Annotated in this window: 402 protein-coding genes and 13 pseudogenes (2 of these 415 only partly in view); 219 read left to right on the forward strand and 196 right to left on the reverse strand. The window is 69.0% G+C overall.

All coding sequences use genetic code 11. The features are described from left to right. A protein-coding gene (locus MJQ72_RS06220; protein ID WP_240598169.1) for a S9 family peptidase crosses the window boundary here: on the forward strand, window positions 1-682 show its 3' portion. The gene continues 644 nt to the left of window position 1, outside the view; only the last 682 of its 1,326 coding nucleotides appear in the window; the start codon falls outside the window, past its left edge; it ends in the stop codon at window positions 680-682. A gap of 106 nt (window positions 683-788) precedes the next feature. Here MJQ72_RS06220 and MJQ72_RS06225 read toward each other — a convergent pair whose 3' ends face one another. Further along, window positions 789-1,589, reverse strand: coding sequence for a carbon-nitrogen hydrolase family protein (locus MJQ72_RS06225; protein ID WP_240598170.1), 801 nt, complete (start codon window positions 1,587-1,589; stop codon window positions 789-791). A gap of 103 nt (window positions 1,590-1,692) precedes the next feature. Between MJQ72_RS06225 and MJQ72_RS06230 the strand changes: the two genes are divergently transcribed. Continuing rightward, window positions 1,693-2,352, forward strand: a complete 660-nt coding sequence (locus MJQ72_RS06230) for a GntR family transcriptional regulator (RefSeq protein ID WP_240598171.1) — start codon at window positions 1,693-1,695, stop codon at window positions 2,350-2,352. Here the strand turns inward: MJQ72_RS06230 and MJQ72_RS06235 are convergent. Further along, window positions 2,340-3,485, reverse strand: a complete 1,146-nt coding sequence (locus tag MJQ72_RS06235) for an agmatine/peptidylarginine deiminase (RefSeq protein WP_240598172.1) — start codon at window positions 3,483-3,485, stop codon at window positions 2,340-2,342. The genes MJQ72_RS06230 and MJQ72_RS06235 overlap by 13 nt on opposite strands. Before the next feature lie 86 nt (window positions 3,486-3,571). On the opposite strand from MJQ72_RS06235, the gene MJQ72_RS06240 reads away from it, so the two are divergent. Beyond that, window positions 3,572-4,132 (forward strand): TetR/AcrR family transcriptional regulator, encoded by a 561-nt coding sequence (locus tag MJQ72_RS06240; RefSeq protein WP_240598173.1) that lies wholly within the window; start codon window positions 3,572-3,574, stop codon window positions 4,130-4,132. Next, entirely contained in the window at window positions 4,132-4,461 is a 330-nt protein-coding gene (locus MJQ72_RS06245; protein WP_240598174.1) for a sporulation protein, read from the forward strand. Before MJQ72_RS06240 ends, MJQ72_RS06245 begins: the two co-directional genes overlap by 1 nt. Here the strand turns inward: MJQ72_RS06245 and MJQ72_RS06250 are convergent. Then, window positions 4,406-5,080, reverse strand: a complete 675-nt coding sequence (locus MJQ72_RS06250; protein WP_240598175.1) for a TetR/AcrR family transcriptional regulator — start codon at window positions 5,078-5,080, stop codon at window positions 4,406-4,408. The genes MJQ72_RS06245 and MJQ72_RS06250 overlap by 56 nt on opposite strands. Window positions 5,081-5,132: 52 nt before the next feature. Between MJQ72_RS06250 and ligD the strand changes: the two genes are divergently transcribed. Continuing rightward, window positions 5,133-6,071 (forward strand): non-homologous end-joining DNA ligase, encoded by a 939-nt coding sequence (ligD, locus tag MJQ72_RS06255; protein WP_240598176.1) that lies wholly within the window; start codon window positions 5,133-5,135, stop codon window positions 6,069-6,071. A 50-nt stretch (window positions 6,072-6,121) separates the two neighbouring features. Here the strand turns inward: ligD and MJQ72_RS06260 are convergent, their stop codons facing one another. From MJQ72_RS06260 to MJQ72_RS06270, 3 genes are all read right to left on the reverse strand, one after another. Continuing rightward, on the reverse strand, window positions 6,122-8,503 hold the full coding sequence (locus tag MJQ72_RS06260) for an excinuclease ABC subunit UvrA (protein WP_240598177.1): 2,382 nt from the start codon (window positions 8,501-8,503) through the stop codon (window positions 6,122-6,124). 98 nt (window positions 8,504-8,601) lie between these two features. Further along, complete coding sequence (locus MJQ72_RS06265) at window positions 8,602-9,165, reverse strand: alpha/beta hydrolase (RefSeq protein ID WP_240598178.1); 564 nt, start codon at window positions 9,163-9,165, stop codon at window positions 8,602-8,604. An 11-nt stretch (window positions 9,166-9,176) separates the two neighbouring features. Continuing rightward, entirely contained in the window at window positions 9,177-9,680 is a 504-nt protein-coding gene (locus tag MJQ72_RS06270; RefSeq protein ID WP_037338807.1) for an Lrp/AsnC family transcriptional regulator, read from the reverse strand. Between the two features lie 93 nt (window positions 9,681-9,773). Between MJQ72_RS06270 and MJQ72_RS06275 the strand changes: the two genes are divergently transcribed. From MJQ72_RS06275 to MJQ72_RS06305, 7 genes are all read left to right on the forward strand, one after another. After that, window positions 9,774-10,958 (forward strand): MFS transporter, encoded by a 1,185-nt coding sequence (locus MJQ72_RS06275; protein WP_240598179.1) that lies wholly within the window; start codon window positions 9,774-9,776, stop codon window positions 10,956-10,958. Between the two features lie 138 nt (window positions 10,959-11,096). Further along, window positions 11,097-11,285 (forward strand): hypothetical protein, encoded by a 189-nt coding sequence (locus MJQ72_RS06280; RefSeq protein WP_240598180.1) that lies wholly within the window; start codon window positions 11,097-11,099, stop codon window positions 11,283-11,285. A gap of 45 nt (window positions 11,286-11,330) precedes the next feature. Beyond that, complete coding sequence (locus tag MJQ72_RS06285) at window positions 11,331-12,473, forward strand: type III PLP-dependent enzyme (protein ID WP_240598181.1); 1,143 nt, start codon at window positions 11,331-11,333, stop codon at window positions 12,471-12,473. Further along, complete coding sequence (gene speD, locus MJQ72_RS06290; RefSeq protein ID WP_240598182.1) at window positions 12,463-12,834, forward strand: adenosylmethionine decarboxylase; 372 nt, start codon at window positions 12,463-12,465, stop codon at window positions 12,832-12,834. Before MJQ72_RS06285 ends, speD begins: the two co-directional genes overlap by 11 nt. Next, the gene (locus tag MJQ72_RS06295; protein WP_240598183.1) at window positions 12,834-13,694 is read left to right on the forward strand and encodes a spermidine synthase; all 861 of its coding nucleotides are present in this window, start codon (window positions 12,834-12,836) and stop codon (window positions 13,692-13,694) included. The genes speD and MJQ72_RS06295 overlap by 1 nt, the downstream gene beginning before the upstream one ends. Window positions 13,695-13,811: 117 nt before the next feature. Next, window positions 13,812-14,531 carry a GAF and ANTAR domain-containing protein gene (locus MJQ72_RS06300; RefSeq protein ID WP_240598184.1) on the forward strand — a complete coding sequence of 240 codons (720 nt, stop codon included), beginning with the start codon at window positions 13,812-13,814 and terminating at the stop codon, window positions 14,529-14,531. Between the two features lie 127 nt (window positions 14,532-14,658). Continuing rightward, a complete protein-coding gene (locus MJQ72_RS06305) occupies window positions 14,659-15,216 on the forward strand; it encodes a PspA-associated protein PspAB (RefSeq protein ID WP_240598185.1) in 558 nt (185 codons plus the stop codon). Window positions 15,217-15,324: 108 nt separating this feature from the next. On the opposite strand, the gene MJQ72_RS06310 is transcribed toward MJQ72_RS06305, so the two are convergent. Next, entirely contained in the window at window positions 15,325-15,582 is a 258-nt protein-coding gene (locus MJQ72_RS06310) for a hypothetical protein (RefSeq protein WP_240598186.1), read from the reverse strand. Window positions 15,583-15,887: 305 nt separating this feature from the next. Between MJQ72_RS06310 and MJQ72_RS06315 the strand changes: the two genes are divergently transcribed. From MJQ72_RS06315 to MJQ72_RS06325, 3 genes are read left to right on the forward strand one after another with little or no spacing between them, the layout of a single operon-like run. Continuing rightward, window positions 15,888-16,568 (forward strand): response regulator transcription factor, encoded by a 681-nt coding sequence (locus MJQ72_RS06315; protein WP_240598187.1) that lies wholly within the window; start codon window positions 15,888-15,890, stop codon window positions 16,566-16,568. A 32-nt stretch (window positions 16,569-16,600) separates the two neighbouring features. Beyond that, window positions 16,601-17,680: a PAS domain S-box protein gene (locus MJQ72_RS06320; protein WP_396426933.1), complete on the forward strand. Its 1,080-nt coding sequence runs from the start codon at window positions 16,601-16,603 to the stop codon at window positions 17,678-17,680. Window positions 17,681-17,697: 17 nt separating this feature from the next. Beyond that, complete coding sequence (locus MJQ72_RS06325; RefSeq protein ID WP_240598189.1) at window positions 17,698-22,185, forward strand: HAMP domain-containing protein; 4,488 nt, start codon at window positions 17,698-17,700, stop codon at window positions 22,183-22,185. Between the two features lie 8 nt (window positions 22,186-22,193). Here MJQ72_RS06325 and MJQ72_RS06330 read toward each other — a convergent pair whose 3' ends face one another. Together MJQ72_RS06330 and MJQ72_RS06335 are read right to left on the reverse strand one after the other, a co-directional pair. Then, window positions 22,194-22,601 (reverse strand): response regulator transcription factor, encoded by a 408-nt coding sequence (locus tag MJQ72_RS06330; RefSeq protein ID WP_396426934.1) that lies wholly within the window; start codon window positions 22,599-22,601, stop codon window positions 22,194-22,196. Between the two features lie 71 nt (window positions 22,602-22,672). Next, window positions 22,673-22,978, reverse strand: a complete 306-nt coding sequence (locus MJQ72_RS06335) for an ANTAR domain-containing protein (protein WP_240598191.1) — start codon at window positions 22,976-22,978, stop codon at window positions 22,673-22,675. A gap of 187 nt (window positions 22,979-23,165) precedes the next feature. Between MJQ72_RS06335 and MJQ72_RS06340 the strand changes: the two genes are divergently transcribed. Further along, window positions 23,166-23,798 (forward strand): response regulator transcription factor, encoded by a 633-nt coding sequence (locus MJQ72_RS06340; RefSeq protein WP_240598192.1) that lies wholly within the window; start codon window positions 23,166-23,168, stop codon window positions 23,796-23,798. A gap of 199 nt (window positions 23,799-23,997) precedes the next feature. Here MJQ72_RS06340 and MJQ72_RS06345 read toward each other — a convergent pair whose 3' ends face one another. Next, window positions 23,998-24,975, reverse strand: a complete 978-nt coding sequence (locus MJQ72_RS06345) for an Acg family FMN-binding oxidoreductase (RefSeq protein WP_240598193.1) — start codon at window positions 24,973-24,975, stop codon at window positions 23,998-24,000. A 130-nt stretch (window positions 24,976-25,105) separates the two neighbouring features. On the opposite strand from MJQ72_RS06345, the gene MJQ72_RS06350 reads away from it, so the two are divergent. Beyond that, the gene (locus tag MJQ72_RS06350) at window positions 25,106-26,848 is read left to right on the forward strand and encodes a GAF domain-containing sensor histidine kinase (RefSeq protein WP_240598194.1); all 1,743 of its coding nucleotides are present in this window, start codon (window positions 25,106-25,108) and stop codon (window positions 26,846-26,848) included. 7 nt (window positions 26,849-26,855) lie between these two features. Here the strand turns inward: MJQ72_RS06350 and MJQ72_RS06355 are convergent, their stop codons facing one another. Continuing rightward, a complete protein-coding gene (locus MJQ72_RS06355; RefSeq protein ID WP_240598195.1) occupies window positions 26,856-27,152 on the reverse strand; it encodes a dsRBD fold-containing protein in 297 nt (98 codons plus the stop codon). 156 nt (window positions 27,153-27,308) lie between these two features. On the opposite strand from MJQ72_RS06355, the gene MJQ72_RS06360 reads away from it, so the two are divergent. Continuing rightward, window positions 27,309-28,265 (forward strand): Acg family FMN-binding oxidoreductase, encoded by a 957-nt coding sequence (locus MJQ72_RS06360; RefSeq protein WP_240598196.1) that lies wholly within the window; start codon window positions 27,309-27,311, stop codon window positions 28,263-28,265. 77 nt (window positions 28,266-28,342) lie between these two features. Beyond that, window positions 28,343-29,308: a DUF6528 family protein gene (locus tag MJQ72_RS06365; protein ID WP_240598197.1), complete on the forward strand. Its 966-nt coding sequence runs from the start codon at window positions 28,343-28,345 to the stop codon at window positions 29,306-29,308. Window positions 29,309-29,476: 168 nt separating this feature from the next. Here the strand turns inward: MJQ72_RS06365 and MJQ72_RS06370 are convergent, their stop codons facing one another. Both MJQ72_RS06370 and MJQ72_RS06375 read right to left on the reverse strand, forming a co-directional pair. After that, entirely contained in the window at window positions 29,477-30,463 is a 987-nt protein-coding gene (locus tag MJQ72_RS06370) for an alpha/beta fold hydrolase (RefSeq protein ID WP_240598198.1), read from the reverse strand. Window positions 30,464-30,527: 64 nt separating this feature from the next. After that, complete coding sequence (locus MJQ72_RS06375; protein ID WP_240598199.1) at window positions 30,528-31,505, reverse strand: GlxA family transcriptional regulator; 978 nt, start codon at window positions 31,503-31,505, stop codon at window positions 30,528-30,530. Window positions 31,506-31,643: 138 nt separating this feature from the next. Between MJQ72_RS06375 and MJQ72_RS06380 the strand changes: the two genes are divergently transcribed. Then, a complete protein-coding gene (locus MJQ72_RS06380) occupies window positions 31,644-32,156 on the forward strand; it encodes a hypothetical protein (protein WP_240598200.1) in 513 nt (170 codons plus the stop codon). Window position 32,157: 1 nt separating this feature from the next. On the opposite strand, the gene MJQ72_RS06385 is transcribed toward MJQ72_RS06380, so the two are convergent. Further along, entirely contained in the window at window positions 32,158-32,685 is a 528-nt protein-coding gene (locus tag MJQ72_RS06385; protein ID WP_240598201.1) for a helix-turn-helix transcriptional regulator, read from the reverse strand. 59 nt (window positions 32,686-32,744) lie between these two features. On the opposite strand from MJQ72_RS06385, the gene MJQ72_RS06390 reads away from it, so the two are divergent. Both MJQ72_RS06390 and MJQ72_RS06395 read left to right on the forward strand, forming a co-directional pair. Further along, on the forward strand, window positions 32,745-33,023 hold the full coding sequence (locus tag MJQ72_RS06390; RefSeq protein ID WP_240598202.1) for a hypothetical protein: 279 nt from the start codon (window positions 32,745-32,747) through the stop codon (window positions 33,021-33,023). 57 nt (window positions 33,024-33,080) lie between these two features. After that, window positions 33,081-34,697 (forward strand): AMP-binding protein, encoded by a 1,617-nt coding sequence (locus tag MJQ72_RS06395; protein WP_240598203.1) that lies wholly within the window; start codon window positions 33,081-33,083, stop codon window positions 34,695-34,697. A gap of 107 nt (window positions 34,698-34,804) precedes the next feature. Here the strand turns inward: MJQ72_RS06395 and MJQ72_RS06400 are convergent. After that, window positions 34,805-36,873, reverse strand: a pseudogene (locus MJQ72_RS06400) (AMP-binding protein). A gap of 256 nt (window positions 36,874-37,129) precedes the next feature. On the opposite strand from MJQ72_RS06400, the gene MJQ72_RS06405 reads away from it, so the two are divergent. Next, on the forward strand, window positions 37,130-37,855 hold the full coding sequence (locus MJQ72_RS06405; protein WP_240598204.1) for a flavin reductase family protein: 726 nt from the start codon (window positions 37,130-37,132) through the stop codon (window positions 37,853-37,855). Here MJQ72_RS06405 and MJQ72_RS06410 read toward each other — a convergent pair. After that, window positions 37,786-40,341 (reverse strand): P-loop NTPase fold protein, encoded by a 2,556-nt coding sequence (locus tag MJQ72_RS06410; RefSeq protein ID WP_240598205.1) that lies wholly within the window; start codon window positions 40,339-40,341, stop codon window positions 37,786-37,788. The genes MJQ72_RS06405 and MJQ72_RS06410 overlap by 70 nt on opposite strands. A 106-nt stretch (window positions 40,342-40,447) precedes the next feature. Between MJQ72_RS06410 and MJQ72_RS06415 the strand changes: the two genes are divergently transcribed. After that, on the forward strand, window positions 40,448-41,698 hold the full coding sequence (locus tag MJQ72_RS06415; protein ID WP_240598206.1) for an MFS transporter: 1,251 nt from the start codon (window positions 40,448-40,450) through the stop codon (window positions 41,696-41,698). Here MJQ72_RS06415 and folE read toward each other — a convergent pair. After that, window positions 41,688-42,284, reverse strand: a complete 597-nt coding sequence (folE, locus tag MJQ72_RS06420; RefSeq protein WP_240598207.1) for a GTP cyclohydrolase I FolE — start codon at window positions 42,282-42,284, stop codon at window positions 41,688-41,690. The two genes, MJQ72_RS06415 and folE, sit on opposite strands and share 11 nt — an antisense overlap. Before the next feature lie 136 nt (window positions 42,285-42,420). Here folE and MJQ72_RS06425 point away from each other — a divergent pair, with 136 nt between their 5' ends. Beyond that, a complete protein-coding gene (locus tag MJQ72_RS06425; protein WP_240601266.1) occupies window positions 42,421-43,137 on the forward strand; it encodes a metalloregulator ArsR/SmtB family transcription factor in 717 nt (238 codons plus the stop codon). Window positions 43,138-43,142: 5 nt separating this feature from the next. Here the strand turns inward: MJQ72_RS06425 and MJQ72_RS06430 are convergent, their stop codons facing one another. Further along, on the reverse strand, window positions 43,143-43,595 hold the full coding sequence (locus tag MJQ72_RS06430) for a carboxymuconolactone decarboxylase family protein (protein ID WP_240598208.1): 453 nt from the start codon (window positions 43,593-43,595) through the stop codon (window positions 43,143-43,145). A 67-nt stretch (window positions 43,596-43,662) separates the two neighbouring features. Continuing rightward, window positions 43,663-44,358, reverse strand: a complete 696-nt coding sequence (locus tag MJQ72_RS06435; protein WP_240598209.1) for an SDR family NAD(P)-dependent oxidoreductase — start codon at window positions 44,356-44,358, stop codon at window positions 43,663-43,665. 73 nt (window positions 44,359-44,431) lie between these two features. Here MJQ72_RS06435 and MJQ72_RS06440 point away from each other — a divergent pair, with 73 nt between their 5' ends. Then, the gene (locus tag MJQ72_RS06440; protein ID WP_240598210.1) at window positions 44,432-45,016 is read left to right on the forward strand and encodes a TetR/AcrR family transcriptional regulator; all 585 of its coding nucleotides are present in this window, start codon (window positions 44,432-44,434) and stop codon (window positions 45,014-45,016) included. Here the strand turns inward: MJQ72_RS06440 and MJQ72_RS06445 are convergent. Further along, window positions 45,013-46,341, reverse strand: coding sequence for a cytochrome P450 (locus tag MJQ72_RS06445; protein WP_240598211.1), 1,329 nt, complete (start codon window positions 46,339-46,341; stop codon window positions 45,013-45,015). The genes MJQ72_RS06440 and MJQ72_RS06445 overlap by 4 nt on opposite strands. Window positions 46,342-46,482: 141 nt before the next feature. On the opposite strand from MJQ72_RS06445, the gene MJQ72_RS06450 reads away from it, so the two are divergent. Continuing rightward, on the forward strand, window positions 46,483-47,079 hold the full coding sequence (locus tag MJQ72_RS06450) for a TetR/AcrR family transcriptional regulator (RefSeq protein ID WP_125695689.1): 597 nt from the start codon (window positions 46,483-46,485) through the stop codon (window positions 47,077-47,079). Here the strand turns inward: MJQ72_RS06450 and MJQ72_RS06455 are convergent. Together MJQ72_RS06455 and MJQ72_RS06460 are read right to left on the reverse strand one after the other, a co-directional pair. Further along, window positions 46,997-47,791, reverse strand: a complete 795-nt coding sequence (locus tag MJQ72_RS06455; protein ID WP_240598212.1) for a glycosyltransferase — start codon at window positions 47,789-47,791, stop codon at window positions 46,997-46,999. The two genes, MJQ72_RS06450 and MJQ72_RS06455, sit on opposite strands and share 83 nt — an antisense overlap. Before the next feature lie 2 nt (window positions 47,792-47,793). Beyond that, entirely contained in the window at window positions 47,794-48,423 is a 630-nt protein-coding gene (locus tag MJQ72_RS06460) for a class I SAM-dependent methyltransferase (protein WP_240598213.1), read from the reverse strand. Window positions 48,424-48,554: 131 nt separating this feature from the next. Between MJQ72_RS06460 and MJQ72_RS06465 the strand changes: the two genes are divergently transcribed. Beyond that, window positions 48,555-48,899, forward strand: coding sequence for an MmcQ/YjbR family DNA-binding protein (locus MJQ72_RS06465; protein WP_038512763.1), 345 nt, complete (start codon window positions 48,555-48,557; stop codon window positions 48,897-48,899). A gap of 1,123 nt (window positions 48,900-50,022) precedes the next feature. Here MJQ72_RS06465 and MJQ72_RS06470 read toward each other — a convergent pair. Both MJQ72_RS06470 and abc-f read right to left on the reverse strand, forming a co-directional pair. Further along, window positions 50,023-51,276 (reverse strand): HNH endonuclease signature motif containing protein, encoded by a 1,254-nt coding sequence (locus MJQ72_RS06470; protein ID WP_240598214.1) that lies wholly within the window; start codon window positions 51,274-51,276, stop codon window positions 50,023-50,025. A gap of 398 nt (window positions 51,277-51,674) precedes the next feature. Further along, the gene (gene abc-f, locus MJQ72_RS06475; RefSeq protein WP_240598215.1) at window positions 51,675-53,294 is read right to left on the reverse strand and encodes a ribosomal protection-like ABC-F family protein; all 1,620 of its coding nucleotides are present in this window, start codon (window positions 53,292-53,294) and stop codon (window positions 51,675-51,677) included. A gap of 427 nt (window positions 53,295-53,721) precedes the next feature. Between abc-f and MJQ72_RS06480 the strand changes: the two genes are divergently transcribed. Continuing rightward, on the forward strand, window positions 53,722-55,026 hold the full coding sequence (locus tag MJQ72_RS06480) for a hypothetical protein (RefSeq protein ID WP_240598216.1): 1,305 nt from the start codon (window positions 53,722-53,724) through the stop codon (window positions 55,024-55,026). Window positions 55,027-55,078: 52 nt separating this feature from the next. Here the strand turns inward: MJQ72_RS06480 and MJQ72_RS06485 are convergent, their stop codons facing one another. From MJQ72_RS06485 to MJQ72_RS06500, 4 genes and pseudogenes are all read right to left on the reverse strand, one after another. Then, window positions 55,079-56,482: a GH1 family beta-glucosidase gene (locus MJQ72_RS06485; RefSeq protein WP_240601267.1), complete on the reverse strand. Its 1,404-nt coding sequence runs from the start codon at window positions 56,480-56,482 to the stop codon at window positions 55,079-55,081. A gap of 2 nt (window positions 56,483-56,484) precedes the next feature. Next, entirely contained in the window at window positions 56,485-57,342 is an 858-nt protein-coding gene (locus MJQ72_RS06490) for a carbohydrate ABC transporter permease (RefSeq protein WP_240598217.1), read from the reverse strand. After that, window positions 57,339-58,319, reverse strand: coding sequence for a carbohydrate ABC transporter permease (locus MJQ72_RS06495; RefSeq protein ID WP_240598218.1), 981 nt, complete (start codon window positions 58,317-58,319; stop codon window positions 57,339-57,341). Before MJQ72_RS06495 ends, MJQ72_RS06490 begins: the two co-directional genes overlap by 4 nt. Before the next feature lie 3 nt (window positions 58,320-58,322). Further along, window positions 58,323-59,623: pseudogene (locus MJQ72_RS06500) on the reverse strand (ABC transporter substrate-binding protein). 182 nt (window positions 59,624-59,805) lie between these two features. Here MJQ72_RS06500 and MJQ72_RS06505 point away from each other — a divergent pair. The 15 genes and pseudogenes from MJQ72_RS06505 (at window position 59,806) to MJQ72_RS06575 (ending at window position 82,501) form a co-directional block, all read left to right on the forward strand. Then, window positions 59,806-60,852 (forward strand): LacI family DNA-binding transcriptional regulator, encoded by a 1,047-nt coding sequence (locus MJQ72_RS06505; protein WP_240598219.1) that lies wholly within the window; start codon window positions 59,806-59,808, stop codon window positions 60,850-60,852. Between the two features lie 225 nt (window positions 60,853-61,077). After that, window positions 61,078-62,091: a LacI family DNA-binding transcriptional regulator gene (locus MJQ72_RS06510; RefSeq protein WP_240598220.1), complete on the forward strand. Its 1,014-nt coding sequence runs from the start codon at window positions 61,078-61,080 to the stop codon at window positions 62,089-62,091. Window positions 62,092-62,170: 79 nt separating this feature from the next. Next, window positions 62,171-63,142 carry an ABC transporter substrate-binding protein gene (locus MJQ72_RS06515; protein ID WP_240598221.1) on the forward strand — a complete coding sequence of 324 codons (972 nt, stop codon included), beginning with the start codon at window positions 62,171-62,173 and terminating at the stop codon, window positions 63,140-63,142. Between the two features lie 22 nt (window positions 63,143-63,164). Further along, window positions 63,165-64,667 (forward strand): sugar ABC transporter ATP-binding protein, encoded by a 1,503-nt coding sequence (locus MJQ72_RS06520; RefSeq protein WP_240601268.1) that lies wholly within the window; start codon window positions 63,165-63,167, stop codon window positions 64,665-64,667. Then, window positions 64,664-65,701: an ABC transporter permease gene (locus MJQ72_RS06525; protein WP_240598222.1), complete on the forward strand. Its 1,038-nt coding sequence runs from the start codon at window positions 64,664-64,666 to the stop codon at window positions 65,699-65,701. The genes MJQ72_RS06520 and MJQ72_RS06525 overlap by 4 nt, the downstream gene beginning before the upstream one ends. Beyond that, complete coding sequence (gene yjfF / locus MJQ72_RS06530; RefSeq protein WP_240598223.1) at window positions 65,698-66,681, forward strand: galactofuranose ABC transporter, permease protein YjfF; 984 nt, start codon at window positions 65,698-65,700, stop codon at window positions 66,679-66,681. The genes MJQ72_RS06525 and yjfF overlap by 4 nt, the downstream gene beginning before the upstream one ends. A 151-nt stretch (window positions 66,682-66,832) precedes the next feature. Further along, a pseudogene (gene araB / locus MJQ72_RS06535) lies at window positions 66,833-68,504 on the forward strand (ribulokinase). Beyond that, complete coding sequence (locus tag MJQ72_RS06540; RefSeq protein WP_125782774.1) at window positions 68,501-69,187, forward strand: L-ribulose-5-phosphate 4-epimerase; 687 nt, start codon at window positions 68,501-68,503, stop codon at window positions 69,185-69,187. Before araB ends, MJQ72_RS06540 begins: the two are co-directional and overlap by 4 nt. Further along, window positions 69,184-70,689, forward strand: coding sequence for an L-arabinose isomerase (gene araA / locus MJQ72_RS06545; RefSeq protein ID WP_240598224.1), 1,506 nt, complete (start codon window positions 69,184-69,186; stop codon window positions 70,687-70,689). Before MJQ72_RS06540 ends, araA begins: the two co-directional genes overlap by 4 nt. Window positions 70,690-70,715: 26 nt before the next feature. Beyond that, complete coding sequence (chvE, locus tag MJQ72_RS06550) at window positions 70,716-71,843, forward strand: multiple monosaccharide ABC transporter substrate-binding protein (protein WP_240598225.1); 1,128 nt, start codon at window positions 70,716-70,718, stop codon at window positions 71,841-71,843. Window positions 71,844-71,847: 4 nt separating this feature from the next. Next, on the forward strand, window positions 71,848-73,371 hold the full coding sequence (gene mmsA / locus MJQ72_RS06555; RefSeq protein ID WP_240598226.1) for a multiple monosaccharide ABC transporter ATP-binding protein: 1,524 nt from the start codon (window positions 71,848-71,850) through the stop codon (window positions 73,369-73,371). 3 nt (window positions 73,372-73,374) lie between these two features. Beyond that, the gene (gene mmsB / locus MJQ72_RS06560; protein WP_240598227.1) at window positions 73,375-74,622 is read left to right on the forward strand and encodes a multiple monosaccharide ABC transporter permease; all 1,248 of its coding nucleotides are present in this window, start codon (window positions 73,375-73,377) and stop codon (window positions 74,620-74,622) included. Window positions 74,623-74,749: 127 nt separating this feature from the next. Continuing rightward, window positions 74,750-77,284 carry an alpha-L-arabinofuranosidase C-terminal domain-containing protein gene (locus MJQ72_RS06565; RefSeq protein WP_240598228.1) on the forward strand — a complete coding sequence of 845 codons (2,535 nt, stop codon included), beginning with the start codon at window positions 74,750-74,752 and terminating at the stop codon, window positions 77,282-77,284. Between the two features lie 2 nt (window positions 77,285-77,286). Further along, window positions 77,287-78,744 carry a family 43 glycosylhydrolase gene (locus MJQ72_RS06570; RefSeq protein WP_240598229.1) on the forward strand — a complete coding sequence of 486 codons (1,458 nt, stop codon included), beginning with the start codon at window positions 77,287-77,289 and terminating at the stop codon, window positions 78,742-78,744. A gap of 22 nt (window positions 78,745-78,766) precedes the next feature. Then, window positions 78,767-82,501 carry a glycoside hydrolase family 2 TIM barrel-domain containing protein gene (locus MJQ72_RS06575; protein ID WP_240598230.1) on the forward strand — a complete coding sequence of 1,245 codons (3,735 nt, stop codon included), beginning with the start codon at window positions 78,767-78,769 and terminating at the stop codon, window positions 82,499-82,501. 121 nt (window positions 82,502-82,622) lie between these two features. Here MJQ72_RS06575 and MJQ72_RS06580 read toward each other — a convergent pair whose 3' ends face one another. After that, entirely contained in the window at window positions 82,623-83,258 is a 636-nt protein-coding gene (locus tag MJQ72_RS06580; RefSeq protein ID WP_240598231.1) for a hypothetical protein, read from the reverse strand. A 272-nt stretch (window positions 83,259-83,530) separates the two neighbouring features. Here MJQ72_RS06580 and MJQ72_RS06585 point away from each other — a divergent pair, with 272 nt between their 5' ends. Then, window positions 83,531-83,935 carry a hypothetical protein gene (locus MJQ72_RS06585; RefSeq protein WP_240598232.1) on the forward strand — a complete coding sequence of 135 codons (405 nt, stop codon included), beginning with the start codon at window positions 83,531-83,533 and terminating at the stop codon, window positions 83,933-83,935. Here the strand turns inward: MJQ72_RS06585 and MJQ72_RS06590 are convergent. Beyond that, the gene (locus tag MJQ72_RS06590; protein ID WP_240598233.1) at window positions 83,913-84,467 is read right to left on the reverse strand and encodes a hypothetical protein; all 555 of its coding nucleotides are present in this window, start codon (window positions 84,465-84,467) and stop codon (window positions 83,913-83,915) included. The two genes, MJQ72_RS06585 and MJQ72_RS06590, sit on opposite strands and share 23 nt — an antisense overlap. 157 nt (window positions 84,468-84,624) lie before the next feature. On the opposite strand from MJQ72_RS06590, the gene MJQ72_RS06595 reads away from it, so the two are divergent. Further along, the gene (locus tag MJQ72_RS06595) at window positions 84,625-85,980 is read left to right on the forward strand and encodes an MFS transporter (RefSeq protein WP_396426978.1); all 1,356 of its coding nucleotides are present in this window, start codon (window positions 84,625-84,627) and stop codon (window positions 85,978-85,980) included. A 192-nt stretch (window positions 85,981-86,172) separates the two neighbouring features. Continuing rightward, window positions 86,173-87,426 carry an HNH endonuclease signature motif containing protein gene (locus tag MJQ72_RS06600; RefSeq protein ID WP_240598235.1) on the forward strand — a complete coding sequence of 418 codons (1,254 nt, stop codon included), beginning with the start codon at window positions 86,173-86,175 and terminating at the stop codon, window positions 87,424-87,426. 111 nt (window positions 87,427-87,537) lie between these two features. Here MJQ72_RS06600 and MJQ72_RS06605 read toward each other — a convergent pair whose 3' ends face one another. The 7 genes and pseudogenes from MJQ72_RS06605 to MJQ72_RS06635 form a co-directional block, all read right to left on the reverse strand. After that, window positions 87,538-88,476 (reverse strand): squalene cyclase, encoded by a 939-nt coding sequence (locus MJQ72_RS06605; RefSeq protein WP_240598236.1) that lies wholly within the window; start codon window positions 88,474-88,476, stop codon window positions 87,538-87,540. Window positions 88,477-88,486: 10 nt separating this feature from the next. Next, window positions 88,487-89,254, reverse strand: a complete 768-nt coding sequence (locus tag MJQ72_RS06610; protein ID WP_240598237.1) for an HpcH/HpaI aldolase/citrate lyase family protein — start codon at window positions 89,252-89,254, stop codon at window positions 88,487-88,489. Further along, window positions 89,239-90,024: a 2-oxo-hept-4-ene-1,7-dioate hydratase gene (gene hpaH / locus MJQ72_RS06615; RefSeq protein ID WP_240598238.1), complete on the reverse strand. Its 786-nt coding sequence runs from the start codon at window positions 90,022-90,024 to the stop codon at window positions 89,239-89,241. The genes MJQ72_RS06610 and hpaH overlap by 16 nt, the downstream gene beginning before the upstream one ends. A 9-nt stretch (window positions 90,025-90,033) precedes the next feature. Then, a pseudogene (gene hpaD / locus MJQ72_RS06620) lies at window positions 90,034-91,127 on the reverse strand (3,4-dihydroxyphenylacetate 2,3-dioxygenase). 24 nt (window positions 91,128-91,151) lie between these two features. Next, window positions 91,152-92,657, reverse strand: coding sequence for a 5-carboxymethyl-2-hydroxymuconate semialdehyde dehydrogenase (gene hpaE, locus MJQ72_RS06625; protein WP_240598239.1), 1,506 nt, complete (start codon window positions 92,655-92,657; stop codon window positions 91,152-91,154). 16 nt (window positions 92,658-92,673) lie between these two features. Continuing rightward, on the reverse strand, window positions 92,674-93,345 hold the full coding sequence (locus MJQ72_RS06630) for a GntR family transcriptional regulator (RefSeq protein WP_240598240.1): 672 nt from the start codon (window positions 93,343-93,345) through the stop codon (window positions 92,674-92,676). Further along, complete coding sequence (locus MJQ72_RS06635; protein WP_240598241.1) at window positions 93,327-94,811, reverse strand: fumarylacetoacetate hydrolase family protein; 1,485 nt, start codon at window positions 94,809-94,811, stop codon at window positions 93,327-93,329. Before MJQ72_RS06635 ends, MJQ72_RS06630 begins: the two co-directional genes overlap by 19 nt. A gap of 149 nt (window positions 94,812-94,960) precedes the next feature. On the opposite strand from MJQ72_RS06635, the gene MJQ72_RS06640 reads away from it, so the two are divergent. After that, a complete protein-coding gene (locus tag MJQ72_RS06640; protein WP_240598242.1) occupies window positions 94,961-96,334 on the forward strand; it encodes an MFS transporter in 1,374 nt (457 codons plus the stop codon). 399 nt (window positions 96,335-96,733) lie between these two features. Here MJQ72_RS06640 and MJQ72_RS06645 read toward each other — a convergent pair whose 3' ends face one another. Continuing rightward, a complete protein-coding gene (locus MJQ72_RS06645; protein WP_240598243.1) occupies window positions 96,734-97,423 on the reverse strand; it encodes an IclR family transcriptional regulator in 690 nt (229 codons plus the stop codon). 59 nt (window positions 97,424-97,482) lie between these two features. Here MJQ72_RS06645 and MJQ72_RS06650 point away from each other — a divergent pair, with 59 nt between their 5' ends. From MJQ72_RS06650 to katG, 4 genes are all read left to right on the forward strand, one after another. Continuing rightward, complete coding sequence (locus MJQ72_RS06650; RefSeq protein ID WP_240598244.1) at window positions 97,483-98,016, forward strand: flavin reductase family protein; 534 nt, start codon at window positions 97,483-97,485, stop codon at window positions 98,014-98,016. 30 nt (window positions 98,017-98,046) lie between these two features. Continuing rightward, the gene (hpaB, locus tag MJQ72_RS06655; protein WP_240598245.1) at window positions 98,047-99,507 is read left to right on the forward strand and encodes a 4-hydroxyphenylacetate 3-monooxygenase, oxygenase component; all 1,461 of its coding nucleotides are present in this window, start codon (window positions 98,047-98,049) and stop codon (window positions 99,505-99,507) included. 357 nt (window positions 99,508-99,864) lie between these two features. Then, window positions 99,865-100,296 carry a Fur family transcriptional regulator gene (locus MJQ72_RS06660; RefSeq protein WP_240598246.1) on the forward strand — a complete coding sequence of 144 codons (432 nt, stop codon included), beginning with the start codon at window positions 99,865-99,867 and terminating at the stop codon, window positions 100,294-100,296. A 32-nt stretch (window positions 100,297-100,328) separates the two neighbouring features. Further along, complete coding sequence (gene katG, locus MJQ72_RS06665) at window positions 100,329-102,563, forward strand: catalase/peroxidase HPI (protein ID WP_240598247.1); 2,235 nt, start codon at window positions 100,329-100,331, stop codon at window positions 102,561-102,563. 52 nt (window positions 102,564-102,615) lie between these two features. On the opposite strand, the gene MJQ72_RS06670 is transcribed toward katG, so the two are convergent. Genes MJQ72_RS06670 through MJQ72_RS06680 form a run of 3 tightly spaced genes read right to left on the reverse strand, consistent with a single transcriptional unit; the run spans window position 102,616 to window position 104,987 of the window. Beyond that, window positions 102,616-103,071, reverse strand: coding sequence for an ester cyclase (locus tag MJQ72_RS06670; protein WP_073843530.1), 456 nt, complete (start codon window positions 103,069-103,071; stop codon window positions 102,616-102,618). After that, window positions 103,068-103,964, reverse strand: a complete 897-nt coding sequence (locus tag MJQ72_RS06675) for a hypothetical protein (RefSeq protein WP_240598248.1) — start codon at window positions 103,962-103,964, stop codon at window positions 103,068-103,070. Before MJQ72_RS06675 ends, MJQ72_RS06670 begins: the two co-directional genes overlap by 4 nt. A 12-nt stretch (window positions 103,965-103,976) precedes the next feature. Then, the gene (locus tag MJQ72_RS06680) at window positions 103,977-104,987 is read right to left on the reverse strand and encodes a hypothetical protein (RefSeq protein WP_240598249.1); all 1,011 of its coding nucleotides are present in this window, start codon (window positions 104,985-104,987) and stop codon (window positions 103,977-103,979) included. Window positions 104,988-105,178: 191 nt separating this feature from the next. On the opposite strand from MJQ72_RS06680, the gene MJQ72_RS44775 reads away from it, so the two are divergent. From MJQ72_RS44775 to MJQ72_RS06700, 4 genes are all read left to right on the forward strand, one after another. Next, window positions 105,179-106,579, forward strand: a complete 1,401-nt coding sequence (locus tag MJQ72_RS44775; RefSeq protein ID WP_240598250.1) for a fatty acid desaturase — start codon at window positions 105,179-105,181, stop codon at window positions 106,577-106,579. Beyond that, entirely contained in the window at window positions 106,576-106,770 is a 195-nt protein-coding gene (locus MJQ72_RS06690) for a ferredoxin (RefSeq protein ID WP_007029462.1), read from the forward strand. The genes MJQ72_RS44775 and MJQ72_RS06690 overlap by 4 nt, the downstream gene beginning before the upstream one ends. Before the next feature lie 2 nt (window positions 106,771-106,772). Continuing rightward, complete coding sequence (locus tag MJQ72_RS06695; RefSeq protein ID WP_240598251.1) at window positions 106,773-107,981, forward strand: NAD(P)/FAD-dependent oxidoreductase; 1,209 nt, start codon at window positions 106,773-106,775, stop codon at window positions 107,979-107,981. 145 nt (window positions 107,982-108,126) lie between these two features. Next, entirely contained in the window at window positions 108,127-108,753 is a 627-nt protein-coding gene (locus tag MJQ72_RS06700; RefSeq protein ID WP_240598252.1) for a TetR/AcrR family transcriptional regulator, read from the forward strand. On the opposite strand, the gene MJQ72_RS06705 is transcribed toward MJQ72_RS06700, so the two are convergent. Next, window positions 108,727-109,116, reverse strand: coding sequence for a hypothetical protein (locus tag MJQ72_RS06705; RefSeq protein WP_240598253.1), 390 nt, complete (start codon window positions 109,114-109,116; stop codon window positions 108,727-108,729). The two genes, MJQ72_RS06700 and MJQ72_RS06705, sit on opposite strands and share 27 nt — an antisense overlap. 188 nt (window positions 109,117-109,304) lie before the next feature. Between MJQ72_RS06705 and MJQ72_RS06710 the strand changes: the two genes are divergently transcribed. Then, window positions 109,305-109,607 (forward strand): DUF1905 domain-containing protein, encoded by a 303-nt coding sequence (locus tag MJQ72_RS06710; protein WP_240598254.1) that lies wholly within the window; start codon window positions 109,305-109,307, stop codon window positions 109,605-109,607. A gap of 3 nt (window positions 109,608-109,610) precedes the next feature. On the opposite strand, the gene MJQ72_RS06715 is transcribed toward MJQ72_RS06710, so the two are convergent. Beyond that, a complete protein-coding gene (locus MJQ72_RS06715) occupies window positions 109,611-110,591 on the reverse strand; it encodes a DUF5937 family protein (protein WP_240598255.1) in 981 nt (326 codons plus the stop codon). A 66-nt stretch (window positions 110,592-110,657) separates the two neighbouring features. Between MJQ72_RS06715 and MJQ72_RS06720 the strand changes: the two genes are divergently transcribed. After that, window positions 110,658-111,842, forward strand: a complete 1,185-nt coding sequence (locus tag MJQ72_RS06720; protein ID WP_240598256.1) for an MFS transporter — start codon at window positions 110,658-110,660, stop codon at window positions 111,840-111,842. Here the strand turns inward: MJQ72_RS06720 and MJQ72_RS06725 are convergent. From MJQ72_RS06725 to MJQ72_RS06750, 6 genes are read right to left on the reverse strand one after another with little or no spacing between them, the layout of a single operon-like run. Beyond that, on the reverse strand, window positions 111,829-112,050 hold the full coding sequence (locus tag MJQ72_RS06725) for a hypothetical protein (RefSeq protein ID WP_240598257.1): 222 nt from the start codon (window positions 112,048-112,050) through the stop codon (window positions 111,829-111,831). The genes MJQ72_RS06720 and MJQ72_RS06725 overlap by 14 nt on opposite strands. 2 nt (window positions 112,051-112,052) lie before the next feature. Then, window positions 112,053-113,243, reverse strand: coding sequence for a cytochrome P450 (locus MJQ72_RS06730; protein WP_240598258.1), 1,191 nt, complete (start codon window positions 113,241-113,243; stop codon window positions 112,053-112,055). After that, window positions 113,240-114,400, reverse strand: coding sequence for an NAD(P)/FAD-dependent oxidoreductase (locus MJQ72_RS06735; RefSeq protein WP_240598259.1), 1,161 nt, complete (start codon window positions 114,398-114,400; stop codon window positions 113,240-113,242). The genes MJQ72_RS06730 and MJQ72_RS06735 overlap by 4 nt, the downstream gene beginning before the upstream one ends. After that, window positions 114,397-114,591, reverse strand: coding sequence for a ferredoxin (locus tag MJQ72_RS06740; RefSeq protein WP_240598260.1), 195 nt, complete (start codon window positions 114,589-114,591; stop codon window positions 114,397-114,399). Before MJQ72_RS06740 ends, MJQ72_RS06735 begins: the two co-directional genes overlap by 4 nt. Further along, complete coding sequence (locus MJQ72_RS06745; protein ID WP_240598261.1) at window positions 114,588-115,262, reverse strand: TetR/AcrR family transcriptional regulator; 675 nt, start codon at window positions 115,260-115,262, stop codon at window positions 114,588-114,590. The genes MJQ72_RS06740 and MJQ72_RS06745 overlap by 4 nt, the downstream gene beginning before the upstream one ends. A gap of 5 nt (window positions 115,263-115,267) precedes the next feature. Beyond that, the gene (locus tag MJQ72_RS06750; protein ID WP_240598262.1) at window positions 115,268-116,476 is read right to left on the reverse strand and encodes a cytochrome P450; all 1,209 of its coding nucleotides are present in this window, start codon (window positions 116,474-116,476) and stop codon (window positions 115,268-115,270) included. Between the two features lie 118 nt (window positions 116,477-116,594). On the opposite strand from MJQ72_RS06750, the pseudogene MJQ72_RS06755 reads away from it, so the two are divergent. Next, window positions 116,595-118,045: pseudogene (locus tag MJQ72_RS06755) on the forward strand (MFS transporter); the annotation flags it as partial. Here the strand turns inward: MJQ72_RS06755 and MJQ72_RS06760 are convergent. Beyond that, window positions 117,957-119,987 carry an MMPL family transporter gene (locus MJQ72_RS06760; protein ID WP_240598263.1) on the reverse strand — a complete coding sequence of 677 codons (2,031 nt, stop codon included), beginning with the start codon at window positions 119,985-119,987 and terminating at the stop codon, window positions 117,957-117,959. The pseudogene MJQ72_RS06755 and the gene MJQ72_RS06760 sit on opposite strands and share 89 nt — an antisense overlap. A 106-nt stretch (window positions 119,988-120,093) precedes the next feature. Between MJQ72_RS06760 and MJQ72_RS06765 the strand changes: the two genes are divergently transcribed. Both MJQ72_RS06765 and MJQ72_RS06770 read left to right on the forward strand, forming a co-directional pair. Beyond that, window positions 120,094-120,567, forward strand: coding sequence for a MarR family winged helix-turn-helix transcriptional regulator (locus MJQ72_RS06765; protein WP_240598264.1), 474 nt, complete (start codon window positions 120,094-120,096; stop codon window positions 120,565-120,567). A 12-nt stretch (window positions 120,568-120,579) separates the two neighbouring features. After that, complete coding sequence (locus MJQ72_RS06770; protein ID WP_240598265.1) at window positions 120,580-122,043, forward strand: SDR family oxidoreductase; 1,464 nt, start codon at window positions 120,580-120,582, stop codon at window positions 122,041-122,043. Between the two features lie 69 nt (window positions 122,044-122,112). Here the strand turns inward: MJQ72_RS06770 and MJQ72_RS06775 are convergent, their stop codons facing one another. Then, window positions 122,113-123,105: a LacI family DNA-binding transcriptional regulator gene (locus MJQ72_RS06775; protein WP_240601269.1), complete on the reverse strand. Its 993-nt coding sequence runs from the start codon at window positions 123,103-123,105 to the stop codon at window positions 122,113-122,115. A gap of 117 nt (window positions 123,106-123,222) precedes the next feature. Between MJQ72_RS06775 and MJQ72_RS06780 the strand changes: the two genes are divergently transcribed. The 5 genes from MJQ72_RS06780 to MJQ72_RS06800 are packed head-to-tail and all read left to right on the forward strand — an operon-like array spanning window position 123,223 to window position 129,671. Continuing rightward, window positions 123,223-124,152, forward strand: coding sequence for a carbohydrate ABC transporter permease (locus MJQ72_RS06780; protein WP_240598266.1), 930 nt, complete (start codon window positions 123,223-123,225; stop codon window positions 124,150-124,152). After that, the gene (locus tag MJQ72_RS06785; RefSeq protein ID WP_240598267.1) at window positions 124,152-125,015 is read left to right on the forward strand and encodes a carbohydrate ABC transporter permease; all 864 of its coding nucleotides are present in this window, start codon (window positions 124,152-124,154) and stop codon (window positions 125,013-125,015) included. The genes MJQ72_RS06780 and MJQ72_RS06785 overlap by 1 nt, the downstream gene beginning before the upstream one ends. Window positions 125,016-125,038: 23 nt before the next feature. Next, a complete protein-coding gene (locus tag MJQ72_RS06790; protein WP_240598268.1) occupies window positions 125,039-126,367 on the forward strand; it encodes a sugar ABC transporter substrate-binding protein in 1,329 nt (442 codons plus the stop codon). A 3-nt stretch (window positions 126,368-126,370) separates the two neighbouring features. Next, entirely contained in the window at window positions 126,371-127,915 is a 1,545-nt protein-coding gene (locus MJQ72_RS06795) for an alpha-N-arabinofuranosidase (RefSeq protein ID WP_240598269.1), read from the forward strand. Next, window positions 127,908-129,671: a beta-galactosidase family protein gene (locus MJQ72_RS06800; RefSeq protein ID WP_240598270.1), complete on the forward strand. Its 1,764-nt coding sequence runs from the start codon at window positions 127,908-127,910 to the stop codon at window positions 129,669-129,671. Before MJQ72_RS06795 ends, MJQ72_RS06800 begins: the two co-directional genes overlap by 8 nt. A gap of 147 nt (window positions 129,672-129,818) precedes the next feature. Here MJQ72_RS06800 and MJQ72_RS06805 read toward each other — a convergent pair whose 3' ends face one another. Beyond that, the gene (locus MJQ72_RS06805; protein WP_315860837.1) at window positions 129,819-131,549 is read right to left on the reverse strand and encodes a glycoside hydrolase family 6 protein; all 1,731 of its coding nucleotides are present in this window, start codon (window positions 131,547-131,549) and stop codon (window positions 129,819-129,821) included. A 231-nt stretch (window positions 131,550-131,780) separates the two neighbouring features. Here MJQ72_RS06805 and MJQ72_RS06810 point away from each other — a divergent pair, with 231 nt between their 5' ends. From MJQ72_RS06810 to MJQ72_RS06820, 3 genes and pseudogenes are all read left to right on the forward strand, one after another. Next, window positions 131,781-132,458: a response regulator transcription factor gene (locus tag MJQ72_RS06810; RefSeq protein WP_240598271.1), complete on the forward strand. Its 678-nt coding sequence runs from the start codon at window positions 131,781-131,783 to the stop codon at window positions 132,456-132,458. Continuing rightward, the gene (locus MJQ72_RS06815) at window positions 132,451-133,845 is read left to right on the forward strand and encodes an ATP-binding protein (protein ID WP_240598272.1); all 1,395 of its coding nucleotides are present in this window, start codon (window positions 132,451-132,453) and stop codon (window positions 133,843-133,845) included. The genes MJQ72_RS06810 and MJQ72_RS06815 overlap by 8 nt, the downstream gene beginning before the upstream one ends. 239 nt (window positions 133,846-134,084) lie before the next feature. Continuing rightward, window positions 134,085-134,867 (forward strand): annotated as a pseudogene (locus MJQ72_RS06820) (acyltransferase family protein); the annotation flags it as partial. 171 nt (window positions 134,868-135,038) lie between these two features. On the opposite strand, the gene MJQ72_RS06825 reads toward MJQ72_RS06820, so the two are convergent. Next, complete coding sequence (locus MJQ72_RS06825; protein ID WP_240598273.1) at window positions 135,039-136,487, reverse strand: DHA2 family efflux MFS transporter permease subunit; 1,449 nt, start codon at window positions 136,485-136,487, stop codon at window positions 135,039-135,041. 297 nt (window positions 136,488-136,784) lie between these two features. Between MJQ72_RS06825 and MJQ72_RS06830 the strand changes: the two genes are divergently transcribed. Together MJQ72_RS06830 and MJQ72_RS06835 are read left to right on the forward strand one after the other, a co-directional pair. After that, complete coding sequence (locus tag MJQ72_RS06830; protein ID WP_240601271.1) at window positions 136,785-137,558, forward strand: maleylpyruvate isomerase N-terminal domain-containing protein; 774 nt, start codon at window positions 136,785-136,787, stop codon at window positions 137,556-137,558. Window positions 137,559-137,586: 28 nt separating this feature from the next. Further along, window positions 137,587-138,081, forward strand: coding sequence for a MarR family winged helix-turn-helix transcriptional regulator (locus MJQ72_RS06835; RefSeq protein ID WP_240598274.1), 495 nt, complete (start codon window positions 137,587-137,589; stop codon window positions 138,079-138,081). Here MJQ72_RS06835 and MJQ72_RS06840 read toward each other — a convergent pair. After that, window positions 138,078-138,677: a DUF6506 family protein gene (locus MJQ72_RS06840; RefSeq protein ID WP_240598275.1), complete on the reverse strand. Its 600-nt coding sequence runs from the start codon at window positions 138,675-138,677 to the stop codon at window positions 138,078-138,080. The genes MJQ72_RS06835 and MJQ72_RS06840 overlap by 4 nt on opposite strands. 80 nt (window positions 138,678-138,757) lie before the next feature. After that, a complete protein-coding gene (locus MJQ72_RS06845; protein WP_240598276.1) occupies window positions 138,758-139,141 on the reverse strand; it encodes a helix-turn-helix domain-containing protein in 384 nt (127 codons plus the stop codon). A gap of 97 nt (window positions 139,142-139,238) precedes the next feature. Between MJQ72_RS06845 and MJQ72_RS06850 the strand changes: the two genes are divergently transcribed. Beyond that, the gene (locus MJQ72_RS06850) at window positions 139,239-139,646 is read left to right on the forward strand and encodes a RidA family protein (protein WP_240598277.1); all 408 of its coding nucleotides are present in this window, start codon (window positions 139,239-139,241) and stop codon (window positions 139,644-139,646) included. Between the two features lie 3 nt (window positions 139,647-139,649). Here MJQ72_RS06850 and MJQ72_RS06855 read toward each other — a convergent pair whose 3' ends face one another. Beyond that, window positions 139,650-140,129, reverse strand: coding sequence for a cupin domain-containing protein (locus MJQ72_RS06855; RefSeq protein ID WP_240598278.1), 480 nt, complete (start codon window positions 140,127-140,129; stop codon window positions 139,650-139,652). A 221-nt stretch (window positions 140,130-140,350) separates the two neighbouring features. Continuing rightward, the gene (locus tag MJQ72_RS06860) at window positions 140,351-140,782 is read right to left on the reverse strand and encodes a VOC family protein (RefSeq protein WP_240598279.1); all 432 of its coding nucleotides are present in this window, start codon (window positions 140,780-140,782) and stop codon (window positions 140,351-140,353) included. A 102-nt stretch (window positions 140,783-140,884) separates the two neighbouring features. Between MJQ72_RS06860 and MJQ72_RS06865 the strand changes: the two genes are divergently transcribed. The 20 genes from MJQ72_RS06865 (at window position 140,885) to MJQ72_RS06960 (ending at window position 166,782) form a co-directional block, all read left to right on the forward strand. Then, window positions 140,885-141,541: a GntR family transcriptional regulator gene (locus MJQ72_RS06865; RefSeq protein WP_240598280.1), complete on the forward strand. Its 657-nt coding sequence runs from the start codon at window positions 140,885-140,887 to the stop codon at window positions 141,539-141,541. A 2-nt stretch (window positions 141,542-141,543) separates the two neighbouring features. Further along, on the forward strand, window positions 141,544-142,065 hold the full coding sequence (locus MJQ72_RS06870) for a hypothetical protein (RefSeq protein WP_240598281.1): 522 nt from the start codon (window positions 141,544-141,546) through the stop codon (window positions 142,063-142,065). Between the two features lie 143 nt (window positions 142,066-142,208). After that, window positions 142,209-143,522 carry a sugar ABC transporter substrate-binding protein gene (locus MJQ72_RS06875; RefSeq protein WP_240598282.1) on the forward strand — a complete coding sequence of 438 codons (1,314 nt, stop codon included), beginning with the start codon at window positions 142,209-142,211 and terminating at the stop codon, window positions 143,520-143,522. After that, window positions 143,522-144,478 carry a carbohydrate ABC transporter permease gene (locus MJQ72_RS06880; RefSeq protein ID WP_240598283.1) on the forward strand — a complete coding sequence of 319 codons (957 nt, stop codon included), beginning with the start codon at window positions 143,522-143,524 and terminating at the stop codon, window positions 144,476-144,478. Before MJQ72_RS06875 ends, MJQ72_RS06880 begins: the two co-directional genes overlap by 1 nt. Next, window positions 144,471-145,310, forward strand: coding sequence for a carbohydrate ABC transporter permease (locus tag MJQ72_RS06885; RefSeq protein ID WP_240598284.1), 840 nt, complete (start codon window positions 144,471-144,473; stop codon window positions 145,308-145,310). The genes MJQ72_RS06880 and MJQ72_RS06885 overlap by 8 nt, the downstream gene beginning before the upstream one ends. Before the next feature lie 32 nt (window positions 145,311-145,342). Further along, window positions 145,343-146,674, forward strand: coding sequence for a GH1 family beta-glucosidase (locus MJQ72_RS06890; protein ID WP_240598285.1), 1,332 nt, complete (start codon window positions 145,343-145,345; stop codon window positions 146,672-146,674). Window positions 146,675-146,838: 164 nt separating this feature from the next. Continuing rightward, window positions 146,839-148,314 carry an amidohydrolase family protein gene (locus tag MJQ72_RS06895; RefSeq protein ID WP_240598286.1) on the forward strand — a complete coding sequence of 492 codons (1,476 nt, stop codon included), beginning with the start codon at window positions 146,839-146,841 and terminating at the stop codon, window positions 148,312-148,314. Continuing rightward, complete coding sequence (locus MJQ72_RS06900) at window positions 148,311-149,453, forward strand: M20 family metallopeptidase (protein ID WP_240598287.1); 1,143 nt, start codon at window positions 148,311-148,313, stop codon at window positions 149,451-149,453. Before MJQ72_RS06895 ends, MJQ72_RS06900 begins: the two co-directional genes overlap by 4 nt. 31 nt (window positions 149,454-149,484) lie before the next feature. Beyond that, window positions 149,485-150,369 (forward strand): GNAT family N-acetyltransferase, encoded by an 885-nt coding sequence (locus MJQ72_RS06905; protein WP_240598288.1) that lies wholly within the window; start codon window positions 149,485-149,487, stop codon window positions 150,367-150,369. Beyond that, window positions 150,366-151,472 carry an o-succinylbenzoate synthase gene (gene menC, locus MJQ72_RS06910; RefSeq protein WP_240598289.1) on the forward strand — a complete coding sequence of 369 codons (1,107 nt, stop codon included), beginning with the start codon at window positions 150,366-150,368 and terminating at the stop codon, window positions 151,470-151,472. Before MJQ72_RS06905 ends, menC begins: the two co-directional genes overlap by 4 nt. Before the next feature lie 76 nt (window positions 151,473-151,548). Beyond that, window positions 151,549-153,219, forward strand: a complete 1,671-nt coding sequence (locus tag MJQ72_RS06915) for a CdaR family transcriptional regulator (protein ID WP_240598290.1) — start codon at window positions 151,549-151,551, stop codon at window positions 153,217-153,219. A 139-nt stretch (window positions 153,220-153,358) separates the two neighbouring features. Further along, on the forward strand, window positions 153,359-154,627 hold the full coding sequence (locus MJQ72_RS06920; protein WP_240598291.1) for an MFS transporter: 1,269 nt from the start codon (window positions 153,359-153,361) through the stop codon (window positions 154,625-154,627). A 60-nt stretch (window positions 154,628-154,687) separates the two neighbouring features. After that, window positions 154,688-155,599 (forward strand): serine hydrolase, encoded by a 912-nt coding sequence (locus MJQ72_RS06925; protein ID WP_240598292.1) that lies wholly within the window; start codon window positions 154,688-154,690, stop codon window positions 155,597-155,599. A gap of 121 nt (window positions 155,600-155,720) precedes the next feature. Further along, window positions 155,721-157,109, forward strand: a complete 1,389-nt coding sequence (locus MJQ72_RS06930) for a serine hydrolase (protein WP_240598293.1) — start codon at window positions 155,721-155,723, stop codon at window positions 157,107-157,109. After that, window positions 157,106-158,008, forward strand: coding sequence for a serine hydrolase (locus MJQ72_RS06935; RefSeq protein WP_240598294.1), 903 nt, complete (start codon window positions 157,106-157,108; stop codon window positions 158,006-158,008). The genes MJQ72_RS06930 and MJQ72_RS06935 overlap by 4 nt, the downstream gene beginning before the upstream one ends. A 10-nt stretch (window positions 158,009-158,018) precedes the next feature. Beyond that, window positions 158,019-159,617, forward strand: coding sequence for an ABC transporter substrate-binding protein (locus tag MJQ72_RS06940; protein WP_240598295.1), 1,599 nt, complete (start codon window positions 158,019-158,021; stop codon window positions 159,615-159,617). Then, entirely contained in the window at window positions 159,617-160,597 is a 981-nt protein-coding gene (locus MJQ72_RS06945; RefSeq protein ID WP_240598296.1) for an ABC transporter permease, read from the forward strand. The genes MJQ72_RS06940 and MJQ72_RS06945 overlap by 1 nt, the downstream gene beginning before the upstream one ends. 1 nt (window position 160,598) lies before the next feature. Continuing rightward, window positions 160,599-162,485 (forward strand): dipeptide/oligopeptide/nickel ABC transporter permease/ATP-binding protein, encoded by a 1,887-nt coding sequence (locus MJQ72_RS06950; RefSeq protein ID WP_240598297.1) that lies wholly within the window; start codon window positions 160,599-160,601, stop codon window positions 162,483-162,485. Beyond that, window positions 162,482-163,474, forward strand: a complete 993-nt coding sequence (locus MJQ72_RS06955) for an ABC transporter ATP-binding protein (RefSeq protein ID WP_240598298.1) — start codon at window positions 162,482-162,484, stop codon at window positions 163,472-163,474. Before MJQ72_RS06950 ends, MJQ72_RS06955 begins: the two co-directional genes overlap by 4 nt. Further along, on the forward strand, window positions 163,471-166,782 hold the full coding sequence (locus tag MJQ72_RS06960) for a serine hydrolase (protein WP_240598299.1): 3,312 nt from the start codon (window positions 163,471-163,473) through the stop codon (window positions 166,780-166,782). Before MJQ72_RS06955 ends, MJQ72_RS06960 begins: the two co-directional genes overlap by 4 nt. Window positions 166,783-166,823: 41 nt before the next feature. On the opposite strand, the gene MJQ72_RS06965 is transcribed toward MJQ72_RS06960, so the two are convergent. Next, entirely contained in the window at window positions 166,824-167,018 is a 195-nt protein-coding gene (locus MJQ72_RS06965) for a hypothetical protein (RefSeq protein ID WP_240598300.1), read from the reverse strand. A 109-nt stretch (window positions 167,019-167,127) separates the two neighbouring features. On the opposite strand from MJQ72_RS06965, the gene MJQ72_RS06970 reads away from it, so the two are divergent. Beyond that, the gene (locus MJQ72_RS06970) at window positions 167,128-167,568 is read left to right on the forward strand and encodes a VOC family protein (RefSeq protein WP_240598301.1); all 441 of its coding nucleotides are present in this window, start codon (window positions 167,128-167,130) and stop codon (window positions 167,566-167,568) included. Window positions 167,569-167,818: 250 nt separating this feature from the next. Here the strand turns inward: MJQ72_RS06970 and MJQ72_RS06975 are convergent, their stop codons facing one another. Both MJQ72_RS06975 and MJQ72_RS06980 read right to left on the reverse strand, forming a co-directional pair. Beyond that, window positions 167,819-168,466 carry a response regulator transcription factor gene (locus tag MJQ72_RS06975; protein WP_038512999.1) on the reverse strand — a complete coding sequence of 216 codons (648 nt, stop codon included), beginning with the start codon at window positions 168,464-168,466 and terminating at the stop codon, window positions 167,819-167,821. Next, window positions 168,454-169,653, reverse strand: coding sequence for a sensor histidine kinase (locus tag MJQ72_RS06980; RefSeq protein WP_240598302.1), 1,200 nt, complete (start codon window positions 169,651-169,653; stop codon window positions 168,454-168,456). The genes MJQ72_RS06975 and MJQ72_RS06980 overlap by 13 nt, the downstream gene beginning before the upstream one ends. 75 nt (window positions 169,654-169,728) lie before the next feature. Here MJQ72_RS06980 and MJQ72_RS06985 point away from each other — a divergent pair, with 75 nt between their 5' ends. After that, the gene (locus tag MJQ72_RS06985) at window positions 169,729-170,055 is read left to right on the forward strand and encodes a putative quinol monooxygenase (RefSeq protein WP_240598303.1); all 327 of its coding nucleotides are present in this window, start codon (window positions 169,729-169,731) and stop codon (window positions 170,053-170,055) included. On the opposite strand, the gene MJQ72_RS06990 is transcribed toward MJQ72_RS06985, so the two are convergent. Beyond that, on the reverse strand, window positions 170,039-170,902 hold the full coding sequence (locus MJQ72_RS06990; protein WP_240598304.1) for an alpha/beta fold hydrolase: 864 nt from the start codon (window positions 170,900-170,902) through the stop codon (window positions 170,039-170,041). The genes MJQ72_RS06985 and MJQ72_RS06990 overlap by 17 nt on opposite strands. A gap of 121 nt (window positions 170,903-171,023) precedes the next feature. On the opposite strand from MJQ72_RS06990, the gene MJQ72_RS06995 reads away from it, so the two are divergent. Continuing rightward, entirely contained in the window at window positions 171,024-171,932 is a 909-nt protein-coding gene (locus MJQ72_RS06995; protein WP_240598305.1) for a diiron oxygenase, read from the forward strand. A gap of 1 nt (window position 171,933) precedes the next feature. Further along, complete coding sequence (locus tag MJQ72_RS07000) at window positions 171,934-173,439, forward strand: FAD-dependent oxidoreductase (RefSeq protein ID WP_240598306.1); 1,506 nt, start codon at window positions 171,934-171,936, stop codon at window positions 173,437-173,439. Window positions 173,440-173,524: 85 nt separating this feature from the next. Here the strand turns inward: MJQ72_RS07000 and MJQ72_RS07005 are convergent, their stop codons facing one another. From MJQ72_RS07005 to MJQ72_RS07035, 7 genes are all read right to left on the reverse strand, one after another. Further along, window positions 173,525-174,745 (reverse strand): cytochrome P450, encoded by a 1,221-nt coding sequence (locus MJQ72_RS07005; RefSeq protein WP_240598307.1) that lies wholly within the window; start codon window positions 174,743-174,745, stop codon window positions 173,525-173,527. Window positions 174,746-174,831: 86 nt separating this feature from the next. After that, window positions 174,832-175,785 (reverse strand): PDR/VanB family oxidoreductase, encoded by a 954-nt coding sequence (locus tag MJQ72_RS07010; RefSeq protein ID WP_240598308.1) that lies wholly within the window; start codon window positions 175,783-175,785, stop codon window positions 174,832-174,834. A gap of 15 nt (window positions 175,786-175,800) precedes the next feature. Next, window positions 175,801-176,550, reverse strand: a complete 750-nt coding sequence (locus tag MJQ72_RS07015) for an SDR family NAD(P)-dependent oxidoreductase (RefSeq protein WP_240598309.1) — start codon at window positions 176,548-176,550, stop codon at window positions 175,801-175,803. Next, complete coding sequence (locus MJQ72_RS07020) at window positions 176,547-177,041, reverse strand: aromatic-ring-hydroxylating dioxygenase subunit beta (protein ID WP_240598310.1); 495 nt, start codon at window positions 177,039-177,041, stop codon at window positions 176,547-176,549. The genes MJQ72_RS07015 and MJQ72_RS07020 overlap by 4 nt, the downstream gene beginning before the upstream one ends. Next, complete coding sequence (locus MJQ72_RS07025; protein ID WP_240598311.1) at window positions 177,034-178,329, reverse strand: Rieske 2Fe-2S domain-containing protein; 1,296 nt, start codon at window positions 178,327-178,329, stop codon at window positions 177,034-177,036. Before MJQ72_RS07025 ends, MJQ72_RS07020 begins: the two co-directional genes overlap by 8 nt. 5 nt (window positions 178,330-178,334) lie before the next feature. Next, the gene (locus tag MJQ72_RS07030) at window positions 178,335-178,706 is read right to left on the reverse strand and encodes a hypothetical protein (RefSeq protein WP_240598312.1); all 372 of its coding nucleotides are present in this window, start codon (window positions 178,704-178,706) and stop codon (window positions 178,335-178,337) included. A 35-nt stretch (window positions 178,707-178,741) separates the two neighbouring features. After that, entirely contained in the window at window positions 178,742-179,881 is a 1,140-nt protein-coding gene (locus MJQ72_RS07035; RefSeq protein WP_240598313.1) for an acyl-CoA dehydrogenase family protein, read from the reverse strand. Window positions 179,882-180,040: 159 nt separating this feature from the next. On the opposite strand from MJQ72_RS07035, the gene MJQ72_RS07040 reads away from it, so the two are divergent. The 5 genes from MJQ72_RS07040 (at window position 180,041) to MJQ72_RS07060 (ending at window position 184,234) form a co-directional block, all read left to right on the forward strand. Next, window positions 180,041-181,528, forward strand: coding sequence for a PAS domain-containing sensor histidine kinase (locus tag MJQ72_RS07040; protein WP_240598314.1), 1,488 nt, complete (start codon window positions 180,041-180,043; stop codon window positions 181,526-181,528). Window positions 181,529-181,598: 70 nt separating this feature from the next. Further along, window positions 181,599-182,099: a flavin reductase gene (locus tag MJQ72_RS07045; protein WP_240598315.1), complete on the forward strand. Its 501-nt coding sequence runs from the start codon at window positions 181,599-181,601 to the stop codon at window positions 182,097-182,099. Continuing rightward, complete coding sequence (locus MJQ72_RS07050; RefSeq protein WP_240598316.1) at window positions 182,096-182,356, forward strand: hypothetical protein; 261 nt, start codon at window positions 182,096-182,098, stop codon at window positions 182,354-182,356. The genes MJQ72_RS07045 and MJQ72_RS07050 overlap by 4 nt, the downstream gene beginning before the upstream one ends. Continuing rightward, a complete protein-coding gene (locus MJQ72_RS07055) occupies window positions 182,353-183,582 on the forward strand; it encodes an amidase (protein WP_240598317.1) in 1,230 nt (409 codons plus the stop codon). Before MJQ72_RS07050 ends, MJQ72_RS07055 begins: the two co-directional genes overlap by 4 nt. 10 nt (window positions 183,583-183,592) lie before the next feature. After that, complete coding sequence (locus tag MJQ72_RS07060) at window positions 183,593-184,234, forward strand: response regulator transcription factor (protein ID WP_240598318.1); 642 nt, start codon at window positions 183,593-183,595, stop codon at window positions 184,232-184,234. 147 nt (window positions 184,235-184,381) lie between these two features. On the opposite strand, the gene MJQ72_RS07065 is transcribed toward MJQ72_RS07060, so the two are convergent. The 5 genes from MJQ72_RS07065 to MJQ72_RS07085 form a co-directional block, all read right to left on the reverse strand. Further along, entirely contained in the window at window positions 184,382-185,263 is an 882-nt protein-coding gene (locus tag MJQ72_RS07065; protein ID WP_240597362.1) for an IS3 family transposase, read from the reverse strand. Further along, complete coding sequence (locus tag MJQ72_RS07070) at window positions 185,260-185,547, reverse strand: transposase (protein ID WP_240597361.1); 288 nt, start codon at window positions 185,545-185,547, stop codon at window positions 185,260-185,262. Before MJQ72_RS07070 ends, MJQ72_RS07065 begins: the two co-directional genes overlap by 4 nt. A gap of 225 nt (window positions 185,548-185,772) precedes the next feature. Further along, window positions 185,773-186,342 (reverse strand): nuclear transport factor 2 family protein, encoded by a 570-nt coding sequence (locus tag MJQ72_RS07075; protein WP_240598319.1) that lies wholly within the window; start codon window positions 186,340-186,342, stop codon window positions 185,773-185,775. Next, a complete protein-coding gene (locus MJQ72_RS07080) occupies window positions 186,339-187,223 on the reverse strand; it encodes an MFS transporter (RefSeq protein ID WP_240598320.1) in 885 nt (294 codons plus the stop codon). Before MJQ72_RS07080 ends, MJQ72_RS07075 begins: the two co-directional genes overlap by 4 nt. Beyond that, on the reverse strand, window positions 187,124-187,660 hold the full coding sequence (locus tag MJQ72_RS07085; protein WP_240598321.1) for an MFS transporter: 537 nt from the start codon (window positions 187,658-187,660) through the stop codon (window positions 187,124-187,126). Before MJQ72_RS07085 ends, MJQ72_RS07080 begins: the two co-directional genes overlap by 100 nt. A 159-nt stretch (window positions 187,661-187,819) precedes the next feature. On the opposite strand from MJQ72_RS07085, the gene MJQ72_RS07090 reads away from it, so the two are divergent. The 3 genes from MJQ72_RS07090 to MJQ72_RS07100 all read left to right on the forward strand — a co-directional run bounded on the left by MJQ72_RS07090 (window position 187,820) and on the right by MJQ72_RS07100 (window position 192,668). Further along, the gene (locus tag MJQ72_RS07090) at window positions 187,820-189,238 is read left to right on the forward strand and encodes an amidase (RefSeq protein ID WP_240598322.1); all 1,419 of its coding nucleotides are present in this window, start codon (window positions 187,820-187,822) and stop codon (window positions 189,236-189,238) included. Window positions 189,239-189,352: 114 nt separating this feature from the next. After that, window positions 189,353-190,093: an ABC transporter ATP-binding protein gene (locus MJQ72_RS07095; protein WP_240601272.1), complete on the forward strand. Its 741-nt coding sequence runs from the start codon at window positions 189,353-189,355 to the stop codon at window positions 190,091-190,093. Between the two features lie 4 nt (window positions 190,094-190,097). Continuing rightward, entirely contained in the window at window positions 190,098-192,668 is a 2,571-nt protein-coding gene (locus MJQ72_RS07100) for an FtsX-like permease family protein (RefSeq protein WP_240598323.1), read from the forward strand. 18 nt (window positions 192,669-192,686) lie between these two features. On the opposite strand, the gene MJQ72_RS07105 is transcribed toward MJQ72_RS07100, so the two are convergent. Together MJQ72_RS07105 and MJQ72_RS07110 are read right to left on the reverse strand one after the other, a co-directional pair. Further along, window positions 192,687-194,036, reverse strand: a complete 1,350-nt coding sequence (locus MJQ72_RS07105; RefSeq protein ID WP_240598324.1) for a DUF2252 domain-containing protein — start codon at window positions 194,034-194,036, stop codon at window positions 192,687-192,689. 50 nt (window positions 194,037-194,086) lie between these two features. After that, entirely contained in the window at window positions 194,087-194,854 is a 768-nt protein-coding gene (locus MJQ72_RS07110) for a DUF1206 domain-containing protein (RefSeq protein ID WP_240598325.1), read from the reverse strand. A gap of 207 nt (window positions 194,855-195,061) precedes the next feature. Here MJQ72_RS07110 and MJQ72_RS07115 point away from each other — a divergent pair, with 207 nt between their 5' ends. Further along, on the forward strand, window positions 195,062-195,421 hold the full coding sequence (locus MJQ72_RS07115; protein ID WP_240598326.1) for an antibiotic biosynthesis monooxygenase: 360 nt from the start codon (window positions 195,062-195,064) through the stop codon (window positions 195,419-195,421). Here MJQ72_RS07115 and MJQ72_RS07120 read toward each other — a convergent pair. The 5 genes from MJQ72_RS07120 to MJQ72_RS07140 form a co-directional block, all read right to left on the reverse strand. Continuing rightward, entirely contained in the window at window positions 195,357-196,724 is a 1,368-nt protein-coding gene (locus tag MJQ72_RS07120) for a DJ-1/PfpI family protein (RefSeq protein ID WP_240598327.1), read from the reverse strand. The two genes, MJQ72_RS07115 and MJQ72_RS07120, sit on opposite strands and share 65 nt — an antisense overlap. A 2-nt stretch (window positions 196,725-196,726) precedes the next feature. Next, on the reverse strand, window positions 196,727-197,125 hold the full coding sequence (locus MJQ72_RS07125) for a hypothetical protein (RefSeq protein ID WP_240598328.1): 399 nt from the start codon (window positions 197,123-197,125) through the stop codon (window positions 196,727-196,729). 259 nt (window positions 197,126-197,384) lie between these two features. After that, entirely contained in the window at window positions 197,385-198,026 is a 642-nt protein-coding gene (locus MJQ72_RS07130) for a response regulator transcription factor (protein WP_240598329.1), read from the reverse strand. After that, entirely contained in the window at window positions 198,023-199,126 is a 1,104-nt protein-coding gene (locus MJQ72_RS07135) for a sensor histidine kinase (protein ID WP_240598330.1), read from the reverse strand. The genes MJQ72_RS07130 and MJQ72_RS07135 overlap by 4 nt, the downstream gene beginning before the upstream one ends. Before the next feature lie 90 nt (window positions 199,127-199,216). Beyond that, window positions 199,217-200,215, reverse strand: a complete 999-nt coding sequence (locus tag MJQ72_RS07140; RefSeq protein ID WP_240598331.1) for a LacI family DNA-binding transcriptional regulator — start codon at window positions 200,213-200,215, stop codon at window positions 199,217-199,219. 161 nt (window positions 200,216-200,376) lie between these two features. Here MJQ72_RS07140 and MJQ72_RS07145 point away from each other — a divergent pair, with 161 nt between their 5' ends. The 6 genes from MJQ72_RS07145 to MJQ72_RS07170 all read left to right on the forward strand — a co-directional run bounded on the left by MJQ72_RS07145 (window position 200,377) and on the right by MJQ72_RS07170 (window position 208,471). After that, window positions 200,377-201,444, forward strand: a complete 1,068-nt coding sequence (locus tag MJQ72_RS07145) for an ABC transporter substrate-binding protein (protein WP_240598332.1) — start codon at window positions 200,377-200,379, stop codon at window positions 201,442-201,444. A 2-nt stretch (window positions 201,445-201,446) separates the two neighbouring features. Continuing rightward, window positions 201,447-202,919 carry a sugar ABC transporter ATP-binding protein gene (locus MJQ72_RS07150; RefSeq protein ID WP_240598333.1) on the forward strand — a complete coding sequence of 491 codons (1,473 nt, stop codon included), beginning with the start codon at window positions 201,447-201,449 and terminating at the stop codon, window positions 202,917-202,919. 38 nt (window positions 202,920-202,957) lie between these two features. After that, window positions 202,958-203,914 (forward strand): ABC transporter permease, encoded by a 957-nt coding sequence (locus tag MJQ72_RS07155; protein ID WP_037338443.1) that lies wholly within the window; start codon window positions 202,958-202,960, stop codon window positions 203,912-203,914. After that, window positions 203,911-204,903 (forward strand): ABC transporter permease, encoded by a 993-nt coding sequence (locus MJQ72_RS07160; protein WP_038513096.1) that lies wholly within the window; start codon window positions 203,911-203,913, stop codon window positions 204,901-204,903. Before MJQ72_RS07155 ends, MJQ72_RS07160 begins: the two co-directional genes overlap by 4 nt. A gap of 9 nt (window positions 204,904-204,912) precedes the next feature. Next, window positions 204,913-207,636: an AbfB domain-containing protein gene (locus tag MJQ72_RS07165; protein WP_240598335.1), complete on the forward strand. Its 2,724-nt coding sequence runs from the start codon at window positions 204,913-204,915 to the stop codon at window positions 207,634-207,636. An 82-nt stretch (window positions 207,637-207,718) separates the two neighbouring features. Then, window positions 207,719-208,471, forward strand: a complete 753-nt coding sequence (locus MJQ72_RS07170; RefSeq protein ID WP_240598336.1) for a LysR family substrate-binding domain-containing protein — start codon at window positions 207,719-207,721, stop codon at window positions 208,469-208,471. Between the two features lie 113 nt (window positions 208,472-208,584). Here the strand turns inward: MJQ72_RS07170 and MJQ72_RS07175 are convergent, their stop codons facing one another. The 4 genes from MJQ72_RS07175 to MJQ72_RS07190 all read right to left on the reverse strand — a co-directional run bounded on the left by MJQ72_RS07175 (window position 208,585) and on the right by MJQ72_RS07190 (window position 210,716). After that, window positions 208,585-208,935, reverse strand: coding sequence for a DUF5997 family protein (locus tag MJQ72_RS07175; RefSeq protein WP_240601273.1), 351 nt, complete (start codon window positions 208,933-208,935; stop codon window positions 208,585-208,587). Window positions 208,936-209,010: 75 nt separating this feature from the next. After that, window positions 209,011-209,280 (reverse strand): PASTA domain-containing protein, encoded by a 270-nt coding sequence (locus MJQ72_RS07180; protein WP_240598337.1) that lies wholly within the window; start codon window positions 209,278-209,280, stop codon window positions 209,011-209,013. A gap of 27 nt (window positions 209,281-209,307) precedes the next feature. Beyond that, window positions 209,308-210,324 (reverse strand): DUF1648 domain-containing protein, encoded by a 1,017-nt coding sequence (locus MJQ72_RS07185; RefSeq protein WP_240598338.1) that lies wholly within the window; start codon window positions 210,322-210,324, stop codon window positions 209,308-209,310. Continuing rightward, window positions 210,321-210,716 (reverse strand): GntR family transcriptional regulator, encoded by a 396-nt coding sequence (locus tag MJQ72_RS07190; protein ID WP_240598339.1) that lies wholly within the window; start codon window positions 210,714-210,716, stop codon window positions 210,321-210,323. Before MJQ72_RS07190 ends, MJQ72_RS07185 begins: the two co-directional genes overlap by 4 nt. 71 nt (window positions 210,717-210,787) lie before the next feature. On the opposite strand from MJQ72_RS07190, the gene MJQ72_RS07195 reads away from it, so the two are divergent. Continuing rightward, window positions 210,788-211,138: a hypothetical protein gene (locus MJQ72_RS07195; RefSeq protein ID WP_240598340.1), complete on the forward strand. Its 351-nt coding sequence runs from the start codon at window positions 210,788-210,790 to the stop codon at window positions 211,136-211,138. Here the strand turns inward: MJQ72_RS07195 and MJQ72_RS07200 are convergent. Beyond that, complete coding sequence (locus tag MJQ72_RS07200; protein WP_240598341.1) at window positions 211,135-211,629, reverse strand: polyhydroxyalkanoic acid system family protein; 495 nt, start codon at window positions 211,627-211,629, stop codon at window positions 211,135-211,137. The two genes, MJQ72_RS07195 and MJQ72_RS07200, sit on opposite strands and share 4 nt — an antisense overlap. Window positions 211,630-211,840: 211 nt before the next feature. Between MJQ72_RS07200 and MJQ72_RS07205 the strand changes: the two genes are divergently transcribed. Further along, window positions 211,841-212,977, forward strand: a complete 1,137-nt coding sequence (locus MJQ72_RS07205) for a serine hydrolase (protein WP_240598342.1) — start codon at window positions 211,841-211,843, stop codon at window positions 212,975-212,977. A 56-nt stretch (window positions 212,978-213,033) separates the two neighbouring features. Here MJQ72_RS07205 and MJQ72_RS07210 read toward each other — a convergent pair whose 3' ends face one another. The 3 genes from MJQ72_RS07210 to MJQ72_RS07220 all read right to left on the reverse strand — a co-directional run bounded on the left by MJQ72_RS07210 (window position 213,034) and on the right by MJQ72_RS07220 (window position 216,262). Next, the gene (locus MJQ72_RS07210) at window positions 213,034-213,783 is read right to left on the reverse strand and encodes an isocitrate lyase/phosphoenolpyruvate mutase family protein (RefSeq protein WP_240598343.1); all 750 of its coding nucleotides are present in this window, start codon (window positions 213,781-213,783) and stop codon (window positions 213,034-213,036) included. After that, the gene (locus tag MJQ72_RS07215; RefSeq protein WP_240598344.1) at window positions 213,780-215,165 is read right to left on the reverse strand and encodes an MFS transporter; all 1,386 of its coding nucleotides are present in this window, start codon (window positions 215,163-215,165) and stop codon (window positions 213,780-213,782) included. Before MJQ72_RS07215 ends, MJQ72_RS07210 begins: the two co-directional genes overlap by 4 nt. 77 nt (window positions 215,166-215,242) lie before the next feature. Then, on the reverse strand, window positions 215,243-216,262 hold the full coding sequence (locus MJQ72_RS07220; protein WP_240598345.1) for a sigma-70 family RNA polymerase sigma factor: 1,020 nt from the start codon (window positions 216,260-216,262) through the stop codon (window positions 215,243-215,245). Between the two features lie 393 nt (window positions 216,263-216,655). Here MJQ72_RS07220 and fusA point away from each other — a divergent pair, with 393 nt between their 5' ends. Next, window positions 216,656-218,695 (forward strand): elongation factor G, encoded by a 2,040-nt coding sequence (gene fusA / locus MJQ72_RS07225; RefSeq protein ID WP_240598346.1) that lies wholly within the window; start codon window positions 216,656-216,658, stop codon window positions 218,693-218,695. A 469-nt stretch (window positions 218,696-219,164) separates the two neighbouring features. Here fusA and MJQ72_RS07230 read toward each other — a convergent pair whose 3' ends face one another. From MJQ72_RS07230 to pdhA, 6 genes and pseudogenes are all read right to left on the reverse strand, one after another. Next, complete coding sequence (locus MJQ72_RS07230; protein ID WP_240598347.1) at window positions 219,165-219,938, reverse strand: PE-PPE domain-containing protein; 774 nt, start codon at window positions 219,936-219,938, stop codon at window positions 219,165-219,167. Window positions 219,939-220,016: 78 nt separating this feature from the next. After that, window positions 220,017-220,292 (reverse strand): annotated as a pseudogene (locus MJQ72_RS07235) (VOC family protein); the annotation flags it as partial. After that, the gene (locus MJQ72_RS07240) at window positions 220,201-221,589 is read right to left on the reverse strand and encodes an MFS transporter (protein WP_240598348.1); all 1,389 of its coding nucleotides are present in this window, start codon (window positions 221,587-221,589) and stop codon (window positions 220,201-220,203) included. The pseudogene MJQ72_RS07235 and the gene MJQ72_RS07240, both read right to left, overlap by 92 nt. 81 nt (window positions 221,590-221,670) lie before the next feature. Continuing rightward, complete coding sequence (locus MJQ72_RS07245) at window positions 221,671-222,864, reverse strand: dihydrolipoamide acetyltransferase family protein (RefSeq protein ID WP_240598349.1); 1,194 nt, start codon at window positions 222,862-222,864, stop codon at window positions 221,671-221,673. After that, on the reverse strand, window positions 222,857-223,855 hold the full coding sequence (locus MJQ72_RS07250; protein ID WP_240598350.1) for an alpha-ketoacid dehydrogenase subunit beta: 999 nt from the start codon (window positions 223,853-223,855) through the stop codon (window positions 222,857-222,859). The genes MJQ72_RS07245 and MJQ72_RS07250 overlap by 8 nt, the downstream gene beginning before the upstream one ends. After that, window positions 223,855-224,943, reverse strand: a complete 1,089-nt coding sequence (gene pdhA, locus MJQ72_RS07255) for a pyruvate dehydrogenase (acetyl-transferring) E1 component subunit alpha (protein WP_240598351.1) — start codon at window positions 224,941-224,943, stop codon at window positions 223,855-223,857. The genes MJQ72_RS07250 and pdhA overlap by 1 nt, the downstream gene beginning before the upstream one ends. A 135-nt stretch (window positions 224,944-225,078) precedes the next feature. On the opposite strand from pdhA, the gene MJQ72_RS07260 reads away from it, so the two are divergent. Continuing rightward, window positions 225,079-225,561 carry an Lrp/AsnC family transcriptional regulator gene (locus tag MJQ72_RS07260; protein WP_240598352.1) on the forward strand — a complete coding sequence of 161 codons (483 nt, stop codon included), beginning with the start codon at window positions 225,079-225,081 and terminating at the stop codon, window positions 225,559-225,561. A gap of 25 nt (window positions 225,562-225,586) precedes the next feature. On the opposite strand, the gene MJQ72_RS07265 is transcribed toward MJQ72_RS07260, so the two are convergent. After that, window positions 225,587-226,048: an Lrp/AsnC family transcriptional regulator gene (locus tag MJQ72_RS07265; RefSeq protein WP_240598353.1), complete on the reverse strand. Its 462-nt coding sequence runs from the start codon at window positions 226,046-226,048 to the stop codon at window positions 225,587-225,589. Between the two features lie 82 nt (window positions 226,049-226,130). Between MJQ72_RS07265 and MJQ72_RS07270 the strand changes: the two genes are divergently transcribed. The 4 genes from MJQ72_RS07270 to MJQ72_RS07285 all read left to right on the forward strand — a co-directional run bounded on the left by MJQ72_RS07270 (window position 226,131) and on the right by MJQ72_RS07285 (window position 228,796). Further along, window positions 226,131-226,742, forward strand: a complete 612-nt coding sequence (locus MJQ72_RS07270) for a LysE family translocator (protein WP_240598354.1) — start codon at window positions 226,131-226,133, stop codon at window positions 226,740-226,742. A gap of 99 nt (window positions 226,743-226,841) precedes the next feature. Next, a complete protein-coding gene (locus tag MJQ72_RS07275; RefSeq protein ID WP_240598355.1) occupies window positions 226,842-227,759 on the forward strand; it encodes a lysyl endopeptidase in 918 nt (305 codons plus the stop codon). Window positions 227,760-227,826: 67 nt separating this feature from the next. Then, window positions 227,827-228,231 carry a hypothetical protein gene (locus MJQ72_RS07280; RefSeq protein WP_240598356.1) on the forward strand — a complete coding sequence of 135 codons (405 nt, stop codon included), beginning with the start codon at window positions 227,827-227,829 and terminating at the stop codon, window positions 228,229-228,231. 103 nt (window positions 228,232-228,334) lie between these two features. After that, the gene (locus MJQ72_RS07285; protein ID WP_240598357.1) at window positions 228,335-228,796 is read left to right on the forward strand and encodes a hypothetical protein; all 462 of its coding nucleotides are present in this window, start codon (window positions 228,335-228,337) and stop codon (window positions 228,794-228,796) included. Here the strand turns inward: MJQ72_RS07285 and MJQ72_RS07290 are convergent. Beyond that, window positions 228,753-229,928 carry an ROK family transcriptional regulator gene (locus MJQ72_RS07290; RefSeq protein ID WP_240598358.1) on the reverse strand — a complete coding sequence of 392 codons (1,176 nt, stop codon included), beginning with the start codon at window positions 229,926-229,928 and terminating at the stop codon, window positions 228,753-228,755. The two genes, MJQ72_RS07285 and MJQ72_RS07290, sit on opposite strands and share 44 nt — an antisense overlap. A gap of 93 nt (window positions 229,929-230,021) precedes the next feature. Here MJQ72_RS07290 and xylA point away from each other — a divergent pair, with 93 nt between their 5' ends. Next, window positions 230,022-231,191: a xylose isomerase gene (gene xylA / locus MJQ72_RS07295; protein ID WP_240598359.1), complete on the forward strand. Its 1,170-nt coding sequence runs from the start codon at window positions 230,022-230,024 to the stop codon at window positions 231,189-231,191. Here xylA and MJQ72_RS07300 read toward each other — a convergent pair. Both MJQ72_RS07300 and MJQ72_RS07305 read right to left on the reverse strand, forming a co-directional pair. After that, entirely contained in the window at window positions 231,188-232,204 is a 1,017-nt protein-coding gene (locus tag MJQ72_RS07300) for an alpha/beta fold hydrolase (RefSeq protein WP_240598360.1), read from the reverse strand. The two genes, xylA and MJQ72_RS07300, sit on opposite strands and share 4 nt — an antisense overlap. 96 nt (window positions 232,205-232,300) lie before the next feature. Beyond that, window positions 232,301-233,056, reverse strand: coding sequence for a thioesterase II family protein (locus MJQ72_RS07305; protein WP_240598361.1), 756 nt, complete (start codon window positions 233,054-233,056; stop codon window positions 232,301-232,303). Between the two features lie 161 nt (window positions 233,057-233,217). On the opposite strand from MJQ72_RS07305, the gene MJQ72_RS07310 reads away from it, so the two are divergent. Continuing rightward, entirely contained in the window at window positions 233,218-233,595 is a 378-nt protein-coding gene (locus MJQ72_RS07310; protein ID WP_240598362.1) for a hypothetical protein, read from the forward strand. On the opposite strand, the gene MJQ72_RS07315 is transcribed toward MJQ72_RS07310, so the two are convergent. After that, window positions 233,592-234,455 carry an alpha/beta fold hydrolase gene (locus MJQ72_RS07315; protein WP_240598363.1) on the reverse strand — a complete coding sequence of 288 codons (864 nt, stop codon included), beginning with the start codon at window positions 234,453-234,455 and terminating at the stop codon, window positions 233,592-233,594. The genes MJQ72_RS07310 and MJQ72_RS07315 overlap by 4 nt on opposite strands. A gap of 57 nt (window positions 234,456-234,512) precedes the next feature. Between MJQ72_RS07315 and MJQ72_RS07320 the strand changes: the two genes are divergently transcribed. Together MJQ72_RS07320 and MJQ72_RS07325 are read left to right on the forward strand one after the other, a co-directional pair. Further along, entirely contained in the window at window positions 234,513-235,346 is an 834-nt protein-coding gene (locus tag MJQ72_RS07320) for a helix-turn-helix domain-containing protein (protein ID WP_240598364.1), read from the forward strand. Window positions 235,347-235,375: 29 nt separating this feature from the next. Further along, entirely contained in the window at window positions 235,376-236,224 is an 849-nt protein-coding gene (locus tag MJQ72_RS07325; protein WP_240598365.1) for a fructosamine kinase family protein, read from the forward strand. 1 nt (window position 236,225) lies between these two features. Here MJQ72_RS07325 and MJQ72_RS07330 read toward each other — a convergent pair whose 3' ends face one another. Further along, window positions 236,226-236,900: a TetR/AcrR family transcriptional regulator gene (locus tag MJQ72_RS07330; protein WP_240598366.1), complete on the reverse strand. Its 675-nt coding sequence runs from the start codon at window positions 236,898-236,900 to the stop codon at window positions 236,226-236,228. A 92-nt stretch (window positions 236,901-236,992) separates the two neighbouring features. Between MJQ72_RS07330 and MJQ72_RS07335 the strand changes: the two genes are divergently transcribed. Beyond that, window positions 236,993-237,718 (forward strand): SDR family oxidoreductase, encoded by a 726-nt coding sequence (locus MJQ72_RS07335; protein ID WP_240598367.1) that lies wholly within the window; start codon window positions 236,993-236,995, stop codon window positions 237,716-237,718. A gap of 35 nt (window positions 237,719-237,753) precedes the next feature. Here the strand turns inward: MJQ72_RS07335 and MJQ72_RS07340 are convergent, their stop codons facing one another. The 4 genes from MJQ72_RS07340 to MJQ72_RS07355 form a co-directional block, all read right to left on the reverse strand. Beyond that, entirely contained in the window at window positions 237,754-238,245 is a 492-nt protein-coding gene (locus MJQ72_RS07340) for a hypothetical protein (protein WP_240598368.1), read from the reverse strand. Window positions 238,246-238,320: 75 nt separating this feature from the next. Then, on the reverse strand, window positions 238,321-238,584 hold the full coding sequence (locus MJQ72_RS07345; protein WP_016334492.1) for an amphi-Trp domain-containing protein: 264 nt from the start codon (window positions 238,582-238,584) through the stop codon (window positions 238,321-238,323). Between the two features lie 81 nt (window positions 238,585-238,665). Beyond that, the gene (locus MJQ72_RS07350) at window positions 238,666-239,262 is read right to left on the reverse strand and encodes an SUMF1/EgtB/PvdO family nonheme iron enzyme (protein WP_240601274.1); all 597 of its coding nucleotides are present in this window, start codon (window positions 239,260-239,262) and stop codon (window positions 238,666-238,668) included. Between the two features lie 2 nt (window positions 239,263-239,264). Continuing rightward, window positions 239,265-240,410, reverse strand: coding sequence for a Cmx/CmrA family chloramphenicol efflux MFS transporter (locus MJQ72_RS07355; protein WP_240598369.1), 1,146 nt, complete (start codon window positions 240,408-240,410; stop codon window positions 239,265-239,267). A gap of 376 nt (window positions 240,411-240,786) precedes the next feature. On the opposite strand from MJQ72_RS07355, the gene MJQ72_RS07360 reads away from it, so the two are divergent. Beyond that, window positions 240,787-241,866 carry a dihydrodipicolinate reductase gene (locus MJQ72_RS07360; RefSeq protein ID WP_240598370.1) on the forward strand — a complete coding sequence of 360 codons (1,080 nt, stop codon included), beginning with the start codon at window positions 240,787-240,789 and terminating at the stop codon, window positions 241,864-241,866. Next, window positions 241,863-242,342 (forward strand): carboxymuconolactone decarboxylase family protein, encoded by a 480-nt coding sequence (locus MJQ72_RS07365; RefSeq protein ID WP_240598371.1) that lies wholly within the window; start codon window positions 241,863-241,865, stop codon window positions 242,340-242,342. The genes MJQ72_RS07360 and MJQ72_RS07365 overlap by 4 nt, the downstream gene beginning before the upstream one ends. Before the next feature lie 43 nt (window positions 242,343-242,385). On the opposite strand, the gene MJQ72_RS07370 is transcribed toward MJQ72_RS07365, so the two are convergent. After that, a complete protein-coding gene (locus MJQ72_RS07370; protein WP_240598372.1) occupies window positions 242,386-243,927 on the reverse strand; it encodes a GMC oxidoreductase in 1,542 nt (513 codons plus the stop codon). Window positions 243,928-244,100: 173 nt separating this feature from the next. Here MJQ72_RS07370 and MJQ72_RS07375 point away from each other — a divergent pair, with 173 nt between their 5' ends. Beyond that, complete coding sequence (locus MJQ72_RS07375) at window positions 244,101-244,466, forward strand: RNA-binding S4 domain-containing protein (RefSeq protein ID WP_007029562.1); 366 nt, start codon at window positions 244,101-244,103, stop codon at window positions 244,464-244,466. Here MJQ72_RS07375 and MJQ72_RS07380 read toward each other — a convergent pair. Further along, on the reverse strand, window positions 244,452-245,441 hold the full coding sequence (locus MJQ72_RS07380) for a DUF5937 family protein (protein ID WP_240598373.1): 990 nt from the start codon (window positions 245,439-245,441) through the stop codon (window positions 244,452-244,454). The two genes, MJQ72_RS07375 and MJQ72_RS07380, sit on opposite strands and share 15 nt — an antisense overlap. A 48-nt stretch (window positions 245,442-245,489) precedes the next feature. Between MJQ72_RS07380 and MJQ72_RS07385 the strand changes: the two genes are divergently transcribed. The 4 genes from MJQ72_RS07385 to MJQ72_RS07400 all read left to right on the forward strand — a co-directional run bounded on the left by MJQ72_RS07385 (window position 245,490) and on the right by MJQ72_RS07400 (window position 251,150). Further along, window positions 245,490-246,677 (forward strand): MFS transporter, encoded by a 1,188-nt coding sequence (locus MJQ72_RS07385; RefSeq protein WP_240598374.1) that lies wholly within the window; start codon window positions 245,490-245,492, stop codon window positions 246,675-246,677. Between the two features lie 31 nt (window positions 246,678-246,708). Continuing rightward, a complete protein-coding gene (locus MJQ72_RS07390) occupies window positions 246,709-247,275 on the forward strand; it encodes an NADPH-dependent FMN reductase (protein ID WP_240598375.1) in 567 nt (188 codons plus the stop codon). A gap of 99 nt (window positions 247,276-247,374) precedes the next feature. Next, window positions 247,375-249,699: a cellulose binding domain-containing protein gene (locus MJQ72_RS07395; protein ID WP_240598376.1), complete on the forward strand. Its 2,325-nt coding sequence runs from the start codon at window positions 247,375-247,377 to the stop codon at window positions 249,697-249,699. After that, on the forward strand, window positions 249,696-251,150 hold the full coding sequence (locus MJQ72_RS07400) for a cellulose binding domain-containing protein (protein ID WP_240598377.1): 1,455 nt from the start codon (window positions 249,696-249,698) through the stop codon (window positions 251,148-251,150). Before MJQ72_RS07395 ends, MJQ72_RS07400 begins: the two co-directional genes overlap by 4 nt. Window positions 251,151-251,194: 44 nt before the next feature. On the opposite strand, the gene MJQ72_RS07405 is transcribed toward MJQ72_RS07400, so the two are convergent. Beyond that, complete coding sequence (locus MJQ72_RS07405; protein WP_240601275.1) at window positions 251,195-251,935, reverse strand: class I SAM-dependent methyltransferase; 741 nt, start codon at window positions 251,933-251,935, stop codon at window positions 251,195-251,197. A gap of 113 nt (window positions 251,936-252,048) precedes the next feature. On the opposite strand from MJQ72_RS07405, the gene MJQ72_RS07410 reads away from it, so the two are divergent. Next, window positions 252,049-252,621, forward strand: coding sequence for a TetR/AcrR family transcriptional regulator (locus MJQ72_RS07410; protein WP_240598378.1), 573 nt, complete (start codon window positions 252,049-252,051; stop codon window positions 252,619-252,621). A gap of 139 nt (window positions 252,622-252,760) precedes the next feature. On the opposite strand, the gene MJQ72_RS07415 is transcribed toward MJQ72_RS07410, so the two are convergent. The 3 genes from MJQ72_RS07415 to MJQ72_RS07425 all read right to left on the reverse strand — a co-directional run bounded on the left by MJQ72_RS07415 (window position 252,761) and on the right by MJQ72_RS07425 (window position 255,163). Beyond that, complete coding sequence (locus MJQ72_RS07415; RefSeq protein WP_240598379.1) at window positions 252,761-253,597, reverse strand: bifunctional 5,10-methylenetetrahydrofolate dehydrogenase/5,10-methenyltetrahydrofolate cyclohydrolase; 837 nt, start codon at window positions 253,595-253,597, stop codon at window positions 252,761-252,763. Continuing rightward, a complete protein-coding gene (locus tag MJQ72_RS07420) occupies window positions 253,594-254,217 on the reverse strand; it encodes a cyclodeaminase/cyclohydrolase family protein (protein WP_037338332.1) in 624 nt (207 codons plus the stop codon). The genes MJQ72_RS07415 and MJQ72_RS07420 overlap by 4 nt, the downstream gene beginning before the upstream one ends. A 121-nt stretch (window positions 254,218-254,338) precedes the next feature. Beyond that, on the reverse strand, window positions 254,339-255,163 hold the full coding sequence (locus tag MJQ72_RS07425) for a peptidoglycan-binding protein (RefSeq protein WP_240598380.1): 825 nt from the start codon (window positions 255,161-255,163) through the stop codon (window positions 254,339-254,341). A gap of 170 nt (window positions 255,164-255,333) precedes the next feature. Between MJQ72_RS07425 and MJQ72_RS07430 the strand changes: the two genes are divergently transcribed. The 3 genes from MJQ72_RS07430 (at window position 255,334) to MJQ72_RS07440 (ending at window position 259,738) form a co-directional block, all read left to right on the forward strand. Then, complete coding sequence (locus MJQ72_RS07430) at window positions 255,334-255,789, forward strand: hypothetical protein (RefSeq protein ID WP_240598381.1); 456 nt, start codon at window positions 255,334-255,336, stop codon at window positions 255,787-255,789. Window positions 255,790-255,978: 189 nt separating this feature from the next. Then, window positions 255,979-258,312 carry a chitobiase/beta-hexosaminidase C-terminal domain-containing protein gene (locus MJQ72_RS07435; protein ID WP_240598382.1) on the forward strand — a complete coding sequence of 778 codons (2,334 nt, stop codon included), beginning with the start codon at window positions 255,979-255,981 and terminating at the stop codon, window positions 258,310-258,312. A gap of 118 nt (window positions 258,313-258,430) precedes the next feature. Next, complete coding sequence (locus MJQ72_RS07440; protein ID WP_240598383.1) at window positions 258,431-259,738, forward strand: aldehyde dehydrogenase family protein; 1,308 nt, start codon at window positions 258,431-258,433, stop codon at window positions 259,736-259,738. 1 nt (window position 259,739) lies between these two features. Here the strand turns inward: MJQ72_RS07440 and MJQ72_RS07445 are convergent, their stop codons facing one another. After that, the gene (locus MJQ72_RS07445; protein ID WP_240598384.1) at window positions 259,740-260,396 is read right to left on the reverse strand and encodes a hypothetical protein; all 657 of its coding nucleotides are present in this window, start codon (window positions 260,394-260,396) and stop codon (window positions 259,740-259,742) included. 164 nt (window positions 260,397-260,560) lie between these two features. Here MJQ72_RS07445 and MJQ72_RS07450 point away from each other — a divergent pair, with 164 nt between their 5' ends. Next, window positions 260,561-261,016, forward strand: a complete 456-nt coding sequence (locus tag MJQ72_RS07450; RefSeq protein ID WP_240598385.1) for a DUF4383 domain-containing protein — start codon at window positions 260,561-260,563, stop codon at window positions 261,014-261,016. A gap of 34 nt (window positions 261,017-261,050) precedes the next feature. After that, window positions 261,051-261,932, forward strand: coding sequence for a manganese catalase family protein (locus MJQ72_RS07455; RefSeq protein ID WP_240598386.1), 882 nt, complete (start codon window positions 261,051-261,053; stop codon window positions 261,930-261,932). 48 nt (window positions 261,933-261,980) lie between these two features. On the opposite strand, the gene MJQ72_RS07460 is transcribed toward MJQ72_RS07455, so the two are convergent. From MJQ72_RS07460 to MJQ72_RS07480, 5 genes are all read right to left on the reverse strand, one after another. Further along, complete coding sequence (locus MJQ72_RS07460; protein WP_240598387.1) at window positions 261,981-262,196, reverse strand: ferrous iron transport protein A; 216 nt, start codon at window positions 262,194-262,196, stop codon at window positions 261,981-261,983. Next, window positions 262,193-262,432 carry a glutaredoxin domain-containing protein gene (locus MJQ72_RS07465; protein ID WP_240598388.1) on the reverse strand — a complete coding sequence of 80 codons (240 nt, stop codon included), beginning with the start codon at window positions 262,430-262,432 and terminating at the stop codon, window positions 262,193-262,195. The genes MJQ72_RS07460 and MJQ72_RS07465 overlap by 4 nt, the downstream gene beginning before the upstream one ends. A 3-nt stretch (window positions 262,433-262,435) precedes the next feature. Beyond that, a complete protein-coding gene (locus MJQ72_RS07470) occupies window positions 262,436-265,324 on the reverse strand; it encodes a LuxR family transcriptional regulator (RefSeq protein ID WP_240598389.1) in 2,889 nt (962 codons plus the stop codon). A gap of 101 nt (window positions 265,325-265,425) precedes the next feature. After that, window positions 265,426-265,620, reverse strand: coding sequence for a hypothetical protein (locus tag MJQ72_RS07475; protein ID WP_016334466.1), 195 nt, complete (start codon window positions 265,618-265,620; stop codon window positions 265,426-265,428). 13 nt (window positions 265,621-265,633) lie between these two features. After that, the gene (locus tag MJQ72_RS07480) at window positions 265,634-268,504 is read right to left on the reverse strand and encodes a type 2 lanthipeptide synthetase LanM family protein (protein ID WP_240598390.1); all 2,871 of its coding nucleotides are present in this window, start codon (window positions 268,502-268,504) and stop codon (window positions 265,634-265,636) included. 256 nt (window positions 268,505-268,760) lie between these two features. Between MJQ72_RS07480 and MJQ72_RS07485 the strand changes: the two genes are divergently transcribed. Next, on the forward strand, window positions 268,761-269,993 hold the full coding sequence (locus tag MJQ72_RS07485; protein ID WP_240598391.1) for an acetyl-CoA hydrolase/transferase family protein: 1,233 nt from the start codon (window positions 268,761-268,763) through the stop codon (window positions 269,991-269,993). Window positions 269,994-270,590: 597 nt separating this feature from the next. Here the strand turns inward: MJQ72_RS07485 and MJQ72_RS07490 are convergent. Both MJQ72_RS07490 and MJQ72_RS07495 read right to left on the reverse strand, forming a co-directional pair. Next, complete coding sequence (locus tag MJQ72_RS07490) at window positions 270,591-271,319, reverse strand: hypothetical protein (protein WP_240598392.1); 729 nt, start codon at window positions 271,317-271,319, stop codon at window positions 270,591-270,593. Then, entirely contained in the window at window positions 271,301-271,672 is a 372-nt protein-coding gene (locus MJQ72_RS07495) for a hypothetical protein (protein ID WP_240598393.1), read from the reverse strand. Before MJQ72_RS07495 ends, MJQ72_RS07490 begins: the two co-directional genes overlap by 19 nt. A 342-nt stretch (window positions 271,673-272,014) precedes the next feature. Between MJQ72_RS07495 and MJQ72_RS45020 the strand changes: the two are divergent. The 7 genes and pseudogenes from MJQ72_RS45020 to MJQ72_RS07525 all read left to right on the forward strand — a co-directional run. Further along, window positions 272,015-272,434: pseudogene (locus tag MJQ72_RS45020) on the forward strand (N-acetylmuramoyl-L-alanine amidase); the annotation flags it as partial. Window positions 272,435-272,469: 35 nt separating this feature from the next. Beyond that, window positions 272,470-273,594, forward strand: a complete 1,125-nt coding sequence (locus MJQ72_RS07500) for a hypothetical protein (protein ID WP_240598394.1) — start codon at window positions 272,470-272,472, stop codon at window positions 273,592-273,594. A 476-nt stretch (window positions 273,595-274,070) separates the two neighbouring features. Further along, window positions 274,071-274,775, forward strand: a complete 705-nt coding sequence (locus MJQ72_RS07505; protein ID WP_240598395.1) for a helix-turn-helix transcriptional regulator — start codon at window positions 274,071-274,073, stop codon at window positions 274,773-274,775. A gap of 126 nt (window positions 274,776-274,901) precedes the next feature. Then, entirely contained in the window at window positions 274,902-276,224 is a 1,323-nt protein-coding gene (locus MJQ72_RS07510; protein ID WP_037338283.1) for a M20/M25/M40 family metallo-hydrolase, read from the forward strand. Next, the gene (locus MJQ72_RS07515; RefSeq protein ID WP_240598396.1) at window positions 276,224-277,102 is read left to right on the forward strand and encodes an alpha/beta fold hydrolase; all 879 of its coding nucleotides are present in this window, start codon (window positions 276,224-276,226) and stop codon (window positions 277,100-277,102) included. Before MJQ72_RS07510 ends, MJQ72_RS07515 begins: the two co-directional genes overlap by 1 nt. A 40-nt stretch (window positions 277,103-277,142) precedes the next feature. After that, entirely contained in the window at window positions 277,143-277,739 is a 597-nt protein-coding gene (locus MJQ72_RS07520) for a helix-turn-helix domain-containing protein (RefSeq protein WP_037338277.1), read from the forward strand. Further along, window positions 277,740-278,486 (forward strand): SRPBCC domain-containing protein, encoded by a 747-nt coding sequence (locus MJQ72_RS07525; RefSeq protein WP_240598397.1) that lies wholly within the window; start codon window positions 277,740-277,742, stop codon window positions 278,484-278,486. Between the two features lie 193 nt (window positions 278,487-278,679). Here the strand turns inward: MJQ72_RS07525 and MJQ72_RS07530 are convergent, their stop codons facing one another. The 3 genes and pseudogenes from MJQ72_RS07530 to MJQ72_RS07540 form a co-directional block, all read right to left on the reverse strand. Beyond that, window positions 278,680-278,901: a DUF5703 family protein gene (locus tag MJQ72_RS07530; RefSeq protein ID WP_016334446.1), complete on the reverse strand. Its 222-nt coding sequence runs from the start codon at window positions 278,899-278,901 to the stop codon at window positions 278,680-278,682. Further along, window positions 278,898-279,911, reverse strand: coding sequence for a YncE family protein (locus MJQ72_RS07535; protein WP_240598398.1), 1,014 nt, complete (start codon window positions 279,909-279,911; stop codon window positions 278,898-278,900). The genes MJQ72_RS07530 and MJQ72_RS07535 overlap by 4 nt, the downstream gene beginning before the upstream one ends. A 113-nt stretch (window positions 279,912-280,024) precedes the next feature. Beyond that, window positions 280,025-280,988, reverse strand: a pseudogene (locus MJQ72_RS07540) (aldo/keto reductase). 136 nt (window positions 280,989-281,124) lie between these two features. Between MJQ72_RS07540 and MJQ72_RS07545 the strand changes: the two are divergent. The 4 genes from MJQ72_RS07545 (at window position 281,125) to MJQ72_RS07560 (ending at window position 285,962) form a co-directional block, all read left to right on the forward strand. Continuing rightward, on the forward strand, window positions 281,125-282,171 hold the full coding sequence (locus tag MJQ72_RS07545; RefSeq protein WP_240598400.1) for an LLM class F420-dependent oxidoreductase: 1,047 nt from the start codon (window positions 281,125-281,127) through the stop codon (window positions 282,169-282,171). Then, window positions 282,171-283,010, forward strand: a complete 840-nt coding sequence (locus MJQ72_RS07550) for an undecaprenyl-diphosphate phosphatase (RefSeq protein ID WP_240598402.1) — start codon at window positions 282,171-282,173, stop codon at window positions 283,008-283,010. The genes MJQ72_RS07545 and MJQ72_RS07550 overlap by 1 nt, the downstream gene beginning before the upstream one ends. Before the next feature lie 96 nt (window positions 283,011-283,106). Further along, the gene (locus tag MJQ72_RS07555; RefSeq protein ID WP_240598403.1) at window positions 283,107-283,817 is read left to right on the forward strand and encodes a histidine phosphatase family protein; all 711 of its coding nucleotides are present in this window, start codon (window positions 283,107-283,109) and stop codon (window positions 283,815-283,817) included. A 102-nt stretch (window positions 283,818-283,919) separates the two neighbouring features. Next, window positions 283,920-285,962 carry a M3 family metallopeptidase gene (locus MJQ72_RS07560; protein ID WP_240598404.1) on the forward strand — a complete coding sequence of 681 codons (2,043 nt, stop codon included), beginning with the start codon at window positions 283,920-283,922 and terminating at the stop codon, window positions 285,960-285,962. Window positions 285,963-286,019: 57 nt separating this feature from the next. Here the strand turns inward: MJQ72_RS07560 and MJQ72_RS07565 are convergent, their stop codons facing one another. Both MJQ72_RS07565 and MJQ72_RS07570 read right to left on the reverse strand, forming a co-directional pair. Further along, on the reverse strand, window positions 286,020-286,820 hold the full coding sequence (locus MJQ72_RS07565; protein WP_240598406.1) for an aminotransferase class V-fold PLP-dependent enzyme: 801 nt from the start codon (window positions 286,818-286,820) through the stop codon (window positions 286,020-286,022). Next, complete coding sequence (locus MJQ72_RS07570; protein ID WP_240598407.1) at window positions 286,763-287,242, reverse strand: hypothetical protein; 480 nt, start codon at window positions 287,240-287,242, stop codon at window positions 286,763-286,765. Before MJQ72_RS07570 ends, MJQ72_RS07565 begins: the two co-directional genes overlap by 58 nt. On the opposite strand from MJQ72_RS07570, the pseudogene MJQ72_RS07575 reads away from it, so the two are divergent. Together MJQ72_RS07575 and MJQ72_RS07580 are read left to right on the forward strand one after the other, a co-directional pair. Next, window positions 287,241-287,378 (forward strand): annotated as a pseudogene (locus tag MJQ72_RS07575) (hypothetical protein); the annotation flags it as partial. The gene MJQ72_RS07570 and the pseudogene MJQ72_RS07575 overlap by 2 nt on opposite strands. 316 nt (window positions 287,379-287,694) lie before the next feature. After that, complete coding sequence (locus MJQ72_RS07580; protein ID WP_240598409.1) at window positions 287,695-288,612, forward strand: PLP-dependent aminotransferase family protein; 918 nt, start codon at window positions 287,695-287,697, stop codon at window positions 288,610-288,612. Between the two features lie 26 nt (window positions 288,613-288,638). On the opposite strand, the gene MJQ72_RS07585 is transcribed toward MJQ72_RS07580, so the two are convergent. Together MJQ72_RS07585 and MJQ72_RS07590 are read right to left on the reverse strand one after the other, a co-directional pair. Then, window positions 288,639-289,268, reverse strand: a complete 630-nt coding sequence (locus tag MJQ72_RS07585) for a hypothetical protein (RefSeq protein ID WP_240598410.1) — start codon at window positions 289,266-289,268, stop codon at window positions 288,639-288,641. A gap of 70 nt (window positions 289,269-289,338) precedes the next feature. After that, window positions 289,339-291,138, reverse strand: coding sequence for a right-handed parallel beta-helix repeat-containing protein (locus tag MJQ72_RS07590; RefSeq protein ID WP_240598411.1), 1,800 nt, complete (start codon window positions 291,136-291,138; stop codon window positions 289,339-289,341). An 88-nt stretch (window positions 291,139-291,226) separates the two neighbouring features. Here MJQ72_RS07590 and MJQ72_RS07595 point away from each other — a divergent pair, with 88 nt between their 5' ends. Continuing rightward, a complete protein-coding gene (locus tag MJQ72_RS07595) occupies window positions 291,227-292,096 on the forward strand; it encodes a TetR/AcrR family transcriptional regulator C-terminal domain-containing protein (RefSeq protein WP_240598412.1) in 870 nt (289 codons plus the stop codon). Between the two features lie 104 nt (window positions 292,097-292,200). Continuing rightward, a complete protein-coding gene (locus tag MJQ72_RS07600) occupies window positions 292,201-293,334 on the forward strand; it encodes an SWIM zinc finger family protein (RefSeq protein ID WP_240598413.1) in 1,134 nt (377 codons plus the stop codon). Here the strand turns inward: MJQ72_RS07600 and MJQ72_RS07605 are convergent. From MJQ72_RS07605 to MJQ72_RS07620, 4 genes are all read right to left on the reverse strand, one after another. Then, window positions 293,317-295,764 (reverse strand): DUF6493 family protein, encoded by a 2,448-nt coding sequence (locus tag MJQ72_RS07605; RefSeq protein WP_240598415.1) that lies wholly within the window; start codon window positions 295,762-295,764, stop codon window positions 293,317-293,319. The genes MJQ72_RS07600 and MJQ72_RS07605 overlap by 18 nt on opposite strands. Window positions 295,765-295,825: 61 nt before the next feature. Beyond that, window positions 295,826-296,851, reverse strand: a complete 1,026-nt coding sequence (locus MJQ72_RS07610; protein WP_240598416.1) for an NAD(P)-dependent alcohol dehydrogenase — start codon at window positions 296,849-296,851, stop codon at window positions 295,826-295,828. Next, the gene (locus MJQ72_RS07615) at window positions 296,848-297,564 is read right to left on the reverse strand and encodes an iron-sulfur cluster assembly protein (protein WP_240598417.1); all 717 of its coding nucleotides are present in this window, start codon (window positions 297,562-297,564) and stop codon (window positions 296,848-296,850) included. Before MJQ72_RS07615 ends, MJQ72_RS07610 begins: the two co-directional genes overlap by 4 nt. A 1-nt stretch (window position 297,565) precedes the next feature. Beyond that, a complete protein-coding gene (locus MJQ72_RS07620) occupies window positions 297,566-298,579 on the reverse strand; it encodes an amidohydrolase family protein (protein ID WP_240598418.1) in 1,014 nt (337 codons plus the stop codon). 181 nt (window positions 298,580-298,760) lie between these two features. Between MJQ72_RS07620 and MJQ72_RS44780 the strand changes: the two genes are divergently transcribed. Beyond that, window positions 298,761-300,197 (forward strand): helix-turn-helix domain-containing protein, encoded by a 1,437-nt coding sequence (locus MJQ72_RS44780; protein WP_315860839.1) that lies wholly within the window; start codon window positions 298,761-298,763, stop codon window positions 300,195-300,197. Between the two features lie 65 nt (window positions 300,198-300,262). Here the strand turns inward: MJQ72_RS44780 and MJQ72_RS07635 are convergent, their stop codons facing one another. Beyond that, window positions 300,263-301,111 (reverse strand): NAD(P)-dependent oxidoreductase, encoded by an 849-nt coding sequence (locus tag MJQ72_RS07635; protein ID WP_240598419.1) that lies wholly within the window; start codon window positions 301,109-301,111, stop codon window positions 300,263-300,265. Window positions 301,112-301,163: 52 nt separating this feature from the next. Here MJQ72_RS07635 and MJQ72_RS07640 point away from each other — a divergent pair, with 52 nt between their 5' ends. Further along, window positions 301,164-301,547, forward strand: a complete 384-nt coding sequence (locus MJQ72_RS07640; protein WP_240598420.1) for a MerR family transcriptional regulator — start codon at window positions 301,164-301,166, stop codon at window positions 301,545-301,547. Window positions 301,548-301,559: 12 nt separating this feature from the next. Here the strand turns inward: MJQ72_RS07640 and MJQ72_RS07645 are convergent, their stop codons facing one another. Both MJQ72_RS07645 and MJQ72_RS07650 read right to left on the reverse strand, forming a co-directional pair. After that, the gene (locus tag MJQ72_RS07645; RefSeq protein WP_037338241.1) at window positions 301,560-302,549 is read right to left on the reverse strand and encodes a malate dehydrogenase; all 990 of its coding nucleotides are present in this window, start codon (window positions 302,547-302,549) and stop codon (window positions 301,560-301,562) included. 43 nt (window positions 302,550-302,592) lie between these two features. After that, window positions 302,593-303,081 carry a MarR family winged helix-turn-helix transcriptional regulator gene (locus MJQ72_RS07650; RefSeq protein ID WP_240598421.1) on the reverse strand — a complete coding sequence of 163 codons (489 nt, stop codon included), beginning with the start codon at window positions 303,079-303,081 and terminating at the stop codon, window positions 302,593-302,595. 91 nt (window positions 303,082-303,172) lie between these two features. On the opposite strand from MJQ72_RS07650, the gene MJQ72_RS07660 reads away from it, so the two are divergent. The 3 genes from MJQ72_RS07660 (at window position 303,173) to MJQ72_RS07670 (ending at window position 306,235) form a co-directional block, all read left to right on the forward strand. Continuing rightward, window positions 303,173-304,438 carry a TIGR03560 family F420-dependent LLM class oxidoreductase gene (locus MJQ72_RS07660; protein ID WP_315860840.1) on the forward strand — a complete coding sequence of 422 codons (1,266 nt, stop codon included), beginning with the start codon at window positions 303,173-303,175 and terminating at the stop codon, window positions 304,436-304,438. A 256-nt stretch (window positions 304,439-304,694) separates the two neighbouring features. Continuing rightward, window positions 304,695-305,336, forward strand: a complete 642-nt coding sequence (locus tag MJQ72_RS07665; protein WP_240598422.1) for a DUF4360 domain-containing protein — start codon at window positions 304,695-304,697, stop codon at window positions 305,334-305,336. 254 nt (window positions 305,337-305,590) lie between these two features. Next, entirely contained in the window at window positions 305,591-306,235 is a 645-nt protein-coding gene (locus MJQ72_RS07670; protein WP_240598423.1) for a DUF4360 domain-containing protein, read from the forward strand. 59 nt (window positions 306,236-306,294) lie between these two features. Here the strand turns inward: MJQ72_RS07670 and MJQ72_RS07675 are convergent, their stop codons facing one another. The 4 genes and pseudogenes from MJQ72_RS07675 to MJQ72_RS07690 all read right to left on the reverse strand — a co-directional run bounded on the left by MJQ72_RS07675 (window position 306,295) and on the right by MJQ72_RS07690 (window position 313,199). Continuing rightward, window positions 306,295-308,382, reverse strand: a complete 2,088-nt coding sequence (locus MJQ72_RS07675) for an FUSC family protein (RefSeq protein ID WP_240598425.1) — start codon at window positions 308,380-308,382, stop codon at window positions 306,295-306,297. Beyond that, window positions 308,379-311,458: pseudogene (locus MJQ72_RS07680) on the reverse strand (GH92 family glycosyl hydrolase). The gene MJQ72_RS07675 and the pseudogene MJQ72_RS07680 overlap by 4 nt, the downstream one beginning before the upstream one ends. A 55-nt stretch (window positions 311,459-311,513) precedes the next feature. Then, the gene (locus MJQ72_RS07685; protein WP_240598427.1) at window positions 311,514-312,272 is read right to left on the reverse strand and encodes an SDR family oxidoreductase; all 759 of its coding nucleotides are present in this window, start codon (window positions 312,270-312,272) and stop codon (window positions 311,514-311,516) included. 30 nt (window positions 312,273-312,302) lie between these two features. Further along, window positions 312,303-313,199 (reverse strand): RNA polymerase sigma-70 factor, encoded by an 897-nt coding sequence (locus MJQ72_RS07690; RefSeq protein ID WP_240598429.1) that lies wholly within the window; start codon window positions 313,197-313,199, stop codon window positions 312,303-312,305. A 265-nt stretch (window positions 313,200-313,464) separates the two neighbouring features. On the opposite strand from MJQ72_RS07690, the gene MJQ72_RS07695 reads away from it, so the two are divergent. Together MJQ72_RS07695 and MJQ72_RS07700 are read left to right on the forward strand one after the other, a co-directional pair. Next, window positions 313,465-316,137, forward strand: a complete 2,673-nt coding sequence (locus MJQ72_RS07695; RefSeq protein WP_240598430.1) for a M36 family metallopeptidase — start codon at window positions 313,465-313,467, stop codon at window positions 316,135-316,137. Between the two features lie 168 nt (window positions 316,138-316,305). Next, a complete protein-coding gene (locus tag MJQ72_RS07700; protein WP_240598431.1) occupies window positions 316,306-317,697 on the forward strand; it encodes an MFS transporter in 1,392 nt (463 codons plus the stop codon). A gap of 73 nt (window positions 317,698-317,770) precedes the next feature. Here MJQ72_RS07700 and MJQ72_RS07705 read toward each other — a convergent pair whose 3' ends face one another. After that, complete coding sequence (locus tag MJQ72_RS07705) at window positions 317,771-322,063, reverse strand: GH92 family glycosyl hydrolase (RefSeq protein ID WP_240598432.1); 4,293 nt, start codon at window positions 322,061-322,063, stop codon at window positions 317,771-317,773. 225 nt (window positions 322,064-322,288) lie between these two features. On the opposite strand from MJQ72_RS07705, the gene MJQ72_RS07710 reads away from it, so the two are divergent. Next, window positions 322,289-323,932, forward strand: a complete 1,644-nt coding sequence (locus tag MJQ72_RS07710) for a tannase/feruloyl esterase family alpha/beta hydrolase (RefSeq protein WP_240598433.1) — start codon at window positions 322,289-322,291, stop codon at window positions 323,930-323,932. 301 nt (window positions 323,933-324,233) lie between these two features. Here the strand turns inward: MJQ72_RS07710 and MJQ72_RS07715 are convergent, their stop codons facing one another. The 4 genes from MJQ72_RS07715 to MJQ72_RS07730 form a co-directional block, all read right to left on the reverse strand. Further along, a complete protein-coding gene (locus MJQ72_RS07715; protein WP_240598434.1) occupies window positions 324,234-324,899 on the reverse strand; it encodes an ABC transporter ATP-binding protein in 666 nt (221 codons plus the stop codon). Then, a complete protein-coding gene (locus MJQ72_RS07720; RefSeq protein WP_240598435.1) occupies window positions 324,896-325,588 on the reverse strand; it encodes an ABC transporter ATP-binding protein in 693 nt (230 codons plus the stop codon). The genes MJQ72_RS07715 and MJQ72_RS07720 overlap by 4 nt, the downstream gene beginning before the upstream one ends. After that, on the reverse strand, window positions 325,581-328,157 hold the full coding sequence (locus MJQ72_RS07725) for an FtsX-like permease family protein (RefSeq protein WP_240598436.1): 2,577 nt from the start codon (window positions 328,155-328,157) through the stop codon (window positions 325,581-325,583). Before MJQ72_RS07725 ends, MJQ72_RS07720 begins: the two co-directional genes overlap by 8 nt. Before the next feature lie 147 nt (window positions 328,158-328,304). Then, the gene (locus MJQ72_RS07730) at window positions 328,305-331,493 is read right to left on the reverse strand and encodes a BTAD domain-containing putative transcriptional regulator (RefSeq protein WP_240598437.1); all 3,189 of its coding nucleotides are present in this window, start codon (window positions 331,491-331,493) and stop codon (window positions 328,305-328,307) included. 83 nt (window positions 331,494-331,576) lie between these two features. Here MJQ72_RS07730 and MJQ72_RS07735 point away from each other — a divergent pair, with 83 nt between their 5' ends. Both MJQ72_RS07735 and MJQ72_RS44745 read left to right on the forward strand, forming a co-directional pair. Then, the gene (locus MJQ72_RS07735) at window positions 331,577-332,458 is read left to right on the forward strand and encodes an NAD(P)-dependent oxidoreductase (protein ID WP_240598438.1); all 882 of its coding nucleotides are present in this window, start codon (window positions 331,577-331,579) and stop codon (window positions 332,456-332,458) included. 11 nt (window positions 332,459-332,469) lie between these two features. Further along, window positions 332,470-333,330 carry an NAD(P)-dependent oxidoreductase gene (locus tag MJQ72_RS44745; protein WP_261367993.1) on the forward strand — a complete coding sequence of 287 codons (861 nt, stop codon included), beginning with the start codon at window positions 332,470-332,472 and terminating at the stop codon, window positions 333,328-333,330. Between the two features lie 108 nt (window positions 333,331-333,438). On the opposite strand, the gene MJQ72_RS07745 is transcribed toward MJQ72_RS44745, so the two are convergent. Beyond that, window positions 333,439-334,389, reverse strand: coding sequence for an NADP-dependent oxidoreductase (locus MJQ72_RS07745; RefSeq protein ID WP_240598439.1), 951 nt, complete (start codon window positions 334,387-334,389; stop codon window positions 333,439-333,441). An 83-nt stretch (window positions 334,390-334,472) separates the two neighbouring features. On the opposite strand from MJQ72_RS07745, the gene MJQ72_RS07750 reads away from it, so the two are divergent. After that, entirely contained in the window at window positions 334,473-335,045 is a 573-nt protein-coding gene (locus MJQ72_RS07750) for a TetR/AcrR family transcriptional regulator (protein WP_240598440.1), read from the forward strand. Between the two features lie 76 nt (window positions 335,046-335,121). On the opposite strand, the gene MJQ72_RS07755 is transcribed toward MJQ72_RS07750, so the two are convergent. After that, entirely contained in the window at window positions 335,122-335,997 is an 876-nt protein-coding gene (locus MJQ72_RS07755; protein ID WP_240598441.1) for a LysR family transcriptional regulator, read from the reverse strand. 79 nt (window positions 335,998-336,076) lie between these two features. On the opposite strand from MJQ72_RS07755, the gene MJQ72_RS07760 reads away from it, so the two are divergent. Beyond that, window positions 336,077-336,967 (forward strand): EamA family transporter, encoded by an 891-nt coding sequence (locus MJQ72_RS07760; protein WP_240598442.1) that lies wholly within the window; start codon window positions 336,077-336,079, stop codon window positions 336,965-336,967. Further along, window positions 336,964-337,584: an NAD(P)-dependent oxidoreductase gene (locus tag MJQ72_RS07765; protein ID WP_240598443.1), complete on the forward strand. Its 621-nt coding sequence runs from the start codon at window positions 336,964-336,966 to the stop codon at window positions 337,582-337,584. The genes MJQ72_RS07760 and MJQ72_RS07765 overlap by 4 nt, the downstream gene beginning before the upstream one ends. Here the strand turns inward: MJQ72_RS07765 and MJQ72_RS07770 are convergent. Further along, window positions 337,568-337,804 carry a hypothetical protein gene (locus MJQ72_RS07770; RefSeq protein ID WP_240598444.1) on the reverse strand — a complete coding sequence of 79 codons (237 nt, stop codon included), beginning with the start codon at window positions 337,802-337,804 and terminating at the stop codon, window positions 337,568-337,570. The two genes, MJQ72_RS07765 and MJQ72_RS07770, sit on opposite strands and share 17 nt — an antisense overlap. 60 nt (window positions 337,805-337,864) lie before the next feature. Here MJQ72_RS07770 and MJQ72_RS07775 point away from each other — a divergent pair, with 60 nt between their 5' ends. Together MJQ72_RS07775 and rraA are read left to right on the forward strand one after the other, a co-directional pair. Beyond that, entirely contained in the window at window positions 337,865-338,464 is a 600-nt protein-coding gene (locus MJQ72_RS07775) for a TetR/AcrR family transcriptional regulator (protein ID WP_240598445.1), read from the forward strand. A 95-nt stretch (window positions 338,465-338,559) separates the two neighbouring features. Then, on the forward strand, window positions 338,560-339,039 hold the full coding sequence (rraA, locus tag MJQ72_RS07780; RefSeq protein ID WP_240598446.1) for a ribonuclease E activity regulator RraA: 480 nt from the start codon (window positions 338,560-338,562) through the stop codon (window positions 339,037-339,039). A 6-nt stretch (window positions 339,040-339,045) separates the two neighbouring features. Here the strand turns inward: rraA and MJQ72_RS07785 are convergent, their stop codons facing one another. Then, the gene (locus MJQ72_RS07785) at window positions 339,046-339,939 is read right to left on the reverse strand and encodes an NADP-dependent oxidoreductase (RefSeq protein WP_240598447.1); all 894 of its coding nucleotides are present in this window, start codon (window positions 339,937-339,939) and stop codon (window positions 339,046-339,048) included. A gap of 70 nt (window positions 339,940-340,009) precedes the next feature. Between MJQ72_RS07785 and MJQ72_RS07790 the strand changes: the two genes are divergently transcribed. Then, complete coding sequence (locus MJQ72_RS07790) at window positions 340,010-340,588, forward strand: TetR/AcrR family transcriptional regulator (RefSeq protein ID WP_240598448.1); 579 nt, start codon at window positions 340,010-340,012, stop codon at window positions 340,586-340,588. Further along, the gene (locus MJQ72_RS07795) at window positions 340,582-341,409 is read left to right on the forward strand and encodes an MBL fold metallo-hydrolase (protein ID WP_240598449.1); all 828 of its coding nucleotides are present in this window, start codon (window positions 340,582-340,584) and stop codon (window positions 341,407-341,409) included. The genes MJQ72_RS07790 and MJQ72_RS07795 overlap by 7 nt, the downstream gene beginning before the upstream one ends. On the opposite strand, the gene MJQ72_RS07800 is transcribed toward MJQ72_RS07795, so the two are convergent. From MJQ72_RS07800 to MJQ72_RS07815, 4 genes are read right to left on the reverse strand one after another with little or no spacing between them, the layout of a single operon-like run. Further along, window positions 341,393-341,824 (reverse strand): hypothetical protein, encoded by a 432-nt coding sequence (locus tag MJQ72_RS07800; protein ID WP_240598450.1) that lies wholly within the window; start codon window positions 341,822-341,824, stop codon window positions 341,393-341,395. The two genes, MJQ72_RS07795 and MJQ72_RS07800, sit on opposite strands and share 17 nt — an antisense overlap. A gap of 43 nt (window positions 341,825-341,867) precedes the next feature. Further along, a complete protein-coding gene (locus tag MJQ72_RS07805; RefSeq protein ID WP_240598451.1) occupies window positions 341,868-342,479 on the reverse strand; it encodes a class I SAM-dependent methyltransferase in 612 nt (203 codons plus the stop codon). 10 nt (window positions 342,480-342,489) lie between these two features. Further along, window positions 342,490-343,143 carry a cation transporter gene (locus tag MJQ72_RS07810; RefSeq protein ID WP_240598452.1) on the reverse strand — a complete coding sequence of 218 codons (654 nt, stop codon included), beginning with the start codon at window positions 343,141-343,143 and terminating at the stop codon, window positions 342,490-342,492. Then, the gene (locus MJQ72_RS07815; RefSeq protein ID WP_240598453.1) at window positions 343,140-343,466 is read right to left on the reverse strand and encodes a helix-turn-helix transcriptional regulator; all 327 of its coding nucleotides are present in this window, start codon (window positions 343,464-343,466) and stop codon (window positions 343,140-343,142) included. Before MJQ72_RS07815 ends, MJQ72_RS07810 begins: the two co-directional genes overlap by 4 nt. A 454-nt stretch (window positions 343,467-343,920) precedes the next feature. Here MJQ72_RS07815 and MJQ72_RS07820 point away from each other — a divergent pair, with 454 nt between their 5' ends. From MJQ72_RS07820 to MJQ72_RS07835, 4 genes are read left to right on the forward strand one after another with little or no spacing between them, the layout of a single operon-like run. Next, a complete protein-coding gene (locus MJQ72_RS07820) occupies window positions 343,921-345,342 on the forward strand; it encodes a family 2B encapsulin nanocompartment shell protein (protein ID WP_240598454.1) in 1,422 nt (473 codons plus the stop codon). Then, on the forward strand, window positions 345,339-346,727 hold the full coding sequence (locus MJQ72_RS07825; RefSeq protein ID WP_240598455.1) for a family 2B encapsulin nanocompartment shell protein: 1,389 nt from the start codon (window positions 345,339-345,341) through the stop codon (window positions 346,725-346,727). The genes MJQ72_RS07820 and MJQ72_RS07825 overlap by 4 nt, the downstream gene beginning before the upstream one ends. Before the next feature lie 53 nt (window positions 346,728-346,780). Further along, window positions 346,781-347,644 carry a geranyl diphosphate 2-C-methyltransferase gene (locus MJQ72_RS07830; protein ID WP_240598456.1) on the forward strand — a complete coding sequence of 288 codons (864 nt, stop codon included), beginning with the start codon at window positions 346,781-346,783 and terminating at the stop codon, window positions 347,642-347,644. Between the two features lie 14 nt (window positions 347,645-347,658). Further along, entirely contained in the window at window positions 347,659-348,789 is a 1,131-nt protein-coding gene (locus MJQ72_RS07835) for a family 2 encapsulin nanocompartment cargo protein terpene cyclase (RefSeq protein WP_240598457.1), read from the forward strand. Between the two features lie 4 nt (window positions 348,790-348,793). Here MJQ72_RS07835 and MJQ72_RS07840 read toward each other — a convergent pair whose 3' ends face one another. Further along, on the reverse strand, window positions 348,794-349,351 hold the full coding sequence (locus MJQ72_RS07840) for an SLATT domain-containing protein (RefSeq protein WP_240598458.1): 558 nt from the start codon (window positions 349,349-349,351) through the stop codon (window positions 348,794-348,796). A gap of 113 nt (window positions 349,352-349,464) precedes the next feature. On the opposite strand from MJQ72_RS07840, the gene MJQ72_RS07845 reads away from it, so the two are divergent. Further along, window positions 349,465-349,908 (forward strand): hypothetical protein, encoded by a 444-nt coding sequence (locus MJQ72_RS07845; protein ID WP_240598459.1) that lies wholly within the window; start codon window positions 349,465-349,467, stop codon window positions 349,906-349,908. A gap of 481 nt (window positions 349,909-350,389) precedes the next feature. Here the strand turns inward: MJQ72_RS07845 and ligA are convergent, their stop codons facing one another. The 3 genes from ligA to MJQ72_RS07860 all read right to left on the reverse strand — a co-directional run bounded on the left by ligA (window position 350,390) and on the right by MJQ72_RS07860 (window position 354,187). Next, complete coding sequence (gene ligA, locus MJQ72_RS07850) at window positions 350,390-352,381, reverse strand: NAD-dependent DNA ligase LigA (RefSeq protein ID WP_240598460.1); 1,992 nt, start codon at window positions 352,379-352,381, stop codon at window positions 350,390-350,392. A gap of 52 nt (window positions 352,382-352,433) precedes the next feature. Continuing rightward, complete coding sequence (locus tag MJQ72_RS07855; protein ID WP_240598461.1) at window positions 352,434-353,531, reverse strand: calcium:proton antiporter; 1,098 nt, start codon at window positions 353,529-353,531, stop codon at window positions 352,434-352,436. Between the two features lie 119 nt (window positions 353,532-353,650). Continuing rightward, a complete protein-coding gene (locus MJQ72_RS07860; protein ID WP_240598462.1) occupies window positions 353,651-354,187 on the reverse strand; it encodes a TetR/AcrR family transcriptional regulator in 537 nt (178 codons plus the stop codon). Window positions 354,188-354,264: 77 nt separating this feature from the next. Between MJQ72_RS07860 and MJQ72_RS07865 the strand changes: the two are divergent. Then, window positions 354,265-355,724, forward strand: a pseudogene (locus MJQ72_RS07865) (aldehyde dehydrogenase). Here the strand turns inward: MJQ72_RS07865 and MJQ72_RS07870 are convergent. Further along, window positions 355,696-355,947 (reverse strand): hypothetical protein, encoded by a 252-nt coding sequence (locus tag MJQ72_RS07870; protein ID WP_063273976.1) that lies wholly within the window; start codon window positions 355,945-355,947, stop codon window positions 355,696-355,698. The pseudogene MJQ72_RS07865 and the gene MJQ72_RS07870 overlap by 29 nt on opposite strands. Before the next feature lie 125 nt (window positions 355,948-356,072). After that, on the reverse strand, window positions 356,073-356,600 hold the full coding sequence (locus tag MJQ72_RS07875) for a hypothetical protein (protein ID WP_240598463.1): 528 nt from the start codon (window positions 356,598-356,600) through the stop codon (window positions 356,073-356,075). 117 nt (window positions 356,601-356,717) lie between these two features. On the opposite strand from MJQ72_RS07875, the gene MJQ72_RS07880 reads away from it, so the two are divergent. Together MJQ72_RS07880 and MJQ72_RS07885 are read left to right on the forward strand one after the other, a co-directional pair. Further along, window positions 356,718-357,434 (forward strand): TetR/AcrR family transcriptional regulator, encoded by a 717-nt coding sequence (locus tag MJQ72_RS07880; RefSeq protein WP_240598464.1) that lies wholly within the window; start codon window positions 356,718-356,720, stop codon window positions 357,432-357,434. Between the two features lie 91 nt (window positions 357,435-357,525). Beyond that, complete coding sequence (locus MJQ72_RS07885) at window positions 357,526-358,059, forward strand: hypothetical protein (protein ID WP_240598465.1); 534 nt, start codon at window positions 357,526-357,528, stop codon at window positions 358,057-358,059. A gap of 55 nt (window positions 358,060-358,114) precedes the next feature. On the opposite strand, the gene MJQ72_RS07890 is transcribed toward MJQ72_RS07885, so the two are convergent. Further along, window positions 358,115-359,569, reverse strand: coding sequence for a trypsin-like serine protease (locus MJQ72_RS07890; protein WP_240598466.1), 1,455 nt, complete (start codon window positions 359,567-359,569; stop codon window positions 358,115-358,117). Between the two features lie 123 nt (window positions 359,570-359,692). Beyond that, on the reverse strand, window positions 359,693-359,998 hold the full coding sequence (locus tag MJQ72_RS07895; RefSeq protein ID WP_240598467.1) for a hypothetical protein: 306 nt from the start codon (window positions 359,996-359,998) through the stop codon (window positions 359,693-359,695). Between the two features lie 812 nt (window positions 359,999-360,810). Here MJQ72_RS07895 and MJQ72_RS07900 point away from each other — a divergent pair. Continuing rightward, the gene (locus MJQ72_RS07900) at window positions 360,811-361,494 is read left to right on the forward strand and encodes a class I SAM-dependent methyltransferase (protein ID WP_240598468.1); all 684 of its coding nucleotides are present in this window, start codon (window positions 360,811-360,813) and stop codon (window positions 361,492-361,494) included. Here MJQ72_RS07900 and MJQ72_RS07905 read toward each other — a convergent pair. Continuing rightward, window positions 361,491-361,952 carry a nuclear transport factor 2 family protein gene (locus MJQ72_RS07905; protein WP_240598469.1) on the reverse strand — a complete coding sequence of 154 codons (462 nt, stop codon included), beginning with the start codon at window positions 361,950-361,952 and terminating at the stop codon, window positions 361,491-361,493. The genes MJQ72_RS07900 and MJQ72_RS07905 overlap by 4 nt on opposite strands. A gap of 88 nt (window positions 361,953-362,040) precedes the next feature. On the opposite strand from MJQ72_RS07905, the gene MJQ72_RS07910 reads away from it, so the two are divergent. Continuing rightward, window positions 362,041-362,604 carry a TetR/AcrR family transcriptional regulator gene (locus MJQ72_RS07910; protein WP_240598470.1) on the forward strand — a complete coding sequence of 188 codons (564 nt, stop codon included), beginning with the start codon at window positions 362,041-362,043 and terminating at the stop codon, window positions 362,602-362,604. Here the strand turns inward: MJQ72_RS07910 and MJQ72_RS07915 are convergent. Both MJQ72_RS07915 and MJQ72_RS07920 read right to left on the reverse strand, forming a co-directional pair. Next, complete coding sequence (locus MJQ72_RS07915) at window positions 362,594-364,603, reverse strand: acyltransferase family protein (protein WP_240598471.1); 2,010 nt, start codon at window positions 364,601-364,603, stop codon at window positions 362,594-362,596. The two genes, MJQ72_RS07910 and MJQ72_RS07915, sit on opposite strands and share 11 nt — an antisense overlap. A 115-nt stretch (window positions 364,604-364,718) precedes the next feature. Further along, window positions 364,719-365,717: a hypothetical protein gene (locus MJQ72_RS07920; protein WP_240598472.1), complete on the reverse strand. Its 999-nt coding sequence runs from the start codon at window positions 365,715-365,717 to the stop codon at window positions 364,719-364,721. A 194-nt stretch (window positions 365,718-365,911) separates the two neighbouring features. Here MJQ72_RS07920 and MJQ72_RS07925 point away from each other — a divergent pair, with 194 nt between their 5' ends. From MJQ72_RS07925 to MJQ72_RS07950, 6 genes are read left to right on the forward strand one after another with little or no spacing between them, the layout of a single operon-like run. Further along, window positions 365,912-366,913 carry a LacI family DNA-binding transcriptional regulator gene (locus tag MJQ72_RS07925; RefSeq protein ID WP_240598473.1) on the forward strand — a complete coding sequence of 334 codons (1,002 nt, stop codon included), beginning with the start codon at window positions 365,912-365,914 and terminating at the stop codon, window positions 366,911-366,913. An 8-nt stretch (window positions 366,914-366,921) separates the two neighbouring features. After that, window positions 366,922-368,544 carry an FAD-dependent oxidoreductase gene (locus MJQ72_RS07930; RefSeq protein WP_240598474.1) on the forward strand — a complete coding sequence of 541 codons (1,623 nt, stop codon included), beginning with the start codon at window positions 366,922-366,924 and terminating at the stop codon, window positions 368,542-368,544. Between the two features lie 24 nt (window positions 368,545-368,568). Beyond that, complete coding sequence (locus MJQ72_RS07935) at window positions 368,569-370,707, forward strand: hydantoinase/oxoprolinase family protein (RefSeq protein WP_240598475.1); 2,139 nt, start codon at window positions 368,569-368,571, stop codon at window positions 370,705-370,707. After that, window positions 370,704-371,216 carry a hypothetical protein gene (locus tag MJQ72_RS07940; protein ID WP_240598476.1) on the forward strand — a complete coding sequence of 171 codons (513 nt, stop codon included), beginning with the start codon at window positions 370,704-370,706 and terminating at the stop codon, window positions 371,214-371,216. The genes MJQ72_RS07935 and MJQ72_RS07940 overlap by 4 nt, the downstream gene beginning before the upstream one ends. 2 nt (window positions 371,217-371,218) lie before the next feature. Then, window positions 371,219-372,490, forward strand: coding sequence for a transporter (locus MJQ72_RS07945; protein ID WP_240598477.1), 1,272 nt, complete (start codon window positions 371,219-371,221; stop codon window positions 372,488-372,490). Continuing rightward, window positions 372,487-373,275, forward strand: coding sequence for an alpha/beta fold hydrolase (locus MJQ72_RS07950; protein WP_240598478.1), 789 nt, complete (start codon window positions 372,487-372,489; stop codon window positions 373,273-373,275). Before MJQ72_RS07945 ends, MJQ72_RS07950 begins: the two co-directional genes overlap by 4 nt. Here the strand turns inward: MJQ72_RS07950 and MJQ72_RS07955 are convergent. From MJQ72_RS07955 to aztA, 3 genes are all read right to left on the reverse strand, one after another. Continuing rightward, window positions 373,202-373,678, reverse strand: a complete 477-nt coding sequence (locus MJQ72_RS07955; protein ID WP_240598479.1) for a hypothetical protein — start codon at window positions 373,676-373,678, stop codon at window positions 373,202-373,204. The genes MJQ72_RS07950 and MJQ72_RS07955 overlap by 74 nt on opposite strands. Window positions 373,679-373,697: 19 nt before the next feature. Beyond that, a complete protein-coding gene (locus MJQ72_RS07960; protein ID WP_240598480.1) occupies window positions 373,698-374,789 on the reverse strand; it encodes a WXG100 family type VII secretion target in 1,092 nt (363 codons plus the stop codon). A gap of 191 nt (window positions 374,790-374,980) precedes the next feature. After that, window positions 374,981-375,691 (reverse strand): zinc ABC transporter ATP-binding protein AztA, encoded by a 711-nt coding sequence (gene aztA, locus MJQ72_RS07965; RefSeq protein ID WP_240598481.1) that lies wholly within the window; start codon window positions 375,689-375,691, stop codon window positions 374,981-374,983. 47 nt (window positions 375,692-375,738) lie between these two features. Here aztA and aztB point away from each other — a divergent pair, with 47 nt between their 5' ends. Genes aztB through aztD form a run of 4 tightly spaced genes read left to right on the forward strand, consistent with a single transcriptional unit; the run spans window position 375,739 to window position 379,878 of the window. Then, window positions 375,739-376,590, forward strand: a complete 852-nt coding sequence (gene aztB / locus MJQ72_RS07970) for a zinc ABC transporter permease AztB (RefSeq protein ID WP_240598482.1) — start codon at window positions 375,739-375,741, stop codon at window positions 376,588-376,590. Beyond that, window positions 376,587-377,783: a hypothetical protein gene (locus tag MJQ72_RS07975; protein WP_240598483.1), complete on the forward strand. Its 1,197-nt coding sequence runs from the start codon at window positions 376,587-376,589 to the stop codon at window positions 377,781-377,783. The genes aztB and MJQ72_RS07975 overlap by 4 nt, the downstream gene beginning before the upstream one ends. Next, on the forward strand, window positions 377,780-378,679 hold the full coding sequence (gene aztC / locus MJQ72_RS07980) for a zinc ABC transporter substrate-binding protein AztC (protein ID WP_240598484.1): 900 nt from the start codon (window positions 377,780-377,782) through the stop codon (window positions 378,677-378,679). The genes MJQ72_RS07975 and aztC overlap by 4 nt, the downstream gene beginning before the upstream one ends. Before the next feature lie 26 nt (window positions 378,680-378,705). After that, window positions 378,706-379,878, forward strand: coding sequence for a zinc metallochaperone AztD (gene aztD / locus MJQ72_RS07985; protein ID WP_240598485.1), 1,173 nt, complete (start codon window positions 378,706-378,708; stop codon window positions 379,876-379,878). Between the two features lie 54 nt (window positions 379,879-379,932). Here the strand turns inward: aztD and MJQ72_RS07990 are convergent, their stop codons facing one another. Both MJQ72_RS07990 and MJQ72_RS07995 read right to left on the reverse strand, forming a co-directional pair. After that, a complete protein-coding gene (locus MJQ72_RS07990; protein WP_240598486.1) occupies window positions 379,933-380,568 on the reverse strand; it encodes a response regulator transcription factor in 636 nt (211 codons plus the stop codon). Next, a pseudogene (locus MJQ72_RS07995) lies at window positions 380,565-381,739 on the reverse strand (sensor histidine kinase). The gene MJQ72_RS07990 and the pseudogene MJQ72_RS07995 overlap by 4 nt, the downstream one beginning before the upstream one ends. Window positions 381,740-381,910: 171 nt before the next feature. On the opposite strand from MJQ72_RS07995, the gene MJQ72_RS08000 reads away from it, so the two are divergent. The 6 genes from MJQ72_RS08000 (at window position 381,911) to MJQ72_RS08025 (ending at window position 391,089) form a co-directional block, all read left to right on the forward strand. Further along, window positions 381,911-382,993 carry an ABC transporter permease gene (locus MJQ72_RS08000; RefSeq protein WP_240598488.1) on the forward strand — a complete coding sequence of 361 codons (1,083 nt, stop codon included), beginning with the start codon at window positions 381,911-381,913 and terminating at the stop codon, window positions 382,991-382,993. Further along, window positions 382,990-383,685, forward strand: a complete 696-nt coding sequence (locus MJQ72_RS08005) for an ABC transporter ATP-binding protein (protein WP_240598489.1) — start codon at window positions 382,990-382,992, stop codon at window positions 383,683-383,685. Before MJQ72_RS08000 ends, MJQ72_RS08005 begins: the two co-directional genes overlap by 4 nt. 425 nt (window positions 383,686-384,110) lie before the next feature. Next, complete coding sequence (locus MJQ72_RS08010) at window positions 384,111-385,376, forward strand: aspartate kinase (RefSeq protein ID WP_240598490.1); 1,266 nt, start codon at window positions 384,111-384,113, stop codon at window positions 385,374-385,376. After that, the gene (locus tag MJQ72_RS08015; RefSeq protein ID WP_240598491.1) at window positions 385,373-389,437 is read left to right on the forward strand and encodes a Pls/PosA family non-ribosomal peptide synthetase; all 4,065 of its coding nucleotides are present in this window, start codon (window positions 385,373-385,375) and stop codon (window positions 389,435-389,437) included. Before MJQ72_RS08010 ends, MJQ72_RS08015 begins: the two co-directional genes overlap by 4 nt. After that, window positions 389,434-390,798, forward strand: a complete 1,365-nt coding sequence (locus tag MJQ72_RS08020; protein WP_240598492.1) for an aspartate aminotransferase family protein — start codon at window positions 389,434-389,436, stop codon at window positions 390,796-390,798. Before MJQ72_RS08015 ends, MJQ72_RS08020 begins: the two co-directional genes overlap by 4 nt. A gap of 141 nt (window positions 390,799-390,939) precedes the next feature. Next, on the forward strand, window positions 390,940-391,089 hold the full coding sequence (locus MJQ72_RS08025; RefSeq protein WP_185927105.1) for a hypothetical protein: 150 nt from the start codon (window positions 390,940-390,942) through the stop codon (window positions 391,087-391,089). A 29-nt stretch (window positions 391,090-391,118) separates the two neighbouring features. Here the strand turns inward: MJQ72_RS08025 and MJQ72_RS08030 are convergent, their stop codons facing one another. Continuing rightward, complete coding sequence (locus MJQ72_RS08030) at window positions 391,119-391,769, reverse strand: hypothetical protein (RefSeq protein WP_240598493.1); 651 nt, start codon at window positions 391,767-391,769, stop codon at window positions 391,119-391,121. 262 nt (window positions 391,770-392,031) lie between these two features. Here MJQ72_RS08030 and MJQ72_RS08035 point away from each other — a divergent pair, with 262 nt between their 5' ends. After that, window positions 392,032-392,376 (forward strand): helix-turn-helix transcriptional regulator, encoded by a 345-nt coding sequence (locus MJQ72_RS08035; protein ID WP_240598494.1) that lies wholly within the window; start codon window positions 392,032-392,034, stop codon window positions 392,374-392,376. A 406-nt stretch (window positions 392,377-392,782) separates the two neighbouring features. Here MJQ72_RS08035 and MJQ72_RS08040 read toward each other — a convergent pair whose 3' ends face one another. Then, the gene (locus tag MJQ72_RS08040) at window positions 392,783-393,739 is read right to left on the reverse strand and encodes a helix-turn-helix domain-containing protein (protein ID WP_240598495.1); all 957 of its coding nucleotides are present in this window, start codon (window positions 393,737-393,739) and stop codon (window positions 392,783-392,785) included. A gap of 120 nt (window positions 393,740-393,859) precedes the next feature. Between MJQ72_RS08040 and MJQ72_RS08045 the strand changes: the two genes are divergently transcribed. Next, entirely contained in the window at window positions 393,860-394,450 is a 591-nt protein-coding gene (locus MJQ72_RS08045; protein ID WP_240598496.1) for an isochorismatase family protein, read from the forward strand. A 70-nt stretch (window positions 394,451-394,520) separates the two neighbouring features. Next, window positions 394,521-396,260 (forward strand): pyruvate dehydrogenase, encoded by a 1,740-nt coding sequence (locus tag MJQ72_RS08050; RefSeq protein ID WP_240598497.1) that lies wholly within the window; start codon window positions 394,521-394,523, stop codon window positions 396,258-396,260. Window positions 396,261-396,270: 10 nt separating this feature from the next. On the opposite strand, the gene MJQ72_RS08055 is transcribed toward MJQ72_RS08050, so the two are convergent. Together MJQ72_RS08055 and MJQ72_RS08060 are read right to left on the reverse strand one after the other, a co-directional pair. Continuing rightward, the gene (locus tag MJQ72_RS08055) at window positions 396,271-397,482 is read right to left on the reverse strand and encodes an epoxide hydrolase family protein (RefSeq protein ID WP_240598498.1); all 1,212 of its coding nucleotides are present in this window, start codon (window positions 397,480-397,482) and stop codon (window positions 396,271-396,273) included. Then, window positions 397,479-397,931, reverse strand: a complete 453-nt coding sequence (locus MJQ72_RS08060) for a nuclear transport factor 2 family protein (RefSeq protein ID WP_240598499.1) — start codon at window positions 397,929-397,931, stop codon at window positions 397,479-397,481. Before MJQ72_RS08060 ends, MJQ72_RS08055 begins: the two co-directional genes overlap by 4 nt. Window positions 397,932-398,058: 127 nt before the next feature. Here MJQ72_RS08060 and MJQ72_RS08065 point away from each other — a divergent pair, with 127 nt between their 5' ends. Continuing rightward, entirely contained in the window at window positions 398,059-399,021 is a 963-nt protein-coding gene (locus MJQ72_RS08065; protein WP_240598500.1) for a quinone oxidoreductase, read from the forward strand. A gap of 58 nt (window positions 399,022-399,079) precedes the next feature. Next, window positions 399,080-399,679: a TetR/AcrR family transcriptional regulator gene (locus MJQ72_RS08070; RefSeq protein ID WP_240598501.1), complete on the forward strand. Its 600-nt coding sequence runs from the start codon at window positions 399,080-399,082 to the stop codon at window positions 399,677-399,679. A 19-nt stretch (window positions 399,680-399,698) separates the two neighbouring features. On the opposite strand, the gene MJQ72_RS08075 is transcribed toward MJQ72_RS08070, so the two are convergent. Then, window positions 399,699-400,274, reverse strand: coding sequence for a TetR/AcrR family transcriptional regulator (locus MJQ72_RS08075; RefSeq protein ID WP_240598502.1), 576 nt, complete (start codon window positions 400,272-400,274; stop codon window positions 399,699-399,701). A 223-nt stretch (window positions 400,275-400,497) separates the two neighbouring features. Here MJQ72_RS08075 and MJQ72_RS08080 point away from each other — a divergent pair, with 223 nt between their 5' ends. The 5 genes from MJQ72_RS08080 (at window position 400,498) to MJQ72_RS08100 (ending at window position 407,032) form a co-directional block, all read left to right on the forward strand. Further along, on the forward strand, window positions 400,498-400,950 hold the full coding sequence (locus tag MJQ72_RS08080) for a (2Fe-2S)-binding protein (RefSeq protein WP_063275439.1): 453 nt from the start codon (window positions 400,498-400,500) through the stop codon (window positions 400,948-400,950). Then, the gene (locus MJQ72_RS08085; RefSeq protein WP_240598503.1) at window positions 400,937-401,899 is read left to right on the forward strand and encodes a xanthine dehydrogenase family protein subunit M; all 963 of its coding nucleotides are present in this window, start codon (window positions 400,937-400,939) and stop codon (window positions 401,897-401,899) included. Before MJQ72_RS08080 ends, MJQ72_RS08085 begins: the two co-directional genes overlap by 14 nt. Beyond that, window positions 401,896-404,070, forward strand: a complete 2,175-nt coding sequence (locus MJQ72_RS08090) for a xanthine dehydrogenase family protein molybdopterin-binding subunit (RefSeq protein WP_240598504.1) — start codon at window positions 401,896-401,898, stop codon at window positions 404,068-404,070. Before MJQ72_RS08085 ends, MJQ72_RS08090 begins: the two co-directional genes overlap by 4 nt. Window positions 404,071-404,343: 273 nt before the next feature. Next, window positions 404,344-406,647 carry a CHAT domain-containing protein gene (locus tag MJQ72_RS08095; protein ID WP_240598505.1) on the forward strand — a complete coding sequence of 768 codons (2,304 nt, stop codon included), beginning with the start codon at window positions 404,344-404,346 and terminating at the stop codon, window positions 406,645-406,647. 10 nt (window positions 406,648-406,657) lie between these two features. Further along, window positions 406,658-407,032 (forward strand): hypothetical protein, encoded by a 375-nt coding sequence (locus MJQ72_RS08100; protein WP_240598506.1) that lies wholly within the window; start codon window positions 406,658-406,660, stop codon window positions 407,030-407,032. A gap of 44 nt (window positions 407,033-407,076) precedes the next feature. Here MJQ72_RS08100 and MJQ72_RS08105 read toward each other — a convergent pair whose 3' ends face one another. Both MJQ72_RS08105 and MJQ72_RS08110 read right to left on the reverse strand, forming a co-directional pair. Next, the gene (locus MJQ72_RS08105) at window positions 407,077-408,003 is read right to left on the reverse strand and encodes an ornithine cyclodeaminase family protein (RefSeq protein WP_240598507.1); all 927 of its coding nucleotides are present in this window, start codon (window positions 408,001-408,003) and stop codon (window positions 407,077-407,079) included. 12 nt (window positions 408,004-408,015) lie between these two features. Continuing rightward, window positions 408,016-409,032 carry a proline racemase family protein gene (locus MJQ72_RS08110; RefSeq protein WP_240598508.1) on the reverse strand — a complete coding sequence of 339 codons (1,017 nt, stop codon included), beginning with the start codon at window positions 409,030-409,032 and terminating at the stop codon, window positions 408,016-408,018. 58 nt (window positions 409,033-409,090) lie between these two features. On the opposite strand from MJQ72_RS08110, the gene MJQ72_RS08115 reads away from it, so the two are divergent. After that, a complete protein-coding gene (locus MJQ72_RS08115; RefSeq protein ID WP_240598509.1) occupies window positions 409,091-409,765 on the forward strand; it encodes a GntR family transcriptional regulator in 675 nt (224 codons plus the stop codon). Here the strand turns inward: MJQ72_RS08115 and MJQ72_RS08120 are convergent. Together MJQ72_RS08120 and MJQ72_RS08125 are read right to left on the reverse strand one after the other, a co-directional pair. Continuing rightward, complete coding sequence (locus tag MJQ72_RS08120) at window positions 409,723-410,166, reverse strand: DUF6389 family protein (RefSeq protein ID WP_240598510.1); 444 nt, start codon at window positions 410,164-410,166, stop codon at window positions 409,723-409,725. The genes MJQ72_RS08115 and MJQ72_RS08120 overlap by 43 nt on opposite strands. Before the next feature lie 23 nt (window positions 410,167-410,189). Further along, on the reverse strand, window positions 410,190-411,707 hold the full coding sequence (locus MJQ72_RS08125) for a peptide deformylase (RefSeq protein ID WP_240598511.1): 1,518 nt from the start codon (window positions 411,705-411,707) through the stop codon (window positions 410,190-410,192). 123 nt (window positions 411,708-411,830) lie between these two features. Here MJQ72_RS08125 and tgmA point away from each other — a divergent pair, with 123 nt between their 5' ends. Genes tgmA through MJQ72_RS08140 form a run of 3 tightly spaced genes read left to right on the forward strand, consistent with a single transcriptional unit; the run spans window position 411,831 to window position 414,201 of the window. Further along, window positions 411,831-412,091, forward strand: coding sequence for a putative ATP-grasp-modified RiPP (gene tgmA, locus MJQ72_RS08130; protein WP_240598512.1), 261 nt, complete (start codon window positions 411,831-411,833; stop codon window positions 412,089-412,091). After that, window positions 412,091-413,047: an ATP-grasp ribosomal peptide maturase gene (gene tgmB, locus MJQ72_RS08135; RefSeq protein ID WP_240598513.1), complete on the forward strand. Its 957-nt coding sequence runs from the start codon at window positions 412,091-412,093 to the stop codon at window positions 413,045-413,047. The genes tgmA and tgmB overlap by 1 nt, the downstream gene beginning before the upstream one ends. Continuing rightward, window positions 413,044-414,201, forward strand: coding sequence for a methyltransferase domain-containing protein (locus tag MJQ72_RS08140; protein ID WP_240598514.1), 1,158 nt, complete (start codon window positions 413,044-413,046; stop codon window positions 414,199-414,201). The genes tgmB and MJQ72_RS08140 overlap by 4 nt, the downstream gene beginning before the upstream one ends. Here MJQ72_RS08140 and MJQ72_RS08145 read toward each other — a convergent pair. The 4 genes from MJQ72_RS08145 to MJQ72_RS08160 all read right to left on the reverse strand — a co-directional run bounded on the left by MJQ72_RS08145 (window position 414,195) and on the right by MJQ72_RS08160 (window position 417,812). Further along, entirely contained in the window at window positions 414,195-414,644 is a 450-nt protein-coding gene (locus tag MJQ72_RS08145; protein ID WP_240598515.1) for a GreA/GreB family elongation factor, read from the reverse strand. The genes MJQ72_RS08140 and MJQ72_RS08145 overlap by 7 nt on opposite strands. A 90-nt stretch (window positions 414,645-414,734) precedes the next feature. Beyond that, window positions 414,735-414,905, reverse strand: a complete 171-nt coding sequence (locus MJQ72_RS08150) for a hypothetical protein (protein ID WP_240598516.1) — start codon at window positions 414,903-414,905, stop codon at window positions 414,735-414,737. Beyond that, window positions 414,902-416,167, reverse strand: coding sequence for an FAD-binding oxidoreductase (locus MJQ72_RS08155; protein ID WP_240598517.1), 1,266 nt, complete (start codon window positions 416,165-416,167; stop codon window positions 414,902-414,904). Before MJQ72_RS08155 ends, MJQ72_RS08150 begins: the two co-directional genes overlap by 4 nt. Window positions 416,168-416,276: 109 nt before the next feature. Next, a complete protein-coding gene (locus MJQ72_RS08160; protein ID WP_240598518.1) occupies window positions 416,277-417,812 on the reverse strand; it encodes a CdaR family transcriptional regulator in 1,536 nt (511 codons plus the stop codon). 172 nt (window positions 417,813-417,984) lie between these two features. Between MJQ72_RS08160 and MJQ72_RS08165 the strand changes: the two genes are divergently transcribed. From MJQ72_RS08165 to MJQ72_RS08175, 3 genes are all read left to right on the forward strand, one after another. Beyond that, window positions 417,985-419,553 carry a discoidin domain-containing protein gene (locus tag MJQ72_RS08165; protein ID WP_240598519.1) on the forward strand — a complete coding sequence of 523 codons (1,569 nt, stop codon included), beginning with the start codon at window positions 417,985-417,987 and terminating at the stop codon, window positions 419,551-419,553. A gap of 87 nt (window positions 419,554-419,640) precedes the next feature. After that, complete coding sequence (locus tag MJQ72_RS08170) at window positions 419,641-421,200, forward strand: discoidin domain-containing protein (protein ID WP_240601278.1); 1,560 nt, start codon at window positions 419,641-419,643, stop codon at window positions 421,198-421,200. A gap of 15 nt (window positions 421,201-421,215) precedes the next feature. Beyond that, entirely contained in the window at window positions 421,216-422,640 is a 1,425-nt protein-coding gene (locus MJQ72_RS08175) for an RNA polymerase sigma factor (protein WP_240598520.1), read from the forward strand. Window positions 422,641-422,685: 45 nt separating this feature from the next. Here MJQ72_RS08175 and MJQ72_RS08180 read toward each other — a convergent pair whose 3' ends face one another. The 8 genes from MJQ72_RS08180 to MJQ72_RS08215 form a co-directional block, all read right to left on the reverse strand. Then, entirely contained in the window at window positions 422,686-423,723 is a 1,038-nt protein-coding gene (locus MJQ72_RS08180; RefSeq protein ID WP_240598521.1) for an ornithine cyclodeaminase, read from the reverse strand. Further along, complete coding sequence (locus MJQ72_RS08185; RefSeq protein ID WP_240598522.1) at window positions 423,720-424,646, reverse strand: ornithine carbamoyltransferase; 927 nt, start codon at window positions 424,644-424,646, stop codon at window positions 423,720-423,722. The genes MJQ72_RS08180 and MJQ72_RS08185 overlap by 4 nt, the downstream gene beginning before the upstream one ends. 10 nt (window positions 424,647-424,656) lie before the next feature. Next, entirely contained in the window at window positions 424,657-425,652 is a 996-nt protein-coding gene (gene sbnA, locus MJQ72_RS08190) for a 2,3-diaminopropionate biosynthesis protein SbnA (RefSeq protein ID WP_240598523.1), read from the reverse strand. After that, complete coding sequence (locus tag MJQ72_RS08195; protein ID WP_240598524.1) at window positions 425,639-426,583, reverse strand: threonine/serine dehydratase; 945 nt, start codon at window positions 426,581-426,583, stop codon at window positions 425,639-425,641. The genes sbnA and MJQ72_RS08195 overlap by 14 nt, the downstream gene beginning before the upstream one ends. Before the next feature lie 241 nt (window positions 426,584-426,824). Next, a complete protein-coding gene (catC, locus tag MJQ72_RS08200; protein ID WP_240598525.1) occupies window positions 426,825-427,106 on the reverse strand; it encodes a muconolactone Delta-isomerase in 282 nt (93 codons plus the stop codon). A 25-nt stretch (window positions 427,107-427,131) separates the two neighbouring features. Continuing rightward, on the reverse strand, window positions 427,132-427,983 hold the full coding sequence (gene catA, locus MJQ72_RS08205) for a catechol 1,2-dioxygenase (RefSeq protein WP_240598526.1): 852 nt from the start codon (window positions 427,981-427,983) through the stop codon (window positions 427,132-427,134). Between the two features lie 26 nt (window positions 427,984-428,009). Further along, the gene (locus MJQ72_RS08210; protein ID WP_240598527.1) at window positions 428,010-429,113 is read right to left on the reverse strand and encodes a mandelate racemase/muconate lactonizing enzyme family protein; all 1,104 of its coding nucleotides are present in this window, start codon (window positions 429,111-429,113) and stop codon (window positions 428,010-428,012) included. Then, entirely contained in the window at window positions 429,113-430,018 is a 906-nt protein-coding gene (locus MJQ72_RS08215) for a LysR substrate-binding domain-containing protein (protein WP_240598528.1), read from the reverse strand. Before MJQ72_RS08215 ends, MJQ72_RS08210 begins: the two co-directional genes overlap by 1 nt. A gap of 105 nt (window positions 430,019-430,123) precedes the next feature. On the opposite strand from MJQ72_RS08215, the gene MJQ72_RS08220 reads away from it, so the two are divergent. Next, window positions 430,124-430,318, forward strand: a complete 195-nt coding sequence (locus MJQ72_RS08220; RefSeq protein ID WP_240598529.1) for a hypothetical protein — start codon at window positions 430,124-430,126, stop codon at window positions 430,316-430,318. Window positions 430,319-430,349: 31 nt separating this feature from the next. Here the strand turns inward: MJQ72_RS08220 and MJQ72_RS08225 are convergent, their stop codons facing one another. After that, complete coding sequence (locus tag MJQ72_RS08225) at window positions 430,350-431,117, reverse strand: SDR family NAD(P)-dependent oxidoreductase (RefSeq protein ID WP_240598530.1); 768 nt, start codon at window positions 431,115-431,117, stop codon at window positions 430,350-430,352. A gap of 53 nt (window positions 431,118-431,170) precedes the next feature. Between MJQ72_RS08225 and MJQ72_RS08230 the strand changes: the two genes are divergently transcribed. The 4 genes from MJQ72_RS08230 to MJQ72_RS08245 all read left to right on the forward strand — a co-directional run bounded on the left by MJQ72_RS08230 (window position 431,171) and on the right by MJQ72_RS08245 (window position 444,008). Next, window positions 431,171-431,521, forward strand: a complete 351-nt coding sequence (locus MJQ72_RS08230) for a helix-turn-helix transcriptional regulator (RefSeq protein WP_240598531.1) — start codon at window positions 431,171-431,173, stop codon at window positions 431,519-431,521. An 88-nt stretch (window positions 431,522-431,609) separates the two neighbouring features. Next, window positions 431,610-432,167, forward strand: coding sequence for a YceI family protein (locus MJQ72_RS08235; RefSeq protein WP_240598532.1), 558 nt, complete (start codon window positions 431,610-431,612; stop codon window positions 432,165-432,167). A gap of 109 nt (window positions 432,168-432,276) precedes the next feature. Beyond that, entirely contained in the window at window positions 432,277-432,942 is a 666-nt protein-coding gene (locus MJQ72_RS08240; protein ID WP_240598533.1) for a helix-turn-helix domain-containing protein, read from the forward strand. Window positions 432,943-433,061: 119 nt separating this feature from the next. Continuing rightward, window positions 433,062-444,008 carry a calcium-binding protein gene (locus MJQ72_RS08245; protein ID WP_240598534.1) on the forward strand — a complete coding sequence of 3,649 codons (10,947 nt, stop codon included), beginning with the start codon at window positions 433,062-433,064 and terminating at the stop codon, window positions 444,006-444,008. A 352-nt stretch (window positions 444,009-444,360) separates the two neighbouring features. Here MJQ72_RS08245 and MJQ72_RS08250 read toward each other — a convergent pair whose 3' ends face one another. The 9 genes from MJQ72_RS08250 to MJQ72_RS08290 form a co-directional block, all read right to left on the reverse strand. Then, on the reverse strand, window positions 444,361-445,452 hold the full coding sequence (locus tag MJQ72_RS08250) for a zinc-binding dehydrogenase (RefSeq protein WP_240598535.1): 1,092 nt from the start codon (window positions 445,450-445,452) through the stop codon (window positions 444,361-444,363). Further along, window positions 445,449-445,739: a putative quinol monooxygenase gene (locus tag MJQ72_RS08255; RefSeq protein WP_240598536.1), complete on the reverse strand. Its 291-nt coding sequence runs from the start codon at window positions 445,737-445,739 to the stop codon at window positions 445,449-445,451. The genes MJQ72_RS08250 and MJQ72_RS08255 overlap by 4 nt, the downstream gene beginning before the upstream one ends. Beyond that, a complete protein-coding gene (locus MJQ72_RS08260) occupies window positions 445,736-446,329 on the reverse strand; it encodes a glycerol-3-phosphate responsive antiterminator (RefSeq protein ID WP_240598537.1) in 594 nt (197 codons plus the stop codon). Before MJQ72_RS08260 ends, MJQ72_RS08255 begins: the two co-directional genes overlap by 4 nt. A gap of 18 nt (window positions 446,330-446,347) precedes the next feature. Beyond that, the gene (locus MJQ72_RS08265; protein WP_240598538.1) at window positions 446,348-447,910 is read right to left on the reverse strand and encodes an FAD-binding oxidoreductase; all 1,563 of its coding nucleotides are present in this window, start codon (window positions 447,908-447,910) and stop codon (window positions 446,348-446,350) included. Next, window positions 447,907-449,577 carry a glycerol-3-phosphate dehydrogenase/oxidase gene (locus MJQ72_RS08270; protein ID WP_240598539.1) on the reverse strand — a complete coding sequence of 557 codons (1,671 nt, stop codon included), beginning with the start codon at window positions 449,575-449,577 and terminating at the stop codon, window positions 447,907-447,909. Before MJQ72_RS08270 ends, MJQ72_RS08265 begins: the two co-directional genes overlap by 4 nt. Window positions 449,578-449,610: 33 nt before the next feature. After that, complete coding sequence (locus tag MJQ72_RS08275) at window positions 449,611-451,086, reverse strand: FGGY family carbohydrate kinase (protein ID WP_240598540.1); 1,476 nt, start codon at window positions 451,084-451,086, stop codon at window positions 449,611-449,613. Continuing rightward, window positions 451,086-452,507: an MFS transporter gene (locus MJQ72_RS08280; RefSeq protein WP_240598541.1), complete on the reverse strand. Its 1,422-nt coding sequence runs from the start codon at window positions 452,505-452,507 to the stop codon at window positions 451,086-451,088. Before MJQ72_RS08280 ends, MJQ72_RS08275 begins: the two co-directional genes overlap by 1 nt. A 304-nt stretch (window positions 452,508-452,811) precedes the next feature. Next, window positions 452,812-453,285 carry a DUF1801 domain-containing protein gene (locus MJQ72_RS08285; RefSeq protein WP_240598542.1) on the reverse strand — a complete coding sequence of 158 codons (474 nt, stop codon included), beginning with the start codon at window positions 453,283-453,285 and terminating at the stop codon, window positions 452,812-452,814. 269 nt (window positions 453,286-453,554) lie between these two features. Next, a complete protein-coding gene (locus MJQ72_RS08290; RefSeq protein WP_240598543.1) occupies window positions 453,555-454,943 on the reverse strand; it encodes a KamA family radical SAM protein in 1,389 nt (462 codons plus the stop codon). Between the two features lie 266 nt (window positions 454,944-455,209). Here MJQ72_RS08290 and MJQ72_RS08295 point away from each other — a divergent pair, with 266 nt between their 5' ends. Then, a protein-coding gene (locus MJQ72_RS08295) for an amidohydrolase (RefSeq protein ID WP_240598544.1) crosses the window boundary here: on the forward strand, window positions 455,210-456,228 show its 5' portion. 592 nt of this gene lie beyond the right edge of the window; the window shows 1,019 of its 1,611 coding nt (coding positions 1-1,019); it begins with the start codon at window positions 455,210-455,212; its stop codon lies beyond the right edge, outside the window.

Genomic DNA, 456,228 nt, shown 5'->3' on the forward strand with positions numbered 1-456,228 from the left:
GTGGGGCGAACTGGACCGGCTCACCCCGCCCGGTGAGGCCGTCCGGATCTTCCGGGAAACACTGGACCGCGCGGGGAACCGGCACTACACGCTGAAGGTGTTCCCGCAGGCCCAGCACGGGCTCCGGCGGACCACCGACGGTTTCGACAAGCTCGACGGCTTCGCCCCCGGTTACCTCGAACTCGTGGCGAACTGGGTGAACGGAACGAAGGACGGGCGGTCGGCCGACCCGCCTCCGGTCCAGGCGAGCCAGAGCGTCGCCCTCGCACCGCTCGCCTGGTACGAGGCGCCGTGGGTGCAGATCGGGGTCTGGGCGCTGGCGTTGCTCGCGTTCGCGGGCTATCCGGTGACGGCGTTGTTCCGCCGCCGGGAGACCGTTCCGCTCGCCGGGCCCGCCCGGTGGCTGGCGGCGACCGGTTCGCTCGCCACGGCGGGGTTCCTCGTCTACTACATCGCCCTGTCGATGGGGGCGGCGATGGCGCCCGGTCCGGTCCTCTTCGGACGGACGGTGCCCTGGCTCGCGCTGCAGCTGATCGCCGTCGGTGTCGTCGCGGCCGGTGTGGTCACGGCGGTTTCGGGGTGGCGGAGCAAGGAACGCGGGGGAGTCCGGGTCGGCCTGCTGCTGGCGGGCGCGGCGTTGTTCGTCCCGTGGGCGGTCCACTGGGGACTGTTGGTGCCGTGAAACGAGCCTGGGTGCCGGGCGGCCACCCGGCACCCAGGCGTACGGAAGCCGCGTCACCACGCCCGAGGGCGTGTCTTCACGAACGGACCTCCGGGTCAGAAGATACTCAGGACTTCGGGGTGACGGCGAACCGGCGCAGTTCCAGCGCCGGGTTCTTCGCACGCACCTCGGAGATCCGCTCGGCGGAGACCTCGCCGGTCGCCGTCCCCGTGCGCTCCCCGAGCGAGGCGACGACCACGCCCATCGGGTCGACGATCATGCTGTGCCCCGAACCGGCGGGCGCGGCCTGCCCGGCCGCGACGAGGTAGATCGTGTTCTCGATCGCCCTGGCCCGGACCAGGGTGGTCCAGTGGTCCTCCTTGAGCGGACCGGGCATCCACTCCGCGGGCAGCAGTACCGCGTCGGCACCCGCGTCGACCAGGCGGCGGGTGACCTCCGGGAACCTGAGGTCGTAGCAGGTCTGGAGACCGAAGGTGATCCCGTCGACCTCGAACGTCTCCGGCGCTTCGATGTCGCCGGGCCGGACCAGCTCCGACTCGCGGAAACCGAAGGCGTCGTACAGGTGCAGCTTGCGGTAGAGCGCGGCGATGGCGCCATCGGGACCGGCCGCGACGAGGGTGTTCGAGATCCGCTCGCCGCCGGGGAGCGCTTCGTTGATGCCCGCGACGACGGTGATCTGCCGGTCCTTCGCCAGCCCGCGCAGCTCGGTGACGAACCGGCCGTCGAGTTCTTCGGCCGAGGTCACGAATTCCCGGCTCATCGTCGGTACGGTGAACAACGAGTACTCGGGCAGCACGACCACCCGCGCACCGCGGTCGGCCGCTTCGCCGGCGAGGGCGGCGACGCGGGCGAGGTTGGCCTCTTTGTCGTTGCCGGGCGCGAACTGCGCCACCGCGACGTGCACCATGGGACCCCTTCCAATAAGTGGAACTCTTGTATACATGATGGATACTTGGCTGGTCCAGGTGTAGGCTCAGTCGCGGAAAGTGACGGCATAGAGGGGGAACGAGATGACTGTGACCGCCGAAGGGGGCGGCCCGGCGCGCGAGCGGGTCTACACGTGGCTGCGCGACGGAATCATCTCGGGCGAGCTGGAAGGCGGCCGCTTCCTCGACGAGATGTGGGTCTCCGGTGTCGTTGGGGTGTCCCGGACACCGGTGCGCGAGGCGTTCCACCGGCTGGCCGCGGAGCGGTTCATCAGCCTATTGCCGCGCAAGGGCGCCCAGGTGCGCACGGTCACCGCCAGGGAGCTGGAAGAGGTCTACCAGAGCAGGCGGCTGATCGAAGGGCACGCCATCGCGACGCTGTGCGCGAACCGGGCGGGCGCGCCTGCCGAACTGCCGGAACTCATCGAGGCGATGGCGAGCGCCGGCGCCGAACGCGACTGGTTCGCCGTTTCGGGATTCGACCGCCGCTTCCATCGCGCCATCGTGAACGCGGCGGGCAACACCGTCCTGACCGAGCTGTACGACACCCTTCGTTCGCGGCAACAGCGGGTCACGGTCCGCGCGCTGGAGGCCCGGCCGGAACGGCTGACCGTGATCAACGAGGAGCACCGGGCACTGGTCGCCGCCCTGAACGACCACGACGCGAAAGAGGCGTCGCGGCTGCTGGAGGAGCATTTGCGCCCGGTGTCCGAAGTGATGTCGGTGCTGCCTCAGGAAGGCTGACCCGGCTGGTCGTGCGTCGAGCAGTGGATCCCGCCGCCGCCCGAGGCGATGGCCGGGATCTTCACCGGCACGATCTCGCGGCCGGGGAACTGTTCGCGCAAGACCTGCTGGGCGCGCTCGTCCGCTTCGGTGTCACCGAACCTCGGCACGAAGACCGACTTGTTCGCCACGTAGAAGTTGGCGTACGAGATCACGCTGTCTTCGCCGTAACCCTCGACCTTGTCCGGATCCGGCTGGACGAGGTCGATCACCTTGAAGGGTTCGCCGTCGGCGTCGGTGGCGCTCGCGAGCACCGACCTCGCCTGATCGGCCGCGCGGGACCAGGAATCGGGCGGGGTTCCGGGCGCCGCCCTGTCCAGGAGGACGACGCCGGGTGCGGTGAACCGGGCCAGGCAGTCGACGTGGGCGTCGGTGATGTCCTCGCCGCGTACGCCCGCGAACCAGATGACCTTCCGGACGCCGAGCAGCTTCTTCAGTTCGTCTTCGATCTCCTGGCGGCTCCTGCCCTTGTTGCGGTTGTCGTTGACGAGTGAGCTTTCGGTGACCATCACCGTGCCGGCGCCGTCGGTCTCGAACGAGCCGCCCTCGGCGGTGATCCAGGTTTCGGTGCGGGCCAGGCCGTATTTGCCCAGCACGGACCTCGCGACGGCGTTGTCCTTGTCGTGCGGCTTCTGTTTGTTCCCCCAGCCGTTGAAGTTGAAGTCGACCCCCGCGACCTTGCCCGCCTCCTCGACGAACACCGGGACGGTGTCGCGGGCCCACAGGTCGTCGACCGGGATCGGGACGACCTCGACGGTGTCGCCGCAAGCCTGCTGAGCGGCGTCGGCGTGCTCGGGCCGGGCGAGGAGCGCTACCGGTTCGTAGTCGGCGATCGCCTTGGCCAGACCGGCGATCTCCTCGCGGACCGCGGGCAGGTCCTCCGCCCAGATGGACCTCGACGCCGGCCACGACAGATAGGTGCGCGCGTGGCTCTCCCATTCGGCGCCCATCCGGCGAGCCGCCGCGGCGGGTGCGGGCGAACCCGGCTTCGGGGCAGGCGCGGCCGGGTTCGCCGAGCATCCCGCGCTCCCGACGGCGACGGCCGCTGTCAGCGCACGCAGGACCGTGCGACGGGGAAGGGACGAATCGAACACTCCGCACTCCTTGGTCGGGCCGGCGAGGACACGATAGCATCCTGACTGAAAATTCAGTCAGGACGAGACCGCTAGGGTGATCACCCGTGTCCGAACGCCAGCAGAAGATCTTGGAAGCGGCCGTGCGAGTGATCGCGCGCAGCGGGGTGCGGGGCCTGCGGGTCGAGAAGATCGCGGCCGAGGCAGGCATCTCGACGTCGCTGATCTACTACCACTTCACCAACCGCGCCGGGCTGCTCGAGAAGACACTGGAATTCGTCAGCGATCGCGCCGCGGCTTACACCGAAGAGGCCGCGGCCGAGGCGGCGGATCCCCGTGCCGAGCTGGAACTCCTGCTGTTCGGGGAGCTTCAGGACACGCAGGCCGTGCGGGAGAACAGCACCGCCTGGGGAGAGCTGCGAGCCAGTGCCGTGTTCACTCCGGAACTGCGCGAACCGCTGGCGCAGTCGACCCGGATCTGGGTGGACGAGGTCGCCGAGGTGATCCGGCGCGTCGAGGGCGCCGGGGCCGAGGACGCCGCCGAACGGCTCACCAGCCTCGTCGAAGGACTCAGCGAGCGGTGGCTTTCTGGTTCGATGGACTTGGACCGGGCGCGGGAGCTCCTGCGGGGCGCGATCGCGCTGGAACTGGACAGGGCGGGGACCTGATGGGACTCGAGAAGATCGTCGGTGTCATGCGGGACAACCTCACCGTCCGGCGCGTCTACGGCGAACCGGTGGAGAAGGACGGTGTCGTGATCATCCCGGCCGCGAGCGTCATCGGCGGTGGAGGCGGCGGGCACGGCAGCGAGCAGGGCAAGGAAGGCGAGGGCGGCGGTTTCCTCCTCGCCGCGCGGCCGGTCGGTGCCTACGTGGTCAAGGGCGGTGACGTGCGCTGGGTGCCGGCGGTGGACGTGACCTTCCTCGGTGCGGTGTTCGCGATCATGGTCGCCGCGATCCACCGGTCATCCCGACGAGGATCAGCTCGATCCCGGTGAGGAACTGCTCCCGGTCGTCGTGATCGCGGGCCTCGGCGGCGACGGCCCGGAGGAAGGGGAACTCTTCGGGGTCGAGTTCTTCCCAGGCGTCGGCGGCGGCGCGGAGGAATTCGGCGCGGTCGACCCCGGGCCCGAGCACGCGGGAGTTCGCCGCGTTCTGGCCTGCCGCGCCGAAGATGTAGTGCACCAGCGCCGAGGTCGCCGTGAACCAGGTGGCTTCGGGGACGCCCAGCGCGCTGACCCGCTGCCCGACGCTTTCGAAGATCCGCGGGGTCACCGAACCCCGAGGGCTGCGGGAAAGCTGAAGGGCGAGCTGCTGGCCGAGCCACGGGTGGCGCTCGATCGCCTCGAACAGACTCAGCCCGATGGCCCGGATCTCGTCCTGGGGCGAGCCCGCGGGCTCGACGGTCAGCGCGGTGGAGATGACGAACGCGGTGGCGGCATCGAGCAGGGCGCCCTTGTTCGGCACATGCCAATAGATCGCTCCGGGGCCGGTGGAGAGGCGTTCGGTCAACGTCCGGAAGGTGAGCCCGCGTTCGCCGTCCGCGTCGAGCAGCGCGACGGCGGCCTCGACGATGCGCTCACGGGACAGTGCCTCCGCGCGGGTCCGTGGTGCCATGCCGATCATCGTGGCAGAGCGCGGATCGGTGCTTTCGGGTTAGCTTCCCTGTATGGCGAAAAGCTCGGCGGTGGAGATCGAGGTCGGCGACCGGACGGTGCGCGTCTCGAACCCGGATCGCGTCTACTTCCCGGCGCGGGGTGAGACGAAGCTGGACCTCGTCGAGTACTACCTCGCGGTCGGCGACGGGATCGTGCGGGCACTGCGGGAACGGCCGTGCATGCTGCACCGGTTCCCGTCCGGGGTCTCGGGGGACAAGGTCCACCAGAAGCGGGTCCCGAACGGCGCCCCGGACTGGCTGCAGACCGTCCGCGTCGACTTCCCCTCCGGCAGGCACGCCTACGAACTGTGCGTCACCCATCCCGCCGACGTGATCTGGGCGGTGCAGATGTCGACCGTCGAGTTCCATCCGTGGAACTCCCGCCGCGCCGACACCGAACGCCCCGACGAGTGGCGGATCGACCTCGACCCGATGCCCGACTGCCCGTTCTCGACGGTGCGGAAGGTCGCCGGGACCGTCCGCGAGATCTTGGACGAACTCGGCATCGCCGGCTTCCCGAAGACCTCCGGCGGGCACGGCATGCACGTCTACGTCCGGATCGAACCGCGGTGGGGTTTCCAGGAGGTGCGCCGCGCGGCGCTCGCCTTCGCGCACGAGGTGGAGCGGCGGATGCCCGCCGAGGTCACCACGACCTGGTGGCGCAAGGATCGCGACCCGTCGAAGCTGTTCGTGGACTACAACCAGAACGCCCGCGACCACACCATCGCGAGCGCCTACTCGGTCCGCGGCGTGCCCGAAGCCGTCGTCTCGACCCCGATCCGCTGGGACGAGGTCGACGACGTCGATCCGCGCGACTTCACGATCGCCACCGTGCCCGCGCGCTTCGCCGAACTCGGCGACCTGCACGCGGACATCGACGACACGGCGTACTCGCTGGACACCCTGCTCGAATGGGCCGATCGCGACGGCCTCGACGCCGAAGGCGAGTGACGCCCCCTGCCCGCATTCAGAGGACTAAATGCGGGCAGGGAGCCAGAGCCTCACTTGCCGACGTAGGCCGCCAGGTGCTCACCGGTGAGCGTCGAGGCGCTCGCGACGAGGTCGGACGGCGTGCCCTCGAAGACGATCTTGCCGCCGTCGTGTCCCGCGCCCGGGCCGAGGTCGATGATCCAGTCGGCGTGCGCCATGACCGCTTGGTGGTGCTCGATCACGATCACCGACTTGCCCGCGTCGACGAGCCGGTCCAGCAGGCCGAGCAGGTTCTCGACGTCGGCGAGGTGCAGACCGGTGGTCGGCTCGTCGAGGAGGTAGACGCCGCCCTTGTCGCCCATGTGCGTCGCGAGCTTCAGCCGCTGCCGCTCGCCGCCGGAAAGGGTGGTGAGCGGCTGGCCGAGGCTGAGGTAGCCGAGCCCGACGTCGTCGAGCCTGCTGAGGATCGCGTGCGCGGCGGGGATGCGCCCTTCGCCCTCACCGAAGAACTTCACGGCCTCGGACACCGGCATCTCCAGTGCCTCGCTGATGTTCTTGCCGCCGAAGGTGTACTCCAGCACCGAAGCCTGGAATCGCTTGCCTTCGCATTCCTCGCAGGTGGTCGCGGTGCCCGCCATGATGCCGAGGTCGGTGTAGATGACACCCGCGCCGTTGCAGGTCGGGCAGGCGCCCTCGGAGTTCGCGCTGAACAGCGCCGGCTTCACGCCGTTGGCCTTGGCGAACGCCTTGCGGATCGGTTCGAGCAGACCGGTGTAGGTGGCGGGGTTGCTCCGCCGCGAGCCGCGGATGGGGGTCTGGTCGACCGAGACCACACCCTCGTCGGCCGGGATCGATCCGTGGAGCAGGGAGCTCTTGCCGGAGCCCGCGACACCGGTGACGACGCACAGCACGCCGAGCGGGACGTCGACGTCCACGTTCCGGAGGTTGTGCCGGTCCGCGCCGCGGATCTCCAGTTTGCCGGTGGGTTCGCGGACGCTGTCCTTGAGCGACGCCCGGTCGTCGAGGTGCCTGCCGGTGATGGTGTCGCTGGCGCGCAGGCCCTCGACGGTGCCCTCGAAGCAGATCGTCCCGCCCGCGGTCCCCGCGCCGGGGCCGAGGTCGACGACGTGGTCGGCGATGGCGATGGTCTCCGGCTTGTGTTCGACGACCAGCACGGTGTTGCCCTTGTCGCGCAGCTGCAGGAGCAGGTTGTTCATGCGCTGGATGTCGTGCGGGTGCAGCCCGATGGTGGGCTCGTCGAACACGTAGGTGACGTCGGTGAGCGAAGACCCGAGGTGCCGGATCATCTTCGTACGCTGCGCCTCGCCACCCGAAAGCGTGCCGGACGGCCGGTCGAGGGAGAGGTAGCCGAGTCCGATGTCGACGAAGGAGTCGAGCGTGTGCTGGAGCTTCTCCAGCAGCGGCGCCACCGACGGCTCCTTGAGCCCGCGGACCCAGTCGGCGAGGTCGCTGATCTGCATCCGGCAGGCGTCGGCGATGTTGATCCGCTTGATCTTCGAAGACCGCGCGAGTTCGCTGAGCCTGCTCCCGTCGCATTCCGGGCAGACCGCGAAGGTGACCGCCCGGTCCACGAACGTGCGGATATGCGGCTGCATCGCCTCGCGGTCCTTGGACAGGAACGACTTCTGGATCGTGGGGATCAGTCCCGAGTAGGTCAGGTTGATGCCCTCGATCTTGAGTTTGACCGGCTCCTTGTAGAGCAGATCGTCCAGCTGCCGCTTGGTGTACTTCTTGATCGGCTTGTCGGGGTCGAAGAAGCCGCAGCCGCGCAGGATGCGGCCGTACCAGCCGTCCATGGAGAAACCGGGGATCGTCAGCGCGCCCTCGTTGAGGGATTTGGTGTCGTCGTACAGCGCGGTGAGGTCGATGTCGTTGACCTTGCCCCGGCCTTCGCACCGGGCGCACATGCCGCCGGTGATGCTGAACTCGCGGCGCTCCTTGGTGGTCCGGCCGCCCTTCTCGACGGTCACGGCGCCCGCGCCGGAGATCGAGGCGACGTTGAACGAGAACGCCTGAGGCGAACCGATGTGCGGCTTGCCGATGCGGCTGAAGAGGATGCGCAGCATCGCGTACGCGTCGGTGGCGGTGCCGACCGTGGAGCGGGGGTCGGAACCCATCCGCTGCTGGTCGACGATGATCGCGGTGGTCAGGCCGTCGAGCACGTCGACCTCGGGCCGGGCCAGCGTCGGCATGAAGCCCTGCACGAACGTGCTGTACGTCTCGTTGATCAGCCGCTGCGACTCGGCCGCGATCGTGTCGAAGACCAAGGAGCTCTTGCCCGAGCCGGAGACGCCGGTGAACACCGTCAGGCGTCGCTTCGGCAGCTCGACCGCGACGTTCTTGAGGTTGTTCTCGTTCGCGCCCAGGACACGGATCAGGTCGTGGCTGTCGGCGGGGTGTCCCTCGGGCTGCGGCCGGGTGGTCTTGCGCATCGTTTCTCCATCCTCATGGGGGCCGCGTGTACGTTCCGTCAGCCGCACCGGGCTCGATCTAACCAGGTTCGAGCAGTTCGTCCTTGACGATGGTCACGCTAGGTGAGTTCGGGGGACTCGCGCTTCTCGATTCCTGATCCGTCTCCGCCGAGCAGGGGAGCGATGAGCTTCTCGCCTTCGGGCCACGGGCCGTGCGCTCCGGTGAGGTGCCCGACGAAACCGATGTCGGCGAATCCGGCACCCCAGACCCCGGCGAAGTACCGGGCGCGGGCCGGCGTCATCCAGCGGTCGTTCGCGCTCGCGGCCACGACGGCGGGGAAGGGGAGCCGGAGGCGGGGGATCGGGGCGAACCCGGCCAGCGCGGGCTCAGGGTTCTCCTCGACGTCAGGAGGGGTGACGAACAGGGCGCCGCGCACCGGCCGGTCGCCCCCGGCCGCGAGCCAGTGCAGCACGGTCAGGCAGCCGAGACTGTGCGCCACCAGCACCGGAGGGGCCGCCGCTTCCGCGAGCGCCTCGTCCAGCCTGGTCACCCAGTCCTCGCGGACGGGCGCGTCCCAGTCGTCCTGGACGAACCGTCGCGAACCCGGATACCGGTCGAGCCATTCCGACTGCCAGTCCGCCGGCTCGGGACCGAACCAGCCGTCGGCGAAGAGCAATGCCATGGCCCCAGTATTCAGACGCTCCAGCCCTCGCTCTTGGTCGCCTTCAGATAGTCCTCGACCGGCGGCCCGACGGGCCTGCCCTCGTACTGGGTCGACAGCACCACCGACGACCTGATCTCGCCGTGTTTGCCCAGCCGTTCGAAGAGGCCTTCGAGGTGTTCGAGCGATACGGCCCGCACCTTCAGCATGGTGCACCGATCGCCGCTGAGCCGGTGCAGTTCGACCACCTCGGGGTAGTCCTCCGACTTGCTGGTGCGCAGCAGGCAGCTGCCGAGCGAGCAGCGCATTTCGACGAACGCCTGCAGGCCGTACCCGGCACGGTGCGCGTCGACCTGGGCGCGATACCCGGTGATGACGCCCGCCTCCTCAAGCCGCCGGACGCGTTCGGCGACGGCGGGCGCGGAGAGGTTCACGCGGCGGCCCAGCTCCTTGAACGAGAGCCGCCCGTCGGCCTGGAGCGTTTCGAGGAGCCGCCAGTCGAGGTCGTCCAGCGCCCTTTCCGATCGTAAGGTCATCGCGCCCGGATTCCTTCCATGATGCGCCCCGCACCCCCGCGAGGCCTTCGACAGCCTATTCGCCGCGGCGCCCGGAATCCCTAGGTTTGAATCATGAAACCGATGTTCGCGCTCTTCATGGGCGTCGCCTGTCTCAGTACCGCGGTCGTCGGCCTGTCCACCACGGCCGCGTTGATCATGGTCGAGCACGCCGGCGCGGCCTGGAGCGGGTTGCCGAGCGCCGTGCTGGTACTCGGGTCAGCCCTGGGTTCGCTGTCGTCGGGCGCGCTGGCCGCGCGCTACGGCAGGCGGTTCGTCCTGGTGCTGATGTACGGGGCGGCGGTGACGGGCGCGCTGATCTCGTTCGCCGGTGTGCTCGGCGGATCCGTGCTCGCGCTGGTCGCGGGGATGCCCCTGATCGGCTTCGGCAACAGCGGGGCGCAGCTCTCCCGCTACACCGCGGCCGATCTGTCTCCCGAGCACCGCAAGGGTTTCGCACTGTCCACAATGGTCTGGGCGGGGACCGTCGGCGCGGTCGCCGGGCCCGCGCTGATCGCGCCGGCCGCCGCGAGGGCGGAAGCCGCCGAGCTCCCCGCCCTGTCCGGTCCGATCGCGGCGGGGGCGATCGTCGTGGCCATCGCCGTGGCCGCCGTCGCCACCCTGCCGCGTGGCCTCGCCGCCCCGGAAGAGGGCGTGCCCAAGCGGGAGCGGATGTCCGTGCGGAACCCGGTGATCCTCGGGCCGCTCGTGGCGATGGTCTGCGCGCAGCTGGCGATGGTGGCGGTGATGACGATGACCCCGGTCCAGCTGCACGAGCACGGTCAAGGTCTCGACGTGGTCGGCTGGGTGCTGAGCGCCCATCTGGTCGGGATGTTCGCGCTGGCACCGTTGTCCGGCTGGATCGCCGACCGCTGGGGCGGCCGCGCGACCATCTTCGGCGGGATCGGGACGATCACCGTCGCGGCGGTCACCGTGATCGGCGCCCCCGATTCGCATCACGTGGGCATCCCGATCGCGCTGTTCCTGCTGGGCTACGGGTGGAACCTGGTGTTCGTCGGCGGCAGCAGCATGCTCAGCCGCGACCTCCCGGCCGCCCAGCGGACGAGGGCACAAGGCACGGTCGACGCCTTCGTCTGGGGGACCTCGGCCGCGGCGAGCCTGCTCGCCGGGCAGCTGTTCGGCCTGGGTGGCTACGTTCTGGTCGGCGTCGCGGGTGGTCTGTGCGCCCTCGTCCCGCTCGCCGTACTCGGCCGCCGGAACCTCGTGCGGGAGCCCGGTGAAAAAGCCGGGCTCCGCTGATCTGCGAAACCCGGGCGCAGCCGTCATACTGCTTCACTCCGACGCGAACGAACCCGTGATGACGCAGATCACGTGGGTGACCGATTCGGAGGGTCCTAGGGTGAAAGCAGACAAGGTGCGGGAGATCGGGGGTGCACGATGAGCGAGTTCGCGGTGAATCTGCGGGACCGGGTACGGCAGGCGAGGGAGGACGTTCAGATCGCCAAGCAGGCCTCTGACGAGGACCGGGCCTCGGCCGTCGGCGCCGATCTGGCCAATCTGGAGCGACTGGCCGCCGAACACGGCGTGGAACTGCCGGAGCAGGCCTCGGGGGACACCCGGGCGTGACCCCGGGTTCCGGGCCCGTGATCGGCCTTTGACACCCTGGGGCGTGTGACCGAAAGCCTGAACCGGATCCGTGCCTTCCTGGCGGACCGCGAGCCGCCGACACCGTGCCTGGTCGTCGACACCGACCTTGTCGCGGAACGCGCGGCCGCGGTCTCGGCGGCTTTCCCGGGCGCGGTGATCCGCTACGCGGTCAAGGCGAATCCGGCTCCCGAGGTACTCGACGCGGTGGCGTCGACCGGCGCGGGATTCGACGTGGCCGGTACGGCGGAGATCGAGCTGTGCCTGTCCCGGGGCGCGCGGGCGGCGGAACTGGCCTACGGCAACACGATCAAGAAACCGGCGGACATCGCCTTCGCCTACGCGCGCGGAGTCCGTGAATACACCACGGATTCCGCCGGTGATCTGGCGAATCTGGCCGAGCACGCGCCCGGTTCGCTGGTCTCGGTCCGCCTGCTGACCGGCGGCCCGGACTCGGTCACGCCGTTCGGGCACAAGTTCGGCTGCGAACCGGCGGTGGCCGCGGTCCTGCTCCGTCAGGCCGTGGAAGTCGGGCTGCGTCCGGGAATCGCGTTCCACGTCGGCTCGCAGCAGCCGGATCCGGCGGCCTGGGAGATCGGGATCGCGACCGCGGCCAAGGTCGCCGCCGAGGCGGGGGTCGTACTGGAGCGGCTCAACATCGGCGGCGGGTTCGCCACCGAGCACCGGGAACCGGTGCCGTCGCTGACGGATTACGCGGCGGCGATCCACGCCGCCCTCGGCGAGCATCTGCCCGAGCCGGAGCTGTTGCTGGAGCCCGGCCGGGTGATCGTCGCCGACGCCGGGCTCATCAGGACCGAAGTCGTACTGGTGACCACTCGCGCCGCCGCCGACGAACGCCGCTGGGTCTACCTCGACGTCGGCAGGTACAACGGAATGGCGGAGTGCGAGAACGAAGCCGTCGCGTATCGGCTGGAGCCCGTCGGCGTTAAGGGACCGGAAGGACCGGTGGTCCTCGCGGGGCCGACCTGCGATGGTGACGACGTGTTGTACCAGCGGACGCCGTGCGCGCTGCCGAGGTCGTTGAAGGCGGGCGACCGGCTGGACATCCCGGGCACCGGGGCGTACACCGCCAGCTATTCTTCCGTCGCTTTCAACGGAATCGAGCCGTTGCGCACCTATTGTGTGGGGAGGTTCGCCGATGCCGGGTGAAGAACCACTCGTCGGCCGGTTCGCCGGCCGCCACGTACTCGCGGAGTTCGAGGGGATCGAGCCGTCGTTGCTCGACGACGCCCTCCTCCTCAAGAAGACCCTCGCCGAAGCGGTGACCGAGGCGGGGGCGACGGTCTGCGAAGTCGTGTCGCATTCCTTCGCCCCGCAAGGGGTCACGGTGCTCGCGCTGCTGGCCGAATCGCACGCTTCGGTGCACACCTATCCGGAGATCGGCTCGGTGTTCGTGGACGTGTTCACCTGCGGGGACCGCGCGGATCCGGAGCGCGCGGTCGCGCTGCTGGCGAAGATGCTGGGCGCGGGCACCGTCCGGATGTCCACTGTGGAACGAGGAGAGAACTGATGGCGCAGCGAGTGATCGTCGAGCCGATGGGCGCGGGGCTCACCCGGAACTGGGACGTCGAGGAGGTCCTGTTCGAGGGCCGCACCGCGTTCCAGAACGTCCTCATCGGACGGACCGCGCAGGGCATCTCGCTCTTCTGCGACGACGAGCGGCAGAGCACCGAGCTGAGCCAGCTCGTCTACCACGAGGCGCTGATGGTCCCGACACTGCTGCTCGCCGAACGCGTCGAGCGGGTGCTGATCATCGGGTCCAGCGAAGGCGTCGCCTCCGAGCTCGCCGTCGCGGCGGGGGCGGAGGTGGTCGACCACGTCGACATCGACGCCGAAGCGGTGCGGGCCTGCGCCGAGCACCTTCCCTACGGGTACACCCTCGACGATCTCGCCCGCGCCGAACGCGGCGAGGGGAAGGTCCGTGTCCACTACCGCGACGGCTGGGAGTTCCTCGCCGAAGCCCGGGAACGCGGCGATTCCTACGACGTGGTCGTGATCGACCTGCCGGACGAGAACGACGATCCGGCGGCGCAGCACAACCGGTTGTACGGAACCGATTTCCTTGCCCGGTGCACGGCGCTGCTCACCGACGGGGGAGTGGTCGGCTGCCAGGCCGGCTGCCCGACGCTGTGGCGCAACCAGACGCTGATCACGGCGTGGCGCCGGTTCACCGAGTCGTTCGGGACCGTGCTCTACTACGGTTCGGACGAGCACGAGTGGGCCTTCCTGACCGGCAGGGCCGACGCGCTCGCCGATCCCGGCGCTTTCGTCACGGAAAAGATCGGCAAGGCGGGGATCGGGGAGTCCACTATGGACGAAGACGCGCTGAGGGCGAACACGGTGCCGCCGTTTTCCTTGCGGAACCACTGAGAAGCCCGTAACCGTTACCCCGCCGAGATCAACGGTCGTCGCTGTGCGTGGCGATCGGTCACAGGATCCTCCATCTGGTCGTTGCCGGGTTTCGCCGTGCGGGCCAGAATCGCTCGGGTGGGCAGCCGGGACGCGGGGATCGCCGCAGGAGCGAACAGGGAACCCGCGGTCTGTGCCGCCTTCGCGAGTTTGACCGCGAGTGTCACGGAAGACCTGGGGCCGGATCGGGTCGTGGACACCCTGTCCAGCGCATGCGCCCGCCTTCTGCCGATCGATTCCACCGAAGTCTTCCTGCCGGGCGTGGAGCTCGAACGCCATCCCGCGGTGGCGGAGGACGGGCCCGCGCTCGAATCCTTCGAAACCGGGAAGGACATCGCCGTACACGACCTTTCCGCCGAGGTTTCGCGCTGGCCGGGTTACGTCGCCAGGATGGCGGGTAGGGGCTACGCCGCGGTTTCCGCGCTGCCGTTGCGCACGATGGAGGAAACCGTCGGTTCGATCGCCTTCCTCAGTGCCGAAACCGCGGCCCTGAGCGTCGAAGACCGGCGGCTGGGTCGCGCGCTGGCCGACGTCGCGACGCTGTGTCTGCTGCAGCAGCGGGAACTGCGTCACTACCGGACGCTCTCGGAGCAGCTGCAGAAAGCGCTCGACAGCCGGGTCGTCATCGAGCAGGCGAAGGGCATGCTCGCCGAGCGCGCCGGCGTCGACCTCGGCACCGCCTTCCACCGCATGCGCTCCTTCGCCCGCAGCTCGAACAAGAAGCTGTCGGACGTCGCGCGCGGCGTCGTCGAAGGCACGCTGGACACCCGGAAGCTCCTTCGGCCTCGGAGCCGGTGACCACGGTCGAAAGGGCCGTTGGTCACCGGAACCGGTGACTTGTCCCCGGCGACACGCGACCGTGCGGCCCTAGGGCGCGAGGACCTGATCGGAAAGGCTTCACCCAGGAGAAAGGTGCGGTGGAGTCATGGCATTGTTGGGAACCTTGCTCGGGAAGGGCCGGTCGGTGCGGCCGAGCCTGCTTCCGTTGCTGGACTTGAGGTCGGCGGTGCTGACGCTGCGGTCCGGTCACGCGCTCGCGCCGACCGGTGCGGGGACGGTCTGCTTCGTCGCGGAGGGACGCCCCGCCGCGGAGACGGAGGCGGAGATCATCGCGGGTCTCGCCGGGGATTCCGCTCGCCGCAACCTGGTCACCCACGACGCACAAGGGCGGACGATCGTCCGCTGCTGGCGGGAGAACGGGGACCTCGGCTGGCTGCTCGACGATCTCGTCGACGTCAACGAGAGGCTGGCGCAGGCCGGGTTCGGGTCGTGGCTGCTGCACACGACGGTCGACTTCGCCGAGTTGCGGGACCTGCGCCACCCGAGGCTGACGATGGTCTACCGCCGGGAACGCGGCACTTTCTACCCGTACGCGCCTCGCGGGACCCGAGGCCGGGACCGGGCGATGGAGCTGAAGATCCGCTCGTCGCTGACCCGGATCGTGCCGATGGAGTCCGACATCGGCCGGTGGCGCCCGGTATGAAAGGCGTAACTCGCGTGCCTGAAGGCGTCATTCGCGTGCTTGAAGCCGTAACACTCGAGTTCCGCCTTCAAGCACGCGAGTTACGGCCTTGGGCACGGGGGTGGCGGGTCAGCCGGGGACGCCGCTGAGCCAGCCGCGCAACCGCTGGACGCGCCGGTCCCGTGGGCTCCATCGCGGGAACCGGTGCCGCGGGGCCTCGCCGTCGAAATGGCGGATGGCGGTCAGGACGTCGTCCAGCAGGGAGGCGTGGGTCTCCGGTTTCGCCACCACCCTCGGCAGCCGTTCGAGTTCGGCGGCGAGTGGTACCCGGCGGGCGGAGGCGTGCGTGCCGGGACGGCGGCGGGTCTCGCAGATTCTCGTGGTCACGTCCCGGTCACCCCTTCCCGGCGAATTCCGTCACCTACGACGATGAGGTACCGAGGGCCGTTCCGGTCAGCGCCGAAGGTTGTGCCATCGAGGGCACAAAGACCCCACTCCGTCGCCGGACGGGCACGGCGGGTCACGGGTTGGCGTCGAAACGACGACCGGGCCGTCCGCGGTGGGACAATGCGCCGGCACATCCGGCGCCGATCGCGAATCCGCACGCGGGTGAATACGGCCGTGGGCCGGATTGATTTCCGGGAATCTGCCGGACAATGGTCCGGCGAGACCACGATCGACGGAGAAGGTGCATGGCGAACCCGACCTCCCCGCAGCCCATGCCCCCGGCCGCGGCCCCGATCCGGGTGCTGCTCGTCGAGGACCACAAGATGGTGGCCGAAGCCATGGGTGCGGCCTTCGAGGAGTTCCCGGAGATCGACCTGGTGGCGTCGGTGGAGTCCTTGGCGCACGGGATGATCGCGGCGGAGGAGCACCTGCCCGACATCGTGCTGCTCGATCGGCGGCTGCCCGACGGCGACGGGATCGAGGCCATCGCCGGGTTTCGCGCGGTCTCGCCGTCGAGCAGGGTGCTGGTGCTGACCGGCGACGCGAACAGTGCCATCGTCGCCAGGATCCTCGAGGTCGGCGGCGCCGGGCTGCTGCTGAAATCCGGTCTCCTCGACGAACTGATCACCGCGATCAGGGCCATCGCGGCGGGCGACATGGTCATCGACCCGGAGTTGCTCAGCGGCGCGCTGGCCATGCTGGGCGGCGGTTCGGGCCGGATCGGGCCGGTGCTGACCCTGCGGGAGCGGCAGGTGCTCGGGTTGATCGCCGAGGGCGCCGGGACCGACCGGATCGCCGAAGAACTGCGGCTGGCGCGGAATACCGTGCGGAATCACGTGCAGCGGATCCTGATGAAGACCGGCACCCATTCGAAACTCGAAGCCGTGGTGCACGCGCGCAAGAATGGCCTCCTCGAACGGCCGTAGCGGGGAGACGTATCCGAGTGCCAAGCTGCACTATGGCCATGCTGCCATCGGAACAGACGCCCGATCACCGCAGCGCTGTGCTCTTCGAGTTGTTCATGCACAGCGTCGTCGACTATGCCATTTACCTGCTGGACGTCGACGGCCGGGTGATCAGCTGGAACCCGGGGGCGGAACGGATCAAGGGGTACTCCGAGGAGGAGATACTCGGCCGCCATTTCTCCGTTTTCTACACCGAAGCCGACGTCGCGGACGGCAAACCCACGGCGGGCCTGCTGATCGCCGCCGAGATGGGCAGCCACGAGGACGAAGGCTGGCGCGTCCGCCGTGGCGGGTCACGGTTCTGGGCCAATACCGTGATCACCGCGTTGCGGGACGACCAGGGCGGCCTCGTCGGTTTCGGCAAAGTCACCCGTGATCTCACCGAACGCCGGAAAACGCTGGAGGAAAGGACCGAACGGCGACAGGCCTTCGCGCATTTGGTCCGGGCACAGGAAACCGAACGTCGCCGTATCGCGTGGGATGTTCACGACGATTCCATTCAGTCGATGATCGCGGTGAGCATGCGGTTGCAGATGCTCGCCGCACAACGGCGTGATCCGGCCTTGATGCAACTCGACGAAGCGATTCAAGGGGCGATCCGGCGATTGCGGATCCTCGTCGCCCAATTGCGCCCGCCGGCGCTCAACGACGAGGACCTGGTCGCTTCCGTCCGCGACTACCTCGACGAGGTCGTCGCCGGCTGGGGGCTCGACTGCACGCTGCGGCACGATCTCGCCGTCGAACCGCCGCCCGACCTCGTCGTCACGGCCTTCCGGATTCTTCAGGAGGCGTTGGTGAACGTGCGAAAGCACGCGAACGCCCGAACCGTCGTGGTCTCGCTGACGGGACAGGACGGCGGCCTGCTGGTGACGGTCGCCGACGACGGCGACGGGATGAAACCGGACGGCGACAACGCGCACGAGACCTTGTCGGGTGAGCACATCGGAATGGCGTCGATGCGTGAACGCGCGGAAGCGGCGCAAGGCTGGTTCCGGGTTGCCAGCAGGCCGGGCGAAGGTACGTCGGTGACCTTCTGGATTCCGCTCGGGCCTCCCGGACCCGCGCGGGGATGAACGAAGGAGGCACTCCGATGCCGGAACCGGGCAGCAAACGCGGATCGATCGACGACCAGGGCCTGCAGCGGCTGCTGGAGGGCCTGAAAGCCGTCCGCGATGGTGATTTCAGCACTCGTCTTCCCCAGGTGGACGACGTCCTGATGGACGAGATGGCGGCCGTCTTCAACGGGATGGTCGACCAGCTGGCGCTGTTCACTTCCGAGGTCACCCGGGTCGCGCGCGAGGTGGGGACCGACGGGAAGCTCGGCGGTCAGGCGGCGGTGCCCTCGGTTTCGGGGACCTGGAAGGACCTCACCGATTCGGTGAACGCGATGGCGGGCAACCTCACGGGCCAGGTCCGTGACATCGCCGAGGTCGCGACCGCGGTGGCGAAGGGTGATCTCTCGCAGAAGATCACCGTCGACGTCAAGGGCGAGATGCTCGAGCTGAAGAACACGATCAACACGATGGTGGATCAGCTGTCGTCGTTCGCCGACGAGGTCACCCGGGTCGCGCGCGAGGTCGGCAGCGAGGGGCGGCTGGGCGGCCAGGCGGAAGTGCCCGGGGTGGCGGGGACGTGGCGGGATCTGACGACGTCGGTGAACTTCATGGCGGGCAACCTGACCGATCAGGTGCGGTCCATCGCCGAGGTCACCACGGCGGTGGCGAAGGGTGACTTGTCGCAGAAGATCACGGTCGACGCGCGGGGCGAGATCCTGGAGTTGAAGAACACGATCAACACGATGGTGGATCAGTTGTCGTCGTTCGCCGACGAGGTCACCCGGGTGGCCCGCGAGGTCGGCACCGAGGGCGCGCTCGGCGGACAGGCCCAGGTGCCCGGCGTGGCGGGGACGTGGCGGGATCTGACGACGTCGGTGAACTTCATGGCGGGCAACCTCACCGCTCAGGTGCGCTCCATCGCCCAGGTGGCCACGGCGGTGGCGAAGGGTGATCTCTCGCAGAAGATCACGGTGGACGCGCGGGGCGAGATCCTGGAGTTGAAGAACACGATCAACACGATGGTGGATCAGCTGTCGTCGTTCGCCGACGAGGTCACGCGTGTGGCCCGTGAGGTGGGTACGGAGGGGCGGCTGGGTGGTCAGGCGGATGTCAAAGGCGTGTCGGGTACCTGGAAGGGGTTGACCGAGTCGGTGAACGTCATGGCCGACAACCTCACGGATCAGGTGCGGTCCATCGCCGAGGTCACCACCGCGGTCGCGAAGGGCGACCTCTCGCAGAAGATCCGTGTCGACGCGCGAGGCGAGATCCTGGAACTCAAGGACACCATCAACACGATGGTCGGCCAGTTGTCGTCGTTCGCCGACGAGGTCACGCGTGTGGCCCGTGAGGTGGGTACGGAGGGGCGGCTGGGTGGTCAGGCGGATGTCAAAGGCGTGTCGGGTACCTGGAAGGGGTTGACCGAGTCGGTCAACGTCATGGCCGACAACCTGACCGACCAGGTGCGCTCCATCGCCCAGGTGGCGACGGCGGTCGCCAGGGGCGACCTGTCCCAGAAGATCACCGTCGAGGCCAAGGGCGAGGTCGCCGCGCTCGCGCAGACGATCAACACGATGGTCGACACGCTGTCGGCCTTCGCGGACGAGGTCACCCGCGTGGCGCGGGAAGTCGGCACCGAAGGCATCCTCGGCGGACAGGCCAGGGTGCCGAACGTCGCCGGGACCTGGAAGGACCTCACCGACAACGTCAACTCGATGGCGAACAACCTCACCGGCCAGGTCCGCAACATCGCCCAGGTGACCACCGCGGTCGCGCAGGGTGACCTTTCCCGCAAGATCGACGTCGACGCGCGGGGCGAGATCCTGGAGCTCAAGACCACCATCAACACGATGGTCGACCAGCTTTCCGCGTTCGCCGCGGAGGTCACGCGCGTCGCCCGTGAGGTCGGCAGCGAAGGGCGGCTCGGCGGACAGGCCGAGGTCGAAGGCGTGTCGGGCACCTGGAAGCGGCTCACGGAGAACGTCAACGAGCTGGCGGGGAACCTGACCCGGCAGGTGCGGGCGATCGCCGAGGTGACCAGCGCGGTGGCCACCGGCGACCTCACGCGCTCGATCTCCGTCGAGGCGCAGGGCGAGGTCGCGGAGCTGAAGGACAACATCAACGCGATGGTCCAGTCGCTGCGCGAAACCACGCGGGCGAACGAGGAACAGGACTGGCTCAACACCAACCTGGCCCGGATCTCGGGCCTGATGCAGGGCCACCGGGACCTGCGGGTGGTGGCGACGCTCATCATGAACGAGCTGACCCCGCTGGTCGGCGCCCAGCACGGGACGTTGTTCCTCACCGAATCCGGGGAGAGCGGCACCCGGCTGCGGCTGATCACCAGCTACGGGCACAGCGAGGACCCGGACGCGCCCGCGGATTTCGCGATGGGGCAGTCGCTGATCGGGCAGGCCGCGCAGACCAAGAAACCGATCGTGGTCGACCGGACGCCGCCGGGGTTCGTGAAGATCTCGTCGAGCCTCGGCTCGGCTCCGCCGGTCACCCTGATCGTGCTGCCGATCGTCTTCGAGGATCAGGTGCTCGGCGTCATCGAACTGGCGTCGTTCGGCGAATTCACCGCCGTCCGCAAGGATTTCCTCGAACAGCTGATGGAGACCATCGGGGTCAACGTCAACACGATCATCGCCAACGCGCGGACCGACTCCCTGCTGGAGGAATCCCAGCGGCTCGCCGAGGAACTGCAGGCCCGTTCCGAGGAGCTTCAGGCACAGCAGGCGAAACTGCAGGTGTCCAACGCGGAACTGGAGGAGAAGGCCGAACTGCTCGCACGCCAGAACCGCGACATCGAGGTGAAGAACTTCGAAATCGAGCAGGCCCGCCAGGAGATCGAGGAACGCGCGCAGCAGCTCGCGCTGGCGTCGAAGTACAAGTCGGAGTTCCTGGCCAACATGTCGCACGAACTGCGGACGCCGTTGACCAGCCTGCTGATCCTCGCCGGGGTGCTCTCGCAGAACTCGACCCAGAACCTGACGCCCAAACAGGTCGAGTTCGCCAAGGTGATCCAGTCCGCGGGCACCGATCTGCTGCAGCTGATCAACGACATCCTCGACCTGTCGAAGGTCGAGGCGGGCAAGATGGACATCCACCACGAACCGTTCCCGCTGCGCCAGCTGCTCGACTACGTCGGTACGACCTTCCGTCCGCTGACCGCCGAGAAGGGGCTCGACTTCCAGGTCACCGTCGAACCCAACGTGCCGGAGCTGCTGTTCACCGACGAGCAGCGGCTGCGGCAGGTGCTGCGGAACCTGTTGTCGAACGCGGTCAAGTTCACCGAACACGGCAGTGTCGAGCTGCGGGTCAAACTGGTCGACACCATCGTTTCGCCGTCCGGAGGGTTCCCGCACGAATCCCTGGTGGCCTTCAGCGTCACCGACACCGGGATCGGGATCGCCGAGGAGAACCTCGATTCGATCTTCGGTGCCTTCCAGCAGGCCGACGGCACCACCAGCCGCAAGTACGGTGGCACCGGGCTCGGCCTGTCGATCAGCCGCGAGGTCGCGTACCTGCTCGGCGGCGAGATCCGCGCGGACAGCGTCCTGGGGACCGGCAGCACGTTCACCCTCTACCTGCCGGTGGCCAGGTTCACCACGCCCGCGAGCCTCGAAGAGTCCACTGTGGACAACGTCGCCACGGAACGACGGGTGCTGGTGGTGGAGAGTGAGCAGAACAGTCTGCTGACCCTGCTCGCCCGCGGTGTCGCGGCCGACATCGCGGACAGCCACGGCTCGGTCCAGGTCCGGGCGGTGTCGGATCCGGCGGAAGCGTTCGAGGAGCTGAAACGCGACAGCTACCGCTGCGTCGTGCTCGACACCAGCATCCCCGGGACGAGTGCCTTGACGTTCCTCAAACGGCTCGTCGACGGGCCGGATCCCGTCGAAGTCCCGGTGCTGGCGTACGCGACCCGCAAGCTCAGCGCCGCGCAGGAGCGCTTGCTGCACGGGCACGCGAGGGTGCATCCCGTCGAACTCCTGCCGTCGCTGGACATGCTGCGGGAGCGGATCATGCTGCACATCTCGGCCAGCGAACTCGAAGGCATCCTGCCGCTGATGCGCCAGCCCGAGGTGTCTCCGGAGGAGGCGGTGCCCGCCGCGGACCAGCGGTCCGATCCGCCCGCCGGACCGGCGAGACTCCAAGGGCGCAAGGTCCTGCTCGTCGACGACGACGCCCGCAACGTGTACGCCATCTCGGGAATGCTCGAACTGCACGGACTTTCGGTCGTGCACGCGCCGAACGGCCGCAAGGGCATCGAGGAACTGCTGTCCGACGACGGTATCGACCTGATCCTGATGGACGTGATGATGCCGGAGATGGACGGCCACGCGACGACGGCGGCGATCCGCGAGATGCCGAAGTTCGCCGGCCTGCCGATCATCACCGTGACGGCGAAGGCGATGGAAGGGGACCGCGAGAAGAGCCTCGCCGCCGGGGCGAGCGACTACGTCACCAAACCCGTGGACGCGGAGGAACTCCTGGCTTGTATGGAACGCTGGCTCACGGACTGACGTCCTGGCTACTCGGTCCCGTTGGCCCTGCTCGCGCAGACGCGGCGGATGGCCGCGACGATCTCGGTGTTGGGGCTGCCCTTCACGAGGTACTCGGTTACGCCCGCGGACGCCATCTGGGCGATGGATCGGGTGTCGCTGTGCGCGGAGAACGCCATCAACCGCGTACGGGGCACCCGTCGCCTGATCTCCCGCGCCATCCACGCGCCGCCACCACCGGGGATCCGGACGTCCAGCACGGCGACCTCGGGGGCCAGCAGTTCGGCGAGCGCGACCGCTTCGGCGGCGTTCAGCGCGACGGCGACCACTTCGATGTCGGGCTCGGAGTCCAGGAGAGCGCGCAGGGCGTCGCCGATGACCGGGTTGTCGTCCGCGACGAGCACCCGAAGTCTGGGGGGCGGCGGCGTTCGGTTCATCACCCAGTCCGTGCCCGCGCGGTCTGCGGCGCCGGTGGTGGTCGCGGGCCCCCCGCCGAACATGGCGTGGCTCAGCAGGAGATCCGGTGGTCGCCCTCGCTCGGCTGCTCGATGAGCGTCCTCGCGACGTCGTGGATCTTCATGTTGTTGTTGCGGCAGAACGAACGCAGCAGTTCGAACGCCGCGTCGATGTCGATCTGGTAACGCTCGGCGAGGATCCCTTTCGCCTGCTCGATGGGAAGCCGGTGATCCAGCGCGTACTGGAGTTGCTCGGCGCGGGTCCGGTAGAAGCGGATGCGGTCGCGCATGGCCACGAGGTCGTCGGCCGGGTCGGGAGATCCGGACGGCGGGGTAGGCGAAAGCGTGGTCTCGGACATGCAGTGATCGTCGCAGCGGCGGGCCTGGTCCGGGAAGAACAGAACGTCCTGACTCGAATGATGCAAATGAACCTGGTCCGGCCGGTGGCGGCCACCCGAACGGGCGCCGAACAGGGCCCTTTGGCCTGTCGCAGTGACCGGCCGTGCACCGTACGCTCATCGGGGAGGGGGAACCGTGGAGGTCGGAATGCTCCGGGTGTTTCTGGTCGACGACCACGAGGTGGTCCGTCGAGGGGTCGCGGACATGCTCGAGGAGGACCCCGTCCTGTGCGTCGTCGGACAGGCCGCGACCTTTTCCCAAGCGCTGGCGAGGATCCCGGCGCTGCGGCCGGACGTCGCGGTGCTCGACGTACGGCTGCCGGACGGCAACGGCGTCGAACTCGCGCGGGAACTGCGCTCCAAGATGCCGGAACTGAAATGCCTGATGCTCACGTCCTACACCGACGAGCAGGCGATGCTGGACGCGATCATGGCCGGCGCGAGCGGCTACGTCATCAAGGACATCCGCGGGATGGACCTGGTGGCCGCGGTCAAGGAGGTCGGCCTCGGCCGGTCGCTGCTCGACGCGAGGGCGGCCGCGACGCTGATGGCCAAGTTCCGCGACGACGCCGCCAAGAAGGGGCCGCTGGCCGGTCTTTCCGACCAGGAACGCACGCTGCTGGAACTGATCGGCGAAGGGCTGACCAACCGGCAGATCGCCGAACGGATGTTCCTCGCGGAGAAGACCGTGAAGAACTACGTCTCGCGGTTGCTGACGAAACTCGGGATGCAGCGGCGGACCCAGGCGGCGGTGCTGGCCACGGAACTGCGGCGGCAGTGATCCCGCGTGCCCCACACGTGATCAGATGGACGACACACGTGATCAGCCGGACGACACGCGTGTTTGACCGGACGACACAGTGCTCGCCCTCAGCCGACTCCGTGCCGTCCCGCTGAACACGCGTGTCGTCCATCCAGTCACGCGTGTCGTCCGTTCGATCACGCGAGATCGCCGATCGCGCGAGGTGACGGAGACCGGCTCAAGCCGAAATGAGCGTATCGAGCAGCACATCGCCGAGCGGCCGGCGCGGCGTCCACGGCAGCGGTGAGCCGTAGCCGACCCGCAGCAGCACCTGCGGCCACACGCCACAGCCGAGAATCCGGCGGAGTTCGGCACGCGCCTCGCGGACCATGATCGGCGGCGAGATGAACGACGCGTCGAGACCCGCGCCGGTCGCGGTGAGCAGCACTCGCTGCAGGGCCTGCCCGGCCTGCAGCCGGTCGAGCCGGTCGTCGGTCAGCGAGCCGATCGCCACCACGAGCGGGACCGGCCGCGTATCGCCCGCCGCTTCGCCGAATTCGTCGAGGAGCCAGCTTTCGTCGGCCGGGCTGCCTTCGGTCGCGTAGGACGGCACACCGTCGCGGGCGTTCGCGCCCAGTCCGGTCCATCGGGCGAGTTCGGCGAGGAAGGCGGGATCGGCGAGCTGCGCCCGGCGGGCACGGCCGGTGAGGTCGTGCAGCAGCCGGCACTGGTCGGTGTCGAGGTTCGACATCCACGCGTGCTCCAGTTCGGTGGCGTGGCGGAGCGCGGCGAGCGTCGGTTTCGGGACGACGCTGGACTGGAACGGCCGCCGGTTGGTCCGGCGGCGGGGGATGGCGCGGGCGAGCCGCACGACCTTCGGATCGGGCATGCGTTCGGCGAGCGGACGGACGACGGCCAGCAGATCGGGGTCGGCGCGGCTGGGCATCAGGGTCGTCGCCGGATGGAAGCCCAGTGCGTGAATCGCCGTCCGGAGCGTGAACAGGGCGGCGCCGCACGAAAGAACGAGTTCACGGCCGTCCGGATCCGTGACCGGCAAGATACGGCGCGGATCGGCGTGCAGCTCGATCCCGGTGCCGGTGCACCGGAAAAGCCACGGCTGGGTGTTGTGCGTCGACGGCGCCAGCATGGCCGACCGGAGCACCGAATTCACCTGTTCGGAGTTCAAACGCCCGACCCCGGTGACTTGTATGGTCATAATTTCCCCCGCCGCTGCGCCACGGGCAATACGGTTGTCTGATGAGACGGTCCCGCCAGCGCTGCGGGGCCGAAAGAGGAGAAAGTCACCACGGCGGGGGAGTCGTCCCGATCTTCGGAGGCGGAGCAGGATGTCGGCTCATGACCGGCTGGGCGGAAGCGACGACCGGATCACCGGCGCGCTTTCCCAGCTGAAGGTTCGTGAGGTGCTGCGGGATCTCCAGGACCGCATCGAACGGCTCATCGGCACGCGCGACAAGATGGACGGCCTGCTCGAAGCGGTGCTCGCGGTCGCGTCGGGCCTGGAGCTGGACACGACGCTGCACCGGATCGTGCAGGCGGCGATCGATCTGGGCGAAGCCACTTACGGCGCGCTCGGGGTGATCGCGGACGACGGTTCGCTCGCCGAATTCGTCTATCACGGAATCGACGGCGAAACGAAAGAACAGATCGGACATCTCCCGAAAGGCCACGGACTGCTGGGTTTCGTCATCGACGAGGCGAAACCGGTGCGCCTGGCCGACATCTCACGGCATCCCGCGTCGGTCGGGTTCCCGCCGTGCCATCCGCCGATGCGCTCGTTCCTCGGCGTGCCGATCCGGGTCCGTGACGAGGTGTTCGGGAATCTCTACCTCACCGAGAAACGCGGGGAAAGCTTCACCGACGACGACGAAGTGGTCGTCCAGGCTCTCGCCGCCGCGGCCGGGATCGCGATCGAGAACGCCCACCTGTACGAGCAGACACGGATCCGCCAGCGGTGGCAGGCGGCCACCAGCGAGGTGACCACGGAACTGCTGGGCGGCACCGACCCCGTCGACGCGCTCAACCTGATCGCCGGCCGGGCACTGGAACTCACCGGTTCCGACCTCACTTTGCTGGCCCTGCCCGGTCCCGGCAGGCTCGATGTCGGCCCGGACGGCGAGGACGAGGCCGACGAACTCACCATCGCCGTCTGCGCGGGCGCGCGGGCGGCGGAGCTGACCGGGGTGCGGATCAGCGTCGCCACGTCGCTGCCGGGGGCGGTCTACCGCGACCGGACCCCGCGCAGCGTGCCGGAACTGGTGCTCGGTCCCGACGGGGAGATCTGCCTCGGCCCGACGCTCGTCGTGCCGCTCCGCGCGCGGGAACGGACATCCGGCGTGCTGATGGCGGTGCGGAATCCGGGTGCGGTCCCGTTCGAGCTCGCCCAGCTGCCGGTGGTGGCCTCGTTCGCCGACCAGGCCGCGCTCGCGCTCCAGCTGGCCGCGCGGCAGCGCACCGCCCGGGAACTCGACGTGCTCGCCGATCGCGACCGGATCGCCAGGGATCTGCACGACCACGTCATCCAGCGGCTGTTCGCGGTCGGTCTCGCCATGCAGAGCACACACCGCCGTGCGGACTCGCCGGAGCTGCGGCGGCGGATCGGCGAAAGCATCGACCAGATGCACGAGATCGTGCACGAGATCCGCACGGCGATCTTCGATCTCCATGGTGGAGAGGCGGGCCAGCAGGGTGTGCGGCTGCGGCATCGCCTCTACGACTCGATCACCGAACTCACCGACGACACCCCCATCCAGCCGACGGTCAGCCTGTCCGGGCCGCTCGACTCGGTGCCGCTCCCGTTCGCCGAACACGCCGAGGCGGTGGTACGGGAGACGGTCGGCAACGTCGTACGGCACGCGCGGGCGAGCGGCGTTTCGGTGAGCGTCGCGGTGAAGGACGACGTCCTGCGGATCGTGGTCACCGACGACGGCACCGGGATCGACGGGGCGTCCGATGGTTTCGGCGGGCTGCGGAATCTGCGTGACCGCGCCGAAAAGGCGGGCGGCGCCTTCCACGTGGAGACACGGGAAGAGGGCGGAACCAGGATCGACTGGTCCGCCCCCTTGCGCTGACCGGCGTTCAGTTCGTCGACTGCGTGGCGAGGACGCCGTCGACTTCGACCGAGCGGGCGATGTCGGAGGCGACGGTCTCGAGCAGTTCCGCGGTGAGGTCCGAAAGCGCCCGCGTCACCGCGAGGTAGGAACCGATCTGGGAGGTCGCACCGTTTCTCAGCCCGGCCTCCGCGATTCCGACACCGACGAACTCGCCGCCGTCTTCGAGACGGAGCAATGCTTCCGCGCGTACCCGGTACGGCTCGTGCTGCAGGGACACGTCGATCGTCCAGTTGTCCGTCATCGTCGGCTCCGTTCCGGTCATCGAGACTCTCATCGTGGCCGTCCGTGGCACAGGGTCCTAAGTCCTCGCTCTCCGCGAATCGGGGGCGAAAGTCCTCGGAACTCGTGACCGGCGGCCGCTGCGGTCGCCGGATACCCCGGCCGATGGTGGGTCAACCCCTTTCGTTCGGAGCCCACGATGAAGATCCCGTTGCCGACCCATGTCGACCAGGCGGTGGCGGCCGCCGTCCGTGCGCCGTCCCCGCTCAACACCCAGCCGTGGCGGTTCGTCGTCGACCGCGGGCGGATCGAAGTGTGGCTCGATCGCGCCAGGGTGCTGCGGATAGCCGACCCGGACGCCCGCGAGGCGCGGCTTTCTTGCGGCGCGGCGTTGTTCAACCTGATCGTTTCGTTGCGGTCCAACGGCAAGACCCTCTCGCTGCGGGTGGTACCGAGGCAGGAGGAGCCGGACCTGCTCGCCGAGGTCGTGATCGGTGGCGACCGGTTCTCGTCGCCGGAAGAACGGAAGCTGGCGGAGGTCGTCTTCCGCCGTCACACGAACCGCCGTCCGTTTTCGGACCGGCCGGTCCCCGTCTGGGCGCGGACGACGTTGCGCGCGGCCGCGCTGGTGGAAGGCGGGCTGCTGGAACTGTTCGGCCGGGGTGACCGGGCGAACGCGGTCGCGCGCGTGCTGCACCGGGCCGAGGCCGCGCAGGCGCGCAACGGCGCGTTCCAGGCGGAGGTCGCGTTGTGGACGCGGCGGACGGCCCACGCGCCGGACGGCGTCCAGGCGCCGACCAGGCCGCCGTCGCCGCACGGCATTCCCGCGCAAGAATCCTTCATCGCCGCCGAACCCCAAGGCGGTGAGCCGGTGCTCGGCGCGGTCCTCACCGCCGACGGCGGGCCCGCCGCGGATCTGCGGGCGGGAATGGTGCTGCAGCGCGTACTGCTGACCGCGACCGCCGCCGGTCTCGCGACGTCGTTCGTCGGCAGGCCGTTCGAAACCCCGGAGACCCGGGCGGCGATGGACCGGGTCTTCGCCGACCTCGGCCGCCCGCACGCCTTGCTGCGCCTCGGATACGGCCACCCGGCTCCGATGACGGCACGCCGTCCGATCGGCGAAGTGCTGTTCCGGCGGTCCGAAGCGAGCCTCTGATCCCGGGTCATCTCGTCGACACCCATGTTTCCGATCGCCGCCATCCGTCCGTCATCCTGGGCGGGTTCGGTCTGGGTATGAAGATCATGCGGAAATCCTTGGTGGCGCTGGCCATCGCGGGCCTTTCGGTCGCGGCGTCCGCGCCTGCGGTGGCGGACGCGGACGCCGCCGGCCGCGATCGCGGCTCGATCGTCATCACCGAGCAGGCGTCCAAGCGGATCCTGGTCCTGCCCGCCGACCGGGCCTCCTGGCGGGAGCGGAAGGTGAGCTGGGCGTGGGCGCCGAACGCCGCCAACGGGCTGGCGGACCTGGCGGGCTCGTGGAGCAACCCGAGCGACGCGAAGCTCGCCGAACGAGGCGGCGAGAAGTACCTGCTGACGTCGGCGTCGGGCGGTTTCGCGGCCGTCGTGCCATACCCGGCGGGCGACCGGGCGTACTGGGCGGCGAACGTCGGCGGGCCCGCCAACCCGCACAGCATCGAACTGCTGCCGGACGGGAATGTCGCGGTGGCGGCCAGCACCGGCGGCTGGGTGCGGGTCTACACCGCCTCACAGGGGCAGCGCTCGACGACCTACGCCGAATACCGGCTGGTGGGGGCGCACGGCGTGGTGTGGGACGCCCGGCGGAACGTGTTGTGGGCGCTGGGCACCGACGCGCTCGTCGCGTTGAGCGTGGGCGGGACGCCCGCCGCTCCGGTGCTCACCGAGCAGCGGTCCGTCCCGGTGCCGACCAAGGGCGGGCACGACCTCCAGCCCGTTCCGGACCAGCCGGATCTGCTGTGGGTGACGACGGAGGCCGGGGTGTATCAGTTCTCGAAGACGAGTGGCGCGTTCAGCCGGCGCTACGCGGGCGCACGGGAGATCGACCGGCCGCATGTGAAGAGTGTGTCGACGAACCCGCGGACCGGGCAGATCCTGACGGCCTCGGTGCAGGAGGGGCATCTGTGCACCTGGTGCACGGACACCGTCCGGCTGGCCTTTCCACGCGCCGAGCTGGCGCTGCACGGCGCGTGGATCTACAAGGCCCGCTGGTGGATCGGTTGAGCTGAACTTCCATGTCGGTACCGGCCGTTCGGGGGGCTGCCCGGCCGGTACCGACACACCAGAGAAGAGGGACCCTCGCCGCGAGAATGACGTCTCGCCGCGTCTTTCACCTGACCGAGTGAATAGGTCCGTTCAGCGCGCGACATTGACCCATTCGGGGTATATGCCTCACCCGAGGAAGGACCGCAGCTCGTCGATCACCATTCGCGGTTGCTCCTCGGCGACGAAGTGCCCGGAACCGGAGACCTTCCGCACGCGGACGTCGGCCGCCTTGGACGGCAGGACCGCGGCGAGGTAGTCGTAGTTGAATTCCGAGCCCAGCCCCAGCATGGGCGCGGTGATCTTCCCGTACGCCTTCTGGTCCTCGATGTCCTGGCCGAACGCCTGGTACCAGCCGTTCCCGGCGCGGATGGCGTCCGGGCGGTCGTACGCGGCGGCGTAGATCGCCCGGTCGCGGCTCCCGATCGAGGCCGGGTCGGCCGCCAGGTGGTCGAACATCCAGTCGACGAGGAAGCGCGACCGGCCGGCCAGCAGCTGCTCGGGCAGCGTCGCGACCTGGTTGAAGGCGAACCACCAGACGTTCACCGGCTGCCCGGGCGGGGCCAGCATCGGGAGCTGATACAGGCTTTCGTCGGGGTGGGAGACGTCCATGAGCGTGACGGTCTTCGTCGCTTCGGCGTGGTTGGCGGCGAAGGAGAACGCGACCATGGCGCCGATGTCGTGCCCGGCGATATGAGCCCGGCGGTGACCCAGCGCGCGGACGAGTTCGAAGATGTCGCGGGCCATCGTCTTCTTGTCGTACCCGTCTTGGGGTTTGTCCGAGCCGCCCATGCCCCGCAGGTCGACGGCGATCACGCGATACCGCCTCGCCAGCTCCGGCATCACCTTGCGGTACTGCCACCAGGTCTCCGGCCAGCCCGGCAGCAGGATCAGCGGTTCACCCCGGCCGCCGGCGACGTAGTGCAGCCGGACCCCGTTGACCTGGGCGTACTCGCTGCGGAAACCGCCGGGCAATGACCGCGCGAGTTCCGCGTCGGGGATGGCCGGCCGGCTCGCTTCGGCGACTCCACCCGAGGCGACCAGCGCGGCCGCGGCCCCCGCGCCGAGGGTGAGCATGGACCGGCGGTTGAGGAAGGAACGGCTGTTTTCGGTCATGCCCTGATCGTGGCCGGGCCGAGGCGCCGGCCGTGAGCGGTGTTTTCGCCAACCGGGGTCAGTTTTAAGACAGGATGGGTTCCGGCACGCCCAGCCTGGTCCCGAACGTCTCCCGATAGGAAACCGGTGTGACACCGACCTGACGGCGGAAATGCGGCCGGAGCGCCGCGGACGAGGAGAACCCGCAGTATCTGGCGATCTCGTCGACCGGGAGATCGGTGGATTCGAGCAGCTGCTGCGCACGGATGACGCGCTGATGCGTGAGCCACGTGCCGGGCGCGGCGCCGGTGATCTCACGGAACCGGCGGTCGTAGTTGCGCCTGCTCATATGTGCCCGTCTGGCGAGTTCGTCGACCGGGAGCGCGGTGTCCAGCCGGGTCAGCGCCCAGGCCATCGTCTCGGACACCGGGTCGCCCTCGTCGAGTTCCGGCATCGGCGATTCGATGTACTGCGCCTGCCCACCCGGCCGGTGCGGCGGGACGACCATGCCCTTCGCCAGCCGGTTCGCCACCTCCGCACCGCACCAGGAGCGGATCAGATGCAGGCCGAGGTCCATGCCCGCCGCGCCGCCGCCCGCGGTCAGGATGTCGCCGTCGTCGATGTAGAGCACCGACTCGTCGAGGCGGACGGCGGGGAACCGGGCCGCGAGCAGCGGCGCCATCGCCCAGTGCGTGGTCGCGGGGCGCCCGTCGAGCAGTCCGGCGGCGGCCAGCACGAAGGCTCCGCTGCACAGTCCGGCCACCCGGGCACCGCGGTCGTGTGCCGAGCGGAGAGCCGCCAGCGCCGCTTCCGGCGGATCCTCCATCGGCGACCGCCAGTTGGGGACCAGAACCAAGTCCGCGTCCCGGACCGCGTCGAGGTCTTCGGGGACCGGGACGGTCAGGCCGCCGCCCCGCAACGCGGTGCCCGGTTCGCCGCCGACGACCTTGAGGTCGAGGCCGGGCAACTCGCCGAAGGCCGAAGCCATCTCGAACACGCCGAACGCGAAGGACATCGCGCCGAGCGACGCCCCGTTGAAGACCACCACGGCCAGCCGTCTCATGGGTCGATTCTAGGGAGACCCGACCTGTGGCGGAGCCGCTTTTCGACTGTCCGAAGGGGACGGTAGATTCCTCGCGCACCAGGTTGCCCGGGGGAAGGAAGCGCCGATGTCGTACCCACTGGGACCGCAAGGGCCGCAGTGGCATCCTCAGCAGGGCCCTCCCAGCAGCAGTACCCGCAGCAGCAGCCGCCCAAGAAGGGTAACGGCCTGCTGATCGGCTTGATCGCCGGCGGTGGCGCGCTCGTCGTGGTCGTCTTCGCGATCCTCGCGTTCGTGGCGCCGGGTTTCCTGCTGAGCGACAGCAAGTCTTCGAGCTCGACCGACGCGACGCAGACCCCGTTGCAGCTCAACTGGGGCCCGGTGCTGGCGGGCAAGTTCATCCTCGCGGTGTTCGGCGACGAGCCCGACAAGGCCGCCGAGTCGGCCTGTGCGGACGCCAAGGACAAGGTCCGTCAGGCCGCGAAGGAGTACGGCGACCGCAACGCGTCGCTCAGCGCGAAGGATCCTCGGGAGGTGAGCCCGGACCTGATCATGGTGACGATGACCGGCACCCTGGACCGGACTGAGCCCCACAACGGGACGATGGAGGTCCGGCGAGAGGCGGGCGACAAGTACTGCATCTCCTCGGTCTCGCCCGTTCCCGCGGGCTGAGTCAGGGGAGCAGACCGGCCCGGCGCGCGTTCGTGACGGCCTGCAACCGCGAGGTCGCGTCGAGTTTGCGCATGGCGTCCCGCAGGTAGCTCTTGACCGTCTCCGCGGTCAGGCCCAGCCGGTGCGCGATCTCGGCGTTCGTCAGCCCGAGAGCGACGAGCGAGACCGTGTCCAGTTCCCGCGGCGCCAGGCGCAGCGCCGGGGAAACGGCTCCGGTGAGGTTCTCGCACATCGCGTCGAGCCGGTCGCGGAGAACGTTGTCGCCGATCTGCCCGGAGAGCGCCCGTAGCTCCCCGTAGACCTCGCGAAGGCGCTCACGCGGCGCGGCCTCCTCGTGGTGTTCGGCCAGCGGTCGTGCCTCGGCCAGCCGCTTCTCGATCTCGTCCTCGACGGCCAGCGTCTGTTCGAGATCGCGCGCCGCGTGCAGGGCGGCGGTGATCGTCCGGTCGGAAAGGGTCGCCTCGTCGCGCAAGCCGCCGTAGAGCACGGCGCGGACGCGGCGGCGCACGACGACCGGGATGGCGACCACCGAGTGGATCCCTCGTCGCGGACCGGCTCGTCGTAGTCGTGACTGATCGTGGTGGCGCGGTGGTAGTCGTTGGCGACCACCGGCCGGGTCAGCGCGAGCGCCTTGCCGCCGAGGCCGCAGCCCGCGCGGACGGACAGGCCGTTCAGGGCGGTGCCCCGGTTGCCGAGGAACGCGGTCAGCCGCATCCGCGGCGAAGCGCCGGCGACCCCGGCGAAACCGACCGGCAGGCCGGTGTCCCGGCGCAGGTCCGAGACCGCGCCGAGGAGCTGGGCGTCGTCGACCGGCATCGGCTCACCCTCCTTGGTGATCCCCCTCGATCGGGGGTGGTGGGCGGGTAGGGCCCGCCCGCACGATTCCCGGAACTGTACGCCTTCGCCAACGTCCCGGGAGAAACGATGACCGAAGCTCACGTCCGGCGGTTGCTCGAGATCTACGATGACGAGCGGGCCGGCGCGGCCGCGCTGTTGTGCGACCGGCATCCGGCGGAGGCGGTCGCGTTCACCGTGGTCGAGGCGGATCTGACCAGCGTGGACCTCACCTACGGCGAGCTGCGTGAACGATCGGAACGGTTTGCCGGGGCGCTGCTCGGCCTCGGGGTCGGACCGGGGGACCGGGTGGCGACGCTGATGGGCAAATCGGCGGAGCTGGTCGTGGCGCTGCTCGCGATCTGGCGGCTGGGCGCGGTGCACGTCCCGCTGTTCACCGCGTTCGCGCCGCCCGCCATCGCGCTGCGCATCACCGGCAACGGCACGAAGGTCGTCATCGCCGACGCCGGTCAGCGCTCGAAGCTGACGCCGTCCGCCGATCTGCCCGCCGACCCGTCGCGACGGATCGTGGTGGTCGGCGACGGCGAGGACGGCGACCTGTCGTTCCGCGACATGCTGGCCGATGCCGTGCCGCTGCCGGGAGCCGCGGAGACCGGCGGGTCCGGGGTTCTGGTCGAGCTGTTCACCTCCGGGACCACGGGCACGCCCAAGGCCGTCCCGATTCCCCTTCGCGCGCTCGCGGGTTTCCAGGCGTACCAAGACTTCGCGCTCGACGTCCGCGCCGACGACGTGTTCTGGAACGCCGCCGACCCCGGCTGGGCCTACGGCCTGTACTACGCGATCATGACGCCGATGGCGACCGGCAGGCGGAGCCTGTTGCTGCACGCGGGTTTCTCGGCCGAACTGACCTGGGCGGTGCTGGAGAAGTTCGGCGTCACCAACTTCGCCGCCGCGCCGACGGTGTACCGCGCGCTCCGGAACTCGGCCGCCCCGGTGCCGGACGGTCTCCGGCTGCGGCACTGTTCGTCGGCGGGTGAACCGCTGACCCCGGACGTCCTGGAGTGGGCGTCGTCGAAGCTCGGCGTCGGCGTTTACGACCACTATGGACAGACGGAACTCGGCATGGTGGTCGGCAACGCGTGGCATCCGGACCTCCGCTCGGAGGTCAAACCCGGTTCGATGGGGCGGGTCCTGCCGGGCTTCGCCGTCGAGGTCCTCCGTGAAGACGCCGACGTGGTGGCCGAGCCGGGAGAACGTGGCCGCGTCGCCGTGGATCTCTCGGCGAGCCCGCTGGTGTGGTTCCGGGGCTACCGCGACGCACCCGAGCGCACCGCCGCCCGGTTCAGTCCCGACGGCCGCTGGTACTACACCGGCGACGTGGCCGCCAAGGACGCCTCCGGTTACCTGACCTTCGCGTCGCGGGACGACGACGTCATCCTGATGGCGGGCTACCGAATCGGCCCGTTCGACGTGGAAAGCGTTCTGCAGCAGCATTCCGCGGTGGCCGAATGCGCCGTGATCGGTGTCCCGGACGAGCTGCGCGGCGAGGTGGTGGTGGCGTACGTGGTCGCGCGAGACGGTGTTTCCGCCGATGCCGCACTGGTTTCCGAACTGCAGCAACTGGTGAAGACCCGGTTCGCCGCGCACGCCTACCCGCGCGAGGTGCTTTTCGTGCCGGAGCTGCCCAAGACACCCAGCGGGAAGATCCAGCGATTCCTCCTGCGGAAACGGCATTCGAGCGCGTAACTCGCGTGATCGGAGACGTAACTCGCGTGATGGGAGACGCAACACGCCGTGCCTTACGGCTCCAAGCACGCGAGTTACGCCTTCAAGCACGCGAGTTCCGGCTCTGGTCACTGACCGATCGGCCAGGTCTCGTCCCTCAGCAACCGCTTGAGCACCTTCCCGGTCGCGTTCCGGGGCAGCTCCTCGACGAAGTACACGTCCCGCGGAACCGCGAAGCGGGCCAGTCGGTGGTGGATGTAGGCGCGGACGTCGTCCGCGCTCATCCGCGCACCGCGTTTCGGGACGATGTACGCCGCGAACCGTTGCCCGAACTCGCGATCCGGTACGCCGATCACGGCGGCTTCGTGGACGCCGGGCAGGGCGACGATGGCCTCCTCGACCGGGCGCGGGGACACGTTCTCCCCACCGGACACGATCATCTCGTCCGCCCGGCCGGTGACGAAGAGACGGCCGGAGGCGTCCTGGTAACCGACGTCGCCGGTCGCCATCAGGTTCTCCGCGCGGGGCACGCTGGCGCCGTCGGTGTAGCCCTCGAACAGCATGTCGTTGCCGACGAAGATCTGACCCTCCCAGCCCGGCGGGACCCGGTTGTGGTCGTCGTCGAGGATGGCGACACGGGTGCCGGGCGGGCAGCGGCCGGCGGTCGTCGGCGCGGCCCGCAAATCCTCCGGTGTCGCGATGCTGGCCCACGAAACCTCTGTGGAGCCGTAGAAGTTGTAGAGCACGTCGCCGAAGGTGTCCATGAACTCGGTGACTATCGTGCCCGGCAGCGCGGATCCGCTGCTGGCGACGATCCGCAGCGAAGTGAGGTCGTAGCGGCTGCGGATCCGTTCGGGCAGGTCGAGAATGCGCTGCAACATGATGGGGACGGCGAACAGCACGCCGCACCGGTGCTCGGCGATGGTCCGCAGGATCTCTTCGGCGTCGAAACGGCGGATCAGCGACAGGGAAGCCCGCACGGCCATCCCGATCTGCATCCCGGCGAGCCCCCAGCTGTGGAACAGCGGCGCGGCCACGACGAAGCGGTCTCCGGAGTGGAGCGGAATGCGATCGAGCATGGCGGCCGACGTCGACAGTCCTTTCGGCGTCGGACGGCGTGCGCCTTTCGGGGTTCCCGTGGTGCCCGAGGTGAGGACGACGAGCCTGCCGATCCGGTCCACCGGTTTGAGTTTGGTGGCGGGCACCCCGGCGATCAGCTGATCGATCGTCGGGTAGCCGTTCTCGGTCTCCGGCCAGGTGGACAACCGCAGGAAATCGCCGGGGATGTCGGCGATGATCCGCGAGAACTCGTCGTCGGCGAGCACCGCGACCGGTTTGTGCAGCCCGATCACGTCCGCGACCGCGCCGGCGGACAGGCCGGTGTTGAGCAGGATCGCGTCCACGCCGAGTTTGCTGCACGCGATCAGCGACTCGACCATCGCGGCGTGATTGCGGCACAGCAAGGCGATCCGGTCACGGGCGCGCACGCCGCGGGCGGCCAGCGCGTTCGCGAGCTGATTGCTGCGGTCGGCCGTCTGCTTGAACGTCCGGACGTTGCGTTCGTCGTGCAGCGCGACTTCTTCGGGTACGCGCGCGGCGTTGGCCGAGTAGCCGCCTGCGACCGTGGCGCCCCATTGCGAAAGCGACGTGAGCTGCCGCGCGATCTTGTCCGGTCGCGCGGCGGCGAGCACGCCCGCCTTGATCAGCGTGCTCGCCGTGTGCAGCGTGGTGGCCTTGGTGTGCGCCGGTTCGTCCTGCGGTGACGCCGCCCGGCCCGAGAGGTGCAGATCGATCCGCCTGGTCGCGGCGCGGACGGTGCGTTTGAAGGAGGCGGCGGATACGAGAGAGGAGTGCGGCGCCGGAAGCATCAGCTGCGCGAGGAGTTCCGTGCCGCCGCCGGGAGCCTGCCGAAGCTCGACGGAGACCCAGATTCCGTCGTTCTCGACGCCGCACCACACGACGTGCTCGCCCGGCCGCCAGACCCGGGCCTCGATGTCGCCGACGACGAGCGTTCCCGGCCGCGGTTCCAGCCGGACAAGGCATTTCGGGCCGCGCCCGCGCTCGGCGGGGCGCTGGATCTCGCACCAGCTGATCTCCGCGACGAACCTCGAGTAGGACTCGGGATCGCCGATCACTTCCCAAACCTGGCCGGGGGATGCCCGAGAATCGAGCTCGCCTGGACCACATCGTCTCGCATGCGATTCGCCTCACCACGCGCGTTCGGGTGTTGACCGGGCCGCTGCCGGCGCCTCCTTCGTCGTTCAAGTCCGGCGAACCTACCAGCAATCGGCCGAACGCAATACTCCGAACGACCGCGGGTTCGCGTCCGCCCAAGGGAACCGTCTCGGAAAAGGGTAAGTGTTCGGGCGGCGGGACGCCGTCCGCCGACGGTGTTGATCGCGAAGTCCGATTCTCGCCAGCCTCCCGTGCGCGAGGCGGCGAAGCTGACGAACGTGACAGTTTCCACGACGGCGGCCGAGGCCGCGCACACCCGTATCGAGCCCGGAATCCTCTACTTCGGCACCCCGGTGGTGCTGCTCTCGACGGTCGACCAAGCGGGCACGCCGAACCTGGCTCCGATGTCGTCGGCGTTCTGGCTCGGCTGGCGGGGCATGCTCGGGCTGGGCGCGAAGTCCAAGACGGCGCAAAATCTCATGCGCAACCGTGAATGTGTTCTGAATCTCCCTTCCGACGCGCTGGCGGCCGCCGTCGACAGGCTGGCGTTGACCACCGGATCGGATCCGGTCCCGTCCCGCAAGTACGAACGCGGCTACCGGCACGAACCGGACAAGTTCACCCGCGCCGGGCTCACCCCGGTCGAATCGGAAACGGTCCGGCCGCCCCGCGTCGCGGAATGCCCGGTGACGATGGAGGCCGTCGTCGAGGCCGTTCACCCCCTCGCCGAGGACGATCCGAAACAACGCGGCGGCGTGCTCGTGTTCGAAGTGCGCGTACAGCGCGTCCACGTCCACGACGACATCCGGATGCCGGGCACCGAAGACCGGATCGACCCCGACCGGTGGCGGCCGCTGATCATGAGCTTCCAGAAGCTCTACGGTCTCGGCTCGCAGGTCCATCCGTCGACGCTGGCGAAAATCCCGGAGCGGCTCTACCGGGGGCCCGATATCGAGCGGTCGCGGGCGAACGAGAACCGGTTCACCAACGGCAGCCAGCGCTGATAGGACGCGGCCAGCCGCGGCCACGAGTCGCCGGACAGGCCGCGTTCGAGCTTCGGCCGCAGTTCGTGGTCGTTCATCGACGACACGATTTCAAGGGCGGTGTCTTCGGGGCCCGTCGCCTCGAGATCGTCGAACCATCGGATGGCGTCCGGATGCCCGACGTGGACCGCGAGCAGCACCAGCACCGCGCGGAACGGTGCCTCACGGTCGCCGTCGGCGAGGAAGCCGGCCAGTTCCTCTCCGGAGAAACGCGCTCGTAGCAGGCGATACAGATTCAGGAGTCGCTTCGCGGCCCGTGGGGACCTGATGAACGGGGCCAGCGTCGGCAGGAAATCCAGTTCCACCGGCGAGATCACCAGACGAGGAGGGCGGACGTCTATTGTGGACCGTTCGGACGACGGTGCCGGTTCTTCCGAGGGAAGCGGGAGAGCCGCCTCCACCGGAGCGCGGCCGCCGGTGGCCTGATCCTTCCCGGCGGGTACGGGCGCCGGGATGGAATCCTGGATCTCGGTTTCGGCGAGCCCGCGCACGAGCCCCGCGAACCCTGGATCGTCCATGGGGGACAACGTGAACGGCACCTGGAAGATCTTTTCCAGGTAGTTCTCGGCGAAGGTCTCCGGGTCGTCGCCGAGCATCTCCTCGTAGTGCTGCTCGACGGCCTTCTTGAGCCACCGGGAGTCGACCCCCACCACGACGACGAACACCGGCAGGGCCAGCAGGAGATGGATGGCTTCGAGGACCTGGACGACGACCTTGGGCGGGCAGCGGTCGAGGTCGTCGATGTAGAGCACGGTCCGCTCGATCTTGCCGGAACCGTGCGGCACCTCGGCGAGCATCGTCGCGAACGTTTCGAGATCCTTGCGCAGCAAGGAGACCACGCCCAGATGCTCGACGTAGTCCGAGACCCGGGATTCGGCGAACGACACGAGGTCCAGCCCCGGCGCGAGTTCGGCGACCGCCTTTTCGAGCCGGTCGGATTCCGCGTCCAGTTCGGCCAGGCGCCGCTCGGTCTCTTCGTCCTCTTCGGACGGACCGCCGAGTTTGCCGAGCGCCTGGTGGATCCGGCCGGCGCTGGCGCGCATCCGCAGGACGACGGTCAGCGCGGAGCTCACCACCGTGAGCCCGCCGAGCAGTCCGGAGACCTGTGACCGGCCGACGAGCAACGTGACGACCAGGACCGTCACCAGCCCGCCGATCAGGACCAGCAGCGGAACCGGATCCTGCCGCAGCCGTCGCCAGAATTCGGCGACGTCGGAACGCAGTCCGCCGGTTTCCCTGGCCAGCCGTTCGAGGTCTTCGGCGGTCGGCCGGTCGACACCGATCCTGGAGCCGATCCACGCCTTGTCCGCGTCGGTGAGGCTGTCGAAGACGGCGCGGACGTACTCGCGCGGCTTCCGCCGCCGGTTCGCCTGCTTCTGCCGCGCCGTCAACGTCCTGCGTTCGAGCCGGACCGCGCTGAGCCTGCCGAGCAGGGTCTTCTCGGTCTTGCGGCGCTCCGCGAGCAGGTCGGCCTGGCGCTGTAGGTCGTTCTCGGCGCCGCTCGCGGCGAGGTTGTCGAAGATATGCGTGGCGAGGCTGGCGAGAAGGTTCGCTTCGCTGTAATGCCAGGCGTTGAAGCTGATCTGGCGGACGCTCGAACAATAGGAGGACACCGACTTCCCGTGCGCACCCGCCCCGGTCTCGGCCGCCCGCGCGGAATCGGCGAGTGCGCGGACGCGCAGCCGCATCTGCCGCATGAAGAAACTCTTGCCCGAACCCCAGCTGCCGAACAGGCCGATCGACAGGGGAGGGGTGATCATCCGGGAGACCACCAGATCGGCGAGCATGCGCACGTCGGCGCCGATGCCGAGGCGGTCGACGCCGTCCTCGGTGTCGGGCCGGTAATCGGCGACGTGAGCGGCGAACGGGTCGGAGGGCTCGATGGGTTTCGGCGGCTGCGTTTCCGCGGAAAGTCCGGCGAGCTGCCCGGCCATCCGCAGCGGTGCGGCTTCGGGGAACATCTGATCGGCGACGAGGCGCTCGCCGCCGGAAAGGTCCGCGGCGAGTCTCACGATGGTCGGGCGAAGAGGATCGAGGACTCCTCGCAGCCTCGGATTCTCGTACCGGTCTTCCCGGATGACTCCCAGGGCCCGGCGAGCGGTGTGCCGTCCGAGCCAGGCCGTCAACGGGCGCGAGAGATCGATGAAGTTCTCGTCCAGCTCGCCGTCCAGCCAGACGACGGCGGTGGCCGCGCCCTTCTGGCGAGCGAGGTCGGTGCTCAACGGTTTGAGGATCAGTTCGTAGTCCGGGTACGACGCCAGCAACGCCTCGTAGGCGGTCCGACGGACTCCCGAGTTGTGCTCGTAGACGATCAGGGTGAACGGCGCCGCCGACAGCGCGGCCCGGACATCCTGATCGGCATCCCGCGGCAGGTACGGGCGCAGATCCCCGCCGATCGGCGAGTTCTTCAGCAGAATGGCCGGATCGACGTCGCGCACCAGCACCATCCGTGCTCCCTCCCAAGGACGAACGGAAGGGCAGTCTAGAGGGGCGAATACTCAGCTGTGAGTGAAACCCCGCATCCGCTGGGTCACCGCTCGCTACGTTGATCTCATGACTGGGGAGCGGCTCGACGGCAGGTACGCGAAGCTCTGGGCGGCGAGTACGACGTCCGCGCTGGGCAGTGGTCTCGCGACGGTGGCGGCACCGCTGCTGATCGCTTCCCGCACCGACGAACCGCTCGTGGTCTCGGGCGGTTTCGCGGTGGCGTGGCTGCCTTGGCTGCTCTTCTCACTGCCGGGCGGGGTGCTCGTCGACCGGGTGGACCGGCGGAAGCTGATGATCATCCTGGATTGGATCCGCGTCCCCGCCGTCGCGCTGCTGGCCGTCGCGATCACGGCGGGAAACGTCGACATCGCCTTGTTGTACGCGGTCCTCTTCGTGATCAACGCGAGCGAGGTCGTATTCCGGACGGCGAGCGGGGCGATGTTGCCCGCGATCGTCCCGAAGTCCTTGCTGGAGCGGGCGAACGGGCGGCTGTACGCCGGGACGACGCTGGCCCACGGCATGCTTTCCGGCCCGCTGAGCGGTTTCCTGTTCGGTGTCGCGGCGAGCATCCCGTTCTACGTCAACGCCGGCACGTACGCGGTCAGCGCACTGCTGCTCGGGCTCATCGCCGGTGCCTATCGATCGCGACCCGGCGACGATCCCGGCGAGCCCGTCGTGCGGCGCTCGATACGGGCGGAGGCGGCCGAGGGATTCCGGTGGCTGGCCGGTCAGCGCCTGCTGCGGACCATGGTCGGGCTGATCGGCATGCTGAACCTGACGCTCGTCGCGGCCACCTCCGTGCTGGTGTTGCTGGCGAAGGAGCGGCTCCAGCTGGGGTCCGTCGGCTACGGCCTGCTGTTCACCTGCATGGCGGTGGGCGGGCTGCTCGGCTCGGTCACCGGAGACCGGCTGATCAGGTGGTGCACGCCGACGTGGACCTTGCGGATCGGGCTGCTGATCGAGGCCGGGACCCATCTGGTGCTGGCGACGAGCACGAACGCGCCGGTGGTGGGGGTGACGCTGTTCCTGTTCGGGGTGCACGGCGCGCTGTGGGGCATCGTCGGCAGCTCCCTGCGTCAGCGGCTCACCCCGCCGGACATGCTCGGCAGGGTCGGCAGCACGAGCCTGTTCATCATCGCGGGCGGCAATTGCGTCGGCGCGTTGCTCGGCGGTGCGGTGGCGTCGAAGTTCGGGCTGACGACGCCGTACTGGGCCGGTTTCGTGGTGGCGGTGCTCGTTTCCGCGCTCACCTGGCGGGTGTTCGACCGCGCGATCGTCTCCGCGGCCTACGAGGACGAGCCCGCCGTCAGCCGTTGATGCCGGTGAGCGCGAAGAACTCCTGCCGGGAACGGGCGTCTTCGCGGAGCGTGCCGAGCAGGGTGGAGGTGACGGTGCTCGAACCGACGGCCTGGACGCCGCGCAACGTCATGCACGAGTGCTCGGCTTCGATCACCACGCCGACGCCGCGGGGTTCGAGCTGCTCCTCCAGCCAGTCGGCGACCTGCTTCGTCAGCCGCTCCTGGACCTGCGGACGACAGGCGAAGTGCTCGACGATCCTCGCCAGCTTGGAGAGGCCGAGGATGCGCTCGCCGGGCAGGTAACCCACGTGCGCGACGCCGACGAACGGCAGCAGGTGGTGTTCACAGACGGACCGGACCGGGATCCCCCTGGCGAGGACGAGTTCGTCGTAGCCCTCGTCGTTGGGGAACGTCGTCAGATCGAACGGCCGAGGGGTGAACAGCTCGGCGTACGCGCGCGCCATCCGGCCCGGCGTGCCGCGGAGACTCTCGGAGTCCAGTGGGATACCCAGCGCGGTGAGGAGATCGGCGGCCGCGGCTTCGGCGGCCGCCAGGTCCGGCCCCGGCCCGGTTTCGTGCACGACGCGCAAGGCGGGAGTGGACATTGGGCCTCCTAGGCTGGACGCGATCCCCAGTGGTTATTTAACCAAGACTTTTGGGTGTTTTGCCACCCGCGGGCTCATCGTACATGGTAGATCCGTGATCCAGGGTGTTCAGTCGGTTGAGATAGGCGATATCGTGGTGTACGTGACAGTGCCCGACCCGGACGGCCTCGACGCCCCCGCCATCGCCGCGGTGGCGGCTCTCGACGACGACCTTCGCCGGGGTATGTACGCCTACGCCCGGCGCGCGCGGCGCCCGGTCACGCGGGACGAGGCGGCGGCCGCGGTGGGGATCTCCCGCAAGCTCGCCGCCTTCCACCTCGACAAACTCGTGGATGCCGGGCTGCTCAGATTCGGTTTCGCGGCGGGCCCGGTGGTGAAGGTGGGGCGCAGGCCGAAGGTCTACGAACCCGTCGACGACACCATCCAGGTGCAGCTTCCGGCGCGGCGGCACGAGGTTCTCGCGGACATCCTCGCCGAGGCGGTGCTCGCCGAAGAGTCCGGTGAGACGGCGAGGGAAGCCGTGCGCCGGGTCGCGGGGGAGCGTGGCTTCGCGGCGGGCGAGGAGGAACGCGCGCGGACGCGGCCCGGCAGGCTCGGCGCGGAACGCGCACTCACCGTGGCCGAGGGGATGCTTCGCCGCTATGGCTTCGAACCGAGCCGGGACAGCAGGACCTGCGTCCGCCTGCGGAACTGCCCGTTCCACCCGCTGGCCGCGAAGGCCCCGGACCTGGTCTGCGGGATCAACCAGGCCTTCCTGGCCGGTTTCCTGAACGGCGTGCGCGCTGGGAACGTGGAAGCGGCCCTCGTTCCCGGCGTGGCCGAGTGCTGTGTGGAGCTACGGCAGGCCGAATAGCCCGATCAGGCGGCGCCGGCGATCTGCCGCGTCGCGACGTTGAGCCGGTTCCAGGTGTTGATGGCGGCGATGGACAGGACCAGGCTGGAGAGCTGCTTTTCGTCGTAGTGGCGAGCGGCCTCGTTCCAGACCGCGTCGTCGACCGGGTCGGCCCGGTCCGCGATCCGGGTGACGGCCTCGGCCAGCGCGAGCGCCGCGCGTTCGGCGTCGGTGTAGTAGGCCGTGTCACGCCACGCCGCCACGGTGAAGATCCGTTCGTCGGACTCGCCGGCCTTGCGCATTTCCTTGGTGTGCATCTCCAGGCAGCCGCTGCATCCGTTGATCTGGCTCGCACGGACGTGCATGAGGTAGTGCGTGGTCTTCGGGACACCGGTGTCGCCGGTCGACTCCGCCAGCGCGATCAGGGCCTTCAAAGTGGCCGGGTTCGCGATCGCGGGGTTGGGGATCCGGGTTTCCATGATGTTCTCCTCCAGGGTTTCCGTTTTGCTTTCACCGCACTGACGGATCCCGGAGCGGAGATGTGACCTACCAGGGCACGATTTCGCCGTGGAGATCGAGGAACTGCAGACCGGACGCGCCCGCCTGCGCTTCGAGGACGTCGACGACGGCCGGCATGCTCTCCTCGGCGGTGAGAGGAGCGCCGGGACCGCCGAGCGGTGTCCGGTTGTGGCCGGGGTGGATGAGGAGCTTGGTGTGCCCGTCGTCGGCGTACCGGGTGGAGTAGCTGCGCATCAACTGGTTGAGCGCGGCCTTGCTGGCCTTGTAGGCCTCGAATCCCGGCCTCGTGTTCAGCGAGATGCTGCCCTGCCTGGACGACATGACCGCGACGGTGCCACCCGGTACGACCAGATCGCGAAGGGCTTCCAGCGCGCGGAGCGGGCGCAACGCGTTGGTGATCATCACTTCGGCGAAGGTCTCCGTCGAGACCTCGGTGATCGGGAGATTCCCGCGGTCGATCGCGGCGTTGACGAAGAGCAGGTCGAGTTCGGTGCCGTCGAGCCGGTCGCGCAGGGCGGCGAGCTGATCGTCGCTGGTCATCTCCAGTGACTCGACCCGCAGTCGCCCGTCCGAGGCGTCGGCCTTCGCTTGGAGATCGCCTCCGCTCCGGCGCGTCGTGGCGACGACCTGCCAGTCGCGCCGGGTGAGCTCCTCGGCCAGGACCAGTCCCAGGCCGCGCGAGGCGCCGAGGACGAGAGCCTGGCGTTCGGTTGTTCGAGACATGAAAACTCCTTGATGAAGGGATTTTGTCTAGACGCTACGTCTCGTCTCGACAATAGCCCGGTATAGTGACCGCATGCCAGTCGTGAATTCGCGGCCCCGCAGGGCGCGCTCCGGCAACCAGCGCGACGAGGCGGCCCGCCTTGCCGTGCTCCATGCCGCGGACGACCTGCTCGTCGAGCACGGCTTCGCGCGGTTGACCATCGAGGCGATCGCGCGGCAGGCGGGAGTCGCCAAGCAGACGATCTACCGATGGTGGCCCTCGAAGGTCGAGATCCTGCTCGACACACTCGTCGAGGACAGCGAAAAGCGCTTCCCGGTCCCGGCGGACAAGCCGGCCGATCTCCGCGGCTACTTCCGTGGCTACGCGCGATTCGTCACCCGTGACCCGGCGGGGAAGGTCCTGCTCGCGCTCATCGCCGAAGCGCAGCACAGTCCCGAAACGGCCAAGAGCCTGCACGAACGCTATCTCGGCCCGCGCCGGGAACGGGAACGCGACCTCCTCGCGCGCGGGATCGAGGCAGGCGAGTTGTCGACCACGCTGGACCTCGACGCGGCGCTCGACGCCGTCGTCGGCCCGATCGTCTACCGGGCGCTCACGGGAGCGAGCGTTCCCCGCGCCCTGGTGGACGCCCTTTTCGACGGGCTGCTCAAGCCTTAGGCCGGCACCGACGCGCGATCGCGGAGCGAGACCTCCAGCTTGAAGCCCTCCGGTTTGAGGGTCAGCAGCTCCTGCACCTTCAGCCGATAGGACGGGTCGCTCCGCAGGTCGTACCGGCTCAGCAGCATGCCGAGCACCAGCGTCGCCTCGTGCAGGGCGAACTGCCGTCCGATGCAGGCACGTTCGCCGGTGCCGAAGGGTTTGTAGACGTGCGCGGGCCGGGCGCGGTTGCGTTCGGGGGAGAAGCGGTCCGGGTCGAACGACTCGGGATCGTCTCCCCAGACGGGATCGCGGTGCAGCGCCGGGATGAGGACCAGGGCCCACTGTCCCTTCCGCATCGCGTACTCGCCGCCGCCGACGACGGTGTCCACCTGGGCTTGGCGCGCGAACGCGGGCGCCGTCGGCCAGAGGCGGAGTGCTTCGTCGAGCACTCGCCGGACGTAGCGGAGCTTCGCGACCTCCTCGTACGACGGATCCGGGTTCTCGCCCCAGACCTTGTCCACTTCGGACTGCGCGCGGGCCAGGACGTCCGGGTTGCGGGCGAGGTAGTACAGGGCGAACGACAGCGCGCCCGACGTGGTTTCGTGCCCCGCCACCAGGAAGGTGATGATCTGGTGGCGGATGTTGTCCTCGTCCAGCGCCGCGCCGGTGCTCGGCTGTGTCGTGTTCAGCATGAGCCCGAGCAGGTCTTCGGTGCTCGGATCGTTCCGGCGTGCCTCGATGACGTCGGCGACGACGGAGTGCAGGAACGCGAGGTCGGCTTCGTTGCGCTGGTTCGCCTTGCGGCTGAGGAGCGGGCCGATGACCGGTGGCTGGATCGCCATGCGCTGCGCGTGCCGCAGCGTGCGGACCATCGCGGCGACGAACGGATGCGGTTCGGCGCGTTCGAACGACGAGAAGCTGTACCCGAAGCCCGTCCGGCCGATGGTCTCCAGCGTCAGCTTGGTCATGTCGTCCGCGACGTCGACCTCGCCGCCCCTGTCCCACGTGTCCAGCAGTTCGCGGGTGATCGCCAGCATCGTGGGGTGGTAGCGCTGCATGGCGTTGCGGCTGAACGCGGGCGCGAGGATCTCGTGCGCGCGCCGCCAGTTCGGCTCTTCGTTGTGTGCGGTGAACAGCCCGTCGCCGCCGAGCGGGCGGAGATTCGAGATCGCGGGGGTGACGTGCTTCGCGAACCGCTTCTCGTCGGAAAGGTCGGCGACCATCGCGGCGCCGTGGACGAACACGATGCTCCGGCCGAACACCTTGCGCTCGAAGACGGGGCCCAGCTCGGCCGCGTGCCGCATCGAGTCCTGGACCGGCGTCTTCGGTGAAACGCCGAGCACGTCGCCGATGAACGGAATCCGTCGCGGGGATGGGGGAGAGCGGTGGCCATCGAGCCCCTCCAGGGTGAGCGCTGTTGAACCGGCATCCAATAGCGAGCGTGGCCTGTTACTGAACCCGTGTCAAGTAAGTACGATGCCCGGATGGCGCCGAGTACTTCCGGGAAGCCCCGCAGCAGGCTGACCACCGCCGAGCGGCGGGAACAGCTGCTGCGGATCGGTGCGCGCCTGTTCGCGGAGCGGCCGTACGACGACGTGTGGATCGAGCAGGTCGCGGACATCGCCGAGGTGTCCCGAGGGCTGCTGTACCACTACTTCCCGACGAAACGGGACTTCGTCACCGAAGTCATCAGGTCACAGGGCGAACGCCTGCTCGAGATGACCAAGTCCGATCCGACGCTGCCGGTCGAGGAGCAGCTGACGGCCGGTCTCGACGCGTACCTCCGCTATGTCGAAGCCAACGAGGACGGATACCGGGCACTGCATTCGGGCACGTCCATCGCCGTCGACGGCGTCCGTGAGGTCCTGGACAACAACTTCGCCGAACAGGGCCGCCGGATCCTCGAAGTGCTGTGCCCGGACGGCGAGCCGCCGGAGGCGCTGCGGGTGCTCGTCCGCGGTTGGCTGGCCTTCGTCGTGGCGGTCTGCCTCGACTGGCTCAAGTACCGGAGGCTGACCCGGGAGGAGATCCGGGATCTGTGCGCGAAGGCGCTGCTCGACATCGTCGACCTGCCAACATGACCTCGGCGCGTTCCTCGATCAGCCGCATCCGCGCGAGCCGCTCGCCCTCGTCGTTGTGCGCCGCGGATCTGGTGACCTGCCCGGACCACTTCCGGTAGAACATGCCGCACGTGGCGATGAAGTAGCCGTCCGAGCAGGCGTTGGCGGCGAGGATGAGTCCGGTGTCCTCCGACGCGGGCAAAGCCATCCAGCCGCCCAGGTCGAGCAGCAATTCGCGGCGGATGCACAAGGTCCCGGCCACCACCGACGACACGTAGCCGTTGCGCTGCCAGTGCCGCAGGATCGCGCCCCGCTCGATCCGCCCCTCGTCGGGGTCGCTGTCGACGCCGGCCGTCGTCCCGTCCGGGAGGAGGTCGAGGACCCGGCAAGTGGTCCAGCCGATCGCGGGATCTTCGAGCGCGGCGATGTCCCGCGAGAGCGCGCCGGGCGCCAGGAGGTCGTCCGCGTCGAGAGCCTTGATCAGCTCCCCGGAAGCGCGGGACAGCGCCATCATCCGCGCGACCCCGGGACCGCCCCGGCGGCCCGAGCCGGGCAGCACTCGTTCGTCCGCGGGCAGGGCGCCGTCGAGCAGGCCGGTCTCGCCGTCTTCCTGCACCAGCCATTCCCAGGCCCAGCCCGGCGGGAGTTCCTGCGCGGCGAGGGATTCGTACGCCTCGGTCAAGTACGGCAGACTCGGCTGGTGGACCGGGGTGATCACGCTGATGGTCGGCATGATCAGGCCGGGCGCCGAGCGGTGATCAGGAGGTGTTCCTCCGGCGGGGTCCCCGGCTCGTCCGCGGTGAAGATCTCCGAGTGGGTGCCGGTGACCTCCAGACCGACCGCCTCGACCCGCCGGACGAGGTCGTCCGGCGCGAAACTGGTCACGAGGAAACTGCGGCCGAAGAACTCCGCCGACGCGTCCTCGACGTCCCTCGGAACGGTGGCCAGCGCGAAAAGACCACCCGGGACCAGCCAGCGCGCGATGTCGGCGAGCACGGCTTCGGTGTCCTCGCGCGGCATCTGGAGGAACGGGAAGAAGGCGCAGACGGCTTCCCAGCTCTCGGGCGGCGAGGTCCATTCGCGCACGTCGGCGTGGACGAAGGTGGCGGCCGGAACCTGCTCGCGCGCGATATCGATCATCACCGGCGACACATCGAGCCCGGTCACCCGATGGCCGGCCGACGACAGGTCCTCGGCGACCGGTTTGCCGGTACCGCTGCCGATGTCGAGCACCCTCGAAGACGGAGGCAGCGCGCCCAGAAGATGCCGCACCGCCCTGTCGACCACCGGAGCCCGCCCGAAGACCTCTTCGTAGTCGGAACCGATGGCGTCGAACAGCTCCGCCGCGGTGACGGGTCGGTCCATTTCGCAGCTCCCCGGATCGAGTGGATCTCCCTCGGCGAGGCTACCGTTCCCTCGGTTCGCCGTCTCGCGTCCTCAAAGGAGGGGGCCGTTTAGACTGGGGTGGACGGAGTTTCTTGGGGTTTGGGGTTCAGATGAGCGTGTCGAGTGACGAGTTCCACCGGATGCTGAAGACGCTCGCCGACGTCGAGCGCTCCGACGCGAAGGAGTGGGAGTCGTTCAGCGTGCGCGGGAAGCGGTTCGGCTACTACTGGCCGCGGACCCAGACCGTCGGACTGAAGCAGACCCTCTCGGAACAGGAAGCTCTCGTGGCCGAACGGCCCGACGTCTTCGAGGTGCAGTTCACCGCCGGGGGATTCGGCTGGGTGGTGGTGTACCTCGACGGCATCGAATCCGACGAGCTCACCGAATTGGTCTACGAGGCATGGCGGCTTTCCGCTCCCGAGGAACTCGTCGCCCAGGTTCCCCCGCCCTGCTGAGCGTTACCGCATTCGTGTGTTGACGCGCGTCACTTCTTTCGTGGGGAACGTTTTCCGGGGCGCGGCGTTGTAGAGGGTGTCGATACGGATGGTGCCCCCGGGCCTCACCCTTCGCCTTCATGGAATACCGGTTCGGCCGGAGCCATGTCGTGCCTTTCGCCGAGAGGCGGCCCACCGTATCGGCCTTGGCTCCCGCTTCCGCTCGCAGGCGACCCCCAGGCCTTCGCTGAGCGGGAGCGGGTCTTTCCTTTGATTTAGGTCACCCGTTTCCGGAGGAACATTTTCGTGCGGGGGCGCGTTATAGAGGGTGTTGGCTCCCGTTCCCGCTCGCAGGTAACCCCCAGGCCTTCGCTGAGCGGGAACGGGTCTTTTTCGTTCGAGTGTTGACGCGGGTCACAGCGATTCGGCCTCGTCGCCGGGGAACATTTCGGCCGGTGGTGCGTTGTAGAGAGTGTCGGTACGGATGGTGCCCCCGGGCCTCACCCTTCGCCTTCACGGAATACCGGTTCGGCCGGAGCCGTGTTGAGCCACTCGCCGAGAGGCGGCCCCCGTACCGGCCACAAACTCCCGCTTCCTGCTCGCAGGAACCCCCAGCCTTCGCTGAGCGGAAGCGGGACCTTTTCTTTGCTGTGTGGGGTCTTCGTGGATTTCGCGGTCAAATGAGTAGGGCTGCGTGATCGGGCTCGATTTCTTGCGTCGGGGTAGCGGGGCCGTCGGATTGCAATGGTGATGGAGGGCTTCGCTTGGCCGAGTGGTGATCGGTCCGTTGGCGGCGGGACCGTGTGGATTTTGGTGCGTTGGATGACCTGAAATCCACACGGTCGTGCGTGATCGGTCCGGTCGTGGTGATCAGCTTTGTGGCGCGCTCCTGAATCGTCGGTTCAGCGACGGAAGAGGTCGCCTTTGGGGCTGCGGAAGTGGTGTGCTGGCGTTGGTCTTGATCGACGGCGGATTGGGGCCGTTGAGTGTCCCGGATCCTCCGTCGATCAAGGTATGGGTTGGCGTCGTGGAGCGCGGTGGCGTGGTGGGCGGGTGCCGGGCCTTTGTCGGGATGGTCGCCTGATCGGGAGCTGCGGGTATGCCGAGGGGCCCGTCGCCTGGGTGGCTGGCGGGCTCCTCGGGCCTAGACGTGGTGCAGGGTGTTGCGGCGGGGTTTTCGGAGCGGATCCCGGTACTGGGGTGGGATGAACTCGGGTAACCCGTCGGCCGCCATGCGTACTTCCCAGTCCCCGTGATGGATCAGCCGATGGTGGAACCCGCAGAGCAGGACCAGGTTCCGGAGATCTGTGGGGCCTCCGTCTGCCCAGTGCTCAATGTGGTGGGCGTGGCAGTTCTTGGGTTTCCGATGACAGCCGGGGAAGGCGCAGCCACCGTCACGGATGTTCAGCGCGCGTCTCTGGCCGGGTGTGACGAATCGTCGCAGGCGTCCCATGTCGAGTGGCTCGCCCGAGGCGCTCATCACGACTGGCAGCATGAGGCAGTCGCAGGCGGCGAGTCTGGCTTCGCGCGCGGTCATCGTGCCCACGAAGTCGAGGCAGGCGGTCCCGAGACCGGATTTGAGTTCTTCGAGTCCGATGGTGACGTGCACGAGGGTGCGGTAGCCGCTGGTGCCGGGCTGGTCCGGGCAGGCGATCGCCAGGTCGAGGAGGTCGGCCCAGGCGTCTCCCATGCGCTCGCATTTCATCCGCAGATCCGCCTGCCCGAACTCGTCCACCGGCCGCGGCTGGGCATGCGCCTCCAATGCGGCCGCCGTCCGAGCCCCGGTCTCATCGTCCAGGAGGCCGGTCAGCTTCCAGAACCCGTCCTTCCGGCGTTCCAGGGTGATCTCGCGGCGTGGTTCCTTAGGTTCGGGGTCTTTGGGTTCCTTGCCGTCCGGGTCGAGCCAGCCCAGCAGGTTCGCCTCGGCCTTGGTGAGCTGTGCGGGTCCGGCATTCGGGGCCAGGTCGGCGAGGATCTTCTCCGCCTTCGCCCGATCCTCCGCAGAGGTATCGGCCGGGAGTCGTTTCAAAATCTCCAGAATCTGATCGATCCGCTCGTCCCCGATCAGTCCCGCGGCGGCGACCGCGGCGGTCGCGGGAGCAACGGCGGGAACTTCGGTGCCGTCCAGAGCCCGGGTGGGGTTCAACGCGACGGCCCGCTTCACCACCGCACTGGCCTCACCGCGCGACAATCCCGCCATATCCGCAAACCAGCTGGCCGCACTGCCATGGCCGTACAAGTCTTTGACGCCCCGAGACTCGATCTCCGCCAGAAACTGCCCCAGCGCGGCAGTCGCCATCCGAATCACCTGCAAGGACTGCTGCACGCCATGCGCAAGCTCCAGCTTGCCAGCACGCCACAACTCCTGCGGCAACTCGGGAAGGAAGGTCTCGGACACGACTCCATAATACCCGAAGAAATCGAACACGTGTTCGTAATTTTGAGCAACAATCAAAAGACGCGAACAACACTGAAGAGTGATACCGCCCCGCATGGATATCACGCAAGGAAACGGGATCGCAGTTAGCCGACTAAATGCGGAGCAAACGCCTTGTGAGCGGTAAGGAAGGCTAGAGCGGACCGGTACCGCGCCTGAGCTGGGCGGAACTGAAATGTCGAGTGTGGAGGATGTGGGACGTCCCAGATCCTCCACACTCGGCGCGCCGGGGTGCCGACGATGGGGGAACCGGGACACTCAACGTCCCAATTCCCCCATCGTGGAGGAGCCGCCCAAGGACGGAAGCGAGCGAAAAGGACGGTGCGCCGAAACCGTCCTGACCACTCCCGAGCACCGAATCAGGACTCCCGAAGCGCCCCGTCGGCCAACCGCACCCGCCGATCCACCTTGATCTCCTTCAGGAACCGTTCATCGTGGCTCACCACCACGAAGGCCCCCTGATAAGCCCCCAGCGCGCTCTCCAGCTGCCCGACGCTGACCAGGTCCAGATTGTTGGTCGGCTCGTCCAGCAGGAGCAGCTGCGGCGCGGGTTCGGCGAACAGGACGCAGGCCAAGGTGGCTCGCAGGCGTTCGCCGCCGGAGAGGACGCCGACGGGAAGCTGGCTTCGCGCGCCTCGGAACAGGAAGCGGGCGAGGAGGGTCATTCGCTGCGATTCGGGCAGGCTCGGGGCGAACGTGGCGAAGTTCTCGGCGATGGTCTTGTCGAGGTCCAGGAGGTCGAGTCGCTGCGAGAGGTACGCGATCCGGCCCTCCGCCCGCTTCAGCACGCCGCCGTCCGGCGTGAGGTCGTCGTTGAGCACTCGCAGGAGCGTCGACTTCCCGGTGCCGTTCCCGCCGGTCAGCGCGATCCGTTCGGGGCCGCGGATCGTCAGGTCGACGCCGTCGCCCGCGAAGACGTTCCGGTCGCCGTAGCGGACCTGGATGTGCTCGCCGTGGAACATCGTGCGCCCGGCGGGGACGTTGGTGCCCGGCAGGATCAGGGCGATCTTGTGATCGTCGCGCAGGGAGCGTTCGGCTTCGTCGAGCCGGTTCTTCGCATCGTTGACGCGGGCCGCGTGCGTCTCGTTCGCCTTGCCCGCGGATTCCTGGGCGTTGCGTTTCATGGTGCCGGCGAAGATCTTCGGCAGACCGGCGTTGCCGAGGTTGCGGGCGGCGTTGCCCGCGCGCCGCGCCGCCCGTTCGCGCGCCTGCTGCATCTCCCGCTTCTCGCGTTTGACCTCCTGCTCGGCACTGCGGACGTTGCGCTCGGCGACCTCCTGCTCGGCTTTGACCGCCGCTTCGTATTGGGTGAAGTTCCCGCCGTGGTAGCGGAGATCGCCGCGGTCGAGTTCGGCGATCCGGTCCATCCGGTCGAGCAGTTCCCGGTCGTGACTCACCAGCAGCAGACAGCCGGACCAGTCCTCGAGCACGCCGTAGAGCTTGCGGCGCGCGTCGAGGTCGAGGTTGTTGGTCGGTTCGTCCAGCAGCAGGATGTCGGGCCGTTTCAGCAGCTGGGCGGCCAGCCCGAGGGAGATGATCTGCCCGCCGCTCAGTGTTCGCAGGCTCCGGTCCAGCGCGATGCCGTCGAGACCGAGCCGGTCGAGCTGTGCCCGGGTGCGCTCCTCGATGTCCCAGTCGTTCCCGATGGTGGTGAAATGCTCGTCGCTCGCGTCACCCGACTCGATGGCGCTCAGCGCCGCGAGCTGCGGTGCGATGCCCAGCACCTCGGCCACGTTCAGCTCGGCGGTGAGCGGCAGCGACTGCGGCAGATAGCCGAGGACCCCCTGAGTGGAAACGGTCCCGGACACCGGCCGCAGCTCGCCGGCGATCAGTTTGAGAAGCGTGCTCTTGCCGGCTCCGTTCGGCGCGACCAGGCCGGTGCGGCCTCCCGGCACGGTGAAGGACAGGTCGTCGAAGACCGGGGTGTCGTCCGGCCAGGCGAACGACAGGGCGGAAACGACGACGAAGGCGTCTGACATGGAAATGACCTCGTGAAAGACAGCGGGCGCCACAGGGAGGCACCGCGGTGGACGTGGTTTCGAGGGGACGACAAAGTGGCCACGTCGGCGTCAGCGCCGGTGGCCTGCCAACTCCGGCTCACCCGGAGATGTCGTCTTCACCTGCCACGTCTGGTCTCCCTGTTCGTCGATCAGGTCCGCTCCACGATAACAAGACCTGCCGGGGCGCGGCCACCGCAATACCGCCGGGGTGACGGTGATCCGATACGGCTTCCGCTTCGTATCCGGCTTTTCGCGACGATTCCCGATAACCGGTAATCGTGTGATGCGGATCATATCCATTGATGAGTGCGGGTGGCACTTCTAATGTTCTCGGTGCGACGTTTTCGCGACTGGGGAATTCCGTGGAAATGTCGTCATTCCATTCCTCGACCTGAGAGGTTCTCCGATGATGCCGAGTGCCGGAACCCGAAGACGAATCGCGACCACGGCCACCGTGCTGGGGACGTTCGCCCTGGTCGCTCCATCGGCGCAAGCCGCCGAAACCACCGTTCCCTGTGCTCCCGCCGCGTTGGTCAAGGCCGTCGCCGACGCCAACGCGACTCCCGAGCCGGACGCGCTTTCGCTGGCGCCGAACTGCGTCTACACGCTCACGGAGGCCGCCGACGCCCGCTGGAATTCCGGGCTGCCCTCCGTCGAAGGAAAGCTCACCATCCACGGCAACCACGCCACGATCGAACGCGCGAAGGACGCCCCCCGATTCCGGATCATCACCAATTGGGGTGATCTGACCCTGAACGAGATCACCATCACCGGTGGCCACGCTCCCGACGGAGCCGGGACCAACTCCTATGGCGACGCGAACCCGGGTGGATCCGGCGGCGGCATCCAGAACTGGGGCCCGCTGACCATCACCGACAGCATCATCAGCGGTAACACCGCCGGCGCGGGTGCTCGTGGCGCGGACGCGACCGCCACCACCTATGCGGGCAGCGGCGGCAGCGGAGGATTCGGCGGCGGTATCTCCTCGTACTCTTCCTCACGGGCCACACTGACGATCACGCGTACCACGATCACCGGTAACGCCAGTGGCGCCGGCGGCCCCGGCGGAAACGGTGTGGCCGCCAAACCGGGCGGCCGAGGCGGGGCTGCCGGTTACGGTGGCGGTGTCGAGGTCATCAGCGGCACCGTCCTACGGATCATCGGTGGCAGCGTCACCGGAAACAGCGCCGGGAGCGGTGGCAAGGGTGGTACGGGCGGTGCCGAGGGCGGCGGAGCCGGGGACGGCGGCAGCGGCGGCGTGGCAGGCGGCGTGTTCCTGTCGTCGAGCCAGGGGCTGCTGAATCCCGCGTTCACCGGCGTCACCGTCTCGGGCAATCAGGCCGGCCGAGGCGGTGACGCCGGAATCGCGGGCCCGGGCGGGTACTCCGGGTACTCCGGCTACGGAGGCCGAGGCGGCGGAATCGGCGTGTTCGACGACAACCTCACGCTCGACGCCGTGAAGGTCGGCGACAACGCCGCGGGCGAGCCTGGGGCAGGTTCCTATCCGAGTCCGGCGTCCGGTGGTGGCATCCACACGCTGAACGCGCACGTCACGCTGGTGAACGGCGCCGTAGTGAGCGGCAACCTGCCTGACAACTGTGTTTATCCGGCGGACGTGCCCGGCTGCGTCAACGATTTCCGGACCGCCGAGGCCCAGGGCTCCGATCAGCGGGCCGTCGCCGAACGGGCCGCGGTCGTCAGCCGAGGCTAGCCGTCGGGCGGGGTCGTTCGGGACGAAGGACGTCCTGAACGACCCCTTGCCGTCAGCTCAGCCCGTTCAGCCCGATCGTCCGGGAGTACCAGAGCGCGCTTCGCTTCGGCGTCCGCTGCTGGGTGGCGTAGTCGACGTGCACGAGGCCGAACCGCTTGGCGTACCCCTCGGCCCACTCGAAGTTGTCGAGCAGCGACCAGTAGAAGTAGCCGCGCAGGTCGACACCCGCCTCGATCGCGTCGTACGCGGCGCGCAGATGCGAGTCGAGGAAGGCGATCCGGTCGGTGTCCGCGATGTCCCCGCCGACCAGCGCGTCGGGATACGACGCGCCGTTTTCGGTGATGTACAACGGGATCGGCCGATAGTCCCGGTGCACCTGCAGCAGGCATTCGGTGAGCCGCGACGGCTGGACCTCCCAGCCGGAGTCGGTACGCGGCGCCGCCTCGTCGGGGACGAAATGGACGTCGGGGGAGCCGAGCCAGTCGGCGCCCGCCGGTTCGCTGCCGGGCAGGGGAGTGCCCGCGACCTGGTAACCGCGGTAGTAGTTGATGCCCAGCCAATCGATCGGCGCGGCGATGGTCGCGAGATCGCCGTCCCGCACCAGGTCACCGATGCCGAGCGGCGCCAGGTCGGCCAGCAGGTCGTCGGGGTACGAGCCACGAAGCACCGGATCCAGGAACAAGCGGTTCTGCAGGCCGTCGATCCGGCGCGCGGCCTCGGCGTCCACAGTGGACGACGGGTCGACCGCCGACACCGGGTACAGGTTCAGCGTCACCCCCGACGCCGCGGCCGGCGCGTGCCGCCGCAGGACGTCCATCGCTAGCCCGTGCCCCAGCAGCAGGTGGTGCGCGGCCGCGACGGCGGCGCGGGGCTCCTGCCTCCCGGGCGCGTGGATCCCGCGCGCGTAGCCCAGCATCGCGGCGCACCAAGGCTCGTTCAGGGTGGACCAGCGCGGCACGCGGTCGCCCAGGCGCGCGACGACAGTTTCGGCGTACTCGGCGAACCGGAAGGCGGTCTCGCGTACCGCCCAGCCGCCCTGGTCTTCCAGCGACTGGGGGAGATCCCAGTGATACAGCGTCGCCCACGGCTCCACCCCGGCTTCGAGCAGCTTGTCGACGAGCCGGTCGTAGAACGCGAGCCCCCGGGGGTTCGGAGTGCCGCCGTCGGGCCGGATTCGCGGCCACGACAGGGAGAAACGGTACGCGCCGAGCCCGAGCCGCCGCATCAGGTCGACGTCTTCGGCGTAGCGCCGGTAATGATCGGCGCCCGGCTCCCCGGTGTCGCCGCCGACGACAGCGCCGGGCCGGCGGGCGAAGACGTCCCAGATCGAGTCGGTCCGGCCGTCGGCGGTCGTCGCCCCTTCGACCTGGAAGGCCGCGGTGGCGGCGCCCCACACGAATCCGGGCGGGAACAGTAGCGCGGTCTTCGCCCGGACACTGTCGGGATGAGCGGACATGGTCACCCTTTCACGGCACCTTGCATGATCCCGGCCACGATCTGACGGCCGAGGAGGAGGAAGACGATGAGGATCGGGATGGTGGCCAGGGTGGTTCCGGCCAGCACCAGCGAATAGTCGACGTAGTAGCCGCTCTGCAGCTTCTCCAGAGCCAGCTGGACGGTGGGGTTGCCGGCGTCCAGCACCACGAGCGGCCACAGGAAGTCGTTCCACGACGTCATGAATGTGAACATCGCCAGGATCGCCGCCGCCGGGCGCACCGCGGGCAGGCAGACGTTCCAGAAGATCCGGATCATGCTGCAGCCGTCGACCCGCGCCGCCTCGATCAGTTCGTACGGCACCGCGTCCAGCGTGTACTGCCGCATCCAGAAGACACCGAACGCGGTCACCAGGTTCGGCACGATCACCGACTGCAGCCCGCCCGCCCAGCCGAATTCCGACATGGCCATGAAGAGCGGGATGATGCCGAGCTGGGTCGGCACGGCGAGCGTGACGACGATGAACACGAACAACCCGTTCCGGCCGCGGAACCGCAGTTTGGCGAACGCGAACCCGGCCAGCGCCGAGAACAGCACCGTGGTGAGCGTGACCGTGCCGGACACGATCAGGCTGTTCGCGAGCGCCTTCCAGAACGGCACGGTGTCGAACACCCGCGCCGCGTTGGCGAAGAAGTTCCCGCCGGGCAGGAAGGGCGGCACCCGTTCGGTGAGCATCCCGCTGTCCCGGCTGGCCACCAGGAACGACCAGTAGAACGGGAAGAGCGAGCCCAGCACGAAGATCGTGAGCACGACATAGGTCGCCCTGCGTGGCTTGCCCAGCGCCGAAACGCTTCGCTTGAGTCCACTATGGATAACCGTCATTTCTTCTTCACCGCCGTGAGCCTGCCGGTGAGGAAGAAGTTCACCAGCGCGATCAGCACGATGATCACGAACAACACCCACGCGATCGCCGAGGCATAGCCGAGTTCGTAGTTCTCGAAGGCCGTTTGGTACAGGTAGAGCGTCACGGTCTGGAACTGGTTGGACGAGCCGCCGTTGTTCGAGCCCGGCAACGCGTCGAACAGCTTGGGCTCGGTGAAGATCTGCAGGCCGCCGATCGTCGAGGTGATCGTCACGAAGATCAGCGTCGGCTTCAGCAGGGGCAGCGTGATGCTGAAGAACCGGCGTACGGTGCCCGCGCCGTCGATGAGGGCGGCTTCGTGCAGTTCCTTCGGGATGGCCTGCATCGCCGCCAGCACGATCAGCGCGTTGTACCCGGTCCAGCGCCAGTTCACCATGATCGCGATCGCGACATGGCTGCTGAACCGGTCGGCCTGCCAGTCGACCGGGTCCAGTCCGATCGTCTGCAGCAGGCCGTTGACCAGCCCGTACTTCGGCCCGAACAGATTCGCGAAGATGATGCCGAGCGCCACCAGGCTGGCAGCGTAGGGGAGCAGGACGCCGACGCGCCAGCCGGTCGCCCCGCGGATCCTGGCGCTGAGCAGCGCCGCCAGGAGCACCGCGATGATCAGCTGCGGGACGCTGGAGAGCAGGAAGATGCTGACGGTGTTCTCGAGCGCGTTCCAGAACTGCGTGTCGGCGAACAGTTCCTTGAAGTTGTCCAGCCCGATGAAGGCCGGATCGTCGTCGCCGGCCTCCCAGCTGAACAACGACACGTACGCCGTGTAGAGCAGGGGGAACAACCCGACGATCCCGAACACCACGAAGAACGGGGCGATGTAGAGGTACGGCGAGACCTTGACGTCCCACCGGCTCAGCCGATGGCGGAGGGTGGGCCGGGGCGGCGTGCGCACCCCGGCCTTCTCCTTGTCCGGCGCGATCTTGTCGACGACGGTCATCGGTCAGCGCGTGATCTTCTTCGCGGCGTCGAGCAGTTGCGTCCAGCCGTCGGCCGCGGACTTGCCCTGTTCGACCGCCTGGAGCGCCGGGCTCGACGCGTTCTCCTGGATCTGGCCGTCACCGGGGCCCTTGTACTGCGGCTTCGCGACCTTCTTGGCCTGCTCGGCGAACAGCTGCCCGATCTTGGCGCCACCGAAGTAGGCGTCGGTCTCGCCCAGCAGCGCCTGGTCCTCCAGCGCCTTGACCTGGCTGGGGAACGTGCCCTTCGCCTTGAACGCCTTGATCTGCTGCTCCGGCGCGGTCAGCCAGGCGGCGAGTTCGGCCGCTTCCTTCGGGTGCTTCGACTGCGTGGGCACGGTGAGGTACGAGCCGCCCCAGTTCCCGCCGCCGCCGGGGAAGGCCGCGGTGACCGCCCATTTGCCGGCGTTCTCCGGGCCGGAATGCTCTTCGATCACGCCGAGCATCCACGCGGGCACACCTTCGTGGCGAAGGCGCCCTGCTTGAAGCCGGAGTTCCACTCGTTGCTGAACGCGGTCAGCTTGGCCGACTGTCCTTTCGCGACGGCGCCGGTCACCTTGGTCCAGGCGTCCTTGATGCCCTGGTTGGTTTCCACCGCGAGCTTGTCGTCGCTGCCGATGTAGCCGGTGGGAAGCTGGTTGACCATGGCGTTGAAGTTCTGCGCGGCCGAGTCGAACCACGCCTTCCCGCCCGACTTGGCGACGTACTGCTCGCCCGCCGCGAAGTAGCTGTCCCAGGTCGCGAACAGCGGTTTGACCGCTTCGGGGTCCGACGGCAGGCCCGCCGCTTCGAGCATGTCCTTGCGGTAGCACATGGCCAGCGGGCCGATGTCCGTCCCGTAGCCGATGACCTTGCCGTCCTTGGTCTTCGCCGCGTCGTACTTCCAGGCCAGCCAGCGGTCGGGGGACGCCTCCGCCGGGCCTATCTTGGTCAGGTCGTTGAACTTCGAGCCCTTGTCGAGGACGTTCGACAGATGCCCTTCCTCGACGGCGGTGACATCGGCGAGACCGGAACCCGCGGCCAGTTTCGTGATCAGGTCCTGGTGGTAGGGCCCGCCCTGACCGGTCTTGCGGTGGGTGATCTTGATGTTCGGATGCAGCCGTTCGTACTCGGGAATCAGCTCCTCGTAGCCGAACTCGGTGAACGTCGCCAGTGACAGTTCGACCTTCGCGTTCGGGTCGGACGCCGCGGGCGCGCCGCCGTCGTCACCGCCGCACGCCGCCAGGCCGAACGCCGTCATCGTGATACCCAGTGCCAGCACCAGGCCGTTCCGGATGCTTCTCACGTCATTGTGTCCCTTGCTGATGGGTTGAGGAGAAAATGGGAGCGCTCCCAGGATGCGCAGAGTCTGTCGCCAAGGTATGGCGGTGTCAAGGGCTTGTAATGAGAGTGTTTCCATCAGGGGAGCGCTCTCAGTGTCACCGCCCGCCGAGCACTAAGCTGTCGGTGTACGGATGGAGCTGAAGAGTGAAGGTGGCGCGGGTGGGGCCTCGACCAGGGGAAGACGGCAGGCCGACGCTGGAGGACGTCGCCGCGTCCGCCGGGGTCAGCCGGTCGACGGCGTCCCGGGCGCTGAACGACGACGGCTACGTCAGCGCGCGCTCCCGCGAGAAGGTCCAGGCCGCGGCCCGCGAACTCGGGTACTCCCCGAACCAAGCGGCCAGATCCCTGGTCACCAAGCGGACCGGCGCGGTCGCGGTCGTCCTGTCGGAGCCGGAGGCGCGGCTGCTCGACGACCCGTACCGCACCGCCGTAATGCGGGCGGGCTATCGCGAACTCGCCGACATCGGCTGTCAGATGGTCTTGATCTTCAGCGACACCCGCGAAGACCTTGACCGCACTGTCCGGTTCCTGGACGGCGGCCACGTCGACGGCGTGCTGGTGTTCGCGCCGCATCGCACCGACCCGTTGCCCAAGGCGTTGCGGCAGCTGAGGATCCCGGTCGTGTACGGCGGGCAGGCCGCCGGACTCAAACGCGGTGTCCACGTCGTCGACTTCGACAACGAGGGTGGCGCGAAACTCGCCGTCGCGCATCTGGTCGAGGCCGGCCACCGGCGGATCGCCACGATCGCGGGCCCGCAGGACCAGAGCGCGGCGATCGACCGGCTCTCCGGCTGGCGCAAGACCCTCCTGGACGCCGGGCTCGACCCGGCGGACCTGATGGAGGAAGGCGACTTCACCCTGACCGGCGGGGCGAAGGCGATGTCGAACCTGCTCGCGCGGCGCCCCGACCTCGACGCCGTTTTCGTGGCCAGCGACATGATGGCCCTCGGCGCGCTCCGCACGCTGCATTCCGCCGGACGGCGGATCCCCTCGGACGTCGCCGTCGTCAGCTTCGACGACAACGCGACCCTCGCGCCGGAGATGGACCCGCCGCTGACGTCGGTCCACCAGGACCCGCGGGAACAGGTCCACGCGATGGTGGAGACCCTGCTCGCGGTGATGGACGACCGGGATCTCAAGCCCCGCCAGCGGATCTTGCCGGTCTCGCTCACCCATCGCGCCTCCAGCTGAACCCTGTGAAGGCCTCTTTGAGGCACCGATCGGCGTCGCGAAAGCCACTTTCGGGACATTCAACGTCGCGAAAGTGGCTTTCGCGACACGCTCCGGCGTCGCACCACTGCCGCCCACGGACCGGGGCTGTGACCCGACTGTGACTCGGAGAGCGCTTGACCCGGCTCGTGTTATCGCTAACACTTGCGGCACTCGTCACACGGTACCGGGATTGGGAGACAGGCGATGGCACGCGAAACCACCGAGAGCAAGCAGGCCAGTCTCACCGACGTGGCCGCGCTCGCGGGTGTTTCGCATATGACGGTCTCGCGGGTCATCAACGGCACCGGCCCGGTCCGCGCCGAGACGCGCGTCCGCGTCAACGCCGCCATCGAGCAGCTGGACTACCGGCCGAACTCGGTCGCCCGCGCGCTGGTCACCGGCCGCTCGGGCACGCTCGGCGTGGTCGCGCTGGAGGCCAACCTCTACGGCCCGGCCAGCACCTTGAGCGGCATCGAGCACGCCGCTCGCGAGGCGGGCTACGCGACGACCATAACGAGCATCAGCCGTCCGGGCCGGTCTTCCATCACCGACGCGGTGGAGCGCCTGCGGCGCCAGGCCGTCGAGGGCATCGTCGTGATCGCGCCGCATGTCACCGCCGCCCGTGCGCTGGAGGCGGCCCCCAGCGACGTGCCGCTCGTCGCGGTCGGTGGTGGCGAGAAGGCGCCGGTCCCGGTGATCTCGGTCGACCAGTACGACGGCGCGCGCCGCGCCACCGAGCATCTCCTCGGCCTCGGGCACGAGACCGTCTGGCACGTGGCCGGGCCCGAAGACTGGCTGGAGGCGCTCGACCGCGAACGTGGCTGGCGCGAGACCCTGGAACGCCACGGCGCGCGGATCCCGCCCGTCATCCGCGGTGACTGGAGTGCGCGGTCCGGGTACGCGGCGGGGCGATCCCTCGTCGGCGAAAAGGGCCTGGACGCGGTGTTCGTGGCCAACGACCAGATGGCCCTCGGTTTCCTTCGCGCCTGCACCGAGGCCGGCGTGAACGTGCCGGGGGAGATGCGGATCGTCGGCTTCGACGACGTTCCCGAGGCGGCGTACTACACGCCGCCGCTGACGACGGTGCGCCAGGACTTCGTCGAAGTCGGCAGGCGCACGTTCGACCTGCTCCGCCGCCGCATGAACGGCGGTGAGGACCGAGACCGCGACCTGGTGGTCCCCGAACTGATCGTGCGGGAGAGCACCGGTCTTTCGTAGCTCCGAGAGCCGTTCCCGAGGCTCGAAGACACGAGTGTTAACGCTAACTCAATTGATCAGTGCGGATCTAGGAGTCGATGTGGCAAGAAAACCGTGGACGGCGATCGTGGCCGGAGTGGCCGGGCTGCTCCTGCTCTCCGCGTGCGGCGGAGGTGGCGGGACGGGTGGCGGCGGCGCCCTCACCCTCGGCTTCGCCCAGGTGGGCGCGGAAAGCGGCTGGCGTACGGCGAACACGAAGTCGATCCAGGAGTCCGCGAAGGCGGCCGGGATCGAGCTGAAGTTCTCCGACGCGCAGCAGAAGCAGGAGAACCAGATCGCCGCGATCCGGTCGTACATCCAGCAGAAGGTCAAGGTGATCGCCTTCTCGCCGGTCGTGGAATCCGGCTGGGACACCGTCCTGAAGGAGGCGAAGACGGCGAACATCCCGGTGATCCTCACCGACCGGGCCGTCGATTCGCCGGACAAGTCGCTGTACAAGACCTTCCTCGGCTCGGATTTCGTCACCGAGGGCAAGAAGGCGGGCGAATGGCTGGCCAAGGAGTTCGGCTCGGCGGCGGGCGACGTCAGCATCGTGGAACTGCAGGGCACCACCGGTTCCGCGCCGGCGAACGACCGCAAGAAGGGCTTCGCCGACGTCATCGCGTCGAACCCGAAGTTCAAGGTCGTCGCGTCGCAGACCGGTGAGTTCACCCGGGCGAAGGGCAAGGAGGTCATGGAGGCCTTCCTGAAGTCCCAGCCCAAGATCGACGTGCTGTACGCGCACAACGACGACATGGCCCTCGGCGCCATCGAAGCGATCGAGGCGGCGGGGAAGGTACCCGGCAAGGACATCAAGATCGTCTCGGTCGACGGTGTCCGCGACGCCCTGCAGGCGCTGGCCGACGGCAAGATCAACCACGTCGTCGAATGCAACCCGCTGCTCGGCCCGCAGCTGATGGACCTGGTGAAGAAGGTCGCCGCCGGTGAGCAGGTGCCCCCGCGCATCGAGACCACCGAGACCGAGTTCGACCAGGCCGCCGCCAAGGCCGCGCTGCCGCAACGCCAGTACTGAGCCGATGACGGAAACCCCTGCGATGCTGCGGATGAGCCATATCCGGAAGGAATTCCCCGGCGTGGTCGCCCTCGACGACGTCTCCTTCCGGATGTTCCCCGGCGAAGTGCACGCCCTGATGGGCGAGAACGGCGCCGGAAAGTCCACTCTGATCAAGGTGCTCACCGGCGTCTACGGGGTGGACGCCGGCACCATCGAGCTCGACGGTGCCCGGGTCGCCTTCAGCGGTCCCGGCGAGGCGCAGCGCTCCGGCGTGAGCACCGTCTACCAGGAAGTGAACCTCTGCCCGAACCTGTCGGTGGCGGAGAACATCTGCCTCGGCAAGGAGCCGCGACGGCGCGGCCGCATCGACTGGCGCGAGACGCGCCGCCGGGCGGCCGCGCTGCTGGCCAGGCTGGACGTCGAAGTGGACGTTTCGGCCGAGCTGGGCGGCTGCTCGATCGCGGTGCAGCAACTGGTCGCGATCGCGAGGGCGCTCGACGTCGAGGCACGGGTGCTCGTCCTCGACGAACCGACGTCCAGTTTGGACGCCGGCGAGGTCGAGCAACTGCTGAACGTGGTGCGTTCGCTGCGGGACCAAGGGATGGCGATCCTGTTCGTCTCGCATTTCATCGAGCAGGTCTTCGCCGTCGCGGACCGGATGACGGTGCTGCGCAACGGGAAGCTGATCGGGGAGTACCGCACCGAGGAGATCACCCCGGTCGACCTGGTGACCAGGATGATCGGCAAGGAACTCGCGGCGCTCGAAGACATCGAGGACGCGGGACACAGCCGGTCGGACGTCGCCGGGGCGCCCGTCTTCCTGGAAGCGGGCGACGTCGGCCGCAAAGGCGGTGTGGCGCCGTTCTCGCTCGACATCCGGTCCGGCGAGGTCGTCGGTCTCGCCGGGCTGCTCGGTTCGGGGCGCACCGAACTGGCGCGGCTGCTGTTCGGCGCCGATCACGCGGACAGCGGCTCGGTGCGGATCGACGGCGAGCCGGTGGCGTTGAAGACACCGCGGACCGGGCTCGACCACCGCATCGCGTTCTGCTCGGAGAACCGCAAGACCGAGGGGCTCGTCGAGGAACTCACCGTGCGCGAGAACATCGTGCTCGCGCTGCAGGCCTCGCGCGGCTGGGCGCGGCCGATCCCGCGGCGGCGGCAGGACGAGATCGCCGAGCGCTACATCAAGGCGCTCGACATCCGGCCCGCCAACGCCGAGGCGAAGGTCGGCGACCTGAGCGGCGGCAACCAGCAGAAGGTGCTGCTGGCGAGGTGGCTCATCACCGAACCGCGGCTGCTGATCCTCGACGAGCCGACGCGCGGCATCGACATCGGCGCCAAGACGGAGATCCAGCGGCTGGTCGCGCGGCTTTCGAGTGAGGGGATGGCCGTGGTGTTCATCTCCGCCGAACTCGAAGAAGTGCTCCGGCTGAGTCACCGGGTCGTCGTACTGCGCGACCGCGCGGTGGTCGCCGTGCTGGACAACGAAGCGCTGACCGCGGACCAGGTGATGGCGACGATGGCCGAAGGAGTCGCACGATGACCAAGCATCGGTTGTTCTGGCCGGTCGTCGCGCTGCTGGCGCTGCTGCTCGGTGACCTCATCGCCCATCCGGCGTTCTTCGCGATCGAATTCCGCGACGGGCATCTCTACGGGAACCTCATCGACATCCTCAAGAACGGCGCCCCGCTGATCCTCATCGCGATCGGCATGACGCTGGTGGTGGCGACCCGGGGGATCGACCTCTCCGTCGGCGCCGTCGTCGCGATCAGCGGCGCGCTCGCCTGTCTGCACATCAGCGGACTCGGTGACCAGAACAGTGTCGGCGGGACCCTCGCGGCGGTCGGGATGGCGCTCGGACTCGCTCTCGCGCTGGGGGTGTGGAACGGCTGGCTCGTGGCGGTGCTCGGGATCCAGCCGATCATCGCGACGCTGATCCTGATGGTCGCCGGCCGCGGTATCGCCCAGCTGATCACCGGCGGCCAGATCATCACCGTCAATTCGCATCCCTACGAGTGGATCGGCAGCGGGTTCACCTTCGGCCTGCCGAGCGCGATCCTGATCGCGCTGGCCGTGTTCGCCATCGCCGCCGTGCTGGTCCGCCGGTCGGCGCTGGGGCTGCTGGTCGAATCGGTGGGCGGCAACCCGGAGGCGGGCAGGCTCGCCGGGCTCCGCTCGGCCCGGCTGATCTGGCTCACCTACGTCTTCTGCGCGCTCTGCGCCGGTATCGCCGGTCTGATGATCAGCGCGAACGTGCACAGCGCCGACGGCAACAACGCCGGGCAGTTCATCGAACTCGACGCGATCCTCGCCGTCGTCATCGGCGGGACGCAGCTGACCGGTGGCCGGTTCTCGCTCACCGGCTCGGTGATCGGCGCGCTGCTCATCCAGACGTTGACGACCACCGTCTACGCGCTCGGCATCGCGCCGCAGGCGATCATGCTGTTCAAGGCCGTGGTCGTGCTGGCGGTCTGCCTGCTGCAGTCGCCGGTGTTCCGGAGGAAGCTCGCCCGGCGGCGGAGAACGGCCCCGCCGTCACCCGCCGTCCGGCCGGAGAAGGTGGAGGCCGGGGTATGACGACACTCGACCGCGTCAAGGGCTATCGGCCCCGGCAACGGCATCTGCCGATCCTGGCGACGATGGCGATGCTCATCGGCGCGTACGTCTACGGCGCTTCGAGCTACACGGCGTTCGGCTCCGGGCAGGTCGTGCTCGACCTGTTCATCAACAACGCCTTCCTGCTGGTGGTCGCCGTCGGGATGACGTTCGTGATCCTCACCGGCGGGATCGACCTGTCGGTGGGCTCGGTGGTGGCACTGTCCACTGTGGTCTCCGCCGACCTGCTGCAGAACCAGGGCTGGCCGGTGCTCGCGGTGATCCCCGCGGTGCTCGCGATCGGCGCGGCGCTCGGCTTCGGGATGGGCGTGCTGGTCCAGGTGTTCGAGATCCAGCCGTTCATCGCCACCTTGATCGGGATGTTCTTCGCCAGGGGGCTCTGTTACACGATCAGCACCCAGGCGTACTCGATCGACGATCCGACGGTCGCGAGCCTCGCGCAGACACAGATCCCGCTCGGCGGGGAGTTGCACATCTCTATCGGCGTGGTCGTCGCGCTCGTGGTGGTCGCCGCCGCCGCGTATGTCCTTTACGGCACGCGGTTCGGCCGGACGGTGTACGCGATCGGCGGGAACCCGAAGTCGGCGCTGCTGATGGGCCTCAACGTCGGCCGCACGCGGATCACCGTCTACACGCTCAGCGGGTTCTGCTCGGCGCTCGGCGGTCTGCTGCTGGTGCTGTACAAGTCCTCCGGCGATCCGCTCAACGGCGTCGGGCTGGAGCTCACCGCGATCGCGGCCGTCGTCATCGGTGGCACGCTGCTCACCGGAGGCTCCGGCTACGTCCTCGGGACGGTGCTCGGGATCATGGTGCTGGGCATCATCCAGACCCTGATCACCTTCGACGGCACGCTGAACTCCTGGTGGACCTCGATCATCACCGGTGCGCTGCTGTTCGCCTTCATCGTGCTGCAACGCCTCGTCAGCAGACGGACTACGTGACTCGCGTGATCGAAGGCGTAAGTCGCGTGCTTGGAGCCGTAACACGCGTGACGCGACATGATCCGGCTTCAAGCACGTGAGTTACGGCTCCAAGCACGCATGATCGTGGTTTTCGAGCAGAAATGTGAACGCTAACAGTTCGGGAGAAGAAGTGAGTACAAGGGAGCCGCTGGTCGTCGGCGTCGACTTCGGGACGCTGTCGGGCCGGGCCGTCGTGGTCCGCGTCCGCGACGGCGCGGAACTGGGCAGCGCGGTTTCGGAGTACCGGCACGGCGTGATCGACCGGATCCTGCCACAGACCGGCCACGGCCTGCCGCCGGACTGGGCGCTCCAGGTGCCGTCGGACTACGTCGACGTCCTCCGCACCGCCGTGCCGGAGGCCGTCCGTGCCGCCGGAGCGGACCCCGCCGACGTCGTCGGCATCGGCACCGACTTCACCGCGTGCACCATGGTGCCGACGACGGCCGACGGCACGCCGCTGTGCGAGCTGCCCGAGTTCGCGGGGGATCCGCACGCCTACGTGAAGCTGTGGCGGCACCATTCCGCCCAGCCGCAGGCGGACCGGATCAACGCGCTGGCGCGGAAGCGTGGCGAGTCGTGGCTCCCGCGTTACGGCGGGCTGATCTCGTCGGAGTGGGAGTTCGCCAAAGCGCTGGAGGTCTTCGAAGAGGCGCCCGAGGTCTACGACCGGATGCGGCACTGGGTCGAACTCGCCGACTGGATCGTCTGGCAGCTCACCGGGACCTACGTCCGCAACGCGTGCACCGCCGGGTACAAGGGCATTCTCCAGGACGGCCGCTACCCGAGCTCGGAGTTCCTGGAGGAGCTGGCGCCCGGCTTCGGGTCCTTTGTGGATGACAAGCTCGTGCACCCGCTGGGCGCCCTCGGCGCCAAGGCGGGGAGCCTGAGCGCTCAGGCCGCGGAATGGACCGGGCTGCCCGAGGGGATCGCGGTCGCCGTCGGCAACGTCGACGCGCATGTCACCGCGCCCGCGGTCCAGGCGGTGGAGCCGGGGCAGATGGTCGCGATCATGGGCACCTCCACCTGTCACGTGATGAACGGCGCCGAACTGCGTGAGGTGCCGGGGATGTGCGGCGTCGTCGACGGCGGGATCGTGTCCGGGAAGTGGGGTTACGAGGCCGGGCAGAGCGGCGTCGGCGACATCTTCGCGTGGTTCGTCGAACACGGCGTTCCCGCGTCCTATGTGGACGACGCCAGGGAGGCCGGGATCTCCGTCCACGAACTGCTCACGCGGCTCGCGTCGGTACAGGAGATCGGCGAGCACGGACTGGTCGCGCTCGACTGGCACAGCGGGAACCGGTCGGTGCTGGTCGACCACGAGCTGTCCGGCGTCGTCGTCGGGCAGACCCTCGCGACCCGCCGAGGACATCTATCGCGCGCTCCTGGAGGCGACCGCGTTCGGCACCCGCATGATCATCGAGACCTTCGACCGCGCCGGGGTGCCGGTCACCGAACTGATCGTCGCCGGTGGCCTGGTCAAGAACCCGCTCCTGATGCAGATCTACGCCGACGTCACGAACCTGCCGCTTTCCGTGGCGGGCTCGGCGCAGAGCCCTGCGCTGGGGTCGGCGATCCACGCCGCCGTCGCCGCCGGAGCGCACGCCGATGTCCCGTCCGCCGCGCTGGCGATGGGCTCGGTACGCCGGGCGGTCCACCAGCCGATCCCCGAGAACGTCAAGGCCTACAACGACCTTTACGCCGAATACGCCGCGCTGCACGACTACTTCGGCCGTGGGGCCAACGACGTCATGCACCGGCTCGCCGCCCGCCGCCGTTCCGTCCGGAAAGGACAGCACCGATGAGCCTCGCCGTGGAGATCACGGACACGTTCGAAGAACTGCGCGACACCGTCGCCCGGTTGCACAGTGAGCTGACCCGCTACGAACTGGTCATCTGGACCGCGGGCAACGTGTCGGCACGCGTCCCCGGGCACGACCTGATGGTGATCAAGCCGTCCGGGGTGTCCTACGGCGACCTGACCGCGGACACGATGGTCGTCACCGACTTGTACGGCGAGGTCGTCCACGGTGACCTGGCACCGTCTTCGGACACGGCCGCGCACGCCTACGTCTACCGGCACATGCCGGAGGTCGGCGGCGTCGTCCACACGCATTCGACCTACGCCACCGCGTGGGCGGCGCGCGGGGAACCGATCCCGTGCGTGCTCACCATGATCGCGGACGAGTTCGGCGGCGAGATCCCGGTCGGGCCGTTCGCGCTGATCGGTGACGACTCGATCGGCCGGGGCATCGTCGAGACGCTGCGGTCCAGCCGGTCGCCCGCGGTGCTGATGCGCAACCACGGGCCGTTCACCGTCGGCCGCACCGCACGGGACGCGGTCAAGGCCGCCGTGATGGTCGAGGACGTCGCCAAGACCGTCCACATCGCTTCCGCGCTGGGCACGCCGGAACCACTGTCCGAACAGGACGTGGACCGGCTCTACGCGCGCTACCAGAACGTCTACGGCCAGCAGGGAGAGAAGTGAGCACACAACGCAAGACCGAGGTCTGGTTCCTCACCGGGAGCCAGGCGCTGTACGGCGAGGAGACCCTCGAACAGGTCGCGGGCCAGTCGTTGCAGATCCAGCGGATGCTGGCCGACACCGGCCGGATCTCGGCGGAGATCGTCGCGAAGCCGGTGCTGACGGAGCCGTCGGCGATCCGGCGCGTGATGCTCGAAGCGAACGCGGACGACGCCTGTGTCGGGGTGATCGCGTGGATGCACACCTTCTCGCCGGCGAAAATGTGGATCACCGGCCTCGACGCGCTGCGGAAACCCCTGCTGCATCTGCACACCCAGCTCAACGAGGCGTTGCCGTGGCAGACCATCGACATGGACTTCATGAACCTGAACCAGGCCGCGCACGGCGACCGCGAGTTCGGCTACATCCAGACCCGGCTCGGGGTGCCGCGCAAGACCATCGCCGGGCACGCGGCGGATCCGTCGGTCGCCGACCGGATCGACGCTTGGGTCCGCGCGGCGGTCGGGCGTCAGACGATCGGCTCGCTCAAGCTCGCGCGGTTCGGTGACAACATGCGCGACGTCGCGGTCACCGACGGGGACAAGGTCGAGGCGGAGCTGAAGTTCGGCGTCTCGGTGAACACCTACGGCGTCAACGAACTCGTCGCCCTGGTCGACGCGGTGCCCGACGCCGAGGTCGACACGCTCGTCGAGGAGTACACCGAGACGTATGCGCTCGCGCCGGAGCTCGCCAAGGCGGGGGAGCGGCACGAATCGCTGCGCTACGCGGCCCGGATCGAGCAGGGCCTCCGCACGTTCCTGACGAGCGGCGGTTTCGGCGCGTTCACCACGAACTTCGAGGATCTCGGCGGCCTGCGACAGCTCCCGGGTCTCGCCGTGCAGCGCCTCATGGCCGACGGTTACGGCTTCGGCGGGGAGGGCGACTGGAAGACGTCCGCGCTGCTGACGGCGGTGAAGGCGATGGGCCGCGACTCCGAGCGCGGAACGTCCTTCATGGAGGACTACACCTATCACTTCGGCCCCGGCGAACCGAAGATCCTCGGCGCGCATATGCTCGAAGTCTGCCCGAGCATCGCCGCCGCCCGGCCGTCCTGCGAGATCCATCCGCTCGGTATCGGCGGCCGCGAGGATCCCGTCCGGCTGGTCTTCGACGCCGCCGCCGGTGACGCCGTGGTGATCGGCCTCGCCGACCTCGGCGACCGGTTCCGCCTGGTGGCCAACGAGGTCGAGGTCGTCGCGCCGGACGAGCCGCTGCCGAATCTGCCGGTGGCGCGCGCGGTGTGGAAGCCGGCGCCGTCGCTGGCGACCTCGGCCGAAGCGTGGATCACCGCGGGCGGCCCGCACCACACGGTGCTCACCCAGGCCGTCGGCGCCGAAACGATCCGGGATTTCGCCACCATGCTCGACGTCGAACTGCTGGTGATCGACCAGACCACGACCCCTGCCTCGATCGCCGACCGGATGCGCTGGAACCAGGCCTATTACCGGCTCGCACAAGGATTCTGATCGGTCCCCACCGGAGAGAAGGAACAATGAAGTTCACGAAACTGGCCACACTGGCCGTGGCGGTCGGCCTCGGTGCCGCGCTCACGGCCTGCGGTTCGAGTGAGAAGACCGTCGATCAGCAGGCGGCCGCGGGAGGCGCCGCGGGCGGCCTCGTCGGCGTCACCATGCCGACCAAGTCGTCGGAGCGCTGGATCCACGACGGCAACAACATCAAGGCGGCGCTGGAGAAGCTGGGCTACCAGGTCGACCTGCAGTACGCCGAGGACGACATCCCCACGCAGGTGAACCAGATCGAGAACCAGATCACCAAGGGCGCGAAGCTGCTCGTGATCGCCTCGATCGACGGCACCGCGATCACCACCCAGCTGCAGGAGGCCGCGGACAAGAAGATCCCGGTCATCGCCTACGACCGGCTGATCCGCAACACACCGAACGTCGACTACTACGCGACCTTCGACAACTTCAAGGTCGGTGTCCAGCAGGCGACGTCGCTGCTCACCGGGCTCAAGGTGCTCAAGGAGGACGGTTCTCCCGGCGAGGGCAAGGGACCGTTCAACGTCGAGCTCTTCGCGGGTTCGCCGGACGACAACAACGCGACGTTCTTCTTCAACGGCGCCATGTCGGTGCTGAAGCCGTACCTCGACAACGGGACGCTGGTCGTCAAGAGCGGCCAGACCGCGTTCAACGTCGCGGCGATCCTGCGCTGGCAGGCGGCGACCGCGCAGCGGCGGATGGAAGACCTGCTGACCAAGACCTACAGCTCCGGCGACAAGGTGCAGGGCGTGCTCTCGCCGTACGACGGGCTCTCCATCGGCATCCTGTCGGCGCTCAAGAGCAACGGCTACGGCACCCCGGGCCAGCCGTACCCCGTGGTCACCGGCCAGGACGCCGAGGTCGCGTCGGTGAAGTCGATCATCGCGAACGAGCAGTACTCGACGATCTTCAAGGACACCCGCAAACTCGCCGACACCACGGTCAAGATGGCCGACGCGGTGCTCAAGGGCGGGAAGGCCGAGACCAACAACACGACGGACTACAACAACGGCCAGAAGGTCGTCCCGGCGTTCCTGCTGGATTCGGTGATCCTCAACAAGGGGAACTACCAGAAGGAACTCATCGACTCGGGCTACTACAAAGCGGAACAGCTGAGGTAGCGACGTGACCGACGAAATCCTTCGGATGCGGGGGATCACCAAGACCTTCCCCGGCGTCAAGGCGCTGCAGGACGTCAACCTGTCGGTGCGCCGGGGAGAGATCCACGCGATCTGCGGCGAGAACGGCGCGGGCAAGTCCACGCTGATGAAGGTGCTCTCGGGCGTCTACGCGCACGGCTCGTACGACGGCGAGATCGTCTTCGACGGCGAGCCGTGCGCGTTCTCCGCGATCCGCGACAGTGAACGCCGCGGGATCGTGATCATCCACCAGGAACTCGCGCTGTGCCAGCAGCTGTCCATCGCGGAGAACATCTTCCTCGGCAACGAGAAGGCACGCGGCGGGCTGATCGACTGGAACCGGACCAACTCCGAGGCCGGCGAGCTGCTGCGGCGCGTCGGCCTGCGGGAGAACCCGGTGACGCCGGTGCTCGACATCGGTGTCGGCAAGCAACAGCTGGTGGAGATCGCCAAGGCACTGTCCAAAGAGGTCAAACTGCTGATCCTGGACGAGCCGACGGCGGCGTTGAACGACGACGATTCGGCGCATCTGCTCGACCTGCTGCGCGGCCTGCGCGACGACGGCGTCACCTGCGTCCTGATCTCGCACAAGCTCAACGAGATCGCCGCGATCGCCGACTCGATCACCATCCTGCGCGACGGCAGGACGATCGAGACGCTGGACGCGAGCACGGTGACCGAAGACCGGATCATCGCCGGGATGGTCGGCCGGAAACTGGAGAACCGGTTCCCGCCGAGGGAACCGCGGATCGGCGACGAGGTCCTCCGCATCGAGGACTGGACCGTGCACAGCCCCACGCAACACGGCCGGGTCGTCGTCGACGGCGCGAGCCTGACGTTGCGGCGTGGCGAGATCGTCGGGCTGGCGGGCCTGATGGGCGCCGGGCGGACCGAACTCGCGATGAGCGTGTTCGGCCGCTCGTACGGCAAGGACATCTCCGGCCGCCTGATCAAGGACGGCAAGGAGATCGAAGTGCGCACGGTCGGCGACGCCGTCGCGAACGGGATCGCCTACGCCACCGAAGACCGCAAACGCTACGGGCTGAACCTCATCGAGGACATCCAGCGCAACGTCTCCGGTGCCGCGCTGCGCAAACTCGCGCGCCGCGGCTGGGTTGACGAGAACGAAGAACACCGTGTCGCCGAAGAATTCCGCAAGAGCATGAACATCAAGGCACCGGACGTGCGCAGCGTGACCGGCACGCTTTCCGGCGGCAACCAGCAGAAGGTCGTGCTGTCCAAATGGATCCTCACCGATCCGGACGTGCTGATCCTCGACGAGCCGACGCGCGGTATCGACGTCGGCGCGAAGTACGAGATCTACACGATCGTCAACCGGCTCGCCGACGAGGGGAAGGCCGTGCTGGTCATCTCGTCCGAGCTGCCGGAACTGCTCGGTCTGTGCGATCGGATCTACACGTTGTCGGCGGGCCGGATCACCGGTGAGGTCGGCCGGGCCGAGGCCACCCAAGAGGTCCTCATGCGGGCGATGACCAGGGAACAGGAGTAAGACATGAGCACCGCCTCCGCCGACACCGTCACCGGTGTCGGTGACCAGCAGGGAGCCGCGCCGGCCAGGGCGCCGCGCCGGATCTCGTTCAACCCGCGCGAGAGCGGCATCTACGTCGCGTTCGCGCTGATCGTCGTGTTGTTCTCGATCCTCACCGGCGGCGCGCTGCTGGAACCGCAGAACATCTCGAACCTGATCGTGCAGAACTCGTATGTGCTGATCCTCGCGATCGGCATGATCCTGATCATCATCGCCGGGCACATCGACCTGTCGGTCGGCTCCGTGGTGGCCCTGACCGGCGCGATCTCGGCCGTGCTGATGGTGAACATGGGCATGGCGTGGCCGCTCGCGCTGCTGATCACGCTGGCCGTCGGCGCGGTGATCGGGGCGTGGCAAGGGTATTGGGTCGCCTACTTCGGGATCCCCGCGTTCATCGTGACGCTGGCCGGGATGCTGATCTTCCGCGCGCTGACGCTCACCGTGCTGGGGAACCAGGGGATCGGCCCGTTCCCGGACGAGGTGCGCACGCTGGCGAACGGGTTCACCGGCGGCTACCTCGGCAACATCGGGCTCGGCCCGCTCGGCGGCGCCGACGTGGTCAGCCTGCTCGTGGGCGCCCTGGCTATCGCGGGCGCGATCGTTTCGCGGTGGCGCAAGCGGACGGCCCGGCTGAACTACCTGCAGGAGGTGGACCCGCTGCCGATGTTCCTGCTGAAGATCGCCGCGGCGGCCGCCGTCGTGCTGTTCGTGGTGGTCCAGCTGGCGCGGTACAAGAACCTGCCGTGGGTGCTGATCCTGCTTTCGGTGCTGGTGATCGGCTACTCGGTGGTGACGACGCGCGCGGTCTTCGGCCGCCACATCTACGCCATCGGCGGGAACCTCCAGGCCGCGACGCTGTCCGGCGTGAAGGTCAAGTCCGTGACGTTCTGGATCTTCGTCAACATGGGCGTGCTTTCCGCGCTCGCGGGGATCATCGTGGCCGGACGGCTCAACCAGGCCGGGCCGACCGCGGGCAACATGTTCGAACTCGACGCGATCGCCGCGGCGTTCATCGGCGGCGCCGCGGTGCAGGGCGGCGTCGGCAAGGTGGTCGGCGCGATCACCGGCGGTCTCATCATGGGCGTGATCAACAACGGCATGTCCCTGATCGGCGCGCCGACGGAGAGCGTGAACCTGGTCAAGGGATTCGTGCTGCTCGCCGCGGTCGCCTACGACATCTGGACCAAGCGGCGGGCCCGGACCGCCGCCTGACGGCCGCGGTGGGCTGAAGGGGCCTTTCCCCTCATCTCACGCGGTGAAGGGCGCTTTCCCCGCGTCGCATGCGGGGAAAGCGTCCTTCAGCCCCCGCTTTCCTCGCAAAGAAGCGAAAGGAAGTGCTGTGCGCAGCAGGTCAACCCGGATCAGTGTGCTGTCCCTGACCATCGCCGCCGGTGTCCTCGTGCCCGTTCAGACCGCTTCGGGCCAGACACCGACGACCGACTACAGCCTCGCCGTGGACGCGGCGGGACGCGGTGCCACGATCGACCGTTCGATGTACGGCGTCTTCTTCGAGGACATCAACCGCGCCGCGGACGGCGGCCTGTACGCCGAACTCGTGCAGAACCGGTCGTTCGAGTACGACAAGGCCGACAATGCCTCGTACACCCCGCTGACGTCGTGGGCACCCACTTCGCTCAACGGGGGAACCGGCACGGCGACGGTGGCCGACGACGACCGGCGGCTCAACGAACGGAACCGGCGCTATCTCAAGCTCGACCTCACCCGTGGCGAATACGGCGTCGCGAACTCCGGCTACAACTCGGGGATCCGGGTCGAGAAGGGCAAGCAGTACGACTTCTCGGTGTTCGCGCGGACGGATCGCGCGGCGGGCACCCCGCTCACCGCCGCCGTCACCGATCCGGCGGGCAAGGCGCTCGCCGATCCGGTGCGGGTCCAGGTCCGCGGCGACGGCTGGGTGCGCTACACCGGCACCGTCCGGGCGCGGGAGTCGAGCGCGCTGGGCAGGCTCGCGCTGACCGCGTCCGGCGGTGGCACGCTGCGGCTGGACATGGTGTCGCTGTTCCCGCGCGACACCTACAAGAACCGGCCGAACGGCATGCGGGCCGATCTCGCCGAGAAGATCGCCGCGCTCAAGCCCGGCTTCGTGCGCTTCCCCGGCGGCTGCCTGGTCAACACCGGCAGCCACCAGGGCTACGAGGCGCCGAACTGGGAGCGGAAACGCTCGTACCAGTGGAAGGACACGATCGGGCCGGTCGAGCAGCGGGCCACGAACGCGAACTTCTGGGGTTACAACCAGTCCTACGGCATCGGCTACTACGAGTATTTCCAGTTCTCCGAGGACATCGGCGCGATGCCGCTGCCGGTGGTGCCGGCGCTGGTCACCGGCTGCGGGCAGAACAAGGCGACCGACGATCCGGCGCTGCTGCGGCGGCACATCCAGGACACGCTCGACCTGATCGAGTTCGCCAACGGCCCGGTCACCTCGACCTGGGGCAGGAAGCGGGCCGAGATGGGGCATCCGGCGCCGTTCAACCTGACGCACGTCGGCGTCGGCAACGAGGAGAACCTGCCCGACGAGTTCTTCGCCCGCTTCACCGAGTTCCGCAAGGCGATCGCGGCGAAGTACCCGGGCATCACGGTGATCAGCAACTCGGGACCGGACGACACCGGCGGGACGTTCGACCGGCTGTGGGAGCTGAACCGGAACGCGAAGGTCTCGATGGTCGACGAGCATTACTACAACAGTCCGCAGTGGTTCCTCCAGAACAACCAGCGGTACGACTCCTACGACCGCAACGGGCCGAAGGTGTTCCTCGGCGAGTACGCGTCGCTCGACAACAAGTTCGGCAACGCGCTGGCCGAAGCCGCGTACATGACCGGGCTGGAGCGGAACGCCGACGTCGTCAAGCTCGCGTCGTACGCGCCCCTGCTGGCGAACACCGACTACGTGCAGTGGAAGCCGGACATGATCTGGTTCGACAACCAGCGGTCCTGGGCTTCGGCCAGCTACGAGACACAGAAGCTGTTCATGACCAACGTCGGTGATCACGTCGTCCCGAGCAAGGCCTCCGGTACACCGTCCACGGTCGCGCCCATCTCGGGTGCGGTGGGACTGTCCACTTGGGCGACGAGCGCGGCGTACGACGACGTCAAGGTCACCTCGGCCGACGGCGCCCAACTGTTCTCGGACGACTTCTCCGGCGACGATTCGCGCTGGACGAAGGTCGCCGGGCGGGGGTCGTGGGCGGTGTCGAACGGGGCGTACGTCCAGTCCGACCAGGCCGCCGAGAACACCCTGGTGACCGCTGGTGATCCGTCGTGGAGCAACTACGACTTCTCGGTGAAGGCGACCAAGACCGGCGGCAAGGAAGGCTTCCTGGTCGCGTTCGGCGTCAAGGACACCGGCAACAACTACTGGTGGAACCTCGGTGGCTGGAACAACACCGTCTCGGCCGTCGAGAAGACCGAAGGCGGGGGCAAATCGACCCTGCTCCAGAACGACACCAAGATCGAGACCGGCAGGCAGTACGACCTGCGCGTCGAGGTCCGTGGCCGCCAGGTGACGCTGTTCCTCGACGGACAGAAATGGGGTTCGTTCACCGACGACAAGATCGCCGAACCGTTCCGCCAGGTCGTCACGCGCGACGTCAAGACCGGTGAACTGCTGGTCAAGGTGGTCAACGCGCAGGCCGCCGCGGCCCGGACCCGGGTCGACCTCGGCACCCGCGTCCAGCCTGGCGCGACCGCCCGCGTGACGACGTTGCAGGGCTCGCCGGACGACGTCAACACCGCCTTCACCACGCCGATCGCACCTCGCGAATCGCGGTTCTCCGGCGTGTCGAACACCTTCACCTACACCTTCCCACCGAACTCCGTGACCTTCCTGCGGTTCCCGGCCCGAGTGAGGGGATGACCATGACCATCGACCGACGTGACCTGTTCAGAGCGGGAGGCGGACTGCTTGCCGCCACCGCAGTCGGAAGCTTGACGCCGGGCACGGCGCAGGCCGCCGAAACCGCCCCCGTGCCGCTGACCACGCGGAACCCGCTGGTCGAGCAGCGGGCCGATCCGTTCATCACCCGGCTGGTGAACGGGATGTACTACCTGACCGGTTCGGTGCCCGAATACGACCGCATCGTCGTCCGCGGCGCCGCCACACTCGACGGCCTGGCCACCGCCAGGGAGACGACGATCTGGCGTCGTCCGCCGTCCGGGAAGATGGGCGGCCACATCTGGGCGCCGGAACTGCACCGGATCGACGGGCGCTGGTACGTCTACTTCGCCGCGGGCGACTCGGACGACGTGTTCCGCATCCGGACCTACGTGCTGGAGTCCACTTCGGACGATCCACGCGCGGGAACGTGGGTGCTGCGCGGGCAGATGGTGACGAAGTGGGACACCTTCACGCTGGACTCGACGACGTTCGAGCATCGAGGCAAGCGGTACTTCGCCTGGGCGCAGAGCGAACCCGGGATCGCGACCAACAGCAATCTGTACCTCGCCGAGATGGCCTCGCCGCTGGCGCTCAAGGGTGATCCCGTCCGGCTCGCGGTGCCGACGCTGCCTTGGGAGATCCAGGGGTTCAAGGTCAACGAAGGGCCGGCGGTGCTCGTCCGCAACGGCCGGGTGTTCATGACCTACTCGGCCAGTGCCACCGACGCCCGGTACTGCATGGGCTTGCTGACCGCGGACGAACGGTCGGATCTGCTCGACCCGCGTTCGTGGACGAAGTCGCCGCAGCCGGTGTTCACCACGAACGAGGCGACCCGGCAGTACGGTCCTGGGCACAACTCGTTCACCGTCGCCGAGGACGGCTCCGACGTCCTCGTGTACCACGCCCGCGACTACCGCGACATCACCGGAGACCCGCTGTACGACCCGAATCGGCACACCCGGGTGCAGCGGCTGTACTGGAACGCCGACGGGACGCCGAGTTTCGGTGTCCCGGTCGGCAAAGGCGGCCCTTGCGTGCGGCTGTCCCCGTTGGACGATCCCGCCTTGTACGTGCGGCATTACGAGTACCGGCTGACCGCGGACGGCAATGTCCGCGAACTGGCCGATTCCCAGTTCCGCGTCGTCGCCGGTTTCCGCGGCGCGGGCACTGTCGCACTGCAGTCGGTGAACTTCCCGGACCGGTACGTCCGGGTGGTGGACGCGACGACCGTGCGGATCGATCCGTACGACGAAAGCGACGCCTACGGCCGGGCGGCGAGTTTCACCCAGGTGCCGGGCCTTTCCGACCGGCTGGCGGTGTCGTTCCGCCTCCTGGGTGAACCTGCCACCTATTTGGCCCACGACAAGGGAAGGATCTTGGTCTTCCGTCCCGGTACCGCCGTGCGGGATCGTCAACGGGTCAGCTTCCGGCTCAGCTGAACTCTCTGGGAGGTTGAACGCAGTGCTGCGAACACGCCCCATGGTCCTGGTCCTGGCGATGCTCGCCGGGACCCTCGTCGCGGCCGCCACTCCGGCAGCCGCCGACGTCCAGTCCTATCTCGACGATCCACGAAAAGTCTCCGAAGGACAGGAACCACCGCACGCTTTCCTTAAGCCGTATGCGGACGTTTCCGCGGCGGCCCGTCGCGACGAACGGAGCCCGTACACGGTTTCGCTCGATGGCAAATGGCGGATCGCCATGGCGGACAACCCGTCCCAGGTCCCGGCGGGATTCCACGACGACGGTTACGACGCGTCCCGCTGGCGCGAGGTGTCCGTGCCGCACACGTGGCAGACGGACGGTCTGGACCACCCGATCTTCCGCAACATCGCCACCGAGATCCAGCCCGACGACCCGCCGCGCGTCCCCCGTGACGTCAATCCGACCGGCGCCTACGTCCGCGACTTCACCCTGCCCGCGAACTGGACGGAACGCGAGACCTTCCTGCGGTTCGAGGGCGTCACGTCGGCATACTTCGTCTGGGTGAACGGGAAGTACATCGGCTACGACCAGGGCGGCTACACGCCGGCGGAGTTCGCCATCTCGTCCGCGCTGCGGCCGGGACCGAACCGGATCGCCGTGCAGGTGCACCGCTGGAGCGCCGGCGCCTACCTGGAAGACGTCGACCAGTGGCGGTACTCGGGCATCTTCCGCTCGGTGACGCTGCATTCGACGCCGGGGACGTTCATCCAGGACGTCGGGCTGACGACCGACCTCGACGCGACCTACACCGACGCCACCCTCAAGGCCGCGGTCGAGGTCGCCGCCAAACCGGGCGGAACCACGGGCAGGCACCGCGTCGGGCTGAGCCTGCGCGACGCGGCGGGCAGGGAGGCCGGGACCACGAGCGGGGAGGTCGACGCGGGCGGCAAGACCACGCTGAGCCTGCCCGTCCGGAATCCGGCGAAGTGGACCGACGAGACACCGAACCTGTACACGGCCGTCCTCACGCTGACCGCGCCCGACGGCCGCGTCACGCACATCACCAGTGAGACGGTCGGGTTCCGCGAGATCGAGATCCGCGACAAGCAGCTGCTGGTCAACGGGAAACGGGTGCTGTTCAAGGGCGTCAACCGCGCCGAGACCGACCCCGACCACGGCAGGCACGTGCCCCGGCGCGCGCAGGAACGCGACGTCGCGCTGATGAAACAGCTCAACGTCAACGCGGTCCGCACCTCGCACTACCCGTCGGATCCCTATTTCTACGAGCTGGCCGACCGGCACGGGCTCTGGATCGACGACGAGATCGACATCGAGACCCACAACCACGAGAACTGCGCTCAGTACTGCCAGGCGAACGACCCGGCCTGGCGGGACGCGTTCTTCGACCGCATGATCGGCATGGTCGAACGGGACAAGAACCATCCGAGTGTCTTCCTGTGGGACACCGGTAACGAGGCCGGTCTCGGCGCGCATCACTTCGCGCTGGCGGAGTGGCTGGACGCGAACGAGCCGACCCGGCCGATCTACCACCAGTCGAACAGTCCGGACGGTGACGCGCCGTTCGCCGACGTGTGGGGACCGCGGTATCCGTCGCCGGAGAAGTTCGCCGAACAGGCGAAGAACACCACGAAACCGCTGATCTTCGGCGAGTACGCCCACGCGATGGGCAACAGTCTTGGCAACTTCCGGGAGTTCTGGGACACGATCCGGGCGAATCCGCAGACCCAGGGCGGGTTCATCTGGGACTGGGCGGAACAGAACATCCGGCAGCCGATCCGGATCACGCTCGATTCGTCGGGCAACGACATCTCGGCGCATGTCACCGGAAAGCCGGATCTGGTGGAAGGGCATCGAGGAAAGGCTCTGGGACTGTCCGGCCTCGACGATTTCGTCGAGGTCTACCGCGACCGGAAACTCGACATCACCGGGAAGGCGCTCACCTTGGACGCCTGGGTGAAACCGGGGAAGTGGACCGGCGACTTCCGCATCCTCGGCAAGGGCGACCATCAGTACGCGCTGAAGATGAAGACGCAGGACACACTGGAGTTCTTCATCCACAGTGGAACGTGGCAGGCGGTCCAGGCGAAGGTGCCCGCCGACTTCTACGGGAACTGGCACCGGGTGAGCGGAACCTACGACGGCACGGCCCTGCGGCTCTACCTCGACGGCAAGGAGATCGGGAGCAAACCGTTCACCGGCACGATCGACTCGTCTTCGGCGGAGGTGAACATCGGCCGGGACTTCGAGACGTCGTGGAACGACCCGTCGAGCATCGGCTGGATGGGCCGCGGTGCCGTCGACGACGTCCGTATCTACGACAAGCCGTTGTCCGCCACGGAGTTGTCCGGCACCACTCCGGTGGGCGGGGCCGTTCTGGCGCTGGACTTCGACAGTGTCACGGAGCTGGGGAGCCACCTGTCGTACGGGTCTAGTCTGTCCGGTGTGGACGGTCTGATCGGTTCGGACCGTTCGGTGCAGCCGGAAACCGCGCAGATGGCCTGGGCGCATCAGCCGCTCCGATTCGCCTACTCGGGCGGCACGGTTTCGGTGACCAACGAGCGGCAGTTCAAGGGCACCGACGAGCTGAACCTGCGGTGGCGGATCCAGGAAGGCTCCCGGGTGGTCGCCCGGGGCGAGCAGCCGTTGCGGGTCGGGGCCGGGTCGATCGGAAAGGTCACCGTCCCGGTGCCGCCGAATCCCGCGGACCGCGAGCGGTTCCTCACCGTCGAAGCGGTGACGACCCAGGGCGAGCCGATGCTGGCGCGAGGACATGTCCTGGCGCACGATCAGTTCTCTCTGGGCGGGAAGCGGGTTCCAGGCTTGGACAGGACTCCGCTCGACGGGAAGTCCGTCGGAGTCGTCGAGGACGCTGCTTCGGTGACGGCGTCGGCGGCAGGCGTCACGTACCGGGTGGACAAGGCCACCGGCACGCTGACGTCCATCCGGCACCAGGGCAAGGAACTGTTGAGCGGTGGGCCGAAGCTCGACGCGTGGCGGGCACCGATCAGCAACGAGACGTTCGCCTGGGGCAGGGCCGAGGGCGAGGACTGGCGGAAGGCCGGGCTCGACCGGTTGAAGACCACGGTCACCGGGGTGCGGGTCGAGAAGGACGGTTCGCGTGGCGTTCGGGTGATCGTCGACAGCCGGGTCGCGGCGCCGGACGTCGCCGGGGCTTGGTTCGACCAGACGATGACCTACGCCGTGGACCGGAGCGGGACTTTGAGTCTCGGCAACCGGGTGATTCCGCAGGGGAGTGTGCGCACCCTCCCGTATCTGCCGCGGATCGGTGTCTCACTGGCGGTGCCGGACCGATATGACCGGTTCGCCTGGTATGGACGGAAAGCCGAGAGCTACGTCGACCGCAAGGACGGGACGCCGATCGGTGTGCAGTCGAGCACGGTGGACGAACAGTACGTCGAGTACCACCGGCCGCAGGACCACGGCAACCACACCGACAGCCGGTGGGCGCTGCTCACCGACGGCCGGACCGGTGGCCTGCTGGTCTCGGGCGCGAACGACGTCAGCGTGACACCGTTCGACGATCTCGACCGGGCGGCGTACCCGTTCCAGCTGCAGCGCAACAAGGGCTGGTTCACGCTGCACGCGAGCCACGCGGTGACCGGGGTCGGGGACACGCCGAACCCGGTGCGGGAGCGCAGCCAGGTCCAGCCGGACAGCACGTACGAGTACACGCTGTCGGTGCGTCCGTTGACCGCGCAGGAAGCACGGGCAGGGTTGCCGGCCGGCGGCTGATCCTCGGGCGGTCTGTACGGGAGGTGGTGAAGGCCTCCTTGCCTACCCTGAAGGTAGGGAAGGGGGCCTTCACCACACCAACGGAATCCCGCTGCGTCCACATGGGCGTTTGCCTGCCCGGCTAGCGGAACAATTTGTAATTGAGGACGATATAGCCGGAATTCGCGGCGATCTTGACATCGTTCACGCTGAGCCATCCGACCGTTCCCCGGGATGTCCTCAGGCAATGTTGGCCACCGGTGAATATCACCTCGGGGCCGGGGACCGTTCCCTTTCCCTCGGAAACGATCTTCGGACACTGTGCCGTGGCTTCCTGCTCGGTTCCGTGGTAATAGAACAGACCCGATCGATTGGAGGCCAAAGTGCTTCCGTCGAAGTGGAGGTCCATGTCGCCATTGGGGCCTGGCGCGGATAGCGGGCTGGCGCCGGGCTCGTCAAGGTCGACCGCCGTGTCCGCGTCGAGCTTCACCTGTTCGGGGACGGCTTCGGCGGGCTTGCTCTCCTGGTGCTGTGTGCCGGCGGCACTTTGCGTCGACGACCGGGGTGGCGTGCCTCGGTCGTCGGCGCCTTTCGCCGGCTGTGCACTGGTGTTGATGAGTGCCACGAGCACCGCGCCCATCAGGCCCAGCACCGCGGTTATGACGGCCGCCAGAATTACTCCACGTCGGCTGACCAGTGCCGCGGTAACCGTCGGATCCGGAGTTTTCGCGTTTCTCGCCCGGTTGGTTTTCTCCCGGTCGTGATCGTTGTTCGTCAAATGGTCTCCCCTGCCAAAGATGCTGAAAGAGGCTACAACAAGATCAAGACGGGATAAGCGTTCTCGATCGCGAATTCGTCAAGGTTGGAACTTGTGAGACCCCGGGTGATCCGGTCGTAGGACCACATGGCGCGCGTTTCGTCTCGCAGCGCCGAAGTTCGGCGTCGGAACACGTATGGGCGGCCGCTGTCCGGGTGATGTCGGGACGGGGCCGGGCTCTTCGTCCCGGCGATCGCTAGTCTTGATCTTCGACTGCGAGGGAGATTGAATTCATGGCGGAATGGGCCGATCTGGTCGCGTTCGTACGGCACGAATATCGGGTGGTGAAGGACGAACCGGACGAAATTCGCATCCGATTGTCCTATGGTGACGACGACTACGAAGAGCGGGCCCAGACCGTGGTCATCGCGCGGGAGGTCTTCGACCGCCGCGAGGACTGGGTGCAGATCGCGACGCCCTTCGCTCGGGTCAACGAGGTCGACCTGGCGACCGTGCTGACCGAGATCGGCAACACCATCGTCGTCGGGGGACTGGTCGTGATGGGGGAGCACCTGGTGCTGCGCCATTCACTGCCGTTGGTGAACCTCGACATCAACGAGTTCACCGATCCGCTCGAACTCGTCGCGGGTTCGGCGGAGCTGCTGGAACAGCAGTTCACCGGTCGCGACGACTACTGATCCCCGGGATCTCCTCGAAGGAGGTCACGCGTTCGCATTCCTCTTCGGTGAGCTTGTCGATCGCTGCCCGGTACGCCTGCGCTTGAGCCGTGCCGGGCAGCTCGCCGTCGAGGAGAAGCGGAAGCCCGAGTTCGAAACCGCAGCGGGCCCGCGCCCCGTGGCGGTGCCGTGCGCGGGCGACCGCGGTGGCGACGCGGAGCCCGTGCTCGGTGCCCGGCGGTGTCGCGGGACGGTCGGTTTCGATGGCCGCGAACCGGAATCCATCGGCCTGGTCGCAGCTCGCGCAACCGGTGGGACCCGAGCCGAGGCGGCCACCGCAGTCGGCGCAGGTCAGCCTGTCGTAGGCGGCGTCGACCACCCGCCACTCGAACACGGAAGTGTCGGTGACGACCGCTTCGGCGAGGCCGGTCTCCTCGGGCGTCCCGGCGGTGACACCGTATTCCGCGAGGAACAGCCGCCAGCGGTCCTCGATGCTCGCCTCGACGGCCGTCAAGGCTTCGGCGGGGCGCCCGCCGCGGGGAAGAGCGGTCATGGGCGGGATTCTATTTCGGGCCGCAGCCGTCGCGGCGGGTGCGCGCCCGCGAGATATCGCTGATCAGCCGGGTCGCGAAAGTGATGCCGCTGCGAGGCCTTGTCGCGAGGGTGCCCTCCGTGGCCCTATCGTGATCGGTCTACGGGGTGGGGGGCGAATGGCATCTTCTCGATGGGGCGGCCTCGCGGCCCTGCTGGCGGGATTCTTCGTTCTCCTGCTCGACGCGACGATCGTCGCCGTGGCGAGCCCGAGCATCCAAGCCGACCTCGGCGGGGACGTCTCGGCGCTGTTCTGGGTGACGGCGGGCTACCTGCTCGCGTTCTCGGTCCCGTTGCTGGTCGCCGGAAGGCTCGGCGACCTCTTCGACCCGAAGCGGGTATATCTCGTCGGCATGGGAGGCTTCGCGGTCGCCTCCGCGCTGTGTGCGGTCGCGCCGTCGATCGGCTGGCTGATCGCCTTCCGGATCCTGCAAGGGCTGGCAGCCGCCGCGATGTCCCCTCAACCACTCACGTTGATCCGGCGGCTTTTCGCCGACGACGAGAGAGGTCGCGCTTTCGGTATCTGGGGTTCGGTGGCCGCCGCCGCCACCTTGCTCGGCCCCGTTCTGGGCGGACTGCTGACCGCGAGCCTGGATTGGCGCTGGATCTTCTGGGTCAACGTGCCGCTCTGTGCCGTGGCCGTCGTACTGGGCGTTCGCCTGATTCCGGGAAGCCGAGGAGGCGCCGCCCGCTTCGACCTGCTCGGTGCCGCGCTGAGCACGGCCGGCCTGAGCCTGCTGGTCTGGGCTCTGCTGTCCTGGAGCCTGCTCTCAGTGCCGGCCACCGCCCTCGCCGCGGTGCTCCTGGTTGGTTTTCGGCTTCAAGAACGCAGACAAGGCGCGGACGCGCTCGCGCCCTTGCACCTCTATCGCTCCACCGGGTACCTGTCCGCGAGCCTCGCGATGGCGTCGCTCGGCGCGACGGTCCTCGCGATGGCGCTTCCCGTCATGCTCTACATCCAAGACATGCGAGGCTTCGGGCCGATCGAGGCCGCGATGGTCCTCGCGCCGGACGCCGTCGTCGCGATCCTGTTGTCGCCACCGGCCGGCCGATGGGTGGACCGGGTGGGCGGACGCCGCCCGGCGATCCTCGGCATGAGCTTGCTCGCGACGAGCCTGCTGCTCATCGGGCTGGTGGTGGTGCTGAGCCTGAATCCTTGGTGGATCTCGGTGGGGGCCGCGCTTTTGGGTGCTGCGAACGCGATGGCGTGGTCGCCGTTGTCCGCCATCGCGATGGCGTCCGTGGCTCCGGAGGCCGCAGGTGGCGCCTCAGGTCTGTTCAACACGGTCAGGCAGGTGGGCGCGGTCGGCGGGGTCGCGGTGACCGGGGCGATTCTGGCGGGGCTGGAATCTCGGCCGGGGTTGGGTTTTGGTGTTGTCTTCGGATTTGTGGGGCTTGTTGCCGTGGGTGGGGTTGTGGCGGCGTTTCGGCTTCCTCGGGTCGTGAAGGTAAGTGAAACGGTTGAGGTCGGCTGATTTCGGGGCGCCGTTGTTTCGCTTCTGTTTATGGGGTACTGATGTCGCGTTCGAGCATCGGTGCCGGGGAAGGCGAGGGTGACAGAGCTGGGCGGGCGGACTGAATAACATCACCCTTCAGTGTTGTTAGCGTCTTTTGATTGTTGCTCAAATTACGAACACGTGTTCGATTTCTTCGGGTATGATGGAGGCGTGTCCGAGACCTTCCTCCCCGAACTGCCGCAGGAGTTGTGGCGCGCTGGCGCGCTGGAGCTTGCGCATGGCGTGCAGCAGTCCTTGCGGGTGATTCGGGTGGCGACTGCCGCGCTGGGGCAGTTCTTGGCGGAGATCGAGTCTCGGGGCGTCAAAGACTTGTACGGCCATGGCAGCACGGCCAGCTGGTTCGCGGAGATGGCGGGATTGTCCCGCGCCGAGGCCGGTGCGGTCGTGAAGCGGGCCATCGCCCTGAACCCCACCCGCGCTCTGGACGGCACCGAAGTCCCCGCCGTTGCTCCCGCCACCGCCGCGGTCGCCGCCGCGGGACTGATCGGGGACGAACGGATCGACCAGATCCTGGAGATCCTGAAACGGCTTCCCGCCGATACCTCTGCGGAGGATCGGGCGAAGGCGGAGAAGATCCTCGCCGACCTCGCTCCGAATGCCGGACCCGCACAGCTCACCAAGGCCGAAGCGAACCTGCTGGGCTGGCTGGACCCCGACGGCAAGGAACCCAAAGACCCCGAACCCAAGGAGCCACGCCGGGAAATCACCCTGGAACGCCGCAAAGACGGCTTCTGGAAACTCACCGGCCTCCTCGACGATGAAACCGGGGCTCGCACCGCCGCCGCGTTGGAAGCGCATGCGCAGCCACGGCCAGTCGACGAATTCGGCCAAGCCGACCTGCGGATGAAGTGCGAGCGCCTGGGAGACGCCTGGGCCGACCTGCTCGATCTGGCGATCGCCTGCCCGGACCAGCCCGGGACCAGCGGCTACCGCACCTTGGTGAACGTCACCATCGGACTTGAGGAACTGAAGTCCGGTCTCGGGACCGCCTGCCTCGACTTCGTCGGCACGATGACCGCCCGCGAAGCACGGCTCGCGGCCTGCGACTGCCTGATGTTGCCGGTGGTGATGAGCGCCTCGGGTGAGCCGCTGGATATGGGACGGCTACGACGATTCGTCACCCCAGGCCAACGCAGGGCGTTGAACATTCGCGACGGTGGCTGCGCCTTCCCCGGCTGTCATCGGAAACCGAAGAACTGCCACGCCCACCACATACATCACTGGGCAGACGGAGGCCCCACAGAGCTCCGGAACTTGGTGCTGCTGTGCGGTTTCCATCACCGGCTGATTCACCACGGTGACTGGGAAGTACGTATGGCCGCCGACGGCCTACCGGAGTTCATCCCACCCCAATACCGGGATCCGCTCCGAATACCCCGTCGTAACACCCTGCACCACGTATAGGCCCGAGGAGCCCGCCGGCCACCCAGCGACGGGCCCCTCGCCATGCCCGCCAGACAAAACCTGGGCAGCCAAACCCCGGCAGCTGCCTAATAAGACCCCGCGGCCGGCCACCTAAGCCGCCGAATCCCACCAGTTCAGCACCCGGGTGCCATACAGCGTCAGCCACTTCGAAGGCTCACCTGCCGCGACGTCGACCTCGAACCACACCCGCCCGGTGTGCCGGTGCGCCTGCAGCCAGGTGCCGTCCGGTTGCCGTGCGGCACGGATGCGTTCGACGGCTTCGGCCATTCGCGGATCCGGTGCCGTGCCGTCGTGCAGAGTGGCCTCGCGGAAGTAGTCGGCCGCGTTCAGTACGTCGTAGAACCAGCGGAACGGGTATGCGAACACCGTGGTCCACGGAGCGATGACCGAACCGGTCGACAGCCGCCGGAACAGGCCGCGCTCCAGCAGATACTCCTCGCCCGAGTGTCGCGCGGCCCGCGAATCGGGAGTCCCGCCGGTGGCGGTCTCGAAGGCGAGCAGGCCCTTGAGCGAATTCAACGTCGAGTGCACGGACGAACGTCGTGAACCCGAGACCCATTCGCAGTTCCAGCCGCCGTCGGGCTGCTGACGCTCCGAGAACCACGAGGCGAGCGGGGCGACGTCGGCGCCGAGCCACAGGCCGTTCGCGAGGGTCCACGCGTTGATGCAGCAATCGACCTCGCCGCCCCAGTACGGGAGATCGTCGTACTCCCACCGGCTGTTCCGCGCGAGGAGCTCGGCGGTCCCGGCAAGGACGGCGGCGTCCATGCCCCACTCCCGCAGGGTGTTCAGTGACCACGTCGTCGCCGTCCACGGCTGCCCGTCCTCCTGCCCGGTGAATCCGGCGGGGAAGAACGCGCCGCCCGCCCACTGACCATCCGGGTCCTGGTGGGCGAGCAGACGCGCGCCGAAGCCTTCGGTCGAGATCCGTGCCCGCGTCGCCTCCCAGACCTCGGGCGGTTCGTGCGCGAGGTCGCGTTCCACCTGCCAGCGCAGGGCGGGATCGGAGTCGAGCAGCCACGGGATCATGCCCAAGACCTTAGGCGTGATGCCGCCGCGCGAGCGCCTCCGAACCCTGGGCGAGCAGCGTGACATCGGCGCCGACCAGGACGAACGAGGCACCGGCGTCGAGGTAGCGCTGCGCCTGCGCCGGGTCGAACGCGTTGACACCGACCGGTTTCCCCTGCGCGCGGACGGCCTCGAACGTGCTCAGCACGGCCGAGGTGACATCGGGGTGCGTCTGCTTTCCGAGCAGGCCCATCGAGGCGGCCAGGTCGGACGGTCCGACGAACACCCCGTCGACGCCGTCGACAGCGGCGATCTCGGCGGCGGCCGTGACCCCCGCCGTCGACTCGATCTGGACGAACAGCGACGTGAACTCCTCGGCCTTCGCGAGGTAGTCCTCGACCCGGTTCCAGCGCGCGGACCTCGACAGAGCGCTGCCGACACCTCGCACGCCTCGCGGCGGATAGCGAACGGCCCGGACGACGGCTTCCGCCTGCTCCGCGCTGTCGACCATGGGCACCAACAGGTTCTGCGCGCCGAGGTCGAGCAGCTGTTTCAGCGCGACCGCGTCACCGGACGGAGCGCGCACTACGGGCGTGATCGGATAGGCGGCGATCGTCTGCAGCAGCGACTGCACGGTTTCGAGCCCAGCGGGGGAATGCTCGGTGTCGACGAGCAGCCAGTCGAGCCCGGAGCCCGCGCAGATCTCGGCGACTACCGGGCTGCCCGACGTGACCCACATGCCGATCCGCGGAGTCTCGGCCAGCTGATCCCGGAACGGCGGGTCTAGACGAAGCGGCACGTGATCGCCCCCAGATCCCGGTAGTCGGCGGTCACGGTGTCGCCGGGGTGCACCCACATCGGCCGCGTGAACGAACCGGCCAGCACGATGTCGCCCGGGTCGAGCTTGTCACCGTGCTGGGCGAGTTTGTTCGCCAGCCAGGCGACACCGTTCGCGGGATGGTTCAGCACCGCGGCCGCGACCCCGGACTCCTCGATGGTCTCGTTGCGGTACAACAGCGCCGAAACCCAGCGCAGGTCGACGGCGTCCACGGCGACCGGGGTGCCGCCGTAGACCATCCCGCCCATGGCCGCGTTGTCGCTGATCGTGTCCACGATGGTCCGCCCCGCCATCTCGATACGCGACGACAGGATCTCCAGCGCGGGCACGACGTACTCGGTCGCCCGCAGCACGTCGAACACCGTGGTGCCCGGTCCGGCGAGGGAGTCACGGAGCACGAAGGCCAGCTCGACCTCGATGCGCACGTTCGAGAACCGGCCGTGCTCGATCACGGAACCGTTCTCGAACACCATGTCCGCGAAGATGGCGCCGTAATCGGGTTCGGTGATCCCCGTCGCGGCCTGCATGACCTTCGAGGTGAGCCCGATCTTGCGGCCGACCGGCCGGCGCCCCGCCGCGATCCCTCGCCGCCGCCATTCGTTCTGCACGGCGTACGAGTCCTCGACGGTCATGTCCGGATAGCGCGCCGTCAGCAGTGGGATCGTCTCCCGTGCCTCCTCCGCGGCCGCCAGTTCGTCGGCGATCGCGGTGATCGTTTCCTGTTCGAGCATCTCTCCGCCTCAGAGCTGGTTGCCGAGTTTGTACTCGCCCTGTTTCCAGGCCGGCAGCTCGCCTTCGTCGTCGCCCTTGCGGGTGTAGGAGAAGCCGTCGGCGCCGATGGTGACCTCCAGCTCGCTGTCGTCGGTCCGCGCGACGACGGGTTGCGGCTTGCCGTCGAGGTCGAGCACCAGCGAGGCGTCGGTGTACCAGGACGGGACCACCGGCGTGCCCCACCAGTCGCGGCGCTGGTTGTCGTGCACGTCCCAGGTGACGACCGGGTTGTCCGGGTCGCCGGTGTAGTAGTCCTGCGTGTAGATCTCGACGCGGTGCCCGTCGGGGTCGCGCAGGTACAGGTAGAACGCGTTCGAGACGCCGTGCCTGCCCGGCCCGCGCTCGATGTGGTCCGACATCCGCAGCGAGCCGAGTTTGTCGCAAATGGACAGGATGTTGTGCTTCTCGTGCGTGGCGAAGGCGACGTGGTGCATCCGCGGCCCGTCACCGCCGGTCATCGCGGTGTCGTGTACGGTCGGCTTGCGGCGCATCCAGGCCGCGTAGGTGGTGCCTTGTTCGTCCTGGATGTCTTCGGTGACCCGGAAGTTGAGGTCTTCCATATGCTTCACCGCGAGCGGGACGTCCGGGGTGACCTGGTTGAAATGGTCGAGCCGCACCAGCGCGCCCGGAACATGCAGGTCGTAGCGCCAGCTGAGCCTGTCGACGTGCTGGACGTCGTGGAAGAACTCGAGCGGGAAGCCGAGCGGGTCCTGCACCCGCACCGAGTCCCCGATGCCCTTCGTGTAGCCGTCCGGACGGCGTTCGACCCGGCAGCCCAGCTCCGTGTAGAACGCGACGGCCTTGTCCAGATCCTCGGGGACCGGACGCGGTAGGAGAACGCCGCGACGGCGGCGACGGGGCCTTGGCGCAGGACGAGGTTGTGGTGGATGAACTCGTCGATCGTGCGGAGGCTGACCGTGGTCTCGTCCTCTTCGGTCACCGTCAAGCCCAGCACGTCGGCGTAGAACGCGCGCGAACGCGCCAGATCGGTGACGACGAGTTCCATGTACGCGCAGCGCAGGACGTCCGGCGGCGGCGATTTCGGGGTGGGGATCGGCTTCATTGCGTCATCCTTCGTGGAACGGGCTCAGCCCTTGCCGAAGGCGGGGTTGTGCACCTCGCCGAGATTGATGTGCACCGCCTGCTGGTCGGTGTAGAAGTCGATCGAGCGGTAGCCGCCCTCGTGCCCCAGCCCGGACGCCTTCACCCCGCCGAAGGGCGTGCGCAGATCGCGGACGTTGTTCGAGTTCAGCCACACCATGCCCGCCTCGACGGACTGCGCGAAGTTGTGCGCCCGCTTGAGATCGTTGGTCCAGACGTAGGCCGCGAGCCCGTACTTCGTGTTGTTCGCGAGCTCCAGCGCCTCTTCTTCGCTGTCGAACGGCGTGATCGCGACGACCGGGCCGAAGATCTCCTCCTGGAAGATCCGGGCGTCCGGTTTGACGTCGGCGAACACCGTCGGTGCCACGTAGTTCCCGGTCGGGAAACCGTCCGGACGGCCGCCGCCCGCGACGAGCCTGCCCTCGGTCTTGCCGATCTCGATGTACTTCATGACCTTGTCGTAGTGCTCGGGGTGCACCAGCGCGCCGACCTCGGTCGTTGGGTCGCTCGGGTCGCCCACCTTGACCCGCTTGGCCTGCGCGGCGTAGCGCTCGACGAACTCGTCGTAGATCGCGCGCTCGACCAGGATCCGGCTGCCCGCGGTGCAGCGTTCGCCGTTGAGGGAGAACACGCCGAAGATCGTCGCGTCGATCGCGGTCTCCAGATCGGCGTCGGCGAAGACGATGGCGGGGGACTTGCCGCCCAGCTCCATCGACAGTCCTTTGAGGAACGGCGCCGCGTTGCCGAAGATCAGGCTGCCGGTGCCGCTCTCGCCGGTGAACGAGATCAGCGGGACGTCCGGGTGCTTCACCAGCGCGTCGCCGGCGTCCTCACCGAAACCGTTGACGAGGTTGAACACGCCCGGCGGCAGCCCTGCCTCCTCGAAGATCTCGGCCCACAGCGACGCGGAGAGCGGGGTGAACTCCGCGGGCTTGAGCACGACGGTGTTGCCGGTCGCCAGCGCGGGCGCGAGCTTCCACGACTCCAGCATGAACGGCGTGTTCCACGGCGTGATCAGCCCGGCGACACCGATCGGCTTGCGGTTGACGTAGTTCACCTGGCGGCCGGGCACCTTGTAGGTGTCGTCGGCCTGCGCGACGATCAGGTCGGCGAAGAACCGGAAGTTCTCCGCCGCCCGGCGCGCCTGGCCCAGCGCCTGCGAGATCGGCAGCCCCGAGTCGAAGCTCTCCAGCGCGGCCAGCCGCTTGTCCCGCGACTCGACGAGATCGGCGATGCGGTTGAGCACACGGGAGCGCTCGCGCGGCAGCAGCTTCGGCCAAGGCCCCTCGGTGAACGCCTTCCGCGCGGCGGCGACGGCGCGGTCGATATCGGCCTTCTTTCCCGCGGCGGCCTGGACGTAGACGTCGTTGGTCACCGGGTCGAGCACGTCGAAGACGGCACCGTCGACCGAATCGGCGAGTTCGCCGCCGATGTAGTGCCGGATCCGCTCCGGGACACCGTCCGGGATCGGCCGGGGAGTGGTGGTGGTCAAGACTAGCCCTCCTCAGTCAGCGGTTCGCGCGCTCTCGAGCGTCCAAAAAGGCCTGCATGGTGGCCCAGCGGTGATTGCGCGCGGCGAATTCGATGTCGAGCGGGTCGGCCTTCTCGGTGATCAGCCGGAGGATCTCTTCGTGTTCCTCGACCGACCGGTGCGCGCGGTCGGGCACGAACGCGAACGTGGAGTCGCGCAGCCCGGACAGCCGGGTCCAGCCCTGGTGCACGAGGTCGAGGATCTGCGGGTTGGGGCAGCATGCGAAGAGCAGCGAGTGGAACTGCTGGTTCAGCGCGGTGAACTCGTGCGCGTCGAAGTGGTCCAGCAGCGCGATCATGCGCTCGTTCACCCGGCGCGCCCGCGCGATGTTCTCTTCGGGCAGCTGCGGTGCGGACAGCGCGGTGGCGACGCCTTCGACGACGCCGAGGGTCTGCATCGCGTGGACGTACTCGTTCTGGTCCACCATCGCCACCCGCGCGCCGACGTTGCGCTCGAAGGTCACCAGCCGTTCGGCCTCCAGCCGCCGGATCGCCTCGCGCACCGGGACGACGCTCATGTCGAGCGCGCCCGCGATCTCGGCGAGCACCAGCCGGTAGCCGGGTCCGTACTCGTGCCGGGCGATCCGCTCCCGCAGCCACTCGTAGGCGATTTCGGACTTGCTGGTCGTCTTCACTGCTTCTTCTGCCATGCCTCATACCTTTCCCGCCACAACGGGTTCAGCGGGAAGAGCCCCTCGATCGGGCGGCCCTGTCCGACCTGCTCGGCGATCCAGGAGTCTTCGTCCTCCTGGACGAGCGCCGCGTCGGCGATCTCATCGGCCAGTGACGGCGGGATGACGACCACGCCGTCGTCGTCGCCGACGATGATGTCGCCGGGCAGCACGGTGGCCCCGCCGCAGGCGACCGCGACGTCGGTGTCCCACGGCACGTGCTTGCGGCCGAGGACCGCCGGATGCGGGCCCTGCGAGAACACGGGAAGCCCGGTCGCGGCGACGGCGTCGAAGTCGCGGACCCCGCCGTCGGTGATCACGCCGGCGGCGCCGAGGTACCGCGCCCGCAAGGCCAGGATGTCGCCGAGCGTGCCGGATCCCTTGTCGCCGCGTGCTTCGATGACGATCACCTCGCCGGCGCCGACCGAGTCGAAGAGGCGTTTCTGGGCGTTGTAGCCGCCGCCGTGGGATTTGAAGAGGTCCTCGCGGTTCGGGACGAAACGCAGCGTCCGAGCCGTGCCGACGACCTTCGAGCCGGGCAGATTGGGACGCACGCCGTCGATCGCGACGTTGTTCAGCCCGCGCTTGCGCAGCTGGGCGGACAAACCCGCGACGGGCGCGCGAAGGAGCTTGGCCCGCAGTTCCTCGCTGAGCGCGGGAGCGCCCTCCTCGGCAGGTTCCTCGGCGGGCGTTCCCCAAGCTTCGGCGCGCTGCTTGTCGTCGACCTCGGGCAGGCCGCCGATGTCCGAAAAGGACCGGATTCCCTGGGTGACGGTGGTGTGGAGCCGTCCGCTGCTGACGGACGTGCCGGGAACGTCCACTTCGACCACGACGACGTCGCCGGGGGAGACCACGGTCGAGCCCGCCGGGGTCCCGGTGAGGATGACGTCGCCCGGTTCGAGCGTGAAGTGCTGGGAGAGATCGGAAACGAACTGCCGCAAGGGGAACAGCAGCCCGACCGTGGTGTCCTCCTGCGCCAGATCGCCGTTCACCCACGTGCGGACGCGCAGCGACGAGGGGTCGACGTCGCGCGCGTCGATGAGGCCGGGGCCGAGCGGGGTGTAGCCGTCGCCGCCCTTGGACCGGACGTTGGAGCCCTTGTCCGCGGTGCGCAGGTCGTAGAGGCCGAAGTCGTTCGCGGCGGTGACCGCCGCGACGTGGTCCCACGCCTGGTCCGGTTTGACCCACCGGGCCGCGGTGCCGATGACCAGCGCGATCTCGCCTTCGAAGGCCAGCAGTTCGGTCCCCGCCGGCCGTTCGACCGTGCCGCCGGACGTGCCGAGCGAGCTCGACGGCTTGAAGAAGTATGACGGGTTCGCCGGTCGCCGACCGCGCTGCTCCGCGCGCGACGCGTAGCTCAGATGGACGGCGATGATCTTGCCCGGCCGGGTGCCCAACGGACCGGACCCGCGGCCGGAAGGCGATGCTGCCTCGTAAGTGCCCATGTTCCCCTGAATCCTCGACCCTTGCTTCGTATCTAATAACGTATATGATTCCGTGCCACAGTGGCAAGACGGTCACCGAGTGGCTTTCGCCTCGCCCGGCTTCCCCTGCGGGCCGCCACTCGCGTCAGGCCTATGTCAAAGGAGTCAAGGTGTCGAATCCAACGCAGGATGAGCGCACGCCCGGCCGGACCGCCCCGCCGTCTTCCGACCGCCGCAGGGTCGCCTTCGCGACCGTCGTCGGTACCACCGTCGAGTGGTACGACTTCTTCGTTTACGCGTCCGCGGCAGGCCTCGTCTTCGGCAAGCTGTTCTTCTCCGGCCTCGGGGCGAACAGCACGCTCGTTTCCTTCGCCACGGTGGGCGTGAGCTTCCTGTTCCGCCCGCTCGGCGCGTTCCTCGCCGGGCACTTCGGCGACAAGTACGGCCGCCGGGTGGTCCTGGTGCTCACCCTGATCCTGATGGGCGCCGCGACCACCTTGATCGGTGTGCTCCCCACGTTCGACCAGATCGGTGTCCTCGCTCCGGTGCTGCTGATCCTGCTGCGGATCCTGCAAGGGGTTTCGGCGGGCGGGGAATGGGGTGGCGCGGTCCTGATGGCCGTCGAGCACGCGCCGTCGAAACGACGGGGGCTCTTCGGCGCCTCGCCGCAGATCGGTGTCCCGCTCGGGCTGCTGCTGGCCTCCGGTGTGCTGGCGCTGACCAGCCTGCTCGTCCCCGGGCAGGCGTTCCTCGACTGGGGCTGGCGGATCCCGTTCCTGCTCAGCGTCGGGCTGATCCTGGTCGGCCACTACGTGCGGCGCCGGGTCGAGGAGAGCCCGGTGTTCCGGGAGATCGCCGAACGCCGTGAGCGGACGCGGACCCCGATCATCCAGCTGTTCCGCAAGCACGCCGTGCTCGTCGTGGTGGCCGCGCTGGTGTTCGCGGGCAACAACGCCGTCGGCTACATGACCACCGGCGGCTACATCCAGAACTACGCGACCAACCCGAAGGGCCCGCTCGGCCTCGACCGCGGCCCGGTGCTGTGGGCGGTGACCGCGTCCGCGGCGACGTGGCTGCTCTCGACGTGGGCGGCGGGCACGGTCTCCGACCGCATCGGCAGGAGGCGCACCTACGTCGTCGGCTGGATCGCCCAGCTCGCCGGCATCGCGGTGCTCTTCCCCTTGGTGGACACCGGGAACATCTTGTTGCTGGCGCTGGGTTTGATCATTCTCAGCGTCGGGCTCGGGTTCACCTACGGCCAGCAGGCGGCGTTCTACGCGGAGCTGTTCCCCGCGTCCATCCGGTTCTCCGGCGTCTCGATCTCGTACGCGCTGGGCGCGATCCTCGGTGGCGCGTTCGCGCCGACGATCGCGACGGCGCTGGTCGACGCGACCGGCACTTCGGTGTCCGTCGCCGTCTACCTGGCCGGGATGACCGTCGTCGGTCTCATCGCCACCTTGCTGTTGCGTGACCGGTCGGGAATCCCGCTCGGGCCCGACCACGAGGCCGAGCAGGCGGTCAGCCCGCTGCGCTTCTCGAAGTGAGGTCAAGCCGAACATGGCCTGGTCGGTGCGGGTGGTCACGAGGGTTCAGCATCGGCGGTGTCCGTGATTGACCGGACGACACGGGTGATCCGGCGGACGACACGCGTGACTGGGTGGACGACACGAGCGCGGGCGGGGTTTCGCCGAGAGGCGTCCGTCCGAACACGCGTGTCGTCCGTCCAGTCACGCGAAACCGCCGTAAGGAACCGGTCCGCGGCCAATATTTTCGGGAACCAGTAGGTACCTAAAACACCCTTGGCCCTAACCCGAAACGGCACTCACGACCCACCCTTGACCAGGAATGAAGGCTCCTTTCACCGCATCAGACGCGGCGAAGGGAGCCTTCATCCCACCGTGAGCCCGCTGCGCTTCTCGAAGTGACCACGCCGTCCGTGACGCTCACCCGCCGAGAGCGTCACGGACGGCCTTCGCCGCCGCCTTGAGCCGCTCCGCGAGCTCGGCGGGGGTTCGCGTGCTGGACAGGTAGACGACCGCGAGCGCGGCGGGAGCCTGGCCGCGCAAGGGAAGCGGCACGGCCACCGAGCTGAGGTTCTCGATCACCTCGCCGTGGCTGTCCGCGTAGCCGCGGTCGGCGACTTCGGTGATTCCCGCGGGCCAGTCCTCTTCCGGGAGCTGGGAAAGAATCGCGCGGCCGGGAGCGCCCGCGGTGAACGGATGCCTGGACCCCGGGCGCTGTGCGACGGACGCGACGGCGTGCCGGGGTTCCACGCTGACCAGGGTCACGCATTCCTCGCGGTCCATCACCGCCACGAAACACGTCATGCCGAGTTCGTTCGCGACCGCGGTCAGTTCGGGCAGCGCCGCGGCCTGCAGATCGTGTTTGATCCCCGCCGCCAGCGCGGCCAGCCTCGCGCCGAGTTCGTATTTCCCGGCGGGTTCCCGGGTGAGGAGCCCGTGCTCTTCGAGGGTGCGGATGAGCCGGTACGCGATCGACCGGTGCACGCCGAGCCGGTCGGCGATCCCGTCGACGCTGAGCGGTTCTTGGGCGTCGGCAAGGACTTCGAGGACGCGGATGCCGCGGCTGAGCGTCTGGGACGTGCTCGCGGTCTTGCGGGAGTCCGAAACCATCGTATACGATCCATTTCGATAGTTGAACTGGCTGTTCGATTATAGAACAGGAACCGACGATGATGTCACGCGAAACCAGTTTCCCGCCGGGATCGAGCCTGTATCGGCCACCCGCGCAGTTCTTCCGAGGCTGTCTGGGCCGGTTCGCGACGGGTGTCGCGGTGGTGACCTTCGACGCCGCGACGAAACGGCACGGCCTGACGGTGAACTCCTTCACCGCGGTCTCGATGGATCCGCCGCTCGTACTCGTCTCGATCCAGCGCACGGTCAAAAGCCACGACCTGCTGACAGGCCGTCCGTTCGCGGTCAACGTCCTCGGCGCCGAGCAGGAGGCGCTCGCGATGAACTTCGCCGGCCGCCCCACTCCCGAAGGCGCGCCGACGTGGGTCGAGGGCGGGCACGCGCCAAGGCTCGCCGGTGTGCTGAGCTGGTTCGACTGCACGCCATGGGCCACCTACGACGGCGGCGATCACACCCTGTTCCTCGGTGAGGTGCGGGAGTTCGACTACCGCTCCGGTGACGCGCTCGGCTTCGTCGACGGGCGGTTCTCGACGATCCACGAATCCGCGCAAGGCCACGAATCCCTGTTCTGACAACGACGTCCACCCGAGAAGGAGCACGACATGGGAGCCCGTACCGGACAGCAGTACCTCGACAAGCTCAACGCGATGACACCGGAGTTGTACGTCGACGGCGAGAAGGTGACCTCGAAGGTCGCCGAGCATGCGGCGTTCCGCAACAACGCGCTGACCTACGCGAAGCTGTTCGACCTCCAGCACGACCCGGCGCACCGTGACGTCCTGACCTACGAATCGCCGACGACGGGGGAGCGGGTCGGCATGTCGTTCCTGGTGCCGCGCAGCGAAGAAGACCTCAAACGCCGTCGCGCCGCCTTCTCCGTCTGGGCGGAGTATTCGAACGGTTTCCTGGGGCGCACCGGCGACTACATGAACTCGTCGCTCACCGCGCTCTCGACCGCGAAGAAGTTCTTCTCCCAGGCCGATCCCGTCTACGGCGAGCGCATCGAGAAGTACTACGAGATGGCGCGCGAGAACGATCTGCTCGCGACGCACACCCTGATCCCGCCGCAGGTGAACCGCTCGGTTTCGGGCAGCCAGCAGGGTGGCGGCAACCTGTCGGCGAAGGTGGTCGAGGAACGGGAGGACGGCATCGTCGTCCGCGGCGCCCGCATGCTCGCCACCATCGCGCCGATCGCCGACGAACTCCTGGTCTTCCCGTCGACCGTCCTGCGCGGCACCCCCGAGGACGCCCCGTATTCCTACGCTTTCGCCGTCCCGAACGACGCGCCCGGGCTGAAGTACTTCTGCCGCGCCGGGCTCGACCACGGTCGCTCGCACTTCGACGAACCGCTCGCCTCCCGGTTCGAGGAGATGGACGCGGTCGTGGTGTTCGACGACGTCTTCGTCCCGAACGAGAGGGTCTTCCTGCTGGGACATCCGGAACTGTGCAACGCGTGGTACTCCCAGACCGGCGCCGGCGCGCTCATGACCCATCAGGTCGTCACCCGCACGCTGGCCAAGACGGAGTTCTACCTCGGGCTCGCCAGTGAGATCGCCGCCGCGATCGGCATCGGCGGCTTCCAGCACATCCAGCAGGACCTGTCGGAGCTGATCTCCTACGTCGAGATCGAGAAGGCCGTGCTGCGTGCGGCGGAGGCCGACGGCAAGCTCAGCGAGGACGGCGTTTTCCTGCCCAAGTGGGAGGTCCTGAACGCCGCACGGAACTGGTACCCCACGAAGGTCTCGCCGCGGCTGACCGAGATCATCCGCAAGTTCTCCGCTTCCGGCCTCATGGCGCTGCCGGGCGAGGCGGACTTCGACGCGGAGGGCCGTCCCGACATCGACACGTACCTCCAGTCGGCCACCCTGCCGGCCAAGGACCGTGCGCGGCTGTTCAAGCTGGCGTTCGACGCGTCGGTCTCGAGTTTCGCCGGACGGGAGTCGCTGTACGAGTACTTCTTCTTCGGCGACCCGGTGCGGATGGCCGGAGCCCAGGTGAACGCGTACCCGAGGGAGGCGTTGCAGGAACGGGTCCGGGAACTTTTGGCGCGCGAAGGCCGGTGAGTGCGGATTTCGCCGAACGGATAGCGACAGCCGGTTGTTGCGAACCGCTTGGCATGGTGTTTCACCCCGGCTTTTCGCGTCAAGGGTGACCGCCCGTCCCGAACTCGCGTGCTTGAAGGCGGAACTCGCGTGCTTGGGGCCGTAACTCACGGGCCGCGTGAGTTACGCCTCCAAGCACGCGAGTTACGGCCCCAAGCACGCGAGTTACGGCCCCAAGCACGCGAGTGTCGTGCGCAAGCACGCGGGGAAGGGTCCCGAGGTGGGCTCCGTGCAGGGCGGATCGCTGCGGGAGGGGGCGGGACACGCCCGGGATCCTGCGAACTTGATTCATTCCAGAAAATGGGCCAGACTGCGGCCGTGCCCACGACCCCGGAGTTCGAGCGGATGCTGCGCGGGGCCTCCCTGCGCGTGACGCGTCCGAGGGTGGCCGTGCTGACAGCGGTACGCGACCACCCTCATGCCGACACCGACTCGATCATCGGTGCCGTGCGCACGGAGCTCGGCGAGGTCTCTCACCAGGCCATTTACGACGTGTTGCGGGCACTGACCGCCGCGGGTCTCGTACGGCGGATCCAGCCGTCGGGGTCCGTGGCACGGTACGAGTCCCGGGTCGGGGACAACCACCACCACGTCGTGTGCCGAACCTGTGGTGCCATCGCCGACGTCGACTGCGCCGTCGGTCCCGCACCCTGTTTGACCGCGTCGAACGACCAAGGCTTCCTGATCGAAGAGGCCGAGGTCATCTACTGGGGCCTGTGTCCCGACTGTGCGATCGAACCCCGTTCCTGAGCCCTGCAGTTCTGATTCCCGGAAGGATTCCCGTGTCTGACAGCCCGGACGCCGTCGTCGGCGAAATGAACGAAGAGAGCGCGGGCGGCTGCCCCGTCTCGTCGGGCCGCCGCAACCACCCCACCGAAGGTGCGGGCAACCGCGACTGGTGGCCGAACCAGCTCAACCTGAAGATCCTCCGGAAGCACTCCGCCGCTTCCGACCCCATGGACGCCGGGTTCGACTACGCGGCCGAGTTCAAGACCCTCGACCTCGACGAGCTCGCCAAGGACGTCGACGCCGTCCTGACGACTTCGCAGGACTGGTGGCCCGCGGACTTCGGTCACTACGGCGGCTTCATGATCCGCATGGCGTGGCACAGCGCCGGCACCTACCGCATCGAGGACGGCCGCGGTGGCGCGGGCGCGGGCATGCAGCGCTTCGCCCCGCTCAACAGCTGGCCGGACAACGGCAACCTCGACAAGGCGCGCCGCCTGCTCTGGCCGGTCAAGAAGAAGTACGGCCGCAAGATCTCGTGGGCCGACCTGATGATCTTCACCGGCAACCGCGCGCTGGAGACCATGGGCTTCAAGACCTTCGGCTTCGCCGGTGGCCGCGCCGACGTCTGGGAGCCGGACGAGGACGTGTACTGGGGTCCCGAGCGCACGTGGCTCGGCGACGAGCGCTACAGCGGTGACCGCCAGCTCGAGGGCCCGCTGGCCGCCGTGCAGATGGGTCTCATCTACGTGAACCCGGAAGGCCCGAACGGCAACCCGGACCCGCTGGCCGCGGCCCGCGACATCCGCGAGACCTTCGGCCGCATGGCGATGAACGACGAGGAGACCGTCGCGCTGATCGCCGGTGGGCACAGCTTCGGCAAGACCCACGGCGCGGCCGACCCGGACAAGTACGTCGGGGCCGAGCCCGAGGGCGCTTCGATCGAGGAGCAGGGCCTCGGCTGGAAGAACAGCTTCGGCAGCGGCAAGGGGCGCGACGCGATCACCAGTGGCCTGGAGGTCACCTGGACGCCGACCCCGACCCAGTGGAGCAACTGGTTCTTCCACAACCTCTTCGAGTACGAGTGGGAGCTGACCAAGAGCCCGGCGGGCGCCCACCAGTGGGTCCCGAAGGACGGCAAGGCGAAGAACACCGTGCCGGACCCCGAGGACGGCAAGCTCAACCGCGCGCCCGGCATGCTCACCACCGACCTGGCGCTGCGTTTCGACCCGGTCTACGAGCAGATCTCGCGCCGGTTCTACGAGAACCCGGACCAGTTCGCGGACGCCTTCGCCCGTGCCTGGTTCAAGCTGACCCACCGCGACATGGGCCCGATCCAGCGCTACCTCGGCCCGCTGGTGCCGCAGGAGACGCTGATCTGGCAGGACCCGGTGCCCGCCGTCGACCACGAGCTGATCGACGACGCGGACATCGCCTCCCTCAAGGAGAAGCTGCTCGCTTCGGGCCTGTCGGTCTCGCAGCTGGTCTCCACCGCGTGGGCGTCGGCCTCGACGTTCCGTGGCAGCGACAAGCGCGGTGGCGCGAACGGTGCCCGCATCCGCCTCGAGCCGCAGCGTGACTGGGAGGTCAACGACCCGCAGACGCTGTCGCAGGTGCTGCGGACCCTCGAAGGTGTCCAGGAGGCGTTCAACAGCGCCCAGACCGGCGGCAAGAAGGTCTCGCTCGCCGACCTGATCGTGCTGGGTGGCGTCGCCGCCGTCGAGCGGGCCGCCAAGGACGGTGGCCACGAGATCACCGTGCCGTTCACGCCGGGCCGCACCGACGCGACGGCGGAGCAGACCGACGTCGAGTCGTTCGCGCCGCTCGAGCCGACCGTGGACGGGTTCCGCAACTACCGCGGCAAGGGGCACCGTCTCCCGACGGAATACCTGCTCATCGACCGCGCGAACCTGCTGAACCTGACCGCGCCCGAGATGACCGTCCTCGTCGGCGGCCTGCGTGTGCTCGGCGCCAACGCCCAGCAGTCCCAGCACGGCGTGTTCACCGAGAAGCCGGGGGCCCTGACCAACGACTTCTTCGCGAACCTGCTCGACATGGGCGTGCAGTGGACGGCCACGTCCGCCGAGGCGGAGGTCTTCGAAGGCCGGGACTCCGCGACCGGCGAGGTCAAGTGGACCGGTACCCGGGCCGACCTCGTGTTCGGGTCGAACTCCGAGCTTCGCGCGGTGGCTGAGGTCTACGCCAGCGACGACGCCAAGGAGAAGTTCGTGCGTGACTTCGTCTCCGCGTGGGACAAGGTCATGAACCTCGACCGCTACGACGTGGCGTGATCCAGGTCTGAAAGGTCCGGGCCCGTCGCTTCCGCGGCGGGCCCGGATTTTTTCAGACGTCGCCGGACGCCAGCAGGGTCAGCAGTTCGGCGTGCCCGGCCTGGGTGATCAGGCTGGCGGCGTCGAAGTAGATGCGCTCGTTGGTGATCCGGTCCTCGTCGAAGAAGAACACCGCGATGATCGGCACCCGGAACGCCTTGCCGGTCGGCGGACGGCCGTAGAACTCGCCGAGGTTGGTGCCGAGCAGGTCGAACTCGACGATGACCGACTCGTCGGCGAAGTGGTAGCGGACGTTGTCGTGCCGCTGGTCCGGGAACGCCGTGCGGGTCATGCGGTAGTACGCCATGACCTCTTCGTCGCCGTCGAAGATCTGCCCGGTCGCCATGATCTCGTAGTGCGGGTGCCCGTTGAAGGTGCCCAGTGTGCGGTCGAACTCGTGGGCCACCTCGGTGTCCATGTGCTCTTCGATGATCTTGTGGCGGCGCTCGCGCAGGTCTTCGCTGATCACTGATCCTCCGGCTCGTTCCTGGTCGCGATCCGGAGCCTACCGCCCGCGGCCTCGTCGTCGGTGCCGTAGAGCAGGCTGCCGCACGAGCGCGAAAGGCAGGTCATGGCCTCGATCTTGTGGCCGGGGAAGTCGCCGATCCGCACCGGGGCGGGGGAGAGCGCGATCGAACCGTCGGAGCGGAGCACACCCGCCGCGTACACGGCCGAATCGAACGGGCCTTCGTCGCCGGGATCGGAGGCGGCCGAGACCAGGACGCGGTCGTCCGCGGTGATCTCGACGTCCGAGGTGTGCCGGACGTCCGTGGCCGGATACGGGACCCGGAACGGGGTCGACTTCGGCTTCTTGAAGGACAGCTTCGATACGGAGAACTCGGCGGAGTAGAGCGTGGCCGGCCGGGCGTCCTGGCCGCGGTCCGCCCAGACCGCGAACAATCGGTCATTCACCTTTTTCAGTGCGAAACCCTCGTAATTGTCTTCCGGGTCGCCCTTGGGCACCTGGAAAGTGCCGAGCACTTTCAGATGCCGGTCCTTCAGGGTGAAGTGAAAGCCCTTGCCGCCGCTGGCCAGCGCGACGAATTCGCCGGACTTTCCCGGCACCGCTTCGGCCGCTTCCAGGTCGACCGGGAGCTCGCCAGGCCAGTCGATCGAGTCCACCTTGGACACTTTGCCGTGATCGAGCCGGACCCGGACCGCCCGGTTTTCGCCGGGCTTCTTGTTGTCTCGTAGGACAAGTGCGTCGATCCTGCCGTCGTCCCGGTCGAGGACGGCGATCCCGCTGGCGCCGGAGGTCATGCCCGTGCCGATGGATTCCCAGCCGTCGCCCGCGAGCGCGGCGGACGGAAGGAGCAGGGGCAAAAGCAGGGCCGGAAGAATTGCGATGGGGGCGAATTTCATGTCGAGCCCCCTTCAGCCGCAGGAGAGGGTGCCGGCGCGGAGCGCGTGGCCGCCGTCGTTCCCGTCGTCGGCCCAGACCACCTGCTTGGTCCCGGAGGTACACGTGGCCGAGATCGCGAAACCTTCGTTGTTGTAGTCCGGCATTCCGCCGGGACGGTCGTACGTGGCCGTGACGGCGAACTTGCCCTGCGCGTCGACGGCCAGCGTCGTCGAGTCGCCGCCGCAGTTGTCGTCGCAGACCGCCCACAGCTTGCCGGTCGAAGCCTCGTACTCGAGTTCCATGATCGAGGCGAGCCCGCTCGCGAAACTCGCGACCCGGGTGTACTTCCCGCCCGCCTGGTCGAGCGCGTAGGCGTAGATCATGCCGTTGCTTTCGAGGCCCACGAGGTAGAGGCCGGTGCCGTGGCCGGGGTAGCTGCTCGGGTTGTACGGCGCCTTCGTGCGCTGGTCCACGAACCCCTTGGCGGTGAGGGCGCTGTCCGGGATCCACGACACGGCTTCGAGGCCGTCGTTCGCCGATACCTTCGGCAGGTCCGCCGTCAGATCCCATTCGGCCTTCGCGGTGAGGGTCTTGGCCGTGCCGGCGACGTCGTACCGGAGCACCTTGAGCGCGCTCGTCTTGCTGTTGTCGCCGTCGCGCTCGGTGGCCGCGACCACGCCGTCCGGGGTGGCCACGACTGCTTCGGCGTCGGGGTCGCCCTTGCCGCTGCGGTAGCGCAGTTGCTTGCCCGACGACCAGCCGTTGGCGGTGTCCGGCTGCCATTTCGACCCGTTGCGCACGAGGCGGTACAGCGTGCCGGGGCCGTTCTTGACCGCCCAGAGGACGTCCGGGCCGCCGAACGACAGGCCGCTCATGTTGCCGCCGAGGACGTTCGAACCGTCGGCGTTCGCGACGTCCGAACCGCCCGGCCACGGGCTGTTCGCCGTCGTGGTCGCGGTGGCGGCGGTGGCGGGCAGGACCAGCAGGGCCGCGGCGACGGCGGCCACGGCGGCGGGTCGGATCCGGCGAGGTGATCGGGGCATTCGCGCTCCTTCGGGCGGACGAAGTGGGTCGCGGCGTGTCGTCATAAGTTAAGTAAGTTTCCTTACAAATACAAGATATCGCCAGATTCTCACGAAATGAAGCAACGTTGGATTTACAAAAGATGTCCTCTTGTCAAACTGGGTGTACAGGACCTATGGTTTTGTAAACCCAGCCAATGGAGGAGGGTGCGATGAGCGAGATGACGGGCACGATCCCGGCGGGCTCGACCGAACGCTGGACCGACGGCAAGCGGTATCTGTGGCTGATCGGCCTGGTGGTGCCTTCGCTCGCGTTCCTGGCCATCGGCCTGCACGCGGCCACCGGCTGGGGCGTGTGGTTCTGGATCGGGCCGATCGTGATCCTGGTGATCGTGCCGCTGATCGACCTGGTGGCCGGGCTGGACCGCAGCAATCCGCCCGACGACGTGATCGAACGGCTGGAGCAGGATCGCTACTACCGGTGGATCACCTTCGCGTTCCTGCCCATCCAGTACGCGGGTTTCGTGGTGGCGTTCTGGCTGATCGCCCGCGGCGACCTGTCGGTCATGGACAAGGTCGGCCTGGCGATCTCGATCGGCTGCATCGGCGGGATCGGCATCAACACCGCGCACGAACTCGGGCACAAGAAGGAGAGCCACGAGCGCTGGCTGTCGAAGATCGCGCTGGCACAGAGCTTCTACGGCCACTTCTACATCGAGCACAACCGCGGCCATCACGTCCGGGTGGCCACTCCCGAGGATCCGGCCAGCAGCCGGGTGGGGGAGAGCTTCTACCGGTTCTGGCCGCGCACCGTGTTCGGCTCGCTGAAATCCGCGTGGGGCCTGGAGCGCAAGCGCTACGCCCGGCGCGACCGGCATCCGTTCCGGATCGGCAACGACGTGCTCAACGCCTGGCTGATGTCGGCGGTGCTGTGGGCGGCGATGACCGTGTGGCTGGGGCCGGGGATCCTGCCGTACCTGGTGATCCAGGCGGTGGTCGGGTTCTCGTTGCTGGAGGTCGTGAACTACATGGAGCACTACGGGATGCGGCGGCAGATGGTCGGCCAGCCGAACCGCCGCCGGTACGAACGCGTGGACCCCAGCCACAGCTGGAACTCCAACAACATCGCCACCAACGTGCTGCTCTACCACCTGCAGCGGCATAGCGATCACCACGCCAACCCGACCCGCCGCTACCAGACGCTGCGCGATTTCGCGGAATCGCCGGTGCTCCCGACGGGCTACGCCGGGATGATCGTGCTGGCGCTGGTCCCACCGGTGTGGCGGCGCGTGATGGATCCGCGGGTGCTCGCGCATTTCGACGGCGACATCTCGCGCGCCAACATCCAGCCGTCGAAGCGGGCCAAGGTGCTGGCGCGGTACGGAACGCGGGTCACCGCGCCGTCCCGGCACGTCGCCGACACGCACGGCGACGCCACCGAGGGCGGGATGTGCCCCGGCTGCGGCTACGTGTACGACGAGAAACTCGGCGACCCGCGGGAGGGCTTCCCCGCCGGGACCCCGTGGTCGGCGATCCCGGATTCGTGGTGCTGCCCGGACTGCGGGGTGCGGGAGAAGGTCGATTTCGTGGCACCGGGAAGGGTCGGCGCATGATGAAGATCGAGGCGGACCGCGCGAAATGCGACGGCCTGGGCATGTGCGAAGCGATGGCGCCCGACTTCTTCGAGGTGGGGGACGACGGCACGGTCGTGGTGCTCGACGAGCGGCCCGGTGAGGAACATCGCCAGGACCTGTCGGCCGCCGTCGACGCCTGCCCTGTCCTCGCCCTGAAGCTGCGGGACTGAACATGACACTGGTCGTCGTGGGAGCGTCGCTGGCCGGGTTGCGCGCGGTCGAGGCGGCACGCCGAACCGGATACCGAGGGCGGATCGTGCTGATCGGCGCGGAGGAGCACCCGCCCTACGACCGGCTCCCGCTGTCGAAGTCGTTCCTCGACGCGGAAGGCGCAGGCAAGGTCGAGCCGTTCCACGGCGAGGACGCGTTGCGCGACGAGTTCGGCGTCGAGCTGATGCTCGGCGCCCCGGCGGACGGGCTCGACACCACCGCCCGCGAGGTGTCGGTGGCGGGGACGACGGTGCCTTACGAGGCGCTGGTGATCGCGACCGGCGCCACCGCGCGGCGGCTGCCCGGAAGCGAAGGGATCGCCGGGGTCCACACGTTGAGGACCGCCGAGGACGCGCTGGCGGTCCGCGCGGCGCTCGACGGCGGGGCGCGCACGGTCGTGGTCGGGGCGGGTTTCATCGGTTCCGAGGTCGCCGCCGCGGCACGGAAGCGCGGGCTGCCCGCGACGATCGTCGAGGCGCTCGACGTCCCGCTCGTCCGGTCCGTCGGCGCGGAGGCCGGTGCGGTGTGCGCCGCGCTGCACCGGGAGGCGGGTACGGAACTGAGGTTGTCCACCACGGTCACCGGCCTGGAGTCCGAAGGCGGTGTGGTGACCGGCGTCCGGCTTTCGACCGGCGAGGTGCTGCCCGCGGATCTGGTGGTCGCCGGCATCGGCGTCGTCCCGGCCACCGGGTGGCTGGCCGGGAGCGGGGTGCCTTTGCACGAGCTCGACGGCGGCGTGATGTGCGACGCCACGCTCGCGACCGGGGTCCCCGGCGTGTACGCCGCCGGGGACGTCGCCCATGCCGCGAACCCGTTGTTCGACGGCGAGCCGATGCGGCTGGAGCACTGGACGAACGCCGCGGAGCAGGGTGCCGCGGCCGCTCGTCACGCGCTCGCGCCGGAAGCGGCGAAGGCGCTGTCCCCGGTGCCGTATTTCTGGTCGGACTGGTACGACCACCGGATCCAGTTCGTCGGCACCCCGCGCGCCGACGAGGTGGTGGCCGCCGTCCCGGAGTCCGGTGGTTTCACCGCGCTGTACCGGCGCGGGGACCGGATCGTCGGGGCGCTGACCGTCGACCGGCCGCGCGAGATCATGAAGTACCGTCGGCATATCGCCGGGCGGGCGCCGTGGCCGGAGGCGCTGGCGTTCGCGGCGGGAACGGCGGCTTAGAAGGTGTCTTCCGAGCGAAGGCCGACGACGGCGGTGACGGCACGCGCGCGCGTCTTTTTCGGCCGGAGGCCTCGGATCGGCGGACGTTTGCCGCTGACATGGCTGGCTTAAAGCCGAAAGCGCGCTGGGAAAGGCACAGCTTAGAATGACGATCATGAGTGAGGCACCGGTCACGGGCGGTCCGTACCGTCAACCGATCGTCGCGTCGGCGATCGAGCTGACCGTGCGTTCCGGCTGGGCCTCGGTGACGATGAGCAAACTCGCGGAGATCGTCGGCGTCAGCCGCCAGACCGTCTACAACGAACTCGGCTCGAAGACCCAGCTGGCCGAAGCGATGATCTCGCACGAACTCGCCCGGTTCCTGTCGGTGGTCCGGGAAGCGTTCGAGCGGCACCCCGAAGATCTCGTCGAGGCGATCCACGACGCCGTCCGCGGTGTCCTCGAACTCGCCGACGACAACCTTCTGCTGCGCGCCATCGTCTCGGCCACGCACGGCGCCGACACCGAGCTGCTGCCGCTGCTGACGGTGCGGGCCGGGAGCCTGCTGAGCGAAGCGACCGTCATGCTGCGCGGCCGTGTCCGCGCCTACGGTCCGTCGCTGGACGCCGCGCAGCTGGATGTGGCGATCGACGTCGTGGTCCGGACCGTGCTGAGCCACATCATGCAGCCGTCGGACACCCCGGCGCGCACGGCCGACGCCCTGGCGTGGATGGCTTCACGCGTGCTCGGCGCGACGACGACCCGGTCACTGCGGCATCCTGCGGAGAATTAGGGCCGCGGTCTCCGCCGGGGTCGAGCGGGTGTTGTCGATACGCACGTGATCGTGGCGCTCGATCAGGTCCTCGGCGTGGGCGCGCCGCGCGCCGTCGGTGTTCATGACGTAGTCGCGGTTGAGTTCGAGCAGATTGGCACGGGAGAAGCCGAGGTCGCGCTTGCTGGGTTTGCGGTCGAGGCGGAGCTCGGTGGTGTTCCGTTCGAGGCGCTCGTCGAGATCGGCGTACAGCTCGACGAACCGCGTCCGAAGATCACGACGACGTCCACTCGGCCACGGTAGCGGGGCCGTGGTTTTGCCTACGGCACGTACCGAACCGAGGTGACCCAGTGCGGACCATGATCGACGGAGGATCGGGGACACTCAACGTCCCCGATCCTCCGTCGATCATGGTCAGGTCGCCCAAGCCTGGCGGCCGACACGTCGAGTGGGGAAGATTTCGGACAGTGAACGTCCGGAATCCTCCCCGCACAGCCGATGTCGGCGCCTCCGAGGCATCGAGGCGAGCCGGGCAGCCCGGAATTGTCGGTCCCGTATGCGACGCTTCACCGATGATCGTCGTGTTCGATGCCGAGCTCTGGGTCTGGGACGCCCGCCGAGGGGAGACCTGGACCTTCGTCAGCCTGCCGCAGGACATCTCCGAGGAGATCCGCGAGATCACCGACGGGCCGCGTCGCGGGTTCGGCGCGGTCCGGGTCCAGGTCGGTATCGGCGGCAGCAAGTGGAAGACGTCGATCTTCCCGGACGCCAAACAGGGTGCCTACGTGTTGCCGGTCAAGAAAGCGGTCCGCAAGGCCGAGGGAATCGAGGAAGGTGATGTGGCGAAAGTGACCGTCGAGCTGATCGACCTCTGACTGTCAGAGCAGGCGTTCACCGAGCGGCGTCGTCAGATAGAGGACGGTGCGGCCGGAGCGTTCGCGCGTGACGAGTCCGCTGTCCCGCAGGACCTTGAGGTGCTGGGAAACGGCGCTCGGTGTCACGCCCAAGACGCGCGCCAGGTCGGTCGTGGTCGCGGGGGAGGACAGCGCCGTCAGGAGAGTGGCTCGCATCCGGCCCAGCAGCCGTATTGTGGCGGACCCGGGTGCCCGGGTTCCGGCGGCCCACAGGGTGCCGGTTCCCCTTGCCGGATAGCGGATCGTGGTCTGGGTCGACGTGTTCTCCTTGACGAGGACATACGGCGACCCGAGGACGACCGGCATCAGCACGAGCCCACCCGGCCCCCGGGTGACGACGCGATGCTGATCGCGCCACCGCTCGCCGGCCAGGATCACCCGGTCGTCGTGCCAGCGCAGATCCGGATGCAGGTCCGCGAACAGCCGCTCGGCACCGCCCGCGGTCAGCGCCCGGGCGTGATACCCGACGTCCGCGTCCAGCACCGCCCGGATCCTCGGCCAATGCGGTGCGACAAGGCGGTCGTGGGCGGCACGCAGTTCGTCGGCGACCTCCCGCAGTCCGGACGCGGGGTCGGCGGCGAGGGCCACGACAGCGGGCGGAGGCGTCGCGCCGAAGATCCGGCCGAGGCTCGCCCTGACTCGGTCTTCAGGGGTCCGTTGCAGGGCATCGAGGTCGTTTTCGAGGGAGTCACCAGAGTTTCGCGGGGCCGGGACGAGGAACTCCGGCCAGCCGAGCCTGCCGGTCACGACCAACGGCCAGGTACGCGAAAGGTCGAGTGGCTCGCGATCGAGTTCTTCGCGCGCCCACCGCAGCCAGGGCAGGTTGACCGCGTTCCGGTCGATCCCGGCGAGTTGCTGCAGACCGGCCACGGTCTCGGACAGTGGCGAGATCGCGAACCGGGTCGCGGCCAGTTCGGCGACACCGACTTCGATGGTCATCGGCATCGCCCGAGTATGTAGGCACGAGCTAAATGGTGTCCCCGGAACGCCGGACCTCGCCACGATCCGATCATGCGCACTCTGCCTCGCGCCTATCGGCGGCTGTGGTGGGCCACCGGGATCGACAGCCTCGGCAACGGCGTCTTCACGGCGGCGCTGCCCTTGCTGGCGGTGACGGTGAGCCACGACCCCAGAGACGTCGCCCTGGTCTCCGCCGCGACCTATCTGCCGTGGCTTCTGCTGTCGCTCCCCGCCGGCTCCGTCGTCGACAGGGTCGACCGGACGACCCTCATGTGGCGAACGCAGGCGCTCCAGGCCCTGATCGTCGGCGTCCTCGCGGCGCTCGTGGCGGCGGGGATGATCAGTGCGCCCGTGCTCGTCCTGCTCGCGTTCGCGCTGGGCGCGTGCGACGTCTTCTACGACAACGCGGCGCAAACGGCGGTCCCTGATCTCGTCCCGAAGGGCTTGCTGCACCGCGCGAACGGCGGACAGCAGGTGGCGATGATCGTGGGCAGGCAGTTCCTGGGCCCGCCTCTCGGCAGCCTCTTCTTCGCACTCGCCTGGACGTTGCCGTTCGCCGTCGACGCCGCGTCGTTCGTCCTCGCCGCGGTACTTCTGGCGAAGCTGCCCGGACGACGCGGCCGGGCGGAAAGCGTGAAGGTCCTCGACGGGGTCCGGTGGCTGATGAGGCACCGCCTGCTTCGTGCTCTCGCGTTGCTGCTGGGCATCAACACCTTCTGCGGTCAGCTCGGGAACGCGACGCTCGTCCTGTTCGTGACCGACGTGCTGCATCTCGGCGCGGGGGTGTTCGGTCTGCTGCTCGCCGGTGCGGCGATCGGAGGCGTCGTGGGCGGGTTGGTGATCACGCGGCTGGTCGCCTGGCTCGGCGACCTCCGCGCGCTCCTCGTCTCGCTCGCCGTGAACGCCACCGTTTTCGTCGGAATGGGGTTCAGCCCGAACGTCGTCGTCCTCGGCGGGCTCTTCGCGGTGAGCAGTTTCGTGACGACCATCTGGAACGTCGTCACCGTCGGCGTCCGGCAACAGGAGGTGCCGTCGACTCTGCTCGGCCGGGTCAACAGCGTCTACCGGCTGCTCGGCTGGGGACTGATGCCGCTCGGCGCGCTGGCGGGCGGGCTGCTCGCGCACAGGTTCGGGCTTCGCGTTCCCTATCCCGTCGCGGGCCTCGTGCGCGGCGTCGCGCTCCTGGCCGCGCTTCCGGTGCTGATCCCGGCGATGCGGGACGCTACTCCTCGGTGAGTTCGGCCAGCTGATCCGCGGCGTCCTGGTTCCCAGCCGCGGCCAGCCGCCGCAGTTCGTCCAGCGCGCCCAGTTCGGTCGCCGTTTCGATCAGCTGGTCTGCTGCGTCGCTGCTGCCGCCGTCGGCCAGCCGCCGGAGTTCGGCCAGGTCACCGCTTTCGGCGGCCTCCTGGATCCGTTCGTCGATGGCGTCCTGCTCAGCGCTCATGGTCACCAGGTTACGGGCAGTGCGTACACCCCGTAGACGGAACCGTCGTGCTTGAAGTCGATCTCCGACAGGTCGGCCGCGAGCCGGAGCGTGGGGACGCGCCGGTACAGCGTGCCGTAGACGACCTGCAGTTCCATCCGGGCGAGCGGCTGGCCGAGGCATTGGTGCACGCCGAAACCGAAGGCCACGTGACGGCGGGAGTCGCGGCGGAGGTCGAGCCGGTCGGGGTCGGGGAAGACGTCGGGATCGCGGTTGCCGATGTCGTTGGCGAGGATGATGCCCTCGCCCGCCCGGATGACCTGGCCCGCGATCTCGATGTCCTCGAGCGCGACCCGGCGGCGTCCGTTGTGCGTGATGTGCAGGTAGCGCAGCAGTTCTTCGACGGCGGAGGCGACCAGCTTCGGGTCTTCGGTCTCGCGAAGGAGAGCGAGCTGATCCGGGTGTTCGAGCAACGCCAGCGTGCCGAGCGCGATCATGTTGGCCGTCGTCTCGTGCCCGGCGATCAGCATCAGAACGCCCATCTGGGCCGCTTCCTCCCGGGTCAGTTCACCGGCGCGGATGCGCTCGGTGAGGCCGGACAGGAGATCGTCGCCGGGCTTCCGGAGCTTTTCGCCGATCAGCTCGCCGAGGTACTCGCCCAGCGCGGCACCCGCGGCGGCTTTCGCCTCGGGGCCGGTCTCACGGTTGATCAGGACGTTGCTGTTGTCCTGGAAGAACTCGTGATCCGCGTAAGGGACACCCAGCAACTGACAGATCACCAGGGAGGGCACGGGAAGCGCGAACGCCGTGACGAGGTCGGCGGGGTTCGGCCCGGCCAGCATCTCGTCGATCAGGTCGTCCACGATCTTCTGCACGCCGGGCCGCATGGCCTCCACGCGTTTGATGGTGAACGGCGCGGTCACCATCCGGCGCAGCCGGGCGTGTTCGGGGTCGTCCATCAGGATGAAACTGATGGAGCCACCTCGCAGTGGTGTCGGGCTCGGATAGCCGGGCCGGGTGATGTCGGCGCTGATGCGGGGATCCGAGAGCAGTTTCCGCTGGTCGGCGTACCGGGTCGCGAGCCACGGCGTGCTGTCGTCCCACAGCCGGACCCGCGCGAGCGGGGTTTCCTCCTGCAGCGACCGGATGGCGGGCGGCGGGTCGAACGGGCAGCCAGTCGCCCTGGCGGCGGGAAAGGAAGGTGTGGTGGTCAAGGCTTTCCTCCAACGAGAACGCCCGGGCGGCGCAGGCGGGCTTGTTTGGGCATGTTCCAGCCGAGGACACCGGTCACCACGCCGTTTCGCCGGTATTCGGCGACGAAGCGGCGATCGGCGAGTGAGCCCTCCACAAAGGACACTTCGGCGTCCGGGAAAAGGGTTCCGTGCACGTGGATCTTGGTGTCGAACTGGTCGGTCCAGAAGTAGGGGACCGGGAGGTAGGGCCGGTCCTCGCCGAGGATGACCGTCGCGACGTGGGCGGCCTGCTCGGTGGCGTTGGTCCGGTTCTCCAGCCGCAAGGTCACGTCGAGTGCTTCGTGATGCCAGCGGGCCACGTCGCCCACGGCGTAGATCCCGTCCGCCGCGCGGCATCGGGAATCGCAGACGACGCCGTTCGCCGGCGCCAGCCCGCTGCCTTCGAGCCAGTCCGTCGCCGGGGCGGCGCCGAACGCCACCACGACGACGTCCGCGGGGAGCACCTCGCCGGTTTCCAGTCGTACACCGGTGACGCGCCCATCGAGCGAATCCAGTCCGGTGACCGCCGCGCCGAGCCGCAGGGACACGCCGCGGGATTCGTGCAGCTCCGCCAGCAGCCCGGCGACGGTCGGGCCGAACTGTGCGGCCAGTGGCGCCGGTTGCGGGCCCGCGAGGGTGACCGGGACGCCCATCCCGGCGGCGACGGCGGCGATTTCGGTACCGAGGACGCCGTCGCCGACGACGACCGCCCGCGAACAGGACAGCAGGTCCGCCCGCAAGGCCAGCGCGTCGTCGAGGGTGCGGAGAACGTGGACACCGTCGAGGCCGCTCTGGTCCGGGAAGGTGCGTGGTCGCAGTCCGGTGGCGAGCACGACGTCGTCGGCGGTCAGTGTGCGTCCCGAGGCGGTGTGCACGGTCCGTTCCCGGACGTCCAGCGCGACGGCCGAGTCGCCGAGCAGGAACTCGGTATCCAATGTGGACAAACGGTCGGCGGGGCGGAGCTGGGTTCGTGCCGGTTCCCACTGTCCGGAAAGGACCTGTTTGGACAGGGGAGGCCGGTCGTAGGGGAGATGCGGTTCGGCGCCCAACACCGTGATGCGGTCCGCGTAACCCTTGCGGCGCAAGGCCTCCACCGTGGCGAGGCCGCCGGCGGAGGCGCCGACCACGAGCAGGGTCACTCGCTCACCGTGATGGCGGCGCCGGGGCAGACGTCGGCGGCTTCGCGGACGATGTCGTGCGAGTCCTGGCCGGGCGACTCCTGGAGCAGAAGCACGATGCCGTCTTCCTCGCGCTGGTCGAAGACGTCGGGGGCGAGCAGCACGCAGGTTCCGGCGCCGCAGCATTTGTCCTGGTCGACGGTGATCTTCATGGTCCTTTTCCTTCGTCCGGGCCGGGAGTGACCGGTGCCAGCCAGATCCCGGCGAGTGCGTCGATGAGCCCGGTCGCGGCGTCCTGCCAGGTGGACCGGGGGGTGGGGGTGCCCTCGGCGAGGGCGCGTTCGCGTTCGGCGACCATGTGGACCAGCAGCTGGCGGGCCATGTCGCCGCGTTCGGCGCGGACGTCGGCGGGCAGATCGGGCAGGCAGCGATGGAGCCCTTCGACGATCCGCACCAGTGACGGCGAGGTCAGGGATTCCTCGACCATGATCGGGCGGAGCGCGGGGTCGGTCATCACCTGCGCGCCGAACCGCGCGAACCAGGTCGGGCTGCCGAGCGTGGCCAGATGCTCGGCCACCGGGGCGACCAGGCAGCCGATCCAGGCCCGCAGGTCCGTGCTGTCACCGACATCGGCGAGCATCCGGCGGCGGATCTCTTCGATCGGCCCCGCATGACGGCGGGCGATCGCGCGCACCAGATCGGCCTTGGTGCCGAAGTGGTAGCCGACCGCGGTGTTGTTGCCCTGTCCCGCCGCTTCGCTGACCTGGCGGTTGGACACGGCGAAGACGCCGTGTTCGGCGAACAGCCGCTCCGCCGCGGTCAGGATCAGTTCCCGCGTCGCTTGCGCCCGTTCGGCGCGGGCGCCGGTGATCTCACTCGTCATGGGCATCACCATCGCACGGGCAGTTCCCGCAGTCCGCCGACGGCGAGCCCTTCGACCTTGCGCAGCTCCGCCGCGGTGACGGCGAGCTCCAGGGCGGGCAGTTTGTCCAGCAGGACACCGAGGACGACCTGGAGTTCGGTCCGGGCGAGCGGCTGCCCCAGGCACGCGTGCGCGCCGGCGCCGAACGCCAGATGCGGGTTCGGGCTCCGGTCGAGCGTCATGTCGGCGGCGGCTTCGAACGCGCTCTCGTCGCGGTTCGCCGCGGCCATGCTGCACATCGCGGTGGTGCCCGCCGGCAGGGTCGTGCCGCCGACCTCGAAATCCTCCGTGAGGTAGCGCGACATGCCGATCCCCGCGTTGGCGTCCATGCGCAGGGACTCCTCGACGGCGGTGCGGATCAGCGACCTGTCCGCGAGCAGCGCTTCCCAGCGGCTCCGGTCCTCCAGCAGCATCGCGACCATCTTCGCGATCATGTTCGCGGTGGTCTCGTGCCCGGCGATGAGCAGCCCGATGCCGGTCGCGACGAGCAGCGCGTCGGACCAGCGCTCACCGTCGACATCGGTGTCGGTGATGAGCGCGCTGAGGATGTCTTCGCCGGGCTCGGCCCGCTTCGCCGCGATGTGCTCGCCCATGTACCGGCCGAATTCCGCCTGTGCGACGTCGAATTCGGCCTGGGTGTAACGGGTCATGCTGAGCATGACGTCGGACCAGTGGGCGAAGCGTTCCCGGTCGCTGTCCGGGACGCCGAGCATGTCGCAGATGACCCACACCGGGAGCGGGAAGGCCAAGCTCGCCTTGAGGTCCGCGGGCTCGCCCTTCGCGACCATTTCGTCGATCAGCTGGACGGCCATCGCCTCCATCCGCGGCCGCAGCGCGTTCATCCGCTTGGCGGTGAACCACTTCCCGAGCATCCGGCGCCACTTCAGGTGCGCCTCGCCGTGCTGCGGGATCACGCCCGCCATCTCGCTGTTGAAGACCCCGCCCGATTCGGTGTCCGCGACCCGCGCCGCGTTGTCGGCGGGGGTCGGCCTGGTGAACCGGGGGTCGGAAAGGACGCTTTTGACGTCCGCGTAGCGGGTGATCAGCGTCGCCTCGTCGCCGCTCGCGAGGGTGACCTTGGCGACCGGGCATTTCGCGCGGAACTCGGCCCATTCGGCGGGCGGCGCCAGGGCGGCCTCGGTCGGGAACGGGAAGCTCGGCGGACGCTCCGTCATCGAAAGCTCCTTCAGCGTGGCGGGGTTCGGTGATGCACACAGTGCCCGGGTTGTTGGCATAAGTCAATCAACTGACTTAAGTTGGTGTTCTTCGCCCGATCCCCCTCGGAGGCCTTGAATGACTCAGCCCGTGCCACGTCCTCAGCCGATCGTGGTGGTGTTAGCGCTGGGCGGGATCGTGGTCTCGCTGATGCAGACCCTGGTCATCCCCCTGATCCCGAAGCTGCCGGAACTCCTGGACGCGTCGCCCGCCGACGCGGTCTGGGTGATCACGGCGACGCTGCTGGCGAGCGCCGTCGCGACGCCGGTCGTCGGCAGGCTCGGCGACATGTACGGGAAGCGGCGGATGCTGCTGCTCAGCCTCGGCATGCTGATCGCCGGCTCGATCGTCGCCGGGCTCAGCGACACGCTGGCGCCGATGGTCGCCGGCCGGGTCCTGCAGGGTTTCGCGGCCGGGGTGATCCCGCTCGGGATCAGCATCATGCGCGACGAACTCCCGGCCGAAAGGCTCGCTTCGGCGACGGCGACGATGAGCGCCTCACTCGGCGTCGGCGGCGCGCTCGGCCTGCCCGCGGCGGCGCTGCTCGCCGAGAACGCCGACTGGCATCTGCTGTTCTGGACGGCGGCCGGGCTCGGTGTCGTCGTGACCGCGCTCGTGCCGGCGTTCGTCCCCGAATCGAACGTCCGCACCGGTGGCCGGTTCGACCTCGTCGGCGCGGTAGGGCTTTCGGCCGCGCTGGTCTGTCTTCTGCTGGCGATTTCCCAAGGGGCGCGGTGGGGCTGGGCGAGCGGGCGGACGCTGGGTCTGTTCGCGGCCGCCGCGCTCGTCCTGCTGCTGTGGGGTGGTTGGGAACTGCGCACGGCCCGTCCGCTGGTGGATCTGCGGACGACCGTCCGGCGGCAGGTCCTGCTGACGAACCTGACGTCGATCGTGTTCGCGTTCGCGATGTTCGCGCAGTCGCTGGTGCTGCCGCAGATCCTCCAGCTCCCGGCGGCGACCGGCTACGGGCTCGGGCAGACCATGCTGGTCACCGGGCTGGTGCTGGTGCCGTCCGGTGTGGTGATGATGCTGACCGCCCCGCTGTCCGCGCGGCTCACGAAGGCCCGCGGACCCAAGGCGACGCTGATGCTCGGCGCTCTCGTCGTCGCCGCGGGCTATGGCCTCGGCACCGTCCTGATGGCGAGCGTGTGGCATCTCGTGCTGGTGTCCGCCACGATCGGCGCCGGCATCGGGCTCGCCTACGGCGCGATGCCCGCGCTCATCATGGGCGCCGTCCCGGTGTCGGAGACGGCGGCCGCGAACAGCCTCAACACCCTGATGCGCGCGATCGGCACGTCGATCTCCAGCGCCGTCGCGGGGTGATCCTGGCGCAGCTGACCGTCTCTTTCGGGCCGGTGCAGGTCCCGTCCCAGGGCGGTTTCCGGCTGATCATGGGGCTCGGCTCGGCGACCGCGCTCTTCGCGCTGGCGATCGCCGCGTTCATTCCCGGCCGGTCTTCGCCAGTTTCGACGGCCACCAGATCTTCCGTCCGGCGTCCACCGCCAGCGCCGGTACCAGCAGCGAGCGCACCAGGAGCGTATCGAGCAGGACGCCGAACGCGACGATGAAAGCCAGCTGCGCCAGGAAAAGGATGGGCAGGACGGCGAGAGCGGCGAAGGTCGCGGCGAGCACGACACCCGCGGACGTGATCACGCCGCCGGTGACGCGCAGGCCGCGCAGGGTCCCGTCCCGCGTGCCGATCCTGCCCGCCTCTTCGCGGACCCTCGTCATCAGGAAGATGTTGTAGTCGATCCCCAGCGCGACGAGGAAGACGAAGCCGAACAGCGGGACGACCGGGTCGGCGCCGGGGAAGTCGAAGACGTGGTTGAACACCAGCGCCGAGACCCCCATCGTCGCGGCGAAGGACAGCACCACCGTGCCGATCAGCAGCAGCGGCGCCAGCAGTGACCGCAGGAGCAGCGCGAGCACGAGGAAGATCACGACCAGGACGATCGGGATGATCACCATCCGGTCGTGTTCGGAGGTCTCCCTCGTGTCGAGCAGGGTGGCCGTCGGCCCGCCGACCTTGGTGCCGTCGAAGGTGTGGACGGCGTCGCGGATCCGTTGCACCGTCGCGACGGCCGCGTCGGAGTCCGGGGGATCGGCGAGGACGGCGTCGATCTTCGCGAGTCCGCCCGCTTCGCCGCTTTGGCGGACGTCCGAGACGCCGGGGACACGCGCCAGCGCGGTGACGGCCGGAGCCTGACCGGCGGGGGTGATGATCACCGTGGGCGAGCCGGAGCCGCCGGGGAAGTAGCGCGAGAGGACTTCCTGTCCCGCGACGGAATCGACCGGCGTGAGGAAGACGTCGGACTGCGCGGTGCCGGAGGCCTTGAGCTGGGGGAGGAACGCGCCGCCCGCGAGCAGGACGACGGTCGTGACGATCCAGATCGTCCGCGGCGCGCGGGCGACCAGGCCCGACACGCGTGCCCAAAGCCCGCCGGTCTCCTCGCGGGGCGGGGCCACCGCCGGGCGGAAGGGCCAGAAGGCGTTGCGCCCGCACAAAGCCAGGACGGCGGGCAGGAACGTGATGGTGGTGAGGAAGGCTGCGCCGATGCCGATGGCGGCGACCGGGCCGAGCCCCTTGTTGGAGTTCAGATCGCTGAACAGCAGGCACAGCACGCCGAGGATCACGGTCCCGGCGGAGGCGGCGATCGGCTCGATGGTCGAGCGCCAGGCCGTGCGGAGCGCGGTGCGGGCGTCGTCGCTGGTCCGGAGCTCTTCGCGATGGCGCGAGATCATCAGGAGCGCGTAGTCGGTGGCGGCGCCGAAGACGAGGATGAACAGGATTCCCTGGCTCTGCCCGTTCAGGGCCAGCACGTCGTGATCCGCGAGCAGGTACACCGCGAGACTCGCCGTGCCCAGCGCGAACACCGCCGACAACAGGACGAGCAGGGGGAGGAGGGGGCTCCGGTAGACGATGATCAGGATGACCGCGACCACCGCGCCCGCGACCAGGAGCAGCAGCCCGTCGATCCCGCCGAACGCCTCCTTGAGGTCGGCGACCTGGGCGGCGGGGCCGGTCACGAGCACCTTCAACCCGTCCGGGGTGTCACGGGCGAGCGACTCTCGCAGAGCCTCGACACCGTCACCGGGGTCGCTCGTGGCGTCCAGGAGCACGACCACCTGCGCGCCCGCGTCGCTCTGCGGAGCCGGGACGAGCCGCGCGTTCGCCGTGCGGTCGGCGAGGAACCGCTTGTCGCTCTCGGTCAGGCCCGACGGCCGCTCGGCGACGACGATCGCCGGGATGACGGCGGCGCTGGAGAACTGTTTCTGGAGCTCGCCCACCTCGGTCGCTTCGGCCGACGCCGGCAGGAAACCGCTGCTGTCGTTCTCCGTGACCTCGCTGAGCTTGCCCGCGTACGGGCCGCTGAGACCACCGAAGATCAGCCAGGCGACCGCCACCAGGGCCGGGAGCAGCCATCGCAGACGTGACCGCGTGCGGGCGCGGCGTTCGACTTCCGAGATCATGGACCGATGGCTCCCGTGACAGCGCTACTTCGACGAGTGAATAGTTCGACCATCGAAATAGTAGAGTGGTCACCCGGACGGGGCAACGTGAGGGGAGTTACCCGACATGGCTGAGGACGTCGAGCCGGTCACGGACGATCTGCTCGTTCTCCTGTTGCGGCAGTTGACCGTCGAGTCGGACCGGTTCGCGGAAATGTTCGGAGAGGCACACGGCCTGCACCGGACCGACCTCAACGCGCTCGCGGTGATCATGGACGCCGCCAGGATGGGGACCCCGATGAGCCCGAGCGCGCTCGCGAACGCGTTGCACCTGAGCGCGTCGGCGACGACGGCGGTGCTGGACCGGCTGGAGCGGGCCGGGCATCTCCACCGGGACCGGAGCGCGACCGACCGGCGCAAGGTCGAGTTGCGGATGCACGAGAAGGCGCGCGAGATCGGCGCCGAGTTCTTCCTGCCCCTCGGCGAGCGCTACGCCGAGGCGTGGCGGGAGATGGAGGAGGACGAGCGGCGGACGGTCGTCCGGTTCCTCCGGAGCACGATCGCCGCCACCGTCGAAGTGCGCGGCCGCCTGGCACCGTGAACACTCGGGACCATGCGATGTGTGGTGCTCGGAGCGACGGGCTATGTCGGCGGACGGCTGGTTCCCCAGCTGCTCGAAGCGGGTCACGAGGTCCGCGTCGTGGCCCGTTCGCCGGAGAAGGTCGCCGAGGAGCCGTGGCGTGACCGTGTCGAGGTCGAACGCGGCGACGTCACGGATCCGTCCTCGATCGAGACGGCGCTGACCGGCTGCGAGGTCGTCTACTACCTCGTGCATTCGTTGTCGCGCAAGGACTTCGTCGACGTCGACCGCGAAGGGGCGAAGACGGTCGCCGAGGCGGCGAAGACTGCGGGCGCGCGGCGGCTGGTGTACCTGGGCGGCATCGTGCCGGACGACGAGGAGTTGTCGCCGCATCTGGCGTCGCGCGCCGAAGTGGGCCGGGTCCTGCTGGACTCCGGGGTGCCCGCGATCGTCCTGCAGGCCGCGGTGATCATCGGTTCCGGCTCGGCGAGTTTCGAGATGCTGCGCTACCTGACGGAGCGGCTGCCGGCGATGGTCACCCCGCGCTGGGTGCGCAACCGCATCCAGCCGGTCGCGATCCGGGACGTGCTGCACTACCTCGTGCACGCCGCGGAACTGCCGTCCGAAGTGAACGGTGCCTTCGACATCGGCGGGCCCGACGTGCTGACCTATCTGGACATGATGCGCCGCTATGCCGTCGTGGCGGGCCTGCCGCGGCGTGCCGTCGTACCCGTGCCCGTGCTGACGCCGTGGTTGTCCGCGCAGTGGGTCAACCTGGTCACGCCGGTGCCGAAGGCGATCGCGGTGCCGCTGATCGAATCGCTGGTGCACGAGGTCGTCTGTCACGACCACGCGATCGCCGAGCACATCCCCGACCCGGAGGCGGGGCTGACGCACTACGAGCACGCCGTCGAACTGGCGCTGTCCCGGATCCGCAACGCCGACGTGCCGACCCGCTGGTCGGACGCGTCGGTCGACGCGGCTCCCTCGGATCCGCTGCCGAGCGATCCGGACTGGGCGGGCGGGACCGTCTACGAGGACAAGCGCGAGCAGCGGACGGACGCCTCACCGGAGGCGCTGTGGGACGTCATCGAGTCCATCGGCGGGGAGCACGGGTGGTATTCGTTCCCGCTGGCCTGGTCGGTCCGCGGCTGGGCCGACCGGCTCGTCGGCGGCGTCGGGTTGCGGCGCGGCAGACGGGATCCGCGACGCCTGCATCTCGGCGAGGCGCTGGACTGGTGGCGCGTCGAATACCTCGACCGGCCGCGGCTGCTGCGGTTGCGGGCGGAGATGAAGCTGCCGGGGCGCGCCTGGCTCGAACTCGGTGTCGAGTCCGATGAGGACGGCCGGACGATCTACCGGCAGCGCGCGGTGTTCGAGCCGCACGGGCTTGCCGGGCACGCGTACTGGAAGGGGATCGCGCCGTTCCACGGTGTCGTCTTCGGCGGCATGGTCCGCAACATCACCGGTGCGGCGGCCGGTGCGCTCGAGAGCTGAAGGGGACTTTCCCCTCGTTACACGCGGCGAAGGGCGCTTTCCCCGCATCGCATGCGGGGAAGGGCCCTTTCAGCCCTGGCCGCGAGCCGGGGGCGCGGTGCTGGAGCGGACGACGAGTTCGGTCGGGACGCTGATCGCCTCCGCCGCCCCCTCCTCGGACATCCCGGCCAGAAGTGCCGCGACGGCCCGCTTCCCGACCTCGTCGAACGACTGCCGGACCGTGGTGAGCGGCGGCCAGAAGTGGGCGGCCTCGTCCATGTCGTCGAAGCCGACGACGCTCACCTCGCCCGGAACGGACCGGCCCTTCTCATGGAGCGCTCGCAGCAGCCCGAGCGCCATCTGGTCGTTGGCGACGAAGACGGCGGTGACCGTGGGATCGCCCGCCAGCCGGACGCCGTGTTCGTACCCGGAGCGCGAAGACCAGTCGCCGGTGAGCGGCGGCGGCACCTCCCGCCCCGCGTCTTCGAGCGTCTCCTGCCACGATTTCCGGCGGCGTTCGGCCGCGTAGGACTCGGGCGGCCCGGCCACGTGCCAGACGGTCTCGTGGCCGAGGTCGAGGAGATGCCTGGTCGCGGCGATGGCGCCGGAGGCCTGGTCGAAGTCGACCACGGGATGGTCGCGCCGCCCGCCCGCGTCGATGACGACGACCGGGAGCCCGTGGGGCAGTTCGATCTCGCTCTGGTCCAGTTCGTGTTGCTCGATCAGGATGATGACGCCGTCGACGGCCTGTTCGTCCAGCCTGCTGAAGGCCCCCGACACCTCGCCTTGGGACGGCCTGGACACCGGCATGAGGACGATCGAGAACCCTTCGCGGGCCGCGGCGGAGGCGACGGCGTCGAGGGTCCGGCTGTTGCCGAACGTCGAGAGCGCGGAGATGATCACGCCGATACTGCGGAAGCGGCCGTTGCGCAGCGCGCGGGCGGCGCTGTTGGGCCGGTAGCCCACCCGGCGCATGGCGGCGAGCACTCGCTCGCGCGTCGCCTCGTCGACGTTCGACCTGCCGTTCGCGACGCGGGAGACGGTCTGGCCGGACACGCCGGCTTCCCTGGCGACGTCGGCCATCGAGGGCCCGCGGCCGCTTCTGGATATGTTCACGTCAACACGATAGCCTCCGCCGGTCTGATGTTGACGTAAACATCTCGCGAGCCGTGCCTTTCGCTCGGAGAATCCGGAGGGACGATGACGTCCACAGCGGTCGCGCCCACGCCGGCGCCGCCCCGCCGTGCGGCCACCGCGCGCCGCGCCCGCCGCGACTGGCGAGGCTGGCTCTTCGTCGCCCCGTTCATGCTGGTGTTCGCGCTGACTTTCCTGGCCCCGATCGGCTACGCGTTCGTCCTGAGCCTGTTCCGCGAACAGGCCTTCTTCGGGGGCACGACGTTCGTCGGGGTGGACAACTACGCGCAGGTGCTCGCCGACCCGAAGTTCTGGGACTCCTTCCAGCGGGTGCTGGTGTTCCTCGCCGTGCAGGTGCCGATCATGCTGGTGCTCGCGCTGATCGCGGCGCTGGCGATCGACAGCGCCAGGCTGCACGCCGCCGGCTTCTTCCGGGTCGTGATCTTCCTGCCCTACGCCGTCCCCGCCGTGGTCGCCGCGCTGATGTGGGGCTTCCTCTACGGCGACCACTTCGGGCTGGCCGCCGACCTGAACCACCTGCTCGGTCGCGACGTGGTGAAACCGTTGTCGGACAACTGGATGCTCGCTTCCATCGGCAACGTCGTCACCTGGGAGTTCGCCGGGTACAACATGCTCATCTTCTATTCCGCGCTGAAGGTGATCCCCAAGGAACAGTTCGAGGCCGCGGCGATCGACGGCGCCGGCGCCTTCCGCACCATCCTGAGCGTGAAGCTGCCCGCCCTGCGCGGGGCGATCGTCATCGCCACGATCTTCTCGATCATCGGCAGTTTCCAGCTGTTCAACGAGCCGAACATCATGCGCACCCTGGCGCCCAACGTGATCGGCACCTTCTACACGCCGAACATGTACGCCTACAACCTTTCCTTCGGCGCACAGCAGTACAACTACTCCGCCACCGTGGCGATCGTGATGGGTGTCATCACCGCGATCATCGCCTATGTCGTGCAGCTGCGCGGATCCCGGAAGGGGATGTGATGGCGACGTTCTCGGTGACCCGGCCACGGAAGTCGCGTGTCCTCACCGCCGTCATGGCGCTGTACCTGATCTACACGCTCGTGCCGTTGGTGTGGCTGGTGATCAACGCGACCAAGACACAGCCCGCCCTGTTCACCACGTCGGGGCTGGCGTTCGGCGGGCCGTTCGCGTTGTTCGACAACATCGGCGAGACCTTCACCTACGACAACGGGATCTTCCTGCGCTGGCTGGGGAACACGCTGCTCTACGTCGTCGCGGGCGCCGGGGGAGCGACGATCCTCGCCACCGCGGCCGGGTACGGCCTGGCGAAGTACCGCTTTCCCGGCCGTCGTGCGGTGTTCGCGGTCGTGCTCGGCGCGGTCGCGGTCCCCGGCACGGCGCTCGCGGTGCCGACGTTCCTGATGTTCAGCGAACTCGGCCTCACCAACACGCCGCTGGCGATCATCATCCCGTCGCTCATCAGCCCGTTCGGCCTGTACCTGATCTGGGTGTACGCCTCGGACGCGATCCCCGACGAGCTGCTGGAGGCGGCGCGGATCGACGGCGCGGGGGAGATCCGGATCTTCCTCACCGTGACGCTGCGCCAGCTGGCGCCGGGGATCGTCACGGTGGCCTTGTTCACCGTGGTGTCCACTTGGAACAACTATTTCCTGCCGCTGATCATGCTCAGCGAGCCGAAGTGGTATCCGCTCACCGTCGGGCTCAACCAATGGAGCGCGCAGGCCTCCGGGGCCGGCGCCCAGCCGGTCTACCACCTGGTGCTGACCGGCTCACTGCTCACCATCGTCCCGCTCGTCATCGCCTTCCTGCTGATGCAGCGCTACTGGCAGTCCGGCCTGAGCGCGGGCAGCGTCAAGCAATGAACACCGTCCCGAAAGGACATTCGATGTCGCGAATCCACAGACGCGTCAAGGCCGCCGTCGCCGTCACATTGGCCGCGGCACTGGCCGTCGGCTGTTCGTCCGGCTCGGACGGCCCGGCCGCCGGGTCACAGGACTCGGTCGACGCCGCGCTCAAGGCCGGCGGCACGATCACCTACTGGAGCTGGACGCCGTCCGCGAAGGACCAGGTCGCCGCGTTCGAGAAGGAGTTCCCGAACGTCAAGGTCAACTACGTCAACGCCGGTACCAACAAGGAGCAGTACACCAAGCTGCAGAACGCCATCAAGGCGGGCTCCGGGGCGCCGGACGTCGCGCAGATCGAGTACTACGCGTTGCCACAGTTCGCGCTGACCGACTCGCTGGCCAATCTCGACCAGTACGGTTTCGGGGCCTTCGAAAAGGACTACGCGCCTTCGACCTGGTCCAGCGTCCGGGTGAATAACGGCCTATACGGCCTCCCGCAGGACTCCGGCCCGATGGCGCTGTTCTACAACAAAGAAGTCTTCGACGCCCACGGTATCGCCGTGCCGAAGACCTGGGACGAGTACGTCGCCGCGGCGAAGAAGCTGCACACGGCCGACCCCGGCAAGTACCTCACCTCCGACACCGGCGATCCCGGCTTCGCCACCAGCATGATCTGGCAGGCGGGCGGGAAACCGTTCACCTCCGACGGCCGGAACGTCAAGGTCGACCTGGCCGACGCGGGCACCAAGAAGTGGACCGCCACCTGGAACCAGCTGGTCGAAGGCAAACTCCTCGCCCCGATCAAGGAGTGGTCCGACGACTGGTTCCGCGCGCTCGGCGACGGCACCATCGCGTCGCTGGTCACCGGTGCCTGGATGCCGGGCAACTTCAAATCCTCGGTCCCCGGCGGCGCGGGCAAATGGGCGGTGGCGCCGATGCCCACCTACGACGGGCAGCCGGTCACCGCGGAGAACGGCGGCAGCACGCAGTCGGTGCTGAAGCAGAGCGGCAACCCGGCCCTGGCGGCGGCGTTCGTCCGCTGGCTCAACCACGGCAACGGGGTCAAGCCGTTCATCGCCAGCGGTGGGTTCCCGGCGACGACGGCCGACCTGAACTCGCCCGCCTTCCTCGATCAGGCCGATCCCTACTTCGGCGGCCAGAAGATCAACCAGGTGCTCAACGACGCGTCGAAGAACGTCGCGAAGGGCTGGAGCTACCTGCCGTATCAGACCTACGCCAACAGTGTTTTCAGTGACACCGTCGGCAAGGCCTACCTCGGCGGCACCTCGCTCGACGCCGGACTGAACGCCTGGCAACAGGCGATCGTCGACTACGGCAACCAGCAGGGCTTCACCGTCAGCGCGGGGTGAGGCGTGGGCATCGAGATCGAAACCGACGTTTCCGACGTGATCGGACCGGTGCCGCGGCGGCTGTTCGGCTCGTTCGTCGAGCATATGGGCCGGTCCGTGTACACCGGGATCTTCGAACCAGGACACTCCACTTCGGACGGCCAGGGCTTCCGCGGCGACGTCCTCGGGCTGGTCCGCGAGCTGGGCCCGTCCGTCGTCCGCTATCCCGGCGGGAACTTCGTTTCCGCGTACCGCTGGGAGGACGGCGTCGGGCCGGTGGAAGACCGGCCCGTCCGGCTGGAGCCCGCGTGGCACAGCATCGAGTCGAATCGCTTCGGGCTGCACGAGTTCGCGGCGTGGGCGGAGGCCGCGGACGTCGAGGTGATGTACGCGGTCAACCTCGGCACCCGCGGCGTCCAGGAGGCCGCCGACGTCCTCGAGTACTGCAACCATCCCGGCGGAACGGAACTGAGCGAGCGGCGGCGCGCGAACGGCGCCGACCGTCCGTTCGGCTTCCGCCTGTGGTGTCTCGGCAACGAGATGGACGGGCCGTGGCAGGTCGGCCACAAGACCGCGGACGAGTACGGCCGCCTGGCCGCCGAGACCGCGCGTCTCATGCGGATGATCGATCCCGGCGTCGAGCTCGTGGTCGCGGGGAGCTCGAACAGTGAGATGCCGACGTTCGGCGAGTGGGAGCGCACCGTCCTGAAGCACACGGCGGGGCTCGTGGACCACATCTCCCTGCACGCCTACTACCAGGAACACGATGGCGACGTCGCCAGCTATCTCGCCAGCGCCGCCGCACTGGACGGCTACATCCGGACCGCCGGCGGGATCATCGACGACGTCCTGGCGAAGGCCGGGCTGGACAAGAAGATCGGCATCAGCGTCGACGAATGGAACGTCTGGGACCAGCGCCGCTGGAACGACTTTGAGCAGCAAGAACTGATCGACGGCGGCTGGCGCGAACATCCCCGGATCATCGAGGAGGACTACACCGTCACCGACGCGGTCGTCGTCGGCTCGCTGCTCGGCTCCCTACTGCGCAACGTCGACCGCGTCACGATGGCCAACCAGGCGCAGCTGGTGAACGTCATCGCGCCGATCCGGACCGAACCCGGTGGCCGCGTGTGGCGGCAGTCGACGTTCCACCCGTTCAGCCTCACGTCGGCACTCGCCGGGGGGAACAGCCTCCGGCTCACCGTCACGGGCGACACCGTCCACACCGGACTCCACGGCCGCGTGGACGTCGTCGACGCGGCGGTGACCTTCGACGAAGACGGCCGCTGCGCCGTGTTCCTCACCAATCGCGCGACCGCGTCCGAGACCGGCGTGCGGTTGCGCATCCGCGGCGCGCGGCTGGCCCTCGCCGACACCTGGACCGTCGCGGTCCCCGACGGACACGACCGTCATCTCACGAATTCCGCCGACGCGGAACCGGTCCGGCCCGTCCCGCTACCCGGCGCGACCGCCGGGCACGACCCGGAAGGAACCACCATCACCGTCACCCTCCCACCCCTTTCCTGGACCGCGTTCCGGCTGACCTCGGAGGTGGTCGTGGATGCCTGAGTTCGTCATCGGGGAGACCGACTTCCTGCTCGACGGGAAACCGTTCCAGATCATTTCCGGGGCACTGCACTACTTCCGTGTGCATCCCGACCTCTGGGCCGATCGCATCGACAAGGCCCGCCGCATGGGGCTCAACACCATCGAGACCTATGTCGCCTGGAACGCGCACTCGCCGGAGCCGGGCGAGTTCGACATCTCCGGCGGCCTCGACCTCGACCGTTTCCTCCGGCTGATCGCCGAGGCCGGGATGTACGCGATCGTCCGGCCCGGGCCGTACATCTGCGCGGAATGGGACAACGGCGGCCTGCCGACCTGGCTGCTGCGGGACCCCGAACTCCGCGTCCGCGAGTTCGAACCGCGCTACCTCGCCGCCGTCCGCGGCTACCTGGACGACGTGTACCGCGTGGTGGCGCCGCACCAGATCGACCGGGGCGGGCCGGTGCTGCTCGTCCAGATCGAGAACGAGTACGGCGCCTTCGGTTCCGACAAGCGGTATCTGGCCGCGCTGACCCACTACACCCGCGCCGCCGGGATCACCGTCCCGCTGACCACGGTGGATCAGCCGACCCACGAGATGTTGGCGAACGGCGGCCTCGACGGGGTGCTTCACCGGACGGCGTCGTTCGGCTCGCAGAGCGCGGCGCGGCTGAAGACCCTGCGTGAGCATCAGCCGACGGGGCCCTTGATGTGCAGCGAGTTCTGGAACGGCTGGTTCGACCATTGGGGCGCGCACCACCACACCACGTCGGTCGACGGCTCGGCGGCGGATCTCGACACGCTGCTCGCGGCCGGTGCCTCGGTGAACCTCTACATGTTCCACGGCGGCACCAACTTCGGTCTCACCAACGGGGCCAACGACAAGGGCGTGTACCAGCCGCTGGTCACCTCCTACGACTACGACGCCCCGCTCGACGAAGCGGGCGACCCGACACCGAAGTACCACGCCTTCCGCGAGGTGATCGCGCGCTACCACAAGGTCCCCGACAGCGTTCCGCCCGAGGCCCGGCCTGCCCCCACACCGGTCGCGGCCCTGGGCGACCCCGCGTGGCTGCTCGACTCGCCGCGCCGCTGGGGGACCGCGCGGGAATACGAGAACCTGCCCACCTTCGACGAACTGACCCCGGCCCCGCGCCTGGCTTTCCTGCGGACCACCATCGACGCGGGGGAGCCGGGTGTGCTCACCTTCTGCGAGGTGCGGGACCGGGCGACGGTGTTCTTCGACGGGGACCGCCTCGGCACCCTCCTCCGCGAGCATCACGATCGCGCGATCCGGCTGCCCAGGGCCCGCGGCGAACTCCTGGTCCTGGTGGAAGACCAGGGAAGGGTGAACTACGGGGAGCGGATCGGCGAGGCCAAGGGGATCGTCGGCGGCGCGCGCCTGCACGGTGAACCGCTGACGGGCTGGGAGGTCATCCCCATCGACGTCCCCACGCTTCCGGATCTCCTGCCCGAGGTCTCCGCGGACGCACGCCCGGCGGGACCGTTGTCCGGACCGGTGGCCGTGCGGGGCGGATTCGCTCTCGACGAGCCCGCCGACCTCTTCCTGGACACCGGGCACTGGGGCAAGGGGATGGTCTGGATCAACGGGTTCCTGCTCGGCCGCTACTGGCGGCGCGGTCCACAAAGGACGCTGTACGTGCCGCGGCCGGTGGTCCGGGCCGGGCACAACGATCTCGTCGTGCTGGAGCTGGACACGATGCTCGAAGCCGAGGCGAGGTTCGTGCCCAGGCCGCTGCTGGGGCATACGGAGGCTTGAGCCTCGCGGGCGGCACGGAGGGACCGCCCACCCCGCCACCGCCTTGCCGGGACTGTGGGTGGCGATCCTGAAGGTCCGTGAGGGCCTCCTTCCCTACCTTCAGGGTAGGCAAGGAGGCCCTCACGGACTTGCGACGACCGCGGTCACCTACAGAGCCGGGTACGCGTTCTTCAGCAGCTCCTGGAACTGTGCGGAGAACCAGTGCCCGGAAAGCGGCGCGTCGGGCAGGGCGCCGGACATGTTGTACTGGTTCCGCGGGTTGCCGGTGTACGTCGGGTCGCACATCCGGTCGAAACCCTTGCCCTCGGTGTTCGGGATCTCCTTGCTGGCACCGTCGGATTCACCCGGCGGCTTGATCCAGACGTAGGCGTCGATCCCGGCTTCCGGCGCGGCCTTGGGTCGTTCGCCGAGCCCGGCGCCCGCCTGGTTGCACCAGTTGCCGAGATGGATCCGCCGATCGGTCTTGCCGCCGTTCACGTAGGCGTCGACGGTGGTGGACGGTCCGGGGCCGGAGGGCCGCGCGGTGCCGCCCCAGCCGTTGCGCGAGGTGTCGATGAGCATCCCGACGTCCGCCGGGAAGCCCGCCCGGATCGCCTCCTGCCGGAACGCCTGGGCGTAGGAGAGTTCGTCGACGTAGCGGTTCCAGTCGATCCACTTCGACGTCCGCACCGAAGTCCCGCCGACAGTGTCGTTCACAGTGAAGTACGGCTCCCTGAGCGCGCCGTAGTTCGCGGTGTTCGCGATGAATCCGTGCACGTTGGCCAGTGTGCTGCCGGAACTCTTCGCGGCCTGCGCGAAAAGCGCCGCGGACGGGCCGAGGTTGTCGTCCCAGCCGAGCCAGCCGTGGTGCCCGGCGTCGATGTAGTTGTACACGTTGGGGATCGCGCCGAACTTCGCCAGCGCGTAGCCGACACCGGTGACGTAGTTCCCGTTGGCTTTCATGACGTCGCATTGGGGGGTGGCCGTCGGCCGGGGTGTCACGTTGGTGACGAGGTTCGGCAGCGAGTCGATCTCGATCACGGTCACCACCCGCAGCGACGCGTACTTCGGATCGGCGAGGATGCCGGCGATGGGGTCGATGTACTCGGCCTGGTAGCGCGGGAGTTCGTCCGCCTTCAGTTCTCCGTTCGACGCGAGTGCCGAGCAGTCCCGTCCGGGCAGGTTGTAGATCACCAGCTGCACGACCAGCGGTTTCCCGGCCGCTTGCTGGAGCGCTCCGTCGAGATGCGCGCGCAGCCCGCGGCTCGTGCTCGTGCCCTCGATGGCGGCGATCCGGTCGAGCCAGACGCCGGTCGGCTGGTTCGCGATCCGGGAGCCGCCGGGTTCGGCAGCGGCCTTCGCCGACCAGTCCGGGTTCACGTACACGCCGGCGCCGGCGTAGGGGTTGTCCGCCTTCGGGCCGCCCGGGCCCGGCGTCGTGGTCGTCGTCGTGGGTGACGTCGTGGTGGTGGGGACGGTGGAACCGGTGCAGGTGGTGCCGTTCAAGGTGAAGACGGCGGGTTTCCCGTTGGTGCCGGAATGGCTTCCGTTGAAGCCGGGGGAGACGGTGGCGCCGGTGCCGATCGAACCGTTCCACCCGGCGTCGCGGACCGTCACCCGGGTGCCTTGCTGGGCGAAAGTGCCGTTCCAGCCCTGTTGGACCTGCTGATCTCCCGGGAAGTCCCAGCTCAGCGTCCAGCCGCCGCTGATCGGGTCGCCGAGGTTGGTGACGGTCAGGGTGGCCCCGAACCCGGTGTCCCATTGGTTGGTGATCGTGTAGTCGACCTTGCAGCCCGGCGCCGCTTCGGCGCTCGAGCCCAGCACCACCGGCACCGCCACCATCGCGAGTGTCGCGCCGACGGCCAATGGTGCCGTAGCACCCTTTCTGCGGAATCTCATACGTCGCCTCCTTGCGACCGGAATCCGATTTATGGGAGCGCTCCCACCGAGGACCGTAAAGGGGCGGGCCGATCGTGACAAGGCCGGTCGAACCGCATTGTGGAATCGCTCCCAGAAAGCGGCCGAAGGAGTGAATCTCCCGCCGGGAGGTTCGTCCTGACGGCGGCGCGGCCTTCACCCGGACAGCGGGCGGTGACCGAATGTGGCCGGGCCGTATGGGATCGTGAGCGGATGAGGATCTTGCTCGTGGAGGACGAGCGACGCCTGGCCGAGTCGCTCCGGGCGGGATTGAGCGCCGAGGGTTACGCCGTGGACGTCGCGCACAACGGCCGCGACGCGCTCTGGTACGCCGCCGAACATCCGTACGCCGCGATGATCCTCGACATCATGCTGCCCGGGCTGAACGGGTACCGCGTGTGCCGGAGGCTGCGCGAACGCGGCGACACCACCCCGATCCTCATGCTGACCGCGAAGGACGGCGAGGACGACGAGATCGAGGCGCTCGACACCGGCGCCGACGATTTCCTCCCGAAGCCGTTCTCCTACGGTGTGCTGCTCTCCCGGTTGCGGGCGCTGATCCGGCGCGGGGGAGCGATCCGGCCGGGCACACTGCGGCTCGGCGACCTCGAACTGGACCAGGCGAGTCACACCTGCCGTCGTGGCACCGCCGAGATCCCGTTGACCACCAAGGAGTTCGCGCTGCTGGCGTATCTGATGAAGCGGCAGGGCCAGGTGGTCACCAAGGCGGAGCTGCTGGAGAACCTGTGGGATTTCGCGGCGTCGGCGACCGCGAACCTGGTGGAGGTCCACGTGAGCGCGTTGCGGCGGAAGATCGATCTGCCGTTCGGCGCGGAGACGATCCGGACGGTGCGCGGCGCCGGCTACCACGTGGTGGGCTCGGGTGCCTAAAGCGTGGAAATCGACCCGCTTCCGGGTCGCGCTGACGTCGTTCGTGACGTCGCTTGTCGCGCTCGGCGTCGTGTCGGCCTGGCTGGTGATCGACGCCCAGAACCGGCTGGGGGCGGGCGCCGTGCAGGTGGCCAGGGCGCGCGCGGCCGCGATCGTGCAGTTGCTGAACAACGGCGCCGCACCGGCCGATCTGCTCCTGCTCGTCCGGGACTCGGCCTACGAGGTGGTCGACCAGTCGGGCAAACGCGTCATCGGTTGCCCCGGTCTGCGGCACGGTCTGCTCGTTCAAGCGGACAGCTACCAGCAGGGGGACTCCGTGTCGGTTCTCGAGGCCGGTGCGGTCGACGAGGCGATGGCGGGATCGGTCGGCTGCCGGGGAGTGCTCGGCCGGGATGTCGAGACCACCGAAACACGGGTGCACGTCGCGGCCGACACGAGCGGGGACAGCAGGTACCGGATCTATGGCGCCGCCGTCGTCGACGAGTCCGGGCAGGCCGCGCTGGACTCGGTGCGCGTGACGCTGCTGGCGGGTGTCCCGGTGATCGCGCTGCTGATCGGGGCGATCGCGTGGTTCGCGGTCCGCCGGTCGCTGCGCCCCGTCGAGGCGATCCGCTCCGAGGTCGCGGAGATCGGCGCGCACGACCTCTCGCGCCGGGTCCCGGCCCCGGACAGTGCCGACGAGATCGCGAAGCTCGCCGAAACGATGAACACGATGCTCGCGCGCCTGGACACCGCGGTCACCCGGCAGAGCCGGTTCACCTCGGACGCGTCGCACGAACTGCGGACTCCGTTGGCGTCTTTGCGGACTCAGCTGGAGGTGTTGCTCGCCCATCCGGACCGGCTGGACTGGCGCGACGCCTGCCGCAACGCACTCCTCGACATCACGCGGCTGCAGGACCTGGTCGGCGACCTCGTCCTGCTCGGCAAGCTGGACAACGCGGAACCGGAACGGTCCACGCCGGTGCGACTGTCCGAAGTGGTCGAATCCTGCCTGTCCGGCCGGCAGGGCGTCCGCGCCGAGATCGAGGAGGATCCGACGGTCCTCGGCGACCGCGGCAGGCTGGAACGGCTGCTGCGGAATCTGGTGGACAACGCGCAACGCCATGCCAGGACCGGCGTCGAGGTCCGGGTGTCCATTGTGGACGATTTCGCCGTGGTGGCGGTGACCGACGACGGACCCGGTATCCCCGCGGCGGACCGCGAGCGGGTGTTCGACCGCTTCGTGCGGCTGGACGACGGGCGTGCGCGTGACGAAGGCGGCGCCGGCCTCGGGCTGGCGATCGTGGCCGAGATCGCCCAGACGCACGGGGGCACCGTCGAGGTCGCGGAGCACGACGGCGGCGCGCGTCTCGTCGTCCGCCTGCCGTTGGCGGAAGCGCGAAGCTGAAGACGTCTTCAGCTTCCTTAAGCTTCGGTTCAGCGTCCGAGCCCGAACCTTCGGGCCATGTTCGCTTCTTCGCTCCGCTCGTGGTGGCGTCCCCTCGGCCACGCCGACTACCTGGCCTCGTCGTGGTTCCCCGGTCTCACCGGCGTGCGTGCGCTCGCCGCCGTGGCCGTGGTGTTCTTCCACTACGGGGTCCTGTCGTGGACCGCCTCCAGGGCTGGATCGCCGTCCAGTTGTTCTTCGTGCTGTCCGGGTTCCTCATCACGACGCTGGCGTTGCGCGAGGAGGACCGTGACGGCCGGATCTCGCTGCGCGGGTTCTACCTGCGGCGGGTCTTCCGGATCATGCCGGTGTACTTCCTGCTCCTGGCGCTGACCACGGTCGCGGTGACGCTCGGCGGGACCTATCGGAGCAGCAGGCTCGCCGACGCCATGCCGTACTACCTCGTCTTCGGCAACGAACTCGTCGACTTCAACACCCCTTATCCGACCTCGTGGTCGCTGGGGGTGGAGGAGAAGTTCTACCTGGTGTGGCCGGCGTTGCTGGTGCTGACGTCGTTCGCGCGAAGCGGGAAGACCGCGTTGCGCCTGCTGCTGGGCGCGTCGGCCGTCCTCGGTGTGGTGCTGTTCGCGTTGCCGCTGGCACCGTCGCACACCTGGGCGAGCCTTTCGGTGCACTACTGCTCGCTGGTCGTCGGCTGCCTCCTGGCGATGACGCTCCACCATCCGCGCGGGTTCGCCCTGCTCCGGCCGTTGACCGGTCCGGCCGTCGCCACGGTGATCGGCTGCGGGTTCGTCGTGCTGCAGTTCTCCGTCGGCCCGCTGGGCAAGGCATTGGGCGGGCATTGGCAGTTCGTGGTCCCGGTCTACGCGGCGGGCTCGGCATTGCTGCTCGTGGCCGTCGTCTCGCCGGGCCCGGTGCGGGCACTGCTCTCGAGCAGGCCGATGACGTTCGTCGGGGATCGTTCGTACGCGCTTTACCTCGCCCAGACCGGTGCCGCCGGGGTCACGGGATGGTTGCTGCCCACCGGGCTCGCCAAGGCCGCCGCGACCACCGGTGTCGCCTTGGTGTTCGCCTGCGCGCTGCGCCGCTGGGTCGAGCTGCCCGCCATCGCTTACGGCAGGAAGGTGCTCGAACGACGCGCGCCCGCCGAGCCTCCGGTGGAGGCCGCGGCGGGCGCGCGGGGAAGCGGTGGATCAGTGGTGAGCGGCCACCGGGGTGCCTCCGGCGCTCTTCTTGACGAACAGCGAACCGAGGAACGCGGCCAGCCCGACGCAACCGGCGACCATGAAGGTGGTGCGGATACCCGCCGAGTCGGGGCTGGTCGCCCCGGCCGTGGTCGTGCTCGCCGTGGCCACCGCGATGAACACGGCGGTGCCGAGCGCGCCGGCGAGCTGCTGCAGGGTGGCGAGGATCGCGCTGCCATGTGAATAGAGGTGCTCGGGCAGCGACCCGAGCGACTCGGTCATCAGCGGGGTCATCATCAGGCCGAGCCCGCCCATCAGGAGGACGTGGATGGCGATGGCGGCGATCAGCGGCGAGTCGGGGCCCAGCAGCGCGAAGAGCCACAGCGAGACCGCCATCGCGGCCGCGCCGGGGATGACCAGCGGCCGGGGGCCGAAGCGGTCGTACAACGCGCCGACCGGACGGCCGAGCAGCCCGAGGACCAGGCCGCCGGGGAGCACCGCGAGCCCGCTGACGAACGTGCTGGTGCGCAGGACGGTCTGCAGGTACAGCGGAAGCAGGATCGCCGCGGCGCCGAGCAGGCACATGAACAGCAGCGCCGTCAGCACCAGCGAGACGACGAAGCTGCGGTGGGTGAACGGGCGCAGGTCCAGCAGCGCGCGATCTTCCTTCTGCAGGCGCAACTGGCGCCAGGTGAACACCGCGAGCGCCGCGGCCCCGACGGCGATCGGAACCCACGGCGGCACCGGCTGATGCCCTCCGGCGGACTCGCCGGACACGGACAGGCCGTACAGCACGCCGCCGAAACCGACGGCGGACAGGACCACCGACAGCACGTCCAGCGGAACCTTGCGGGTGTCGCTCTCCAGCCGCAGCTGCAGCATGCCGACCACCAGGGCGGCGATCGCGAGCGGCAGCACGATCCAGAACATCCAGCGCCAGCCGAGCGAGGAGAGCACGGCACCGCCGATGGTCGGGCCGATCGCCGGGGCGACCGCGATGACGATGGTGATCGTGCCCATCGTGGCGCCGCGTTTCTCGACCGGGACCAGGCGCATCACCGTGGTCATCAGCAGCGGCAGCATCACGGCCGTGCCGCAGGCCTGGATGACCCGGCCGGTCAGCAGGAGCGCGAAGCCCGGGGCGAGCGCGCTGACCAGGGTGCCGGTGCTGAACAGCGTCAGCGAGGCGAGGAAGACCTGGCGCGGGGTGAACCGTTCGAGCAGGAACCCGGTGGTCGGGATGACGACCGCCATGGTCAGCAGGAAGCCGCTGGTCAGCCATTGGACGGTGGTGGTCGGGACCTTGAGGTCGACGGTCAGGTCACGCAGCGCGACGCTCAGGATGGTCTCGTTGAGGATCATCACGAACGCGGAAAGGACCAGGACCCCGATCAGGAGCCCGGCTTTCGCCGGTGCCCGTTCCTGGTCGTGGGTGGTTTCGGGCAGGGTCTCGGTCATCAGTGAAGGGCTCCTGGAAGGGCGCGGGTCCGCGTGGGCCGCCTTCGGCGACGGCAACGGTGACAGCGAAGGCGAGGGAATTCGCCCTTCAGTCTGCCTGTGCCGGTCGGTGCGTGTCACGTGAATTTCCGTAGTGAGTACGGTCACTGCCCCTTCGGGCGGCTCCGGACCGCACGTCAGCGGAACGGATTTTCCGTGGTGGCACGATAAAATCGGCACGTGACCAGAGCGATCACGGCGGATCGATGGCAATCGGTGCGGCGAGCCTATCGGGTGACGGGTGCGCGATTCGCGGAAATGGTGGGCCGCGCCCCGGATCCGTCCGCGATGGTCACCGCGGACTGGACGGTGGCCGAAACGGTCGCCCACGTCGCGATGATCGCGAAGATGTACACGTCGCTGGTACGCCCGGACGGTGCCCCGGTGCTGGACGCCCGCGGGCAGAGCCAGATCGAGAAGACCACTGTGGACACGGTTTCCGTGTTGAACGGCTTGGTGCTGGGGGACTTTCCGGAACGCGATCTCGGCGTGCTGGTGACCGGATTGCTCGCGGACATCGAAGAAGTACTGCGCGTGACCGAGGACGCCGACCCGGCGACCTCGCTGGACTGGCTCGGTGGCTCGAAGGTGCCGCTTGCCGGTGTGCTGGCCCACCTGGTCAACGAATTGCAGATCCACGGCTGGGACATCGCCAAGGCGGTGAAGCTGCCGTGGACGATCCCGCCCGCGGACGCGGCGTTGTTCTTCGATCTCTTCCTGGTCGGTGTGCTGAGCCATGACGTCGGGAACCTCCTCGACACCGAAGAGCCGCCACGAGAACGACGGATCGCCGTGGGGTTCCGGTCGGCGTACACGTCCCCGGTCGTGCTGGTGCTGCATCGGGGACGGGTGACCGTCGAGGAGCCGGGAGGCCCGGTCGACGCGCGGATCTCGTTCGACCCGCCGTCGCTGAACCTGATGCTGTTCCACCGGGTCGGCAAGGTGCGTTCCGCGCTGACGGGCAAGATCGTCGTCAGTGGTCCGCGCCCGTGGCTGTTGCCCGCCTTCCTGCGTGTCGTGCGCCTGCCCTGATATCCGGGCGAACGGCTACGCTTTCGCGGTGCCGAAGGATTCCATCGACCGCATGGTCGACGAGTGGGCCGCCAGCGACGGCGCGCTCGACGTCGGCGCCCTGCAGGTGGTCGGCCGGCTGTTCCGCACCGCCGGGCACGGCCAGGCGGCCGTCGTCGAGGCGCTTCGGCCGTTCGGCCTGAGCTATGCCGACTTCGACGTCCTCAACACCCTCCGGCGTCGCGGCGACCCCGGCGGGACGCATCCGCGGGATCTGGCGGAGACGGCGCTGATCACCTCCGGCGCGATGACCGCGAGGCTCGACCGGCTGGAGCGGAGCGGTCTGGTGAAGCGCCACTCCGATCCCGAGGATCGCCGCGCGGTCCGGATCCGGCTCACCAAGGCCGGGACGGACCTCGCGGCGAAGGCGCTGGACGCCGTCCTCGTCGCCGACGAAGACATCCTGTCTCCGCTCAGCCCGGCGCAACGGCGGACGCTGGCGGCCCTGCTGAAGAAGCTCCTTCTGCACGCCGAAACGGGCTAGACGCCTTCCGCTTCGAATTCCGCCTTGTACGCGGCCGCGCGCTCGATCGAGTCGACCGGCCAGGCGACCAGGCTCACCGGCACCCGGTCGCCGACCGCCGCCGCGACGTCGCGCGCCACGGTCAGCGAGGTGCCGCCACAGATCTCGATCGCCCCGGTCCCGGCGTCGGCCAGCTCGCGGGCGACCCGGACCGCGGTGGGCGAGTCCGGCACCGAGACCACCGTCGTCCTGCCGCCGCTCGCGTGCTCGCGGACCAGGCGGTGCTTGGCCGGATCGGCGCTCGGATGCCCGACGAAGACGGTGGCGGAATCACGGATCGGTCGCGGAGCGGGCGTCCCGTACCCGGCGACGCCGACCGCGGCCCGGCCATCGACGGCCTCGATGACCTGTGCGGCCGAGCCGAGGTCGAAGCCGCGGTACAGCTCCATCAGCCGGGCGCCCGCGGCGACCGCCTCGGACGCCACCTTCGCGGCGGCGGCGCCGTCCGGAACCCAGACGAGCAGAGCCTCCGCGTCGCCGAGGTCCTTTACCACCCGGTCGGTCTCGGGGTCGGAACCCGGCTCGAGAAAGAGGAACAGATCGATGTTCTCGCTCATGACACCCACCCAGTTAGCTTGCCATTGAACTACTTGATGCCAAGGTCAACCGGGCGGACGTGCCGGGTATTCCGGAACGCTCAGGCGGGAGCGTCGAACCGGCGGCGCGAGTCTTCGATGTGGCCGAGGAACCGGTGGGTCCAGTCGCACATCCCGTCGACCGTCGCGCGCAGGCCGTGGCCCGCCTCGGTGAGGGTGTAGTCGACACGCGGCGGGACCGTCGGATGCACCGTCCGCTCGATCAGGCCGTTGCGTTCCAGCATGCGCAGGTTCTGGGTGAGCATCTTGTGGCTGATGCCTTCGATGTCGTTCCGCAGTTCGGTGAACCGCCGGGTGCCGTCGCCGACCGTCTCGATGATCAGGAGCGCCCACTTGTTGGCGACGTCGGAGAAGATCTCCCGCGCCAGTGAGTCCGCTCGCAGGAGATCGGCGTCGTCCGAACCGTTGAGCTGCTTGGTCACCATCAGGTTCCCCAGTCACGAAAAAGTGCGTTCTTCCAGGTCGTCGCACACTCTCCTACAGTTCCTGGGTAACCACAAGTGACCACGACGAGGAGTACGGATGAGCATCACCCTGGTGAATCCCGCGGGACTGCCGGAGATCCCCGCCTATCGGCAGGTGTCGATCGCGACCGGGTCGAAGCTGGTCTTCATCGCGGGACAGGTCTCCTGGGACGCCGACGGCGCCGTTGTCGGCGAAGGTGACCTCGCCGCCCAGGTCGAGCAGTGCTACCTGAACGTCGGCACCGCGCTCGCCGCGGCCGGCGCCACCTTCGCCGACGTCGCGAAGATGACCGTCTACGTCGTCGACTGGACGCCGGACAAACTCGCGTTGTTCCTCGAAGGCGTGGACCGGGCCGCCGCGAAGCTGGGTGGCACCCCGGTCCCGCCGGGAACGCTGATCGGCGTCGCGGCCCTCGACGTGCCCGAGCACCTCGTCGAGGTCGAGGCGACCGCGGTCATCGACTGACGCTCACTGACCGCGCGCGGCGCGCCAGACCGGGCTGTCGACGTAGTGGTTGTCGTACTGCTTCGAGGACGCCGCGATCTCCGAGGGGTCCGCTTCGCCGCGCGCGACCCGGTCGAGGAGGCGGTAGTAGTCGAAGCGGGCCATGCCCGGCGTGAAGGTGACCAGGACGTCCGCGTCCGATCCGGCGGCGGGCCCGAACGCGTGCGGCACCTTGGGCGGCACGGCGAGGAAATCGCCCTTCTCCAGGGTGTGCAGGGTCTCCTCGACGAGGACCTGGAGTTTTCCTTCGAGTACGAAGAAGAACTCGGTCGCGCGGGTGTGGAAGTGGGCCGGGGTGCCGAAGACGCCGTCCTTCAGGGTCGCGCGGTTCGCGGTGAAGCCCCCGTCGGTGGTGTCCGAGTCGGCCAGCAGCGTGATTTCGCTGCCCGGCGCGTCGCTGACGATCTCGGCGTCGGCGGCCCGGAGGAGGATGGGGTCGAACATGGTGGCGTCTCCTTGGTTCTCTGTTCAGCAGGCTCGCTGACAGGACAAGGTTCTCCCGTCGCCGGACGTTGATCAATGTGGAAAGCCGCACAGATCGATAATGTGGGGGTTATCGATCTGTACGGCTGTTGGCGCCCTCCTGGCGCTTGCCGAAGTCCGTGAAGGCCTCCTTGAGGGACTCTGGGTCCCTCAAGGAGGCCTTCACGGACTCGGGGCCGACGTCAGGCGGCGAAGACCTGCGAGTCGTCGGCGAAAGCCTTGAACTCCAGAGCGTTGCCCGCCGGGTCCAGCAGGAACATCGTCCACTGTTCACCGGTCTGCCCTTCGAAGCGGACGTAGGGCTCGATGACGAACGAGGTGTCCGCGGCGCGCAGCCGGTCCGCGAGCTTCTGGAACTCCGGGACGGTGAGGATCAGCCCGAAGTGGGGGACGGGCACGTCGTGACCGTCGACGGGGTTGTGGATCCGCTGTGGCCGCTCCGGGGCGAGGTGTGTGACGAACTGGTGGCCGTGGAGGTTCCAGTCGATCCACGTGTCGGAGCTGCGGCCCTGGTCGAGGCCGAGCACTTCGCCGTAGAAGGTGCGCGCGGCGGCCAGGTCGTCGACGGGCATGGCGAGGTGGAAGCGAGGGATGGGGGAGTCGAGGACGGTCATACCCAAGGGATCCTTTCCGGCGGGACGAGCACTTGTCGCAATGTTAACATTAGGACAAAGTGGCGGATCGCTACGATCGGGCGTTCCGGCGGAAGGATGAGGATGAGCGAACCCGGCAGGGTGGTGCCGGCGCGTCGTCGCGGGCTGGCGGACGAGGTCGCGGACAGGGTCAGGGACGCCATCTTCGGCGGCGCCTATCCGCCCGGCGCGCAGCTGCGCGAAGTCGAGCTTTCGGCGGCGCTCGGCGTCAGCCGCGGCCCGGTGCGCGAGGCGCTGCTGAAACTGGAGCGCGAAGGCTTGGTCCGCAGCGAATGGCATCGCGGCGCGATCGTCACGACGCTGTCCGATGTGGACGTCGCGGAACTCGACAGCCTGCGCTCGGCGCTCGAACAGCTGGCCGTCCGGCTCGTGGTCGCGAACGCGTCCGACACGGACCTGTCCGCGATCGACGAAATCGTCGACCGGATGGACCGCGCGCGCGACGAGCATGAGATGGTCCGCTGCGACATCGACTTCCACGACGCGGTCTACGCCGCGTCCGGGCATCGGCGGCTCGTCGAGGCGTGGCAGGCGATCCGGTCCCAGGTGTACCTGTTCCTGCTGACGCGGATCGGCGTGAGCTCCGACGGCTACCTCACGAGCATCCCGGCCGAGCATCGACGGCTGGCCTCCGCGCTTCGTGCTCGTGACGGTGAGAAGGCGCTCGAACTGTTCGCCGTCCACCGCGGCGAGGCCTTCGACGTGCTGACCGGGAACTGACCGTGCTCAACATCCGGTTCAACGACCTGGCCGCTGCCGCGCTCGGCTCCTTGTCCGCAGTGATACCGCTCGACCGGCTGGCGCCGGGGCTGAAGGAGATGATCGCCGGCGGCGTCGAGCTTGCCGGTGAAGTGGTCACGCTCGGAGGCATCCCCGCTTGGGCGGGACGGCCGCCGGGAAGGCAGGCGGACCTGACCGGCTGGGAGTGCTTCGTCAGCAGCTTCCATCTCGAAGACCATCTGCCGATCGAAGCGGGAAGTCTGCCTGACGGCGAACCGGTGATCTCCGAAGCGGATCAGATCCTGATGCTGCGTCACGGCCTCGGGTTCGCGCTCGAGATCGCCAGGGCGGCGCCGGTCCCCGTTCGGTGCGTCGTCGGCGCCAACAGCACGAACGGGACGTTCCGGTTCCACCGTGCCCGGCAAGGGGAGTCCTGGCTTCACGCCGATCTCGACGGCTATCGTCTGGAGAAGATGATCGTCGTCGATCGCGGCCCCGCGTCCCTGGGTGGAACCCCCTGGTGAACGATACGGTGCCGAGGCGGACGAATTGGTGCTCCGGGTCTTGACGGCAAGGTGGCCCACGGCTTAACTCAAGCCCTGAAATAAGACGTGTCCCGGGTCACAGGCTCCGGACGCGGCTTGGCCACTCACCCCGAGGACCATCGATGCGAATCGGAAAGATCGCTCCCGCGCTCGTCCTGGCGCTGGCGGCCGCCGCCACGACGGCGTGCGGTGGCGGCGACACGTCGTCCAGTGCTCCCAAGGAGCTCGTGTACTGGGCGTCCAACCAGGGCACCAGCCTCGACAACGACAAAGCCGTCCTGCAGCCCGAACTGGACAAGTTCGAGAAGGCCTCCGGGATCAAGGTCAAGCTCGAAGTCGTCCCGTGGACGGATCTGCTCAACCGGATCCTCGCGGCCACCACCTCCGGCAAGGGGCCGGACGTGCTCAACATCGGCAACACCTGGTCGGCCTCGTTGCAGGCGACCGGGGCGTTCCTGCCGTTCGACGACGCCGCGCTGGAGAAGGTCGGCGGGAAGTCGCGGTTCCTCGGCCCGTCGCTGGCGGCCACCGGGGCGAGCGGGCAGCCGCCGGTCGGCGTACCGCTCTACGGCCAGGCGTACGGCCTGTACTACAACAAGAAACTCTTCTCCGAGGCCGGCATCACGAAGCCGCCCGCCACCTGGGAGGAGCTCGTCGAGGACGGTAAGAAGCTCACCAAACCCGACAAGGGCCAGTGGGGGCTCTCGCTGCAAGCCGGTCAGGTCACGGAGAACAGTCACCACGCCGCGATCCTCGGCGCCCAGCACGGCGCGCAGTTCTTCACCGCCGAGGGCAAACCGCAGCTCGCGTCGGATCCGTCGGTCGCGGCCGTGCAGCAGTTCGTCGACCTGATGCAGAAGGACAAGATCGTCAACCCGGCCAACGCCGAATACGCCGACACCGCCAAATCCCTCAAGGACCTGTCCGACGGCAAGGCCGCGATGTTCATGAACCAGGCCTCCGCGGGGTCGTTCAAGAACATCGGGATGGACCTGGCGAACCTCGGTGTCGCGCCGATCCCGCTACCCGCCACCGCACCGCCGAACGGCCGCAAGGTGACCAGTTTCGTCGCGGGCATCAACATGTCGGTCTTCAAGAACACCAAGAACCCCGACGCCGCCCTGGATTTCGTCAAGTTCATGGTCTCGGCGCCGGAGCAGGCGCTGCTCAACAAGACCTACGGTTCGCTGCCGACCGTCCAGGACGCCTACAGCGACGCGGCTTTCCAGACCGAAGACGTCAAGGTGTTCCAGAGCGTGCTCGCGAATTCGGCCGAGCCGATGCCGCAGGTGCCCCAGGAATCGCAGTTCGAGACCCTGATCGGCACCGCGATGAAGGGGATGTTCGCCGACGTCGCGGCGGGCAAACCGGTCGACGGGGCCAAGATCCGTGACCAGCTGAACCAGGCGGACCAGCAGATCGCGGCCGGTGGTTGATGCCGACCGCGCTCGACGACGCCCCGGCCGTGAAGGCGGCCGGGGCGCCCAAGCCGCAGCGTGCCCGGCGTAACCGGCGCCGGGTCGCGCTGCCGTACCTTCTCCTGCTGCCCGCGATCCTGCTCGAACTGCTCGTCCACCTGATCCCGATGATCGCCGGGCTCGTGATGAGCTTCTTCAAGCTGACGCAGTTCGCCATCCGCGACTTCTCGTCCGCGCCGGCGGCCGGGCTGGACAACTACAAGTTCGTCCTGGACTTCGACGCCGCGGCGGGGAAGTCGCTGCTCGGTTCGTTCTGGATCACCGTCCTGTACACCGTCCTTTCGGTCGGGTTCTGCTGGCTCTTCGGGACGTCGGCCGCCGTGCTGATGCAGAAGAACTTCCGGGGACGCGGCCTGCTCCGGACGCTGTTCCTGGTGCCGTACGCGCTGCCGATGTACGCCGCGGTGATCACCTGGTCGTTCATGTTCCAGAAGGACACCGGCCTGGTGAACGACCTGCTGGGCACCGATTCCTTCTGGCTCATCGGGGACAACAGCTTCTGGTCGCTGGTGGTCGTCTCGGTGTGGCGCAACTGGCCGTTCGCGTTCCTGATCGTGATGGCCGGGCTGCAGAACATACCCGGCGAACTGTACGAAGCGGCCGCCATCGACGGCGCGGGCTGGTGGCGTCAGTTCCAGGCGATCACCCAGCCGATGCTGCGCCCGGTCAACCAGGTGCTGCTGCTGGTGCTTTTCCTGTGGACGTTCAACGACTTCAACACGCCGTATGTCCTTTTCGGAGCGTCCGCGCCGAAGGAGGCGTCGCTGATCTCGATCCACATCTACCAGAGTTCCTTCGTGACCTGGAACTTCGGCCTCGGCTCGGCGATGTCGGTGTTGTTGCTGCTGTTCCTGCTGATCGTCAGCACCGTCTACTTGGGACTGACCGCGCGAAGGAGGAACGCCGTTGTCTGAGCCTCGCTGGGTCCCGTGGGCCCGCCGATTCGTCCTCGGCTTCCTCGCCCTGTTCACCCTCATTCCGCTGTACGTGATGATTTCGTCGTCGCTGAAACCGCTCGGGGACGTACAGGGCGACTGGGCGTGGGTCCCGACGACGCTGACCATCCAGCCGTTCTTCGACATCTGGGAGACCATCCCGCTCGCCGAGTATTTCGTGAACAGCCTCGTCATCTCCGGATCGGCGGCGATCCTCTCGGTGGTGATCGCGATCTTCGCGGCGTACGCGCTGAGCCGGTTCCGGTTCCGTGGCAAGAACTTCTTCAAGATGACCGTGCTGTCCACGCAGATGTTCCCCGGCATCCTCTTCCTGCTGCCGCTGTTCCTCATCTTCGTCAACATCGGCAACGCCACCGGCATCGTCCTGTACGGCTCCCGGTTCGGGCTGATCATCACGTACCTGACCTTCTCGCTGCCGTTCGCCATCTGGATGCTCGCCGGCTACATCGACTCGATCCCCAAGGAACTCGACGAGGCCGCGATGGTCGACGGCACCGGGCCGTTCGGCGCGCTGATCCGCGTGGTGGTCCCGGCGGCCATGCCGGGCATCGTCGCGGTGGGGATCTACTCGTTCATGACGGCCTGGGGCGAGGTCCTGTTCGCGTCGGTGATGACCGACTCGGGCACGCGGACCCTCGCCGTCGGTCTCCAGGAGTACTCCACCCAGGTCCAGGTGTACTGGAACCAGGTCATGGCCGCGTCCCTGATCGTCTCCGTCCCTGTGGTCGCCGGATTCCTGCTGCTCCAGCGTTATCTCGTCGCCGGGCTCACCGCCGGTGCCGTGAAATGACCAGCCCGTCGCTCCGTACAGAGAGGTCCGCCTTGAATCTGCACCTGCCCGCCGATTTCCTGTGGGGTGCGGCCACCGCCGCGTATCAGGTGGAGGGCGCCGTCGACGCCGACGGCCGCCTGCCGTCCATCTGGGACGACTTCGTCCGGGTCCCGGGTGCCGTCCTGAACGGCGACACCGCCGACGTCGCGTGCGACCACTACCGGCGCTGGCCGGAGGATCTCGCCATCATGAAACAGCTCGGCCTCGACGCCTATCGGTTCTCCGTCGCCTGGCCGCGGGTGATCCCGACCGGTCGTGGCGCGGTCAACGCGGCGGGCCTCGACTTCTACGACCGGCTCGTCGACGCGTTGCTCGAAGCCGGGATCCGGCCGTTCGCCACGTTGTTCCACTGGGACCTGCCTTCGGCGTTGGAGGGCGGCTGGCCCGAGCGAGACACGGCGTACGCCTACGCCGACTACGCCGCCGTCGTGGCGGCTCGGCTGGGCGACCGGGTGACGGACTGGAACACGGTGAACGAACCGCTGTGCTCGGCCTGGCTCGGCTACCTCGAAGGCCGGTTCGCCCCTGGCGTCAAAGACCTCAAGCAAGCCATCGACGCCTCGCACCATCTGCTGCTGGCGCACGGCCTCGGCGTGCAGGCGATCACCGCCAATGCCACCCGGCCCGCGAACATCGGGCTGGTGGTCAATCTCAGCGGGATCGAGCCCGCGTCGGACTCCGCCGCGGACGTCGAGGCGGCGACGCGGATGGACGGGCACGTCAACCGATGGTGGCTCGACCCGTCGAACGGCCGCGGCTACCCGGCGGACATGATCGAGGTCTACGGCGTCGAACCGCCCGTGGTCGGGGACGATCTCGAGGTGATCTCGGCCCCGGTCGGCTTCCACGGGCTGAACTACTACTTCCGGCAGATCGTCGAGGACGATCCGGGCGGTCCCGCGCCCCGCGCCCGGCAGGTGCCGGTCGAGGGCGCGGCGACGACGGCGATGGGCTGGGAGATCCACGGGCAGGGCCTCGCGGACCTCATCCACCGGCTCGCCAACGAGTACGGCGCCCGCGCCATCTACGTCACCGAGAGCGGGGCGGCCTTCGACGACAAGGTCGGCGAGGACGGTTCGATCCACGACGCCGACCGCATCGCCTACCTGGAGGAACACCTGGGCGCGGTGGCCGGGGCCGCTGAAGCAGGCGCGCCGGTGAAGGGCTACTTCGCCTGGTCGCTGCTCGACAACTTCGAATGGGACAGCGGGCTGAGCAAGCGGTTCGGGCTCGTGCGGGTCGATTACGACACGCAGGTCCGCACGGTCAAGGCGAGCGGGCACCGGTACGCGGAGATCATCGCGGAACACCGGAAACGCTGACGGCCTCGTGAGTGGCAAGGACGGTTCTAACCGTCCTTGCCACTCACGAGGGTTTTCGTGCGCGCGGATGGACCGAGGGGCCCGGATTCGTCGCGCGGTACGAACGGACGCCCGCCGAAACCTCCTAGGGTCGCCATGAACGAGGCGATCCTAGGAGGCGAAGTATGCGGACACTCTTGCGCGGCGGTCGTGTCGTCGATCCGGCGACGGGGTTCGACGGTACGGCCGATGTGCTGGTGACCGATGGCGTGGTCACCGCCGTCGGGGAGGGTTTGACCGCCGAGCCGGGCGACGTGGAGATCGACGTCCGAGGGCTCGTCGTCGGACCGGGCTTCATCGACCTGCACAGCCACGTGCACACCATCGCGGGCCAGCGGTTGCAGGCGATGGACGGGGTGACGACCGCGCTCGACCTCGAAGCCGGGTTGATGCCGATCGAGCGGGCCTACGCCGAGGCGGCCGCGGCGGGACGCCCGCTGCACTACGGCTTCTCCGCGTCCTGGGGTGCCGCGCGGGCGCAGGTGCTCGCCGGGATCGAGCCGGACGCGAATATCGACAGCGGGCTGGCGGTACTCGGAAACCCCGCCTGGCAAAGGACTTCGTCGGCGAAGGAGCTCGCGGCCTGGCTGTCCCTTGTGGACGGTGAGCTCGCCGCCGGGGCGCTCGGTGTCGGTGTGCTCCTGGGCTACGCGCCCGACACCGACCCAGGTGAATTCCTCGCGTTGGCCAGGCTGGCGAAGGAGGCCGGGGCACCGACCTACACCCACGTCCGTGAACTGGTCGAGGTCAATCCGGAGACGCCCATCGACGGCTCGGCGGAGATCGCGATCGTCGCGGCCGAGACCGGCGCCGCGATGCACCACTGCCACGTGAACAGCACCTCCGGCCACCAGATCGAGCGAGTGCTCGCGGCACTCGAAGCGGGCCGCGCGGCCGGTTCGCGGGTGACGGTCGAGGCCTATCCGTACGGGGCGGGCAGCACGGGGATCGGCGCGGCGTTCCTGTCGCCCGAACGCCTGAAGATGAAGGGCCTGTCCCCGTCCAGCGTGATCATGCTGGAGTCGGGGGAGCGCATCGCCGACGAAGGCCGCCTCCTCCAGGTGCGTGCCGAGGATCCCGGGGCGCCGTGCATCCTGGAATTCCTCGACGAAAGCAGCCCGCACGACCTCGGGCTGCTGCGCCAGGCACTCGCGTTCCCGGACGCGATCGTCGCCAGCGACGCGCTGCCCGTGTACTGGAAGAACGGCACCAGCGAGAGCACCGAATGGCCGTTGCCGCCCGGCGGGGCGACGCATCCGCGCACGTCGGGGACGTACAGCAAGACGTTGCGGCTCATGGTGCGGGAGAGCAAGGCCTGGACGTGGCTGGAGGCGTTCCGGCGCTGCTCCTACCTGCCGGCGCGCGTGCTCGACGAGGTCGCCCCCGGTGCGGTGGCCAAGGGACGGCTGAACGTCGGAGCCGACGCCGACATCGTCGTTCTCGACCCGGAAACCATCACCGACGCGGCGACCTACTTCGACTCGACCAGGCCTTCCGTGGGCGTCCGGCACCTGTTCGTTTCGGGGGTTCCGGTCGTCACCGACGGGAATCTGCGCACGGACGCGTTCCCCGGCAAGCCGCTGCGAGGTGAGCCGCGATGAGCGACCTGCTCGCCGACGTCGAGACGCTCGTGCGCTGCGAGTCGCCGTCGTCGGATCACGAGGCGGTGGCCCGCAGCGCCGAGGTGGTGGCCGAGGTGGGCCTGAGGCTGCTCGGGGTGGAACCCGAGCGCATCGTCGTGGACGGTGTCACCCATCTCCGCTGGCGATTCGGCGACGGTCCGCCTCGGGTGGTGCTGCTCGGTCACCACGACACGGTGTGGCCTCACGGTTCGCTGGAGACGCATCCGTTTTCGGTGCGGGACGGGGTGTTGCGCGGCCCTGGCTGTTTCGACATGAAGGCGGGGGTCGTGATGGCGCTGCACGCCGCGGCGACCGTGCCCGACCGCGACGGGTTGTCCATTCTGGTTACCGGCGACGAGGAGATCGGTTCGCCCTCGTCCCGCACGCTGATCGAGGAGACCGCGGCGGGCTGCGACGCGGCGTTCGTGCTGGAGGCTTCGGCCGACGGCGGTGCGCTGAAATGCCGCCGCAAAGGCGTTTCCCACTACCGGGTCGAGGTCGTCGGCCGTGCCGCGCACGCCGGGCTCGAACCGGAGAAGGGGGTCAACGCGGGAATCGAGATCTCCCACCAGATCCTCGCCGTCGCCGCGCTCGCCGACCCCGTCGCCGGGACGAGCGTGACGCCCACCGTGGTCTCGGCGGGCACGACGGTCAACACCGTTCCCGCCGCGGCGAGTGTGGCCGTCGACGTCCGCGTGTGGGACGAGGCCGAGCAGCTCCGCGTCGACAAGGCCATGCGGGAACTCCCCGCCGTCCTGGAAGGAGCCGAGGTCCGGGTGACCGGCGGGATCAACCGGCCGCCGCTCGAAGCGGGCTCGTCGGCGGGATTGTTCGCGCTGGCGCGGGAACTGGCGGGTGATCTCGGGCTCGGGGACCTGACCTCAGCGTCGGTCGGCGGCGCCTCGGACGGCAATTACACCGCCGGGATCGGCGTCCCCACCCTGGACGGTCTGGGCGCCGTCGGGGGCGGGGCGCACGCGGATCACGAACATGTCGTCGTCGCGGAACTGCCGCGCCGCACCGCTTTGCTGGCCGCGCTCGTGGAGAACGTGCTCGCGAAACGGGATCCGTCCGGTGCGACGAATCGCGCGGGCGAATCTGGTACGGCACGACGGTGACTTGGCCGTCGTGCGGGGAAAGGATTGTCGCGTGACGAATCTTGCGACGAACGCGGAAAGCCTCGCGTCGGTGGAGGTGCGCGACGAAGCCGTCGCCGCCGCGCGGGCCGCGGCCGCGGCTTCGGGCGTCGAAATCCGCGAACTCACCGAAATCGCCGATCTGGCCGCGGTGGTCGGCCTGTTCGAGTCGATCTGGCAATCGGCACCCGGCGCGCGGCCGGTGAGCACGGAACTGCTGCGCGCGATGTCGAGCGCCGGCAATTACGTCGCGGGCGCCTTCGAGAACGATGAACTGCTGGGGGCTTGTTTCGGGTTCTTCGGGAACCCCGGGAAGGCGAGCCTCCACAGCCACATCGCCGGAGTCGCCAAGGCGGGCGTGGGCCGCGGGATCGGGTACGCGCTCAAACTGCACCAGCGCGGGTGGGCACTGCTCCAGGACGTCTCGGTGATCACCTGGACCTTCGACCCGCTGGTGCGGCGCAACGCCTATTTCAACCTGGGGAAACTCGGCGCGCGCCCGATCGGCTACCTGCCCGACTTCTACGGTCCGATGGAGGACAGCATCAACGGCTCGGGTGACACCGACCGGCTGATGGTCGGGTGGGACCTCAAGAGCCCGGAGGTCCGTGCCGCCGCTTTCGGTGAACCCGTCTTGATCGACGCGGAGGCGCTGGGTGCGGAGAAGGTGCTCTCGGTCGGCCCCGACGGCGGCCCGTGCATCGGATCCGCCGACGGGCCGACGGTACTCGTCGGCGTCCCGACCGATATCGAACGGCTGCGCCGCACCGACCCCGGCCGGGGCACCGCGTGGCGCACCGCACTGCGTGAAGTCCTCGGTGGACTGATGGCGGACAACGCCGAGGTCACCGGTTTCGATCGTGCCGGCTGGTACGTGATCTCGAAGGAGCAGTCGTGAAACTCAGCGGTGTGGAACTGCGCCGGGTCCGGATGCCGCTCGTGGCCCCGTTCCGGACGTCGTTCGGAACGCAGTCCGAACGGGAACTGCTGCTCGTCCGCGCGGTGACCCCGGCGGGCGAGGGCTGGGGCGAATGCGTCGCGATGGAGGCGCCGCTCTACTCGTCGGAGTACAACGACGCCGCCGAACACGTGCTGCGCACCCACCTGATCCCGGCCCTGCTGGCCGCGGAGGACGTGACCGCGTACAAGGTGACGCCGTTGCTGGCGAAGTTCAAAGGGCACCGGATGGCGAAGGGGGCGCTGGAGATGGCGGTCCTCGACGCCGAACTCCGCGCGCACGAACGCTCCTTCGCGGCCGAGCTCGGGTCCACGCGCGACTCCGTGGCCTGCGGGGTCTCGGTGGGGATCATGGACTCGATCCCGCAGCTGCTCGACGTCGTCGGCGGCTACCTCGACGAAGGCTATGTCCGGATCAAACTGAAGATCGAACCCGGCTGGGACGTCGAGCCGGTCCGCCAGGTGCGTGAGCGCTTCGGTGACGACGTGCTGCTCCAGGTCGACGCGAACACCGCGTACACCCTGGGCGACGCGCCGCTGCTGTCCCGGCTCGACCCGTTCGGCCTGCTGCTGATCGAGCAGCCGCTCGAAGAGGAGGACGTGCTCGGCCACGCGGAACTGGCCAAGCGGATCCGGACGCCGATCTGCCTCGACGAGTCGATCGTCTCCGCCAAGGCCGCGGCGGACGCGATCAAACTGGGCGCGTGCCAGATCGTCAACATCAAACCGGGCCGTGTCGGCGGCTACCTCGAAGCACGCCGGGTGCACGACGTCTGCGCGGCGCACGGGGTGGCGGTGTGGTGCGGCGGGATGATCGAGACCGGGCTCGGCCGGGCAGCCAACGTCGCGCTGGCCTCGCTGCCCGGGTTCACGTTGCCGGGTGACACCTCGGCCTCCGGCCGGTTCTACCGCACGGACATCACCGAGCCGTTCGTGCTGGACGCCGGGCATCTGCCGGTGCCGACGGGCCCGGGGCTCGGCGTGACTCCGATTCCTGACCTTCTGGATGAGGTCACCACGGAGAAAACGTGGATCGGTTCGTAGCGCGCTACGAAATCCGGGGTTAGATTTGGTCGGATCGAACCACTCGGTTCGGTGACGCCAGGTTTAACTTCGGGGGGTGCTGACACCGGTGCCCAGCAAGCCGCATACGAGCTTGGGACGCGTCCTCGAAGACCTCGGGGACGTGCTCCTGGAGCCGGTCGCGGTCGGCCGGACCACCCGCAAGCAGCTCGGCGGGGTGGTCATCCACGATCCGCACGACGAATCCGAAATCCCTGGCGGGGCCGTCGTGCTCGGCGTCGGGGTGCGGGATCAGGACGAGGTCGTCCGCCTCTTGCACGACGTGGGTGCGCGAGGCGCGGCGGCACTCGTCGTCCGGTCTCCCGTCACCCCGGCGCCGGAACTCCGGCGTGCCGCGGACTCGTCCGGGGTCGCCCTGCTCGGGCTCGCGCGCGGCGCGTCCTGGGCACAGCTCGCCGCCATGCTCAGGACCCTGCTCGCCGAAGAGGACGTCGGCGAGGTCTCACCCCAGACGCTCGGCGGAATGCCTTCGGGTGATCTCTTCGCGCTGGCCAACGCGATCGCCGCGCTCATCGACGCGCCGGTGACCATCGAAGACCGCAGCAACCGGATCCTCGCGTTCTCCGGGCGCCAGGACGAAGCGGATCCCTCCCGGGTCGAGACCATCCTCGGCAGGCAAGTGCCGGAGCGGTTCGCCCGCGGCCTGGAACGGGACGGCGTCTTCGAGCGGCTGTACCGCGACCACGCGCCCGTCTACGTCGATCCGCAGCGGTACGACGACAACGAGATCGCGATCCCGCGCGTGGCGTTCGCCGTCCGCGCCGGCGACGAGGTGCTCGGCTCGATCTGGGCCGCGGTGCGGGAACCGCTCAGCGAAGAGCGGACGCAGGCGCTGATCGACGCCGCCAAACTCGTCGCGCTGCACCTGCTCCGGCTGCGCGCGGGCGCCGACGTCGAACGACGGCTGCGCGCCGACCTGGTGAGCACGGCGCTCGAAGGCGGCGCCGGCGCACCCGAGGCGATCGCCCGGCTCGGCTTGCTGGGCCAGCCGTCGATCGTGCTCGCCATGGGCCTGCTCGGCGCCCCCGACCCCGAGGACGATCTCAGGCTGGTCGCGGACCGCCAGCGGGTCGCCGACGCACTGGCCATGCACCTGAGCGCGGTCCAGCCCCGCTCGGCCGTCGCGCTGGTCGGCGACGTCGCGTACGGAATCCTCCCGATGCCCGGTGGGCAGGCCGACTGCCAGGAGCGTTCGGTGCGGGTCGCGTCGACCTTCCTGGAGCGCACGGGACGCCGGGCGGCCGCCGCGATCGGCATCGGACCGCTCGCGCTCGACGCGTCCGGACTGCACGCCTCCCGCGACGGCGCGGACCGGGCGTTGCGCGTGCTGCTCACCAACGGCGGCGCCAAACGCGTCGCGACCGCGGACGACGTCCACGTCGACGCGCTCATGCTCGATCTGGCCGACCTCGCCGCGGCCAGGGGAGACGTCGCGACAGGACCTGTCGCGCGATTGCTCGCCTACGACGCGCAGCACCAGTCACAACTGGTGCACACCCTTCGGTGCTGGCTCGACGCCTTCGGTGACATCGGAGCCGCGTCCGCGTCGGCGTACGTCCATCCGAACACCTTCCGCTACCGGTTGCGGCGTCTCGCGGAGGTCGGCGAGATCGACCTCGACGACGCGGGGGAGCGGTTCGCCGCGATGCTGCAATTGCGGCTGCTGCCCCGTGACGCGCGGACCGGGCCGCCGGGTACCGAAGACTGACGTTGGTCTTCCGGCCCGAAACGACGGGCGATGTTCGTGTGATCGCACGAACTCCGCTCGCCTGCCGCGTTTCAGAATGAGTGATCGGCGCCACGCTCGCGCCGTTCTCCTTCTCTCCCAAAGTTTCCGCGGAGGCGCCATGACGGCAGTGGTCAATGAGGACACCTGGACAGCACGGCGGATCAACCGGACGGCGCTCATCACGATGGTGGTGATGGTGTTCGCCTGGGCGGTCGACTACATCGACCGGTTCTCGATCGGGATGGCGCTGCCGATGATCGGCGCCGAATTCGAGCTCAGCAAGACACAGCAGGGCTGGCTCGTCACCGTGTTCGCGCTGGTGTACATGGTCTGCCAGATCCCGGCGGGCTTCCTCGCCGACCGGTACGGCTCGCGGGGGCCGATGCTGGCCACGCTGCTGCTCTGGTCGGCGTTCACCGCGATGACCGGGATGGCGGGCACGTTCGGCATGCTGCTCGTCGTCCGCGGCCTTTTCGGTGTGTGCCAAGGACTTTTCCCGGCGGCCTCGTTCAAGGCGATCGCCGAACGGACCACCCCCGGCAATCGCGCGACGGTGACCGGCGTGATGCTGTCCGCCGGCGGTATCGGGGCCGGCCTGGCGCCGTTGATCGTCGGCCCGCTGCTGATGGCGGTCGGCTGGCGGCACACGTTCTTCTGGATGGCGGGTGTCGGCGCGGTCATCGGCGTGGTCGTCTGGACGCTGCTTCCCAAGGCACTGCCCAAAGAACTGAGCAGCCTTCCGCGCGAAGAGGTGAAAACCCCCGAGGTCTCCCGTAAACAGGTGCTGAAGTCGCCGGTCATCTGGAAGTTCACCCTGCTGTTCTGCGTCACCAACATGCTCAATTACGGGATGATCACCTGGGTGCCCAGCTACCTGCTGGAGTCGAGGGGCCTGTCGTTGAGCCAGACCGGGATACTGGCCGCGATACCGATGCTGGTCAGCATCGGCACGACCATCCTCGGCGGCTGGCTGTTCGACCGCTACTTCCACGACCACGGCCGCTGGTACCTCGGCTCGATCGCCCTGGTGACCGTGGTGCTGCTGATCCTGATGGTGAACGCGGACAGCACGGCGGAGTTCACCCTTTACGAGACGCTGGCGCTCGCGGTGTTCGGCATGGCGACGATGGCGGTCTTCGGCCTGCCGCTGCGCGTGCTGCCCACGGCGGTCACCGGGATCGGCATGGGAGTGATGAACTTCGGCGGCCAGGTCGCGGGAGCGGTCGCTCCGGTGGCGATGGGCTGGCTCGCCGACGCTTTCTCCTACACCGCCGCGTTCGGTTTCCTCATCGGCACGACCTTCCTCACCGCCGTGATGGCGTTCTGGGTACCGCAGAATCCGGCGCAGTTCACGTTCTCCCCGGCCAGTCCCAGCTCGGCCTCGTGAGTGTTGAGGACGGTTCTAACCGTCCTCAACACTCACGAGCCCAACGCAGACAGGAGTTCCATGCCCACCGCGTCCGAAGTCACCGAAAAGATCACCGAGCGCGCCAAGGAGGTCGGCGTCCGGGTCCGGCTGCACGCGGCCGAAATCGACGGCACCCGGTGGATCGGCGTCGACGAACACGCCCCGGTCGTCACGGCGTCGGTCTTCAAGGTCCCGATCGCGCTCGAACTGGCGAAGCAGGCGGCCGAGGGCAGGCTCGACCTCGGCGAGCGGATCACCGTCCCGCCGGGGCATCCCACGCCGAGCCCGTACGGCCTGGCCACGTTCCGGCACGAGATCACGATGTCCTGGTACGACCTCGCGATCCTGATGATCGGGATCAGCGACAACGTCGCCACCGACCTGATCCTCGATCGCGTCGGAAAGGAAGCGACGGAGAAGACGTTGCGCGACCTCGGTTTCGAGCACACCACCGTCACGCACGACTGTGGAGAGGTGCTCGGCAGCATCGGCGAGGACCTCGGAATCTCCTACGAGGACGACGAACGGCTGCTGACGGAGCTTCCGATCGAGCGGATCACCGCGTTGCGCGCGCTGCAACCGGAACACAGTTGCGCCACGACCGCCGAGGAGATCACCCGGCTGCTGGGGCTCGTCTGGCGCGACGAGGCGGCCACGCCGGCGGCGTGCGCGGACGTCCGGCGCTGGATGGAACTCCAGGTGTGGCCGCACCGGCTGCGATCCGGGTTCCCGGACGACGGGATCCGCGTCAGCGGCAAGACCGGGACGTTGCCGTCGGTGCGCAACGAGGTCGGTGTGGTCGAGTACCCGGATGGCGGCCGTTACGCGGTAGGGATTTTCACCGACGCGGTCGACGGGCGGTCGCGGGTACCGGAGCGGGACGCGTTCATCGGGTTCGCCGCGGCACAAGCCGTCGAATGGCTGAGGCTTCCCCAGGCCGACGGCGAATGATTCGTCCGCCCGGATGAATTTTCCGGCCGCTCTCGTCGTTCCGCACGAACCGGTGACGCCCGTCACCGGCCTAGCATTCCGGGAACCGCCGGACCACCCTTTCCACGGACAAGAGGTGCGCATGTCGAAACTTTCCGAAATCGATACCTGGCTCGCGGAGAACTTCGCCGCCCTGCTGGAGAAGCATCAGGTGCCCGGCGCCGCCATCGCCGTCTTCGCGAACGGCGAGGTGATCGACCACGCGGCCGGCGTGCTGAACAAGAGCACCGGCGTGGAGTCCACAGTGGACTCCGTCTTCCAGATCGGGTCGATCACCAAGGTGTGGACGACCACCCTGGCGATGCAGCTCGTCGACGAAGGCATGCTCGACCTCGACAAGCCGGTCCGCGATTACCTCCCCGAGTTCACCCTCTCGGACGACGACGCGGCCTCGCGGGTCACCGTGCGGCAGCTGACCTGTCACACCTCCGGATTCGAGGGCGACATCTTCACCGACACCGGGCAGGGCGACGACTGCGTCGCGAAGCTCGTGGCGACGCTTTCCGACGTGCCCCAGCTGTTCCAGCCGGGAGAGATGTTCTCCTACAACAACGCCGGGTACTGCGTGCTCGGCAGGATCGTCGAGGTCCTGCGGGGAAAGTGCTACGACGACTGCCTGCGTGACCATCTCTTCGCGCCGCTCGGCCTGACCCACGCCGCGGCCGGGCCGTACGACGCGATCCGGTACCGCGCGGCGATCGGCCACCTCCAGCCGACACCGGACGACGAGCCGGAGGCCGCGCCCGTCTGGGCGTTGACGCGGTCCAACGTGCCGGCGGGTTCACATCTCGCCATGCGCCCGCGCGACCTGCTCACCTTCGTCCGCATGCACCTCAACGAAGGCCGCGCGGACGATGGCACCCAGGTCCTCAAGCCCGAAACCGCCCGCGCCATGTGGGAACGCCAGGTCGAGCTGCCCTACCTCGGCCTGATGGGCGGGGCGTGGGGGCTCGGCTGGATGATCTTCGACTGGGACGGCGGCCCGGTGATCGGCCACGACGGCGGCACCATCGGCCAGTCCGCGTTCCTGCGCGTGGTGCCGGGCAGCAACGTCGCGGTGGCCCTGCTGACCAATGGCGGCAAACCGTTGCACCTGTACCTGGACATCTTCCGGAAGGTGCTCGGCGACCTCGCCGGTGTCGAGGTCTCGCCGCTGCCGGAGCCGAACGCCGCGGAGGCCCCGGCCGACCCGTCCCGCTTCGTGGGCGAGTACTCGTCGCAGGTGGCGGACATCGTCGTCAGCCAGGACGAGGACGGTGGTCTGTGGCTGGAGCGGACACCGAAGGGCGTGTTCGCCGACCTCGGTTCCGGGCCGGAGAAGAACAGGCTGCTGGGCTACCACGGCGACACTTTGGTCGCCGAAAACGACGGGCTCGGCCTGCACATGCCGCACGCGTTCGTCGGCGACGACGGCACCGGTCGCGCGTTGTTCGTCCACACGGGACGCGCCGACCGCCGGGTGGCCCGGTGACGGCGATCGCCGCCGAGATCGAGGCCGCCTTCGCCAAGGCGGGGGCGCGCGGATTCGTGCACGCGCGCGAGATCGGCGTCCCCGACGGCCCCGAGGTCGGCGTCGGCGCGGACGATCCCGTCGTGCTCGCGTCGGTGTTCAAGATCCCGGTGGCGGTCGCCTTCGCCCGCGAGGTGGCCGCCGGACGGCTCGACGAAACCGAGCGGACCCGCGTCACCGCGCGGTACCGGATCGGCGGGATCGGGACCGCCGGCTGCGCGGACGACGTCGAGATGAGCTGGCGCGACCTGGCGCAGTTCATGCTGACGATGAGCGACAACGCCGCGACCGACGTCGTCTACCACCGGGTCGGGCAGGAGGCCGTGGACCGGGTGCTCACCGATCTCGGCCTCACCAGGACGCGGCTGATCGGCTGCTGCGAAGACCTTTTCGCCTCGGTGATCGCCGATCTCGGCGCGAAACCTGACGACGACCTGGAGGCCGTCTTCGGCGCGGCCTCCGAAGAACAGATGTGGAAGCTCTCGGTGCTCGACCCGGAACGCACGACGGCGTCGACACCGAGGGAGATCACCGCGTTGCTCGACGCGATCTGGACCGACCGCGCGGGCGACCCGGCCGCCTGCGAACGCGTGCGGACGATCATGGCGCAGCAGATCTGGCCGCACCGGATCTCGTCGGGTTTCCCCGCCGGGGTGGCGATCGCGGCCAAGACCGGGACGCTTCCCGCCGTCCGCAACGAAGCGGGGGTGGTGACCCATGTGGACGGTCGCCGGTACGCCGTCGCGGTGTTCACCCGCGCCGAATCCCTCGCCGACCGCCTGCCCGCGGTCGATTCCGCCCTCGGTGAGGCCGCCCGCCTCGCCGTCGATCACCTCCGTGCGCAGACCGTTACCCAGTAGGAGAAACCGCATGAAGAAAGCTCGGCTCACCGCCGCGATCACGAGCGTGGTGGCCTTGACCGTGAGCGCGTGCGGGGGGACGTCGCAATCCGGGCAGGACCGGACCGCGAACCAGAAACTGACCGAGGGCAAGACCTTCACGATGGCGATCGGCACCGATCCGGGAACGCTGGACCCGGCGATGACCGTGCTCTCGGTCGCGCTCGACATCGGGCGCTACCTCTACGACAGCCTGATCAACCTCGACGAGTCCGGCAAACCGATCGCCGGGCTGGCCGAGAAGTGGGAGGCCTCCACGACCACGGCCTCCTTCACCCTGCGGAACGGGGTCACCTGTGACGACGGCACGCCGCTGACCGCGAGCGACGTGGCGGCGAACGTCAACTTCGTCGGCGATCCCGCCAACAAGTCGCCGATGTCCGGGCTCACCGTCGCGCCGGGCACCAAGGCGACCGCCGACGACGCGGCCAGGAAGATCACGCTCACCAGTGGCGCGCCGGACGCGTTCCTGCTGCGCAACGTCGGCGGCCTGCCGATCGTCTGCGGCAAGGGCGTGACCGACCGGCAGGCGCTCGCCAAGGGCAAGTACGGCACCGGCATGTTCACCATGACCGAGATCGTGCCGAACGACCACTACACCCTCACCCGGCGCAAGGACTACGCGTGGGGCCCGGGGGACTGGCAGCGTGAACAGCCCGGCCTGCCGGAGAAGGTGACCTTCCGGGTCATCCAGAACATGACGACCGCCGCGAACCTGCTGCTGTCCGGTGAGCTCAACGGCGCCCGGATCACCGGCCAGGACCAGCAGCGCCTGCGTGCCCAGAAACTGTTCCACGGCGAGCAGGTCGTGCCGATGGGCGAGATGTTCTTCAACCAGGCACCCGGACGCGCCGGCGGCGATCAGGCCGTGCGGCGCGGGCTGGTGCAGGCGCTCGACCTCGCCCAGATCGGCAAGGTGCTCACCAGCGGCTCCGGGGCGCCGAGCCAGGGGATGGTCACCACCGAACCCAAGGCGTGCGCCGGGGACGCGGTGGCCGGCAAGCTGCCCGCGTTCGACGTCGCCGCCGCGAAGTCGGCCCTCGACGCGGCCGGCTGGAAGCCGGGAGCGGACGGGGTGCGGGTCAAGGACGGCAAACGGCTCGCGCTGACCGCCATCTACGGCACGCAGCTCGGGCCGACGATGGCCCCCGCCGCCGAACTGATGCAGCAGTCGTGGAAGGCCGTCGGCGCCGACGTGACGCTCAAAGGTCTGGACAGCCCGGGGACGAGCCAGGTGCTCTTCAACACCGGTGAGTGGGACATCTCGCTGGCACCGGTGACCCTGCTGCTGCCGAGCCAGATCGGCCCGTTCGTTTCGGGGCCGAAGCCGCCCGCCGGGACGAACTTCGCGCATATCGAGAATGAGAAGTACACGTCGCAGGCCGCGCAGGCGGCGCAGATGTCCGGTGACTCGGGTTGCGCGACCTGGCTCGCGGCGGAGCAGGCGCTCATCGAGCGGCTCGACGTCGTGCCGTACGTCAACTCGGTCATCCCGACCTTCGGCAGCAACGCGCGGTTCAAGGTCATCTTCGGTTCGGTCGAGCCGTCGTCGATCCGGATGTACGCCTGATGGCCGTCGCGGTCGCCCCGGCCGGGTTGCGCGGCAGCCCGTGGCTGTCGTTCGCCGTGCGCCGCCTCGGCCGGTTCGCGATCTCGTTGTGGGTCCTGGTCACCACGGCGTTCCTGATGATCCAGCTGATCCCCGGCGATCCGGTCCGCGCCGCGCTCGGGCTGACCGCGCCGGTCGAGCTGGTGAACGCGCGCCGGGCGGCGCTCGGCCTCGACGATCCGCTGTGGCTGCAGTACGTCCACTACCTCGGCGGACTGGTCACCGGTGACTTCGGGACGTCGATGACGAGCGGGCAGCCGGTCTCCGAGGTGATCGGCGACCGGCTGCCCGCCACCCTCCAGCTGGCGTTGCCCGCCTTCGCGGTGGTCATCGCGATCGCGATCCCGCTGGGCCTGCTGTTCGCCGTGCTGACCCGCGGTGGACGGCGGCGGGGCGGCGAGCTGGCGTTCACCTCGACGACGGTGCTGCTCGCGGCCATCCCGGAGTTCCTGCTCGCCGTGGCGCTGGTCGCGTTCTTCTCGGTCCAGCTGGGGTGGTTCCCGGTCGCGGGGAACGCGGACGCGAGCTCGTTCGTGCTCCCGGTGATCGCGCTGGCGCTCGGCCCGGCGTCGGTGCTCGCCCGTATCGTCCGGGTGGAGACGCTTTCCGTGCTGGGCAACGACTTCATCCGCACCGCGCGGGCGAAGCGGCTGCCCGCGCGGCTGGTCTACCTGCGGCACGCCCTGCCGAACGCGCTGACCGCGACGCTCACCATGGGCGGGCTGATGCTGACCGGGATGGTCGCCGGGACGGTGCTCGTGGAGAACGTCTTCGCCTGGCCGGGCCTCGGCTCCACCATCGCCCAGTCGATCCTCCAGAAGGACTATCCGCTGGTGCAGGGGATCGTGCTCGTCTACGGCATCGGGGTCCTGCTGGTGAACCTGACGGTGGACGTGCTGCTGGCCGTTCTCGATCCGCGTTCGACGATCCGGGAGAACTGAGATGGCGAAATGGTTCGCGGCCCTGCGCACCCCGGTGGGCGGGTTCGCGGCGGCCCTGCTGGCGCTGGTGCTCGCCCTCGCGGTGTTCGCCCCGATCCTGTGGCACGACAACGCCTTCGCGATCGACACGGACGCCATCGCGCAGGGACCGTCGGCGGCGCACTGGCTCGGCACCGACGATCTCGGCCGCGACATCCTCTTCCGTGTCCTGGTCGCGACCCGGCTTTCGGTCCTGCTGGCCGTGCTCGCGACGGTGATCGGGGTGGTGACCGGGCTCGTCCTCGGCACCTTGCCCTCGCTGCTGCCGAGGCCCGCCGCGCGGCTGGTCACCTCCGCGGTGAACATCGCGGTCGCGTTCCCCGGGCTGTTGCTGGTGTTGTTCTTCTCGGTCATCTTCGGGGTCGGGACACACGGCGCGGTGTTCGCGGTCGGTTTCGCGCTGGCTCCGGCGTTCGCGCGGCTGGCCCAGACGCTGTCGGCTTCGGTGGCGGGGCAGGATTTCGTGTCCGCCGCACGGATCTCCGGAGTCGGCCGGACGCGGTTGCTGATCCGGCACATCCTCCCGAACATCGGCGAACCCTTGGTGGTGAACGCGACCATCGGCGCGGGAGCCTGCCTGCTGGCCTTCTCGGGGCTGTCGTTCCTCGGTATCGGTGTGCAGGCACCGGATTACGACTGGGGACGGCTGCTCGGCGAGGGGCTCAACGGGATCTACGTCAACCCGGCGGCCGCGCTCGCGCCGGGAGTGGCGGTGGTACTGGCCGGGCTCGCCTTCAACCTGGTCGGCGAGACCGTCGCCGGGGTGATCGGCGTCCGCACCGGGCTGCGCAAGCTCGCCCCGCGGCCGGTCACGCCCGCCAGGGAGGACGTGGCCGAGACGCCCGGCGACGCGGTGCTGGTGGTGGAGAATCTCCAGGTCGCGTTCCCTCGTCCGGCGGGCTGGACCGTTCCGGTACGCGGGGTGAGCTTCACCGTCCGCGCGGGCGAGGCGATCGGTGTCGTCGGCGAGTCGGGCTCGGGGAAGAGCCTGACCGGGCTGGCGGTGTCGCGGCTGGTCGAAGCGCCTGCCGTGGTCACCGCGGACAAACTCGAATTCGCCGGCACACCGGTGCTGACGACGCCGGAACGGGACTTGCGCGGGTTGCTCGGCACGTCGCTGGCGATGGTGTTCCAGGATCCGATGACCTCGTTCAACCCGACCAGGCGGATCGGCCGTCAGCTGGCCGAAGTCGCCGAACAGCACCAGGGGCTTCCGCGTGCCAAGGCCTTCGAGCGGGCCGTGGACCGGTTGCGCGCCGTGCGGATCCCCGCCGCCGAACGGCGTGCGCGGCAGTATCCGCACGAGTTCTCCGGCGGGATGCGGCAGCGCGCGATGATCGGCATGGGGCTGATGGGCGATCCGAAGCTCATCATCGCCGACGAGCCGACCACGGCGCTGGACGTCACCGTGCAACGGCAGCTGCTGCGGCTGCTGGCGCGGACCAGGGCCGAACGGGACACGGCGATCATCCTGATCAGCCACGACATCGCGGTCGTTTCGCAGACGTGCGAGCGGATTCTGGTCATGTACGCGGGCCGGGTGGTGGAGGACCTGCCGTCCGCCGCGACGCCGCGGCATCCCTACACGCGGGCACTGATGGCCGCGACGCTCGACCTCGAGACCGATCGTGAGGCTTCGCTCGCGGTGATCCCCGGCCGTCCGCCGGAGCCGGATCGCGTACCCAATGGCTGCGCCTTCGCCGACCGGTGCCCGGTGGCGACCGACCGGTGCCGTCTCGAAGACCCGGTGCTGGAGCGCGTGGAAGCCGGGCACCGCGTCGCCTGCTGGTACCCCGCGCCGCTTTCCCGGCCCGCCAAGGAAACCGTGACCGCCGGAGGTGCGGAATGAGCGATCTCGTCTTCGACGCGGTGAGCGTGCGGTACGGCGGCAGGCGCGGGCTCACCGCTGTCGACCGGGTCGGCCTGACCGTCCCTTCCGGACAGGTCGTCGGGCTCGTCGGCGAATCGGGCTCCGGGAAGTCGACGCTGGCCCGTGCCGCCGTCGGGCTCTCGCCGATCAGCGCGGGACGCGTTCTGCTGGGCGGCGTGGACGTGCGCAAGCTGCCCCGCCGACCGCCCTTGCAGATGGTGTTCCAGGATCCGTATTCCTCTTTGGACCCCCGGATGAGCATCGGGGAGTCGATCACCGAAGCGATCCCGCGTGGCGTCTTGCCCGGCCGCGCGGCGCGCCGGGACGAGGTCGCCCGGCTCCTGGAACTGGTCAATCTCGACCCGGACCGGGCGGGCCATCTGCCCGGGCAGCTTTCCGGCGGCCAGCGGCAGCGGGTGGCGCTCGCCCGCGCGCTGGCCGGGCGGCCCGAGGTGCTGATCGCGGACGAGATCACCTCGGCGCTCGACGTCTCGGTGCAGGGCGCGGTGCTCAACCTCGTCCGGTCCGTGCAACGACGGCTGGGCCTGTCGATGCTGTTCATCTCGCACAACCTCGCGGTGATCCGCTATCTCAGCGACATCGTCGCCGTGATGTACCTCGGCCGGATCGTCGAGGTCGGCCCGGCCGAACAGGTGCTCAGCGACCCGCAGCATCCGTACACCCGGGATCTGCTCGCCGCGGCGCCGTCGGCGACCGGTTCACTGCTGGATCTCGGTGACGCGAGCGAGACCGCCGACGTCGAACCCGCCGACCCGCACCATCCACCCGCCGGGTGCCGCTACCACACCCGCTGCCCGGTCGGCCCGCTCGTGCGTACCGGCCGCGAACTCTGTCTCCAGGCGGATCCTTCGGACGACGCGGCACACCGACGTCATTCGGCGGCCTGCCACTTCAGCGAAAACGAGAGCCACCAGCTCACGATCTCCAGAGGAGCAAGCGCATCATGACCCGACGTCTCGGTCTCGACGACCTGTACGACATCGCCGTCCCCAGCCAGCCTTCGCTTTCCCCGGACGGCGACCGGATCGTCTACGTCCTGCGTACCGCCGACCGCGACGAGGACCGGAACGTGTACACGCTCTGGGAGGTCGGCGCGACCGGCGGCGAAGCGCGGCAGCTGACCCGCGGAACCGCCGACATGGCACCGAAGTGGGCGCCGGACGGCACGCGGATCGCGTTCCTCCGTACGCAGGACGGACCGCCGCAGGTGTGGTTCCTGCCGTCTTCGGGCGGAGAAGCCGAACGGATCACCGAACTCCCGCTGGGTGCGGGCGCCCCGGTCTGGAGCCCGGACGGCGGCAAGATCGCGTTCTCGGCGGCGGTCGACCTGGCGGGCGGGGAACTCGGGCCGAACGCTCCCGTGGTGGCCGACCGCCTGGACTTCAAGGCCGACGGCGCCGGCCTGATCAAGACGATCCGCAAACATCTGCACGTCCTCGACGTCGCCACCCGGGAAGTCCGGCAGGTGACCTTCGGCGATTGGCACGCCGGCGAACCGGCCTGGTCGCCCGACGGCACCAGGCTGGCCTTCTCCGCCGGACGGGACGGTGACGCGGATCTGACCTTCCGTTCCGGTGCCTACGTTCTCGACGTGACCACGAAGACCGCCGAGCCGCGGCTGATCGGCTCCGGCGAGGGCATGGCGGGCACGGTCGGCTGGACCGCCGACGGGACCGCGCTGCTGGTGGTCGGCAGGCCCGATACCGAGGTCGGGCACCTGGGGCTGTGGCGGGTGCCGCTGGACGGTGGCGATCCGGCCGACCTCGCCGCCGCGCTGGACCGCAACGTGATGTCCGGCGGCCCCGGTTATCCGGGGGCCCTGCCGCAGGTGACGGACGACGGCACCGTGCTGTTCGGCGTCCGCGACCGCGGCTGCACCCATCTGTACGAAGTGGACGCCCAGGGCGGGACCCCGCGCGCGGTGCTGGCCGGCGCGGACCGCGTCGTGTCCGGAATGGACATCTCGGGTGGGCGGGTCGTGGTCGTCCTCGCCACGGCCACGTCGTTCGGTGAGGTCACCGTCGTCGACCGGGCCTCCGGCGCGATCGAGGTGCGGACCGGGCACGGCGAGTCCGACGTCGAGCTCTTCCGCCACGAGGAACGGGAATTCACCATCGCCGACGGCACCGTCGTCCACGGCTGGCTGCTGCGGGACCCGTCGCGATCCGGCGCCGCGCCACTGCTGCTCGACATCCACGGCGGACCGCACAACGCCTGGAACGGCGCGGCCGACTCGATCCACCTCTATCACCAGGCGCTCGTTGCCCGAGGCTGGGCCGTACTGCTGCTCAACCCGCGCGGCAGCGACGGCTACGGCGAGGACTTCTACACCGGCGCGGTCGGCGGTTGGGGTGTCGCCGACGCGGCCGACTTCCTCGAACCCTTGGACCAGCTGGTCGCGGAAGGGATCGCCGACGCGGACCGGCTCTCCGTGGCGGGCTACAGCTACGGCGGGTTCATGACCTGCTATCTGACCAGCCGCGACGACCGCTTCGCCGCCGCCGTCGCCGGCGGTGTGGTCAGCGACCTCACCAGCATGGGCGGCACCTCCGACGCCGGGCACTACCTGGCCGTCGGTGAACTCGGTGGTCCGGCGTGGGACAAGGCGAACGAGCGGTTCTCGCCGTTCGCCCGCGTCGCCGACGTGCGGACGCCGACGCTCGTCGTCCAGGGTGCGAACGACGACCGGTGCCCGGTCGGTCAGGCCGAGCAGTGGTTCGGCGCCCTGCGCGCTCGGGGTGTCCCGTCCCGGCTGGTGCTGTACCCGGACGCCTCGCACCTGTTCATCCTCGATGGACCGCCCTCGCAGCGCGTCGACTTCAACCGGCGCGTCCTCGAATGGGTCGAGCAGTACGCGGCGCCCGCGGACGGGGTGTCGCGGGTGCCGATCGAAGTGGCGCACTGGCGTCGCCGTCTGGCCGAGCTGGCGCGCAAGTACCGTGTTCCCGGTGCGGCGCTGGGCATCACGCGGGTCGGTGATGACGCCGAGGTCTTGGCCTCTTACGGCGTGCTGAACACGACGACCGGAGTCGAGGTCACCGAAGACTCGGTGTTCCAGATCGGCTCGATCTCCAAGGTGTGGACCGCGACCGTGGTCATGCAGCTGGTCGACGAGGGCCTGCTCGATCTCGACGCGCCGATCGCCGACGTCGTCCCCGAACTGCGGCTCGCCGATCCGGACGTCGCCAAGCAGGTGACCATGCGGCATCTGCTGACGCACACCAGCGGGATCGACGGGGACGTCTTCACCGACACCGGCCGAGGCGACGACTGCCTCGAACGCTATGTGGAAATCCTCGACCAGGCCGCGCAGAACCATCCTCTCGGCGAGACTTTCTCGTACTGCAACTCGGGTTTCGTGCTGATGGGCCGGGTGATCGAGAAGCTCACCGGGCAGACCTGGGACGCGGCGATGCGGGAGAAACTGTTCGCCCCGCTCGGTCTCACCCACACCGTGACGCTGCCCGAGGAGGCGCTGTTGCACCGCGCGGCCGTCGGGCACGTCGGTGGCGCGGACGAAGAGCCGAAGCCCGCCCCGGTCTGGGGACTGCCGCGGAACATGGGGCCGGCGGGCCTGATCACCGCCACCACCAAGGACGTGCTCGGCTTCGCCCGGTTGCATCTGACCGGCGGGCTCACCCCGTCCGGTGAGCGGATCCTGACCACGGCGTCCGCCGCCGCGATGGCCGAGAAGCACGCCGACCTCCCCGACAAGCACTCCCTCGGCGACTCGTGGGGCCTCGGCTGGATCCGCGACGACTGGAGCGGACGGCGGATCATCGGCCACGACGGCAACACGATCGGGCAGTCCGCGTTCCTGCGGCTGCTGCCCGATCAGGGGCTCGCCGTCACGCTGCTCACCAACGGCGGCAACACCCGCGACCTGTTCGAGGAGCTGTACCGGGAGATCTTCGCGGAACTGGCGGATGTGGCGATGCCGCGGCCGCTGACGCCGCCCTCTCCGCCGGTCACCGTCGACGGTTCGAGGCACGTCGGCGTCTACGAACGGGCCGGTGTGCTGATGGAGGTCCTGTCCGAAAAGGACGGACTCCGGCTGCGGCAGACGGCGACGGGCCCGCTGGCGGAGCTGATGCCGGAGAAGACGATGGAGTTCGACCTGGTCCCGGTGACCGACTCGCTCTACGTCTGCCGTGAGCCGGGCGCGCAGACCTGGATGCCGGTCACGTTCTACACATTGCCGACAGGGGAGCCGTACATGCACCATGGCGTGCGCGCGACGCCGAAGGTGTCCTGAACGATTCGGCCCGCCCGGACACCCGGGCGGGCCGATCGCTTTCAGGCCTTGCGTCGTGCGATGTAGCGGACGATCAGCAGCACGATGCACACGACCGAGACGGCGCCGGCGGCCATGCGGAACGTCCAGTCCAGCCCCGCGAACTGGCCGATCGAGTTGGTGGCGGCGCTGACGAGCAGGACCAGCCAGAGGGCGGCGGTGACCATCGTGCCGCCGGCGTTTTTGGTGTCGTTCATGGGAAAGACGCTATGGTTCGACGGATCGGGGGACCAGGGGAGTGACCCCCGTCGTGGGGTGGTGCCAGCGCTACCCCACGACAGCCGGACCGAGCGAAGGAGTTCCATCGTGGCGATCCATCGGATGGACAACGTCCTCATCGTCGTCGAAGACCTCGACGCGGTCATCGCGTTCTTCGTCGAACTGGGGATGGAGCTGGAAGGCAAGGGGCCACTCGACTGGCCCGGCGCGGAACGGGTCATCGGGCTCGAAGACGTCAGCCAGGACGTCGCCATGCTGCGGATCCCGGGCGGTCCGGGGCGGATCGAGCTGGCGAAGTTCCATCGGCCGAAGGCCATCAAACCTGAGCCCGCTCCGGCGAACACGCTGGGCATCCGCCGCGTCATGTTCGCCGTCGACGACATCGACGACGTGGTGGCCCGCCTGCGCGCTCACGGCGCCGAACTCGTGGGTGCGGTGGAGGAGTACGAGAACGTCTACCGGCTCTGCTACGTCCGCGGTCCGGAGGACATCGTCGTCGGGCTCGCGGAAGAACTCGGGGCCTCGTGAGAACCCGGATAGCGCGATATCGACCTGGCGTGCGATCACGCCGCGGCCGACTTGTCCCTCGATGATTCGATGTCGGTGAGCGGGGAGGATTTCGGACGTTCAGTGTCCGGAATCTTCCCCGCTCGGCGTGAGCTTGATCGACGGAGGATTGGGGACACTCAACGTCCCGAATCCTCCACACTCGAATCAGGTGGCCGCGGGCACCTCACATTCGCCCTGCTCAGACATGGGTGAGCAGTAACGGAGGGCCTCAGCCTTTTCCGCCCAGGTACGCCAGCACCGCCAAGACCCGCCGGTGCCCGCTGTCCTCCGGCAACCCGAGCTTCGCGAAGATGTTCCGGATGTGCTTGTGCACCGCGCCGTCGCTCACCACCAGCAGTTCGGCGATGGTCGTGTTGTTGTAGCCCTCCGCCATCAGCCCGAGCACCTCGCGCTCCCGCGCGGTCAGCCCTTCGAGCGGATCGGTCGCCCGGCGGTGCGCCATCAGCTGGGTGATCACCTCGGGGTCCATGGCCGTCCCGCCCTTGACGACCCGGTCCAGCGCGTCGAGGAACTTCTCGACCTTCCCCACCCGCTCTTTGAGCAGGTACCCGACGGCGCCCTTGCCGTCGGCCAGGAGTTCCGCCGCGTAGCCGGTCTCGACGTGGGCGGACAGCACGAGCACGGGCAGCCCGGGGTACATCTTCCGCGCCTTGACGGCGGCGCGGAGGCCTTCGTCGGTGTGGGTCGGCGGCAGCCGGACGTCGGTGATCACCGCGTCGGGCCGGTCCTTGGTGACCAGTTCGAGGAACTCGTCCACGTCGTCCACCGCGGCGGCGACGTCGATGCCCGAGGTGTTCAGCAGCATCACCAGGCCTTCGCGCAGCAGCGCGTCGTCCTCGACGATCACGACCCGCATGGCAACTCCACTTTCAGTACGGTCGGCCCACCCGCGGGGCTCGACAGTTTCAAGGTCCCGTCGAAGGCCTCGGCCCGTTTGCGGATCCCGGACAGGCCGCTGCCGCCGGATTCGTCGGCGCCGCCGTGGCCGTCGTCGCGGATTTCGATGAGCAGGGTGTCGGCGGTGCCGTCGAGGGTGATCCAGGCGTGTTCGGCGCCGGAATGCTTGGTGATGTTGGCCAGCATCTCGGCGACGACGAAGTACGCGGCCGCCTCGACCGCGGCGGGACGACGACTGCGGCTGCGAACGTCCACAGTGCACGGAACGGGGCAGCGGTCGGCCAGTGCCGTGACGGCGCCGTCGAGGCCGCGGTCGGTCAGCAGCGGCGGGTGGATACTGCGTACGACGGTCCGGAGTTCGGCGAGCGCGCCGGTCGCGGTGTCTTGCGCCTTGCCGAGCAACTCCCGCGCCCGCTGCGGATCCTTCTCGAAGAGCGAGTCGGCGATCCCCAGCTGCAGCACCACCGCGGCGATCCTCGCCTGCGTCCCGTCGTGCAGGTCGCGTTCGAGGCGGCGGAGTTCGGCGCCGTGCGCCTCCAGCGCGGCGGCCCGCGACGCGGCCAGTTCGACGACGCGGTCGGTCAGCACCACGCCTGGCGCCGGCGCGAGCAGCCTGCGCGTGATGGAGGCCTGCCAGCGGGCCACCCGGGGGAACAGGAAGATCAGCGCGATCATGCCGGCGCCGGTGATCGCGCTGAGCGCCGCCAGCGGCCACGACGTGACCATGAACCCGAGGGAGCTTTCCACGCCGCCGGGGACCGTCGGCCAGATGAACGCCGTGACGATCTGCCGGAGCCCGCCGAGCGGCAGGGCGACGGCGAAGATGCCGATGACGAAACCGGTGGCGCCGTGGAAGACGAGCCAGCCCAGATCCCGTCGCGACGCCGGATCGGTCACCGGGTTCCCGGACCGGTACGGCTCGGGGATCGGCTCGCCCAGCAGCCGGGCGGCCCGCCGTCGTTCGAAGTTGACCGGGCGCCGGATGAGCTGGAGCGCGATGGGCAACGCCGGGATCCCGACCCCGAACGGGCACATCAGCAGCACGAACAGCATGCCGACGAGGACGAACCAGGCGACCATGGAGGAGGCCGCGCCGACCGCCAGGTACCGGATCGCGGACCAACAGGACCGGAGCCGGGTGATCACGAGGACAGTCTTTCATCCGGCCTTCGGTGGCCTCGGAGCGGAGCGCGTGAAGGCCCGCTTTGCGATACTCGGGCCATGATCCTGATCGTCCTCAAAGCACAGATCCGTCCCGAGAAGCGAACCGAATGGCTGGCGGGTATCGAGCGCTACACGCGGCAGGTGCGCAGCGAACCCGGCAACGTCTCGTTCGACTACTACCAGAACGCCGGTGACGAGAACGAGTTCGTCCTGGTGGAGGTCTTCGCCGACAGCGCGGCGGGCGACGCGCACGTCGCCACTCAGCACGCCCAGGACTTCTTCCCGTTCATGTCGACCGTGGTCGCCGAGAAGCCCCGGATCAACTACCAGAACCTCGACGGCGACGCGTGGTCGGAGATGGCCGAGGTCACGCCCGTCGACTAGCGGCGTCCGCGGCGGTGCGGTCGATGATGCCGGCCAGCGTCGTCGCGGCTTCTTCGGGGACCCAGTGGCTGACGCCGGTCAGGATTTCGAGCCGGTAGGCGGCGTCGACGTACTGGCCGGCGAGTTCGGCGCTTCGCCGGGACAGCGCGGTGTCGCCGTCGCTCCAGACGTGGGTGGTCGGCACGGTGACCCGGGCGCGGAGGGCGGCCGGGTGCTGGAAGAGCATCGCGCGGTACCAGTTCAGCCCGCCGGTGAGCGCCCCGCCGCGGACGATGTCCCGGCGGACCTGGTCGATCTGGGCGGGTGTCATCCCGGTGCCGGCCAGCGTGCGTTCGAGCACGCGTGGCCGGCTCCGGATGGCGAGCTCGGGCAGCCAGGGGAGCTGGAACAGGAACATGTAGTAGGACCGGACGAGCTGGTCGCTGCCGAGCATCGCGCGGAGGAACGCTCCGGGATGCGGGACCGAAACGGTGGTCAGCGACCTCACCAGGTCCGGTCGCCGTGCCGTCGTCGACCAGGCGGCGACGGCGCCCCAGTCGTGTCCGACGAGGTGGACCGGCCCGGAGCCGAGGGTCTCGATGAGGGCGACCGTGTCGGCCACGAGGCGGCCGGACCGGTAGGCGAAGCGGCCTCGCGGGCAGGCGCGGGGTGAGTAGCCGCGCTGGTCGGGCACGATCGTGCGGTATCCCCGCTGGTGGAGCTGGGCCGCGGTGTCGGTCCAGGAGGCGCCGGTCTGCGGGAAACCGTGCAGCAGGACGGCGACGGCGCCGTCGAGCGGGCCGGTGTCCCGGACGTCGAAGATCAGTCCTTCGTGGTCGAAGGTGGCGATGCGGCGGGGTGCGGTCATGGGTGGATTTCCCCTTCTTCCGTGGGGGCTGCGAGCCGCCCGACTATATGTTACCTTGAGTAACAGTGAATTGCGGTAACAGGTAGCCGCGCACTCTGTCGACGTCGTCAGGGAGGTCCGTATGACCAGCACCGATGTGCCACGAACGGCCGGGACCGGCCGCCACGAGACCGCGCAGCGGCTCCTCGATTCGTCCGCGATGCTGTCCTACGACCCGGCCACCGAGGTGGACTGGGAGACGCCGCTGGACAAGGACTTCCACGGCGCCAGCCCGGAGTGGAGCACCCTCTACGGCACGAGCTACTGGGCCGAGATGAGCCCGGAGCAGCAGAAGGAGCTCACACGCCAGGAAGCCGCCTCGGTCGCGAGCACCGGCATCTGGTTCGAGATGATCCTGCAGCAGATGGTGCTGCGTGACTTCTACGCCAAGGACCCGACCGATCCGGCGTTCCAATGGGCGCTCACCGAGATCGCCGACGAATGCCGTCACTCGATCATGTTCGCCCGCGGCGCGGAGAAGCTCGGCGCGCCGCCGTACCGCCCGCGCAAGCTCGCCGTCGAACTCGGCCGGATCTTCAAGGCGACGGCCGGCGGCGAAGCGGCGTACGCGGCGATCCTCGTCGCCGAAGAAGTCCTCGACGTCATGCAGCGCGACTGGATGCGCGACGAACGCGTGGTCCCGTTCGTGCGCACCATCAACAACATCCACGTGGTCGAAGAGTCCCGGCACATGAAGTTCGCCCGTGAAGAGACGCGTGAGCAGCTGGAGGGCGCGGGCTTCCTGCGCCGCCGGATCAACGCGCTGGTCGTCGCGATCGCGTCGTACTTCATCGTCAGCAGCATGATCAACCGCGACGTCTACAAGCACGCGGGGCTCGACGCCAAGCGCGCCTTGCGCGAGGCGAAGGCCAACGAACACCACAAGGCGATGATGCGGTCCAGCTGCGCCGGGCTGATGGAGTTCCTCGGCTCGTGCGGTCTGCTCACCCGCCCCGCGCTGGTGTTCTACAAGCGGGCGAACCTGATCTGACATGGCCTTCGCGATCACCCAGACCTGCTGCAACGACGCCACCTGCGTGTCGGTCTGCCCGGTCAACTGCATCCACCCGACGCCGGACGAGCCCGATTTCGGCACCACCGAGATGCTCTACGTCGATCCGGCCACGTGCATCGACTGCGGGGCCTGCGCGGACGCCTGCCCGGTGGACGCCATCTTCCCGGCGGATCTGCTGACCGGACCGCTGCAGGTGTACGCGGGAATCAACGCGGCCTTCTACGCCGACCGCGAGCCCGTCGCCTCGGTGGACCCGGCGCCGAACTTCCACCGGTGGGGCCCGCCGACGTTCGACCGGGCCATCCCGAGCGACTTCGCGCCGCCGGACATCGCCGTCGTCGGCACCGGCCCGGCCGGTATGTACGCGGTGGAGGATCTGCTTCTCCACACGAACGCGCGGGTCACGCTGATCGACCGGCTGCCGGTCGCGGGCGGGCTCGTCCGCTACGGCGTCGCCCCGGACCACCCGGCCACGAAGCGGATCGGGGAGACTTTCTCGCGTCTTCACGAGCATCCTCGGCTGAAGATGCGCCTGGGCACCGAGATCGGCCGCGACGTGTCGGTGCACGAACTGGCCGAGCGGCACGACGCCGTCGTCTACGCGGTCGGTGCCTCGTCCGCGCGCAGTCTCGGCCTGGACGGCGAGGATCTGCCCGGCAGTATCGCCGCGACCACCGTCGTCGCCTGGTACAACGGTCATCCGGACGTGCCCGCGAACGCGGTCGACCTGTCCGCGGAGCGTGTCGTACTGGTCGGCACCGGGAATGTCGCGCTGGACGTGGCCCGGATCCTCACCGCCGACCCGGACGACCTCGCCGGGACGACGATCGCCCCGCACGCACTGGAACGCTTGCGTAACAGCAAGATCCGGGAGGTCGTGCTGCTCGCCCGGCGCGGACCGGAGGACGCCGCGTACACGTCGCCGGAGCTGCTCGCCTTGGCCGCTCGCGACGGCGTGCCCCTGATCGTCGACGAGGCGGACCCGCGGACCGCGGCCGCGATCGACGCGGGCAACGGCAAAGCGGCGCTGTTGCGCGAACTCAGCCGTGAGACGGTCGATTGGACCGCGCCTCCGGCCGGGGACTCGCGCCGGATCGTCCTGCGCTTCCACTCCGCGCCCACCGAGATCATCGGCGATACGCAGGTTCGCGGTCTGCGCGTCACGGGTGGGGACGGGCCGGTGGAAATCGCCGCCGGTCAGGTCGTCCGCGCCGTCGGCTATCGAGGTGTCCCGCTACCGGGGCTTCCGTTCGACGACGACCGGGGCACGATCCCGAACACCGCCGGTCGCGTCGACGGGCTCAGCGGCGCCTACGTGGTCGGCTGGATCAAACGCGGTCCCTCGGGCGGGATCGGCGCGAACCGCACTTGTGCGCGGGAGACCGTGGCGACCTTGCTGGAGGACATCACTTCCGGCGCGCTTCCGGTACGGGGCAGGCGGTCGCCGGTCGGCGCGCTGGCGGCGCGGTTCCGCGGCCGCTGACCGCCGCGACTGTCGTGTCGCGAAAGCCACTTTCGCGACGTCTGATGTCCTGAAAGTGGCTTTCGCGACACGGGTATCGGAGGTGCTACCCGGCTTCTGGTCCCTTCAGCAGCACCGGCAGCACACGGTGCCCGTTCGAGATGAACGAGTCCAGATGCCGCAGCTCCTCCGGTGCGGTCGCGAGGGTCATGTCCGGGAAACGCTCGAACAGCGCCGGTAGAGCGATCGCCGCCTCGAGCCGGGCCAGCGGCGCGCCGATGCAGAAGTGCGCTCCGAAGCCGAAGGCGATATGCGCCTTGTCCGTGCGCGTGACGTCGAACGCGTCGGCGTCGTGCCCGTGCAGTGCGGGGTCTCGCCCGGCGGCGGCGTAGCCCGCCAGAATCGCGTCGCCCTGCCGGATGACCACGCCGGCGACGGCGATGTCCTCGACGGCGTAGCGCAACGGCAGGTTCGCCACGGGTGCCTGCCACCGCAAGGTCTCCTCGATCGCGTCGGTCCAGGAGGCCTGTCCGGCGCGGAGCAGGGCGAGCTGGTCCGGATGGGCCAGTAGCGCGGTGATGGCCTGGTCGAGGAGGTTCACGGTGGTTTCATGGCCGGCGGAGATGAACAGGATGAGGGTGTCGATCAGTTCCGTTTCGTCGAGCCGGGCGCCGTCGGCCTGCGCGGCGATGAGCGCGGTGGTGAGATCCTCGCCGGGGTTCTCCCGCTTGGCGGCGACGAGTTCGGTGAAGATCGAGTGGATGTCCTGGTACGCGGCCAGCATCGCCTCTTGGCTCGCCGACGTCCGGAAGAAGACGTCGACCGAGTGCCGAAGCCTGCCGCGCGCCGAGTCCGGTACGCCGAACAGATGGCAGATCACTTCGATGGGGACCGGATAGGCGAAGTTCTCCCGCAGATCGACGGGTTCGTCCGCGGGCCGGGCCGCGAGCCCGTCCAGCAGATCGGTGACGATCCGGGTGATCCATGGCTCCAGCGTGGCGATCCTGCGTGCCGTGAAGGCCTGCGTCACGAGCGAGCGGAGCCGTTTGTGGTCGGCACCGTAGGCGGTGAACATGTTCCGCACGGAGACCCACACCAGCAACGGCCAGTCCGCGCTGACGTCGGCCAGCGCCGGCCAGTGCTGCCGGGCGTCCTTGGAAACCCGCGGGTCGCTGAGCAGATCGCGCAGGAGTTCGTATCCCGTCACCGACCAGGCCACGACACCGCCCGGCAATTCGACCCGGGTGATCGGGCCGTGTTCGCGTAGTCGTTCGTTCTCGGCGTGGATGTCTTGGCCGTTCGGATCCAGAACCAGGGGACGCGTCACCGGGGATCACCCTTTCTCGGCGGAGCGGACCGGGTCCAGCGTGCCAGCGGTGCCCGTCGCCCGGCTATTCGCCAAACGGTGGTCGCTCAGTACAGCTCGATGACGAGCCGGTCGGTGAGCGCACGTGAGACACAAAGTGCCATTTGGCCTTCGCGGTCGGCCGCGGTCAGGCAGTTGTCCCGATGGTCCGGCGTGCCTTCGAGCACGCCGGACACACACGAGCCGCAAATCCCTTCCTCACAGGACTTGAACACCTCGATGCCGTTGTCCTCCAGCACCGCCAGGATCGATTTCCCCGCCGGTACCTCGAATTCCTCGCCGGTGTCGAGTTCGACGGTCAGGGGACGGTCGCCGGAGGTGTCCACTTCCGCGGCTTCGAAATGCTCGACGTGCACGTGGTCCGCGCCGACGACCGGGCCGAGCACGTCGCCGACCTGGCGCATGAAACCGTCGGGGCCACAGGTGTAGACGTGGGCCGACGGCGTCAGGACCTCGGCGATCGTCCGCAGAACGGCGGGATGTTCGCCGCGCGGGACGCCGAAATGCGGCCGGACGCGGTCGGCGAACTCGACCCGTTCCTCCAGAAGTCCCACGAACGCCGCGGTTTCCCTCGAACGCGCGAAGTAGTGCAGCTCGAATTCGCTGCCCCAGGTGTAGAGCTCGTAGGCCATCGAAAGCAGCGGCGTGATGCCGATGCCACCGGCGACGAGGACGTGCCGGTCCGCGTCTTCGGCGACCGTCAGGAGATTGCGCGGCTCGCTGATCTTGAGGTGATCGCCGACCGAGACCTGGTGCATCGCCACGGATCCACCGCGCGAGTCCGGCTCCCGTTTGACCGCGATCAGGATCGACCGCGGATCGTCGGGGGCGCCGCACAGCGAATACTGCCGCAGCACCCCCGTCGGGCCGACCACATCGACATGCGCCCCCGCCCGGTAACGGACGCGCAGCGGTTCGTCGTCCTCCCGGACCAGCCGCAGGGTACGGATTTCCGGTGTCTCCTCGGTGATTTCGACGACGCGGAACAGGACGTTCGTCATCCAGGTGCCTCCAGGTCAGCGCATGAACAGGCCGCCGTTCGCGTCCCAGCAGGCGCCGGTGACGGAGGCGGCTTCGGGGGAGGCGAGCAACGCCACCATCTCGGCGATGAACGTCATGCTGCCCAGCCGTCCGACCGGGATTCCGGTCGTCAGCCGGTCGAGGTTCTCCTCACCGACGATCCGGTGGACCATGGGGCTGTCCTGCGGTCCGGGGGAGACCGCGTTCACGGTGACGCCGCTGGCGGCGAGCTCGCGGGCGAACACCTTGGTCGCCGTCAGGACCGCGCCTTTGGACGACGCGTAATGCCCGCCGGTCGTGGTTCCGCCGTTCTGGCCCGCCAGGGAGGCCATGTTGACGATCCGGCCGTACCCCGCCTCGGCCATATGCGCGCCGAACAGCTGACAGGCGTGGAAGGTGCCGTTGAAGTTCACCGCCATCACCTCGTCGAGCTCCTGCGGCGTGATCTCCAGCAACGGCCGCGCCTGGGTGCGCGCGGCGTTGTTGACCAGCACCTGGACCCCGCCGAAGTCACCGAGCACCGACGCGAGCAGCTGGTCGATGTCGGGACGGCTGGCGACGTCGACGCGGTAGCTCTGGGCGTGTGCCCCGCTCCGGTCGAGTTCGGTTGCGAGGCGTTTCGCGGCGGCCTCGTCGAGGTCGGCGATCGCCACCCGGTGGCCACCGCTGTGCAGGCGCCGGGCGATCCGCTCGCCGAGCCCGGTCGCCCCGCCGGTGATCACGGCGACCGGCGCGGTGCCGCTCACAGCAGGAATCCCGCGGCGGGAACGGCTTCGTCGGCGTTGACCAGACGGACGACCTTGCGGGCGAAGCGGTCTTCGTCGCCACTAGCGCCGAGGCGGACGACGTAGTCGACGTCCGCGGCCCAGAGGTCGTGACGGCCGCGTTTGTACGCCACGATGATCTGTGCGGCCTTGAGCGTGACCGACCGGTCGCCGACGTCGGTGGGGATGAAACGCGAGACGGTCCGCACGGTGATCGCCGAGTCCACCGCGGCGATCGCGTAGCCCTCGGTCATCCGCCGCACGCGCAGCCCGCGCATCCGGGCGTCGTCGTGGACCATGTTGAGGACGTCGTCGAAGTCCTCGGCGTCGCGTTCGATCGGGATGATGTACATCGCGTCGTCGGCGTAAAGTCCTTGCCAGGCCTCGTAGTCCTTGGCGTCCAGCAGCGCGGCCTCGCGCCAGGCCAGCTCGATCGCGCGGACCACCCGCGGATCGGTGAGGGTCTCAGTCATCGCTCATCATCCGCTTCCATTGGGCGTACGCCGCCCGCATTCCGGTCTCGTCGGTGACGTGGCTGGTCGGCCAGCCCTCGGCCGAGGGCTTCTCGCGCCCCAGACCGCGGTTGACCATGATCGGCAGCTCGGGCGCGCCCTGGGCGCCGCGCTGCACCCGGTCCCAGCCTTCGGAGTCGTCCGGAGTGCCGAACCCGAACGGACCCTGGAAATGCTCGTGGGCGCGCAGCCGCTCCCGGTTGACCGGCCCGACGATCTCGGCCGGGCCGTCGCTGCCGAGGGCGACGTGCTCGATGACGGTCTCGTCGACGCTGATCGGCCGCAACACCCGGAAGAACGAGATCGACATCGACACGTTCGGGAACAGATTGAGGTTGAACCCGGTGCCGTGCACGGCACGGACGAGCCTGCGGATCTCGGCTTCGTTCGCCCCGGCGGCTTCGAGCCGGGCGACCAGGCCGTCGAACCGCGGCTGGAGCGGCTCGCTGCCGTCGTCCGCCTCCAGATCGGAGTGTTCGGGGACCATCTGCATCACCGAGTGGCCGTTCCCCAGATCGTGGGTGACCGCCGTCGGATCGGTCATGAACGACATCATCTCGGCGGTTTCCGCGTCGACCGAGGCCATCCAGGAGCGGTGCACGATGGGGAAGTGGTACCCGTCGGTGGTGTTCTCCAGCTGGATCTTCCAGTTGCCGCGGTAAGTGAACCGATGGGTGCCGAGCACCTTCACCGGGTAGCCGCCACCCTGCGCCATGAAGCGATCGATCCACAGTTTGACGTCGCCGAGGAAATCGGCCAGCGGCTCGGCCTCGGCGTTCAGGGTCGCGAAGATCATCCCGCCGTAGGACTCGGTGCGCAGGGTCTTCAGCCCGAGATCGGCCTTGTCCATGACACCCTCGTACCCGTCGGGGTACGGGATGCCACGCAGTTTGCCGTCGAGGCCGTAGGACCAGGCGTGGTACGGGCAGGTGAACCCGTTGGCGTGGCCCGTTTTCTTCTCGCAGAGCGACGCGCCCCGGTGGCGGCAGCGGTTCACGAGCGTGCGGATCTCACCCTTGCGGTCCTTGGTGACGATGACCGGATGCCGTCCGACGTGGGTCGATTTGAAGCTGCCCGCCTTGGGCAGTTCCGATTCGTGGGCGACCCAGATCCACGACTTCTCGAAGATCTTCGTCATCTCCTGGTCGAAGATCGCGGGGTCGGTGTACATCCGGCCGGCGACCCGGTCGCCGAGGACGAGGTCCGCGGGCGGCAGGTCGTACACGGTGGCGGCGGTGAATTCGGTCATCGCGATCAGCCCCGGTATTCGCGCGGTGTGAGGGCGCGGCCGATCCGCGCTTCGATCTTGGCGTACTTCCACAGCTTCCACGGGCTTTCGCCGACCGGAGTGGTGCGCAGGAAGTCGCACGCCTGCTTGACGGTTTCCTGCGTGTCGACGTCGCAGAGCAGGTAACAGGTCCACGGCCAGCCGTCGGACGGGCCGACCATATGCGAGTCGTCGTCGATGTCGCCGATGAAATCCACACCGGGCAGGCCCTTGATGCCGTCCATCAGCGCGACGAAGGCGGTCCAGACGTCGCCGGCGGCGACGCCGCCTTCCGGCAGGTCGAAGAAGTTCTGGTTGATACCGATGCAGAACAGCACGCGCAGCGGGGTGTCGCTCATGGTGGTGGTCCAACTCCTCGTCGGTCGGTGGTGGGTCACTGGAAGCCGGGAACGGTGGGCGGATGGCCCATCAGCACGGCACCCGCGGCGTCGTACATGGCCGGCCCCAGGAAGGCGTGCTGCTGCGGGACGAGGGCGTCGCCGAGCAGCCACTGCAGCGGATGGCTCGTGGCGATGGCGCCCGTCCCGGACAGGCCGATGACCCGGTTGACGGTGTCGGCGGCGGTCTTCGCGAGATGGGTCGAGGCCAGCCGGAGATGGGCGTTCTGGTGCGGCGCCACGGGATCGCCGTCCAGCACGGTCTGCCACGCCTCGTCGGTGACCTCGTAGAAGTACGCCCTCGCCGAGCGCATCGTCGCTTCGGCTTCGGCGAGTCCCGTCCGGTAGTAGGCGCGGTCGGCGAGTTTCGGCGCGCCTGTGACACCCGAACGGCCGCTGCCGACCTCCGTCGCGAAGTCGAGCGCCGCGCGCGCGACCCCCGCGCCGACGATCGCCAGGACCTGGGAGGCGTAGGCGAGGGTGGGGTAGCGGTACAGCGGCTCGTCGATCGTGGGCTCACCGCCGCGGATGAACGTCCATTCGCGCGGGACCTCGACCTTGTCGACGACCAGGTCGAAGGAACCGGTGCCCTTCATCCCGACGACGTCCCACTCCTGGATGATCTCGACCTGCTCGGGCCGCAGCAGGGCGGTGCGCGGCTTTCCGGCGGTCGTGTCGTCGCCGGGGATACCGACGCCCAGGACGTCCGCGCCCATGCAACCGCTCGCGAATTTCCAGCGCCCGTCGACCAGGAAGCCGGAGACGGTGGGCTCGGCTCGTTGGACGGGGAAGAGGCCACCGGCGAAGCACACGTCAGGACCGTCGGCGTAGAGCTCGGCCTGCGTCTCGACGGGCAGCGCCGCGAGGTAGACCAGCGCGGAGCCGAAGCTGGCCACCCAGCCGGTGGATCCGTCGACGACGGAGATCCGCTCCACCATCCGCAGGAACTCGGCCGGGGGCAGTGGCCTGCCGCCGAACCGTTCGGGGGTCGCGGAGCGGTAGACGCCCGCCGCCTTGAGCCGGTCGACGAAGTCGCGGGAGACGTACCTCTGGTCGCGGAACTCCTGACGGCGCTCGAGGAGTTCGGCCAGGACATCGTCGAGTGTCACGGCCGGGCTCTCCTGGATCTGGGCCATCGGGCGCTCCTCGCGTCGTAGGGAAGATGTCTCCGACGCTAGGGATCACCGCCGCGCGTGGCCATTGGTCATTGCCTGCCGTCGGCCGGGGATTCCCACGCAGAGGGGTAGGGGAAATCCTTACCGGAGTGCCCGGCGGCGAACTCCTATGCTGAGGCCGTGGAGGTCGACCCGATCGCGCCTGAGCTGGCCACCGGCGACTTCGTGGCGATGATGAACGCCTCGAAGGCGTGCGTGCTGGTCCACGACGCGGCGACCAAGAACATCCTGTGGGCAAATCCCGCCGCGTGCGAGATGCTCGAATTCAGTGTCTCGGAGCTGCGCCCGCTCAAGGCCAACCACATGAGCAGCTCCGCCCAGCAGTACGACCGGGTGATCGGCCGGGCGTGGCTCCAGGCGGCGGTGGAACACGGTTCGAGCCGGATCGTGTGGCACTACCGGAGCAAATCCGGCCGCGTGATCCCCACCGACGCGGTCGCCATCCGGGTCGAGCTGGAGCGCGGGCCCGCGGTGATGGTCCAGTTCCGCGACATCCAGCGCGCGGAGGAGATCGAACGAGAGCTGAAGCTGACGACGTCGTACGTCGACGCGCTGGCACGGCACACCTCGACCGTGGCGTTCATGCTCGACGCCGCGGGCGCGGTGCGGTTCGCGACGGACAGCGCCCTGACCTTCCTCGGCCTGACCGGCGACGACGATCGGCTCGCGGGGGAGCCGCTGACCGCGTACGCGCGGCTGTACCTGGGCGGCAGGCCTGTGCGCTGGGCCGAGGTGGTCGCGGGTGCCGATCCGGTGGGGCCGGTGCAGCTGGAGCTGCCGGGGGAGAGCGCGACCTGGCTGGAAGGGAGCCTGGAGCGGCTTTCCGAGTCCGAGGTCGACGCGTATCTGATGATCCTGCACGACGTGTCCGAGCGCGTCCGCGGCGAAGCACGACGAGAGCTGGAGCTGCGGCACGAGAACTATCTGGCGCGCTACAACGCCATGGGGGACATGGCGATGGCGATCGCGCACGAACTCGGCCAGCCGCTGGCCGCCGCGGCCAACTTCATCGCCGGCATCCGGGCACGGGCCGCCATGATGGCGGACGGCGGTGACGTCCGTGAGCAGATGGGCTACGGCCTGGACAGCGTCGCCCGCCAGATCGACCGGGCCAAGGACATCGTCGGTTCGCTGCGGTCCTTCGTCGGTCATCTGGAGCAGGTCGAGCAGGTGGTCGACCTGAACGAGATCGTCCGCGAATGCCTGTACTTCATCGAGCTGAGCGCCGCGCCGAACTCCGTCGGCGTCGAGGTCCGGCTCGATCCGGCGCCGGTGCTGGTGCGGTGCGAACGCGTCCTCACCGGGCAGGTGGTGATGAACCTGTGCCTCAACGCCATCGACGAGACCACCGAATGCGATCCCGTGCGGCGGCGGATCACGGTGGGCACCCGGGCCAAGGAAGGGGTCGGCGTCCTGACCGTCGACGATCACGGCCGCGGCGTCGCCAGGGATCCCTTCGCCGAGTCGTTCACCAGCAAACCCGGTGGCAGCGGGATCGGGCTGGCGCTGAGCCATCGCATCATCACCCGGCAGCACGGCAGCATCTGGGCCGAGCGGCGGGAAGGCGGTGGCTCGCGGTTCGGGTTCGCCCTGCCGCTGGCCACGTAAGGGAAATCCTCAGGCGGCGCGGTGGAACTCGGGATATCGCCGGTTTCGGCCCCGGCTCTAGCGTCGAGGTATGCCCGATGAGCTGACCACGACCCAGCGACGGTTTCGCGCGGCGATGGCGAACCTTTCGACGGCTGTCAACATCGTCACCACCGACGGCGTCAGCGGCCGCGCCGGCATCACGGTGAGCGCGGTCTGCTCGGTCACCGACTCGCCGCCGACCCTGCTGGTCTGCGTCAACCAGTCGAGCTACACGCACGACATCTTCCGCACCAACGGGCGGATGGCCATCAACGTCCTGGCGCCCCAGCACAAGGAACTCGCGCTGCAGTTCGCCGGTGCGACGGACGTGCCGATGCTCGACCGGTTCCGGTTCGAGGTCTGGGATCACGACAGGTTCCGCATCCCCGTCGTCCGCGACGCGGCCGCCGTCCTCATCGGCGGAGTCGGCGCCGAATTCACCCAGGGCACGCACACGGTGCTCTTCGTCGAGGTCGAGGACGTCTTCGTCGACGAGGCCGCCGGGGGCCTCGCCTACTTCCGCCGCGAATTCCACCGGATCGCGCCATGAGCGAGCGCACCACGTTGATGTGTTACAACGACAACCACGGGTACGGCTGGCGCCATGTGGATCTGTTCGTCCACGACTCCGAGGGCCGTGAGCTGAACTGGGTCCACTGGCAGGCCCCGGCCGACGGTCCCGACGCCGCCGACGAAGTGACGGCGCGCGTCGAACCCCGGCTGAGGCGTACGTCGGAATGGCGGCACGCGGTCAGCGCCGGCGGCGTGGACTATTGGGAAGCGGATGCCGCTTGGGAGGACGAGTGAACCTCACGCGCCCGTGGTCGCTGCGGGAACTCGTCCGGGACCTTCGGGAGGGGCGGACCACACCGGAGGACGCTCACCAGCGCGCGCTGGCGAGGATCGCCGAGACGGACGCGGAGCTGCACGCCTGGGTCGGACAGGCGGACTTCCTTCCGGGCGCGGGTGTGCCACTCGGGGTCAAGGACATCATCGATCTGGCGGGTGTGCCCACCCGGTGCGGCTCCGCCCTGCGCGCGGAGGCCGCTCCGGCGACCTCGGACGCGGCGATCGTGACCGCGTGGCGCGCGGCCGGGGCGATGCCGATCGGGAAGACGGTCACCACCGAGTTCGCGTTCTTCGCCCCGGGCCCGACCCGGAATCCCGCCGCCCCCGGCCATACGCCGGGCGGCTCGTCGAGCGGGTCGGCCGCCGCCGTCGCGTCCGGGCAGGTTCCGCTCGCGCTCGGTTCGCAGACCGCCGGATCGGTCACCAGGCCGGCGTCCTACTGCGGGGTCGCGTCGCTCGTCATGAGTCACGGCCGGTACCCGGTCACCGGGGTGACGGGATTGAGCCCCAGCCTGGACAGCCACGGCGTCTTCGCGGCCACGGTGGCCGACCTCACGATCGCGTGGCAGGCGCTGGCCGGCGAGACCGGTCCCGCGCGGGAACCGCGGATCCTGGTGTGGGCCGCCGACGCGCTCGACGTCGTCGAAGCACCGATGCGGAACGCCCTGGCGCAAGCGGCGAAGCGTCTGCAGGAAGCCGGGGCGACCGTCGAGCCGTTCCGCGACGAAGGGCTGATGGCCGAGCTCACGGCCGCGCATCCCGTGGTGATGGCCTACGAGGCAGCGCGGGAAAGGGCCGCCGAGCTCGCCGTGGCCGAGCGGTTGAGCGCTCCCTTGGCACAGCTGCTCCGGACCGGTGCCGCGACCTCGGCCGCCGAGTACGAAACCGCCCGCGCCACCATCGACGGCGGCTCCGTCCGGTTGGCCGAGGTGTTCGACGCCTACGACGTCGTGCTCGGCCCGGCCGCGCCCGGCGCGGCGCCACGCGGGCTGGAGGCGACCGGGAACCCGGTGCTGAGCCGGGGCTGGCAGGCGCTCGGGCTGCCCGTGGTCGCCCTGCCCGGGTTCACCGACGCGGAGGGGCTGCCGCTCGGTCTGCAACTCGTCGGCCGTCACCGCGGGGAAACCGCACTGCTCGGGCACGCCCGCTGGGCGGAGCGGGTGCTCGCCGGGGTTTCATGGTAAGGAGCTCTCCATGGTCACCACCGATTCCGCGTCCGGCGGCGAGACGTCGCCGGTGGTCTACATCGTCGACGACGACGAGGCCATCCGCCAATCCCTGGTGTTCCTGCTGGAGAGCGTCGGCATCCAGGCGCTCGTCTACCCGGACGGGCCGACGTTCCTGGAGGAGTTCGACCCCGACGAACCGAGCGTGCTGATCATCGACGTCCGGATGCCGGGGCTCAGCGGCTTGCAGCTGCAGGAGAAGCTGGTCGCCCGCGAGTTCCCGGCGCCGGTGATCTTCTGTTCCGCGCACGGCGACATCCCGATGTCGGTGCGGGCGCTCCGGCTGGGCGCCGTGGACTTCCTCGAAAAGCCGTACGAGCCGCAGCGGATGCTTGAGGTCGTCCAGGCGCAGCTGGTGGTCGCGGCGGAACGGTTCGCGGAGGCCGCGTGCCGCAAAGCGGTCACCGAGCGGATCGCGACACTGACCCCGCGCGAGCGGGAGGTGCTCCGGCTGGTGATCGACGGTCTGCCCAGCCAGCTGATCGCGCGGCGGTTGGGGACGAGCGTGAAGACCGTCGACGTGCACCGGGCCCGGATCAAGGCCAAGACCGAGTCGGACAGCCTCGGCACCCTGGTGCGCGATGTCCTCCAGCACCAGGTCACCGTCTAGCCGCCCTCGTGAGTGGTAAGGACGGTTCTAACCGTCCTTACCACTCACGAGCCTGCCTGGCGATGTCCTGTGACTGACTGGACGACACGGGTGATCCGGCGGACGACACGCGTGTGGAGTTGTCCCCGGATGGCGGACACGGGGTTTTCACGCGGTTTGGTGGTGGCTGTAGCTGGTTCGGGTTTCGTGGGGTGTTCGGTGGCCGACTGTCGAATGTAGACGGTCGTGGTTGTAGTAGTGGAGGTAGCGGTATAGGTCGTGTCGTGCCTGGTCACGGGTGCGCCAGATGGTGGTGCCGATCTCGGTTTTGAGGGTGGCGAAGAACGACTCGGCGACGGCGTTGTCGTAGCAGGATCCGGCCCGTCCGATCGAGGACCGGATCCTGTGCTCGGTGAGCGCGGCGCGGAATCGGCCGGAGGTGTACTGGACGCCGCGGTCGGAGTGGAACACCGCGTCGGGGCGGATCAAGCCGCGTGCGGTGGCCAGGGCGATCGCGTCGCAGACCAGGTCTGTGCGCAGGTGATCGCCCATCGCGTGCCCGACGACCTCACGGTTGTGCAGATCGATCACCGTGGCCAGGTAAAGCCAGCCCTGGAACGTGGGCAGATAGGTGATGTCCCCGACGAACCGCTGACCAGGGCGCTCGGCAGTGAAATCACGGCGGATCAGATCCTGGACCACCGCGACCGGCGACGGATCGGCCTTGGTGAGCGACCGGCGTTTGCGGCGGGTGCTCCCGACCAGGCCCTGCTCACGCATCAACCGCTCCACCCGCTTGTGGTTCACCACCCGCCCGCGCCGGCGCAGCTCCGCGGTGATCCGGGGCCGCCCATAGGCACCCCGGTGCTGCGCGTGGATCGACGCGATCACCACCACCAGCTCCCGCTCCTGTTCCGCCGCGGCCTCACGGGCCGCCCCGGCCGCGGCCCACTCGTGGAAACCCTGCCGGCGCAGACCCAGGACCTGACACAACCGCTTCACACCGAACTCGGCGCGATGCTCGGAGATGAACCGGTAGCGGTAGATCATCGATCCATCTCTTTGGCAAAATAAGCGGCCGCTCGACGCAGGATCTCCTTCTCTTTCTGCAGCTCAGCGACCTGCTTCCGCAACCGCTGCACCTCATCGACGACCGCGCGATCCTCCACCGGCCCGACTTCCACGGCCTGTTTGGCGGCATTCACCCACGACCGCAAGGTCTCGTGATTGACACCCAGCTCACGAGCGATCTGACGCAACGGGCGACCACTCGTGTTCACCAGCTCGATCGCGTCACGACGGAACTGCTCCGGATACTTCGACCTGCGAGACACCAGGACATCCTCCCTCCAGACCTGTGTCTGGAATCAAGGTGTCCGCTCCCAGGGGGCAACTCCACGTGACTGGATGGACGACACGTCCGTGCCCGGGGCTCCGCCGCGCGTCGTCCTTCCCATCACGCGTGTCGTCCATCCCGACACGTGTGTCGTCCATCCAGTCACGCCCGCCTGCTGCGATTGCTGGCGCCTATGGGGCGAACGTGACGATCGTCGAGGCCTTCACGGACCGGGCACGGGGTCCGGCGCCATCAGCACCGACGCCGCCGGGAAGTCCGACGCGAAACCCCCGGGCAAGGGGGCGATGAAGACGTTCTCGGTCCGCGTGCGGGTGATGAGCCAACGGCCGTCCTGGCGCCGGAAGGCGTTGTTGAGCCTGCTCGATCGCAGCAGACCGGTGCCGTCGGCGTACAGCCACGGCTGGACGTGGATCCATTGCCCGTCGGCCCGGTCGCCGTCGACGTGGATCTGCTCCGACGTCAGGTAGTGGGCGTTGAGGACCAGCGCCGGATCCCGCTTCTCACCCCAGAACCGTTCGAAATGCGCCCGGATCCCGTCCTTGCCGACCGCGCGGCCGAACTGCCCGTCGTAGTACTCGCCGACGCCCTCCCAGACGGCGTCCTCCGTGTACAGGTCGAGGATCAGCTCGATGCGGTGGTCGTCGCCGGTGACGCCGAACTCCGGGCACGGCGTGTCGCAGAGGAACATGTACCGGGCCTGGATCCGGCGGATCTCGGCCTCGGCCTCCAGCACCTCGACGCGGTGACGCAGTTCGGCGAGTTCGTCCTTCATCGGCGGCTCCTCACTGGTGCGGTTTCGGGAAGGGCGAGCAGGCAGACGACGGTCAGCGCCATCCCGCCCGCGAGGTAGTAGCCGACCGACGTCGAGGAGCCGGTCCATTCGATGAGCCGGTTCGCCATCGACGGCGCGAGGCCGCCGCCGAGCACCGCGCCGAGCTGGTAGGCCAGGCCGGCGCCCGACTGCCGTTGTTCGGGCGTGAACAGCTCCGTCAGGTAGGTGATCAGCGGGCCGAACAGGAACCCGGTGAGGGCGAAACCGCCTGCGACGGCGAGCGCCCACGCGGTCAGCGTGCCGATCTCCGCGATCGGGAACAGCAGGAACATGTAGGCCAGTACCGCGACGGCCGCCGCGAGCATCACGGGTTTGCGGCCCAGCCGGTCGGAGAGCCGGGCGCCGAGCACGACCGTCACGGCGTGCAGCGCGAGGCCGGGCAAGGTACCCCACAGCACGTCCTGGATGTCCAGGCCGAGGCCCTTCGGCGCCGGACCGGCGGCGTAGGAGAGCATGAACCCGGCCAGGACGAACATGACGCCGTTGAGCCCGGTGTTGGCCCCCGCGGCGAGCAGCAGCCTGCCCCAGTTGTCGCGGATGACGTTCCAGATCGGCAGCTTGACGATCTTCTCGTCCAGTTTGCTGGCCGCGAGCTCGTGGAACACGGGCGATTCCTCGAGCGCCCGCCGCGCCCAGACACCGATGGCCAGGACGACCGCGCCGGCGATGAACGGGATCCGCCAGCCCCAGCTGGTGATCACCCCTTGCGGCAAGTAGAAGATCAGCACGAAGGCCAGGTTCGCCAGCAGCGCCCCCACCGGCGACCCCAAGGCGACGAACGCGCCGAACGCCGCCCGCCGCGACGGTGGCGCGTGCTCCACGGCGAGCACCGACGCGCCGCCCAGTTCCCCGCCCGGGAGAACCCGTGCACCAGGCGCAACAGGACGAGCAGCAACGGCGCGGCCACACCCATCGTGGCGTAGCCGGGCAGTAGTCCCATCAGGACGGTGGCGGCGCCCATGAGATAGAAGGTGATGAGCATGGCGCGGCGGCGGCCGTAGCGGTCGCCCACCCAGCCCATCACGATCGCACCGAGCGGCGCGACGACGTAGCCGATCGTGTAGGTCGCCAGGCTCATGAACGAGGCGAACCAGGGATCGGTGTCGCCGGAGAAGAACACCTTGGGGAAGACCAGTGCGGAGGCGACCGTGTAGATCGAGAAGTCGAAGAACTCCAGCGACGTCCCGGCGCCCGCGCCGATCGCGAGCCTGCGGGTCTGGGTGGACGTGATCCTGGATGGAGCGGTGGATGCTGTCATGCGCGCTCTTCCTTGAACGGTGACGGGCGGTCGACGTTGCACCCCTCCCGGCAACGTTCGTCCCAAGGTAGGAAGGTCCTGGTACCGCGCCTAGTGGAGGAACCCGTTCCCCGGCTGAAGGTTTTCCCTACCTGTCCCCGACATCGAGGAGGTCCGCGCGTGAGCGCCGTCAACGATCTGTCCGCCACCACCCAGGCCGGGCTGCTGGCCTCCGGCGAGTTGTCGGCGCGGGAGCTGCTCGACGCCACCCTCGACCGGGTGGCGGAGCTGAACCCGGTGCTGAACGCCGTAGTCAGCATCGACGAGGAGAGCGCGCGGGCCGCCGCCGCGGCGGCCGACGAAGCGCGGGCGGCCGGGCGGTCGCTCGGACCCCTGCACGGGCTTCCGCTCGCCGTGAAGGATCTCCACGCGACGGCCGGGATGCGCACCACGTTCGGCTCGCCCGCGTTCGCGGACAACGTGCCCGAGGTCGACGAGCTCGTCGTCGCCCGGATGCGGGCGGCGGGAGCGGTCGTCTTCGGCAAGACGAACGTTCCCGAGTTCGGCGCCGGCTCGCACACCTTCAACCCGGTCTTCGGCGTGACCCGCAACCCCTACGCGCCGGATCGGTCCGCGGGCGGTTCGAGCGGAGGCGCCGCCGCCGCGCTCGCGGCTGGGCTGACGTCGCTGGCCGACGGCAGCGACATGGGCGGATCGCTGCGGAATCCGGCCTCGTTCTGCAATGTCGTCGGCCACCGCCCGAGCCCCGGGCGAGTCCCGGCATGGCCGGCGAAAGACGCCTGGTTCACCCTCGGTGTCCAAGGCCCGATGGGGCGCACGGTCGCCGACACGGCCCTGCTGCTGTCCGTCCAGGCGGGCCCGGACGAGCGCGCGCCGCTGTCGTTGCCCGAATCCGGTGCCGTGTTCGCCGCCGGATTGCCGACCCGGCTGGACGGCCTCCGGATCGCGGTCTCACCCGATCTGGAGGGCCGGGTGCCGGTCGACGCCGAGGTCGCGGCGATCGTGGAAGCCCAGGTGGACGTCCTGCGCGACCTCGGTGCCGAAGTCGTCTCGGGCTGTCCCGACCTGACCGGCGCCGAGGAGGTCTTCCAGACTTTCCGCGCCCTGAACTACGCGCAGGGGGTCGGCGACCTCGTCGACGGCGAACCGGACAAGGTGAAGCAGGCCATCCACTGGAACGTCGCGAAAGGACGTGCGCTCACCGGCGCGGACGTCGCCACGGCCATCCGGCTGCGCACCGAGCTCTTCCACCGTGTCCGCGCCTATTTCACCACCGTGGACGCCGTCGTTCTTCCCGCCAGCCAGGCACTTCCGTTCGACGCCGAACTGGAGTACCCGAAGACGGTGGGCGGGTCCGAAGTGGACGACTACCTGCACTGGATGCGGGCGGCCTACCTGATCTCGGCCACGGAATGCCCGGCGACCGCGGTCCCGGCGGGCTTCACCGGCGAAGGACTGCCGGTCGGGGTCCAGGTGGTCACGGCCCGTCACGCCGACCTGCGCGCGCTCGGAATCGCGCACGCGCTGGAGAAGGCGACCGGGCACACCGCTCGCAGGCCGCCGGTCTCGTCGACGTGACCGGCGTCATGGTGGTGCCAGCGCTACCACGAGTCTTCCCTCACGCGGGATCGATCCGAGCCCTCCCCGGCCGTAGGTTTCTCGAGAGAGAGCACCACCGGTTAAGGGGAAATGATGAATTCAGGGGGCACACGCGCCTTGACGCTGGAGTCCGTGAGCAAGGTCTACGGATCCGGCGACGGCGCGGTCACGGCCTTGAACGGGGTGACCGTCGAGGTGCGCAAGGGCTCGTTCACCGCGGTGATGGGACCGTCGGGATCGGGCAAGAGCACCTTCCTGCACTGCGCGGCGGGGCTGGACAAGCCGAGTTCCGGCCGGGTGCTGCTGGGGGACACGGAACTGAACAGGCTGCGCGAGAAAGCGCTCACCGAGCTGCGGCGGACCCGGATCGGGTTCATCTTCCAGGCCTACAACCTGTTGCCGTCGTTGAACGTGCTGCAGAACATCACGCTGCCGATGCGGCTGGCCGGGAAGAAGCCGGATCCGCAGTGGCTGCGCGAGATCGTCGAGGGAGTCGGGATCGCGAAGCGGCTCGAACACCGCCCGTCGGAGCTCTCCGGCGGCCAGCAGCAGCGGGTCGCGATCGCCCGCGCGCTGATCACCCGGCCCGAGGTCGTCCTCGCCGACGAGCCGACCGGGGCGCTGGACACGCGCACCGCGCGCCAGGTCCTCGACCTGCTTCGCTCCATTGTGGACAGCATGGGCCAGACCGTGCTGATGGTCACCCACGATCCCGTCGCGGCCTCGGCCGCGCACGGCGTGCTGTTCCTCGCCGACGGCAAGCTGGCGGGCCACCTCCCGGAGCCGACTCCCGACCGGGTCGCCGAGCGCATGACCCACCTCGGGGAGTGGTGACGTCATGTGGGATTTGGCATGGCAGACGACGAAGACCCGCTTGAGCGGTTTCGTCGGCGCGTTCGTCGCGATCCTCTGCGGGACGGCGCTGGTCGCCGGTTGCGGCATCCTGATGGAATCGGGTCTGCGCGCGGGTGTCCCGACGCAGCGGTACGTGGACGCGGCGGTCGTCGTCGGCGGTCAGCAGACGGTCGACCCGCCGGGCGCCGGGCCGCTCGAGACCCAGCAGGTCGCCGAGCAGGCTTCGGTACCGGTGAGCCTCGCCGGGCTGATCTCGGCGGTGCCGGGTGTCCGCGGCGTGGTCGCGGAGCAGAGCTTCCCGGCCACCGTGGTGACGGCCGACGGCCGGACGCTGAACGGCCCCGAAGGCGGCCAGTCGCTGGGGCACAACTGGGACGCCGCGGCGCTGGCGCCGTTCTCGCTGCGTGACGGCCGGGCGCCCGCGGCCGCCGACGAGGTCGTCCTGGACGCGGACCTGGCGTCGCGGAGCGGGGTGTCGGCAGGTCAGCGGGTGAAGATCGCCGTCCGCTCGACGCCGGTGGAGTTCCGGGTTTCCGGTATCGCCGCCCCGAAGTCGGGCGACGGCCTCACCCGGCAATCCGCGGTGTTCTTCTCTCCGGAGAAGGCCGCCGAACTCGCCGGGACACCCGGACAGGCGCACGCAATCGGTGTCCTGGCGGACCCGGGCGTCACGCCGGGGGACCTCGCCGACCGGGTCCGTGCCGCAGTCGGCACCGACAAGGTGACGGTGACGACCGGCGTCGAGCGCAGCACGGTCGAGTTCCTCGACGTCAGCCAGACGCGGATGCTGCTGATGGCGCTCGCGGGCTCCTTCGGCGGGTTCGCGCTGCTCATCGCGGTGTTCGTCGTGGCGAGCACGCTGGCGCTGGTCATCAACCAGCGGCGCCGGGAGTTCGCGTTGCTGCGGGCGATCGCGGCGACCCCCCAGCAGATCCGCAAGCTCATCGGCGCCGAGACGATGATCGTCGCGGTGGCCGCCGGGGTGCTGGGCAGCGGCCTCGGCGTGGCCGTGGGATACGGGCTGAGGAACGCGTTCGGGGCCATCGGCGTGATCCCGCCGGACTTCGAACTGGCGATCAGCCCGATCCCGCTCGTCGCCGCGCTGGCGCTCGGCCTCGGCACGGCGCGCCTGGCCGCCTGGTCGGCTTCGCGGCGCCCGTCGTCGATCCGCCCGGTGGAGGCGCTCGGCGAGGCCGCGGTGGAGCGTCGTGAACTCGGACGTGTGCGCGTCCTCATCGGCTGTGCGCTGGTGGTGGCCGGTCTCGGCGGATCGATGGTCCCGATCTTCCTCAGCGGCGACGCGGGGCTCGCGGCTTCGGGGAGCTCGTCATTGATCATCGTCATCGGGCTGGCCGTGGTCAGCCCGAAGGTGGTCGCCGTGATGACGCGGCTGATCGCGCCGGTGCTCAACCGGACGTCGCGGATCAGCGGCTACCTGGCCGCGGCGAACAACCAGGCCAACTCGCGCCGCCTCGCCGCTGCGGTGACACCGGTGATGCTGGCGGTCTCGTTCGCGCTGACGATGTTCTACAGCCAGACCTCCGCGGCCGCCGCGCGCCAGGAGGAGACCGTCGAGTCGACCACCGCGGACCACGTGCTCGCCAGTGGCACGGGCGGGCTCTCGCCGGAGGTCGCCGAGGCGGCACGGCGGATCCCCGGCGTCGCCGCCGCGACCCCGGTCGTCCGCACCGAGGTGATCAACACGGTGCAGGAACAGGACAGCCTGCGCGTCGAGCGGTACGCGGCGCAGGGGCTGGACGGCGCGCAGATCCGCGGGAATCTCGAACTGGGTGTCGTGTCGGGCAAGATCACCGACCTGACCGGGAACACCGTCGCGATGAGCGAATCGGAAGCCGGCTGGTACGAGAAGAAGATCGGCGACGAGGTCGAGTTCTACTTCGGTGACGGCGCCCCGGCCAAACTGCGGCTGGTCGCCACCTACACCCGCGACCAGGCGTTCGGCCGCTATGTGCTGCCCGCGGAGCTCGCCAGGGCGCACACCGGCGACCGGATGGACGACGCGGTGCTGGTGCGGCAGCAGCCCGACGCGGACTCCGCCACGGTGACCGCCGCGCTGAACGATCTCGCGACCCGCTATCCGGGACTGGCCGTGACACCGGGATCGGCGGTGGCCGCTCCCGCGGGCGGGCAGCAGCAGGCCCAGTTCTACGTGAACCTGGTCGCGGTCGGGGTGATCCTCGGCTACGTCGTCATCTCCGTGGCGAACACGCTGGTGATGAGCACGGCACAGCGTTCCCGCGAGTTCGCGCTGCTGCGCCTGATCGGCACGTCGAAACGCCAGGTGGTGCGGATGATGCGCTTCGAAGCGCTGACGACGGTCGGCGTCGCGGCGCTGCTGGGGACCGTGGTGGCCGGGGTTCCGCTGGTACTGCTGAATCTCGGCCTGCGCGGCACGCCGCTGCCGTCCGGCACGATCACCGTCTTCGGCGGGGTCGTCGCCGGGGCGATCCTGCTCGGCGTCCTGTCGCTCGGTCTCGCCACCCGCGTGGCGCTGCGGTCGAAGCCGATCGAAGCGATCGGCCTCCGCGAGTAGTACGTTCCCGTCGTCCGGTCAGCCCTCGGCGGCCGGCCGGACGGCGGGGATCTTCCCGCCGCGGAAGGCGTCCACGAACAACCGGTGGTCTTCCCGTGACTGTTCGGCGTAGGCCATGCCGAACTCGGTCAGCGTGCGGACGAACTCGTCCTCGCGGTCGCCGATCACCCCGGCGATGGCCTCTTCGCTCTGGAAGTCGACGAGGGTCTGCTCCGAGTCCGAATCGGACACACAGTGCATCTTCGCGGTGGCCCGGCCAAGGTAGTCGAGGACCGGCCCCATTTCCGACGGCTCGGTCAGATCCGACCAGTCCAGATCGTCGACGTAGGGCGACAGCTCCGAGACCACGAACCCGGTCCCGTCGATCTCCGTGTGACCCAGCCAGGGATCCGCGTGCGCCTGCAACGCGCGCTGGGAGACGGCCGTGCGGTGCCCCTCGTCGGTGAAGTAGCCCCGGATGCGCTCGTCGGACACGATCCGGCTCGGCGCCGCGACGTTCCCTTGCTTCATCGACAGGACGACGTCGTTCTCCAGTGCCTGGGTGCGGCCTTCGACGAGGATGTTGTACGCGGGCAGCCCGGCCGAGCCGATGCCGAACCCGGTCCGGCCGACGATGTCCTTGACCCGGTAGGTGATGCTGCCGAACCGCTTGTTCTCCGGAATGGTGTCCAAATAGGACTCGAACGCCCTGGTCGCGATCTCGTGCTCGGCCTTGCCGAGGACCCGGACCCCGGGCCCGTGCCGGAACCTGCGGTCGTAATCCTCCACAGTGGTCAGTTCGTCGAGCAGATCGATCCGGGTCTTGAGCCGGGCCCTCAGCAGGACGTCGTGCAGGACGCCTTCGGTGCTGTCCAGCTGAAGCCGGACGAGTTCGTCGCCGGGCCGCTCGGCGTACTCGCGGACCTGCTTGACGTAGGCGCGCAGATAGGTGCCGATCAGCTTCTCGATGTCGTCGTCCGAGATCGCCTTGCTCCACGCCAGCAGCGCGACGCTCGCGGCCAGCCGTTTCAGGTCCCAGGTGAAGCAGCCGAGGTAGGCCTCGTCGAAGTCGTTGACGTCGAACACCAGCGTCCCGGACGAATCCATGTAGCTGCCGAAGTTCTCGGCGTGCAGGTCGCCCTGGATCCACACTCGGCTGGTCTCGGCGTTCGCCCACGGGTCGTCCTCGTGCACCATGTCCGCGTAGAACAGGCACGCCGAGCCCCGGTAGAAGGCGAACGGAGCGGCGGCCATCTTGCGGAACTTGCGGCGGAACGCGTCGGCGTCCGCGCGCATGAGGTCCTCGAAGGCCTCCACCAGCACCTCGACGATCCGCGTTCGGCGATCGTCCTCGCCCCGCTCGCGGATCCGCCCGACCACACCTGTCATCACGACCTCCAGACGTCGTTACGGTGCCACAGGTCGGTTCGCCGGGCAGATCAGATCTTGCGGAAACGGGCGTCCAGCAGCGCGAAGGCGCCGAACACGGCGATCCCCGCCGCGAGCGTGAGGAGCATCGGGACGCCGTAGGGCTGAGCAGCGAGCGTCTTCATGGCCACGTCCAGCCCGCTCGCTTTGGCGGGGTCGAAGGTGACCGCGGCGACCACCGTCAGCACCCCGACGGTGCCGTATGCGGCGGAGAGCGCGATCCAGCCGATCTGCCCGAGCCGGATCGTCGCGGCGCGGGTCGGCCCGGACGCGCCGCCGAAGTCGAGCTCCCGCACGAAGGTCTTCCGGAACCCGCGCTGGGCGAGGAACACCGCCACCGCGACGACGGCGATCCCGGTGGTCGCGACCAGTGCCTGGCCGTAGGACTCCGCCAGCAGCCCGGCGACGAGCGAGGCTTGCCCGTCGTCGGCACCCGCGACGGCGATCTTCACCGCGCTGTAGGACACAAGGCCGTACAGCACGACCTCGATGGCGCTGACGATCCGGCGCACGGTCCGCCGCCGCGCCTTGACGTGCCGGTGCCCGGTGATCGCTTCGCTCAGCTGCCACAACGCCAGGACGGCGAGACCGGCCGCGATCAGCCAGAGCAGCCACGCGCCGCCCTCGGAGACCACCGCCTGCAGTGCGCCCGCCTTGTCCGCCTTCGCCTTGTCGCCGAGGGCCACCTGCGCCGCGAGCCAGGCGACGAGGAGGTGCACGACCGCGTAACAGACGAGCCCGCCGCGGGCGATCAGGCCGAACGTCTTGCTGTCGCGCATCGGGCGATCCTCGTCGAGTGGCCGCCCGTTCACCAGGGCCGGTGGGAGCAATGTGCCCGATCCGTCGGCTTTGCCGGAGCTCTGACCCGGCCCGATCTGACCAACGGATCCAGCTGGCGATCGTCGCCCACGAGGCAGGCCGGACTTGATCTCCAGTTAGGTGGAGGGTGAAGCCTGGTGTTCACCGAATTGCTTCAAGGAGTGAACATGGGCGAGGACAAGGGTTTCTACTCGATCATCGAGTACGCGGTCGACGGACCGGAGACTCAGGCGGCGTTGGTGGAGGCCTTCGCGGAGATCCAGGACCGCTGGGTCCGGTTCTACCCGGGCTACGTTTCGGCCCGCTTCCACGCGAGCGTGGACGGGACGAGGGTCGTCAACGTCGTCAGCTGGGCGAGCGAAGCGGACTACCGGCATTTCGAAGAGACGTCGGATACCGCGGGACGGCTCGCGGCCATCCAAACCGCGCTCGACGGGCTGCCTGGCGAGGTCGAGTCACTGGTCAGTGCGAATCCCCGCTATCGCGTCGTACGGGAGACGGGGCCCGGCCCGCGAATCGCCGGCTGACGGCGCGGATGCCGAAGGCCACGAGCAGGCCGAGGACGGCCAGCCCGAACGGCCGGAGCGCGACCGTCCACGGCCACGCTTCGCCGTCGAGCGCGAGGTGGGCGGGCTGGTATTCCAGCGTCCTCGCCGTCCACCGCGTGGTCGCGGCGTCCGTCGTGCGGGCCAGGTCTTCGAGGACGGCGTCGAACGGGAACCCCGGTTCGGCGTGCAGGTACACCGGTGAGAGCCCCGAGTAGCGCTCGGCGGCGCGACTCGCGGCCGCGTCGGTGCCGGGCACGATCAGCCGGTCGGGGCCGGCGGCCGGGGTGCCGCGCGGCGCGAAGGTCAGGCCGTGCCGGGACCGGATCGGCGCGCCGTCGAGGCCGACCGCCCGCGTTTCGACCGCGAGGGACTGGCCGTAGGTGTCGAACACCGCGGCCAGTTCCAGTTCCCGGATCCCGGTCGTCAGCAGGACGTCCAGCCGGGGCTTGTCCCACCGGAAGGCGGTGTTGAACCCGACCACGGTGTCCGCCGCTTCGAAGCTGTTCTGCTCCATCGGCGGGCTTGAGCCGGGGGAGTAGTGGGTCCAGCCGACGGCTTCCGCCGCCTTCCGCGCGGCCTCTGTGCCGGCGAAGCGCTCGGTGACATGGAGCGCCCCGTCGATCCCGGAGAGGATCCCGCCCGTGGTCACGATGTTCCCGTCGTCGACGTAACGTGTGCCGCGAATCCAGTCCACGGCGGGGAATTCGTCGTCGAAGCCACCGATGCGGATCCAGTGCGCGGTGGCCTTCCGCCCGTCGAGGAGCCCGGCCGTCGCGAGTACGCCCGAACCGTTGCAGACGCTCATGAGCAGCGAGCCCCGCGCCGACTGCCGCTTCAGCCACTCGGTCACCGGCCGTGTGGTCGGCTCGCCGAGATCCGGCAACGCGGGCACCACCACGACGTCCGGCGCGGCGGACGAAAGCATCCTGTCGAGATCGGCGAAACCGAGGTCCGGGATCAGGTCGAGGCCGCCGGTCAGCGTGACCGGCCGGGCCTCCGGCGCGACGGTGTAGGCGTTGAACGCACCGGACGCCGCCAGGACCTCGTAGGGCGCGAGCGCGTCGGAGACGACGGCGCCCTCGTTGCCCACGACGACCACCGCGGTGGGTTTCGCGGGATCGTGCGGCCGGTGGACAGGGCGCGCCGCGCTCCCGTCTGTCCGCTGCGCGTAGCGGTTTTCGAAGCTGGCGCTGAGCGTGACGGCGCCGAGCGTGACCGGCAGGGCCAGCGCGGCGACGGTGAACGCCAGCACGGTCAGCGTGACACGGACGAAGGATCGCATGGTCAGGCTCCGTACTCGGCGCGGCGGCGGAGCATGGCGGCGAGCATCGCGGGCACCATCAGCACGTGCCCGGCCGTCATCAGGGTCGATCCCGAGATCAGGCCGGTCCAGAAGAACGGCAGGAACAGCAGGTAGGGCACGTACATCGCGGCCGACATCTCCGCGATCGAAGCCCAGCCGTGGCGCCGGATCCGCATCCACAGCGCCATGCCGAGCGACATGTTCGTCGCCATCACCAGCGCGTTCGCGGTCACGTTCCCGGCGAGGCCCGGCCACAGGAACGACCAGACCGGTTCCAGGACGACCATCCCGGCCACCATCGAGATCAGCATCTCCACGGCGTGGCGGGTGAAGTGCAGGACGGCCTGCTTGCGGGTCTTCTGTTCTGTCGTGTGGTTCATTTCCGGCTCCCTCGGTCGATGCGACGGGAGCAATGTTCGGCCGTGGCGGGGCACGAGGGCAGGTGCCGGAAGTCATGGGCGAGGTCATGTGACCGGTGTCCCTCCGGTCACGCGTGTCGTCCATCGGATCACACGTGCCGTCCGGCCAGTCACGCGAAGCCGCCGGATCGGTCCGGCGGGGGCGTTCGGGTATTTGGCAACTAACCGGGCTTGGCTTCGTCCTGCTGTCACGGTGGAGCCTGGAACCCTGACACGCTGCTCAGAACAGGCCGAGTTCCTTCGCGCGCAGGGCGGCCTGGGTGCGGTCCCGTACCTGGAGCTTGGACAGGACACTCGTCACGAGGTTCTTCACGGTGCCCTCGGCGAGGAACAGCGTCTTGGCGATCTCGCGGTTGCTGCGGCCGTCCGCGAGGAGCCGGACGACCTCCAGTTCCCGTTCCGACAACGGTGTCACCAACGGCCGGGGTGTCTCGGCGGGCAGCCGGGCCACTCGCGCGACGAGTTTCGCCGCGACGGAAGGCTGCAGCACCGATTCGCCCCGTTCGGCCGCCACCAGCGCTTCGACCAGCCGCGTCGACGAGACGTCCTTGAGCAGATAGCCGACGGCGCCCGCGCGCAACGCGGCGAACACGTCTTCGTCGTCGTCGAAGGTCGTCAGCGCCAGGACACGCACGTCGGGCTGCTCGGCGCGAAGCCTCGCGGTGGCGGCGATCCCGTCCAGTACCGGCATCCGCAGATCCATCAGCGCGACGTCGGGACGGAGTTCGGCGCAGAGGCGCACGGCCTCCTCGCCGTTCGCGGCCTCACCGACGACGTCGATCTCCGGCTGGACTTCCAGCAGGGTCGCCAGCGCTTCGCGGAACAACGCCTGGTCGTCGACGATCAGCACGCGGACGGTCATCCCGGCACCTCCACGGTGAGTGTCAGGCCCTGTCCTTCGGCGGACTCGACCGAGACCCGGCCACCGAGCCCGGCGACCCGCTCGCGGAGTCCGATGAGGCCGAAACCCTTGTCCGGCAGGGAATCCGCGGCGATCCCGAGGCCGTCGTCGCGGACCTCGAGGCGCACGAGATCGGTGACGCCGTAGTCGAGCACCACGGTCGCGGCCTTGGCCCGCGCGTGCTTGCGCACGTTGGTCAGTCCCTCCTGGGCCGCCCGGAACAGCGACTCCTCCACGTCTGCGCGGGTGTCCCGCGCGGTGCCCTTGACCTCGAACCCGGTCGGCACTCCTGCCGCGGAAGCCTCGTCCGCCAGCGTCCGCAACGCGTCCGTGAGCGGCTCGGAGCGCGGTTCCCGCAACGCCGACACCGACCGGCGGACCTCCGCCAGCGCCTCGCGCGACTGGTCCTGTGCCTTGGCGAGCATCCCGTCGGCCCGCTCGGTGTCACCGGTGCCGATCACCGCGCGGGCTGCCTGCAACATCATCTGGACGACCGTGAGGTGGTGGCCGAGCCCGTCGTGGATGTCGCGCGCGAGCCGGTTGCGTTCCTGGATGGTCGCGAGCTGTTCGGCCTGGGCGGCCTGGTCGCGAAGACGTTCGTGGGCCTCGGCCAGCTCTTCGCGCGCCCGCTTCTCCCGGACGACCAGCTCGGTCACCACGGCGGCGAAGACCATGACCGCCAGCGTCCCGAGCCCTTCGCGGAGCCCGTCCATCGGCGCCATCGGCAGGTGGATGAGCGGGATCAGCACCGCGACCCCGAATGCCACCGGCAACGGCAGCAGCAACACGGTGTGGCAGACCAGGACCACGAGAAGCAGGACCGCCCCGACGGCGGCGCCCGAAAGCGAGAACAGGGTGAAGCCGAGCGGTAACTGAACGCAGACGTACGCGATCGCCCACCCACGTCCGTGCTTCTGCACCCAAGGGAAACCGACGATCGCGATCGCCGCGTAGACCAGCCCGGCGAGGAGCGTCGGCAGCACGAGCGTCTCGTACTTGGCCGAGCCGAGCGGCAACGTCACGTACGCGACGAGGGTCAGCACCGCCAGAGCCCGATTCACGGACACACAATGCCACGAGTCCCGCGTTTAGTCCTCTGAATGCGGTCCTTGCGCGCGCAACTACCGCATTCAGAGGACGAAACGCGGGGGTCAGGCGATGGTGCTGTTCCGGATCTCCAGCGAGAACGGCGTCTGGACGTCTTCCGGTTCGAGGTCGCTCCCGCCCGCGATACGCCGTCGCAGCAGATCGACGGCGGCCCGCGCGATCGCCGCCTTGTCCGGAGCGATCGTGGTCAGCGAAGGCAGGCTGTACGCGCTCTCCTCGTTGTTGTCGAAGCCGACGATCGCCATGTCCGACGGCACCTGGACCCCGCGTTCGGCCGCGGCGCGAAGGGCGCCGATGGCGAGAAGGTCGTTGAAGCAGAAGACCGCGTCCGGCGGCTCCGGCAGCGCGAGGAGATGCGCCATCGCTTCGGCGCCGTTGGCGCGGTGGTAGCGCAGGGCGGGCAGGACCAGTTCCGGGATGGGCGCGAGCCCCGCCTCTTCGAGCGCGGAGTGGTAGCCCTCCAGCCGTTGCGCGGCGGTGTGCCGCTGCGGATGCGCGCCGATCGCGGCGATCCGGCGGCGGCCGAGCGAGATGAGGTGCCGCACCGCGATCCGCGCGGCCTGGACGTTGTCGATGCCGACGTGGTCTATCGGCACGTCGACGACGTGCTCGCCGAGCATCACCAGCGGCACACCCGGCGCGAGATCCTCGAAGTCGTTGGTGTGCAGCGCTTCCGGGCTGATGATCGCGCCGTCGATCAGATGCGGACCCAGCGCGGACAGGGCGTTGCGCTCACGTTCCCTGGTGCCGAGGGTCTGTTCGATGAGGACGTTCCACTCGTGCTCCTGTGCCGCCTGCAGCACCAGGCCGGCCAGCTCGCCGAAGTACGGGATGCTCAGTTCGGGCAGCATCAGCCCGAGGAACCCGGTGCGCCCGCGGCGGAGGTTGCGGGCACCGAGATTGGGCCGGTATCCGGTGGAGGCCAGTGCCTCCTCGACGCGTTTGCGGTTCTCCGGCTTGACGAAGTCGTAGCCGTTGACCACGTTCGACACGGTCTTGACCGAGACGCCCGCAAGCTTGGCGACGTCCTTGAGCGTGGCCACCCTCGCTCCCCTCCGCAGTGCTCCGGTACAGATCCGGGACAGCCTAGCCGCGCGAACGGCGGATTTACAACGTTGTACCAACGATGTAAATCTGGCATCGTCCCTATGAGTGACATGGGTCACCGCAGACCCGTGTGCTCGACTTCCCCGAGGAGCGATCGATGTCCCTGCCCATCCGCCGCACCCTGCTCCTGGTGACCGGCCTCGCGCTCGCGCTGACGGCCTGCACCAGCCGCGAGACCCAGCAATCCGCCCCGTCGGGGGCGGGGCCCGCCGCTTCGGCGGCGCCGAACCAGGCCGCGGGGCCCGGATGCGCCCGCGAGAAGACCGGCTACCCGCAGGTGGACGTGAAGAACGCGGTCATCGGCTTCTCCCAGTCGGAGAAGGAGGCGAACCCGTTCCGGATCGCCGAGACACAGTCCATCAAGGACGAAGCGAAGAAACTCGGTGTCCCGGACGGCAAACTCCTGGTCACCAACGCGCAGAGCGATCTCAACAAGCAGGTCAGCGACATCAAGTCGCTGCTGGACCGGGGCGCGCAACTGCTCATCGTGGCCCCGCTGAACTCCGACGGCCTCCAGCCCGCCCTCGACGCGGCAAAGGCCAAGAAGGTCCCGGTCATCACGATCGACCGCAAGGTGACCTCGCAGCCGTGCACCGACTACCTGACCTTCATCGGCTCGAACTTCGTCGAGCAGGGCAAGCGCGCGGCGCAGGAGATGGTGAAGGCCACCGGCGGCACCGGCAAGGTCGCGATCCTGCTCGGCGCGTCCGGCAACAACGTGACCACCGACCGCACCAAGGGTTTCAAGGACGAGATCGCCGCGACCACGGGTATCCAGGTCGTCGCCGAGCAGACCGGTGAGTTCGACCGGTCCAAGGGCCAGGCGGTCATGGAGCAGCTCATCCAGAGCAACCCCGAGATCACCGCGGTCTACGCCGAGAACGACGAGATGGGCATCGGCGCGGTCACCGCGCTCAAGGCCGCGGGCAAGACGCCGGGCAAGGACGTCAAGATCGTCTCGATCGACGGCACCCGCAACGCCGTGCAGCTCATCGCCGACGGCAGCTACAACGCGGTGATCGAGTCCAACCCGCGCTTCGGCCCGCTCGCCTTCTCGACTCTGCAGGACTTCGCCGCCGGCAAGGAGATCCCGCCGACCGTGGTCATCTCCGACGACCAGTACGACTCGGCGAACGCCGCGCAGAAGCTCGGGAACGCGTACTGACGATGGAACCGGTTCTCGAGGTCGAAGGCGTGACGAAGACGTTCGCCGGGGTGCGCGCGCTCGACGACGTGTCGTTCGCGCTGCGGCCGGGCGAGGTGCACGCGCTGGTGGGCGAGAACGGCGCCGGGAAGTCGACGCTGATCAAGGTGCTCACCGGCGTGCACAAGCCGGATTCCGGCACGATCCACGCGCGGGGCGCGATCTCCACGATCTACCAGGAGGTCAACCTCATCCCGCTGATGAGCGTGGCGAGCAACGTGTATCTCGGCCGCGAGCCGAGGAAACGGTTCGGGCTGGTCGACTGGGCGCGGATGAACGCCGACGCGGCGGCCCTGCTGGCGGACTACGGCATCGACACCGACGTGCGGCGTCCACTCGGGACACTGAGTGTCGGCGCGCAGCAGATGGTCGCGCTCGCCCGCGCGGTGTCGGTCGACGCCGACGTCGTGATCATGGACGAGCCGACGTCTTCGTTGGAGCCGCGCGAGGTCGAGACGCTGTTCGAGGTCATCGGCAGGCTGCACGAACGCGGGATCGCGATCGTGTATGTCAGCCACCGGATGGACGAGCTGTACCGGATCTGTGAACGGGTCACGGTGCTGCGGGACGGCAAGCGGGTCCACACCGGACCGCTCGCCGACCTGCCGCGGCTGGAACTGGTGTCGATGATGCTCGGCCGCAGCGTCGGCGACATCCGCTCGCACGGGGCGACGGCCTTCGAGGGCGACCACGAGACAGGCCGGGAACCGGTGCTGCGCGCGGAGAACCTCACCAGCGGCAACCGGCTGGGCGGTGTCTCGGTGGAGATCAAACCCGGCGAGATCGTCGGCCTCGCGGGGCTGCTCGGCTCCGGCCGCACGGAGACGGCGCGGGCGATCGTCGGCGACCTGCCGCTCTCCGGCGGCACGGTGCTCGTCGGTGGAAAGGAAGTCCCGCAAGGGAATGTGGCGGCCGCGATGCGCGCGGGCGTCAGCATGCTCGCCGAGGACCGCAAGACCGAGGGCATCATCCCGCATCTGTCCGTGCGGGAGAACATCGTGCTCGCCGCGTTGCCGAAGCTGTCCCGTTTCGGCCTGGTCAGCCGGGCCCGCCAGGACAGGATCGTCGACACGTTCGTGAAACGCCTGCGGATCAAGGTGTCGAGCCCGGACCAGAAGGTCGCCGAACTCTCCGGCGGCAATCAGCAGAAGGTGCTGCTGGCCCGCTGGCTCTGCACCGAGCCGAAGGTGCTGCTGCTCGACGAGCCGACCCGGGGTATCGACGTCGGCGCGAAGGCGGAGGTGCAGGCGCTCATCGACGAACTCGCGAAGGAAGGGCTCGCCGTCCTGCTGATCTCGTCGGAGATGGAGGAGCTCCTCGACGGGGCCGATCGGCTGATCGTGCTCAAGGACGGCGCGGTGGTCGGGGAACTCGCGGGCGAGCAGCTGACCCAGGACCACGTGCTGGCCGCGATCGCTTCGGGTGGCGCGGAATGACCAGCACCCAGCGCAGAACGGAGGAACCGGGGCCCGCCATGACGGATACGGCGAAAACGGTGGACCGGACCCGGGTGGCGCGGTGGCTGCAGGAGTACGGCGTGTACGTCGCCGTGGTCGCGCTCGTGCTGTTCAACATCGCGTTCACGGCGAACTTCCTGACCGTCGGCAACTTCCGCACCCAGCTCATCCAGGCCGCGCCGGTTCTGGTGGTCGCGCTCGGGATGGCGCTGGTGATCGGCACCGAAGGCGTCGATCTGTCGGTCGGCGCGGTGATGGCGCTCTCGGCCGCGCTCGTCCCGCTGTACCTCGGCGCCGGAACCCTGCCGGCGGTGGCGGTCGCGCTGGCGGCGGGGCTGGCCGCGGGAACACTGAACGGGGTGCTCGTCGCGAAAGTCGGGATCCAGCCGATCGTGGCGACACTCGCCTTGCTCGTCGGCGGCCGAGGGCTCGCGCTCGTCCTCGCCGACGGCCAGCTGATCCAGCTGCACGATCCGGATTTCCTCGCGCTCGGCAACGGCGAGGTGCTCGGGATCCCGGTGAGCGTGCTCATCGCGGCCGTACTGGCCGTGCTGGTGGCGGCGCTGGTCGGGAAGACGGCGTTCGGCAGGCGGCTGGTCGCGATCGGCGGCAACCGCCGGGCCAGTGTGCTCGCCGGGCTTCCGGTCAACCGCGTCCTCATCGGCGTCTACGCGATCTGCGGGCTGCTGGCGGCACTCGCCGGGGTGCTCTCCACGGCCAGGCTCGGCGCCGGCGACCCCGCGGACGCCGGCTTGCTGATGGAACTGTCCGCGATCACCGCGGTCGTGGTCGGCGGCACCCCGCTGACGGGTGGCCGCGTCCGCATCCTCGGCACGGTGATGGGTGTCCTGCTCATGCAGCTCGTCCGCGCCACGCTCATCAAGCACAACCTGCCGGATTCGACCGCGCAGATGATCCAGGCCGCGATCATCGTCGGCGCGGTGTACGTCGCACGGGAACGGAGCAGCCGATGACCGCGGCGCCCACGATGGCCGCCCAGGACTCCACCCGGCGCGAGCTCATGACCGGGGTCCTGCAGAAACAGGGCGCGGCGATCGCGCTGGTGCTCATGGTCGCCGTCGCGTGGCTGCTGTTCCCGCGCTTCGGCAGCCTGGACAACCTGCGCGACATCGCGTTGCAGAGCTCGTTCCTCGCGATCATCGCGCTCGGGATGACGTTCGTGATCATCACCGGCGGGATCGACCTGTCCGTGGGGTCCGTCTACGCGCTCGGCGGGGTCCTCGCCGCCTACGGATCGCAATGGGGCTTCCTCGTCGCGCTGCTGTTGCCCCTGGCGGTGTGCGGGCTGATCGGCTTGATCAACGGCTTGCTCGTCGCGAAGACGGGGATGGCGCCGTTCATCGTCACGCTCGCGTCGCTGCTGTTCGCTCGCGGGCTGCTGCTCGCGATCACCACCGAGGGCGCGACGACGTACAAGATCCCGGAGGGCGAGGCGTTCGTCGAACTCGGGCGCGGCACGCTGTTCGGGTTCGGCTATCCGGTGTTCATCGCGGCGGCGCTGTGCCTGATCGGCGGGCTCCTGCTGCGGCGGACACGGTTCGGGCAAGCGGTGTTCGCGACCGGCGGCTCGGAGCAGTCCGCGAAGCTGATGGGACTGCCGGTGGCGCGCACCAAGGTCACCGTCTACGTGATGAGCGGTGTGCTTTCCGGGCTCGCGGGCGCGCTCACCGCGGCGTATCTGCAATCCGGGGTCACGGTGATCGGGGTCGGCCTCGAACTGGACGCCATCTCCGTCGTCGTCATCGGGGGCACCCTGCTGACCGGCGGAATGGGCACGATTCTCGGAACGGTCATCGGCGTGGGCATCCGAACGGTCATCCAGAACGTCATCAACCAGATAGGAACTCTCGACAGCAACTACCAATCGGTGGTCAGTGGCGCGTTCCTGCTGGTGGTCGTTGTTCTGCAGCGGTCACTGGCCCGCACGACCGCCCGGAGATAGGGAGATCGCATGCACCGAAGAACCGCGCGCGCCCTGAGCGTCGTGGCCGGTCTGCTGGCCGCCGCGACGACACTCGTCCCCGTCGCCCAAGCCGCTCCCGTGCCACTCCCGACCCCGTGGACGGACCAGGTCTCGCCGTCGAACGCGCTGCCCGAGTACCCGCGTCCGCAGCTGGTGCGGTCGGAATGGCTCAACCTCAACGGAACCTGGGGGTTCACCGGCGCGCCGAACCTGAATTCGCCGCCGATCGGCAGGCCGTTGAGCGAAAACGTACTCGTGCCCTACCCGATCGAATCGATGCTTTCGGGGATCAAACGGCATGAGGACAACATGTTCTACCGCCGGACGTTCACCGTTCCGTCCACTTGGGACGGACGGCGGGTGAAGCTCAACTTCGGCGCCGTCACCTGGGAGACCAGGGTCTGGGTCAACGGGACGTCGATCGGAAGCCACACCGGTGGTTTCGACGCGTTCTCGTTCGACATCACGCCGGCTTTGAAGGCGGGGGAGAACGAGATCGTCGTCGGCGTCGCCTCGCCGGTCGACGGCAGCCGGTACCCGGTGGGGAAGCAGCGCAAGGCGCCCAGCGGCATCTTCTACACGGCCGCCTCGGGGATCTGGCAGACCGTCTGGCTGGAACCGGTCCGGGCCGAGCACATCACGCGGCTCGACACCACGCCCGACGTCCCGGGTGGCGCGCTCGACCTCGTCGTCCAGGGCACACCCGGGCAGCAAGCGACCGCCGAAGTGCTTTCGGGCGGCCAAGTGGTCGGCACCGCCACCGGTGCCGTCGGGTCCCGTCTGCGGGTCCCGGTGCCGAACGCGCGGCTGTGGTCGCCCGACGACCCGTTCCTCTACGACCTGCGCGTGCGGCTGCCGGGAGGCGACGTCGTCACCGGGTACTTCGGCATGCGGTCGCTGGGCAAGGCGATGGTCGGCGGGGTGATGCGGCCGCTGCTCAACGGCAAGTTCGTCTTCCAGCTGGGCACGCTGGATCAGGGATATTGGCCGGACGGCATCTACACCGCGCCGACGGACGAGGCCTTGCGGTTCGACCTCGAACGCCAGAAGGCGCTGGGCTTCAACATGGTCCGCAAGCACATCAAGGTCGAGCCGGCGCGGTGGTTCTATCACGCCGACAAGCTCGGCTTGATGGTCTGGCAGGACATGCCGTCGCTCGACTCGATCGACGAGGTCCCGAACGGGCACGCGAACTTCGAGTCCGAACTGCGGCGGATGATCGAGCAGCACAAGGGCATCACCTCGATCGTGCAGTGGGTGCCGTTCAACGAGGGCTGGGGCGAGTACGAGGCCGGGCGCATCGTGGATCTGGTGCGCTCGCTCGACGGCACCCGGCTGATCAACCACAACTCGGGGTCGAACTGCTGTGTGTCCGATCCGGATCCGGGCAACGGTGACGTGATCGACGACCACGCGTACCAGGTCTCCACCGGCACCAGGCAACCCGACGCGCGAAGGATCGCGGTGCTGGGGGAGTACGGCGGCCTCGGGCGACGCGTCACCGGGCACGAATGGGAACCGGGCAAGGGCTTCGCGTACGGCGCGCTGTACCCGGACGAGACGTCGCTGACGAACCGGTACGTCGAGATCACCAAGCAGGTCGGGCGGTTCGTGCACGGCCGAGGGCTTTCCGCGTCGGTCTACACCGAGCCGTACGACGTCGAGAACGAGGTCAACGGCTTCTACACCTACGACCGGCGCGTGCTGAAGATGACCGAAGCACGGGTGCGCGAGATCAACCAGAAGGTGCTCGCCATCGCCAAGGGCACCGAGGTCGGCCGAGGCGAACTCGTGTCGCTCCGGGTCACGACGGCCGGGTACACGGATCGCTACTTGAGGCATCAGGACGACTTCGTCCGCACCGACGTCCTCGGTGAAGGCAGCGCGGATCTCGGCAAGAAGGACGCGACGTTCTGGGCGCGGCAGGGACTGGCCGACGCGTCGTGCCTGTCGTTCGAGTCGCGGAACTACCCCGGGCATTTCCTGCGGCACGCGTCGTCGCGGATCCGCAAGGACGCGAACGACGGTTCGGCGCTGTTCGCCGGGGACGCGACCTTCTGCGCGCGGGAAGGCGCCGGTGGGACCGCGCTGGAGTCGTTCAACCAGCGTGGGGCCTTCATCCGCCACTACGCCGAGACCGTCTATCTCGCGCGCAGCGGCGGGGCGAACCCGTGGGACACGCCGTCGAGCTTCGCGGCGGACACGACGTGGGCGGCGTCGGTCCCGCTCTGGCGCAGCGGCGCCGATCTGCCGCTGGACCAGGCGCGCTCGTTCAAGGTGACCACGCCCGGCTTCACGGACCGCTTCCTGCGGCACCGTGACGGCCTCGCGCGGACGGATGTCGTGAACGCGGGAAGCGCGGCGTTGCTGAAGGCGGACGCGACGTTCGTCGTGCGGCGCGGGCTCGCGGATCCGTCGTGCTACTCGCTGGAGGCGCGCAACTATCCCGGACAGTTCCTGCGGCACGCGGACTTCCGGGTGCGGCTGGGCGGGAACGACAACACCGAGCTGTTCCGGAAGGACGCGACGTTCTGCGCTCAGCCCGGTGCCGGTGGCGTGCGGTTGGCGTCGGTCAACGAACTGGGCACGAACATGCGGCATTACGCCGAGGAGGTCTACGTCGCCACCAGCGGCGGTGGCCACCCGTTCGACAACCCGGTCTCGTACGACCAGGACGTCACTTGGGCGGTCTCGGCGGCCTGGGCTCCGTAGTGGGTCTCGTGAGTGGCAAGGACGGTTAGAACCGTCCTTGCCACTCACGAGGGCGATGACCACTCCCGGTAACCTTGCCTCCATGACCGGCCCGGACACCCCCGCCTCCTTCAAGCTCGCGTACGTCCCCGGCGTGACGCCCTCGAAGTGGGTCCGGATCTGGGACGAGCGGTCGCCCGACGTTCCGCTCGAACTCGTCCAGACGACGGCCGCCGAGGCGGTCGGGCTGGTCCGGGAGCGTGCGGTGGACGCCGTCCTGCTGCGGCTCCCGATCGATCGCGAGGGCCTCCACGCGATCCCGCTCTACACCGAGACGACGGTCGTGGTCGTCCCGAAGGAGCATCTGGTCGCCGCCGCGGACGAGGTCTCCGTCGACGACATCGCCGACGAGGTCGTGCTGCACCCGCTCGACGACACACTGGATTGGGAAGCGCCGCCGGGCAAACCCGCGCTGGAGCGGCCCGCCACCACCGCGGACGCCATCGAGCTGGTCGCCGCCGGGGTCGGGGTCCTGATCGTCCCGCAGTCGCTCGCGCGGCTGCACCACCGGCGTGACCTGACCTACCGTCCGATCTCCGGGACTCCGGAGTCGGGGGTCGCGCTGTCCTGGCCGGACGACGAGACCACCGACCTGATGGAGCAGTTCATCGGGATCGTCCGAGGCCGGACGGTCAACAGCACCCGCGGGCGGCAGCAGTCCCAGGAGAAGTCGGCGCCGGTGAAGAAGGCCCCCGCGAAGGGCAACCGCCCGCAGGCCGGCGGCCGGAAGCCGCAATCGGGGAACCGCCGCGCTCCCCAAGGCGGGAAACGCGGCAAGCCCCGTCGTCGCGGCTAGCTCTGCGCCCCGTCGGCTCACGAGAGGCGTCGCGAAAGCCACTTTCGCGACGCCTGATGTCCCGAAAGTGGCTTTCGGGACATGCTCGGGCCGGGTAAGCCCGCGTGTCGCGGTCAGCTCTCGCTGCGCGCGGCCTTGAGCCGAGCCTCTTCCTTGCGCACCTCGGCCTGCGTCTCGCGCTCCCGCTGCAGCCAGCCGGGGTTTTCGGACTTGACCGCGTCGATCTCCTCGGTGGTGAGGGCGCCGGTGATACCGCCACGCGCCAGCCCGCTGATGGAGACGCCCAGCTTCGCCGCGATGACCGGACGCGGATGCGGTCCGTTGCGGCGCAGCTCCCGCAGCCACTCCGGCGGCTCGGCCTGCAGCGCGTTCAGCTCGTCGCGGGAGACGACACCCTCCTGGAACTCCGCCGGGGTCGCCTCCAGGTACACACCCAGCTTCTTCGCCGCTGTCGCGGGCTTCATCGTTTGAGGGGTTTTCTGCGACGTCATTGCCTCAGGGTAACGAGCGGCCCCGGCACCGCCGATCACACCCGGTGATCAGCCCTCGGCCTGGTCTTCGAGAAGGTTCGGCAGCGGACGCCGCGGCTCGCGGACACCGGAGGGGTCTCCACCGCCCGTGATCCAGACGGTCACCACGCTCCACCGCGGCAGATGTGTTCCGGCGGCGGGTACTTGCGCGATGACGAGGCCGTTCAGGAGGGGGTGCGGGCTGTCCGGATCGGGGCCCTGCAGTGACAAGCCCGCTTCGTACCCGGACAACCAGGCGTCGAGCGCCTGCTTTCCCACGAAGTCCGGCACCACGGCCACGGTTCCTCACCCAGGGCCAGGGTACCGTCAGGCGCCCTTCGCCGGGAGGGCCACGACACCGAATCCGGTGAGCACCCCCGCCACGGCGACCGCCGCGAGGATCACCCAGGTGACCGGATGCCCGAGATTGAGCGTCCAGTAGGTCCCGACCCGCCGGTGCACCAGCAGCGCCGGATCGTTCCGGTTCAGGTACACCATCCCGGCCGCGTACCAGTGCCGGTCGTCGTCACGCTGTTCGTAGCGGGTCTCCGGTTCGTCGCCGCCGCGCGGCAACCGGTGCCCGGCGTCGCCCGCCCGGACGGTGAAACCGAGCCACGCGATGAACGCGGCGGCGAGGGGAAGGTACGCCACGATCGTCACCGGCACCGTCGTTTCGACGACACCCCACAGTTGAAGCGAGAGGACGAGCAGTGTCGCGTTGACGCAGCCCGCGGAGATCAGCACCAGAGCGAGCACGCCGTGCAAATACTCCCGATAACGCGAAGCCGACGTCGACGGTCGCGCGGCGTCGATCTCCGGCCTGGCCCGTGAGATCGCGACGGCCATGAGCGAGACCAGCACGGTGACCAGGGCCTGAGCGAAGACCGTCGAGAAGCCCGCCGCACCCGTGAACCACCCGGTGGCCGCCGTGGCGAGCGCGAGGGCCACGGCGGGCGTCAGAAGAATCCACTGTGGACGAACGGGATCCGCGCGCAGCGAGGTGTCGGCGGTGACCGTCTGCCGCGTGCCGGAAAACCAGCCTTCCTCGCGTTTCGCGGCGGCGATCGAGCGGTGGGCCAGACCGCCGAGCAGCGAATAGGCGGCGGTGAGGGCGAGTAGGACGACTTCGGGCGCGAGCCATCCGGAGAGGACCACGACGCAGGCGGCGATCGCGCCGACGCCGATACCCCGGTTGTAGCGGCGGCGAGCGAGGAGGATGACGGCCTCACCGGAACGCCGGGCCGGGACCCGGACGCCGAAGGGGAGTGTCGGCCGGGCAAGCGCGGGCGCGGAGCCGAACGCGGCCGCGGTGAACGCGATCAGGGCCAGGTGCAGCCAGATCATCGCCGCGCGCTCATCGCGAAGGAGTCCAACACCGCTTCGCATCGGCTCGTCACCTCGCGCGGGCCCACACCGAGAGCGACCGCCTCGGCGAGCAGGGTGCGCAGGCGCTCCTGCCACTCGTCCGCGTAACCGTCCTCCGCCGGTCCGGAGGTGGCGTCCCGCCGGACGACCGCGCCGGTCTTGCGGTTGATGCGGATGAACCCCTGGGTCCGCAGCAGGTCGTAGGCCTTGTTCACGGTGTGGAAATTGATCGCCAGGTCGGCGCCGAGTTGCCGGGTGGAGGGCAAGGCGCTGCCCTCGGTGAGCACGCCATCGGCGACGGCTTCGACGATCCGGTCGCGGATCTGCTGGTAGATCGGAACCTCGCTGTCGAGGTCGAGAGTCAGCAACACCGGTCAAGGATATCTGCTATACACTTGCTATAACAGCTACATCAGCTGACTGAGTGGGGAAGGTGGTCGTGATGGCGACGATCGACATCGTCGATGGCGGGGTGCGGGTGAGGTTCTCGTCCTGGGAGCGGCTGGCCGTGTGGCGTGACGAAGTGGTCGTGCCGCACTCGGCGATCAAGGCCGTCGAGCTCGTCGAAAAACCCGTGCGACGGACGCGCGGGGGACGGGTCGGGATGTTGATCAGCGGAGTGCTGAAGGTGGGTTATTGGGGGCTGGGGACGGGGATGCGCCAGCTGGTGTCGGTTCGCCGGGGTGTGCCGGGGCTGCGGATCGAGATCGATCGCGGGATCGCCGGGCTCCCCGTCGACGAGGTGCTCGTCAGCGTGCCGAACGCGGCGGATCTCGTCGGGGTGCTCGTCTAGAGGTAGTCGAAGAACCGGTCCCACCAGGAAGGTGGCCGATCCGGCGGATACAGCGCGTCGAATCCGCTGATCCCGGTGTACTTGGTCCACAGCGGGTGTTCGGAGACGGGCAGGTAGCCGAGCGCTTCCAGCTCGTCTTCGACCCGTCTTCGCGCCGGCGCCGGGAAGAACTCGCGTTCCTCGTCTTCGTCGTAGCTGCCCGGGTTTCCCAGTGTCACCGCGACGAGGCCGCCGAAATTGCTGACCGTCACGGTCACCTGGTCCAGTGCGGCGGTCGCGCTCGCCGGGATGACGATCCTGCCGAGATGGCTGGCGTCTTGGACGTCGCGGTCCACTTCGCAGGTGCAGCCGAATCGGCGGGAGAGCCGTTCGGCCAATCGCTCGAATCGGGCTCGTTCGGCCGGTCCGTCGAAGTCGTGCGGCACCTCCCAGTGGCCGGGTTGGTCCAGCTCGCGCAGCAGTGCCCAGGTCTGCTGTTCGTCGAGGGGCATCGTCGCCTCCCGGCCTCGGGTGGTCTAGTCCACTTACCGGACTGACCTTAGCCAGCCGCGTCCCGCCCGGACAATGGTGGGACGAATTCCGGTCGAAATTTTTCGCAGGGTAGCGCCAGCACCACCCGGGATCCGGGAGCCTGCACTCCTGATCTTCGCGTCCGGTTCGGCCAGTGTTGTCGGTGTCGATCTCGTCGGAGAAGGAGTGCGAATGACGGTACGCAAGGGTGTGGTCGTCCTGACGGTGGCGGGCCTGATGGGCGCCGCGTGGACGACGGCGGCGGACGCGGCCCCGGCCAAGGGAACGGAGCTGCGGAAGAGCCTCGACTCGTTGGTGAGCCAGGAGAAATTCCCCGCCGTGCTGGCCTCCGTGAGCGACGGCAGGCGGACGACGTCGCTGGTCGCGGGCTCGTCGCGGATCGACCGCCAGGTCCCGGTCCCGCGTGACGGCAGGGTGCGGGCGGGCAGCAACACCAAGACGTTCACGGCGGTCGCGGTCCTGCAGCTGGTGGCCGAGGGCAAGGTGGAACTGGACGCGCCGATCGAGAAGTACCTGCCCGGTATCGTGCGCGGGGAGGGCATCGACGCCGGCAAGATCACCATCCGGCACCTTCTCCAGCACACCAGCGGGCTGCCGAACTACACCGAGTACCTGGGCCTTCAGGACTTCGAACAGGTGCAGCACCGGTATTTCCCCACCCACGAACTGCTCGCTGCGGCACTGAGCCACCCGGCGAAGTTCGCGCCCGGCACCAAATGGGAGTACAGCAACACCGGCTACCTGCTGGCGGGCATGGTGATCGAGAAGGTGACCGGGCGCCCGATCCAGGAGCAGATCACCGAACGCGTGATCAAGAAGGCGGGGTTGAAGAACACCTACTGGCCGCAGGTCGGCGACCAGACCATTCAGGGACGGCACCCGCAGGGCTACGCGGTCGGCAACGCCGCCACCGGCAAGGTGATCGACGCGACCGAACTGGATCCGTCCTGGGGCGGTGCCGCCGGCCAGCTGATCTCGACGCCCGGTGACCTCGGCGAATTCTTCCGGGTACTGCTCGAAGGCAGGCTGCTGCCGGCCGCGCAGCTGGCCGAAATGCGGAAGACGGTCGACGCGCCGTTGTACCCGGGGACGAAGTACGGACTCGGCCTGATGAGCAACCCGCTCAGCTGCGGCGGCGTGTACTGGGGCCACGGCGGGGACATCCACGGGTTCGAAACCCGCGGCGGGGCCACGGAAGACGGCCGCACCGTCGGGCTCGCGGTGACCGCCATGCCGGGGACGTTCGGCGACTTCGAAAAGGGCTCCAAGGCCGTGATGGCCACTGTGGACACGGCCTTCTGCAAGTGACCACGGACGTCGTGAAAGCCACTTCCGCAGGTCGCGGAAGTGGCTTTCACGACCGATCACCCGTCGAGCTCGCCGATGGCGGCACGGAATCCCTCCAGTGCCGCGCGATAGAAGCGCGGACCGTAGGACACCCGCGCCACACCGAGTTCGCGGAGCGCGGCCAGCTCCAGTTCCTCCCCGACGTTCCCGTTCACCGGGCACGCGAGTTCGGTGACCAGCGTGGCGAGATCGTCCCGGCGCCGCACTCCGATCGGGTACACGCAGTCGGCGCCGGCCTCCCGGTAGAGCCTGCCCCGCCGGACGGCCTCGGCGAGCCTGCCGGGCTCCGGGATCCCGCGGTCGCCCAGGAACGTGTCGATCCGGGCGTTGACGACGATCGGGACCCCGGCGTCCTTCGCGGCCGCTCGGATCTCCGCGATCCGCGCGGCGTGCGCGTCCGCGTCGGCCAGTCCGCCGGACCGGTGATCGGTGTCCTCCAGGTTGCAGCCCACGGCTCCGGTCTCCAGCAGCCGTTCCACGAATTCCTTCGGCGCCAGGCCGTAGCCCGCCTCCGCGTCGACGGTGACCGGCACCGGGACCACGCGGGCGATCCGCGCCGCCGCCGCGAACATCTCCCGCCACGGCGCGCCTTCGCCGTCGGGGTATCCGAGCATCGCCGAGACGGCGGCGCTGGCCGTGGCGATCGCCGGGAAACCCGCCTCCGCCACGATTTCGGCGCTCGCCGCGTCCCAGACGTTCGGCAGCACGAGCATTTCGCCGCTGTGCAGGCTTCGCAGTGTTTCGGCTCGCGTCTTCGGATCGGTCATCGATTTCCTCCTTGGTCGGTAGTGGACAGTGCGGCCGGCATGCCCAGGGCGACGAGCAAGCCGATGAAGGCGAACGCGACGACAGCGGCCATCGCCGCGGTGAACCCGCTGCCGAATTCCTCGGGGGACAGATGGCTTCCGGCACCGGCGAAGACGGCGACCACCACCGCCACCCCGAAGACCCCGCCGAAGATCCGCAGCGTCATGAACGCGCCGGACGCCTGGCCGATCTCGCCGGGCCGGACCGCTCCGACGGCCGAACGTTGTGCGGCGGGCATGGCCGACGTGATGCCGACGCCGCTGACGATCAGCCCCGGCAGCAGGATCGCGTAGCCCGCACCGGGTCGGGCGACCAGCACGATCCAGCTCATGCCGATCGTCTGGAGCAGCAAGCCGATGGCGACGAAGGTGCGCGCGCTGTACTTGTCCGCCAGCTTTCCGGCGAGGGGCGCGCAGATCATCAGGGTCGCGGTCCACGGCATCATCCGCAGCCCGGCTTCGAACGGCCCGAGACCTTGCGCGGTCTGGAAGTACTGGGGCAGGAAGAACAACGTGCCGTACAGCGAGGCGAAGACACAGAAATTCGCCGCGTTGGCCGTCGAGAACGCCCTCAGCCGGAAGAACCGCATCGGCAGCATCGGCGCTTCGCTGCGGTGCTCCCACCACACGAAGGCGGCCACCAGCGCGACGCCGACGGACAGCGTGCTCAGGACCTCGGCACTGTCCCAGCCCGCGGGGTTCCCCCGGACCAAGCCCCAGACGATGCCCAGCGAACCCAGCGTCACCAGGACGACGCCGCCCTGGTCGAACCGGTTTCCCGGACCGGTGCTCTCGTCGACGCGCCGGAGGGTCAGCAGGACCGCGACCACACCGACCGGCAGGTTGAGCCAGAAGATCCACTGCCACGCCAGCCCTTCGGCGATGACCCCGCCGATGAACGGTCCGCTGAACGTCGCCAGCCCGGTGAGCCCCAGATAGAGCCCCATCGCCTTTCCCCGCCGATCGGGCGGGAAGATCGCGCTGATCAGGGTGAGCGACAGCGGCAGCACCATCGCGGCACCGGCGCCCTGCACCGCCCGCGCGGCGATCAGCGTGCCGATGTCCGCGGACACCGCGCAGCCCGCCGAGGCGACGGTGAACACGGTGAGACCGGTGACGAACATCCGGCGGCGGCCGAACCGGTCACCGAGCGCCGCCCCGGTGAGCAGCAGCACGGCGAAGCTGAGGTTGTAGGCGTTGACGATCCATTCGAGCTGTTCGATCGACGCGGACAGATCCGCGCGGACCGTGCCCAGCGCCGTCGTCACGACCTGGCTGTCCAGCGCCATCATGAACGACGCCAGTGAGGCGAGCCCCAGGACCCACGCCTGCTTGGGGGTCAAGTTTTCTCCTAGGTGGAAGTGATTCCGGGCATGACAGGGCACACGCCCGACGGGGCGTGGCCAAGGAAGTCCTGCGATCAGCCGCGCAGGGTGCGGGGCAGCCCGAAGGCCGCGAGCAGCGAGTTGTCGAGGAACCGGGTCACCGCGGTGACCCGGTCGCCCGCGAGTTCCAGCACGAGCACACCGTGCGCGTGGCCGATGGGCGTCCTCGGGTCGCGGAGATAGCAGCCGAAGGCGGGCTGTCCGTTGGCGCGGGTCGGGATCAGCGAGTACCGGCGGCCGTCGCGGAGTGCGACGGTCGCCAGGAAGTGCCCGACGGCTTCCGGGCCTTGGTATTCCAAAGGAAGCGGGGGCATGGTCAGCCAGGCGTCGTCGGTCAGCAGCGCCACGATGGCGTCGACGTCGCCGTTCTCGAAGGCACGGGTGAACTCGTCGACGATCCGGCGTTCCCGCGGGGAATCGGGCAGGGGAGCGGTTTCCCGTTCACCGGCGGGCATCTCCTTGGCCAGCGCCGAACGCGCCCGGTTCAGCGCGCTGGTCACGGCGTTCTCGGTGGTGTCGAGGATCCCGGCCACCTCGGCGGCCCGGAACCCGAGGACGTCCCGCAGGACCAGCACGGCCCGCTGGCGGGGTGGAAGCAGCTGGAGTGCCGCCAGGAACGCGAGCGAGATCGACTCCCTGGCCTCGTAGCGGGCCTCCGGGCCAGGCACCCGATCGGCGATCTCGGCGAGCAGCAGGTCCGGGTACGGCTCCAGCCAGCCGGCTTCCGGGCGGCGGCGCGTCGGCTCGGGCAAGGGGACCTCCGGTCGGTGAGCGGAGTGGTCGTGCGGGCGGCGCCCGCCCGCACGCAACGCGTTGAGACAGCGGTTGGTCGCGATCCGGTACAGCCAGGTCCGGATGGACGCGCGTTCCTCGTACGCGTCGATCCCGCGCCACGCGGCCAGCAATGTCTCCTGCAGCAGATCCTCGGCGTCCTGCACCGAGCCCAGGATGCGGTAGCAGTGCACCTGCAGTTCACGGCGGTACGGCGCGACGAGGTCACGGAACGCCTCGCCGTCACCGGTCTTCGCCAGGGCCAGCAGTTCGTCCACCCGCATACCGGGTTCCCTCCTCTTGTGGTGTCTCTCGAAGGGATGGACACCGCCGTCGCCGGAAACTGGTCGGTCGCGGACCAGTTTCCCCCGAATTCGCGGAAAACCGGTTCGCGGTCCACATCGGAGTGGCTACACTCGCCACGAAATCACCCCGCGAGGAAGGACAGGACCGTGCGTCATCACCACGCCGTCGTCGTCCCCTCGGCTCGCTACGAGGTGATCCTGGTGTCTCCGCGCACCCGGTGCCAGCCGCGCGGCTCGCACCGGCCCTGCTGACGAACGCACTTCCTTTCTCACGCCTGCTTCCCGTTGCCCCGCGACGGTGAGCGGCGCTTGCCCGCGTTCGCCGAATCGCGCCGCCGGAGTTTCCGCCAGTTCAGCTCGAAAGGCCGCGCCATGCGCACCGTCCCCTTGTCCGCCGTCCGGAATCTGGGCATCCTCGCCCACGTCGACGCCGGCAAGACCACCCTCACCGAACGGATCCTGTACGTCACCGGCACCACCCACAAACGGGGTGAGGTCCACGACGGCACGACCGTGACCGACTTCGATTCCCAGGAGCGAGACCGTGGCATCACCATCTTCGCCGCGGCCGTCAGCTGTTCGTGGGACGGCCATCTCGTCAACCTGATCGACACCCCCGGCCACGTCGACTTCTCCGACGAGGTCGAACGGTCGCTGCGGGTCCTCGACGGCGCGATCGCGGTGTTCGACGGCGTCGCCGGGGTCGAGCCGCAGAGCGAATCTGTGTGGCGCCAGGCCGATCGGCACGGCGTGCCGCGGATCGCGTTCGTCAACAAACTCGACCGTGCGGGTGCGGACCTGGACGCCGCCGTGGCGTCCATCCGGGAGCGGCTGCATCCGCGTCCGCTGGTGGTTCAGCTGCCGATCGGGAGGGAAGACGGCTTCGTCGGCGTCGTCGACCTGCTGCGGATGCGGGCACTCGTCTGGGCCGATGGCGCCGAAACCGCCGAGGAAGGCCCGCTTCCGGAGTCCCTTGTGGACGAAGCGAGCCGGCGCCGCCGTCTGCTCGACGAGGCGGTGGCGGAAGCCCATCCGGGTGCGCTGGAGGAGTTCTGCGCGTCGTCGGCGGTGTCGACGGAGACGCTGGTTCCGGCGCTGCGCGAGCTCACCCGGACCGGCGACGGCGTCGTGGTCCTGTGCGGTTCGGCCTACCGCAACCGCGGGGTGGAGCCGTTGCTGGAAGCCGTGGTGGCGTACTTGCCCGCGCCGTCGGACGTTCCGCCGGTCCGGGGCGAGTACGAAGGCACGGCTCGGGAACGTCCCGCCGATCCGTCGGCGCCGTTCGCGGCATTGGCGTTCAAGGTGACCTCGACCGCCACCGGGCGGTTGACGTTCCTGCGGGTGTATTCGGGCACGATCCGGACTTCGGAGGCGGTGATGGACGTGGGCAGCGGCCGTATCGAGCGCGCCGGCCGCATCCTGCGGGTCCAGGCGGATCGGCACACCAGGGTGGACAGCGCCGTCGCCGGCGACATCGTCGCGGTGGTCGGGCTCAAGTCGGTCCGTCCGGGCGCGACGCTGTGCACGCCGTCGGAGCCGCTCCTGCTCGAGCCGCCCGTCGCGGCCGATCCGGTCGTGTCGGTGGCCGTCGAGGCGCGGAAGGGTATCGACACGGAACGCGTGACGTCGGCGCTGGCACGGCTGGTCGAGGAGGATCCGTCGCTGGTCGTCCGGACCGATCGTGAGACCGGCCAGACCCTGCTGTCGGGGATGGGCGAGCTGCACCTGGAGGTGGCGGTGGAGAAGATCCGGCGCGACCACGGGCTGGACGTCGGCGTCGGGCGGCCTCGGGTCGCCTACCGCGAGACGGTCGCGCGCGGCGTGACCGGTTTCGTCTATCGGCATGTCAAACAGGACGGCGGCGCCGGGCAGTTCGCCCACGTCGTCATCGACACGGAACCGCTGGAGGAAGGGGAGTTCGAGTTCGAGTCCACTGTGGTCGGTGGTCGCGTGCCGCGGGAGTACCTCCGTGCCGTCGAAGCGGGTTGCCGTGACGCGCTGGCGGAAGGTCCGCTCGGCGGGCATCCGGTGACCGGTGTCCGGGTGACGCTGACGGACGGGGCGACCCATCCGAAGGATTCCTCGGAGCTGGCGTTCCGGACGGCCGGGCGGTTCGCGCTCCGGGCGGCTTTGGCCGCCGGCGCGATGACACTGCTGGAGCCGATCGCCGAAGTGACCGTCACGGTGCCCGAAAGCGCCGTCGGCGTGGTGCTCGGCGACCTCGCCGCCCGGCGTGGCCGGGTGCAGGGGTCGGCCGTTCGCGCCGGAACGACCGTGGTCACCGCGACCGTGCCGCTGGCCGAACTCTTCGGCTACGCGACCCGGCTGCGCAGCCGGACCCAGGGCCGGGGCACGTTCACCGCCCGGCCGATCGGCCACGCACCGGCGCCGGAGGGCAGGCCGGTCCGGTAGTTCGCGCCGTCCGTTTCCGGTCTCGGAGTAGATGAAGGGGGCTTTATCCGCATACGACGCGGGTAAAGCCCCCTTCGCCGCGTGAGATCAGGGGATCGGGCCGGGAGTGGCGTTTCGGATCAGAGCCGGCCCTGTCTTGGGTACCCGCTGCCGAGGCGCGGGTGGCAGAGTCGCGTGACTGGACGGCCGACACACGTGATCCGCCGGACGACACGCGTGTCCAGGCGGACGGCTCGGGGAGGCCTCGACTACGCCTGTGTCGTCCGTCCGATCACGCGTGTCGTCCACGTGATCACCCGCGCCGTCCGCTCGAAACACGCATGACCGCGGAACCGGTCGCGAATCGGACATGCATCCCTCAAGCAGGCAGTAGTTCTACGATGGCCCGCCCACGACACTGTGGGCGGGCCATCGCCCGAACCGCTGTCACCCGGCTATCGGGCGCCGGGTGACAGCCGTCTTCATCCGGTCACACCGAAGGCCACGGAGGACGGCAGTTCTGCCGCGGCAGCGCGTGCGATCCGTTGGTGTACACGCCGTCCGCGATCGTGTCCTCCATGATCGAGCGGTGATCGGTGGGACGGGCCCACTGGTAGCAGAGGTGCTGCGCGAAATACCCGCCAGGCGCCTCGATGGTGTCGAAATGGCAGACACCGTCGGTTTCGATGCAGTAGCGGATGAACGGGATCCCGCCGAAGTCGGTGCGGCCGGGCCCGAACGACACGTAGCCGCCGAACGGCGACGGCGCCCCGGTACCGGCCGGGAGCACCGCGCTGATCCCGCGTCCAGGCGGGCCGACGGGCTGCATCGGGTCGGCGAAGATCTTCGCCCGGAACCGCGACTTGTCCACGGCCAGTTTCCCGTCGGCGATGTCGTTCAGCACCAGGTTCGCGACCAGCGCGCCCTGCGAGTAGCCGACGACGGTGAATTCCGCCCCGGGGTTCTCGTCGAAGGAGCTCTGGACGACCCGGCGGGCCTCTTCGTGCCCGCGCGCGACGCTCTGGTCCATGGGCGTCTGGTCGCAGTTGGGCGCCCCCGCGGCCCCGGCCGGGTAGTGGACCACCTTCTTGATCCCGCCCCGCAACCAGGCGTCGTTGTAGACGGTCGCGGCCCCGTCGCAGGTGCCGCCGACGAGGATGTAGTAGCGCGCCTGGTCGGCCTGGGCCGTGGGCGCCATGACACTGATCAAGCCGGTGGCCAATGCGGCCGCCGCCAGGACCCCCCTGAGTTTCTTCACATTCATCGTCCTTTCGTTCGACTACGGTGCGTGGTCGAACGCTAGGGACGAGTCATGAAATTTTGATGAAACCCTCTTGGGACTTCAGCGGTGGGACAGCACGTTGACCACGTGCCCGCTCGGATCGCGGACGAAGAACCGCCGGACACCCCACGGCTCGTCGGTCAGTTCGTGCACGATCTCCGCGCCGGAGGCCTTGGCCGCCGCGTAACGCGCGTCGACGTCGTCGACCTCGATCGAAGCGATCGGCACGACGGGCGCCGTCTCGTCATGGGTCATGAGGCTCAGCTGGACCTCCGGCCGCTCCGGATCGGCCAGGGTCACGATCCAGCCGAGGTCCATCACCACCTCGAAGCCGAGAACCTGTACGTAGAAGGCCTTCGCCTCCGCCAGCGTCCGGGTTTCGAGGTCGGTGACCACTCTCTTGATCGACATGCTCGGATACTGGCACAGGGGTCCGACGGTTTCGGGGGAGCAGGAGCGGCGTCGCCAGCATGAGTGCTCCCGCGATGCCGACCGCCGCGCGGGGTCCGGTGAAGGCGGCGAGCACGCCCCACAGCGCGGTCAGGGTGGCGGTGGTGAGCTTCCCGGCGATGGACCAGGCCGACAGCGTGCGCGCCGCGCGGTCGACGGGAACCTGTTCGAGCCTGGTGGTGGCGAGCACCGGGTTGTACACGCCGATGCAGGTGATCAGGCAGAGTTCGACGACGATGACCAGGATCAGCCCGGGCACGCCGGGCTGGATGAAGACCAGCCCGACCGGCCAGCAGACCCTGAGCCAACCGGAGACGAAGAGGACCTTGTCCCGGCCGTACCGGGCGACCAAGGGCCGGGAGATCCGCGCACCGATCAACCCGCCGAGGCAGGGGACGGCGAAGGCGACCGCGTACTCCCAGGGCGCGAAGCCGAGCTGGCCGAGCATCAGCACGGCGAACAGCGGCGCGGTCGCCATGATCAGGCCGTTGACCACGATCGTGTTGACGAACAGGGGGCGCAGCAGCGGATGGGTGAGGATGAACCGCCAGCCTTCGCGCAGGTCGCGACCGGTCAGCCGGGGACCGTCCGGCTTCGCGGGTGGCGGCTCCGAACCGCCGACGGCACGGATCCCGGCGGCCGAAAGCAGGTAGCTGACCGCGTCGGCGGCGATCGTGACCACCGGCCCGAACAGGCCGACGGCGAACCCGCCCAGCGGCGGGCCGAGGACGGTCGCCGTCCAGGTCGTCGACTCGAACCGGGCGTTCGCGACCAGCAAGTCCTCCCGGGGCAGCAGGGTTTTGAGGAAAGCCCCGCTGGCCGCCAGGAACGTGATGTCAGCCGCGGCGACGACGACGGACACCGCGAGAAGCTGGCCGAATCCGAGCAGCCCGAACGCGTACGCCACCGGGACGGTCAGCAGCGCCACGAACCGGACGAGGTCCATCGCGATCATCACCGGCCGTTTGCGGCGGAACTCGACCCAGGGGCCGAGCGGTAGCGCGACCACCGCGCCGACGACGAGGCCGGCGGCCGCCAGCAGCGAGACCTCGGCGGTACCCGCGCCGAGCACCACGATGGCGATCAGGCTGAACGCGTCGAACGCGAACCTGGTCCCGAACGCGCTCGCCGCGTAGGCCGCCCACAGCCAGCCGAACCGTCGCCCCAGCGATCTCCCACCCACCCGCGAGATCAAAGCAAGCCGGGGTCCCGAAGTCGAACAACGCGTCGTTGGCAGGTCACAACCGTGAGTTGTGCGACCCGCTCAGAGCTCCCCGAGCGCGGTGACCGGCGATTCGACGCAGTCGGCGACGAACCGCAGGAACCCGCCCGCGGTCCCGCCATCGCACACCCGGTGGTCGAACGCCAGCGTCAGCTCGCAGATCTTCCTCGCCACCAGCTCGCCGTCGACCACCCAGGCGCGGTCGATGATCCGGCCGATACCGAGGATCGCCGCCTCCGGGTGATTGATGATCGCGGCCGAGCCGTCCACCCCGAACACCCCGTAGTTGTTGACCGTGAAGGTCCCGCCGGTGAGGCCCGCCGGGCCGAGTTTCCCTTCCCTGGCCTGTGCGGTCCGGTCGCCGATCGCCGCCGAAAGCTCCCTTGTGGACAGTGCGCCCGCGTCGCGGACCACCGGCACGACGAGACCGCGGTCGGTCTGCGCGGCGAAACCGAGGTTGATGTCGCGGAGCTGGACGATCTCGTCGCCTTCGACGCGCGAGTTCAGCTCGGGGAACTTCCGCAGGCCCGCGACGGCGAACCGGGCGACGAGCCCGAGGAGACTGACCGGCCGATCCGGTGCCGAGGCGTTGAGCGACTTCCGCGCGGCGACGAGTCCGGTCGCGTCGACGTCGACCCAGACCGTCGCCTCGGGGATCTGCCGCCGCGAGGTCGTCAGCTTGTCGGCGACCGCCTTGCGGACCCCGGTCAGCGGGATCCGTGTTTCGCCGTCGCGTTGCTCGGGGACAGCGAGGGCCGCTTCGACGTCGGCGCGCCGGATGATGCCGCCCGGCCCGCTGCCGGTCAGCTTCGTCAGGTCGATCTGGTTGTCCGCGGCCATCTTGCGGACGAACGGCGAGATCACGCCCGGCGCCTTCGACGGCTTCTCCGGGGTGGCGACGACAGTGCGCGTCCGGCGGCGCCTGGTCGTGGTCGTGGTGCCGTAGCCGATGAGGACGTTGCCGCTGCCTTCGCTCGCGGTCGTCACGCCGGGCTCGGTGAACCCGGGGCCGATGGTGAGCAGGGGAGCGCCGACCGGCAGCGACTGGCCGGGTTCACCGTGGAGGCGGGTGACGACACCGGCGAACGGCACCGGCACTTCGACGGCGGCTTTCGCGGTCTCGACCTCGACGACGGGCTGGTCGACGCCGACGGTGTCGCCCTCCGCGACGAGCCAGGTGACGATGGTGCCTTCGGTCAGGCCCTCGCCGAGGTCGGGGAGCAGGAAATCAGGCACCGGCCACCACCGGTTCGTCGTTCCACTGCAGCCGGGCGACCGTGTCCAGGATCCGGTCGACGTCCGGAAGCTGATGACGCTCCAGTTTCGGCGGCGGGTAAGGGATGTCGAGCCCGGTGACGCGCAGGACGGGCGCGTGCAGCTGATGGAAGCACTGCTCGGTGATCCGGGCGACCACCTCCGCGCCGTAGCCGCCGAACCCGGCGGCTTCGTGGACGACGACCGCGCGCCCGGTGCGGCGCACCGACGCGACGACGGTCTCGTCGTCGAACGGGCTCAGCGACCGGAGATCGACCACTTCGACGTCCCAGCCTTCGGCGGTCGCGGCCTCCGCGGTCTCCAGCGCGGTGGCGACCATCGGGCCGTACGCGATCAGCGTGACGTCCTTGCCTTCACGGCGTACCACCGCGCGGTCCATGGCCGCGCCGTCCCGGGTGAAGGAGACGGGTTCCTTCGACCAGTAGCGGCATTTGGGTTCGAGGAAGATCACCGGATCCGGCGAGTCGATCGCGTCGCGCAGGAGGTCGTAGGCGTCCTGGGGCGTGCCGGGTGTGACGACGCGCAGGCCGGGCGTGTGGGTGTAATAGGCCTCGCTCGAATCGCAGTGGTGCTCCACACCGCCGATCCCGCCCGCGTAGGGGATCCGGATGACCATCGGCAGCGACAAGGCGCCGCGGGTGCGGTTCCGCAACTTCGCGACGTGCGAGGTGATCTGCTCGAAGGCGGGGTAGGCGAAGGCGTCGAACTGCATTTCCACCACCGGGCGGAACCCGCCCATCGCCATCCCGACCGCGAAACCGACGATGCCGGACTCGGCCAGTGGTGTGTCGAAGCAGCGTTCCTCGCCGAAATCGGCGGTGATGCCGTCGGTCACCCGGAACACGCCGCCGAGCGGGCCGACGTCCTCGCCGAAGATCAGCACGCGGTCGTCGTCCTTGACCGCGTCACGAAGGGCGGCGTTGAGCGCTTGTGCCATCGAGATCTCGGACATCAGGCCTCCAGTTCGGCCGCGACCAGCGCCCGCTGGGCGGCCAGCTGACGGGTCGGGACGGCGTACACGTGCTCGAACAGCGACAACGGATCCGGCTCCACGTCGGCGTTGAGGGTGTCGCGCACCCCGGCGGCGAACGCCTCCGCCTCGGCCCGGAATCGCTCGATATCGTTGTCGGACAACAGGTTCTCGGTGGTCAGGTAGGTCTGGAGGCGACGAACCGGGTCGGCCGCGCGCCACTTCTCGACCTCGGCCTGGTCGCGGTAACGGGTGGCGTCGTCGGCGTTGGTGTGCGCGTCGATCCGGTAGGTGTGCGCCTCCACCAGAACCGGCCCTCGGCCGGAACGCGCGTGCGCGACGGCGTCGTCCAGCACGGAAAGGACGGCGAGGGCGTCGTTGCCGTCGACCTGTTCGGAGCGGACGCCGTAGCCGACACCCTTGTAGGCCAGCGCGGGGGCGGCGCTCTGCTTCTCGAACGGCACGGAGATCGCGAACCCGTTGTTCTGCACGAAGAACACCACCGGCGCCTTGAACACGGCGGCGAAGTTGAGCGCCTCGTGGAAGTCGCCCTCACTGGTGGCGCCGTCGCCGATGAGCGCGAACGCGACGGCGTCCTCGCCACGGCGTTGCATCGCGTGGGCGAGCCCGGCGGCGTGGAGGGTCTGGGTCGCCAGCGGGGTGCACTGCGGTGCGACACGGGTCGCGGCGGGGTCGTAGCCGCAGTGCGCGTCGCCGCGGAGCAGCGTCAGGATCTCGCCCGGTTCGAGGCCGCGAGCGACCAGCGCGACCGAGTCGCGGTAGGTGGGGAAGAGCCAGTCGGCGTCGGTGAGGGCGAGCGCGCTCGCGACCTGACAGGCCTCTTGGCCGGCGCTGGACGGGTACACGGCGAGGCGGCCTTGTTTGGTCAGCGCGGTCGCCTGCGCGTCGAACCGGCGGCCGAGCACCATCAGCCGATAGGCCTCCACGAGCCGTTCGGACGGCGGCACGGGATAGCCGCCGTGCTCGTCGACGCGTGTGCCGTCCTCGGCGAGGAACCGCACCGGCATCCCGGACGGCAGCAACGCGGCGGCAGAGGTCTCCCGCGACATGGCGCAGCACCACCTTTCACAGACATATGATGCTGAGATCGTGGTTTCCGGAGTCCCAGTGTTCAAGAGGTGCGCGAAATGAGCGACAAACTGTCGGCAGAATCGGTTCAGCCGGGCCGACCGTCCGGTAGTGGCGTGGCTCACGGGCCGGATCCGGGACGAACGGCCCTTGCCCTCGACGACATCGATCGCGCCCTCCTCGCCGAGCTGACCGCCGACGGCAGGCTCGCCGTCCGGGCACTGGCGGAACGCCTGCACATCTCGCGCACCAACGCCTACGCGAGGCTGGACAGGCTGATGTCCGAAGGCGTCATCACCGGCTTCGGTGCCCGGATCGACCCTCGGCGGGCCGGACTCGGAACGAGCGCGTACATCCTGATCACCGTCGAGCAGACGTCGTGGCGCACGATGTCGGCCGAACTCCGGGAGATCCCGTTCGTCGAGCACGTCTCGCTCGTCGGCGGCGATTTCGACATCCTGCTGCTGGTGCGGACGCCGGACAACGCCTCACTGCGGGATGTCGTGCTGGAACGGCTGCAGGCGCTGGACGGCGTGCGCTCGACGCGGACGTGGCTGATCTTCGAGGAGCAGGCGGGCGTCGCCCCTCGTGAGTGGTAAGGACGGTTCTAACCGTCCTTGGCGCTCACGAGTCCGTGGTGGGCAGGGGACGGTCGTTGACGACCTGCTTCATCACGAGCGTCGAGTTCAGCCGCTGCACTCCGGGCAACGCGGACAGCACGTCGTCCTCGAGCCGCTGATACGCGGCGAGGTCGGCGGTGACGATGCGGAGCAGATAGTCGGGGTCGCCGAAAAGACGTTGTGCCAGCAGGACGTTCGGGATCCGGGTGACGGCGTCTTCGAAGCCCAGCAGCGTCTCACGGTCCTCTTGCCGCATGGTGACGAACACGAGCGCCTCGAAGTTCAGTCCCAGTGCGGCCGGATCGACCACCGCCCGGTACGCGCTGATCGTGCCGTCCCGTTCGAGGGCGCGCAGCCGGCGGTGACAGGGCGACGCGCTCAGCTGGACCCGTTCGGCCAGTTCGGTGAGCGTCAGCCGCCCCTCTTCCTGCAGGATGGCAAGAATCTTCCGGTCGACAGCGTCCATGGGGAAGATTCTTCCACGAGACCGGCCCTCCAGGGCAGAAGTTGAAAGCACCTTTGGCCGGATCGCGAATAGCTTTTCGGACATGCCTCTCGGATCCGTTCTCGCCTTCTGGGGCGTCGCCGCCCTGCTCATCGCGGTGCCCGGCGCCGACTGGGCCTTCGCGATCAGCGCCGGATTGCGTCGCCAGGTCCTGCCGGCCGCCGGTGGCATCGTTCTCGGCTACCTGGTCATGACGCTGGTGGTCGCCGCTGGGCTGGGTGTCCTCGTCGCGTCGACGCCGAGCGCGTTGCTCGCACTCACCGTGGCCGGCGGGCTCTATCTGATCTGGCTCGGATTCAAGACGGTGCGTTCGCCAGCGAAGCCGGCCAGCGCACCCGGCGAGGTCGGGAGCCGGGGTGGCACGCTGCTGGAAGGGATGGCGGTCAGCGGGCTGAACCCCAAGGGACTGCTGGTCTTCGTCGCGATGTTGCCGCAGTTCACCGACCCGGCCGCGAGGTGGCCGATGCCGGTCCAATTGGCCGTTCTAGGCCTCACCTTCGTCGGCACCTGCGCGATGGTCTACCCGTGCGTCGGCGTGGGGGCACAAGCCCTGCTGCGCGCCCGTCCCGCGGTGTCGAGGACCGTCTCGCGACTTTCCGGCGCCTCGATGATCGTGGTGGGAACGCTGCTGGTCGCCGAGCGACTGGTGGCGTGAGCCGAATGGTCCATTCCACCGGACAGGTCGCCGAACAAACCTGGCCGCACCGTTGGAAAATCTCATACCCTCCGGAACAGGCCGAAGGGAGCTGACCTGATGCGGTGGACCTGGGTGCGTACGGCGATGGCCTTGGTGGTCGCCGCGTCGATCGTCCAAACGAGTCAACCGGGCACGGCCGAAGCGCAGGTGAGCCCCGCTGCGGCCGGCCGATCCGCGATCTACGGCGGGGGACCGTTCTATCAGGACGGACAGGGCGTCATGGACGTCCTGCGGTCGTCGGGTTTCACCACGGTCATCCTCTGGAGCATCCACGTCCACGACAACGGGGACCTGTACTACAACGACCACCTCGTGGTCAGAGACGGAGAGTACGTCGGCGACGCGGGGTGGCCGGCGCGGCTGCGGACGCTGAAGCAGGCACCGACGTCGGTCGATCGCATCGAGGTCTCGGTCGGCGCCTGGGGCACACCGGACTGGCAAGCCATCGACAACCTGATCACGCGTGACGGCACCGGCAGCGGGACCGTGCTGTACCGCAACTTCCTGGCGCTGAAGAACGCCACCGGCGCGGACGCGATCAACAACGACGACGAAGCCCACTACGACGTCGACTCCACCGTCACCTTCGCCAGGATGGCGAACGCCATGGGCTACCGGAACTTCACGCTCGCTCCCTACACCGCGGTGTCGTACTGGCAAGGGGTGAAGAACGGGCTCGGCGGCCTGGTCGATCGCGTGTACCTGCAGGCCTACGCGGGTGGCAGCGGCAACGACCCGGCGACGTGGACGAGGTCGCTCGGGATGCCGGTGGATCCAGGACTCTGGAGCAAGAACGGCTCCGGCTGCACGTCGGGGGATTCGCCCGCTCAGGTGGAGAGCAGGATGAGGGCCTGGAAGCAGTCCGCGGGGATTCCGGGCGGCTTCATGTGGCTCTACGACGACATCAAGAAGTGCTCGGCGCAAGGCACGGCCGCCGACTACGCACGGGCGATCAACACCGCCACCACGAGCTGACCCGGGGGACGCTGTAACGCTCACTGCGCTTCCGCCGAGTACAAACGGGTTCGGAGGCGGAGGAATCGTGGTGCGTGTCCTGGTCGTGGTGGCGGTCGCCGCGGTGTTGTTCGCGGCGCCTGCATGCGCGCGGTATGAACCGGCATCTCGTCCCACCACGACGGTCACCACGAGTGTCGAACGAACTACGACCGTCCCGCCGAGCACAGAGGTGACCACTTCGGTCGCCGCCGCCCCGACCACGAGCGTAGTGCCCGCCAAACCGAAGGCGGACCAGCGCGAAGCGGCCTGCCGCAAGGACGAGGATCAGTGCTACGAGCCGGGGGCCGGCGCCAAATGCCAGACCGGCGGGTGCGTCAACGCCGGACGAGGGATGACGCAACGCGACGTCGAGAAGCAACGCGACAGGTGGCTCCGCGAGCATCCAGGCTGGTGCCCCGCGGGCGAGACCGGGGCGGTGGCACGCTGTTGAACGACACACGCCATTCGGGTGATAACGGTTCGGCATTCGATGTATCTGACGTTCACCCCATTGACACCTTCCTGCGATCACGGCGACTGGGCGGAGGAATGCGGTGACGGTGGAGGACGCGGGTCGGGACTACCTGACACGGCAGATCGGGGCGTTGCTCGCGGCGATTCGCGAGGAAGGTCCGGTCGGCGAGGGCAGACGCAGTTTCCGGATCGCGGGGCATCTCGCCGCGGAGGGCGGGTTCCACCTCGGCGACATCCTCGCCGCGACCGCGCAACTGCTGGCGGTCCACGCTTGGAACAATGGCTACCTCGCCGCGGCCGAGCTGCTGACGCGCCGCATGCGGGAGTTCGGAGCCGAGTCGGCCGAGCTGGTGCGGTACCTCGTGCGGCTGGAGACCGGCTGTGAACAGGGCTGGCTCCCGCACGCGGATCGCGACGAACTGATCGCCTACGCCCGGCGCGTCCAGCGTGCGGACATCGAGGCGCGTGCGCAGTCGATCGAGGCGTCGTTGCCCGGGGTCACCGATCCCGAGCGTCCGGATCGGATGGCGAGTGAGTCGTGAGATGGTGCTCGGGATCCGCGAGAATGCCGCGGATCACCGAGCCGGCGGCGCCGCGTACGGCGGCTCCCGTGCCGAGCGCCGAGCGGACGACCCGCACCGGCGACCACGCCGTGCTGGGCACGCGGCGTTCCAGCTCGGCGAGGAGTGGCTCACGCAGCCACGGCTCCAGCCGCGCGTAGGTTCCGCCTAGCACCACCGCCGGAACGTCCATCAGGTTGACCACAGTGGACAGTCCGACGCCGAGGTGTCCCGCCGCGGCGGTCACCGCGGAAAGCGCGGCGGCGTCGCCGGACTCCAGCGCGGAAACCAGTCCGTCCACCGTTTCCGCGCCCGCTAGTCGCAGAATCTCCTCTTGGCCCGCCATTCGTTCCAGGCAGCCGTTCGCGCCGCAGGAACACGGCGGGCCCTCGGGCGCCACGGGCAGGTGGCCGATCTCGCCGCCCGCGCCGCGGACGCCTTCGAACAGGGCACGGTCCAGGACGATCCCCGCGCCGATCCCGATCTCGCCCGACACGTGGACGAAATCCGGCAACGCCGAGCCGTGCCACAGCTCGGCGAGTGCCGCGAAGTTCGCCTCGTTGGCGACGGTGAACGTCCCGCCGAGCCGGTCGGCGAGGTCGACGTCGCGCCAGCCCAGGTTCGGGGCGAGCCGGACGAGTCCGGATTCGACCAGGCCCGGAACCGCGACCCCGACTCCGCCGACGGGGACGCCAAGCGCGTCCGCCTGTTTCCGGGCCTTGCGCAGGAACGCCGACACGCGCTGGAAGACGCGCGGGGTGCGGTTGTCCGCGTATCGGACCTCCTGCGCCCGGACGGCGCCGGTCAGATCGACGAGACAGGACGCGAGGTAGTCGACGCCGATCTCGATGCCGAGCCCGTGCGGGCCGGTGGGGGAGAGCGACACGACGGTGCCGCGCCGCCCGGGGCCGAAGCGTTGCTCCGGTTCGCCTTCGGCCACGAGATCCGCCGCGATCAACCGGTCGACCACGCTCGACACGGTCGCCTTCGTGAGTCCGGTGGCGGCGGCGAGGCCCGCTCGGGACGTGCCGGGACCGTCCGCGATCGCCCCGAGGACGAGGGCGGCGTTGTGCTGCCGCACGGTGTGCTGTCCCGCCGGGCGCGTGCCGATCATCGCGCGATTGTATTCGTTCGATGCCTGAACGAAAGCCTTGACCCGCCGGGCCGGGCATCGATAAGTTCAGGCATCAAACTAATTGGAGGCGAGATGGCTCAGGCACCGTCGCGTGAGGACAAGTTCAGCTTCGGGCTGTGGACCGTGGGCTGGCAGGCGAACGACATGTTCGGCCCGGCGAGCCGACCTCCGCTCGACCCGGTCGAGGCCGTGCACCGCCTCTCGGACCTGGGCGCCTGGGGGATCACCTTCCACGACGACGACCTCGTCCCGTTCGGTTCGGCCGACGCGGAACGCGCGCGGCACCTCAAGCGCTTCCAGGGCGCGCTCGCCGAGACCGGTCTCGTGGTCCCGATGGTGACCACGAACCTGTTCAGCCACCCTGTCTTCAAGGACGGCGGCCTGACCAGCAACGACCGTGACGTCCGCCGCTACGCGCTGCGGAAGGTGATGCGGAACCTCGACCTCGCCGCCGAACTCGGCGCGTCGACGTTCGTGCTCTGGGGAGGCCGCGAAGGCAGCGAGACGGACGCCGCGAAGGACGTCCGCGCAGCGATGGACCGCTACCGCGAGGGCATCGACTTCCTCGCCCAGTACGTCCTCGACCAGGGCTACGGCCTGCGGCTCGCGCTCGAACCGAAGCCGAACGAGCCTCGCGGCGACATCCTGTTGCCGACCATCGGCCACGCGCTCGCGTTCATCTCCACGCTCGACAACCACGAGATCGTCGGCGTGAACCCGGAGGTCGGCCACGAGCAGATGGCCGGGCTCAACATCGTCCACGGCATCGGGCAGGCCCTCTGGCAGGGCAAGCTGTTCCACATCGACCTCAACGGCCAGCGCGGCCCGAGGTTCGACCAGGACCTCGTGTTCGGCCACGGCGACGTCCTGTCGTCGTTCTTCCTGGTCGACCTGCTGGAGCACGGCGGCTACGACGGGCCGCGCCACTTCGACTACAAGCCGCTGCGCACGGAGAACATGGACGGCGTCTGGGCCAGCGCCGAGGCCAACATGGCGAGCTACCTCCTGTTCGCCGAACGCGCCCGCGCTTTCCGTGCCGATCCCGAGGTGCGGGCGGCGCTGGACGCCGCCCTGGTCCCCGAGCTGGCGGCGCCGACCCTGAACGAGGGCGAGACGGCGGCGGATCTGCTGGCGGACCGGTCGGCGTTCGAGGACTTCGACCCGGACAAGGCGGCGGAACGCGGTTACGGTTTCATCCGCCTGTCCCAGCTGGCCCTCGAACACCTCACCGGGGCCCGTTAGAACCGGTCGACGTCGAGGACGGCCTTGGCGTACTCCTCCGGCGCCTCCTGCGGCACGTTGTGGCCGATCCCGTTCAGGACGCGGTGCTCGTACTTGCCGGAGAACTTCGACCGATACGCCTTGCCATCGGTGTTCGGGCCGTCGAAATCGCTGCCGATCGTGATGGTGGGCACCGAAACCGCCGGTCCTTGCGCGAGTTTCTGTTCCAGCGCGTCGAGTTTCGGGTCGCCCTCGGCGAGGCTCAGCCGCCACCGGTAGTTGTGGATCACGATGGCCACGTGGTCCGGGTTGTCGAAGCAAGCCGCGGAACGGTCGTAGGTCGCGTCGTCGAAGGACCACTTCGGCGACGCGATCTTCCAGATCAGCTTGTTGAAGTCGTGCCGGTTCTTCGTGTAGCCGAGGATTCCGCGCTCGGTGGCGAAGTAGTACTGATACCACCAGCCCAATTCGGCGGTGGGGGAGAGCGGCTGCTTGTTCGTCTCCCGGTTGGTCACCAGGTAGCCGCTCACCGACACGAGCGCCTTGCACCGCTCGGGCCAGAGCGCGGCGATGATCACGGCAGTGCGGGCGCCCCAGTCGAAGCCGCCGAACACGGCCTTGTCGATCTTGAGTGCGTCCATCAGCGCGACGATGTCGGCGGCGATCGCGGACTGCTGGCCGTTGCGGAACGTGTCCTTCGACAGGAATCGCGTCGGCCCGTAGCCGCGCAGGAACGGCACGATCACCCGGTACCCGGCCGCGACCAGGCGCGGCGTGACGTCGACGTAGCTGTGGATGTCGTAAGGCCAGCCGTGCAGGAGGATCACCACCGGGCCGCCGGAGGGGCCGGCTTCGGCGTAACCGATGCTCAGTTCCCCGGCGTCGATCTGCTTGAGCGGGCCGAACGAGGTGTTCCCGCCGGTCGTGGCTGGCGCCGCCACCGGTGCCGCCGCGGGCTGGGCCGAGCAGCCCGCCACGGTGGCACCCGCTGTCGCGGCGACGACGGCCTGCGCGAACCTTCTCCTGCTGAGCATCCTGATTCCTCCCGCGAAACGCCTGGTACGGGACGAAATTAAGCGGACGGCTCCGAGCGCGGCGACCGTCGGACGACGTCACCGGTGTAAGTCGCCCTAGGCCACTTCCGGCTCGGCGGTCATGAAGGCGGCTTCCAGCCGGTGGATCCGCGCCCAGAACGCGTCCTCCCGGCCGGATTCGAGAACACCCAGGTAGCCGCCGGGGACGACGCGGCCCACGAACGGACCGGACGTCCACACCCGCCAGCCGCCCGTGGCGTCGTCGCCCGAAGCGGACGCGGGATCGTCGGAGCCGCGGATCGCCGCGATCGGGCAGGAGAGCTGGGTCCTGACCGGTCCGCGGTAGGCGTTCAGCAGCTGGAGATCGCCGAGCAGCAGGTCCAGGGCGTACTCCCAGCTTTCGGGTGAATCGCGGTAGCCCGCGACGGGGGTGAGCCCCGTACGGCCGAACACGCGTCCCATCGCCGAGGCGCCCGCTTTGGCGTTCTTGTCGGGCGAACGCCGTTGCGGGGCGCACGCGTCGACGACGATCAGCGCGCGCGGGGAGACGCCCAGTCGTTGGGCCGTTTCCAAGGCGACGAAGGCGCCCATGCCGAAGCCGATCGTCACGGAACGGGAGAACCAGGCCGTCGGTATCGCGGCCGCCGAGTGCGCGGCGAGTTCTTCGACGGCGGACGCCGGTGGCTCGGCGAGCCTTTCGCCGTGCCCGGGGTATTCGACGCCGCAGACCTCCGCGCCGGCCGCGGCGGCGAGTGATCCGAATGCCCGGAGCGTGCCGCCCGCGGGCGGAAACAGCAGGTAGCCGCGGCCGCGACTGTCTGATGTGGACAGTAAAACGAGTGCGGCCGTCATGATCCGAAAGATACGCGCCATTAACCCGAATGGGGTAACGGTTCGGATTCGACCAAGATCAATTCACCCGCGAGGGGGAGCTCTTCGGGAAAAGATGCCCGGCCGTGTCGTATCTGGCACTTCCCGTTCGACGTCCTGATAAGAGCCGGAAGGAGAAAGCGATGAACACCACGACACTGGCCTCGACCACGCGGCTGAACCCGGTGAGCCGCACCCTGCCGGTTCTGCTGGCGATGGAGGACGACGCGGAGGACGTCGGCCGCCTGGCCCCGGACGACCGCCTGACCTGCCACGTGCACGGCCGCTGGATTCACCAATGCGTGGCTTCGCCGCTGCACGTCAACCCGATCACGCGGCACCGCTGGTGCCGATCGTGCGCGACCGCGTTGACCGTCTCCATCGACGAACTGTCCGGCGACGTCACGATGTACTGCCCTCGGTGCGGCCACGGCGAAAGCGCGGCCTCCGCCCGGCTGATCGCCGCGTGCCGGGCCAGCTTGGCGGCCGCACGCCGCCGCTTCGGTGCGCGCGCCGCCTAACCGGCCCACCCGAGGACACGCTCGATGATCAGGTCGCGATCCTGGGGGCGGAGATGGAGATAGTGACCGGCGTCCGGCAGGATCCCGACGTCGGCATGGGGGAGCAGGCTTTCGAGCCGGGTGGCGGCGGCGACCGGATCGTGCACGACGCTGCGCCCGCCGAACAGGGCGAGCGTGGGCACTTCGATGGACCGGAGCGCGTCCTCGCTCGGGCGGACCTGGAACGGCACCCGGACGCGATAGCACCGGATCCCGGCGAGAATGAGCCGCGCGGCGGGCTGGTCTAGGACGTCCTCGCCGGCGGTCCACGCCACGAACCGGCGCCACAGGCGGTCGTTGTCGAGTACCGCCACGGGCAAGCCATACCAGAACGCGCGCCGGGAGAACGGCGCCGAAACGGTGGTGGCGTCCAGCAACCCGATGGACGCGAGCCTTCCGGGCGCGTGGATCGCCTGGTTGACCGCGTGCCAGCCGCCGGTCGATCCGCCCACGAGACGCACCTCGGTCAGCCCCAGGTTCTCGAAGACGGCGTCGAGAGCGTTCGCCCGGTCACGGAGGTCTTCGAAAGGGACCTTGTGCACGCTTCGGCCGGCCTCGCCGAGGGTGTCGATCGCGTAGACCGCGTGCCGCTCCGCCAACGCGGGGATCAACGCCGCGAAACAGGCTGACGTGGCCATGAGCCCCGGCAGGAGGGCGATCGGAGTGCCGCCGTCGCCGTAGCGGTAGACCCGCGTGGTGCCGTGGTGTGTTTCGACGTCGAAGACCGCGTCCGGTTTCGGACACTCGGCCATGGCACGGTCATAGGCGGCGAAGTAGCGCTTCTCGGCCGCAGGATTCCTGAAACCCCCGATTTTCCGCATGAGCGGAACGCTAGGCGGAACCCCGGCTCCGGTCTTGAACGAAAGTAAGGTGGACTCATGGGCGGATGGGGGCTCGTGGTGCCGCGGCGGGACATCGTCCGAGCACCCGGCGAACGGGTTCTCGGGTGGCCCCGTCCCGCGCTGACCGCCCATGTGTCGAGCTACATCGCGCACGACCTTCCCGACGCGGGCGCGAACTCCTGGCGGATCACGCCGTTGTCCGTGCTCACCTGGGTGATCGACTTCGACGCACCGGACCGCGGTGCCGACGTTCCCGATTCGCCCGTGCTGGGCCTGCGGGACCGGCCGTTGCGCGTCGAACAGGCCGGGGCATCGCGCGGGGTCGTCGTCACCCTGACTCCGCTCGGTTCTTACGCGTTGTTCGGGATTCCGTTGCGGGAGCTGACGAATTCGGTGGTCGCGGCGTCCGATCTGCTGTCGGTCGGGCCGTTGACCGGACGGCTTGCCGAGGCGGCGGACTGGCCGGAGCGGTTCCGGCTGTTGGACGAATATCTGGCGGCGAGGCTTGCCCGCGGTCCCGCGCTGGCCGCCCCGGTCCGACACGCGTGGGATCGGCTCTCGGCGGGCCCGGTCCGTGTCGCCGCCTTGGCGGACGAGATCGGCTGGAGCAGGCAGCATCTCAACGCCCGGTTTCGCGAACAGATCGGGCTGAGCCCGCGCACGGCCGGACGGATCGCCCGGCTCAATCGAGTGCTGGCGCTGGTGGACCGGGCGACGTCCCGCTCGTGGGCCGAGGTCGCGTACCTGGGCGGCTACAGCGACCAGGCACATCTCGTCCGGGAGTTCCGGGCGTTGACCGGATACAGCCCCACCGAGGCCGGGAAACCGGCGGGGCTGGTTGTTCCGCCCTGTGCGTCGGCGCTTTCGTAAGCCTGCGACGGCGGCGGTAGGTTGCGGGCATGACCCAGATTCCGTCGCCTGCTGAGGCTGCCACGAGGATCACCGGACGCTCTGTCTCCGGGCAGAGAAGCCTCTCGGGCGGGGTGACCGAAGTGGTGCTGGACAGCGGTGACACCGTGGTCGTCAAACGGGGCCACGCCCGGAACGCGACACCCGCGGAGGCCGCGGGCCTGCGATGGCTGGGCGAGGCCGGTGCCGTGCGGGTGCCCGAAGTTCGTGGCCACGACGACGAGTGGCTGGTCACGGACCTCGTCGGCGGAGGACGGCCGACGCATCACGCGGCGGAGCGGCTGGGACGGGGGCTCGCGGCGCTGCACGCGGCGGGCGCGCCCGCGTTCGGCGCGGCGCCGCCGGAGGGGCCTGCCGACGCGTGGATCGGCCTGGCTCCGATGAAGAACACGCCGGGCGATGACTGGCCGAGGTGGTACGCCGAGTACCGGGTCCTGCCCTATGTCCGCCGCGCGGTCGACGAGGGCACGTTGACCACCGACGAGTCCGCCGTCATCGAGCGGGCCTGTGCGCGGCTCCCGGAGGTGGCCGAACCTCCGGCGCGCCTGCACGGCGACCTGTGGAACGGCAATGTGCTGTGGGGACCCGTCGAAGCCTCGCTCATCGATCCGGCGGCGCACGGCGGCCACCGTGAAACCGATCTCGCCATGCTGCAGTTGTTCGGCTGTCCGTTGCTCGACCGGGTGCTCGCCGCGTACCAGGAGGTCGCCCCGCTCGCCGACGGCTGGACCGACCGGATCGGCGCACACCAGCTGTTCCCGCTCCTGGTCCACACCGTCCTTTTCGGACGGTCCTACGCCGCGCAGGCGGTCGCGGCGGCGAAGGCCGTCGGCCGGTAGGTCACCGCGCGAGGCGGTCGAGCCATTCGGCGAGCATCGCGTGCTCGGCCGGGGTCAGCACGTCCCCGGGTTCCTTCTCCAGCGCGGCTTTGAGCGCGATCGCGCGGCTGGGGATGTCCGACGTCGTGTCCGCGCTGTCGGTGGTGATGGCCGCGATGACGTGCTCGCGCGCGGCGACGATCAGGTCCGGGTCGCGGTGCTCGGGCGGGCTGGCGAGGAACGAGAGGATCACGCCCATCCCGGTCGCGTGCACCAGCTGGGCGGCCTGTTCGACCGGGACGCGCAGCCTGCCGGCCTCGGCGATGCGTCCGACGATCCGGCGGAGGATCTCGTCCGCCTCCCGGCGCGCTTCGCGGACGCGGGGCTCGCCGTACATGAGCATGTAGAACGCGGGCTGTCGCAGCCCGAACTCGACATGCAGGTCCCAGCCTCGCCGCAGGTCGCCCACCGGGTCGTCGGTCTCGCCGAGGGCGTGCTTTCCCTCCAGATAGCTCTTGAAGCCGTACGTGGCGACGGCGTCGAGCAGGCCGTCCTTGTCGCCGAAGGTCCGGTAGAGCGTCGGCGCCTGTACTCCGGCGGCGGCGCTGACCGCACGCGTCGACAACGCCTCGCGCCCGCCCTCCCGCAGCAGCTCCGCGGCCGCGCGGATCAACCGGTCTTTCGTCGTCAACGTCATGTATCAACGATAACACTCAGCGGGTAGCAGTGGTTCGATATCGGTGATACGGTGATCTCGTTACCGATGGAAACACCTGATGGGAGCTCTTCATGGCACGCGTAGCGATCGTCACCGGCGGGTCCCGGGGCATCGGCAGGGAGTCCGCCGAGCGGCTGGCGTCCGACGGGTTCGCGGTCGTCGTCGTATACGGCGGCAACAAGGACGAGGCGCAGGCCGCGGTCGACGCGATCACGGCCGCCGGAGGCCAGGCGATCGCGGCCCAGGCCGACGTCGCCGACGAGCAGGCCGTCGCGGCCGTGTTCGACACCGCGGAGAAGACCTTCGGCGGGGTCGACGTCGTGGTCCACGCGGCGGGCATCATGTACCTCGCGCCGGTGGCGGAATTGGATCTCGATCGGCTGGACCGGTTGCACCGCACCAACATCCGCGGCACTTTCGTGGTCGATCAGCAGGCCGCGCGCCGTGTGCGCGACGGCGGCGCGATCATCAACTTCTCCACGTCGGTACTCGGCCTCGCCCTGCCGGGATACGCGGCCTATGCCGCCACGAAGGGTGCGGTCGAGGCCGTCACCCTGGTCCTCGCCCGCGAACTGCGCGGCCGCGACATCACCGTGAACGCGGTCGCCCCCGGCCCGACCGCCACGGCGTTGTTCCTCGACGGCAAGGACGAGGCGACCATCGCGAGCATGGCGGCACAGCCCCCGCTCGAACGCCTCGGCACCCCGTCCGACATCGCCGAGGTCGTCTCGTTCCTCGCCGGTCCGGCGCGGTGGGTCAACGGGCAGGTCCTTCGCGCCAACGGCGGCATCGTCTGACGCTTCGTAAGTGGTAAGGACGGTTAGAACCGTCCTTACCACTCACGAGGCTCGGTGTCGTCCACCCCGATCCCGCGAAGGTCGTCGGAGGTGAAGACAGCGTCCGCCCGCTCGCCGAGCAGGATGCCGAGCACCAGTTCCATCGTGTCGACGTAGGACTCCCACAACCTGTCCCGCAGGTCGTTGCTCCGGCTCATCGACGCGAGCACAGGTCCGTCCTGTCCGGCCCGCTCCAGGACCTTGACGAGCAAACCGCCTTCGAGGAAGCCCGATTCCTTCACTTCCAGATGCTTCCGGGCGGCGCTGGTGAACAGCATGAACAAGACCGAGCCGTCGGTCCTGCCGGAGATGCCGTCCCGGGTCAGTTCGAGACCGAAGAGGGACTCCAGCCCCTTGAGCAGTCGTTCCCGATAAGCCTTGAGGGCGTCGTTGAACTCGCACACGTCGTCGCTGAACCCGTGCGAGTACTCAGGCTGGGCCGCGAGGTACGCGAGAGCGAACGCACGGCGGTCATAGCGCTTGGTCATGGGCGAACGGTAGTGAAGAAGAGGGCGGGCCCGCCAACGAGATACGAGCCCGCCCGATCCTTTGTGGACAGAAGATCAGACGACGGTGCCTTCGGCGTCGTCGTCCGAGTCGGTCTCCTCGATCTTCCACTTCAGCTGGAACTCGACCTCTTCCTCGCCGTCGCCGCGTTCGTGCTCGATCGAGAACTGCGCGCGGGCGGGGACGCGGAACCGTTCCCCGGCGATCTGGATGCGGAACGAGGTCTCGGACTCGAGCGCGTCGGCGAGCCTGCGCAGTTTCGCGACGACGTCGGCGGTGGAGTAGACGCGTTCGACGTCTCGGGGAGCGGTTCCGGTCACGGTTTCCTCCAGAGGTACGACACCCCGGCCGGGTGTCCTGGCGTCATTCAATCGGGTGATCAACGGGAGCCGCGGGCGGGGTCACAGTGACCTGGCCAGGCGGAAGCCGACGTCGTCGACGCGGAAGGTCGGGTGACTGCGGCGCCGCACCGAGACCCGGCAGCTCCACTGCTCGTCGAACCAGCCCCCGCCCTTCAGGACCCGGTACTCGCCGTACACCTCGGCGTCGTAGACGTCCCAGCACCACTCCCAGACGTTGCCGAGCATGTCGTGCAGGCCCCACGCGTTGGGCGCCTTCCCGCCGACGTCGTGCACGGACTCCGCCGAGTTCCCGCGATACCAGGCGATCTCGTCGAGCGGTCCGTAGCGGGGACCGGTCGTGCCGGCGCGGCAGGCGTGTTCCCATTCCGCCTCGGTGGGCAGCCGGTAGCCGTTCGCGGACCGGTCCCAGGTCGAGGAAGCCGGCTCGTAGGCGGGATTCAGGCCCTCGCGTTCGGACAACGTGTTGCAGAACAGAAGGGCGTCCTGCCAGGAGACGTCGACGAGGGGAAGCCGGCCTGTCTCCCGGGTGACCGGGACCGGGGCGAGCCGGAAGGACGCGACATCGACGGTCCAGCTCCGCTGGGTCCGCCGGTCCGCCAGCGTCGCCCGGCCCGCCGGGACGGTGATCATCTCCATGGTCAGGCCGATGTTACCCATCCCCGCCGCAGCACGAGCGGAAGCGCGGCGACGGCGACCGCCGCGCTGATCCAGACGGCGTCCCGGTAGTCACCGGTCGCCTCCGTGACGAACCCCGCGAGCACCGGACCCACGAATGCCCCGACGTTGAACGCGACCGTCGCGAACGAACCGCCCAGGGCCGGGGCGCCGGGAGCCACGTGTATGACCCGCGCGATGAGGGCGGAACCGCAGCCGAACGACAGTCCACCTTGGACGGTCGCGAGGACGAACAACGCGATCGGCTGCGTGCCGGTCGCGGCCAGCGCCGCCCAGCCGACCGGCAGGGCGCACAACGCGAAGACCAGACCGCGCCGGAGTTCGCCGTTCCCCTTGCGGCCCGCCACCGTGACACCGAGGAACGCGCCGACACCGAACGCGGCCAGCAGACCGGAAACCGCTTCGGCGGGAAGGTGGGCGACGTCCGTCGCGATGATGGCGAGAAAGGCGAACGTCGTGAAGGTCGCGCCGTTGACCAACGCGCCGAGGAGCATCGCGTGCCGCACGGGTGGTGATTTCAGTTCGCGCAGTTCGCGCCCGATCGAGACTTCGGGCGGGCTCGCCGCGTCGGCCGGTGCCGAACGGAACACCAGTATCAGTGCGGGAAGGCAGAGCGCGGCGACCGCCCAGAACGCGGAACGCCAGCCCGCGAGATCACCCAGTACGGCGCCCGCGGGCACTCCGGCGACACAGGACAGCGTGATGCCCGCCAACAGGATCCCGGTCGCCCGCGCCTGTTTCCCTTGTGGTGCGAGGGCGACCGCGACCGGCATCGCCACGGCGAGGAATCCGGCGTTGACCACCGCCGCGACGACCCGGGTGCCGAACAACAGCGGGAAGCTCGTCGTGACGGCGCCGATGACGTGCACGACGACGAAGGCGGTCAGGAACCCGGCCAACGCTCGGCGCCGAGGCCAGCGCGCGCTGAGCAGGGCCATCGCGGGAGCGCCGACGATCATTCCGACGGCGTAGGCGGACGTCAGCGCGGCGGCCGCGCCCACCGGGACGGACAGCTCACCGGCGATCCCCGGCACGAGACCGGAGGCCATGAATTCCGAGGTGCCTTGCGCGAAAACGGCAAGGCCGAGGACATAGACGAACAGGGGCAACGGACGACTCCCAAGAAGAAAGTGAACAGGAGGAGCCGTGCGCTGGACAGGAGAGAACCCGGCCGGACGCACGGAACAGTGCTCCGGTCACCGGGAGGCGAGAGGACCTAACGGCAGGACACGACGACTCGCCGCCGGATGACCGGCGGCGGGGTTCTGTCCGACTCGGGGCTCGTCACGAGAGCGCACACTACACAGACGCCGCGCGACCGGTCCAACGGGTATTGCCGCCCACCGAAGAAAACGACGCCCGTTCCGCGCACCGGAACGCTTTCGTTGCCCACTCGAAAAAACCCGAGTAATGCGCTCTGACCTGCGGTTTTCGTGATTGTTTCGGTACTGGGAACCGAACTCGGATTCGGTTAACCTCGACTTCATGATTCCCACGGTCGTCTGGGGTACCGGCAACATCGGCCGTGCCTCCATCCGGGCCGTCGACGCGCATCCGGCGCTGGAACTCACCGGAGTGGTCGTGCACGATCCCGCGAAGGTCGGCCGCGACGCGGCCGCGCTCGCGGGGATCGACGACGAACTGGGCGTGGCGGCGACCGATGACATCGAAGCGGTTCTGGCGGCGGGTCCACGGGCGGTGGTGTACGCGGCGTCCGGTGACATCCGGCCCGCCGAAGCGCTGGCCGACATCGTCCGCGCGGTCCGGGCCGGGGCGGTGGTGGTGACGCCCGCGCTCTACGCGCTGTACGACCAGCGCAACGCGCCGGACGAACTGCGTGAGCCGGTGCTCGCGGCGATCGCGGAGGGTGGCGGTTCGCTGTTCGTCTCCGGGGTGGATCCGGGATGGGGCAACGACATCCTGCCGTTGCTGATCAGCGGGCTCGGCACCACCGTGGACGCGGTCCGCTGCCAGGAGATCTTCGACTACACCACCTACGACCAGCCTGATTCCGTCCGCTATCTGGTCGGGATGGGGCAGCCGATGGACTATCAGCCGCCGATGCTGGCCCCGTCGGTACCCACGATGGTGTGGGGCGGCCAGGTACGGCTCATCGCCCGCGGTCTCGGCGTCGAACTGGACGAGATCCGCGAGACACTGGACCGTCGCCCGCTGGAGGAGACCGTGACCACGCGGGCGATGGGCGAGTTCGAAGCGGGGACGCAGGGCGCCGTCCGGTTCGAAGTGCAGGGGATCGTGGACGGCGAACCCCGTATCGTCATCGAGCACGTCACCCGGATCCACGCCTCGTGCGCGCCGGACTGGCCGATGCCGCCCAGCGGCGACGGGGCGCACAAGGTGATCATCGAAGGCCGTCCCAGGATCGAGGTCTCGGTCGAGGCCACCGACGAGGGCGAGAACCGGTCGGCCGGCGGCAATGCGACCGCGGTCGGCAGGCTGGTCGGCGCCATCGACTGGCTCGTCGACGCGAAACCAGGTCTCTACGACGCACTCGACGTCCCGTTGCGACCGGCCACCGGCAAGCTCGGAAGGAGCGCGCGATGAACATCGACATTCCCGAGGGCAAGGACCCGATCGGCTACGTCTGGGGCGAGATGGTGCCCGGGATCGGTGTCGCGGCATCGAATCTCTCGCTCGCGGTGTACTCGCACACCACGCTGGGGCTGCGCGAGTTCGAGGCGGCCCGGCTGCGGATCGCGCAGATCAACGGCTGCGTCTTCTGCCTGGACTGGCGGACCGAACGCGACGGGGTGAAGGTCGAGGAGGAGTTCGCCGACGCGGTGACCGAGTGGCGCACCACGGACGCGTTCGACGAGCGGACCAGGCTGGCGGCCGAGTACGCCGAACGCTACGCGCTCGACCACCACGGTATCGACGACGAGTTCTGGAAGCGGATGGCCGAGCACTACAGCCAGAAGGAGATCGTCGAACTGAGCATGAGCATCGGGTCCTGGCTCGCCTTCGGACGGCTGAACCACGTTTTGGGCATCGACACCGTTTGCGTTCTTCCGAAACTTTGAACAATAGGCCGGGGTGGCGGCCCCGGCCTATTGTGGATCGTCGTCACAGATCGGTGGCGACGATCTTTTCGATGTTCCTTTCCGCGAGCGCGGTAATGGTGACGAACGGATTCACCGAGGTGTTTCCCGGGATCAACGCGCCGTCGATCACGTAAAGGCCCGGATATCCGTGGAGCCTGCCGTAATTGTCGGTCGCCTTGCCGAGCACCGCGCCGCCGAGCGGGTGGTAGGTGAGATGGTCGCCCCAGATCTTGTACGTGCCGAAGAGGTCGGTCCGGTAGATCGTGCCCTCCTTGGCGTTGATCTTGTCGAAGATCGTCTTCGCCATCTCGATCGACGGCTGTTTCCAAGCGGTCTGCCAGTTCAGGTCGACCTTGTTCGCGCCGGGGTTCCAGGAGAACGTCGCGCGGTGGGGGTTCTTGGTGATCGACAGGTAGAACGAGGCGTAGGTCTCGATGCCGGTCGGCAGCGGCGCGACCTCCGCGAACGCGCCACCCGCCGCCCAGTTGTCGATCCCCGCGGTCGGGATGGACGACTGCAGTGCTCCGGTGGCGTCCCACATGTGGTTCGCGCGGCCGCACATGACGTTCCCATTGTCGCCCCAGCCTTTTCCGACCTCGCCGCTGAGGTCGGGCAGCGCGCCGGTGGCCTTGAGCTTGACCAGTAGCTTGCTCGTGCCGACGCTTCCGGCCGCGAAGAACACCTTGTCCGCCGTGACCGCCTTCGTGGCCGTCACGGTGCCGCCGGTGTCGAGTTGCTCCATCGCCACGGTGTATCCGCCGCCGGACGCGGGCGTGACCGACGTGACGCGATGCAGGGCCGAGATCGTCACCCGGCCTGTCGCCTTGATCCGCGGGAGATAGGTCTGCTGCAACGACTTCTTGCCCGCGTTGTTGCCATAGAGGATCTCTCCGGCCAGCGCGGATCTCGGCACCGTGCCCGCCTGCTCCTTCTTCATGTAGTCCCAGTCGTACACGTCCGGGACGAACAGGAACGGGAAACCGGACCGCTGCGCGTGTTTCCGGCCGACCCGCGCGTACTGGTAGCACTCGGCGGTCTCGAACCAATCCGGGTCGATGGTGGCGACGCCGAGACCCGCGTTGGCGCGCGGGTAGTAGACGCCGTACATCTCGTCCGCGTCGACCGTGGGCAGGACCGACCCGAAGTTCTCGCGCTTCGGCGTGACGGCCATCCCGCCGTTCACCAGTGAGCCGCCACCGACGCCGCGGCCCTGGTAGACGGTGATACCACCGAACTCTTCGGCGTCGAGGATCCCGGTGTGGCGCGGGACGTCCTTGTCCAGCGGGAAGCCGAGGAAGTTGCTCAACGGCTGCTTGGTCCTCGTTCGCAGCCAGAAGGAGCGATAGTCGGGCTTGGTGGTGTTGGCGAAGATCTTGCCGTCCGTACCCGGGGTGTCCCATGCCATGCCGAGCTCGACGAGGTGGACGTCGACACCGGCTTCGGCGAGCCGGAGCGCGGCGACACAGCCGCCGTATCCGGAACCGATGACGAGTGCCGGGATTCGGGCGGCGTCGGCGATCGAACTTTTCGCGGAAGCGGTCCCGCCGAGGGCGGCGGCCCCCAAGATAGAACTGGTTCCTGTAATAAAGAGGCGGCGGGATAACTGTCCGGAAGCGCTTCTCCGCATGGTTTCGTCGCTCACGTGATCTTCCTCACCGTTGAGGGATTTAGAACAAGTTATACCTGCGTCTATACCGAGTGGCAATAAAGACGGCGGATAGGCCACTATGTACTGCTGTGGAGTCCACTCGAGTTGATCGCTGGCTGTGGGCCGTCCGGCTGACCAAGACGCGTCCGGACGCCGCAGCGGCGTGCCGTGGCGGCCATGTCCGCGTGAACGGCAAACCGGCCAAACCCGCGACCACGGTCGTGGCGGGTGACGAGGTCCGTGCGCGGGTTCACGACACGACGCGGATCCTGGAAGTGACGCGGGTGATCCAGAAGCGGGTGGGCGCCGCCGACGCCGCGACCTGTTTCATCGACCGGACGCCGGCGCCGCCGCCCGAGGCCGCCGTGCCGGTCGCGCGGCGGGAGCGCGGCGCGGGACGGCCGACCAAACGGGAACGCCGCGTGCTCGACCGGTTCCGTTCAGGAGAGCGCTGACCCGTTGGCGCACAAGGTGTCACCGAGCGCCGAGCGCGCGTAGAAGACCTCCCGGCCGGTGCGATGCCGGGTGATCAGGCCGTTGTCGTGCAAGACCTTCAGATGCTGGCTGACCGCACCGGGCGCCATCGACAGCCGTCGGCCCAGCGCGGTCGTCGTCACGCTGTCGGACAGGGCCACGAGGACGCGGGCCCGGGTCCGGCCGATCAAGGCGTCGAGAGCGCCGGTGGTCGGGACGACGTCGCGCGCCCACACGGTGGCGACCCCGGGAGCGGGGTAGACGAGGTTCGGCTGATACGGCTCGGCCATCACCGCGGTGTCGGGCCAGTGGAAGACGCTGGGGATCAGGATCAGGCCGTCCCCGCCGAGCGGCCCGCGGCGCTGCCACGCGCGGGTGCGCACCTTCAGCCGCCCGTCGTCCCAGGAGATGTTCGGATGCAGATCGTTGAACAGCGCTCCCGCCCCGTCACGGGCCAGCTGGCGTGAGCGGCGGAGGATCTCCGCTTCGAACAGGCCGCGGATCTGCGGCCAGAACCTGGCCAGCGCCGTGTCCCAGTAGAGCCGGAGTTCCTCGGCCGCCCGCGCGATCCCGGCGGCGGGGTCGGCGAGGAACCGCTGCACGACGTCGCTCGCCGCGGCGGGGACCCGGGAGGCCTCCGCGACGGCTTCGCCGAGATCGGCGCGGGTGATCTGGTCGAGCTCGGTGTCGATGTCGGGCACCGGGCTGGCCGGTGGCGGGGTCAGGAAATCCGCGAAGTAGGCGCCGAGCGGGACCAGCGCGAAGAGCAGGCGCAGGTCGAGTTCGCGCAGAAGCGGCCGGACGGCGTGGATCCACGGCAGGTGTACCGCGTGCCGACCGGGATCCTGGAGCAACCGCAGGCTCGCGATCGCCTCGGAAGCGGGGGAGAACGCGAAGCGCAGCCGGGCGAGGTCGCTGGAGGTGAAGTCGAACTCCGCCCACGAGGATTCAGGCACAACTGAAACGTTTATCGGCTCGGGAACCTCCGGTCAACGATGGACCGCATGATCACCCTCACCTCTCCGGCCGCCGGGCGGCTGTCGCTTCCGCGTCCGTTCTGGATGCTGTGGCTGGGTGTCCTCGTCAACCGTTCCGGTGCGATGGTGCAGCCGTTCCTGTCCGTCTACTTGACCCGTGTACAGGGCTTCGGGATCGGCGAGACCGGCGCGGTGATGGCCGTTTTCGGGGTCGGTTCGGTGCTCTCGCACGTGGTGGCGGGCCGGCTCGCCGATCGCTTCGGCCGCCGGGTGACGCTGACCGGCGGCATGCTCGCGACCTCGGCGTCGATGGTCCTGATGGGCGCGGCGACGGGGTTCGCGCTCGTGGCGGTGACGGCTTTCCTGCTCGGGCTCACCATCGAGTCCTACCGGCCCGCGTCGCAGGCCATGGTGGCCGACCTGGTCCCGCCCTCGGCCCGGCCGCGGGCGTACGGCTTGCTCTTCTGGGGCGTGAACCTCGGTTATGCCGTCGCGATGGTGGCGGGAGGGTGGTTCGCCGACCGCGGCGCGACGGCGATGTTCGGTGTCAACGCCGCCGTCGCGGTCGTCTTCGCGGTGCTCGTGTGGCGGGCGGTGCCGGAATCCAGGCCCGAGGCGGCAGCGGAAAGCGGCGCCTGGCGACTGGTACTCCGCGACCCGCTGATGCTCGCCTTCAGCGTCGTGACGACGGCCTATGGCGCCATGTACGCCCAGGCATTCACGACCCTGCCGCTCGCCATGGCCGGGCAGGGGATCACGGGTGTCCACTTCGGACTGGTCATGGCGCTCAACGGTGTCCTGATCGTCGTCGTCCAGCCCCTGGCCGGGGAACGGCTCTCGCGACTCGATCCGAACCGGGTCCTGGCGGCCGGGGCGGCCGTCGTGGCCACGGGGTTCGCCCTGACCGCGTTCGTGCACGACGCGGGAGGGCTCGCGGTCACGGTGGTGATCTGGACGGCGGGGGAGATCGCGGTCGCGGGCTCGATCCCGACCATCGTGTCCCTCCTGTCCCCGCCCGCGTTGCAGGGCACCTACGCCGGACTTTCCGGAATGAGCTGGTCGGTGGGCGCGGTTCTCGCCCCGGTGCTCGGCTCCTTCCTGCTGCCCTTCGGACCTGGCGCGCTCTGGGGCGGCGTAGGCCTGGTGGGCATGGCCGCGGCCTTCGGCGCCACGGCCTTGGGCGGCCCGGTGCGGCGCCGGGTCACCTTCCTCTGATTCGCGGAAAACAACGAGAAAGGCAATGAGCATGACCTACGAAGTCGGCTACGTGGTCGGCAGCCTGTCGCAAGGCTCGATCAACCGGCGGCTGGCGGGAGCGCTCGCCGGGCTGGCGCCACAGGCGATGCGGTTCACCGAGATCCCGATCCGCGACCTGCCACTGTACGACCACGACCTCGACCCGGATTTCCCGCCGGCCGCCCGGGAGTTGAAGCGGGCGATCGAGGGATCGGACGCGCTCTTGTTCGTCACGCCGGAATACAACCGCTCGATCCCGGGGGCGCTCAAGAACGCGATCGACTGGGCGACCCGGCCGTGGGGGGCGAACTCCCTCGACGGGAAGCCCGCCGCCGTGATCGGCGCGTCACCGGGGCTGATCTCCACGGCCGTGGCCCAGCAACATCTGAAGAGCATCCTGTCCTTCACCAACTCCCCGGTGCTGGCCCAGCCCGAGGCCTACATCAGGTACACCGACGGGCTGATCACGGACAACGGCAAGGTGACGGACGAGGGGACCGAGGCGTTCCTCCGTCGCTATCTCGAGGCCTTCCACAGCCATGTCTCGACGTTCAAGCGTTCACATACATGGACATGATTCACATCCGTTGACGGACGCCAGGGACGTGAACTATAAAGACGGGGTCCGGGTGTACACGCCGCAACACCTTCCGTCTGTCCGTCACGGAGGTTTCGGGTGTCCCGAAAAAGTCCTCTTCGTCGTGCCGTCCTACCGGCGGTCGCCGCCGTGGTCGCCACCGCCGCATTCCTGCAGGTACCGCCCTCCGCGGCGGACGCGGCGCCGGGACCAGGCGCGCTGACCGGTCTCGACCTAGGCGCGGCCAATCGCCGCGCGCCGGTCGCCGGCCTCTACGACTGGTCGAAAGCCGGGTATCGCGGCGGTACCGCGCTACCCGGCTCCGGCGAAGTGAATCCGAACGCCGCCTGCCAGGTCACCGCGGCCGAACTGGCGAGCCAGTACAACGTCAAGCCGGACGACGGCGCCGACGACACGAACGGGATCCAGGCGGCGATCGACGGGATCAAGAGCGCGTGCTCACCGTCCGGGAGCTACACGAAGCTGAGCACGATCACCTTCCCGGCCGGCCGGTTCGACGTCACGCACGAGATCCACGTCGACGCCGACTACCTGATCCTGCGCGGCGCGGGCAAGGACGCCACGAAGTTCGTCTACAAGCCGGACGCGAACACCCTCTACGACACCCTCACCCCGGACGGTTCCGACTGGGACGAGGACGGGATGACCTCGGGCGCGGGCAAGGGCGGCTGGCTGTGGCCCGGTCGCGGGCTGTTCCGCGTCCAGTCCAGGGGAGTGCACACGTCTTACGCGAGCGACTACGCCGCCGCGCCCGCGAACCGCAAAGACATCTTCGAGGGCACGATCAACGTCCACTGGAAGGCCGGGGTGAAGCTGCGGGGCAAACCGGGCGACACCGCGTTCGCCGCGCGGATGGGGGACAAGGTCGTCCACCTCGCGAGCAACGGTGCGCTGACCCCGCTCGCCGCCGGGAACCTGGTCAACATCCGGGCGGCCAACTCGCTGAAGTTCTACGAGCAGCAGCACGCCACGCCGACCACGTTCCCGTTGCTGAACATGCACATGCGCCAGCAGATCTTCACGATCGCGGCGCTCGACACCACGGCACGCACGATCACCCTCGACAAACCGCTCGAATACGACGTGCCGGTGAACTCCACTTCGGACGGTTCGGCCCCGATCGACGGCGCCACCTACGACTCGAAGGCGGCACCGCTGGTCGACCCGGTGCTCGGCGTCGGGTTCGAGAACCTCGGCTTCACCCAGGACATGCCGGGCCTGAACCCCGCCGAGGCGAACAACAACTACGGGAACATGGCACCCGCCGCGGAAATGCACGGGATCGTGTTCAAATGGGCGGCGAACTCCTGGGTCCGCGGCGTCCGCGCGGATATGACGGGCTCGCATCCGATCGTCACCGAGGAGGCGAAGAACCTCCAGATCGTCGACAACGAGCTCAACGGATCGTGGAACAAGGGCAAGGGCGGCAACGGCTACTTCCGCGGCTCCCGCGTCTGGGATTCGCTCTACGCGGGCAACACTTCGACCCTGCTGCGGCACTTCACCTTCCAGTGGTCCGCCGCGGGCAACGTGGTGATCGGCAACTCGTTCGACTCCGACCTGAACCTCCACGGCGGCTGGGAACGCAACAACCTCTTCGAGCTCAACACGGTCAAGGTCCCGTACGCGCACCGCTCCGGGAACTGCCGCGCCAACTGCGGCGAGGAGGGCGGCGGCGGCCCCGACGACTCGAACTGGTTCCCGATCTGGTGGGGCGCGGGGAAGAAGGCCGTCAAGTGGTCGGGTGCCTCCGGCTACCGCAACGTGTTCTTCAACAACGCCATGACCAAACAACTCGCGGACAATGGCCCGTATAACGACTTCTACGCCGACCGGCACCGCGTCTACTCCCTCGGCTGGGACGGCACCGCCTACAAGCACCTCGACATCGGCGGCACGCCGATCGCCGACTGGGCGAAGAACGAGCAGCGGGACTACACCGGCGGGCACGGGGTGGACGCCTCCAAGACCGACGCCGCGTCGTCGCTGTTCCTGAAGGCCGTCGACGGGACTCCGCCGTCTTCTTCGACGAGCCAGACCCCGACCACGACCACACCCACCCCCACTACGACGACGCAGAGCCCCAGTGCCTGCCTGAACGCGACCTTCACCCGGAAGTCGGTGTGGGACGGCGGCTATGGCGGCGGCTTCACGATCAGCAACACGTGTTCGGCGTCCGTGGGTTCGTGGGCGGTCGAGTTCGACCTGCCCGCCGGGACGACGATCACGAGTTCCTGGAGTTCGGTGCTGACCAAGAACGGGCAGCACTACCGATTCGGGAACGCCACCTACAACGGGAGCGTCCAACCCGGCGGCACGGCGACGTTCGGCTTCAACGCCGCCGGTCAGGGACTGCCGCTCGCCTGCTCGATCGCCGGAACGAAATGCGGAGGCACGGAATGACGAGGAAACGACTGCTCGCCGCGATCGCGGCCACGGCGTCGGCGGCGGGCCTGTTCGGTGCCGTCGTGACGGCCGAGGCCGCGGCGCCCAGCCTGACCGCGACGTTCGCCCAAAGCTCGGTCTGGGACAGCGGCTACGGCGGGAAGTACACGCTGACCAACGCGGGGGACGCGAACAGTACACAGTGGACGATCGAGTTCGATCTCCCCGAGGGTACGGCGGTCACCACGTCGTGGAGCTCGGTGCTCACCAGGACCGGGCAGCACTACAAGGTCACCAACGCCGCCTTCAACGGCACGATCAAACCCGGCGGCACGGCGTCCTTCGGCTTCAACACCACAGGCCTCGGCCTGCCGACCGGGTGCACGATCAACGGCAGCCCGTGCGGAGGAAGTACGCCGACCACGACCACCACTCCGCCGTCGCCGACCAGCACGAGCACTTCGCCGCCGACGACCACCACCAGCGTGCCGTCCGGGGACGTCGTCGACGTGGGCACCGCGGCGGAACTGCAGGCCGCGCTGGCCGCGGCGAGCCCCGGCCGGACCATCCGGCTGGCCGCGGGCACCTATCGGGGTTCGTTCGTCGCGACGAAACCGGGCACCGCGGCGGCACCGATCACGGTGACCGGACCGTCGACGGCGATCCTGATCAACGACGGCCCGTCCGGCGAGGCGCCTTCCTGCCCGGCTCCGACGGCGGGTTGGGATCCTGGATACGGGTTCTGGCTCTACGGCGCGCCGTTCTGGCATCTCAAGGGTTTCACCGTGCAGGAGGCCAAGAAGGGCATCGTCGCCGACAACTCGCACCACACGGTGATCGAAGGGGTGCGGGTGCACCGGATCGACGAGGAAGCCGTGCATTTCCGCCGTTCGTCGGCCGACAGCGTCATCCGTGACTCGACGATCAGCCACACCGGGCTCGTGCAGGCCGGTTACGGCGAGGGGGTCTACCTCGGCTCGGCGAACTCGAACTGGGCCTGCCACGGGAACTCCGGCGGGGTCGACCGAAGCGACCGGATCCAGGTGCTCAACAACCACATCGGACCGTACGTGGCCGCGGAGGGCATCGACGTCAAGGAGGGCACCGAAGGTGGCGTGATCCGGGGCAACACCTTCGACGGTCAAGGGGTTTCCGGGCAGAACTCGGCCGATTCCTGGGTCGACGTCAAGGGATTCGGGTACGTCATCGAGGGGAACACCGGCACCTTCGCGTCGCCGGGAACCTTCGCGAACGGCTACGAGACGCACAATCCCGGTACCACCCCGTCGTTCCCGAACGGCTGCGGGAACGTGTGGCGGGACAACAAGTCCGATCTCGGCGGCGTCGGCCAGTACGCCATCAAGATCACGTCGACGTCGAAGTGCTCGGAGCGGCCGAACGTCGTCTACGCGTCCAACACCGTGTCGAGGGCGGTGAACGGGCTGACCAACGTCCCCGTCACGCCCTGACGGACGCCGGTGACGGGAGCGGCGCGGCTCCCGTCACCGGCGGGTCAGCCCCGGACCGCGGTGATCGCGACGGTGGCGTAGCGCGTGATGAACCGGCCGCCCATCCTGTCGATCGCCGCCCCGACTTCAGCGAGGATCTCTTGTCGCACTGTGGATTCGACCCAGGTCAGCGAGCCGAACGTCGGGAGCTGGTCCAGCCATTCGTCACGGGTGTAGACCCGGTCCCAGTCGTAGCGGCTTCGTTCCGGTTCGGCGAACCCGCCCGCTTCGCGCAGGCCGTCGGCGACCTTCACGATGAGTGGCCCGTACGGGTCCGAGGGCTGTTTCGGCACGCTCTTGAGATCGATCGGGGCGTCCGGCACGAGCCGCCGGTAAGCGTCCGCCAAGGCGTTCGCGACCTCTTCCGGCGGTTCGGGTACGTGCCAGAACGCGGCGAAGAGTCCGCCGGGCCGTAGGACTTCGGCGGCCTTGACGGCGCCCGCCACCGGGTCGACCCAATGCCAGGCCTGTCCGGAGACGAGCAGATCGAACCGGCGTCCGGCGGGCTCCCAATCCTCGAACTTCGCGACTTCGACGTCGATTCCGCTCTGCCGGGCGAACTCGGCCATCCGCGCGTCCGGCTCGACGCCCAGCACGTGACAGCCCGCCGCCTGGAACTGGCGCGCTTCGATGCCGGTGCCGACACCGACATCGAGGGTCTCGCGGCCGGGAGCCGCGGCGACGAGGTGATCGACGAGTTCCGGGGGATAGGCGGGGCGGGTCCGGTCGTAGCGTTCGACGTCCACGCCGAAGGATTCCGCGGCCTGTCGATAGCGATGAGGCTCTTGCCCCGAAGGTAGAGTGGGCATGCGCCCACCTTAAGTGGGCACTTGCCCACTCGTCAACGCAAGGGAGCCGTATGCCGACCGGGGTAGCCCTGCGCGCCGTCCGCGCGCAGTTGTTCGACGCAGCCGAACGGGTTCTGCTGCGGGACGGGCCGAGCGGGCTCACCAGCCGTGCGGTGACCACGGAGGCGGACTGCGCGAAAGGCGTGCTGCACCGGCATTTCGACGACTTCGACGGCTTCCTCGCGGAGTTCGTGCTGGACCGGATCGAGAAGCTCGACGAGAAGGGGCTGCGGGAGGCCGTCGGCACCGGGACGGTCGTGGACAACCTCACCTCGGCGCTCACGGCGGTCTTCGAGTCGGTCGCGGTCGCGATCGTCCCGCTCGTGATCTTCCGCGACGAGCTTCGTGCCCGGTTGCGCCGCGAATGGCCGGCCGGGGTTCCGGTGCTGACCCAGGCCGCCGTCATGATCGGCGGCTACCTCAAGGAGGAACGGGACCAGGGCCGCGTCGCCGAAAACGCCGACGTCGAGACCCTGGCCGCCACGCTCATCGGTGCTGCGCACCTGCTTTACGCCGACCGCACCGCCCCCGCGCCGGAGACCGCGCAGGTGCGGAAGGTGGTGGAGACGGTGATCGGGACCTGACGAACGCCGTAACTCGCGTGCTCGAAGACGTAACTCGCGTGCTCAGAGGCGTAACTCACGAGTTATGCCTTCAAGCACGCGAGTTACGGCTCTGAGCACGCGAGATCGCCGAAAGGAGAGGCGGCGAGTCCTCAGTGGATCAGGACTGCGCGGCGGTGACGGTGTGCCGCAGCAGCAGCGACGTCGTGACGGGGCCGACGCCGCCGGGGACCGGCGTGATCGAACCCGCGATCTCCTCGACCGCGGCCTGGTCGACGTCGCCGACGAGCCCGCCTTCGGGAGTCGGGTTCGTGCCGACGTCGATCACCACGGCACCGGGCTTGACGTGGTCCGCGCCTATGAAGTGCGCGCGGCCGACGGCGACGACCAGGACGTCCGCGGTCTTGGTGACCGCCGCGAGGTCCTTGGTGCGGGAGTGGCAGACGGTCACCGTCGCGTGCTCGCCGAGCAGCAGCAGCGCGGCGGGTTTCCCGACGATGGTCGAGCGGCCCACGACAGCGACCTGGGCACCGGACAGGGCGACCTGCTCGCGCTTCAGGATCTCCAGCACCGCGGCGGCGGTGGCGGGCGCGTAGGTCGGAAGGCCGGCGGTGAGACGGCCGAGGCTGACCGGGTTCGCGCCGTCGACGTCCTTGCGCGGGTCGATGTGCGCACCGACGTCGTCGAGCGTCACACCGTCGGGCAGCGGGGTCTGGCAGATGATGCCGTGGACCGACGGGTCCGCGGACAGCTTGTCGAGCTCGCGGGTGACGTCCGCGCCGGTCGGGTTCTCGAGCTGGACCACCCGGCAGTCGACGCCGACCTTCTTCGCGGCACGCTCGATCGAGCGCACGTACCAGGCGGTGGCGTCGTCGTCGTCGGTCGGCACGAGCACGGCCAGCGTCGGTGCGGTGCCCGATTCGCGGAGCTTGGCGGCGGTCTCGGTGACCTCGGCGGTGATGGCGGCGGCGATCGCGCGCCCGTCGATCAGGGTCATCGGGCGAGCCTTTCGCGAACCTGGGCGATCAGGGCGTCGGCGCGCCCGGCGGCGGGGGTGTACTCGGTGAGGCGGGCCTCGGTCTCCTTGCGGAGCTGCTCGTCCGACATGGACGCGAGGTTGACCTCGACGTTGACCACGCCCGATTCGAGCGCGGACTTCGCGGACGAGGCGGCGACCGCGATGTCGGAGATGACGTTGGTGTTGGCGCCTTCGAGGATCGAGGCGGCGACGTCGATGACCTCGGCGGCGAGGGCGGCCGTGCGCAGCGGTACCTCGGCGGCACCGACCAGCGCGGCCTGGATGGCGGCCGTGCGGGCCTGCTTCTCCTCGTCGGTGGCCTTGGGGAGCTTGTACGCGGCGACCACGGCGTCGAACGCGGCGGCGTCGTCGGCGGCGAGGCCGAGCGCACGCGCGCGGAGGTCCTCGGCCTTGGCCAGCGCCTCGGTCATGGTGGCTTCGTGCTCGGCGTACTTCGGCTTGCCGATGGTCAGGTTGCACACCATGGAGACCAGGGCGGCACCGACCGCGGCGTTCATCGCGGCACCCGCGCCACCACCGGGCGTCGAGGCCTTCGATGCCAGCTCGTCGAGCCACTGACCGACCGGTTGAGCCTCCACGCGATGTTCCCTTCCCGCTGGTTTTGCCGTCGCGCCGAAGCCTACCCGGGCGTTCCCGGACAGCCCGAAGGCCACCTTCGCGACGATCGACGCCGGCGAAAGTGGCCTTCGGAAAGCGTGTTCAGGAGCGCTGGTACTCCTCCCAAGTGAGCTTCGGCGTGACGGCCGGGCCGTCGTCGGCACCGCGGCCGGCGAGGCCGTTGTAGCCGAGGTAGTAGTCGCCCGCCTGGTGCTGCGCGCCGGACGAAAGGTCCGGATCGGACAGTGCGATGGCGTGGATGTGGTAGGCGAAGCCCTGGGCCGGCGTCCGGACCCAAGCCGCGAAGCCCACCTGGCGCAGCTTCCGCGCGACGTCGGTGCGCGTGGTCGAGGACATGCCCTCGACGCCGATGTCGAGCGCGCCGCCGCCGTCGTGCGTCCCGGCCGAAGCGCCGACACCGCCGGGGTTGTACGAGCCCTGCGTGATGGTGAGCTGCCTGCCGAGCAGACCTTCGGCCTTCACCAGCATCGCCTTGGTCCGGGTGTTCATCGTCTTGCCGTGGTAGGTCAGGCGGCTGCCCGCCGAGACCACCGCGGTGACGGTGTAGCGGTTTTCACCCAGCTTCTCGAGCGACGTCTTTCCCGGCAGGCCGGAGGCGTCGATCCCGGTGTAGCCCAGCGACTTCTGGTAGCTGGAATACGCCGTGATCGTCGAGGTGCCGAAGTGGCCGTCGACGTATTGCTGGTCGAGCAGTCCCTTGGCGGCCAGTGCCTGCTCCACCAGCAGCACACTGTCCTTGGCCCCGGGGGTCAGCGCGCTGTCGGCGCGGCGCGGGTCGATCTGCGCGGCCTTGAGTACCGCTTCCATGCTGGCCGCGGGCAACGCGGTCACTTCGGCGCCGGCCGGTGCGGCCACGCCGAAGGAGAGCGCGGTCGCTGTCGCGAGCACGGCTACCTTGGTCAACAATTCCTGCCTCCTGAACGGATCCGGTTGTCCGGGCAGCATGGGCAGCGGGAATACAAGGGCCGTACAAACGAACCTTTCTCAGGTCCTTGTCGCCCGGTCGGGTGTCACTCCGGCGAAACCGGGGGTGAGCTGATAAGACTTCCGGTGGACGCCGAAAGGTCGAGACCCACATGGTGCTACGTACTCAGCCACCCTCAAGGGCTCATCTCAGACTGCTCGCGGCGGCGGACACGGCTCCTCCGGCCCGGCGCCGGGACCGGTACGGCGAGATCGCCGACCGGCGGCTGGCCGCGATCCTCGCCGCGGAGGACGTGGCGGAAGAGCACGGGCTCAGCGCGCACCTCCGGACGACCTGTTACGTCCACCGCGGCTGGGTGCATCAGTGCATCTCGGATCCGATGCACGTCCTGATCGTCACCGGGCACCGGTGGTGCCGCCGCTGTGATCGCACGGTCGAAGTCCGGGTCGACGAGACCTTCCCGGGATCGGTCGAGCTCTTCTGCGACGGCTGCGGCGTCCCGCCGGACACGGTCGCGAACCGCGAGGTCCTTCTCGCCTGCCGGACCAGCCTGAGCGCGATGCACGGCGGGGAAGCGTCGACGCTCTACGTCGTCCCGGACCGCTGACCGGCACCCGAACGCACCGCTCGATGGCGCCGAACGGCTCTGTGGCCGTGGGCTGCCCGGCGTAGTCAGTGGTTTGGACCACTACTGTTACCGAAGCGTGATCTGGACATATCGCACGGACGGCTACTTTGTTGTGGCGCGCAACGAATTGCTTCGCCCGTGGATTTCCAACGCCGGAGGTGTCACGACGTGAATCGGATCTTTGTGCAGCCCAAACGGCGGAAAGGGGTTCGGGGCGCGCTCGCCCTCGGCCTTTCCGCACTCCTGATCGCGGCAGGGCTCGGTGGTGCCACCGCCGCGGCCGCCGACTACAGCCAGAGCGCCGCGTCCTTGAACGCGACGCAGGCGCAGTTCTCCTTCACGCCGGCGACGCCCGCGCGTTACGTCGACATCCACTACACCGGCGTTCCGGGACTGGGGCAGCAGAACGTCCGCATGACCGACAACGGGGGCACGTGGCGGCACACCGTCGGCTCGCTGTCGGCGGGCACGGTGCTCGACTACTGGTTCACCTACGAGAAGAACGGGCCCCAGTACGACACCCCGCATTTCACCTACACCCACGGCGGTGGCGGTACGACGGTCGCCTCGCCGACGTTCGACCCACCCAGCGGCAGTTATCCGAGCGCCCGTTCGGTGACGTTGTCGAGCGCGACCACGGGCGCGACCATCCGGTACACAGTGGACGGTTCCACGCCGACCGCGGCGTCCACTGTGTACACCGGGCCGATCACGGTCTCCGCGTCCTCGACGATCTCCGCGATCGCACTCAAATCCGGTTCGGCGAACTCTCCGGTGGCTTCGGCGAGCTACACGATCGGATCGGCGCAGGCGACCTGCCCGGCACAGGCCGAGGTCCCGGATTTCGGCCCGAACGTGCGGATCTTCGATCCTGGCATGTCCGCGGCGTCGATCCAGTCCCGGCTCGACGCGGACTTCAACGCGCAGAAGGACACGCTGACCGCGCAATTCACGGAGCGCCGGTACGCGCACCTGTTCAAGCCCGGTGTGTACAACGGAATCCACGACAACGTCGGCTACTACACCTCGGTCGCGGGCCTCGGGCAGAACCCGGGCGACGTGGTGATCAACGGTGACGTCACCGTCGACGCGTTCAACGAGTCGGACAAGGGTGTGGCACTGCAGAACTTCTGGCGCTCGGCGGAGAACCTCGCCGTCGTCCCGAGCAGTGGTTCGACCCGCTGGGCCGTCGCGCAGGCCGCGCCGTTCCGCCGGATGGACATCCGGGGCGGGCTTCAGCTCTATCCCGCCAGCTACGGGTTCGCCAGCGGTGGCTACACCGCCGACACGAAGGTCTCCGGACAGGCCGCGTCGATCTCGCAGCAGCAGTGGTACACGCGGGACAGCAGCTACGGCAGCTGGGACGGCGGCGTCTGGAACATGGTCTTCTCCGGCACGAGCGGAGCTCCCGCGAACACCTTCCCGAACCCGCCGGAGACGACGCTCGGCACCACACCGGTCTCCCGCGACGTCCCGTACCTCTACCTCGACGGCTCCGGCAAGTACCGCGTGTTCCTGCCCTCCTTGCGCACCAACGCTTCAGGGCCGAGCTGGGCCAACGGCGGCACCCAGGGTTCGTCGCTGCCGATGAGCCAGTTCTACGTCGTGAAGGCGGGGGACACGGCGACGTCGATCAACACCGCGCTTTCCCAGGGCTGCAACCTGTTCTTCACCCCGGGCGTCTATCACCTGAACCAGACCCTGAACGTGACGAAGGCGAACACCGTCGTGCTCGGTGTCGGCTATCCGACGCTGGTGCCGGACAACGGCGTCGACGCCATGAAGGTCGCAGACGTGGACGGCGTCCGGCTCAAGGGACTGCTGTTCGACGCCGGAACGACGAATTCCCCATCACTGCTCACGGTCGGGCAGGCGGGCTCGACGGCGAACCACGCGGCGAACCCGACGACCTTGCAGGACGTGTTCTTCCGGATCGGCGGCCAGATCGCGGGGAAGGCGACGAACAGCCTGATCGTCAACAGCCGTGACACGATCATCGACCACATCTGGGCCTGGCGCGCCGACCACGGCAACGCGGGCACCTACGGCTGGACGATCAACACCGGCGACACCGGCGTGGTCGTCAACGGCGACAACGTGCTGGCGACCGGTCTGTTCGTCGAGCACTACCAGAAGTACCAGGTGATCTGGAACGGCCAGAACGGCAGGACGATCTTCTTTCAGAACGAGATCCCGTACGACGTCCCGGATCAGGCAGGCTGGAAGAGCCCCAACGGGCTCAACGGCTACGCCGCCTACAAGGTGGGGGACAACGTGACCACGCACGAGGCGTGGGGCCTTGGCAGCTACTGCTTCTTCAACGACAACCCGTCGGTGAATCTTTATCACGCGTTCGAGGTGCCGAACCGCTCCGGCGTCCGGTTCCACAACCTGGTGACGGTCTCGTTGAACTACAAGGGGACCATCACCCACGTGATCAACGACGCGGGGGCGGTGACGCCACCGGACACGCGGCCGAGCAACCTGGTGAGCTACCCGTAACGCCGAAGGGCGCTTTCCCCGCACGCCACGCGGGGAAAGCGCCCTTCACCTTCTTGTATAACGCTCTATACCGCGCAGCGCTGGGCATCCGCCACGGTCCATGACTAGGCTCGGATCCATGACCAGCAGCGATGCCCCCGCCGTCGTCGACGAACTGCGCGCCCTCTTCCGTTCCGGTGTCTCGAAACCGGTGGAGTGGCGGCGAACGCAGCTCACGGGCCTGCGGAAGCTCCTGTCCGAGCAGGCCGACGTCTTCCTCAAGGCGCTGTACGCCGATCTGCGGAAGAACACCGCCGAGGCGAAGCGCGCGGAGATCGCGCTCGTGCGGAACGAGATCGACCACACGCTGGAGAATCTCGACTCCTGGCTGAGTCCGGAGCCCGCCGGCCTGCCGTACCCGCTGCGCCCGGCCGACGGCCGTGTCGTTCGCGAGCCGCTCGGGGTGGCGTTGATCATCGGGCCTTGGAACTACCCGCTGCAGCTGGTGCTCGCGCCGCTGGTCGGAGCGCTGGCGGCGGGCAACTGCGCGGTCGTGAAGCCGAGCGAGCTGTCCCCGAACACCTCGGCCGCGATCGCGGAGCACTTGCCGAACTACGTCGAGGGCGTCCGTGTCGTCGAAGGCGCGATCCCCGAGACGACGGCGTTGCTGGAGCAGAAGTTCGACACCATCTTCTACACCGGCAACGGGACGGTCGGCCGGATCGTCATGGCCGCGGCGGCGAAGCACCTCACGCCGGTCACGCTGGAGCTGGGCGGGAAGAGCCCGGCGATCGTCGAGCCGGGGGCGGACCTCGCCGTGACCGCCCAGCGGCTGGCCTACGGCAAGTTCGCCAACGCGGGCCAGACCTGCGTCGCCCCCGACTACGTCCTCGCGATCGGCGACACCGGTCCGAAGCTGGCGGAGCACCTGGCCACGACCGTCCGAGCGATGTTCGGCGAGGACCCGGCCACCAGCGAATCCTACGGCCGCATCATCTCGACCCGGCACCACGACCGGCTCACCGCCTTGCTGGGCAACGGAACCGTGGTCGTCGGCGGCCAGGCCGACCGCGACGAGAAGTACATCGCGCCGACCGTGCTCACCGATGTGTCGCCGGACGCGCCGGTGATGCGGGACGAGATCTTCGGCCCGATCCTGCCGATCATCGACGTGCCAGACGTCGACGCGGCGCTGGCGTTCGTCAACGAACGCGACAAGCCGCTCGCGCTGTACGCCTTCACCGAATCGGAGGAGACGAAGCGCAGGATCGAGACGGAGACCTCGTCAGGCGGATTGGTGTTCGGCGCGGCGATCATCCACCTCGCGGCGCCCGAGCTGCCGTTCGGCGGCGTGGGGGAGAGCGGGATGGGCCGCTATCACGGGCGCTACTCGATCGAGAACTTCAGTCACGTGAAGGCCGTGCTGGACAAGCCGCTCGCGGGATGACTCAGCGGCCTTCGCGACTGCCCTCGTAGGCGCGCTCGCGTAGCGCGGTGAGCCAGCGGGGTCGCGGCTCCCAGCCAGGGGGAGCGTTCAGCATGGGATCGAAGGCAGGGCGCGGGGCGTCTTCGTCCACCTCGCGGAGGGTCAGCGTCGCGCAGGGCTTCCGATGCCCGTTCGCGCGAACGGTTTCGACGAGATAGGTCACCGGTCCTTCCTTCACCAGCCGCCTCAAGGCGTCGAGTGACGCTTCGGCGTGCCTCGGCGTTTCCGCGCGGGCCGACAGCCACACGAGTTCGCCGTTCGTGCGATAGGGCAGTAATGAGCTGTAGCGACCGGAGGTCCAAGCACGCGCCGGCGACGGCAACACGCGGCCGGCTGAAGTGGTCAGGGTGAAGTCCCACGGATAGCCGTCGGCGTCGGGGATCCGGATGGCGAGTCCCAGCGCGTCGGGTAGACGCCCCGGGAGACCGGCCCCTTTGGACATTCGCACAGTGACGGTCACCGGTTCCGGCGGCAGTGCGATGTCGTCGCGCCTCGAAGCGTGAAGCTCGCCTTTGAGCAGTAGGCCGTCCGGGTGGAACGCTCGCGCGCGGCGAAGCGCAGCGAGAGTGCGGAACCCGGCACGGAAAAGCTTGCCGACCGGCCCTGTCTGCTCGGCCACGATTTCCGCCTCCTTGTCACGTGGATGCTTCGCTGTGGCTACCCCCGGAATCGCCGGACTACACGGTGATTCCCCAGAATTCGAAAACCTGGATTCCCGTGTGACCGGCTCCGGCGCGGGTACTCGACGTTCGAGAAATCCATTCCACCGGATCGGAGGAAATCATGACTGCATCGCCGGCCACCGTTCGGCGGGCACCGCGCCAGCTCATCGCCCTCGGCGTGGGCGCGGTCTTCCTGCTCGTCGGCATCCTCGGCTTCATTCCCGGAATCACGACGAACTACGAGCAGCTGAGCGGTGCCGGGCACGAGTCCGGCGCGTTGCTGCTGGGCGTGTTCCAGGTTTCCATCCTGCACAACATCGTCCACCTGGCGTTCGGCGTCGCGGGCATCATGCTGGCCCGGACGGCGGGTGGTGCGAAGGCGTTCCTCGTCGGCGGCGGGGTGATCTATCTCGTGCTGTGGCTGTACGGCCTGCTGATCGACCACGGGTCGGCGGCGAATTTCGTGCCCGTCAACAGCGCCGACAACTGGCTGCACCTCGGGCTCGCCGTCGGGATGATCGCGCTCGGGATCATTCCGCTCTCCGGTTCGAAGGCGCCGATCGCCGACTCTCGCTGATCCGTTCTTTCCCTGAATTCTTCGGAGGTAATCAGTGTTCCGTCATACCAAATCGCTCCAGTTCGAGGCCAGACCGGAAAAGCCGGACGCCTTGTACGCCCGCAAGCTGCAGGAACTCATCGGCGGCGCCTACGGTGAAATGACCGTCACCATGCAGTACCTCTTCCAAGGCTGGAATTGCCGGATCGAGGGCAAGTACAAGGATCTGATCATGGACACGGCGACCGAGGAGATCGGGCACGTCGAGATGCTCGCGACGATGGTCGCCCGGCTGCTGGAAGGGGCGCCCGCCACCATGGTGGCCGAGGCGGTGAAGGATCCGGCCACCGCGGCGATCCTCGGCGGGATGGATCCCCAGCAGGCGATCATCTCCGGTGGCGGGGCCACGCCGAGCGACAGCCAGGGCTATCCCTGGAACGGCCGCTACGTCGTGGCGTCGGGCAATCTGCTGGCCGATTTCCGGGCGAACGCCGCGGCCGAGGCGCAGGGCCGGTTGCAGACGGCCCGGCTGTACAACATGACCGACGACCCGGGCGTGAAGGCGATGCTGCAGTTCAACCTCGCGCGGGACACGGTGCACCAGAAGCAGTGGCTCGCCGCGATCGAGGAACTCAAGGCCGACGGCCTGGAAAGCGACATCGCGCCGACGGCGCTGTTCGACGAGGAGAACCAGGACCACAACAACACCGTGTGGCATCTGTCCGACGGGCCGGACGGCGCGAAGGGCGGCTGGAGCTTCGGCGAAGACGGGATCGAGTACCTGATGGACCCACAGCCGCTCGGCGGTCCAGGCACCGCCCCGAAGCCGGATCCAGCGCTGTACGGCACCTACGCGCCGCTGCAGGACGCCGTCGGGACGATCAAGGGCAAGGCCAAGGACGCGAAGAAGAAGGCCACCAAGTCGCGCAAGAGCTAGTCCCGTTCACGATGGGCTCGTGAGTGGTGAGGACGGTTCTAACCGTCCTCACCACTCACGAGGGGCTCGGGGAGCCGGCGGCGGCGGGACCGTCTTCGCCAGGACGATGTCCGCCAGCCGGATCGTCGCGAGTCCGCGTTTGGTCTCCACCGTGCATTCCGTGTCGTCACGGGAGCGCAGGTAGCCGAGGGCGTCGGTGAACCCGCCTTCGATCCGGTACCGCACGACGACCCTCGTGCCGACCGGGACGTCCGGGAGGGTCACCGGTTCAGGTGCGCGGTGAGCTCGTCGTCGCTCGGCTCGACCAGGTGGCTGCCGTCGGGCCAGACGATGGTTGGGATCCGCCGCTCGCCGTTCTGGAGTGCCCGCACCGTCTCTTCCGCGCCGGAGTCCGCTTCGACGTCGATGTAGTCGTACTCGACGCCCTTCGAGTCCAGCAGGGCACGGCTGCGTTTGACGTCGGGGCACCAGCCGGCGCCGTACACGATGAGGTCGCTCATGGATCACAGCATGCCAGGTCGTGGTCCGGCGGCGTGTTCGGCGAGGGCCGCGCGGTCGGCGAGCCCGGTCTTGGCGAGCAGGCTCGCGACGTGTTTCTCGACCGTCCGGGGCGAGATGTGCAGGCGGGCGCCGATGTCCTTGTTGCCCATCCGCTCGGCGAGCAGCACCAGCACCTCGTATTCGCGCACGGTGACCCCCGCCGCGCGCAGGCCGCCGGGGACCCGGTCGACCCCGGAGCGCCGCTGCCGGACGGGCGCGCCGAGTTTGCGGAGCAGGCTCCGGCAGGCGGCCGCCACCGCTGGGATGTCCCTGCCGTGGAAGTACTCTTCGGCCTCCTTGAGCCAGCCGGCCGGATCGCCCCAGCCGTCGGCGGCGGCCGGTTCGGCGATCAGGCGGAGCCCGAGATGGCGGGCCAGGGGATAGGGCGCCGACGTCGCCAGTGCGGAGACCACCGCTCGTTCGGCTTCGGCCGCGTCGCCGCGCCTGCCGTGCTCGACGGCGTGCGCGAATTCGACGAACTGCCGGTTCCACCGCATCCCGCTCACCGCGGATCCGTCCTCCGGGCAGGGCGCGCCGCCGAGGGTGTCGACGAGCGTCCTGAGCCCGTGCTGGCCGGCGAGGTGGAAGCGGCTCGGTCGCCGGTCCTCCAGCTCGACGACCTGGCCGAGTTCGCGGCGGGCCCGGTCGAAATCCTCTTCGAGCAGCGAACAGAAGACCCGCGCCAGCCCGATGCTGAGCACCATCTCCTGTGCGTTCTCACCCCCGCATTCGCGGAAGTCGTCGAGCGCCTGCTCCATCGCGGGCCGGTCCGCCCGATGTCCGGCCGACATCGCCCTGGTCATATGCGCGTACTGCAGCAACGCGGTCAGCCGGAGCCTGCCCAGTACGGCGAGGTTCTCCGCGAGCAGGGTGTGCGCGGTGCCGAAGTCGCAGCGCAGGATCGCGTGCATGGTGCGCACGGAATCGACCGCGCAGTGCAGGGTGATCGACCCGGTCCGCTGGGCGTCCGCGCGGGCGAGCAGCAGGGTCTGCTCGTCCCCGTTCATCAGCACGCGATGTCCGCCGAGCCGGACCAGCGCCTGGGTGCGGAGGTGGTGCAGATGGTTGTCCTCGGCGGTCCGCCGCGCGAGCTGCATGTAGTGCTCGGATTCGGTGAGGTCCCGCGACAGCGCGAGCATCCCGAGCACCTGCAACGCCTGGCAGACGACGAACGGTTGCTCGGTCGCCTCGGCCACCTTCCACGCCTGACGCGCGAGCCGTTCGGCCGTGCCGGTCCGGCCGGGGACGTCGAGCCAGAGGTTCGCTTCGACGGCGTCGAGCGCCGCTTGCTGACCGGGTGAGATCGCCGAACCGAGGGGAGCGCGGGCGCGTTCGATCTGGCCGAGGCATTCGTCGTGCCGTCCCGCGATGTAGGCGGCCCAGGCCAGCTGGGTGCGCAGTTTCGCGGCCCGTTCGAGTGTGCCGATCTCGCCGAAGGCCGCGGAAAGCTCGACGGCTCGGTCGAACTGACCGGTCTGCCCGAGCGCGTGCACGAGCGTCTCCAGCACTTCGGCCCGATCACCCGCGTCGGCCCCGCCGAGCAGGTCCAGGGCCTTGGTGAGCATCGTGACCGCGGAGTCCGCGGCACCCGCGTCGAGAGCGCGACGACCGGTCTCCGCGAACAAGCGGCCCGCCGCCCGCTCGTCCAGAGCGGTCAGCCGGAGCGACGCGACGAGCGCGCACAGATCGCCCGGCAGCCCCGGGTACAGCTCCTCGACCGCGTCGGCGGTCTGACGGGCTAGTTCCGCCTTCCGCGCGGGTGACTGTCGCGCCAGCAACGCCTCCGCGGTCAGCGGATGCCGGAAGGCGTACCAGCCGGGCGTCATCTCGTCGGTGGTCACCAGGTTCGCGGACACCGCGGCGCCCAGGTGGTTGTGCAAGGTCCGGTCGTTCGTTCCGGTGACCGCCTGCACCACCGTCAGCGGGAAACGGCGGCCGATGATCGCCGCGACGGAAAGCAGTTCGCCCGCCTGCTCGCCGAGCTGCTCCATCCGGACGCCGATACTGGTGACCAGCGCGGCGGGGACGCGGGCGCGGAGTTCGCCGATCACGCGCCAGCCGTCGCGGCCCTCGATCAGCAGACCGTCGTTCACCATGCCGTGAAGCAGTTCCTCGACGATGAACGGAAGGCCGGCGCTGTTGCGCCACAACAGTTCCGTCGCGGCCGACGGCAGTCGCCCCGGCTCGGTCTCGAGACAGGCGGCGGCGAGCGCGTGGGTGTCGGCGAGGCCGAGCCTGCCGAGTTCGACGACGGCGCAGCTCATCCGCTGTGCTCCGGAGGTCGCCAGGCGCAGCGCGTCGGAAGGCTCGTTGCGGAGCGTGCCGACGAACAGGGTCTGCGCCGCGGGCAGGTTGTCGACGAGGTATTCGAGGATGAACAGCGTCTCGGCGTCGGCGTCCTGGAGATCGTCGAGGACGAGGAGCGCGCCGCGGTCGCGGCTGGTGACGGCCAGCAGGCGGAACACCGCTTCGGCGAGCACCATCAGGGAGCCCGATTCCCGGGGCCGGTCTCCTCGGCTCCAATCGGGGATGAGCTGGGCGAGCACGGGGATGAACGGGTCGAGTTCGGTCGCCTCCGGCGGGCCCCCGCCGCGGAAATGCGACAGCAGTGCCTGGGTGAGCGGCCGGAACGGGACGAGCGGGCCGATCGAACTGGCCCTGCCCTGCAGCACCGGGACGTCGGCGGCGACCGCTCGCGAGGCGGCTTCGACGGCGAGCCGGGATTTGCCGATGCCGCCTTCGCCCACGAGAAAGATCGCGCCGCCGCGACCCGCGATGGCGCGATCGAGAGCTCCGGAGAGCTCGGCCAATTCGGCGTCGCGGCCGATCACCCGCGACGAACGGATACCCACCGCCGTGACTATAGCGAGCGGATTCCGCTGTCACGGCCAAAAGTGGATCACGAAGGCGGGCGGCGCGAACCCGCCTTCGTGAGCATTTCACCGACAGCCACTCAGATCCAGCCGCCGGTGAAGACGCTGACGACGGACGGCGAACCGGTGTCCGTGGACAGTGTGGCGAGCGGGTTGGCGCTCAGCCGCGGCTTGCTGCCCGCCAGCGCGTGGTTGCGCGAGCCGACCTCGAGGGCGCGCGGCAGGTTCACGGCGCCGAGGACGTCTTCGGTGGCGGGCAGATCTCTTTCGTACATGCGATTCTTCTCCTCATACTCGGTTTACCGGCGGAAAAACGGTGGCCGCGGGATGCGGCCGGTCGGGGCGGAGCAGGAGCGCGGAGGGGACCCGGTCGCCGAATCCCAGCCGCAGCAGGCCGTAGCCGATCCCCGCCAGGCCGCTCAGCAGCCCTGGCGACGGGACCGCGCCGGGTGTCCCGCAGCGGGCACCGCGCTGGTCGATGGCGGCGAGCAGATGACCGGTCCGGCGGCGTACCGCGTTCGCGGCGCCAGTGTGCCCGTTCTCCGCCAGCACGCACAACACGTCCAGCACTCCGGACTCGCCGTGGCAGAGGCTGAGATCCCTCAGCGGTGCCCTGTCGGCCAGTCGTCTGATCGTCCGGTCGAGGTCCTTGGCGTAGTCGGGATCGGGCAGGTGCGCGGCCATTCCGAGGGCGTCGCCCGCGAGCCCGTCGCACCAGCGGCCGGCGTTTTCCGCCCGATCGTCCGCCTTTCCGGGTGGTTTTTCGCCGGGACGGTCGTGCGCCCGCAGGACCCAGTCGATCCCGGCCGAACCGCGGGCGAAGGATTTCTCCGGGGGACGTTCGCGTTCGAGCAGCTGTGCGGCGTAGCGGTCCGCCCGCGCCAGCGCGGTCTCCAGTCCTGTTTGGACATACACCGAACGCATCGACGCGACGCCGCCGGCGAGCCCGGTCGTGAACCCGGACGGCGTTTCGGGGGCGGCCTCGGGCATCAGGTCGACGGCCTGCTCGATGAGGTCGCCGGCGGGAAGGCCGACCAGCGTGCTGAGCCGGGCGATCGTGTACGCGACGCCGCCGAGCCCGAGAAGCCCGCCGCAGCCGGCGGTGGCGGCCAGCTCGCGATCGGCGCGGAGCGTGGTGAAGAGGCCAGGGAGCGGGCTGATCGCGTACGCGGCCAGATCGCGGTATCGCGCGATCCCGGTCAGCTCGGCGAGCTGGGCGAGGAACAGCGCGACACCGCAATAGCCTTCGCCGAGCCCCGCGCCCATCGGCAGGACGGTCCAGTAGCGGTCGTCGACGAGTTCGATCCCGAGCCAGTTGGAGCGGTGCTCGTCGGAGAAGGCGTTGGCGACGATCTGGTCGGCGATCCCGCACGCGGTGACCAGCAGCCGTTCCGGGTCAGGAGCCTGGTTCGGTACCGCCGTTTCCGCGGTCTCGCCGCCGCCGTGGTGGCCGTCGGCCGCCGTGCTGATGGCGAGGGTGGCCGAGATCAGCCACTCCTGGTCCCGCTGGTCGAGTGGATCCATGTCGGCGACCTTCGCCAGCACGGTGTCCAGCGACGGCCGCTCGACGACCCCTTCGACGCTGTCGCCACGCGAATCCAGCAGCGACGTCGAACCGGGGGCCGAGGTGAACATCGGCACGTCGCCCGCCCACAGGTCGTCCCGCTCATGCGGTACGAGCCGGAGCAGTTTCTCCTCCCGCGCCGAATCCTCTTCGAGCAGGTCGAACGCGTGGTCGCGGTCGGCGGCGTCGCGAAGCAGATCGGGATGGGTGGTCTCGTCCAGCAGCCGGAAGTAGAAGTTCGTCGGCCGGATGAGCACCCGGATGGGGTCGTCGGCGCAGCGCCGGAGATGCTCGGCGAGTTCGTCCCGTCCGCTGGAGATCGCGTCGTAGCCGAGCCGGAATCCGGCCAGCAGCGCCGCGCTGTGCTCGGCCGGGGTGACGTCGCGGCCGTCGAGGCGTGGGAGGTTGTTGCTTCCGGCGAGTTCGCCGGGCACCCGGACCAGTCGCATCCGGTCGGTCCCCGGATCGGCCCAATCGACCCGATCGGTGGGCAGCTTGCCACCGCGACCGGCGAGGCCGGAGATGTCGACGGCACCGTGCTCGCCGGCGAAAAGCTGGGGGAGCAGCAGCGTGCGCTGCACCGACCGGGCCAGCATCGCCGCCGCGGGGTCGCCCTCCGGCGGAACGGGCGGCGACGGCTGGAACAGGGTCTCGATGTCGATCAGCACCGGCTGGTCGCCGCAGGCGATGATGTTCTCGTAGTGGACGTCGGTGGCGTCGAGCGCGTGCAGCAGCGCCAGGAGGATGCCCTGCCTGCGGTAGAAGCGGTCGACGTCGCCGATGTCGGCACACGGCCGGTGTTCGACGAACCGGAGCCAGCCGTACCCGTCACGCGGCAAGGCGTCGGCGGTCCGCAGTTCGAGCCCGGGCAGCCGTTTGTTGAGCTGTTCGACGACGTCGGTGAACCGTTCGTGCAGGATCAGCGGGCGGGGTTTGTAGATCACCTTGGCGCCACTGGAGAAGCGGAGCAGTTTGACCGAACGCCCGCGGGCGTGCGAGTCGCCGATCCCGCCCGCGACCTCGACGAGCGTGCCGAGTTCGCCGTCGGCGACCGAGCAGGGCAGCAGGGCCGCGTCGGCGGAGAACCGGCCGAGGGTTTCGGCGTGGGCTTCGGCGGCGTGCAGACAGGCCTGGGCGAGGAGCCGGGCCAGCACCGGGTATTCGCCGAACAACCGGACGAGCCCGGCCGGAGTGGATTGCCCGCGCACGAAATCCGAGAAGCGCTCTTCGGGCGTCTCGCCCTGGAGGGTTCCGGCTTTGCGGGCACGGTGGAGTTCGAGGACCAGCGTGCGGACCGAGAGGTTGAGCAGGTGCTGGTCGAGTTGAGCCGCGAAACCTCGACGGAGCGCTTCGACGTCGGCGTCGGCGAGATCGTCCGGTACGGCGTCACGCGAGGCGGCGTCGACGAGCGACCTGAAGACCCCGGCGAACGCCGCACGCCAGTCACCGACTGGGGGGCGCTCCGGCAGAAGCGTGGTGATGGCGTGTTCGGCGAAGTCGGCCCAGAGGGGCTTGTCCGCTGTCCGTTCGCGCGGGGTCCGGCCGTGCTCCCACCACCTCGGCGGCAGGGACGTCGCCGATGGCTGGGGCGTCACGGCGGTAATGCTTTCAGCTCGGCGCGGTACGCACATGGGGGCGGCACCCCCACATTCAGCGCACACACGAAGATGTCCGGAGAGTGACCGCCGGGCACGGACGGTGCTCGTTCGATGCCGCACCGGAATATGGGGTCCCGGCACCCATGCGCGGGCACCGGTCCTGGTCGCACCATGGTCAGGCGGTGCCGCGCGCGGGCCGGTTTCTGGGGGTCCGGCCCGCGCCGGTGAGGGGTTCCTCGGGCATGATCGGCTCATGCGCGTCTTGTCGGAGAGCCAGCTCGGTTCCGTTCTCGCGGGCGTTCCCGCTTCTCGGCCGCGTGTGGTGGTGAGCGGGAACTTCGCCACGCCGATGCGGGCGCTGAAGGTACTGGACGCGGCTCTGGCGGAGTACCGCTTGTTCGCCTTGAACGCGCAGGCAGGCCTGCCGGACCGTGAGGGTGTGCTACTGGAGACGCCGTTCGTGGGCGCCGGTATGCGTGGCCGTTCCGGGCTGCGGTACTTCCCGTCCCGGTTGTCGCTGGTGCCGCAGCTGCTGAAGCACTCGCTGCCGCCGGACGTCGTCCTGGTGCACACCTCGGTCCCGGTGGACGGTGTGGTGTCGCTGGGCACGGAGGTGAACATCCTGCCGGCGGCCATCGAGGCGGTTCGGGCCCGCGGCGGCCTGGTCATCGCGCAGCTCAACCCCGAGATGCCGTTCACCTACGGCGACGGCCTCGTGCCGGTCGACGAGATCGACTACGGCATCGAGGTGGTGGAGCCGCTGCTGTCGCCGGTCCCGCGGCCGGTCGGGGACACGGCGCGGACCATCGGTGAGCGGGTGGCCGGGCTGGTCGAGGACGGCGCGACGCTGCAACTGGGCATCGGCGGGATCCCCGACGCGACCCTGGCCGCGGTGACGGGACGGCGCGGGCTCGCGATCTGGTCGGAGATGTTCAGCGACGGCGTGCTCGCGCTCGACCGTGCCGGGGCCCTCGATCCGGCGGAACCGGTGACCGCGTCGTTCGTGTTCGGCAGCGCGGACCTGTATCGCTGGCTCGACCGCAATCCGCGGATTCGCTTGCTGCGTACGGAAAAGACGAACGATCCCGCCGTGATCGCCCGGCAGCGCGGTCTGGTCTCGGTGAACAGCGCCCTGGAGGTGGACCTGTTCGCACAGGCCAACGCGAGCCGGGTGCGAGGGGCGATCTATTCGGGCTTCGGCGGGCAGACCGACTTCGTGGTCGGGGCGTTGCACTCGCCCGGTGGGCGGGCGATCATCGCGCTGCCGTCCTGGCATCCGAAGGCCGACGTTTCGACGGTCGTGCCCCGGCTGGCCGGTCCGGTGACGTCGTTCCAGCACAGTTTCCTGGTCAGCGAGCACGGTGTCGCGACGATCTGGGGCAACGACGCCGGCGAGCAGGCGCGGCAGATCATCGATCAGGTCGCGCATCCCTCGGCCAGGGAAGAACTCGTGACGCGGGGCAGGGAATTGGGATTCGCGCTTTAGGAATACCGGAACCCGGTAAAGGGACACGATTGTGCCCCTTTACCGGGTCGCAAACACGAGGGGCCGACCCGCGCCAACAGATTGGCCCCCGTCAATCCCTGTGCTTAGAGCGTCAGACCAGCCATCCGAGCACGTGGGCCAGGTGCGCGAGCAGACCCGAAATGAGGTCGTGACCGTGGTGCACGTGCTGGGTGAACATCTGCATTGAGGGGCTCCTTGTTCGGATTTCGTGTTCGGTTGTGCTCTCGCGAGGAGCGATCGAAGATTTTCACCACGTTGGCGCCCTGTCAAAAAACGATTTCCCGGGCCGTCGGCGGGTCGTGAATCTTCCTACGATAAACACGTAAGTCTTTCGTGTTTTGCGCCAGGGGTGGGTTTCGCGGGCGATGACACCGTGTGTAGCGGGGTCGCGGCGAGCTGATGTGGAAGCCGAGCCTCCGCTACGGCAAGTGGGCGGGGATGTGACACGAACCGGTGATCCACTTGCCACGAATGGTGAGGCGGCGAGAATCACCGATACGGGTGACGGAACGGGGTGTGGGTCGACGCGCTGACCCGATCCGGCGGAGTCAGCGCGTCGTTCGGTTCAATCCCTTGTCACGGCGTGAACGAACAGAACCGCGTCGGACCGACTCGCGCGTCACGGGGGAAGTTCGTCGCGGCGAACGACCAGCCGCCGAAGGCGTTCGCCACCGCTTCCGGGTTGTTCGGGGAGGGGGCCCCGGCGTTGTCGACGAAGATCCAGCCGGACCAGGTCGCGCCACCGTCGAACGACGAATTGCGGTAGAGCGGCCGAGTGTTCGTACGCGGCTCGTCACCCCGGACGAACACGACCAGTTCACCCGAACCGGTCGCCGCCGCGCCCGGCTCGGACAACGCACCGCCCGGCGGCGCGCCCAAGTCCTGGTACGGGGTGAAGAACGAGCCGTTGGCCGAGATCTTGTAGACCCTCGAATTCGATCCGCGGACGAAGGTGTCGATCAGCCCGGGTCCGCGTGACACGGCGATCTGGTCACCGATGATGCCGCCGCCGAGCCCGACCCAGGCACTCCATACGCCGCCGACTCGTTCCACGTAGTACAGGTCGCCGGCCTGGCCTCTGGTGAACACCCCGACATGGCCGGGGATCGTGGAAACGCCGATCGGGCTGGACGTCAGAACGCCGCCGAGGCTGGTGTGCGGACCCCAGGCGCCGTTCTGGAATTCCCGGAACCACAGCTGTTTGTTGGAGCCTCGATAGAAAACGATGAGATGCCCGGGCCCGAGTGCGACCGGGTGCGGGTTGTAGGTGACTACGCCGCCCAGGCTCAGCCACCCGCTGGACACGCCATTGGTGAATTGCAGATACTGAAGGGTGTTGTCGCCGCCGGCGATGAACACCGCCGAGTGCCCTGGCCCCAGGAGACCGCTCCCGGTTCGGAGCGCGACGTGCCACCCAGCGGCTGGGCGCCGAGCACGGTATTCGTGCGCGGGTCCACCTGGGCGCGTGACGTGGTCCCGGTGAGCCCGGTCTTGTAGACATCCACCGTCCCATCCGACATCGATACCAGTCCGGGATCGAAGTTGTTGCCGCTTCCGATTTCCGCGCACCCCGTGGCGGCGCCGGCCGGCACGACCGGCCCCAGCAGGCCGGTGATCAGCCCGGCGACGATCACGAAGACTTTCGTTACCGCACGCATGTTTCCTCCTTGCATACACGCGGATGTGAGATTCCCGGCCAGGCCGATTCGGTGAATCGGCGGCCACTCGTCCTTCCCTTGCGCTGAAGGACTCTGCCGGTGGTGCCATACGGAAATGTTGTGGATATGTTGTGGTGACCGGAACCCGGCTCGCCCCGGGTGCGATCGCGTGCCCGCGCACCGGGGGCGCGTCGTCACGCGCCCGGCCGTCGCACCCCACGTTTCCTCACAACGAAAACCGTGGAACGCCTCCTGTCGCCGCTGGTTTGCTCGACGCGACCAGCGGGGACCGGGGCGATGCCGGTAGAGGTCTCCGCCCGGTCGCGAACCAGGGGAGGTTTCATGAAACGATCATTGGCCACGTCACTGGCGGTCACGGGGGTCTTGGTGACATCACTGATCCCGGTGACCGCGTCCGATGCCGCACTGCTGGCAAGACCCGACTATCCCGCCGCGCGGTGGGTAGCCGCGGATCCCCACAACTGGGGCGGCCGAAATGGCGACGCCATCACCGCGATCGCACTGCACACCTTCGATCCCGAACCGCCCGCGGTGCCGGACTACGAAAGCACGATCCGGTTCTTCGCCAACCCGAACGCGGCCCAGACGAGCGCGCACTACGTGATCCGGTCCAGCGACGGGGAGATCACGCAGATGGTGCAGAATCAGGATCGGGCCAATCATGTGAGCGGTCATAACGGCAACACGATCGGCATCGAGCACGAGGCGACCAGCCGCCAGGAGAAGTGGTACACGGACATCATGATGCGTTCGTCGGCCGCTTTGGTGCGCGATCTTTGCGAGCGTTATCTGATTCCGAGGACGGGCAGTTCCGACCCGGACGAGCAGAGCGGCGGGATCAGGGGCACAACCAGTTCTCCGGCCACGAGGGCAACTCCGACCCCGGTAAGTTCTGGTACGAACGGCACGAGGCGTATCTGCAGAAGGTCCGCGGGGGCAAGCGGGACGCGGCCGTGCCGTTCGGCGGGCAGTACCAGATCTTCCAGCGTCAGCGGGACCACAGCATCCAGCAACGGGTGTGGGACGGTTCGGCCTGGCGTGGCTGGGCCGACCTCGGCGGATCGTTCGCGGGCGAACCGGCCGCTGTCGCGTTCGGGCGGCAGATGCACGTATTCGGGATCGACCGGGCGACCCGTCAGCTGCGCACCCGATACTGGGATCCGGCCGGCGGTTGGTCGAACTGGGCGGAGCCCGGTGGAACGCCGGCCCGGCTGCGAGGCAACCCGTCCGCGGTCGTGATCGGTCAGAACCTCCACGTCTTCGCCCGTGGCGAGAACAACCAGGTCTACGAAGCACGCTGGTCCGGTGGCGGGTGGCGCTGGACGAACCTCGGGGGCACGGTCGTCGGTGATCCGGCGGCACTCGATTTCGGTGGGCAGGCTCAGGTCTACGCGCTCGGCTCCGATCAGCGGCTGTACAGCAACGTGCTCGGCGGCTCGGGATGGGGCGGCTGGGCGAAGAGCGGAGAGCCCGGTGCGCGGTTGACCGGGACCCCCTCGGTGATTCGCTTCGGCGGTCAGGCGCAGGCGTTCGTGCAGGGGCTCAACGGCAACGTGTATCAGGCGGTTTGGAACCGGGAAGGTGGTTGGACGTGGCACAACCTCGGCGGTGCGATCTTCGGTGACCCGTCCGCCACGGTCGTCGGATCCACGGTCCGGGTGGCGGCCCTGGGTACCGACAGCAGGCTCTGGACCGACTCCTGGTCGGCGAACGGCTGGACCGGCTGGCAAAAGGCAGCAGGCGGGCCGTCGGGCGGGCTCACCGGGACGCCGACCGCGATGGCCTTCGGGAACCAGCTCCAGGTCACGGTGCAGGGCCTGAACGGGCGGGCTCACCAAGCCGCCTGGCAGCCCGGCAGTAACTGGTGGTGGGCCGACCTGGGCGGCACGGCGGCGAACTAGGGGCGACAAAGTACGCCGTGGCCGACGAACCGACCGTGTTCGCCGGCCACGGCGTGCCCGTGCCACGAGACGGCTTCGGCCAAGCGGCCGAAGAACACCGGCCTGCTTGATCCGATTGGCGGGTTTTCCGGACCGCACAACGGCAACATCATGGAAATGGTGCGATAAAGGCGCTGCGGGGCGAGCAACCTCGGGGGGGAGCCAGGGTGCTGCGAATTCACTTCACCGACGCGGATATTTCTCGGATCACCATCGCGGAGGACGTCGATGCGTCATGGGAGACTTTGTTCAGTCTCCACCTTTTACAAGAACCGGACGAAATCCTCACTTTCGATCATTGGCGGCGCCGGATAAGGGCGGAAATTCCCGCCTGGATTCCGCTTCTGCTGGAGTTGGCGCCGCCTCGCGGCTATTCTGCGGACTTTCTCACTCCGGGGCGTGGAGAAACCGACTCGGCTACGGTGATCGACCGCATAATGTCCACGCCCCGTCGTCGACTACAAGACAACGTGGCCTGTCTCGCGGATCGACGGCCGCCGACGCCGTGGACGCGCAAGCTGGCGGACGGCGATGTCACCGCCCTGCGGGAGCTCGGTACTGCTCTGGACCGGTACTACCAGCGGGCGGTCGCGCCGTATCGAGGGCGGCTGCGCGCGCACGTCGAGGCCGACCGATCGCGGCGCGGCAAGGCGTTGCTGACCGGTGGGGTCGACCGGCTGCTCGCCACCCTTCATCCGCGGGTCGCCTGGCGGCCACCGGTGTTGCAGGTGCTCGACTACGTCGACCAGGACCTCCATCTGCACGGCAGAGGCCTGGTGCTCCTTCCGTCGCATTTCTGCCGCCACCATCCGGTGACCCTGAAAGACGCAGATCTGCCCCCGGTGCTCGCCTACCCGGTGAACCCCGGTTTCGCCTGGCTCACGCCGGACAGGCCTGCCTCGCAGGACCCGGTGACCACCCTGCTGGGTCGCACTCGCGCCGCCACGCTGCGCGCCAGCACCACAGCGGTCACCACGACCGACCTCGCCCGCCGGATCGGGTTGTCCCCTCCCAGCGCGAGCAAGCACGCCAGAGTGCTGCGGGAGGCAGGCCTGATCACCACCCGGCGCGATGGCGGCGCCGTCATCCACCAGGTGTCCGGCCTTGGCGTGGCGGTTCTCAACGGCGAGTTGCCCGCCTGAAGCTCGTTCCGCGCACTCGGTGTGCTTGAGCGCGATGTGGCGGCACACGGGGGAGTGGGCGGTCACACGCCGTCCACCACACGGCGGCAGCGGGTCGGCGGGCTCCACCAATGGTAGGAATGCCTGGTGACCGAACCGAATTTGATCGAAGCAGCAGCCGAAGAGGCAGTCACCCTCACCAGTGAACTGATCCGCATCGACACCACCAACACCGGTGACCCCGACACGCTCGTCGGTGAACGCGCCGCGGCAGAGTACGTCGCCGAGAAGCTCACCGACGCGGGCTACGAGATCACCTATGTCGAGTCCGGCGGCAAGGACCGCCACAACGTGATCGTCCGGCTGCCGGGCGCCGACCCCTCGCGCGGCGCGCTCCTGATCCACGGTCACCTCGACGCCGTCCCCGCCGACGCCTCGGAGTGGTCGGTCCACCCGTTCTCCGGCGCCATCCAGGACGACTACGTCTGGGGCCGCGGCGCCGTGGACATGAAGGACATGTGCGGGATGGCGCTCGCGCTGGCCCGGCACTACAAGATCAACGGCATCGTCCCGCCGCGTGACCTCGTCTTCGCGTTCCTGGCCGACGAAGAGGCGGGCGGCAAGTACGGCGCGCAGTGGCTGGTCGAGAACCGGCCGGAGCTGTTCGAGGGCGTCACCGAGGCGATCAGCGAGGTCGGCGGCTTCTCGATCACGCTGAAGGACAACGTCCGCGCGTATCTCATCGAGACGGCCGAGAAGGGTATCCGCTGGATGAAGCTGCGGGTGCGCGGCACCGCCGGCCACGGCTCGATGATCCACCGCGACAACGCCGTCACCAAGCTGTCGGAGGCCGTCGCCAGGCTCGGCAACCACCGCTTCCCCCTGGTCATGACCGACTCCGTCCGCGAGTTCCTGGACGGCGTCACCGAGATCACCGGCTGGGACTTCCCCGAGGACGACATCGAGGGTTCCGTCGCGAAACTCGGCAACATCTCCCGGATGATCGGCGCGACCCTGCGCGACACGGCGAACCCGACGATGCTCACCGCGGGCTACAAGTCGAACGTCATCCCTTCGGTCGCGGAGGCGTCGGTCGACTGCCGGATCCTGCCCGGCCGCCTCGAGGCGTTCAACGCCGAGCTGGAAGAGATCCTCGGCCCGGACATCGAGAAGGAATGGATGGAGCTGCCGCCGGTCGAGACGACCTTCGACGGTGCCCTGGTCGATGCCATGACCAACGCCGTCCTTGCCGAAGACCCGGGCGCCCGCACGCTGCCGTACATGCTTTCCGGCGGCACCGACGCGAAGTCCTTCCAGTCGCTCGGGATCCGCAACTTCGGGTTCGCCCCACTGCAGCTGCCCGCAGACCTCGATTTCTCGGCGCTGTTCCACGGAGTCGACGAGCGTGTCCCGGTCGACGCGCTGAAGTTCGGCGTCCGCGTGCTCGACCGCTTCCTCCGCTCGGCCTGATGCCCGGTCTGCTGGCCGCCGACGGGACACCCCTGCACTTCGAGCGCTGGGGTGATCCGTCGGCGCCGGTGACCGTCGTCCTCCTCCACGGGTACGCCCTCGACAGGCGGAGCTGGCGCGCCGTCGCGCCGGTGCTGGCCGAGGCCTCCGAGGACCAGCTCGCCGTGGTGGCCTACGACCAGCGCGGGCACGGGGAATCCGGTGAGGTCCGGGCCGCGTCGGCGACCATGGGGCACCTCGCCGACGATCTGGCCGAGGTACTGGCGAAGGTGGTCCCCGACGGCAAGGTCGTCCTGGTCGGCCACGACATGGGCGGGCTCGCGATCCTTTCACTCGCCCAGCGCCATCCGGACGTCTTCGCGGCGCGAGTGGCGGGAATCGGGTTGCTCGCCATGTCGGCGGGCGGCGTCACCCCGGACGCGATCTGGCCGAACGCGCTCGGCAAACTCGGCCGTGACCTGGAGATGGTCTTCGGAACCAAACTGATCGGCCTGGTGCGGGAACATACGAGCAAGGCGGTGACCGCCGGGCTGCGGTGGTGGCTCTTCGGGGACGATCCGGTGCCCGCCGACGTCGAACTGACGGTGCGGATGATCCGCGGCAACTGGCCGCAGACGGTGTCGGCGTTCCGCCCGGCGCTGGACGCCTACACGCGGGAATCGGCGTTGTCGCAGGTCGGCGCGGTGCCGGTGATCGCGATCGTGGGGGAGCGCGACAAGCTGGTGCCCACGGCGGACGTCGAGGAACTGGCGGGCGCGGTGCGGAACGGCACGTCCGTGGTGCTGCCAGGGGTCGGGCACGTCGTCCCGCTGGAGGCGGCCCCGCAGGTGGTGCCGCGCCTGCTGGCCCTGGCGAACCGGGCCCACCGACAAGACTGACCTCCTTGACAAAAACTCTTTTCGGTGACACCTTCGTGCCATGTTCTCCGTTGCGGTGATCGAGGACGCGGAAGCGGCCGAAGTGTCGCTGGATCCGGTCCGGGCCAGGCTCCTCGCCGAACTCGCCGAGCCGGCGTCGGCCACGATGCTGGCCGCGCGGGTGGACCTGCCGAGACAGAAGGTGAACTACCACCTCCGCGCGCTGGAGAAACACGGGCTGGTCGAGCTCGTCGAGGAGCGGCGGAAGGGCAACGTCACCGAGCGCATGATGCGCGCGACGGCCTCCTCGTACGTCATCTCGCCGACGGCGCTCTCGGCCGTGCAGCCCGATCCTGCGCAGTCACCGGACCGGCTGTCCGCGCGCTGGCTGCTCGCGGTGGCGGGCAGGCTGGTGCGCGACGTCGGCCTTCTGATCACCGGCGCGACCAAGGCACGCAAACGGGTCGCGACCTTCGCGATCGACGGCGAGGTGCGGTTCTCCTCCGCCGCGGACAGGGCCGCGTTCGCCGAAGAGCTCACCGTCGCGATCACGAATCTGGTGAGCAAATACCACGACGAAGGCGCCGAACAGGGCCGCGATCACCGGATCGTCGTCGCCGTCCATCCGAGCGTCAAAACCGAGCCCGAGGAGCGCTGAGTGGGCCACGAATTCGAGATCACCGACCGCCTCGAGGTCGACGCGACGCCCGAACAGGTCTGGGACGCCATCGCGACCGGACCGGGGATCACGTCGTGGTTCATGGGCCGCAACGAGGTCGACGGCGGTGTCGGCGGAACCGTGAAGACCGCGTTCGGCGGCTACGAGCCCACGTCGGCGATCACCTCGTGGGACCCGCTGGAGCGGCTCGTCTACGGCACGGAACCCGCACCGGACGGACGGTTCGTCGCCTACGAGTTCCTCATCGAGGGCCGCTCCGGCGGCAGCACCGTGCTGCGGACCGTGACGAGCGGTTTCCTGCCCGGCGACGACTGGGAAGACGAGTTCGAGGCGATGACCACGGGTGGCGAGCTGTTCCTCCGCACCCTCGTCGAGTACCTCAACCGGTTCGCCGGCCGGAAGGCCGTGCCGGTGACGGTGTTCGGGCCGATGATCGGGGACTGGGACAGCGCGTGGCTGAAGCTGGGCCGGGAGCTCGGCCTCGCCGGGCGGCCGGAAACGGGGGACCGGGTCCGGCTCTCCACCGACTCCGTGTCCACCGTGGACGGCGAGGTCTATCTCGCGAACGCGCAGACGGTCGGCATCCGGACCGCGGACTCGTTCCTGCGCTTCGTGCGCGGGTTCGCCGGGCCGATGTGCGCGATGCATCACCTGTTCGGCGACGTCGACCCCGCGGAACAGGACGCGCTCTGGGCCGACTGGCTCGGCCGGGTCTTCAAGAGCTGAAGGGCGCTTTCACCGCATCGCATGCGTGATCCGATGGACGACACAGGTGACGGAAAGGACGACACGCGTGTCCAGATGGACGACACGTGTGTCGTCCCTCCAATCACGCGTGTCGTCCATCGGATCACGCGAGATCGCGGTTCGGTCCCGGCGGCCGACGCTCGCCCTGGTGTTCAAGAGCTGAAGGGCGCTTTCAGGTGATGAGGCCGGGCAGGGGAGTGGCGGTGCGCTTGCGGCGCAACCACACCCTCCGGGTCCCGTCCGAGTAGAGCCGGACGGTCGAAAGCTCCCAGCCGGCGAACTCGGCGTGGATCGACAGCTGCGTCGCCGCCGCCCGCCGGGAAACACCAGGAGGCAGCTGCAGCCGCCGGTACTCCCAATCCCCTTCGACCACCGCCTCGTCCACCACTGTCATGGCGTGATCACCTGGATCCCTTCTCCGATGGCCGAGCCGACGACCACACGGCCGCCCTGCTCGTCGACGGTGACCGAATCTGGCTGCCGCACGGTGGGGAACCGGTGCTTCTCGATCGGCTCTCCACCGCGGACGTCGAAACCGACGACCTCGTTGCGTTCGGTGAGCGTGACCCAGGCGAGGCCGCGGGTGCGGTCGTAGGCGATGCCGTACGCCCCGCCGGGAACGGGATAGCGCTGGCGCAACAACAGCGGAGTGGTGGAGAACGCCAGCAGAGCGCCCGCGCGCGCGTCGGTGACGAAGACCCGGCCGAGATCGTCGGTGACCGCGTTGGCCGCGCCGTCACCGGCACGCAGGCCCTCGCCGATCTTGCCCTCGGCGAGGTCGACGGCGAACAGGGCGGTGCGGAGCTTGTCGAGCACGACCACGCCGTCACCGGTGCTCAGCACGTCGTCGGCGCTGTAGATCTGACCGGTGATGGTCCTCGGCCCCGCGTTCTTCGAAAGCACCTCGACGGCCTTGCGGTCCCGGACGGAGACCAGCGTCGCGTCGCCGTCGGCGAGACCGGCCGACGGCTGCCCCGCCACCGGCACCGTCTCCAGCGCGCCGCCGGGCAGGGAGACCTTCGCCAGCAGGCTCTTGCCGGGAACGCTGGCGAGCACCTGGGAGCCCGAGACCGTGAGCCGCTCGGCCGGACCGGGCAGGGCCACCGTCGTCTTGGGGGTGTCAAGGGCGGCGAGATCGTAGATGCGCAGCGAAGGCGGCTCCGAAACGGCGACGACCAGCGACTTGCTCGCCTCGTCGGTCACCAGGGCTCGCACGCCCGGCACCGCGAACACCGACCCGGCGGGCTTGACGCTCACGGCGGGGGAGACCGCCGCGGTCGCCGCGACAGGGTTCTGCACGATCTGCAAGGAATCGTTGGGCGTGTCGTCCGTACTGCAGGACGAGAGCACCAGGACACCGGCGAGCGGGATCGCGATCCGGGAAACGGCGGACAGCCGACCCACCTTGGTGCCTCCACCTGCTACTCGTCGAACGGACTTGTCCAGCATCCTCCTGGAACTCCACCACGTCACGTCAGCGTCACCCAACAGTCACCTAATCCAGTATTCGAGACGGCTCAGAGGCCGCGTTCCGGGTACCCGACCTCGATCGCGCTGACGTCGTCGAGCGCGGAGCGGATGGCGGGCGGGAGCGTGATCTCCTCGGCCGTGAGCGAACCGGTCAGCTGACCCGTGTCACGGGCTCCGACCACGGGCGCGACCACGCCGGGCCGGTCGCGGACCCACGCCAGCGCGACGGCCAGCGGCGAGGTGCCGAGGCCGTCCGCGGCCGTCGCGACCGCCTGCACGATCCGGGCCGCGCGATCGGTCCGGTGATGTTCGACATAGCCCGCGAAAACACTCGAAGCGCCGCGCGAATCGGCGGGGGTCCCAGTGCGGTACTTGCCGGTGAGCACACCCCGGCCGAGCGGCGCCCACGGCAGGAGCCCGATGCCGTGGTGCTCGGCCGCGGGGACGACCTCGCGATCGACCCCGCGTTCCAGCAGCGAGTACTCGACCTGCGTCGAGACCAGCGGGGCGACGGCGGAACTGCGGGCCGCGGCGGTCGCCAGCTGCCAGCCCGAGTAGTTGGAGACGCCGACGTAGCGGGCCTTTCCGCTGGTCACGGCGTATTCGAGGGCGGCGAGGGTCTCGTCGACCGGCACGGTGGTGTCCCAGGCGTGCAGCTGCCACAGGTCGATGTGGTCGGTGCCGAGCCGGCGCAGCGATCCTTCGAGCGCGCTCAGCAGGGCACCGCGCGAGGCTCCGCCCCGAACGGGCCGTCGGTGCGGCGGGCGACGGCCTTGGTGGCGAGCACGATGTCGTCCCGGGGACCAGGTCGCCGAGCAGCGCGCCGAGGACGCGCTCGCTCTCCCCTTCGCCGTAGATGTCGGCGGTGTCGACCAGGGTGCCCCCGGCGTCGACGAACGCGACCAGCTGGCTGGCCGCCTCCTCCGAGTCGGTGTCGCCACCCCACGTCATGGTCCCGAGGGCCATCCGCGAGACCCGAAGTCCCGACCGGCCGAGCTGTCGCTTTTCCACGACGGGCGAGCCTAGCCGGAAGGCAAGTGCGGGTCGCGGAGCAGGTGAGCGTGTCGTGATCGAGTACCACCGTGCGGGTCATCGGCTGTCAACACCCTGAACGGAGGAGTGACACTCCGATGGATACATTCACGCCGTGCGACTCGGACTGAACTTGGGCTATTGGGGCGCGGGGAACGACGCGGCCAACCTGGCATTGGCAAAGAAGGCGGACGAACTGGACTACGCGGTCGTCTGGGCCGCGGAGGCCTACGGTTCGGACGCGCCGACGGTGCTCTCATGGGTGGCGGCGCAGACCTCACGGATCGACGTGGGCAGCGCGGTGTTGCAGATCCCCGCGAGGACTCCGGCGATGACCGCGATGACCGCCGCGACCCTGGACACGCTTTCCGGCGGCCGGTTCCGCCTCGGCCTCGGTGTTTCCGGCCCGCAGGTCTCCGAAGGCTGGCACGGCGTGAAGTTCGCCTCGCCGCTCGGCCGCACTCGCGAATACGTCGAGATCGTCCGCAAGGCGCTGAGCCGCGACCGGGTGCGGTACGACGGCGACCACTTCCAGCTGCCGCTTCCCGGCGGGCCCGGCAAGGCGCTGACCCTGACCGTGCACCCCGTGCGGGAAGAGATCCCCGTGTACCTGGCCGCCATCGGCCCGAAGAACCTCGAACTGACCGGTGAGATCGCGAACGGCTGGCTGCCGGTGTTCTACTCGCCCGAGCACGCCGGTGAGCAGCTGAAGCTGATCCAGGCCGGGGCCGACAAGGCCGGGCGCACCCTCGACGCGTTCGACGTCGTCCCCACCGTCCCGCTGGTGGTCGGCGACGACTGGAAGGCCTGCGCCGACGCGGTCCGCGGGTACGCGGCGCTGTACATCGGCGGGATGGGCAGCCGCGAGAAGAACTTCTACAACCAGCTCGCCTGCCGGATGGGTTTCGAGCGCGAAGCCGCCGACGTGCAGCAGAAGTACCTGGGCAAGGACTACGAGGGCGCCATGGCGGCCGTCCCGCTGGAGTTCATCGACGCGACGTCGTTGCTGGGGCCCAAGGAGCGCATCGCCGAGCGGATGCAGGCCTTCGCGGAGTCCGGCGTCACGACGCTGACCGTCGCCCCCGCCATGCCGGATCCTGAGGGTTCCGCACACGCCCTCGAGGTCGCGGCCGAAGCGATCGAATCGGCCGGTGTCGCCTGATGGGATGGTTCGAAGCACTGGTCCTCGGGCTCGTCCAGGGCCTGACGGAGTTCCTGCCGATCTCGTCCAGCGCGCACCTGCGGATCACCGCGGCGCTCGCCGGCTGGGACGACCCGGGTGCCGCGTTCACCGCGGTGACCCAGATCGGCACCGAACTCGCGGTCATCCTGTACTTCTCGGCGAAGATCGGGCGGATCCTGCGCGCCTGGTTCTTCTCGATCTATAAGAAGGACTGGCGCCGCGACCCCGACGCCCGGCTGGGCTGGCTGATCATCGTCGGCTCGATGCCGATCGTGGTGCTGGGCCTGCTGCTGCAGGACGCCATCGACGAAACCTTCCGTGACCTGCGGATCACCGCGACCACGCTGATCGTGTTCGGCCTGATCCTCCTGGTGGCCGACCGCATCGGGAAACAGCAGCGCACCCTCGACCACCTGACCGTGCCGCACGGCCTCGGCTTCGGGTTCGCGCAGGCGCTGGCGCTGATCCCGGGTGTCTCGCGCTCCGGCGGCACCACCAGCGCCGGGCTGCTGCTCGGCTACACCCGCGCGGAGGCGGCGGAGTACTCCTTCCTGCTGGCGCTGCCCGCGGTGTTCGGCTCGGGCCTGTACAAGCTGACCGACATCGGCAAGGACGGCGCCCCGGCGCAGTGGGGGCCGACAATCCTGGCCACGCTGGTCGCGTTCGGTGTCGGGTACGCGGTCATCGCTTGGCTGATGTCCTACATCAAGACCAAGAGCTTCGTGCCGTTCGTGATCTACCGGCTCGTGCTCGGCGCGCTGCTGTTCGTCCTGATCTTCACCGGTGTCCTGGACCCTGGCGCGGGCCCGCACCTGTAAACGCTCGTGTCTCGTGAGTGGTAAGGACGGTTAGAACCGTCCTTACCACTCACGAGGTTTTCGAGGGGGCAAAGCACGGCACGTAGGGTGGGCCACGTGAGTACTGTGATCCTTCTGCGCCACGGCAAGTCCACGGCGAACGGTTCGGGCGTCCTGGCCGGGCGCACGCCCAAGGTCGGCCTGGACGACACCGGCCGGGCGCAGGCGGCAGCGCTCGTCGAGCGCCTGGCCCCGGTCCCGCTCGCCGAGCTGGTGGTCTCGCCGATGCTCCGCTGCCGTCAGACGGTCGCGAAGCTGGCCGAGGCACGCGGTCTGGACAAGATCAAAGAGCCCGGTTTGTCCGAAGTGGACTACGGCGACTGGACCGGGCGCGCGCTCAAGGATCTGTTCTCCGAACCCCTCTGGCGGGTCGTGCAGGCACATCCGTCGGCCGCGGTCTTCCCCGGGGGCGAGGGGCTCGCCGAGATGCAGGCACGGTCGGTCGCGGCCGTCCGCGCGCACGACGCGCGGATCACCGAGAAGCACGGCGAGAACGCGGTCTGGCTCTTATGCAGTCATGGCGATGTGATCAAGGCGATCCTCGCCGACGCGCTCGGCCAGCATCTCGATTCGTTCCAGCGGATCGTGGTCGACCCGGCGTCGGTTTCGGTCGTCCGGTACACCGAGACTCGTCCGTTCGTGTTGCGCGTCAACGACAACGGTGGCGACCTCGCCGGTATCGTCCCACCGCCGCCCAAGGCGAAAGCCAAGCGTGGCAAGGGAAAACAGAGCTCCGACGCGGTGGTGGGCGGTACCACCGGAGCGTGACCACTGCCGTCCGAGGTGTCACGCCACGGACGGCATCCACCGGCCCCTCACTGCCCGTAAGGTGGCCTGAACAGCAGATTCGACGACCCGGGAGCAACACCGATGATTTCGCAGGACAACCCGTTCGCCGCGCCGAGTGAGCTGCCCTACGCCCTTCCGCCGTTCGACCGGATCGCCGACGAACACTTCCTTCCCGCCTTCGAAGCGGGCCTTGCCGAGCACGCCGCCGAAATCGAGGAGATCGCGAACTCCGCGGAGCCGCCGACCTTCGAGAACACCATCGTCGCGCTCGAAAAGTCCGGCAGGTTGCTGTCCCGCGTGTCGAGCGTGTTCTTCAACCTCGCCGGATCGAACGCGAACGACGAGATCCAGCGCGTGCAGGCCGAGATGGCACCGCGGCTGGCCGCGCACGCCGACGCCATCAACCTGAACCCGGCGCTGTTCGCCAGGATCAACTCCTTGTTCGAACGCAAGGACGAACTCGGTCTCGACACCGAGTCGCTCCGCCTCCTGGAGCGGCACCACACCGACGTGCGCCGCGCCGGCGCCGGGTTGCCCGAGGCCGACCAGAAGCGCCTGCGCGAGCTGAACGAGCAGCTTTCGACGCTCTCGACCCGCTTCCAGCAGAACCTGCTCAAGGACACCAACGAGCTCGCCGTGGTCGTCGACGACGTCGTGGAGCTCGCGGGACTGGGCGAGGACGAGATCGCCACGGCCGCCGAGACCGCGGGCGAGGAAGGCAAGTACGTCCTCAAGCTGACCCTGCCGACGGCACAGGCCGCATTGGCCTCGCTGGAGGACCGTGCGCTGCGCGAGCGGATCTTCACCGCCTCGGTCTCCCGTGGGAACCGGGGCAACGAGTCCGACAACAACGAGGTCGTGGCCGAGCTGGTCCGCCTGCGGGCCGAGCGGGCCGCCGTGCTCGGCTTCCCCGACCACGCCTCGTACGTCATCGAGGACGAGACCGCGAAGACCGCTCAGGCCGCTGTCGGGCTCCTGGAACGTCTCGCGCCGGTCGCGGTCGCCAACGCCAAGGCGGAGGCCGAAGAACTGCAGCGCTACCTCGAAGCCGACATTCCCGGCGCGATCCTGCGGCCGTGGGACTGGGCGTTCTACGCCGAGCGCGTCCGCAAGGACCGGTTCAAGGTCGACACCGCCGCGCTGCGCCCGTACTTCGAGCTGAACCGCGTGCTGACCGACGGCGTCTTCTTCGCCGCGTCGAAGCTGTACGGCCTGAGCTTCACCGAGCGGGAAGACCTGCCGAGGTACCACCCCGAGGTCCGGATCTTCGAGGTATTCGACGCCGACGGCTCGGAACTCGGCCTGTTCCTGCTCGACTACTACGCCCGCGACTCCAAGCGCGGCGGCGCCTGGATGAACAACTTCGTCGACCAGACGAAGCTCCTCGGCACCAAGACGGTCGTGGTGAACGTGCTCAACGTCGCCAAGCCGCCGGCAGGGGAGCCGACCCTGCTGACCTTCGACGAGGTCGTCACCGCGTTCCACGAGTTCGGGCACGCGCTGCACTCGCTGCTTTCCGACGTCGAGTACCCGATGTTCTCCGGTACCAACGTCCCGCGTGACTTCGTCGAGTACCCCTCGCAGGTCAACGAGATGTGGATGCTGTGGCCCGAGGTCCTGGCGAACTACGCCAAGCACCACGTGACCGGCGAGCCGCTGCCGCAGGAGCAGATCGACAAGCTCCTGGCCTCCCAGCAGTACGGCGAAGGCTTCTCGACCACCGAATACCTCGCGGCGTCCCTCCTCGACCAGGCGTGGCACGCGCTGGGCACCGAGGACAACGTCGACGACGTCCAGCGGTTCGAGGCCGAGGCGCTGACCAAGGCCGGCGTCGCGCTGGAAGCGGTGCCGCCGCGCTATCGCACCACCTACTTCGCGCACATCTTCAGCGGCGGCTACAGCGCCGGGTACTACTCCTACATCTGGAGCGAGGTCCTCGACGCCGACACCGTCCAGTGGTTCCGCGAGAACGGCGGGCTCACCAGGGAGAACGGTGACCACTTCCGCCGCGAACTGCTCGGGCGGGGCGGCAGCGTCGACCCGATGGCCGCCTTCCGCGCGTTCCGCGGCCGCGACCCGGAGATCGAGCCGCTGCTGAAGCGCCGCGGCCTCGCCGGGGCCTGATCTTCCTGACGGTCTCCCCGCCCGGGCACCCCCAGTGCCCAGGCGGGGAGGCCGCGTTCAGGAGGCGAGTTCGGCGACGGCCGCGGCGACGTCGTCCACTTCCCGCTCGGTGTTGTAGTAGTGCGGGCTCAGCCGCAGGCACCAGTCGACGTCCTTGTCCCCGAAGTCGAACTGCGCGAACTCCCGGTAGCTGAGCGCCGAGTTGATCCGCCTGGCGTCCATCGCCTCCTTGAAGGGCACGGCTTCCCAGCCCTTGATGGAGAACGTCACCAAGGCGCCCAGTTCCGGTCCCCGGTCGAGCACTTCGACACCCGCGATGGCGCCCAGACCGGCCCGCAGCCTCGCCGCGAGCGCGGGCGTGCGTCGTGAGATCGCCTCCAGGCCGACCTCACGGGCATATCTCGCCGCGGCCGCGCATCCGAGCACGGTGGCGTAAGGGAATTCCCACTCTTCGAAGCGGGAAGCCGACTTCGCGGGTTCGTATGCGCCGGGCGCGCTCCAGCGGGCGCCGTGCATGTCGATGAACAACGGCTCGTGCCCGGCTTCGAGGAACCGGTCGGAGGCGAACAGGAACCCCGAACCGCGTGGACCGCGCAGGAATTTGCGGCACGTCGAGGTGAGCAGGTCGGCGCCGATCTCTTCGACGTCGATGGGGTACTGGCCGATCGACTGGCAGGCGTCGACAAGGTACAGCAGGCTGAGCTCCCGGCAGTGCCGCCCGATTTCGGCGACCGGCTGGACGAGCCCCGAGTTGGTCGGGATATGCGTGGCGGCGACCAGTTTCGGTCTCCTCGTGTGCATCAGGGCCGCCATGGCCTCGACGTCGACACCGCCTTCCCGGGTGTCCGGTGCGTGCACGATCTCGACGCCGAACCGCTTCCGCAGCGACAGGAACGCGATCTGGTTGGAGATGAGTCGTTGCGGGTGGTGAGCACGACGTCCCCGGGTTCGAACCGGATCGAGGAAAGCGCGGTGGAATAGGCGTGGGTGGCGCTCGCCGCGAAGGCGATGTTGCGGGGCCTCGCGTTGATCAAGGCGGCGATCTCACGGTAGAAGCCCGCGACCTGATCCGACCGCGCCGCGGCGGCCTCGTAACCGCCGATCTCGGCTTCGAGGTTCAGATGATCGAGCATGGCGGCCAGCACCGGCTTCGCCAGAAGCCCGCAGCCCGCGTTGTTGAAATGGACGACCTTCTCGCTGCCCGGCGTGTCGGCTCGCAGGGCGGGAACGTCCAGTAGTGATTCCGCCCGATTTCCAGTAGCACTATCATGTTCCTTCATGTCGGATAGTAGCACTTCCGCCCTCGTGCTCCAGCTGCGTTCGCTGATCCGCGCGGCGGCCGCGGGGGACCGGTTGCCCAGCAGCCGTGAGCTGATCGAGCGCTACCGGGTCGGCCCGGTGACGGTCTCGCGCGCGATCGCTCAGCTGGCGGCCGAGGGCGCTGTCGTGACCCGCCCCGGAAGCGGCACGTATGTGGCGGCCAGGCCGTCGACAATGGACGGACCACTCGACACGGCCTGGCAGACCGTCGCGCTGACCGACCGCACCGTCGACACCACGTCGCTGACCGGCGTCCTCGGCCCGCCGCCGGAGGGCGCGATCCTCCTCGACGGCGGGTACCCGCACCGATCACTGCAGGCGACCCGCTTCCTGAGCGCGGCGCTCGCGGGCAGGGCGCCGCCCGGACTCCTGGGATCGGGCCCCCGCCACGGGGCTGGCCGCGCTGAGGTCGGTGTTCGCGGGGCCTGCCGGTGCGTCGCCGGACGACGTTCTGATCACCGCCGGCGGTCAGAGCGGGCTCTCCATGGCGTTCCGGGCGATCGCGGCGCCCGGCAGCCCGGTCCTCGTCGAATCGCCGACCTATCCGGGAGCGCTCGCCGCCGCGCGGGCGGCGGGGCTCCGTCCGGTACCGGTCCCGATCGACTACGACGGGGTCCGGCCGGATCTGCTGGCCGAGGCGTTCGCGATGACCGGCGCCCGGCTCTTCTACTGCCAGCCCACCTTCCACAACCCGACCGGGACCGTGCTCACGCCGGAGCGCCGCACTCAGGTGCTGGAGGTGGCGCGGGCGGCGGGCGCCTTCGTGCTGGAGGACGACTTCGCGCGGCACCTTTCGCACGGTGTCACGGCACCGCGTCCGCTGATCACCGACGACCGCGACGGCACGGTCGTCCATCTGACGTCGGTGACCAAGGCCGCCGCGCCGAGCCTCCGGATCGGGGCGCTCATCGCGCGTGGGCCCGTTCTCGACCGGATGAAGGCGATCCGGCGGGTCGACGACTTCTTCGTCTCCCGTCCGTTGCAGGAGGCGGCTCTCGAACTGCTCAGCGCGCCGTCCTGGGAACGTCATGTGCGGAAACTGGGCACCGAATTGCGAGAGCGGTGCGGAAAGGCGGCCGCGGCGCTGGCGGGGGAGTGTCCTGAATGGACTGTCGCGCGGCTGCCGGAGGGTGGGTTGCACCTGTGGGTGCGGCTACCGGCGGGGAGCGACGCCAACGCGGTCGCCCGTGCGGCGAGGGAACGGGGAGTCGTGGTCGGGGCGGGGGACCGGTTCTTCGCCGCCGAACCAGCCGGACCGTTCCTCCGGCTCGGCTTCGCCGCCGCGGCCGACATCGCCGAACTCGCCGAAGGCATCAGGCGCCTGAGCTGACTGTATAACGACCTATACGGCTGGGCTCAGGCCAAAATCGCTTCGAGCAAAAGGTAAACACCACCGCCGAGGACGACACCGGCCCCCAAGCCGGCCGTGACCTCGGCCTTGGTGTGATCGCCGAGCTCGACCCGTGACCAGCAGACCCAGCCGACGCCGAGGAAGACCAGCGCGAGCCAGGGACCGTAGACGCGGATCAGCATCACGGCCGCACCCGCCGCCACCATCGCGTGCATCGAGATCTTGAACTTCAGCCCGAAGGTGATCGCGAGCGCGGCGATCAGGCAGACGAGTTCGGCGGCCGCGAGCGCGATCATCTCGTGCGGGGCGCCGCCGGCGATCAGGACGACGAATCCGGCGGTCAGGGAGCCGATGCAGACCGCGAACGGGACGAGCCGTCCGGCGCGATCGGTGACATGGTGGCTGTCCCATTTGCCCTTCCGGGCCCCGTGCACGATCACGGCCATCGGGATCAGCGAGCCGGTGACACCGACGACGAGACCCCAGAGCACCGTCTCGCCGAAGTGGTATCCGGTGACCTTCCAGGCGACGATCAGCGGGAGACCGAGCACCCAGACCCACGGAGCGAGCACCTCGGTCGCGATCCGCGCGAGCCGTCGGCGGGTCCCGGGGGCTTCCGTGGTCTGGGTCGGCATCGCGCGCGGTCTCCTCGGGGATGGTGGCTGGAGCGGCTCCTGCCGGACTCGCGTCCGGCAGGAGCGGTGATCATCGTTCCAGACCCCGGCGGCCCGCCCGCGTGAGGATGTCCGCGCCCGCCGGGTCCGCCCGGACGGCGTCGTCGAAACTCTCCTTGGGCAGCACCGTGTTCCCGGCCACGGTCACCGTCTCGGGTGGGGTGTCGTAGCCGTCGGGCAGGGCGTCCCAGATGTTGCCGACGAAGGCCACGTTCTCCATCGGCGGGCCCACCTGGAGCACGATCGGGGTGTCGGCCCGGTGGACGATGTTGCCGAGGACGGTGATCCACGCCGCGCCGTAGTCGGCGTAGAGGCCGAAGTTGTACGAGGTGAGGACATCGCGGATGACGTTGCCGCGGACCAGTGCCCCGCCGGCGAACGACGAGCCCTGTGGCGCGGACAGGTAGATCCCGCCGCCGTCCATCAGCTTCCCCATGGTGCGTTCGACGAGGTTCGAGATCACCTGTGTGCCCTGGGCTCGCTCCCCACCGGTGATCACGATGCCGTTGTGCGGGACGTCGTGGATCTCGTTGTGCGCCACGGAGGTCTCCGCGGACTCGACGACGAGGACGGCGGGCGACCCTCGGTATTCGGTGCCGATGTGATGGACGAGGTTGTCTTCGACCGCGGCACGGGTGCTCGTGTGGACGGCGATCCCGCTGCCCGAGATCTCGTCGAAGACGTTCGCCAGGATGCCCACGTCGGTGGCGTCCTCGACCCGCAGCCCTCCCGCGCCGAGCCGGGTGAAACGGTTGCCCTCCAAGGTGACTCGCTCGACCGACGTGAGACTGACGTTGGCGGGCAACTGGACGGGCTCCGCGGGCACGTGGACATAGCCCACGTCCGCGCCGAGGTCGATCTTCTGGAAGCCGCCTCGTTCGTAGCGTGCGTTGCCGTGATAGTGCAGGTAGCCGCCCGTTCGGGTGGGGCCGGACCAGGTCGCGTCGGTGAAGGTGAAACCGCGCAGCACGAGGTCGTGCACGCCCTGTCCGCTGACGAGCGTTTCGAGCACCGGAGCGACGACGGTGGTCTTCCCGATCTCCTCTCCGGAGCGCGGGCGGTAATGCAGGACGTGATCGCCCGCGTCGGTTCGGCTGACGGCGAAGGTTCCCGGCTCGGTCAAGAAGGCCACGTTGTTCTCAAGTGTGGCCGGTGCGGCGAGGCCGTCCCAGGTGCCGTCACCGCCCGCGCCGTACCACTTGGCGTCGTAGAGGGACTTGGCGTTGTCGAAGGCCGGTTGAGCCATGGTGATCGTGGTCGAGGAGGCGTCGCCGGAGATCGACGCGACCGCGAGCCGGGCCTCGGACCACGGGTAGACGCCTGGGTAAACGAACTCCAGCCCGGAGGGATCCGGCCACGACTGGGGCTCGATGCTGTCTGTGACGTAACCAGTCGCTGTTTTCGTCACACTTCCCGGGAGTCCGTCCGTGCGGGCCGCCCTTGTCGCGGGTGTGCCGCCGACGGTGAGCCGTCGCGGCGCCAGGTCGCCGATCGGCGCTGACCAGATGCCGTCGTCGCCCGTCGTCCAGCCGGTGATCTCGCGGCCGCCGCTCAGTTCGACCTTCGCCTGGTCCGCTGTTCCGTAGCCGTGTGCCTGGTAGACGACGCGGAACCCGTTCGAGCCGGAATCGCCCTGTGTATCAGTGAAGACAAGGGATTCGTCGAGGCGGTAAACGCCGGTCGTGAAGGAGACGATGACGTCGCCGGTCATGGTGGCCGTGGCGGCACGGACGGCCTTCTGGGCCGCTTTCGGGGTGGCGAACGGCTGCTCGGCGGTGCCGGGCCAGTCGTCTCTGCCGTTCGGGGATACGAAGAACCTGATTTCAGGCATGCTGAAGCGCTCCTGCGAGAGGTATATGGGATATACTGAGGTTTATCAGCTAAACACGAACCAGTGAAGAGCGTCAAGGGAGCAGCGGGTGGCGGAAGACGACGCGCAGCCGGATCCGGAGCGCGCGATCGAACTGCTGTGGGGGACGTCCGAGCCGGAGCGGCCCGGGTTGAGCCTCGGCCGGATCGTCGCGGCGGCCGTCGAGGTCGCGGACGCCGAAGGGCTCGCTTCGCTGTCGATGCGCAAGGTCGCGGAACGTTTCGGTACCACCACCATGTCGCTCTACCGGTACGTCCCCGGCAAGGCGGAACTGGTGGAACTGATGCGTGACGCGGTGTACGGCGAGTTCCCGATGGGGGCTTCGGACGGGCTCGGCTGGCGAGCGGGCCTCGAACGCTGGGCGCGGCGGGCCCGGGAGATGTACCGACGGCATCCGTGGCTGGTCCACAGCGCCGGAACCCGTCGCCTGCCGGGTCCGAACATCATGGCCGGCTACGACCACGCGCTGGACGTGGCCTCGCGTAGCGGTCTGGCGCCGGCGCAGGTGATCGCGGTGGTGAACCTGGTGGGCGGATTCGTCGAGTCGGCCGCGCGCCAGGCCGGGGAGGCCGCGGAGCTTCAGCGGCGCACCGGGGTGTCCCATGAGCGCTGGTGGAGTGAACGCGAGTCCCTCTTCGAGCGCCTGGACGGTTATCCGACCCTGGAGCGGCTGTGGAAAGCCGGGGGAATGGACGCGCCGCTCGACGCCTTCGAATTCGGGCTGCAGCGGACCCTCGACGGTGTCGAGGCGCTCATCCAAAGCCAGGGGAGTGAGGTAATCAGTGACGAAACCGGGGGAGGGGAGTGCGTCGTCTGCGGTAAGCCACTGGACGGGGGAGGGCGGGGCAGACCACGGGACTATTGCTCGAGGGCATGCCAGCAGCGGGCCTATCGGCGTCGCCAGGCCCAGTCGAACTGACCTCAAGGTGTATAACGACCTATTCAGTCGGGCGATCGACAAGATCAACTTCAAACAAACGGCAAACCCGCAAAGACTGTCGGGGCTCTGGCTAGGGTTGCCCCGTGATCACCGAGGTCTTGCTGGAGCAGCTGGAAGAGGACGCGCCGACGTCCGTGCTCTTCCAGGGGTTTCTGGAGCCCGGAGCACAGGCCGCCCAAGCGCTGCTCGTGCTGGGGAAGGTCGCCCGCACACGGTTCTGGATGCCGCCGTCGATGGTGAACCGGCTGATCGCCGAGTCCGATCCGGTGTTCACCGCGGATCGGACGACGTTGCGCGCGGAGGCTTTCTCGCCGTGCTGTGGTCTGTACGCCAGGCTCGACTTGCCGGACGTGGGCGGTCTCGGCGACGGCTGCACGAACGTCGACCTGTCCGACGCGACGCGGACCGTCCTCGCGGGAGTCGTTGCCCAAGATCCGTTGCACCTGACCGTTCGTGGCGAGGGAATCCGGCTCCGCACTCTCGACGGGCAGAACGACGAGTCCGTGGTGCCGCTGCCGGATCGTTGGGTGTCGGGGTTCGCCGAGGTCGCCGCGGTCACGGCGGGAGCGGTCGAGCAAGCGGCATTGGACAAGGCGGAGACACGGAACTTCCTGCGGAGACTTCCGACTTCGGTCGGCAGGTCGTGGGTGGTGGCGTCGGGCCGCGGGCTCCGGTTGACGTCACGGCCGGGGCACGACTCGATTCCGGCGACCGGGCTCCATCGGTTGCGGGTCGTCGAGCCGCTCATCCGGTTCGCCCAGGGACTGACCGTCTACACGCGACCGGACAGCGAGGTCGCGACTTGGGTGCTCCGGCTGGATCGGGCGCAGCTCGTCGTCACGCTGTCCCCGGAGCCGGCCCGCGGCTTCTCCGGCGAAGGAGGCTGGCTGAACGCGCTGGCGGCGGGTCTCGAAGCGCCGGAACTTGTCGCGGGGCGCGCCGGTCACGACGTCGTCGACGGCACGTGGTTCCCGCGTGAGCTTCCGAGTGGGGCTGCTCCGGCGAACGGTCGGCTCGCGAAAGCCCGTGAGCTCCTCGCCGCCGGAGCCGTCCGGAGGTTGCCGGACGGTGGCTACGAGATCACCCGCGCCGGCTCGGTGCAGCGTGTCCGGCTTTCGCCCGTCGGGTGCACGTGTGCGTGGTGGGCCAAGCATCAGGAGAACCGGGGGCCCTGTTCGCACGTGCTGGCAGCCCGGATGTCAGCCGCTGAGTCGTGACGCCGCCTTCGCCGCTTTCGAACCGCCTTTGAAGCCGGTGAGCCACTCCTTCGTTTCGGCGCTGATCGTGCCCGCTCCGCGGTCCACAAGGTCCGCGGCGAGTTCCAGCAACGCGAAGATGCCGCGGTGGGAGGGTTCGAGCTTCGGCAGCAAAGTGTCCAGTGTGGACAGAACTGCGGTCGGGTGTTCGTTCGCGATGACCGAGAGCCGGGGTGCCAGCCGCGTGATGATGAGCTGCGGGCCGAGTACGGCCAGTGCAGCGCCGAGTGCGCGGGGGCCGAGCAGCCGCCGGTCCAGCAGGGTCAGCACGGCGTCCGTGCCGAGCTGGACGGCGGCCGGACGTTTCAGTGCGAGGGTGGTGGCGAGGAGCATCGTGCCGGGGATGCCCGGGACCGAGGGGTTGTCGAGAAACGAGGGCAGCGCGGCCTTCTCCACGGGATAGCCGACTTCGATGTCGTTGAAGTACAGGTTTCCGGCGACGGCGGCTTCGAGGTGGTCGCGGTCATACGGGGAGGAGACCGCCTCGTGGCATTCGGTGAAGCCGAGCCACTCGGTGGCTCGGCCGTCGAAGGGCGTTCCGAGCCAGGGAACGTCCGGCGCGACGGGTTCCGGGGTTTGTTCGATGTCGAGTGAGTTCGAGCCGTAGTGGGTAAGGCCGGCTTTCGCCATCCAGGTGATCGGCGGTCCGGGTTCGCCGCGGAGTGCGGCGGCGGGGTCGGCGGATTCGGGGTGCCGGGCGCGGGCCGCGGCCAAGGCGATCCAGCCGGTGGCGTCGATGGCGGGGCCGCCGAGGGCGTAGCGGATGGTGTCGGCGTGTGGTCCGGTGAGGTCCGCGGCGAGTGCGAGGGCTTCGGGCCTGGTGTCCGGGGCGAGCCGGAGCAGTGCGTCGGCGACGTCGTCGTCTGCCGCGTCGGGGTGTTCGAGCATGCGGGCGACGAAGACGACCGGATCGAGCCAGCCGCCTTGGTGGGTGGCGGCGGAGACGGGGACGGCCGTGCCTTCGAGCAAGGCGGTGATCCGGTGGTGGAGAGGACGGCGCCAGCCGTCGACCTGCGGTGGGTGGGTCACGTCGCGGCCGGTGAGGCCGAGGATGAGGGTGGCGATCATCTTCGGTACTGCCGCGCTGTACTGCTGGGCGGCGATCCTGGCGGCGCGTTTCACCAGCGGTTTGAGGGCGTCCTGGAGTTCGCCCGCGACGCGGTGGGCGCCGTCGAGGGCGGCGAGGAGTAGGTCGGCCTGGTCGGGGTCGGCGAGCAGGGAGGACAGGGCTTCGGCGACCGCGGCCGGGGTGTCGGGGATTTCGAGCGGGATGGTCAGCGTTTCGCGCTGGTCCCATGGTGTCCGGGTGGGTTCCGGGTACTCGGCGGTCTCGATGACGGGTGCCGCGTCCGGAGTGACGCCGAGCCGGGCGGTGGCGATGGCGCGGACGTCGGAGGCCTCGTGGGTGAGCGCCGCTTCGAAGACTTCGTCCGCGAGGCCGGTGAGTTCGGGTCGGCGGTCGGCGATACGTCCGGCGAGCTTGAGGGCGAGTTTGGCGGTGGCGGCGCCGCGTCCGGCCGCCGCGGCGGGGAGGTGCTGGAGGGCGATTTCGTCGTCGAGCGTGCCCTGTTTGTCTACAAGGGACAGTGCTTTGACGGCGAAGGAGACGGTGCGCGGGAGGCCGCTTCCGCACAGCCGGGCGTAGCGATGCTGCGCATCAGTGCGCTCGTCCGGGGTGGGGGCGAGCGCTTCGTGGAGCGCGGCGTACCACTGCGCACGGAAAGCGGCGAAGTCGCGGGCGAGGACGTCGAGGGTGAGGTCGAGGAGCCTGGTGCGGTCGAGTTCGCCGGTTTCGGTGAGTTCGAGCAGCGCGGTGGACCACTTGTCCTCGTCGCGGACGTACTTGTCGAAGGCGGCGAAGCTTGCCTCGCCGTTGCCTTCGATCGTGAGCAGTTCCCAGAGTTCGGTGAGGGCTCCGGGTTCGGCCCGGAGCCGTTCGGCCAGTGGTTTCCCGCGGAAGCGTCCGGCCCAGCGGAACCAGCCGGCGTGGTATTCCGGTGTGCGGATGGGATCGAGGTCGCCGTCGAGGATCATGCGGCGGATGGTTTCCCAGGCGGTGTGGTGGCCGATCATGCGCAGCGCGATCGTCTTGCGTTCGGTGAGCGAGCGGTCCTGGAGGACGCGTTCGAGAATCGTGGGCGAGGCGATCCAGAGTTTGCGGAGCAGGGGGTCGCTCGCGGGGAGGACGGTCCAGAGCGCGGTCGCGGCTTGCTGTCCCCTGAGTGGGTTGCGGGCGCCGTAGGTGTTGGGCTTGATCTCGATGAACTCGCTGCTGTCCTTGAAAGCGGCCAGGAGTTCGGGGAGGAGGGCTTTCCGCTCGGCGCGGGAAAGCTCGAGGGTCCGGGTGAGGACTTCCGAGGGCTGGCCGGTGAGGAGCGCGTCGAGGTGCACGGGCCCATTGTGTCGTGAGTGGTGAGGACGGTTAGAACCGTCCTCACCACTCACGAGGTGTTCAGGGGACGAGGATGGCGCGGCCCCGGATGCGTCCGGCGTCGAGGTCGTCGAGCGCGGTCTGGAACTCTTCGAGCGGGTAGCGCGCGGTGTGGAGTTTCACGCGGCCTTGGGCGGCGAGGACCATGAGTTCGCAGAGGTCGGTGTAGGAGCCGACGAGGTTGCCGATCAGGTTGATCTCGGTGGAGATGACGTCGATGGTGGGGACGTCGATGTTCTCGCCGTAGCCGACGACGTGGTAGTCGCCCGCGCGGCGGAGCATGGCGAGGCCGTCTTTGGTGGCGCCGCCTTCGCCGACGAAGTCGATGACGGTTTCGGCGCCTTCGCCGTCGGTGAGGTCGAGGACCTGGTCGATCTGGGTGCCGTCGGCGATGACGCCGTGGTCGGCGCCGATGGTGACGGCGAGGTCGACGGCGTCGGGGTTGCGGTCGACGACGACGAGTTCGGCGGCGGTGAGGGCTTTGAGCACCTGGATGCCGATGTGGCCGAGGCCGCCGGCGCCGATGACGACGCAGCGGTCGCCGGGCCGAAGCCTGCGGGCTGCTTTCGCCGCGGCGTGGTAGGCGGTGAGGCCCGCGTCGGCGAGGGCGGCGACGTCGGCGGGTTCGAGAGAGTCGTCGATTTTGACGACGCTGCGGGCGGAGGTCTTGAGGTATTCGGCGTAGCCGCCCGCGGTGTCGATGCCGGGGAACTGCGACTGGGCGCAGTGGACGTCGTCGCCGGAGCGGCAGGCGCGGCAGAGTCCGCAGGTGATGAGGGGGTGGACGATGACCTTGTCGCCTTCGGCCACGTTGGTGACGGCGCTGCCGACGGCGTGGACCCAGCCGGCGTTCTCGTGGCCGATCGTGTACGGCAAGGTGACGCCGGATTTCTCGGCCCATTGGCCTTCGAGGATGTGAAGGTCGGTGCGGCAGACGCCGGCGCCGCCGATGCGGACGATCACGTCGTGGGGGCCGGTGGGTTCGGGTTCGGCGACCTCGGTCAGCTGGAGCTTTTCGTGGTAGCCGACGACCTGGATCGCTTTCACGATGCGTGGACCTCCTGGTTGCGTGGTGCCTGGTCGGTGGCGGATTCCGGGTAGCGGGTGCGGAGCAGGCCGCGGCAGAAGTGGGCGTTGCCGTCGATCGAGATGCGGACGGATCGGGCGAAGCGCAGCCGTAGCGGCACTTCTTCGCGTGGGTAGGGCGTGCCATGGTCGTCGACGAGGACCGGCGCTTCTGGTGCGGTGTCGAGTCCGAGCGCCGCGCGTCGTCGCAGGAGTGCGTGGGTGGTGCGGTGGTCGGGCAGGTCGGCGAGGGTGATGTCGTGGAGACTTTCCTCGGTCAGTTCCCGGTTTTCGCGCAGGAGCCGGGTGAGGGCGCGTTCCATGGCCGCGGTGTGGGCTTTGCGGCGGAAGGTGAGCCGGAGTTCGTCGAGGTCCTGTTCGGCTTCGTCGCCGAAGGTGCCGCGGTAGCCGGCGTCGGCGGCGAGGCCTCGGTTGATCAGGTCGGAGTCGTGGTGGTCGTCGAGGACGACGTTGGCTCGCTCGACCCAGTCGAGTGCGGTGAGGACGTCTTTGGCGTCGGAGGCCATGAGGTAGGCGAAGTTCGGTGAGCAGAACGACGTCGGGAGCCTCAGGTGGACCGTGACCTCCGAGCCTTCGACGGTGAGGGAGCGGACGAAGCCGAGGTCGGTCACGGGTTCGTCGAGTTCGGGGTCGAAGACGGCGTGGAGCGCGGTGTAGGCGTCGTGTTCGCGCATGTCAGGCCACCGAGACGGCTTGGGGTTCGACGCGCCGGACCTGGAGTTCGTCGGGTACCGGGAGGTCGTACATCGCGGCGGCGTTGAGGCCGAGGATCTTGCGCTTCTGGTCGGTGGTGAGCGGCGCGTATTCGGTCATGTCCTCGGGGATCTGGAAGTCGACGAACCGTTCGACCAGCCATTTCGGGGTCCAGAGCGCGTAGTCGCTGGAAAACTGGATGCGGTCTTCGTCGAGCCAGTAGAGGAGTTCGCCGATGATCTGGGCGAAGTAGCGCGGGCGGGTGTGGATGAACGGCATCGCGACGGCGAGGCCGGCGTGGACGTTGGGTTCCTGGGTGGCGATCCAGCAGAAGTCTTCGAGCCGGGGGAGTCCGCAGTGTTCGACGACGAAGTTGAGGCCGGTGTAGTCGGTGGCGACCTTGTCGATGTCGGCGACGTCGAAGGCGTCGCGGTCGAGCGGGCGGATGGTCGGGCCCTTGTGGACGTGGATGTTGCGGATGCCGAGTTCGAGGCAGGCTTCCAGGTAGCGGCGGCACCACGGGTCGTCGAGTTTGTAGCCGCGGGAGTCGTCGCGCCATTCCGCGGTGTAGAGCTTGACGCCTTTGAGGCCGAAGCGTTCGGCGTCGCGGCGTAGCTGGTCGAGGCCTGCTTGTTCGAGGCGTGGGTCGAAGCAGTGGTTGTAGGTGAGTTTGTCCGGGTGCTGCCGGGCGAGGGCGAAGGCCTCTTCGGTCTGGCCGAAGCCGTTCTTGTAGAAGGCGCCGAGGTGGGCGGGCTGGAAGATGGCGTGGTCGACGTAGCCGTCCTGGAAGAGGTCCTTCATCAGACGTGCGCCGCCGTAGTAGAGGTATTCCTCGTAGGACCACAGCTCGGATTCGGGGCTGAGGTTGCGGTGGTAGTCGTAGAAGCAGTCGATGAACTGCTTGCCGTGGATGTTGGCCTGGTTCTCCGGCCTGGCGTCCCAGAGCGCGACGTGCGCGTCCACGATGAAGTAGCTCTCGCCGTCCTTGGTGTACATGGGTCTTCCTCCGCGTTCGTGACCGCCGTTGGCACGTTGGAGGTGAACGGTAGGGGCGTCGGCGCAGGTCAGGGAGTCGGTCGGTGTCTCAGTTTGAGACACCGACGGTCCTGTGGGACGCGGGTCGCGCACGTACGCTGAGCGAAGGTCCGAACGCAGTGTCGCGTCCCGGGAGGTCGATGTGGAGAGCGCGAATGCGGTGATCGCGCCGCGGTTGCGGGCGTCCTGGCAGCGCAGCGCCCGGTACGGCGCGCCCGAGGACGAGGTCCGGCCGGTGTTCACCGGGTCGCTGGACACCGGTTCGCTGTTGTACGAGTGCGGCAACGAGGTGTTGCGGGGTCTGCAGGCGACGCTGGCGAACGAGCCGGTCAGCTTGATGATCACCGACAGTGAGGGCCTGGTGCTGAGCAGGCTGTGCACGGACGCGTCGATCGTCCGGTCGTTGGATCGGGTGCATCTGGCGCCGGGGTTCTACTTCGCGGAGAGCAACGCCGGGACCAACGGGCTGGGTTTGGCGCTGGCCGATCGTGCGCCGACGTTGGTGCGGGCGGCGGAGCATTACTGCACGGGGTTGCGGGGTTATACGTGTGCGGCGGTGCCGGTGCTGGATCCGCTGACCGGCGCGTTGGCCGGGAGCGTGAATCTGACGACGTGGTCGGATCAGTCGTCGGAGTTGCTGCTGGCGCTGGCGCAGGCGGCGGCCGGGAACACGGCGGCGTTGATGTTGGCGCGGGCTTCGGGGCGGACTCCGCGGCCGGCGCCGCGTGGTGAGGTGTTCCGGGTGCATTCCGATCGGTTCGATCCGGCCGATGTCCCGAGTCTGTCGCCGGGTTGGTCGGAGGCGCTCGACGAGGTGGGGTCGGCGTTGAGCCGAGGGCGGGTGGTCGCGGTCGTCGGTGAGGCCGGGGCGGGGAAGACGGCGCTCGCGTCGGCCGCGCGGCGGGCGACGCGGCCGCGTGACCGGGTGCTCAACGCGCGCCCTCCCGCGCCGGACGACGTGGACACGTGGCTGACGCTGTGGACTCCGGAACTGCTCAAGGACGAGACGTGCGTGATCGTCTCGGGGGTGGACACCCTCCCGGCGTGGGCGGCCGCCGAGCTGGCGGGGTTGTTCGCCCAGGCGCGCCGGGAAGGTGAGCCGCCGCCGTTCGTGCTGACCGCGCAGGACGCGGGTGCGATTCCGGAGGCGCTCGCCCCGCTGGTCGAGGTCGTGGTCGAGGTTCCGGCGCTGCGGTTCCGGCCGGACGACGTTCTTCCGCTGGCCCATCATTTCGCCCGCCGCGACCGGGGCCGCGAGGTGGTGTTCACCCCGGCCGCGGTGCGGGCGCTGACGGCCTGTGACTGGCCGGAGAACGCCAAACAGCTGCGCTGGGTGGTGCGGGAGGCGGCGTCGCGGTCGGACGTGATCGACAGCAGGCATCTGCCGGCGGAGGTGTTCTCCGGGGTGGGGCATCGCTTGAGCCGGTTGCAGGCGATGGAGCGGGACGAGATCGTGCGCTGCCTCGCCGAGCCGGGGTCCACTGTGGTCGGTGCGGCGGAGAAACTCGGGATGGGCCGGGCGACGCTGTACCGGAAGATGGGCCAGTACGGGATCAAGGCGCGGCAGTTCCGGTCTTGAGGGTGTGTCGGGCCGGGGATGGCGGAGGCGGGTCGCGAAAGCCACTTTCGCGACGTCACCGGAGGCTAGGTCCCTGGCCGGAGGGCGGCGAGGCGGGCGAACCCGTCTTGCCCGTGCCCCGCGTCGATGGCTCGTCGCACTTCGGCGCGGGCGGCGGACAGGACGCCGTTGTCGAGGTCTTGGGCGCGGATCGCGTCGAGGATGTGGTCCATCGTCGCGGCGGTGGATTCGAGGGTGCCCGCGTCGCCGGAGTAGTTCTCGGTGGCGACCTGTTCGGCGAGCAGGTCGATCATGGTGGGGAAGAAGCCGAGCAGTGCCTTGGCGTGCGCGGCGATGTCGGCGGCGGCGATGCCCTCCGCCTTGGCGAGCGCGAACATGTGGATCACGCCGCTCATCGACGTCCAGAGCATGTCCTGCAACGACGCGTCGAACGCGGCTGCCCGGCCGGGGGAGTCGCCGACGTAGAGCGCGTTCTCGCCGAGCGCGGCCAGCGTGGGCCGGTGTGTTTCGTAGACGTCGGCGGGGCCGCTGAAGAACAGGGCCGCGTCCGGGCCGCCGATGGCGTCGGTGGTCGCCATGACGACGCCGTCGAGGTAGTCGATGCCGTGCTCGGCGGCCCACGCCGCCATCTCGCGGGCCTGCCGCGGTGAGCCTCCGCTGAGGTTCACCAGGGTGCGGCCCCTGAGCGCGCCGGGGTCGAGGATCGACCGCGCGACGGCGTAGTCCCGCACGCAGACGATCACAAGAGGGCTGGCAGTGATCGCTTCGGCGGCGGTCGCGGCGACGGCGGCGTCCAGGCCGTTTTCCTTGCCAGGACTGCGATTCCAGACGGTGGTGGGGTGGCCGGCGGCGATAAGGGCGGCGGCGAGGGCGTGTCCCATGGGGCCGAGTCCGAGGACGGTCACGGTGGTCATGGCGGCTAAGCTAAACCTTGACATTGACGTGAGAGTCAAGTCTGGAGTGCGGATGCGGATCGGGGAACTCGCGCGGCGGACCGGCGTCAGCGAGCGCGCGCTGCGGTACTACGAGGAGCAGGGCCTGCTCACCCCGGAGCGGCGTCCGAGCGGCTATCGCGTCTACGGGGACGCCGACGTGGCGGCGGTGCGGCGGATCAGGATCCTGCTCGGGGCCGGGCTGAACACCGCGCAGATCCTGGAGATCCTGCCCTGCATCGTCGACGAGGACGGCTGGCTGACCCCGGATTGCCCGGAGCTGGTCGAGGCGCTGCGGCAGCAGCGGAGCCGGATCGACGACGCGATCGGCGAGTTGGAGACCACTCGCGCGAACCTCGACACGATCATCGGCCGCGAAAAGGCGGCCGCGTCCCGGGGGACGCGGCCGCCTTCGTGAGGTGGTTCAGGCTCAGATGAGGCCGAGCTTCTTCACCGCGTCGCGCTCTTCAGCCAGCTCGTTGACCGAAGCGTCGATGCGGGCGCGCGAGAAGTCGTCGATCTCCAGGCCCTGGACGATCTTGTACTCGCCGTTCGCGGCGGTGACCGGGAACGAGGAGATCAGGCCCTCGGGGACACCGTAGGAGCCGTCGGACACGACCGCCGCCGAGGTCCAGTCACCCTCGGGGGTGCCGTTGACCCAGGTGTACACGTGGTCGATCGCGGCGGAGGCGGCCGACGCCGCGGAGGACAGGCCGCGGGCCTCGATGATCGCCGCGCCGCGCTTGGCGACGGTGGGGATGAAGTCGTCGGTGAGCCACGCCTGGTCGGTGATGACCTCGGTCGCGGCCTTGCCGGACACCTCGGCGTGCGCGATCGACGGGTACTGGGTCGCGGAGTGGTTGCCCCAGATCGCGACCTTCTTCAGCTCGGTCACCGGTACGCCCAGCTTCTTCGACAGCTGCGCGAGGGCGCGGTTGTGGTCGAGGCGGGTCATCGCGGTGAAGCGGTCGGCCGGGACGTCCGGCGCGTGCGCCTGCGCGATGAGGGCGTTGGTGTTGGCCGGGTTGCCGACCACGAGGACCTTGATGTCGCTCGCCGCGCCGGCGTTGATGGCCTCACCCTGCGGCTTGAAGATGCCACCGTTGGCCTCGAGCAGGTCGCCGCGCTCCATGCCCTTCGCGCGGGGGCGGGCGCCGACGAGCAGGGCGACGTTCGCGCCCTCGAAGGCCTGCTTCGGGTCGTCGAAGATGTCGATGCCCGACAGCAGCGGGAACGCGCCGTCTTCGAGCTCCATCGCGGTGCCCTCAGCCGCCTTGACCGCCTGCGGGATCTCCAGGAGCCGCAGCTTCACCGGGGTGTCCGGGCCGAGCAGCTGACCGGACGCGATGCGGAAGAGCAGCGCGTAGCCGATCTGGCCGGCCGCACCGGTGACGGTGACGTTGACAGGGGCTTGGGTCATTGCGGTTCTCCAGCTTGAGGCGACATCGACTTGTACCGCGATGCTAGTCCTGTCCCGAGTCGCCGTTCGGGTGCGTCCAGTCACTGTTTTCTTGATCGATGCCGTCGGCGGCCACGTTCGCGGCGAGTCGCGACAGCAGCCCGGCCAGCGTGGTGATCTCTTCGTCGCTGAACCCGGCCCGGATCCGTTTGTCGTGCGCGATCGCCGCCTTCGCCAACCGGTGGAAGACCGTTTCACCCTCGTCGGTGAGCTCGACGACATGCACCCGCCGGTTGTCCGGATCGCGCCGCCGGGTGATCAGGCCCGCACCCTCCATGGCGTTCAGGTGGTGGGTGAGCGTGGCGCCCTGGATGCCGACCGCGGCCGCGAGCTCGCGCTGGTTGGCCACGCGCCGGGTCTTCAGCGTGATCAGGATCTGCCACACGGGCTGTGAACCGCCGTCGGCGGCCAGCGCCTGATCGAAGGCGCGTCCGACGGATTTGGCGGTCTTGGCGAGGACGACGCCGATGGGTGCCGCGGTGGGTTTCTGCACGCCCCGGAGCATAGCGCATCAATCTAAGGGTTTGACATCAAATCGTTCGATATCTAACGTTGTGGAGGTCGAACGAAACGGAGGAAACGCCATGCGCAGTACGGAGAGCGAGATCCGCGACCTGGGGGCCCGCTGGGCCGACGCCGAGGTGCGCGGCGACACCGAAGCACTCAACGCGATGACCACCGCCGACTTCACGCTGGTCGGGCCGCTCGGGTTCGTGCTCGGGAAACCGCAATGGCTGCAGCGCTACCGCGGCGGCGAGCTGGTCACCGGGAAGCTGGACTGGTCCGAGGTCGACGTCCGCGTCTACGGCGCGGCCGCCGTGTCCGTCGGCGTGCACGCCCAGGAGGGCACGCATCAGGGGCACCGGGTCGACGGCCGGTTCCGCGTCACCCACGTGTTCGTCCGCGACGAAGACCGCTGGCTCATCGCCGGCATCCACCTGAGCCCGATCGGCGGGCCGCCGCCCTTCGAAACCCCCCGGAAGATGAGGAAGATCATGCGAATCAGCATCAGTGTCACCGATTTCTCCTGGCCCGGCGGTCTGGTGGACAACCTTCTCGAAGTCGCCCGGACGGCCGACGCGACCGGCCTCGACACCCTGTGGGTCGCTGACCACCTCCTGCAGGCGGCGCCGGGCAGCACGCCGGACTCGGAGATGCTGGAGGCGTACACGACGCTGGGCTTCCTCGCCTCGGCGACGTCCCGGATCCGGCTCGGCACCATGGTCAGCGCCGCCACCTTCCGCGCGCCCGCCCTCCTGGTGAAAGCGGTCACCACACTCGACGTCCTGTCACGAGGCCGCGCCTGGCTGGGGATCGGCGCCGGCTACCAGGAGGACGAGGCCCGTGCGATGGGACTGTCGCTCCCGCCGGTCCCCGAACGGTTCGAACGACTGGAGGAGACCCTCCGGATCGCCCGCCGGATGTGGGACGGCGACACGTCGGCGTTCGCCGGCAGGTATTACCGGCTGGAGCGGCCGGTGAACAACCCCTTGCCGGTGCGGCGGCCGAAGGTGCTCATCGGCGGCACCGGACCGAAACGGACCCTGCGACTGGTCGCCGAGCACGCCGACGCGTGCAACCTCTTCGACATTCCCGACGGCGGTGAGACGGTCCGCGCGCAGCTGGACGTCCTCGCCCGGCACTGTGCCGACGTCGGGCGCCCTGTCGAGGAGATCGAGAAGACCATCGCGACCCGGCTCGCGCCGGGGGAGTCCTCAAAGGACTTCGCCCGCCGGTGCGGCGAGTTCGCGTCCTGGGGGCTGGACCACGCCGTCGTGATCACCGCGGGCCCGTGGGAACCCGGCGCGGTGGCCCTGCTCGGCGAAGCGGCGAGCCTGGCCGCCGCCTGAGCCGGCCTGTCTCCGCGGAATCGTCAACGGTGAAACCGCGAAAGCATTTTTCATATCGTGCGAATCGAATGGTGTTTTCCGGGGCCGATGGCGTTCTCATTGGTCTCGGAAAACGGTTACAGTCCATAATATGTTTTCATGAACCGATTGCCGAGACGGTTTCGTCCGATCGGCGGGCGGCATCGTGATGATCGACTCGCTAGCATGAGTCCGCCCAGTTCCCCGCCCCCCGTGTGGAAGTTTCGGGAAGGACCCCATGCTCAATGCAATGGTTGCCGCCGTATCTCTTTTCTCGTCGATAATAACGCCGAACAGTATGTCCCCGCCGCCCGGACCGCCGCCCGACCGGGTCGTCATCGACGTCGTCACCGTCAACGGGTCCGGCTGCCCGCCGGGTTCGTCCGCGGTGGCCGTCGCCAGGGACAATACTTCCTTCACGGTCACCTACAGCGAATACACCGCCCAGGTCGGCGTCGGCGCGAAGCCCACCGACTTCAGAAAGAACTGCCAGCTGAACCTCAACATCCACGTGCCGCAGGGATTCACCTACGGTATCGCCAGTGCCGATTACCGCGGTTTCGCCTCGCTCGAATCCGGCGCGAAGGCATTGCAGCGGGCGAATTACTACTTCCAAGGCAATTCGCCGACCGCGCAGGTGAGCCATCCCGTCAACGGGCCGATCTCGGACAACTGGCAGTTCCGTGACGAGGCCGAAGGTGGCGTCATCATCTACAAGCCGTGCGGCGAGGACCGGAATCTCAACGTGAACACGGAACTGAGGGTCGGCGCGGGTTCGTCGGATCCGAAGAAGACCACCAGTTTCATCACGATGGACTCCACCGACGGCGCGTTCAAGACCACCTACCACTTCTCGTGGAAGACCTGCCCGGCCTCCTGACCTCTCCTACAGGGTGACGGCCTGCTTCCCGGTCGGCGAAGAAGGCCGTCCCACCCATGCCCGGTCAGGGCCTTGGCCGCTCTGAACGAGGACTTCACCGCTCGTCGCCGCCCTGCCCGGCGGCGGCGAGTCTTCTCGACCCCATTTCCGGCGGTCACCCCTGTGTCCGGTGACCGAAACCGTTTCCGTCCGATCGGCGGGGCTGCCCGCGAATCCGCCGCATCCCGCCGTGTGGAAGCTTTGGGAAGGATCCCATGCTCAACGTGCTGGTCGCTGCCGCAACGCTTTTCTCCTCGGTCGTCACCCCGAACGCGTGGGTGCCGCCCCCGTTGCCGTCCGACAAGATAGTCATCGACGTCGTGACGGTCAACGGAACCGGATGCAAACCGGGTACGGCGGCCGTTTCCGTGTCACCGGACAACACCGCGTTCACCGTCACCTACAGCGAATACACCGCGCAGGTCGGCGTCGGCGCGAAACCGACCGATCTGCGCAAGAACTGTCAGCTCAACCTCTATGTCCACGTACCGCAGGGATTCACCTACGGCATCGCGGGCACCGACTACCGCGGATTCGCCTCCCTGGCCGCGGGAGCCACCGGACTGGAACGGGCGAACTACTACTTCCAAGGCAATTCGCCGACGTCGTACGTAACCCACAGCCTCAAAGGCCCGTTCGAGGACAACTGGCAGTTCACCGACGACATCGAAGTCGGCGCCATCGTCTACAAACCCTGTGGCGAGGACCGGAACTTCAACATCAACACGGAACTGCGGGCCGCGGTCGGCACTTCCGATCCGAAGAAGACCACCAGCTTCGTCACCATGGACTCGACCGACGGTTCCATCAAGACCACTTACCACTTCTCGTGGAAGAACTGCCCCAAACCGAAGAACTGACCCATGAATCCTCGTGAGTGGTAAGGACGGTTAGAACCGTCCTTACCACTCACGAGACGTCACGACTTCGCGGACGGAGCCGGATCCGTGGCCTCCACCCCGAACACCCGCCCCAGCGCGATCACCGTCTCGTCGAGATGCCCGAGGCTGGTCAGCACCGAACGCGCCCGCGGATCGTCGATCCGGTCCGCCACCGGCGTGCCGTCGTCCCGGACCAGCGTCCCGTGCCCCGAACCGCCGGGATCACCGATCGCCTCCCGCAGCACGGCGATGTTCGCCCGGATCCGCCCGGTGTACAGCCGCAGCCGGTCCGCCTCGTTGAGCAGCAGCCCCGCCTGTGACCGCGCCGCGACGTGCCGGGCGCGGAAGGCGATCGTCTCCACCGTCGTGAGCACGTGCCAGCCGTAGTCGCGACGGCTGCTGAGGTTCACCGGATGGGTCAGCGGCTCGATCGTGGTGCGGACCTTGTCCACCGCCCGGTCCAGATCCCGCGACTTCTCGATGACGCTCACGTTCTCCGCGCCGGACAGCAGGCCCGCGGCCTTCTCGACGAACTCGTCCAGTTCCTCCAGCAACGCCGAGACGTCGTCGAGCATCACCGCGCGCGTGCGCACCGGCACGATCACCACCGCCGCCAGCACCCCGGCCGCCGCGCCGACGGCGGTCTCCGCGACCCGGATCCACAGCACCTCGATGCTGAACGTGCCCAGCAGGCTGTACAGCAGCCCGAGCATGCTGGTGATGAAGAACGCCATGATCACCTGCGACACCCGCGCCATGTAGACCATGCCGAACACGCACACCAGGATCAGCGCCAGCGTCGCCGGCACACTGCCCGACACGAGCAGCGTCAGCACCAGCCCGCCCACGATCCCGATCAGCGTGCCGCCGATCCGCCGGACCCCCTTGACGAACGTCGCCCCCGCGGTCGACGAGCCGATGAACACCACGAACACGGTCAGCACCGCCCAGTACCACCGCTGGCTCGACACCAGCTCCCCGCCGAGCACGGCGAGCCCGCCGCCCACGACGGCTTGGATGGCGCTGCGCGTCTGGTTGTCGTAGGCGAACGCCGACGACTTCTCCTCCTCGGGGTCTTCGGGATCGTCGACGGCATCGGAGACGTCGTGTTCGGCGACCCGCTGCGCGCGCACGTCGGCCAGCGCGAGTTCGGCAAGCGCGCGCCGGACGCCGTCACCGGGCGCGGCGTGCTCGTCGATCCGGCTGCCTTCCACCAGCATCTTGCTGAACTCTTCGGTCTCGCTGATCAGCGGCAGCTCCCGCGGATCGCGCTCGATCAGCGACCGGAAGCGCCGCATCCGCGCGATCAGGTCGTCGCGGACGTCCTCGTCGAGGTCCTCGGCGCAGGTGCGCTGCACGGTGATCGTCAGCCACTGCACCGCCAGCTCGACCTCGATCGCCCGGCGGCGCAGCCGGTTCACCGAATCCGCGCCGGTCACCTCCGGTGCCGTGTCCTCGATGAGCAGCACGGATTCGTGCATCCGGGCGTTCGTCGTGCGGAGCCGCTTGCGGGTGCGCTCGCTGCCGCCGACCGCGAGGTGGTCCTCGGCCGCGCGCACCACCGCGGCGAGCCGGGCCCGGAACGCCCGCCGGATCCGCAGGAACTCCGCGTCGTTATGCCGTCGCAACAGGACGAACCGGACCACCGCGTTGGCCGCGATCCCGATCGTCAGCGCCAGCAGCAGCACCGGCACCTGCTTCAAATGCGTCTGCAGGAACATCGCGAAGAAGAACAGGAAGAACGACAGCGAGCCCAGCGCGATCCCACGCGAACCGAACCGCTGCGCGTAGACCGCGACGAAGATCAGCAACACGAACACGATGCTGTCCAGCGGCGGCACCGCGGAACCCACGCTCGCCGCGGTGAGCGACGCCGCGCCGAGCACCAGCCCCAGTATCAGCGTCACCGCCTGCTGCCCAGGAGTCTCGTCATTGACCGTGAAGGCGGACGTCATCGCGGAGATCGCGGCGACGAGGACGACCGTGAGCGGCTGATGGAACGGCAGGATCGCCAGCACCGCGACCACGATGCTGAGCACGGCCGAGAAACCGAGCCGGAGCCGGACCAGGCCGGGATCGGAGGCGACCAGACGGTCGGTCGTGGCCTGGGTGATGCGGGAGATCATCGGGCGAGCAGCTCTCCTTGGGCGAGGGTGACCCGCCGGGCGGTGGACGAGGTGACGCGAAGACGGTATCGGGCGTGCCTCACCGGCCCGGCGAGGGCGAACGGCCGTGTCTGACGACGCCAGCGGAACCGCTCACCCTCCCGCTGGTCCAGCAGCGTCCACTGCTCGCCGTCGTCGGAACCCTCCAGCACCCACGAACGCGGATCACCCCGCCGGCTGCCCGAGGTCAACGTGTACATCACGACCTCGCGTGAGGAGTCCTCGACAGGGAACTCGATGACGGGATCGCGCCCGGGGAAGGTGACCTCCGTCTTGGTCGTGTCGTCGAACAGCGGACCGTCGGCCACCGTGATGTCCGTGAGCGGGCTCGGATCGGCGGGCTCGGCGGGGGAGCGGCCCCAGTCCGACGGCCGCTCGCCCATCGTGAACTTCAGCACGGCGCCCTCGGCCAGCGCGGAGTGCGGGAGCGTGCCGCTGTCGTGCGGCCGTCCGTCGATCGTCAGCCCCTGGACGTACACGGTGTCTTCGGTGTTGCCGGGTGCCTCGACGACCAGGTCCTTCCCGTTCTCCAGGTGGACGGTCGCCTTCGTGAACAGCGGCGAGCCGATCACGTACTCGGGGCTGCCCATCGCCAGCGGGTAGAACCCGAGCGCGGCGAAGACGTACCAAGCGGACATCTCGCCGTTGTCTTCGTCGCCCGGGTAACCCTGGCCGAGGTCGCTCCCGACGTAGAGCCGCCGCAGGACCTCCCGCACGATCCGCTGCGTCTTCGACGGCGCGCCCGCGTAGTGGTAGATCCACGGGATGTGATGGGAAGGCTGGTTGGAATGCCCGTACTGTCCCATCCGGACGTCGCGGGCCTCGGTCATCTCGTGGATCAGCCCGCCGTAGGAACCCGGTTTGCGGCCGGTCTCCGGAGTCGCGAAGAAGGTGTCCAGCCGGGACTCCAGCGCTTCGGTGCCGCCGTGCAGCGCGGCGAGCCCGCCGCCGTCGTGGGGAACGGAGAACGCGGTGTTCCAGGAATTCGTCTCGGTGAAGTCACCGCCCCACGCCTCGGGGTCGTAGCCCGCGGCACCGAAATGACGGCTCCCGTCCCGGTTGCGGCCCTGGAAGAACCCGATCAGGTGGTCGAAGTGGTTCGCGTACTGCTGCGAGCGCTGCCGGAAGTACGCGGCGTCGTCGTTCCGTCCGAGCGCCTCGGCGAAATTGGCGAGGCCGAAATCGTTGACGCAGCCCTCCAGCGCCCACGACAGCCCTTCGTGGACCGACGTCGGCGTGAACCCGAGGAAGATCGACTCGTGCAGGCCCTTCCGGCCGACGCTCTGGCCGCTCGGTGTCACGGTCGCGTTCTTGAGCGCCGCTTCGTAGGCGGCCTCGACGTCGAAGCCGCGCACGCCCTTGAGGTACGCGTCGGCGAACGCCACGTCGGAACTGGTCCCGGTCATGAGGTTGGCGTAACCGGGGGAGGACCAGCGCGAGATCCAGCCGCCCTCGCGGTACTGCTGGACGAACCCGTCGATCATCCGCCCGCACCGGCCGGGGGTGAGCAGGGCATACGCGGGCCACGTGGTGCGATAGGTGTCCCAGAAGCCGTTGTTGACGTACATCTCGCCGTCCACGACCTTCGCGCCGGTCCTGGTGCGCGTGCTGGGCCAGAACCGCCGGATCACCGGACTCGCGTGACGGACACCCTTCGGCGTGTCCTCGTGCGCGGAGTTCGGATACAGGAAGAGCCGGTAGAGGTTGGAGTAGAACGTGGTGCGCTGGTCCTCGGTCGCACCCTCGATCTCGACCCGGTCCAGCACCTCGGACCACCGCGCGCGGGCCTGGTCACGGACCTGCTCGACGCTCGTGCCGGCGGGGATCTCCTGGTCGAGGTTCCGCTTCGCCTGCGCGAGGCTGATCAGCGACGTCGCGATCCGCATCGTCACCTCGCCCGCCGCGAACTCCAGGAACCCGGTCACCGTGCGCCACACCGGCCGCCGGATCCTCCCGCCGCGTTCGGCCGGGACGTCGAACTCGGCGTACACGAACATCCGCCGCGCCCCGGCCGACAACCGGCTGCGGACCCAGGTGTGGCCGGTGACCACGCCGTTCGCCGCGTCGAGGCGCACACCGCCCGGTTGCGGGCGTTGTCGAACAGCAGCCAGCCGCGATCACCCGGGAAGGTGAAGCGGAACAGCGCCGCGTGATCCGCCGGGGCGATGTCGGTGGTGACGCCGTTGGCGAACCGGACACCGTAGTGATGCGGCCGGTCGACCTCGTCGTCGTGGGAGAACGCGAGCGCACGCTTGGCCCGGTCGGCCTCCACCGGCCCGATACCCGGCATCACCTGGAAGGTGTGCCGGTCGCCCATCCACGGGCTCGGCTGATGCGACAGGGCGAACGCCTGCAGTGCCGGGTGGTTGGCGGCATCGTTGTGCCGGTGGTAGCTGTAGATCCAGTTGGTGGCGCTCGCGTCGGTGACCGGGGTCCAGAAGTTGAAGCCGTGCGGGATCGCCGTCGCGGGGAAGTTGTTGCCGCGCGAGAACTTGTCGCTGGAATGCGTGCCGCGGGTGGTGCGGACGTGGTCGACCGGATCGCCGATCTCGATCGCCCGCTCGCGGATCCGGACGTCGTCCACCCAACCCGCGCTCTCGCCGTCCGGCGGTTCGCTGACCAGGACGATCCGGGTGACCCGCCGCCCGGCGAACTCGCCCAGCCTCCTGCGCACGAGATTCCACTGGTCCACGTACAGCGTCTTGCCCAGCCCCTGCTCCGCGGCGCTGAACCCGGCCGACGTCCCGTCGTCGAACTCGAGGTCCAGTGCCACGAAGGTGCCGCGATAGCCGGGCACGTCGGACTCGGCCTCGGGGAAGACCACATAGGACAGTTCGGTGTGGCCGGTGACCTCGACGTCCACTTCGAACAGCGTCGCGCGCACCGTGTTCTCGTAGCGAAGCGCGTGCGCGCCCGTGAACCCGACGCCGGGCTTCGCGGTCGGCGACGAACGCGGTCCGGTGCCGACACGCAAGGCCGGATCCACCGGCTGCGGATCACCCGTTTCGAAGGAGGAGAAGAACCCGGTGATCGTCACCAGGCCACCGTAACTCCCACGCGTGAGCCCGGCTCGGTGTGCCGCGTCCAGAGGACTAAACGCGTGAGGAGAGGAACTCCTCGAAAGTGCCCACACCGGTCGCGTTCTCCGGCGTCAGGTTGCCGCCCGCCCGGAACGCCCTCGCCGCCTTGCCCGGCAGCCACAACGACACGATCGGCTTCCGGCGCCCCACCGAGCGCTGATAGGCCTCCGCCAGGTCACGCGCGCTCCGCACCTCCGGGCCGCCCATGTCCGGCACCCGCCCCGACGGCTCACCGGACGCCAAGGCGACCAGCCTCTCCGCGACATCGCCGGTGCTGACCGGCTGGAACCGGAAGCCCGACGGCATGATCGTCACCGGCAGCCGCCGCTGCGCCGACGACGCCCGCGCGACCAGCTCGTGGAACTGCGTCGCGCGCAGCACCGTCCACGGCAGACCGGAGTCCTCGATCACCTTCTCCGAGGCCAGCTTCTCGTCGTAATAGAAGAACCGGATCACGTCGATGCCGACGATCGAGATGTACACCACGTGCGGATTCCCCGCCCGCTTCGCCGCCTCGACCAGGTTCCGCGTCACCTGCTCGTCCCCGCGGCCCAGCGTCGACGCGCAATGGATGATCGCCGACACACCGTCCACCGCCTCGGCGAGACCGTCACCGGTCTTCAGGTCGCACCGCGCCCACTCGTTCGGCTCGTCCGCGGGCCGAGGCCGCCTGCTCATGACGCGGACCCGCCGATCTTCGGCCACCAGCCGCCGCACCACCTCGCGGCCGAGGTCGCCGGTACCGCCGGTCACCAGAATCGGGTTCGCCACCTTGGTCCTCCTTCGTGAGAGCTTCCACCCTCAAGAACCGGCGGGCCATCCGGAACGTGACAGCTGCCCCGAGAGGAACGTGAGCTTGTCGGGGTTCCCGACCGCGCGCAGCCCGCGGATCCGGCCGTCCACCACCTCGAACCCGAGGATGCCGAACAGCACGTCACCGGCCGTCGCGACCACCGCCGGGCCGCCGTTGACCTCGAGGATCTCGATCGACACCTGGTCGGCCCCGGCGAACATCCCGGCGTACAGCCGTGCGACCTTGGCCGCGCCGTGCACCGGACGCCGCGCCGCGGTGACCTTTCCGCCGCCGTCCGACCACGCCGTCACGTCGGCGGTGAGTAGGCTCTCCAGGGCGGGCAAATCGCCGTCCCGCGCCGCGGACAGGAAGCTCTCGACCAGCTTTTCGTGCTGACGCGGGTCCGAAACCCGTCGCTCGTCCGATCGGTCCAGCGCCTTTCGCGCACGGCTGTGCAGCTGACGCGAGTTGACCTCGGAGACGTCGAGGATCCCGGCGATCTCGCGATGGCTGTAGGCGAAAGCCTCCTTCAGCACGAACACCGCGCGCTCCATCGGGCCGAGCCGCTCCAGCAGCACCAGCATCGCCAGCGACACCGAATCCCGCTGCTCCGCCGTCTCCAACGGGCCGAGCGCATCGGCCGAGGTCAGAACCGGTTCGGGCAACCATGGCCCGACGTACCGCTCGCGCTGTGCTCTGGCGGACGTGAGCCGGTTCAGGCAGAGATTGGTGACCACCTTCGCCAGCCACGCCCGCGGCGAACCGATCGACTCGCGCTCGGCGCCCGCCCATTTCGGGTAGGCGTCTTGGACGGCGTCTTCCGCCTCCGCGGCCGAACCGAGCAGGCGATACGCCAGCCCGAACATGGCGGGTCGCAGCCGCTCGAATTCCGTGGCGCTGTCCATCGTCCCCTACGAATCCCTCTTGATTCCACTGTGGACACCATCGTGCCAGGGGTACCGCTCACCGGGATTGCCGTACCTGATCGGCGCTGACGTCCGCTGTGACTGTATCGGTACGAATGGAACGTCTGCGTCACCACCGAGAGAGGGGTCTGGAGTGACGTCACGTTCGTCGCGTTCGCGTGCCTCGTTGTGCGCCGCGACCGCCATCACCGTATTAGCGCTGGTCACAGCGCCCCAAGCCGGAGCGGCACCGGCACCGGGCGCCGTGCACGCCACACCGGACAGATCCGGGAAGGACGTCGATGTCCGTGACACGGCGAGAACCAGTCCGCGCGTCCTGGCCGCGCGAGACCGGCTCGCCGCGTCGCGGGCGAACTCGCTCGCCACGGCGCGGGCGGAACTGGGCAACCAGGCCCTGCTCGACTTCGACGAGCTGACCGGTACACCCCGGATCCTGGCCCGCACCGACGGTTTCCTCACCGGACCGAGCGGCAAGTCGCCCCGCGACATCGTGCTGAACTATTTGCGGGACAAGGAAAGCCTCGTCGGACTCAGCGCCGGCGACACCGCGAAACTGAACCTGCGCAAGGACTATGTCGACGTCGAAGGCACGCACCATCTGTCCTTCACCCAGTCCGTCGGCGGGGTTCCTGTATTCGGCAACGGGTTGAAGGCACACGTCACCAAGGACGGCAGGCTGATCCAGCTGGACGGCGCGCCCGTGCGCGACCTTCCCGCGTCGCTCGGCGCGGTGACGCTGGCCGCACCCGCCCCCGACTCGAAGCAGGTCGCGTTCCTGACCGGCGACGGGATCCGTCCCGCCTGGTACACGCTGGCCAAACCCGCCGTGGACCAGATGTTCCAGGAAGTGACCGACGCCGGCACCGGCAAACTGCTCTACCGCAAGAACCTGGTCAACCACGCCAATGACGCCGACGGCGCCAAGGGGCTGGCCTGGGAAGCCCAGCCCGGCCCGCAGAAGCAGGTCAACCTGAGCCAGAAGGGCTGGCTGCCCGCCGACGCCAAGACCCTGGACGGCAACGTTGCGCACGTCGCCGCCGACGTCAACGGCGACCAGAAATTCCAGCCGCAGGAAGAGATCGGCCGGAACACCGACGGCACCTTCCGCTACCGGTTCACCGACTTCAACGCCACCGTCGGCCCGCCGTGCTCGGCGGCGAGGCCTTGCTCCTGGGACCCGAAGACGCCCGGTTCGTGGGCGAAGAACCGCGAACAGAACGCCGTGCAGGCGCTGGCCTACGTCGGAAGCTTCCACGACCACCTCGCCTCCTTCCCGATCGGCTTCACCCGCGCGGCGGGCAACTTCGAGAAGGTCGACGGCGACGCCGTCCAGGTCCACACGCTGCTCGGCGCGGAGACGCCCGGCTACTACAACAACGCGTTCATGGGCACCCCGCCGGACGGCCACGCGCCGACGATGGGGATGTTCCTGTTCCGCGATCCCCGGGATCCGACCGACCCGTTCCTCGCGGCGAACTCCGCGGACGACGCCACGATCATCCACCACGAATACACCCACGGCCTGTCCAACCGGCTCGTCGTCGACGCGCAGGGCAACTCCACCCTGAGCTCCCTGCAGTCCGGCTCGATGGGCGAGGCCTGGAGCGACTGGTACGCCTTCGACTACCTCGTCGGGCGCAACGCGATCAAGGACACGTCGGCCCCCGGTGAACTCCTCGGCGGCGACTACGTCAGCAACGGCGTCCCCCTTGCCCGCACCCAGCCGCTGGACTGCCCCGTCGGGGCCGGTGCGCCGCAGTGCCCCGGCACCCCCGGGGCCGGTCCCGGTGGCTACACCTATGGCGACCTCGGGCGGATCATCGGCTTCCCGGAGGTGCACGCCGACGGTGAGATCTGGGCGAGCACGCTGTGGGACGTCCGCTCGGCGCTCGGTGTGCAGCTGACGCGGGCGCTGGTCACCCGCGCGATGGAGCTTTCGCCCGCGGCGCCGTCGTTCCTCGACATGCGGAACGCGATCCTGCAGGCAGACACGGTGATCAACGGCGGCCGCGCGCACGCCAAACTGTGGAAGGCGTTCGCCGCCCGCGGCATGGGGTACTTCGCCGCGTCGATCACCGGCGCCGACACCGCGCCCGCCGAGGACTTCTCCACCCCGCCGCCCGCCGGCACCCCGACCGGGACGGTGACCGGCAAGGTCACCAACCGGGAGACCGGCACCCCGATCGCGGGCGTCGCGGTCCGGTTCAGCGGGCACGACTCCGGATTCGCCGGCTCGCTGTCCGCGGTCACCGACGCCGCGGGCGGCTACACCATCCCCGGTGTGCTCCCCGGCACCTATCCCAAGGTCTACGCCTCCGGAGGCGGCGCGGACAGCGAGACCCGCGCGGTCTCGGTGCGGTCGGGAACCACCAAGGTCGACTGGGAGCTGCGGTTCAACTGGGCGTCCGGCGACGCCGGTGCCGACGTCATCGCGTTCAACGGCGAGGATTTCACCCCGTACGGCTGTGGCCCCGGTGATCTCGTGGCCTCGTCGGTGCTCGGCGGTGGCGGCTGGTCGACCGACAAGGTCGTCGGCCCCGACGGCAAGGTCGAGACGCGGTTCGTCACGATCAAACTGGGCAAGCCGGTCAACGTCAGCGCCATCGAGATCGACCCGACCAATGTCTGCGGCGACGACCCGCCCGCCGCGGCCAAGGACGTCACGGTCGAGACTTCGGTGGACGGCACGACCTGGGTGAAGGCGGGCACCGGCGACTTCAAACCCGCCGACCTGAACAAGCTCACCGCGCTCCAGCTCGCTCCGGGCAGCGCGACCGGGGTGCGGTTCGTGCGGCTGACCGTTTCGTCCAACCAGCTGTCGTTCTATCCGGACAGGCCCTGCTCGCCGCAGCCGACGACGGCCGGGTGCCTGTACATGGACGTGCAGAAACTGGCCGTGCGGGGCGCGGCCGCCTGACCTGCCGCTTCGGGCCTCGTGAGTGGTAAGGACGGTTCTAACCGTCCTTACCACTCACGAGTGCAGTAGACTGGACGCATCGGGGTAGAAACGTGCTCTCCTCGCTGAGCACGCGCATACACGGAATCGAATGAACCGTCACTCCTTCGTTTCGAAGGAGTAGTCCCTTTGCGTACCCCTGTTCTCGCCGAGAAATGGCCCGCGCTGGCCGGGCTTTCGGCCGTGTTCCTGTTCGAGATGCTCGACAACTCGATCCTCAACGTCGCGCTGCCGACCATCGGCCGCGAACTCGCCGCCTCGACGACGACCCTGCAATGGGTCACCGGCGCGTATTCCGTCGTGTTCGGCGGCCTCATGCTCGCGTTCGGCGCGCTGGCCGACCGCGTGGGCAGGCGCAAGGTCATGCTCACCGGTCTCGTCCTGCTCGGCGTGTCGAGCTTGGCCACGATGTTCGTCACAACCGCATGGCAGCTGATCGCCGTCCGCGCGCTCATGGGTGTCGCGGCCGCGATGACGACGCCGGGTTCGCTCGCCCTCGCGTTCCGCCTGTTCGACGAAGACGTGCAGCGTGTCCGCGCGACCACACTGATCTCGACGGTGGGACTCATCGGCCTCGCCATCGGCCCCACCGCCGGCGGGCTGGCGCTCACCGTCGCGCCCTGGCAGGCGCTGCTGCTGGTGAACGTGCCCGTCGCCGCGCTCGCGTACCTCGGCATCCGGACCGGTATCCCGGCGGACGATCCCGACGGCCTGCACCGCGAACCGATCGACGTCGCGGGAGCCGTCCTGGGAACCGCGACGATCGTTCTCGCCCTGCTCGCCCCCACGTTCTTCGTCGAAGCGGGCACTGCCTCGGCTCTGCCCTGGGGCGCCGCCGCGGCCGCCCTCGTCGCCGGGACCTGCTTCGTCCTCCGGGAAAAGACCGCCCGGCACCCCCTGCTCGACCTGGAACTCATCGCCCGTCCACTCGTGTCCAGCGGCCTGGCGCTGAAGGCCGCGGCCGGACTGGCGACCGCTGGGCTGAGCTACCTCGTGACGCTGCACCTCCAGTTCGGCCTCGGCTGGGCGCCCGCCCAGGCGGCGCTCGGGATGCTGCCGCAGGTCGTCGTCCTCATCGCCGGCGGGGCCCTCATCCGCCCGCTGATCACCCGCGTCGGGCTCACCAAGGCCGCCTGGCTCAGCGCCGCCGCCGTCGTATGCGGGCTCGCGGTCTACACCGTGTTCGGCGGGCTCGGCTACGCCGGGATCGCCGTCGCGCTCGCCCTCGTCGCGGCGGGGATGCGGGTGGTCGGCGTCGTCGCGGGCACCAACGTCATGCGTGGCCTGCCCTTGGACCGGACCACCATCGGAGCCGCGCTCGTCGACACCGCCGGCGAGGTCACCACCGGGATCGGCATCGCGTTGAGCGGCACCATCCTGGCGCTGGTCTTCCCGGGAGCGCTGGCCGCTGCGCTGCGTTCGGCCGGCTTCCTGACGGCGACCACCTACGCGGGCCTTGCCCTCACAGTGCTGTCCGCAGCACTGGTCGGCTTCGGCATCCTGCGCGCTCGCGCAGAGTGAGTCTCGAAGTACATGAAGGCCCCCTTCCTTGCGCCAGGCGCAAGGAAGGGGCCTTCATGTACTTACCGGAGGACTACAGCTTCGCGCACTGCCCGGCGGCCGGGCCGCGGACGGTGTTCTGCAGGTCGTAGTCCGTCGGAGCGGGGGAGTTGGCCGCGCACGCCAGAGGTCCGCCGATCGTGCTCGAGGTCAGCACCGGCCCCTTGTTGCCCGTCAATGCCACCGGTCCGCCGATCTCGGTCAGTTCGATCGAGACCTGCCCGGTCGTCCCGGTGATCGCCACCGGGCCGCCCACCTTCGTCCGGTCCAGTACGACCTGCGTCGCACCGTTCGCGGTCACCGGCCCGGAGATCGAGCCGCCGCGGACGATCAGGCTCGCGCCCGCCGCCACCGACACCGGACCGGACACCGTCGCACCGTCCACACAGGTCACCCCGTTCTGCACGGTCAGCGGGCCCTTGCGCTCACCCGTGATCGTCTGGGTGCACGCCGCGTCGGGTTTGCCCAGCACCTCGAACTCCGACAGCGACGCCTCGCCGCCCGTGGTCGCGGTGACTTCGAGCCGGTAGTACGCGTAGTGCGCCGGGTTCGCGATCTTGAACGCCCTGGTCTGCTGCCGCCACGAGAACTTCTGGTCGGTCCGCTGATCCGCGACCGCCCAGTTCTTCCCGTCGTAGGAGCCCTTCAGCACCCAGCTCTTAGCGTCGCCCGCACCCTTGCCCGAAGTCAGCGTGTAGAACGAACCCGCCTCGTTAGTCGAGGGCACCTGGTACTGGATCGGTGCCTTGACCTTCGCCTCGGTCCGCGACGTGTTGTCGAAGAACGCGGCGTCCCCGCCGGAGACCGGCTTGGTCAGGTCGTGCACCGGCGTCGGCACCGCGTCGCCCTTGGTGATCGACTTCGGCGCGTCGTCCGGCCCGGTGCCCCACGACGACGGGTTCGGGCCCATGTCGAAGTCGAGCGTCCCGCCGTTCGCGATCGCCGAATGCGCCAGCGACGTCGACGTCTGCGCCTTGCCGTTCACCTTCAGGCCCTGGACATAGACGTTCTTCGCGCTGTTCTTCGGCGCGTTGACCACGATCTTCTTGCCGCCGGGCAGGTTCACGGTCGCCTTGGTGAACAGCGGCGACCCGATCGCGTAGTCCGAGCTGCCGACCTGCAGCGGGTAGAAGCCCAGCATGCCGAACAGCCACCAGGCCGACTGCTCGCCGTTGTCCTCGTCACCGCCGTAGCCCTGGCCGAGCTCGCTGCCGACGTACAACCTGGCCAGCGCCTCGCGGACCTTCGCCTGAGTCTTCGACGGCTGGCCCGCGTAGTCGTACATGTAGAGCGTGTGGTGCGCGGCCTGGTTCGAATGCGCGTACATGCCCATCCGCACGTCCCTGGCCTCGGTCATCTCGTGGATGACCCCGGGGTAGGTGCCGAATTTGAGCCCCTGCTCGGGTTTGGCGAAGAATTCGTCCAATTTGGACGCCAGCCCCGCCTTGCCGCCGAAGAGGTTCGCCAGGCCCTGCCCGTCCTGCGGAACCGAGAACCGCATGCCGTACGCGTTGGTCTCGGTGTAGTCGATACCCCAGACCTCCGGATCGAACTGCTCCTTGCTCCGGGTGAACTTGCCCGCCGCGTCACGGCCCTGGAAGAAGCCGACACTCGGGTCGAACACGTTCACGTACTGCGTGGCCCGCTCGGTGAAGTACCCGTAGTTGTCCAGGTACTCCTGCTTGCGCGGGTCGTTCGCCGGGGCCTCGTCGTAGAGCTTCTTCGACATGTTCGCGATGGCGTTGTCGTTGACGTAGCCCTCGATCGCCCAGGAGAACCCGTGGTCGGCGGTGTTCGGCGCGTACCCGAGGAATGTGCCCTCGTCGATGCCCTTCCGGCCGACCGCGCCGTTCGGCGGGGTCACGGTGGCGTTCTTGATCGCCGAGTCGTAGGCCGACTGGACGTCGAAACCCTTGACTCCCTTGAGATAGGCGTCCGCGAACGCGGCGTCCGAGCTGGTGCCGGTCATCAGGTCCGCATAGCCGGGGGAGGACCAGCGCGAGATCCAGCCGCCGTCACGGTACTGCTGCACGAAACCGTCGACCAGCTTGCCGGTGGTTTCCGGGCTGAGCAGCGAATACGCCGACCACACCGTGCGATAGGTGTCCCAGAACCCGTTGTTGACGTAGAACTCGCCGTCGACCAGTTTCGCCCCGGTCTGCGTCGGAGTGTCCTGACCGGCCTTGGGCGACACCGGGCTCGCGTACTTCTTCACCGGCTTCTCGACGGTGCCGACGTTCTCGAAGCCCGAGTTCGGGTACAGGAACAGACGGTAGAGGTTGGAGTACAGCGTGATCAGCTGATCCTTCGAGGCGCCTTCGACCTCGACGACCTTGAGCTTCTCATCCCACGCGTTCTGCGCGGCGTCGGCGACGGATTCGAGCGTCGCGTTCGGAGCGAGCTCCTGCTCCATGTTCTTCTTCGCCTGGTCGACGCTGATCAGCGAGGTCGCGATCCGCATGTTCACCGTCTTGTCGGCACCCGCGTCGAACTTGAGGTAGCCGAGGACGTTGTCCCGCTTCTGGTCACCCGAACCGGTGGACAGCTTCGACCCGGCGGTCACCGGCTTGTCGAAGGTGGCGTAGACGAACATCCGCGTCGCACCCGCGGACAGCCCGCTCTTCACGTCGCTGTACCCGGTGATCGCCCGGCCCGCCGGGTCCAGGGTGAGCCCGCCGTTGTTGTTGACGTTGTCGAAGATCAGGTTCGAGTCCGCTCCGGGGAACTTGAAGCGGTACAGCGCCGCGTGATCGGTCGGCGCGACCTCGGTCTTGATGCCGTTCTCGAAGTCGACGCCGTAGTAGTGCGCGCGGGCCGTCTCGTTGGAGTGCTTGAACGGCAGCTTCCGCGCCTCACGGTCGGGATTCGGCACGCCGCTCGCGGTCGAGGGCAGGAACTGGAAGGTCTGCCGGTCGGCCATCCACGGGCTCGGCGCGTGGCTCGCGGAGAACGCCTGCAGCGCCGGGAGGTTCTGCTCGTTGTTGCGCGAGTGGTAGGAGTACATCCAGCTCAACGTGCCCGCGTCGGTCGTCGGGATCCAGAAGTTGAACCCGTGCGGGACCGCCGTGGCGGGCATGTTGTTGCCGCGCGAGAACGACCCGTTGGACAGCGATCCGCGCGTGGTCAGCACGTTGTCGGACGGGCGCAGGCTGGCCGGCGGCGTCGGAGTCGCCGAGACCTTGATGTCGTCCAGCCAGCCCTGCAGCGAACCCGGGCCGTCGGCGTTGTCGTAGCCGACCAGGATCCGGTCGATCGTCTTGCCCTTCGCGACCACGCCGATCTGCGAGCGCACCAGGTTCCACTGGTTGGTGTAGAGCACCTTGCTCGCGCCTTGGCCTTGCGGGGAAAGGCCGAAGCCGTACTGGTCGACCGCGCCGAGCTGGCTCAGGTAGGTGCCGTCGGTGAAGGCCAGGTCCACCGCGACGTTCGTGCTCGGGTACTTGAGGTCGCCGCGGATGAACTCCGGCTGCACCTTGTACGACAGCTCCGAGGTCGCCGCCACCGGGATGTCGACGTCGAAGATCTTGTTGTACGACCAGCCGTGCCCCTGCGCCTTGTGGCTGCCGGAGTACCGGAACGCGCGTAGGCCGGTGAAGCCGACCCGGTTCTTGCTGGTGTAGCCGCTGCCGGGACCGCTGTCGGCGAAGCTGCGCATATTCGGCAGCGCCGGCGGCGCCGGGTCCTCGTTCGCCAAGAGCAGCTCCGAGAGCTGCATGATCGGGCCACCGTTGTTCTTGGTGACGTCGAGCCGGAAGAACTTGTACGCGGCACTCGCGGCGGCGAGGCGGTACTCCTTCTTCTGGAACGGCTCGCTGAACTTCTGCCCGGTCTGCTTGTCCAGCTCGGTCCAGGACTTGCCGTCGGCGGAACCCTGGAGCGTCCAGTCCTGCGGGTTGCGGTTGTCGAAGTCGTTCGCCGAGGACAGCGCGTACCGGGTGATCGACGTCGGCTCGGACAGCGTGACCTGTGCCCAGCCGGTCGGGGTCCAGGCCAGCCACTTGGTGTCGGTCGAGCCGTCGACGAGGTTCGCCACTCCCTCGTTCGGGGTGTTCTCGCTGTTGGCGGAGACCTCGGTGACCTTGCCGCGGATGTCACCGGGGATGGTGGTGGCGTTCGCGCCGTCCACACCGAAGGCCTTCGGCTTTCCGGACGGGTCGACGTCGACGGTGTCGCTCCACGTCGGCTCCGGCTCGCCTTGTTCGAAAGAGGAGTAGAAGTCCGGTGGGAGCTCTTCGGCCGAGGCGGTGGCCGGGAGGGCTACCAGCCCGGACGCCACCACCGTGGCACTCAGGAGGCCGCAGACCCAAGGTCTGACGCTTCGGGGCATCGTTGCACCAATGCTTTCTCGCGGGGGCATGCTGGGCGCCGCTCAGGCAGGGGACCGGTGGCGCCAAGAGAGAAAAGCTCGGCTGTGACATCGATGTCAAGACACTCGGACAAACCTGGCCCGAACTGGACAACCCGGATGTCCCGAAACCTGGTGGACAACGGACAGACGCGGGGCCAGGGTGAAGACACGACTGAAGCCGATCCGGGAAACTGGGGTGGGGACATGCGGCGGTTGTCCATGCTCGGCGTGGCAGCGCTCATCACGGCAGGCTCGATACTCACGGCTCCGGCGGCCACCGCCGGCGAAACGACCATCCGCCCGGTGCGCACCTGCGCCGACCTGGTGCGGACCTATGACGTTCCCGGCGCGGTCACGCACGTCGAGACCGCCACCGTCGTACCGGCGACGGCGACCGAACCGGAGAACTGCGACGTCCGCGGCTACGTCGAACCCGCGGTGCGGTTCCAGCTGCGGCTGCCGACCAAGACCTACGCCGGCCGGTATCTGCAATTCGGCTGCGGCGGCTTCTGCGGAGTGGTCACCACGCCGCCGTTCGCCGACTGCGGCCTCCCACACGGCGGCGACGTCGCCGTCGCGGCCACCGACGACGGTCACGTCGGCAAGACCCCCGCGGTCGTCGACGACGGCAAGTGGGCCGAAAACGACCAGGCCGCACGCGACGACTTCGCGTTCCGGGCGCCGCACGTGGTCTCGAAGGCGTCCAAACGGCTGATCACGGCCTTCTACGGCGCTCCGCCGAAGAAGTCGTACTTCAGCGGTTGCTCCGACGGCGGCCGCGAGGCGCTTCTGCTCGCGCAGCGCTATCCGCACGACTTCGACGGCATCGTCGCGGGTGCGCCGGCCGGATACTGGGGGCCGCTGCTCGGCGTGTACCAGACGTGGCTCGCCAAGGTGAACACCGGCGCCGACGGCAAGCCGATCCTGACCGAAGACAAACTTCCGGCGTTGCACGCCGCCGCGCTGTCCTCTTGCGACAAGTCCGACGGGCTCGGCGACGGCGCCATCGACGACCCGCGCACCTGCCGCTTCGACCCGGCCACGATCGCCTGCCCTCCGGGCACCGACAACGCCGGCTGCCTCACTCCGGCGCAGGTGGCCGCCACGAAGAAGATCTACGCGCCGCCGACCGACGAACGCGGCCGCAAGCTGTACCCGGGCGGCCAGACCGTCGGCTCCGAACTCTCGTGGTACGGCTGGATCATCCCGTCGCCGGAAACCGGCGGGATTCCGTTCGCACACGCACTCGCCGACAACTATCTGAAGTACATGGCGTACCCGATCGGTACTCCGCATTCGTCGGTCGAGAAGTTCACCTTCACCTCCCGCGAATTCGACCGGCTGACCCCGGAAGGCATCCGCTCCAACGCCATGTCGACGGATCTTCGCGAATTCCGCCGTGCGGGCGGGAAACTCGTGATCTGGCACGGCTGGGCGGATCAGGCGATCCCCGCCGCGGGCACCATCGACTACTACGAGCGGCTCACCCGCGCCAACGGCGGCCCCGCCGCGACGCGGGACTGGGCCCGGCTGTTCATGGTCCCCGCTCTGTACCACTGCGCGACCGGGGACAAGCTGACCGAGTACGACCCGCTGAAGGAACTGGTCTCCTGGGTCGAGCGAGGCACCGCACCGGACCGGACGATCGCCACCGGGCGAGACGCCGACGGCAAGGTCTTCCGTACGCGGCCCGTGTTCCCGTATCCGCTGCAGGCCAAGTACGACGGCACGGGAAGCGTCGACGACGCCGCGAACTTCGTGCCCGCACCGCCTTCGCGGCCTTCGCACGATCTCGTGAACTGGGCAGGGAACGGGTTGTACGGCAAGGCCGGGCCTGTAGCTCCCTAAAGGTGTCATGGCGTGCCTCGTGAGTGGTGAGGACGGTTCTAACCGTCCTCACCACTCACGAGACTCGACCGGCGATGTCACGTGACCGACCGGACGACACGCGTGATCCGGCGGACGACACGCGTGGCTGGAGGAACGACACGACCGCCGCCGGGGTTCCGCCGCGAGTCGTCCGTCTGATCACGTGTGTCGTCCGTCCAGCCACGCGTGTCGTCCGGTCAGTCACGCGAACCCACCGCCGGCGCACCGGCGGTAGGTACCTAAGCCACGCCTGGTTCGAACCGTCCTCACCACTCACGAGTCAGGAAAGAACGCCGTCCAGCAGCCGGACCCGCCGGTCAGCGATCCGGTGCACCTCGTCGTCGTGCGTCGCGACGATGACCGCTGCGCCCTCTTCGGCGCAGCGCCGCAACAGCCGCAGCACCCGCGGCGTGCTCCCCGCGTCCAGATGCGCCGTCGGCTCGTCGGTGAGCAGGACCCGGGGCCGCCCGCTGACCGCCCTGGCGAGCGCGACCCGCTGCTGCTGCCCGAACGAGACCTCGAGCGGGTAGCGGTCGCCGAGGTCACCGATCCCGAGCTCCTCCAGCAGTTCCGAAACCCGCGCGTGGATGTCGTCCGCGCTGGGCTTGGGAACGTCGGACCGGAGCCGCAGGGGCAGCGCCACGTTCTCCGCGATCGTCAATTCGTTCGCCAGGCCGAGCGCCTGCGGCAGGACGGCGCAGGTGTGCCATGGCGGCGCGCCCGCTATCGGGACGCCGTCCAGCAGGACGCTGCCGGAATCCGGCGAGTCGAAACCGCACAGCAGGGCCAGCAACGCGCTCTTGCCGGAGCCGGACCGGCCGGACACGGTGACCAGCTCGCCCGCCGCCACCCGCAGTTCGAGCCCGCGCAGTACTTCGACGTCCCCGCTGGGGTGGGGGAACCGGCGGCGTAACCCGACGGCCTCGAGGGCGGGTTCCGCCGTCACGGCACGACCTCCCGTTCTTCGACCTTTTCCAGTCTGCCCTTGTGCATTCGCGCCACTCGGCTGCCGAGTTCGATGAGCCGGTCGTCGTGCGAGGCGACGATGACGGCGAAATCCTGGCCCGCCAGGTACCTCAGGGTGTCGAGCACCCGGTCGGCCGAGGCTTCGTCCAATTGGGACGTCGGCTCGTCGGCGAGCACGACGGTCGAGCGGCGAGCGAGTGTGCAGCCGAACGCGAGGCGCTGCTGCTGCCCGCCCGACAGCGCGGAGATCCGCCAGCTACCGGTTCCGCCGAGCCCCAGCTGATCGAGGATGTCGTCGGGAAGGCATTCGGTTCCGGCCGATTCCGCCGCCGCGCGGAGATTGTCGGCGACGCTCAGATACGCGAGCAGATTGTCGGTCGGGTTCTGGAAAACCAGGCCGAGGTGGTTCCGCCGCAGCGCCCGCCGGTCGCGATGCCGGAGCTTGCCGGTTTCGGTGCCCTGGAAGGAGATCGTGCCCCGAACGGGCTGCTCGAACAGGCCGAGCGTCCTCAGCAGGGTCGACTTCCCGGAGCCGGACGGGCCCGCCAGCACGGTGATCCCGCGCGCCGGGATGTCGATGGTGACGTCGTCGACGCCGGTCACGGTGCCCGCCGGCGTCTGGTAGTCGACGCCGATCCCGCGGAGCCGGAAGATCGGTTTCTCAGGCACGGATCAACTCCGCGGTCCGGGCGGTGCGCACCGAGCGCATCGCTATCCAGCCGGCCAGCGCCACGACGAGCACACCGACGGCGAGTACGGTCAGGGCGAGCGGGGTCGGGTCGGGCAATGCCGACTGCGGCGGGAGGAACGTCGCCGGGTCGAAGCGCGGCACCGAAAGTCCCGCGACCGACACACCGCAGACGACGCCGATCACCACGGCGAGCCCGCTGAGCGCGCCCAGTTCCATCAGGTGACTCGCCAGCAGGGCACGCGGCCGCATCCCCATCCGCAGCACCAGCGCCCCGGCCAGCGCGTTCTGGCGACGGCGGACTTCGACCGCGACCAGGAGCGACAGCACCGCCACCACCCCGAGCACGGCGCCGAGCAGGGCCATGAACGAGAACGTCCACGACACCACGTAGAACGGGAGCGCGTCGAGCGCGGACTCGCGGGTGACACGGTTGACCGCCGTCATCACCCCCACGGACGCCAGCGCCTCGGTCACCTGCGTCATCGACGAGCTGGACAGCAGGCTCCACTTGGGCACGGAGCGGAGCTGCGCCTCGCTGAGCGAATCTCGGGAAACGACGTATCCGGCCTTGGTGCCGATGATCGGGAACATCGGCAGTTCGCCGACCGCCCTGGCCTCTCCGAGACCGGCCGGAAGCGTGGCTTTCTGGGCGGGGTCGTTCCCGATCCGGATCGCCGGGACACCGGTGCCGGGGCTCGACAGGCCGCCCAGGAGCCGGTCGACCTCGGCTCCGTCGAGCGGGCCGAACGTGGCCGAGCGCCGGAAGGTCCGCGGATCCACGACGAGCACGACATTGCCCGAACCGGTCAGCTCGCCGACGATCGCGGTGCTGTCGCCGATCGAGGCGGGCAGCCCGACCTTCCCGGTGCCGACGACGCTTTCGGTGTCGACCCTGGTCTCGGCCCCGACGAAGATGGCGGACTTCGTCTGCAGCGCCTCTTCCTGGCCCCGGGCGATGCCGATCCCCGTGGCCAGCGTCCCGATGGCCAGTGTGCCGATCACAAGTACGCCGGTGACCGGGGCGCGGGCGCTGGCGAGCCGCCGGATGGCCAGCTGCAGCGCCGGCCGGGACCACAGCCGCGCGCGATGCGACGCGTGCAGGGCGAGCCAGGCCAGCCGCGCGGCGACGAGCCCGACCGTCAGCACGACGAACACCGGGTACGTGAGCGCGAGCGGGTCGACCTGGGGGAGCGGGTTGCCGATCCGCGATCCCTTGCTGTAGTCGACGAGCCGGTTCCAGCCGAGCAGGGCGATACCGGCGGTGAGCAGCTCCCACGGGAAGAAGGCCAGGAGTTTCACCTTCTTGCGCCGTCCGGAGCGGACCCGGCCGAGTTCGAACTCCCGATGGGTGCGGATGGAGATCACGCAGGCGAGCAGCGCGAGCGAGACGAGCAGGATCGCGGCCGCGACGAGCGACCCCCACAGGGTCGCCCCGTCGTTCAGCTCACCCGGTGGTCCGTACACGCCGAGCAACAGCCGGGGCAGCACCCCGCCCGCCGCGCCGCCCACGACGATCGGGAGCCCGAGCTCGGCCACCGCCAGCAGTCCGAGCGCCGCCGGACCGCTGCCGCGGGCCGACAGCAACCTCAGCTGCGGATGCCGCCGCTGGTACCACTGCAGGGCGACGGTGCCGATGCCGGCGCAGCCGACGAGGATGCTGATGGCCGCGAGCGGCAGGATCGAGATCAGGACGTTCGATTCCGCCTGGTTGCTGATCTCCACGGAGCGTTCGAACGGCAGCGATCCGATGATCGCGTCGCCGAGGCCGCGGGAACCCAGATCCGCCTTGACCGCGGCGATGAGGGCCTTCCCTCGTTCCTGCAGATCCTCGGCCTCGCTGACGGTCTTGGGCGGGGCCTCGTAGAACGACAGGTGGAGCGTCTTGATCATCGGGACGTTCAGCGCGCGGATCGTGTCGTCGAAGGTCTTGCCGTCGTTGGCGAACATGACCGAGTCGAGCGGGTCGTTGGCGAGCCTGCTGACGACGGCGTTCCGCTGTTGCGAGCACCACCAGCGCGGCGCGGGGTCGGGAAGGTCGCGGTACAGCCCGGTGACCGGAGGTATCGGGGTGCCTTGGATGCTGGGGGTGGCGCCGACCTTGATGTTCTCCGCACCGGCCACGACGGTGCCGAGCAGGAATCCGGCGCCCGTCGATCCGCCCGCCAGATCGAGATGGCCCTGGAGCGCCTGGTCCCGATGAGCGAGGACGACCTTGTAGTTGGGGTCTCCGTTGAACTCGGTGCCGAAAAGGTACGGCGTGTAGCGGGAAGTGACCGGCGCGGGGAAACCGTGCGCCGGCGCGTTACGGCGGACCGAATCGATCACCTGCGGAGCGACCGCGGCGGGGACGTTGTCCTTGCTGAACACGGGCCCGTAGTAGTCCGGGCACACGATGTCGGACTGATACGTGACGGCCGCGCCGCCCGCGGCCGAGGCCTGCAGGACGGCGGCGGTGCCGAGGAAACAGGCCAGCAAAGCGGTCACCGCGGCGATGATCAAAGTCAGAGGACTGGTCAGTGCCGCCTTCGGAGCCGCTCGCCACGGCATTGTCACCCTGGGCCCGCCGGGAGCCCCCCACCTCACCCGCATGGATACGCACGCTACCGGTCGAGGCGCTCGCGCGACAGAAAGAAATCACCGTTTGTTGCTGACGTGAAGTAAGGCATGGTCCATTGTGGTGATGCGGGTGCATGGCTACTGACTGTCCGTCACCAACTGGTCGATCGGTGTGGCCTCACCCGCCTCGCTCTCCGCCGAGAATGCGGTTTCTCCGAGCGCCGCGACCACGACGCCGGTGATCCGGTCGACGTCGCCCCGTTCGGCCTTCGGCAGGGGAGCACCCACCGAGCGGCGGGAAGCGGCGGCCGCCCCCAGCAGCCGCGCGGCCAGCCGATGCGCGCCGGCCGCCGCTTCCGCGCCGGCGAGACCTTCGAGGCCGAGGGCGATCGCGCGGGGATCCTCACTGCGGCGTGCGATCGCGAGACCGTCGAGCTGGAGGCGTTTCGCCGCCACCGCGTCTCCGCGTTGTTCGGCGATGAACCCGAGCTCGGCGAGGATCAGCGTGCTGCCCGCTTCGGACTCCGTCCGGCGATGCCAGTCCAGTATGGACAGCAGGCGCCGCTCGGCCTCGTCGAACAGCCCCTGGCGCCGCGCGCCGAGCGCGAGCCCTGTTTCGGCGTAGACCTCACCGGGTTTGAAGCCGTGTTCGACGGCCAGCGCCCTTGCCCGCTCGTGGAACTCCTTCGCTTCCTCGAAGTGGCCCGTGAGCAGCGCTGTCCGGCCCAGCCACGACAGTTTGTAGGTGACTTCCGGCCACAGCTCGAGCTCCTCCGCCCGGCGAAGGCTTTCCCGATGGACGCGGGCGGCGTGCTCGTAGTCCCCGGCGATCGACGCCAGCATGCCGAGGACGAACGACGCCTGCAGCCAGCCCCAGCGTTCGCCGAGGCCGTCGAAGATCGCGGCGCTCTGCGCGGCGATCCGGCCACCTCCGGTGAGGTCGCCGCCGGAGATCAGGTGGGATGCCCGGTCGCTCAGCGCGGCCGCGGTGCTCCAGTCGTCACCGATGTCGCGGGCGGTTTCCCATGCGTCGAGCGTGAGCTTTTCCGCCCGGCACAGGTCGCCGACCGTCGACCACGCGTAGCCGAGGAACCAAGCCATCCGCGCCCGGACACCGGGATCGGCGATGGCCCGCACGGTCTCCTCCACGGCGGCGTCCGTTCCGGTGCCGTCGAGCACGGCGATCCCGGTGCGCCAGCCGAGCGCCTGGGCGTACTCGTCGACGGCGCCGATCTCCGTGCCGAGCACGAGGTCCAGCGAACGCCGGGCCTCGGTGAGCCGCCCGCGCAGGAACCAGAACCAGGTCGTCGCGTTCACCAGCCGCGCCGCGAGCCGGTGTTCTCCTTGTCTCAGCAGCGTTTCCAGCGCTCGACGGGTGTTGGCGCCTTCGGCGTCCAGCCGGTCGAGCCAGCGACGCTGTTCCCTGCCGCGCAAGCCCGCGTCACCACGCTCGGCCAGCTCGACGTGGAAGCGGGCGTGCCGCAGGTACAGGTCGTCGAGTTCGCCCGCTCGCTCGGCGTGATCCAAGGCGTACGCCGAAACGGACTCCAGCAGCCGGAACCGCGGTTCGCCGGACCTGCCCTGCCTGCTGACCACCAGTGACCTGTCGACGAGGCGGGACAGCAGATCCAAGACGTCCCCGGCGGCGATCTCGCCGCCCGCGCAGACCGACTCGGCGGCGTCGAGCCCGCAACCCTCGGCGTGGACGGCGAGCCTGCGCAGCACGATCTGCTCGGGCTCGCTCAGGAGGCTCCAGCTCCAGTCGATCATCGCGCGGAGCGTCTGCTGGCGGCGCGGCCCGCCTCGTCTGCCCGAGGACAGCAGGCCGAACCGGTCGTCCAGGCGGGCGAGGAGTTCGTGCACGCCGAGCGTCCGGACCCGGGTGGCGGCGAGTTCGAGCGCCAGCGGGATTCCGTCGAGGGTGCGGCAGATGCGGGCGACCACCGCGGCGTTCTCCGCGTCGAGCGCGAACCCCGGCGCGGCCGCGGCGGCACGGGCGGCGAACAGCCGGACCGCGCTCGAGTCCCGCACGGCGGCGAAATCCGGCTGCTCGGGCAACTCGAGCGGCGGCACCGCCCAGACGTTCTCCCCTGGCAGCCCGAGCGGTTCCTGGCTGGTGGCGAGCACGCGCAGCCGGGGCACCGCCGCGAGCAGCCGTTCCACCATCGCCGCGACCGGCTCGACGATTTGCTCGCAGTTGTCCAGGACGAGCAGGATCTCCTTGTCCCGGAGGGCCGCGGCCATCGACTGTGTCAGCGTTCCGGTGGACGTCGCCTCCTCCCGAAGGTCCAGCACGGCCGCTACGACGACGGCGACGAGATCCTCGGGCGGGCACGTCGGGCACTCGACGACGTCCAGGCCCGCCAGCTCGACGAGCCAGGTGCCGTCCGCCATCGCGAGCTTCGACGCGGCCTCGATGGCGAGCCTGGTCTTGCCCACACCGCCGGGGCCGGTGAGGGTGACCAGCCGCGCGTCGGTGACGAGGGCACCGACCTCCTTGATCGCGGTCCTCCGGCCGATCAGCTCGGTCAGGGCCTCCGGGAGGTTTCCGCGTACCGGCTCGGCGGCGCTGTCCGGATCGAGCTCCGGGCTGCGGGTGAGGATCGCTTGGTGCAGCGCCGCGAGGTCCGGGCCCGGCTCGAGCCCGGACTCGTCACGCAGGCGGGCACGCAGCTCGGCATAGGTTTCGAGCGCCTCGCTGTGCCGCCCGGCCGCGTACAACGCGCGCATCAGCAGGCCGCGCATCCGCTCTCGCAGCGGATTCCGCGAGACCAGACCGGCCAGTTCCCCGGTGAGGACGCCGTGTTCGCCGAGAGCCAGCCGGGCCTCGGCTCGCTCCTCTTCGGCGAGCAGCCTTTCCTCCTCCAGCCGCTGAGCGGCGGCGACGGCGAAGGGCTCGTCCTCGAAGCCGGCATAGGCCGGCCCTCGCCACAACGCCAGCGCGTCTGCCAGCAGCGCCGCGCGAGCGCGCGGGTCGGCCGCGTCGCGGGCGCGGGCGGTGAGCGCGCGGAACCGATGGACGTCCAGCTCACCGGGCTCGACGGCGAGGACGTATCCGGCCGGTTGGTGTGTCACGAGCTCCCTGGCGCCCGGCTCGGCCTTGTCCAGGGCGCGGCGCAACTGGGAGACCTTGGTCTGCAGGGTGTTGCCCGGATTGCCCGGCGGGTGCTCGCCCCAGAGATCGTCGGTCAACGACGACACCGACGCCGCCCTGCCCTCGCGGGACAGCAGCGCGGCGAGCAGGAGGCGGACCTTCGCCTCGGGCACGACGACGGGCTCGCCCGCGGTCGTCCACGCGGCGAGCGGCCCAAGCACTCCGAAACGCACGAAACCGACGTTAGCGTGGACCACCGACAAGACCGTGCGTGAACCCGCAGCGATCCGTGCGCGGGCCCCGTCACGGTGGTCCCATGAGCGAACACGGCAAGACCCCGGTGACGGTACTGGGGCTGGGCGCGATGGGAAGCGCGCTCGTAGAAGCACTACTCACCGCGGGCCATCCGGTCACCGTGTGGAACCGGACCGCGAGCCGGGCCGAGGCAGTGGCGGCGAAGGGTGCTTCGGTCGCCTCGACGGTCTCGGAGGCCCTCGCGGCGGACGAGAACGCGATCGTGATTGCCTGCCTGCTCGACTACGACTCGGTGCACGAGGTCCTGGACCCGGTGGCGGCCGAGCTCAAGGGACGGCAGCTGATCAACCTGACCAACGGCACCCCCGGCCAGGCGCGTGAGATGAGCGCCTGGGCGGAGGAGCACGGCGCGGCTTACCTGGACGGCGGGATCATGGCCGTCCCGCCGATGATCGGCACGCCCGCGGCGTTCATCTTCTACAGCGGATCGGGCACCGTCTTCGGCCGGGCCCGCACCGCGCTCGACACCTTTGGCGGCGTCAACTACCTCGGCGCCGACCCCGGATTGGCGCCTCTGCACGACATCGCGCTGCTCAGCGGGATGTACGGGTACTTCGTCGGCGTCATCCAGGCGTACGCGCTGGTCGGCTCCGCCGGGGTCAAGGCACGGGAATTCGCGCCGTTGCTCCGCGGCTGGCTGGACGCGATGGGCGGCTTCCTGGAGCGCTCGGCCGAACAGATCGACGACGGCGACTACGTCACCGACGTCGTGTCGAACATCGAGATGCAGGCGGCCGCCTACCCCAACCTGGCGCAGGCGGCGAAAGACCAGGGCATCAGCGCCGAGTTGCTCACGCCGCTCCAGTCGCTGATGGACAAGCGAGTCGCCGACGGACACGGCGCCGAAGACCTGATCGGCGTCATCGAACTCCTCAAGAAGTAAGGGAAAACACAATGATCACAATGATCGGGCTCGGCCCGATGGGACAGGCCATGGTCCGGGTGCTCCTGGAGAACGGCCACGGAGTGACCGTCTGGAACCGCACCGCCGCCCGCGCGGACGGGGTCGTCGCCGCCGGTGCCGTGCGTGCCGAGACACCGGCGGACGCGGTGTCGGCGTCGGAGCTGGTGCTGCTGAGCCTCACCGACTACGCCGCGATGTACGACATCCTCGGCAAGGCGGAGGACGCCTTGGCGGGCAAGGTGATCGTCAACCTCAGCTCGGACACCCCGGAGAAGACCCGCGAAGCCGCCGAATGGGTCGAGGCCCGCGGTGCGCGGTTCGTCGCCGGTGGCGTGATGGTGCCCGCCGAACTGGTGGGCAAGGACGAGGCCTACGTCTTCTACAGCGGCCCCACCGAGGTGTTCGAGAAGCACCGCGAAACCCTGGCGCTGATCGGGCGTCCGGATTTCCTCGGCGAGGACGTCCGGCTGGCGCAGCTGTTCTACCAGGCGCAGCTGGACATCTTCCTCACCTCGCTTTCGGTGTTCCTGCACGCGAGCGCGCTGGTGCGGTCGGCAGGGGTGCCTGCGGAGAAGTTCGTGCCCTACGCCAAGGACAACTTCAGGATGATGGATTTCTACCTGGACGCCGCAGCCGAGCAGATCGAGAAGGGCGACCACCCCGGCGACGACGCCAACGTCACGATGATGGGCGCGACGGCCGACCACATCGTCCAGGCGAGCCTGGACGCCGGGGTCGACGCGGCCCTGCCGGAGGCGGTCAAGTCCCACTACGACCGGGCGATCGCGGCGGGCCACGGGCGTAGCTCGTGGACCAGCCTGTACGAAATCATCAAGGCGGACGGCAAGTAGGGCCTCTGGCTCGCCCCTGAAGTACATGAAGGCCCCCTTCCTTGCGCCTAGGTACAGGAAGGGGGCCTTCACGTACTTGGCAAGGGGACAAGACGGCCGGCAGGGCGGTCACAGGACGAGCACGAGTTTGCCGCCGGGGCGGCGGGATCGGCTGAGCTCGGCCGCTTCCTGGATCCGGTCGAGTGTGTAGGTGTGGGCGACCGGTACGACCAGGATGCCTTCGCCGGCGAGCCTGGCGAACTCGTTCATCCGGTCGTAGCGGATCTCGGTGGTGATCCGGACGCCCAGTTCGGCCGCGGCGGCGAAGTCCGAGACGGTGAGGACACGGTCGGGATCCCCGGTCAGCTCGATCAAGGCAGGTAGCGAGCCGCCGGCCGGGCTGGGCTGGTCGGCGCGGTCGATCCGGCCCCCGGTCGGCGCGGCGTCCAGAGCGCGGTCCACGGGGCCCGGGGCCAGCGCGCTGACGCGTTCGGCCATGCCCTCGCCGTAGGCGGTCACCCGGGCGCCGATCTCTTCCAGGGCGGCGGCCCGAGTCGGCCCGGCTGTGGCGATCACCCGAATACCCCGGTGCAGCGCGAAGCGCACCGCCGCTTCGCCCACGGTGGTGCCCGCGCCGTGGACGAGCAGCAGTTCGCCCGGCCGGACGCCGAGTTCGTCGAGCGCGCGCCACGCCGTCTCGGCCGCCATCGGCAGCGCGGCGGCCTGCTCGGCGGTGACGCCCTCGGGAATGCGTGCCCAGGCCGGCATCAGCGCGTACTCGGCGGCGCCGGCCGTTGGGCCGTCGAAGGTGGCCGGGCCGAAGACGCGGTCGCCGATCTGGACGCCGTCGACGCCCTCGCCGAGCACGTCGACGGTGCCGGCGACCTCGAGGCCGAGCCCGCGCGGCAGCGGTGGCAGATGGTCGGCGAGGAGACCGTCGACGATGTGCCAGTCGGCGGGTGTCAGGCCGCACGCCCGTACGGCGATCCGGATCTGGCCGGGTCCCGGCTCCGGCTGCGGGACGTCGCGGAGCACGATCACGTCCGGGGAACCGAACCGGTCGAACTGCAGAGCCTTCATGACGATCTCCTGGCTGATGACAGCATCTGTTGTCATCGACCGTACCAGCTGACAACAGCTCCTGTTGTCGTACGCTGGTGGGTATGCCGCGATGGGAATCCGACGCACAGGGCCGGCTCGAACGCGCGGCGCTCGAGCTGTTCGAGACGCAGGGGTTCGAGCGCACCTCGGTCGCGCAGATCGCCGGCGCAGCCGGCCTGAAGGAACGCTCCTTCTATCGCTACTTCCCCGACAAACGGGAAGTCCTCTTCGCCGGCAACGAACTCGAGGCCCACCTCGTCGCCCAGGTCGAGGCGGCCGACCCGGGCCTCACCCCGATCGAGGCGCTGCTGACCGCGATGGGAACCGCCGAGGAGATCTTCCGTCCACGCGAGTTCCTGCTGCGCCGGGGAAGAGTGATCGCCGCCAACCCGGCACTGGCCGAGCGCGATCTGATCAAGCTCGCCGACATCGGCGACGCGCTGGCACCGGCGCTCGAACGCCGCGGCGTCGAGCCAGGCAAAGCACGCTTCATCATCGACGTGGTGCTGGCGATCCACCGGCGCGCCATGCCCCGCTGGCTGGCCGAGCCGGACACCACGCTCGCTCAGGTCATGGCCCAGGCCGCCGCCGAGCTGCGCGAGGTGGTCGCACTCCCGGCTCCGACAGTCCGCTGAGCCAGCGGTTGCCTGCCGGCTCCACCGCTGACTGAACCCCGCCCCAGCGGTCATGCGACCGAAGCAGACACCGTCCTCACTCCTCGCCGACGCCCAGCACCTCCAGAAACGCCTTCGCCGCCGGAGTGACGGTGAAGCGGTTCCAGACCAGGTGCTCGATCCGTGCGGGCGCGTCCCGCACCGGAACGGTGACGACGTCGGTCAGGTTCGGCACGAATTTCGACGGCAGCAGCGCCACCCCCAGTCCTTGATGGATGAGCCGCGCCATGAAGTCGGCGGCCGTCACCTCGAACGCGACCTCCCTGGCCACTCCGGCCGCGGCGAACGCCTGATCGGTCTGCGCCCGTCCCGCCGATCCGGACGGGAAGTCGACGAACACTTCGGACGAAAGCCGCTTCAAGTCCACTTCGGACTCGACGGCGAGCGGATGCCCGGGAGCCACCACGGCGATCAGATCGTCGCGGCCCAGTTCGCAGGTGCTCACGCCGTCCGGCCGATCGGTCACCGGGAGACCGAGGAACGCCACCTCGATCGCGCCGTCCTTGATCTGCTCGACCAGGTGCCCACTCGCCCCGACCCGCAGCCCGATCCGGACGTGCGGGTATCGGCCGCGGAAGGTCTGCAGTGCCGCCGGGACATCGACCGCCGCGACGGTCGGGATGACCCCGACGGTGAGCCGCCCGCGGATCTCGCCGACGGCCGCGGCGACCTCCGATCCCGCTCGTTCGGCGGCTTCGAGACATTGCCGGGCGGCGGGCAGGAACGCCTCGCCCGCGGCGGTGAGGCGCACCCGGCGGCTCGTGCGTTCGAACAGCCGCGCGCCGAGTTCCCGTTCCAGCCGGGCGATCTGGTGGCTCAGCGCCGACTGCACGACGAGACACCGTTGCGCGGCGCGCGTGAAGCTGTTCGTCTCCGCCACGGCCACGACGTACCGCATCTGCTGAAGCTCCATGGATCCATCTTGAATCACGATGGATCAAGTGACAAACATGTGTTGGACTCATTGATCGGGAGCGCCGAAGCTGAGAAGCGTGAAAACGCTGACGACCACACCGCTCGCCGCCGGTCTCGCCGGTACCGCGCTGACCGCTTTCGCCCCCATGGTCTGGGGGACGACCTACGTGGTCACCACCGAACTCCTCCCGCCGGGGCATCCGTTGTTCGCGGGGCTCATGCGCGCCCTGCCCGCCGGGCTCATCGCGCTCGCCATCACCCGCACCCTTCCGCGCGGCACTTGGTGGCTGAAGGCCGCCGCGCTCGGTGTCCTCAACATCGGGATGTTCTTCCCGCTGCTGTTCGTCGCCGCCGAACGGCTGCCCGGCGGGGTCGCCGCCACCCTCGGCGCCGCCCAGCCGCTGCTCGTCGCGATCCTCGCGGTGGCCGTGCTCCGTCAGAGCCCGTCCGCGTGGCGGTTCGCCTGGGGGATCGTCGGGATCGTGGGTGTCGGGCTGGTGGTGCTCGGGCCGGCGGCGGGTTTCGACGTCCTCGGCGTGATCGCCGGACTCGGCGGCGCCGCGACGATGGCGCTCGGCGTCACGCTCACCAAACGGTGGGGACGTCCGGCGGAGGTGGGGCCCACCGCGTTCGCCTCGTGGCAGCTCACCGCGGGCGGGTTGTTCCTGGTGCCGGTGACCTTCCTGTTCGAAGGAGCACCGCCGGCCATCGACCTGAACGCCGCTCTCGGGTACCTCTGGCTCGGCCTGATCGGCGGATTGCTCGCCTATGTCCTGTGGTTCCGCGGCATCACGTCGCTGCCGGTCACCTCGGTCGCCGTCCTCGGCCTGCTCTCGCCGATGGTCGCCGCGCTGCTCGGCGCCGCGCTGCTCGGTCAGTCGCTCGGCCCGATCCAGCTCGCCGGGTTCGCACTCGCCTTGGCCTCGATCGTCGCGGGCCAGATCACTCCGAAGGGCGCCGTCCGATGAAGATCGCCGTCGTCGGAGCGTCGGGAATGGCGGGCTCCAGGGTCGTCGCCGAAGCCGCTTCCCGCGGACATCACGTCACCGCCGTTTTCCGCAGTACGCCGCCGGAATCGCCGCATCCGGGCGTCGAGGTCGTGCGCGGTGACGCCACCGACATCGGCCGGATGAGCGCCGTCTTCGCGGGAGTCGACGCCGTCGTGTGCGCGACGAGACCCGAGCCCGGCGCGGAAGACACCGTCGCCGCCACGATCACGGCATTGCTCGATGCCGCGGCCGGTGTCCGTGTCCTGGTCGTCGGTGGCGCGGGGCCGCTGCGCTCGCCGTCGGGCGGGCTCGTGATCGACGATCCGGCGTTCGTCCCGGCGGCGTGGCGGACCATCGCCTCGGCGAGCACGACGCAGCTCCAAGCCTGCGAAGCGCACTCGGGCGACTGGGTGTACCTCAGCCCGCCCGCGATCCTCGAACCCGGCGTCCGGACCGGGGCCTACCGGCGAGGGACGACGACGATCCTCGCAGCGGCGGACGGATCGTCCCGGATCTCGGCCGAGGATCTCGCCGTGGCCATCGTCGACGAGCTCGAGAATCCGGGGCGGGACCGGCATTTCACCGTCGGATACTGAAGTCGGGCGGGTCACCGGGGGAGGGCGTCTCCGGACTCCGCTCGGCCTCGATCTGGATCTCGATGTTCGTCTTGTGCGAGATCGGATCCCAGATCTCCTCGATCGGTGCGAGAAGGGACTGGCTGACACCGCGACTCCGGGCACGGACGGCGTACCACGCGAACCCGGCCAGGAAGAGGGGAAGGCTGAGAAACGCCGCCAGGGGTGCCAGGAGGTCCATACGGCCGACGATACAGTAACGTCGCGTTTCCAGAAACACACTGTTACTGAATGGGAGCCGATGACCAGGCTGACACGGGCCGAGCAGCAACGCCGCACCCACGAACACTTGCTGGCCGCCGGCCGCGAGGTCTTCCTGCGGCGCGGTTTCCTCGCGGCGACGGTCGAGGAGATCGCGGCCGACGCCGGGTACACCCGCGGCGCGGTCTACAAGCACTTCGGCGGCAAGGAAGGGCTGTGGCTGGCGATCATCGAAGCCGACGCGGACGGCCATCTGGGGGCACTGCGCGAAGCGTTGGCTCGTGCCACATCGCGCGATGAGGTGATCGCGGCGCTGAATCCTGCCGACGTGGCGGACAAGGACGCGGCGAAGTGGAGCGCGGCGGCAGCGGAGGTGCTCGCCGCGACGGCGCAGCAGCCCGAAACCGCCGCGCTGGTCGCGGCGATCCAGCGACGGCACGACGACGAGGTGGTCGCGCTGCTCGCCGAACACACCCGGCGCCTGCGTCTCGAACCCGCCATGCCCTTGGATCAGGCCGTCGTCATGCTGGGTGCCTTGGGCATCGGTCTCGCGCTGCGCCAGACGGTCGCCCCCGCCGCGGATCCCGCCGCCATCCTCACCCACGTGCTCGACACGGTGTTCCCGTCCGAGGCGACGTGACGCTCCATGCGGGTTCCCCGAACACCCAGATGCCGTGTGGCGGATCTCATCGAGCAGGCGCGAAACGGGTCGACCGGCACCTACACTCGGGCGCCGTGATCGATTCCTTCACCACCGCCGACCTCGTCGACGAACACGGCGACCGGCTGCGCGTCTGCGACACCCAGTTCCGCCAGTTCGGCGGGCACCGGTCCTTCTCGGGCCCGATCCGCACCGTGTCCTGTCACGAGGACAACGGCCTGGTCAAGAAACTCCTGGCCACCCCGGGTGACGGCGCCGTGCTGGTGGTCGACGGCGGCGGTTCCCTGCACAGCGCGCTCACCGGCGACATGATCGCGAAGTCCGCCGTCGACAACGGCTGGGCCGGCATCGTCGTCAACGGCGCGGTGCGCGACAGCGCCGAGCTCGCCGGGCTCCCGCTCGGGGTGAAGGCGCTCGGCACCAACCCGCGCAAGAGCTCCAAGGCGGGCGTCGGCGCTGTCGACGTCCCGGTCGGTTTCGGGGGAGTGACCTTCACCCCCGGCGACACGCTCTACTCCGATGACGACGGCGTCGTGATCCTTCCCGCCGCCTGAATCCGCTCACACGACGATGACCCGGCGGCCGCGGGTGTGCCCGGCACGGCTGTCGGCGTGTGCCGCCGCGGCGTCGGCGAGCGAATAGGACTTCTCGACCGGGATGTGCAGCTTCCCCCGCGAGATGAGGTCGACGGCCTCGGCCAGCGCGTCCGGCACGCTCCCGGCCACACCGGAGAAGCGGACGCCGAACTCGGGTGCACTGAGGTCGGCGATGGAGAGGACCTTCCCCGGATCGCCGGTCAGCTCGACCAGTTCGGCGATCACGCCTGATCCGGCGAGGTCGAGGGCGGCGTCGACCCGGCCGAGCAGGCGCACCCGGTCCACCCAGCCCTCGCCGTAGGTCGTCGCGAGCGCGCCCAGATCACGCAGGTAGTCCTGGTTCGCGGCGCTCGCGGTGCCGATCACCGTGATGCCGCGTTCGCGCGCGAACTGCAGCACCGCCGATCCGACCCCGCCGGACGCGCCGCTGACCAGCAGTGTCTCGCCGGGCCGCACCCCGGCCTCGCGGATGAGCCGCAGCGCGGTCTCGACGACGGAGGGATATCCCGCCGCCTCTTCGAAGGTGAGTCCCTCGGGCATCCGCGCCCAGGCCGACAGCACGGCGAATTCGGCGTAGGTGCTCGACCCCTCGCCGAACACGGAGTCGCCGACCTCGACCCCGTCGACGCCTTCACCCACCTCGTCCACCACGCCGGCGGCGTCGATGCCCACTCCGGACGGCAGCACGGTCGGATGCGCGCCGAGGACCTGGCCTTCGCGGACCCTCCAATCGACAGGATTCACCCCGGCCGCTCGCACGGCGATGCGTACTTGGCCTGGCCCCGCGTGCGGTTCTTCGGCGTCGACGAGTCGCAGGACTTCCGGACCACCGAACTCGGTGAAGATCACTTGCTTCATACGACCGACCGTAGCACTAACGGTTAGTGTTTTGAAACGGTTATTGTTTTGCATCTGATAGCTTCACCGCATGACAGCGCCGACCGGACGTCGCGAACGGAAGAAGGCAGCGACCCGTCAGAAGATCGCCGACACCGCGCTGCGGCTGTTCCTGGAACGCGGATATGACGCGGTGGGCATCCGCGAGGTGGCCGCGGATGCCGACGTCGCCGTCACGACGCTCTTCTCCCATTTCCCTTCGAAAGAGGCTTTGGTGTTCGAGCAGGACGCCGACTTCGAGCAAGGCCTCACACGGGCGGTCGCTGAACGGTCGGCGGGCGAGCCGCTCGTCGCCGCGCTACGTCGTCAGGTCCACTCGATGGTGCGTCATTGCACCGCGGACGGGGCCGCCCCGATCTGGCGCATGATCGAGGAAACGCCCGCTCTGCGGGAGTACGAGGACTCGATGAGGCTGCGCCATGCGGAATCCCTGGCGGCGGCCATCATGGCCGATGCGGAGGCGGCGCGGTCCGCGACCGCCTGCCGGACGATCGCGAGGTTCGTGATCGACGCCTACTCGCTCGGCAGGGAGGCGGCCGATCCGGAGGCCGCGGTGAACGAGATCTTCGGGATGATCGAAGCGGCCTGGGAGGCCACGAGTCCATGCTGACAAAGGTCGCCGAGGGCGTGCTGGTCCATCAGAGCGCGCTGCTCCGCAACAACACGGTCGTCGTCGAGGGTGAGGCGGGTGTGCTGCTCGTCGACCCCGGGATCACCGGCGACGAAATGGCCTGCCTCGCGAACGACCTGGCCGAATCCGGCCGGGCCGTGGTGGCGGGTTTCGCGACCCATCCTGATTGGGATCACGCGCTCTGGCATTCCGCGTTCGGTGACGTACCCCGCTATGGCACGGAACGCTGCGCGGCGTATCTGCGAGACCTGCGGTCTAAGGCGAGTTGGAAGACCGACTTCGCCGAGGGACTGCCGCCGGAGATCGCCGGCGAGGTGCCGTTCGATCTGTTCGGCCTCGTCACCGCTCTGCCCGCCGGAAGCACGCGGATTCCCTGGGACGGCCACGAACTGCGGATCATCGAGCATCCGGCTCACGCTCCCGGCCACGCGGCGCTGGTGATCGAGGAGCGCGGGGTGCTCGTCGCGGGTGACATGCTTTCCGACGTCCTGGTCCCGATGTTCGACAACACCACCGACCCGATCGGCGACTACCTCGCCGGACTCCGCCTTCTCGACGAGGTCGCCGGCGAAGTCGATGTCGTCGTACCCGGCCACGGTGCCGTCGGCGGTGCCGGCCAGGCGCGGGCTCGGATCGATCTGGACCGGGCGTATGTGCACGCCGTGCGCGACGGCCGCACTCCCGAAGACCCGCGGATCGGCTCGTCGGCCGAACCCGGATGGGAGTGGGTGGCCGATCTGCATGCCGGTCAAGTACGGAGTCTCCCCAGGGGGACCGGGCCGCTCAACCCTTCGGCATGACGCAGAGTTCCCGGGACTGCCCCGACGTGAAGTCGTAGACGACGGGGTTGCCGTATTCGTAGCCGGGCACGGCGTTGCAATCCGAGCCGGACCCGCTCGCGAGCTGTGCGATCACCGTGTAGTTGGCGGAACTGTCCGAACAGTGCACCCGCACGGCGCTGGAACTGAACGCGCCATTGGATCCGGCGTCCTCGTCAGCCGAAAGACAATCCCCGGCCTGCGCGGAAAACGGGTCGGGGTCGACTTCGGGTGCGCTGCCGCCGGTGGCGAGTGCCACGGTCACCGCGATCGCTCCGCCGGTGACGACGAGCGCCGCGGCGGCGATCCCGACGATCAGTCCGGTGTTCGGGGTCTTCTTCGGCGGGGCGACGGGGTACTGCTGCCAGATGGACGGCTGCTGCTGGGGGTAGGTCACCTCATCAGGATCGGCCGGATCGATGAAATTCCGATGACACGCCTCACTTGCGGGCGACGAGCCGTTCCACCAGCCCGAGCTTGAACCGCTCCCGCTGTTCGACGGCCAGGCCGAGGTCGCCGATCTTGTCGGACGGCCGCCGGAGGAAGTGCTCGCCCGCCATCGGCACGGTGATCTTCTCGGCGATCCATTGCAGACCGCGGACCGCGCGGGACGAACTCACGATGTGGTCGAGCAGGATGAGCCTGCCGCCGGGCCGGAGCACCCGGGCCATCTCCCGCAGCGCCTTGCCGTCGTCGGGGATGGCGCAGAGTCCGAGGGTGCAGACCACGGTGTCGAACGAATCGGCGTCGAAGGGCAGGTCGTGCGCGTCGGCGCGCCGTAGCGTCGCCGGATGGCCGAGCCGTTCGGCGCGGCCGCGGGCGATGGCGAGCATGCCGTCACTGAGATCGATGCCGGTGAGCGTGACCCCTTCGGGATAGAGCGGCAGGTTCAGGCCGGTCCCGACCGCGACTTCGAGGACGTCGCCGGTGGCCTGACCGCAGGCCCATGCCCGCGAATCGCCGAAGAGCTTCCGGTCCATGAACTGCATTTCCCGGTCGTAGTTGCGGGATTTGCCGTCCCAGTACCGGTTCCACCGTGCGGGCCGGGTCATGGCGCTCCTTTCAGCAGCAGTGCTCGCCGCGCCAGGCCTCGCGGCCTTCCTTGATCGCGACGGCGGCGATGACGAGCGCGACCAGCGGGTCCGCCCAGTACCAGCCGAAGAGACTGTTGAGCAGCAGCCCGACGAGCAGCACACCGGAAAGGTACGTGCAGAGCAAGGTCTGCTTCGAGTCGGCGACGGCGCTCGCGGAGCCGAGTTCACGCCCGGCTCGGCGCTGGGCATAGGACAGGAAGGGCATCACGAGCAGTGAGACCGCCGCCAGCACGATGCCGACGGGGGAGTGCTCGGCAGGGTCGGCTCCGAACAAGGTGCGCACCGACTCGACGATGACATAGGCGGCCAGTGCGAAGAAGGACACCGCGATGACCTTGAGCGCGGTGCGTTCGCGGGCTTCCGGGTCCCTGTCGGAGAACTGCCAGGCGACGGCCGCGGCCGAAGCGACCTCGATGACCGAGTCCAGGCCGAAGCCGATCAGGGCGGTGGAAGAGGCGATGGTGCCCGCCGAGATGGCGACGACCGCCTCGACGATGTTGTAGGTGATCGTCGCGGCGACCAGGAGCCGGACCCGCCGGGACAGCAGCGCGCGGCGATCCGGGGCCACTGTGGAGTTCGTGGCGCAGCAGCCGTCCGCGCAGGATCCGCTCTCCACGCTCATCGGAGCACCTCGTCCACACAGGGCTCGGCGGTGTCGACGGCCAGCACGACCTGGGCGAGTTCGCGCAGCGCGCGGGCCAGATGCGCGTCCGCGAGCGAGTAACGGACCTGCCTGCCTTCGTAGGTCGCCACGACCAGCCCGCAGCCTCGCAGGCACGCGAGGTGATTCGACACGTTCGAGCGGCTCAGGCCGAGTTGATCGGCCAGCCTGCCGGGATAGCTCACTCCGTCGAGGAGGGCGACCAGGATCCGGCACCGATTCGGGTCGGCGAGGGCGCGGCCGAGCCGGGCGAGCGCGGCGCCCTGGGTCTCACATGTCAGCACACGCAGGACAGTACAGTCTACGCTGATATATCAGCAAGGGCTGAACCATGACCCGACGGAGTGTCCGGACGCGACCCTCTGTTTCGTCGCTGTCTGTCAAGTCAGTGTCGAACGAGCATGCGGAGGCGACCCGAAAGAGTCCGTTGTGGCCACTCCAACGGCCGCGTAGCGGGCACGCCGGGGAGTTCCGGTGCGGTCCCGCGTGACACCTCAGAACAATTACTGGCCCGATTGCGTGGCGGCCATAAAGCGCCGGGTAACGTTAACAAAAGCTTTCCTGCGCAATGGGAAAATCGGCATTCGGGTGGCCTTGTCGTATTACCTGAAAGTGCGCTTGTGTGGGAAAAACCCCTTGCTATGTTGATCCTGCGGGGCCGCACTTCGGGGCATGATCGGCACGCCGCGATTTGTGGATCTTGTTTGTTCACACGACTATCGAAGGGTGGACCTTGCTGTGACCGTGACCGAATCGGGCACTTCCGCCGAAGGTGTCCAGGGGCCGGAAAATCCGCAGCTGAGCTTGGGCCGGGCCGCCGCGCGCAACCTGGCGACGACGACCAAATCCGTTCCGCAGATGCAGGGAATTTCGTCCCGGTGGCTGCTGAAGTCGCTCGAATGGGTTCAGGTGAACGGCGGTGCCTACCGGGTCAACCGACGGCTCAATTACGCGGTCGGCGACGGGCGGGTGACCTTCTCGAAGGCCGGCACCGAGGTCAGCGTGATTCCGGCGGAACTCGGGGAACTGAAACCGCTCAAGGGATACGACGACGAAGAGGTCCTCGCCGAACTCGCCCGCCGCTTCGAACAGCAGGAAGTGGCGGCAGGCGACGTGCTCGTCGAATTCGGGCACCGGGCCGATCGGGTCTTCCTCATCGCGCACGGCAAGATCAGCAAGACCGGCCCCGGTCACTACGGTGACGAAACCGCGCTCGGCGTGGTCAAGGACGGCGACTACTTCGGCGCGCAAGCCCTCGTGGACGACGACGGTATCTGGGAGTTCACCGCCAAGGCGGCCACCGCCTGCACCGTGCTCACCCTGACCCGCCAGGATTTCGAGCGCGTCCTCGAACAGTCCGAGTCGCTGCAGGCGCAGATCGAGCAGGCTACGCGGGACTCCGGACGCTCCAACGACTTCGGCGAGGCCGAGATCGACATCTCGTCCGGACACGACGGCGAGCCGCTGCTGCCGGGCACGTTCGTCGACTACGAAACCTCCCCGCGCGAATACGAACTGAGCGTCGCCCAGACCGTGCTCCGGGTCCACAGCCGGGTGTCCGATCTCTACAACCAGCCGATGGACCAGACCGAACAGCAGTTGCGGCTGACCATCGAAGCGCTGCGTGAGCGGCAAGAGCACGAAATGATCAACAACACCGACTTCGGCCTGCTGCACAACGCCGACTTCACCCAGCGGATCGCGACGCGCACCGGCCCGCCCACCCCGGACGACTTCGACGACCTGCTCGCCCTGGTGTGGAAGGAACCCGGCTTCTTCCTCGCGCATCCGCGCACGATCGCCGCGTTCAGCCGCGAGTGCAGCAAACGCGGCATCTACCCGACCGGCACCGACCTCGGCGGGCACAAGGTGCCGTCCTGGCGCGGTGTCCCGATCCTGCCGTGCAACAAGATCCCGGTGAGCCAGACCAGCACCAGTTCCGTGCTGCTGATCCGCACCGGCGAGAAGAACCAGGGCGTGGTCGGCCTGCGTCAGATCGGCCTGCCGGACGAATACGAACCTGGGCTGAACGTCCGGTTCATGGGGATCTCGGAGCAGGCGATCATCTCCTACCTGGTCAGCACCTACTACTCCGCCGCCGTGCTCGTACCGGACGCGCTGGCCGTCCTCGAAGCCGCCGAACTCGGCCGCGAAGGATGACCGCCACGACGCCGGAGGCCGACCGGCGGCTCAGTCTCGGCCCCGCCGCCGCGCGCAACCTGGCGACGACCACCAAGACGCGGCCGCAGATGCAGAGCATCACGCCGCGCTGGCTGCTGAAGATGCTGCCCTGGGTCGAGGCGACCGGTGGCACCTACCGGGTCAACCGGCGGCTGACCTACGCGATCGGCGACGGGCGGGTGAGCTTCACGAACGTCGGCACGGAGGTGCGGGTCGTCCCGCAGGAACTCGCGGAATTGGCTCTGCTGCGGGGTTTCGACGACGAAGACACGCTCACCGCGCTCGCCGACCGGTTCGTGCAGCACGAGTACCAGCCCGGCGAGACGATCGTCAGCCACGGCGCTCCGCTCGAAGAGGTCGTGCTGGTCGCGCACGGCAAGATCGCCAAGGTGGTGCCGGGCGAGTACGGCGCGGAAGCCTCCGTCGGCAGCATGGCCGACGGCGACCACTTCGGCGACGAGATGCTCGCCGGCATCGACCGGAACTGGCCGTTCACCGCCAAGGCCGTCACCCCGGTGATCGTGCTGACCCTGCGTGCCGAAGACTTCGCCGATCTCAACGGCCGGTCGGAGGCGATGCGCCGCCATGTGCAGGACATGCTGGCGCACAAGGGAAAACCGCAGAACGCCAAGGGCGAGGCCGAGATCGGGATGTCGTCCGGACACGACGGCGAGCCGCTGCTGCCGGGCACGTTCGTCGATTACGAGATCTCGCCGCGCGAGTACGACCTGGCCGTCGCGCAGACGGCGCTCCGGGTGCACACCCGGGTGACCGATCTCTACAACGGGCCGATGGACCAGTTCGAAGAGCAACTCCGGCTGACTATTTCGGCGCTGCGTGAGCGGCAGGAGTACGACCTGATCAACAACCGCGAGTTCGGCCTGCTGCACAACGCCGATCTCAAATCGCGGTTCCAGACCCGGTCGGGTCCGCCGACGCCCGACGACATGGACGAGCTCGTCAGCCGCCGCCGCAAGACGAAGTTCTTCCTCGCCCACCCGCGCGCGATCGCCGCGTTCGGCAGGGAATGCACGCGCCGCAGCCTGTATCCGGAAGGCACCACCGTCGACGGCAAGGTGGTCGCCGCGTGGCGCGGGGTACCGCTCCTGCCCTGCGACAAGATCCCGATCACCGACAGCGGCACGTCCTCGATCCTCGCCATGCGGACCGGCGTGGAGGACAACGGTGTGATCGCACTGCACCAGACCGGCCTGCCCGACGAGTACGAGCCGGGCCTGAACGTGCGCTTCGACGGAATCAACGAACAGGCGGTCGCCAGCTACCTGGTCAGCACCTACTACTCCGCCGCCGTGCTCGTGCCCGACGCGCTCGGCGTCCTGGAGAACGTCGAGGTCGCGCGGTGACCCCTCGCCCCGCGACGACAACGAACAACAACGCTCCAGAAAGGACCACACACGTGACGATCGCCCGTACTCCCGCTCCCGCAAAGGTTCTGCGCACCGAGTATCAGAAGTCGGTGGCGTCGTACTGGAACAAGGAGAAGGACCCGGTCAACCTGCGTCTGGGCGATGTGGACGGGCTCTATCACCACCACTACGGGGTCGGCGAGGTCGACTGGTCGGTGCTGGAAGGCCCCGAAGACACCCACGACGAGCGGATCATCGCCGAAATGCACCGTCTGGAGACGGCGCAGGCCGACGTTCTGCTCGATCACCTCGGCGACGTGAAACCGGACGACCGGCTCCTCGACGCCGGCTGCGGGCGCGGCGGGTCCAGCATCATGGCCAACGCGCGTTTCGGCTGCCACGTCGACGGGATCTCGATCTCGGAGAAGCAGGTCGAGTTCGCCAATCACCAGGCGGATATCCGCGGTGTCGCCGACCGGGTGCGCTACCACTTCCGCAACATGCTCGACACCGGTTTCGAATCCGGCTCGCGCAAGGCGATCTGGAACAACGAAAGCACCATGTACGTGGACCTCCACGAGTTGTTCGCCGAGCACGCGCGACAGCTGGAGTTCGGCGGCCGCTACGTCACCATCACCGGGTGCTACAACGACGTGACCGGTGGCCGGTCGAAGGCCGTCGCGCAGATCGACCAGCACTACACGTGCAACATCCATCCGCGCAGCGAGTACTTCAAGGCCATGACGGCCAACGACCTGGTGCCGATCTCGGTGGTGGATCTGACGCCGGACACGATCCCGTACTGGGAGCTGCGGGCGAAGTCTTCGGTGGCGACCGGGATCGAAGGGCCGTTCCTGGACGCGTACCGCGAAGGCAGCTTCCACTATCTGCTCATCGCCGCGGACCGCGTCTGACCTGGAGCGAAGCGATGACCGAACAAGGTGCGCTCGCCACGCTGCTGGCCGGGCCGAGCGGGCTTGGCACGTCCGCCGCCCGGCTGGCGGCCCGGCTGACCGCGGTTCCTCAGGAGGCTCCGTCACCTGAGGAACCCGGTCTCGACCCGGCTTACGCGTACCGGCCGTGGGGTGACGGGTCGGCGCCGCCGCTGTACTGCCCCGTCACGGAACGGATCAACGACCCGCTCGCCGTGGAGGTCGACCGGCGGCTGGTGCTGTGGGCGGGGGAGTGCGGCTTCGACGAGGAGGAATGCGAACAGATCGGGAAGGCGGGCTTCGGCAGGCTCGTCATGCTCGCCCACCCGGATTGCGAAGATCCCGAGCGACTGCTGATCTCGGCGAAGCTCAACGCCGCCTGGTGGGCGGCCGACGACCTCTACGCCGACGACACCTCGCTCGGCGCGGTGCCGGCCGAGCTGCCGCCGAAGCTCGCGCTGGCGATGGCCGCCATGGACCCGGTGCCGTCGCTGGGTGAGTTCAGCCGAGACCTCGACGAAACGCTGCGGAACGACCGGGTCCTGGTGGCGCTCGGCTCGGCGACGGATTTCCTGCGGCGATCCGGGACCGCCGCGCAGGTCCAGCGTGTCTGCTATTCGACCTTCGCGATGTTCGTGAGCTGGACCGCCTACGCGGCATGGCGGCACAGCGGGAAGTACCCGCCCGCGTGGGAGTATCTCGCGGCCAGGCAGCACGACAGCTTCTACACCTCGATGACGTTGATCGACGTCCTCGGCGGCTACGAGCTGACCGCGAACCTCTACTACGACCCCCGGGTCCGCGAGGCGGCGATCCAAGCCGGGACGGCGGCCGTGCTCGTCAACGACGTGCACTCCGTCACCAAGGACCTGGAGGACGAGTCGCCGCCCTGCAACGCGGTGCTGCTGATCGCCGACGACCGGAAATGCACGATCGAAGAGGCTACGGCGATCACCGTCGAACTGCACAACGACGTCGTCCGCGATTTCCAGGCCGCGCACGAGAAGCTGAGCACGGTGCCTTCGGCCGAACTGCAGCGGTTTCTCCGCGGATTGCGGGGCTGGATGGGCGGCGGTTTCGAATGGCACTCGACGAGCCCGCGATACCGGACGAAGCCCGCGGATTGACGGCTCACGACTGAGCCGGAATCGCGAACGCATCTTTGGGCTGGAGATTAGGATGGAGGTCGCTTCCGTAGGCGAGTTTCCTGCCGACGCGCATGGCGAGAAACGATGGCGGATCCGCCGAACGATTGATCTCCTCCTGTCGCCGGGTCAGTTCTTCGAGAGTGCGCCGCGCGTCGGAATACTCCATCGTCTCCAGATCGATCCGGGCAAGCCGCCTCGCCGCGTTGCGGACTTCCAGGTAGGAATTCCCGCAGCGCTCGGCGTTCGACTGGCGCCGTTGCGCGCCGAGCACCGTTTGGAACGATCCCAGTGTTGCGGAAACCAGCGCGAGCACACCGACCAGACCGGCTCGGCTCGCGCCCGACAACGCGAGCCCTCCGGCCGCGGCGGCCACCCCGGCGGCGGGCAGGCCGACTAGCAGATTGATTGTCCACCAGATCCGTGACTGCACGAACTGGGTCCTGGCTATCTGGTGGGTCTGCTGCTGGATCAACACGAGTTCGCGGACAAGAGGTTCGTAGCGCTCGTCTTCGACCCCGATGGCTTGTCCCTGATCGCCCAAGGCCCGTCTCCTGTCTCGTGCGGCCGATTCTCACCCTGATATCGCCGGCAGGAAGGTGGGTCTTACAACCGGAAATGCGTTAACGAGCCAGGACCCGCCCGCGACTAGCGGTCATGAACTGGCTTCTGGTGGTGGGGACCTTGCTGGGAACGGCGATCGGCGCCGCAGGCACGATCGTGAGCCAGCACGTGGCGGGGCGATCCGCTGAGCGCCGGGAACGCCTGGTGCGCGCGGCGGACCGCCGAACCGAGCTGCGTATCGCGGTGGAGGGCTACCTCGAGGTTTACCAGGAGATGGAGCGCGCGACTGCAGACGGGGACAAGCGATCGACAGAGCTCTCGCATCGAATGTGGTTCCTGCACAACCGGCTGGCGTTGATCGCGCCGGTCGGTCTCGCGGGGCCGCTCGGTGAACTGGCAGACCGGCTCAACCGAGCCTATTGGGAGGGGCCACCCGATGGTCAGCTCGTCTGGGACTACCTGCACGAGCACTGGTCTCGGTTTCGCGAAGCCGCGCACGCAGAGCTTCAGGCTTTGGACCGGCCCGATGTCTCGTGAGTGGCGAGGACGGTGAGAGCCAAGGGTGGCTTAGGTACCTACCGCCGGTGCGCCGGCGGCGGGTTCGCGTGACTGACCGGACGACACACGTGGCTGGAGGGACGACACACGTGATCAGACGGACGGCTCGCGGCGGAACCCCAGCCGCGGTCGTGTCGTTCCTCCAGCCACGCGTGTCGTCCACCGGATCACGCGTGTCGTCCGCCGGATCACGCGTGTCGTCCGGTCGGTCACGTGACATCGCCGGTCGAGTCTCGTGAGTGGTGAGGACGGTTAGAACCGTCCTCACCACTCACGAGATTCGCTTTGGTCTGTGCGCCGTTGTCTCTGTCAGGTGGCGTGTGTGCGGGGAGGATTGGGGACGCTCAACGTCCCCAATCCTCCCCGCTCGACCACTGACACCTCACGTTCGCCCTGTTCAGGTGTGGGTAAGCAAATAGCGGGCCGCTCTAACCGTCCTCGCCACTCACGAGACCCATCGCTAGACGACGCCCGCTTCGATCAACTGGCCCCAGATCACGCCCTGGTCGACGACTTCGACTTCGAGCTTTTCGGCCTTGGTGAGCTTGCTCGCTCCGACGTCGGCGCCGGTGATGAGCAGGTCCGTGTTCGCCGAGACCGACGACGCGATGGTCGCGCCCGCCTTCTCGCACAGCCGCTGGAAGGTCGGGCGCGGCACCTTCTCGCCGGAGCGCGGGTCGCTGATCGATCCGGTGACCACGACCGTCTTGCCCTCCAGCGGCGCGCCCGCCGCGACGACCGGCGGGAGGTCTTCTTCACGGACGTCCAGCGAGACCCCGGCCTCGCGCAGCCGCTCGAGCTCGGGACGGAGCCGAGTGAGGTGCTCGATCAGGGACGCGGCGACCTTCGGACCGATGTCCTCCACGGCGACGAGACCCTCCTCGCCCGCGTCTGCGACGGCCTCCAGCGAGCCGAACCCGGCCCGGCACAGCCGCGCGGCGGTGCCTTCGGAGGCCATCGGGATCGCGAGGCCGATCAGCGCCCGGCGCAGGCCCACGGCCCGGCTCGCGTCGATCGACTCGATCATGCGGGTGGCGGAGATGTCGCCGATGCGGTCGAACTCCAGCAGCTTTTCCTTGGTGAGGCGGTAGAAGTCCGATGGGTGTTCGAGAATCCCGGCCTCGGCGAGCCGCTCGATCCAGACGCCGCCGATCGCGTCGATGTCCGCTGCCGCGCGCGACGCCCAGTGGATCAGCCGCCGGACGGTCTGCGCGGGGCAGGCGACGTTGGTGCAGAACAGTTCCCGGCTGTTGCCCTGTTCGGTCAACGGCTCTCCGCACGACGGGCACACCGAGGGCGGCACGATCTCCCGCTCCTCGCCGGTGCGCTTGGCGGCGTCGAGGACGCCGGCCACGAACGGGATCACGTCGCCGGCGCGGCGCACGAGCACGGTGTCGCCGATCTTGATGCCGCGGGCCTTGATGACCTCCTGGTTGGCCAACGTCGCGCGCGTGACGGTGGTCCCGCCGACAAACACCGGCTCCAGCCACGCGACGGGGGCGATCTTGCCGGTCTTGCCGACGTCCCAGACGACGTCGGCGAGCACGGTGGTCTTCTCCTCGGCGGCGAACTTGAAGGCCAGCGCCCCGCGCGGGGAACTGGACCGCGTCCCGGCGGCGGCGTAGGCGTCGCGATCCGCCAGGCGCAGCACCGCGCCGTCGAGGTCGTAGTCGAGGTCGTTGCGCTGCTGCTCGATGGTCGTGATTACCGCCTGCGCCGACTCGGCGTCTTCGCAGTGGCGCATGTCGGCGGCCGCGAACCCGAGCGTCCGCAGCGCACCGTCGAGATCGGTTTCCGCGCTGTCGGGCTCCGTGGAGAGGTCGAACGCGAAGAACTGCAGACGCCGCTCGGCGACGGTGGCCGGGTCCTTCGCGCGCAAGGTGCCGGCGGCGGCGTTGCGCGGATTGATCAGCGGCTTGTCCGGATGGACCTTGTTGTAGGCGGCGAAAGTGGACCGCAGCATGACGGCCTCGCCGCGAACCTCGACCCGGCCGGGTGCGTCGACCTTGTCCGGGACGCCGTCGGTCAGCGCCCGGACCAGCATGGTCACGTCGTCGCCCGTGGTCCCGTCACCGCGGGTGACCGCCCTGGCGAGCCGCCCGTTCTCGTAGACGAGGGCGAGCGACAGGCCGTCGAGCTTCGGCATGACGACCACCGGCTGCCCGGGGAACCGGGCGAAGAACGCCTCGACCTGCTCGGGCTTGGTCGCCTTCTCCAGCGACAGCATCGGCCGCGAATGCCGGATGGGCGCGTGCAGGACGGCGGGCGCGCCGACCTGGTCGAGCGGGTTCGGCTCCGGTGCCAGCTCGGGATTCGCCTCGATGAGCCCGCGCAATTCGTCTTCGATCGCGTCGTAGTCGGCGTCGGCCACCTTCGGCGAGCCCCGGTAGTAGGCGTCGCGAAGGACGACGATCTGATCGGCGAGTTCTTGGATGCGGTCCCGAGCGTTCACGGGGCTGAGATTACCCGGGACCTCCGACAGAACCCGGTCCGAAGAGGACGTGTCACGGGTTGATGGCGAGCACCAGGAACGCGGCCAGCAGGACCAGGTGCACCCCGCCCTGCAGCCGGGTCGCGCGGCCGGGGACGACGGTGAGCACGCTGACCGCGATCGTCAGCGCCAGCAGCACGATGTGGGTCGCGCCGAGGCCCAGCAGCAGTGGCCCGTCCAGCCAGATCGACGCCAGCGCGATGGTCGGGATGGTGAGCCCGATGCTCGCGATCGCCGAACCGTAGGCGAGGTTGATGCTGGTCTGCATCCGATCGCGCCGCGCGGCCCTGGTCGCGGCCAGCGTTTCCGGCAGCAGCACCAGCATCGCGATCACCACGCCCACGAACGACTGCGGGAAGCCCGCCGCGCTGACCCCCGCTTCGATGGCGGGGGATTCGACCTTCGCCAGGCCGACGACCGCGACCAGCGCCACGAGCAGCAGCCCGAGGCTGGTGAGCGCGGCCTTGCTGGTCGGCAGCTCGGCGTGTTCCTCTTCCTTCACCGACCCCTCGCTGTCGACGGGCAGGAAGAAGTCGCGGTGGCGCACGGTCTGGGTGAGCACGAAAAGGCCGTAGAGCAGCAGCGAGGCGACGGCGGCGAAGGTGAGCTGCGTGCCGTTGAAGGCCGGGCCCGGGGTGCTGGTGGTGAAGGTCGGCAACACGAGGCTGACGGTGGCCAGGGTCGCCACGGTGGCGAGGGCGCCGCCGCTGCCTTCGGGGTTGAAATGCGTCTCGCCGTAGCGACGGGCGCCGACCATGAGCGAGATGCCGGCGATGCCGTTCATGGTGATCATCACCGCGGCGAACACCGTGTCGCGGGCCAGCGTGCCTGCCTCGGGGCCGCCGGAGGACATCATCGTCACGATCAGCGCGACTTCGATGACCGTGACCGCGATCGCCAGCACCAGCGAGCCGAAGGGTTCCCCGACGCGATGCGCCACCACTTCGGCGTGATGCACCGCGGCCAGCACCGTCCCGCCGAGCGCGAGCGCGACGATGATCACCGGCACCGCGCCCAGATCGCGGCCCCAGCTCAACGCCAGCACGACTATGGCGAGGACCGGCATGACGGTGGTCCAGGACAGGGGGAAGCGCCTGTGGGAAGCGGCCATGCCGCCACCTTCGCACACTCTGCGTGACGTCGCCGCTCCGTGGGGGTCGCGGGGTGACCGCCAAGCCCATACGGACGTCGAGCGGGGCTGGAATGTCCTTTATGGACAAGAGGGGGACGTCAGCGGGCACCGACCCCGCTCAGGAAGGTCTCGACGAGCAGATCGGCGGCGCGCGGGGCGGCCATTTCCTCCCTCGATGCGAGGTGGAGGAGCTGGATCAGCAGCCGGCTCGCCCAGCCGTCCGGGACGTCCGCGCGGAGAAATCCCTCGTCGGTGGCCCGCTGGAGGAACGTGTCCACCTCGGCGGAGAGCCGGTTCCGGCGGTCCTGGATGGAGGGTTCGGCGCGCATCCGGGTCAACTCGACCGGCCAGGCACGGTTGACCTCGATGATGCCCTCGACATACCGGTGCAAGGCCACGGGGACCGCCGTCTCGGTGAGCCGGGCGGCGCGGACGACCTGTTCGACCGCGGTCAGCCGCGAGTCGTAGATGGCGGCCAGGAGCTCTTCACGGGAGGCGAAGCGCCGGTAGACGGTGCGCCTGTCGACACCGGCCTCGGCGGCGATCGCACTGATGGTGGCCGAAGGGTCGTGAGCGAGCATGCGCGCGCCAGTGGTCAGGACGGCTTCGAGATTTCGCGTCGCATCGGCTCTCATGCCGGGAATGTATCACGCGGCTGTGGCGTTAACCGATATAAGTGCTACGTTGATGTGACAGTTAGAGAGGCGGAACGGTGATCACGAACGACAGGCTCTTCATCGGAGGCGAATGGACGACCCCGAGCGACCCGGCGCGGCTGGACATCGTGTCCCCGCACGACCAGTCGGTGCTGGGGCGCGTCGTCCAAGCCCTTCCCGCTGACATCGACCGTGCCGTCGCCGCGGCCAGGGCCGCCTTCGACGAAGGTCCGTGGCCGCGGACCCCGCCGGAGGAACGGATCGCGGTGCTCCGCCGGCTGAACGCGCTGAGGGAGGCTCGCGCGGACGAGATCGCCGAGCTCATCTCGGCCGAGAACGGTTCCGCTCTCTGGTTCACGCGGGCCGGGCAGCCCGGGGTGGGACGTCTCGCCGTCTCGTACCTGAAGGCGGCGGAGGAATTCGGGTGGGAGGAGACGCTGACACCGCTGACCCGTCCGCGCCGTTCCGTTCCATCGTGCGCCGGGAACCGATCGGTGTGGTCGCCGCGATCATCCCGTGGAACTCGCCATTCTCGGCGTCGATGGCCAAGATCGTCCCGGCGCTGCTCGCGGGGAACACCGTCGTCCTCAAGGTCTCGCCGGAGAACTCGCTGAGCATGAGCCTGCTCGCGGACCTGCTCACGGAGGCCGGGCTGCCGTCCGGCGTGATCAGCGTGCTGCCCGCGGACCGGGAGACCAGCGAGTACCTGGTGAAACACCCCGGCGTCGACAAGATCGCGTTCACCGGTTCGACCGCCGCCGGCCGCCGGATCGCGGCGCTGGCGGGGGAGCGGCTGAAGCGGGTCAGCCTGGAGCTGGGCGGGAAGTCCGCGGCGGTGATCCTGCCCGACGCCGTGATGGCGGACGTGATCGCCGGGCTGAAGTTCGGATCGCTGCTCAACAACGGCGAAGCCTGTATCGCGCAGACACGGATCCTCGCGCCGCGCGGGCGGTACGACGAGGTGGTCGCCGGGCTCAAGGAGATGATGGAATCGCTCGTGGTGGGCGACCCGGCCGACGACGAGACCTTCATCGGCCCGATGGTGCGGCCTGACCAGCAACAGCGGGTGCGCGACTACATCGAGATCGGTGTCGCCGAGGGCGCGCGCCTCGTCACCGGAGGCTCCGGGATTCCGGCAGGCCTGGACAAGGGCAACTACGTCACGCCGACCTTGTTCGCCGACGTCGACAGCACGATGCGCATCGCCAAGGAGGAGATCTTCGGGCCCGTGCTGGTCATCATCCCCTATGCGGACGAGGACGACGCGGTCCGCATCGCCAACGACTCCGAGTACGGGCTCTCCGGCGGGGTCTGGTCGGCCGACGAGGACCGGGCACTCGCCGTCGCGCGGCGGATGCGCACCGGGACGGTGACCGTCAACGGCGCGCCGATCGGCTTCGACGGTCCCTTCGGCGGCTACAAGGCCAGTGGCATCGGCCGTGAATACGGTGCGGCGGGCCTCGCTCAGTACGTCGAGCTCAAGACCATCACGAAAGGCGGGCGCCGGGGATCTTGACCGTGATCCGCTCGTCCGCGGCCAGGATCCGCTGAAGGCGGAACCGGCAGAGGGTATGGAACATCTCGCCCAGCTCTTCGGGGTCGATGCGGCCTTCGAGGTCGCGCTTGCTCGCGTTGAGCACCCGGCTGATCACGTTCGCGGGCAAGCGGCCGCCGAACTCGCCCATCAGCCAGACACCGATTTCGCCGATCTCGTCCGTGATCGTGCGCTGCGCGGTCATCAGCCCGCCCTTCTGCGTCGGAGTGCCGCCGGTTTGCCCCGGCGACACTCCGACGGGCGACCGGAACACCCATGACGGGGAACCCGCGAGATTGCTCTGCTCGGCCTAGGACTTGTCCGGTTGTCTCAGCCGGACGAGGTGGCCAGCAGCACGAGTACGAGCGCCGAGCCCAGGGTCGCCAGCACGAACCTGGCGAGGATCACGTGGGGGAGCCAGCCGGGAAAACGTCGCCGCACCGCGGCGACCAGTGCCTCGACGTCGATGCCTTGCGCCACGGCGTCACCGGACTTCCTGAACGTGGATCGGATACCCCGGACGACGAATACCTCACCGGGCATGATCAGGCAGCCGAGCACGAGAACGATCGGCTGAAAGATCCAGGTCAGGGTCTCCGCCATGTCGTCTCCGGCCAGGTTGAGCGTGGCCAGTACCGCGAAGAGCACTCCGATCGCCACTGCCAGGACGAAGCTTCCGCGGGTCGCTCCGAAGTCGATCCCGTACCGGGTCAGCACGGTGGCGGGAACACCCTGTCGTATCAATTCGCTCTCGGCCTCGCGCTGGGCCGCGGTCCCGCGACGGGCGCCGACGACGGGGATGGCGAAAAACGTCGCTGCCAGCAGGAACTGTGGCAGCGCAAGGGCGAGCGTGGTCATGGAATCCCCCGGTAACTCTCCGACTTGCACACTGTACGAGTCGTACGTTAGCGGCGACTTGCACAGCGTGCAAGTGGTACTCGAACGGTGTCCGAGTGAGCCGTTTATCCTGTGCGCATGCCGCGCGAGACCCTGACCAGGGGACAGATCGTCCGGGCAGCCGTCGAGCTGCTGGATTCCGACGGGATCGAAGGACTGAGCATGCGACAGCTCGGCGGGCGGCTCGGCTCCGCCGCGACCTCGGTCTACTGGCACGTGCAGAGCAAGGAAAACCTCGTCGTACTCGCCTGCGACGCGGTGTGGGAAGAGATCGACCTGCCCGACCTTGACGGGACCGATTGGCGCGGCGCCGCCACCACGATGGCCAAAGGCATGTACGCGATGATCCTGGGGCACCCGTGGCTCGTCCCCGCCATGAGCACGCACCTGGTCTACGGTCCCGGAAAAGCCCGGCACGACGACCATCTGCTCGGCGTCTTCGAAACGGCCGGGTTCACCGCGCGGGACGCGGACCAGGCGACCAAGGTCGTGTTCACGTTCGTGCTGGGTACGGCCGTCGGCGCGGCGTCGGAGGCGGCATGGAAGGCCCGCCTCAGCCGTGGTGGAGGCGACGAAGCAGAACGGCTTCAGGAGACGATCACGCGAATGACCGAGGTCGCCATGCGATTCCCGCGGCTGCGTGCCCAGAGCGAGGGGTGGAGCGCCGACGACCAGGGTGTGACCGCCGAGCACGACCTCGACTTCGGCCTCCAGACGATTCTCGACGGCCTGCAAGTGCAGCTCGACGCGCGCTCCGGCGTCGGTTGCACGGAACCGTGCAGCGGGCCGGGGTGATCTCGGGGGAAACCCCGATGTGATCGACACCCGGCTGTGTCAGCCTCGATGGTGACCATTGTGGACAGTCAGGGAGGAGGGCGCACGCGTAGTGGCCCCGGCAAGTGATGAACAAACCGCACAGTGGATCGCGGAACTGACGGCGCTCAGCGAGCTTTACCGGTCCGCCGAGATCGCGGGATCGGCGGAGCAGGTGTCACACGAGGGGTGGCACGCCGGAGCTCGGATCGGGACGAGCACCGGCGACGGGCGGATGGTGGCCTACAAGGATTCGGGTGTCGAGGCGGAATGCGTATTCCGGGAGGGGGAACGCACGCTGTTCAACATCATGAGCACCGGATACGGCAGTGACACCGCCGAGCGCGGGTTCGCGGTGTGGAGCGCGCGGCCCGGCGCGCTCGGAGCGATCGACCCAGGGGTGACCCGGCTGGAGGTGGCCGACGCGGACGGCGTCGTGGTCCAGGCCGCGATCGTGGCGCGCACCTTCGCCGTGGACGTGGATCTGGGGCCCGTGCCCCAGACGGTCGACGAAGTGTTCGCGCCCTGGGAGCCGCCGGAGCTGACGGTCCGGGTGTACGGCGAGGGCGATGCGTTGCGCTACGAAGGTCCCTTGTTGACCAGGTGACGCGAAAGCCCCCTTCACCGCCGGCGCGGTGAAGGGGCTTCATATACTCGGTGGATCAGCCGTTCGGGGTCGTGATCACCGCGAAGGTGGATCCCTGACTGGCGATCCGCTCGCTGAGATCGGTGGTGATCGTCTCGATCGGCGCGTAGTTGTTCAGTTCACCGGCCTGGCAGGGGCCCGACCGGGACTGCTGGTTGCCGACCAGGATGCCCAGCGCCGCGTGGTCGGCCTGGCTGAACAACGGACCGCCGCTGTCGCCCGGACGAGCACACAGGTCGGTGTTGATGCCGACGTCCGTGGACAGGACCCGGCCACACCGCGTCCCGACGAGGTAGCCGGCACCCGCGCCGCTGTCGACGGAATCGGGGTAGTTCACCTTGCTCGACGCCGTTCCTGAGGCGCAGACGACATAACCGGCCTTGATGTCGGCGAGCTTGCGGGCACTGGTGATGTACTCGTCGACCGAGGTGGCCTGCGCACCGCACGGGGTGTCACCGTTGCTGTCCATGCCGCCGTTGCGGCAGTACTTCAGCACCCGGTTGCGGCCGGTCTGGCCTTCGAGCCACTGCGTCGACGCCGCGTCGTTGACGTACGGCAGGGCCGCGTAGTCGTACGGATACGAGCTCTTCTCGATGCCGTGCTGCTGTAGAACGTCATTGCCGTTGTGCTGGGTCGGCGTGTTGTTGGTCTTCGTCCGCATGCAGTGCCCGGCGGTGAGCACCCAGCCCTTGCCGGGGAAACCGCCACCGGTGGACCGCAGGTTGAAGCCGCTGGTGCAGCCGCCCCAGGTGCCGTCGTCCCGCTTCATGTCCAACCGGATGCCGCCCCGCATCGGACCGTAGTTCGTGCAGTAGAGCGGATGACAGAAACCGAGATCCACGTTCGGCGTGGACAACGCGTTCGGATTCTTCAGTACTCGGGGGACGACCATGCCGGATTCGTCCGCCGCGGCCCGCTGGGCGGTGTTCGCCTCGGTGGCGACGACCGCATTCTCCCGCGCCACCCAGTCGCGTTCCCAAAGCACGACACGGTTTTCCGACTCGCTCACGGACGGCAGGTACACCGCGTCCGGTCCCGCGCCGACCTTGGCCGCGACGCGTTCCTTCGCCGCCGTGAGCTGCTGCAACGAGTGCTGGACCCGTTGCGTGCGAACGGCGGAACGGTCGGGCATGGCTTTCAGATACGGCTCGGCCGCGGCGGGTTCGGTCATCGCCACGACCAGCTGGCCACTGTCCTGGTCGAGCCACATGCCGCCGTACTCGGCGCCGCGGTCGCGCCGCAGCAGTTCGTCCAGCTTGCCGCTGTCGGTCTGCAATTCCAGGCGGCGCAACGCCTCCTGTTCGCTCACTCGGTAGTTCTCGACGAGATAGCGCACCGACTCCCGGACCGAAGCGGGGTCGAGCGAGGTGTGGAACGACTGCACGGTGTCGGCCGACGCCGAGCCGCCCAGTGCCGTGGTCGCTGCCAGCACCGAAACGGCCAGGGCCCCCAGTCTTCTAGCTCTCCGCACGAGATCTCCTCACATGTCGGGACTTCGCGATCATTTAACCGGAGGACACCGAACGGGCGTGGGGATTTTCCGACATTGCGGCGCCCCGTGCCCGCGCTGCGGCGGGCACGGGGCGGAATTCGGCTACAGACTCGGCTCTCGCCGCTGTTTACCTTGCCGGGCCTTGACAATCCAGGCGCAGAAGAGAGTGAGGAGACCGACGCTGGTCCCCGCCGACACACCGACTTCCGGAGTGCTGATCTGGACGACGCCGACGACGACCCCGCCGCCGATGGTCAGCAGAAGGCACATCCGCAATGTCGGGGCCCAGCCGGCGAGCACCGCCATCGCCAGGCAGAGCCAGCTGTCGCGGGTCTGCACTTTGCGATGGCGGCCCGGCGTCCTCAGCAGCGGCCGCGCCGCGCGGATCATCTCCGCTGACGTCGCCACCCGCCGAGCCGGCTTTTCGACGTGCTCGATGACGATTTTGACCCGTTGGGGCGGTCCGTTGTCTGGTGTCTTCGCGTTATCAGGCTGTATGGTCACGACCGTCCTGTCCTTGTTCTAGCGAGCTTGCGAATGGACATCCGCGTGGCCTCCTGTGACAGCAGGGGGCCACGCGTGCGTTACCGGTTCTTGACCGGTGCGGCTGAGGACATCTTGGCGAAAGCGGACTGTGACCGTTCAGTCGTACAGCGTGTGTCGCGCTGAACGGTATGCACGCGTCGCTCAACGGTCTGGGTGACCCCGAGAACTACTAAAAGTAGCGGGTGCGACCGAACGGCCCAGCGCCGCCGAAGGCCCGGAAACTTGCCTTTCCGGCGTTGGGCCAGGTCGGCGCGGAACGTCCGCCGTCGATTCCCTCCGCAGGTGGGAACCGGCTTTCTCTTGTCGGTGCGCGGTTTTTGGGCGCGATGCGAAATGCTGATCGCAACTGCCGAGTACGGTCGAATATCGGGCAAGCTCGACGACATTCGAGCAGTCGTCCTCACGTTGCGTTCACTCGATCAGGCGTTTGGTCGCCCGTTGTCGGCCCGCTCGGCTTACCAACAGCGAGTGACTGGTCTGATCGGGTGGACAGCTCAGCTGAGCAGAAGGAGCGCGTAGTAGGCGAGGAAGTGGGAATTGGGACGTTGAGTGTTCCCGATCCTTCGTTGATCAAGGTCCGGGGCCGACTGGGGAGGATTCTGGACACTCAACGTCCGAAATCCTCCCCGCTCGACATCGGCCGCACCACTCGCGAGATCATCTACGATGCGGACGTGGACGAACGACCGATCACCACGGCGCAGCGCAACTTCCGGCGGGTCGCGGACGAGCTGGAAAGCATGGGGACCCAGGATCGTTTCACCTACATCTTCCGCTCCCGATTGTGGAGTTCCTCGTCGGTCTCCGGGCCTGGCTCCGAGTCCGTCCAGACGCGGGAGCTGAGCGACCGGCTCCCGGCCCTCCTCGATCGCTTCGGGGTTCGGACGCTACTCGATCTTCCATGCGGTGATTACGGCTGGCTCAGCGAGGTGGAGCTCGATCTCGACCGGTACATCGGTGCGGATATCGTTCCCGATCTGATCGAGCTGAACGCCGAGCGGTTCCGGGACGATCCGGTCCACGAGTTCCGGGTGCTCGATCTGACCGCCGATCCGCTACCGTCGGCCGATCTCGTGCTGTGCCGGGATTGTCTGGTGCATCTGAGTTTCGCCGACATCGAGCGGGCGCTGCGCAACCTCCGACGGAGCGGTTCCCGGTACCTGCTGACTACGACTTTCACCGAATTGGGCACCAATGCCGACATCGTGACCGGCGACTGGCGGCCGCTGAACCTGTGCCGGGAGCCGTTCGGGTTCCCCGAGCCGCTGGCGGTGCTGGTCGAAGGATGCACGGAAGAGGGCGGCGCCTACGCCGACAAGTCCTTGGGGCTGTGGGAGATCTCCGCGATCGTGGACTAGCGGAGCGGGAATTCGATGCCGTGCTCCTCCTGCGGGCGCGGGCCGAAGATGCGTCGCTCGGCCTCGGGGATGGCAACGTCGTTGATGCTCGCCTCGCGACGGCTCATCAGGCCGTGCTCGTCGAACTCCCAGAGCTCGTTGCCGTAGCTGCGCCACCATTGTCCGGCCTGGTCGTGCCATTCGTACTGGAACCGGACGGCGATCCGGTTCCCGGTGAACGTCCAGAGGTTCTTGCGCAGCGCGTACTCCAGCTCTCGCTCCCACTTCGCGGTCAGGAACGTGACGATCTCCTCCCGGCCTCGGACGAAGGTCTCGCGGTTCCGCCAGACGGAGTCGGGCGTGTACGCCGACGACACCTTCCGGGGATCGCGGGTGTTCCAGGCGTCCTCTGCAGCTTGGACCTTCCGCAACGCCGTCTCTCTGGTGAACGGCGGGTAGGGCGGGCGATCTTCCGTCATGTCGAACCTCCTCGTGTCGAGAACGTGCGTTCTCTACGTCTGGCGCCTACGATAGGGAACGACCGTTCTCAACGTCAAGGGAGTACCGATGCCGGCCGCCGTCACCGACGAGCAGAACCGTGTGGATCGCGAAGCCCTGCTCGATTCCGCCGAGAAGCTCTTCTACGAGAACGGCATCCAGGCGGTCGGGATGGATCAGGTCCGCGCGGCGTCCGGCCTCTCGCTCAAGCGGATCTACCGGTTCTTCGAAGCCAAGGAAGACCTCGTGGTGGCGATGCTCAAACGCCGCGATCAGCGTTGGCGAGGCAGCCTGGCCGCCCATGTCGAACAGGTCCAGGATCCCCGGGAGCGCGTGCTCTCGATCTTCGATTGGCTCGCCGAGTGGTTCGCCGAACCCGGCTTCCGGGGCTGCGCCTGGATCAACGCTTACGGCGAATTCGGCCCGTCGTCCGCGGCGGTGCTGGCCGAAGTGCGGACGCACAAACAGGCGTTCCACGAGCAGATCGAAAACTGGGTGCGGGCCACCGGGCGACCGGTGACGGAGCCGGTCTACCTGCTCGCCGAAGGGGCCATCGTGACAGCGGGTATCTCCGGCGATCCTGCGCCGGCCTTGCAGGCGCGCGAGGCCGTCAAGGCGCTGCTCACCAGTTGAGCGCGCTGATCATGCCTCGTTCCAGCACCGGGGAGAGGGTGGTCATGAAGCTGGCGGTGACGTGGTTGTCATCCATGTACACCAGCACGTTCCCCACGACCGGACGGCAGAGTCCCCGCCCGCAGAAGTAGTCGCTGAAGTCGAGGAAGGACACGTTCTCGGGGATGTCCTTCAGTTTCGCGTAAGGCGGCTCGGTGAGCAGTTTGTTCCGCGGCACGGCGCATTCGGGTGCTTTGATCCCATGCGCGTCGATACAGCTGGGCGGGGAGAAACCGGGGCGGGGACTGTCGCGGATCGCCACGACCGGGATCCCCGCGCGGTCGAGGACCTTCCACTGGTCGACGAACCCTTGCGGAGTCTTCTCGGTGGGGCCGACCCGGACGTCGCGAGTGGACAGTGCCACGACGGCGTCGGGGCGCATCGCCAGGATTTCCTTCTGTGCCGCGGAATTCCACGCGAGACAGCCCGGGTCGCCCGGCATCACGTCCGACGTCGTGGAGAACGGGCACGCTCCCTTGAGCATGAAGGTGACCTGGTAGCCGTTCTTCTCCGCCATCGGTTTGATCGCGGCCAGGTATTGCTGCATATGCGAGTCGCCGACGGCGACGATCGTCTTCGCCGGGACGCCCTCCGGCCGGGAGGTGCAGACTTCGAGGATCTGGTCGAACCGGGACGGCGTGCACCGCGCGTCGGGGATACCGCCCCAGTCGTTCGGGACGGCGATCAACGGCGGTAGCGCCTCTTTGCCGGGGACGGTCTTCTTCGGCGCTTCCGGGTCGCGGGCCATCGCGCCGGGATGATGGTGGTCGTCGAGCGCGATGGTGAAGTCGGCCTTCTTGGTGCTCACCACCTGCCAGGTTCCGGCGACCAGGAGCACCGGCAGCAGGGTGAGCACGGCGAACCGATACGCACCCCAGGGTGTCCGCTCGCCGATCGAAGACTTCCGCACCGGTTCTTCGACGAACCGGTAGGTGACGGCCGCCAAGACCAGGGACACACCGATCACCACCGCCCCGCCGAGTGGCCCGACGGCCTCGCGATGCCGGGCGACCAGGTAGAACAGCAGCACCGGCCAGTGCCACAGGTACAGCGCGTAGCTGAGGTTGCCCAGGTGCACCAGCGGCCGCGAAGACAGGATCCGGTCCGCGCCCGCGCGGCTGCCGGTCGCGCCCGCGATGATCACGAGCGCTGCCGAGACGGTCGGCCACAAGGCCGCCCAGCCGGGGAAGACCTCGCCCACGTCCAGGACCATCCCGCAGGTCACCAGCCCGGCCACGCCGAGCCAGCCGAGCAGGATCCGGGCGAGCCGAGGCAGGACGAACCGGTCGACGGCCAGTGCGAGCAGCCCGCCGAGGGCGAACTCCCAGAGCCGCGTGAGGGAGTGGAAGTAGGCCAGTGGCTGGTTCGTCGCGGTCAGCCGGATGGAGAACGCCAGCGACACGGCGAACAGCACACCGAGAGTGATCGTGACCGACCCGGTCAGGGAACGGCGCAGCCGGGTGGCGGCGAAGGCCACGAGCCCGATCAGCAGCGGCCACACGAGATAGAACTGCCCCTGAATGGACAGCGACCAGTAGTGCTGGACGACACTCGCCGTGTTGTGCTGGGCGAAGTAGTCGACCGAGTCGGCCGCGAGCCGCCAGTTCTCGACGTAGAGCGCGGCGGCGAAGACCTCCTTGATGGTCTGGAACCATCGATCCTGCGGCAGCAGCCACATCCCCAGCACGAGCACCGCGAACAGGACGGTCAATGCGGCGGGGAACAACCGCTTGAGCATCCGGCCCCACAGCGGGCGGAAGTCGATCCGTCCGCGGCCGGCGGCCCGGACCAGCCGGCCGGTGATCAGGAACCCGGAGATCAGGAAGAAGACGTCGACGCCGCCGGAGATCCGGCCCAGCCACACGTGGTAGACCACGACCAGTAGCGCCGCGAGGGCGCGCAGCCCCTGCAACTCTGGCCGATAGCGGCGGCGCGTCACCGCTGCCTCGGCGGCTGGCATACGCGATTCCTCACTGACGGTCGGACGTCCTGGCAGCCTAGGTGGTCACTCAGGGTGATCTCGTTCCCGTTGTCAGAGGGTGTCGCGAAAGCCAGCCGCGCCAGGCATCCGGCTTCTACACAGCGCGCGCGATCGCGATCGAGCCGTCCAGCCGCGCACCGGCTTCGTAGAACATGTACTCCTTGCCGTTCATCGTCCCGAACGAAGGAGCCGCGCAGCGCCCGTTGTCCGGTGCGCCCGGCAGCGGCGCGTGGAAGACGCCGAGGTGCCTGCGCTTACTGAAGTCGTTCCCGACCTCGGTGATGAGCATGTTGCCGCCGGCTTCGATGTTCTCGTGGTAGATGACGTACGTCGAGGTGCCGCGTTGGGCGATGGTCGGGGCGCCGATGTTGCTCGCGCCGACCTCTTCCGGACGGATCAGCGGGGTCTGCGAGAACGTCCAGTTCCGCCCGTCGGCGGACCAGCCCCAGCCGATCGAACGATGATTGCTCTTGTCGTTGATCATGAAGACCATCACGTACTTCGCGCCACGCGACGGCAGGCTGTGCCGGAACACCCGCGCATAGGAGGTCTCCGTGGTGCCCGCGGGAAGCATCGAGGTCGAGAGCACCACCTTGTCGTAGGTGAAGTGGATCCCGTCCTTGGACCGCGCGAGACGGGTCGTGGTGTTCTCGCCGTGGAAGTACAGCCACAGCTCGCGCGCGTCTTCGTTCCACAGCACGTGCGACGACGAGACGTGGGAGACGCTGTAGTGCGGATTCCAGGTCCTCTTGACGATCGGGTTGCCCGGATACTCGATGAAGGGGCCTTCGAGGCTGTCGGCGTAGGAAAGGCAGATCCCGCCCGGCGCGTCGTGCGGGGCGTAGTAGAGGTAGTAGCGGCCCAGCGGGTTCGCGATCCGGCCGGCGACACCGCGGATGCACGGGAAGATCAGTTCGCCGGTCGGGTTGTACTTCAGCTTGCTCTTGTCGAACGCGGTGCGCAGGAACCGGTACTCCGGGAATCCGGCCGGCGCCGCGGCCGCGGACCCGGCACCCAGGACGGGCATCGCGGCCAGGCCGAGGCCTACTCCGGCGGCTCCGCGCAGAGCCGCGCGTCGGGACAGCTCGGTCATGCGGACACTCCCTTTCGTCGGCGTTGACGTGCTCCGTCCAACCATTCGGACCGCCGCCGCGGACCGTCAAGGAGCTAATACGTATTAGTCCTGCTCAGCCGCGGTATCGGACAGGATGAGCCGGTTTCCTTGATTTCGGCGCATGCCGCACAGATGCTCGGCTAAACCGCATTAGCGCCCTTCAAGGAGACGGAATGGCATCTGGTCGGCGGCCGCCCCGGCAGGCGGACATCGCCCGCATCGCCGGGGTTTCGCAGGCGACCGTTTCCGTGGTGCTCGGCGGGAACCGGTCGGTGCGGATGGCCGAATCGACCCGGCGGCGAGTGATGGAAGTGGCGCAGGATCTCGGCTACGTCCCGCATCCGGTCGCGACCCGGCTCGCTCGGTCGCGGTCGAATCTGCTCGGGCTCTACACCTTCCGCAGCGCCTTCCCGACCGACGAGGCGGACACCTACCACCCGATTCTGTCCGGTGTGGAGGAAGAAGCGGCCAAACTCGGCCAGGACCTCATCCTGTTCACCGGCACCAGCGGACCCGGTGCCCGGCAGGAGGCCGCGATCCGCCGGACCCGGCTGGCCGACGGCTGCCTGTTCTTCGGCAGGCACGTACCGGAGGGGCCGGTGTCGCGGCTCGTCGACGACGGCTTCCCCTTGGTCTACATCGGACGGCGGCCCGAGCTCGGCGGACGGATCCCGTACGTCGGCGCGGATTACGTGACGGCGTCCGCGTTGGTGCTGCGACGCCTGCTCGATCTCGGTCACCGCGAGATCCGGTATGTCCGCGAGGCGGACGAGGCGCCGTCCTCGGAGGATCGGCAACGCGGAGTGGTACGCGCGGCCCCCCACACCGGCGTCGTCCGGTTGCAGGGCGCGAACCTGACCGCGACGACCGTTCGTGGCTGGGTCGACGGCGGGGTGACCGCCGTCGTGGTGGAGGGCACCGACACCGGGACGGCGTACCGGGCGGTCCGGCAGGCCGTCGACGCCGCCGGACTGTCCACTCCGGACGATCTCTCGCTGGCGGTGCTCGGCGGCCCGCCGGGGGTGAGCGGTTTCGAGGTTCCCATGCGGGAGATGGGCAGACGCGCCGTGCGCCTGCTGGTCGACCTCGTGACCGAACGGACGACCGCGCCGCAGCAGCTGTTGCGGTGCCCACAGGTGGACGGCGCCCAAGTCGGCCCACCGCGATCCCGATAGGACGGAACATGGCTGAACTCGGCACCGAGATCCTCGTCGCGGGCGGTGGGGTGGGTGGCGTCGCCGCCGCGCTCGCCGCCGCGTCGGCGGGGCATCACGTCGTGCTGACCGAGGAGACCGACTGGCTCGGCGGTCAGTTCACCGCACAGGCGGTCCCCCCGGACGAGAACCCGTGGATCGAGCGTTTCGGCGGCACGGCCACCTATCGCGCCTTCCGTGAAGGCGTACGTGACTACTACCGGCGGAATTACCCGCTGCGCGCCGAAGCGGCGGCGTTGACCGACCTCAACCCGGGCGCGGGCAGGGTGAGCAAGCTGTGTCACGAGCCGCGTGTCGCGCTCGCCGTGCTGGAGTCGATGCTGGCGCCGCACCGGGCCGCCGGACGGCTGACCGTGCTGGCGCGTCACCGGCCGGTCGCCGCGGACGTGAGCGGCGATCGCGTCGACGCCGTCACGTTCGAAGGACCCGGCGGGGAACGCGTCACGGTGCGTGCGGAGTATGTGCTCGACGCGACCGAGAACGGCGACCTGCTGCCGTTGACGGGCACCGAGTTCGCGATCGGCGCCGAAGCGCAGTCCGATCACGGCGAACCGCACGCTCCGGAGCAGGCCGATCCCGGCAACCTCCAGGGGATCACCTACTGCTTCGCGCTCTCGCACCACGCGGGCGAGGACCACACGATCGACCGGCCGGAGATGTACGGCTTCTGGCGCGAGTACCAGCCCGATTTCTGGCCGGGACCGCTGCTCGGTTTCCTCGCCCCGGATCCGCGTTCGCTGGCCCCGGTCGGCCGCACCTTCGACCCGAACCCCGGCACCGATCCGCTGGCGGTGAGCGCGGACCAGAGCGCCGACGCCGGGGACAAGGAGCTGTGGGGCTTCCGCCGGATCCTCGCGCGCAAGCTGCACCGGCCGGGCGCCTTCGACTCGGACATCACGCTGGTGAACTGGCCGCTCAACGACTACTGGCTCCGGCCGGCGGTGGAGATCGACGGTGTGAGCACCGCCGAGGACGTCGCGCTGGCCCATCACGAGGCCAAACAGCTCTCGTTGTCGGTGCTGTACTGGTTGCAGACGGAGGCACCGAGGCTCGACGGCGGCACCGGCTTCCCCGGGTTGAAACTGCGTCGCGACGTCGTCGACACGGACGACGGTCTGGCCAAATCCGCGTATGTGCGCGAAGCACGCCGGATCCGGGCCGTGACGACGATCGTCGAGCAGGACGTTTCGCTGGACGTACTCGGCCCGACCGGACGCAAACGCCGCGAGGACTCCGTCGGCGTCGGCAGCTACCGGATCGATCTGCATCCCTCGACGGCGGGCGACACCTACGTCGACGTCCCGAGTGTGCCGTTCGAGCTGCCTCTGGGCGCGTTGCTGCCCCAGCGGATGCGGAACCTGTTGCCCGCGGGGAAGAACATCGGCACGACCCACATCACCAACGGCTGTCACCGGCTGCACCCCGTGGAGTGGAACGTCGGCGAGGTCGCCGGCCACCTCGCCGGATTCGCGCTGCGCGGCGGCGGCGAGCCGCACGCCGTCCGGGACGACCCGGCGCGGTTCGAGGAGTTCGCCCGAGTGCTGGACCGGGCAGGCGTCGAACGGCGCTGGCCCGAGGTCCGCGGTTACTGACCCCATTCCCCCAGGAGGTGGACGATGACGTCCGAACCCACTCCGGTACGCATCGGCATCGACGTCGGTGGCACGTTCACCGACGCCGTCGCCGTCGACGCGCGCACGTTCGCGCTGCTCGGCCAGGTCAAGGTCCCGACCAGCCACGACCACGAAGACGGTGTCGCACACGGGATCCTCGAGGCGCTGGAGAAGCTCCGTGCCGAGGTCGGCATCGGCGCCGAGGACGTGTCGTTCCTCGCGCACGGCACCACCCAGGCGACCAACGCGTTGCTGGAAGGCGACGTGGCGACGGTCGGGATCGCCGGGGTGGGCACCGGGTTCGACGCTTTCGCCACCCGGCGGCTCGGGGCGTTCGCGAAGATGGAGCTGGCACCCGGACGGAAACTCCCGGTGCGGTTCGCGCCGGTGCGTGAGCTCGCCGAAGCGGGCGAGGCCGTCGAGGATCTGGTCCGCCAAGGGGCGGAGGTGATCGTCGCCGTCGAACCGTTCAGTGTGGACGATCCGGAGGGGGAGCGGGCGGTGGCGGCCGCCGCTCGGGAGCGGGACGTGCTCGCCACGGCCACGCACGAGATCACCGGTCTGTACGGGCTCACGAAGCGGGCGCGCACCGCGGTGCTGAACGCGGGGATCATGCCGCGCATGGTGTCGACCGCCGACCTGGTCGAGGCGAGTGTGCGCCGGGCGGGGGTGACCGCGCCGTTGATGGTGGTGCGTGGTGACGGCGGCGTCATGTCGTTGCCGGAGATGCGGCGGCGGCCGCTGCTGACGGCGCTGTCCGGGCCCGCCGCGGGAGTCGCGGGCGCGTTGATGGGGGAGAAGCTCAGCGAAGGGCTGTTCCTCGAGACCGGCGGCACGTCCACCGACATCAGCGTGGTCCGCCGTGGCCGGGTGCTGGTGCGCCACGCGCACCTCGGCGGGCACGAGACCTATCTGCCCGCACTCGACGTCCGCACGATCGGCGTCGGCGGCGGCTCGTTGATCCGGTTCTCCGGACGTGCGGTGACCGACGTCGGGCCACGCAGCGCGCATATCGCGGGCCTGCCCTACGCCTGTTTCGCGCCCGCGTCGGCGCTGGAAGGGGCGAAACTGGTGACCGTTTCCCCTCGGCCGGACGATCCGAGCGACTACGTCGCGCTGGAAGCGCCCGACGGCAAGCGATACGCGCTCACTCTGACGTGTGCCGCGAACGCGCTCGGCGTCGTGCCCGGTGATTCGTACGCACATTCCGAGGCGGAGTCCGCGCGGCTGGCGCTGGCACCGCTCGCGGAGGCGATGGGGACTTCGGTGGAGGAGGCCGCGCGGGCGGTGTCGCGCCAGGCGGTGAAGCCGGTGCGCGCGGTCGTCGACGAGCTGGTCCGGGAATACCGGCTTGATCGACCGACCCTGGTCGGCGGCGGAGGCGGAGCGGCAGCGGTCACCCCGTTCCTCGGCGAGGATTCCGGGCACGACTGGCGGATCGCCGCACACGCCGAGGTCATCAGCCCGCTCGGCGCCGCGCTGGCCTTGGTCCGGGAGTCGGTCGAGCGGATCGTGCCCAGTCCGTCCAACGCCGATGTCCTCGCCGTGCGGTCCGAAGCCGAGGCCGCCGTCGTCGCGCAGGGCGCCGATCCGGCCGGTGTCGAGGTCGATGTCACGGTCGACCCGCAACGCAACCTGGTGCGCGCGGTCGCCACCGGCGCCACCGAACTGCGCACCAAGGACCGAGCGTCCACAGTGGACGAGGAAGCGATCGGCGCGGCGGTCGCGCGCAGCATCGGTGTCGGTCCCGACCGGCTGCGGCGCGTCGCGGCCACCGCGCATCACCGGGTCTTCAGCGCGCCGGCCCGGCGGCAGGGCGTGTTCGGCCGGTTCACGAAGCCGGTGCGGCATGTGCGGGTAGTTGACGGCGAAGGCGTGATCCGGCTGCACGGCGCGGGCGCGGTCGTCGAGACCTCCGACGCGGGTTCCGCCCCGACGCGGCTGGCCACGCTCACCGACCAGCACACCCGCTACGGCGACGGCGGCTCCCGCGCGCCGGCCGTCTGGTTGCTGGTGGGGCCCAAGATCGCGGATCTGTCCGGTGTACTCGACAGGGACCAGCTGCTCGCGCTGGCCGGGGCCGAGCTGAAGACCCGTGCGAGTGACGAGCCGGTCGTCGTGATCCTCCAGGACCGCCGATGAGCGACCTCGATCTGGCCGTCGAACTCCTGCGGGCGACGCCCACGCACGAGAACCGCACCGACGGACAACTGCGGGCTTGGGCGGAGATCGCGTTGGCCTACGGCGACGAGCTGGCCACCGGAACCGACTCCGACGACGTCCAGGTCGTGGAGCGCGAAGGCGGCGTCAGCGACGGTGAGCTGCTGCTCGCCGAGTACCAGCGCGGCATGGTCGTCGTGTACACCGAGGCGCTGCAACGGGTCGAGGAACTGGCGCGTGCACGAGGATGGCCGGTCACCCGCGAAGCGCTGCGCCGGGCGGCGGTGGCACACGAACTCGCGCACCACCGGCTCGACGTGCGCGAGCTGAACCGCCGGCTCGGGCATACCGCGTTCCGGCTCGGGCCGCTGCGCCTGCGCGGCCATGTCGCGGGCGCTGAGGAGATCTCCGCGCACCGCTTCGCCCATCTTCGCAGCGGTCTGGCCGTCAGCCCGCTGCTGATCACCACCGCGCTCACGGGAGGGAAGTGACCATGGGAATCGCGATTCTCGTCCTGATGGCGGTGGGTGTGGTGCTGATGCTCACCCGTGTGCTGCCCACGGCGTTCGCCCTCGTGCTGCTCGCACTCGGCATCGCCGTACTCGCCGGAGCACCCCTGACGGGTGCGAAGGACAGCATCCTGACCGGAGTGCTCCAGACCGGCTCCGCGACGCTCGCGTCCACGATGATCGCCGTCCTGCTCGGCTCGTGGCTCGGCACCCTCATGGACGAGACCGGCATCGCCGGCACCCTCGTGCGCAAGATCGTCGAGTTCGGCGGGGAGCGGCCGTCGGTCGTCGCGCTCGGCGTGTTCGGCGTGTCGATCCTGTGCGGCAGCATCACCGGCTCGGCCCCGGCCGCCATGCTCGCCGGTGTGGTCGGCATCCCGGCGATGATCGCGGTCGGCGTCAGTCCCGTCGCGGCGGGCGGTACCGTGCTGATGGGCATCTCGGCGGGCTCGCCGCTGGAACTGGCCGTGTGGCAGTTCCTGTCCGACGCGCTGGGCGCGCCGGTTTCCGACGTCAAGTCGATCATGATCAAACTGTTCCCGATGGCGCTCGTCGTGGGCATCGCCTACGTCCTCGTCCAGACGCGGCGCGGTGCCCGGCACACGTGGGCGGTGAAACTGGCTCGGCCGAAGGCGCGCGTCCGTCGTGGAGACGCCCCTTGGTACGCGCTGCTTTCGCCGTTGCTGCCGATCGTCCTCGCGCTCGGCTTCGCGGTGCCGATCGTGCCGTCCCTGCTGGCCGGTGTGGTCTACGCGCTCGTGACGACGACGAAATGGGGTGAGCTCAGCGGACGTGGCCTGCGTTCGTTGTACAAGGCGTTCGACGTCGCGGCGCCGCCGATCGTGCTGTTCGTGGCGATCGGGATGCTGCTGGCCGCGGTGAAACTCCCCGGCGCGAAGGGCGCGCTGACGCCGATCGTGGCGTCCATCAGCCCGGCCGGTGCGGTGTGGTTCGTCGTGGTCTTCGCCGCGCTGGTCCCGTTGTGCCTGTTCCGCGGCCCGCTGAACGTGTTCGGCCTCGGAGCCGGTGTCGCGGGCGTGCTGGTCACCGGTGGCATCTACCCGCTTCCCGCCGTCGTCGGGCTGATGGCGTCCTACAACCAGGTGTTCAGCGTCTCCGACCCGACCAGCACGCAGACCGTGTGGGCGTCCCAGTACGCCGGGGTGCGCCCGGAACGGGCGATGGTCTCGACGCTGCCGTACACCTGGCTGGTCGGTCTGGGCGGCATGGTGCTCACCGCGGTGCTGTACCTGTGATCACGACGTCCGACGGGCTCCGGCTCGACAGCGTCCGGCACCGGGGCGGCCCGGAGACGGTGGTGCTCGTCCACGGCATCACCGCGGATCTCGACGAGAACGGCCTGTTCAGCGCGCTCGCGCCGAGGCTCACCGCCGCGGGTTTCACCGTGCTGCGGTTCTCCTTTCGCGGGCACGGCCGCAGTGATGGGCGGCCGAGGGACATGACCATCGCGGGCGAACTGCTGGACCTGCGTGCCGCGGTGGGCTCGGTGGACGGGCCCGTGTCGGTGGTGGCATCGAGCTTCGGCGCGGTGAGCGCGACCCTGTCGCTGGCGTCGCTCCCCGTGCGGCGGGTCGTGCTCTGGCAGCCGGTGCTCGACTTGCGGCGGACGTTCCTGGAACCGGAGCTGCCCCGAGGGCTCGCCCTGTACTCGGATCGGACTTCGTTGACGCACAAGGGGTTTCTGGATATCGAAGGCCGGTTTCAGCTGGGGGCCGCGCTGTTCGACGAGTTCGCCCACCTGGATCCGCGCGGCGCTTTCCTTTCGTCCGCGATACCCGGGCTCGTCGTCCACGGTTCGGAGGACGAGCACGTATCCCATGCGATCGCGCAGGAGGCCGCCCTCGCGCGGCCGGATACGAGCTGGCACTCGCTCGCCGGTGCGGGGCACGGGTTCGGAGACTCGGCGGAGGAAGCGCTGGATGTCACGGTGCGGTGGCTTTCGCGCGTCACGACCAGCGGCGGTTCCAGCGCGCCCGTTGCGGCGCACCGCTCCGGTCCACCTCAGGCCGGTCGATCATGATGGACGTGTCGTCGAAGTACGTATCGTCGGTGGTCTCGGCGTCCCCGACCGCGGTGTCGGCAGGCTCCGTCTGCTCGACGATCTGACGTTCCCACTCGGACAGCCCTTCGACCAGGTCGTCGAGGCGCTGTTCCACGGTACGCACGTCGTCGCCGCCCTCGACCGGGCCCAGCTCACGCAGCGCCCCCAAGGCTTTGCCCGCACCCTCGGCGAACGTGTCGTGGTACGCGGAACTGGCCGCCGCCTCCCGCAGGGTCAGCCGGCCGGCACGCACTTCCCTGGCGATCTCGGCGAGAACCGGGTTCCCGCTCTTCGCCGCGGCGTGGAGGGTGAGGGCATGGACCTTCTCAAGTTGCGCTGTCGGGAGTGGCTGCTTGGTGATCATCTCGTCCGGCACTGTCATCGCCTCCTGCACATTCGGCTCACACGGCCTCGGCAGGGTGGTCGTACAGTCGACTCTTCCCTGCACCGGGGAGTTTCCGCAACTCGCACTTCGGGGCATCGTCCATACTCATCGCCTGGATGATCGTTTCCGCCATCTTCACCGTTTGTATGATGACGATGCCCAGCGTGAGAACGGCTCCGACAAGATCCCTGACCAAAGCCGCCGGAGCGGCCATTCCGCCGGTCATGCAGATCACGATGAAGTCGATCGCCAAATCGAGAATCGTGTTCACGAAGTCGCTCACATACGTTTGGACTTCATAGGCCAGTTCGGCGCACAGCTTGTACGACTCATACAGATGCTTGAACGTCTCGGCTTCCACGTCCATCGCTTCCTTCAGCTTCGAGAAGTACTCGAGTGCGGCATCGGCGGCGTTGCCCTGCCAGTCCTCCTGAAGTTTGGCGAGAGCCGAGTCGAACTGGCCGGCCATCTTGTGGATCACCCACGAGCATCCTCGCCACTGCAGAGCGCACTCCGCCCACGCCCGCCAGTCACCGCTCAGCGTCTGGACGAGAAACGAGACGGGATCACCGTTGGTCTCTTCGAACAACCCGACGGACGAGCAGATGCCGGACAGCAGTTCCCGGGCGTAATACATGTAGCTGCCCCGATCCGAAACGAATCGCAAGCCGTTTTCCAGCCAACCGGCTTTCGGCTCCAGTCCGTCGACGTCCTCTTTCGCGACATCCAGGCCTTCCGAGGCCTCCTTGTAGTCGAAACTGGTCTTCGACGGAGGGTCCTTGAACATGAACGTTCCGTCCCCGGAGTCGCCCTGGTACCCCTTGTCCAGCCGGGCCGCGTCTTCCTGGTCCTCTTTGTCGTAGCTGTCCGCGGCGAACTCGATTTCGGTACCGGCTTCGTCTCCGATCATGGACAGCAGACTCACCCGGCGGGTCATGCTCTCCACGACATCGGCGTGATAGCCCGACAGCCCGAAGAGCAGGCCCTCACCGTGGTCCGTCATGTCGAGAGAGTTCATCGACAACTCCAGCGACCACGCGTCCCGGCCGAAGTCCTCGAGAAAGCCCGAGAACTTCCGCAATGAATCCGTATCGACTTCGAAAGACACGTGCTTCCCCCTTGATCCGACCTCGACCTTCCGCGGTGGACCAAGCCTTGTCGGCCCTCGAGCGGCCGGGCAACCGTTCCGGGCGGAGATGGGACAGCGGGATGACACAGGATCCCTGACCTGCGGAGACGAGTGCTCCTGGAATGCGCCATGAGAGATGAGACGGCCCCGCGTCTGGTCGCCCCGGGGTCTCAAAGCCGGGCCGGAAGCCCCCAGGCTTCAGCCACGCGCTCCGGAGTCAGCACCGAAGCGGGCGCGCCTTCGCCGACAAGACGGCCGTCCTGCAGCAGCAGGCAGTGATCGGCCCGGCCCGCCACTTCGAGGTCGTGCGTGACCCGCAGAACCGTCGTGCCCTCGGCGAGCGCGGCGCGCAGTGCGTCGTCGATCAAACGGCGGGCGTGCAGGTCGAGACCGGCCGACGGCTCGTCGAGCAGCAGTAGCCCCGCTCGCTGGGCGAGCCCCTGGGCGACCAGCGCTCGTTGCCGCTGTCCGCCGGACAGCGTACCGATCAACCGGTCGGCGATCGAGGTGATCTCCAGCAGTTCAAGGCATTCCCCGACGATCTTGCGGTCGGCCTTGGACAGGCGCCGCCAAGGACCCCGGTGTGCCCAGCGGCCCATCGTGACGGTGGCGCGCACGGTGATCGGCAGCGACCGCGACACCTCGCTCTGCTGGGTCACGTAGGCGACGCGACCCGGATCCCGGCGGGTCACCGAGCCGGTGGTCGGCGGGAGCACGCCCGCGACGAGGTTCAGCAGCGACGACTTGCCCGCGCCGTTCGCTCCGGCGACCGCGGTGACCCGCGACGACGGGACCTGAGCGGTGATCCCGCGCAGCACTTCGCGGGAGCCGTAATGGGCGTGCGCGCGGTCGATCGTGAGCGCCGTTGTGTCCGGGGTCATCGCACCTCTTTCAGATAATGACAATCATTCCCACTATAGTGTGACGCGTGGAATGGTTGCTGATCCCCTTCGAGGTGTCGTTCGTGCAGCGTGCGCTGCTGGCGGGCGTGCTCGTTTCGGCGGTGTGCGCGGTCGTGGGCACCTGGGTGGTGTTGCGCGGCATGGCGTTCATCGGCGACGCGATGTCGCACGGCATGTTGCCCGGCGTGGCGATCGCCTCGCTGACCGGCGTGAACCTGCTGATCGGTGCGGCGATCAGCGCCGGCGTGATGGCGCTCGGCGTGACGGCACTCGGGCGTTCGCGACGGCTTTCCGAGGACACCACGATCGGATTGCTGTTCGTCGGCATGCTCGCGACCGGCGTGATCATCGTGTCCCACTCGCGGTCGTTCGCCGTCGATCTCACCGGATTCCTGTTCGGTGACGTGCTCGCCGTCGGATCCGGCGATCTGATGGGCCTCGCGATCACCCTGCTCGTCGTGGGGGCGGTCGCGCTGATGGGACATCGCTCGTTCACCGCGCTCACCTTCGACGTCCGCAAAGCGCACACCCTGGGGCTGCGGCCACGTCTCGCGAACGCGGTGCTGCTCGGGCTGGTCACGCTGACGATCGTCGCGTCGTTCCGCGTCGTGGGGACCCTGCTCGTGTTCGGCCTGCTCATCGCCCCCGCCGCGGCGGCCCTCTTCTGGTCTCGGCGGATCACCACGATCATGCTCGTCGCGGCGCTGCTCGGCGTCGCCGCGACGGTCGGCGGCCTGCTCGTGTCCTGGTATTGGGGCACCGCGGCGGGCGCGACCATCGCCGCCGGCGCGGTCCTCCTGTTCTTCCTTTCCGCGTTCCTGTCCTTCGTACGACAGCGATTCCGTTCCCTGACACCGGAGATCGAGTGCTCACGATGAAACTGAAAGCAGTGACGGCGGTCGTCGCGGCGCTGACCTTGGCGGCGTGCGGTGGCGAGCAGCCGAAGGAGGTGACCGCGGAAGTCCCGCATGGCTACGTCGAAGGTGCGGAAGAGGCGGCCGAGGCGCAGTCCCGGCTGATCGTCGCCGACTCGGAAACGGGTGCGGTGCGGGTCGTGGACCTCATCACCGAGGAGGTCCACGAAGTCGGCCGCGTCGACGGTGTGCGGGCCGTGACCGGCGATGGCCGTTTCGGCTACCTCACCGCCGGCGACGGGACGATCCGGGTGATCGACAGCGGATCCTGGATGGTCGACCACGGTGACCACGTCCACTACTACCGGGCGAAGGTCCGTGATGTCGGGGTTGCGCCGGGCAAACAGCTTTTGGCTGCTTACAGCGATCCCACCGTCTCGACACTGTCCTTTTCGGACGGGACAACGACACTGCTCGACCGGACGGCCCTGGACAAGGGGACCGTCGCCGAACTGGGGAAGATCACGCGCGAACCGCATGCCGGAGCCGCTATCCCTTACCGCGAGCACATCATCGCCACGGTGGCGGACGCCGGAAAACCGCTCGCCCGCGGCGTGCGCGTCCACGACCGCCAGGGCAAGCCCGTCGCCGAGATCGACCAGCCGTGTCCGGAACTGCGAGGCCAGGCGGTGACCCGGCGCGGTGTCGTCTTCGGATGCGCGGACGGTGCCTTGCTGGTGACCGAAAAGGACGGTGCGTTCGCCGGGGTGAAGATCCCGTATCCGCGCAGTGTCACCGCGCAGGAACGCGCCACCGCCTTCTTCCATCGGCCGGGCGGAGCCACCCTGGCCGCCAGGGCGGGCGAGTCCGCCGTATGGGCACTGGACGTCGCGCGCCGCAGCTGGCAGCACGTCGAGACCGGTCCGGTCGCCGCGGTGAACGCCGTCGGTGAGGGCGGACCGCTGCTGGCCCTCACCCGGGACGGGAAGCTGCGCTCTTTCGACGGCACCGGAAAGGAACAGACGTCGATCCCGCTCCTGACCCCGGAGGCGACCGCCGCCGGCGCCGCCTCGATCCAGATCGATTCCACCCGCGCCTATCTCAACAACCCGCTGTCCGCGGAGGTGTACGAAATCGATTACAACGACAACCTCCGGCGTGCCAGGACCCTGAAGGTCGGCGGCAAGGCGGGCCACATCGTGGAGACCGGCCGATGAAGCGCCGGGTACTCGCCCTGTTCGTGGTGGCGCTGCTGGCGGTGGCGGGGTGCTCCGGCAGCGGCGGTGGCGGCAAGTCGGTCGTCGTCACGACGAACATCCTCGGCGACATCACCCGCGCCATTGTCGGCGATCAGGCCGAAGTGACCGTGTTGATGAAGCCGAACGCCGACCCGCATTCCTTCGGTATCTCCGCCCAGCAGGCCGCGCAGGTCGAGAGGGCGGGCCTGATCGTCTACAACGGACTCGGGCTCGAAGAAGGCATGCTGCGCACCGTCCGCACGGCCGAGGAGAACGGTGTACCGGCCCTGCCCGCCGGGGAGCGGGTGAACCCGATCAGTTACGCCGACAACAAGCCGGACCCGCATTTCTGGACGGATCCGGCCCGGGTGCGCGACGCGGTGAAGACGATCGCGGACGAGGTCGTCGCGCATGTCGGCGGCGTCGACGAAGCGGTCATCCGCGCCAACGCCGAACGCTATCGCGGGGAGATCGAAGCGCTCGACCGCATGATGACCGAGAAGTTCGGCGGGATCCCTCGTGAGCGCCGGAAGCTGGTGACGAATCACCACGTGTTCGGCTACCTGGCCCAGCGGTACGGGTTCGAGGTCGTCGGCGCGGTGATCCCCGGCGGAACGACGCTCGCGTCGCCCAGTTCCTCGGATCTGAAGGCACTCGCCGACACCGTCCGCGCGGCGGGAGTGCCGGTGATCTTCGCGGACTCCTCCCAGCCGGACCGGCTCGCGCGGGTACTGGCCGAGCAGGCGGGGCTGCACGTCCAGGTGGCCCCGTTGTTCTCCGAGTCGCTCAGCGAACCAGGCCAGGGCGCGGCCACCTATCTGGAAATGATGCGCGCCAACACCGAATCGATCACCACCGGTTTGACCCGTTCCTGATCGGAACAGACGAAAGGCACAGTGAAATGGCACGGAAGACCCGATATCTCGCGCTGATGGCGACGACGGCGAGCACCCTCGCGCTCGCCGCCTGCGCGACCGAACAGCCGGCGGCGGAACCCGGAAAGGACGCGGCTCCGGCTCCGGTCGTCGCGAATCCGGTGGCCGTCACCTACGACGGCGGAATCGTCCTGCTCGACGGGAAGTCCCTGCAGGTCGCGAAGAACATCCCGCTGGAAGGCTTCAACCGGCTCAACCCGGCCGGGAACGACCGCCACCTCATGGTCTCGACCTCCACCGGGTTCCGCGTCCTCGACGCCGTCGGCGCCGTGCTGACGGACAACGAGGTGAAGGCGGCCAAGCCGGGGCACGTCGTCCGCCACGCCGGCAAGACGGTGCTGTTCGCCGACGGGACCGGCGAGGTGACCGTCTTCGACCCGAAGACGATCGGCACCGCCGCCCTCCCCGCGCCGAAGCACAAGACGCCGGAGGCGCACCATGGCGTCGCCGTCGAACTCGAGAACGGCGAATTGGTGACCACCGTCGGGAACGAGGACAAGCGGTCCGGGATCGTGGTGCTGGACAAGGACAAGAAGGAGATCGCGCGCAACGAGCAATGCCCCGGCGTGCACGGTGAAGCGGCCGCGCGCGGCGAGGCGATCGTGGTCGGCTGCCAGACCGGCGTGCTGATCTACCGGAACGGCGTGATCACCAAGGTGACCAGCCCGGACGCCTACGGGCGCATCGGCAATCAGGCGGGTTCGGACGCGTCGCCGATCACCTTGGGCGACTACAAGGTCGATGAGGCTGCCGAGCTTGAACGCCCGACCCGGATTTCCCTCATCGACACCGAGAAGGCCACGCTCAAGCACGTCGACATCGGGACCAGCTACACGTTCCGCTCGCTGGCCCGCGGCCCGCAGGGCGAGGCGCTGGTGCTGGGCACCGACGGCCAGATCCACGTGATCGACTCGGTGAGCGGTGCGGTGACGAAGAAGATCGCCGTGATCGGTTCCTGGCAGGAGCCGATCGAGTGGCAGCAGCCGCGTCCGGCGATCTTCGTCCGGGGTGGGACCGCCTACGTGACCGATCCCGGCAAGAAGGAGATCCACTCGGTCGACCTCGCCACCGGCGCGAAGACCGCCACCGGCACGATCCCAGGAACGCCGAACGAGGTCAGCGGCGTGCTCGCAGGTTGATCGACTCGTGAGTGTTCGGGACGGTTCTAACCGTCCCGAACACTCACGAGGGCGTCAACGGCGGATGAGGCCTAGATCGGTCGCGGTGGCGACGGCGGCCGTGCGCGAGTCGACGCCGAGTTTGGTGTAGCTGCGGGCGAGGTGGGATTTCACGGTGCCTTCGGTCAGGTGGAGCCGTTCGGCGATGGCCCGGTTGGACAGGCCGTCGGCGACCAGGACCAGGACTTCGATCTCGCGCAGCGTCAGCGCGGCGGTGGGCATCCGCATCCGGTGCATCAACCGGTCGGCGACGGTCGGGGCGAGGGTGGTGCGTCCGGCGGCTGCCGTGCGCACCGCCGCCGCCAGTTCCTCGGGAGGAGCGTCCTTGAGGAGATAGCCGGTGGCGCCCGCTTCGATGGCGGGCAGCGTGTCGGCGTCGGTGTCGTAGGTGGTGACGATCAGCACGCGCGGAGCGTCCGGCCGCGCCGTGATCAGCGCGGTGGCTTCGGCGCCGGTCATACCGGGGCCGAAACGCAGATCCATCAGCACGACGTCGATGTCGCCTTCCGCGGCTCGGGTGACCGCTTCCTCCGCGGTCGCGGCTTCATCGGAGACGACGAGTCCGGGTTCGGTTTCCAGCAAGGCACGCAGGCCCGCCCGGACGATCGGGTGATCGTCGGCGAGAAGGAGCCGGATCGGGGGTTCGGTCACGGACGTTCCTTGAGTTCGACGGGCAGCCGCACGGACAGCTCGGTGCCGTGGCCGGGGAGGACTCGACGGCGAGGGTCCCGTCCAGGGCTTCGGCGCGGGTGCGCATCGCGGTCAGACCGAAACCGGTGTGTTCCGGGTCGAAGCCGACACCGTCGTCGACGACGTCGAGGGTGACGTGCCCGTCGAGGTAGCACAAGGTGACGTCGGCGGTGGACGCGCCGGCGTGGCGGACGGTGTTCGCCAGGGCGGCCTGGCCGATGCGCAGCAGGGCGACCTCGTATGCGGTCGGCAGGGGAGCGGGAGTACCGGTGAACCGGAAACGCGCGACGATCCGGTGCCGGGCGGTGGTGGTGGCGCACAGCCGTTCCAGCGCGTCGGTGAGGGTGGTGTCGTCGAGCGCCGGCGGGGACAGCGCGACGACGAAGCGGCGAGCTTCGGCCAGGTTGTCGGCGGCCGCTTGCCGAGCCTGCTCGACGTAGCGGGCTGCGTTCCCCGCGGTGTCGGGCAGGGTTCTTTCCGCGGCACGCAACAGAAGTTGAATACTCGACAGCCCTTGGGCGAGGGTGTCGTGGATCTCGTGGGCCAGCCGTTCACGCTCGGCGAGCACCCCTGCCGCATGCTGGGCTTCGGCGAGGTCGGCGCGGGTGGCGGTGAGCTCCTCGATCAGGTTCCGGCGGCGTTCGCTTTCGCGGTACAGCGCCTGGTATCCCCAGACGACGGCGACCGCGACGGCGGCGCCCAGCGCCGGGCCGATCGCCGCCGCCGGGACGAAGGAGCCCTGGTGGGCGGCGAACGCGGTGATCGCCGCCAGCGCGGTCGCGATCACCGCGAGCAGGCCTTGGCGGCGCGGCAGCAGATGCAACTGCAGGAAGTACAGCGGGAAGGCGACCCAGACGCCGTCCGCGGTCAGCACCAACAGGACCAGCCACACGAGGCCCACCGCGATCAGCCACCACAGTGCGGCCCGCCGAGACGTCCTGACACGCGGCAGGAGCGGGCCTGCCGCGTACACGACAGCGCACGTCAGCGCCGCCGCGACGACCGCTCCCGCGCCGGGCGAGCCGTCCGCCACCGCACGGACGGCCGCGAGTGCGAGCAGGGCGACGAGCAGCAGGTGCAGACACCAGGTCAGCACCCGGCTGGTCGGGGTCAAAGGGGGCGAGGTGGTCACAGTGCGTCCAGATTACGGAGCGGGACCGGCGGGCGCCTCTATCCAAAGGTAGAAGCGGCGCGCCGTCTTCCGGCGGGCGAAATGCCATCTCCGGCCAGATGCCGTCGCGGTCGGCGGCGGCGATCGTGGAGAGGTAACCAGCCCACCCGCCGGAGAGGACAGACCGGAACCGTGTTCGTCGCCTGGAGAGATCTGAGATTCGCCAAAGGGCGGTTCGCCCTGATGGGGGCCGTGGTCGTGTTGATCACCCTGCTGGTCGGCCTGTTGTCCGGGCTCACCGCGGGGCTGGGTGAGCAGAACATCTCCGGGATCACCGGCCTGCCCGCCGACAAGATCGTCTTCACCGCTCCTGGTGACGGGCAGAGCCTGTCCTATGCCAACTCGGCGATCACCGAGACGCAGCGGCGGCAATGGGCCGAAGCGCAGGGCGTCACCGGTGCCGAGCCGCTGGGCATCGCCACCACCAAGGCCGGTGCGGGGAGCCGCAGCGCCGGGATCACCGTCTTCGGCGTCCGGCCCGGATCGGCACTCGCCCCGGACGGCGGGAACTTCACCGGTGACTCGGTGGTGTTGTCGACGTCCGCCGCCGAAGAGCTGGGCGTCCGGAGCGGAGACACCGTCACCGTGGCGGGGCGCCCACTGAGGGTCGCCGCCGTGACGGGGGATGCCTGGTTCAGCCACACCCCCGTGGTGTGGGCCGGTCTCGACGTCTGGGCGAAGACCGCGCCACCCACGGGAGGCGTGCCGAGCGCGACGGTGCTCGCACTGACCACCACGGCCGGCGCCGATCTCGCGGCCACTGATCTCGCCGCGGGCACGAAGACGGTTTCGAAGAGCGACTCGCTGTCCGCGATCGGCTCCTACACCTCGGAAAACGGTTCGCTGCAACTGATGCGAGGCTTCCTGTTCGCCATCTCCGCACTCGTGATCGGCGCCTTCTTCACCGTCTGGACGATCCAGCGCAGCGGCGACATCGCCGTCCTCAAGGCGTTGGGGGCGAGCACACCCTTCCTGCTGAAGGACGCGCTCGGCCAGGCTGTCGTCCTGCTGGTCGGCGGCACCGCCGTCGGCACCGGGCTGGCCGTCGGCCTCGGCGCGGTCGTCGCCGGATCCGCGGTGCCCTTCCTGCTGACGCCGGCCACCGTGCTGGTCCCGGCCGCGGTGATCATCCTGCTCGGCGCACTCGGGGCAGCGCTTTCCGTCCGCCGCATCACTTCCGTCGACCCGTTGACCGCATTGGGGAGTGCCCGATGAGCCTGAACCTGACCGGTGTCACCCTCACCTATCCTGACGGCGACTCCCGCCTCACAGCGCTCGACGACGTCACACTGGACGTCCCGCCGGGCACGATCACCGCTGTCGCCGGGCCTTCCGGCTCGGGCAAGTCCAGCCTGCTCGCGGTCGCCGCCACGCTCATCACCCCGGACCACGGGACCGTCACCATCGACGGCACCGAGACCACCGGGCTGACCCGCGGCGAACTCACCGGACTGCGCCGCCGCAAGATCGGGATCGTCTTCCAGCAACCCAATCTGCTGCCCTCCCTCACCGCCGCCGAACAACTCCAGGTCATGGCCCGGATCGACGGCCGCTCCGCGACCGAGGCACGTGGCGTTGCCATGGACCTGCTCGACGCCGTCGGGCTCGGGCCGCAGGCCGGCCGTCGCCCGCACCAGCTTTCCGGCGGCCAGCGGCAACGGGTGAACATCGCTCGCGCACTCATGAACGAGCCGACCGTGCTGCTGATCGACGAGCCGACGAGCGCCCTCGATCACGACCGCGGCGCCGCGGTCATCGACCTGATCACCCGCCTGACCCACCAGCGGGCCACCGCCACCGTGCTGGTCACGCATGACCGCGCCCATCTCGCCGAGGTCGACCGGATCGTCGAAGTCCACGATGGACGGTTGGGCACCCCGGAACCGGCCCGTCTTCGGTCCGGTTAGCGAACCGATGTACATGTAGGCCCCTGCCTTGCGCCTATCGCAAGGCAGGGGGCCTACATGTACATCGGGCTTTTCGGGCAGGTAAAAGGATCTCGTAACTTCCGGCGAGCGGGTAAATTCGTTCCGTTTTGTCATGCCGTCGTTCTCGCGAATTTCGAAATCGCTGCGAATGCGTCATTCTTCTGACCTAATTCCATCGAACTCGGCTGTTTGCCGCCATAACCTTGCGCACTGTCGTCGGGTTATGGCCTGCGAGAAACGGCTGCACGATCTTTCGTACTTACGGAGGTACCCGTGGAAAGCCGCCAGCACTACTTTCCAAGCCTGTCATCTCCGCCAGGACACCTTGTCCGGCAGGCACTTCCGAACTCTGTCGTATACCCCGTCGCGAATGCGGCCACTGTGGCGACCTGTTAAGGAAAAAGGTGAATTCTTCCCCGAAACTCGACCTCAGCCCGGATCCGCCCTTGCCGAAGACGCGAAGCGAAGGACTGGTCATACGAAAATACGGTGGCTCGTCGCTGGCCACACCGGAAATGGTGAACGAGGTGGCCGCGGATGTGGCCGCGATCGCCGAAACCGGAGATCGGGTGGTCCTGGTCGTGTCGGCCATGGGGGACAGCACCGACCGGCTGATCGCCTTGGCCGGGGAGTTCGCCGAACCGCCCGCTCCCCGGGAGCTCGACCAGTTGATGGCGACCGGTGAACAGGTGTCCGCGTCGGTGCTCGCCATGGCGCTGGCCGAGCGCGGAGTCGAGGCCGTCTCGTTGTCCGGTGACCAGGCGGGGATCGAGGTCGCCGGCGAACCGGGCGCGGGAACCATCGTGCGGGTCGATCCCGGCAGGATCCTCGCCCGGCTGCGTGACGCGCGGGTCATCGTGGTCGCCGGGTTCCAGGGGCGGGACGCCGACGGCGAACTGCTGACCTTGGGCCGAGGCGGCTCCGACACCACCGCGGTGGCGCTCGCGGCCGCGCTCGGCGGTTCCGAATGCGAGATCCGGACCGACGTGCACGGAGTTCGCACGGCCGATCCCCGGATAGTGCGGGACACCCGGGTGGTCCGCACGATCTCGTACGACGCCATGGTCGAGCTCGCCGGGCTCGACGCCCGGGTCCTGCACCCCAGATCCGTCGAGCTCGCGCGCCGTCACGGGGTGGCGGTGCGGGTGACGCACGCGTCGGACCCCGGCCCGTCGACCGTTGTGACAGCGGGAGAACCGTCGCTGGAAGGCACTCCCAGCGTCATCGGCATCGCGCACGAACGCGACGTGCGGCTGGTCCGGGTCGAGGTTTCGGCCACCGGCCCGGACCATTACGCGCACGTCCTCACGACACTGGCGGGTTGTGGGGTGCGGCCGGACAACCTGAGCTGGCCCGATCCCGGCGAGCTGCGGTTCACCGTGCGAGGGACGGAGCCGCTCGGCCTGCCGATCACCCGGCTCGCGATGGAGCTGGAGGCACGTTCGACGGTCTGCGACGACTTCGGCTCGGTTTCCGTGATCGGCACCGCGCTGCTCGATTCGCCCGGGTTCGTTCCCGAGATGCTGCGGGTCCTCGCCGATCACCGGGTCACGGTGCCCGCGATGACGACCTCGCAGTCGCGCCTCACCGCCGTGATCCCCGCCGACGGCGTGGACACGACCGTCCGCGCCCTGCACGACGCGTACGGCTTGGCGGTGGACAGGACATGAGCCCCTACGGACTGCCGTCCGGCCAATTCACCGACGATGGCCTGGTCCTCACCTGCGACGGCCACGACCAGCGGGTCCGGTGGCGGGCCGGCGATCGGCTGGAAGAGTTGTACGAGCGGCTCTGCGACAGGCTGCGAGCCGACGGCCACGGCGATCGCCTCGCGGTGGACGCCGAGGGCGAGAAGCTCACGTTCGACGGCTTGGACCAGCAGGCCAACCGGCTCGCCCGGCACCTCCGAGCACGCGGGGTGCGGCCCGGCGACCGGATCGGGTTGCTGTTCGGCGAACCGGTGCACCCCTATGTCGCGATGCTCGCGGTGCTCAAGGTCAATGCGGCGTATGTGCCACTGGACGCGGGGTTTCCGGACGACCGCCTGGCCTACATCGTCCAGGACGCCGGCGTCCGGCTCGTGGTGTCGACCGCCGCCCTGCGGGACCGGTTCGAGCCGGGCAGCGTCGAACTCGTCTGTCTCGACGAGGACTCGGATCGCATCGCCGGGCAGCCGGGCGAGCGGCTCACCGCGACCGAGAAAGGCACTCCGGCCGGCGAACTCTGTTACGTCGTCTACACGTCGGGCTCGACCGGGCGGCCGAAGGGCGTGACGATCGACCACGCCTCGATCTGCAATTTCGTCCAGGTCGCCGCCGAGGTCTACGGCATCCACGCCACCGATCGGGTCTACCAGGGCATGACGATCGCGTTCGATTTCTCGGTCGAGGAGATCTGGGTGCCGTTGCTGAGCGGCGCGACGCTCGTGCCGAAACCCGGCGGCGCCGCCCTCGTCGGCCACGACCTCCTCGAATTCCTGCGGGAGAACAAGGTCACCGCGCTGTGCTGTGTCCCGACCCTGCTGGCCAGCCTCGACGAGGACCTGCCGCTGCTCAGGTTCCTCCTGGTGTCCGGTGAAGCGTGTCCCGAAGACCTCGTGCGCCGCTGGTATCGCCCGGACAGACGGTTCCTCAACGTCTACGGCCCGACAGAGGCCACCGTCACCGCGACGTGGTCGGTGCTGCGGCCGGATCGGCCGGTGACCATCGGGGTGCCCCTGCCCACCTATTCGGTCGTCATCCTCGACCCGGACGAGCCGAGGGCCTTGGCCGCGGGCGAACTCGGCGAGATCGGCATCGCCGGGATCGGGCTCGCCGGCGGCTACCTCAACCGGCCCGATCTGACCGGTCGCGCGTTCATCCCGGATTTCCTCGGCATCGGGCACAATCCGTCCCGGCGCATCTACCGCACCGGTGACCTGGGCCGGATCACCCCGGACGGGGAGATCGAGTACCACGGCCGTGCCGATACCCAGGTGAAGATCCGGGGCTACCGCGTCGAGCTCACCGAGATCGAATCGGTCCTCCTGCAGATCCCCGGAATCGCCCAGGCGGTGGTCGAAACCCACCGACCGGGGCCGGGCACCATCGAGCTGGTCGCCTACTACAGCCTGCGCCGCGACCAGGCGGACGTCGATCCCGGAGAACTCCGTCGTCGTCTGGCGGAACTGCTGCCGGGCTACATGGTGCCCGCCTATCTCGAAAAGCTCGATCACATCCCGCTGACCCCGGCGGGCAAGGCCGATCGCAAACATCTCCCGGCGCCCACCGGTCCACGGAGAGCGGGAAACGACGTCGGCTACGTGGCGCCGGCCACCGAGACCGAAATCCAACTGGCGGACGCCTTGGGCGGCGTCCTCGGGATCGAGCGGATCTCGGCGACGGGGCATTTCTTCGACGACTACGGGGCCGACTCCTTGCTGCTGGCCAAGTTCTGCGCCGTGATCCGGGAGCGCGGAGACCTCGCGCCGATATCGGCCAAAGACGTGTACCTCAACCCGACCGTTCGCGGTCTCGCCGAGTCGGCCACCGCCGCGGCCCACGTCACGGCCGCTCGCGCCGAAGAGCCGCACCGGGCGTCGACCGTGTCGTATGTCCTTTGTGGCGTTTTCCAGCTCTTGGCCTTCCTGACCTATGCGGCTGGTTCGGGCTGGATCCTGGACACGGGATTCGCCTGGATCTCCGCCGCGACGGGGTTCGCCGAGGGCTACGCACGCGCAGCAGGGCTGGGGCTCGTCGTCTTCGTCATCCTGTCGGTGGTGCCGATCCTGGCGAAGTGGGCGATCGTCGGCCGGTGGAAGCCGGGGGAGATCCCGCTGTGGAGCGTCGGCTACCTGCGCTTCTGGACGGTCAGGACGTTGATCAGGTTCAGTCCGCTGATGCTGTTCATCGGTACGCCGCTGTACTCGTGGTACCTGCGGGCGCTCGGCGCGGACATCGGCAAGGGCGCCGTGATCCTCTCGCGGAACCCGCCGGTCTGCACCGATCTGTTCCGGGCCGGCGCCGGGGCGGTCATCCGGAAGGACGCGTACTTCTCGTGCTACCGCGCGAGGGCGGGGCGAATCCAGACCGGTCGGGTCACGCTGGGGGACAACGCCTTCGTCGGCGAAATGACCGTGCTCGACATCGGCACGGCACTCGGCCACGACGCGCAGCTCGGCCACTCGTCGTCGTTGAACGCCGGACAGTCCGTCCCCGATGGCGAGAGCTGGCACGGATCACCCGCTCGTCCATCCACTGTGGACTACCGAGCGCTGGGAACGGTCCCGCGCGGCAGGCTCAGGCCGATCGTCTTCTGCGCGTCCAGCCTCCTGCTCCTGCTTTCCGTGACGCTGCCCGTGACGTTGGGCGGAGCGGACGTCTTCGTCGACCGCTGGCTCACCACGACGACGGACTTCACGAGCTGGGCCTTCTATCGAGGCCGGATCATCGACTCGGCGCTGCTGTACTTCGGGACGTTGCTCGCCGGGCTCGCGGTCGTCCTCACGATCCCGCGCCTGCTCGGCCGGTTCCTCCGGCCGGACCGCGTCTATCCGCTCTACGGCAGGCATTTCGCCGTCCAGCGGTTGATCGCGCGGCTTACCAACATGCGTGCGTACACGTATCTGTTCGGGGACAGCAGCTATATCGTGTACTACCTCCGCGCGCTGGGGTACGACCTGTCGAAGGTGCGGCAGACCGGATCCAACTTCGGGGTCGAGGTCAAGCACGAGACGCCGTTCCTCAGCACGGTCGGCACCGGGACGATGGTCTCGGACGGCCTCTCGATGCTCAACGCCGACTTCTCCGCGTCCTCGTTCCGCCTGCGCGAGACGTCCATCGCGCCGGAGGCGTTCCTGGGCAACGAGATCGCCTTTCCGCCGGACGCCAGGGTCGGCCGGAACTGCCTGCTGGCCACCAAGGTCCTCGTTCCGCTGGACGGGCCGGTCAAGGAGAACGTCGGCCTGCTGGGGTCGCCCGCGTTCGAGATCCCCCGGAGCGTCCGCCGCGACACCGGATTCGAGCACCTCGGCACCGGAGACGCGCTGCGCCGGGGGCTGCGGGCGAAGAACCGCCACAACACCGCCACCATCGCCGTCTACCTGCTCGTGCACTGGCTGCACCTGCTGGGAATCCTGCTGATCGGCACGGCGGCCGGTGCCCTGCACGAGCGGGTCGGTCCGCTCGCGGTCGGCGGCGGCATCGTGGCGACGCTGATGTTCTCGGTCGTGTTCCTCATGCTCGCGGAACTCGCCGTACAGGGATTTCGGGCGCTACGGCCGAGGTTCTGCTCGATCTACGATCCGATCTTCTGGCGGCACGAGCGGTTCTGGAAGCTGAGTCCCGCGCGCTATCTCGCGCTGTTCGACGGGACGGCGTTCAAACCCTTCCTGCTGCGTCGTCTCGGTGTCCGGATCGGGCGCCGCGTCTTCGACGATGGCTGCGCGATCCCGGAACGGTCGTTGGTGCACATCGGCGACGACTGTGTGCTCAACCTGCACACCGTCGTGCAAGGACATTCGCTCGAGGACGGCACGTTCAAATCCGACTACATCGACATCGGTGCGGGGTGCACCCTCAGCACCGGCTCCTTCGTCCACTATGGAGTGACGATGGCGGACGGGGCGATCGCCGAAGCGGACGCCTTCCTGATGAAGGGCACCACGGCCCCCGCTCGGACCCGCTGGCACGCCAATCCGGCTGTCGAACTCGACACGGCGGAAGAGATCACCGCGGCAAGGAGGCTGCCATGACCCACACCCCGACGGCTCGAACGGCGCCTCGTGTTGAGGGCGCGCTGCCCGGCCCTCGCTCGGCCGAGTTCCTCGAACACCAGCGACAGTGGGAATCCAGCGCGCGGGCGTACCCACGGCATCTGCCGATCGCGATCGCGGGCGGCGCGGGCAGCTACCTGCGCGACATGGACGGGAACGTCTTCCTCGACTTCCTGGCGGGCGCGGGTGTGCTCTCCCTCGGCCACAACCATCCCGAACTGGTGCACGCGGCCACCGAACAGATGCACGTGCTCACCCACGGCCTGGACTTCCCGACCCCGGCGAAACGCGAGTTCGTCGACGCCCAGCTGTCCATGCTGCCGCCGGACCTGCGCTCGCGGATGCGGGTGCACTTCTGCGGCCCCGGCGGCGCCAACGCCGTGGACGCCGCGATCAAACTGTGCAAGACCGCGACCGGGCGCGGTGACCTGGTGTCCTTCCAGGGCGGGTTCCACGGCTCGAGCCACGCCGCGATGGCGTTGACTGGGCTCGTCGCCCAGAAACGCCCGATCGCCAACGGCGTGCCCGGCGTGCACTTCTTCCCGTACTCCTACTGCGCTCGGTGCCCCGTGGGGCTTTCACCGGACACCTGCGCGACCAACTGCGTCGGCCTGTTGGAACGGTCGCTGCGGGATCCGAACGGCGGCATTCCGCTTCCCGCCGCGGTGATCCTGGAAATGGTGCAGGGTGAAGGCGGGATCATCCCGGCGGACCGCGACTTCGTGCGACGCGTCCGTGCACTGACCGCGGAGCTGGACATCCCGCTCGTCGTCGACGAGGTGCAGACCGGTTGCGGCCGCACCGGGACGTGGTTCGCGTTCGAGCACTACGACATCGAGCCCGACGTGATCGTCGCCTCGAAGGCCTTGAGCGGGATGGGACTCCCGGTGGCGGTGATCTTCTACGACCGGCGGCTGGACGGCTGGGCACCAGGGGCGCACACCGGCACGTTCCGAGGCAACCAGGCCGCGTTCGCCGCCGGTGCGGCGGCGGTCCGCATCGTCCGGCGTGACGACGTGCTGGGCAACGTCCGGCAACGCGGGCGGCAGCTCGCGGAACGGCTCGGCACCCTGCACGACGACGTCTGGGTCCGCGAGGTGCGCGGCCTCGGCCTGATGTGGGGGATCGAACTGGCCGATCCGCGCGATGGCCGCCCGGCGGGCGGATACGCCCGCGCCGTGCAGGCACACGCGTTGCAGCACGGTCTGATCGTCGAACTCGGCGGCCGCGACGACAGCGTGATCCGTCTGATGCCGCCGCTGACCGTGACCACGGAGGAGATCGAGCTCGCCTGCGCGATCCTGCTGGACGCGATCGAGCGCTGTGGTCCGCCGCGGTAACGAATCCGCAGGTGGGCGTTCTGGCGAAGCCGCCTGATCTCGCCGGGGCGAGTACCAAAACTCCGGATACGGCCCGTGATCGAAACCGGGCCGTTAGAGTGAACAGTCGCTGTAGCCATCACCCTTGAGGAGTAGCAGTCCATGATCGCCGAGAGCGCGAACCAGCAGAGCGTGACCTTCCCGCAGGAAGCTACGCCGATCTTCGACCTGGTCGCGAAGATGGTGGCGCGGACGCAGACCGAAGACGAGCACGACTTCGATCGCGAAGCCGGCCTCGCGACCTCGGTGTAGCTTCCTGCGCGGCGAACCGCCGCGAGAGGTCATTCAGGCGGCGTACCGGTGTGGCCTCGGAGTTCCGCGGCAGTGCGGCGGGCGTGGGCCAGGCCGTCGAGGATCCATTGCGGGGGCTGCCGGTCGTTTGTGGCGATCCGCTCATAGGCGGCGACGAGCCGTTCCGCGATCTTCAGCCGGGCGTCCGTGGCCGCCGGTTCGGGGTCGCCCTGTTCGGCCGGGATCGTGACCAGGGCGAGGTGTCCGGACGGCGCGCGAGTCGTTCCCGTCCCAGACTCGGCGGGGGTTTCGGATCGCGGTGCCGGAGTGGGCAGCCGTCGAAGCCGGAAGGCCGTCCGGTCGGTGTGTCCCGGCACACCCTCGTAACTGGTGCCCTGCGCGGGAAAGGGGTCTGCCCGGAACCGTGCGACCGAGGGCCAGTACCGGGATCGCGCGGACTTCGGTGTCTCCCCGTCGAGCCCGCAGGCGATCTCCTGCCAGGTCTTTCCGTCGAGCCGTGCGGCGACGACCGCCGCTTCGACGATCTGCTGCGCCATCCCGATCAGGCCGGAGTGGTCCGGCGGAGAGCCGGCGTCCACCCTGGCGGCGTTGGCCGCGAGATCGGCCAGTTCCGCCGCGTGCGCGGCGAGGACCAGATGGGCCCGGGTGGCCGTGGCGGGGATGGTGTGGCGTGTGGTCACCGCCCGCTCCTCGTGGCAGGCCGGTGGCTCGACAAGAGGCTCGCGGAATCCCGCATGCCGTGACTCACAGGTGTTCTCACCTTCTCTGATATGCAGACTTGCATAAATATGCAATTTATGGATGTTCGATGGCGTCGAAGAACCGGGTGTTGTGCCCTGATCGGGTGTGGTCGCGACCGTTCTGTGTGAGGTGACGTTCGGACGCCCTTGTCGTCGGGCACGATCAGGGAGGTGCGGACGGCTCTGCGGGGAAGGGATGCCGATGAACAGTCCCCTGTATCAGGCGACGGCGGAGTTCTTCAAGACGCTGGGGCACCCCGTCCGGATCCGTGTGCTGGAACTGCTCAGCGAGCGGGATCATCACGTCTCGGAGCTGCTCGCCGACCTCGGTATCGAGCCTGCCAACCTGTCCCAGCAGCTCGCGGTCCTGCGCCGGGCCAACCTGGTGGTGCCGCGCAAAGAGGGCACGACCGTCTCCTACTCCCTGACCAGTCCGTCGGTCGCCGAACTGCTCGCCGTCGCGCGCGGGATTCTGACCGGGGTCATCACCGGCCAGTTGGGACTGCTCGACGATCTACAGAATTCCGCCGGTGCGGATTCCGGATGAAAAGCGTCGGCCGGGTCATTTCGGATATTCATGACCTCGCGCCGCTCGTCATTTGTTTTCCTTGCCGGAATCGGTGTGCTGCTCGCTCAATTCGGAATGGTCTTCGCCGTCCCGGGGGAGCGTGCCATTCCCGCCGGCCGCCCTCCGAGTCTCCTCGACCAGAGAGTCGAAGATGGGGGTTCCGCACAGCTCCACATGGTCCTCCGTCGCGCCGGTCGTCGTGCCCGGCCATCTTGCCCCGGAACGGCTTCTTCGATCCAGTTCCGCCGGGCAATGCACTCGATTGAGCTCACCCTCGGGGGTGACCTATTCATCAAGGTGAAAAGCAAGTGCGGGACAAGGCGCTTTGATTCCACTTTTCCTTCGCGGGCGAGAGAAAAGGATTGCTCACTCGTCCCGTTGCTGGTCAGCGCCGGGCGGAGAACTCGATCCGGTAGCGGGTCGGTGTCGTGCCCAGTGCGGTGGCGAAGTGCTCGCGAAGCCGGGCCGGCGTGCCGAAGCCGGATTGGGCCGCGACGGTGTCGACTCCGAGCGCGGTCGTTTCGAGAAGGTGCCGCGCCCGCGCGAGACGTTGCGCGACCAGCCAGTTGTGGACGGTGGTCCCGGTGCGGGCGCGGAACGAGCGGGTGAACGTACTGCGGCTCATATGCGCTCGGGCGGCGAGGCCGTCGATGCTGTGCTGCGCGCCCAAATGGGCCCGAGCCCAGCTCATCACCTCGGCGAGCGGATCCTCGTCCGCGGCGGGGACCGGAAGCTCGATGAACTGGGCCTGGCCGCCGGAGCGGTGCGGCGCCGCGACGATCCGGCGGGCGACGCGGTTGGCGACGACCTGACCTGCGGTGCGGGCCAGCAGATGAAGGCAGGTGTCGATCCCGGCGGTCGCACCGGCGCCGGTCACGACGTCGCCTTCGTCGACGTACAGCTCCTCGGGGCGCAGCTCGACCGCGGGGAAGCGTCTCCGGAACGTCTCGATCCATTTCCAGTGCGTCGTCGCGGCGCGACCGTCGAGGATGCCGGCGTCCGCGAGGGCGAAGACCCCCAGGCAGAGCCCGACGACAAGGGCTCCGCGTTCGTGCGCGGACCGCAATGCGGCGGACACGGGCGCGGGCGTCGAGGTTTCGGGGTCGGACCACCACGGAACGACGACGATGTCGGCTTCCGCGAGGGCGCCGAGCCCCGCGGCGACGTCGATCGTGTATCCGGCGCTCGTGGTGAGCCTGCCCGGCTCGACGGCGACCACCGTGAGCGGCCACGGCTCGATGTCACCCGCCGGGGATTCCGGGCCCCAGACGAGCGATGGCACGGCGAGATGGAACGGGCTGATCCCCTCGAACGCCAGGACGGCCACCTTCGGAGCGCTCATCGATCCCTCTTCCCGCGGATGTCGGCCGATCCCGACCATGGCTGACCCGAATCCGTATCTCACTCTCGAATCGGGTCAGCCAAGATGGTAGCCGTACCGACGGAAAGCGAAGGAAACACGATGACCAGCACCACTCTCCGCGAAATCAGCACCCTGCCGACGGCCCCGGCGGCGCTCTCGGACGCGACGGTGATCCTCGTCGACTACCAGAACACCTACACCCGCGGCGTGATGGAACTCGACGGCTGGGAAGCCGCGCTCGACGAGGCGGCCACGTTGCTGGCACGCGCCAGGGCCGCGGGTGCGACGGTCATCCACGTCATGCACGACGGGGGCGAGGGCAGCCCGTACGACCTCCAGCAGGACATCGGCCGGATCCACGAGCGTGTCGCCCCCGCCCCGGGCGAGGAGGTCGTGGTGAAGACCGCGCCGAACTCGTTCGTCGGGACCCGGCTGGGGGAGCTGGTCGACGCCGCCGGGCACCGGGACGTCGTCGTGGCCGGGTTCATGACCCATATGTGCGTCACGTTCACCGCGGAAGGCGCGTTCCTGCGCGGGAACGCCCCGACCGTGGTGGCCGCCGCCTGCGCCACGCGCCCGCTTCCGTCCGTCGACGGCCCGGTGACCGCCGCCGAACAGCACCGCGCGGCGCTAGCCACCATCGGTGATCTCTACGCGGTCGTTGTCGGTTCCTCGGCCGAGCTCGGCTAGGGCCTGCGAGCCCGCGCTCGCACGTGGATCATGAAGGTGTTCCCGCCGCCGAAGCATCGAAGGGGTCCTGATGGCCAAGCCCAACGTCGCCGAACAGTTCGTCCAAGTCCTGGTCCAGGCCGGGGTGGAGCGGATCTACGGCGTGGTCGGAGACAGCCTCAACCCCATCGTCGACGCCATCCGCCGGACGCCGGGTATCGAATGGGTGCACGTGCGCAACGAGGAGGCCGGCGCGTTCGCGGCGGCGGCCGAGGCCCAGCTGACCGGACGGCTCGCGGTGTGCGCCGGTAGCTGCGGTCCCGGCAACACCCATCTGGTGCAAGGACTTTACGACGCGCACCGCACGGGAGCCCCGGTTCTCGCGCTCGCCTCGCATATCCCGTCCGGTCAGATCGGGACCGGGTTCTTCCAGGAGACCCATCCGGAGCGGCTGTTCGTCGACTGCAGTGGCTATTGCGAGCAGATCAGCAGGCCGGCCCAGATGCCGAGGGTGCTGCGGATCGCCATGCAGCACGCGTTGTCCCGCGGCGAGGTTTCGGTGCTGGTGCTGCCGGGGGACGTCGCGCACCTCGACGCCGTCGCGCCCACCGGGAACGGGGCGCCGGTCACCGAACACGGGACGGTCGTGCCACCCGAGTCGCAGGTGGCCAGGCTCGCCGAGTTGATCAACGACGCCGAGACCGTCACCGTGTTCGCCGGCGCCGGGGTGCGCGGCGCGCACGCCGAGGTGATGGAACTGGCCGGGACCGTGCAGGCGCCGGTCGGCCACAGCCTGCGCGGCAAGGAATGGATCCAGTACGACAATCCGTTCGACGTCGGAATGAGCGGCCTGCTCGGTTACGGCGCCTGCTACCGGGCCATGAACGACGCGGATCTGCTGATCCTGCTCGGCACCGATTTCCCTTATGACTCCTTCCTTCCCCAGGCGCGGACCGTGCAGGTCGATCACGACGCGACCCGGCTGGGCCGACGGACCCCGCTGGAACTGGCGGTGCACGGCGACGTGCGGGAAACCCTGCGTGCCGTGTTGCCGCTCCTGCGCCGCAAGTCCGACCGCACGTTCCTGGACCGAATGCTGCGTGACCACTGCAAAACGCTGGAACAGGTCGTCGACGCCTACACCCGCAACGTCGAACGGCACGTCCCCATCCACCCGGAGTTCGCCGCGGACCTCCTCGACGAACTCGCCGCGGACGACGCGATCTTCACCGTCGACACCGGCATGTGCAACGTATGGGCGGCCCGGTATCTCACGCCCAACGGGCGCCGCCGGGTCATCGGGTCGTTCCTGCACGGCACCATGGCCAACGCGCTGCCGCACGCCATCGGCGCGCAGTTCGCCTATCCGGGACGCCAGGTCGTGTCGATGTCCGGCGACGGGGGACTGGGCATGCTGCTCGGCGAACTGCTCACCGTGGCGTTGCACGATCTGCCGGTCAAGATCGTGACGTTCAACAACTCTTCGCTCGGCATGGTGAAGCTGGAGATGCTGGTGGACGGCCTCCCCGACTATCAGACCGACCACCGCCCGGTGGATTTCGCCGCGATCGCCAGTGGCGCGGGACTGCGTGCCGAGCGGGTGACCGACCCGACGCGGCTGCGCGCGGCGCTCAAGGAAGCACTGAGCCACGACGGCCCCGCGTTGGTGGACGTCGTGACGGACGCGAACGCACTGTCCGTCCCACCGCACATCACCGCCGGTCAGCTCGGCGGATTCGCCTTGGCCGCGAGCAAGGTCGTGCTCGAAGGCGGGGTCGGCCGGATGATCGACCTCGCCCGAGCGAACCTCCGCAACATCCCGCGGCTGTGAGACCGCCCGCTCAGCGCAGCGGGCGGAACGTGGCGCGCAGGTCTTCGATCCACGCTTCCGGATTTTCCCACGGCCCGAAATGGCCGCCCTTCCGATGGACGTTGACCTGCCGCACGTCGGCGTAGACGTCGCCGGCCGCTTCCTTGAAGGCAGCGACGCGGCGTTCACGGTCGTGGGCTCCCGGAGGGGCGGCGTCGCCGAGGTGGAAGGTGAACCCGGTCGGCGCCTCGACCGCCGGGGTCCGGTCGTGCGACGGCCGCCACGGGTGCCGGTTGACGTTCTTGTAGGCGCGGATCGACGACCCGATGGCCTGGTTGACCCAGTAGATCGTCGCGTTGGTGAGGATGTGGTCGACCGGATAGGAGTCTTCGAAGACCCCGTTCTGGTCGCTCCACTTCTTCCACCGCTTGAGGATCCACGCGAGCATCCCGATCGGTGAATCGTTCAGGCCGTGCGTGATCGTCTGCGCGTCGAGCATATGCGTCGCGACATGGGAAACGTAGGTGTCGACGAAGTTGACCATGTCGGCCCGCGGGCCGGCGGGCAGGTCGTCGATCGACGCACCGCCGGTGAGATCCCAGTGGCGCTCGCCCTGGAAGATCGTCAGTGGCATTTCGTTGCCGAGGTGGAGACCGTGGAGCGAGCCGGCGTACTTGTGGCCGAGCTGCGCCCCGACCAGCGCGCCGTAGTCGGCCGCGCCGACCCCGAAGCGCCGGTGGCCGAGCACCTCGGTCATCAGCGTGTGGAACCGGTCGGCCATGCTGACGAAGTTCTCCTTGCCGTTCGTCAGCGGAGTGGAGAACGCGAAGCCGGGCAGCGAAGGGACGATGACGTCGAAGGCGTCCGCGGGGTCGCCGCCGTGCGCGCCAGGATCGGCGAGCGGGCGGATGACCTTGCTCCAGTCCCAGAAGGTCCACGGCCAGCCGTGCATGAGCAGCAACGGAATAGGCGCGGGGCCCTTCCCCGGCTCACGGATGAAGTGCACCGGCGTGCCGCCGACGTCGACGCGATGGTGCGAGTACTCGTTCAGCCGGGCTTCGACGGCTCGCCAGTCGAAACCGTCGGCCCAATACTCCACGATCGGCTTGAGGTAGGCGGTACTCAGCCCGAAGGCCTCGTCTTCGTTGTCCAGGTCGGGTGCGAACCTGGTCGCTTTCAGCCGCCTCCGGAGGTCGTCGAGGACGTCCTGCTCGACGTCGATGACGAACGGTTCGAGGGTCATGGTCGGTTCTCCTTGTCCGGGTGGGTCCAGTCCAGGCGGAGCCTGGTGATGCGAAGTTCGGCGATGAGCCAGCGGCCGTCCGACCGGGTGAAGCGCACCCGGTAATGGCCGTAGCCGTGCATTTCGCCGTCGTGCGGTGTGGTGACGATGTCCTCCATGGCCCAGACACCGGTCGCCGAATCCTGTGTTTCGAAGTCGATCTCGCTGGAGAACAGGTGGTGTACCAGCACGGAATCGGCTTGGTTGCGGGCCTTGAGCCGCTCGGCGATCTCGGCGCGGCCGGTCATCCGCGCCTGGATAGATCCGTCCACTGTGGAGGCGAGGAACGGCGCGTCAGGAGTGAACAGGGCGGCGAGGTCGTCCCAGCGATGGTGATCGGCGTTGTAGACGTAGCGAGCCATCACGCGTCGCACGTCCTCCACCGCCACCAGCCGGGTGAGGTCGTCCATCGGCTTTCCTTCGTTCGGAATGGTTGACCCGGCCGAGAATGCCGACCAAAAAATGTACCGGCAAGTACAGTCTGCTCGGATCTCTTCTGTACTTGCCGGTACATTTTTTCGGACCTACGTTGGCCTCATGCACGCGATCCACATCAGCGAATACGGCGGCCCGGAAGTCATGACCTGGACCGAATTCCCGGACCCGGAACCGAAGAACGGCGAGGTAGGCGTGCGGCTGGGCGTGGCGGGGGTCAACTTCATGGACACCGGCGCCCGCAAGATGCCGCTGCCGACCTGGTCGGTCCCCACCGTGCTGGGGGTCGAAGGAATGGGGGTCGTCACAGCGCTGGGGCCGGGCGTCGACGGTTTCGCCGTCGGCGACAGGGTCGCTTGGCGTTACCACAAGGGCAGCTACGCCGAACGGCTCGCCATCCCGGCACGGTCGCTGGTGCGGGTGCCCGGCGACATCGACGACGAGACCGCGGCCGCCATCCTGATGCAGGGCCTGACCGCGAACCATTTCACGACGGAGACGTACGCGATCCGGCCGGGAGACACGGCCGTGGTGCACTCGGCCGCGGGCGGGGTCGGCATCATCCTGACCCAGCTGATCAAGGCACGCGGCGGCACCGTGATCGGGCTCGTGTCCCGTGAGGAGAAGGTCCCGGTGGCGAAGAACGCGGGTGCGGACCATGTGCTGGTGTCCGCCGGGGGCGGCTTCGAGCGACAGGTTCGAGAGCTGACCGATGGCGAAGGCGCGCACGTCGTGTACGACGGTGGCGGCTCGGCGACGTTCCATTCGTCCCAGCTGTCGCTTCGCCGCCACGGCGTGCACGCCTACTACGGCGTGGTGAACGGCAACCCCTCGTTTCGTCCGGCGGATCTGCCGAACAGCATCCTGCTGTCCTACCCGTCCGTCGTCGACCACGTGCCGACCCGTGAGGCGCTGGTGCGGCGGGCGAACGAGCTGTTCGAGTTCATCCGGAAAGGTCAGGTGGCCCCGTATATCGGCGGCCGTTACGCCCTCGCCGACGCGGCACGGGCGCACCGCGACATCGAGTCCCGCCGCACCTCGGGGAAGCTTCTGCTGATGCCGTGACCACCGAGCGGCGCGGACACGGGACAATCGAACGCCGAGTACATTCCGGGAGGTTTTCGTGCTCACGAAGAAGGGCGCCGCGACGCGGCAGCGGATCATCGAAGCCGCGGCGGACGAGATCCGTGAGCACGGCGTCGGGGCGGCGACCCTCGACGACATCTGCCGCCGCAGCGGAACGGGCAAGAGCCAGCTGTTCCACTACTTCCCCGAGGGCAAGGAACAGCTTCTCCTCGCCGTGGCCGAATGGGAGGCCGGGCAGGTGATCGAGGATCAGCAGCCCTATCTCGGGCGGTTGACCTCGTGGGAGGCGTGGGGGAAGTGGCGTGACGTGGTGGTCCGGCGATACCGGCGGCAGGGGGTGCACTGCCCGCTCGGGGTGCTGATCACCGAGATCGGCAGGCATACCCCCGCCGCGCAGGCGGTCACGAAGCAACTGCTGGAGCAATGGCAGCGTCAGGTCCAGGCCGGTATCGAGGACATGCGGGACAGCGGGGCCATCAGCCGTGACGTCGACTCGGTCCGCGCCGCGGCCGCGTTGATCGCCGCGATCCAGGGCGGGGTGACGATCCTGATGTCCACCGGATCCGCGGATCACCTCGAAGCGGCGCTCGACCTGTACTTGGACTACTTGCGCGGCGGCGCGCCGGTGCCCGGCTGATGCCGTCCACTGTGGATGGTCAGGCCCGGTCGGTGCCCATCCCTCGCCAGAGCAGGTCGAGCAGGTTCGCGACGTCGCGCCGCCATTCGCCTTTCGGGTCGAGGTAGAGCAGGCCGCCAAGGCCGCGCAGAACGGTCTCAGGTGCCAGGTCCGCGCGGACGATGCCGGCGTCGACGTTGGCCTGCAACAAGGTGGAGACCGCGCGGACCATGTCCTGGTAGGCCCCCGCCGGCAGTTCTCCGCGTGAGGCTCCCGCGGCGCGCAAGGCGTCGGCCAGGCCGCGTTTGGTCATCATGTAGTGCGCCAGGTGATCGGTCGTCCACACGCGGAACGCCTGTTCCGGCGGGTACTTCTCGAGCAGGCTGGGCACGATCTCGACGAGCTGGCGCACCTCGCGCCGGTACACCGCCAGGATGAGGGCTTCGGGAGTGGGGAAGTGCCGGTACACCGTGCCGACGCCGACCTCGGCCTGCTTCGCGATGGCATTGAACGAGACCTCGCCGGAACAGGCCAGTGACTTCGCCGCGGTGGCGAGGATGCGCTCGTGGTTGCGCCGGGTGTCCGCACGCCGGGGATTGACCGAACCCGTCGTCATCTTCCCTCCTGTCCGCCGATCCCGTCCTCCGGTGAATGTAGCCGAGGGAACCGGGAAACCTGGAGCGGCTCCAGGAGTGGGCATCGACCTTGCCGGTCGGATCGTGATCCGCTAACTTGAAAACGAAGCGGATGAATATCCGTTTCGATTCACGAACGGACTCCCACCACCTCAACCTACGCCGTCCGGGCCACGGTCCGGGCGATCTGCGGAAAGAGTTTCAGTGGACATCTCACTCGAAGTCAATGGCAGGACGGAACACCTGAGTGTCGATCCCGGGGTGACCCTGCTGGACACGCTGCGAGAGCGGCTGGCCGTCACCGGGCCGAAGAAAGGCTGTGACAGGGGGCAGTGCGGCGCCTGCACGGTGCACGTCGGCGGACGGCCGGTGCTGTCCTGTCTCACCCTGGCCGCCACCGTGAAGCAGCCGGTGACCACGGTCGAAGCACTGTCCACTGAGGACGGTCTGCATCCGGTCCAGCAGGCGTTCGTCGACCAGGACGCCCTCCAGTGCGGATTCTGCACCTCCGGGCAGATCATGTCGGCGGTCGCCGCCGTCGAGCAGGACGTCGAGGACGTCCGCGAGTTCATGTCCGGCAACCTCTGCCGGTGCGCGGCGTACCCGAACATCGTCGCGGCGGTCGAGCAGGCGAGGAGGGCCGATGCGTCCCTTTGAGCTGCTCGCGCCCGAGACCGTCGAAGACGCGGTCGCTTCGCCCGGCACCTTCCTCGCGGGCGGCACCACTCTCGTCGACCTGATGAAACTGAACGTCCTGACACCGCGACACGTCCTCGACATCAACGCGGTACCGCTGCGGGGCATCGACACCACCGACGGCCTGCGCTTCGGCGCGCTGGAGCGGATGGGCGACATCGCCGGACACGCAGGCGTGTACCCGGTGATCTCCCGTGCCCTGCTGCTCAGTGCGTCCCAGCAGATCCGGAACATGGCCAGCATCGGCGGAAACCTCATGCAGCGCACGCGCTGCTCGTACTTCCGTGACGTCGCCATGCCGTGCAACCGGCGGGTCCCCGGCAGCGGCTGCCCGGCGCTCTCGGGCGCGAACCGGATGCACGCGGTGCTGGGCACGAGCGATTCGTGCGTGGCGACCCACGCCAGCGACGTCGCCGTCGCCCTGGTCGCCCTCGACGCGCGCCTCCGGCTGGTCAGCGCGGCCGGGTCCCGCACCGTCGAGCTGGCGTCGTTCTACCGGCAGCCCGGGGACACCCCCGAGGTCGAGACCGATCTGCGGGACGGCGAACTGATCGCCGAGGTGGTGGTCCCTCGGCTGGACTGGGCGTCGAACTCCACCTACGTCAAGGTGCGTGACAGGCAGTCCTACGAGTTCGCCCTGTGTTCCGCGGCGGTCGCGCTGCGGGTGGAGGACTCGCGCATCGTCGACGCCCGGGTCGCGGCGGGCGGTGTGGCGACCGTGCCGTGGCGGCTGCCCGCCGTCGAGGAGGCTCTGCGAGGAGCGCCCGCGACCGTCACCGCGTTCGAAGAGGCTGCCTCGCTGGCCGCCGAGGGTGCGCGCCCGCTGGCCGCGAACGCGTTCAAGCCGTCGTTGCTGCGGCGGACCATCGTCCGCGCGCTGCTCGAACTGACCGAAGGGAACCGCTCATGACCAGCAGGGTGGACGGGCCGCTGAAGGTCACCGGCCGGGCCGAGTACGGGGCGGACCACACCTTTCCCGGGCTGGTCCACGGTTACGTCGTGCTGAGCACGATCGCTCACGGCGAGATCGACACGATGGACGTCACGGCGGCGAAGGGCGCTCCGGGGGTGATCGGTGTGTACACGCCGTTCGACCCGCTGCAGTTGCACACCCCCTCCACGCCGTTCATGGGGGAGACCTGGGTTCCTTTGCAGGACAAGGAAGTCACCTACTACGGGCAGCCGATCGGCTTCGTGGTCGCCGAGACGTACGAGCAGGCGCGCGACGCCGCGATGCTGGTCGAGGTCTCCTACCTGCCCCGGCCCGCCCTGACTTCGCTGCAGGACGGCCTCGCCTCGGCCGAAGAAGCGCCTGAAGGGCGGGGTGGTCCGTCGTCCCTCGCGATCCTCGCCGACGGTGTCGAGTCGATCGAAGACGCGCTCGCGGAGAGCCCGGTGGTCGTCGAGGCCACGTACACCACCGCGACGCAGAACCATGCCGCGATGGAACCGCATTCCGCCGTCGCGGCATGGGGCCCCGACGGTCTCACGATCCACAGCGGCAACCAGGGATCCGATCTCCAAGCGGCGGAGCTGGCGATGGCGCTGGGCACGGAGCCGTCCGAGGTACACGCGGTGAACCCCTTCGTGGGCGGCGCGTTCGGCGGCAAGGGCCACACGTCCACCCCGGCGTTCCTGGCCGCGGCGGCGGCGAGGGCGCTGGGCAGGCCGGTGAAGGCCGTGCTGAGCCGGGAACAGGTCTTCACCGCGACCGCGGGACGCGCCGCGACGGTGCAGAAGATCTCCCTCGGCGCGGAACACGACGGCACGCTCAACGCGCTCCGGCACGACTCGTGGTGCAGCACGCCCATGGACCGGTCGTTCGTCGAGCCGACCTCGCACGGCACTTCGCGCGAGTGGTACGCCACCCGCAACCTGGCCATCAGCCAGAAGATCGTGCCGCTGAACATCCCGCCGACGACGTTCATGCGGGCACCGGGGGAAGCACCGGGGTCTTTCGCGTTGGAAAGCGCGATCGACGAACTCGCGATCGCGCTCCGCATGGACCCGATCGAATTGCGGCAGCGGAACAACTCGACCGCACCGCCCGGCAAGGACCTGCAATGGTCGAGCAAGCACCTCGACGAATGCTTCCGGGTGGGCGCGGCGCGGTTCGGCTGGGCGGATCGCTCACCCGAAGGACGGACCGACGGCGACTGGCTCGTGGGTATGGGCACGGCCACCGCCATGTTCCCCGCACTGCGATTCCCGGCCACGGTCGAGATCACCCTGCTGCCCGACGACACGGCCGCCGTCGCGACGAGTGGCGCCGACCCGGGAACCGGCCTGCTGACCGTGCTTTCCCTGGTCGGTGGGGAGTCGCTCGACATCTCGCCGGATCGGGTCAAGCCGAGGCTCGGCGACTCGCGCCTGCCGTCCGGCGGCATGTCCGGAGGTTCGACGGCGACCGCGAGCGCCGGGACGGCCATCATGATCGCCGCGGCCAAGGCGATCGACGAACTGCTGGCACTGGCGTCCGCTCCGGGCGCGCCGTTCGAAGGCATGGAGGCCGCCTACGCGGACGGTCGCGTGCAGGCCGGGGAACGGACGATGACCTTCGGCGAGCTGTTGCGGGCCCTGGACCGGCCGTCCCTTTCCGTGACCGGTTCTTCGGCACCCGGCGAGGAGCTGACGAAGCATTCGTTCAGCTCGTTCGGCGCGCAGTTCTGCGAAGTCCGCGTGCACAAGTGGACACGCGAGATCCGGGTTTCCCGCCTGCTCGGGGTGTTCGACGCCGGGCGGATCATCAACCCGACGGCGGCTCGGAGCCAGATCGTCGGCGGCATGATCTGGGGTGTCTCGGCAGCTCTGCACGAGGGGCTGGAGATCGAGGAGAACGGGCGATTCGCCAACGGGGATTTCGCGAGCTACCTGATCCCGGTGAACGCGGACATCCCCGAGGTCGACGTGCATTTCGTGGAGTACCCGGACACGTTGCACAACTCGGTCGGCGCGAAGGGGCTCGGCGAGATCGGCACCGTCGGGATGGCGGCGGCGGTCGCGAACGCCGTCCACAACGCGACCGGTATCCGGGTGCGGCATATCCCCATCCTGATCGAGGATCTCCTCGACGAGTCCTAGGCGAGGTCGGCTGTCCCCGTAGTACGTGAAGGCCCCCTTCATTGCGCTTGGCGCGGTGAAGGGGGCCTTCACGTACAGCGGAGTCCGGGTATCGAAGGGGTTGCCTCCGGTCGCGCTCCGCCACCGGATCCGGGTCCGGTCTGGGCAGATTCGGGCCCACCACGGCGATCCCGCACCCCCGGACGGTGGATTCGGCCGACACCGGCTGGTCTTCACCTCGGTCGCGGACCACAATCGTCCCCCTGTGCGTGCACTGACGGTGGGGAGGATCGGATGTCGCGCCCGCAGGCAGCCGTTGCCGCGTCGATCGTCATCCTGCTCGCCGTCGCCCTACCGGCGTCGGCGCAACAGGACGCCATCCCCACGCAGGTTCACCCTGGCTCCGCTCACGAGATCGTCAAGTACGGTGTCGCTGCGGACGACGGCTGCCTGCTCTACTTCGGCGGGGAACCCAGTGGCCCGTGCTCAGGTGCGAGCCGGGGGCCGCTCCGTGGCAGGCTCACGATCGACGCCGGGCAGCCGCCGGGGCCTACCGAACTTCATTGTCAGCCGTGCCACCGTGTGGGCGCCTCCTCGACTTCGACCCGGAAGCCGCCCACCACCTCGACCGGGCCGGTGACCACGAGCGAATCCCCGACCACGAGCGCGCCCACCACGTTCACGAGCCCGTCCGTCGAAGAATCGTCACCGAAACCGCCGGCCGGGTACGCGCGCCGGCCGGCGGGCACTCGGCTCAAGCTCGCGACCGTCACCGTGCTGGCCGCACCCGCGCCGCCGCCTGCCCAGCCGGCCGTGGAGAACACCGAACTTCTCGATCTTCCACCGCGGACATGGCTCGCGATCCTCGCGGGTCTGGTGCTTGCCGCGGCCGCCCTCGCCGGGCTGCGCTTCGTCCGTCGCCGCGGCGGCAAGCCGCCGCCCCTTCAGCCGCCGACCGGGCTACCGGAACCCGGAATCCGGCCGGTCCGGGTTGGGATCTCCGACCTCGCCGGAAGTCCCGCGCCGTCGGCCATTCCCTTGACCCCGGACATCGGATACGTGCTGTGGGTGGACATCGGTGAGCTGTCGGGCGCGGACACGAGCCGAGAGGTGCCTCTCGACGTAGTGGCCTTCGACAGCACCCCGGCCGGGCTACGGCCGATGGTCATGGGGACGTCGGCCCGGCGCGTGGGGCTCACCGCCGGGGACACCGGACGCGTCGTGTTCGACCTCCGCACCCCGGCGCGGTCAGCGCGGCGGCGGCTGCGGGTCGGGCTGTATTGCCGCGGCGTCCTTTGGCAGTCGTTCGCCGTCGAAGCGGACGTCGGCTGGCCGGAGGAAGGCGGCGGCTGGCGAGCAGAGCGGGACTATGTGGCCGCATACGGGCTCGATCCGTCCCTTTTGGACACTGCGGCCCCACATGCACTGAGCATCATGGTCAATCACAACACCGCCGACGAGCACGGGATCCACGTCTTCTTCGCCGACGGCGCGGTGCCGATGGCCGCGGGCATACCGGCGGCGCATCTGCACCGGCTGCAGGCCCGCGCCCGTGACCTGTACCGGCGGCTGGAAGCGGCGCCGGGATCGATCGACGCCGCGCTCGGGGCTCTGGCGTTGCACGGCCGGAACGTCTACACCGCGATCCGGCCGCGGATCGACCCGGCGCTCGTGCGTGCCGGGCTGGATCCCGTGCCGTTGTGGCAGCGGCTTCGGGACCGGGTCCGCGTGCAGGTGATCTGGCCGGACGGGTGCGCTCAGCCCCTTCCCGCCGCGATCGTCTACGACTTTCCCTTGGCAGAGGTCGGTTCGGCCGAGCTGCGTGCCTGCCGCGCGTTCTTCGACGATCTGATCGCCCGTGTGGAGCCGCGCTGTTTCGGCGGGCGTTGTCTCTCGGACTCGGACACGGTGGTGTGCCCGGCCGGTTTCTGGGGTTTCCGGCTGCTCCTGGGCAGCCCGCCGTCGCTGGCTACGGATCGGCCGGTACCGGATCGGCCCGTGGAATCCGCGGATCCGCCCGCCCTCGTGCTGGGCAAGGCCATGGATCCCGCTTTCGTCCTGCGGGACAGGCATTTGCGTCGGCTTCGGGAGCTGCTGCCGGGAGTCGCGTGGTACGAGGAGAACCGGCGCGCCGGGTTGCTCGCCCGGCTGCGGGCCGTCCAGCCCAGCCTGATCTATCTGTACTGCCACGGCGGCGTCGACGAAGAGCAGGGCATCGGCTGGGTGGAAATCGGCGACGGCGAGCGGTTGTCCGCGCGCGGGCTGCCCGACGACCTCTACCGGTCGTGGCGCTCCCGGCCACTGGTCCTGCTCAACGGTTGCAGTACCGCCGCGCTGGGGAACGATCAGCCGAATCCGTTGACGCAGCGGCTGTTGTGGGCGGGCGCGGGCGGGATCGTCGGTACCGAGATCGACGTGGGGGAGACGACGGCGTGCCGGTTCGCCGATCATCTCGTGCCGCTCGTGCTCGGCGCGAACCGGGAACTCGGCGATGCGGTCCGGATGAGCCGTCTCGAACTCCTCCGGACCGGCAGCGTGGCGGGGCTGAGCTACCTCGCGCTGGCGTGTCCGGATCTCCGTCTGACGGTCGAGGAATGAGGAAATGGCGATGTGGGAGTTGATCGGTGCCGGCGCTTTCGGCTTCGTGCTCGGCTGGAACCTGTACTTCGTGAACAGGTATAGAACCGGCGAGATCGGCTTGTCCGATCTCGCCGCGCTGCTCGGTGCCGTCGGCGGTGGGGCGGTACTCGCCCTGTTCCCGGCCGGGAGCAGGCTGTTCGGCGCGTACGGCATCGGGCTCGCGGCGGGCTTCTTCGCCTATCTGATCGTGCTGCTGATCATGGTCGCCCGTTCCGACGATTTCGGCGTCGAGTGGTTCCTGGACGGGCGCCGCCGGAAACCCGCGGACGAAGAGCACATCCCCGCCGAGACGCGAGCCTCCGGCGCGCCGATGTCCCGCGAAGACTCCCGGTTGCCGAGCTGACGAACGCGGCAGCCGAGAGCTGTCGCCGCCGACGACCTGCCCGCCTACTTCGTCCGGTCGAAGCAGATTCGAGCGAGAAGACCGGCGATCGCCCAGTCCTGTATGGCCACCCCGACGGACTTGAAGACCGTACGGCCTCGTCGCTTCGTGACTCCCTCGGCCAGCGCGGTCCCCAGTTCGGTGAGGTCGTCCTCCGTGATCGTCCCCGCCGCGAGGGCGTGGATGATCTCCCCAGACTCCTCGAGGATCGCTTCCCGTTCGTCGATGACCACGGTCGCGGCCGCGAGCAGCTCGTCCGGCAGTTCTCGCATGGTGGGACGGAAGGCGCCGACGGCGTTGACGTGAGCGTGTCCAGCCAGCGATTCGAGTGAGAACAGGGGCTTGGTGGACGTCGTCGCGCAGCAGACGATGTCCACGTCCCGGACGGCCTCGTCGGCATCGGTGAGAACGACGGCGGTGAGGTCCAGCTCCGCGCCGAGCGACTTGCCGAGCGCTTCGGCACGTTCGAGCCCGCGACTGACGATCCTGAGTTCGGTCAACGGCCGGACGGCGTGCACGGCCCGGACCTGGTCGGCCGCCTGCGCGCCCGCACCGATGAGGGTGCATGTCTTCGCTTCCGGCGGAGCCAGCAGATCGGTCGCGATACCGGTGACGGCGCCGGTGCGGATGCGGGTCACCTCGGTGGCGTCGGCGACGAGCTGGCGGCTGTGGCCGAGTTCGCTCCAGACGACGGTGCCGGCGATGGCCGGGACACGGTCGAAATCGAGGCTCAAGGTCTTGATCATCGCCGACGCGGTCGGCCGGTGGTGCGTCGACATCACGAGGAATCCGCCGTCGCGCAACACGGTTCGCGTCGGCATTTCGAACTCGCCGCGGTGCAGGGCGAGAAAACCGTTCCGTACCGTGGCGATCGCGGCGGACATGGACACGGCGGACCGGATCTCGTCCGGGCCGAGGGTCACGACGTCCACGAATCCTCCTTGTCAGCGCAATACGAAGCCCGGGACCAGATCGTCGTCGGGATCCACGACGAACCGATGGTGACCGGTGCGGAACGCACGGCCGGTCACCACGGGCAGGACCGCGTTCCGGCCGGCGACCACGGTCGTGTCCGCGATCCGGGCGGACCACGTCGAACCGACGATCGAGGAGTGGACGAGAGAGCCGTCCGTCGCCAGCCGTCCGGACGCGTGCAGCGCCGCGACGCGGGAGGCGGTCCCCGAACCGCAAGGCGACCTGTCCACCTGCCCGTCGGCGAAGACGGTCACATTGCGCTGGCGGACGTCTCTGTCATCCTCGCCACCGAGTTCGTCGAAGAAGATCACGCCGTAGACGCCGCTGAGACGCGGATCGAGCGGGTGCTCGGCGTAGGCGCTCGCGTCGAGCTTGTTCTTGATCTCCCGTCCCAGCTCGATCAATCCGGGAAGCGAGGCCTTGTCGACGGAGAGGCCGAAGGCCGCCGCCGGTACGTGGGCGTAGATCGCGCCGCCGAAGGCGACCGTGCAGGAGGCGGCGCCGCGCGAGGTTTCCACGACGACCTCGTCATGGAGGAGATAGGCGGCGACACTCACGAAGTCGACCGCGGTGACCTTCGGCCCGGATGTGGTGACCCGTGCGGTCACCCGTCCGGACGGCACGTCGATCACCACGTCGGTGACGCCGCCGGGATCGACGGGCACCAGTCCGGTCTGGACCGCCCAAGTGCCAAGGCACATGGTGCCGTGGCCGCACGCCGCGGAGAAGCCGTCCTTGTGCCAGAAGAGAACACCGAGATGGGCGCCCGGATCGTCCGGCGCCACGACGAAACCGCCGTACATGTCGGCGTGCCCGCGTGGCTCGGAGCAGAGCAGCCGCCGCAATCCGTCGACCTCGGGGTCGACGGCGGCCGCGACCCGCTTTTCCGCGACCGTCGCTCCGGCCGGTCCCGCCGTCGTGGTGACGATCCTGAACGGTTCGCCACCACAGTGGTAATCCACCGCGTCGATCCCGTCGCCTGTCATGGTGAACGAACGTAACATGTGACATTGTACTGAGACAATGCCTGGTGAAGGGGCGATCATGGCTGTGGGCGCGATCAAGGGGCTGTCCTCGATCGGTGGCCGTCGCAACCTGCGCGACGAGGTCATCGAGAACCTTCGCGGTGCCGTGATCTCGGGCGAGATGCGCCCCGGTGTCGTCTACTCCGCGCCGACGCTGGCCGAACAGTTCGGCGTGTCCGCGACACCGGTGCGGGAGGCGATGCTCGACCTCGTCAAGGAAGGGCTCATGGAGACCGTGCGCAACAAGGGTTTCCGGGTCACCGAGCCATCCGAACGCGAACTCGACGACGTCACCGAGCTACGCGCCCTGATCGAGGTGCCCACCGTGCGCCGCGTCGCCGAGACCGGCGCCGACGCCGACGCGCTGAAGCGGCTCCGCGAGCTCGCGGCCGAGATCGAACGCGCTGCCGTCGAGCAGGACCTCATCGGACACGTCAGGTTCGACATGGAGTTCCATCTCTCGCTGCTCGGCCTGGCCGGTAACGAACACCTCGTCGAAGTCGTCCGGTCGTTGCGCGTCCGAGCGCGGATCTACGGCCTCAAGGTCCTCGCCGAACGCGGGCAACTCGCCTCGTCAGCGCGCGAGCACGCTCAACTCGTCGACCTCGTCGAGGCTCGTGACGCCGACGGCGCCGAGGCGCTCATGCGGCGTCACATCGGGCATGTCCGCGGTATCTGGGCGGCCGAGCCGTAGCCGTCCGGGGACGACACCTCCACCGGAACCGACGGCGTCCGATCGAACGTCCGGGTCCAGACCGAGTCGAGCCAGTCGACGACCGTGTCCACGATGAGGTCCGCCGAGAGGCCCCGTGGGAGCGGCGGAACATCCGGTTCCCAGCCGGTTTCCTCGTGGACGACGCCGAACAGGTGGCGGTGCTCGTCGATGGGTTTGTTGAGGACGTAGGAATCCGGGCCGTCGAACCGCGCCCAGATGTCGAAGGTGCCCTCACCGTCCTGGTCGGGGAAGACCTCGATCTGCACGCTTTCGACGGTGTCGCCGATCGCCTCGACGATCACCCTCAGCCGCGTGGCGACGTCGTCGGAATGCGCGTCGAGGACGCGGCGAAGTCGGCGGCGGTACTCGTCTTGGTCCACACAGGACAATCTAGCGGGCGGCGTCAGTACTTCCAGGCTGATCCGGTGCCGCGGTACTGCTCGACCGGGATCGGGACGACACCCTGGCGCATACGGTCGACGTAGAGGCGTCCGTGGAGGTGGTCGACCTCGTGGGCGACGAGCCGGGCGACGCCGCGCTCGAACACGGTGATCTTGGTGTAGCCGTCGATGGTGGTGTGTTCGACGTGGATGACATGCGGGCGTGGAACTTGGCCGCGAACGTCGAAGAAGCTCAGGCACCCTTCATATTGCTCGTCCGTGTCACCGCTTTCCTCGATGATCGTGGGATTGAAGAGCGTGATGCCTTCTCCGTCCGGGGTGCGAACGATCGCGGCGGCGCGATCGACCCCGATCTGCGGGGCCGCGATTCCCATGCCCTTCCCGAAGGTATGCGCCTGGGCCACCCGCTCACATGCGGCGTTGAGCTCCGCGACGACTCGGCGTGCGTCCTCGGCCTCAGCGGGTAGATCGAAGCGCCGGGCGACACGACGAAGCGCCGGCGCGGGGTCCTGGACGATGCCCAGTGCGGCCATGGTCGTGCTCGGCTGGGGCGGCGGCCCATCCGCGTGGGTCGGGTGAGAACGAAAGTCCCACTCGAGTCGGTATCGGGCATGCAGGGGCGGGTCTTCGCATGCCCAGGAGAAGGTGCTGCGGCCGTCTGTGTCGTTCCGGCTGATGGCGGTCGCGAAAGGCATGGCCTGTGCGGTCATGGAGGTGTGCAGGCCCCAGACGGCGGGGGAGAGGTCGGAGGGGAAGTCCAGGCACACCGACAGAGTGCGGGTGGGGAGCCGGACAGCACGCTGGAACCAGTTCCCCCAGTGGTGCTCACTGACGGTGTATTCGTAGTCGATCCAGCAGGATTCCCCAGGATAAAGAGGAAAGTGCCCGCGGTCGCCCGCGAAAAGCAGCCAGACCTCCTTGAACGCGGCACGGTCGTGATGGACGGTCCACGTCATCGATGTCGCGCGAGAACGGCCATGCCAAGCGTGAAGGTCGATCTCGTCCCAGGTCAGTGGGTCTTCGCCGTACAGCTGATTGGAACGTTCCGGATCGCCGGGGAAACGGTCGACGGAGATGCGGATCAGGTAGCGGGTGATCGGTTCGACGCCGCGGTTGACCAGATGGCGGCGCTGGGTGAGCCGGTAGATGCCGTTCTCGTAGCGCAGGGTCGCGTCGTCATGCTCGACCACCAGCCCACCGGTCGCCGTGGGTGAGTCGGCGTGCGAAGGGGCCGAGGGCCGGGTACGGGTTGGACGATTGACTTCGAAGTCTCGGAAAGCGGCCTGGAGGGCGCCTCCGGCGCGCAGTGCGGCTTCCGCTTGGGCGGCGAAGGATTCCGAGGGGCGTTCGGTACCGGAGAGCACCTTCGACACATACGAGCGGTCGTAGCCCATCGCCTTGGCCAGCGAGGCGCGGGAGTATCCGCGTACGTCGCGCCACCGTTCCAGCTCGGCGGCGAACACGTTCGCCGCCGCCTCCGACTCCTTGGCGGCCGCGCTGTCTGGCACGCCCGTTGTCATTCCGCCTCCACCGATCCGAACACCGTGAGTGTGCGTGAACGCACCGTGAGTCGTCGCTCAGCCTAGTGGCACATGGCCGATTCGCGGTGTCCTTCTTCCAAGGCCACGAAGAAAGGACGTCACATGTCTGCATCGAACCCCTTCGCCCCGGTCAGCGCCCAGTTCGCATTGGACGGGGCGAGCTTCACACCTCGGCACGATGATGTTCCCTCGCCCGTGGGCGTGCGGACGTCATGGAGCTATGACCCAGTGCGCCAGGTGGCGGTCGATGCCGGAGGGCGGGCGGTGATCGAGTCCCCGATGATGACGGACCCGTCGGCGGAAACGACCTCGACTGTCGACGGCGAAGACGGCCCCAGCTCCGAAGACTGGGACAACGACTGATGACGGTCCTCATCCTCGCACCCGAACGGGACTTCACCGCCGACCGGGTGGTCGTGGCGTTGGAGCGACGCGGCACGCCGGTCGCACGTGTCGACACCGCGTGGTTCCCGCGGCATACCGAGATCGATGCGCGGTTACGGAACGGCCGATGGGTGGGGACCTTGTCCGCTCACGGACGGACGATCTCACTCGAGGGATTGCGGTCGGTGTGGTATCGCAATCCCTCGGCGTTCGCTTTCCCCGCCGAGCTTTCGGCGACCGAGCGGAGCTGGGCCATGAGCGAGAGCAAACTCGGCCTCGGTGGCGTGCTCGCCTCGCTGCCCGTGCGGTGGATCAACCACCCATCGCGCAATGCCGACGCCGCCTACAAGCCCGTCCAGCTCGTCACCGCCGCCCGCTGCGGGCTCATCGTGGCCGACACCCTCGTCACCACCATCCACGCCTCGGTCAGCGACTTCGTCGACGGCGGCGAGACGATCACCAAGGCATTCGGCGCGGCCTCGATCATCGAGGATGGCGGCCGCAAGACCATCTTCACCGAAAGAGTCAGCAGCGAGAACGTGGCCGACCTGCGTGGTCTGGCGACCGCCCCGCACCAGTTTCAACGCTGGATCCCCAAAGCCCACGAAGCAAGGGTCATCGTGGTCGGTGAGCACATCTTCGCCGCTGGGATCCATGCCCGAACCCCGGAGACCTATCTGGACTACCGCAACGGCTATCCGAACCTGAGCTACTGCCGGCTGGAACCGCCCGACACGGTCGCGAGTGGAGTGCTGCGTTACTGCAGAGACCTCGGGCTCGTATACGGGGCTTTCGACTTCGTCATCCGTCCGGACGGGGAATGGGTCTTCCTGGAGTGCAATGCGGGCGGCCAGTATGGGTGGATCGAAAACGCCATCGCCGCACCGATCACCGACACCATCGCCGACCAGCTCGCCGAAGGAGGGACGCCATGACTGCCGTCACGACACCATGGCGTGAGCGGGCGCGCCGGCTTGCCGACGAACTCGCGGCGGAAGGGGTATTACGGGCACCAGAGTGGCGTGCCGCCATCGAGGCTGTGCCAAGGCACGCCTTCGTGCCGCGCTTCCACACCCAGCAGCCAGACGGCAAGTGGAGCGAGACCGGCGCGGACTCACCTGACTGGCTCGACCAGGTTTACCGTAACCAGCCGCTGATCACCGCGCTCGCGTCGACCCCTCGCGGTAGCCAGGTCACGGTGTCCTCGTCGACCAAGCCCGGCTTGATGATCCGCATGCTCGAAGCACTCCGAATCGACGGCACTCACCGGGTTCTCGAAATCGGGACCGGGACCGGATACAACGCCGGGCTGCTCACTCACCGTCTCGGTGACGACCAAGTCTGTTCGGTGGACATCGCCGCCGAGCAGGTCGCCGCGGCCAGGGCCCGTCTGCACGAACTCGACCTGCGTCCGACGCTCGCCGTCGGACACGGCGGCGCCGGTCTACCCGGCGAGGCGCCCTTCGATCGCATCATCGCGACCTGTTCGGTTTCGGCCGTCCCTTCGTCGTGGGTGGAACAGGTCCGTGACGGCGGCCTCGTCCTGGTCGACCTCAAACGCACCGTGCACGCCGGCAATCTCGTCCTCCTCACCCGTCACGGCGACCGGCTCGAAGGCAGGTTCCTGCCCCGATGGGCCGGTTTCATGGCCATGCGGGAGAGCGGCGGGGCACCGCCCGACCAGTCCGTCGACATCACCGTCGAGGTCGGTGACCGCTCCACCACCGGGCTGCCGCCGCACCCTTGGGATTCCTTGATTCCCTGGCTGCTGGCCCAATCCTCCCTGCCGTCGGGACTGACGTTCGGCTATCGCGGTACGGGCGCCCACCGGTGGGCCGTGTTCACCGCGAACGAAGGCTCCTGGTGCGCGGTCGCGGTGAACTCCTCCGGCGGGCGCCGTGAGGTCCGCCAACACGGTGAGGTGCGGATCTGGGACGAGTTCGAGAAGGCTCACGATCAATGGCGGCACCTCGCCGAGCCGGGCTGGGGTCGCTTCGGCCTGACCGTGACCGCTGATGGAGGTCATCGGATCTGGCTCGACGATCCTGACGGCGCACACTCCTGGCCCTTGGCGCCGATTCGTCAGTGAGCGGCCTCCCGATGCCGTCCGTACGGCTTGGCGTCCAGCAGGGTCACGTGGACGGCCCCGCCGCTCGGCACCCGATATTCCCGCCGGTCGCCCGGTTTCGCGCCGTGCAGCGCCCGGCCGAGCGGGGAATCGGGGGAGTAGACCTCGAGTTCGCCATGTCCTGCCTCGTCGCGGATGCCGAGCAGGAAGGTCTCGGTGTCGCCGTCGTCGTACCGGACGGTGAGCACCATGCCGGGCTCGGCGATCCCGTCGTCGGGCGGATCCTGTCCGACGACGGCGCCGCGCAGAATGTCCTCGATCTGCCGGATCCGGGCCTGCCGGTGCGTGTTGTGCGTGATCTCGTCGTCGTCGCCGTACCGGTCGTCGGTGCCGGGGCGCCGCAACGTCGCGAGCTCGCGCACCAGTCGTGTGTGCGCTTCCTCGGTCAGCCAAGGACCTGACATGGTGGTGATCGCCTTTCGATGGATACGTCCGTGAGGGCCGGGCGCGGAAAGGACCCGGCCCCCACAGACCTTCGGTGAGTCCCGCGTCGGTCAGCGGGTCTCTGGTTCACGGGGCCGCCGCTGGAAGGCGCCCGCGTCGGTGGCGAACCCGATCGCGGCCTTCAGCAGAAGGTCCTTTTCGGTGCGCAGCAGGGCGTTCTCGGCGCGGAGCCGGTCCACTTCGGACTGTTCGTCGGATGGGGTTTCGTGGTCCGGCGTCATCGGCGAAGGGGGTCGAAGGGACGCAATGCCTCGGGCTGTTTGCCCGTGGTGATGTGCTCGGCCAGCAGGCGGCCGGTGATCGGGCCGTGGGTCAGTCCCCACATGCCGTGGCCGCCCGCGACGTAGAGTCCGGGTGTGCTCGTCGCGCCGATCACGTGCCGTCCGTCGGTGGTGACGGGGCGGGAACCGACCCACTCGTCAGTGCGCCCGTCCCAGTCCAGGCCGGTGAGGAAAGGCCGCGCCGAGGCGATGATCGCGGCGATCCGGGCCGGATCCAGCCGCGCGTCCGGTTTCCGGAACTCCATCGTCCCGGCCACGCGGAGCCCTTCGCGGTACGGCGTGCACGCCACGCGGATGTCCGGCAGGTAGAGCGGTCCGGGCACCGGGCGGTCGGTCGGCACGGTGAAGGAGTAGCCGCGTCCGGCCCGCACGGGGGCCTTGACGCCCCACTTGCGGCCGAGGTCTCCGAGCCAGGCCCCGGTCGCCAGCACGACCGCGTTGGCGTTCACCGTCTGTCCTGTCTTCGAGCGCACGCTCAGCGCGTGACGGTACGCGCGCAGGGAAGCGACCTCGAATTTGTGACGGATCGTGCCGCCCCGGCTCACCACCGACCGTGCCAGCGACTCGACGAACCGGCCCGGGTCGACGTAGCGCTGCCCGTCGATCCGGACACCGGCGCCGAGCCTGGCCGTGGCCTGGGGGAACCGCTCGGCGAGCTCGGCCGCGGTGAGGCGGGTCCAGGAGATGCCCTGTCCCGCTTCTTCGATACGCCGCAGTTCGCTGATCAGCCCGGCGGCCTGGTCCGCCGTCCCGAACGCCGCGGTGATCGGCGCTTCGATGGTCGGCGCGTCCACCCCGTTCGCGGTGAGGACGTCGAAGGCTTCCAGGCATTCCTCGTTCAGCGGTGCGTTCGCCTCGACCGCGCGGGTCCACGACCGGCTCGTGCAGTTCGCGGCGAACCGGGCGAGGAACGACCACAGCCGCGGATCGGGTGACGGCGGAACGTGCAGCGGGGCCTGCCGGTCCAGCAGCGTCCGCAGCCCGTAGCGCAGGACGCCGGGTTCGTTGAGCGGGATCGAGAGCCCGGGGGAGAGCCAGCCGGCGTTGCCCCACGACGCTCCCGCCGCGATGCCCGCGCGGTCCACCACGGTGACGTTGACGCCGCGTTCCTGCAAGAACCACGCGGTCGACAGGCCGACCACGCCGGCCCCGATCACGATCGCCGAACGCGGGCCGCCGTCGATCCGGTCGAGCTCGCCCATGAATTCCTCCGCTGCACAAGTGGTGCTGTCGCGGTCAGGATGACTCGGATCCGGGCGGCGTCGATTGTCCGGATCTGACAATCCGGGCGGATCGTTTTGGCCGGAGCGGTCAAGGGGCGGGGTCGGACACGGCCAGCTCGATGATCATCGCCAGCCGTTTCGCGGGCTGGTCGAGGCGCAGTTCGGTCACTTCGGCCATCTTCCGCAGCCGGTAGCGGATCGTGTTGGGGTGCACCTCCAGCCGCTCGGCCGCCTCGGCGAGATCCCCCTGCGCCTCGAGCCAGGCGCGCAGCGTCGCGACGTAACTGGTGGCGTTCGCGCTGTCGTGCCGCCGCAGCTCGGTGATCGGGCCGCGGGCCGGTGCCCGGCCGGACGCCGCGGCCGCCCGCAGCCGTTGCACCAGGATGTCGTCCCAGGCCTCGTCGTAGGCGATCGCGGAGCTCGTGCCGGGACGCACGCTGTGCAGCGCGAGACATTCGTCGGCTTCCAGCCTGCTGGCGGGCAGCTCCGCCGACGCCGCGCCGGCCCCGATGCCTGCCAGCATCGTCACCTGCCGTGGCAGTGCCTCGCGGATCGAAGCGACCCACGCCCTGGCCGCCTCGACGTCGTCCCCGGGCAGAACGGTGTAGACGGTGTTGCTGAACAACGTGCTACGGCCCGGGCGTGACCAGCCGAAACCGGTGGTCGCCCGCTCGAACGCGAGCAGCAGCGCGGCATGACGCTCGTCGCCGATATGGGCCTGCAGCGCGATCACCCGGAACCGGCCGGGCGGCAGGCCGAGCCTGCTGAGCACGGCCGCCGCGTCCGGTGTGCCCTCCACCAGCCGGATGACCAGATCCGATTCGACCTGGCGCTCCAGATCCGCGCTCGCCCGTGAGCGCAGCAGGTGCAGGCCGACCGTGCGCGAGCTGTCCCGCAGGACCGCGCGCCGGGCGTCGGTCAGCGGCCGGTCGCATTCCACCCAGATCGAGCCCAGCAGCTCCCGGCCCGCGCGGACCGCGACGACCATGCGTCCGGTCAGCCCGTGGTCGGGATCGGCCTCGACGAACAGCGGCTCGTCGGAGCCGGCGAGATGCGCGAACACGCCCCGCCGCTCGAACAGTTCGCGCACCGGCTCCGGGACGAGCCTGCCCAGGATCGTCTCCAGCCGGGCCCGGTCGGCCAGATGCTGACGGCTGGAGTAGGCGAGGACGCGGGACAGCCGGTCCTCGATGGTCACCGCGCTGCCGAGCGCGTCCGCCAGGCTGTCGGCCAGTGCGAACAGGTCGGTCGGCCCGCGGCCCGACTCGGTCTCGCGGCCCTCCAGCACGAGTCCGTAGACCACGCCGGCGAGCTGCCCCCAGGACACGTCCGGTTCCACCAGCAGCACCGCGACACCGCCGCGTTCCGCCCGCTCGGCGGCCGCGGTGTCCGGCGCCGATCCGCGGACCAGGACGACCGACGCGTGCGCCGCCACGGCCAGGTCGACGGCGGCCGCGACGGAGTCCGTCCCGACGGCGAGGTACACGTCCCCGCGCAGGTCACGCGGGTCGGCGGCGTCGTGCATCACCACGTCACGCAGCGCCACCTCGCGCGATACGGGACAGCACCACAACCGCGCCCCGTATCCACCGAGGACGTTCACGAGCCGATCCAGCGTCACCATGGCCGCGACCCTGCCATCAAATGGTGCCGGGCACAGCGCGTTCACCCGTTGACTGTGAGTTTAAGAACCTTTTACACTGCGATCGTTAGGAAACTTACTTAACTAAGCGACTCCGGCTGAAGTCGCCGCCCACCGCCGGTACTCGCCGACTCCGCAACGTCGAGGAGTTCGCATGAAACGGAGAACACCCCTGGCCGGTGTCGCGGTGGCGACCCTGGCCCTGCTGGGGCAGACATTGATCTCTTCGGGTACCACCGCGCAGGCGGAATCCCTGCTGTCGGCGGGCAAACCGACCACCACGTCGTCGGTCGAGACCGCCGAGTTCGCCGGTGGCAACGCGGTCGACGGCAGCACCACGACCAGATGGGCCAGCGAGGAAGGGGTCGATCCGCAATGGATCGCCGTCGACCTCGGTGGGCCATCGACCGTCACCAAGGTCAGGCTGAACTGGGAAGTCGCCTACGCCAAGACCTACAAGATCCAGGGCTCGGCCGACGGCAGGACCTGGACCGACATCAAGTCGGTCACCGACGGGAACGGCGCCACCGACGAACACCTTGGCCTCAACGCGTCCGCCCGCCACATCCGAATCCACGGCACGGCCAGGGGGACGTCGTACGGCTATTCGCTGTGGGAGCTGGAAGTCTACGGTGACCGCTCCGGTAGCGGGGACACGCAGGCACCGACGGCGCCGACCGGTCTCGCCACGACGGGCAGCACCACGAACAGTGTCTCGCTCGGCTGGACCGCGTCCACCGACAACGTCGGGGTCACCGAGTACGAGGTGCTTCGCGACGGGAACGTCGTCGGGACCACGGCGACGACCACCTACACCGACTCCGGGCTGGCGTCCGGAGTGGAGTTCGGCTATTCCGTGCGGGCACGGGACGCGGCGGGCAACGTCTCCGCGGCGAGCGCGGTGGTCAGGGCGGCGACCCAGCCCGGCGGAACCGGTCCCATCACCATCGCGGTCGGGGGCGACATCGCCAACCCCGAGCTCTTCTCGACGCATCAGGCGACCGCGAACCAGGTTGCCAGGATGAACCCGCAGTACGTGCTGACCGTCGGGGACAACCAGTACCACAAGGGCACCATTTCCGAGTACCGCGCCCATTACGACAAGACGTGGGGCAAGTTCAAGAGCATCACCAAACCCACGACGGGCAACCACGAATGGGACGACCAGCTCAGGGGGTACAAGGAGTACTTCGGCGCGATCGCGTACCCGAAGGGCTTGCCGTACTACAGCTACGACATCGGCGACTTCCACTTCGTCGCGATGGACTCGAATCCGATCTACGGCGGCGGCGGTTCCGAGCAGGTGGCCTGGCTGCGCGACGACCTGGCGAAGAACACCAAGGCCTGTGTCATCGGGTACTGGCACCATCCGCGGTTCAACTCGGGGGAATACGGCGACAAGAAGCAGATCGCGCCGTTGTGGAACGAGCTGGCCAAGGTGAAGGCGGACATGGTGATGTCCGGGCACGACCATCACTACGAGCGGACGAAGCCGCTGGACGTCAACGGGCACGTCGACGAGGCCAACGGCGTGCGTTCGGTCATCACCGGCATCGGCGGGGACTACCTCTACACGAACTACAAGGAGCGTGAAGGGGTGGAGAAGATCTTCGCCAAGCACGGGGTGATGAAGCTGATGCTGAACGGGAAGTCCTACTCCTGGGAGATCTACGACACCAACGGGAACGTACTCGACAAGGCGGGTCCGTACACCTGCCGCTGACGGCCGAGGTCCGGTGCCGCCCGCGGCACCGGACCCGGTCCCTGTTCCATGACGACGTAGGCCCGACCAGGAGTACAGGTGAATCGAATGGTGAAGCCGGGCACCGCCGCGATCGCGGCGATCGTCCTGCTCGCTCAGCCCGTGATCGCTTCCAGCGCCGCGGCCGGACCGGTGGAAGCACTGCTGTCGGTCAACAAACGGACCACGACGTCCACCGTCGAGAACGAGAGCTTCAGCGGTGCTCTCGCCGTCGACGGCGATTCGACGACCCGGTGGGCGAGCCTGGAGGGCGATCCACAGTGGATCGCGGTCGACCTCGGCGGCCCGGCGGATATCAGCCGGATCAAGGTCTTCTGGGAATCGGCCCACGCGAAGGACTACCAGGTCCAGGCGTCCGACGACGGCCAGAACTGGCGCGACGTGAAAACCGTGGCCGGTAGCGACGGTGGCCTCGACGAGTTCACCGGGCTGAACACCTCCGCCCGGCACGTCCGGATCTTCGGTACGGCTCGGGCGACCGTGTACGGATACTCGCTGTGGGAGCTGGAGGTCTATGGCGTCCGGACCGGCGACGGCGACATCCAGCCGCCGTCGGTGCCGTCCGGGCTCCGGCAGTCGTCGTCCACCACCGAGAGCATCACGCTCGGCTGGAACCCGGCGAACGACAACGTCGGGGTCGTCGAGTACGAGATCCTGCGCAACGGCAACGTCATCGGCAGGTCCGCGACGACGTCCTACACCGACACGTCGCTGGCGTCGGGCTTCGACTTCCAGTACGCGGTGCGGGCGCGGGACGCGGCCGGGAACCTGTCCGGGTCGACCACGCCGGTGAAAGCGGCCACCCGGCCGACACCGTCCGACGGCATCGTCATCGCGCTCGCCGGCGACATCGCCAAACCCGAGCTGCCGTCGGAGCACTCCCGGACGGCGGAACTCGTCGCCAAGATCAAGCCCCGGTACGTGCTGACGGTCGGGGACAACCAATACGTCGACGGCACCATCGAGGAATTCCGGTCCTACTACGACAAGACCTGGGGCAAGTTCAAGAAGATCACCAAACCCACTCCGGGCAACCACGAGTGGAACAACGAGCTGGCCGGATACAAGCAGTACTTCGGCAAGATCGCGACGCCGAAGGGGAAGCCGTACTACAGCTTCGACGTCGGCGCCTTCCATTTCGTCGCCCTCGATTCGGACCCGGTGTACAACGGCGGCGGCGCCGAGCAGGTGGCGTGGCTGCGCAAGGACCTCGCGAAGACGAAGAAGTCCTGTATCGCCGGCTACTGGCACCATCCGCGCTTCAACTCCGGGAACTCCGGTGACGCGAAGAGCGTGGCGCCGTTGTGGAACGAGCTGGCCAGGGCCAAGGCGGACGTCGTGTTCGCCGGGCACGATCACCATTACGAGCGGACGAAGCCGCTGAACGTCGACGGGCACGTCGACGAGGCCGACGGCGTGCGTTCGGTCATCGCCGGGATCGGCGGCGACAGCCTGTACCTCGACTACAAAGCCCGTGAGGGCGTCGAGAAGATCCTGGGCAAGCACGGAGTGATGAAGCTGGTCCTCAAGGGGAAGACCTATTCCTGGGAAATCATCGGAACGAACGGCGAACTGCTCGACAAAGCAGGCCCGTACAGCTGCCGGTGACGGGGAAGGAGACGGGTGAAGCTTCCGATGAAGTTCGTCGTGGCGCTGGCGGGTGTCGCCGCACTCGCCGCCGCTTCGGTGGTGTACGTGGTGCAGGCCAAGGCGAAGAGCCCCGAACGGCAGGCGGACGCGACGGTCGCGGTGGATTCCTCGGGGCAGGTCGTGCTGGGGGAGCAGGGAAGGCTGCTGTTCCGCAACGGCGCGTCGGGGCCCGGTTACGGCAATGTCGCGTCGGTCCCCGTGTCCGATCCTGCGGGGCCGCGACGGATCAGTTCGCTCACTTGCGAACGGTTCTACACCGCGGCGAACGGCGGCCTGTGCCTGGCGAAGGAGGCCACGCCGATGGCCGGCGCGGTCGCCCGGTTCGTCGATGCCGCGCTCGGCGACGTGAAGCGGGTCGATGTGCCGGGAATCCCCAACCGCGCGAAGCTCTCACCCGGTGGCCGGATGGGCAGCTGGACCACCTTCGTCACCGGTGACTCCTACTCGACGCCCGGCACCTTCTCGACGCGTACGGCCATCAACGACCGAGACGCGGAAGACGCGGCTCAAAGGGCGGTCGAGAATGTGCTGAAACGGCCGCCTGGCAAGAACGTCGACAATCTGCGTGCCTGGCTGCGCAGGGTCGCGATCAACTCGGCCAAGGACCTGGCCCGGGAGCTCACGGCTCGTCGTGAAGTCCTGGACGAGGGAAATCAGGAGAACACGGATCCGCGCGCGGACACCCGCGGTTCCGTCCAACTGCGGATGGACACGCTGCAGTTGCTCGACCGGACCTGGAGCTTCCTCGACAAGCCCTCCCAGGAGAACGCCACCCTGTACCTGGAAGTGACCTTCGGACACCACAAAGAAGCGGAGCTGGCCGAGCGGTTGGGCGTCCAGCCGAGCGAGGTGCGGAACCGGCGCTGGCGAGGCAAGAGGGCGCTCGGCGAGGCGGGCGCGGCCGCGGTCCTCGTCACCGACCCTGGCGAAGGAGCGAACCGGTGCCTGATCCCGAGCAGCCTCGTCGGCACCAGGACGGGCTCGCCGGAGCTGCTCGACAAGGTCCGGACACATGTCAAGGCCTGCGAGAAGTGCCGGAGGCGTCGCGACGACCGGAAAGGCCTGCTGAGGTTCGTCTTGGCCGTTCCGGGGCTGGCGTTCGCCGGAGACCTGCTCCACCGCCTGCTGCCGACGGCCAAGCACAAGGTCGCGGCCGCGAGTTTCGTGACGCTGGTGGCGGTCGCGGCCCCGTACGTCCCGATTCCCGGCTGGAACGACGCGTCGCCGTCCAGCCCGGCCACTTCGGCACCCTCGACTCCGACTCTGGGGCCGCCCGCCCCGCTCCCGCCGGCGGTCGCGCCACCGCCGGCGCCGACGAATGCCGAGCCGACACCCGGTGCCCCGGCGCCCACCTCCGATTTCGAGGCTGGTTCCGGACCTCCCGAACGGCGGGGATGACGGGTGACCGGTCCGATCATCCAACGCCCGGAAACCAGGGCGGGCTCAGCCGAGGTGGACGACGGTACCGAGCCCCTCCGCCCGGGCCTGAGTGGAGATCGCCGCGTACAGCGCGACGTCGAGGACTCCCATGCCGAACGGGTTCAGCACCACATACGGCGACGCGACCCCGTGCGCGCGGTGCCGTCCCGTCAGGACACCGCCCAAGGTGCCGTCGAGGGAGCGTGCCGACCCGGCAGCACCGGGACGCCCGAACACGCCTTCCGCCATCAGACGGCCCAGCGGCCGGCGCGGGTTGTCGGCCACCAGGTCCACGTCGTCGACGTAGACCGCCGCCGCGTCGCGGAACGTCGCGTCCGTCAGATCACCGAGGGAGACATTGATCAGCAACGCGCCCGGCGCGGCCCAGTCCGGCTCGGCGTACCCCTCGTCCATCGTGGTCGTGAACACGGCGATCTCGGCCTCGGACACCGCTTCCCGCGCCGTCGAGCAGACCTGTACCGCAAGGCCGGGCAGCATGGCGGCCAGTGCCCGCGCGGCCTCCGGGGACCGGTCGTACAGGGTGATCTTCCGCAGCGACGGCAGCCGTTCGGCGAGCAGCGCCGCGTGCATCCGGCCCTGCGCGCCGCAACCGACGACGGCCAAGGAAACCGCCCCGCCGTATCCGAGCGCGTCCACCCCCACCGCGCTCACCGCCGCCGTCCGGACCGCGCTCAGGAGGGCGGCCTCGATGATCGTGGTGATCCGGGCGGTCTCGGCGTCGAAGCACAGACCGATGCCGCCCGCGCGTTCCAGCCCGCTGGCGGGGTTGGACACGCTGGCGTTGATGATCTTCATGCCGTACGCCGACCTCGCCGCACCGGGCATCCCGATCGACCGGGTGTAGGCGCCTCGCGAGTTCTCCCAGCGCAGGTACGCCTCGGCGGGCAGGAGACCGATGCCGCGGTCGTGGTCGGCCAGTGTTTCGCGGACGACGTCCACCGGGGCGACGTTCGTCAGGCACTTGCGGACCTCTTCACGGGACAGCAGTGTCACCTCGCCCGCACCGGACAGGCCGCTGTCGGCGAGGTCGAACCAGCTCATGCCGAGTCCTCCCCGGCACACCACTCGAGCGCGGCCATCGCGCTGTACAGCTTGTTCTCCGCCTGGGCGAAGGCGACGGAACGCGGCCCGTCGAGCACGTCGGCCGTGACCTCCTCGCCCCGGTGCGCGGGCAGGTCGTGCAGGAACAGCGCGTCCGGGCCTGCCGTCCACAGCTCCGCCGTCACCTGGAACGGCGCGAACACCGTGCGCCAGCCCGGGTCCGGTTTGGACGTTCCGGTGGTCTGCCATCGGGTGGTGTACACGATGTCCACGCCGTCAGGCAGGTCGAGGACGTCATGCCGCTCCACAATGGACGAACCATGCCGGGCGGCGTGCTTGCCCGCGCGCTCCAGCACCTCCGGATCGACGCCGTAGCCCGGCGGGGTGCGCAGGTGCAGTTCGGTGCCGGGGAAACGGCTGAGCGCGAGCGCCAATGCCGCCGCCGTGTTGTTGCCCTCGCCGAGGTACAGCATGCGGACGCCGTCGACGCGGCCGAAGCGCTGGACGATCGTCGTCAGATCCGCCAACGCCTGGGTCGGATGCTCGTCCGCGCTCATCGCGTTGACGACGGCCATCCGGTCCTGCGCCGCGATGGCCCGCAGCTCCGCCGGATCGGCCGCCGTGCGCGCCACGAGGAAGTCCAGCATCGACGACAGCACGCGTCCGGTGTCCTCGATGGACTCCCCGGTGTTGGTCTGCAGGTCGTCCGGGCCGTACGCGATGATCCGGGCGCCCAGTCGCAGCGCGCCCGCGGAGAACGCGGTGCGTGTGCGGGTGGAGGTCTTGCGGAAGTGGATGCCGACGACCGCACCATCCAAAGTGGAGTAGTTCGCCCGCGGCCGTTCCGCAAGGCGGACGGCCCGGCCGACGATGGCACGCAGGTCGTCGTCGGTGAGGTCGTCGAGGGAGATGAGGTGACGCAAGAGGAACTCCTCAGGAGATCGCGGCCAGGGCGCGGGCGGTCACTTCGGGCACTTCGCCGAAGTGACCGCGGACCCACGCGTCGGAGTAGATGGTGTCGAGATAGCGGTTGCCGTCGTCGGGGAACACGAGCACGCACCGGGAGCCGGGCGGGATGCGGTCGCGCAGCTTCGCGAGCGCGGCCACGGTCGCGCCTGAGGAACCGCCCGCGAGGATGGCCTCCCGGGCGACGAGCATCCGGCACGCCCGCACACATTCGAGATCGGTCACGTGCACGACCTCGGTCACCGCGGACGTGTCGACCAGCGGCGGCCGTCGGCCGGCGCCGTGGCCCGGGATCCGGCGTTCTTCCGTCGGCACGTGGAAGATCGCGCTGCCGGCGGCGTCGACCGCGACCAGCTTCGTGGCCAGCCCTTCGCGCCGGATGTAGTCGGCGCAGCCACGCATCGTGCCGCCGGTGCCGACCGCGCAGAACAGGTAGTCGACGCGGCCGTCGAGCGCGTCGGCGATCTCGCGCATCGTGTGCTCGTGCGCCGCCGGGTTGAGCGGGTTCGCGTACTGATCGGGCCAGAAAGCGTCCGGCAGGAGCGCGAGGAGCTCCCGCACCCTGGCGATCCGGGCGCCGAGCAGGTCGCCGTCGACCGGGGCGGTGACGACCTCGACCGTGGCGCCGTAGGCCCGCAGCAGCGCCAGGGTCTGCGCGGTCGTGCGGGTGTCGACGACGCACACCAGGTCGAGCCCGAAATACGCGCACATCTGGGCGAGCCCGACACCGAGATTGCCCGACGTGGACTCGACGACCACCGATCTGCCCGGCACGAGCGTGCCGGAGCGGATCTCGCCGTGCAGCATGTTCAGCGCCGTCCGGTCCTTGACGCTGCCGCCGGGGTTGAACTTCTCCAGTTTCGCGAACACCCGGGAGCCTGTCAGCGGGACGACCCGGTCCAAGGCGACCAGGGGAGTGTCCCCGATCGTCGCGAGCACACCGCCGATCTCAGCCGTGATCAACGGACACCTGCTCTCTCCTCGCCCCCAGTGGTGGCGCCGCGACGTTCCCGCCGGAGACGACGGCGACCGCCGCCCTTCCCGGTGGCCCGGCGCGCCCGGTCAGGTGGGCGGCTGTCGCCACCGCACCGCTCAGCTCGGCGACCACGCCGAACCGGTCGAACAAGAACGCCTGGGCGGCGACGATGCTTTCCTCGTCGACCGTCACGACGTCGTCCACGAGCGTTTTGACGTGCTCCCACGCGAGCTCGCCGAGCACCGGGGCGCGCAGGCCGTCGGCGATCGTCCGGTAGGTCCGCGACACCGGCCAGCGCGTCAGGCGGCCGGTGCGGAACGAGTCGGCCGCGTCGGCGGCGAGTTCGGGTTCCACGCCGACGACCCGCGTGCCCGGCGAGTACGCCTTGACCGCGACGGCGACGCCGGCGAGCAGGCCGCCGTTGCAGACCGGGACGAGGACGGTGCCCGCGTCCGGCAGATCCGCGACGATCTCCGCGCCGACCGTGCCGTGCCCGGCGATCACCGCGAAATCGGCCGACGTGATCAGGGTGGCGCCGGTGCGGGCCAGCAGTTCGGCCGTCGCGGATTCCCGTTCACCCGGTGGCACGACGATCACTTCGGCGCCGAGCGCGCGGACCGCGTCGACCTTCAACGCGGGCGCCGTTTCGGGCAGCACCACCGTGGCCTTCACCCCTTGGCGGGCCGCGGCGTAGGCCACCGCGCGGCCGTGGTTGCCGGAAGACTGGGCCAGCACGTGGCCCGTCAGCCCGGAGACCGCGTTGAGCGCGCCGCGGACCTTGAACGAGCCGGTCCGCTGCCGGTTCTCCGGTTTGATCCACAGTCCGTCGACCGGCCCGAGCACCGGCGTGCGGCGCACGGAGCATCGGATCCGATCCGCGGCCCGCGCGACGTCGGCCCCGGTCACCAGGCGCGTCACCGGGTCACCACCCGGCCGGCCCTGCCCTTTTCTGCCCGCAACTCCGCCGAACTCCTTCGCGCCCAAGGCGGTCCGAAGTGGACCTCGGCCGATTCAACTTGGGCCGGACCGGCACGGTCCATGAACAACCGACCGGAACTTCGGGGGCGGAAGTTCCGGTCGGCGCACCGCGCTCACCAACCGGAACGGCGGGCACACGGACCGCGATCGATCAGGAGACGAGGGGAGTTTCAGGGCACCGTCAGCCCGTGACCTTCGAGGGATGCGCCGCCAGCGGCGTGACCTCGATGTCCATGTACGGGAACAACGGCAAACCGGACAACAGCGTGTGCAGCTCGTCGTGGTCCGCGACGTCGAGGATGGAGAAGTTCGCGTATTCGCCCGCGATCCGCCAGATCTGCGGCCACTTGCCTTCGCGTTGCAGCCGCTGGCTGTACGCCTTTTCCCGCGCGATGACGTCGGCACGCTCCGCCGGATCGAGGTCCGGTGGCAGGTGGACGTCCATGCGAACGTGGTAGAGCATCGATCACTCCAAAAAGGACCTGTGGTCAGGGGCGTTCGGGGTCGAGGACGAAGCCGTACTCGATGGCCTCGCCGTCGCCCGACGGGCGTGGGTCCAGCAGCAGTTCCGGCTTGACCGCCGAAGCGATGTCGTCGTCGTTGTGCTCGTCGCCGGGGAAGTACAGCTGTGCGGTGAGCAGTTCATGGCCCGGTGCCGAGACCTTGACGTGCAGGTGCGCCGGGCGCCACGCGTGCCAGCCCGCCGCGGCGATGAGCTTGCCGCAGGCCCCGTCGGTCGGGATCTGGTACGGGGCGGGGCGCACGGTGTGGATCTCGAACCGGCCGTCGTCATCGGCGGTGAAGCTCGCGCGCAGGTTCCACTCCGGGATGTTCGGCGCGAACTGGGAGTAGAAGCCGTCGGCGTCGGCGTGCCACAGCTCGACCTTCGCGCCGGCCAGGGCGGAGCCGTCGGTCGAGGTGACCCGGCCGGTCCAGATCAGCGGCGTACCGGACTCGTCCTCGCGCATCGGGACCGAACCGCGGGCACCCTGTTCGGGTGCGGCGGGCACGTAATACGGACCCTCGATGGTTCCCTTGTTGCCCTCGCGGTGCTCGGTCGCGACCTCTTCGACGACGTGCTCCACCCACACGTCGAGGAACAGCGGCCACTCGCCGTCCTCGCCCACGCTGATCAGCCACGCTTTGAGCGCGTTGTACTCGTCGTAGGTGACCTTGTGCTTCCGGATCGTGCCGTGCACGGCTTCCAGCACCTCGCGAGCCAGCAGGCTGACCCGGTCCTTGGGCGTTCCGGCGACTCCGGCGAACTTGTCGCTCTTGAACCGTTCGGTCGCGTTGGCGCCGGACGCGGCCGCGGTGGCCGTCTCGTGGATGGCGGTCATGAATCCTCCTTGATTCGTGGTGGGCGTCAGTGGTCCTGGCGGTAGCGCCGGAGCTTTTCGGGATCGATTTCGGCACCGAGGCCGGCGCCGGGGCGGACGGTGAGTTCGCCGTCGGTGATGCGCAGCGGCTCGGTGAGCAGGTCGTCGCTCATGTCGAGGAAGTTCGAGAGCTCGCCGGGGCGACGGGACGTCAGCTCGTAGGCCGAGCCGAACGCGACGGTGCACAGCGAGCCGAGCTGGCCGTCGATCTGGTTGCCCATCACGACCTCCAGACCGAGGCCCTCGGCGAGGTGGTGTGTGCGCTGCGAACGGGTGAAGCCGGTGCGGGCGGTCTTGATGCTGATCGCGGTGGCGGAGCCGCCGAGCACCTCACGGGTGACGTCGGCCGGGGTCACGGCGGATTCGTCGGCGATGAACGGAACGCCGATCTGCCCCACGAGCCAGCGCCTGCCGAGGACGTCGTCGGCCGGGCACAGCTCCTCGGCGAAGAGCAGATCGAGGTCGGCCATCTCCCGCATCGCCCGCGCCGATTCGGCGGCGGTCCAGCCGCGGTTGCCGTCGATGTAGAGGTCGACGCCGTCACCGAAGTGCTCTCGCAGCGCGCGCACGACGGCGGTGTCGAGCGACGTGGGTCGGCGGCCGACCTTGACCTTGAAGGTGCTGATGCCGTGGGTGTCGCGCATCCGCTCGGCTTCGGCGACCATCGCGGACGGCTCGTCGAAGCCGAGCATGTGGGACACGCGCATACGGTCGGTGTAGCCGCCGAGGAGTTCGGTCACCGACACGTCGAGGCTGCGGCCGAGCGCGTCCCAGATGGCCATGTCGATGGCGGATTTCGCGGTCGGGTTGCCGACCGTGCGGGCGAGCCGGGTGTGCACCGTTTCGCGGTCGGGCAGGCTGAGACCGACGATCTGCGGGGCGAACAGGGAATCGATCACCGCGATGATCCCCGCCTGGGTCTCGCCGTAGGTGAACGGCCGCGGTGGTGCCTCGGCCACGCCGACGACGCCGTTGTCGGCGTGCACCCGCACGAGGACGTGCTCGGCGACGTGCACCTCTCCCGAAGCGAACTTCAGCGGCTTTCGGTACGGGATGGCGAACGGGATCGCCTCGACTCGCGTGATCTTCATCAGGTGTCCCCTGTGGATGGTGCGACGGAAGGAAAGACGTCCTCGAGCGCGTCGAGGACGGTCGTGACGAGCGGGGACGGGGTTTCGCGGTGCCAGGCCAGCGCCAGCTCCACGGTCGCCGCTCCCGCGAGGTCGCGGAACACGACACCGGCCAGGGGGAGGGCACGGGCCGAGGCAGGCACCACGCCGACCCCCAGTCCGCCGGCGACCAGTGCCAGCAGGACCGCGGTTCCGGAGGCCTCGTGTAGTTGATGAGGCGTGAGCCCGGCCTCGCGGCAGCTGCGCGCGACGGCGTCGTACACGACCGAGTTGCGCCGGTCGTAGGTGACGAGCGGTTCGGTCCGCAGATCGGCCATCGCGACGACGGGCTCCACGGCCAGCCGGTGGTCGGCCGGCACGGCGAGGACCAGCGGCTCGCTCTCGATCACGCGGAAGTCGATGTCGTCCCCGGTGACCGGAGGGCGGAGCACCCCGATCCCCAGTGTTCCCGTGCGCAGGCGTTCGCACTGCTCCGCGGTCAGCAGGTCGGCGCGGATCTCCAGCTCCACCTGCGGCACCCGCTGGGCGAGCGCCCTGGCCAGATGCGGCAGATGGGAGAACGCCGCCGTGCCGGTGAACCCGACCCGGAGCAGGCCCAGCTTGCCTTCGCCGATACGCCGGACCCCGCGGATCCCGACGTCCAGCCCCGCGAGCACGCGTCGGGCTTCGGCCAGGAAGAACTCACCCGCCGGTGTCACCCGGACCTGCCGGGTGGTCCTAGCCAGCAGGACGACGCCCAGTTCGTCCTCCAGCTGGCGGATGGTGTGCGAGAGCGCGGGCTGCGCGACGTGCAGCTGCTCGGCCGCCCGGCCGAAATGACATGTCTCGGCGACGGTGACGAAGTAACGCAGGTGACGAAGTTCCATGAGACGCCTCCTCCCCGGCCTCTGTCGCCGATTCGTTCACGGTAGGAAGCAAAATCATCGAAGACAAAGACTTTATTGCGGCCTATTGATAAACAGCGGTTATCAATGGACCCTAGGTCAGATCCAGGCAGACGTCCGCCGCTGGAGGATCCATCGAGCGGAGCCCTCGAGCTGGTCGGCGCCGTCCCGTTGCGCTACGACCACGCGCGGATCTACTGCGTCGCCGGGCCCGCGCCGACGTCGTGGTCGCCGCGGCTCGTGACGGCTTCGCGGGGATGGGCGCGGGAGGACCTCGCCTGACTCGCATCTACGCGAACTTTGTCGAGGGTCTTCAGAGCAGTTCGAGCCCGCCATCGATGGTGAGGACCTGGCCAGTGAGCCATCCGGAGCCGGGGTCGGCCAGACGCAGGAGCCAGGTGGCCACCTCCTCGGGCTCGCCGCGCCGTCCCAGCGGGATGCGGTCGGCTTCGTCGTGTTTGATCCGGTCGACCATGTCCGCCGAGAGCCCGGCCGCGGTCAGTGCGTCGCTTTCGGTGGGGCCCGGGGCCACCGCGTTGACCCTGATCCGGTCGGGGGCCAGTTCCAGAGCCCAGCTTCGTGTGAGGTGCTCCAGGGCGCTCTTGGTGGCGGCGTAGTGGGCGGCGTGGGCCATGGGCCGGTGACCGTAGGTGCTGGACACGTTCACGATCGCCCCGCTGGTCCGGCGCAGGTGCGGCAGCGCGGCGCGAGCGAGCAGGCTGGGCGCGGTGACGTTGAGGCGGAACAACTCGTCGATGCGGGACGCGGTGGCCTCGGCCAGTGGCATCAAGGCGGTGGCGCCGGCGTTGTTCACCAGGACGTCCACCCCGCCCCATCGGTCGACCGCCGCCTGCACGACGGCATCCGGTGCCTCGTCGGCGCAGATGTCGGCGGCGAAGGCGGCGATACCAGGGTGACGGCGCGCGGTGGCGTCCAAGGCTTCCTGGCGGCGACCGACGCCGAGCACGCGTGCTCCGGCGCGGGCGAAAGCGAGCGCGGCGGCGCGCCCGATCCCCGAGCCCGCTCCGGTGACGATCACGACCCGGTCGGTGAACTCCGCTTCCGCGCCCATCGCTGCCATGATGCTCCTTCGTTCGATGATCGTAGAACATCGAACAAGCTAGCATGGCCGGTATGAAGCAGGCATGGCATCCGGACACCCACGAGATGACACTGGTCTCGGTCATGGCGGCGTTGAGCGACCCCATCAGGGTCGGGCTCGTCCGAGTGCTTTCCGGCGGCCGGGAACGCGGCTGGGGCGAACTGCGGGCGCCGGTGGCGAAGTCGACCCTCAGCCATCACCTGCGAGTGCTGCGCGACGCCGGGATCACCCGCACCCGCCAGGAAGGCACCCGGTGTTACGTCACGCTGCGCCGCGATGACCTCCAGGCCCGGTTCCCAGGCCTGCTGGACGTGGTGCTGGACGTGGCCGACACCGACAACGTCGGACACCGGGTAGGGCTGACCGCGGGCACAGCCGAGTGACATCGGACCAGGTCCGTTCGGCTCACATCCGGCGGGGCGGTTTCGTCGTAATGCCGAGAACGCTTCCCTTACCCGCCAGGAGCCCAGCATGACGACCGTGACCCCGCTCGGCGAACTGACCGGCGACTACTCGCTCGAAGCCACCGGTACGACGCTCGCCTTCATCGCCCGGCACACCCTGGGGAGCCGGGTGCCGGGCCATTTCGACGAATTCGACGGCACCGCCCGTCTCGACGGTGACGATCCGGCCGAGTCCAGCGTCCGGCTCACCATCAGGGCCGCGAGCATCCACACCGGCAACCGGCGGCGCGACGACCATCTGCGCACCGCCTTCTTCGACGTGGAACGACATCCGGTCATCACCTTCGTCTCGACCGCCGTCCGGCATGTCGGCGGCACCGGATTCGAGGTCACCGGCGACCTGACCATCCGGGGCGTCACGAAACCGGTCCGCGTCGCCGTCGAACTGGTCGACGCCAGGCCTGGCGCGGACGGTCTCCGTACCGGCTTCACGGGCGCTGTTTCGCTCAACCGCCTCCACTGGGGTGTGAACGAGAATCTCGCCACCAAGCTCATGGTCGGCTCGAAGGTGACCTTGCGGCTGACCGTCGCCGCGAGGCGTCAGAACGGTCGTCCGGTGCGCTGAGCACGACTCCGACCGATACCGCCGTTCGCCGTAACGCCCGGTCGCGGGCGGACGACAACCCAGGCACGAAGAGCCGATCGGTGCAGGCGGACCGCGGTGGAGGTCACGGATGCTTACGGACGATCTGAGCGGCGTGACCGGCACCGTCGGGAGTCTTCCGGTGGGGATGGCGCGCGTGCCGGGTCGCTCGGTTCTCGAGGGCGCGTTCGCGTTGCTCGAAGTGCTCGCCGCCGCCGACGCAGGCGCGGGTCTGGGGTTGACCGAGGCGGCTCACCGGGCTGGTCTGCCCAAGTCGACGGCCCACCGGCTGCTGGAGCAGATGTGCGGGATCGGCGCCGTCGAACGGCTTTTCCGCGGCTACGTCGTCGGACCGCTGGCGGGCAGGCTCGTCCAGGGCCGGGGTCGGCTGTACGCGAGGATCCGCGCCGCCGCGGGGAAACCGGCGATCCGGCTGGCGAAACTGACCAGGTCGGACGTCGCGGTGTGCGTGCTGGCCGGGGCAGACGTCGTGGTCGTCGCCGCGGTCTCGGGACACTCGGCGAGCGTGCCCGCCGTCTCGCCGGGCACAGTGCTTCCGTCCTCGGCGGCGGTGGCCGGGGTGCTGCTCGGCGGTGTCGCGCGCGGTGCCGCCGCGCCGATCCGATGCCCGGAAGGCCGGATCGTGGCCGCGATCGGCCTGCTGGCCATCCCGGCGAACGACCTCGCGGTGATGCGGCGGCTGGTCGACGCCGCCGCCTTGGAAGCCGGTCACGAGTTGACGGAATCCGCGCACTGACGGCCGGGAAGTCACCAGTCCGCTGAGCGGACCACCCTCTTCACGTGGATTTCACAGTTGGTCAGCCTTCTCCGAGTGAACGGCGCGTCGTCGCGCGCCCGTGAACGGGGAGGTGCCCGATGGGCTCACGTACCGGCTCCAGGTGGCTCGCGGTGGCGACGGCGTTCGTCGTCTCGATCGGAATGGGTGTGGTGGTCACCCCGGCTCCCGCACGGGCGGCGAGCCCCGGGGTCGGCACCCTGGTCAACGCGTTGGCCGGGCCCACGAACAGCTTCGCCACCTGGAGCAAGGGTCTCGGCACGATCGGGCAGCTGGCGAAGGCGCTGCCCGCCGTGCAGACCAGCCCCGGCGCCGCGCTCGGGTTCGACACCCTGGCCCAGGAGGCGTTCAACACCGGCGCCAAGAAGCTCTCCGCCGCGGTCGACGACGCCGATCTGGACATCGACCAGCCGATCACGTTGTCGGCCGACCGGACCGGGACGCTCAAGACCACGCTGAGCACCGTCGGCGAGGACAAGCGACTCGATCTCACCCTGACCGTCTCCCGCGTACTGCAGAACCAGGCGCTGAACATCCCGGTCCCGATCGGGGAGGGCGGCAACGCCCCGCAGTCGGCGTTCTCCTCCACCGGCGGCGTGCGGCTCACCGTCGGCACCACGGTGAAGCTGACCTTGATCTGGGACAAGGCACACGACAAGGCCTACCTCCTCAACGACGGAACGACGCCGGCGTTCACCGTCGACGCTTCGGCCGGATTCCCCGACGCGAACGCCATCAAGGCGGTCAACGCCGCCATCGGTGTCCTCGGGGTGAAGCTCGTCGAGACCGACACCTCGCTGGACCTGAAGGCGCATTTCGCCGCCACGATCAACGACCCGGACAACGACGGGCGGCTGGCGTTCGTCAACAACGACGGCACCGCGGGCGAGCTGGCCCAGAACGGTTCGCTGGCCGGTCTGGTCAGCTTCGGCTTCGCCAGCCCGGCAGGATCGCTGAACGGCTCGCTGCACCTGGCCGCCGCACCTGCCGCCTCCTTCTCGCTGGAGCTTCCCTCGGTGGACGCCAAGATCGGCCTCAGCTGGCCGGACATCGCCACCGGGGCCCCGGAGATCAAACCGGAAGGCATCGGCACCGTCGGCCCGTTCCTGAACATGACCCCGCGCGACCTGGCCACCGGCCTCGCACAGCTGGCGACGACGCTGACCTCGATCCAGCGCGCGAAATGGGGCGACGCGGCGAACCCGATCGGCAACCTCGATCTGCCGTTCCTCAAGGGCACCCTCGCCGACGCGATCCAGCTCAACGAGTCGATCAAGAAGTTCTTGCAGGACAACACGAAGTCCGCGGCGGACCCGACACAGGCGGGTGAGCCGCTGTTCGTGTCGCTGCAGCAGATGCTCGACAAGCTCAACACCGCGGCGAACCTGCCCGGCGGCGCCAAGATCGGCATCTCCGACGTCCACTTCCCGCCGGGTTCGACCAAGCTCGACTTCAAGATCACGTTGTCCCGCAAGGCACCGGCGACGGCCGTGGATCTCAACGCGGCCGCGGCCGCGACGTCCGGACCGGCGGGCAACCCGGCCAAGACCAGCTACACGCAGACCACCCTCAAGGACGAGAACCAGGCCTGGAAGATGGGCGAGTTCGCGGGACGGCGCGTCGTCGCCGGTGCGGCGGGCGCGACCGTCGAGAACAACGACGGCAACACGCTCTTCCTCCAGGCGCCGGGCTGGACGCCGGTGATCCCGGCCGCCAACGCGCCGTACACGATCTCCGGGATGCAGGGCGACGTCGGCGTCGTCCAGCTCGGCAACGACCTGAAGACCGGCGGTCGCGGTGTCGGCGAGGCCAACGCCGTCAACGCCACCGCGAAGGTCAAGCCCAGTTACGACGCCGCGGTCACCCTCGTGCTCGACCTGCAAAACCCGACCGTGCACAACCCGCCGATCGAGCAGAAGAACCCGGACGGCAGCACGACACTGGTCGGCGCGACGCCGACCGGGCCGGACCGGGTGCTGCTGCGCACTTCCGGCGCTCCGTCGCTGTTCACCGCCGATTTCCCGATGGACGCGGGTATCGACCTGTTCGCCAACGCCGGCTTCCTCCAGGTGCAGCTCAAGGGCGCGGCGCACGTCTGCCACCCGAACGCGGGCGCCGACTGTGCCGGGACACCGGGCGCGGACGACCATATGGCGCAGGTGAAGTTCAAGGACCTCGGGGACCTGACCTTCGGCGCGGTCGTGGACAAGTTGCTGCACGACCCGGGATCGCTGCTCGACTTCCAGGTGCGGGTCCGCGGTGCCGGTGGCGTCGACGCCACCGCTCCGGGGACGGGCGACTTCCTGAAGGGCGCCTCCGCGCACGCCGGATTCACCTGGAACGACCTCACCAAGCTCACCGGACCCGACGGGCCGCAGTTCAGCACGAGCGACCTGTCCGAGCTGGTGAATTTCGACTTCGACCCGGCCAACCCGAAGGCCCTCTTCTCGATCCTCCTCAAGACGTTGCAGACCCTGAACGCGTCGATCAGTGACGCCTCGCCATCGGGCGCGGCGGTGTTCGGCACGAAGATCCCCCTGGTCGGCCGTTCGCTGAAGGATCTGTTGAAGGCCGACCAATCCGGCTCCGGCCCGACCGTGAGCTACGGCCCGAATTCCGTGAAGGACACCGCACGCACCGTCGAAAAGGGCAACGCCTTCCCGCCCTCGCTCGTCGGCCGCACGGTCGTGGCCGGCACCCAGGTGGGCATCGTCGGCAGTGTCACGCCGGACACTCTGGTCCTGGCCGGACCTTGGGCCAGCCAGCCCTCTCCGTCGACGTCGTACGTGATCCGGTCCGAACTGGACGACGTGATCTCCTTGCTGGAGGCGGCGCCGTCCGACAACCTGCAACGGCTCGTCCAGACCATCAACACGCGGTTCAAGGACAGTGTCCCGGTGACGTTCGAGTACGCCGAACCCGGCGGAACGCCGTCGCTGATCATCCGGCTCGACTGGAAACGCGCGTACCACACCAGCACGCCTGTGCAGTTCGACTTCAGCCTGCCGTCCGGCGGCCAGCGGGTCGCCGGGGTACAGGGCGACGGCTCGGTCTCCCTCGGCGTCGGCGGTCAGGTCAAGATGGGCCTGGTCGTACCGCTGCAGCCGGGTGCCGGCCCGGCCGACGCGAACGCGCTGCGCGTGCTCGACGACTCGAAGATCGGCGTGAAACTCGACGCCACCGTGGAGAACGCCACCATCGCGACCACGGTGGGCCCGCTGAGCGTGTCGCTCGGTGATCCCAAGTCGGCGGACAAGGCGACCGCGAAGGCGTCTTACTCGATCGACCTCGCCAAGGGCGGCGGCACCGGCGCACCGGTCAGCTTCACCGACTTCCTCGGCGCGGTCGGCCCGACGATCAACGCCGGGAGTACCGCGGTCGACTGCGGGCTCGACGGTGGCACGCCACTGGCGTTGTGCGCCAAGTTGCCGTTGTACATCAGCGAGGACGGCGGTGCGACCTACAGCAAGGTGATCACCGACGACACGAAGTCGAACAACTTCGCCTTGCGCCTGCCCAAGGCGACCGCGGCCGACGACTACTTCAACCTCGGCGGCGCGGCGATCGACGGGCATCCGCGGCTGGAGACGCCGGATCCGGCGCTGCTGGCGGACGCGCTCGCGGCCAAGCTGATCGACTTCGGCAGGCTCGACGGCCTCGACAGCTACCTCAACCTGGTGGAGCAGGCGCTCAACACCGCCAGCTTCGGCGGCAAGCTGCCGCTGCTCGGTGACGATCTCCAGCAGGGCGCGGACTTCATCGGGAAACTGCGCACCGCGATCCACAACGCGCTGGACCAGCTGCCGGCGAACGGCCACTTCGACGACATGGCCGCGGTGCGCGGCTGGGTCAACGACCAACTCGGCGGGAAGCTCGCCGCCGCGGGCCTGAACCCGGACACGGTCACCGTGGACACCCTGTGCAAGACGCCGCTGGGCACCGTCGGCGCTCCGACGGTCAAGCTGCACGAAGGCGCGACAGCGGCGGACAAGACCTACCGCTATGTCGTCGCGTCGTATGTGACGATCGACGGCGCGAAGAAGCAGGCCAAGGCGAGCGATCCCGGCCAGATCACCAACGGCCCGGCGGCACTGTCCACAACGGACTCGCTCGACATCGCGTGGGAACCGGTCACCAACGCGTCCGGCTACCTGGTGTTCCGTGAAGAAGGCGGTGCCTTCAAGCAGATCGCGGACGTCACCGACGCCAAGTTCACCGACGTCGGGGCCGCTTCGACCGGCGGGGCGCCGGAGAACCCGGCCGAGAACCCGCGGCCGCACGATTGCTCGTACAACGACCTCGACGCGGTCACGATCAGCCTGAACGTCAGCCAAGGTGATTTCAGCGGTGATCTGCTGAACTGCGCCGGGCTGCCGTCCGGCCACGAATGCCTCAAGAAGACCGTGCCGCTGGACCTGGGCATCCCCGGGTTCTCGTTGAAGGCCGACGGCGGCGCCGGCCCGGAGGTCCAGCTCGGCTGGCGGCTGCATCTGGCCATGGGCATCAGCCGGAGCGAGGGATTCTTCGTCGACACCAAGGACTCCGCGCAACCGGAGTTCGCGGTCGGGCTGAACGTCACGCTGCCGAACAAGATCAACGCGCAGCTCGCGTTCATCAACATCACCGCGGAGAACTGCACGAAGCAGAAGAGCGAGGACGAGTGCAACCACGCGGCCGCCCCGGCGAACGACGCGGGTGTCCTGCCGCTGTTCGGCGGCGCGTTCAAGATCGACCTGGTGGCGCCGGACGACCCGACCAACGGCAGGCTGCATCTGACCGATCTGCAGAACGCCGGGCTGGACCGGCTCGCCGACGTCAAGCTGCACGCGAGCGCGGACATCAACTGGCTGCTCAAGGCGCGGCCGGGCGAGGACGCCGGGTTCCCCGGCATCCAGGCGAACTTCCGGCTGCACTGGGCGTGGAACAACGTCAAACCGGGGACCAACAGCGCCGACGGCGGCAACTCCCCGCTGACACTGGCGTTCGACAAGGTGGCCATCGACAGCGGCGAGATCTTCGGCAAGATCCTCGGCCCGATCGTGAACAAGATCAAGCAGGTGACCGGTCCGCTCGATCCGGTGATCAAGACGCTGTACGCGCCGATCCCGGTGCTTTCGGATCTGTCGCATCTGGCGGGCGGCGGTGACGTCACGATGGTGTCGATCGGCAAGGCGTTCAGCACGATCGCCGGCGGCCCGGACCTGAAGTTCGTCGACACCATCGCCGGCGTCGTCAACTTCATCAACAATTTCCCGACCTGTACCGACAAGTGCCTCATCCCGCTCGGGTCGTTCGAACTCGGCGGACAGAAGGCACTCGACACCACCGTGACCCCGGACAACACCGAGAGCCTGATCAGTGCGAAGAAGGACGCCGGTGGCGGCACCGCCTTCACCCCGATCCTCGGTGCGATCAACGGCAAGAACTCCAACCCGAAGTCGGTCGGGCCGATGACCACCCAGGCGTCGGCTGCCGGGTTCAGCTTCCCGGTGTTCGAGAAGCCCGCGTCGCTGTTCAACGTGCTGCTCGGCGGGGACGTGGACCTGGTCAAATTCGACTCGGGTCCGCTGCGCCTCGGCTTCGACTGGCGTCAGCAGTTCGGGCCGGTGTACGCGCCGCCGCCGGTGGTGATCACCTTGCACGGCTCGGCGTCGGTGACGCTGCGCATCGTCGCGGGCTTCGACACCTTCGGCATCCGCAAGGCGTTCGAAGCCGCCCGCGCCGGCGAACTCGACCTGTCGACCGTGGGGCAGGCGTTCCTGCAGAGCCTGTTCTTCTACACCACCGAAAACGGGAAGCCGATCCCGGTGGTGTCGTTCACCGGCGAACTCGCCGCCGGGGCGGCCGTCACGGCGGTGATCATCACCGTCGGCATCGAAGGCGGGGTCGGGCTCACGGTCTCGTTCCTGTGGAACGATCCCAACCACGACGGGAAGTTCCGGATCACGGAGTTCCTGCAAACGGCGCTGAACAACCCGATATGCCTGTTCACCGTGTCGGGGCGGCTCTATGTCTTCCTCAAGCTGTATGTGACGGTCGGCTTCGGCCCGTTCTCGGTTTCGTTCAGCTTCACGATCGTCGACGTCACGCTGCTCGACTTCACCGCGACACCGAACTGCACGCCACCACCACCGAAACTCGGCGGGCTCAGCGGTGACGGCAAGACGCTCGTGGTGTACGCGGCCGCGCTCGGTCACACCGCCCAGCGCGGTGGCGGCGCGGGCGACCCGTACGAGTCGAACAACCAGGAGAAGGACACCGTCAAGATCACGTCGCTGCACGACTACGCGAACCCGGCGAACCCGGCGTTCACCGGTGTGGCCGTGGACATGCTCGGGATCCGGCGCGAGTTCCGGAACGCGAATATCGAGCGGGTGGTCGTGGACGGCCGCGGTTACGGCAAGCCGATGAGCGTGACGTTCATCGGGGACGCCAAACAGGACACCGCGAAGGACGGCCCACCGCCGCCGACCGCGCAGTTCGACCGTGACGCGATCGTGTTCGGCGGCGAGAAGAACGACCAGATCAAGACCGGTATCGGCAACTCGTGGGTCGATGGCGGCAAGGGTGACGACACCATCGTCACCGGTGACCGCACCGTGCTCGCCGCGGACCGGAAGAGCTATGTCCGAAACGAGGCGAAGGCGCGCGTCGCGGGCGGCCCCGGCGTCGACAGCATCACCGTCGGCAACGGCCTGGACGTCGTCGCGGGTGACTCGAGCCTCGGCGCGCCTCCGGTGACGTCGGTCGGCTTGAAGGAGCTGAAGAACGACGGTCGTGACGGTGGCGACCCGATCGCGGACGGCACCGGCGGTCCGACGGTCTCCGTGCCGAACTGGGCGATCCTGCCCGATCCGGCGGGCGGGACCGGGAGCGGCGACGGCAACGACACGATCAAGGTCGGGCTCGCGAAGTCGACGGCGTTCGGCAACGGCGGTGACGACACCCTCGGTGTCGCGGCCGACGATCCGCTGAAGGACGTGCCGACGCTTCCGCAATCTCTCTTCGTCTCCCCGGGCGCGATCCTCGTCGGCGGCGACGGCAGCGACCGCTTCGCCGGCGGTACCGGACCGGACGAGATCTACACCGCGGGCAAGCTCGACCCCGGCATCGACGGCTACGGCTCGGACGACGCCAACACCACGGGTGGCCCGGCAGGTGGGCCGATCAACACCGTCGACACCGGCTCCGGTGACGACAAGGTGTTCGGCGGCAAGGGACAGGACCGGGTGACCGGCCACTCGACGAAGACGCAGAAGGACGACTTCCGCGGTGGTGGCGGCAACGACATCCTGTTCGGCGGGTTCGGGGCGGACACTCTCTACGGTGGGCCGGACGACGACTACGTGATCGCCGAACCGTCCACGTTGGACTTCCCGGACCCGGCGAAGACCGACGACTACGGGCCGCTCTACTTCGTCACGCACACGCCGCTCCCGCAGGGCGTGAGCCCGTCGCACAAGACGCTGGTCGGCGGCCTCGGCCGGGACCACATCATCGGCGGTGACGGCGGCGCGGACGTGTACGGCGACAAGCAGACGACGCCGTGCAAGGCCGGTTCGCCACTTCCGTCGACCCCGGTCGACGAGACGGTGAACGACGTGCTCGACGGCAACGACCGCGTCATCGGCGGCGCCGGGGTGGAGAACGTGCGGGCCGGCGGCGGTGACGACAATGTCGACGCCGAGGCGAACGAAGATCTGGTGTGCGGAGAGAAGGGCAAGGACGTCCTGCACGGCGGCCGCGACGCGGACCAGGTCTGGGGCGGCTCGGACGACGACGCCGTCTACGGCGACACCGGGACCGACACCCTGTACGGCAACGACGGCGTCGACACGATGTTCGGTGGCGACGACCCCGACACCATCGAAGGGAACAACGGCAAGGACTGGATCTCCGGTGGCCTGGCCGGCGACGTGATCGTCGGCGGCACCCGGGCGCCGGGTCAGCCGGACGACGGCGACAAGCTGTTCGGCGACGGCGGCACCGACACGATCATCGGTGACAACGGTGATCCGGCGGCGGCAGGCGGGCCGGTGTTCGACCTGGCCAGCAGCGCGGATGCCGCGCTCGGCGGCGACGACACCATCGGCGGTGGCCTCGACACCGACGCGCTGTACGGCGGGTTGGAGAACGACACCGTCTCCGGCGGGAAGGATCCGGACCGCATCGAAGGCAACCCCGGTGCGGACACGCTGAACGGCGAGACCGAGGCCGACGACATCATCGGCGGCAGCCACCAGACGCCCGGTGACCCGGCGGCGAAGAACGCGGCGGGCTATCCCGACGCGGGTGACACGATCTCCGGCGGCGACGCCGACGACGTGATCACCGGTGACAACGCCACGATCACCGGTACGGGTGGCGCGGACTCCGGCGACCCGGTCACCCGTGGCCGCGGTCTGACGGCGGGCAGGCACGTGGTGCTGTTCGACCTCGGCCACGCCCCGAACCCGGCGAACGCCGGCGGCGACACCATTTCCGGCGGCAACGCCACGGACGTCGTCTACGCGCAGTCCGGGATGGACACCGTGCACGGCGACGCCGGGGACGACTACGTGGAAGGCGACCAGGACGCCGACAAACTGTTCGGCGACTCCGGACAGGACGATCTCGTCGGCGGTTCCTCCGCCGTGGAGATGGGCGGCGGCCAGGGCACCGTCGGCCAGCTCGACACCGGGGACACCATCTCCGGCGGCGAGGACGCGGACGTGATCACCGGCGACAACGCGCTCGTGACCAGAGACGCGGGCATCCCGAAGAGCCCGATCACCCAGGGCCGGTTCGACACGGACCTGCCCGGCGCGCTCCCGATGACACAGCGCAGCATCCAGCTGTACGACCTCGGTGACACGCCGGTGCCGAACACCTCCGGCGGCGACGACATCACCGGGGACAACGGGTGCGACGCGATCCTCGGCCAGTCCGGGAACGACCGGATCAAGGGCGGCAACGACGGCGACCACGCCGAAGGCGGCCCAGGCCGGGACTGGATCGAAGGCAACAACGGCGACGACGACCTCGTCGGCGGCAGCTCGACGATCCACGGCGACGACACCGCGCTGACCACCCAGGGCCAGCCGGACACTGCCGACGTGGTCTTCGGTGGCACGGGCGACGACGTGGTACTCGGCGACAACGCGATCACCGACCGGATCGCGCCGCCTTCGCCGTACCTGCTGCGCGTGGGCAGCAACGGGACGTTCGAGACGCAGCGCTCGCTGCGGCTGCTGGATCTCTCGTGGAGCAACGGATTCCTCGGCGCGCCGGCACGTTCGGTGGCGGGCGGGGATCAGCTGTCCGGTGGCGGCGGCGTCGACGTGATGTTCGGCCAGGACGGCGACGACCAGATCTCCGGTGGCGCGCACGACGACTACGCCGAGGGCAACGGCGGGCACGACACGATGTTCGGCGACCGCACCCTCGCGGAGGCCGGGATCGCGATCACCCCGCCGGAGCCGGCGTGGCCGGGCGCGGCGTCGGACGACCTCGGTGACGTCTCCGCGCCGAACGGCCAGGACGACCTGATCGGCGGCAGCTCGCTGGAGGTCTTCCGCGACACGGCCGACGACGTGCACGGTGACGGCGCCGCCGACTTCATCCTCGGCGACAACGGCACCGCGGTGCGGGAGATCGTGGACCAGACCGGCAAACCGGTGGCGCTCGGCGACGACCTGTCGAAGGTCTCGCTGCCGCTGACGAACCGGATCTACGCGAAGCGCTACTCGGAGTCTCCGCCCGCCGGTGCGGCGTTCGTCCGCCACGGCGTCAACGGCGCACCGACGCGCTTCTGCACCACCACGCAGGCCACCTGCGAGGCACTCGGCGCCTCCGGCGGCGACAACCTGTGGGGCGACGCGGGGGAGGACACCCAGTACGGCCAGGACGGCGACGACCTGATGTACGGCGACACCGGCACGACGACGGCTCCGGGTGACGGCGCCGACGACATGTACGGCGAGCTGGGCGGGGACCGGATGTGGGGCACCGGCGGCGAAGACGCCATGGTCGGTGACCGCGGCGGCGTCGTGGACGTGTTCCAGAACGGGTCGAACCACTTCGTGATCGACAATCCTCAGGTGCCCGCGATCCACTACGAGGGCTTCCTGGCAGGCTCGGTCACGCGGCAGGTCGATCTGCAGCACGACGTCAACGGCGACGCCTTCGCCGCACCCGGCAACGCCCCGGCGATGCCGCACCGCGGCGACCTCGAAGGCGGTGACGACCGCATCCGCGGCGGCGACGACCACGACTCGATCCACGGCGGCTTCGGCGACGACCTGGCCAACGGGGACTCGGGCGGTGACATCGTCTTCGGCGACGACGGCGCGGACGTGCTGTGGGGCGGCAAGGGCGGCACCGACCCGGCCAACCCGAACGATCGGGGTGTCAACGATTCACTCGTCGACCACCTCATCGGCGGCAAGGGCGCGACGTCCGGACCGTCGGTCGACCCGGACACCGGCGCGCTGGGTTCGGACATCCTCGACTGGCGCCCGCGTGGCACCTACGGCGCACCGGGGCAGACGACCTGCACCGCGAACCCGTGGCCGCAGACCTTCGGCAACGGCAAGAACGCGGTCACCGTCGACCCGTGCTCGTGGTTCGAGATGACGAACCTCGACAACGCCGATGTCGCGGACAACCAGCACCACCAGGGCATCGACTGGATCTACGGTGGCTGGGACCGCGACGTGCTGCAGGCCGATGTCGCCGACAACGGGCCGAACCTCGGTGACCGGTTGCTCGACTGGGGCGGTGCGTACAACCTCTACACGCACTGCAACGCGGCCTACGGCGGCTACAACGACGTCCGGCAGCACAGTCCGACGCATCAGGAGTTCCTGCAGCGGTGGGCGTACTCGCTGGGCGCCGGTCAGGTGGCCGGGGACGTGACCACGGAGGGCACGTCGGCGTACGACGAGCTGGCGCTGGTGTACCAGCCGGATATGAAGGACCACGGCACGGGACCGGCGTTCCCGACCACGCCGGGCCATTTCGACAACCCGAACGCGTGCGCACCGTGAGGTCGTTGCGATCTGATCGGTGAGGAGGAGGCTTGCCCGCTGTGGAGGATTTGGGACGTTGAGTGTCCTAAATCCTCCACGCTCGAATCGCCTGGCCGGCGCGAGGTTTGGCGTGCCTGGCGGTGACGATGTGGGAATCGGCGAGGGCCGCTCGGGTCTGGGAGCTTGATCAACGGAAGATCGGGGACACTCAACGTCCCTGATCTTCCGTTGATCAAGCTCATACCCCGGTCCGCCGTCGAGTGGGGAGGATTGGGGACACTGGACGTCCCAAATCCTCCCCACTCGCCGACATCGGCGCAGGGCGTATTGCGAAAGCTACTTTCGCAACGCCGAACGGAGTCACTCACCCTCAGGAGAAGGTGACCACCTGCCGGACCGCGGCACCACGCCGCAGCCGGTCGAATCCCGTGTTGATCTCCTCCAGCCCGATCCGGTGCGTCAGCAACGCCTCCACGGGCAGCAGCCCGGACCGGTACAGGGCGATGAACCGCGGGATGTCGCGCCGGGGGACACAGGAGCCGAGGTAGCTGCCGCGGAGCGTCTTCTCCTCCGCCACCAGCCTTTGCGCGGGGAGCGCGACTTCGGCGGCGGGGTCGGGCAGCCCGACGGTGACGGTGGTGCCGCCCGGTCGCGTCGCCCGGTACGCCTGCTGCAGGGCCGCCACCACGCCGGTCGTGTCGATCGCGTGGTCGGCGCCGCCGCCGGTGAGGTCCTTGATCGCCTCGACGTCGCCGTCGAGCGCGTGCGTGGCGCCGAGGGAGAGCGCCAGCTCACGTTTCTCCGCGACGACGTCGACGGCCAGCAGCGTGGCCGCGCCGGCGGCTTTGGCGGTGAGCAGCGCCGCCAGTCCGACACCGCCGAGTCCGAACACGACGACGCTGTCGCCCGGACGCACGTCGGTCGCGTTGAAGACGGCACCGGCGCCGGTGAGCACGGCGCAGCCGAACAGGGCCGCGACGTCGAACGGGAGCGTCTCGTCGACGGCGACCACCGAACGCTCCGAGACCACGATGTGCTCGGCGAAGGCGGACACGCCCAGGTGATGCCCTGGCCGTCCGCCGGGCGCGGACCAGCGGATGCCACCACCGAGCAAGGTGCCGTTCCGGTTGGCCTCGGCCGCCGGGGCGCACAGGGCGGGACGTCCGCTGAGGCACGGGCGGCAGTCCCCGCAGGAGGGCACGAAGGACAACACCACATGTTGCCCCGTCGTGAAGCCGGTGCCCGGTCCCGGCTCCACGACCTCGCCCGCGGCCTCGTGCCCCAGGACCATCGGCAGCGGGCGGGGTCTGCTGCCGTCGATCACCGACAGATCCGAGTGGCAGAGCCCGGCCGCCCGCACCCGGACGAGCAGTTCACCGGGCCCCGGCTGGTCCAGCGTCAGGGTCTCGATCTCCAGTGGGCGGCCGACTTCGCGGAGCACCGCGCCGCGCACCGGCGTCACCGCTCGCTCCCGGCCGGGACGCAGGTGGTGACCTGCCGTTCGGACAGCAGTGGTACCACCTCGCCGAGCACGATCCGCTGGAAATGTTCCGACGCGCAGTGGTCGGTGAAGTCCTGTTCGGACTCGTACTCCTCGACGATCACCACGATTCCGTCCTCGGTTCCGGTGTGGACGGTGTACCGGAGGCAGCCGGGTTCGCGCCGGGAAGCGCCGGCCATCGGCTCCAGCAGTTCGAGGACGCGGTCCCGGTACGCGGTCACGTACCTCGCCACCACGACGAAGCTCATTTCTCTCCTGCGCTTAGCTGGGACCGGGTCAGCGACCACAGCCCCGAATCGGACGACGCGGCGGCCAGTGCGCCCATCGCGAGTGAATGGGCCACCCCGGCCCGGTCGGTGACGAAACCGGCCGCCACGAACGGCGACATGACCTCGCGGGCCTGAGCCGACATCCACGGGATGATCGGCGCGGGCATCAGCTCCACCAGGTCCGGGCGGCTGCGTTTCACCGCTTCGAGGCTGCGGTTCAGGTTGGACCGGTCGGTGACGAACACCTTGTGCATGGTCAGCATCGACACCGCGCGTGCCCGTTCGATCGGGGCGACCCGGGTGCTGACCACCCCGGTCGCCCCGATCTCCTGGAGGAAGTCCACGCCGCCGCGATCGGTGGCCAGTCCCGGGCAGGAGTCGATGTTCACGAACAGGATCTTCTCCAGCCCGGTGAGCACCGGGACGATCTTGGCCAGCTGCCCGACCGGGACGGACGCCAGGATGCCGACGCGGGACGCCGCGTTCGCGAAGTCGCCCACCTTGGCGGTGCCGACCACCGACGCGCACACTGGGACGTCCGCGAACGCCGCCGTGATCCTCTCGTTCATACGGTCCACAGTGGTCGATCAGCTCGCGGAGTCAAGGGGATTCGGCCCGAGGTCACTGGGCAGCCCGAGCTTGCCGGGGTTGAGCAGGCCCCGCGGATCGAGCGCCCGCTTCACGGCGACGAACGTGCCGAACCCGGAGCCGAGCGTGTCCGCGAGATACGGTCCCCGGAGCAGACCGGAACCGTGGTGGTGGCTCAGGGCGGCGCCGTGGCGCACCAGCACGGCGTTGGCCGCGTCCCATGCCGAGCGGTACCAGTGCCGCCGCTTCTCCGGTTCCACGTCGCCGCGGAGCGAGAAGTACAGGCACGCGCCGTCGGTGTAGGCGTGGGACTGGTGGGCGGACGCGGCCAAGGTGCCGGGGACGGCCTCGATCGCGGCCACGACCTCGTCGTAGATCGTGGGCAGGGCCGACCACGCGCCCGCCATTTCGAGTGTGTCGGCGACGAAGCCGGGGCCGGGGGTGAACCCGTCGGCGGACTTGCCGACGATCATCCGTTCGTCCAGCCAGCGTTCGAAGACGGCCGGACCGTCCAGTTCGGACCCGGTCGCGGCGCAGACCTCGGAGCTCACGCGGAGCATCGCGTCGACCAGCACCGGGTCGCCTTCGTCGGCGATCAGCAGCAGGTTGGTGTCCGGCAGGCCGAAATGGGTCCCGCTCTCCAGCTTGTCGTAGAGCCGCATCGCGGCCGGGGTCGCCCCGCGTTGCATGATCAGACGGCACGCCTCCAGCCCTTCGGCGAAGGTTTCGAAGCCGTAGGCGACGGCCTTGGCGTAGCCGGGCAGCGGGTGCGTGCGCAGGCGCACGGCGGTGATCACGCCGAGCGTGCCCTCCGAGCCGACGAACAGCTGGCGCAGGTCGGGGCCGGTGGCGGCGCGCGGATAGTCGCCGAAGCGGGCGAGCGTGCCGTCGGCGAGCACGACGTCGAGGCCGACGACCATGTCCTCGATCTTGCCGTAGCGGGTGGAGAGCTGGCCCGCCCCGCGGCAGGCCACCCAACCGCCCACAGTGGACAGTGCGAACGCGGACGGCCAGTGCCCGGTGGTGGCGCCGTGCGTCTTCTGCAGCTCGGTCTCGAACAGGTCGCCGAACATCCCGGCCTGCACGTCGACGATCTGGGAGTCCGCGTCGAAGGACAGGATCCGGTTCAACCCGCAGACGTCCAGCACCACGCCGCCGTGCACCGGCAGGGCGGCCCCGGTCACGTTGCTGCGGCCGGCGGACACCGTCAGCGGCACGTTGTGCTCGCCGCACAGTCGGACGACGGCCTGCACCTGTTCCACCGTGCCGACCTCGGCGATCACCGCGTCCGGCGTCGCGGGGTTCCCGGCGGTCTCGCCGATCATCGAACCGGCCCACCAGTCGCGGGTGCGCAGCACGACCTCGTCGTGCTCGGTGTGCACGGCGTCCGCGACCTCTCGCAGGGACTCGGTCAACGCCGCGGGAACCGGGACGACGGTCGTCTGCAGCGACGCGGGACCCTGTCCCGGCGGTGTCCGGTCGCCCCAGCGGGGCGGCGTCGGGGCCCCGACCACGTACTTCCCCCGGTTGAACGGATGGGCGATGGTCTGGCTGCTGATCATGCGTTGTCTCCCAACAGAATCGACTTCTCCCGGGCGACGTCCGCCCGATAGTCCTGCACTTGCGACGCCACGGTCTCCGGCGGCAGGCCGAGTTCGGCACCGAGCAGTTCGCCGACGAGCGGCGCGGCCTCGACGGAGGCGTCCCTGGCGAACAGCCGCAGCCGCGTGCGCCGGGACAGCACGTCGTCCACCGAACGCGCCATCTCCGACCTGGCCGCGAACACCACCTCGGCCTTGAGGTGCGGCTGGCCGGGGACGAGCGGCTCGCCGAGGGCCGGGTCCTCGTCGACGAGCGCGCTCACGAAACGGGCTTCGGTCCCATAGCGGCCGCCGAGGTGCGCGGCGATCCCGCCGGTCGCCGCGGTGGCCTCGGCGTCGTAGCCGGCGCCGCCGAGCAGGGGCAGGTTCTTGGTGCGGCAGCGGGCCTTGCGCCCCAGCAGCCCGAGCGCCTCGTCCACGACGAGTTCGCCCATATGCCTGCTCGTGGTGAGTTTGCCGCCGGTCACGGTGACCATGCCCGAGGCGACGGTGATGTGGTGATCGCGCCGCATGTCGAGTGTGGTCCCTTCGGAGCCGCCGACCAGCGGCCGCAGACCCGCGTAACTGCCCAGCACGTCCTCGGGGCCGAGCTTGGTGTCGAAGGCGATCGTGGCGCCTTCGAGCAGGAACTCCATCTCGTCGCGAGTGCAGTGCACGTCGTCGGTCGGACCGTCGTAGTCGGTGTCCGTGGTTCCCACGACGACGACGTCACCCCAGCGGGTGCAGGTCGCCCGCCTCGCGCGGCCCGGGATGGGCACCGTCACCGTGCAGTCGTTGCGGATCTTCGACCAGGGCAGCACGATGTGGACGCCCTTCGCGGGGCGCACCTGCGGCCGGTGCCCGGGGGAGGCCATGCCGTCGACGTCGTCGGCCCACACCCCGGTCGCGTTGACGACCACCCGTGCCCGGACGTCGATCCGTTCACCGTCGGCCTCGACCGTCGCGCCGGTCACCCGGCCGCCCGTGGTGCGGAGGCCGGTCACCTGGGCGCCGTTGGCCACGACGGCGCCCAGCCGGGCCGCGGTGCGCACGATCGCGAGGGTCAGCCGGGCGTCGTCGGCGCGGCTGTCGTAGTACATCAGGCCGCCACGCAGGTGGTCCGCCCGCAGGGTCGGGGCGTGCGCCAGCACTTCGTCGACCGTGAGCCGCTGGTGCAGCTTGCCGATCCGCCAGCCGCCCGCGAGATCGTAGGTCCACAGCAGACTCTCGAAGGCGCGGGCGATCCGGGCGTCGAACACCCCGTCCTTGGCCAGGATCGGGAACAGGAACGGCAGCCGCTGCACCAGATGCGGGGCGTTGCGGCGGAACCGTTGGCGTTCCAGCAGGGAATGCCGAACCAGATCCAGGTTGCCCTGCTCGATGTAGCGCAGGCCGCCGTGCACCATCTTGGAGGATTTGGACGAGGTCCCGGACGCGAAGTCGTCCCGCTCGACCAGCGCGACCGACAGGCCGCGGGCGGCGGCGTCCAGCGCGCAGTAGGCGCCGGTGATCCCGCCGCCGATCACGAGAAGGTCGAACTCGCCGGCGTCGAGTCCGGTCAGCGCGCTGCGACGGTCCAGTCGCAGCGGCGCCGAAGGGGTCGCTCCCGCTGCGACGGCATTCGGCCGCCGGGACGGCAGTGTGAACATCGTTGAGGAACCTCTCCACTCAGAACTGGGTTTTCACGACAGCGAGACGGCGAGCACGTCTTGCCAGCGCGCCCGTAGCTTCAGCCGGTCGGTTTCGGCGATGGCGGGTTCGAAGACCCGGCCTGGTGGCTGGTGGGCGACGGCCTCGGCCAGCGAAGGCCACAGCCCGAGCCGGGTGCCGGCGAGATAGGCGGCGCCGCGCAGGCTGGCGGTGGCCGAGTCCGCCACCCGTTCGATGGCGAGACCGGTGAAATCGGCCTGGCTCTGGAGCAACGGGTCGCTCGCCGCCAGACCGCCACCGACCCGGAGATGGGTCATCGGCCGGTCCATGGTGGTGCGCAAGGCGTCGGCGGTGTCGCTCACCGCGTGGGCGATCCCGTCGATCACCGCCCTGGCCAGGGCTTCCCGCGTGGTCGCCAGGCTCAGCCCGGCCAGCATGCCGCGGGCGTCGGGCCGCTGCACAGGGGTGCGCAATCCGGCGAGCGTCGGCACGAACCACGTCGCCTCGCCGCTCGGCTGCGCCGCGGCCAGCGCGCTGATCTCGGCCGCCGAGGCGAACAGGCCGAGGTCTTCGATGAGCCATCGCAGGGCGGAGCCGGTGGTCGAGGTGTAGGACTCGAGGCTGAACCGGCTGTGACCTCCGCTGCGCCAGGCGACCAGGCACAGCACGCCGTCGAGTCCGCCCACCGCCTCGGGCGGTTCGTCGCCGGCGAGTGCGCCGACGAACGTGCCGGTGCCGTGGACGCAGGTGGCCTGGCCGGGCGAAAGCGCGCCCAGCGCGATCAAGGACGCGTGCTGGTCACCCATCACCGCCGCGATCGGCACGCGGATGCCGAGCAGGTCCGGGTCGGTGTAGCCGTAGTCGCCGTCGTCGTCCAGTGGCGGCGGAGCCGAGTCGGCGGGAAAACCCAGTGCCGTCAGCCACTCGGTGTCCCAGCAATGCTCGCGCAACCGGTATCCGCCGAACGCGACGGCGTTCGTCGCCGAGATCGCGTATCGCTCGCGACCGCTGAGATGCCACACCAGCCAGGTGTCCACCGAGCCGAACAACGCCCGCCCGGCCGGAACGCCGAGCTCCTCGAGTGTCCTGGCCGCCCACAGGAACGGGGCGCGAGTGCCCACCGGACGCCCGGTTTCCGCCCACAGGTACCGGTCCCACTCCGGGGCGAGCTTCGCCAGCTCGGCGGCGTAACGGCTGTCCTGCCACACCACGGCGGGCGCCAGCGGACGGCCGGTCTCGCGGTCCCACAGCACGGCCGTCGCCCGCTGGGTGCAGATCGACAGCCCGGTGATCTCCACGTCGTTCTCGGCGGCCCACGTCACCGCTTGACGGGCGACGTCGACGGTCCGCTCCAGCAGCTGCATGGCATCCTGCTCGACCTCGGCCGGCCGAGGGTGGCTCACGTCGATGGAGGTGTAGAAGGAGGGCCCGCACTGTCCGTCTTCGCCCACGACGGCCGCCCTGGTGCCGGTGGAACCCTCGTCGACGGCCAGGATCCCGCGCCGCATCAGGCGCGCCCGAGCTTGAGGTCGATGGTCTCGTCGTCGGGGTCGACGCCGCTGCGCGTGGGATCCCAGCGCACGATCAGGCAGGAGACCAGACCGAGGAACGGCACCACCGCGAGCAGGGCGATCGTCGGGCCGAGCCCCATCGATTCCTTGATCTGCGGGAACACGTAGAGCCCGACGACACTGCCGAAACTGCCGAGCATCCCGGTCACGCCGGTGCCGAGGGTGCGGATGTCGCTGCGGTAGGACAGCGCCGCGATCGATTTGCCGTTCGCGCCCGGCCCGGCCGAGTGGAAGAAGATGAACAGGAACGGGAGCAGGAACCCGACGGCGATCGGCAGCTTCCCGAAGCCCAGCCCCATCACCAGCAGGATGGCGAACGCGAACGCGTAACCGATGGCGGAACTGGTCCGGAGCCCGATCTTCCTGCCGAAGTACGCCGAGAGCGCGCCGCCGATGATCCCCGCGATGTTGAAGATCATCGAACCCAGGGTCGCGGTCTGGAACGCCTGCCCGAAGATCGCCAGGCTGATCACCGGCAGGTACCACCCGACGGCGAAGTACTGCATCGACTGGGTCAGGGAGATCGCCGTGGACAGGAAGGTCCGCGGCAGATATGGCTTCCGGAACAGCACCCCCGCATGCCGGAAGCCGATCTTCCGCTCCTGGGCAGGGTCGGGCGCGCTCGCGGTTCCCGGTGTCACCTGGAAACCGTAGATCCGGCGCAGGCTGACGGCCGCTTCGGCGAGCCTGCCCTTCGCCGCGAGCCAAGACGGGCTTTCGACGAGGAACAGCAGCTGCAGCACCAGCAGGACGATCGCGAAGACACCGGCCGAGCCGACGGACCATCGCCAGATCCCCACGCCGGCGTCGAGCTGGAAGAACACCAGCGTCAGTCCCAGGTTCACGGTGGTGGCGACGTACCAGACGGACTGCCAGAGATTGAGCCGTCCGCGCAGTTTCGCGGGGGTGTACTCCGCGAGCATGGCCATGGCCACCGCGAAGTCGATCCCGTAGGCGACGCCGACGAGACCGCGTCCGAACCAGACCTCGCCGAAGCCGCCCGCGACGGAGGTCAGCACGGCGCCGATCGCCGCGATCGCCTTGGCCGCGATCAACGGTTTGACCCGGCCGATCCGGGCGGCCAGCCAGCCGCCGATCGGGTTGAACAGGATGGCCACCGCGGGGGCGGTCGCGGTGAGCACGCCGACCTGGGTGGAGCTGAGGCCGAGCTCCTTGATCATGGGGGACAGGCCCGCGCCGAGCGCGGCGTTGGAATAGGCGTCCAGGAAAAGCCCGCCCAGCACCAGATACCACAGCAGATTGGCCTTGCGCGGCAACCTCGACAGCCCGTTGACGAGCGCGGCTACCTGGGAGACGTTCGAAATCGAGCCTGTCGGGCTGAGCGTCGATGAACTCATGGACCGCCAACTTTCTGCGCTGGCTGTCAGCGATCCGACACAAAAAAACAGACACGACGAAGACCGCTGACAGTGGCTCTTCGTCTGTGCCTGTCTGAAGGGAGAAGAGTAGATCCCGATCCCGGGTCCGTCAAGACGGCGCCTCGTCCGGCCACAAAGGACACTCGCACGGAAAGATCTTCGCGAGGTTCCGTGGATTCCGGTCGGAGATCGTCAAGGAATGAGCCGAGGGCGTCCAGTGCGGGGACGGCCCTGCCGGACGATGTCGCGATCGCCTCAGCGGTTTCCACCGCGCCGTGGCGGGTCAGGACGCTTTGACGCGGCCGTAGCGCGGTTCCAGTTCGCCGGTGGCGAGACCGTCCTGGACGTGGTGGAGGAGTGCGCCGAGGCCCGACTCGTCAAGATCGCCGGCCTTCTTGAAGCGGACACAGTTCTGGCCGAGGCCGACCTTGCCGAGTCTGCCCGCGTAGTCCTCGACGAGGTATCGGTCGTTCCGAACGGCGGCGACGTACAGACTGAGGTAGTTCTTCTGCAGCGCCAGTCCGACGATCGGCCAGTCGATGGGTTCGGACGAGGACTTGACCCGGTATTGGAACTTCCCGTAACCGATCAGGCTCATTCCCATACCGGGCTTTCCCGCGCCGGTGCCGCCGAAGAACTCCCGTTTCAGCTCGGGCGCCGCTTCCCGGACCAAGCGGTCGACCGCTCGAAGGTCCGCTTCCCTGGCGGGGTCCGCGGCGAAGTATTCCTCGAGATTGGACGCTGCCACAGTGAACATGGCCGACAACCGTACTCGCGATATCGACTGTCCGAGTGAGGAATCACGCGCAGGTACCTCCTTGGCGGGAATATCGGATTTCGCGCCCTCGACGGTCGAGCATTGCGATCGCGATACCACTTCGGCCGGCCGAATACCGAAGTCCGTCTTCGAGACGCTCACCCTATGCGGCCGGGGCGGCTCAAGGTTCTCGTCCTGAGCCGCCCCGGCCGCTTCAGGGCCAGTCGCATCCGGTCTTGATCTGTACTGGACCGGACTTTCCGGAATCGTTAGCGCGGCTGCTCGCGCCACCAGCGCTGACCGGCTTCGGGCAGTGTCGAGATCGGGTCGTAGTACGGGTAGCGGCGCTGCAAGGCCTCGGGGTCCTCGTGTTCGATCCCGGTGCGGTAGTTCTTGGTCCAGTACGAGATCCCGAGCTCGCGGTCGTACTCGGCGAGCTGGTGCACCCAGCGCTTCCCGACGTACGGCACGTCGCAGACGATCCGCGGGGTGGCGTAGCCGGGCAGGTAGCCCATGATCGCGTGCTGCAGTTCCTGTGCCTCGTGCACGGAAACCCGCCAGTGCTCGGCGTTGGGGATCATGTCGCACATGTAGAAGTAGTACGGCAGGATGTTCGCCTCACCCTGCAGGGCGAAGCACAGGTCCAGCAGATCGGCCGGGGTCGCGTTCACGCCCTTCATCAGCACGCCCTGGTTGCGCACGTCGCGGACGCCGACGTCGAGGGCGGTCCTGGCGGCTTCCGCGACCAGCGGGGTCACCGACTGGGCGTGGTTGACGTGGGTGTGGATCGCGAGGTTGACGCCGCGGCGCTGCGCGGTGCCGGCGACGCGTTCGAGGCCTTCGACGACCTTCGGCTGGATCCAGTGCTGCGGCAGGGCGGCGAGCGCCTTGGTCGCGAGCCGGATGTCGCGGACGGTGTCGATGTCCATCAGCCGCATCAGGAACGACTCCAGCTGCGGCCACGGCACGTTCGCGACGTCGCCGCCGGAGACCACGACGTCACGCACGCCGGGGGTCTTCTTCAGGTACTCGATCATCGCGTCCTGGCGGTCGACCGGTTTGAGCGAGAGCTTGTGCTTCTCGATCTGTTCGGTGGAGTTGCCGACCAGGTCCATCCGGGTGCAGTGCCCGCAGTACTGGGGGCAGGTGGAGATCATCTCGGCGAGGACCTTGGTGGGGTAGCGGTGGGTCAGCCCCTCCACGACCCACATCTCCGCCTCGTGCAGCGAGTCCCGCTCGGAGTGCGGGTGGCTCGGCCATTCGGTGTCGCGGTCGCTGCGCACCGGGAGCATGTAGCGGCGGATCGGGTCGGCGTACCAGGCTTCGGTCACCTTCGCCGGGTCGGTGCCCGCGTTGGGCGCCATCGTGTTGATCATCTGCGGCGGCAGGAGCATCGACATCGTGGCCATCTCGCGCTGGTCGGCGAGCATGTCCTCGTAGAAGCGCTCCTCGAGCTGATCGCCCATCAGGGCGCGCAGCTGTTTGGCGTTACGGATGCAGTGCACTCGCTGCCACTGCGCGTCGCGCCACTCTGCCTCGGTCACGTCGTGCCAGCCGGGGAAGCGGCGCCAGTCGGGTTCGGTCAGCTCGACTCGGGTGTAGTCGTAGGGCTGATCGTAGGCGGCCACCGGCGAGGTCGGTTCCTGGATCGCAGTCACTTGTACTCCTCGTCGTCGGAAACGCGTGAAAATATCCTGTCACATCGTCCGGAAGACGTAAATATTCCTGCCATGCTCGGTGTGTCCGGCGGATACTCCCTCGGCCTTCGAGTGGGCTCGAAGGTGTTCCATGACAGCGATCCCGCCCACCGCGCCGGCAGGACAGCCGTGGTGGCCTATCGCTTCATGCGGAACCGGTGACGCGTTTCGGACCTTCAGCGACCCTGACCACGCGGTGATCACCCGCACGCTGCAAACTCGGGAGGGTGACGAACGCGCGAACGACGCTCCTGCTCGGCGGGCGCATCTACAGCCCCTCGGCTCCCGACGCCACCGCCATGGCGATCACCGACGGCATCGTCGTCTGGGTGGGGCAGGACGGCCCGGCCAGGGCACTGCATCCCGACGCCGAACCGATCCACCTCGACGGCGCCTTCGTCGCCCCGGCCTTCGTCGACGCGCACGTCCACGCCACCGCGACCGGACTGCACCTCACCGGTCTGAACCTCACGGACATCCATGGCGCGGGCGAACTCCTGGCCGCGGTCCGCGACGCCGTCCGTCCCGGCCAGGTGCTGGTCGCCCACGGCTGGGACGAATCCCGCTGGACCGACGGCAGGCTGCCCAGCCGCGCCGAGATCGACGAGGCCGCGAACGGCGCCCCGGTGTATCTGAGCCGGGTCGACGTCCACTCGGCGCTCGTCTCCAGCGCCCTCGTCGCGCTGGCCGCCGGCGTGCGCGAGGCGCCGGGCTGGTCGGCCGACGGACCGCTGACCCGCGACGCCCACCACCTCGTGCGCGCCGCGATGCGCGAGGCGATCACCCCGCGGCAGCGTCGCGAAGCCCAGCGCGCGTTCCTCGCCGAGGCCGCCGCGCGCGGGGTCGTGAGCGTCCACGAATGCGCGGGCCCGGACATCTCCGGCGCCGAGGACCTCACCGACCTGCTCGCGCTCGCGTCCGAGCCGGGGTTGCCGGAGGTCGTCGGCTACTGGGGCGAGCGCGGCGGAATCGACACCGCCCGCGCGCTCGGCGCGAGGGGAGTCGCTGGCGACCTGTTCGTCGACGGCGCGCTCGGCTCGCGTACGGCCGCGCTGCACGAGCCGTACGCCGACGCCCACGGCACCTCCGGAACGCTCTATCTCGACGCCGCCGCCATCGCCGAGCACGTCGCAGCCTGCACCGAGGCCGAACTGCAGGCCGGTTTCCATGTCATCGGCGACGCCGCCGTAGCCGAGGTCGTCGAAGGATTCCGGCTCGCGGAGAAGACCGTCGGCCGTCGAGCGCT

The sequence above is a fragment of the Amycolatopsis sp. EV170708-02-1 genome, from assembly GCF_022479115.1.
Classification (GTDB): Bacteria; Actinomycetota; Actinomycetes; order Mycobacteriales; family Pseudonocardiaceae; genus Amycolatopsis.

What these genes read in the sequence shown, in the direction of transcription:
- MJQ72_RS06225 (WP_240598170.1), bottom strand. Translation starts at nt 1,589, where the DNA reads ATGGTGCACGTCGCGGTGGCGCAGTTCGCGCCCGGCAACGACAAAGAG.
- MJQ72_RS06230 (WP_240598171.1), top strand. Translation starts at nt 1,693, where the DNA reads ATGACTGTGACCGCCGAAGGGGGCGGCCCGGCGCGCGAGCGGGTCTAC.
- MJQ72_RS06245 (WP_240598174.1), top strand. Translation starts at nt 4,132, where the DNA reads ATGGGACTCGAGAAGATCGTCGGTGTCATGCGGGACAACCTCACCGTC.
- MJQ72_RS06250 (WP_240598175.1), bottom strand. Translation starts at nt 5,080, where the DNA reads ATGGCACCACGGACCCGCGCGGAGGCACTGTCCCGTGAGCGCATCGTC.
- ligD (WP_240598176.1), top strand. Translation starts at nt 5,133, where the DNA reads ATGGCGAAAAGCTCGGCGGTGGAGATCGAGGTCGGCGACCGGACGGTG.
- MJQ72_RS06260 (WP_240598177.1), bottom strand. Translation starts at nt 8,503, where the DNA reads ATGCGCAAGACCACCCGGCCGCAGCCCGAGGGACACCCCGCCGACAGC.
- MJQ72_RS06265 (WP_240598178.1), bottom strand. Translation starts at nt 9,165, where the DNA reads ATGGCATTGCTCTTCGCCGACGGCTGGTTCGGTCCCGAGCCGGCGGAC.
- MJQ72_RS06270 (WP_037338807.1), bottom strand. Translation starts at nt 9,680, where the DNA reads ATGACCTTACGATCGGAAAGGGCGCTGGACGACCTCGACTGGCGGCTC.
- MJQ72_RS06275 (WP_240598179.1), top strand. Translation starts at nt 9,774, where the DNA reads ATGAAACCGATGTTCGCGCTCTTCATGGGCGTCGCCTGTCTCAGTACC.
- MJQ72_RS06280 (WP_240598180.1), top strand. Translation starts at nt 11,097, where the DNA reads ATGAGCGAGTTCGCGGTGAATCTGCGGGACCGGGTACGGCAGGCGAGG.
- speD (WP_240598182.1), top strand. Translation starts at nt 12,463, where the DNA reads ATGCCGGGTGAAGAACCACTCGTCGGCCGGTTCGCCGGCCGCCACGTA.
- MJQ72_RS06295 (WP_240598183.1), top strand. Translation starts at nt 12,834, where the DNA reads ATGGCGCAGCGAGTGATCGTCGAGCCGATGGGCGCGGGGCTCACCCGG.
- MJQ72_RS06305 (WP_240598185.1), top strand. Translation starts at nt 14,659, where the DNA reads ATGGCATTGTTGGGAACCTTGCTCGGGAAGGGCCGGTCGGTGCGGCCG.
- MJQ72_RS06315 (WP_240598187.1), top strand. Translation starts at nt 15,888, where the DNA reads ATGGCGAACCCGACCTCCCCGCAGCCCATGCCCCCGGCCGCGGCCCCG.
- MJQ72_RS06320 (WP_396426933.1), top strand. Translation starts at nt 16,601, where the DNA reads ATGGCCATGCTGCCATCGGAACAGACGCCCGATCACCGCAGCGCTGTG.
- MJQ72_RS06325 (WP_240598189.1), top strand. Translation starts at nt 17,698, where the DNA reads ATGCCGGAACCGGGCAGCAAACGCGGATCGATCGACGACCAGGGCCTG.
- MJQ72_RS06330 (WP_396426934.1), bottom strand. Translation starts at nt 22,601, where the DNA reads ATGAACCGAACGCCGCCGCCCCCCAGACTTCGGGTGCTCGTCGCGGAC.
- MJQ72_RS06335 (WP_240598191.1), bottom strand. Translation starts at nt 22,978, where the DNA reads ATGTCCGAGACCACGCTTTCGCCTACCCCGCCGTCCGGATCTCCCGAC.
- MJQ72_RS06340 (WP_240598192.1), top strand. Translation starts at nt 23,166, where the DNA reads ATGCTCCGGGTGTTTCTGGTCGACGACCACGAGGTGGTCCGTCGAGGG.
- MJQ72_RS06345 (WP_240598193.1), bottom strand. Translation starts at nt 24,975, where the DNA reads ATGACCATACAAGTCACCGGGGTCGGGCGTTTGAACTCCGAACAGGTG.
- MJQ72_RS06350 (WP_240598194.1), top strand. Translation starts at nt 25,106, where the DNA reads ATGTCGGCTCATGACCGGCTGGGCGGAAGCGACGACCGGATCACCGGC.
- MJQ72_RS06355 (WP_240598195.1), bottom strand. Translation starts at nt 27,152, where the DNA reads ATGACCGGAACGGAGCCGACGATGACGGACAACTGGACGATCGACGTG.
- MJQ72_RS06360 (WP_240598196.1), top strand. Translation starts at nt 27,309, where the DNA reads ATGAAGATCCCGTTGCCGACCCATGTCGACCAGGCGGTGGCGGCCGCC.
- MJQ72_RS06365 (WP_240598197.1), top strand. Translation starts at nt 28,343, where the DNA reads ATGAAGATCATGCGGAAATCCTTGGTGGCGCTGGCCATCGCGGGCCTT.
- MJQ72_RS06370 (WP_240598198.1), bottom strand. Translation starts at nt 30,463, where the DNA reads ATGACCGAAAACAGCCGTTCCTTCCTCAACCGCCGGTCCATGCTCACC.
- MJQ72_RS06375 (WP_240598199.1), bottom strand. Translation starts at nt 31,505, where the DNA reads ATGAGACGGCTGGCCGTGGTGGTCTTCAACGGGGCGTCGCTCGGCGCG.
- MJQ72_RS06395 (WP_240598203.1), top strand. Translation starts at nt 33,081, where the DNA reads ATGACCGAAGCTCACGTCCGGCGGTTGCTCGAGATCTACGATGACGAG.
- MJQ72_RS06410 (WP_240598205.1), bottom strand. Translation starts at nt 40,341, where the DNA reads ATGGTGCTGGTGCGCGACGTCGATCCGGCCATTCTGCTGAAGAACTCG.
- MJQ72_RS06415 (WP_240598206.1), top strand. Translation starts at nt 40,448, where the DNA reads ATGACTGGGGAGCGGCTCGACGGCAGGTACGCGAAGCTCTGGGCGGCG.
- folE (WP_240598207.1), bottom strand. Translation starts at nt 42,284, where the DNA reads ATGTCCACTCCCGCCTTGCGCGTCGTGCACGAAACCGGGCCGGGGCCG.
- MJQ72_RS06430 (WP_240598208.1), bottom strand. Translation starts at nt 43,595, where the DNA reads ATGGAAACCCGGATCCCCAACCCCGCGATCGCGAACCCGGCCACTTTG.
- MJQ72_RS06435 (WP_240598209.1), bottom strand. Translation starts at nt 44,358, where the DNA reads ATGTCTCGAACAACCGAACGCCAGGCTCTCGTCCTCGGCGCCTCGCGC.
- MJQ72_RS06440 (WP_240598210.1), top strand. Translation starts at nt 44,432, where the DNA reads ATGCCAGTCGTGAATTCGCGGCCCCGCAGGGCGCGCTCCGGCAACCAG.
- MJQ72_RS06450 (WP_125695689.1), top strand. Translation starts at nt 46,483, where the DNA reads ATGGCGCCGAGTACTTCCGGGAAGCCCCGCAGCAGGCTGACCACCGCC.
- MJQ72_RS06455 (WP_240598212.1), bottom strand. Translation starts at nt 47,791, where the DNA reads ATGCCGACCATCAGCGTGATCACCCCGGTCCACCAGCCGAGTCTGCCG.
- MJQ72_RS06460 (WP_240598213.1), bottom strand. Translation starts at nt 48,423, where the DNA reads ATGGACCGACCCGTCACCGCGGCGGAGCTGTTCGACGCCATCGGTTCC.
- MJQ72_RS06465 (WP_038512763.1), top strand. Translation starts at nt 48,555, where the DNA reads ATGAGCGTGTCGAGTGACGAGTTCCACCGGATGCTGAAGACGCTCGCC.
- abc-f (WP_240598215.1), bottom strand. Translation starts at nt 53,294, where the DNA reads ATGTCAGACGCCTTCGTCGTCGTTTCCGCCCTGTCGTTCGCCTGGCCG.
- MJQ72_RS06480 (WP_240598216.1), top strand. Translation starts at nt 53,722, where the DNA reads ATGATGCCGAGTGCCGGAACCCGAAGACGAATCGCGACCACGGCCACC.
- MJQ72_RS06485 (WP_240601267.1), bottom strand. Translation starts at nt 56,482, where the DNA reads ATGTCCGCTCATCCCGACAGTGTCCGGGCGAAGACCGCGCTACTGTTC.
- MJQ72_RS06490 (WP_240598217.1), bottom strand. Translation starts at nt 57,342, where the DNA reads ATGACGGTTATCCATAGTGGACTCAAGCGAAGCGTTTCGGCGCTGGGC.
- MJQ72_RS06495 (WP_240598218.1), bottom strand. Translation starts at nt 58,319, where the DNA reads ATGACCGTCGTCGACAAGATCGCGCCGGACAAGGAGAAGGCCGGGGTG.
- MJQ72_RS06510 (WP_240598220.1), top strand. Translation starts at nt 61,078, where the DNA reads ATGGCACGCGAAACCACCGAGAGCAAGCAGGCCAGTCTCACCGACGTG.
- MJQ72_RS06520 (WP_240601268.1), top strand. Translation starts at nt 63,165, where the DNA reads ATGCTGCGGATGAGCCATATCCGGAAGGAATTCCCCGGCGTGGTCGCC.
- MJQ72_RS06525 (WP_240598222.1), top strand. Translation starts at nt 64,664, where the DNA reads ATGACCAAGCATCGGTTGTTCTGGCCGGTCGTCGCGCTGCTGGCGCTG.
- yjfF (WP_240598223.1), top strand. Translation starts at nt 65,698, where the DNA reads ATGACGACACTCGACCGCGTCAAGGGCTATCGGCCCCGGCAACGGCAT.
- MJQ72_RS06540 (WP_125782774.1), top strand. Translation starts at nt 68,501, where the DNA reads ATGAGCCTCGCCGTGGAGATCACGGACACGTTCGAAGAACTGCGCGAC.
- chvE (WP_240598225.1), top strand. Translation starts at nt 70,716, where the DNA reads ATGAAGTTCACGAAACTGGCCACACTGGCCGTGGCGGTCGGCCTCGGT.
- mmsB (WP_240598227.1), top strand. Translation starts at nt 73,375, where the DNA reads ATGAGCACCGCCTCCGCCGACACCGTCACCGGTGTCGGTGACCAGCAG.
- MJQ72_RS06570 (WP_240598229.1), top strand. Translation starts at nt 77,287, where the DNA reads ATGACCATCGACCGACGTGACCTGTTCAGAGCGGGAGGCGGACTGCTT.
- MJQ72_RS06585 (WP_240598232.1), top strand. Translation starts at nt 83,531, where the DNA reads ATGGCGGAATGGGCCGATCTGGTCGCGTTCGTACGGCACGAATATCGG.
- MJQ72_RS06590 (WP_240598233.1), bottom strand. Translation starts at nt 84,467, where the DNA reads ATGACCGCTCTTCCCCGCGGCGGGCGCCCCGCCGAAGCCTTGACGGCC.
- MJQ72_RS06595 (WP_396426978.1), top strand. Translation starts at nt 84,625, where the DNA reads ATGGCATCTTCTCGATGGGGCGGCCTCGCGGCCCTGCTGGCGGGATTC.
- MJQ72_RS06605 (WP_240598236.1), bottom strand. Translation starts at nt 88,476, where the DNA reads ATGATCCCGTGGCTGCTCGACTCCGATCCCGCCCTGCGCTGGCAGGTG.
- hpaH (WP_240598238.1), bottom strand. Translation starts at nt 90,024, where the DNA reads ATGCTCGAACAGGAAACGATCACCGCGATCGCCGACGAACTGGCGGCC.
- MJQ72_RS06630 (WP_240598240.1), bottom strand. Translation starts at nt 93,345, where the DNA reads ATGGCAGAAGAAGCAGTGAAGACGACCAGCAAGTCCGAAATCGCCTAC.
- MJQ72_RS06635 (WP_240598241.1), bottom strand. Translation starts at nt 94,811, where the DNA reads ATGGGCACTTACGAGGCAGCATCGCCTTCCGGCCGCGGGTCCGGTCCG.
- MJQ72_RS06645 (WP_240598243.1), bottom strand. Translation starts at nt 97,423, where the DNA reads ATGGTTTCGGACTCCCGCAAGACCGCGAGCACGTCCCAGACGCTCAGC.
- MJQ72_RS06650 (WP_240598244.1), top strand. Translation starts at nt 97,483, where the DNA reads ATGATGTCACGCGAAACCAGTTTCCCGCCGGGATCGAGCCTGTATCGG.
- hpaB (WP_240598245.1), top strand. Translation starts at nt 98,047, where the DNA reads ATGGGAGCCCGTACCGGACAGCAGTACCTCGACAAGCTCAACGCGATG.
- MJQ72_RS06675 (WP_240598248.1), bottom strand. Translation starts at nt 103,964, where the DNA reads ATGAAATTCGCCCCCATCGCAATTCTTCCGGCCCTGCTTTTGCCCCTG.
- MJQ72_RS06680 (WP_240598249.1), bottom strand. Translation starts at nt 104,987, where the DNA reads ATGCCCCGATCACCTCGCCGGATCCGACCCGCCGCCGTGGCCGCCGTC.
- MJQ72_RS44775 (WP_240598250.1), top strand. Translation starts at nt 105,179, where the DNA reads ATGAGCGAGATGACGGGCACGATCCCGGCGGGCTCGACCGAACGCTGG.
- MJQ72_RS06690 (WP_007029462.1), top strand. Translation starts at nt 106,576, where the DNA reads ATGATGAAGATCGAGGCGGACCGCGCGAAATGCGACGGCCTGGGCATG.
- MJQ72_RS06695 (WP_240598251.1), top strand. Translation starts at nt 106,773, where the DNA reads ATGACACTGGTCGTCGTGGGAGCGTCGCTGGCCGGGTTGCGCGCGGTC.
- MJQ72_RS06700 (WP_240598252.1), top strand. Translation starts at nt 108,127, where the DNA reads ATGACGATCATGAGTGAGGCACCGGTCACGGGCGGTCCGTACCGTCAA.
- MJQ72_RS06710 (WP_240598254.1), top strand. Translation starts at nt 109,305, where the DNA reads ATGATCGTCGTGTTCGATGCCGAGCTCTGGGTCTGGGACGCCCGCCGA.
- MJQ72_RS06715 (WP_240598255.1), bottom strand. Translation starts at nt 110,591, where the DNA reads ATGCCGATGACCATCGAAGTCGGTGTCGCCGAACTGGCCGCGACCCGG.
- MJQ72_RS06720 (WP_240598256.1), top strand. Translation starts at nt 110,658, where the DNA reads ATGCGCACTCTGCCTCGCGCCTATCGGCGGCTGTGGTGGGCCACCGGG.
- MJQ72_RS06725 (WP_240598257.1), bottom strand. Translation starts at nt 112,050, where the DNA reads ATGAGCGCTGAGCAGGACGCCATCGACGAACGGATCCAGGAGGCCGCC.
- MJQ72_RS06740 (WP_240598260.1), bottom strand. Translation starts at nt 114,591, where the DNA reads ATGAAGATCACCGTCGACCAGGACAAATGCTGCGGCGCCGGAACCTGC.
- MJQ72_RS06745 (WP_240598261.1), bottom strand. Translation starts at nt 115,262, where the DNA reads ATGACGAGTGAGATCACCGGCGCCCGCGCCGAACGGGCGCAAGCGACG.
- MJQ72_RS06750 (WP_240598262.1), bottom strand. Translation starts at nt 116,476, where the DNA reads ATGACGGAGCGTCCGCCGAGCTTCCCGTTCCCGACCGAGGCCGCCCTG.
- MJQ72_RS06760 (WP_240598263.1), bottom strand. Translation starts at nt 119,987, where the DNA reads ATGATCTCGGAAGTCGAACGCCGCGCCCGCACGCGGTCACGTCTGCGA.
- MJQ72_RS06765 (WP_240598264.1), top strand. Translation starts at nt 120,094, where the DNA reads ATGGCTGAGGACGTCGAGCCGGTCACGGACGATCTGCTCGTTCTCCTG.
- MJQ72_RS06770 (WP_240598265.1), top strand. Translation starts at nt 120,580, where the DNA reads ATGCGATGTGTGGTGCTCGGAGCGACGGGCTATGTCGGCGGACGGCTG.
- MJQ72_RS06775 (WP_240601269.1), bottom strand. Translation starts at nt 123,105, where the DNA reads ATGGCCGACGTCGCCAGGGAAGCCGGCGTGTCCGGCCAGACCGTCTCC.
- MJQ72_RS06780 (WP_240598266.1), top strand. Translation starts at nt 123,223, where the DNA reads ATGACGTCCACAGCGGTCGCGCCCACGCCGGCGCCGCCCCGCCGTGCG.
- MJQ72_RS06785 (WP_240598267.1), top strand. Translation starts at nt 124,152, where the DNA reads ATGGCGACGTTCTCGGTGACCCGGCCACGGAAGTCGCGTGTCCTCACC.
- MJQ72_RS06790 (WP_240598268.1), top strand. Translation starts at nt 125,039, where the DNA reads ATGTCGCGAATCCACAGACGCGTCAAGGCCGCCGTCGCCGTCACATTG.
- MJQ72_RS06800 (WP_240598270.1), top strand. Translation starts at nt 127,908, where the DNA reads ATGCCTGAGTTCGTCATCGGGGAGACCGACTTCCTGCTCGACGGGAAA.
- MJQ72_RS06805 (WP_315860837.1), bottom strand. Translation starts at nt 131,549, where the DNA reads ATGAGATTCCGCAGAAAGGGTGCTACGGCACCATTGGCCGTCGGCGCG.
- MJQ72_RS06810 (WP_240598271.1), top strand. Translation starts at nt 131,781, where the DNA reads ATGAGGATCTTGCTCGTGGAGGACGAGCGACGCCTGGCCGAGTCGCTC.
- MJQ72_RS06825 (WP_240598273.1), bottom strand. Translation starts at nt 136,487, where the DNA reads ATGACCGAGACCCTGCCCGAAACCACCCACGACCAGGAACGGGCACCG.
- MJQ72_RS06830 (WP_240601271.1), top strand. Translation starts at nt 136,785, where the DNA reads ATGGTGGGCCGCGCCCCGGATCCGTCCGCGATGGTCACCGCGGACTGG.
- MJQ72_RS06840 (WP_240598275.1), bottom strand. Translation starts at nt 138,677, where the DNA reads ATGAGCGAGAACATCGATCTGTTCCTCTTTCTCGAGCCGGGTTCCGAC.
- MJQ72_RS06845 (WP_240598276.1), bottom strand. Translation starts at nt 139,141, where the DNA reads ATGGTGACCAAGCAGCTCAACGGTTCGGACGACGCCGATCTCCTGCGA.
- MJQ72_RS06850 (WP_240598277.1), top strand. Translation starts at nt 139,239, where the DNA reads ATGAGCATCACCCTGGTGAATCCCGCGGGACTGCCGGAGATCCCCGCC.
- MJQ72_RS06855 (WP_240598278.1), bottom strand. Translation starts at nt 140,129, where the DNA reads ATGTTCGACCCCATCCTCCTCCGGGCCGCCGACGCCGAGATCGTCAGC.
- MJQ72_RS06860 (WP_240598279.1), bottom strand. Translation starts at nt 140,782, where the DNA reads ATGACCGTCCTCGACTCCCCCATCCCTCGCTTCCACCTCGCCATGCCC.
- MJQ72_RS06865 (WP_240598280.1), top strand. Translation starts at nt 140,885, where the DNA reads ATGAGCGAACCCGGCAGGGTGGTGCCGGCGCGTCGTCGCGGGCTGGCG.
- MJQ72_RS06875 (WP_240598282.1), top strand. Translation starts at nt 142,209, where the DNA reads ATGCGAATCGGAAAGATCGCTCCCGCGCTCGTCCTGGCGCTGGCGGCC.
- MJQ72_RS06880 (WP_240598283.1), top strand. Translation starts at nt 143,522, where the DNA reads ATGCCGACCGCGCTCGACGACGCCCCGGCCGTGAAGGCGGCCGGGGCG.
- MJQ72_RS06895 (WP_240598286.1), top strand. Translation starts at nt 146,839, where the DNA reads ATGCGGACACTCTTGCGCGGCGGTCGTGTCGTCGATCCGGCGACGGGG.
- MJQ72_RS06900 (WP_240598287.1), top strand. Translation starts at nt 148,311, where the DNA reads ATGAGCGACCTGCTCGCCGACGTCGAGACGCTCGTGCGCTGCGAGTCG.
- MJQ72_RS06920 (WP_240598291.1), top strand. Translation starts at nt 153,359, where the DNA reads ATGACGGCAGTGGTCAATGAGGACACCTGGACAGCACGGCGGATCAAC.
- MJQ72_RS06925 (WP_240598292.1), top strand. Translation starts at nt 154,688, where the DNA reads ATGCCCACCGCGTCCGAAGTCACCGAAAAGATCACCGAGCGCGCCAAG.
- MJQ72_RS06930 (WP_240598293.1), top strand. Translation starts at nt 155,721, where the DNA reads ATGTCGAAACTTTCCGAAATCGATACCTGGCTCGCGGAGAACTTCGCC.
- MJQ72_RS06940 (WP_240598295.1), top strand. Translation starts at nt 158,019, where the DNA reads ATGAAGAAAGCTCGGCTCACCGCCGCGATCACGAGCGTGGTGGCCTTG.
- MJQ72_RS06945 (WP_240598296.1), top strand. Translation starts at nt 159,617, where the DNA reads ATGGCCGTCGCGGTCGCCCCGGCCGGGTTGCGCGGCAGCCCGTGGCTG.
- MJQ72_RS06950 (WP_240598297.1), top strand. Translation starts at nt 160,599, where the DNA reads ATGGCGAAATGGTTCGCGGCCCTGCGCACCCCGGTGGGCGGGTTCGCG.
- MJQ72_RS06955 (WP_240598298.1), top strand. Translation starts at nt 162,482, where the DNA reads ATGAGCGATCTCGTCTTCGACGCGGTGAGCGTGCGGTACGGCGGCAGG.
- MJQ72_RS06960 (WP_240598299.1), top strand. Translation starts at nt 163,471, where the DNA reads ATGACCCGACGTCTCGGTCTCGACGACCTGTACGACATCGCCGTCCCC.
- MJQ72_RS06965 (WP_240598300.1), bottom strand. Translation starts at nt 167,018, where the DNA reads ATGAACGACACCAAAAACGCCGGCGGCACGATGGTCACCGCCGCCCTC.
- MJQ72_RS06975 (WP_038512999.1), bottom strand. Translation starts at nt 168,466, where the DNA reads ATGCGGGTCGTGATCGTCGAGGACGACGCGCTGCTGCGCGAAGGCCTG.
- MJQ72_RS06985 (WP_240598303.1), top strand. Translation starts at nt 169,729, where the DNA reads ATGATCCTGATCGTCCTCAAAGCACAGATCCGTCCCGAGAAGCGAACC.
- MJQ72_RS06990 (WP_240598304.1), bottom strand. Translation starts at nt 170,902, where the DNA reads ATGACCGCACCCCGCCGCATCGCCACCTTCGACCACGAAGGACTGATC.
- MJQ72_RS06995 (WP_240598305.1), top strand. Translation starts at nt 171,024, where the DNA reads ATGACCAGCACCGATGTGCCACGAACGGCCGGGACCGGCCGCCACGAG.
- MJQ72_RS07000 (WP_240598306.1), top strand. Translation starts at nt 171,934, where the DNA reads ATGGCCTTCGCGATCACCCAGACCTGCTGCAACGACGCCACCTGCGTG.
- MJQ72_RS07010 (WP_240598308.1), bottom strand. Translation starts at nt 175,785, where the DNA reads ATGACGAACGTCCTGTTCCGCGTCGTCGAAATCACCGAGGAGACACCG.
- MJQ72_RS07020 (WP_240598310.1), bottom strand. Translation starts at nt 177,041, where the DNA reads ATGACTGAGACCCTCACCGATCCGCGGGTGGTCCGCGCGATCGAGCTG.
- MJQ72_RS07025 (WP_240598311.1), bottom strand. Translation starts at nt 178,329, where the DNA reads ATGACCGAATTCACCGCCGCCACCGTGTACGACCTGCCGCCCGCGGAC.
- MJQ72_RS07030 (WP_240598312.1), bottom strand. Translation starts at nt 178,706, where the DNA reads ATGAGCGACACCCCGCTGCGCGTGCTGTTCTGCATCGGTATCAACCAG.
- MJQ72_RS07035 (WP_240598313.1), bottom strand. Translation starts at nt 179,881, where the DNA reads ATGGCCCAGATCCAGGAGAGCCCGGCCGTGACACTCGACGATGTCCTG.
- MJQ72_RS07045 (WP_240598315.1), top strand. Translation starts at nt 181,599, where the DNA reads ATGCCCGATGAGCTGACCACGACCCAGCGACGGTTTCGCGCGGCGATG.
- MJQ72_RS07050 (WP_240598316.1), top strand. Translation starts at nt 182,096, where the DNA reads ATGAGCGAGCGCACCACGTTGATGTGTTACAACGACAACCACGGGTAC.
- MJQ72_RS07060 (WP_240598318.1), top strand. Translation starts at nt 183,593, where the DNA reads ATGGTCACCACCGATTCCGCGTCCGGCGGCGAGACGTCGCCGGTGGTC.
- MJQ72_RS07065 (WP_240597362.1), bottom strand. Translation starts at nt 185,263, where the DNA reads ATGATCTACCGCTACCGGTTCATCTCCGAGCATCGCGCCGAGTTCGGT.
- MJQ72_RS07075 (WP_240598319.1), bottom strand. Translation starts at nt 186,342, where the DNA reads ATGAAGGACGAACTCGCCGAACTGCGTCACCGCGTCGAGGTGCTGGAG.
- MJQ72_RS07085 (WP_240598321.1), bottom strand. Translation starts at nt 187,660, where the DNA reads ATGACAGCATCCACCGCTCCATCCAGGATCACGTCCACCCAGACCCGC.
- MJQ72_RS07095 (WP_240601272.1), top strand. Translation starts at nt 189,353, where the DNA reads ATGAATTCAGGGGGCACACGCGCCTTGACGCTGGAGTCCGTGAGCAAG.
- MJQ72_RS07100 (WP_240598323.1), top strand. Translation starts at nt 190,098, where the DNA reads ATGTGGGATTTGGCATGGCAGACGACGAAGACCCGCTTGAGCGGTTTC.
- MJQ72_RS07105 (WP_240598324.1), bottom strand. Translation starts at nt 194,036, where the DNA reads ATGACAGGTGTGGTCGGGCGGATCCGCGAGCGGGGCGAGGACGATCGC.
- MJQ72_RS07110 (WP_240598325.1), bottom strand. Translation starts at nt 194,854, where the DNA reads ATGCGCGACAGCAAGACGTTCGGCCTGATCGCCCGCGGCGGGCTCGTC.
- MJQ72_RS07115 (WP_240598326.1), top strand. Translation starts at nt 195,062, where the DNA reads ATGGGCGAGGACAAGGGTTTCTACTCGATCATCGAGTACGCGGTCGAC.
- MJQ72_RS07120 (WP_240598327.1), bottom strand. Translation starts at nt 196,724, where the DNA reads ATGCGATCCTTCGTCCGTGTCACGCTGACCGTGCTGGCGTTCACCGTC.
- MJQ72_RS07125 (WP_240598328.1), bottom strand. Translation starts at nt 197,125, where the DNA reads ATGAACCACACGACAGAACAGAAGACCCGCAAGCAGGCCGTCCTGCAC.
- MJQ72_RS07130 (WP_240598329.1), bottom strand. Translation starts at nt 198,026, where the DNA reads ATGACCGTCCGCGTGCTGATCGTCGACGACCAGGCGTTGTTCCGCGAA.
- MJQ72_RS07145 (WP_240598332.1), top strand. Translation starts at nt 200,377, where the DNA reads ATGTCCCTGCCCATCCGCCGCACCCTGCTCCTGGTGACCGGCCTCGCG.
- MJQ72_RS07150 (WP_240598333.1), top strand. Translation starts at nt 201,447, where the DNA reads ATGGAACCGGTTCTCGAGGTCGAAGGCGTGACGAAGACGTTCGCCGGG.
- MJQ72_RS07155 (WP_037338443.1), top strand. Translation starts at nt 202,958, where the DNA reads ATGACGGATACGGCGAAAACGGTGGACCGGACCCGGGTGGCGCGGTGG.
- MJQ72_RS07160 (WP_038513096.1), top strand. Translation starts at nt 203,911, where the DNA reads ATGACCGCGGCGCCCACGATGGCCGCCCAGGACTCCACCCGGCGCGAG.
- MJQ72_RS07165 (WP_240598335.1), top strand. Translation starts at nt 204,913, where the DNA reads ATGCACCGAAGAACCGCGCGCGCCCTGAGCGTCGTGGCCGGTCTGCTG.
- MJQ72_RS07170 (WP_240598336.1), top strand. Translation starts at nt 207,719, where the DNA reads ATGACCGGCCCGGACACCCCCGCCTCCTTCAAGCTCGCGTACGTCCCC.
- MJQ72_RS07175 (WP_240601273.1), bottom strand. Translation starts at nt 208,935, where the DNA reads ATGAAGCCCGCGACAGCGGCGAAGAAGCTGGGTGTGTACCTGGAGGCG.
- MJQ72_RS07185 (WP_240598338.1), bottom strand. Translation starts at nt 210,324, where the DNA reads ATGATCTGGCTGCACCTGGCCCTGATCGCGTTCACCGCGGCCGCGTTC.
- MJQ72_RS07195 (WP_240598340.1), top strand. Translation starts at nt 210,788, where the DNA reads ATGGCGACGATCGACATCGTCGATGGCGGGGTGCGGGTGAGGTTCTCG.
- MJQ72_RS07200 (WP_240598341.1), bottom strand. Translation starts at nt 211,629, where the DNA reads ATGCCCCTCGACGAACAGCAGACCTGGGCACTGCTGCGCGAGCTGGAC.
- MJQ72_RS07205 (WP_240598342.1), top strand. Translation starts at nt 211,841, where the DNA reads ATGACGGTACGCAAGGGTGTGGTCGTCCTGACGGTGGCGGGCCTGATG.
- MJQ72_RS07210 (WP_240598343.1), bottom strand. Translation starts at nt 213,783, where the DNA reads ATGACCGATCCGAAGACGCGAGCCGAAACACTGCGAAGCCTGCACAGC.
- MJQ72_RS07220 (WP_240598345.1), bottom strand. Translation starts at nt 216,262, where the DNA reads ATGCGGGTGGACGAACTGCTGGCCCTGGCGAAGACCGGTGACGGCGAG.
- fusA (WP_240598346.1), top strand. Translation starts at nt 216,656, where the DNA reads ATGCGCACCGTCCCCTTGTCCGCCGTCCGGAATCTGGGCATCCTCGCC.
- MJQ72_RS07230 (WP_240598347.1), bottom strand. Translation starts at nt 219,938, where the DNA reads ATGAATGTGAAGAAACTCAGGGGGGTCCTGGCGGCGGCCGCATTGGCC.
- MJQ72_RS07250 (WP_240598350.1), bottom strand. Translation starts at nt 223,855, where the DNA reads ATGTCCGAGATCTCGATGGCACAAGCGCTCAACGCCGCCCTTCGTGAC.
- pdhA (WP_240598351.1), bottom strand. Translation starts at nt 224,943, where the DNA reads ATGTCGCGGGAGACCTCTGCCGCCGCGTTGCTGCCGTCCGGGATGCCG.
- MJQ72_RS07265 (WP_240598353.1), bottom strand. Translation starts at nt 226,048, where the DNA reads ATGGACGCTGTCGACCGGAAGATTCTTGCCATCCTGCAGGAAGAGGGG.
- MJQ72_RS07270 (WP_240598354.1), top strand. Translation starts at nt 226,131, where the DNA reads ATGCCTCTCGGATCCGTTCTCGCCTTCTGGGGCGTCGCCGCCCTGCTC.
- MJQ72_RS07275 (WP_240598355.1), top strand. Translation starts at nt 226,842, where the DNA reads ATGCGGTGGACCTGGGTGCGTACGGCGATGGCCTTGGTGGTCGCCGCG.
- MJQ72_RS07290 (WP_240598358.1), bottom strand. Translation starts at nt 229,928, where the DNA reads ATGATCGGCACGCGCCCGGCGGGACAGCACACCGTGCGGCAGCACAAC.
- xylA (WP_240598359.1), top strand. Translation starts at nt 230,022, where the DNA reads ATGGCTCAGGCACCGTCGCGTGAGGACAAGTTCAGCTTCGGGCTGTGG.
- MJQ72_RS07300 (WP_240598360.1), bottom strand. Translation starts at nt 232,204, where the DNA reads ATGCTCAGCAGGAGAAGGTTCGCGCAGGCCGTCGTCGCCGCGACAGCG.
- MJQ72_RS07305 (WP_240598361.1), bottom strand. Translation starts at nt 233,056, where the DNA reads ATGACGGCCGCACTCGTTTTACTGTCCACATCAGACAGTCGCGGCCGC.
- MJQ72_RS07310 (WP_240598362.1), top strand. Translation starts at nt 233,218, where the DNA reads ATGAACACCACGACACTGGCCTCGACCACGCGGCTGAACCCGGTGAGC.
- MJQ72_RS07315 (WP_240598363.1), bottom strand. Translation starts at nt 234,455, where the DNA reads ATGCGGAAAATCGGGGGTTTCAGGAATCCTGCGGCCGAGAAGCGCTAC.
- MJQ72_RS07320 (WP_240598364.1), top strand. Translation starts at nt 234,513, where the DNA reads ATGGGCGGATGGGGGCTCGTGGTGCCGCGGCGGGACATCGTCCGAGCA.
- MJQ72_RS07325 (WP_240598365.1), top strand. Translation starts at nt 235,376, where the DNA reads ATGACCCAGATTCCGTCGCCTGCTGAGGCTGCCACGAGGATCACCGGA.
- MJQ72_RS07330 (WP_240598366.1), bottom strand. Translation starts at nt 236,900, where the DNA reads ATGACGTTGACGACGAAAGACCGGTTGATCCGCGCGGCCGCGGAGCTG.
- MJQ72_RS07335 (WP_240598367.1), top strand. Translation starts at nt 236,993, where the DNA reads ATGGCACGCGTAGCGATCGTCACCGGCGGGTCCCGGGGCATCGGCAGG.
- MJQ72_RS07340 (WP_240598368.1), bottom strand. Translation starts at nt 238,245, where the DNA reads ATGACCAAGCGCTATGACCGCCGTGCGTTCGCTCTCGCGTACCTCGCG.
- MJQ72_RS07350 (WP_240601274.1), bottom strand. Translation starts at nt 239,262, where the DNA reads ATGGAGATGATCACCGTCCCGGCGGGCCGGGCGACGCTGGCGGACCGG.
- MJQ72_RS07360 (WP_240598370.1), top strand. Translation starts at nt 240,787, where the DNA reads ATGATTCCCACGGTCGTCTGGGGTACCGGCAACATCGGCCGTGCCTCC.
- MJQ72_RS07365 (WP_240598371.1), top strand. Translation starts at nt 241,863, where the DNA reads ATGAACATCGACATTCCCGAGGGCAAGGACCCGATCGGCTACGTCTGG.
- MJQ72_RS07385 (WP_240598374.1), top strand. Translation starts at nt 245,490, where the DNA reads ATGATCACCCTCACCTCTCCGGCCGCCGGGCGGCTGTCGCTTCCGCGT.
- MJQ72_RS07390 (WP_240598375.1), top strand. Translation starts at nt 246,709, where the DNA reads ATGACCTACGAAGTCGGCTACGTGGTCGGCAGCCTGTCGCAAGGCTCG.
- MJQ72_RS07400 (WP_240598377.1), top strand. Translation starts at nt 249,696, where the DNA reads ATGACGAGGAAACGACTGCTCGCCGCGATCGCGGCCACGGCGTCGGCG.
- MJQ72_RS07410 (WP_240598378.1), top strand. Translation starts at nt 252,049, where the DNA reads ATGCCGACCGGGGTAGCCCTGCGCGCCGTCCGCGCGCAGTTGTTCGAC.
- MJQ72_RS07415 (WP_240598379.1), bottom strand. Translation starts at nt 253,597, where the DNA reads ATGACCCTGATCGACGGGCGCGCGATCGCCGCCGCCATCACCGCCGAG.
- MJQ72_RS07430 (WP_240598381.1), top strand. Translation starts at nt 255,334, where the DNA reads ATGGTGCTACGTACTCAGCCACCCTCAAGGGCTCATCTCAGACTGCTC.
- MJQ72_RS07440 (WP_240598383.1), top strand. Translation starts at nt 258,431, where the DNA reads ATGACCAGCAGCGATGCCCCCGCCGTCGTCGACGAACTGCGCGCCCTC.
- MJQ72_RS07450 (WP_240598385.1), top strand. Translation starts at nt 260,561, where the DNA reads ATGACTGCATCGCCGGCCACCGTTCGGCGGGCACCGCGCCAGCTCATC.
- MJQ72_RS07465 (WP_240598388.1), bottom strand. Translation starts at nt 262,432, where the DNA reads ATGAGCGACCTCATCGTGTACGGCGCCGGCTGGTGCCCCGACGTCAAA.
- MJQ72_RS07475 (WP_016334466.1), bottom strand. Translation starts at nt 265,620, where the DNA reads ATGTACGAAAGAGATCTGCCCGCCACCGAAGACGTCCTCGGCGCCGTG.
- MJQ72_RS07485 (WP_240598391.1), top strand. Translation starts at nt 268,761, where the DNA reads ATGCGCGTCTTGTCGGAGAGCCAGCTCGGTTCCGTTCTCGCGGGCGTT.
- MJQ72_RS07495 (WP_240598393.1), bottom strand. Translation starts at nt 271,672, where the DNA reads ATGCGTGCGGTAACGAAAGTCTTCGTGATCGTCGCCGGGCTGATCACC.
- MJQ72_RS07505 (WP_240598395.1), top strand. Translation starts at nt 274,071, where the DNA reads ATGTCCACGCCCCGTCGTCGACTACAAGACAACGTGGCCTGTCTCGCG.
- MJQ72_RS07515 (WP_240598396.1), top strand. Translation starts at nt 276,224, where the DNA reads ATGCCCGGTCTGCTGGCCGCCGACGGGACACCCCTGCACTTCGAGCGC.
- MJQ72_RS07520 (WP_037338277.1), top strand. Translation starts at nt 277,143, where the DNA reads ATGTTCTCCGTTGCGGTGATCGAGGACGCGGAAGCGGCCGAAGTGTCG.
- MJQ72_RS07530 (WP_016334446.1), bottom strand. Translation starts at nt 278,901, where the DNA reads ATGACAGTGGTGGACGAGGCGGTGGTCGAAGGGGATTGGGAGTACCGG.
- MJQ72_RS07550 (WP_240598402.1), top strand. Translation starts at nt 282,171, where the DNA reads ATGGGATGGTTCGAAGCACTGGTCCTCGGGCTCGTCCAGGGCCTGACG.
- MJQ72_RS07560 (WP_240598404.1), top strand. Translation starts at nt 283,920, where the DNA reads ATGATTTCGCAGGACAACCCGTTCGCCGCGCCGAGTGAGCTGCCCTAC.
- MJQ72_RS07570 (WP_240598407.1), bottom strand. Translation starts at nt 287,242, where the DNA reads ATGAAGGAACATGATAGTGCTACTGGAAATCGGGCGGAATCACTACTG.
- MJQ72_RS07585 (WP_240598410.1), bottom strand. Translation starts at nt 289,268, where the DNA reads ATGCCGACCCAGACCACGGAAGCCCCCGGGACCCGCCGACGGCTCGCG.
- MJQ72_RS07590 (WP_240598411.1), bottom strand. Translation starts at nt 291,138, where the DNA reads ATGCCTGAAATCAGGTTCTTCGTATCCCCGAACGGCAGAGACGACTGG.
- MJQ72_RS07615 (WP_240598417.1), bottom strand. Translation starts at nt 297,564, where the DNA reads ATGCGCGAACACGACGCCTACACCGCGCTCCACGCCGTCTTCGACCCC.
- MJQ72_RS07620 (WP_240598418.1), bottom strand. Translation starts at nt 298,579, where the DNA reads ATGTACACCAAGGACGGCGAGAGCTACTTCATCGTGGACGCGCACGTC.
- MJQ72_RS07635 (WP_240598419.1), bottom strand. Translation starts at nt 301,111, where the DNA reads ATGACCACCGTGACCGTCCTCGGACTCGGCCCCATGGGACACGCCCTC.
- MJQ72_RS07640 (WP_240598420.1), top strand. Translation starts at nt 301,164, where the DNA reads ATGCGGATCGGGGAACTCGCGCGGCGGACCGGCGTCAGCGAGCGCGCG.
- MJQ72_RS07645 (WP_037338241.1), bottom strand. Translation starts at nt 302,549, where the DNA reads ATGACCCAAGCCCCTGTCAACGTCACCGTCACCGGTGCGGCCGGCCAG.
- MJQ72_RS07660 (WP_315860840.1), top strand. Translation starts at nt 303,173, where the DNA reads ATGCGCAGTACGGAGAGCGAGATCCGCGACCTGGGGGCCCGCTGGGCC.
- MJQ72_RS07665 (WP_240598422.1), top strand. Translation starts at nt 304,695, where the DNA reads ATGCTCAATGCAATGGTTGCCGCCGTATCTCTTTTCTCGTCGATAATA.
- MJQ72_RS07670 (WP_240598423.1), top strand. Translation starts at nt 305,591, where the DNA reads ATGCTCAACGTGCTGGTCGCTGCCGCAACGCTTTTCTCCTCGGTCGTC.
- MJQ72_RS07675 (WP_240598425.1), bottom strand. Translation starts at nt 308,382, where the DNA reads ATGATCTCCCGCATCACCCAGGCCACGACCGACCGTCTGGTCGCCTCC.
- MJQ72_RS07690 (WP_240598429.1), bottom strand. Translation starts at nt 313,199, where the DNA reads ATGGACAGCGCCACGGAATTCGAGCGGCTGCGACCCGCCATGTTCGGG.
- MJQ72_RS07705 (WP_240598432.1), bottom strand. Translation starts at nt 322,063, where the DNA reads ATGCCCCGAAGCGTCAGACCTTGGGTCTGCGGCCTCCTGAGTGCCACG.
- MJQ72_RS07710 (WP_240598433.1), top strand. Translation starts at nt 322,289, where the DNA reads ATGCGGCGGTTGTCCATGCTCGGCGTGGCAGCGCTCATCACGGCAGGC.
- MJQ72_RS07725 (WP_240598436.1), bottom strand. Translation starts at nt 328,157, where the DNA reads ATGCCGTGGCGAGCGGCTCCGAAGGCGGCACTGACCAGTCCTCTGACT.
- MJQ72_RS07735 (WP_240598438.1), top strand. Translation starts at nt 331,577, where the DNA reads ATGAGCGAACACGGCAAGACCCCGGTGACGGTACTGGGGCTGGGCGCG.
- MJQ72_RS44745 (WP_261367993.1), top strand. Translation starts at nt 332,470, where the DNA reads ATGATCACAATGATCGGGCTCGGCCCGATGGGACAGGCCATGGTCCGG.
- MJQ72_RS07745 (WP_240598439.1), bottom strand. Translation starts at nt 334,389, where the DNA reads ATGAAGGCTCTGCAGTTCGACCGGTTCGGTTCCCCGGACGTGATCGTG.
- MJQ72_RS07750 (WP_240598440.1), top strand. Translation starts at nt 334,473, where the DNA reads ATGCCGCGATGGGAATCCGACGCACAGGGCCGGCTCGAACGCGCGGCG.
- MJQ72_RS07755 (WP_240598441.1), bottom strand. Translation starts at nt 335,997, where the DNA reads ATGGAGCTTCAGCAGATGCGGTACGTCGTGGCCGTGGCGGAGACGAAC.
- MJQ72_RS07765 (WP_240598443.1), top strand. Translation starts at nt 336,964, where the DNA reads ATGAAGATCGCCGTCGTCGGAGCGTCGGGAATGGCGGGCTCCAGGGTC.
- MJQ72_RS07770 (WP_240598444.1), bottom strand. Translation starts at nt 337,804, where the DNA reads ATGGACCTCCTGGCACCCCTGGCGGCGTTTCTCAGCCTTCCCCTCTTC.
- MJQ72_RS07775 (WP_240598445.1), top strand. Translation starts at nt 337,865, where the DNA reads ATGACCAGGCTGACACGGGCCGAGCAGCAACGCCGCACCCACGAACAC.
- MJQ72_RS07785 (WP_240598447.1), bottom strand. Translation starts at nt 339,939, where the DNA reads ATGAAGCAAGTGATCTTCACCGAGTTCGGTGGTCCGGAAGTCCTGCGA.
- MJQ72_RS07790 (WP_240598448.1), top strand. Translation starts at nt 340,010, where the DNA reads ATGACAGCGCCGACCGGACGTCGCGAACGGAAGAAGGCAGCGACCCGT.
- MJQ72_RS07795 (WP_240598449.1), top strand. Translation starts at nt 340,582, where the DNA reads ATGCTGACAAAGGTCGCCGAGGGCGTGCTGGTCCATCAGAGCGCGCTG.
- MJQ72_RS07805 (WP_240598451.1), bottom strand. Translation starts at nt 342,479, where the DNA reads ATGACCCGGCCCGCACGGTGGAACCGGTACTGGGACGGCAAATCCCGC.
- MJQ72_RS07810 (WP_240598452.1), bottom strand. Translation starts at nt 343,143, where the DNA reads ATGAGCGTGGAGAGCGGATCCTGCGCGGACGGCTGCTGCGCCACGAAC.
- MJQ72_RS07825 (WP_240598455.1), top strand. Translation starts at nt 345,339, where the DNA reads ATGACCGCCACGACGCCGGAGGCCGACCGGCGGCTCAGTCTCGGCCCC.
- MJQ72_RS07835 (WP_240598457.1), top strand. Translation starts at nt 347,659, where the DNA reads ATGACCGAACAAGGTGCGCTCGCCACGCTGCTGGCCGGGCCGAGCGGG.
- MJQ72_RS07845 (WP_240598459.1), top strand. Translation starts at nt 349,465, where the DNA reads ATGAACTGGCTTCTGGTGGTGGGGACCTTGCTGGGAACGGCGATCGGC.
- MJQ72_RS07855 (WP_240598461.1), bottom strand. Translation starts at nt 353,531, where the DNA reads ATGGCCGCTTCCCACAGGCGCTTCCCCCTGTCCTGGACCACCGTCATG.
- MJQ72_RS07860 (WP_240598462.1), bottom strand. Translation starts at nt 354,187, where the DNA reads ATGAGAGCCGATGCGACGCGAAATCTCGAAGCCGTCCTGACCACTGGC.
- MJQ72_RS07870 (WP_063273976.1), bottom strand. Translation starts at nt 355,947, where the DNA reads ATGACCGCGCAGCGCACGATCACGGACGAGATCGGCGAAATCGGTGTC.
- MJQ72_RS07875 (WP_240598463.1), bottom strand. Translation starts at nt 356,600, where the DNA reads ATGACCACGCTCGCCCTTGCGCTGCCACAGTTCCTGCTGGCAGCGACG.
- MJQ72_RS07880 (WP_240598464.1), top strand. Translation starts at nt 356,718, where the DNA reads ATGCCGCGCGAGACCCTGACCAGGGGACAGATCGTCCGGGCAGCCGTC.
- MJQ72_RS07905 (WP_240598469.1), bottom strand. Translation starts at nt 361,952, where the DNA reads ATGACGGAAGATCGCCCGCCCTACCCGCCGTTCACCAGAGAGACGGCG.
- MJQ72_RS07910 (WP_240598470.1), top strand. Translation starts at nt 362,041, where the DNA reads ATGCCGGCCGCCGTCACCGACGAGCAGAACCGTGTGGATCGCGAAGCC.
- MJQ72_RS07915 (WP_240598471.1), bottom strand. Translation starts at nt 364,603, where the DNA reads ATGCCAGCCGCCGAGGCAGCGGTGACGCGCCGCCGCTATCGGCCAGAG.
- MJQ72_RS07920 (WP_240598472.1), bottom strand. Translation starts at nt 365,717, where the DNA reads ATGACCGAGCTGTCCCGACGCGCGGCTCTGCGCGGAGCCGCCGGAGTA.
- MJQ72_RS07925 (WP_240598473.1), top strand. Translation starts at nt 365,912, where the DNA reads ATGGCATCTGGTCGGCGGCCGCCCCGGCAGGCGGACATCGCCCGCATC.
- MJQ72_RS07930 (WP_240598474.1), top strand. Translation starts at nt 366,922, where the DNA reads ATGGCTGAACTCGGCACCGAGATCCTCGTCGCGGGCGGTGGGGTGGGT.
- MJQ72_RS07935 (WP_240598475.1), top strand. Translation starts at nt 368,569, where the DNA reads ATGACGTCCGAACCCACTCCGGTACGCATCGGCATCGACGTCGGTGGC.
- MJQ72_RS07940 (WP_240598476.1), top strand. Translation starts at nt 370,704, where the DNA reads ATGAGCGACCTCGATCTGGCCGTCGAACTCCTGCGGGCGACGCCCACG.
- MJQ72_RS07945 (WP_240598477.1), top strand. Translation starts at nt 371,219, where the DNA reads ATGGGAATCGCGATTCTCGTCCTGATGGCGGTGGGTGTGGTGCTGATG.
- MJQ72_RS07955 (WP_240598479.1), bottom strand. Translation starts at nt 373,678, where the DNA reads ATGACAGTGCCGGACGAGATGATCACCAAGCAGCCACTCCCGACAGCG.
- aztA (WP_240598481.1), bottom strand. Translation starts at nt 375,691, where the DNA reads ATGACCCCGGACACAACGGCGCTCACGATCGACCGCGCGCACGCCCAT.
- MJQ72_RS07975 (WP_240598483.1), top strand. Translation starts at nt 376,587, where the DNA reads ATGAAACTGAAAGCAGTGACGGCGGTCGTCGCGGCGCTGACCTTGGCG.
- aztC (WP_240598484.1), top strand. Translation starts at nt 377,780, where the DNA reads ATGAAGCGCCGGGTACTCGCCCTGTTCGTGGTGGCGCTGCTGGCGGTG.
- aztD (WP_240598485.1), top strand. Translation starts at nt 378,706, where the DNA reads ATGGCACGGAAGACCCGATATCTCGCGCTGATGGCGACGACGGCGAGC.
- MJQ72_RS08005 (WP_240598489.1), top strand. Translation starts at nt 382,990, where the DNA reads ATGAGCCTGAACCTGACCGGTGTCACCCTCACCTATCCTGACGGCGAC.
- MJQ72_RS08015 (WP_240598491.1), top strand. Translation starts at nt 385,373, where the DNA reads ATGAGCCCCTACGGACTGCCGTCCGGCCAATTCACCGACGATGGCCTG.
- MJQ72_RS08020 (WP_240598492.1), top strand. Translation starts at nt 389,434, where the DNA reads ATGACCCACACCCCGACGGCTCGAACGGCGCCTCGTGTTGAGGGCGCG.
- MJQ72_RS08025 (WP_185927105.1), top strand. Translation starts at nt 390,940, where the DNA reads ATGATCGCCGAGAGCGCGAACCAGCAGAGCGTGACCTTCCCGCAGGAA.
- MJQ72_RS08035 (WP_240598494.1), top strand. Translation starts at nt 392,032, where the DNA reads ATGAACAGTCCCCTGTATCAGGCGACGGCGGAGTTCTTCAAGACGCTG.
- MJQ72_RS08040 (WP_240598495.1), bottom strand. Translation starts at nt 393,739, where the DNA reads ATGAGCGCTCCGAAGGTGGCCGTCCTGGCGTTCGAGGGGATCAGCCCG.
- MJQ72_RS08045 (WP_240598496.1), top strand. Translation starts at nt 393,860, where the DNA reads ATGACCAGCACCACTCTCCGCGAAATCAGCACCCTGCCGACGGCCCCG.
- MJQ72_RS08050 (WP_240598497.1), top strand. Translation starts at nt 394,521, where the DNA reads ATGGCCAAGCCCAACGTCGCCGAACAGTTCGTCCAAGTCCTGGTCCAG.
- MJQ72_RS08055 (WP_240598498.1), bottom strand. Translation starts at nt 397,482, where the DNA reads ATGACCCTCGAACCGTTCGTCATCGACGTCGAGCAGGACGTCCTCGAC.
- MJQ72_RS08060 (WP_240598499.1), bottom strand. Translation starts at nt 397,931, where the DNA reads ATGGACGACCTCACCCGGCTGGTGGCGGTGGAGGACGTGCGACGCGTG.
- MJQ72_RS08065 (WP_240598500.1), top strand. Translation starts at nt 398,059, where the DNA reads ATGCACGCGATCCACATCAGCGAATACGGCGGCCCGGAAGTCATGACC.
- MJQ72_RS08075 (WP_240598502.1), bottom strand. Translation starts at nt 400,274, where the DNA reads ATGACGACGGGTTCGGTCAATCCCCGGCGTGCGGACACCCGGCGCAAC.
- MJQ72_RS08085 (WP_240598503.1), top strand. Translation starts at nt 400,937, where the DNA reads ATGCGTCCCTTTGAGCTGCTCGCGCCCGAGACCGTCGAAGACGCGGTC.
- MJQ72_RS08090 (WP_240598504.1), top strand. Translation starts at nt 401,896, where the DNA reads ATGACCAGCAGGGTGGACGGGCCGCTGAAGGTCACCGGCCGGGCCGAG.
- MJQ72_RS08095 (WP_240598505.1), top strand. Translation starts at nt 404,344, where the DNA reads ATGTCGCGCCCGCAGGCAGCCGTTGCCGCGTCGATCGTCATCCTGCTC.
- MJQ72_RS08100 (WP_240598506.1), top strand. Translation starts at nt 406,658, where the DNA reads ATGTGGGAGTTGATCGGTGCCGGCGCTTTCGGCTTCGTGCTCGGCTGG.
- MJQ72_RS08110 (WP_240598508.1), bottom strand. Translation starts at nt 409,032, where the DNA reads ATGACAGGCGACGGGATCGACGCGGTGGATTACCACTGTGGTGGCGAA.
- MJQ72_RS08115 (WP_240598509.1), top strand. Translation starts at nt 409,091, where the DNA reads ATGGCTGTGGGCGCGATCAAGGGGCTGTCCTCGATCGGTGGCCGTCGC.
- MJQ72_RS08125 (WP_240598511.1), bottom strand. Translation starts at nt 411,707, where the DNA reads ATGACAACGGGCGTGCCAGACAGCGCGGCCGCCAAGGAGTCGGAGGCG.
- tgmA (WP_240598512.1), top strand. Translation starts at nt 411,831, where the DNA reads ATGTCTGCATCGAACCCCTTCGCCCCGGTCAGCGCCCAGTTCGCATTG.
- tgmB (WP_240598513.1), top strand. Translation starts at nt 412,091, where the DNA reads ATGACGGTCCTCATCCTCGCACCCGAACGGGACTTCACCGCCGACCGG.
- MJQ72_RS08140 (WP_240598514.1), top strand. Translation starts at nt 413,044, where the DNA reads ATGACTGCCGTCACGACACCATGGCGTGAGCGGGCGCGCCGGCTTGCC.
- MJQ72_RS08145 (WP_240598515.1), bottom strand. Translation starts at nt 414,644, where the DNA reads ATGTCAGGTCCTTGGCTGACCGAGGAAGCGCACACACGACTGGTGCGC.
- MJQ72_RS08150 (WP_240598516.1), bottom strand. Translation starts at nt 414,905, where the DNA reads ATGACGCCGGACCACGAAACCCCATCCGACGAACAGTCCGAAGTGGAC.
- MJQ72_RS08155 (WP_240598517.1), bottom strand. Translation starts at nt 416,167, where the DNA reads ATGGGCGAGCTCGACCGGATCGACGGCGGCCCGCGTTCGGCGATCGTG.
- MJQ72_RS08160 (WP_240598518.1), bottom strand. Translation starts at nt 417,812, where the DNA reads ATGGTGACGCTGGATCGGCTCGTGAACGTCCTCGGTGGATACGGGGCG.
- MJQ72_RS08165 (WP_240598519.1), top strand. Translation starts at nt 417,985, where the DNA reads ATGAAACGGAGAACACCCCTGGCCGGTGTCGCGGTGGCGACCCTGGCC.
- MJQ72_RS08170 (WP_240601278.1), top strand. Translation starts at nt 419,641, where the DNA reads ATGGTGAAGCCGGGCACCGCCGCGATCGCGGCGATCGTCCTGCTCGCT.
- MJQ72_RS08180 (WP_240598521.1), bottom strand. Translation starts at nt 423,723, where the DNA reads ATGAGCTGGTTCGACCTCGCCGACAGCGGCCTGTCCGGTGCGGGCGAG.
- catC (WP_240598525.1), bottom strand. Translation starts at nt 427,106, where the DNA reads ATGCTCTACCACGTTCGCATGGACGTCCACCTGCCACCGGACCTCGAT.
- catA (WP_240598526.1), bottom strand. Translation starts at nt 427,983, where the DNA reads ATGACCGCCATCCACGAGACGGCCACCGCGGCCGCGTCCGGCGCCAAC.
- MJQ72_RS08210 (WP_240598527.1), bottom strand. Translation starts at nt 429,113, where the DNA reads ATGAAGATCACGCGAGTCGAGGCGATCCCGTTCGCCATCCCGTACCGA.
- MJQ72_RS08215 (WP_240598528.1), bottom strand. Translation starts at nt 430,018, where the DNA reads ATGGAACTTCGTCACCTGCGTTACTTCGTCACCGTCGCCGAGACATGT.
- MJQ72_RS08220 (WP_240598529.1), top strand. Translation starts at nt 430,124, where the DNA reads ATGGACCCTAGGTCAGATCCAGGCAGACGTCCGCCGCTGGAGGATCCA.
- MJQ72_RS08225 (WP_240598530.1), bottom strand. Translation starts at nt 431,117, where the DNA reads ATGGCAGCGATGGGCGCGGAAGCGGAGTTCACCGACCGGGTCGTGATC.
- MJQ72_RS08230 (WP_240598531.1), top strand. Translation starts at nt 431,171, where the DNA reads ATGAAGCAGGCATGGCATCCGGACACCCACGAGATGACACTGGTCTCG.
- MJQ72_RS08235 (WP_240598532.1), top strand. Translation starts at nt 431,610, where the DNA reads ATGACGACCGTGACCCCGCTCGGCGAACTGACCGGCGACTACTCGCTC.
- MJQ72_RS08240 (WP_240598533.1), top strand. Translation starts at nt 432,277, where the DNA reads ATGCTTACGGACGATCTGAGCGGCGTGACCGGCACCGTCGGGAGTCTT.
- MJQ72_RS08245 (WP_240598534.1), top strand. Translation starts at nt 433,062, where the DNA reads ATGGGCTCACGTACCGGCTCCAGGTGGCTCGCGGTGGCGACGGCGTTC.
- MJQ72_RS08255 (WP_240598536.1), bottom strand. Translation starts at nt 445,739, where the DNA reads ATGAGCTTCGTCGTGGTGGCGAGGTACGTGACCGCGTACCGGGACCGC.
- MJQ72_RS08260 (WP_240598537.1), bottom strand. Translation starts at nt 446,329, where the DNA reads ATGAACGAGAGGATCACGGCGGCGTTCGCGGACGTCCCAGTGTGCGCG.
- MJQ72_RS08265 (WP_240598538.1), bottom strand. Translation starts at nt 447,910, where the DNA reads ATGATCAGCAGCCAGACCATCGCCCATCCGTTCAACCGGGGGAAGTAC.
- MJQ72_RS08270 (WP_240598539.1), bottom strand. Translation starts at nt 449,577, where the DNA reads ATGTTCACACTGCCGTCCCGGCGGCCGAATGCCGTCGCAGCGGGAGCG.
- MJQ72_RS08275 (WP_240598540.1), bottom strand. Translation starts at nt 451,086, where the DNA reads ATGCGGCGCGGGATCCTGGCCGTCGACGAGGGTTCCACCGGCACCAGG.
- MJQ72_RS08280 (WP_240598541.1), bottom strand. Translation starts at nt 452,507, where the DNA reads ATGAGTTCATCGACGCTCAGCCCGACAGGCTCGATTTCGAACGTCTCC.
- MJQ72_RS08285 (WP_240598542.1), bottom strand. Translation starts at nt 453,285, where the DNA reads ATGTTCACTGTGGCAGCGTCCAATCTCGAGGAATACTTCGCCGCGGAC.